Source organism: Candidatus Symbiopectobacterium endolongispinus (assembly GCF_018777385.1).
GTDB classification, from domain to species: domain Bacteria; phylum Pseudomonadota; class Gammaproteobacteria; order Enterobacterales; family Enterobacteriaceae; genus Symbiopectobacterium; species Symbiopectobacterium endolongispinus.
The window spans coordinates 56,938-518,310 of record NZ_JAFJYB010000003.1 but is presented as its reverse complement, the minus strand read 5'-3'; the positions used below and the strand labels follow the sequence as shown (position 1 = coordinate 518,310).

At 52.0% G+C, this 461,373-nt stretch carries 312 protein-coding genes, 6 tRNA genes, 1 other RNA gene, 146 pseudogenes and 1 riboswitch (2 of these 466 cut by a window edge); of the genes and pseudogenes, 198 read left to right on the top strand and 267 right to left on the bottom strand.

Annotation, left to right across the window (positions count from 1 at the left end):
• The 3 genes and pseudogenes from plsX to yceD all read right to left on the bottom strand — a co-directional run.
• A protein-coding gene (gene plsX, locus JZM30_RS14090; protein ID WP_252319463.1) for a phosphate acyltransferase PlsX crosses the window boundary here: on the bottom strand, positions 1–857 show its 5' portion. 190 nt of this gene lie to the left of the window's left edge; only the first 857 of its 1,047 coding nucleotides appear in the window; the start codon lies at positions 855–857; its stop codon lies off the left edge, out of view.
• 29 nt (positions 858–886) lie between these two features.
• The gene (gene rpmF / locus JZM30_RS14085; RefSeq protein WP_252319461.1) at positions 887–1,057 is read right to left on the bottom strand and encodes a 50S ribosomal protein L32; all 171 of its coding nucleotides are present in this window, start codon (positions 1,055–1,057) and stop codon (positions 887–889) included.
• A 25-nt stretch (positions 1,058–1,082) separates the two neighbouring features.
• Positions 1,083–1,610 (bottom strand): annotated as a pseudogene (gene yceD / locus JZM30_RS14080) (23S rRNA accumulation protein YceD).
• Between the two features lie 158 nt (positions 1,611–1,768).
• Here yceD and JZM30_RS14075 point away from each other — a divergent pair.
• Positions 1,769–2,365: a Maf family protein gene (locus JZM30_RS14075; protein ID WP_252319459.1), complete on the top strand. Its 597-nt coding sequence runs from the start codon at positions 1,769–1,771 to the stop codon at positions 2,363–2,365.
• Between the two features lie 161 nt (positions 2,366–2,526).
• On the opposite strand, the gene rluC is transcribed toward JZM30_RS14075, so the two are convergent.
• Entirely contained in the window at positions 2,527–3,480 is a 954-nt protein-coding gene (gene rluC / locus JZM30_RS14070; RefSeq protein WP_252319458.1) for a 23S rRNA pseudouridine(955/2504/2580) synthase RluC, read from the bottom strand.
• A gap of 597 nt (positions 3,481–4,077) precedes the next feature.
• On the opposite strand from rluC, the gene rne reads away from it, so the two are divergent.
• Both rne and JZM30_RS14060 read left to right on the top strand, forming a co-directional pair.
• Positions 4,078–7,425, top strand: a complete 3,348-nt coding sequence (gene rne / locus JZM30_RS14065; RefSeq protein ID WP_252319457.1) for a ribonuclease E — start codon at positions 4,078–4,080, stop codon at positions 7,423–7,425.
• Between the two features lie 38 nt (positions 7,426–7,463).
• A pseudogene (locus JZM30_RS14060) lies at positions 7,464–8,186 on the top strand (TonB-dependent receptor domain-containing protein); the annotation flags it as partial.
• A 10-nt stretch (positions 8,187–8,196) separates the two neighbouring features.
• Here JZM30_RS14060 and JZM30_RS23990 read toward each other — a convergent pair.
• The 5 genes and pseudogenes from JZM30_RS23990 to JZM30_RS14040 form a co-directional block, all read right to left on the bottom strand.
• Positions 8,197–8,406: a nitrogen fixation protein NifQ gene (locus tag JZM30_RS23990; RefSeq protein WP_308167164.1), complete on the bottom strand. Its 210-nt coding sequence runs from the start codon at positions 8,404–8,406 to the stop codon at positions 8,197–8,199.
• A 4-nt stretch (positions 8,407–8,410) separates the two neighbouring features.
• Positions 8,411–8,707: a nitrogen fixation protein NifQ gene (locus JZM30_RS23985; RefSeq protein ID WP_308167163.1), complete on the bottom strand. Its 297-nt coding sequence runs from the start codon at positions 8,705–8,707 to the stop codon at positions 8,411–8,413.
• Positions 8,707–10,115, bottom strand: a pseudogene (gene nifB, locus JZM30_RS14050) (nitrogenase cofactor biosynthesis protein NifB). The gene JZM30_RS23985 and the pseudogene nifB overlap by 1 nt, the downstream one beginning before the upstream one ends.
• Positions 10,116–10,708: 593 nt before the next feature.
• Positions 10,709–12,186: pseudogene (gene nifA, locus JZM30_RS14045) on the bottom strand (nif-specific transcriptional activator NifA); the annotation flags it as partial.
• A pseudogene (locus tag JZM30_RS14040) lies at positions 12,183–13,641 on the bottom strand (PAS domain S-box protein). The pseudogenes nifA and JZM30_RS14040, both read right to left, overlap by 4 nt.
• A 425-nt stretch (positions 13,642–14,066) precedes the next feature.
• On the opposite strand from JZM30_RS14040, the pseudogene JZM30_RS14035 reads away from it, so the two are divergent.
• Positions 14,067–14,598: pseudogene (locus tag JZM30_RS14035) on the top strand (flavodoxin).
• Here the strand turns inward: JZM30_RS14035 and JZM30_RS14030 are convergent.
• Positions 14,509–14,745 (bottom strand): hypothetical protein, encoded by a 237-nt coding sequence (locus tag JZM30_RS14030; RefSeq protein WP_252319695.1) that lies wholly within the window; start codon positions 14,743–14,745, stop codon positions 14,509–14,511. The pseudogene JZM30_RS14035 and the gene JZM30_RS14030 overlap by 90 nt on opposite strands.
• 124 nt (positions 14,746–14,869) lie before the next feature.
• On the opposite strand from JZM30_RS14030, the pseudogene JZM30_RS14025 reads away from it, so the two are divergent.
• Positions 14,870–15,157, top strand: a pseudogene (locus JZM30_RS14025) (GNAT family N-acetyltransferase); the annotation flags it as partial.
• Here JZM30_RS14025 and JZM30_RS14020 read toward each other — a convergent pair.
• The 19 genes and pseudogenes from JZM30_RS14020 to nifH form a co-directional block, all read right to left on the bottom strand.
• On the bottom strand, positions 15,158–15,646 hold the full coding sequence (locus JZM30_RS14020) for a peptidylprolyl isomerase (protein ID WP_252319456.1): 489 nt from the start codon (positions 15,644–15,646) through the stop codon (positions 15,158–15,160).
• A gap of 122 nt (positions 15,647–15,768) precedes the next feature.
• Positions 15,769–16,212, bottom strand: coding sequence for a nitrogen fixation protein NifZ (locus JZM30_RS14015; RefSeq protein ID WP_252319455.1), 444 nt, complete (start codon positions 16,210–16,212; stop codon positions 15,769–15,771).
• The gene (locus JZM30_RS14010; protein ID WP_252319454.1) at positions 16,209–16,466 is read right to left on the bottom strand and encodes a nitrogenase-stabilizing/protective protein NifW; all 258 of its coding nucleotides are present in this window, start codon (positions 16,464–16,466) and stop codon (positions 16,209–16,211) included. The genes JZM30_RS14015 and JZM30_RS14010 overlap by 4 nt, the downstream gene beginning before the upstream one ends.
• A pseudogene (gene nifV, locus JZM30_RS14005) lies at positions 16,435–17,581 on the bottom strand (homocitrate synthase). Before nifV ends, JZM30_RS14010 begins: the two are co-directional and overlap by 32 nt.
• Before the next feature lie 24 nt (positions 17,582–17,605).
• A complete protein-coding gene (gene nifS / locus JZM30_RS14000; RefSeq protein WP_252319453.1) occupies positions 17,606–18,811 on the bottom strand; it encodes a cysteine desulfurase NifS in 1,206 nt (401 codons plus the stop codon).
• A gap of 30 nt (positions 18,812–18,841) precedes the next feature.
• A pseudogene (gene nifU / locus JZM30_RS13995) lies at positions 18,842–19,687 on the bottom strand (Fe-S cluster assembly protein NifU).
• Positions 19,688–19,916: 229 nt separating this feature from the next.
• A pseudogene (locus tag JZM30_RS13990) lies at positions 19,917–20,368 on the bottom strand (NifB/NifX family molybdenum-iron cluster-binding protein).
• Positions 20,355–21,709, bottom strand: a pseudogene (nifN, locus tag JZM30_RS13985) (nitrogenase iron-molybdenum cofactor biosynthesis protein NifN). The pseudogenes JZM30_RS13990 and nifN overlap by 14 nt, the downstream one beginning before the upstream one ends.
• Positions 21,710–21,719: 10 nt before the next feature.
• Positions 21,720–23,103 (bottom strand): annotated as a pseudogene (gene nifE / locus JZM30_RS13980) (nitrogenase iron-molybdenum cofactor biosynthesis protein NifE).
• 269 nt (positions 23,104–23,372) lie between these two features.
• Positions 23,373–24,668, bottom strand: a complete 1,296-nt coding sequence (locus JZM30_RS13975) for a hypothetical protein (protein ID WP_252319452.1) — start codon at positions 24,666–24,668, stop codon at positions 23,373–23,375.
• Positions 24,669–24,721: 53 nt separating this feature from the next.
• Positions 24,722–25,474, bottom strand: a complete 753-nt coding sequence (locus tag JZM30_RS13970; protein WP_252319450.1) for a hypothetical protein — start codon at positions 25,472–25,474, stop codon at positions 24,722–24,724.
• Between the two features lie 17 nt (positions 25,475–25,491).
• Positions 25,492–26,613, bottom strand: a complete 1,122-nt coding sequence (locus tag JZM30_RS13965; RefSeq protein WP_252319448.1) for a hypothetical protein — start codon at positions 26,611–26,613, stop codon at positions 25,492–25,494.
• A 65-nt stretch (positions 26,614–26,678) separates the two neighbouring features.
• Positions 26,679–26,942, bottom strand: coding sequence for a hypothetical protein (locus JZM30_RS13960; protein WP_252319446.1), 264 nt, complete (start codon positions 26,940–26,942; stop codon positions 26,679–26,681).
• A gap of 40 nt (positions 26,943–26,982) precedes the next feature.
• A complete protein-coding gene (locus tag JZM30_RS13955; protein ID WP_252319444.1) occupies positions 26,983–27,216 on the bottom strand; it encodes a hypothetical protein in 234 nt (77 codons plus the stop codon).
• A 403-nt stretch (positions 27,217–27,619) separates the two neighbouring features.
• Positions 27,620–28,231, bottom strand: a complete 612-nt coding sequence (locus tag JZM30_RS13950; RefSeq protein WP_252319442.1) for a NifB/NifX family molybdenum-iron cluster-binding protein — start codon at positions 28,229–28,231, stop codon at positions 27,620–27,622.
• Positions 28,232–28,244: 13 nt separating this feature from the next.
• The gene (gene nifT, locus JZM30_RS13945) at positions 28,245–28,463 is read right to left on the bottom strand and encodes a putative nitrogen fixation protein NifT (RefSeq protein ID WP_252319441.1); all 219 of its coding nucleotides are present in this window, start codon (positions 28,461–28,463) and stop codon (positions 28,245–28,247) included.
• A gap of 82 nt (positions 28,464–28,545) precedes the next feature.
• Positions 28,546–30,124: pseudogene (gene nifK, locus JZM30_RS13940) on the bottom strand (nitrogenase molybdenum-iron protein subunit beta).
• Positions 30,125–30,179: 55 nt separating this feature from the next.
• Positions 30,180–31,630: pseudogene (nifD, locus tag JZM30_RS13935) on the bottom strand (nitrogenase molybdenum-iron protein alpha chain).
• Positions 31,631–31,687: 57 nt separating this feature from the next.
• Positions 31,688–32,566, bottom strand: coding sequence for a nitrogenase iron protein (gene nifH / locus JZM30_RS13930; protein WP_252319439.1), 879 nt, complete (start codon positions 32,564–32,566; stop codon positions 31,688–31,690).
• A 369-nt stretch (positions 32,567–32,935) separates the two neighbouring features.
• Here nifH and JZM30_RS24775 point away from each other — a divergent pair, with 369 nt between their 5' ends.
• From JZM30_RS24775 to JZM30_RS23965, 17 genes and pseudogenes are all read left to right on the top strand, one after another.
• Entirely contained in the window at positions 32,936–33,217 is a 282-nt protein-coding gene (locus JZM30_RS24775; protein ID WP_438801505.1) for a hypothetical protein, read from the top strand.
• Positions 33,202–34,688 (top strand): annotated as a pseudogene (locus JZM30_RS13925) (2-oxoacid:acceptor oxidoreductase family protein); the annotation flags it as partial. The gene JZM30_RS24775 and the pseudogene JZM30_RS13925, both read left to right, overlap by 16 nt.
• Positions 34,689–35,079: 391 nt before the next feature.
• Positions 35,080–35,451 (top strand): PTS lactose/cellobiose transporter subunit IIA, encoded by a 372-nt coding sequence (locus tag JZM30_RS13920; protein WP_252319678.1) that lies wholly within the window; start codon positions 35,080–35,082, stop codon positions 35,449–35,451.
• Between the two features lie 15 nt (positions 35,452–35,466).
• Complete coding sequence (locus JZM30_RS13915; RefSeq protein ID WP_252319437.1) at positions 35,467–35,760, top strand: PTS sugar transporter subunit IIB; 294 nt, start codon at positions 35,467–35,469, stop codon at positions 35,758–35,760.
• A gap of 134 nt (positions 35,761–35,894) precedes the next feature.
• Positions 35,895–36,806, top strand: a complete 912-nt coding sequence (locus JZM30_RS13910) for a sigma 54-interacting transcriptional regulator (RefSeq protein ID WP_252319435.1) — start codon at positions 35,895–35,897, stop codon at positions 36,804–36,806.
• A 33-nt stretch (positions 36,807–36,839) separates the two neighbouring features.
• On the top strand, positions 36,840–38,060 hold the full coding sequence (locus JZM30_RS13905) for an ISL3 family transposase (RefSeq protein ID WP_252317421.1): 1,221 nt from the start codon (positions 36,840–36,842) through the stop codon (positions 38,058–38,060).
• Positions 38,061–38,070: 10 nt separating this feature from the next.
• Positions 38,071–38,415, top strand: coding sequence for a hypothetical protein (locus tag JZM30_RS13900; protein ID WP_252319433.1), 345 nt, complete (start codon positions 38,071–38,073; stop codon positions 38,413–38,415).
• Between the two features lie 133 nt (positions 38,416–38,548).
• Positions 38,549–39,292, top strand: a complete 744-nt coding sequence (locus JZM30_RS13895; protein WP_252319431.1) for a PRD domain-containing protein — start codon at positions 38,549–38,551, stop codon at positions 39,290–39,292.
• A gap of 91 nt (positions 39,293–39,383) precedes the next feature.
• Positions 39,384–39,935, top strand: coding sequence for a PRD domain-containing protein (locus JZM30_RS13890; RefSeq protein WP_252319430.1), 552 nt, complete (start codon positions 39,384–39,386; stop codon positions 39,933–39,935).
• Positions 39,936–40,041: 106 nt separating this feature from the next.
• Positions 40,042–41,304, top strand: a complete 1,263-nt coding sequence (locus JZM30_RS13885) for a PTS sugar transporter subunit IIC (RefSeq protein ID WP_252319429.1) — start codon at positions 40,042–40,044, stop codon at positions 41,302–41,304.
• Between the two features lie 35 nt (positions 41,305–41,339).
• Positions 41,340–41,906, top strand: a pseudogene (locus JZM30_RS13880) (FGGY family carbohydrate kinase).
• A gap of 46 nt (positions 41,907–41,952) precedes the next feature.
• Positions 41,953–42,477: an acetate and sugar kinases/Hsc70/actin family protein gene (locus JZM30_RS13875; protein ID WP_252319428.1), complete on the top strand. Its 525-nt coding sequence runs from the start codon at positions 41,953–41,955 to the stop codon at positions 42,475–42,477.
• Entirely contained in the window at positions 42,410–42,811 is a 402-nt protein-coding gene (locus tag JZM30_RS13870) for an FGGY-family carbohydrate kinase (RefSeq protein WP_252319427.1), read from the top strand. Before JZM30_RS13875 ends, JZM30_RS13870 begins: the two co-directional genes overlap by 68 nt.
• A 31-nt stretch (positions 42,812–42,842) precedes the next feature.
• Positions 42,843–42,914, top strand: a pseudogene (locus tag JZM30_RS23980) (hypothetical protein); the annotation flags it as partial.
• Positions 42,915–42,930: 16 nt separating this feature from the next.
• Positions 42,931–43,281: a family 1 glycosylhydrolase gene (locus JZM30_RS23975; protein WP_308167162.1), complete on the top strand. Its 351-nt coding sequence runs from the start codon at positions 42,931–42,933 to the stop codon at positions 43,279–43,281.
• A 40-nt stretch (positions 43,282–43,321) separates the two neighbouring features.
• Positions 43,322–43,534: a family 1 glycosylhydrolase gene (locus JZM30_RS23970; protein ID WP_367115828.1), complete on the top strand. Its 213-nt coding sequence runs from the start codon at positions 43,322–43,324 to the stop codon at positions 43,532–43,534.
• 66 nt (positions 43,535–43,600) lie between these two features.
• Positions 43,601–44,071, top strand: coding sequence for a family 1 glycosylhydrolase (locus tag JZM30_RS23965; protein WP_308167161.1), 471 nt, complete (start codon positions 43,601–43,603; stop codon positions 44,069–44,071).
• A 25-nt stretch (positions 44,072–44,096) separates the two neighbouring features.
• On the opposite strand, the pseudogene mltB reads toward JZM30_RS23965, so the two are convergent.
• Together mltB and fusA are read right to left on the bottom strand one after the other, a co-directional pair.
• A pseudogene (mltB, locus tag JZM30_RS13860) lies at positions 44,097–45,170 on the bottom strand (lytic murein transglycosylase B); the annotation flags it as partial.
• A 333-nt stretch (positions 45,171–45,503) separates the two neighbouring features.
• Positions 45,504–47,607 (bottom strand): annotated as a pseudogene (gene fusA, locus JZM30_RS13855) (elongation factor G).
• 723 nt (positions 47,608–48,330) lie between these two features.
• Here fusA and JZM30_RS13850 point away from each other — a divergent pair.
• Positions 48,331–49,347: an NEL-type E3 ubiquitin ligase domain-containing protein gene (locus JZM30_RS13850; protein ID WP_252319426.1), complete on the top strand. Its 1,017-nt coding sequence runs from the start codon at positions 48,331–48,333 to the stop codon at positions 49,345–49,347.
• A 12-nt stretch (positions 49,348–49,359) separates the two neighbouring features.
• Positions 49,360–49,671, top strand: a complete 312-nt coding sequence (locus JZM30_RS13845) for an ArsR/SmtB family transcription factor (RefSeq protein WP_252319424.1) — start codon at positions 49,360–49,362, stop codon at positions 49,669–49,671.
• A 133-nt stretch (positions 49,672–49,804) separates the two neighbouring features.
• Here JZM30_RS13845 and ygjG read toward each other — a convergent pair.
• From ygjG to JZM30_RS13825, 4 genes and pseudogenes are all read right to left on the bottom strand, one after another.
• Positions 49,805–51,144, bottom strand: a pseudogene (gene ygjG / locus JZM30_RS13840) (putrescine aminotransferase).
• Between the two features lie 366 nt (positions 51,145–51,510).
• Positions 51,511–52,933: pseudogene (gene patD / locus JZM30_RS13835) on the bottom strand (aminobutyraldehyde dehydrogenase).
• 107 nt (positions 52,934–53,040) lie between these two features.
• The gene (locus JZM30_RS13830; protein WP_252319422.1) at positions 53,041–53,202 is read right to left on the bottom strand and encodes a hypothetical protein; all 162 of its coding nucleotides are present in this window, start codon (positions 53,200–53,202) and stop codon (positions 53,041–53,043) included.
• Between the two features lie 196 nt (positions 53,203–53,398).
• On the bottom strand, positions 53,399–53,590 hold the full coding sequence (locus tag JZM30_RS13825; protein WP_252319420.1) for a hypothetical protein: 192 nt from the start codon (positions 53,588–53,590) through the stop codon (positions 53,399–53,401).
• A 365-nt stretch (positions 53,591–53,955) separates the two neighbouring features.
• On the opposite strand from JZM30_RS13825, the pseudogene JZM30_RS13820 reads away from it, so the two are divergent.
• Positions 53,956–54,930 (top strand): annotated as a pseudogene (locus JZM30_RS13820) (anaerobic C4-dicarboxylate transporter family protein).
• Positions 54,931–54,992: 62 nt separating this feature from the next.
• Here the strand turns inward: JZM30_RS13820 and gltP are convergent.
• Both gltP and cbl read right to left on the bottom strand, forming a co-directional pair.
• Positions 54,993–56,312, bottom strand: a complete 1,320-nt coding sequence (gltP, locus tag JZM30_RS13815; RefSeq protein ID WP_252319418.1) for a glutamate/aspartate:proton symporter GltP — start codon at positions 56,310–56,312, stop codon at positions 54,993–54,995.
• A 629-nt stretch (positions 56,313–56,941) separates the two neighbouring features.
• Positions 56,942–57,882 (bottom strand): annotated as a pseudogene (gene cbl, locus JZM30_RS13810) (HTH-type transcriptional regulator Cbl).
• Positions 57,883–58,173: 291 nt separating this feature from the next.
• Here cbl and JZM30_RS13805 point away from each other — a divergent pair.
• Together JZM30_RS13805 and JZM30_RS13800 are read left to right on the top strand one after the other, a co-directional pair.
• Positions 58,174–59,049 (top strand): AraC family ligand binding domain-containing protein, encoded by an 876-nt coding sequence (locus JZM30_RS13805; protein ID WP_438801504.1) that lies wholly within the window; start codon positions 58,174–58,176, stop codon positions 59,047–59,049.
• 109 nt (positions 59,050–59,158) lie between these two features.
• Positions 59,159–60,079 (top strand): annotated as a pseudogene (locus JZM30_RS13800) (DMT family transporter).
• Positions 60,080–60,126: 47 nt separating this feature from the next.
• Here the strand turns inward: JZM30_RS13800 and JZM30_RS13795 are convergent.
• The 8 genes and pseudogenes from JZM30_RS13795 to JZM30_RS13760 all read right to left on the bottom strand — a co-directional run bounded on the left by JZM30_RS13795 (position 60,127) and on the right by JZM30_RS13760 (position 67,269).
• Positions 60,127–60,631, bottom strand: a pseudogene (locus tag JZM30_RS13795) (TlpA family protein disulfide reductase).
• Complete coding sequence (locus JZM30_RS13790) at positions 60,618–61,316, bottom strand: ABC transporter ATP-binding protein (protein WP_252319416.1); 699 nt, start codon at positions 61,314–61,316, stop codon at positions 60,618–60,620. The pseudogene JZM30_RS13795 and the gene JZM30_RS13790 overlap by 14 nt, the downstream one beginning before the upstream one ends.
• Positions 61,317–61,320: 4 nt before the next feature.
• A pseudogene (locus tag JZM30_RS13785) lies at positions 61,321–62,480 on the bottom strand (ABC transporter permease).
• Positions 62,470–63,774, bottom strand: coding sequence for an ABC transporter permease (locus JZM30_RS13780; protein WP_252319414.1), 1,305 nt, complete (start codon positions 63,772–63,774; stop codon positions 62,470–62,472). The pseudogene JZM30_RS13785 and the gene JZM30_RS13780 overlap by 11 nt, the downstream one beginning before the upstream one ends.
• 2 nt (positions 63,775–63,776) lie before the next feature.
• Positions 63,777–65,195 (bottom strand): Fe-S-containing protein, encoded by a 1,419-nt coding sequence (locus JZM30_RS13775; protein ID WP_252319412.1) that lies wholly within the window; start codon positions 65,193–65,195, stop codon positions 63,777–63,779.
• Positions 65,196–65,276: 81 nt separating this feature from the next.
• Complete coding sequence (locus JZM30_RS13770; RefSeq protein WP_252319410.1) at positions 65,277–65,807, bottom strand: iron transporter; 531 nt, start codon at positions 65,805–65,807, stop codon at positions 65,277–65,279.
• A 50-nt stretch (positions 65,808–65,857) separates the two neighbouring features.
• Positions 65,858–66,616: pseudogene (locus tag JZM30_RS13765) on the bottom strand (FTR1 family iron permease); the annotation flags it as partial.
• A gap of 512 nt (positions 66,617–67,128) precedes the next feature.
• Positions 67,129–67,269, bottom strand: coding sequence for a hypothetical protein (locus JZM30_RS13760; protein WP_252319408.1), 141 nt, complete (start codon positions 67,267–67,269; stop codon positions 67,129–67,131).
• Between the two features lie 142 nt (positions 67,270–67,411).
• Here JZM30_RS13760 and JZM30_RS13755 point away from each other — a divergent pair, with 142 nt between their 5' ends.
• The 11 genes and pseudogenes from JZM30_RS13755 to hycI all read left to right on the top strand — a co-directional run bounded on the left by JZM30_RS13755 (position 67,412) and on the right by hycI (position 78,187).
• Complete coding sequence (locus JZM30_RS13755) at positions 67,412–67,975, top strand: 4Fe-4S dicluster domain-containing protein (RefSeq protein ID WP_252319406.1); 564 nt, start codon at positions 67,412–67,414, stop codon at positions 67,973–67,975.
• A pseudogene (hyfB, locus tag JZM30_RS13750) lies at positions 67,975–69,986 on the top strand (hydrogenase 4 subunit B). The gene JZM30_RS13755 and the pseudogene hyfB overlap by 1 nt, the downstream one beginning before the upstream one ends.
• 10 nt (positions 69,987–69,996) lie before the next feature.
• A pseudogene (locus tag JZM30_RS13745) lies at positions 69,997–70,882 on the top strand (respiratory chain complex I subunit 1 family protein); the annotation flags it as partial.
• A gap of 5 nt (positions 70,883–70,887) precedes the next feature.
• Entirely contained in the window at positions 70,888–72,297 is a 1,410-nt protein-coding gene (locus tag JZM30_RS13740; protein WP_286673599.1) for a hydrogenase 4 subunit D, read from the top strand.
• A 27-nt stretch (positions 72,298–72,324) separates the two neighbouring features.
• Positions 72,325–72,976, top strand: a pseudogene (gene hyfE, locus JZM30_RS13735) (hydrogenase 4 membrane subunit).
• A gap of 4 nt (positions 72,977–72,980) precedes the next feature.
• A pseudogene (locus tag JZM30_RS13730) lies at positions 72,981–74,483 on the top strand (hydrogenase 4 subunit F); the annotation flags it as partial.
• Positions 74,484–74,556: 73 nt separating this feature from the next.
• Positions 74,557–76,060, top strand: a pseudogene (locus JZM30_RS13725) (hydrogenase large subunit); the annotation flags it as partial.
• Positions 76,053–76,484, top strand: a pseudogene (locus tag JZM30_RS24770) (4Fe-4S dicluster domain-containing protein); the annotation flags it as partial. The pseudogenes JZM30_RS13725 and JZM30_RS24770, both read left to right, overlap by 8 nt.
• A gap of 52 nt (positions 76,485–76,536) precedes the next feature.
• Positions 76,537–77,284 (top strand): annotated as a pseudogene (locus JZM30_RS13715) (NADH-quinone oxidoreductase subunit B family protein).
• Positions 77,281–77,668: pseudogene (locus JZM30_RS13710) on the top strand (formate hydrogenlyase maturation HycH family protein). The pseudogenes JZM30_RS13715 and JZM30_RS13710 overlap by 4 nt, the downstream one beginning before the upstream one ends.
• Before the next feature lie 96 nt (positions 77,669–77,764).
• Positions 77,765–78,187, top strand: a pseudogene (gene hycI / locus JZM30_RS13705) (hydrogenase maturation peptidase HycI).
• Positions 78,188–78,402: 215 nt separating this feature from the next.
• On the opposite strand, the gene JZM30_RS13700 reads toward hycI, so the two are convergent.
• From JZM30_RS13700 to JZM30_RS13695, 3 genes are read right to left on the bottom strand one after another with little or no spacing between them, the layout of a single operon-like run.
• Complete coding sequence (locus JZM30_RS13700; protein WP_286673582.1) at positions 78,403–79,050, bottom strand: methyl-accepting chemotaxis protein; 648 nt, start codon at positions 79,048–79,050, stop codon at positions 78,403–78,405.
• Positions 79,034–79,606: a methyl-accepting chemotaxis protein gene (locus tag JZM30_RS23615; protein WP_286673581.1), complete on the bottom strand. Its 573-nt coding sequence runs from the start codon at positions 79,604–79,606 to the stop codon at positions 79,034–79,036. Before JZM30_RS23615 ends, JZM30_RS13700 begins: the two co-directional genes overlap by 17 nt.
• A 17-nt stretch (positions 79,607–79,623) precedes the next feature.
• Positions 79,624–80,079, bottom strand: coding sequence for a Tar ligand binding domain-containing protein (locus JZM30_RS13695; protein WP_252319403.1), 456 nt, complete (start codon positions 80,077–80,079; stop codon positions 79,624–79,626).
• 536 nt (positions 80,080–80,615) lie between these two features.
• Between JZM30_RS13695 and JZM30_RS13690 the strand changes: the two are divergent.
• Positions 80,616–81,159: pseudogene (locus JZM30_RS13690) on the top strand (4Fe-4S dicluster domain-containing protein).
• 38 nt (positions 81,160–81,197) lie between these two features.
• Positions 81,198–82,826, top strand: a pseudogene (locus JZM30_RS13685) (molybdopterin oxidoreductase family protein).
• 341 nt (positions 82,827–83,167) lie between these two features.
• Here the strand turns inward: JZM30_RS13685 and JZM30_RS24765 are convergent.
• The 3 genes from JZM30_RS24765 to hypT form a co-directional block, all read right to left on the bottom strand.
• Positions 83,168–84,403 carry a sigma 54-interacting transcriptional regulator gene (locus JZM30_RS24765; RefSeq protein ID WP_438801503.1) on the bottom strand — a complete coding sequence of 412 codons (1,236 nt, stop codon included), beginning with the start codon at positions 84,401–84,403 and terminating at the stop codon, positions 83,168–83,170.
• Positions 84,345–85,208, bottom strand: coding sequence for a hypothetical protein (locus JZM30_RS24760; protein ID WP_438801502.1), 864 nt, complete (start codon positions 85,206–85,208; stop codon positions 84,345–84,347). Before JZM30_RS24760 ends, JZM30_RS24765 begins: the two co-directional genes overlap by 59 nt.
• A 305-nt stretch (positions 85,209–85,513) precedes the next feature.
• On the bottom strand, positions 85,514–86,401 hold the full coding sequence (hypT, locus tag JZM30_RS13675; RefSeq protein ID WP_252319402.1) for a hypochlorite stress DNA-binding transcriptional regulator HypT: 888 nt from the start codon (positions 86,399–86,401) through the stop codon (positions 85,514–85,516).
• Positions 86,402–86,607: 206 nt separating this feature from the next.
• Here hypT and cuyB point away from each other — a divergent pair.
• Together cuyB and JZM30_RS13665 are read left to right on the top strand one after the other, a co-directional pair.
• Positions 86,608–87,349: pseudogene (gene cuyB / locus JZM30_RS13670) on the top strand (cysteate racemase).
• A 210-nt stretch (positions 87,350–87,559) separates the two neighbouring features.
• Positions 87,560–87,871, top strand: a pseudogene (locus JZM30_RS13665) (LysR substrate-binding domain-containing protein); the annotation flags it as partial.
• Between the two features lie 189 nt (positions 87,872–88,060).
• Here JZM30_RS13665 and JZM30_RS13660 read toward each other — a convergent pair.
• Positions 88,061–88,260, bottom strand: a pseudogene (locus JZM30_RS13660) (VOC family protein); the annotation flags it as partial.
• Entirely contained in the window at positions 88,260–88,616 is a 357-nt protein-coding gene (locus JZM30_RS13655; RefSeq protein WP_252319401.1) for an aspartate/glutamate racemase family protein, read from the bottom strand. The pseudogene JZM30_RS13660 and the gene JZM30_RS13655, both read right to left, overlap by 1 nt.
• Before the next feature lie 200 nt (positions 88,617–88,816).
• Between JZM30_RS13655 and JZM30_RS13650 the strand changes: the two genes are divergently transcribed.
• Complete coding sequence (locus tag JZM30_RS13650; protein WP_252319400.1) at positions 88,817–89,104, top strand: LysR family transcriptional regulator; 288 nt, start codon at positions 88,817–88,819, stop codon at positions 89,102–89,104.
• A 202-nt stretch (positions 89,105–89,306) separates the two neighbouring features.
• Positions 89,307–89,651: an HNH nuclease YajD gene (yajD, locus tag JZM30_RS13645; RefSeq protein WP_252319399.1), complete on the top strand. Its 345-nt coding sequence runs from the start codon at positions 89,307–89,309 to the stop codon at positions 89,649–89,651.
• Positions 89,652–90,069: 418 nt separating this feature from the next.
• Here the strand turns inward: yajD and JZM30_RS13640 are convergent, their stop codons facing one another.
• Positions 90,070–91,026 (bottom strand): inverse autotransporter beta domain-containing protein, encoded by a 957-nt coding sequence (locus JZM30_RS13640; protein ID WP_252319398.1) that lies wholly within the window; start codon positions 91,024–91,026, stop codon positions 90,070–90,072.
• Positions 91,027–91,622: 596 nt separating this feature from the next.
• Between JZM30_RS13640 and JZM30_RS13635 the strand changes: the two genes are divergently transcribed.
• The 3 genes and pseudogenes from JZM30_RS13635 (at position 91,623) to JZM30_RS13625 (ending at position 94,413) form a co-directional block, all read left to right on the top strand.
• Positions 91,623–92,222, top strand: coding sequence for a flavodoxin (locus JZM30_RS13635; protein ID WP_252319397.1), 600 nt, complete (start codon positions 91,623–91,625; stop codon positions 92,220–92,222).
• Between the two features lie 131 nt (positions 92,223–92,353).
• A complete protein-coding gene (locus JZM30_RS13630; protein WP_252319395.1) occupies positions 92,354–93,343 on the top strand; it encodes an aldo/keto reductase in 990 nt (329 codons plus the stop codon).
• Between the two features lie 20 nt (positions 93,344–93,363).
• Positions 93,364–94,413: pseudogene (locus JZM30_RS13625) on the top strand (NAD(P)-dependent alcohol dehydrogenase).
• A 9-nt stretch (positions 94,414–94,422) separates the two neighbouring features.
• Here the strand turns inward: JZM30_RS13625 and JZM30_RS13620 are convergent.
• The 4 genes and pseudogenes from JZM30_RS13620 to JZM30_RS13605 form a co-directional block, all read right to left on the bottom strand.
• Positions 94,423–96,140 (bottom strand): annotated as a pseudogene (locus JZM30_RS13620) (SulP family inorganic anion transporter).
• 208 nt (positions 96,141–96,348) lie between these two features.
• The gene (locus JZM30_RS13615) at positions 96,349–97,056 is read right to left on the bottom strand and encodes a TonB-dependent receptor domain-containing protein (protein ID WP_291830397.1); all 708 of its coding nucleotides are present in this window, start codon (positions 97,054–97,056) and stop codon (positions 96,349–96,351) included.
• Positions 97,057–97,095: 39 nt separating this feature from the next.
• Positions 97,096–98,296: pseudogene (locus JZM30_RS13610) on the bottom strand (IS3 family transposase).
• 92 nt (positions 98,297–98,388) lie between these two features.
• Positions 98,389–99,769: pseudogene (locus JZM30_RS13605) on the bottom strand (TonB-dependent receptor domain-containing protein); the annotation flags it as partial.
• Between the two features lie 481 nt (positions 99,770–100,250).
• Here JZM30_RS13605 and katG point away from each other — a divergent pair.
• From katG to JZM30_RS13590, 3 genes and pseudogenes are all read left to right on the top strand, one after another.
• Positions 100,251–102,364 (top strand): annotated as a pseudogene (katG, locus tag JZM30_RS13600) (catalase/peroxidase HPI).
• A 500-nt stretch (positions 102,365–102,864) separates the two neighbouring features.
• Positions 102,865–103,170 carry a type 1 glutamine amidotransferase family protein gene (locus JZM30_RS13595; protein WP_252319391.1) on the top strand — a complete coding sequence of 102 codons (306 nt, stop codon included), beginning with the start codon at positions 102,865–102,867 and terminating at the stop codon, positions 103,168–103,170.
• Complete coding sequence (locus tag JZM30_RS13590; protein WP_252319389.1) at positions 103,145–103,405, top strand: type 1 glutamine amidotransferase family protein; 261 nt, start codon at positions 103,145–103,147, stop codon at positions 103,403–103,405. The genes JZM30_RS13595 and JZM30_RS13590 overlap by 26 nt, the downstream gene beginning before the upstream one ends.
• A gap of 205 nt (positions 103,406–103,610) precedes the next feature.
• Here the strand turns inward: JZM30_RS13590 and JZM30_RS13585 are convergent, their stop codons facing one another.
• Positions 103,611–104,063, bottom strand: coding sequence for a hypothetical protein (locus JZM30_RS13585; protein WP_252319370.1), 453 nt, complete (start codon positions 104,061–104,063; stop codon positions 103,611–103,613).
• 35 nt (positions 104,064–104,098) lie between these two features.
• Between JZM30_RS13585 and JZM30_RS13580 the strand changes: the two genes are divergently transcribed.
• Positions 104,099–105,319, top strand: coding sequence for an ISL3 family transposase (locus JZM30_RS13580; protein WP_252319369.1), 1,221 nt, complete (start codon positions 104,099–104,101; stop codon positions 105,317–105,319).
• Here JZM30_RS13580 and JZM30_RS13575 read toward each other — a convergent pair.
• The gene (locus JZM30_RS13575) at positions 105,292–105,507 is read right to left on the bottom strand and encodes a hypothetical protein (protein ID WP_252319367.1); all 216 of its coding nucleotides are present in this window, start codon (positions 105,505–105,507) and stop codon (positions 105,292–105,294) included. The two genes, JZM30_RS13580 and JZM30_RS13575, sit on opposite strands and share 28 nt — an antisense overlap.
• Positions 105,508–105,845: 338 nt before the next feature.
• Here JZM30_RS13575 and JZM30_RS13570 point away from each other — a divergent pair, with 338 nt between their 5' ends.
• Complete coding sequence (locus JZM30_RS13570) at positions 105,846–107,171, top strand: GGDEF domain-containing protein (protein WP_252319365.1); 1,326 nt, start codon at positions 105,846–105,848, stop codon at positions 107,169–107,171.
• 139 nt (positions 107,172–107,310) lie between these two features.
• Here the strand turns inward: JZM30_RS13570 and JZM30_RS13565 are convergent.
• Positions 107,311–108,730 (bottom strand): annotated as a pseudogene (locus JZM30_RS13565) (DASS family sodium-coupled anion symporter).
• Between the two features lie 39 nt (positions 108,731–108,769).
• A pseudogene (locus tag JZM30_RS13555) lies at positions 108,770–110,121 on the bottom strand (class-II fumarase/aspartase family protein).
• Between the two features lie 262 nt (positions 110,122–110,383).
• On the opposite strand from JZM30_RS13555, the gene JZM30_RS13550 reads away from it, so the two are divergent.
• Together JZM30_RS13550 and mgtA are read left to right on the top strand one after the other, a co-directional pair.
• A complete protein-coding gene (locus tag JZM30_RS13550) occupies positions 110,384–111,094 on the top strand; it encodes a GntR family transcriptional regulator (protein ID WP_252319672.1) in 711 nt (236 codons plus the stop codon).
• A 755-nt stretch (positions 111,095–111,849) separates the two neighbouring features.
• Positions 111,850–114,552 carry a magnesium-translocating P-type ATPase gene (mgtA, locus tag JZM30_RS13545; RefSeq protein ID WP_252319361.1) on the top strand — a complete coding sequence of 901 codons (2,703 nt, stop codon included), beginning with the start codon at positions 111,850–111,852 and terminating at the stop codon, positions 114,550–114,552.
• A gap of 99 nt (positions 114,553–114,651) precedes the next feature.
• Here the strand turns inward: mgtA and JZM30_RS13540 are convergent, their stop codons facing one another.
• Positions 114,652–115,683, bottom strand: coding sequence for a LacI family DNA-binding transcriptional regulator (locus JZM30_RS13540; RefSeq protein ID WP_252319359.1), 1,032 nt, complete (start codon positions 115,681–115,683; stop codon positions 114,652–114,654).
• A 331-nt stretch (positions 115,684–116,014) separates the two neighbouring features.
• Between JZM30_RS13540 and JZM30_RS13535 the strand changes: the two are divergent.
• From JZM30_RS13535 to JZM30_RS13525, 3 genes and pseudogenes are all read left to right on the top strand, one after another.
• A pseudogene (locus JZM30_RS13535) lies at positions 116,015–117,323 on the top strand (MFS transporter).
• Between the two features lie 77 nt (positions 117,324–117,400).
• Positions 117,401–119,131 (top strand): annotated as a pseudogene (locus JZM30_RS13530) (glycoside hydrolase family 31 protein); the annotation flags it as partial.
• Positions 119,132–119,694: 563 nt separating this feature from the next.
• Positions 119,695–120,432, top strand: coding sequence for a carbonic anhydrase family protein (locus JZM30_RS13525; protein ID WP_252319356.1), 738 nt, complete (start codon positions 119,695–119,697; stop codon positions 120,430–120,432).
• Positions 120,433–120,503: 71 nt separating this feature from the next.
• Here JZM30_RS13525 and JZM30_RS13520 read toward each other — a convergent pair whose 3' ends face one another.
• A complete protein-coding gene (locus tag JZM30_RS13520) occupies positions 120,504–120,647 on the bottom strand; it encodes a helix-turn-helix transcriptional regulator (RefSeq protein ID WP_252319354.1) in 144 nt (47 codons plus the stop codon).
• Positions 120,648–121,406 carry an AraC family transcriptional regulator gene (locus tag JZM30_RS13515; RefSeq protein WP_252319353.1) on the bottom strand — a complete coding sequence of 253 codons (759 nt, stop codon included), beginning with the start codon at positions 121,404–121,406 and terminating at the stop codon, positions 120,648–120,650. It lies immediately after the preceding gene.
• A gap of 163 nt (positions 121,407–121,569) precedes the next feature.
• On the opposite strand from JZM30_RS13515, the gene JZM30_RS13510 reads away from it, so the two are divergent.
• Together JZM30_RS13510 and JZM30_RS13505 are read left to right on the top strand one after the other, a co-directional pair.
• Positions 121,570–121,710, top strand: coding sequence for a hypothetical protein (locus JZM30_RS13510; RefSeq protein ID WP_252319352.1), 141 nt, complete (start codon positions 121,570–121,572; stop codon positions 121,708–121,710).
• Between the two features lie 198 nt (positions 121,711–121,908).
• Positions 121,909–122,571 (top strand): class I SAM-dependent methyltransferase, encoded by a 663-nt coding sequence (locus JZM30_RS13505; protein ID WP_252319350.1) that lies wholly within the window; start codon positions 121,909–121,911, stop codon positions 122,569–122,571.
• A gap of 184 nt (positions 122,572–122,755) precedes the next feature.
• On the opposite strand, the gene JZM30_RS13500 is transcribed toward JZM30_RS13505, so the two are convergent.
• The 8 genes and pseudogenes from JZM30_RS13500 to JZM30_RS13465 form a co-directional block, all read right to left on the bottom strand.
• Entirely contained in the window at positions 122,756–123,850 is a 1,095-nt protein-coding gene (locus JZM30_RS13500) for a M24 family metallopeptidase (protein ID WP_252319348.1), read from the bottom strand.
• Entirely contained in the window at positions 123,843–124,646 is an 804-nt protein-coding gene (locus JZM30_RS13495; protein WP_252319346.1) for an ABC transporter permease, read from the bottom strand. The genes JZM30_RS13500 and JZM30_RS13495 overlap by 8 nt, the downstream gene beginning before the upstream one ends.
• Positions 124,643–125,488: an ABC transporter permease gene (locus tag JZM30_RS13490; protein ID WP_252319344.1), complete on the bottom strand. Its 846-nt coding sequence runs from the start codon at positions 125,486–125,488 to the stop codon at positions 124,643–124,645. Before JZM30_RS13490 ends, JZM30_RS13495 begins: the two co-directional genes overlap by 4 nt.
• A complete protein-coding gene (locus JZM30_RS13485) occupies positions 125,485–125,955 on the bottom strand; it encodes a TOBE domain-containing protein (protein WP_252319671.1) in 471 nt (156 codons plus the stop codon). The genes JZM30_RS13490 and JZM30_RS13485 overlap by 4 nt, the downstream gene beginning before the upstream one ends.
• A 195-nt stretch (positions 125,956–126,150) precedes the next feature.
• Positions 126,151–126,617: pseudogene (locus JZM30_RS13480) on the bottom strand (ABC transporter ATP-binding protein); the annotation flags it as partial.
• Positions 126,617–127,714, bottom strand: a pseudogene (locus JZM30_RS13475) (ABC transporter substrate-binding protein). The pseudogenes JZM30_RS13475 and JZM30_RS13480, both read right to left, overlap by 1 nt.
• A 262-nt stretch (positions 127,715–127,976) precedes the next feature.
• The gene (locus JZM30_RS13470) at positions 127,977–128,228 is read right to left on the bottom strand and encodes a MurR/RpiR family transcriptional regulator (RefSeq protein ID WP_252319342.1); all 252 of its coding nucleotides are present in this window, start codon (positions 128,226–128,228) and stop codon (positions 127,977–127,979) included.
• A 21-nt stretch (positions 128,229–128,249) separates the two neighbouring features.
• Positions 128,250–128,858 carry a MurR/RpiR family transcriptional regulator gene (locus JZM30_RS13465; protein ID WP_252319340.1) on the bottom strand — a complete coding sequence of 203 codons (609 nt, stop codon included), beginning with the start codon at positions 128,856–128,858 and terminating at the stop codon, positions 128,250–128,252.
• Positions 128,859–129,109: 251 nt separating this feature from the next.
• Between JZM30_RS13465 and JZM30_RS13460 the strand changes: the two genes are divergently transcribed.
• The gene (locus tag JZM30_RS13460) at positions 129,110–129,550 is read left to right on the top strand and encodes a hypothetical protein (protein WP_252319339.1); all 441 of its coding nucleotides are present in this window, start codon (positions 129,110–129,112) and stop codon (positions 129,548–129,550) included.
• Positions 129,551–129,723: 173 nt separating this feature from the next.
• Here JZM30_RS13460 and JZM30_RS13455 read toward each other — a convergent pair.
• The 9 genes and pseudogenes from JZM30_RS13455 to JZM30_RS13415 form a co-directional block, all read right to left on the bottom strand.
• A pseudogene (locus tag JZM30_RS13455) lies at positions 129,724–130,265 on the bottom strand (diguanylate cyclase).
• Between the two features lie 68 nt (positions 130,266–130,333).
• Complete coding sequence (locus JZM30_RS13450; RefSeq protein WP_252319337.1) at positions 130,334–130,855, bottom strand: MASE2 domain-containing protein; 522 nt, start codon at positions 130,853–130,855, stop codon at positions 130,334–130,336.
• Positions 130,856–131,070: 215 nt separating this feature from the next.
• Positions 131,071–133,239 (bottom strand): annotated as a pseudogene (locus JZM30_RS13445) (YjbH domain-containing protein).
• Positions 133,239–133,448, bottom strand: coding sequence for a capsule biosynthesis GfcC family protein (locus JZM30_RS13440; RefSeq protein ID WP_252319670.1), 210 nt, complete (start codon positions 133,446–133,448; stop codon positions 133,239–133,241). The pseudogene JZM30_RS13445 and the gene JZM30_RS13440 overlap by 1 nt, the downstream one beginning before the upstream one ends.
• Positions 133,354–134,019 (bottom strand): capsule biosynthesis GfcC D2 domain-containing protein, encoded by a 666-nt coding sequence (locus JZM30_RS13435; RefSeq protein ID WP_252319331.1) that lies wholly within the window; start codon positions 134,017–134,019, stop codon positions 133,354–133,356. Before JZM30_RS13435 ends, JZM30_RS13440 begins: the two co-directional genes overlap by 95 nt.
• Before the next feature lie 9 nt (positions 134,020–134,028).
• A complete protein-coding gene (locus JZM30_RS13430) occupies positions 134,029–134,670 on the bottom strand; it encodes a YjbF family lipoprotein (protein WP_252319329.1) in 642 nt (213 codons plus the stop codon).
• Between the two features lie 110 nt (positions 134,671–134,780).
• Positions 134,781–135,005, bottom strand: coding sequence for an exopolysaccharide production protein YjbE (yjbE, locus tag JZM30_RS13425; RefSeq protein ID WP_252319327.1), 225 nt, complete (start codon positions 135,003–135,005; stop codon positions 134,781–134,783).
• Between the two features lie 412 nt (positions 135,006–135,417).
• Entirely contained in the window at positions 135,418–136,827 is a 1,410-nt protein-coding gene (gene gnd, locus JZM30_RS13420; protein WP_252319325.1) for an NADP-dependent phosphogluconate dehydrogenase, read from the bottom strand.
• Positions 136,828–136,996: 169 nt separating this feature from the next.
• Positions 136,997–137,898 (bottom strand): annotated as a pseudogene (locus JZM30_RS13415) (sugar phosphate nucleotidyltransferase).
• Between the two features lie 194 nt (positions 137,899–138,092).
• Here JZM30_RS13415 and rfbA point away from each other — a divergent pair.
• The 3 genes from rfbA (at position 138,093) to rfbD (ending at position 140,430) form a co-directional block, all read left to right on the top strand.
• Positions 138,093–138,968: a glucose-1-phosphate thymidylyltransferase RfbA gene (rfbA, locus tag JZM30_RS13410; protein WP_252319323.1), complete on the top strand. Its 876-nt coding sequence runs from the start codon at positions 138,093–138,095 to the stop codon at positions 138,966–138,968.
• A gap of 83 nt (positions 138,969–139,051) precedes the next feature.
• Positions 139,052–139,585, top strand: coding sequence for a dTDP-4-dehydrorhamnose 3,5-epimerase (gene rfbC, locus JZM30_RS13405; RefSeq protein ID WP_252319321.1), 534 nt, complete (start codon positions 139,052–139,054; stop codon positions 139,583–139,585).
• A complete protein-coding gene (rfbD, locus tag JZM30_RS13400) occupies positions 139,585–140,430 on the top strand; it encodes a dTDP-4-dehydrorhamnose reductase (protein WP_252319319.1) in 846 nt (281 codons plus the stop codon). Before rfbC ends, rfbD begins: the two co-directional genes overlap by 1 nt.
• A 421-nt stretch (positions 140,431–140,851) precedes the next feature.
• Here rfbD and JZM30_RS13395 read toward each other — a convergent pair whose 3' ends face one another.
• The 19 genes and pseudogenes from JZM30_RS13395 to wecA all read right to left on the bottom strand — a co-directional run bounded on the left by JZM30_RS13395 (position 140,852) and on the right by wecA (position 157,356).
• Complete coding sequence (locus tag JZM30_RS13395) at positions 140,852–142,039, bottom strand: DUF1972 domain-containing protein (RefSeq protein ID WP_252319669.1); 1,188 nt, start codon at positions 142,037–142,039, stop codon at positions 140,852–140,854.
• Entirely contained in the window at positions 142,020–142,325 is a 306-nt protein-coding gene (locus JZM30_RS13390) for a glycosyltransferase (protein WP_252319317.1), read from the bottom strand. Before JZM30_RS13390 ends, JZM30_RS13395 begins: the two co-directional genes overlap by 20 nt.
• Positions 142,316–142,942: a glycosyltransferase family protein gene (locus JZM30_RS13385; protein WP_252319315.1), complete on the bottom strand. Its 627-nt coding sequence runs from the start codon at positions 142,940–142,942 to the stop codon at positions 142,316–142,318. The genes JZM30_RS13390 and JZM30_RS13385 overlap by 10 nt, the downstream gene beginning before the upstream one ends.
• A gap of 158 nt (positions 142,943–143,100) precedes the next feature.
• Entirely contained in the window at positions 143,101–143,640 is a 540-nt protein-coding gene (locus tag JZM30_RS13380) for an acyltransferase (RefSeq protein ID WP_252319314.1), read from the bottom strand.
• Positions 143,641–143,665: 25 nt separating this feature from the next.
• A complete protein-coding gene (locus tag JZM30_RS13375) occupies positions 143,666–143,977 on the bottom strand; it encodes a glycosyltransferase (protein WP_252319313.1) in 312 nt (103 codons plus the stop codon).
• Positions 143,949–144,782, bottom strand: coding sequence for a glycosyltransferase (locus JZM30_RS13370; RefSeq protein ID WP_252319311.1), 834 nt, complete (start codon positions 144,780–144,782; stop codon positions 143,949–143,951). The genes JZM30_RS13375 and JZM30_RS13370 overlap by 29 nt, the downstream gene beginning before the upstream one ends.
• A 262-nt stretch (positions 144,783–145,044) precedes the next feature.
• Positions 145,045–145,599: a glycosyltransferase family A protein gene (locus JZM30_RS13365; RefSeq protein WP_252319310.1), complete on the bottom strand. Its 555-nt coding sequence runs from the start codon at positions 145,597–145,599 to the stop codon at positions 145,045–145,047.
• Between the two features lie 18 nt (positions 145,600–145,617).
• A complete protein-coding gene (locus JZM30_RS13360) occupies positions 145,618–145,920 on the bottom strand; it encodes a hypothetical protein (protein WP_252319309.1) in 303 nt (100 codons plus the stop codon).
• A gap of 961 nt (positions 145,921–146,881) precedes the next feature.
• Positions 146,882–147,754 (bottom strand): polysialyltransferase family glycosyltransferase, encoded by an 873-nt coding sequence (locus JZM30_RS13355; protein WP_252319308.1) that lies wholly within the window; start codon positions 147,752–147,754, stop codon positions 146,882–146,884.
• Between the two features lie 161 nt (positions 147,755–147,915).
• The gene (locus JZM30_RS13350; RefSeq protein WP_252319307.1) at positions 147,916–149,064 is read right to left on the bottom strand and encodes a lipopolysaccharide biosynthesis protein; all 1,149 of its coding nucleotides are present in this window, start codon (positions 149,062–149,064) and stop codon (positions 147,916–147,918) included.
• Positions 149,065–149,127: 63 nt separating this feature from the next.
• Positions 149,128–149,832: an acylneuraminate cytidylyltransferase family protein gene (locus JZM30_RS13345; protein WP_252319305.1), complete on the bottom strand. Its 705-nt coding sequence runs from the start codon at positions 149,830–149,832 to the stop codon at positions 149,128–149,130.
• Positions 149,833–149,837: 5 nt separating this feature from the next.
• A complete protein-coding gene (locus JZM30_RS13340; RefSeq protein ID WP_252319297.1) occupies positions 149,838–150,488 on the bottom strand; it encodes an HAD family hydrolase in 651 nt (216 codons plus the stop codon).
• Positions 150,472–150,789, bottom strand: a complete 318-nt coding sequence (locus tag JZM30_RS13335) for a hypothetical protein (RefSeq protein WP_252319293.1) — start codon at positions 150,787–150,789, stop codon at positions 150,472–150,474. The genes JZM30_RS13340 and JZM30_RS13335 overlap by 17 nt, the downstream gene beginning before the upstream one ends.
• 424 nt (positions 150,790–151,213) lie before the next feature.
• Positions 151,214–151,546 carry a hydroxymethylglutaryl-CoA lyase-like TIM-barrel protein gene (locus tag JZM30_RS13330; RefSeq protein WP_252319291.1) on the bottom strand — a complete coding sequence of 111 codons (333 nt, stop codon included), beginning with the start codon at positions 151,544–151,546 and terminating at the stop codon, positions 151,214–151,216.
• A complete protein-coding gene (locus JZM30_RS13325) occupies positions 151,519–152,055 on the bottom strand; it encodes a beta/alpha barrel domain-containing protein (RefSeq protein ID WP_252319289.1) in 537 nt (178 codons plus the stop codon). The genes JZM30_RS13330 and JZM30_RS13325 overlap by 28 nt, the downstream gene beginning before the upstream one ends.
• Positions 152,056–152,337: 282 nt before the next feature.
• Positions 152,338–154,538, bottom strand: a pseudogene (wzc, locus tag JZM30_RS13320) (tyrosine-protein kinase Wzc).
• 15 nt (positions 154,539–154,553) lie between these two features.
• Positions 154,554–154,988 carry an arsenate reductase/protein-tyrosine-phosphatase family protein gene (locus JZM30_RS13315; protein WP_252319287.1) on the bottom strand — a complete coding sequence of 145 codons (435 nt, stop codon included), beginning with the start codon at positions 154,986–154,988 and terminating at the stop codon, positions 154,554–154,556.
• Positions 154,989–155,014: 26 nt separating this feature from the next.
• On the bottom strand, positions 155,015–156,151 hold the full coding sequence (locus tag JZM30_RS13310) for a polysaccharide export protein (protein ID WP_252319285.1): 1,137 nt from the start codon (positions 156,149–156,151) through the stop codon (positions 155,015–155,017).
• Between the two features lie 114 nt (positions 156,152–156,265).
• Positions 156,266–157,356 (bottom strand): annotated as a pseudogene (gene wecA, locus JZM30_RS13305) (UDP-N-acetylglucosamine--undecaprenyl-phosphate N-acetylglucosaminephosphotransferase).
• A gap of 594 nt (positions 157,357–157,950) precedes the next feature.
• On the opposite strand from wecA, the gene JZM30_RS13300 reads away from it, so the two are divergent.
• Positions 157,951–159,537, top strand: a complete 1,587-nt coding sequence (locus JZM30_RS13300) for a TerC family protein (protein WP_252319283.1) — start codon at positions 157,951–157,953, stop codon at positions 159,535–159,537.
• A gap of 47 nt (positions 159,538–159,584) precedes the next feature.
• Here JZM30_RS13300 and dcuC read toward each other — a convergent pair.
• From dcuC to udk, 4 genes and pseudogenes are all read right to left on the bottom strand, one after another.
• Positions 159,585–160,671 (bottom strand): annotated as a pseudogene (gene dcuC / locus JZM30_RS13295) (C4-dicarboxylate transporter DcuC).
• 393 nt (positions 160,672–161,064) lie between these two features.
• Positions 161,065–162,915: an outer membrane assembly protein AsmA gene (asmA, locus tag JZM30_RS13290; RefSeq protein ID WP_252319281.1), complete on the bottom strand. Its 1,851-nt coding sequence runs from the start codon at positions 162,913–162,915 to the stop codon at positions 161,065–161,067.
• Positions 162,916–162,959: 44 nt separating this feature from the next.
• Positions 162,960–163,541 (bottom strand): dCTP deaminase, encoded by a 582-nt coding sequence (gene dcd, locus JZM30_RS13285; RefSeq protein WP_252319279.1) that lies wholly within the window; start codon positions 163,539–163,541, stop codon positions 162,960–162,962.
• Between the two features lie 37 nt (positions 163,542–163,578).
• Positions 163,579–164,220, bottom strand: coding sequence for a uridine kinase (udk, locus tag JZM30_RS13280; RefSeq protein WP_252319277.1), 642 nt, complete (start codon positions 164,218–164,220; stop codon positions 163,579–163,581).
• A 230-nt stretch (positions 164,221–164,450) separates the two neighbouring features.
• On the opposite strand from udk, the gene JZM30_RS13275 reads away from it, so the two are divergent.
• Entirely contained in the window at positions 164,451–164,651 is a 201-nt protein-coding gene (locus tag JZM30_RS13275; protein ID WP_252319275.1) for a GIY-YIG nuclease family protein, read from the top strand.
• Positions 164,652–164,906: 255 nt separating this feature from the next.
• Here the strand turns inward: JZM30_RS13275 and apbC are convergent.
• Positions 164,907–165,999 (bottom strand): annotated as a pseudogene (gene apbC, locus JZM30_RS13270) (iron-sulfur cluster carrier protein ApbC).
• A gap of 226 nt (positions 166,000–166,225) precedes the next feature.
• On the opposite strand from apbC, the gene metG reads away from it, so the two are divergent.
• From metG to fdnI, 4 genes and pseudogenes are all read left to right on the top strand, one after another.
• Complete coding sequence (metG, locus tag JZM30_RS13265) at positions 166,226–168,253, top strand: methionine--tRNA ligase (RefSeq protein ID WP_252319274.1); 2,028 nt, start codon at positions 166,226–166,228, stop codon at positions 168,251–168,253.
• 344 nt (positions 168,254–168,597) lie between these two features.
• A pseudogene (locus JZM30_RS13260) lies at positions 168,598–171,339 on the top strand (molybdopterin-dependent oxidoreductase).
• Between the two features lie 32 nt (positions 171,340–171,371).
• A complete protein-coding gene (fdxH, locus tag JZM30_RS13255) occupies positions 171,372–172,241 on the top strand; it encodes a formate dehydrogenase subunit beta (protein WP_252319668.1) in 870 nt (289 codons plus the stop codon).
• Entirely contained in the window at positions 172,238–172,888 is a 651-nt protein-coding gene (gene fdnI, locus JZM30_RS13250; RefSeq protein ID WP_252319269.1) for a formate dehydrogenase-N subunit gamma, read from the top strand. The genes fdxH and fdnI overlap by 4 nt, the downstream gene beginning before the upstream one ends.
• Before the next feature lie 122 nt (positions 172,889–173,010).
• Here fdnI and pgl read toward each other — a convergent pair whose 3' ends face one another.
• Positions 173,011–174,009, bottom strand: a complete 999-nt coding sequence (gene pgl / locus JZM30_RS13245) for a 6-phosphogluconolactonase (protein WP_252319268.1) — start codon at positions 174,007–174,009, stop codon at positions 173,011–173,013.
• Positions 174,010–174,105: 96 nt separating this feature from the next.
• Here pgl and JZM30_RS13240 point away from each other — a divergent pair, with 96 nt between their 5' ends.
• Positions 174,106–174,927 carry a pyridoxal phosphatase gene (locus JZM30_RS13240; RefSeq protein WP_252319266.1) on the top strand — a complete coding sequence of 274 codons (822 nt, stop codon included), beginning with the start codon at positions 174,106–174,108 and terminating at the stop codon, positions 174,925–174,927.
• 135 nt (positions 174,928–175,062) lie between these two features.
• On the opposite strand, the gene modC is transcribed toward JZM30_RS13240, so the two are convergent.
• The 4 genes and pseudogenes from modC to JZM30_RS13220 all read right to left on the bottom strand — a co-directional run bounded on the left by modC (position 175,063) and on the right by JZM30_RS13220 (position 177,804).
• Positions 175,063–176,121, bottom strand: coding sequence for a molybdenum ABC transporter ATP-binding protein ModC (gene modC, locus JZM30_RS13235; protein ID WP_252319265.1), 1,059 nt, complete (start codon positions 176,119–176,121; stop codon positions 175,063–175,065).
• Positions 176,121–176,708 carry an ABC transporter permease subunit gene (locus JZM30_RS13230; protein ID WP_252319263.1) on the bottom strand — a complete coding sequence of 196 codons (588 nt, stop codon included), beginning with the start codon at positions 176,706–176,708 and terminating at the stop codon, positions 176,121–176,123. The genes modC and JZM30_RS13230 overlap by 1 nt, the downstream gene beginning before the upstream one ends.
• Positions 176,705–177,481 (bottom strand): annotated as a pseudogene (modA, locus tag JZM30_RS13225) (molybdate ABC transporter substrate-binding protein). The gene JZM30_RS13230 and the pseudogene modA overlap by 4 nt, the downstream one beginning before the upstream one ends.
• 173 nt (positions 177,482–177,654) lie before the next feature.
• Positions 177,655–177,804 (bottom strand): AcrZ family multidrug efflux pump-associated protein, encoded by a 150-nt coding sequence (locus JZM30_RS13220; protein ID WP_252319261.1) that lies wholly within the window; start codon positions 177,802–177,804, stop codon positions 177,655–177,657.
• Positions 177,805–178,041: 237 nt separating this feature from the next.
• On the opposite strand from JZM30_RS13220, the pseudogene modE reads away from it, so the two are divergent.
• Positions 178,042–178,832, top strand: a pseudogene (modE, locus tag JZM30_RS13215) (molybdenum-dependent transcriptional regulator).
• A gap of 101 nt (positions 178,833–178,933) precedes the next feature.
• Positions 178,934–180,413 (top strand): annotated as a pseudogene (gene modF / locus JZM30_RS13210) (molybdate ABC transporter ATP-binding protein ModF).
• A 61-nt stretch (positions 180,414–180,474) separates the two neighbouring features.
• Here modF and JZM30_RS13205 read toward each other — a convergent pair.
• Both JZM30_RS13205 and JZM30_RS13200 read right to left on the bottom strand, forming a co-directional pair.
• The gene (locus tag JZM30_RS13205; protein ID WP_252319259.1) at positions 180,475–180,810 is read right to left on the bottom strand and encodes a helix-turn-helix transcriptional regulator; all 336 of its coding nucleotides are present in this window, start codon (positions 180,808–180,810) and stop codon (positions 180,475–180,477) included.
• 108 nt (positions 180,811–180,918) lie between these two features.
• Positions 180,919–181,188: a hypothetical protein gene (locus JZM30_RS13200; protein ID WP_252319255.1), complete on the bottom strand. Its 270-nt coding sequence runs from the start codon at positions 181,186–181,188 to the stop codon at positions 180,919–180,921.
• Between the two features lie 670 nt (positions 181,189–181,858).
• Between JZM30_RS13200 and galE the strand changes: the two genes are divergently transcribed.
• From galE to gpmA, 8 genes and pseudogenes are all read left to right on the top strand, one after another.
• Complete coding sequence (gene galE / locus JZM30_RS13195; RefSeq protein ID WP_252319254.1) at positions 181,859–182,875, top strand: UDP-glucose 4-epimerase GalE; 1,017 nt, start codon at positions 181,859–181,861, stop codon at positions 182,873–182,875.
• Positions 182,876–182,894: 19 nt separating this feature from the next.
• A pseudogene (gene galM / locus JZM30_RS13190) lies at positions 182,895–183,927 on the top strand (galactose-1-epimerase).
• A gap of 139 nt (positions 183,928–184,066) precedes the next feature.
• Entirely contained in the window at positions 184,067–184,351 is a 285-nt protein-coding gene (locus tag JZM30_RS13185; protein WP_252319253.1) for a hypothetical protein, read from the top strand.
• Between the two features lie 313 nt (positions 184,352–184,664).
• Positions 184,665–185,039, top strand: coding sequence for a copper-binding protein (locus tag JZM30_RS13180; RefSeq protein WP_252319251.1), 375 nt, complete (start codon positions 184,665–184,667; stop codon positions 185,037–185,039).
• Positions 185,040–185,051: 12 nt separating this feature from the next.
• Positions 185,052–186,232: pseudogene (locus JZM30_RS13175) on the top strand (TolC family protein).
• A pseudogene (locus JZM30_RS13170) lies at positions 186,229–187,764 on the top strand (efflux RND transporter periplasmic adaptor subunit). The pseudogenes JZM30_RS13175 and JZM30_RS13170 overlap by 4 nt, the downstream one beginning before the upstream one ends.
• Positions 187,761–190,891, top strand: a pseudogene (locus JZM30_RS13165) (efflux RND transporter permease subunit). Before JZM30_RS13170 ends, JZM30_RS13165 begins: the two co-directional pseudogenes overlap by 4 nt.
• A 208-nt stretch (positions 190,892–191,099) precedes the next feature.
• On the top strand, positions 191,100–191,852 hold the full coding sequence (gene gpmA / locus JZM30_RS13160; RefSeq protein ID WP_252319247.1) for a 2,3-diphosphoglycerate-dependent phosphoglycerate mutase: 753 nt from the start codon (positions 191,100–191,102) through the stop codon (positions 191,850–191,852).
• 315 nt (positions 191,853–192,167) lie between these two features.
• Here the strand turns inward: gpmA and JZM30_RS13155 are convergent, their stop codons facing one another.
• The 4 genes and pseudogenes from JZM30_RS13155 to JZM30_RS13140 all read right to left on the bottom strand — a co-directional run.
• Positions 192,168–193,235 carry an FkbM family methyltransferase gene (locus tag JZM30_RS13155; protein ID WP_252319240.1) on the bottom strand — a complete coding sequence of 356 codons (1,068 nt, stop codon included), beginning with the start codon at positions 193,233–193,235 and terminating at the stop codon, positions 192,168–192,170.
• A 273-nt stretch (positions 193,236–193,508) separates the two neighbouring features.
• A pseudogene (aroG, locus tag JZM30_RS13150) lies at positions 193,509–194,562 on the bottom strand (3-deoxy-7-phosphoheptulonate synthase AroG).
• A 213-nt stretch (positions 194,563–194,775) separates the two neighbouring features.
• Positions 194,776–195,504 (bottom strand): annotated as a pseudogene (gene pnuC / locus JZM30_RS13145) (nicotinamide riboside transporter PnuC).
• A gap of 168 nt (positions 195,505–195,672) precedes the next feature.
• A pseudogene (locus JZM30_RS13140) lies at positions 195,673–195,876 on the bottom strand (DUF554 family protein); the annotation flags it as partial.
• On the opposite strand from JZM30_RS13140, the pseudogene JZM30_RS13135 reads away from it, so the two are divergent.
• Positions 195,857–196,448, top strand: a pseudogene (locus JZM30_RS13135) (NAD(P)H-binding protein); the annotation flags it as partial. The pseudogenes JZM30_RS13140 and JZM30_RS13135 overlap by 20 nt on opposite strands.
• Before the next feature lie 48 nt (positions 196,449–196,496).
• On the opposite strand, the gene JZM30_RS13130 reads toward JZM30_RS13135, so the two are convergent.
• The 23 genes from JZM30_RS13130 to sdhC form a co-directional block, all read right to left on the bottom strand.
• On the bottom strand, positions 196,497–196,928 hold the full coding sequence (locus JZM30_RS13130; protein ID WP_252319238.1) for a winged helix-turn-helix transcriptional regulator: 432 nt from the start codon (positions 196,926–196,928) through the stop codon (positions 196,497–196,499).
• A gap of 98 nt (positions 196,929–197,026) precedes the next feature.
• Positions 197,027–197,644, bottom strand: a complete 618-nt coding sequence (locus tag JZM30_RS13125; RefSeq protein WP_252319236.1) for an aldo/keto reductase — start codon at positions 197,642–197,644, stop codon at positions 197,027–197,029.
• A 141-nt stretch (positions 197,645–197,785) separates the two neighbouring features.
• Positions 197,786–197,861, bottom strand: a tRNA-Lys gene (locus JZM30_RS13120).
• 171 nt (positions 197,862–198,032) lie between these two features.
• Entirely contained in the window at positions 198,033–198,824 is a 792-nt protein-coding gene (gene cpoB, locus JZM30_RS13115; protein WP_252319234.1) for a cell division protein CpoB, read from the bottom strand.
• A gap of 9 nt (positions 198,825–198,833) precedes the next feature.
• Positions 198,834–199,340, bottom strand: a complete 507-nt coding sequence (pal, locus tag JZM30_RS13110; RefSeq protein WP_222160040.1) for a peptidoglycan-associated lipoprotein Pal — start codon at positions 199,338–199,340, stop codon at positions 198,834–198,836.
• A gap of 30 nt (positions 199,341–199,370) precedes the next feature.
• Positions 199,371–200,663: a Tol-Pal system beta propeller repeat protein TolB gene (gene tolB / locus JZM30_RS13105; protein WP_252319232.1), complete on the bottom strand. Its 1,293-nt coding sequence runs from the start codon at positions 200,661–200,663 to the stop codon at positions 199,371–199,373.
• 151 nt (positions 200,664–200,814) lie between these two features.
• Complete coding sequence (gene tolA / locus JZM30_RS13100; protein WP_252319230.1) at positions 200,815–201,768, bottom strand: cell envelope integrity protein TolA; 954 nt, start codon at positions 201,766–201,768, stop codon at positions 200,815–200,817.
• A gap of 77 nt (positions 201,769–201,845) precedes the next feature.
• Positions 201,846–202,268, bottom strand: coding sequence for a colicin uptake protein TolR (gene tolR, locus JZM30_RS13095; protein WP_222160037.1), 423 nt, complete (start codon positions 202,266–202,268; stop codon positions 201,846–201,848).
• A gap of 12 nt (positions 202,269–202,280) precedes the next feature.
• Positions 202,281–202,964, bottom strand: a complete 684-nt coding sequence (gene tolQ, locus JZM30_RS13090) for a Tol-Pal system protein TolQ (RefSeq protein WP_252319228.1) — start codon at positions 202,962–202,964, stop codon at positions 202,281–202,283.
• Entirely contained in the window at positions 202,961–203,368 is a 408-nt protein-coding gene (gene ybgC / locus JZM30_RS13085) for a tol-pal system-associated acyl-CoA thioesterase (RefSeq protein ID WP_252319667.1), read from the bottom strand. Before ybgC ends, tolQ begins: the two co-directional genes overlap by 4 nt.
• 255 nt (positions 203,369–203,623) lie before the next feature.
• Positions 203,624–203,917: a cyd operon protein YbgE gene (gene ybgE / locus JZM30_RS13080; RefSeq protein ID WP_252319227.1), complete on the bottom strand. Its 294-nt coding sequence runs from the start codon at positions 203,915–203,917 to the stop codon at positions 203,624–203,626.
• The gene (gene cydX / locus JZM30_RS13075; protein ID WP_252319666.1) at positions 203,914–204,036 is read right to left on the bottom strand and encodes a cytochrome bd-I oxidase subunit CydX; all 123 of its coding nucleotides are present in this window, start codon (positions 204,034–204,036) and stop codon (positions 203,914–203,916) included. Before cydX ends, ybgE begins: the two co-directional genes overlap by 4 nt.
• A gap of 15 nt (positions 204,037–204,051) precedes the next feature.
• Positions 204,052–205,191, bottom strand: a complete 1,140-nt coding sequence (gene cydB, locus JZM30_RS13070; protein ID WP_252319225.1) for a cytochrome d ubiquinol oxidase subunit II — start codon at positions 205,189–205,191, stop codon at positions 204,052–204,054.
• 13 nt (positions 205,192–205,204) lie between these two features.
• Positions 205,205–206,773 carry a cytochrome ubiquinol oxidase subunit I gene (gene cydA / locus JZM30_RS13065; RefSeq protein ID WP_252319224.1) on the bottom strand — a complete coding sequence of 523 codons (1,569 nt, stop codon included), beginning with the start codon at positions 206,771–206,773 and terminating at the stop codon, positions 205,205–205,207.
• On the bottom strand, positions 206,766–207,038 hold the full coding sequence (locus JZM30_RS13060) for a hypothetical protein (protein WP_252319223.1): 273 nt from the start codon (positions 207,036–207,038) through the stop codon (positions 206,766–206,768). Before JZM30_RS13060 ends, cydA begins: the two co-directional genes overlap by 8 nt.
• 588 nt (positions 207,039–207,626) lie before the next feature.
• On the bottom strand, positions 207,627–208,499 hold the full coding sequence (sucD, locus tag JZM30_RS13055) for a succinate--CoA ligase subunit alpha (protein WP_252319222.1): 873 nt from the start codon (positions 208,497–208,499) through the stop codon (positions 207,627–207,629).
• Positions 208,499–209,665: an ADP-forming succinate--CoA ligase subunit beta gene (gene sucC / locus JZM30_RS13050; RefSeq protein ID WP_252319221.1), complete on the bottom strand. Its 1,167-nt coding sequence runs from the start codon at positions 209,663–209,665 to the stop codon at positions 208,499–208,501. Before sucC ends, sucD begins: the two co-directional genes overlap by 1 nt.
• Positions 209,666–209,817: 152 nt before the next feature.
• Entirely contained in the window at positions 209,818–211,038 is a 1,221-nt protein-coding gene (gene odhB / locus JZM30_RS13045) for a 2-oxoglutarate dehydrogenase complex dihydrolipoyllysine-residue succinyltransferase (RefSeq protein WP_252319220.1), read from the bottom strand.
• Positions 211,039–211,053: 15 nt separating this feature from the next.
• Positions 211,054–213,861 (bottom strand): 2-oxoglutarate dehydrogenase E1 component, encoded by a 2,808-nt coding sequence (gene sucA / locus JZM30_RS13040; protein WP_252319219.1) that lies wholly within the window; start codon positions 213,859–213,861, stop codon positions 211,054–211,056.
• A gap of 311 nt (positions 213,862–214,172) precedes the next feature.
• The gene (locus JZM30_RS13035) at positions 214,173–214,889 is read right to left on the bottom strand and encodes a succinate dehydrogenase iron-sulfur subunit (RefSeq protein ID WP_252319217.1); all 717 of its coding nucleotides are present in this window, start codon (positions 214,887–214,889) and stop codon (positions 214,173–214,175) included.
• Between the two features lie 18 nt (positions 214,890–214,907).
• Positions 214,908–216,674, bottom strand: a complete 1,767-nt coding sequence (sdhA, locus tag JZM30_RS13030; RefSeq protein ID WP_252319215.1) for a succinate dehydrogenase flavoprotein subunit — start codon at positions 216,672–216,674, stop codon at positions 214,908–214,910.
• A complete protein-coding gene (gene sdhD, locus JZM30_RS13025) occupies positions 216,674–217,021 on the bottom strand; it encodes a succinate dehydrogenase membrane anchor subunit (protein ID WP_252319213.1) in 348 nt (115 codons plus the stop codon). The genes sdhA and sdhD overlap by 1 nt, the downstream gene beginning before the upstream one ends.
• A complete protein-coding gene (sdhC, locus tag JZM30_RS13020) occupies positions 217,015–217,392 on the bottom strand; it encodes a succinate dehydrogenase cytochrome b556 subunit (RefSeq protein ID WP_252319211.1) in 378 nt (125 codons plus the stop codon). The genes sdhD and sdhC overlap by 7 nt, the downstream gene beginning before the upstream one ends.
• Before the next feature lie 656 nt (positions 217,393–218,048).
• On the opposite strand from sdhC, the gene JZM30_RS13015 reads away from it, so the two are divergent.
• A complete protein-coding gene (locus tag JZM30_RS13015; protein WP_252319210.1) occupies positions 218,049–219,335 on the top strand; it encodes a citrate synthase in 1,287 nt (428 codons plus the stop codon).
• A gap of 56 nt (positions 219,336–219,391) precedes the next feature.
• On the opposite strand, the pseudogene nei reads toward JZM30_RS13015, so the two are convergent.
• From nei to JZM30_RS12970, 9 genes and pseudogenes are all read right to left on the bottom strand, one after another.
• Positions 219,392–220,164, bottom strand: a pseudogene (nei, locus tag JZM30_RS13010) (endonuclease VIII).
• A 56-nt stretch (positions 220,165–220,220) separates the two neighbouring features.
• Entirely contained in the window at positions 220,221–220,868 is a 648-nt protein-coding gene (gene pcp / locus JZM30_RS13005) for a pyroglutamyl-peptidase I (RefSeq protein ID WP_252319205.1), read from the bottom strand.
• Positions 220,869–220,888: 20 nt separating this feature from the next.
• On the bottom strand, positions 220,889–221,626 hold the full coding sequence (gene pxpA, locus JZM30_RS13000; protein WP_252319204.1) for a 5-oxoprolinase subunit PxpA: 738 nt from the start codon (positions 221,624–221,626) through the stop codon (positions 220,889–220,891).
• A complete protein-coding gene (gene pxpC, locus JZM30_RS12995; RefSeq protein ID WP_252319198.1) occupies positions 221,616–222,548 on the bottom strand; it encodes a 5-oxoprolinase subunit PxpC in 933 nt (310 codons plus the stop codon). The genes pxpA and pxpC overlap by 11 nt, the downstream gene beginning before the upstream one ends.
• A pseudogene (gene pxpB / locus JZM30_RS12990) lies at positions 222,542–223,199 on the bottom strand (5-oxoprolinase subunit PxpB). The gene pxpC and the pseudogene pxpB overlap by 7 nt, the downstream one beginning before the upstream one ends.
• Before the next feature lie 166 nt (positions 223,200–223,365).
• Positions 223,366–224,110, bottom strand: a pseudogene (locus JZM30_RS12985) (type 2 GTP cyclohydrolase I).
• Between the two features lie 8 nt (positions 224,111–224,118).
• Positions 224,119–225,575: pseudogene (gene phrB / locus JZM30_RS12980) on the bottom strand (deoxyribodipyrimidine photo-lyase).
• A gap of 22 nt (positions 225,576–225,597) precedes the next feature.
• Positions 225,598–226,511: pseudogene (locus tag JZM30_RS12975) on the bottom strand (YbgA family protein).
• A 205-nt stretch (positions 226,512–226,716) separates the two neighbouring features.
• Positions 226,717–226,938, bottom strand: coding sequence for a YbfA family protein (locus JZM30_RS12970; protein ID WP_252319196.1), 222 nt, complete (start codon positions 226,936–226,938; stop codon positions 226,717–226,719).
• Between the two features lie 362 nt (positions 226,939–227,300).
• Here JZM30_RS12970 and kdpE point away from each other — a divergent pair, with 362 nt between their 5' ends.
• From kdpE to JZM30_RS12955, 3 genes are all read left to right on the top strand, one after another.
• Positions 227,301–227,984 carry a two-component system response regulator KdpE gene (gene kdpE / locus JZM30_RS12965; protein ID WP_252319665.1) on the top strand — a complete coding sequence of 228 codons (684 nt, stop codon included), beginning with the start codon at positions 227,301–227,303 and terminating at the stop codon, positions 227,982–227,984.
• A gap of 115 nt (positions 227,985–228,099) precedes the next feature.
• On the top strand, positions 228,100–228,528 hold the full coding sequence (locus JZM30_RS12960) for an EamA family transporter (RefSeq protein ID WP_252319194.1): 429 nt from the start codon (positions 228,100–228,102) through the stop codon (positions 228,526–228,528).
• A 1,395-nt stretch (positions 228,529–229,923) separates the two neighbouring features.
• The gene (locus tag JZM30_RS12955) at positions 229,924–230,280 is read left to right on the top strand and encodes a response regulator transcription factor (RefSeq protein ID WP_252319192.1); all 357 of its coding nucleotides are present in this window, start codon (positions 229,924–229,926) and stop codon (positions 230,278–230,280) included.
• Between the two features lie 93 nt (positions 230,281–230,373).
• On the opposite strand, the gene pgm is transcribed toward JZM30_RS12955, so the two are convergent.
• A complete protein-coding gene (gene pgm, locus JZM30_RS12950) occupies positions 230,374–232,017 on the bottom strand; it encodes a phosphoglucomutase (alpha-D-glucose-1,6-bisphosphate-dependent) (RefSeq protein WP_252319190.1) in 1,644 nt (547 codons plus the stop codon).
• 39 nt (positions 232,018–232,056) lie between these two features.
• Positions 232,057–232,590 carry a replication initiation negative regulator SeqA gene (gene seqA, locus JZM30_RS12945; protein WP_252319188.1) on the bottom strand — a complete coding sequence of 178 codons (534 nt, stop codon included), beginning with the start codon at positions 232,588–232,590 and terminating at the stop codon, positions 232,057–232,059.
• A gap of 233 nt (positions 232,591–232,823) precedes the next feature.
• On the opposite strand from seqA, the gene JZM30_RS12940 reads away from it, so the two are divergent.
• Both JZM30_RS12940 and ybfE read left to right on the top strand, forming a co-directional pair.
• Positions 232,824–233,519: an alpha/beta fold hydrolase gene (locus JZM30_RS12940; protein WP_252319181.1), complete on the top strand. Its 696-nt coding sequence runs from the start codon at positions 232,824–232,826 to the stop codon at positions 233,517–233,519.
• A gap of 174 nt (positions 233,520–233,693) precedes the next feature.
• Positions 233,694–233,981: a LexA regulated protein gene (ybfE, locus tag JZM30_RS12935; RefSeq protein ID WP_252319179.1), complete on the top strand. Its 288-nt coding sequence runs from the start codon at positions 233,694–233,696 to the stop codon at positions 233,979–233,981.
• A 75-nt stretch (positions 233,982–234,056) separates the two neighbouring features.
• On the opposite strand, the pseudogene JZM30_RS23610 reads toward ybfE, so the two are convergent.
• Positions 234,057–235,732, bottom strand: a pseudogene (locus JZM30_RS23610) (methyl-accepting chemotaxis protein).
• Positions 235,733–236,187: 455 nt separating this feature from the next.
• Between JZM30_RS23610 and fldA the strand changes: the two are divergent.
• Both fldA and fur read left to right on the top strand, forming a co-directional pair.
• Positions 236,188–236,715, top strand: coding sequence for a flavodoxin FldA (gene fldA, locus JZM30_RS12925; RefSeq protein WP_252319177.1), 528 nt, complete (start codon positions 236,188–236,190; stop codon positions 236,713–236,715).
• 335 nt (positions 236,716–237,050) lie between these two features.
• A complete protein-coding gene (gene fur / locus JZM30_RS12920) occupies positions 237,051–237,497 on the top strand; it encodes a ferric iron uptake transcriptional regulator (protein WP_252319176.1) in 447 nt (148 codons plus the stop codon).
• 33 nt (positions 237,498–237,530) lie between these two features.
• On the opposite strand, the gene glnS is transcribed toward fur, so the two are convergent.
• On the bottom strand, positions 237,531–239,189 hold the full coding sequence (glnS, locus tag JZM30_RS12915) for a glutamine--tRNA ligase (protein WP_252319171.1): 1,659 nt from the start codon (positions 239,187–239,189) through the stop codon (positions 237,531–237,533).
• Between the two features lie 228 nt (positions 239,190–239,417).
• Positions 239,418–240,913 (bottom strand): annotated as a pseudogene (gene nagE / locus JZM30_RS12910) (N-acetylglucosamine-specific PTS transporter subunit IIBC).
• A 301-nt stretch (positions 240,914–241,214) separates the two neighbouring features.
• Here nagE and nagB point away from each other — a divergent pair.
• The 9 genes and pseudogenes from nagB (at position 241,215) to JZM30_RS12865 (ending at position 247,186) form a co-directional block, all read left to right on the top strand.
• Positions 241,215–242,014 (top strand): annotated as a pseudogene (gene nagB, locus JZM30_RS12905) (glucosamine-6-phosphate deaminase).
• A gap of 21 nt (positions 242,015–242,035) precedes the next feature.
• Positions 242,036–243,185: pseudogene (gene nagA, locus JZM30_RS12900) on the top strand (N-acetylglucosamine-6-phosphate deacetylase).
• 78 nt (positions 243,186–243,263) lie between these two features.
• Positions 243,264–244,487: pseudogene (gene nagC, locus JZM30_RS12895) on the top strand (DNA-binding transcriptional regulator NagC).
• A gap of 280 nt (positions 244,488–244,767) precedes the next feature.
• On the top strand, positions 244,768–246,429 hold the full coding sequence (gene asnB, locus JZM30_RS12890) for an asparagine synthase B (protein ID WP_252319168.1): 1,662 nt from the start codon (positions 244,768–244,770) through the stop codon (positions 246,427–246,429).
• A gap of 244 nt (positions 246,430–246,673) precedes the next feature.
• Positions 246,674–246,750 (top strand) — tRNA-Met (locus JZM30_RS12885).
• A gap of 9 nt (positions 246,751–246,759) precedes the next feature.
• Positions 246,760–246,844, top strand: a tRNA-Leu gene (locus JZM30_RS12880).
• Positions 246,845–246,884: 40 nt separating this feature from the next.
• Positions 246,885–246,959: transfer RNA gene (locus JZM30_RS12875), tRNA-Gln, on the top strand.
• A gap of 69 nt (positions 246,960–247,028) precedes the next feature.
• A tRNA-Met gene (locus tag JZM30_RS12870) sits at positions 247,029–247,105 on the top strand.
• A gap of 6 nt (positions 247,106–247,111) precedes the next feature.
• Positions 247,112–247,186 (top strand) — tRNA-Gln (locus tag JZM30_RS12865).
• 116 nt (positions 247,187–247,302) lie between these two features.
• Here the strand turns inward: JZM30_RS12865 and JZM30_RS12860 are convergent.
• From JZM30_RS12860 to ubiF, 3 genes are all read right to left on the bottom strand, one after another.
• On the bottom strand, positions 247,303–247,560 hold the full coding sequence (locus JZM30_RS12860; RefSeq protein WP_252319167.1) for a hypothetical protein: 258 nt from the start codon (positions 247,558–247,560) through the stop codon (positions 247,303–247,305).
• A gap of 288 nt (positions 247,561–247,848) precedes the next feature.
• Positions 247,849–248,178: an SMR family transporter gene (locus JZM30_RS12855; protein ID WP_252319162.1), complete on the bottom strand. Its 330-nt coding sequence runs from the start codon at positions 248,176–248,178 to the stop codon at positions 247,849–247,851.
• Positions 248,179–248,254: 76 nt separating this feature from the next.
• Positions 248,255–249,436 carry a 3-demethoxyubiquinol 3-hydroxylase gene (gene ubiF / locus JZM30_RS12850; RefSeq protein WP_252319152.1) on the bottom strand — a complete coding sequence of 394 codons (1,182 nt, stop codon included), beginning with the start codon at positions 249,434–249,436 and terminating at the stop codon, positions 248,255–248,257.
• Between the two features lie 209 nt (positions 249,437–249,645).
• Here ubiF and JZM30_RS12845 point away from each other — a divergent pair.
• The 9 genes and pseudogenes from JZM30_RS12845 to JZM30_RS12805 all read left to right on the top strand — a co-directional run bounded on the left by JZM30_RS12845 (position 249,646) and on the right by JZM30_RS12805 (position 258,718).
• A pseudogene (locus tag JZM30_RS12845) lies at positions 249,646–250,425 on the top strand (TRAM domain-containing protein).
• Positions 250,426–250,776: 351 nt separating this feature from the next.
• Complete coding sequence (locus JZM30_RS12840; RefSeq protein WP_252319150.1) at positions 250,777–251,859, top strand: PhoH family protein; 1,083 nt, start codon at positions 250,777–250,779, stop codon at positions 251,857–251,859.
• Entirely contained in the window at positions 251,856–252,323 is a 468-nt protein-coding gene (ybeY, locus tag JZM30_RS12835) for an rRNA maturation RNase YbeY (RefSeq protein ID WP_252319146.1), read from the top strand. Before JZM30_RS12840 ends, ybeY begins: the two co-directional genes overlap by 4 nt.
• A 285-nt stretch (positions 252,324–252,608) precedes the next feature.
• Complete coding sequence (gene corC / locus JZM30_RS12830) at positions 252,609–253,487, top strand: CNNM family magnesium/cobalt transport protein CorC (RefSeq protein WP_252319138.1); 879 nt, start codon at positions 252,609–252,611, stop codon at positions 253,485–253,487.
• A gap of 7 nt (positions 253,488–253,494) precedes the next feature.
• On the top strand, positions 253,495–255,024 hold the full coding sequence (gene lnt / locus JZM30_RS12825) for an apolipoprotein N-acyltransferase (RefSeq protein ID WP_252319136.1): 1,530 nt from the start codon (positions 253,495–253,497) through the stop codon (positions 255,022–255,024).
• A gap of 438 nt (positions 255,025–255,462) precedes the next feature.
• Positions 255,463–256,362, top strand: a complete 900-nt coding sequence (locus JZM30_RS12820; RefSeq protein WP_252319134.1) for a glutamate/aspartate ABC transporter substrate-binding protein — start codon at positions 255,463–255,465, stop codon at positions 256,360–256,362.
• 215 nt (positions 256,363–256,577) lie between these two features.
• On the top strand, positions 256,578–257,318 hold the full coding sequence (locus JZM30_RS12815; RefSeq protein WP_252319132.1) for an amino acid ABC transporter permease: 741 nt from the start codon (positions 256,578–256,580) through the stop codon (positions 257,316–257,318).
• Entirely contained in the window at positions 257,318–257,995 is a 678-nt protein-coding gene (gene gltK / locus JZM30_RS12810; protein WP_252319130.1) for a glutamate/aspartate ABC transporter permease GltK, read from the top strand. The genes JZM30_RS12815 and gltK overlap by 1 nt, the downstream gene beginning before the upstream one ends.
• Positions 257,992–258,718: pseudogene (locus tag JZM30_RS12805) on the top strand (amino acid ABC transporter ATP-binding protein). The gene gltK and the pseudogene JZM30_RS12805 overlap by 4 nt, the downstream one beginning before the upstream one ends.
• 82 nt (positions 258,719–258,800) lie before the next feature.
• Here JZM30_RS12805 and JZM30_RS12800 read toward each other — a convergent pair.
• On the bottom strand, positions 258,801–259,286 hold the full coding sequence (locus JZM30_RS12800) for a zinc ribbon-containing protein (RefSeq protein WP_252319127.1): 486 nt from the start codon (positions 259,284–259,286) through the stop codon (positions 258,801–258,803).
• Between the two features lie 468 nt (positions 259,287–259,754).
• Here JZM30_RS12800 and leuS point away from each other — a divergent pair, with 468 nt between their 5' ends.
• From leuS to lipA, 13 genes and pseudogenes are all read left to right on the top strand, one after another.
• Complete coding sequence (leuS, locus tag JZM30_RS12795; RefSeq protein WP_252319126.1) at positions 259,755–262,337, top strand: leucine--tRNA ligase; 2,583 nt, start codon at positions 259,755–259,757, stop codon at positions 262,335–262,337.
• Between the two features lie 14 nt (positions 262,338–262,351).
• Positions 262,352–262,909: an LPS assembly lipoprotein LptE gene (gene lptE, locus JZM30_RS12790; RefSeq protein WP_252319125.1), complete on the top strand. Its 558-nt coding sequence runs from the start codon at positions 262,352–262,354 to the stop codon at positions 262,907–262,909.
• Positions 262,906–263,943, top strand: coding sequence for a DNA polymerase III subunit delta (gene holA, locus JZM30_RS12785; RefSeq protein WP_252319124.1), 1,038 nt, complete (start codon positions 262,906–262,908; stop codon positions 263,941–263,943). The genes lptE and holA overlap by 4 nt, the downstream gene beginning before the upstream one ends.
• Positions 263,936–264,592 carry a nicotinate-nucleotide adenylyltransferase gene (gene nadD / locus JZM30_RS12780; RefSeq protein ID WP_252319123.1) on the top strand — a complete coding sequence of 219 codons (657 nt, stop codon included), beginning with the start codon at positions 263,936–263,938 and terminating at the stop codon, positions 264,590–264,592. Before holA ends, nadD begins: the two co-directional genes overlap by 8 nt.
• Before the next feature lie 210 nt (positions 264,593–264,802).
• Positions 264,803–265,120 (top strand): ribosome silencing factor, encoded by a 318-nt coding sequence (rsfS, locus tag JZM30_RS12775; protein WP_252319115.1) that lies wholly within the window; start codon positions 264,803–264,805, stop codon positions 265,118–265,120.
• Between the two features lies 1 nt (position 265,121).
• Entirely contained in the window at positions 265,122–265,592 is a 471-nt protein-coding gene (gene rlmH / locus JZM30_RS12770) for a 23S rRNA (pseudouridine(1915)-N(3))-methyltransferase RlmH (protein ID WP_252319113.1), read from the top strand.
• A 34-nt stretch (positions 265,593–265,626) separates the two neighbouring features.
• Complete coding sequence (mrdA, locus tag JZM30_RS12765) at positions 265,627–267,531, top strand: peptidoglycan DD-transpeptidase MrdA (protein WP_252319111.1); 1,905 nt, start codon at positions 265,627–265,629, stop codon at positions 267,529–267,531.
• Positions 267,532–267,539: 8 nt separating this feature from the next.
• A complete protein-coding gene (mrdB, locus tag JZM30_RS12760; protein WP_252319106.1) occupies positions 267,540–268,652 on the top strand; it encodes a peptidoglycan glycosyltransferase MrdB in 1,113 nt (370 codons plus the stop codon).
• Positions 268,653–268,666: 14 nt separating this feature from the next.
• On the top strand, positions 268,667–269,773 hold the full coding sequence (rlpA, locus tag JZM30_RS12755) for an endolytic peptidoglycan transglycosylase RlpA (RefSeq protein ID WP_252319102.1): 1,107 nt from the start codon (positions 268,667–268,669) through the stop codon (positions 269,771–269,773).
• Positions 269,774–269,940: 167 nt separating this feature from the next.
• A pseudogene (dacA, locus tag JZM30_RS12750) lies at positions 269,941–271,183 on the top strand (D-alanyl-D-alanine carboxypeptidase DacA).
• 135 nt (positions 271,184–271,318) lie between these two features.
• Entirely contained in the window at positions 271,319–271,582 is a 264-nt protein-coding gene (ybeD, locus tag JZM30_RS12745; RefSeq protein WP_252319101.1) for a DUF493 family protein YbeD, read from the top strand.
• Between the two features lie 114 nt (positions 271,583–271,696).
• Positions 271,697–272,386 (top strand): lipoyl(octanoyl) transferase LipB, encoded by a 690-nt coding sequence (lipB, locus tag JZM30_RS12740; protein ID WP_252319100.1) that lies wholly within the window; start codon positions 271,697–271,699, stop codon positions 272,384–272,386.
• Positions 272,387–272,599: 213 nt separating this feature from the next.
• A complete protein-coding gene (lipA, locus tag JZM30_RS12735; protein WP_252319099.1) occupies positions 272,600–273,565 on the top strand; it encodes a lipoyl synthase in 966 nt (321 codons plus the stop codon).
• Between the two features lie 138 nt (positions 273,566–273,703).
• Here lipA and tatA read toward each other — a convergent pair.
• Positions 273,704–273,874, bottom strand: a pseudogene (gene tatA, locus JZM30_RS12730) (Sec-independent protein translocase subunit TatA); the annotation flags it as partial.
• Between the two features lie 172 nt (positions 273,875–274,046).
• Positions 274,047–274,108: riboswitch (Fluoride riboswitch) on the top strand.
• Positions 274,109–274,183: 75 nt separating this feature from the next.
• Between tatA and crcB the strand changes: the two are divergent.
• Positions 274,184–274,568, top strand: a pseudogene (gene crcB, locus JZM30_RS12725) (fluoride efflux transporter CrcB).
• A gap of 52 nt (positions 274,569–274,620) precedes the next feature.
• Here the strand turns inward: crcB and cspE are convergent.
• Positions 274,621–274,830 (bottom strand): transcription antiterminator/RNA stability regulator CspE, encoded by a 210-nt coding sequence (gene cspE, locus JZM30_RS12720; protein WP_252319098.1) that lies wholly within the window; start codon positions 274,828–274,830, stop codon positions 274,621–274,623.
• A gap of 220 nt (positions 274,831–275,050) precedes the next feature.
• Here cspE and JZM30_RS12715 point away from each other — a divergent pair.
• Positions 275,051–275,723, top strand: a pseudogene (locus JZM30_RS12715) (aspartate/glutamate racemase family protein).
• A gap of 189 nt (positions 275,724–275,912) precedes the next feature.
• Here JZM30_RS12715 and JZM30_RS24990 read toward each other — a convergent pair.
• Positions 275,913–275,975 (bottom strand): protein YpfM, encoded by a 63-nt coding sequence (locus JZM30_RS24990; RefSeq protein WP_498037996.1) that lies wholly within the window; start codon positions 275,973–275,975, stop codon positions 275,913–275,915.
• 196 nt (positions 275,976–276,171) lie between these two features.
• Here JZM30_RS24990 and JZM30_RS12710 point away from each other — a divergent pair, with 196 nt between their 5' ends.
• The 4 genes and pseudogenes from JZM30_RS12710 (at position 276,172) to JZM30_RS12695 (ending at position 278,423) form a co-directional block, all read left to right on the top strand.
• Entirely contained in the window at positions 276,172–276,534 is a 363-nt protein-coding gene (locus JZM30_RS12710) for an ArsC family reductase (RefSeq protein ID WP_252319097.1), read from the top strand.
• 1 nt (position 276,535) lies between these two features.
• Positions 276,536–277,663: a succinyl-diaminopimelate desuccinylase gene (gene dapE, locus JZM30_RS12705; RefSeq protein ID WP_252319095.1), complete on the top strand. Its 1,128-nt coding sequence runs from the start codon at positions 276,536–276,538 to the stop codon at positions 277,661–277,663.
• Positions 277,660–278,232, top strand: a pseudogene (locus JZM30_RS12700) (M15 family metallopeptidase). The gene dapE and the pseudogene JZM30_RS12700 overlap by 4 nt, the downstream one beginning before the upstream one ends.
• A gap of 2 nt (positions 278,233–278,234) precedes the next feature.
• Complete coding sequence (locus tag JZM30_RS12695) at positions 278,235–278,423, top strand: YpfN family protein (protein ID WP_252319088.1); 189 nt, start codon at positions 278,235–278,237, stop codon at positions 278,421–278,423.
• 49 nt (positions 278,424–278,472) lie between these two features.
• On the opposite strand, the gene JZM30_RS12690 is transcribed toward JZM30_RS12695, so the two are convergent.
• Positions 278,473–279,312 carry a LysR family transcriptional regulator gene (locus tag JZM30_RS12690; protein WP_252319087.1) on the bottom strand — a complete coding sequence of 280 codons (840 nt, stop codon included), beginning with the start codon at positions 279,310–279,312 and terminating at the stop codon, positions 278,473–278,475.
• Positions 279,313–279,788: 476 nt separating this feature from the next.
• Between JZM30_RS12690 and JZM30_RS12685 the strand changes: the two genes are divergently transcribed.
• The 9 genes and pseudogenes from JZM30_RS12685 (at position 279,789) to JZM30_RS12645 (ending at position 285,546) form a co-directional block, all read left to right on the top strand.
• The gene (locus JZM30_RS12685) at positions 279,789–280,058 is read left to right on the top strand and encodes a hypothetical protein (RefSeq protein WP_252319081.1); all 270 of its coding nucleotides are present in this window, start codon (positions 279,789–279,791) and stop codon (positions 280,056–280,058) included.
• Positions 280,019–280,723: an SLC13 family permease gene (locus JZM30_RS12680; RefSeq protein ID WP_252319079.1), complete on the top strand. Its 705-nt coding sequence runs from the start codon at positions 280,019–280,021 to the stop codon at positions 280,721–280,723. The genes JZM30_RS12685 and JZM30_RS12680 overlap by 40 nt, the downstream gene beginning before the upstream one ends.
• Positions 280,717–281,097, top strand: a complete 381-nt coding sequence (locus tag JZM30_RS12675; protein ID WP_252319077.1) for a transporter permease — start codon at positions 280,717–280,719, stop codon at positions 281,095–281,097. The genes JZM30_RS12680 and JZM30_RS12675 overlap by 7 nt, the downstream gene beginning before the upstream one ends.
• Positions 281,098–281,146: 49 nt before the next feature.
• A pseudogene (locus tag JZM30_RS12670) lies at positions 281,147–282,190 on the top strand (acyclic terpene utilization AtuA family protein).
• A gap of 91 nt (positions 282,191–282,281) precedes the next feature.
• Positions 282,282–282,485, top strand: coding sequence for an acyclic terpene utilization AtuA family protein (locus JZM30_RS12665; protein ID WP_252319075.1), 204 nt, complete (start codon positions 282,282–282,284; stop codon positions 282,483–282,485).
• Positions 282,485–282,784, top strand: a complete 300-nt coding sequence (locus tag JZM30_RS12660; protein ID WP_252319073.1) for an AtuA-related protein — start codon at positions 282,485–282,487, stop codon at positions 282,782–282,784. The genes JZM30_RS12665 and JZM30_RS12660 overlap by 1 nt, the downstream gene beginning before the upstream one ends.
• A gap of 263 nt (positions 282,785–283,047) precedes the next feature.
• Positions 283,048–283,704, top strand: a complete 657-nt coding sequence (atoD, locus tag JZM30_RS12655; protein WP_252319071.1) for an acetate CoA-transferase subunit alpha — start codon at positions 283,048–283,050, stop codon at positions 283,702–283,704.
• Positions 283,704–284,351 carry a 3-oxoacid CoA-transferase subunit B gene (locus JZM30_RS12650; protein WP_252319069.1) on the top strand — a complete coding sequence of 216 codons (648 nt, stop codon included), beginning with the start codon at positions 283,704–283,706 and terminating at the stop codon, positions 284,349–284,351. Before atoD ends, JZM30_RS12650 begins: the two co-directional genes overlap by 1 nt.
• Positions 284,352–284,361: 10 nt before the next feature.
• Complete coding sequence (locus tag JZM30_RS12645; protein ID WP_252319068.1) at positions 284,362–285,546, top strand: acetyl-CoA C-acetyltransferase; 1,185 nt, start codon at positions 284,362–284,364, stop codon at positions 285,544–285,546.
• Here the strand turns inward: JZM30_RS12645 and JZM30_RS24755 are convergent.
• The 10 genes and pseudogenes from JZM30_RS24755 to dapA form a co-directional block, all read right to left on the bottom strand.
• A pseudogene (locus JZM30_RS24755) lies at positions 285,513–287,162 on the bottom strand (methyl-accepting chemotaxis protein). The gene JZM30_RS12645 and the pseudogene JZM30_RS24755 overlap by 34 nt on opposite strands.
• Positions 287,163–287,546: 384 nt before the next feature.
• A complete protein-coding gene (gene ypfH / locus JZM30_RS12625) occupies positions 287,547–288,164 on the bottom strand; it encodes an esterase (protein ID WP_252319663.1) in 618 nt (205 codons plus the stop codon).
• Between the two features lie 181 nt (positions 288,165–288,345).
• Positions 288,346–288,752 (bottom strand): annotated as a pseudogene (locus JZM30_RS12620) (NUDIX hydrolase).
• A 7-nt stretch (positions 288,753–288,759) separates the two neighbouring features.
• A pseudogene (locus tag JZM30_RS12615) lies at positions 288,760–289,342 on the bottom strand (LOG family protein).
• Between the two features lie 63 nt (positions 289,343–289,405).
• Positions 289,406–289,852 (bottom strand): annotated as a pseudogene (locus tag JZM30_RS12610) (tRNA-binding protein).
• A 186-nt stretch (positions 289,853–290,038) separates the two neighbouring features.
• The gene (locus JZM30_RS12605) at positions 290,039–291,328 is read right to left on the bottom strand and encodes a tRNA(Met) cytidine acetyltransferase TmcA domain-containing protein (protein WP_252319064.1); all 1,290 of its coding nucleotides are present in this window, start codon (positions 291,326–291,328) and stop codon (positions 290,039–290,041) included.
• A 13-nt stretch (positions 291,329–291,341) separates the two neighbouring features.
• Positions 291,342–291,817, bottom strand: a pseudogene (locus JZM30_RS12600) (DUF441 domain-containing protein).
• 191 nt (positions 291,818–292,008) lie between these two features.
• Positions 292,009–292,722, bottom strand: coding sequence for a phosphoribosylaminoimidazolesuccinocarboxamide synthase (purC, locus tag JZM30_RS12595; protein WP_252319063.1), 714 nt, complete (start codon positions 292,720–292,722; stop codon positions 292,009–292,011).
• 128 nt (positions 292,723–292,850) lie between these two features.
• The gene (bamC, locus tag JZM30_RS12590) at positions 292,851–293,888 is read right to left on the bottom strand and encodes an outer membrane protein assembly factor BamC (protein WP_252319062.1); all 1,038 of its coding nucleotides are present in this window, start codon (positions 293,886–293,888) and stop codon (positions 292,851–292,853) included.
• Between the two features lie 16 nt (positions 293,889–293,904).
• Entirely contained in the window at positions 293,905–294,783 is an 879-nt protein-coding gene (dapA, locus tag JZM30_RS12585) for a 4-hydroxy-tetrahydrodipicolinate synthase (protein ID WP_252319060.1), read from the bottom strand.
• Between the two features lie 188 nt (positions 294,784–294,971).
• Between dapA and JZM30_RS12580 the strand changes: the two are divergent.
• The 4 genes and pseudogenes from JZM30_RS12580 to arsC all read left to right on the top strand — a co-directional run bounded on the left by JZM30_RS12580 (position 294,972) and on the right by arsC (position 298,171).
• Positions 294,972–295,589, top strand: a pseudogene (locus tag JZM30_RS12580) (glycine cleavage system transcriptional repressor).
• 2 nt (positions 295,590–295,591) lie between these two features.
• Positions 295,592–296,059: a thioredoxin-dependent thiol peroxidase gene (gene bcp / locus JZM30_RS12575; protein ID WP_252319058.1), complete on the top strand. Its 468-nt coding sequence runs from the start codon at positions 295,592–295,594 to the stop codon at positions 296,057–296,059.
• A gap of 205 nt (positions 296,060–296,264) precedes the next feature.
• Positions 296,265–297,785 (top strand): annotated as a pseudogene (gene bepA / locus JZM30_RS12570) (beta-barrel assembly-enhancing protease); the annotation flags it as partial.
• A 28-nt stretch (positions 297,786–297,813) separates the two neighbouring features.
• Positions 297,814–298,171 (top strand): annotated as a pseudogene (gene arsC, locus JZM30_RS12565) (arsenate reductase (glutaredoxin)).
• Here arsC and hda read toward each other — a convergent pair.
• The 5 genes and pseudogenes from hda to upp all read right to left on the bottom strand — a co-directional run bounded on the left by hda (position 298,166) and on the right by upp (position 302,675).
• Entirely contained in the window at positions 298,166–298,873 is a 708-nt protein-coding gene (gene hda / locus JZM30_RS12560; RefSeq protein WP_252319055.1) for a DnaA inactivator Hda, read from the bottom strand. The pseudogene arsC and the gene hda sit on opposite strands and share 6 nt — an antisense overlap.
• 131 nt (positions 298,874–299,004) lie before the next feature.
• Positions 299,005–299,520 carry a hypothetical protein gene (locus tag JZM30_RS12555; protein WP_252319054.1) on the bottom strand — a complete coding sequence of 172 codons (516 nt, stop codon included), beginning with the start codon at positions 299,518–299,520 and terminating at the stop codon, positions 299,005–299,007.
• A 60-nt stretch (positions 299,521–299,580) separates the two neighbouring features.
• The gene (locus tag JZM30_RS12550) at positions 299,581–300,465 is read right to left on the bottom strand and encodes a tetratricopeptide repeat protein (RefSeq protein ID WP_252319053.1); all 885 of its coding nucleotides are present in this window, start codon (positions 300,463–300,465) and stop codon (positions 299,581–299,583) included.
• A 75-nt stretch (positions 300,466–300,540) separates the two neighbouring features.
• A pseudogene (uraA, locus tag JZM30_RS12545) lies at positions 300,541–301,837 on the bottom strand (uracil permease).
• Between the two features lie 211 nt (positions 301,838–302,048).
• Complete coding sequence (gene upp / locus JZM30_RS12540; protein ID WP_252319051.1) at positions 302,049–302,675, bottom strand: uracil phosphoribosyltransferase; 627 nt, start codon at positions 302,673–302,675, stop codon at positions 302,049–302,051.
• Between the two features lie 318 nt (positions 302,676–302,993).
• Between upp and purM the strand changes: the two genes are divergently transcribed.
• The 6 genes and pseudogenes from purM (at position 302,994) to JZM30_RS12510 (ending at position 309,221) form a co-directional block, all read left to right on the top strand.
• Positions 302,994–304,031, top strand: a complete 1,038-nt coding sequence (purM, locus tag JZM30_RS12535; protein WP_252319049.1) for a phosphoribosylformylglycinamidine cyclo-ligase — start codon at positions 302,994–302,996, stop codon at positions 304,029–304,031.
• A pseudogene (gene purN, locus JZM30_RS12530) lies at positions 304,031–304,532 on the top strand (phosphoribosylglycinamide formyltransferase). The gene purM and the pseudogene purN overlap by 1 nt, the downstream one beginning before the upstream one ends.
• A gap of 208 nt (positions 304,533–304,740) precedes the next feature.
• Positions 304,741–305,865, top strand: coding sequence for an ABC transporter substrate-binding protein (locus JZM30_RS12525; RefSeq protein ID WP_252319047.1), 1,125 nt, complete (start codon positions 304,741–304,743; stop codon positions 305,863–305,865).
• Positions 305,855–307,974 (top strand): annotated as a pseudogene (locus tag JZM30_RS12520) (TonB-dependent siderophore receptor). Before JZM30_RS12525 ends, JZM30_RS12520 begins: the two are co-directional and overlap by 11 nt.
• Positions 307,975–308,117: 143 nt before the next feature.
• Complete coding sequence (gene speG / locus JZM30_RS12515; protein WP_252319045.1) at positions 308,118–308,693, top strand: spermidine N1-acetyltransferase; 576 nt, start codon at positions 308,118–308,120, stop codon at positions 308,691–308,693.
• Positions 308,694–308,978: 285 nt separating this feature from the next.
• A complete protein-coding gene (locus JZM30_RS12510) occupies positions 308,979–309,221 on the top strand; it encodes a hypothetical protein (protein ID WP_252319044.1) in 243 nt (80 codons plus the stop codon).
• A 230-nt stretch (positions 309,222–309,451) separates the two neighbouring features.
• On the opposite strand, the pseudogene ybbP reads toward JZM30_RS12510, so the two are convergent.
• Positions 309,452–311,829 (bottom strand): annotated as a pseudogene (ybbP, locus tag JZM30_RS12505) (putative ABC transporter permease subunit YbbP).
• Complete coding sequence (gene ybbA, locus JZM30_RS12500; protein WP_252319043.1) at positions 311,826–312,545, bottom strand: putative ABC transporter ATP-binding protein YbbA; 720 nt, start codon at positions 312,543–312,545, stop codon at positions 311,826–311,828. Before ybbA ends, ybbP begins: the two are co-directional and overlap by 4 nt.
• Here ybbA and tesA point away from each other — a divergent pair.
• The 3 genes and pseudogenes from tesA (at position 312,483) to JZM30_RS12485 (ending at position 315,014) form a co-directional block, all read left to right on the top strand.
• Complete coding sequence (gene tesA / locus JZM30_RS12495; protein WP_438801509.1) at positions 312,483–313,148, top strand: multifunctional acyl-CoA thioesterase I/protease I/lysophospholipase L1; 666 nt, start codon at positions 312,483–312,485, stop codon at positions 313,146–313,148. The genes ybbA and tesA overlap by 63 nt on opposite strands.
• A gap of 71 nt (positions 313,149–313,219) precedes the next feature.
• A pseudogene (locus JZM30_RS12490) lies at positions 313,220–314,008 on the top strand (SDR family oxidoreductase).
• Positions 314,009–314,178: 170 nt separating this feature from the next.
• Positions 314,179–315,014 (top strand): annotated as a pseudogene (locus tag JZM30_RS12485) (co-chaperone YbbN).
• A 327-nt stretch (positions 315,015–315,341) separates the two neighbouring features.
• Here the strand turns inward: JZM30_RS12485 and JZM30_RS12480 are convergent.
• Positions 315,342–316,402: pseudogene (locus JZM30_RS12480) on the bottom strand (nicotinamide mononucleotide deamidase-related protein YfaY).
• Between the two features lie 266 nt (positions 316,403–316,668).
• On the opposite strand from JZM30_RS12480, the pseudogene tyrP reads away from it, so the two are divergent.
• A pseudogene (gene tyrP / locus JZM30_RS12475) lies at positions 316,669–317,760 on the top strand (tyrosine transporter TyrP); the annotation flags it as partial.
• Between the two features lie 150 nt (positions 317,761–317,910).
• Here tyrP and JZM30_RS12470 read toward each other — a convergent pair.
• The 7 genes and pseudogenes from JZM30_RS12470 to menF form a co-directional block, all read right to left on the bottom strand.
• Positions 317,911–318,453: a YfaZ family outer membrane protein gene (locus JZM30_RS12470; RefSeq protein WP_252319037.1), complete on the bottom strand. Its 543-nt coding sequence runs from the start codon at positions 318,451–318,453 to the stop codon at positions 317,911–317,913.
• Positions 318,454–318,709: 256 nt separating this feature from the next.
• Positions 318,710–320,116: pseudogene (gene menE / locus JZM30_RS12465) on the bottom strand (o-succinylbenzoate--CoA ligase).
• Positions 320,104–321,077: pseudogene (gene menC, locus JZM30_RS12460) on the bottom strand (o-succinylbenzoate synthase). Before menC ends, menE begins: the two co-directional pseudogenes overlap by 13 nt.
• Positions 321,077–321,934: a 1,4-dihydroxy-2-naphthoyl-CoA synthase gene (menB, locus tag JZM30_RS12455; RefSeq protein ID WP_252319036.1), complete on the bottom strand. Its 858-nt coding sequence runs from the start codon at positions 321,932–321,934 to the stop codon at positions 321,077–321,079. The pseudogene menC and the gene menB overlap by 1 nt, the downstream one beginning before the upstream one ends.
• A gap of 51 nt (positions 321,935–321,985) precedes the next feature.
• Positions 321,986–322,659 (bottom strand): annotated as a pseudogene (locus JZM30_RS12450) (alpha/beta fold hydrolase).
• Positions 322,660–322,673: 14 nt separating this feature from the next.
• Positions 322,674–324,406 (bottom strand): annotated as a pseudogene (menD, locus tag JZM30_RS12445) (2-succinyl-5-enolpyruvyl-6-hydroxy-3-cyclohexene-1-carboxylic-acid synthase).
• A 106-nt stretch (positions 324,407–324,512) separates the two neighbouring features.
• Positions 324,513–325,823: pseudogene (gene menF, locus JZM30_RS12440) on the bottom strand (isochorismate synthase MenF).
• A gap of 622 nt (positions 325,824–326,445) precedes the next feature.
• Between menF and rcsD the strand changes: the two are divergent.
• Positions 326,446–329,102 (top strand): annotated as a pseudogene (rcsD, locus tag JZM30_RS12430) (phosphotransferase RcsD).
• Between the two features lie 8 nt (positions 329,103–329,110).
• Complete coding sequence (gene rcsB / locus JZM30_RS12425) at positions 329,111–329,764, top strand: response regulator transcription factor RcsB (protein ID WP_252319033.1); 654 nt, start codon at positions 329,111–329,113, stop codon at positions 329,762–329,764.
• A 78-nt stretch (positions 329,765–329,842) separates the two neighbouring features.
• Here rcsB and rcsC read toward each other — a convergent pair whose 3' ends face one another.
• Both rcsC and gyrA read right to left on the bottom strand, forming a co-directional pair.
• Positions 329,843–332,713: a two-component system sensor histidine kinase RcsC gene (gene rcsC / locus JZM30_RS12420; protein WP_252319032.1), complete on the bottom strand. Its 2,871-nt coding sequence runs from the start codon at positions 332,711–332,713 to the stop codon at positions 329,843–329,845.
• Between the two features lie 119 nt (positions 332,714–332,832).
• Complete coding sequence (gyrA, locus tag JZM30_RS12415; protein ID WP_252319029.1) at positions 332,833–335,469, bottom strand: DNA topoisomerase (ATP-hydrolyzing) subunit A; 2,637 nt, start codon at positions 335,467–335,469, stop codon at positions 332,833–332,835.
• A 232-nt stretch (positions 335,470–335,701) separates the two neighbouring features.
• Between gyrA and ubiG the strand changes: the two genes are divergently transcribed.
• From ubiG to ybaK, 12 genes and pseudogenes are all read left to right on the top strand, one after another.
• On the top strand, positions 335,702–336,424 hold the full coding sequence (gene ubiG, locus JZM30_RS12410; RefSeq protein ID WP_252319027.1) for a bifunctional 2-polyprenyl-6-hydroxyphenol methylase/3-demethylubiquinol 3-O-methyltransferase UbiG: 723 nt from the start codon (positions 335,702–335,704) through the stop codon (positions 336,422–336,424).
• A gap of 587 nt (positions 336,425–337,011) precedes the next feature.
• On the top strand, positions 337,012–339,297 hold the full coding sequence (gene nrdA, locus JZM30_RS12405) for a class 1a ribonucleoside-diphosphate reductase subunit alpha (protein ID WP_252319024.1): 2,286 nt from the start codon (positions 337,012–337,014) through the stop codon (positions 339,295–339,297).
• Between the two features lie 86 nt (positions 339,298–339,383).
• A complete protein-coding gene (nrdB, locus tag JZM30_RS12400; RefSeq protein WP_252319022.1) occupies positions 339,384–340,514 on the top strand; it encodes a class Ia ribonucleoside-diphosphate reductase subunit beta in 1,131 nt (376 codons plus the stop codon).
• Positions 340,515–340,518: 4 nt separating this feature from the next.
• Positions 340,519–340,779, top strand: coding sequence for a class I ribonucleotide reductase maintenance protein YfaE (yfaE, locus tag JZM30_RS12395; RefSeq protein ID WP_252319011.1), 261 nt, complete (start codon positions 340,519–340,521; stop codon positions 340,777–340,779).
• Between the two features lie 350 nt (positions 340,780–341,129).
• A complete protein-coding gene (locus JZM30_RS12390) occupies positions 341,130–341,255 on the top strand; it encodes a DUF2235 domain-containing protein (protein WP_252319009.1) in 126 nt (41 codons plus the stop codon).
• Between the two features lie 362 nt (positions 341,256–341,617).
• Positions 341,618–341,896 carry a PAAR domain-containing protein gene (locus JZM30_RS12385; protein WP_252319008.1) on the top strand — a complete coding sequence of 93 codons (279 nt, stop codon included), beginning with the start codon at positions 341,618–341,620 and terminating at the stop codon, positions 341,894–341,896.
• A gap of 75 nt (positions 341,897–341,971) precedes the next feature.
• A complete protein-coding gene (locus JZM30_RS12380) occupies positions 341,972–342,463 on the top strand; it encodes a tetratricopeptide repeat protein (RefSeq protein ID WP_252319007.1) in 492 nt (163 codons plus the stop codon).
• Between the two features lie 225 nt (positions 342,464–342,688).
• Positions 342,689–344,086 (top strand): methyl-accepting chemotaxis protein, encoded by a 1,398-nt coding sequence (locus JZM30_RS12375; RefSeq protein ID WP_308167174.1) that lies wholly within the window; start codon positions 342,689–342,691, stop codon positions 344,084–344,086.
• A 359-nt stretch (positions 344,087–344,445) separates the two neighbouring features.
• A pseudogene (locus tag JZM30_RS12370) lies at positions 344,446–345,310 on the top strand (SPFH domain-containing protein).
• Positions 345,300–345,758 (top strand): NfeD family protein, encoded by a 459-nt coding sequence (locus tag JZM30_RS12365; protein WP_252319003.1) that lies wholly within the window; start codon positions 345,300–345,302, stop codon positions 345,756–345,758. The pseudogene JZM30_RS12370 and the gene JZM30_RS12365 overlap by 11 nt, the downstream one beginning before the upstream one ends.
• A 117-nt stretch (positions 345,759–345,875) precedes the next feature.
• Positions 345,876–346,676, top strand: a pseudogene (locus tag JZM30_RS12360) (TraB/GumN family protein).
• Positions 346,677–346,704: 28 nt separating this feature from the next.
• A pseudogene (gene ybaK, locus JZM30_RS12355) lies at positions 346,705–347,182 on the top strand (Cys-tRNA(Pro)/Cys-tRNA(Cys) deacylase YbaK).
• A 439-nt stretch (positions 347,183–347,621) separates the two neighbouring features.
• Here ybaK and JZM30_RS12350 read toward each other — a convergent pair.
• Positions 347,622–349,007: pseudogene (locus JZM30_RS12350) on the bottom strand (glycoside hydrolase family 28 protein).
• 226 nt (positions 349,008–349,233) lie between these two features.
• Positions 349,234–350,888: pseudogene (gene ushA, locus JZM30_RS12345) on the bottom strand (bifunctional UDP-sugar hydrolase/5'-nucleotidase UshA).
• 544 nt (positions 350,889–351,432) lie between these two features.
• On the opposite strand from ushA, the gene ybaL reads away from it, so the two are divergent.
• Complete coding sequence (gene ybaL, locus JZM30_RS12340; protein WP_252318997.1) at positions 351,433–353,121, top strand: YbaL family putative K(+) efflux transporter; 1,689 nt, start codon at positions 351,433–351,435, stop codon at positions 353,119–353,121.
• Between the two features lie 34 nt (positions 353,122–353,155).
• On the opposite strand, the gene hemH is transcribed toward ybaL, so the two are convergent.
• The gene (gene hemH / locus JZM30_RS12335) at positions 353,156–354,136 is read right to left on the bottom strand and encodes a ferrochelatase (RefSeq protein WP_252318995.1); all 981 of its coding nucleotides are present in this window, start codon (positions 354,134–354,136) and stop codon (positions 353,156–353,158) included.
• Positions 354,137–354,417: 281 nt separating this feature from the next.
• Between hemH and JZM30_RS12330 the strand changes: the two genes are divergently transcribed.
• Positions 354,418–355,782 carry a hypothetical protein gene (locus tag JZM30_RS12330; protein ID WP_252318994.1) on the top strand — a complete coding sequence of 455 codons (1,365 nt, stop codon included), beginning with the start codon at positions 354,418–354,420 and terminating at the stop codon, positions 355,780–355,782.
• A gap of 102 nt (positions 355,783–355,884) precedes the next feature.
• Here JZM30_RS12330 and adk read toward each other — a convergent pair whose 3' ends face one another.
• The 7 genes and pseudogenes from adk to JZM30_RS12295 form a co-directional block, all read right to left on the bottom strand.
• Positions 355,885–356,529, bottom strand: coding sequence for an adenylate kinase (gene adk, locus JZM30_RS12325; RefSeq protein WP_252318993.1), 645 nt, complete (start codon positions 356,527–356,529; stop codon positions 355,885–355,887).
• Between the two features lie 159 nt (positions 356,530–356,688).
• Entirely contained in the window at positions 356,689–358,566 is a 1,878-nt protein-coding gene (htpG, locus tag JZM30_RS12320; RefSeq protein ID WP_252319661.1) for a molecular chaperone HtpG, read from the bottom strand.
• Between the two features lie 213 nt (positions 358,567–358,779).
• A pseudogene (gene recR / locus JZM30_RS12315) lies at positions 358,780–359,379 on the bottom strand (recombination mediator RecR); the annotation flags it as partial.
• Complete coding sequence (locus tag JZM30_RS12310) at positions 359,379–359,708, bottom strand: YbaB/EbfC family nucleoid-associated protein (RefSeq protein ID WP_252318992.1); 330 nt, start codon at positions 359,706–359,708, stop codon at positions 359,379–359,381. The pseudogene recR and the gene JZM30_RS12310, both read right to left, overlap by 1 nt.
• 39 nt (positions 359,709–359,747) lie before the next feature.
• Positions 359,748–361,733, bottom strand: coding sequence for a DNA polymerase III subunit gamma/tau (gene dnaX, locus JZM30_RS12305; RefSeq protein ID WP_252318991.1), 1,986 nt, complete (start codon positions 361,731–361,733; stop codon positions 359,748–359,750).
• Between the two features lie 112 nt (positions 361,734–361,845).
• Entirely contained in the window at positions 361,846–362,397 is a 552-nt protein-coding gene (gene apt, locus JZM30_RS12300) for an adenine phosphoribosyltransferase (RefSeq protein ID WP_252319659.1), read from the bottom strand.
• A gap of 157 nt (positions 362,398–362,554) precedes the next feature.
• Positions 362,555–362,906: pseudogene (locus JZM30_RS12295) on the bottom strand (DUF454 family protein).
• A gap of 167 nt (positions 362,907–363,073) precedes the next feature.
• Here JZM30_RS12295 and priC point away from each other — a divergent pair.
• Both priC and rsmS read left to right on the top strand, forming a co-directional pair.
• On the top strand, positions 363,074–363,613 hold the full coding sequence (priC, locus tag JZM30_RS12290) for a primosomal replication protein PriC (RefSeq protein WP_252318990.1): 540 nt from the start codon (positions 363,074–363,076) through the stop codon (positions 363,611–363,613).
• A 22-nt stretch (positions 363,614–363,635) separates the two neighbouring features.
• Positions 363,636–363,776: pseudogene (gene rsmS, locus JZM30_RS12285) on the top strand (pleiotropic regulatory protein RsmS); the annotation flags it as partial.
• A 411-nt stretch (positions 363,777–364,187) separates the two neighbouring features.
• Here the strand turns inward: rsmS and JZM30_RS12280 are convergent.
• From JZM30_RS12280 to acrR, 5 genes and pseudogenes are all read right to left on the bottom strand, one after another.
• Positions 364,188–365,162 (bottom strand): mechanosensitive ion channel domain-containing protein, encoded by a 975-nt coding sequence (locus tag JZM30_RS12280; protein ID WP_252318989.1) that lies wholly within the window; start codon positions 365,160–365,162, stop codon positions 364,188–364,190.
• Complete coding sequence (locus tag JZM30_RS12275; RefSeq protein WP_252318988.1) at positions 365,062–366,285, bottom strand: hypothetical protein; 1,224 nt, start codon at positions 366,283–366,285, stop codon at positions 365,062–365,064. Before JZM30_RS12275 ends, JZM30_RS12280 begins: the two co-directional genes overlap by 101 nt.
• Before the next feature lie 132 nt (positions 366,286–366,417).
• The gene (locus JZM30_RS12270; RefSeq protein ID WP_252318986.1) at positions 366,418–366,579 is read right to left on the bottom strand and encodes a hypothetical protein; all 162 of its coding nucleotides are present in this window, start codon (positions 366,577–366,579) and stop codon (positions 366,418–366,420) included.
• A gap of 27 nt (positions 366,580–366,606) precedes the next feature.
• Positions 366,607–367,370 (bottom strand): annotated as a pseudogene (locus JZM30_RS12265) (hypothetical protein).
• Between the two features lie 126 nt (positions 367,371–367,496).
• A pseudogene (gene acrR, locus JZM30_RS12260) lies at positions 367,497–368,134 on the bottom strand (multidrug efflux transporter transcriptional repressor AcrR).
• 97 nt (positions 368,135–368,231) lie between these two features.
• Here acrR and JZM30_RS12255 point away from each other — a divergent pair.
• From JZM30_RS12255 to JZM30_RS12230, 6 genes and pseudogenes are all read left to right on the top strand, one after another.
• Entirely contained in the window at positions 368,232–369,425 is a 1,194-nt protein-coding gene (locus JZM30_RS12255) for an efflux RND transporter periplasmic adaptor subunit (RefSeq protein WP_252318984.1), read from the top strand.
• A gap of 16 nt (positions 369,426–369,441) precedes the next feature.
• Positions 369,442–372,546 (top strand): annotated as a pseudogene (locus JZM30_RS12250) (efflux RND transporter permease subunit).
• 163 nt (positions 372,547–372,709) lie between these two features.
• The gene (locus JZM30_RS12245; protein WP_252319657.1) at positions 372,710–372,958 is read left to right on the top strand and encodes a type B 50S ribosomal protein L31; all 249 of its coding nucleotides are present in this window, start codon (positions 372,710–372,712) and stop codon (positions 372,956–372,958) included.
• A 30-nt stretch (positions 372,959–372,988) separates the two neighbouring features.
• The gene (gene ykgO / locus JZM30_RS12240; RefSeq protein ID WP_252318983.1) at positions 372,989–373,129 is read left to right on the top strand and encodes a type B 50S ribosomal protein L36; all 141 of its coding nucleotides are present in this window, start codon (positions 372,989–372,991) and stop codon (positions 373,127–373,129) included.
• A 456-nt stretch (positions 373,130–373,585) separates the two neighbouring features.
• Positions 373,586–373,954, top strand: coding sequence for an Hha toxicity modulator TomB (gene tomB / locus JZM30_RS12235; RefSeq protein WP_252319656.1), 369 nt, complete (start codon positions 373,586–373,588; stop codon positions 373,952–373,954).
• Positions 373,955–374,016: 62 nt separating this feature from the next.
• Positions 374,017–374,220, top strand: coding sequence for an HHA domain-containing protein (locus tag JZM30_RS12230; protein WP_195315224.1), 204 nt, complete (start codon positions 374,017–374,019; stop codon positions 374,218–374,220).
• A 539-nt stretch (positions 374,221–374,759) separates the two neighbouring features.
• Here the strand turns inward: JZM30_RS12230 and ffs are convergent.
• Positions 374,760–374,856: signal recognition particle sRNA small type (gene ffs / locus JZM30_RS12225), an RNA gene on the bottom strand.
• 198 nt (positions 374,857–375,054) lie between these two features.
• Between ffs and JZM30_RS12220 the strand changes: the two genes are divergently transcribed.
• Positions 375,055–375,372, top strand: a complete 318-nt coding sequence (locus tag JZM30_RS12220; protein WP_252318978.1) for an MGMT family protein — start codon at positions 375,055–375,057, stop codon at positions 375,370–375,372.
• Positions 375,373–375,385: 13 nt separating this feature from the next.
• Here the strand turns inward: JZM30_RS12220 and JZM30_RS12215 are convergent, their stop codons facing one another.
• Positions 375,386–375,892, bottom strand: coding sequence for a YbaY family lipoprotein (locus JZM30_RS12215; protein ID WP_252318977.1), 507 nt, complete (start codon positions 375,890–375,892; stop codon positions 375,386–375,388).
• A gap of 244 nt (positions 375,893–376,136) precedes the next feature.
• Here JZM30_RS12215 and tesB point away from each other — a divergent pair.
• A pseudogene (tesB, locus tag JZM30_RS12210) lies at positions 376,137–377,003 on the top strand (acyl-CoA thioesterase II).
• A 229-nt stretch (positions 377,004–377,232) separates the two neighbouring features.
• Here tesB and amtB read toward each other — a convergent pair.
• From amtB to JZM30_RS12185, 5 genes and pseudogenes are all read right to left on the bottom strand, one after another.
• Positions 377,233–378,525: pseudogene (gene amtB, locus JZM30_RS12205) on the bottom strand (ammonium transporter AmtB).
• 32 nt (positions 378,526–378,557) lie between these two features.
• Positions 378,558–378,896, bottom strand: a complete 339-nt coding sequence (gene glnK, locus JZM30_RS12200) for a P-II family nitrogen regulator (protein WP_252318976.1) — start codon at positions 378,894–378,896, stop codon at positions 378,558–378,560.
• Between the two features lie 300 nt (positions 378,897–379,196).
• Positions 379,197–380,960: a SmdB family multidrug efflux ABC transporter permease/ATP-binding protein gene (locus tag JZM30_RS12195; RefSeq protein ID WP_252318975.1), complete on the bottom strand. Its 1,764-nt coding sequence runs from the start codon at positions 380,958–380,960 to the stop codon at positions 379,197–379,199.
• Complete coding sequence (locus tag JZM30_RS12190) at positions 380,953–382,722, bottom strand: SmdA family multidrug ABC transporter permease/ATP-binding protein (RefSeq protein ID WP_252318974.1); 1,770 nt, start codon at positions 382,720–382,722, stop codon at positions 380,953–380,955. Before JZM30_RS12190 ends, JZM30_RS12195 begins: the two co-directional genes overlap by 8 nt.
• Positions 382,723–382,896: 174 nt before the next feature.
• Positions 382,897–383,356 (bottom strand): annotated as a pseudogene (locus tag JZM30_RS12185) (Lrp/AsnC family transcriptional regulator).
• A gap of 289 nt (positions 383,357–383,645) precedes the next feature.
• On the opposite strand from JZM30_RS12185, the pseudogene JZM30_RS12180 reads away from it, so the two are divergent.
• Both JZM30_RS12180 and queC read left to right on the top strand, forming a co-directional pair.
• Positions 383,646–384,720 (top strand): annotated as a pseudogene (locus tag JZM30_RS12180) (PLP-dependent cysteine synthase family protein).
• 95 nt (positions 384,721–384,815) lie between these two features.
• Positions 384,816–385,512 (top strand): annotated as a pseudogene (queC, locus tag JZM30_RS12175) (7-cyano-7-deazaguanine synthase QueC).
• 49 nt (positions 385,513–385,561) lie between these two features.
• On the opposite strand, the gene JZM30_RS12170 reads toward queC, so the two are convergent.
• From JZM30_RS12170 to bolA, 9 genes are all read right to left on the bottom strand, one after another.
• Entirely contained in the window at positions 385,562–385,990 is a 429-nt protein-coding gene (locus JZM30_RS12170) for an acyl-CoA thioesterase (RefSeq protein ID WP_252319655.1), read from the bottom strand.
• A 139-nt stretch (positions 385,991–386,129) separates the two neighbouring features.
• On the bottom strand, positions 386,130–386,315 hold the full coding sequence (locus JZM30_RS12165) for a ComEA family DNA-binding protein (protein ID WP_252318973.1): 186 nt from the start codon (positions 386,313–386,315) through the stop codon (positions 386,130–386,132).
• Positions 386,316–386,607: 292 nt separating this feature from the next.
• The gene (gene ppiD, locus JZM30_RS12160) at positions 386,608–388,512 is read right to left on the bottom strand and encodes a peptidylprolyl isomerase (protein WP_252318971.1); all 1,905 of its coding nucleotides are present in this window, start codon (positions 388,510–388,512) and stop codon (positions 386,608–386,610) included.
• A 290-nt stretch (positions 388,513–388,802) separates the two neighbouring features.
• On the bottom strand, positions 388,803–389,075 hold the full coding sequence (gene hupB / locus JZM30_RS12155) for a nucleoid-associated protein HU-beta (protein ID WP_195315237.1): 273 nt from the start codon (positions 389,073–389,075) through the stop codon (positions 388,803–388,805).
• 196 nt (positions 389,076–389,271) lie between these two features.
• Positions 389,272–391,680, bottom strand: coding sequence for an endopeptidase La (lon, locus tag JZM30_RS12150; RefSeq protein WP_252318970.1), 2,409 nt, complete (start codon positions 391,678–391,680; stop codon positions 389,272–389,274).
• A 212-nt stretch (positions 391,681–391,892) separates the two neighbouring features.
• Entirely contained in the window at positions 391,893–393,167 is a 1,275-nt protein-coding gene (clpX, locus tag JZM30_RS12145; protein ID WP_252318965.1) for an ATP-dependent protease ATP-binding subunit ClpX, read from the bottom strand.
• A 113-nt stretch (positions 393,168–393,280) separates the two neighbouring features.
• Positions 393,281–393,904: an ATP-dependent Clp endopeptidase proteolytic subunit ClpP gene (clpP, locus tag JZM30_RS12140; RefSeq protein WP_252318964.1), complete on the bottom strand. Its 624-nt coding sequence runs from the start codon at positions 393,902–393,904 to the stop codon at positions 393,281–393,283.
• A gap of 441 nt (positions 393,905–394,345) precedes the next feature.
• A complete protein-coding gene (gene tig, locus JZM30_RS12135; protein ID WP_252318963.1) occupies positions 394,346–395,650 on the bottom strand; it encodes a trigger factor in 1,305 nt (434 codons plus the stop codon).
• A gap of 284 nt (positions 395,651–395,934) precedes the next feature.
• Positions 395,935–396,246 carry a transcriptional regulator BolA gene (gene bolA, locus JZM30_RS12130; RefSeq protein ID WP_252318962.1) on the bottom strand — a complete coding sequence of 104 codons (312 nt, stop codon included), beginning with the start codon at positions 396,244–396,246 and terminating at the stop codon, positions 395,935–395,937.
• A gap of 239 nt (positions 396,247–396,485) precedes the next feature.
• Between bolA and JZM30_RS12125 the strand changes: the two genes are divergently transcribed.
• The 7 genes and pseudogenes from JZM30_RS12125 (at position 396,486) to JZM30_RS12095 (ending at position 403,487) form a co-directional block, all read left to right on the top strand.
• Positions 396,486–397,064, top strand: coding sequence for a lipoprotein (locus JZM30_RS12125; RefSeq protein ID WP_252318961.1), 579 nt, complete (start codon positions 396,486–396,488; stop codon positions 397,062–397,064).
• A 126-nt stretch (positions 397,065–397,190) separates the two neighbouring features.
• Positions 397,191–398,078 (top strand): cytochrome o ubiquinol oxidase subunit II, encoded by an 888-nt coding sequence (gene cyoA / locus JZM30_RS12120; RefSeq protein ID WP_438801501.1) that lies wholly within the window; start codon positions 397,191–397,193, stop codon positions 398,076–398,078.
• A gap of 4 nt (positions 398,079–398,082) precedes the next feature.
• Positions 398,083–400,074 carry a cytochrome o ubiquinol oxidase subunit I gene (gene cyoB, locus JZM30_RS12115; RefSeq protein ID WP_252318960.1) on the top strand — a complete coding sequence of 664 codons (1,992 nt, stop codon included), beginning with the start codon at positions 398,083–398,085 and terminating at the stop codon, positions 400,072–400,074.
• Complete coding sequence (locus JZM30_RS12110; protein ID WP_252318958.1) at positions 400,064–400,687, top strand: cytochrome o ubiquinol oxidase subunit III; 624 nt, start codon at positions 400,064–400,066, stop codon at positions 400,685–400,687. The genes cyoB and JZM30_RS12110 overlap by 11 nt, the downstream gene beginning before the upstream one ends.
• Positions 400,687–401,016 carry a cytochrome o ubiquinol oxidase subunit IV gene (locus JZM30_RS12105; RefSeq protein ID WP_252318955.1) on the top strand — a complete coding sequence of 110 codons (330 nt, stop codon included), beginning with the start codon at positions 400,687–400,689 and terminating at the stop codon, positions 401,014–401,016. Before JZM30_RS12110 ends, JZM30_RS12105 begins: the two co-directional genes overlap by 1 nt.
• Positions 401,017–401,030: 14 nt before the next feature.
• Positions 401,031–401,921, top strand: coding sequence for a heme o synthase (cyoE, locus tag JZM30_RS12100; RefSeq protein ID WP_252319653.1), 891 nt, complete (start codon positions 401,031–401,033; stop codon positions 401,919–401,921).
• Positions 401,922–402,106: 185 nt separating this feature from the next.
• Positions 402,107–403,487: pseudogene (locus JZM30_RS12095) on the top strand (MFS transporter).
• 34 nt (positions 403,488–403,521) lie between these two features.
• Here JZM30_RS12095 and JZM30_RS12090 read toward each other — a convergent pair.
• Positions 403,522–404,013 (bottom strand): YajQ family cyclic di-GMP-binding protein, encoded by a 492-nt coding sequence (locus JZM30_RS12090; protein ID WP_252318953.1) that lies wholly within the window; start codon positions 404,011–404,013, stop codon positions 403,522–403,524.
• Positions 404,014–404,223: 210 nt separating this feature from the next.
• Between JZM30_RS12090 and panE the strand changes: the two are divergent.
• A pseudogene (gene panE / locus JZM30_RS12085) lies at positions 404,224–405,154 on the top strand (2-dehydropantoate 2-reductase).
• Positions 405,117–405,698, top strand: a complete 582-nt coding sequence (yajL, locus tag JZM30_RS12080) for a protein deglycase YajL (RefSeq protein WP_252318951.1) — start codon at positions 405,117–405,119, stop codon at positions 405,696–405,698. The pseudogene panE and the gene yajL overlap by 38 nt, the downstream one beginning before the upstream one ends.
• A 61-nt stretch (positions 405,699–405,759) precedes the next feature.
• On the opposite strand, the gene thiI is transcribed toward yajL, so the two are convergent.
• A complete protein-coding gene (thiI, locus tag JZM30_RS12075; protein ID WP_252318949.1) occupies positions 405,760–407,208 on the bottom strand; it encodes a tRNA uracil 4-sulfurtransferase ThiI in 1,449 nt (482 codons plus the stop codon).
• A gap of 227 nt (positions 407,209–407,435) precedes the next feature.
• Between thiI and xseB the strand changes: the two genes are divergently transcribed.
• The 3 genes from xseB to dxs all read left to right on the top strand — a co-directional run bounded on the left by xseB (position 407,436) and on the right by dxs (position 410,627).
• Complete coding sequence (xseB, locus tag JZM30_RS12070; protein WP_252318947.1) at positions 407,436–407,744, top strand: exodeoxyribonuclease VII small subunit; 309 nt, start codon at positions 407,436–407,438, stop codon at positions 407,742–407,744.
• Complete coding sequence (ispA, locus tag JZM30_RS12065) at positions 407,741–408,652, top strand: (2E,6E)-farnesyl diphosphate synthase (RefSeq protein ID WP_252318944.1); 912 nt, start codon at positions 407,741–407,743, stop codon at positions 408,650–408,652. Before xseB ends, ispA begins: the two co-directional genes overlap by 4 nt.
• 112 nt (positions 408,653–408,764) lie before the next feature.
• Positions 408,765–410,627 carry a 1-deoxy-D-xylulose-5-phosphate synthase gene (gene dxs, locus JZM30_RS12060; RefSeq protein ID WP_252318943.1) on the top strand — a complete coding sequence of 621 codons (1,863 nt, stop codon included), beginning with the start codon at positions 408,765–408,767 and terminating at the stop codon, positions 410,625–410,627.
• Between the two features lie 49 nt (positions 410,628–410,676).
• Here the strand turns inward: dxs and pgpA are convergent, their stop codons facing one another.
• The 6 genes from pgpA to nrdR form a co-directional block, all read right to left on the bottom strand.
• The gene (gene pgpA / locus JZM30_RS12055) at positions 410,677–411,198 is read right to left on the bottom strand and encodes a phosphatidylglycerophosphatase A (protein WP_252318942.1); all 522 of its coding nucleotides are present in this window, start codon (positions 411,196–411,198) and stop codon (positions 410,677–410,679) included.
• Positions 411,179–412,165 carry a thiamine-phosphate kinase gene (gene thiL, locus JZM30_RS12050; RefSeq protein ID WP_252318941.1) on the bottom strand — a complete coding sequence of 329 codons (987 nt, stop codon included), beginning with the start codon at positions 412,163–412,165 and terminating at the stop codon, positions 411,179–411,181. The genes pgpA and thiL overlap by 20 nt, the downstream gene beginning before the upstream one ends.
• A gap of 54 nt (positions 412,166–412,219) precedes the next feature.
• The gene (gene nusB / locus JZM30_RS12045) at positions 412,220–412,642 is read right to left on the bottom strand and encodes a transcription antitermination factor NusB (protein ID WP_252318940.1); all 423 of its coding nucleotides are present in this window, start codon (positions 412,640–412,642) and stop codon (positions 412,220–412,222) included.
• A gap of 24 nt (positions 412,643–412,666) precedes the next feature.
• Positions 412,667–413,131, bottom strand: coding sequence for a 6,7-dimethyl-8-ribityllumazine synthase (ribH, locus tag JZM30_RS12040; protein WP_252318939.1), 465 nt, complete (start codon positions 413,129–413,131; stop codon positions 412,667–412,669).
• A gap of 138 nt (positions 413,132–413,269) precedes the next feature.
• A complete protein-coding gene (gene ribD / locus JZM30_RS12035; RefSeq protein ID WP_252318938.1) occupies positions 413,270–414,385 on the bottom strand; it encodes a bifunctional diaminohydroxyphosphoribosylaminopyrimidine deaminase/5-amino-6-(5-phosphoribosylamino)uracil reductase RibD in 1,116 nt (371 codons plus the stop codon).
• Between the two features lie 4 nt (positions 414,386–414,389).
• Entirely contained in the window at positions 414,390–414,839 is a 450-nt protein-coding gene (nrdR, locus tag JZM30_RS12030) for a transcriptional regulator NrdR (protein WP_252318937.1), read from the bottom strand.
• A 206-nt stretch (positions 414,840–415,045) separates the two neighbouring features.
• Between nrdR and JZM30_RS12025 the strand changes: the two are divergent.
• Positions 415,046–415,585 (top strand): annotated as a pseudogene (locus JZM30_RS12025) (DUF3251 domain-containing protein).
• Positions 415,586–415,641: 56 nt separating this feature from the next.
• On the opposite strand, the pseudogene JZM30_RS12020 reads toward JZM30_RS12025, so the two are convergent.
• From JZM30_RS12020 to yfbV, 3 genes and pseudogenes are all read right to left on the bottom strand, one after another.
• A pseudogene (locus JZM30_RS12020) lies at positions 415,642–416,302 on the bottom strand (sugar phosphatase).
• Positions 416,303–416,330: 28 nt separating this feature from the next.
• Positions 416,331–416,825 (bottom strand): YfbU family protein, encoded by a 495-nt coding sequence (locus JZM30_RS12015; RefSeq protein ID WP_252318936.1) that lies wholly within the window; start codon positions 416,823–416,825, stop codon positions 416,331–416,333.
• A 169-nt stretch (positions 416,826–416,994) separates the two neighbouring features.
• Positions 416,995–417,450, bottom strand: coding sequence for a terminus macrodomain insulation protein YfbV (gene yfbV / locus JZM30_RS12010; protein WP_252318935.1), 456 nt, complete (start codon positions 417,448–417,450; stop codon positions 416,995–416,997).
• Positions 417,451–418,013: 563 nt separating this feature from the next.
• Here yfbV and ackA point away from each other — a divergent pair.
• Positions 418,014–419,216, top strand: a complete 1,203-nt coding sequence (gene ackA, locus JZM30_RS12005; protein WP_252318934.1) for an acetate kinase — start codon at positions 418,014–418,016, stop codon at positions 419,214–419,216.
• Between the two features lie 93 nt (positions 419,217–419,309).
• Positions 419,310–421,448 (top strand): phosphate acetyltransferase, encoded by a 2,139-nt coding sequence (gene pta, locus JZM30_RS12000; protein WP_252318932.1) that lies wholly within the window; start codon positions 419,310–419,312, stop codon positions 421,446–421,448.
• Between the two features lie 94 nt (positions 421,449–421,542).
• Here pta and JZM30_RS11995 read toward each other — a convergent pair whose 3' ends face one another.
• Positions 421,543–422,172 carry a glutathione S-transferase family protein gene (locus JZM30_RS11995; protein ID WP_252318931.1) on the bottom strand — a complete coding sequence of 210 codons (630 nt, stop codon included), beginning with the start codon at positions 422,170–422,172 and terminating at the stop codon, positions 421,543–421,545.
• A 169-nt stretch (positions 422,173–422,341) separates the two neighbouring features.
• Here JZM30_RS11995 and JZM30_RS11990 point away from each other — a divergent pair, with 169 nt between their 5' ends.
• Positions 422,342–423,157, top strand: coding sequence for a hypothetical protein (locus tag JZM30_RS11990; protein WP_252318929.1), 816 nt, complete (start codon positions 422,342–422,344; stop codon positions 423,155–423,157).
• 52 nt (positions 423,158–423,209) lie between these two features.
• Here JZM30_RS11990 and yfcD read toward each other — a convergent pair whose 3' ends face one another.
• From yfcD to eat, 5 genes and pseudogenes are all read right to left on the bottom strand, one after another.
• On the bottom strand, positions 423,210–423,803 hold the full coding sequence (gene yfcD / locus JZM30_RS11985; RefSeq protein ID WP_252318928.1) for an NUDIX hydrolase YfcD: 594 nt from the start codon (positions 423,801–423,803) through the stop codon (positions 423,210–423,212).
• A gap of 85 nt (positions 423,804–423,888) precedes the next feature.
• Positions 423,889–424,440: pseudogene (gene yfcE / locus JZM30_RS11980) on the bottom strand (phosphodiesterase).
• A 306-nt stretch (positions 424,441–424,746) separates the two neighbouring features.
• A complete protein-coding gene (gene eutC, locus JZM30_RS11975; RefSeq protein ID WP_252318926.1) occupies positions 424,747–425,544 on the bottom strand; it encodes an ethanolamine ammonia-lyase subunit EutC in 798 nt (265 codons plus the stop codon).
• Positions 425,541–426,681 (bottom strand): annotated as a pseudogene (gene eutB, locus JZM30_RS11970) (ethanolamine ammonia-lyase subunit EutB). Before eutB ends, eutC begins: the two are co-directional and overlap by 4 nt.
• A gap of 15 nt (positions 426,682–426,696) precedes the next feature.
• Positions 426,697–428,083: pseudogene (gene eat, locus JZM30_RS11965) on the bottom strand (ethanolamine permease).
• A 336-nt stretch (positions 428,084–428,419) separates the two neighbouring features.
• On the opposite strand from eat, the pseudogene JZM30_RS11960 reads away from it, so the two are divergent.
• Positions 428,420–429,321, top strand: a pseudogene (locus JZM30_RS11960) (TIGR01777 family oxidoreductase).
• Positions 429,322–429,376: 55 nt separating this feature from the next.
• On the opposite strand, the gene hisP reads toward JZM30_RS11960, so the two are convergent.
• The 16 genes and pseudogenes from hisP to JZM30_RS11880 form a co-directional block, all read right to left on the bottom strand.
• Positions 429,377–430,150, bottom strand: coding sequence for a histidine ABC transporter ATP-binding protein HisP (hisP, locus tag JZM30_RS11955; protein ID WP_252319652.1), 774 nt, complete (start codon positions 430,148–430,150; stop codon positions 429,377–429,379).
• Positions 430,151–430,180: 30 nt separating this feature from the next.
• A pseudogene (gene hisM, locus JZM30_RS11950) lies at positions 430,181–430,729 on the bottom strand (histidine ABC transporter permease HisM); the annotation flags it as partial.
• Positions 430,722–431,411 (bottom strand): histidine ABC transporter permease HisQ, encoded by a 690-nt coding sequence (hisQ, locus tag JZM30_RS11945; protein WP_252318924.1) that lies wholly within the window; start codon positions 431,409–431,411, stop codon positions 430,722–430,724. The pseudogene hisM and the gene hisQ, both read right to left, overlap by 8 nt.
• Before the next feature lie 66 nt (positions 431,412–431,477).
• Positions 431,478–432,257, bottom strand: a complete 780-nt coding sequence (locus tag JZM30_RS11940) for a lysine/arginine/ornithine ABC transporter substrate-binding protein (protein ID WP_252318922.1) — start codon at positions 432,255–432,257, stop codon at positions 431,478–431,480.
• A 30-nt stretch (positions 432,258–432,287) separates the two neighbouring features.
• Positions 432,288–432,560 carry a hypothetical protein gene (locus JZM30_RS11935; protein WP_252318920.1) on the bottom strand — a complete coding sequence of 91 codons (273 nt, stop codon included), beginning with the start codon at positions 432,558–432,560 and terminating at the stop codon, positions 432,288–432,290.
• 113 nt (positions 432,561–432,673) lie between these two features.
• Positions 432,674–433,243: a UbiX family flavin prenyltransferase gene (locus JZM30_RS11930; protein ID WP_252318918.1), complete on the bottom strand. Its 570-nt coding sequence runs from the start codon at positions 433,241–433,243 to the stop codon at positions 432,674–432,676.
• A 199-nt stretch (positions 433,244–433,442) separates the two neighbouring features.
• Positions 433,443–434,960 carry an amidophosphoribosyltransferase gene (gene purF / locus JZM30_RS11925; protein WP_252318916.1) on the bottom strand — a complete coding sequence of 506 codons (1,518 nt, stop codon included), beginning with the start codon at positions 434,958–434,960 and terminating at the stop codon, positions 433,443–433,445.
• 21 nt (positions 434,961–434,981) lie between these two features.
• Positions 434,982–435,482 carry a colicin V production protein gene (gene cvpA, locus JZM30_RS11920; RefSeq protein ID WP_252318914.1) on the bottom strand — a complete coding sequence of 167 codons (501 nt, stop codon included), beginning with the start codon at positions 435,480–435,482 and terminating at the stop codon, positions 434,982–434,984.
• 357 nt (positions 435,483–435,839) lie between these two features.
• The gene (gene dedD, locus JZM30_RS11915) at positions 435,840–436,481 is read right to left on the bottom strand and encodes a cell division protein DedD (RefSeq protein ID WP_252318913.1); all 642 of its coding nucleotides are present in this window, start codon (positions 436,479–436,481) and stop codon (positions 435,840–435,842) included.
• Positions 436,471–437,739, bottom strand: coding sequence for a bifunctional tetrahydrofolate synthase/dihydrofolate synthase (gene folC, locus JZM30_RS11910; protein ID WP_252318912.1), 1,269 nt, complete (start codon positions 437,737–437,739; stop codon positions 436,471–436,473). Before folC ends, dedD begins: the two co-directional genes overlap by 11 nt.
• Positions 437,740–437,827: 88 nt before the next feature.
• A complete protein-coding gene (gene accD, locus JZM30_RS11905) occupies positions 437,828–438,745 on the bottom strand; it encodes an acetyl-CoA carboxylase, carboxyltransferase subunit beta (protein WP_252318910.1) in 918 nt (305 codons plus the stop codon).
• Positions 438,746–438,958: 213 nt separating this feature from the next.
• Positions 438,959–439,596, bottom strand: a pseudogene (locus JZM30_RS11900) (DedA family protein).
• Positions 439,597–439,641: 45 nt separating this feature from the next.
• Positions 439,642–440,496 carry a tRNA pseudouridine(38-40) synthase TruA gene (gene truA, locus JZM30_RS11895; RefSeq protein WP_252318908.1) on the bottom strand — a complete coding sequence of 285 codons (855 nt, stop codon included), beginning with the start codon at positions 440,494–440,496 and terminating at the stop codon, positions 439,642–439,644.
• Complete coding sequence (locus JZM30_RS11890) at positions 440,496–441,506, bottom strand: aspartate-semialdehyde dehydrogenase (protein ID WP_252319651.1); 1,011 nt, start codon at positions 441,504–441,506, stop codon at positions 440,496–440,498. The genes truA and JZM30_RS11890 overlap by 1 nt, the downstream gene beginning before the upstream one ends.
• Positions 441,507–441,608: 102 nt before the next feature.
• A complete protein-coding gene (pdxB, locus tag JZM30_RS11885) occupies positions 441,609–442,736 on the bottom strand; it encodes a 4-phosphoerythronate dehydrogenase PdxB (RefSeq protein WP_252318906.1) in 1,128 nt (375 codons plus the stop codon).
• 90 nt (positions 442,737–442,826) lie between these two features.
• Positions 442,827–443,593 (bottom strand): annotated as a pseudogene (locus tag JZM30_RS11880) (AraC family transcriptional regulator).
• Positions 443,594–443,689: 96 nt separating this feature from the next.
• Between JZM30_RS11880 and JZM30_RS11875 the strand changes: the two are divergent.
• Positions 443,690–444,634: a DMT family transporter gene (locus JZM30_RS11875; RefSeq protein WP_252318904.1), complete on the top strand. Its 945-nt coding sequence runs from the start codon at positions 443,690–443,692 to the stop codon at positions 444,632–444,634.
• Positions 444,635–444,753: 119 nt separating this feature from the next.
• Complete coding sequence (locus tag JZM30_RS11870) at positions 444,754–445,965, top strand: flagella biosynthesis regulator Flk (RefSeq protein WP_252318902.1); 1,212 nt, start codon at positions 444,754–444,756, stop codon at positions 445,963–445,965.
• Positions 445,966–446,028: 63 nt separating this feature from the next.
• On the opposite strand, the gene fabB is transcribed toward JZM30_RS11870, so the two are convergent.
• Positions 446,029–447,243 carry a beta-ketoacyl-ACP synthase I gene (gene fabB / locus JZM30_RS11865; RefSeq protein WP_252318900.1) on the bottom strand — a complete coding sequence of 405 codons (1,215 nt, stop codon included), beginning with the start codon at positions 447,241–447,243 and terminating at the stop codon, positions 446,029–446,031.
• 161 nt (positions 447,244–447,404) lie between these two features.
• Here fabB and mnmC point away from each other — a divergent pair, with 161 nt between their 5' ends.
• Positions 447,405–449,423, top strand: coding sequence for a bifunctional tRNA (5-methylaminomethyl-2-thiouridine)(34)-methyltransferase MnmC2/FAD-dependent 5-carboxymethylaminomethyl-2-thiouridine(34) oxidoreductase MnmC1 (mnmC, locus tag JZM30_RS11860; protein WP_252318899.1), 2,019 nt, complete (start codon positions 447,405–447,407; stop codon positions 449,421–449,423).
• A gap of 10 nt (positions 449,424–449,433) precedes the next feature.
• Here the strand turns inward: mnmC and JZM30_RS11855 are convergent.
• From JZM30_RS11855 to prmB, 13 genes and pseudogenes are all read right to left on the bottom strand, one after another.
• Positions 449,434–449,619: pseudogene (locus JZM30_RS11855) on the bottom strand (fimbrial biogenesis chaperone); the annotation flags it as partial.
• A 12-nt stretch (positions 449,620–449,631) separates the two neighbouring features.
• A complete protein-coding gene (locus JZM30_RS11850; protein WP_252318897.1) occupies positions 449,632–450,108 on the bottom strand; it encodes a fimbria/pilus periplasmic chaperone in 477 nt (158 codons plus the stop codon).
• Positions 450,109–450,135: 27 nt separating this feature from the next.
• Positions 450,136–451,293 (bottom strand): annotated as a pseudogene (gene stbD / locus JZM30_RS11845) (fimbrial usher protein StbD).
• A gap of 167 nt (positions 451,294–451,460) precedes the next feature.
• Positions 451,461–453,995: pseudogene (locus JZM30_RS11840) on the bottom strand (fimbrial outer membrane usher protein).
• A gap of 31 nt (positions 453,996–454,026) precedes the next feature.
• Complete coding sequence (locus JZM30_RS11835) at positions 454,027–454,275, bottom strand: fimbrial biogenesis chaperone (protein WP_252318896.1); 249 nt, start codon at positions 454,273–454,275, stop codon at positions 454,027–454,029.
• A 2-nt stretch (positions 454,276–454,277) separates the two neighbouring features.
• On the bottom strand, positions 454,278–454,718 hold the full coding sequence (locus tag JZM30_RS11830) for a fimbria/pilus periplasmic chaperone (RefSeq protein ID WP_252318895.1): 441 nt from the start codon (positions 454,716–454,718) through the stop codon (positions 454,278–454,280).
• A gap of 439 nt (positions 454,719–455,157) precedes the next feature.
• Positions 455,158–455,625, bottom strand: a pseudogene (locus JZM30_RS11825) (fimbrial protein).
• 434 nt (positions 455,626–456,059) lie between these two features.
• Positions 456,060–456,341, bottom strand: a complete 282-nt coding sequence (locus JZM30_RS11820; protein WP_252318894.1) for a YfcL family protein — start codon at positions 456,339–456,341, stop codon at positions 456,060–456,062.
• Positions 456,338–456,932, bottom strand: a pseudogene (locus JZM30_RS11815) (elongation factor P hydroxylase). Before JZM30_RS11815 ends, JZM30_RS11820 begins: the two are co-directional and overlap by 4 nt.
• A pseudogene (locus tag JZM30_RS11810) lies at positions 456,929–457,763 on the bottom strand (sulfite exporter TauE/SafE family protein). Before JZM30_RS11810 ends, JZM30_RS11815 begins: the two co-directional pseudogenes overlap by 4 nt.
• Positions 457,764–457,766: 3 nt before the next feature.
• A pseudogene (gene mepA / locus JZM30_RS11805) lies at positions 457,767–458,594 on the bottom strand (penicillin-insensitive murein endopeptidase).
• Positions 458,595–458,601: 7 nt separating this feature from the next.
• Entirely contained in the window at positions 458,602–459,687 is a 1,086-nt protein-coding gene (aroC, locus tag JZM30_RS11800; protein ID WP_252318893.1) for a chorismate synthase, read from the bottom strand.
• 84 nt (positions 459,688–459,771) lie between these two features.
• Positions 459,772–460,702, bottom strand: a pseudogene (prmB, locus tag JZM30_RS11795) (50S ribosomal protein L3 N(5)-glutamine methyltransferase).
• 315 nt (positions 460,703–461,017) lie between these two features.
• Here prmB and smrB point away from each other — a divergent pair.
• On the top strand, positions 461,018–461,373 hold the 5' portion of the coding sequence (gene smrB / locus JZM30_RS11790) for an endonuclease SmrB (protein WP_252318891.1). Its footprint extends 217 nt past the window's final position; the window shows 356 of its 573 coding nt (coding positions 1–356); its start codon is at positions 461,018–461,020; the stop codon falls past the right edge of the window.

The following is a 461,373-nucleotide window of genomic DNA, read 5'->3' as shown; positions in this document are numbered from 1 at the left end:
CCGAACCGTTTCGCCAATCGCTTTTGGATAAAACGGCCGATCAACGTGAGCCTCCACGCTTGCTTCGCTTTACGTCCGACATCCGTCGACGACGATTTGAGCAGTGGCAGGAACATCCTTACCACGCCTTCCATCGTCTTCAATGTGACATTACCCACAAAGCCGTCACAGACCATCACGTCGGTTTTGCCCGTCAGTAACTCATTGCCTTCAAGATAACCAATATAGTTAATCGAGGGCGTATTCTTTAACTGCGCGGCCGCATCGCGAATCGCGGCCAGGCCTTTGGTCTCTTCTTCGCCGATGTTCAGCAGGGCAACGCGCGGATTGTGCAGCGACAGCACCTCTTCAGCCATCACTGAACCCATCACGGCAAACTGTACCAATTGCGCGCTGCCACACTCGACGTTGGCACCCAGATCCAGCACCACCGTTTTGCCCTGCTGCTGATGCGGCAACACCGTCACCAAAGCAGGACGATCAATACCTTCCAACGGCTTGAGCAACAGTTTCGCCAGTCCCATCAAGGCACCGGTATTTCCGGCACTCACGCACGCCTGTGCCCTACCCGTTTTAATCAGTTCCAGCGCAATGCGCATCGACGTACCACGACTGGCACGGATCGCCTGCGACGGACGCGCATCACTCGCAATAACCGATTCAGCCGGCACAATTTCCAACCGGGACAGTAAATCAGAATCGACTTTGGCGAGTAATGGATGAAGCGCGGCGGGATCGCCGACCAATAACAAGTGAAGACCCGGATTAGAAGCCAGTGCCTGCAATGCCGCAGGCACCGTTACGCAGGGACCGACGTCCCCGCCCATTGCATCTAACGCCAGTGTGAGGCGTGTCAAGGTATTGCCTTGCTAATAATTCGCGAGAATTATTTGGCAATAACCTTGCGACCGCGGTAGTAGCCATCCGCAGTGATGTGGTGACGCAGATGAGTTTCGCCAGAAACTTTGTCTACGGAAACAGAAGAGGTGGTCAGCGCATCGTGAGCACGACGCATACCACGTTTGGAACGGCTAGGTTTGTTCTGTTGTATGGCCATGGACCTTACTCCTTAATTACTTAAATTACTTACGCTTTAAACTGGCTAATACGGCAAACAGGTTCGGTTTCTCCACCTCTTCAGGCAGTTTACCGAACACAATGTCCACTTCGGACACTTCACAGTGTTCAGAATCATGTACCGGAGCGATGGGCAATACGAGAATAATCTCATCTTCAACCATCGCCAGCAAATCGACCTCGCCAAACTCATCGACATCGATTGGCTCATACGCTTCCGGCAAAGCCTCTGCCTGCTCGTCATTGACGACAGGTTAAACAAAATGTGGTGTGAATCTGATGTTCGAACGGCTTTTGGCAGCGCTGGCACATCAGCGTAACGGCCACTTGTGCACTGCTGTTAATCACCGCCAGGCGCTGATTATCGATATGAAACGATAAAGAGACCTGAACATCAAAGAGACCTGAACATCACTATCCACACTGACCACAGACTCGGCAACGCGTGCAACCGTGTAGACACCAACATAGTCTAAACGTTTTTGAGCCGTGCGAACCGCATCCAGGGTCAGGGGTAATTTTACCTTTTGCATAGGGTGCGCATATTAACGTCGTAACGACTTAGAGTCAAAGGAAAAGGCGGCGTTGCCTTACTATTTTATCAAGATTCGCGATCGCCCAGATTCGCTTTCTCAGCGGCGCACAGTGTAAAATGCCTTTTTTGATTACGCTACGGTTTATCGTAAAAATTATGTCTCAGATTGTGCTTGCCTCTACCTCTCCTTACCGTAAAAGTCTGCTCGCCAAGCTGGGACTGCCTTTTCAGTGTGCCAATCCCGATATCGATGAAACGCCACGTCCGCAAGAAAGCGCCGTCACGCTGGTTGAGCGATTGGCACGGGAAAAAGCGCAAGTGCTGGCTACTCGCTATCCTGCGCACCTGATTATCGGTGGCGACCAAGTCTGCGTGCTTAACGGTGTTATTACAGGAAAACCGCTAATTGCAGAAAAGGCAGCGCAGCAGTTGCGTCAGGCCAGCGGTAACCGCGTCACCTTTTATACCGGTTTGGCGCTGCTCAACAGCGCCAGTGGCGCGCTGCAATCGCAGGTCGAGCCCTTTGACGTGCATTTTCGTGCGCTGAGTGAGGAAGACATTGCGGCCTATCTGGCGCGAGAGCAGCCGTGGCACTGTGCAGGCAGTTTCAAAAGTGAAGGATTGGGGATTGCCCTGTTTGATAAACTTTCCGGACGCGACCTCAATACCTTGGTTGGCCTGCCACTTATTGCGCTGTGCGAGATGCTGCGCCATGAGGGCGTTAACCCATTAACACTGACCGGATTAGGGTAACCAGCACGCACCGCGTCACAGTCCATCTCGTTATCCTCGGCAAAAGCTGGGGATCCCTGTGAGAATAAACGCGTTTTTCCGCACGAGATTCCCGCCGTCGTGGGAATGACGGTTGGTGGCGGGAGTTACTGTTTTAGCTAGATTACCAAACATCACTGATGCTATTTCTGCTGCCGCAACACCTGTAAGCAGTGGCGTAATGCCCCATCAAGCGGCGCTTCGACACGCATCATCTCACCGGTGGCCGGATGCTCAAAGCTCAACGACTGCGCATGCAAGAACAAACGCGACAGCCCGGTAGCAGCCAGTTGCCGGTCAAATACTCTGTCGCCATAGCGATCGTCAAACGCGATAGGATGGCCTGCGTGCAGCGTATGTACGCGGATCTGATGGGTGCGCCCCGTCACCGGACTGGCGCGCACCAGCGTCGCCTGCTCAAAGCGCTCTTCCACTTTGAAACTGGTTTCTGATGGTTTCCCTTCGCTACTGACCCGCACTACGCGCTCGCCGCTTTGCAAAATATTCTTTAACAGCGGTGCCTGCACCACTTTGCAATGGGATTGCCACTGACCGCGTACCAGCGCCAGGTAATTTTTCTGCATGCCCTTGAGCCGCAGTTGTTCATGCAGCGCACGCAGCGCCGAACGTTTTTTTGCTACCAGCAATACGCCTGACGTATCACGATCGAGCCGGTGCACCAATTCCAGAAAGCGCGCTTCAGGTCGCAGCGCGCGCAACCCTTCGATGACACCGAAGCTCAGCCCGCTGCCGCCATGCACCGCCGTGCCGGAGGGTTTATTGAGCACGATCAAGCTGTCATCTTCATACAGAATGCAATCGGCTAACGCGGCCACCTTATCGAGACTGGCTGACACCACTGGTTCATCGCGTTCCGCTACGCGCACGGGAGGAACACGCACCACATCGCCATCCAGTAGATTATATTCCGGCTTAGTACGTTTTTTGTTCACGCGCACCTCGCCTTTACGCAAGATGCGATAAATCATGCTTTTCGGCACGCCTTTAAGCCGCGCCAGCAAAAAGTTGTCGATACGCTGCCCTGCTTCATCGGCAGAAACTGCGATAAATTGTACTGATGGATTCTCTGTTTTCATGATGCGCGATTCTAAATAGACCGTGCAGATAGCGCCACTCCTTTTTATGTGCTTAACTGTCTGTCAGGTACTTAATGGGCTGTTACCGAGATATTGGGTCAACTTATTGCCATCGAACGCGCGAACTTCAGTCATACTGCTCGCACATTTGATAAAAATCACGACAACAATCTTGTTGCACATCAGTAAAGTCACCTTGCTATAACAGTACCAGCAATGGAATAATGCTGTGGTTTTACCCGCCTATCTTCCTGAAACAGTGGAAAGGGCAAAATAGGTAAATTTGCCTGATAACGCATAAGCGCAGCAATGGCGTAAGACGTAATGCGTAATCAAGCAGTTAGCGGGCTGCGGATGGCAGCTTGGCCGGTAAATGGAATCAGATCTGGTGACCATTCTTCAGAAGCTGTTCCCTCAATAAATGTGCTGTTTTCCATCAGGAAATACAGGCTACCGAAATATGCGCCTCTATACAGGCGACAACCGGGAGGTTGACGTCCCTGCGATAAGCCACGAGGCCATCGGTGAACCCGGTCATTCAGCATCTTTGTCCGTAGCTCTATCAATGATGCAAGTAAAAATAACGAGTAAGTTAAGATGAAAAGAATGTTAATTAACGCGACTCAGCAAGAAGAGTTGCGTGTTGCTTTGGTTGATGGTCAACGGCTCTACGATCTGGATATTGAAAGCCCAGGCCATGAGCAGAAAAAAGCCAATATCTATAAAGGAAAAATCACCCGCATCGAACCCAGTCTTGAAGCTGCTTTTGTTGATTACGGCGCAGAAAGACATGGTTTCCTTCCGTTAAAAGAGATTGCTCGCGAATACTTCCCCAGTAACTATGCCTCCCACGGCCGTCCCAACATCAAAGATGTGTTGCGCGAAGGACAGGAAGTTATTGTTCAGGTTGACAAAGAAGAGCGTGGCAACAAGGGCGCGGCGCTGACTACCTTTATCAGCCTGGCGGGCAGCTATCTGGTGTTGATGCCGAACAACCCGCGCGCGGGTGGCATTTCTCGTCGCATTGAAGGCGACGATCGCACCGAATTGAAAGAAGCACTGAGCTCGCTCGAACTACCTGATGACATGGGGCTTATCGTGCGTACCGCTGGTGTCGGCAAATCTGCCGATGCGCTCCAGTGGGATCTGGCGTTCCGTCTGAAACACTGGGATGCCATCAAAAAAGCGGCAGAAGGTCGCCCTACCCCTTTCCTGATTCATCAGGAAAGCAATGTTATTGTTCGCGCATTCCGCGACTATTTACGCCAGGATATCGTTGAAATTCTTATCGATAACCCGAAAATCCTCGACCTTGCCAAAGAGCATATTTCTGCCCTGGGTCGTCCAGATTTCAGCAGCAAAATCAAATTGTACAGCGGTGAAATTCCGCTGTTCAGCCACTATCAGATCGAATCGCAGATTGAATCCGCTTTCCAGCGTGAAGTGCGCTTGCCTTCTGGCGGCTCGATTGTCATAGATACCACAGAAGCATTGACGGCGATCGATATCAACTCGGCCCGCGCAACACGCGGCGGTGATATCGAAGAAACCGCCTTCAACATCAACCTCGAAGCGGCTGATGAAATCGCCCGCCAATTGCGTCTGCGTGACCTCGGTGGCTTGATTGTTATCGACTTTATCGACATGATCCCGGTTCGCCACCAGCGCGAAGTGGAAAACCGCCTGCGTGATGCTGTTCGTCAGGATCGCGCCCGTATTCAGATTGGTCGCATCTCTTGCTTCGGCCTGCTGGAAATGTCTCGTCAACGGTTGAGCCCGTCGCTCGGTGAATCCAGCCATCACGTCTGTCCGCGCTGTAGCGGGACGGGCGCTATCCGTGATAACGAATCCCTGTCGCTCTCTATCCTGCGTTTGATTGAAGAAGAAGCGCTGAAAGAGAACACCCGGGAAGTTCACGCTATCGTACCGGTGCCTATCGCGTCTTACCTGCTGAACGAAAAACGCGAAGCCGTGAATGCCATTGAGAAACGTCAGGGTGGCGTTCGTGCCGTTATCGTGCCGCACGATGGTATGCAAACGCCGCACTACCACGTTCTGCGTGTGCGTAAAGGTGAAGAAAAGACCACGCTCAGCTATCTGCTGCCGCAGCGTCTTGATGCAGAGGCACAACAAGTTCAGGAAGAGCAATCTCTGGGGCGCAAGATTCCTGAGCAACCGGCCTTGGCCACGTTCACCATGCCTGACCTGCCTGAATCGCCAGTAATCACACCGAAACCAGCGGCAAAAACAGCGCCGGAGCAAGTTTCTGCGCCTGCAACGCCTGGGCTGTTTGGCCGTCTGTTCGGCGCGTTGAAAAACATGTTCGCCAGCGCGGAAAGCCAACCGGAAAGCGCCAACACGCAAGAAACCGCCTCGACGGAGCAACGGCAAGAGCGTCGTTCCGGTCGTCGTCAAGGATCGGGCAACCGTCGCGATCGTAATCAACGTGATGGCGCGCGTGACGGCCGTGATGGTAACAAAAAAAGCCGTGACAGTAACCGCGAATCACGGGATGAGAACCGTCGCAATAAACGTCAGAACGCGCCAGCGGTGACAGAATCTGCCGTTCCTGTTGAAGAAGCGGTAGAAAAAGCACCACGTGACGATCAGCAACGTCGTGAACAACGTGCAGAGCGTCAACGTCGTCGTCAGGATGAAAAACGTCAGGCCCAGCAAGATGTTAAAGCCCTGAACCGTGATGAAGGAAGCGCACAGGATGAGAGTGAACAGGAGAAACCGACGCCGGTAATGCCGCGCCGTCAGCGCCGCCAGTTAACACAGAAAGTGCGTATCATTGACGGTGACGCAGCACACGCTGAAAGCCAGGTTGAAGCATCAACATCCCCTGCACCGGTAGCAGAACACGCGCTGCCACTGTTGACGGATGCCGTGACAAACGCGCCTGCGGAGACCGAAGCCAACGCAGAGCAGACAGAGGCGGGCCGTAGTGATGCCAATATGCCACGCCGCTCGCGCCGTTCACCGCGTCATCTGCGCGTGAGTGGTCAACGTCGTCGTCGCTATCGTGATGAGCGTTATCCGACACAATCGCCGATGCCGTTGGCGCAGGCTTCTGCTTCGCCGGAGATGGCATCCGGTAAAGTGTGGGTCCGCTATCCGGTGGCTGCATTGACACAAAACGACGAACAGTCGACTGAGCTGGCACCAACTGTCGAAGCACCCATTGAGGCACTGCCAGTCATTGCTGCACTTGACGAGCAAGCACAGCCTGTTGCAACACCTGCAACGGACATCGTCATTGCACCACTCGTAGACGACACGGTTAGTCCTGCGCCGATCGCAGTTGAAAATGTCGCACAAGACTCGGTCGAAGCACCTGTTACCGTTGAACAGACCGAAGTCCCTGAGGCGGTCGTAACAACAGAACCCGTTGAGGTTGCTGATGCAGAAGTGACTGAGCCTGTCGCTAGCACGGAAACCGCCTCAGAGCAAAGCGCAGTTGTCGAGGAACAGCCGGTGGTAACACCAGCGGCACCCGCAGCAAGCGCTGAGCAGGCACCTGTTGAAGCCGTTGAGGAATACCCCGCAGTAGCGTCGGTTCCTCAGGCAACAGAAAAAACCGCACCAGCGGTTGCTGAAGTTGAAACGACTGGAGTCGAAACAGCTGAAACGGCCGTGACAGCAGCCGACGCGATTGAGACCGTTGCACCCATTGCAGCTGTCGAACCTGCGCCCGTGGTTGCCGAGCCTTCTGTTGCGACCACGACTCGTACGGTACAACCGTTACGCAGCACGGCTAAACAACAGCACTCTGCCTCCGCACCGATGACCAAAGCGCCTGCTCCAGCCTACGAGGCGGAAGCACCGCGCCACAGCGATTGGGTACGCCCGACCACCGAGTTCGCCGGTAAAGGCAGCGCGGGTGGTCACTCTGCCGTCAACCACGCGACCGCAGCAGCAGCAAAACCCGCCGCGTTTGAGTAAATACGCCATCCAGGCACAAAAAACCCCTCTTCCAGAGGGGGCTGTATGGCCGTTTTGAAGGTTCCATCACCGCCCCTGGACGTTACAACACCAGTCGACTGGATAACTACCGCGCCAATGGCGAAGTGAACATTCCATTGGAACAATCGGTTGAGCAGACGCTGACGCTGGGTACCGAATGGAACCGCGAACAGTTAAATGACCCAGCATCCAGCGGATACAAAGGTGAATCACAGGATACCCTACCCGGCACCAAAGTGATTTCCGGTTTGCATTTTGATTATCATAGCCGCTTTGGCAGCAACTACAGTCCCAGCTTTAACCTGCAACAGGAACTGGGTGAGATGTTCAGCCTGAAAGCCGGTATTGCACGCGTGTTTAAAGCACCTAACCTGTACTAGTCATCGGCCGGTTACCTGCTTTATTCGCGCGGTAACGGTTGCCCGATAAATATCTCTAACGGCGGCTGCTACCTGCTCGGGAATCCGGATCTGAAACCGGAAACCAGCATCAACAAAGAAATCGGATTGGAGTTTAATCACGCGGGCTATCAAAATTTACCGAATGGTCTTTCTTCGCGCACCATCGGCAGTTACGCCGTCTGGGGGGCGGGCGCAAGCTATCAGGTGAATAAAAACCTGCGCGTCAACGGCGGCATCAGCAACCTGTTTGATAAACGCCTGTACCGCGCCGCAGATGGGGCTTCCACCTACAACGAACCGGGTCGAGCCTACTATCTGGGCGTAACGACATCGTTCTAACCTTTTACGCTTAGGGCGCGAAACAGTGCGCCCATTCACAGCAATCATCACAACTGGGGGAGCGGCACACCAGCTCCCCCTCACTGTGCAGACAACGTTGTCGGTAGAAGAATTTTTTCCAGCGCATATTGTTCACATTGAGTGCCACCAACGACGGAAAGCAGTCCGCCATCAATTCCAGCAGTTCAGCCCGTGAGTCCAGCCCCAAATCTTGCCACAAGTGATTAACCCCCCAGCGAAGCGCTGGCAATGATACGGTGCAGCGGTACTGCATCGTCCACCAGATGCTCAAACAGCCAATTGGCAAGCTGGTCACACTCTGCTTTTCGGTGCGACTGCAACTCGGTTAACAGTATCAATCGCTGTTGATGCGCAGGCGTAAGCGACGCAGCCGACCAGCGCATCTGCGCCAGCAAGGCACGCCAGGCCGCCGTGGATAACCCCATATGGTAAGGAAAGCTGGCGGCCCCCGATTCATACTGCGCTAACAACCGGCGTAGCCAGTAATGCGCTTGCGTCATCAGGCCGCTCCTTGCGCCTTCGGTTCTACAGCAGGCAGTGCTTGCCGAGCTTGCCACCAATCGGCGAGCACCTCGGTCACATTTTGCCAGGCACCTTCCACACAGGGCTGAATGCCACGTTGTTCCAGCTGCTGCCAGGGGCCATAGCCGATGCGGGCACAAAATACCGCCTGTACATCTGCCAGCAATTCCAGCAGTCGCGCCATGCGATCGCCATTTTCCTCCAGTGGGCTCTCTGCGCTGCCATGGCAGTATTGCGGCGTAAACCGCTCATTGACCCGAATTACCCCAGCCGCCGACAGGCTGTATATCTGGAAGCGTCACACATGCACAAAATGCTGGTCAATCACATCGCCCTGTGATGACGCCACAGCCACCAAACAGGCGTCCGGCTCCTCGGATTCACCGTGCGTCGCAATGCTGGCATGCAACTGCGCACGCTGATGCATCAACGGCGTGTAGGGCTGCGGCGTGCTAGGCAGCGCCGACAGCGGGAACTGCTGGCTGCGATCCTCGCCCAGCATACCGACTGCGTCGGCACGACACTGTTGGCAATGTGGCATTTGCGGCATCGCCTGACCACAGAGAGCCCGCACGCGTGCCATGCATTCCGCATCCGGCTCTGGCTGCCCTTGCAGACCGAATACCGTGCCGTGTTCAGGACGCGCAATCAGCAGCATAATGTTGTGCAAAAAAAAGCGCCCCACTCACGGGCCTTTTCACTGACGGCCAGCATCGAAGTCTCGTTAATATCCGGGATCAGCACAGAGTTAATCTTGACCAATATCCCACTCTCGGTCAGACGGCGAATGCCCTCCTCCTGACGCGCCAACAGTATTCTGCCCGCCTCTTCGCCGGTGTAGCGTTCGCCGTCTAGCCATATCTAGGCATAGATCTGCGCAGCGATGGCGGGTTCCAGCGTGTTGAGCGTAACGGTGACGTGATCGACGCCAACGTCCAACAGACGCTCCACCGCGTCTGGCAGCAGCAAGCCGTTGGTGGACAGGCACAATTTCACATCTGGCAATTGCTCGCGCAGTTGCGTCAAGGTGTTAAAGGTGCGCGTCATATTGGCCAGCGGATCGCCCGGCCCGGCAATGCCGACCACCGACAGTTGCGGTATCGCCGCTGCCACCTGGCGCGCTTGCGCCACCGCTTGCTCTGGCGTGAGCAGCGTCGATACCACCCCAGACCGCGATTCGTTGCTGCAATAATACTTACGGTTACAGTAGTTGTATTGCAGGTTGCAGGCTGGAGCGACGGCCAGATGCATCCGTGCGTAACGATGATGACCACTCACCGAATAACAAGGATGGTGTGCGGCTTTGCTGGCCTGCAACGGCGTCAACCCGTTAAATTGAGATGTCCGGCAGCCTGCGGCGCCGGATCCGGAAGGACATGCTGTCATAAGAGTGCCTACGGTTACGGAATCCTGCTTAGGCAGGTGCAAACGCCGTACCGCATGGAGATTCGATAAAAAATGTATATAAACATAGAGATAGAGTATTTTTCCGTACCTGGCATTTGTCAGGATTGTTGCAGTGGCGCGACAATGTCCCTAATCCCACAATCCCGACAATGTGCGTATGTTATTGGTGTGGTGTTCGGGGCAGTGATACCTGAACAAGGTCGTTTTCTTCAATGTTTTGGTTGTTGTCGCATAAAAAATAACGCAGAGGTGGGTGAGCGGCGTGAGGTTGCTGACAAACCGCCCTACTCCCACCATCATTCCCTGAAGGCGGGAATCTCTTGCCGAAGAAACATGTTTATCCTTACAGAGATCCCCGGCTTACGCCGAGGATGACGAGGGGGAAAGTGACTTTGTCAGCAGTCTGACGTAGCGAAAGGCCAAGGGTCACGGGGTGATGGCGTTTAAACACCCCGTGTCGGGCGCGAGCGATGCAAGATGCAAATAACCTCATTAGTTAACGCGTACGAAACATCAACGGTACGTACAATAATAGGTATCTTATATGCACAGCAGATCTCCTGCAAAAAGCCCTATAGCCGATGCATATTGATATCAAGCGTCTGGATACGGTAGGCCACCTGGCGCGGTGTCATACCAAGCAGCCGTGCCGCTTTAGCCTGCACCCAGCCGGTTTTCTCCAGCGCAGCAATCAGCCGCTGCCGTTCATCGAGCGATTGATCCAGCCAGCTCTCTTCGTGTACGTGGGCTGCCGCGCTCGCCTTGGGAGCCGCATCGCTATGATTGAATAGAATGGCGTCCCTATCAATCAGTCCACTTTCTGACATCACGGCGGAGCGCTTCAGGCAGTTTTCCAGTTCGCGCACGTTACCCGGCCAGCTATAGCTCATCAGCAAGCGAATTGCGCCATCGCTGATACGCAGCGCACGGCCTTGATGCTGCCCGATTTTGCGTACCAGAAAGTGTGCCAGTTCGGCGATATCCTCCTGACTTTCGCGCAGCAGCGGGAGCGCCAGCGGCATCACATTCAGACGATAGTACAGATCCTCGCGAAAATGGCCGGCACGCACCTCTTCCTCCAGATTGCGGTTGGTCGCGGCGATTATGCGCACATTCACCCGCAGCGTTTCATCGCCACCAACCCGTTCCATTTCACCTTCCTGCAAGATACGCAGCAGTTTGGCCTGAAACGAGGCGCTGCTTTCGCCAATTTTATCAAGAAACAGCGTACCACCATCCGCCAGTTCAAACCGACCTTTACGCTGACGCACCGCACCGGTGAATGCGCCTTTTTCATGGCCGAACAGTTCGCTTTACAACAGGTTATCAGGCAAGGCAGCGCAGTTGGATTTCACAAAGGGTGCAGCAGCACGCGGCGAATGGTGATGAATGGCGTTAGCCACCAGTTCCTTGCCAGTACCGCTTTCTCCCTGCACCAATACCGTCGTGTCCCAACGCGAGACCTGACGGATAATCTCCATGGTTTGGCGCATTGCGGCACTTTTCCAGACCATATTTTCAAACCCGAACGGACGCGGGGCGGCACAGACCGGAGCGCGTTCGGCGGGGCTTGGCGCTTCCGCCACCGGGCGCGCAGGCTGCATTAGCCGCACCGTCTTCGCCACCATATTGGCGACCGTTTCCAAAAAGCGCGTGCAGGCTGGAAGTGTTCTTCATAGTGGGCCATCGGTTGGGCCGCCAATACGCCGATAGGTTGGGTCTCCACCCCAAACAGGGGCACTGCAATAAACGGCAGGTTGTAGTCGTACAGGCCAAGGCGATCGAGAAAGCGTTGGTCATCAGCCACCCGTAGCAACACTAGCGGTTGGTGCTGTGATAACACAGTGCCCACCAAGCCTTCGCCCGACAGGTAACGCACCTGACTACCGCTGGCGATTAACTGTTCATCCGCTTGGTGCAGCGCTTCCACCGTCAGCACCGCACGTTGCGTATCATAAAGGCAGATCATGCCATGTTGCATAAAGGCATCGTCATGCAATATACGCAGCGCGGATTGCAGCACCTCACGCACGCTGGTGGCGCGAGTCATTTTGCACCTCCAGTCAAAACCGCAGAGAGGGGAAAGCGGAGCGTAAGGCAAGTGCCCACTGCCGGACGCGATGTCAGATCGATAGCGCCCTGACGGTGCGCTACCAGCGTTTGTATCAAGCGCAGCTCCATGCCTTTACCCGGAGTGCTGATGGTTGCCGTTGCCGCTGCCGCTGCGGCATAGTGCACCTGCATCAGAGGGACGTTGTCTTCAATATAGAGTGATAGCCAGCCGCCCTCCTCCTGGGCATAGATCTGCACCGCCAGTGAAAAGGGAAGGGTCTCAGCGGGCACTATCTCTGTCGACAATGCCAGCGTGCGATAGAGCCATAAACTGAGGCAGGCCAGCACCTGTGTTCGCTGACCAAATCCGGTCAGTTGCGGCGATACCAACACGCAGTGCAAAGCGTTAAAACGGGTGTGATAAAGCGCACAGAGATCGTCCAGCAACGCTTTGACTGGCCATTCACCGGCCGTCTCAAACGCCAATGATGGCCGGCAGGCCTGTAAGCGCGCCACAGCTTCTTCGCCCTCATGCCAGGCCGATTCCAATGCCACATTGCTGCGATCCTCACCGTTAAGACGCCGTGCTGCCGCCAACATATTAAGCGGACAGTTAAGCTGTACCAGCGCCGCATCCAACGATTCACGGATCGCCGCCAGCAGCGTGCCGCTGGTGATCTGCTGCTTTAATCGGTCGAGTTGGCCTTGCTGTTGCTGCTCCGTACAATCGGTGATCACAATCAGCGTGCGCGGCAATGCGCTGTCGGTAAAATAGCGGCTGGCCTCCTCATTGACCCCCGGCAGCGCCCAGATGCCCAACGCAAGCCAGCGCGTCATGCCACGCACCGATACCGGTTGCGGCCTCCCGTCACGCAGCGCCGCTTTATTATTGTGGTAATCCAGCACCGCCAGCAGTTCCTGCCCACCACAATCGGCACACAGGGTTTTGTAGGCCAGGTTATCCATGATCACGCGGTCGTTTTCATTCACCACCACCGCGGCGGGAATATTGTTCAGCACCGCCGTGGTTAACGTCATGTGGTTATGCAGCCGTTGTTCGAGAGTATAGCGGGCGCTGATGTCCTTGTGCATGGCCAGATAGTGTTCCAGCTCCCCTTGCGAATTCACAATGGGGGTGATGTCGATATCCGCCAAATACATGCTGCCATCGCCGCGTCGGTTAATCAGTTGACCGCGCCAAGCTTCCCCTTGCAGCAGGGTGTGCCACATCTCCTGATAGACCTCACGCGGCGTCTGCTGGCTCGCCAGCACGCGGTGATTCTCCTCTAACAGTTGCGACAGTAAAAACCCCGTCAAGCAACTAAAAGACCGGGTTGGTGTATACAATGCGTGCCTACGGATCCGTTAAGGAAATGGCCACCGACGATTGCTCCACCACGGTAGAAAACAACGCCTGGTGTTGGCGCGATAAATGGCTGGCAATCTCCCCCAGTGGGAAAGACTACGTCATCAGGTTCATGGTCATGGCTTATCCTTACAACAACCGACGCCGTTATGTCAGGTTCGCAACAATTTGTGCCACGATCCGACAACCTTTTCCGGCCTGCTACCGGTGCTAATAGCCATGCAAACAATGCACCTTTTATTCATTAACTCGCCTGAACATTGATCCTGATGCGGGTTTTTTCGCCATTTCACACATCGGCGGCGTTTTACCAGGCTTATTGCCCTGTTTTCTCGGATGGCATCACCATCAGAATGGTCACTAATAGTGCAATATTGCGCCATAAATGTGCAAATTATCGCCAATCAATCTCCATAAAAAGCTGGCACGATCTTCGCACCCTGATAGTCACCAGAATGTGCGGATACCCACCTCCAATATTCCACTTTCACCGGGTCAGTCAGGAGCATGTTATGGCGAACATTGGTATTTTTTGGCACCGATACCGGTAAAACACGCAAGATAGCCAAGTTGATTCATCAAAAACTGGGCGATGCGGCAGACGCACCGGTCAATATCAATCGGACCACGCTGGACAGTTTTCTGTCCTATCCCGTGCTGCTGCTCGGCACGCCAACGCTGGGGCAAGGACAGCTACCGGGTATGGATGCCGGGTGCGAAGGCGAGTCCTGGCAGGAGTTTATTGACGGATTATCCGGCATGGAACTAACAGACAAAACCGTTGCACTGTTCGGTCTGGGCGATCAGGTCGGCTACCCGGACAATTTTGTCAGCGGCATGAAAGCGTTGTATGACGCCGTGACCGATCGCGGAGCCCGTGTGGTCGGTGCCTGACCGAGTGCCGGATACGATTTTAATACCTCTGCCGCACTGATTGACGACAAGTTTGTCGGGTTAGTCTTGGATCAGGATAACCAGTACGATCTGACCGAGGAACGGTTGGACAGCTGGCTTGAGCAGATAAAAACTGCATTGGCCGCCTGATGCGGTTATCGACCACAAGGTGTGTTTCTCCACGACGAAATGCACCTTGCCTTTTTTAGCGTAGCTGCATTTTCCGCTTTCCCCTTCAAGCACTTCGTCATAGTCTTGGTGCTCACCGAGATGATTACCCCGCAAGAGAACAATCATGCCTATCACTGTCAGCCCTATCACGGCTGATACCTGTCTGCCGCTGCGTCAAAAAGAGCTGTGGCCCGATCGCCCTCTCGATTTTCTGCGTATGGAAGGTGATTAGCAGGCTCAACATTACGGGCTCTACCTGGATGATGCACTTGTAAGTTGTCTTTCCGTTTTCCCGCTCGCAAATATGGCCCGGCAAATACGCAAATTCGCCACAGATGCCGCTTTTCAGCGCCAGGGATATGGCAGCAGGCTGTTAACTCAGGTGTTAGAGAAGCTCCAGGCGGAAAGCATCAATGACATCATGTTGAACGCCCGACTCACCGCCACAGAATTTTATGTGCGTTTTGGCTTTCAGGTGGCTGGCGAGGTGTGCCACAAAGAAGGCATCGCCTATGTGAAAATGACGAAAACGCGATAGCTACGCATCGGCCAGGCTACGCAGCCACACTCGTTGCTGCTGCTTTTGTCGCTGGTGCAGCGGGTGTTGATAGACTTTCGGCAATGCTTCTTCCCGAGCTAGCGGTGTTTCAGGTCGAACCGCTTCACATAGCAACAGATGCCAAGCGAGATCGGTCGCCACGGGCTCGCTCAATGCGCCCGGCGGCAGTACAAACAACGCCTGTTCCAGCGGCGCAAACAGCAAACCGCGACTGACCAAGCCCAATACACCGCCTTGCATCGCGGTCGGACACTGGGAGTAACGCTCCGCCAGCGCGGCAAAGGTTTCTCCCTCACGAGAGAGTTTGTCCCGCAGCGTCAGGATTTGCGCTTTCACCGCCTGCTGATCTACCGCAGAAAACCCGGCTTCGCCGAGCTCAGCCGCTAACGCATCGGTTACGGCAGCGGTCAAGACGTCAGAGAGCGTCGACCGATGTTGCAATGCGGCGTCCTCCACGGCCTGTTCCAAGCGTAACTGCTACGCCAGTTGCCGTTCCAACGCACGCTGACGCTCAGGAGACAGTGTATCAGGTGCCCGGTTCCACAACTTTTGCGCCAGTTGCCACCGGCTGAAGCGCTGCCAGGCTAACATCAGGATGTCTCCTCACACAGTTCCAGCGCGCTGGAGGGCACCTGAAACCAGCGTTCACCAAACACCACGGTGTAGTACTCGCCGCGTTCCCCCTGATCGGTCGCCTGAACCTGCCCTTGCTGACCCGCACTGACTACCGGCAGGCCGTTTACCGCCAGTGCGGGCAGGCAAATGACCAAGTCGCCGTATTGAAATTCGCCACGGTACCAGGGGGCATCTGCGGCGATCAGTTCCTGTGCGCGACAGCCGACAATCCTGTCCATCTCAAGAAAATGTACTTGATAGATCAGTTGATCCTGTAGAAAAGTGCCCCATTCGCGCACATAGCCTATGCTGCCACGCCGCACCAGCAGCTCACCGCGTTTTAGACCCGCCACCGTGCCATCATTGCGCAGCGGGCGCACCACGCGCACCGCATCACCAAATTCGAAGCGCGTCATCATGATGGCGCTCCCGGCTGTTTGTTCTGGTAGCTCTCGGCCAGCAGACGGCGAGCCAGTTGCCAATCGGCATCCGGTGCCAGTTCCAGCGAATTACGCAGCGGCACCGCTGCGCGCAGGCGGCGATGAAACTCGCTGAGCACCGTCAGGTTGCACGCTTGAAGCTCCTGCGTTTCATAAGGTACGGAGAAAAACCTGAAAAAAGACTCGGCGCTGTCCAGCGTTTCAACGCCGGGCATTTGGTAGAACCATTCCATCGTCCCGCCTCCCCGGTAACAGAGTGCTGTCGCACAGCGACTGGAACATGTCCAGCAGTTCATAATCCAGCGGATTACGCTTGGTACTTTCGGCAAACTCGCGCACAGCGGTTAATAGCGCCGTGGTCTGCGCCACATCAGGCTGATAGCCGAGCCGGGCAAAAATGCCCTCGACGGCCTGCCGTCCTGAGTGCTTACCCAACACCAGCCGATATTCACGCCCCAGCAGCGACGGTTCAATTTCCTGGTAGCTGCCGCTGTCCTGCAACAGCGCCGCGACGTGAACCCCTGACTCATGGGTAAACACCTGCTCGCCGACCAGCGGTTGCTGCTTATCGATCATACGCTGCGCAGCGTTCGCCACCCGTTGGCACAGTGCGGGCAACAGCGGAAAATGGATGCCACTGTCATATCCCAGACAGCGCTCCAGCGCCACCGTTTCCAACGCTGCATTTCCCGCGCGCTCGCCAAGCCCTAACACCGTGGTGTTAACATGCGTCGCCCCGGCGTTGACCGCCGCTAGCGTGTTTGCCGTTGCCATCCCCAAATCGTTATGGGCGTGCATTTCGATTTGCCCTGCCCAGACTTGTCGCAAGGCGCTGATGCGGGTGAAGGTGGTAAAAGGATCGAGCACGCCCAGCGTATCGGCGAAGCGCAAGCAGCGTGGCTAAGGTTTCATCGCTGGCGCGAGAAGCATCCCCACACCCCAGGCAGACGCGCAACCCCTGCCGACGCGCCAGCTCGATCAATTGGCAAAGTTGCGGCAACAAGGCGTCAAGCGGTTGGCGCAACTTCTGCTGGCGTAATCGATAGGAAGCCGGAATGGAAATATCCACCCAGTTCATGCCCAAATAAGCACTTTGCTGAATTTCTTGCGCATTCATCCGGCACCAGGTCATCATCACGGTTTCCGGCAAACGACGGCGGATCACCGACATGCGCACCCGCTCATCGCCGCCCATCGCAGGCGTACCGACTTCCAACTCTTTAACTCCGGCCTCCACCAGCGCTTGCGCAATCGCCAGCTTTTCGCTGGCGCGAAATGCCACGCCGGGGCTCTGCTCCCCATCACGCAACGTGGTGTCATTAATCCTGACCGTGCCGTTGAGCGTCATATCCGCCATGTTCTCTCCCCTGTATCAGCCGTAGGCCGGTGCAAAATCACCCGCCGTCGCATGCGGTTTTCCCTGCTGCCAATAGGGTGAGAGCGTGCGCAGCCGTTCAACGATCGGCGGCAACGCGTCGATCACCCGATCAATCTCTTTTTCACGGGTATAGCGCGACAACGAGAAGCGGATGCGACCATGAGCCGCAGTGTAAGGAATGTTCATAGCGCGCATCACATGGGAAGGCTCCAGCGAACCCGATGTGCAGGCGCTGCCGCTGGAAGCAGCTATCCCGGCGTGGTTGAGCAGCAGCAGGATGGCTTCGCCTTCGATAAACTCAAAGGCAATATTGAGCGTGTTAGGGATACGCGGTTGCTCCCCACCCATCACCATCACGTTTGGGATGATCTGGATCAACCAGTGTTGTAAGCGGTCACGTAGCGGGACCACCGCCGCTGTCATCATGGGCAAGTGCACTTCTGCCAATTCGCAGGCGCTACCCATCCCGACAATACCGGCAATATTCTTCGTGCTAACACGACGCCCGCGCTCCTGATGCCCGCCACGCAGCAAGGGGCGGAAGCGGGTAGAACGTTTCAGATAGAGACAGCCAACGCCTTTCGGCCCGTGTATCTTATGCGCTGAACACGAGAGCATATCGATCTCGCTGCTGGAGAGCACAATCGGGATTTTCCCGACCGCCTGAACCGCATCACAATGAAACGGCGCACCGTGCTCATGGGCCAGCGTGGCCATCTCACGCACCGGAAACAGCACCCCGGTTTCATTATTCGCCCACATCACCGTGACCAGCGCCACGCGGTCGCTCAACAAGGCACAGTACTGCGCCATATCCAGCTCGCCCTGCACCGACACGCCCAGGCGATGGATGATATACCCCTGACGCTCCAGGTGCTCACACACTTCCAGCGTCGCCGGGTGCTCTACCGCCGTGGTAATGATTTCACGCCGCTTGGCATCAAGCGCGACAGCGGAGTGAATCGCCGTAGACGTTGCCTCAGTGGCGCAGGAGGTAAATATAATTTCGCTGTCGTGGCGCGCGCCGAGCAGGCTGGCAACCTGCTGCCGCGCCCGCTCTAGCGCCCCGCGACAGGGCGTACCGAAATCGTGAATTGACGACGGGTTGCCGTAATAATCCGTCAGGAAGGGCATCATGGCTTCCAGCACCATGGGATCGAGACGGGTAGTGGCGTTATTATCCAGATAGATATTTTTCATGTTCGCTGCCTCACTGAATACGCAGTCAGCTCACGCGGCCTGTGCCACAACCACTTCCATATAGCGCCCGGTGCGCTCCACCAGTTTTTGTTGCAACCAGGTCAGCGTCATATCCGTCATCATGCAGCCGCTACAGCTTCCTGATAGGCTGACCGTGACCTGATGTCCACTGACGTTGAGCAACGTCATATCACCGCCATCCGCCTGAATATGTGGGCACAACTCCGCCACCGCGTCCGCCACCTGACGCCATTGGGGGTCTTTAACATCCACCGCTGTGGCGACTGCCGCCACAGGAGCGGCATCTCGCTCAGCCAGCAGCGCTTCCAAGGTTAGTTCGATTTTTTCATGGCAAGCCGTGCACCCGCCGCCCGCTTTGGTGTAATTGATTACCTCTTGCAGCGTGGTCAACCCGTTGGTCATCACCGCGCGACGAATCTGCCCTTCATCCACGGCAAAGCATTTGCAAATCAGAGCGCCTTCTTCATGATCGTCGTCCAGCGTTTCACCACGGTATTGCGCAATGGCAGCGCGCAAGGCCTCTTGCCCCATCACCTAGCAGTGCATTTTTTCCGGTGGCAAGCCATCAAGATAGTCCGCAATCTGTTGGTTGGTCACCTGCTCGGCTTGCTGCAGGGTGCGGCCAATGATCAGTTCGGTCAGCGCCGACGAAGAGGCAATAGCGCTGCCACAACCAAAGGTTTGGAAGCCAGCCTCCAAAATGGTTTCGGTTACCGGGTCTACCCGTAGCATCAGCCGCAAGGCATCGCCACAGCTCAGCGATCCAACATCACCAATCGCGTTCGCCTGCTCCACCACGCGGGCATTGCGCGGATTAAAAAAATGGTCTTTCACTTTCTCGGAATAGTTCCACATGCTCTTTGCTCCCTAGGGGTGACGGGGGAAGTCCTCGCGGGTCGTCTTCCTCCCACACGCACGTCATGGACGGGTTCACAGGGAACTAGCAAATGTGATACCATTCACAAAAACTGCTTATAATCAATGCGATGAGATTCTATGTACAAATAAACCGCGACCAATGTCGCGGTTTATGTCGGTTTTGTCGCACAAGCGACGATCTTGTCAGCGTTCAACAGGCATCGTCTTAATCCTGCCATTCTGTTTCCGCCAGCAGGTGAACAAAGCGGTTCGGATCGCGCTGGCGTCGCCGAGAGCTTTGTTCGTTGTCTGCCCAGCACAGCTGTATCTGCTGCAACAACTGCGCGATAGAGGTTTCCGGTGGTACACGCACAGCACGCCCACCACTTGTAGCAGTTGGCGAAACACCGCATCACCGATGGCGACGCAGTAGAGCGTCACGCACTCCTCCAGCGCGTTGATACGGCTCGCCAGCTTCTCTTCCTGATGGCCGTGCTGCACATTGAAATCCACCACTTTCAGCAACCGCACCTGATCCTGTTTTACGCCATAGACCACCAGCCGCGGTGTGGCACCAAAATGCTGATCCACATGGTGGTAATCCGAGCTGGCGAAGGCGACCTGCATCGACCAGACGGCCGAACTGATGGTGCTAAGATGACGGCTAACAGGTTGCATGCCTCACCTCCGAACGCTGTGCGCCGCGAAATTGCTGACGCAAGGGTGAGTGATAGGCAGATACCGGATGATGGTGTTCCAGCATCAGGTTCGCCAGTTCGAACAAGGTATCCCGAATACCGGCATAGCCTTGTCGCACCTTGCGAAACTCGCCCAGCCTATCGAATACCGGGAAGCCCGCGCGAATCAGCGGAATACCAAACTGTTCCGCCAGATCGGCAGCATGAGAATTCGCCACCAGCATATCCGCGGGGTGTTTAATCAGCAGATCCTGCATGTCTTCCAAATCGCCAATCACCACCTGTTCGACGGGCAGAGAAAGCAATCCCGGCTGCATGCCATGGCTCAGCGCAAAATCACTCCATGCCGCCAGCAGATCGCCTTCTGCCGCCAATGCAATCTTTCTGCCCTGCAACGCCATATGGCAGTCGATCATCGCATCCTGCACCTGACCGCGCTGGCGCTCAATCCACGCGGGCACCTCACGCCCAGAGAGCTGTTGCAGGTGATGGATAACCGCATCCACCGTCGCCATCGTCATCATATGTGGCACCGTTAACGCCAGACCGCGACTACGCTGCGCCATTAACCCGGCGGCACGCTGGAGTGACAGCCCTACGCTGATGGTGCTCAGGCTATGCCCCATCTGTTCGATAGCGCGCAGCGTTGTCCCACCCTGCGTCACAGACTGATAATCCCCACTGGCAAGATGCCCGTCCAACGACAGTGACAGATCTGGCACCATCACCGCTTGCAGGCCGAATGCTTTAACATAACTGCGCAGCAGTTCCACTTCGCCAGGATTCACCAGATGGCTGAGCAGCAGGTTTACGCGCCGGTTGCGCACGCCTGCGGGCGGCTTTTCCGGCACCCATTGTTCAACCACACTTTCAACCACCGCACTAAACCGGTTTTCCAGCGATCCGTATAAGTCCGGTGTATTCACCGTCAGAATCGCGGTGGATTTAAAGCGCGGGTGTTCTGCACGAAATTCGCGTACCGCGCGTGTCAAGTCACTACCCTGCGCTTCCGACAGCCCGGTGCTGATCAACACGATGGCTTTGGTGGCATTGCGCTGACACATGGTGCTGAGCGTCGTCAAAATGTTGCCATCCGCGCCCATCACCGTGGTTGTTGGGTCCATTGCCGTCGATTGCAGCGGAATCGGATCGTGAAAATGTTGGATAAAAACACTTTGGCAAAAGCGCTGCACCCCTGTGCACCATGTACCAACGGAATGCTCTGCTCGAAGCCCTGACTCGCCAGAATGGCACCCAACGGTTGCCCACTCTTGATAGGGCTGGTGGCAAACGGTTTCTTATTACGGATAACGTCAGCCATTACGAACTCCTTAGCGCCAGGGGGCAGATTGATGCGTTTGCGGCCAGATCGGGCTTTCCAACGTCAAACAAATGTTTTCTGCCAGCGTGATGATGCCGCGATAACCCGCGTAGGCGTGTTCACGCTCCTGATTGATATCGAGAAATGGCATGCGCGCTTTGTAAGCGGTGTACATGTTGCGCCCCCCAGCAATCATCATATAGGCACCATAGCGATAGGCTACGTCCAACAGGGTGCGCGCATTGCCCTCATCAAGCATCACGGCGTTATCCCCCATCAGTTCGCGAATGCGTGCTTTATCTTCCTGCATCTTCCTGCGTAGATTTCCGCGCGCCGGTAGCAACCACCGTCATACCGAGATCTTGTAGCGCCGATACCACTGACCAGGATTTCACGCCGCCGGTATAGAGCAGTGCCTTGCGCCCCCTGAGCCGCGCACGATACGGTGCCAGCGCCTTTTCCGCAGCGGCTTCTTCCCGAGCGATCAGCGCTTCGGTGCGTTGTATCAGGGCGTCATCCTGCAACAATGCGGCAAGCTGGCGCAGCGCATCAGACATGGCACGTACACCGTAGAAGCTGCCTTCGAACCACGGTGTGCCATAACGTTGTTCCAGACTGCGCGCCACATTGATGAGCGCGCGGGAGCAGACCAGCATGTTAGCCTGTGCACGGTGCAAGGTCTGAATTTCAGCAAAGCGTCCATAACCGGACAAATTGCCCAGTACGCGAATACCCAGTTCGTCGAGTAGCGGATGCACATGCCAGAACTCACCCGCGATATTGAACTCGCCAATAAGTCCGATATCGTGGCGATGCGTGACAGGGATTGCGCTGGTTTCCGGCCACGGCGCGGGTTCACGCGTGCCAATCACCTGCTTGAGCATCACCTCACCGGCCAGACGGTTGCCAAAATTTTTGCTGCCGTAGAAACCCGCCGCATCCACAGAGATCACTGGCACGCCCACTGCCACCGTTGCGGCACTGCACACTGCATCGATATCATCCCCTTCCATCGCAGGAACACAGGTATTGTAGACAAAAACAGCGGCAGGATCGTAGCGCTCCACAATATGGCGCACGGCATGAAACAGCCGCCGCTCACCGCGCCCCATGATCACATCCTGCTCATTAAGATCGGTGGTAAATCCCCGTCGGTTCAATCTTGGCCCAGAACTCTGACTGCCACGATTATCCCAGGAACTGCCCGCACACCCGATAGGTCCATGTACCAAATGAGCAACATCAGACAATGGTAGTAGTGTTATCTGCGCCCCATCAAAGGCGCAACCGCCCGCTGTGGCACTGGGCTTTGGTGCGCTACACCCGGTTTTCTGTTTGTGATTATGCTCGCAGGCAGGCTCATCAAGCAGCGCCAAAATTTCATTCCCCTTCATTTTGCCATCGTCGAGTCAGTTGACTTTATGACGCTGTTGCAATTCGCGGTCCATAAATAAACGCTTTATTTCATAGTGATATAATTGTTTGTTTTGCAACAAACGCGACAAAGAGGTAAAAGGAACAGAACCTGACAATGGCAGGGCTCGAGGTTGCCGCCCCGTATCTAAAGGACAAGGCCTCCGCGCTACGGTTTTTGACGCGCTGCCCAGTAACACGGAGATCCACACTTTTACGATCACCGTCGATAAACCGACGTAGTGGCACGCTATGGGGTTACTTCAAAGGGGGCGTTATTAATCGTTCTCATATTTTCTATTGCTAATTTATATAACACGAACATCATATCAAACTTCAGTGGTGTTGCTGCTCTGCTAACTCTGGCAACCGTGTCACTGTTGAACGGTCTGCCACTGCCAAGATCAGAAATCATTGTTGCCAGAAAATCTGCATTTTCCATAAAAGCATTTGCGCGCAACATAGGATCTCTTTTGAGAATCTCTTTGAATTGAATTTCATCAATAGGAATGTTGGGGTGTTGTTGTCGGTATGCTTCAAGAAATTTATAATCAATGGAGATAGACTCACCGTTTCGACCAAAAATACCGTCAATAAAACTATCCATAAACTCACTGGCATCCCCTACACGGCTCGTCGATGGCGCTATATGAAAATCGAGGGAACCAGAAAAATGTGAGACTTCATGCAGTGTAGTAAGGTGCATTTGGGTTCCGATTTGACCCGCGACATGAAAATTATCAACCATGATAATCATCCTTCTAAAAACATCATCCCTATATACAAATGCCATCACACCCTTTTCATTAGCTAGATAGGGATTACTGATTGTATGAGATGAAGCAAAATAAATATTATCAACTTCATGTTTCAAATATTCGTTAATTTTTCCAGTATGAAATATTAACTTTTCAATGGCCTCACACTCAATGCGTTGACGAAGATGAATATCTGTTATTTCCTCTAAGCCCAAAACGTCTGATACATACTTCATTATTCTATTTCTCGTAGGGTAATTAAGTACCCTATTATCATTCCTCATCATTGTTCTTTCGAATTCATGTGCCAAGTGACCAACACGCTCCCTGGCTATATTCACAGAACTTTTATAAGTTTCAATATTCTGTTTCAATTGTATGAACTCATTTGGCACCGATTCTATGCTTTGATTAAAACGACAAAGGTATACATTATCACGAGAATAATGATCCTTTACCGCTTGAATAATCTGATTCGACTTGAACGTATGTTCTGTGAGCAAATGAGGTTGTTCGCCAACACTGACATACGCTGTGCCACCGTTACTTAGATGAAGGAAAGGGACATTTGTCGAGGGTAAAAATCCTGTTTGCATAGTTATGCCTTCTGGAAGGCTAACGACATAACCATCAGGGTTATTATTACGCATAGAGATATCATATTGATCCATTTTTTGAATATTATCTTTATTATCAATTCTAGCGCGCTTATTTTTTTGATAGAGAACAGCGTCAACATTTGGATTCAAAATATTCTCTTTTGACAAACCATAATATTTTCCAAACAACGTATTGTTATCTGGGTTTATGGATACGCATATATCTTCGCCATGAAAATTATCTATTTTTTTACCGGGACATCGATAGTTGAATCCGGAAATCGAGCAAGTATAATTCCTTGCGCTGTCGCAGATGTTTTTTTCTGTAGCACGTTAGGAGATACTAATTTTTGTGCCAATTCAATGCCTTTCTTCTCTTGTTTGAGATAAGCAATCAGTTTACTGGAAATCAACCCTCCACTCTTAGCTAATAACTCAAATCCAGGATCAACAGCTTGGAGTGAGAGGCGGCCAAATTTTATATATTCACTCATTGCCGGTAGACTGACATTATTCAGCAGTACAATTCTTGCTCCAGAAAATGTGCCCCGCATTAATTGTTTTCCGGCCAGTCGAATGCCTCTTGTCAATCCCATCCCAAACTTTACTCCAAGGGAGGCGGCATATCCCGCAGCAGGGATCAATGTCAATGCATCCAAATAACAGGAACCAATGTATTCTTCAGCAGCATCTTTTTTGGTAGCCCCCTCGATGCAGGTATAAAAAGGAATAAAATTTTTTGTAAAGTTCCATATTTTTTGTAATTGAGACTTATCATTGCCTTTCTCATAAAACTCTTCATAAAACTCATTAGTATATTTATCATTGAAATATTCGACAAAAAAATCTTTCCCTCTATTATCAACTTCAATAGTAGAATCTCCTTTAATAAATTGATAATAATAGGTAAATTTGGCGATTAGTTTATTACCTTCAATTTTATATTTTTCAAAAAAATTATGATTTAACAAGCCCGCTTTGATATATTGATGCAAAAAACGATCGGCGCGAATTATTTTATAAGGGGAGTCTGATGAAAGATTTTCTTTTTTAAGGCATAAACCATTTCCTCGTTCCCTACCGTTACAGAAAAGAGATCGGCATCTTTTACATCAATATAGAAATTCGGATCGTAATAAGTATCGTGTCCTGTATTTATCATGGGGAGCAGCGTATGCATGAATAGTCTTATTGAATTAACTTTAGCCCCCGCAGATGAAATAAAATCCAACTCAGATTTTTCTATTAAAGAGAAAGCATTGTTGATAAAAAAGCGGTTGACGGTTTTGAACTTCTCAGATAAATCTCTCGTCAACTTTTCATATTCTTTATCAAGGCTATCCGGAGCGGCGTCGCAGGGTTTCGAAAAACCATTCATATAGCCTTCTCTGATCGATCCCGATTTAATCATAAGTTCTTTTTTTGGAGATACAGTACCCGTTTTCAAAAATTCAGAGGTAAAACAATCATCGATGATACTATCTGCTAATGTTATTTTAGAGACCCACGAAGATAAAGAAGTGCTAAAATCATTGTACTTAACAATAAAATCTTGCTGTGACGCGATCACTTTTTTCTGATACTGAATATATTTATCAACAACCGCAAGTTTAACACTCAATGAGTAATCTTCAGGGTCTGATTGATGAGTGGTATTACCTGCCATCATAATGACTGAGGGTAAAATGAGATACCCGGCCTCATTAATTGTAATACTCTCACTGAAAGCCATATTCCACAAAGACCTTCCGACTGCAGTTATCTCTTCTGAAGAGGTTTCAGCCATTTTCCCCATGTGATTTACCGCTTTGTATCCCGTATACAAATCTGCAAAATCCTGACTCTGTAGTGACATGGCTATAATATTTTTATCCTGACTTTGCAAAAATGGGAATTCCTCACTAAGATGATTTTCCCACATGATATTTAAACCATTCCGTTGTTCTGCATCCAGATGTGCAATATTTACCCTTCCCTCCTTAATAAGCTCATTCATATTAAATATGGCTTTCAGACTGCTGACAGTAAAATATGATGGATATCCAGATGAAACCATTTTATCAAAAATATATTTCTCCAGAGAGCAAGCCAATACTTGATGAAAAAGCCACTCTTTTATAACAGTTTTAGCCATAGCAGGTGAAATATATTCCCCATCTACGCCACCATACAGGTTAGCACTTGCTAATATAACTCTAGCTACTTTTCTTTGTTTTTTTGCGTTTCACCATAAGAAGTTTCTGTATAAAGATATTTCGCCAGGGCCGAGATCACTTGTTCCTTTTCACTATGTTGACCCGAAGAAAACGCGTCTATCAGACCATTTCGCTGCAAAAAACGTATGATACGCTCTTGGCCAGTCCCCTCAGTTGCATGCAAGGTGTTCCTTTTTTTGATGACGTGCGTTGGAGACGCTTTGATGCTCTTTTCACTGAAAAGCAGTGGAGTAGCGGTTTCCTCCATCCCAGAGCCAGCGGCCATAGCGGTTGAATCACAGTTTTTTTCAGTTCACCGATTGCTTCAATTCTATTTTTTTATCATTCAAGCTAAGGGCATGATCAATACTTATTTTATTACTTTGATTTATGTTTTCAATAATCTGTTCATGCAATGAAGTTATTGGCAAAAGGTTTTCACGAATGGGATTACGATTTTCTTGAGGTTCTTTGGATTGTTTCTCGTTTCTGCAGGGCATTTTATCGAATACGGATAATGTGGTGGTTGAGATTCCTTGCATAGCAAATTTTCCTTGTAAGTATAAATTAAAGGAACAACAACTATGGAATAGCCAAGACTCTAGTGCGGTCACTTATTTGGTATAGCATGATTTGATGCTGCATGATTGATATTAGAGAAGATATCTTTTAGCGGCAGCCGTCATTACTTACTTTATATCAAAAATAAAAAAACACAGGGGAATGTGTTCAACGTTGTTTCTTAGTTTACCATAAAAGAACAAGAATCAGATAAGTAAGCATTTATATTGATTAATCCATTAACTAATAAAGATAAAAAGCACCTCTAAAAAATATATATAAAATTCAGGTTGTTCTCATATATATGAGAACAACCTGAGAAGAGGAACATCGTTAAAAAATACGCAATTCAAGCGGGTTACCCTTCTCCAGCCGTTTTGCCAGTCAGGGTGGCAGGCGATCGGTCATCAACGTTTGCAACGCGTCACGCTGTGAAGAAATGCTAGTGCCGGGCGGCACTTTCATTGGATGTATATTATGGCGAATAATCCGCGCCGCCGCCGGGCCACCAATCGCTTCACAGAACAGCAGATGGCAGCCTGCAAGCAGTTGAGCGCGTACTTCATTGCTTTCCTGCTCCCCCGGTTCACTGGGATAACGGCGCAACCCATGTAGCCACGAGCCCGTGCCGTCAAAGGCGTAAATAAAAAACAGGCGGCACTGCCCAAAATGGCCGTTGATCGCGATACCATCCCGTGACGAAAATGTCACCAGCAGTTGCGGTTCGCGCCCCGGCGGCGACATCACCGCAAGGTGCGGGGGCATTTCGCCGCGCAGACACGCCATCACCCGTTGCCAGCGGCCCCGAGTCATCACCGCGCGATCGCCGGGAAAACGCGCCATCAGTTGTGGTTGATCCAGCGACGACAAGTAGGCCAGATCGAGCGAGGCTTCATCCTCGTGCGCAATCCAGCGTAACAGTTGCGGTGAGGAAAGTTCAGGCAGGCAATGCATCAGCGCAAACAGTCGCCAGAACAGACGATCATCATCAGACATGTTCTCTCCTCATTCATGCCAGGCTGGGGCGCGAGGCCAGCAGGCTGACAGGAAACTGCGGTTTTTCCGTTTGCGGGTTCACGTAGTAGCGTTTTTCCCCTTCCAGCGCCACTTCGCCCCCCCAGCAATCCTGACTGTCAAACTCTATCCCAATCACCCTCGCCTCTAAATCCTGCTTGGCGATATAGCAATACAGTTGCGCGTCGCGCTCACGAAAAATCACTATCGGCATAAACGCCTCCTCAGTGGCAACCGTGGCAAGGTGACGGCCCGGATAATGCCGAGCCGATAAGTGGGCCACGTTGACCAGGGGATCAACGAACAAGATCGAAGTTGTAGTCTGTCTTGCCGAGCTTCATGGTATCTCTGTCGATCTTCTCCATTACCGCATTAACTAACTGAAACTAACTGAGTAAGAATCGACATAACCCCTTCATACCCCCAGGTGGTTTGGCGATGCAGATGATGGCGATCGAAAATAGGGAATCCCAGACGAATCAACGGCACTTCAAACTGCTCTCCCTTCGCCAAGGTGTCGCGCTGAATGAATTTGCCGTAGGAGTTACCAATCATGAAATCCGGTTTGTTGGTGAACATCAGCGAGCGGAAATGCCACAGATCGCAGTTGATATACACCTCACTCCCCTGCCCATAAGGAGAAGCACTCAGCATTTTTTTCATCGCTTTCTGCCAACGTTTATTGGCGTTGTGGCACAAGATGACCGTCGGTTCACAACCCAACTCCAACAGGAATTGCGTCAGCCCCATCACAAAATCCGGAACGCCGTAGAGGCCAAAGCGTTTGCCATGTAGCCAGGTGTGGGAATCCAGCATCATATCCACCAGCCTGCCGCGCTCCAGCGTCAACGCATCACCGACTGGCACGCCAGTCAGTTCACTCACTGTCATCAGCAGTTTGTCCGCCGCATCCAGTCCAATCGGCACATAGACCTCGGTAGCCGGCTGATTCCAGTTCTCCTGCACCATTTTCTTAGTTTTTATCAGGTGCCACGGTTGCGACAGCAGCGTATCGATGGCGTTCGGTGCATCACGCATCTCTTGCTGGGTAGTCCCGCCTGCGTACATACGGTAGTGGCCGTCTGCCGGCGTATCCAGCACCTCTGACGGATCGGACAGGACGGTGCACGGCACGCCCATCTGTTCCATCATGCGTTTCAGTACCCGGTAGTTGCCCTGATAGGTTTCAAATCCGGTAACCAGATTCAGGCGCGCCAGACTACCGGGCTGATAGTTATTGCCTTCACCGCTGATAAAAGTGCGGGCAAACCCTTCAAACATGTTGTCCCACCCGGTGATATGGCTGCCGATAAAGCTCGGCGTGTAGGCGTAGGGGATAGGCATTTGCGCGTCGACAAAACCGTCTTTCTTGGCATTGGCGATAAACGCTTGCAGGTCATCGCCAATGACTTCCGCCATACAGGTGGTGGAAACGGCGATCATCTCCGGTTTGTAGAGTGCGCTGGCGTTCTGCAAACCGGCATTCATGTTGTTGTTCCCACCAAACACCGCGGCGTCTTTCGTCATGGAGTCAGAAACACAGGCGATGGGCTCCTTGAAATGACGGTTAAAATAGGTGCGGAAGTAGGCAACGCACCCCTGAGAGCCGTGCACATAGGGCAAGGTGTTGGCAAAACCCAGCGCGCACAATACCGAGCCCAACGGCTGGCACGCTTTCGCCGGATCAATGGTGAGCGCTTCGCGCTTAAAGTTAAGTTCCTGGTACTCCGGCGTGGTAGTCCACTCGAAGACTTCACGCACGCGCTGCTCGTCATGCGCCTCTTCCATCGGGCGTTTGTTGTGAAACAGCGCCTGGTATTCATCCTGCTCAAACAACGGAAAGCAGGCATGGGTTTTTTCAGCAGTTTGACTCATGGTGTACTCCTCCCGCGCCACAAATCGGTGAACAAACGGGATATCAGGATAAGGGTTAGGCCGATTTCAGCCACGGAGCTGTCAGTTCACGCCAACTGGGGTTATTAAGCGTCATGTCCATGTCACGGGCAAAAATGGCGAAACCGCCATAGCCGTGGTACGGACCGGAATAATCCCAGGAGTGCATCTGGCGGAAAGGCACCCCCATCTTTTGAAAAAGATGTACTTTTCCTTAATGCTGGAACCGATCAAATCGGGTTTCAGCGCCTTGACGAATACTTCCAGCTCATAGCTGCCGGCATCATCAAACAGCAGCGTGCCTTCTTTCAGATACGGCAGCGTGCGGTCGTAGTCGTCGTTGTGGTCGAATTCATAACCGATACCAATAATCTCCATACCGAGATCTTCATAAGCACCGATGATGTGACGTGGACGTAATCCCCCGAGATACAGCAGTACCCGGCGGCCTTCCAAACGCGGACGGTACTTGGCGATAATCGCCTCCGTTTGCGCCTGATAACGGGCAATCACGGTTTCGACATTTTGCTTGATGGTGTCATCAAACTGCCCGGCGATTTTGCGCAGCGATTCGGCAATCTTGGTCGGGCCAAAGAAGTTGTATTCCATCCAGGGAATACCGTGCTTTTCTTCCATATGCCGTGAGATGTAGTTCATCGAGCGGTAGCAGTGCACCAGATTCAATTTCACGTTGGGGGTGTTTTCCATTTCCACCAGCGTGCCGTCGCCGGACCACTGCGCTACCACACGCAATCCCATCTCTTCGAGCAGAATACGCGACGCCCAGGCGTCACCGCCGATGTTGTAGTCCCCGATAATCGCCACGTCATAAGGCGTAGACTCAAAGGGTTTACCTTCACGGTTATCCAGCACCCAATCGCGGATCACGTCGTTGGCAATATGGTGACCGAGAGATTGCGACACACCGCGGAACCCTTCGCAGCGCACAGGTACCACCGGTTTACCAATCGCTTTACGGCTGGCATTGGCCATCGCTTCGATATCATCGCCTATCAACCCCACCGGACACTCGGACTGGACGGAGATCCCTTTACTGAGCGGGAACAACATTTCCAGCTCTTCAATCAGTTTGGCGAGTTTTTTGTCACCGCCAAACACTATGTCCTTTTCCTGAAAATCCGAGGTAAAGTTCAGCGTGCCAAAGCTATTTACACCGCTGACACCTGTGTAATAGTTACGACGTCCGGCACGGGAGTACTGGCCGCAGCCAATCGGGCCGTGTGAGATATGCACCATATCCTTGATCGGTCCAAACACTACCCCTTTGGAGCCGGCGTAGGCGCAGCCGCGTACCGTCATCACCCCCAGTTGCGATTTACGGTTTGATACCAGGCATTTCCCCACGCTCTCCTGCGCCGGGTCGGTAACCATCATGTGTTTTTGGCGCTCTTTGCGCGTTTTTTCAGGGAAAACTTCCAGCACTTCCTGTATGATTGCCTGATTGCGTTCACGGGTTGCGTTTGTCATTTCACTGTTCCTTCTGCATCAGGGCCCCCACGGGCGGGGGCTGACGCCGTTGAGCGATCAGGCCGCATTCTCTTCGGCAGCGGTTTTACCGATGATGCTGGCGTCTTCTTCCATGATGCCGAATTCCATCAGCAGATCTTCCAGTTCATCCATGGTGCAAGGCACCGGGATCACTTTCATGGTGTTGTTGACAATCTTCTGTGCCAGCGTGCGGTATTCATTAGCTTGCTTACAGTTCGGGTCGTATTCGATGACTGTCATACGGCGAATTTCAGCGCGCTGTAAGATATTGTCGCGGGGTACGAAGTGGATCATCTGCGTGCCGAGTTTTTCTGCCAGCGCGATGATCGGCTCATCTTCGCGATCGGTATTGCGCGAATTACAAATCAATCCCCCTAAGCGCACCTTACTGGTTTTGGCGTATTTCACGATCCCTTTGGAAATGTTGTTGGCGGCATACATCGCCATCATTTCGCCGGAGCACACGATGTAAATTTCCTGCGCTTTGTTCTCACGAATCGGCATGGCGAAGCCGCCACACACCACGTCACCCAGGACGTCGTAGAACACAAAATCCAAGTCGTCTTCATACGCCCCTTCTTCTTCCAGGAAGTTGATGGCGGTGATCACCCCACGACCTGCGCAGCCAACACCCGGCTCCGGACCACCGGATTCGGCGCAGCGCACGTTGCCGTAGCCAATTTGCAGCACATCTTCCAGCTCGAGGTCTTCAACCGAGCCGACTTCTGCCGCAATTTCCATAATGGTGTTCTGCGCTTTAGCGTGAAGAATCAAACGTGTGGAGTCCGCTTTCGGGTCACAACCGATGATCATGACCTTCTTGCCCATTTCCGCCAGTGCGGCGACCAGATTCTGAGTGGTGGTGGATTTACCAATCCCCCCTTTGCCATAGATGGCACATTGACGCAAAGCCATGATTGCTTCTCCTCTTTCGGGTTGGAGGCGTGTGGTACGCCGAAGGTGTTGCATTCCCCATGTTGCAGGGAACGTACCATTCATGCCAAAACAGGTAATTAATTGAAATTACTAATGTTGTAAGAAGTTTGCTTGCCGGGGAGAAAACAAACACAAAACAAATGGCAACCCAATTGTTGTAAAACGGACAATCGAGCCACAGAGGAGCGGCAACGCGGCTTTCCGGTGACAGGAGCGACAGTTTGTTGGCTGCACGACAGGATGTGACCCTTTCTGTCTTATTTCATGCAATTTTCCCTCATTACACACCGCATCAGATGCCAAGAAAAGTTCGTAAATCATTAAATAAAAATATCTTTTAATCTTATCATGGAAATGGTACAGGCTGTGCTTCAAGCCTCGCTGAAACGGCGAATCGATGGCGCGCCCGCCAAGCCGCCCCGTAATCACCCACGCCATACCAATGAGGAAGCCCGCATGAGCAGAAAAATGAAAACGATGTATGGAAATGCCGCCGCCGCATACATCTCTTACGCCTTTACCGACGTGGCCGCCATCTACCCCATTACCCCCTCCACGCCGATGGCGGAAAACATGGACGAATGGACCGCACAGCATAAAAAAACCTGTTCGGTCAGCCGGTACGATTGATTGAAATGCAGTTCGAAGCCGGCGCACAAACGGAGCCACTGTGTCTGGATGTGAAAAATGCCTATTACCGTCACGCTCAGCCGCCGTTGATTGTCGGCGGTCGCTACGGCTTGGGCGGCAAGGATATTTTGCCAACGCACATCGTGTCCGTCTTTGAGAATCTCACCCGTCCACTGCCGCAGGATAGCTTCACCGTCGGCATCACCGATGATGTCACCCACACCTCACTGCCGCAGGCCAGCGCAACGCTCAATGTAGCGCGCGTCGGCACCACCGCTTGTAAATTCTGGGGGCTGGGATCGGACGGCACGGTTGGCGCCAACAAAAGCGCCATCAAGATTATCGGCGATAAAACGCCGCTTTATGCGCAGGCCTATTTCTCCTATGACTCGAAGAAGTCGGGCGGGATCACCGTCTCTCACTTGCGGTTTGGGCAAAGCCCGATCACCTCGCCCTATCTTATTCATCACGCGAATTTTATTGCCTGTTCGCAACAAAGTTACGTTGAAAAATATGACCTGCTGGCCGGATTGAAACCGGGCGGGACTTTCCTGCTGAACTGCACCTGGACGCCGGATGAGTTGGCGCTAAAGTTGTCCACAGCCATCAAGCGCTATCTGGCCCAGAACCACATTCGCTGCTACACCCTTAATGCAGCAGATTGCTCAGCGTCTCGGCCTTGGCTGGCGCTTTAACATGATTATGCAGGTCGCCTTCTTCAAGCTCACCAACATTATTCCCCTAGAAACCGCCGCCGACTATTTAAAAAGCGCGGTAGTAAAATCCTATGGCAGTAAAGGTCCGAAGATGGTGGAGATAAACCACGCCGCGATCGATCAGGGCATGCAGGCGTTGGTGGAAGTGGCTATCCCCGCAGTGTGGGCCACGCTCCCCGATGACACTCGCCCTCCCACTAGCACCGTTTCCGATTTTATCCGTCAGATTCTGGAGCCGATGAACCGCCAGGAAGGTGATACGTTGCCCGTCAGCGCCTTTATCGGCATGGAAGATGGCACCTTCCCACCCGGTACGGCGGCCTATGAGAAACGCGGCATAGCAATTCAGGTTCCCGTCTGGCAGCCGGAAGGGTGCGCCCAGTGTAACCAGTGCGCCTTTATCTGCCCGCATGCGGCTATCCGCCCTGCATTGCTGAATGAAGAGGGGCGCGCGGCAGCCCCGGTTTCCTTACTGAGCACCCACGCGCAATGAGCCAAGACGATGGAGTATCATCTGTCCGTATCGCCGTTGGATTGCTCCGGCTGCGGTAACTGCGTGGATATCTGCCCATCGCGCGGTAAATCAGCCGCTTGAAAGCCAACAGCATCAGGTTGGATTGTGGGAGCATGTGCTGGCACTCTCGCCCATGGTCAATCCATTTAGCAAAACGACGGTAAAAGGCAGCCAGTTTGAAACACCGCTGCTGGAGTTTTCCGGTGCCTGCGCCGGTTGCGGAGACGCCTCGCTGAAACGCCAGCATCCGGCGGTGGCCGACAGCCTGTTTGAACAAACCGAACAGGATGCCAAGGATCGCTTTGAGCGATATCGCCGCTTGGCGGAAGGCTGATCGCATTTTTCATCGCTTGTTGGGTTATTTTTATCGGGTTGGCGCATTTAGCGTCAACCCGACGTGACATCACCACCAATACCCGCTATCAGCACCTTCTTCCTGTTCTTCGACCTAACGGTTCCCCCCCCCCCCACTTATCAATGCCTCGCTTGCAGGCTAAACAGATCGATACAGTTTGCAAATATCGCAGTTAATACACTGAAAATAATAAATTTATTTTTTTGCATTGTTATTGCTTATACCTTGTCAGTAAAAAACAGAGCAGTGATTGTCATCATTTAAGGAGCCAGTAGTGATGAACGAACAGGTGGATAGCGATTTTGAGGAGTTGGTGATTAACATCATCGTCAATGCAGGTCAGGCGAGAAGTCATGCCATCAAAGCTATTGAGTGCGCGGCACGTCAGGAGTTTGGGCCTGCACAGGAGTTGTTGGAACAGGCTACCGAAGCATTGCGCGTCGCTCATCTGGCACAAACCAATCTGATAGAAGATGAAGCACGCGGTGTACATCACCCGGTCACGCTGTTGATGGTACACTCTCAGGATCATTTGATGAACGCCATTACGGTTAAAGATTTGGCTCGACAGCAGGTGGCTTGCTACCAGCATATGGCTGAATTAAGCAAACAGGTGCAAGCACTCTCACTTACCCAGGCACACTATTGATACGAGGAGTAGGCCATGTTGCATATTACGTTGGTTTGTATGGGCGGTTTTTCCACGGGCATGCTAGTGAAAAGAATGCATGAAGATGCCGTCAAACAAGCGCTAGATGTGGAAATTAACGCGACATCCGAAAGTAATTTTAAAAACTTCGCCGACAAAACCGACGTATTACTGATCGGCCCGCAGGTGAGTTTTATTGAAGGCACGATGGAAAGCCGCTACCCAAATTTAAAAATCGCTGTCATCAATGCCGTGGATTACGGCTCGATGAACGGTGGAAAGGTACTCGAATTCGCCCGTAATTTGTGAACCTGTAGTTATTACTGCCGCATTCTTTCACCGCGTTGTGCGTCACTAGGTATATTGGCAGCAGATAGTTCTCAGGCTAATGGTAGTCCTTGCACCAGCCCTATTTTGCGCAAATGGATCAGGAGCACCAGAGCATGCGGATCGACATCGTCTATGACAAATTGAAGGCGCTTAGCGTCGAATCTGGCATCTCCGCCCCGCAGTTGGCGGAGGCGCTTGGCTATGCCAGAGCCAATATCAGCAACGATCTGAACAGCCTGGCCGCGGAAGGAAAAGCGGTCAAAATCAAAGACAAGCCCGTGCTGTTTCAGGCGATTAATCCAGGTGCTCTGGCCCGCAACAGTGAAGGCGAATTTGCGCAGTTTATCGGCAGCAACGCCAATCTGTTTCCGGCGATAGAGCAAGCCAAGGCGGCGGTGTTCTACCCTCCGAACGGGATGAATATGCTGATTCTGGGCGAAACCGGCGTGGGAAAATCCCTGTTTGCTGAGCTGATGTACCAGTATGCCAAAGCCATCGGTAAGCTGCCGGCGCAGGCACCGTTTGTGATTTTTAACTGCGCCGACTATGCCAACAATCCGCAACTGCTGCTGGCACAGTTGTTCGGGTGTAAAAAAGGGGCCTATACCGGCGCCGATGAAGATAAGATTGGTATGCTGGAGAAGGCGAATCACGGCGTTCTATTTTTGGATGAAGTGCGCCGTCTGCCGCCAGAAGGACAGGAAATCTTTTTCACTTTTATCGACAAGGGGATTTTCCGCCGTTTAGGAGAAACGCAGGTCGAACGCACCGCCAGCGTACGCATCTTCTCCGCCACCACGGAAGAGCCGGATTCCAGCCTGTTGCACACCTTTACCCGACGTTTTCCGATGGTTATCCACCTGCCCGCCCTGAGAAAACGCACCTTCCAGGAACGTTTTGCGCTGATCCAGTTTTTTTTCAATCAGGAAGCGGCGCATTTACAGGAGAGTATCTGCGTCTCCGTGAATGCCCTGCTGAGCTATGACTGCCCGGGTCTTCCCTTGTTGTGGTGGCTGAAGGCATGATAATGGCGTATTAAATCGCCAGAGGTCACCACCATGGACGAAAAGTCTCTCTACGCTCATATCCTCAACCTGTCTATTCCGTGGCAGGTAAAGTCTCTTTCTCTCGATGAAAATGCCGGTTCTGTTACCGTTACAGTTGAGATTGCGAAAAACACTCAGTTAACCTGTCCAACCTGCGGGAAATCTTGTCCTATTCACGATCACCGACATCGTAAATGGCGCCATCTCGATACCTGTCAGTTCGCGACAATAGTCGAAGCTGATGTACCCCGTATTATGTGCCCGGAGCATGGCTACCAGACGCTGTCTGTTCCATGGGCCGGCCCCGGTAGCCGGTATACGCTGTTGTTCGAGTCGTTCGTTATCTCATGGCTGAAAATCAGCACCGTGGATGCCGTCAGGAAACAGCTGAGGCTGAGCTGGAATGCTGTCGATAATATTATGCAACGGGCGGTTAAGCGTGGACTGGCCCGTCGAAAAACACCTCAGGCCGCACGTCATCTCTGTGTTGATGAGGTCGCTTTCAAAAAGGGGCATCAGTACGTCACCGTTATCTCTGATACCCAAGGACAGGCATTGGAACTCAAAGATGATCGCGGAGTTGAAAGTCTTGCTGGCTATCTCCGGAGTCTGGGTGACCGCCAGATTGAATCCATTAAAACCCTGTCGATGGACATGAATCTATCCTATATAAGCGCAGCGCGGCTCCATCTGCCTAACGCGGTGGAGAAGATCGCGTTCGACCACTTCCATGTAGCGAAAATGCTCTGTGCCGTCGTAGATAAAACACGACAGTTGGAGATGAAAACCATCCCGTTACCGGCACGAAAAAGTGCACATCGTTCCCGTTATCTGTGGTTGTACGGTCGCCATAAACGTCATGGTCGAATAGCAGAAAGACTGGAAGCAGCGCAGATGGTTCTGCCTGATACCAGCCGTTGCTGGGCAATGAAGGCGCTGGCCCGGGAACTCTGGAACCGCCGGTATGACGAACACAGCAGGCGTCTGTGGCTGGAATGGATAGGGATGGCAAAAGACGTTGGTGTCCCGCTACTAAGCAGCGCCGCCCGGACGTTACGTAAACGACTGTACGGGATCCTGAATGCCATGAAACACAGGGTATCAAACGGTAATGCAGAGTCACTAAACAGCAAGATAAGGCTGCTGCGGATCAAGTCCAGAGGATACCGGAACAAAGAACGCTTTAAGGTGGCAGTGATGTTCCATTACGGCAGGTTAAACATGGGGTTATGAGTCTCCCACCATGATAGGGGAAGACCCTGACTGCCCGAACAACATTGGTCAGCTCAAAGCAGATATTCGCTTCGCCTGCGCGGGCGCGTATGCGGAATACATGACCGGCAAAAAAACCAGTTTCGCCATCAACAGTCGAACGCTGCCGAACCACGTCAGTCAGGCGCTGTATACCCATCTTGAGCATCGTCAGATCTGGAACACAATTATCGGCATCAGCAAGAAGAGCGTTACTTTCTCTGGCACCAGCAATACGCCGCTGTTTGAAGACGATGCGCTCAATGACATTTACGACATGCTTAATCTGCGCATGTCGGAACTGCGCAGCCAGGGAATTGAAGGCAATACTCTGTAAGAGGAGATTGAGAAAGATATCGCAGACTACTTCCAAACCAGGCTCAGCCGTTATCATGGCAAATATGACACACGCCGTCTGGAGAATTTGGTCACCCCTGCGGTGCTGCGTTTAACCGAAGAGATCATCCGCTATGCCGAAGGGAAATTGCAGCGCACGCTGGACAATTAAGGTCTATTACGGTTTGGCAACCCATATTGAAAACGCACTCGATCGCGTGCGTCGCAACAAAAGTATTGTCCATCCGCAGTTGAACCGTATTCGCACTGGTCACCCGGATGCTTTCAATGCGGCGTTGGATTGCCTGCGCATGATAGAACGGGTGATGGAAATCACGCTGTCCATCGATGAAGCGGGATTTATCGCCATGTTCTTTGTCTACAGCGAGCGGGATCTGGAGCAACGGCAGACCGATGTCAAGGTGATCGTCGTGGCGCACGGGATGGACACCGCCAGCGCGCTGGTTGCCACCGCCAACGAACTGCTCGGGGTCAATTATGCGGTGGGTTTTAACGTTCCACTCTACGAAAAGGCGCAGTTGGTGCTGGAGCGCATCATTCGCCACATTCAGGCCAGCGAAGGCGTATCTGAAGTGCTGCTGGTTGATATGGGGTCACTGACCACCTTTGGTGCCGCCCTGGCACAGCACTGCGACGTGGCAACGCGAACCATACAGTTAATCAGTACCATGCACATTGTCGAAGCGATCCAGAGTGCCATGAACGGCCTGCCCTTACAGGAGGTGTGCCACAACGTGCTGATGGTCAATCAGTTACTCGAAAAGGAAGTGCCACGCGATCGTGAACCAGCACCCGCCCGCGTGCCAGCGACTGCCGAGAAGAAACTGGCCATTGTCATGATCTGCACCACGGGATAAGGCACGGCAAAAGTACTGGAAAACCGCCTGTCACAGGCGCTGTCGAGTCGTATGCAGCGCGTCGCCGTGCTCTCGCAGCGTTTTGATAACGATGCGCAGCTCAATCAGGAACTGGTCGCACTGGACCAACGCTATACGCTATACGCTGGTCAGCCCGTTTCCCATCGCCACAACGCTCACGCAGTTCGATCTGGCCGATGTGCTGTACTACGACGGCGTGACGGCGTTAGATCTGCTGATCGAGCGAGAATCCACCTACCTGCGGGTAGCCGAAACGCTGACACAGATTTTGCAGCATGTGAAACCGGATACGGCGCTGCTTGCCATCAAGTGGTTTAACGCGCGCGTGTCTGCGGCATTGGGAATAACGCTCTCTTCCAATATGCTCATCGGTCTGACCATGCATCTGGCTTGCCTGCTCGATCGTTTGCTGGAAGGACCAACCCATACCGATTTTCCCGATAAGGAGCGTTACGTTCAGCAGCATGACGCGATGATTAGTCTAATTCGTCACGAGTTGATCGCCATTGAACAGGCATTTTCGCTGGCTATAAGTGAAGACGAAGTATGTACCATTTGCCGTTTTTTTATTTCGCAGGACATCAGTCAACCGACAAAAGAGGTTATTAACGCATATCCATAATAAATGTGTAGAAAACATATAAAACATCGACCAGGCGAGTTCACTTGCCGAGCGTTCTATACCATAAATTTTCTATCCGGCACGTATAATTATAAGGGAAAGAAAAATGGCTAACCTACAAAATGCCATGTCCGGGCTGCAATTAGCCGCCTCGCACATGCAAAGCAACAAATATTTGATGTCAATTTCCAACGGTTTTACCGCTGCACTTCCGGTATTTATTATCGGGGCGTTTTCCACGTTATTGGCAAATCTACCAATTGACAGTTATTTGGCTTTTATTAAATCTTACGGATTACAGCAGGCGATTGCATTACCCGCCAGCGTGACGTTAAAAATAATGTCGATTTACGTGTGCTTCTTTATTTCTTATAAATTGGCAGGCTCGCTGGGCCATAATGAAATGGTGGTCAGCTCGATTGCCATCATGTGCTTTCTGATCGCCAGTCCGGTGACGATTGTGGATGGTGCGGAGGTAATGCCCTTTAAATATATCGTGGCTGGTGGGCTATTTGTGGCGATTATGGTTGCCCTGCTGGTGAATAAAATCTATTCCTTTGTCGTCGATCGCCATCTCACCATACGCATGGGCGACAACGTTCCTCCGGTGGTAGCGGAAACCTTTAACGGCCTGATCCCCGCCATCATCAACGTCATTATTTTTGCTACCATTGCGGCCCTATTCAAACTGACCGCCGCTGGCAGCCTGCACGCCTACATTTACTTTATCATCCAGCAGCCCTTGCTCGGCATCACCGGCTCTTACAGCGGCATGATCACGTTTGTCGTGGTAGCGCATGTGCTGTGGCTGTTTGGCATTCACGGTCCAATGGTGACCGGCACTATCTGGAAACCGCTTTATCTGGCGATGGATCTGGAAAACCTGACCGCGTTCCAAAACGGCGATCCGCTGCCGCACATTGTCGGCTATGCGTTCTGGGGCGTCTGGGCCAGTCTGGGCGGCAGTGGTTCCACGTTGGGCCTGAACCTGTTGATGGCTTTTAAAGCCAAAAGTGAGGGGCTGAAGAAGTTAGGCCACATGGCGCTGCCAACCTCGTTCCTGTGCATCAACGAGCCGATTATTTTCGGTATTCCCATCGTACTTAACCCAATGTTAGCGATTCCTTTCGTATTGGCACCGGCGCTGAACGTCACCGTCGCCTATTTCTTGATAGCGACCGACGTACTGCCACGCATGATTGGCGTATTCAACGTGATCGGGATGCCGGTGTTTGCTAACGCCTTTATTCAGGGCAGTTGGCTGTTTGCGCTGTTGCAGGTGTTCCTTATCGTGCTCAACACGCTGATTTACTATCCGTTTTTCAAACGGCTGGATAATACCATGCGTACTCAGGCCACGCAGGCTTGAGGCGACACAGTTTTAAAACAAGGGAGGCCGCACAGATGACGATCGCAGTGATTGATACCGGCACCACACAAATGAAGCTGGTGCTGTTCGATGTACAGGGTACAACGACGTTTCAGCACGCTGTCAGCACCGCGCCACACTATTTTGATGACGGTCGCGTGGAACAGGATCCGCAACGTTGGCGCGATGCACTGGCAGTGCTGCTGCGCGCAGCGGCGCTGTTTCTCTCTGATCAGGGGCTGACGCTACACGCACTGGCGTTGACGTCACAGCGTTCGTCGATTATTGCTGTCGATGCGCAAGGGAACCCATTATCACCCACGCTGATGTGGCAAGACACGCACACTCAGGCACTGTGTGACAGTCTGGCTGGTGCCACCGCCCAGGTGCATCAACGCTGCGGCCTACCGATCTCACCGGTGTTTTCCGCTGCAAAAATGGGATGGCTGAAGCAAAACCAAACGGCGCTGTATTAACGCGCCGCAAAGCTGGTCGGCATTCATGATTTCCTGTTGCATACGCTGACTGGCCGTTTTTGTACCGACTATTCGCTAGCGTCACGTACCAACCTGTTCAACCTACGCACCCGGCATGTGGGATGACAGCTTATTAGCGCTGTTCTAACTCGATGAGGACAAGCTCTGCACCTTGCTCCCTTCCGGCAGCGTGGTGGGGGCGTTGCTCCCCTCCATTGCCGCACAGGTCGGTCGGTCTGCGGGGATTCCCGTGATCACCGCCGGTGGCGATCAGCAATGCTGCGCGTTGGGCATAGGGCAGTTCGCCTCTGACCGCGTGATCGTCAATGTCGGCACCTGTGCCTATGTCATGGGCATGGCCACTACACTGGGTACTGCGCCACTCGACAACCATTTTGCCTACAACCACGCCGCCCTGCCGACCAACATCGTCATTGAGGGCGCGTTGCTCTCCGCCAGCTGCGCTTACGACTGGTTCAATCGTACGTTCTATCAGGCTGACGGTGACTACCACACCATCAATCAGGAGGTCAGCGCCGCCTTGCCCGGGGGATACGGGCTGGTGTTGTCGCCTTTTTTCAAAGGGAAGCTCATCCATCAACCGCCCGGAGAGGTAAAGGCGTTCTTTTATGACATCGCCTTGCACCACACCAGGGGGGGATTTCGCCCGCGCCATTCTGGAAGGAATTGCCCATGAACTCCATCACCAGATCCAAGGCATTACCCCGCTGGTGGGGGAAATAACCGATATCTACACCGCGGGTGGCATCTCTCAATTCGACACCTTCAACCAGATCCAGGCGGATATTTACAACCGTCCGGTGGTGGCGCTCGAAGATAACGCCACGGCAGCGGGTGTCTGGATCTCTACCGTGGTCACGCTGCAACACTACCGCAGCTACTCGCAAGCCCATCAACAGATCGCCCGTCATCAACACACGCGGCGCTTCTTACCGCAGACCGATAACGTGGCGCTGTATCAGGCTCAGACGGTAAAAAGCCGCATCGTGCAGGAACACATTTATTCATGATCGTTTTCTACTCATACACCAAGGTGATTGTATGCTGAACAAGATAAAAACTGACTTTCCGGCTGACTTTCTGTGGGGCGCAGCCACCTCAGCTTTTCAGGTAGAAGGTGGCTATCTGGATGATGGAAAAGAGCTTTCCACGGCGGACGAGCGCGTTGTTGAAATCTCATCTACAGGCCGACACCAAAGTCGCCAGTGGACACTACACCCACTGGCGGGAAGATATCGCCTTGATGGCCGAGTTGGGCCTGCGTTCCTACCGTTTTTCCATCGCCTGGACCAGCATCTTCCCCAATGGCGATGAAACTGAGCCAAATCAGGCAGGGATTGATTTTTATCTGACACTGATCGATGAGTTACGCCACCACCACATTGAGCCCATCGTCACCCTGTACCATTTCGACTTTCCGGAAGGATTGAATAAAAAAATACGGTGGCTGTCTGGCGCGCGAATCGATCGCCGATTTTGAGAAATATGCGCGCACGCTGTTTCGCGCCTTTGGCGATCGGGTGAAATACTGGCTGACCATCAACGAACAGAACCTGATGCTGTCCGTGAATGTACTCGTGGGATTGCAGGGTCTGGATGCCAACGAGGCCGATCGCCGTCGCTATCAGATGAACCACCACATGTTTCTGGCGACCGCCAAGGCGATTGAAGCCTGTCATGAACTGCTGCCACAGGCGAAGATTGGTCCGGCGGTCTCCTATGTGCCTATCTAACCGGCATCACCGCGCCCTGAAGATGTTTTAGCCGCGCGTCAGAACCACGATCTGCGCAACCACGCCATGCTGCACGTACATTGCTATGGCGACTATCCCGGTTACTATCAGCGCGAAAAGAACCCCTACCTGAAGGCGACAGAATATGGCTGGCAGATCGACCCGATCGGCTTTCGTTTGGCCTTCCGTGAACTGCACGAACGCTATCGACTACCGCTGATGGTGACAGAGAATGGGTTGGGTACACGTGATGAACTCACAGCAGACGGTCAGGTGCACGACGACTATCGCATTGCCTATATTCGCGATCATATCGAGCAGATGCGTCTCGCCATTCAGGACGGCGCGCAGGTTCTTTCCTATAACCCCTGGACCTTTATTGATGTGCTCAGTTCGAGCGATGGTTTCAAGAAGCGCTATGGGTTTGTCTATATCAATCGGGGTGAGTTCGATCCCACCCCGTTAACGCGTATCAAGAAGGACAGATTCTACTGGTATCAGGCGTTGATCCGCAATAACGGCAACGCCCCTGAGTGAGGTTATTCCCAGCGAAGGCTGGGTTGCGTCCCACTGGTCGGCAGGCCAGCCCCAGTTGCCACACGGCCATGGCATAGTGGACGCTGTGGTTGTAGCTGGTGATTGTGTAGAAATTCGGCAAGTCGAACCAGTATTGGAATTGGTTACCCATATCCAAACGCAGCAAACTGACCTCAGTATACCCAATCAGCGGTTGGGCAGTACGCAATCCGGCCGCCGTTAGCGTCGCCACCGGATAACGCATTTTGAAACCACTGTCCCAGGTGTTGGGTACCTGCCCTTGTGTCGGGATCGCCACCTCGGCACCGGCGGTCCAGCCGTGTGCCTTGAAGTAGTTGGCCACACTGCCGATAGCATCAACCGGATCCCACAAGTTGATATGTCCGTCACCGTTAAAATCGACGGCATACTGCTTAAATGACGATGGCATAAACTGACCGTAACCCATGGCACCCGCATAGGAGCCTTTGAGCGAAAGCGGATCGTCCCCCTCTTTACGCGCCATCAGCAGGAAGGTTTCCAGCTCACCCGCAAAATAGTCGGCACGGCGCGAATAGGCAAATGCCAGCGTGGCTAAAGCGTCGATAATGCGGGTTTTTCCCATCACTCGTCCCCAGCGGGTTTCCACGCCAATAATGCCGACGATGATCTCGGGCGGCACGCCATAGGTTTGCCAGGCGCGTTGTAAGGCATCGCTGTACTGATTCCAGAACATCACCCCATTTTGTACGTTATCCGGCGTAATGAATTTGCTGCGATAGCGCACCCAGGCACCGTTTGGGGTTGGAGGTCCACCGGCAGAGACCGGCGCTTGCTGATCCATCAAACGGATCACCCAATCGAGCTTTTTGGCCTGTATCAGAACATCGTGCAATTGCTGGCGATCGAACCCGTGCTCTTGCACCATGCGGGCAACAAAACGGTCAGTTTCTTTGTTGAATGCAAAATCGCCTTGTTGCAGTGGTCCGGTATGCTCAGGTTGCAACAAAAAGCCACCGGATACCGGCGGTTGGGTGGCAGGATCAGCCGCCGAGGGTGCAGGGGTATGGCTGCTACAGGCAGCCAGCAGCATGGGTAACACAACAGCCAAATAACGCATCAGAAAGCCATTTAACGCCAAATGATAGGATACATCTATGGTAAACCAAAGCTCGGTATGAAAAAACAGAAATATCGAAATGAAACAGCGCGGTGCTATGTCTGTCGTGGTCTCAGACTGATGATAAAGCCGCTTTATTCATGGTAATCCTCGGCGAAAGCCGGGGACCTCTGCATGAATAAACGCGTCTCTTCTGCGCGAGATTCCCGCCTTCGCGGGAATGACGGAAATGGGCAGGAATGACGAATGGGATCGCCGTTTTAGGCAAATTTGTCAGCAACATAAAACCCCGGCAACATTTGCCGGGGTTTTTCACTAACATGCTATGGAACACTAGGCTTTGGCGCGCGACGTAATAATCGCCTCCATCACGTTGCGCGGTGCTTCAGCGTAATGCTTGAACTCCATGGTAAAAGTAGCTCGTCCTTGCGTCATGGAACGCAGCGTGGTGGCATAGCCGAACATCTCTGACAACGGCACCTCTGCGCGAATTACCCGGTCACCCAGTCGTTCTTCCATGCCTTGCACCATGCCACGTCGTGAAGCTAAATCGCCCATCACGTTTCCGGCGTAGGGTTCTGGTGTTTCGACTTCAACCTGCATCATCGGTTCCAAAATCACCGGATGCGCGCGTTTTACCCCCCTCTTTGAAGCCGAAGATCGCCGCCATGCGAAACGCCATTTCTGACGAGTCCACTTCATGATAGGAACCAAACGTCAGCGTGACTTTCACATCCACCAGCGGATAGCCCGCCAACACGCCGTTGTTCATGGCTTCCCGCACCCCTTTTTCCACGGAGGGGATATACTCACGCGGCACCACACCACCTTTGGTCGCATCCACGAAGCTGAACCCGGCACCCGCGGCCAGCGGTTCAAGTGACAGCACAACATGACCATACTGTCCTTTACCGCCGGATTGGCGCACAAACTTACCTTCTACGTCCGTTACCGTCTGTCGTATCGTTTCGCGATACGTCACCTGCGGTCGACTGACGTTCGCTTCCACGCCAAATTCACGCCGCATACGATCGACGATAATCTCCAGATGCAGTTCCCCCATGCCAGCAATCAGGGTCTGACCTGACTCTTCGTCCGTTTTCAGGCGTAACGACGGGTCTTCCGCCGCCAATCGTTGTAAGGCAAGCGCCATCTTTTCCTGATCGCCTTTGGTTTTGGGTTCAATCGCCAACGCGATCACCGGTTCTGGAAAGACTATTCGTTCCAGAGTGATGACCGCATCGGGATCGGACAAGGTATCACCGGTTGTGACATCCTTAAGCCCGACACAAGCGGCGATATCTCCAGCGCGAATCTCATCCACTTAGTGGCGCGTATTGGCATGCATTTGCACGATACGACCAATACGTTCCCGTTTTCCCTTCACCGGGTTATAGACGCTATCGCCTTTGCTCAGCACACCCGAATAAACGCGCACGAACGTCAATTGACCGACATACGGGTCACTCATCAGTTTGAATGCCAACGCCGAGAACGCTTCTTGGTCATCGGCGTGGCGTTCTGCTGACGCGCCCTGCTCATAGACACCCTGTACCGCCGGGATATCCAGCGGTGAAGGCATCAGTTCCACGATGGCATCCAGCAGACGCTGCACCCCTTTATTTTTGAACGCACTGCCACACAGCATGGGCTAAATCTCACCGGCAATGGTGCGCAGACGCAAGCCCTCTACGATCTCCGCCTCGCTCAGATCGCCCCGCTCAAGATAGCGATCCATCAACGCCTCGGGGGCTTCCGCCGCCGCAGACACCATCTGCTCACGCCATACCTGCGCCGTTTCCATGACCTCGGCCGGGATAGATTGGTAGCTAAAGGTCATCCCCTGAGTGGCATCATCCCAAAAAATGGCACGCATCTTCACCAAATCCACCACGCCGCTGAAATGCTCTTCGCTACCGATGGGCACGACGATCGGCACGGGATTGGCTTTCAGGCGCTCAACCATCATCTGACGCACGCGGAAAAAATCGGCACCGGCGCGATCCATTTTATTCACGAAAGCCAGACGCGGAACCCGGTATTTATTAGCCTGACGCCAGACGGTTTCCGATTGCGGCTGAACGCCACCTACAGCGTCATACACCATCACCGCACCATCGAGCACGCGCATCGAGCGTTCTACCTCGATAGTGAAATCCACGTGCCCCGGGGTGTCGATAATGTTGATGCGGTGCTGAGGAAAACGGTTGTCCATCCCCTGCCAAAAACAAGTCACTGCCGCAGAGGTAATAGTGATACCGCGTTCCTGCTTCTGCGCCATCCAGTCAGTCGTGGCTGCACCGTCATGCACTTCACCCAGCTTATAGCTCATCCCGGTGTAAAACAGGATGCGCTCCGTGGTGGTGGTTTTCCCTGAGTCGATGTGCGCAGAGATGCCAATGTTGCGGTAACGGTCAATAGACGTTGTACGAGCCATGATATGTCCTTAATAACGAAGGGGTTCGGACGTGGCAGTGAACTGTCGCAGGGAGAACCCGGATTGATAACGGCGATGATTATAGTACAATTGTTCGAGTGTATTCGAACAATTTTTTTGAAAATGTCATTCAACAAATTGCCCCACCGCACTCCTTCGCACGTTGATGGACAGTGAGTGATAGCGACTTTCAGCCTACGCCTCGTCAACACTACCTGCAATCAGTGATGGGTTTTGGTTACAAAAAACGCGCCTAACTCGAAACGCTTTTTATAAAAACCATAATATAAACAAAAGTATTAATAATAATTTTTATTTATGCTAAAAAACTAAAGTGGAATATGCAAGACATTATTATCAAAAAAACAGATATTAATTTTTTAACCGATAGGATATCACCATGCCATTCTTTAATATTAATGAATTAGCAGATCATCTCACGTTCACATCAGATTCCAGATGGAGTAATAGAAATCCAATCAGCGCCGGAATTTTTTTAACGAGAGTCAATCGTGCACAAAATGAATATCTTCAACTACAGTATAATTCCATATATACGGGCAACCTATCAGAGTTCGGCAGTGAAATACCAATCAATCCCCCCCTTCTAGAAATGCAGAAAACTCCACCGCTGATATAATTAGAATACTTTTCCAGCCACAGTTAAATTACTTTCCATCAGATGTAAATATAATCACCTCCACAGAGAGTAAAGGTTTGCTCATGGAGATCTCCTATTGGTATACGCCAGAAGATTTAACCAGTAAACCGCTGGTATCACAACCAAACATAACGAAATTGGCACACTGGGAGACGCTTGCTAAAAACAGAAACAGTACATCATTTTCCCAATTTTTGAGCAAACTCAGAGCCTGTGATGTCGTTATTCACTCTTCTGAATTTAAACAGCATATCAGTACGTTTCTGGACAATATTGTATTATCCCCTTCGGTGGCAGAAACCGTGTTTGCTATCGCCTCTGACGGAACCTCCAGTTGCAACGACAAAACCCTGTTCACTTACAACCAGATGCAGCAAGTGATGATTGTTGATGACATTGACAAGGGTAAATATGACACCCAATTAGATGCGTTGATTGCCGTTGCCAGATGCGTTTACCGCACCAGACAATTAAATATGATTGCCAATCAACATATGAAGCGACACCCTAACACCGATGAAATTGAGGTTTACCTCGGTTTCCAAACCAGATTGCATAGCGCGCTAGACCTGCAACACTTCGCACCAAATATGCACAGTTTTATTTGCTCAAAGATTTCATCCTATGATCTAAATACTGCGGAGAAAACCATTAAACGAAATGAAAATATTCATTTTGCTTCCTGGCTCGCACAATGGGAACCATTACATGCGTTAATTGAACGGCTTGCGCCAGAAAAAATACATGCTGCTCAAGAGCGAAGATACTACATGCTGGAATTTGAATACCAAAAGCACATTGATGATTTATTGCGAAAGAACCTATTAAAAAATATCCCTGATGCTGAAATAAATGCGGGAAAAATAGTATTAAACAAAATCCAGCTTGATATTGACTGGGCTCTGATTGCTGATTTTTTTCTCAACATCAGCTCAATAGCTCAATTGAGAATGAATTCTGGACAAAGGATAAATACAGCACGGTGTAAAACACACGCCAGGATGACATCATCAAACGTACCCGTTATAGTGATCGCCGACGAACAGTTACGGCAGCCAGGCGGCACCGTTGATACATGAATACGGAGTTCTATGATCGCTCACCATCCCGACCCCGAGCAGATTCGATTAGAGAACGTTTTGCTGGCTTTGGGTAATCCAGTACGGCTGGAAGTAGTACGTATTTTAGCCCAGCAGGGGGAACAATCCTGCGGAGCACTTTCGCAAGGCGCGGCAAAATCCACGATGTCGCACCATTGGCGAGTCTTGCGCGACAGTGGTGTAATCTGGCAGCGCCCTAACGGACGTGAAAATATCCTCTCTCTGCGACGTGAAGATCTGGATGCACGTTTTCCCGGCCTGTTAGACACGTTGTTGGCCGCACTGGAGCAGCTCGACGCATAAAAAAAGCCGGTCTGGTTGCAGACCGGCTTTCGTGCATGAGTTTTACTCAGCGTATCAAGGTAGCGTTTCACCCTACAGCGTATTCCTTAAGTTGAATGTCATTCGGTTGTGCACCCCGCAGTTTTTTCAATACCTAACCGGCTTGCAATAACACCTGTGCGCACTGGTTGTGGGTAATGGTTAACGGCGGTTCGATGCGAACCGATTTGGCATTATTTAGCGTACCCGCCACCAGAATGCCGCATTTAAACAGCTCACTGGCGAAGACATAGCCAATTTCGTTTTCTCTGAATTCGATCGCTTGCAGCAAGCCTAAACCGCGCGCCTCGACAATCAGTTCTGGACATTCGGTGGCTAACCGCCGTAATCCATCCAGTAAAAACGCCCCTTGTTGCGCGGCCCTGTCCGCCAGATTCTGCGTGATCAGGACGTTGATGGTTGCCAACGCCGCGGTACAGGCCAACGGATTACCACCAAACGTCGTGGTATGCAGGAACGGGTTATCGAACAACACCGAAAAGACCGCTTCTGTCGCCACAGTCGCACCGATGGGCATCACACCGCCCCCAGCGCTTTCGCCAAACAGAGGATATCCGACTGCACGCCATAGTGCTCACAGGCAAACACTTTACCCGTACGCCCCATTCCGGTTTGCACTTCATCCAGAATCAGCAGCGCACCAATTTCATCGCACAACGCACGAACCGCTGGCAGGTAGTGTGCCGGAGGAACAATAACGCCGCCTTCCCCTTGAATCGGTTCCAGAACGATCGCCGCAATGCCATCGCCGCGTTTTTCACACAAAGCTACCTGCTGTTTCATAGCCTCAATGTCACCAAAAGGCACATGATGAAAACCAGGTAACAGCGGCATAAACGGTTGCCGAAACGCCTGTTTGGCCGTTGCAGATAATGCCCCTAACGACTTGCCGTGAAACGCGCCGTTGGTTGCGATAAAGGTGAAGCGTCCGCGCGGCGCCTGATAGGCTTTAGCCAATTTCAGCGTTGCTTCCACCGCTTCGGTGCCGCTGTTGCTGAAAAAGCTGTACTGCAAACTGCCCGGCGTAAGCGCCGCCAACGTTTTCGCCAACATGGCACGCATCGGATCGAGCAATTCCTGACTGTGTAACGGTTGCTTGGCCAACTGACTCTCTACCGCCGCCAGCACCGTCGAGTTGCGATGGCCAACGTTGAAAATGCCATACCCTCCCAGACAATCGAGATACTCCTTTCCTTGCGTATCAACAAGCGTATTCGGACCGCTGGCGCGCCACTCTACGGCGCCAAAGTCCCCTCCTGAGGTGACAGATTTTCTGTAGCTCAGAAAACCCGGATTGACGTAATAGCGGAAGTTACTCAGCACTTCCTGATTTAATGCGATGGTTTCTTCTTGCGTGAGGGTCTCTTTATGAACCCACAGTAGTGCCCGTTGAGAACACTCTAACGGGGTGAGTGTAGTGCGTAGTCTGGACAAACTGTGCTCCTTCCTTCGCAACGGATATCACGTGATATCAATTTAATTAATGCACAGAACACGCCAATTGTCTGTCAAAAGGCGCACTTTGAAACAAAATTTTCACATTGGAAGGTCGACAAGAATAAAGCAGTGGGATTATGCATGCTTATCGGAATTAACTACCGCATCGAAAATACTAATGAGAGTAAATATATTGAAAAACAATATGATTTCCCCATTATCGCGCATATCGCCCCATAATGGAGCATCTGAATAACGTCATAAAAAGCGCTGGCGTCAGTGCATCGATTGCCCATGACACCAGATATCCACACCGATAAGACAGGTTTATCTTAACATTTACGAAACACAACCTCGCGACGATTAATGACGAATCATAATGTGTCGCACGACGGTGTAATCCTCCAATCCATACATTGACATGTCTTTGCCGTAGCCGGAAAGTTTCCGCCCACCATGCGGCATTTCACTGACCAGCATAAAGTGGGTATTGACCCAGGTGCAGCCATATTGCAGACACGCAGCCAGACGATGCGCCCGCCCCACGTCACGCGTCCACACCGAGGAGGCCAACCCATAACCAGAAGCATTGGCCCAGGCGACAACTTGCGCCTCATCGTCAAACGGGGTAATAGAGACCACAGGGCCAAATACCTCTTTTTGTACGATATCATCATCCTGCTGCGCACCCGCCAGAACGGTCGGCTGGAAGTAGTACCCCGGCCCATCAACCCGTTGCCCCCGTAATTACCTGAATATGTGGCAACGCGCTGGCCTGTTCAACGAAACCGGCAACACGCTCTAACTGGGCGGCGGTAATCAACGGACCGAGCTCTGTGTCTTCGCTATTAGGATCGCCCATATTGAGGCTGGCGACGGCCTGACCCAATTTGCTGACCACGTCATCATAGACACCACGCTGCACATACAAGCGGCGGGCGGCCGTGCAATCTTGCCTGGCGTTATAAAAGCCAAAGCTGCGAATACCGTCCACCACCTGATCAATATTGGCGTCATCGAACACGATAACCGGCGCTTTACCGCCCAGTTCCATATGCGTACGTTTAATGCTAGAGGCGGTGTGCGACAAAATATGTGCCCCGATCGCAATCGATCCGGTGAGCGACACCATATTCACCAGAGGATGCCCGGTCAGTGCATCGCCAATTGCCGCACCGGTACCGAATACCACATTGACCACACCCGCAGGGAATATGTCAGCCAATAAAGACGCCAGATGGAACGTGGTAAACGGCGTTTGCTCCGCGGGTTTCAAGACCACACAGTTACCAGCCGCGAGCGCTGGTGCCAGTTTCCAGGCGGCCATCATCAACGGGTAGTTCCAAGGCACAATGGAGGCCACTACGCCGATGGGATCGCGTCGAATCATTGACGTATGCCCTTCCAGATATTCACCGGCGGCAGAGCCACTCAGGCATCTTGCCGCACCGGCGAAAAAGCGGAAAACGTCCGCTACGGCGGGCAATTCATCATTCAACGCAGCGTGATAGGGTTTTCCGCAGTTCAACGACTCAAGACGCGCGAAGGTTTCTGCATGCTGCTCAATAGCATCCGCTAGTTCTAACAGCAGCAACGAGCGGGTTTTTGGCGTGGTCTGCCCCCATTGTGCAAAAGCGCTTTCCGCAGCGCGCACGGCTGCATCAACCTGGTGCAGGTCAGCCTGGGGTATACGTGCAATTTCTTCCCCCGTCGCGGGGTTGAACACAGCCAGCGCAGCGCCCTGGCCCGCTTCGAGCTTACCGTCTATCAGCAGTTTGTCGTGCATCATCGCGTCCTCGTCACCAGAAATCAGTCTGTTGTCTGCATGGTTTTTTCTGCATTGTGATGCTAAGTGTGCAAAAAAACCTGCCACTTTCGCTCACCACAATGCCATCAATCTGGACGTTCCTTATTGGCATTTTGCGCCGCCGCTCGCGCAGCGTCTGCCAGCGCGTCGATCTCCTCTTCGGTTAACTGTTCTGCCGCCTCGTGCACTTTTGCCAGTCCGTCACCTACCGTAACCGCTTTAGGATCGCCCGTTTGTTGTTCTGCCATATTGACCTCTTCTACCTGTTTACTGGCTGCATCTTTGACCCTTAAGTGTAGTCGAACATCTCAGCCTGCTCATGGCGGCAATACGATAGCAAAAGCAAATCTGCCAGCCTTGCAGAAAGTGCCTGTATATTTTCTTCATGCTAACTAAAGTTATTCTTAAATTAGACAGTAAATAATTTTTTAATAACCGATTATGCTATAAAAAAACACCACATCGGTTTTCTTCTTCGGTAAGAGAAAGCGCAATAAAGGTGAAAACCGATTTTAGCGAAAGACGTAACATGACAACTGGCACAATGCTTGCTGCAACAGCATAGCGGTAATGAAAAAACCCCTTACCACCAAAGAGGTAAAGGCATTGAAAATCATTATCATAGATAATAAACATTGCGCAAAGCGCACCATCTTCTTTTTATTATCGATTTAGTAGCAAAAAAACTTAAGCAAAGCAATAAAACAACAAATTAAAAACAACATTGAAAAATATAACAAACATTAAATAAGATAATTAACGCAATAAATTCACTCTATGTTTTAATACCCCTAATATAATTAATTTTAGAGTTAAATAACTAAATAAACCAAATAATTATTATTGGGATCTGCTTCTTTTATTTGAATTAAATTTTGTAAATATAAAAAATTGTAGACATGGGTCAAATAAATAATAATCCAATAATCCCTATAGTACCCACGACGACAGTAAGCCAACTTAATTAATTTATCTCGTCAATATTGAGCAATGGGGTACCTATGGATTTTATCATTCAATTAGTGATCGTTCTGATCTGCCTTTTTTACTGGGCAAGAAAATGCGGTATAGAACTCGGCCTGCTCGGCGGTATCGGGCTGGTTATTATGGTCTTTGTGTTTAAACTCAAACCCGGCACGCCGCCCGTCGACGTTATGCTGGTGATTATCGCGGTGGTTGCTGCTTCCGCCACCCTCCAGGCCTCTGGTGGGTTGGATGTGATGTTGCAAATCGCAAAACGTCTGCTGCGCCGTAACCAGAAATACGTTTCTATCATCGCACCGTTTGTCACCTGTATCCTGACCATTCTTTGCGGTACCGGCCATGTGGATCTTCCTGGCAGCCATTGCTGCGGTAGCGATTATCGGTGCCGATGCCGACTTGCGCCCAAGCTTTGGTGGTAAACCGCTTTCCATGGTGCTGGTCATCCAGATGTTCATGCTGTTTGCGGGTGCAGTGATTATCATTGCCACTAAAACCAATCCGGCCAATATCTCCAAAAACGAGGTCTTCCGCTCTGGGATGATCGCCATCGTTGCGGTGTGTGGGATTTCCTGGATGGCAGAGACCATGTTCGGTGCGCACCTGGATCAAATCAAGGCCACGCTGGGCACGCTGGGCACGCTGGGCACGCTGGGCACGCTGGTGAAAGAGTACCCTGGGCTTATGCGTTGATCTTGCTACTGGTGTCGAAGTTTGTTAACTCGCAGGCGGCAGCACTGGCAGCGATCGTGCCGGTAGCGTTAGCCATCGGTGTGGATCCGGCATATATCGTCGCCTCAGCGCCTGCTTGCTATGGCTACTATATTCTGCCTATCTACCCAAGCGATCTGGCTGCCATCCAGTTCGACCGATCCGGTACCACCAAGATTGGCCGCTTCGTTATCAACCACAGCTTTATTCTGCCGGAGTTGATTGGCGTACCCACATCCTGTGTGTTTGGCTGGGTATTTGCCGCCATGTACGGCTTCCTCTAATTCTTGCAATAAAAAACCGCCCGGTTCTCGGGCGGTTTTTTATTGTCTTTCCAACGCGTTAATCAGACCTTGCTCTGTACCAGCCGTGAATCAGTGCCCTTGATTTCGCGCTCGTAGGCGCGGGCTTTCTCTTCATCAAACTGCCCTTCCCACTTCGCAACGACCAGTACGGCAAGCGCGTTGCCCACTACGTTCAGCGCCGTGCGCGCCATGTCCATGATGCGATCCACACCGGCAATAAAGGCCAACCCCTCCAGCGGAATGCCCACGCTGCCCAAGGTTGCCAACAGCACCACAAACGAGACACCCGGCACACCGGCAATCCCTTTGGAGGTCAGCATCAGGGTTAACACCAGTACAATCTCCTGCCACAGAGAGAGAGCAATGCCATAGAGTTGGGCAATGAAAATAGCGGCGATACTTTGGTACAGCGTAGAACCGTCCAGGTTAAACGAGTAGCCCGTCGGCACCACAAAACTGGTGATCGATTTTGGCGCGCCGTAGGCTTCCATCTTTTCAATGATGCGCGGCAACACGGTTTCTGAACTGGCGGTGGAGTAGGCCAGGATCAGTTCATCTTTCAAAATACGGATCAGCATAGTGACACGCAGACGGCACAAGCGTGCTACCACCCCTAATACCACCAGCGCGAAGAACAGAATGGCGACATACACCAGAATCACCAGTTTGGCGAGCGGCCACAGCGAAGCAAAACCGAAGTTGGCAACCGTCACTGAAATCAACGCAAACACCCCAACCGGCGCGTAACGCATGATCATGTGCGTGACTTTAAACATGGTTTCCGATATGCCGCGAAACACGTTCAACAACGGATCGCGGTGCGCTTTGGGCAGCGACGACAGTCCCAGCCCGAACAGGACGGAGAAGAAGATAATCGGCAACATATCGCCTTTGGCAATCGCCGCAAAAATGTTAGGTGGGATGAGCGACAGCACGGTCACCACCAAACTGTGCGACCCACTCTGCACCTGTTCGGTGGTCTTTTGGTACTGAGAAATGTCCACCGTGGCCAATGATGACATATCAATGCCGTGACCGGGTTGGAACAGGTTTGCCAGCGTAATGCCAAGAATAATGGCAAAGGTGGTGATCACCTCAAAATAGACAATGGTCTTAAGACCAATACGCCCCAACTTCTTGGCATCCCCAACCCCGGCGATGCCCACGATCAGTGTGGCAATCACAATCGGCACCACGATCATTTTGATTAGCCGGATAAAAATATCACCGGCGGGACTCAAAATGTTACTGATAAGCCACTGGCGGTCATCGGGGCTTTCATGCAATACGGCACCAACAAGGATGCCAAGGAACAACGCAATAAGGATTTGCCAGGCTAGGCTGATTTTGATTGATTTCATAGTGAATTCCATTGTAAGACCACCCGGTGCCGCGAACGTACGGCCACAGCGCCTCTCTTCCGATTGAACGGCGCACAAGTGTGGCTGATATAAAATGCGACCAATGTGAATGCTGAGGCAGTACATCTTGATAACCCTTGGTACGGCGCACACGTTTGAATACGGCCCGTAATAGCGCTAAATGGATTGACAAGTGACTGTATCTGAAAGCAAAACATCAGACATACGTTATTGTTATGGCTGGGGATACTACCATCCCATTTCCGTGAGATCAAGCAGGCAAACAGCGTCAAAAGTCACAGTTATGTCAAAAAAATGTGATAAAATACTGAAAAGCGCGTGAAAAAAGCAGTTATTCACCACGCTAAAGAAAAGATAAAGAAGATATGTCAGACTGAGGTAAATGCAGCAGGATGCATAACGGCCACGAATAGCGATTCACTTGATCGATATCAAGCAAACCGCTTGTGTGAGGTTCCGTGGGTTAAGAGCCTATCCCAGTAGGCGTTATTGGCGCAGCCAGTTTGGTCACGTACAGCGCGCAGAAACCGGAGCGCACACGGAGTACGTGAGGATTTCGAGCACTACCGGGCTAAAATGGTAAGTAAAATAGCCTAGTGGAGTAGGCGCTAAATCTGGTAGTCGATAACCGACTCTGCGTTATCCGAAAAGACTTTATCCTTGATCTCATCCAGTGAGAGTTTTCTGTTGCACAGTTGCAATAATTTCCAGGCATAGTTGCGCTGTAGCTGGCTTTTCTTCAGACCAATCCACACCGTGTTCCCTTCAACATTCAAGCGTACCAGCCCTTTATCACGCGCCGGCTCGTAGGAGTGATCGGCAACAATCCCCACCCCTAAACCCAATTCAACGTAAGTTTTAATCACATCCTAATCCTGCGCGCTAAAGGCGATATCCGGCGTCATGCCTGCCGCCAGAAAAGCGCGATCGACGCGAGAACGCCCGGTAATACCTTGTCGATAAGTGATCAGCGGCAGTTTGCTGAGCATATCCAGCGTCACCGTTGGCACGTCTATCAGGGGATGCTGCTGTGGCACCATGATAGCGTGATGCCAGCGGTAATAGGGAAATGCCGCCAGAGTGGCGTCATTCATCAGTTGCTCACTGGCAATGCCGATATCTGCTTCACCGGAGTGCAGCATGGCAACGATATCGTCCGGCGTGCCCTGGTTAAGCACCAGGCGCACTTGCGGATAGATGGCACGAAACTCTTTAATCACATTGGGCAGGCTGTAGCGCGCCTGGGTGTGCGTGGTGGCAATCACCAGTTGACCCACATCGTTTTGGTGAACACATTAGCCAGACGACGAATGTTGTTGGCATCATTCAAAATACGTTCCGCGACCACCAGTAATTCTTTGCCTGGCTCGGTCATGCCAAGCAGTCGTTTGCCGCGGCGAATAAAGATTTCGATGCCCAGTTCTTCTTCCAGTTCTCGGATATGGCGACTCACGCCCTACTGAGACGTAAACAGCGAATTGGCGACCTCCGTCAGATTATAGTTACGCCGTGCTGATTCTCGAATAATCTTCAGTTGTTGAAAATTCACGTTGTTCTCCATCTCTACATCGTTTTACCCTAACGCCATATAGATACGGGGAAAAAATGCTGCGACAAATAAGCAATCGGATGGTGTTATATTATTTTCTACTAAGAAAATAAGCCGTGGCCATCTGAGCAACATTCTTTGATGCATAAAGAAACAAAAACATTTATAATCAATGCATTAAAATAATCACTTTTTATGTTGATTTAATTTCTTTCGCGGTTCGATAAATTTTTTGTTATGATTTAGATAAATCCGGTCTTACTCCTTCAAAAATACGTCATGGACCTGCACATGAATAACGCCCCTCTCTCGCTGTTGGATAAAAAAGAAGGTGTCGATCGCGAGATGTTCCAAGGTCCATTGGATCGCGCGCAATTTCGTCATGTGCCGCAGCAACCCGGCGTTGAATTATATCAGGCGCACATTGCCCGCTGTGCTTTTGAACCCCATACCCATGACGCCTTTGGTATCGGCACTATCGACTTTGGTGCCGAGCAGTTTCGCTATCGGGGGGCTCAGCACGTGGCAGCGCAGGATACGCTGGTGTTAATGAATCCAGATGAACTGCATACCGGGCAGGCTGTCGGCAAGGAAGGATGGCGTTATCACATGATCTATATAGATCCCACAAAGTTGGAGGTGATCTCCGGTGAGCAAGGCTGGTGGTTTAGCGATGTGGTACGGCATGACCCACTGGCAGCCCGCCAACTTTCTGCGCTGCTGGCCGCACTGTGGCGTGCTCACGACCAGCTGGCTTGTGACAGCTTGATGCTGAGCATCATCGATCTTTTTCGTCCCTTTGACCGCGTAGCACAGCCGTTAAAAACGCAAGGTCTGTCGCGCTTTGACGAAGTGAAGCACTACCTTAACGATAACTTTGCTCAAGCCATCACGCTTAACGAGTTGGCCGCAGTCGCATCCCTCAGCCCTTATCATTTTCAGCGGCGCTTTAAAGCGCACTATCACGTCACCCCACACCAAATGCTGATGGCGATTAGTTTACAGCGGGCCAAACAGTTGCTGTGCCGCGGCATGCCCGCCGCACAGGTGGCGGCGGAGGTTGGGCTGACGGATCAGGCCCATCTGACGCGCACCTTTGCCCAGCGTTATGGCATTACGCCAGTTCGCTATCAAAAACAGGTTATGCCGCACGGCCGCCTCCGCTAAAAAAAGCGCAATATCCTACAATATGTTATCCGGCTTACCGGTTAGGCTTCCCGTGATACGACAACACAAGGGCTTGGCCCTTCAAGCATAAATGGGTAACGGGTGTGATATGTTAAGCGGTATCGTTTTCGCCCTGACGGCTGGTTTGATGTGGGGGCTTATTTTTGTGGGCCCGTTGATGGTTCCGGAATACCCTGCCGCGTTGCAGTCTGCGGGCCGTTATGTGGCGTTTGGGCTGATAGCGCTGCCATTGGCATGGGCTGACAGGAAACGTCTGCGTCGGTTGAGCCGTGCGGACTGGATCGAAGCGCTGAAGCTTTCAGCGGTGGGTAATCTGCTCTATTACTTTTTCCTTGCCAGCGCTATTCAGCGTACCGGTGCTCCCGTCTCTACCATGATTATCGGCACGCTGCCGGTGGTGATTGCCGTTACCGCCACCGCTGCTACTGATTTTGCTTGGGCTGTTATGCGTGAATCTGGCAGAACTGAGCGCTCAGGATCAGCAGGTCGATATGGAGCGTTATCTGAGTGGGCTCGGCATGGCGATTATCGCGGTCATCTGCTGGACCTGGTATCCGCTGCGTAATGCACGCTGGCTGCGCCGTAATCTGGATAAAAATCCACCAATTGGGCCACCGCACAAGGGATGGTGACGTTACCCATGGCCTTGCTGGCCTATGTGATTGTCAGCGGACAACTTGCCCTGACCAAACCGGACTTTTCCCTACCGTTTGGCCCGCGCCCACTGGCGTTTATTGGCTTAATGCTGGCGATTGGGTTGCTCTGCTCCTGGCTTGGCACCTTCTGCTGGAATCAGGCCAGTCAACGTCTGCCGACGGTGCTGGTTGGACCGTTGATCGTATTCGAAACGCTGGCCGGGCTGACCTACACCTTTATGCTGCGTCAGGCGTGGCCACCGCTGCTGACACTGTGCGGCATCTTCTGTTTGTTGGTGAGTGTGGTGGGTGCCATGCGTATCAAACCAAAACCTGTCGTGGTGAAGGTGGATACGGCAGTGCAGGAAAAATAAACCTGAAGGCGGCGCAGAGTTCCCCATGCGCCACGAGCTAAAGGGGATTAGGCCCCAGTGGCGAGTTGTTTGAACAGCGCCGTTAACTGTTGCTCATTGCGGGCACCTTCATGCTGGGCTGTCACTTTACCCGACGCGTCAATCACGAACGAGGTTGGTGTACCCACCACCTGATAGCGTTCCTTGGTAATGCCCAGTTGGTCACGAATGACCGGGTAGCTAATGTGCTGCTGCGCCAACAGTGCAGCAATATCCACCCCATCAGGATCGGTATTCACCGCGACCACCACCACGTTATCCGCGTAGGTTTTGCTCAGTTTCTCCAACGTGGCCATCTCTGCCAGACAACCACCACAGCCGGAAGGAAGACCAAAAGTTGAGATAAATCTGTTTGCCCTGCCAGTGCGCCAGTTCCACCTGTTGTCCGGCCAGATCGTAGGCCGCCAGCGCAGGTGCGCGTGCGCCAACCTGTACCTGCTCTTCTTTGCAGCCCGACAGCAGTGCCAGCGCGCCCATAAGACACCCTAGCGTTATCAGTTTACGCCACTGCATGTTGTTGAACCTCCTCGCTCAGGTACTTGCCGTGCTGCAAGCGGATAATACGATCGGCAAAACGCCCCAGTTCCGGGTTGTGCGTCACCATGACAATGGTACGTCCCTGATGATGCAGATCCTGCAACAGCGCCAGCACGCACTGTTCGTTCTCTTCATCCAGATTACCGGTCAGTTCATCGGCAAAAATCACCGGCGGCTCATTCACAAGCGCGCGAGCAATACAGACGCGCTGCTGTTCCCCACCGGAAAGCTGACTCGGCAGGTGATCGGTTCGATGCTCCAGCCCGACCTGCGCCAGCACCTGGCGCGCCGCGGTTTCATCCACCACGCTATGGTAATGCTGTGCCAGCATCACGTTTTCCAGCGCAGTGAGAAACAGGATCAGGTGGAACTGCTGAAACACCAGCCCGATTTTGTCCGCGCGAAAGCGTCGGCGTCCTTCTTCATCCAGCGCCGCAGCATCGACGCCATCCAGCAGCACCTGCCCTTCCGTCACGGTATCGAGGCAGGTCAGGATATTCATCAGCGTAGTTTTCCCCGAGCCGGATGCGCCCATGATGGCGACAAATTCACCGCGCTGAATACGGATATTGATGTTTTCCAGCGCAGTGACATGCCCGAAGCGTTTGTACAGTTGGCGGGTTTCAATCACCGCCTCTTGCGGGTTATGTGCAACACCCATTGAATCACTCCCCTTTTAACACTTTTGCGGGCTCGACGTGGATCGCGCGCCGGGTAGGAAACCCAGCGGCAGCGGCGGCCACCAGCAAGGACAGCAGCAGCGTCAACGGCAGCACCGGCGCACGCAGCGAAATGCTGGCATTGAACACCGTCAGTCCCAGCACCTGTGCCAACAGATAACCGAGCAGGCAACCACACACCACCGCCGCAAGCGCAATCACACCGGTTTCGGCCAGCATCTGGCGTACGATATCTTTACCGCTCGCGCCCAACGCTTTCTGCAACACAAACTCTTTGGCACGCTCACCGACAATCGCCATCAAGGTGGTGTTCACACACAGAGAAGAAAGCACCAGAATAACGGCAGAAACCAGTCCTATCAGCCCCTTATCTTGTCCAGCACCTGTCCTTCCGAGGCGGACACCTTCAGGATAGGCCGGATCTCGAGGTCAGGATATTGTTGTTGCAGGCTGGCGGCAAAGCGATCCACCTGCCCCAGATCGTTGCTGACACTCAACAGGGCGTTACTGATGGTGCCTTCCTTTTGCAACCATTTTTGCGCCAGTTCCAGATTCACAATCAGCATATTATCGGTAGCGTCACCGGCTTCAACAATCCCTTTGATACGCAGGCGCTGACGCTCGCTCCCATCGATCAGCGTAACATTATCGCCGACTTTGACATGCAGTCGTTCCGCCAGCTTGACGCCGATCATCGCGTTACGATCGTCAAACTTGACGCCAATCCAGTCGCTAGTTACCAGCCAGTAGGGAGAGAGTTGGCGCAGCGCATCAAACCACACGCCCATCAACACCACTTTTTCCAACTCGGTGCGCGCCATGCCGTACAAATACGGTCTGGCGGAATTGATTAACCTCGGCGGGGTGTTGTCGAGAATCGGCTGAAAGCCACTTTGTGCCAGGGAGCCGCCGTGTGCCGGACCAATATAAAAGTTGGCACCAAAGGTACGCAGCTCCTGGCTCATTTTGGCGTTGATATCAAAGTACACCGCCGACATGGCGGTAACGATGGCGGCACCGACCGTCAGTGCGGCAAACACCACGCTGACACGCTGCATGCGCAAGCGCAAGCGCAATGCGCGAATCACCAGTCGCCAGAACATACTGCCGATCCTACGCTCTGAACCCGAGTGTTTAACGACCATACAGCACCTCCACCGGGTAGAGTCGGGCAATGCGCCGCGCCGGGAACCAAGTGCCTATAACGGCAATCAGCATGGCGATCACCAGTACACACGGGATCACCACCCAAGCGAAACTGAGCGGTACGCCGAACAGCATCAATCCAATCGCACGCGCCAATCCCCAACCTGCGATACACTCTAATGCGCCGCCGAGCAAGCCGCTCATCGCCGCTTCAAGATAGAACAGCAGCATGATCTGCCACTGCCGTGCGCCGAGTGCTTTCATCAAACCGATTTCCTTGGAGCGTTCCATGATGGTACTGGTCATCAAGGACGCGATGCCCATGGCGGCAGCGACCAGTGCGGCAAAGGTCACCACGCCCAGCAGCAACTGAATCTTGTCGATCACCACACCTTCTGATGCCGCCACCTGCCAGATAGGCCGAACCACCGATCCTGATATTGCTTCTTCCAACTGGTGGGCAATCGACGACACGTAAGCGGTGCAATACCACAGGTCATACTCTTCCGCGTTGAGCGCTTCGAGATTCTCCCGTGCCCGGCGTGACAGCTCATTTTCCGGCACCGTCAGTGCAGACACACGCACGGCCTGAATCTTTCCTTCCAGTCCCAGCATGTTCTGCACCGCTGCCAGCGGCATCACCAGGCGGTTCTCTTCATCGCCACCGCTGGCAAGAATGCCGCTGATACGCACATCCAGCGTGCGTTCAGGCCCTTGCAAACGTAACGTTTGCCCCACCTGCCAGCCGTTTTGCTGTGCCAGTTGTTTTCCCGCCAGCACGTCAATCCCCTGCCCGCTCTGCAAGGCGCTTTCGCTCACCGGTTCAGTAGGCCAATTGCCGGTCACCTGCCAATAAGGGCTGACGCTCTGTTGTCCGGTGTGGTAATCCTCTTCATCCGGGATGGTGATCGGCTGAGAAAAGAAGGTGCCGAGCACGGAAATGTGCTTACCGGCAACGATCACATCCCCGCTGAGCAGCGGTGCAAAGCCGACGATATTGTTACGCCAAAAGATATCCTTGATGTTGGGTAGTTCTGATTCATCAAGAAACTCTTCACTGGCCAGCGGATTGCTGTTTTCACCAAAGAGCGCAGGCAGCGCCGCCTGACCGGCGGGTTCCACCAGAATATTGGCACCGTAGGATTTCAGCTCGCGCGCCATTTTGTCGCCAATATCGATCGATACAGCCAGCAGCGCCGAGATCAACCCGGCAGCCAGAAACACCGTCAATACCGCCAGCGATTTGCGCCGCACATTGCGACTCCATGACTGACGTAGCATGCGCCATAACATGATTATTCCTCCTCGTCCGCTGCGGCGTTATCCGTAGCAGACTCGTTATTACCAGCTGGATGTGCTGTCACAAAGCTGCAGGGATTGTCACGGAACTTGTTGTAGTTGGCTTCCGATGCAAAGAAGTAGGTCTTCCCGGCATAGCGGTATTTGTGCTCGGCTTTCAGGTTGGTCAGCTTGCTGCCGTCAACCGGATCCACCACATCCATGGAAACCACCGTGGTGAAGTAGTTCGCTCCCACCGCCAGCGACGCGTAGCTGATCACCAGTTCGTTGTCGTCGTTGCCCCAGCTTTCAATCGGTACCGGGTTACATCCACCAGCTTTACCGATGGAAGGAATAAAGATCCGCACACCGCAAGCCACACAAATCACCTGATTGCCTCCCATCACGTAGCCCTGATCGCCACACAGAAGACAAGCATCAAACACCACGCCGAGGCGAAGTCGGTCGGGATAGCGGTTAATCACAAAGAAGTGAACGGCTTTGCCGTCATCAGCAATCCAGACAAAACGGTGCAGTTTGCCGTCACGCACCTGCTCGATAGGAATATGCACTTTGCCATCAGGGCCCAGTGTTACGGATTGCGCTTCCGACAAGCGCGGAGGCTGCGATGCCACCTTGTCCCAATAAAGCTGCCCCAGCGCCACCACCAGCAGCGCCAGCAACGCTGCGGTAAAGGTCCGGCGCGTATTCCGGTAATCAGCCGTTGCCTTGCGCTTGGCTATCGCCTCATCGGTTGCCTGCATCTGCTGACGGGTTTTCAGCAACGGCAACATGAAGCCGGCCGATAGCAGCGCCAACAGCAGTGCGCAGAAATAGTTAAGCGCCGCGCCGTTATTGGTGACGCGCGCCACAAAGCTCAGGCGCGGTTTGGTCAAACCCAGCGCTTGCAGCTTCATCAACATTAACATCAGACCGCCGCTCAGCGGCAGCACCAGCAATGCCACCAGCAGCAGTAGCGGCCAGCGCAGACGCGGTAAACGCCGCACCATCATGCTGCACAGCACAGCACTAAAAGCGACCCAACCAAAGGCCAGAATCACCGCGCTGATATTTAACAGTAAATCGGTGTTCACCACATGAGTGGTAGTCAGTGCCGTCAGATTGGGATCGTCGCCCCAATGCACGGCGGCCCCGATGATCAATACCCCCTGCCAGAGGTAGCCGAGTTTGCTACTCTGCGTGAATTGGCTCAGTAAAAACAGCGCCAGCGCGACCAGTTGAATCAGGGTAAAGATGAGTTGAACGGTTTGACTGGAAGGCAGGCGAATTCCCACCAACGTACCGACCAACAACGCCAGTAGCGTGGTCCACACTAGCGGGCGCAGACGAGGAGCAGAACGGTGACTCCAGTGGAGCCCTAACAGCAGTGCGGCAGGTAAAAACGCTTGTAGCACGGTAACAAAAAAATGACTCATAACGCACACTCAGGCGAAGCCCCCTGCGCCCAGTGCGGCAGGGGGAGTTTCCGTAACGGCCTTACGCAATCCAGGATCGAATTATTTGTCCAGACCAACATATTTAAAGTCATAGCTGACATCAAACGGTTTCCACCAGCGGCCAACACCGGTTTCGCCATCGGTATGGCGGTGCATACCGGCTTTTGACGGTGGCTCAATGTGGTAGGTCACTTTGTAGTTACCTACGCTCATCATTTTGATGTTGGCACCGTAGTGCGGGCCATCGCTCGCCACCATCGGCATGAAGGTCCCTTCCTGTTTGGCACCGGTATCGGTGTTCACCAGGGTGTAAGCGATGGTCAGGTACGGCATCCATTCGCCTGCGCCGAAGCCGTTTTTGTTACCTTCGACAGCGTGGATATCGGCTTCCAGGTGAATATCGGATTTAGCCGCTGGCAGACCCATGCCGCGCGGTTCCATGTCAATCGGCTGCAAGTAGACCACAGCGATCTCCAGTTCGTTAATGGTGATCGGCTCGCCAGCCGGATGTTCGGTAAACGCGAACGCGGCAGGTACCGTTAACACTTCGGCAATAATCGCGCTGGCAATCAAACTTTTTTGCATCTTCATCAAACCCATCCTCATATCATCAATATCATGTTGTTTTTGATTTTTGCTTATCATTGCTTCCCGTATTCTAACGTCTCAGCGCGCTGACGCATAATCCACAGCGCGGCCAGAGCAGCGAACACCAATACGACTTGCGGTATCAGCGTTTCGACGTAGGGGTAGATCCCCAATACGCTGATTTCAGGAACCCACGTCAACAGCGTCGGCTCAAACAGCTTGCCTTCAATTAACTCCAGTACCCCTTTACCGGCGAACACAAACGCCATCAGGTACATAAAACAGCCGGTAAACATGAAGAAGGGTTTCAGCGGCAGTTTGACTACGGTAAAGCGCATCACCAGATAAGCGATAAGCAATATCACGCAACCAATCAGGAAGCCCGCCAAAATAGAGAGGTGCCCCGCCACGTTGCTGGCATCCCCCACTAACGCAAAGTAGAACAGTACCGTTTCCGCGCCTTCTCGGTACACCGCCAGGAAGCTGGTCAGCCACAAACCGATTACCGAACCTCTGCTCAGGGAGTGCGGCAGCTTTCCTTCCAGATACGCTTTCCAATGTCGGGCTTCGACTTTCGACAGTAGCCAATAGCTCATGCTGAACAACATCACCACCGCAATCAGCATGGTAAACCCTTCCAGCAATTCACGGCTAGCACCGGAATTACTAAACAGCATCTGGAACAGCACGGCGGTCAATACGCTGCACGCCAGCGCCACGTACACCGACTGGCGGATCAACGGCAGCTTGTCATGGTGATTGTTTTTCACCAGATAGGCGACGATGGCCGCCACGATAGCCTGCGCCCCCTCGCCCAACGAAGCACCGATTCGATCGCTATTTTTTTGTTATAAATTCACTGGTAGTGGCGGTGCAAGATGACGCTGGGCACGGGATCCCTGTTTTTGGGGTGTTATCAATATAAGGCCCTCTACAATGCGTGATAAACGCCTTCAATTGCGATCTTAGATTATCATTAGACACCTGCGCCAGCTCTTTATAGAGCTCATACGACAATATTATCGACGGCCCCGAAGGCGTAACAGGCTTATTATTTATAAAAATTCTCTTGGCATCCACCTTAGGAACGGAAAAGGAGGAACTGGCTATTTTCGCTAACTTTTTTAACGTTTTTGAGGAAAGTGTATTGTTATTTGTCTTTTTCAGTAATGCGGAATAAATTGTATCTTTTTTAACATCTATTCGCGATTGAGTATTTATAAAGATCATCGGGCACCTCAGTAAAAACGCTAATGTACACAATAATTATCGGTTGCCCTTCAAGAAAACAATTTTAGGGTACTTAAACACTGACAAAAGTATTTCATTCCTCTTCATTGGAAAATGATAAGGCAATACCTGTAAGCCAATGCGTCATGCCATAGTCACCCTTTTCGCCACTAATGTCGAAACCGACATCGTCAACACCGTCACCGATAGACTCCGCCACACCGCACCCTAGCAAAAACGGGCCTCTCCGGCTAACTCGCTGACGTGGCACAGAATATGCTTTACGCAGCCCAACATAGGAGAAAGCCCCTGAGGGTATGGCTATGAATCGCTTCGTCATTGCGAAGCCCAAACGCTGTATCTGATGTAACACCTGTATGGCAGCCTGTACGCAAGTACACCGCCAGCATGGGTTGCAAACCCATCCCCGTTTGACAGTGGAGCGAGATGCCCAAGGCACTGCCCCCGTCCTGTGTCGCCACTGTGAGGATGCTCCGTGCGCACAGGTATGCCCGGTTAACGCCATCACGCAGCGCAACAATTCTGTGGTGTTGGATGAAGTAGCCTGTATCGGCTGCAAGCTGTGCGCCATCGCGTGCCCTTTTGGCGCGATAACTCCGTCTGGTAGCAAGCCACTGGCCGTGCCGCAGACCTTCGCTCACCACATTCCCGTTGAAGCCTTAACGGACGTACCCGTCAGCGTTGCCTCCATCAATCCGTTCCTGTCATGGAATGCGGGTGTGGAAAGCGTGGCGGTAAAATGTGACCTGTGTGCCTTTCAAGATAAACCGGGGTGTGTACGCGTTTGTCCAACGCAGGCACTCTTTGTCGTGGATGAGCCACATATTGCCGCCGCTACCGAGGCCAAGCGCCGTCAGGCAATGATGTGGCCGCAGGGCAATCAGCCATTTGCAGCAGCGGAATGGGAGCCAAAATCATGATGACCCCCTTTGCATGGCTGGCTCTTTCGCTGGCGCTCTATCTGGCAGGCGCGCTGTTATCACTTTGTCTGGCCCGCAACGATGACTGGGCAATCAAGCTCAGTGGCACCTCTGCCCTGCTCGCCGGGCTCGCTGGTGTCGCCACCGCATTTCCGGTGCTGACCAGCACCGAGCCATTACTGGCATCATTCGATGGCCCCTTTGTCGCTTTCGCGCGATTAACCCTGCGGCTGGACGCACTGGCTGCCTTTATGGTGCTGGTGATTTCACTGCTGGCAGCCATCACTGCCCTCTACTCACTCGCCTATCTGCAAGAGTACCGCGGACGCGCTGGCGCGATGGGGTTCTATATGAACCTGTTTATCGCCTCAATGGTCGCGCTGGTGGTAACGGATAACGCCTTCTATTTCATCATCCTGTTTGAAGTGATGTCGCTCAGTTCATACTTCCTGGTGATCTCCGATCAGGATGACGAAGCTATCAACGCCGGGTTGCTCTACTTCCTGATTGCCCATGCCGGATCGGTGCTGATCATGGTGGCGTTCTTCCTGCTCTACCGCGCCAGTGGCAGTCTGGATTTTGCCGATTTCCGTCAGGCGAAATTACCGCCACTACAGGCTTCTGTGGTATTCCTGCTGGCGTTCTTCGGGTTTGGCGCAAAGACCGGGATGTTGCCGCCGCACGGCTGGCTGCCGCGCGCCCACCCCGCCGCGCCGTCACATTCCTCTGCGCTAATGTCGGGCGTGATGGTGAAAATCGGTATCTTCGGCATCATTAAGGTGGGTATCGACCCGCTAGGAGCCACAGCAACCTGGTGGGGCGTAGTGGTGCTGGCATTCGGCGCGGTCTCGTCAGTGCTGGGAGTCCTGTACGCGCTGGCGGAGCACGATATCAAGCGCCTGCTGGCTTATCACACAGTAGAAAACATCGGCATCATTCTGATGGGCGGCGGCGTCGGCATGATTGGCATCGCCACGCATCAGCCGCTGCTGGCCGCGTTAGGTCTGCTGGGCGGGCTGTACCACTTGCTGAACCATGCGCTGTTTAAAGGATTACTGTTCCTGGGTGGCTGCGCGGTTATTTACCGACTGCACAGCAAAGACATGGAAAAAATGGGCGGCCTTGCCCGCCGTATGCCGTACACCGCGCTGGCGTTTCTGGTCGGTTGTATGGCGATTTCCGCGCTGCCACCGCTCAACGGCTTTGTCAGCGAATGGTTCACCTATCAGTCGCTGTTTACCCTGAGCCATCAAGGGAGCTTCGGGTTGCGGCTGATTGCCCCGATTGCCATTGTGATGCTCGCCATTACCGGTGCGCTGGCCGCCATGTGCTTCGTCAAAGTGTACGGCATCAGCTTCTCCGGTGCCCCGTGCAGTGAGAAAGCCGAGCGGGCACGGGAAGTACCTTGGCCGATGACCCTCGCCATGGGTCTGCTGGCGCTGCTGTGTGTCGCGCTGGGCGTCGGTGCCAGTCTGGTGGCACCGACGCCCAGGTTGCCGTCAGCCTGACTGGTGAAGCGGCCCTTGTGGTGTCGCACGGACTGACGCTATTCCCCGACAATCCGGCACAAACCTCACTCTCGACCCCGTTGATCTTTATTTTGCTGCTCGTGCTGCCGCTGTTGCCGCTGCTGCTCTATGTGGGTGCAATGGGAGGACGTCAGGCATTCCGCCAGCGGGGCACCCCCTGGGCGTGTGGCTATGAGTACGAAGGTGCCATGGCAGCTTCTGCGGGCAGCTTTACCCAGCCGCTGCGCGTGTTGTTTGCTCCGCTCTACCGCATACGGAAAACCTTGGCACCTGGCCCACGGCTACAACGGACGTTGGAACAGACGACGCGTGCCGCTAAAAATACCTAGCCCATGCTGGATAACCGCGTAGTGATGCCGTTAGCAAGCGCCTTGCAGCGGGTGAGCCGTGCCATGCAGTGGATACAACACGGCGATTTCCGGCTCTATTGCCTGTACGTCGTCGTAGCGCTGGTAGTGCTGCTGTTGGTCACGATGACATAAGGAGAATTCGATGTTTACTGAAACTACGTTATCCGGTGCCTCCCCGCTCATCATCCGTCTGGTGTGCGCGCTGGTGCAGGCGCTGGTGCTCTTCGCGCTTGCCACATTTTTCTCCGGGCTGGCGCGCGTGATCCGCACCAAGATGCACTCGCGTCAAGGACCGGGACTGTTACAGGACTACCGCGACATCATCAAGTTGCTGAAGCGGCAATCCATCGCCCCCAAGCACGCTGGCGGGGTGTTTCGCCTGATGCCGTTTGTGCTGATCGGCTCGATGCTGCTGGTCGCCATGACGCTGCCGGTCGTGACGTTGCGTTCGCCATTTGGTGCCGGCGGCGACATCATCACCCTGCTCTATCTGTTTGCCCTGTTTCGCTTCTTCTTTTCACTGGCAGGACTGGATTCCGACAGCCCGTTTGCCGGTATCGGTGCCAGCCGCGAACTGACGCTCGGTATTTTAGTCGAGCCAATCCTGATTCTGTCGCTGCTGGTGGCGCTGATTGCCGGTTCCACCAATATCGGCAATATCAGCCATGTGCTGGCAGAGAGTGCCTGGCTCTCACCAACGGCTACTGGTCTGGCACTGCTGGTCTGCGCTTTCGCCACCTTTATCGAAATGGGGAAAATTCCTTTCGACGTTGCCGAGGCCGAGCAGGAGCTACAGGAAGGCCCGTTGACCGAATATTCCGGTGCCGGATTAGCGCTGGTGAAATGGGGGGATCAGCCTCAAGCAGGTGGTGGTAGCGGTGCTGTTTCTCTCCATTTTCGTGCCGTTTGGCAAGGCGGACAGTTTCACCCTCGGTGCCATGCTGTGGGGCAGCAGCGCGCTGTTGTTAAGGCTGTTGCTGGTGTTTATCGCCGCTGCGGTGTTTAAAAACAGCCTGGCGCGCTGGCGACTTTGCTGCTGCCCTTTATCGGCGCGCTGTGGATTGCCGTTGCGCCACAGCGCCACGCCAAAGTGCTGTGCAGTCTGTTCGCCCTACTGGCGACCTTGGGTATGGCATCGCTGGCCTGGGGCTGGTATGCGGCAGGCCAGCAAGATACGGTGATTACGCTGTATCGCTACGGTAACGCCGAGCTGTTCGGCTTTGTTTTTGACCGTGTCAGCCTACTTATCGGTTTTGCCGTAGTGTTTCTCGGTCTGCTGGTCAGCGTCTACTCCTGCGGCTATCTGACATCAGGCAACCGAGAGCACCCGCATGACGGCACCAATCGTTACTATGCGTTTCTACTGGTATTCATCGGGGCGATGGCGGGCCTGACGCTCTCCTCCACGCTGCTCGGGCAGTTACTGTTTTTCGAAATCACCGGCGGGTGTTCCTGGGCGTTGATTGGTTATTACCGGCAACCGAAGTCGCTGCGTTCGGCGTTAAAAGCGCTATTGATCACTAACGTTGCCTCTGTCGGCCTCTACCTTGCCACCGCCTGGCTGTTTGCCAAAACCGGCACCTTTGCACTGAGCGCCATCAGCCAGTTAGACAGCGCCGATAAAATTGTGGTGTTCGCTGGCATCATGTTCGCCGCCTGGGGGAAATCCGCCCAGTGGCCGCTGCACGTTTGGCTGCCGGATGCGATGGAAGCACCCACACCGGTCAGTGCCTATCTGCACGCCGCCTCGATGGTGAAAGTGGGTGCGTATATTTTTGCCCGCGCCATTCTGGCAACGGACGATATCCCGCATGTGATCGGCGTGGTCGGGCTGGTGATGGCTACCTTTACACTGGTGTACGGCTTCCTGATGTATTTACCGCAGAAGGACATGAAACGCCTGCTGGCCTACCCCACCATTACCCAACTGTCGTACATCTTTTTCGCACTGTCACTGGCGGCCTTCGGATCACGCATGGCGTTTGAGGCCGGCATTGCCTACATCTTCAACCACGCCTTCGCCAAGAGCCTGTTCTTCCTGGTTGCCGGTGCGCTGAGCTACAGCTGCGGCACCCGCATGCTGCCACGGCTGAAAGGATTGATGCGCAAAACGCCGTTGCTCGGCATCGGCTTTTGCGTGGCAGCGCTGGCAATCACCGGGGTGCCGCCGTTTAACGGTTTCTTTAGCAAATTCCCGCTGTTTGCCGCCGGTTTCTCGCTCTCGGCGAAGCACCTTTGGCTGTTACCGCTGCTGGTGATTGCGTTGGTGGAATCTGTCGCCAGCTTTGCCTGGTTCCTTTACTGGTTCGGATGCACCGTGCCGAGTGAACCGTCGGAAGAGGTGGCGGCGGCACCGCTCCCGGCCACCATACAGGGCGTGCTGGTGGTGTTAATCATCATGTCGCTGTGTTCCAGCGTGTTTGCTGCGCTGTGGCTGCAATAATAGGTACGAGCGAAAGGAGAAAATAAAATGACTGGTTCGCTTATCGTCAACAATCTGGCCGGACTGCTGATCATCACCTCGCTACTGGTGATCGTCGCCAAACGGCCTACAGCCTCATCGCTACTATACGCGCTGCAATCGCTGGTACTGGTGCTGATATTCGTCGCCCTGGCTAACCTGTTGCAGGCGCACGAGCTGTATCTCTGGTCCCTGGCCACGCTGGTCACCAAGGTGATTCTGGTGCCTGCCATCATGTATCGCGCTTTCCGTCGTCTGGATGACCCGAGCGCCGACGGCGGCATTATTAGTCCGGTGGCTATCTTGCTGCTGGCGGTATTAATTGTGGTGCTGAGCTACTTCGTGGTGGCCCCAGTGCAACTGCCGATGGTCAGTGCGCTCAAACCGGCACTCGCGGTATCACTCGGCCACTTTTTATGATCGGCCTGCTGTGTATCGTCACCCAACGTAACATCCTCAAACAGGTATTCGGCTATTGCCTGATGGAGAACGGCGCGCATCTGACATTGGCGTTGCTGGCGCCCCGCGCGCCGGAACTGGTGGAGATAGGTTCGCCACTGACGCCATCTTTGCCGTCATCGTCATGGCGCTGATGGCACGCAAAATCCATCGCACCTTGCATACCTTGGAAGTTCAACAACTTACGGCACTGAAGTGGTGAGCGCATGACCAGTTCGACCTTGCTTTTCACCCTGCTTGCCACGCCGTTCATCACCGCGCTGCTGGCATTTGCCTGCCGCTGGTGCGGCGGAGCGGCACGCGCGGCGGTGAGCGTTATCCACCTGTGCGGCATCAGCCTACTGCTGGTGCTGTCGCTGTACGTGGTGGGAATGATTGCCTCTCGGGGCGAGATTCTGGCAGCACATCGCTGGCTGCATCTGGATAGCCAGAGCGCGTTGTTTCTCGCCATCCTCGGCATTATCGGCTTTCTCACCGGACTTTACTCAGTGGGGTACATGAACCATGAAGTAAACAGCGGCGAAGTTTCCGTCCCGACATTGTACCACTACTACGGTTTCTTCCACCTGTTTCTGTTCACCATGTTATTGGTGATCACCAGTAACAACCTGATTGTGATGTGGGCCGCCATTGAAGCCACTACGCTCAGTTCCGCGTTTCTGGTTGGCCTGTACGGACAGTGCTCGTCGCTGGAGGCCGCCTGGAAGTATGTCATCATTTGCACTGTCGGGGTCGCATTTGGGCTATATGGCACCGTATTGGTCTATGCCAATGCCGCCAACGTGATGGCGACACCGGGTGATGCCATCTTCTGGACCGAAGTGCTACAACATGCTTCCGAGCTGGACAGTACGCTGATGCATCTGGCGTTTATCTTCGTCATCATCGGTTTCGGCACCAAAACAGGGCTGTTCCCTATGCTCGCCTGGTTACCCGATGCTCACAGTGAAGCCCCCAGTCCGACCAGTGCGCTGCTTTCTGCCGTGCTGCTCAACTGCGCTCTACTGGTAATTGTGCGTTATACCATGATCGTCAGCGCCGCCATCGGCCCGGTATTTCCGCAGCGGCTGTTGCTGGTATTCGGGCTGCTGTCTGTCGCGGGGGCCGCGTTCCTGATTCTGGTTCAGCGCGACATGAAGCGACTGCTCGCCTACTCCAGCGTGGAAAATATGGGACTGATTGCCGTGGCGCTTGGCATCGGTGGTCCGCTCGGTGTGCTGGCAGCACTGCTGCACACGCTGAATCACAGTCTGGCGAAAACCCTGCTGTTCTGCGGCTCCGGCAACGTACTGCTTAAATACGGCACGCGTGACATGGATGCGGTGAAAGGCATCCTGCGTGTCACCCCCATTACCGGCGCGCTGCTGGCCGGTGGCGCGCTGGCGCTGGGCGGCATGCCGCCGTTCAACCTGTTTTTAAGTGAGTTTATGACCGTCACCGCTGGCATCAATGCGGGCTATTTGTGGCTGGTTATCGTGTTGCTGTTTCTGCTGACTGTCGTACTGGCTGGGTTGGTACGCATGGTCGCCAGCACCGTGTTGGGCAACAGCCCTGCCGCCGTCAGTAAAGGCGAGTTAGGCATGCTGACTACCGTACCGATGGCCATTCTGCTGGCATTAATGCTGCTGATGGGCACACATATTCCACAACCTGTTACCCGTTTACTGGAAAGCGCCAGCGCGCTGGTGTTGCAATCGCACGCCACCGAGACCTCTGCCACCACGGCACTGTAGCCGATCGAACGCACACCGCTTACCCTTTCTCGTCAGGAGACGTCCCGTGATGAATGAACATCCTACTCCCCCCGTGGCTGCTGCAACCAACGCCAAGCGCGGCGCTGGTTATGTCGCGCAGGTGCAGCAGCGGTTTCCCCACGCCATACTGGAACAGGCGTGGCAAACCGACGATCAGTTGACGCTAATGGTGAAACTGGCAAGCCTATCGGATGTGGTGGAGCATCTCTACTATCAGCACGGCGATTGGCTGTCAGTCCTGTTTGGTAACGATGGGCGGACGTTGAACGGTTATTTTGCCATTTACTACGTACTGTCGATGGAACAAGGGGGAAAATGCTGGGTAATCGTCAAGGCGTTGATCGACCCGGTCAATCCTGAATTTCCATCGGTAACGCCGCGTGTGCCGGCCGCCGTGTGGGGCGAACGCGAGGTGCGCGATATGTATGGTCTGATCCCCGTCGGTTTGCCGGATGAACGCCGTCTGGTATTGTCTGATGATTGGCCGGACGATCTGTACCCACTGCGCAAAGATGCGATGGATTACCGCCAGCGCCCGGCGCCGACACAGGATAATGAAACCTACTCCTTTGTGAACGAAGCCACTGGCGACACCCGCGTGGTGCCGATTGGGCCGCTGCACATCACCTCCGACGAACCCGGTCACTTCCGCCTGTTTGTCGACGGCGAGCAAATTATTGACACCGACTATCGCCTGTTCTACGTCCATCGCGTTATGGAGAAGCTGGCGGAAACGCGTATGGGCTATAACGAAGTCACCTTCCTGTCCGATCGGGTCTGCGGCATCTGCGGTTTTACCCACAGCGTCGCCTACACCACGTCGATAGAAAATGCGATGGGCATTGTGGTGCCGCCACGGGCACATGCCATTCATGCCATTCGCAGTATTCTGCTGGAAGTGGAGCCTGCACAGTCACCTGCTGAACATCGGCCTGTCCAGTCGCTTCGTCGGTTTTGATACCGGGTTTATGCAGTTCTTCCGCATCCGCGAAAAATCCATGACCATCGCCGATATGCTGACCGGAGCGCGCAAAACCTACGGCCTGAACCTGATTGGAGGCATTCGCCGCGATATTCTGAAAGAAGACCGGCTGAAAACCATCGAACTGATTCGTGAGATGCGCGCCGAAATTATGCAGCTCTCCGACATGCTGCTGAATACGCCCAATATGCTGCAACGTACACAGGGGATCGGCATTTTATCATCACAAGTGGCACGTGATTACAGCCCGGTGGGCCCGATGATCCGCGCCAGTGGGTTCCAACGCGATATGCGTATCGATCACCCCTACTCCGCCTACCTTGAACTGCCAATGGAACTGCACCATCTGAGCGCCGGGGACGTCTATTCCCGCGTGCTGGTGCGCATTCGCGAAGTGCTGACCTCGTTGGCTATTGTGGAATACGGTTTGGACAATCTGCCAGAAGGCCCGCTGTTGACTGAAGGATTTGCCTACAAACCTTATCAGTTCGCACTGGGGTACGCAGAAGCACCACGCGGCGAAGACGTGCACTGGAGCATGACCGGCGAATGCACTGACCATGGAAACCGATGTGGTGAACGGCACCCGCACCTGGCAGTTATTCCTCGGGCGCTGCATATTTTGCGGACGCTGTGAGGAAGTGTGCCCGACGCGTGCGATCGTGCTGTCACAAGAGTTTGAGATGGCTGTCGCCAATAAAGCGGATTTGTTCCAGCGGGCCACCTTCCGACTGCTGGCATGCCACGAGTGTCACCGCCCCTTCGCCCCAGAAAAAGGGGTGGCCTATACGGTAGCGCTGCTGCAACAGGCTGGCATGTCGTCAGAAGACGCGCAAATCCGGCGCACATAGTTCGAAACCTGCCCGGAATGCAAACGTAAGCAGAGCATGCCACATAAAGGCAACGTAACGCTGAGTCAGCATTTTATCACGCCGCCTGCGGCGGCTTTCAGTCAAGGGGGCCATCATGAGTGAACCACTCAACGGCGTAGCCATACCATAATCGGTCCATAAGCGCAGCACGCCCATCCAACTTGATGAACAGACCCAGCAGTTAAAGAAAACATTGCTGAAAGATATTCAGCGTTCTGTCTATGTCTATCGTGTTGACTGCGGTGGCTGTAACGGCTGTGAAATCGAAATTTTTTTCCGCCATCACGCCTATTTTTGACGCTGAGCGTTTTGGCATCAAAGTGGTGGCCTCACCGCGCCATGCCGACATTCTGCTGTTTACCGGCGCGGTCACGCGTGCGATGCGCAGCCCGGCGCTACGCGCGTATGAATCCGCACCCGACCCGAAAATCTGTATCTCCTACGGTGCCTGCGGCTGCGGCGGCGGTATCTTCCACGATCTCTACTGCGTGTGGGGCGGCAGCGACACCATCGTGCCTATTGATGTGTATATTCCCGGCTGCCCTCCCACCCCTGCCGCGACCATTTACGGCTTTGCTGTGGCGCTGGGATTGCTGGAACAAAAACTGCACGGCGTCAGCACGGAACAAGGAGAACATGAGCAGGCCGCGCTATTGCTGCCTGATGCGCCGCTGGATTTACGCGTACAGTTGGAGCGGGAAGCCAGACGTATGGCGGGTCATCGTCAGGGGAGAGAAATCAGCGACGCGTTTATCAACCTGCTGCTCCAATCACCGCAGGAGATGCTGGAAGCTCGCGTTAACGCCTATCTGGCACACCAGGACGATCCGCGTCTGAGTGAAATTGTGCAGCGCTTACTGGCACACTATCACGGCTGGCAGAAGGGAGTTCGGCCACTATGAGTGCAAAAGTGATCTTTTATGCGCTAAGCCAAAAATTTCTCGGCAGTAAAGAGAAGGTGCCGGAGCAGGCGCAGCAAGTCATGTATTATTCGCTGGCTATCGGTGATCGACTGCCTGAAACCGGTGCTGACTTGCCCGCTCGACGATTATCAGGCATGGATAACCCAGTTACCTGTTGGTGACGCACAGCGCAAAATGGCGGGGTTAGTGAAATTTGGCGAAATCACCCTCGACAGTTCACATGCCCGGTTATTGCATCAGGCATTTAGCGCACTGGGAGACGGCGATCGCTTCTCCGCCTGGAGCGCTACCCTACTCGACTATCTTGCCGCCATTGAGCGGGAGTCTGCGCTGTACCTAATGGTTAAGCGGATGGAGGAGTAAGCCATGAATTGGGAAGCGCATCTTGCCAGTCTGGACACACTTGATACGGATACGCCGTGTTCCGCGCCCAACATGGTACTGGCGGTAGGCAATGTGATGATGGGTGACGACGGCGCAGGGCCACTGCTCGCCGAACGATTACAACACAACCAGCTACCGGACTAGGCGATCATCGACGGTGGTGCCATCCCGGAAAACGCGGTGCATCGCCTGCGTGCTGCGCCGCCTCAGCGCCTGCTCGTGGTGGACGCCACGTATATGAGGCTCGAACCGGGCGCCATACGTATCGTCGATCCGACACGTATTGCTGAAGATATGCTGATGAATACCCACAGTATGCCGTTCAACTTTATGATTGATGAGTTGCAAACGTTTATTCCTGAAGTAATTTTTATCGGCATTCAGCCAGCGCTGGTGGCGTTTTACTGCCCGGTCAACCGGGCAGTCACGCAGGCTGTCGAAAATATTTATCAGCAGTTACCCCACTGGCAGGGCGACGGTGGATTCGCGCGATTTTAAGCATTTACGGCTATCGGCAATTACGGATATAAAATTGAAAGCAATACGCGCGGGTGTCCCTGACTGCTGACAACATCACTTTACTCTTTGTCATCTTCGGAGAAAGCCGGGAATGACAAGGGTTGTGGAAATTACAGGGGTTGTGGGAGTTACTGTTTTAGATAGATTTGCCAGCAAGCAACGCCCCGCTATATGCGGGGCGTTGCTATTAGGCGTTAGAATTTCTCCCAACCACCATGAGCCGCATTCTGCACGCTGGAGAGCAGCGCAGTGGGCCGAGGCGCAACACCAGGCCGTTTTACCAGCGGTTTGATGACACTCTGTGTCGGTCGAGATGCGGGAGCTGACTCCGTCAGATGAAACACATCGACCGCCGCCAACAAGCCATCCGCTTCATCTTCCAGCTCAGCTGCCGCTTCGGCAGATTGCACCACCAGCGCCGCATTCTGCTGTGTGACACGATCCATTTCATGCACCGTTTGGCTGATTTGCGAAATACCGTGGCTCTGCTCCTCCGTCGCCGCAGCAATTTCACTGATAACATCATTAACGTGGCTCACTGACTCGATAATGCCACTCATGGCTTCTCCGGATTGCTGAACCTGACTGGCACCGGCTGACACACGCGTTACCGATTCTGCAATCAGTGCTTCAATATCTTTCGTCGCCTGCGCACTGCGCTGCGCCAGACTACGCACCTCGCCGGCCACCACGGCAAAACCCTTGCCCTGTTCACCGGCACGTGCCGCTTCAACCGCCGCATTGAGTGCCAATATATTGGTCTGGAACGCGATACCATTAATCACAGTGTTAATATCAGAGATCTTGCGCGAACTGGCGCTGATGTCATTCATGGTTTGCATCACATTTCTGCTGATACCCCCCGCGTTTCGCCATGTCTGACGCCTCCTGTGCCAAACGACGCGCCTGATGCACGTTTTCGGTATTCTGTTTTACCGTGGCGCTCATCTGTTCCATACTGGCAGCGGTCTGCTGTAACGCCGCCGCCTGCTGCTCAGTGCGCAAGGAAAGGCTATCGTTCCCCTTATTGATGTTGGCCGTGCGATCCTGCACCACGCTTGCACCTTGTCGGATGGCGGTGACGGTATCGCGCAAGGTTTTTTGTAGCAGTTTGATATCTGGAATCAGACGGCCTGCGCAGTTGCGGCCAAACTCGGTCAGTTCATAACCAAACCGCCCCGCCGTTAACTGTGCCAGATTAGATTTCAGCACGCTGATCGGCACCACTAGAAAATTTTTCAAATAATATTCGGTGAAAATCAGTGCCAACACCCCCACCAGCAATGCCGCAATCAGTGCATTACGGTTATTCTCATGGTGGACTTGCGCTTCACCAATGGCTGTCGATGCGGCAACCTGATCGGTGTAGCGTTTTATTTCATCACCAAAGGCATGCACAATGGGATAGGTTTGACTCAGACGTTGCCGCAGTGCATCCGGCTCATTTTTTGTAGCGCTTGCTGTAACGGTTCAAGTGCGGCGGTCACCAGTGCCGACCAGGTGCGAACCACGCCATCAATTACCGCGGGCGTGACATCTCCGTGTGCACCATCTTTGAATGCCTCCAGCGAGGATTTTACATTCGCGATCGCTGGCTGCGTTTGTGCCAGCGCCTGTCGGGCATTTTCCATATCGCTGTTTAGCTTGTAGCTCGCCGCCCGTTCGAGCGTCGTCATGGCGCGAAAAGATTGTTCAACACCGTAGAGCAGTTGTGCATGGCTCTTTCTTTGCACTTCACTTTGCGCGATGAGCTGGGTCGCCTGTTGCAGGGAGTACAGGCTATAGCCGGATGCCACGCCCCAGATTGCCAAGAGAAACGTCACAATCATCAACACCATAACTCTTATACTGATGTTCTTCAGAAAGCTCATATCACCACTCCATCATGCCTTCCCATACATCAGTGACAGTCACGCCCAGCGGCACAGCACTGCACCGAAAAAAGGAAGGTGGTTGAATCGCTATCATATAGTCAGACCCACCGGCAAGAGCCAGCAGGAAACATTACCGAGTTTCAGACATGCGCCCTGAAAGCCTGCCTGTACCGAAATATCGGCCAATGAGAACACCGTTAAATAAGAAACCGTTTTTTATAAAATATGCACGTCGAGTCCATTACGGGCACCCTTTTGAAGTATTAGGCAGTGAATAAGGAAATGTGAGGTAAATTACATAAAACGCTTTTCCCTCCCGTCGCCGCCATCGTCAAATCTGCCGAAATTCCACTTCAGTCGCGTCGTCACCGAATTTCGACACCCACCAAAATCTTATTTTTAATATATCAATCAACATATTACATTTTTATTATCAGATTGGCATAAACCCTGCTTTATGTAGGGCGATCCGCCGACACCGGTAAAGTGTCGACACCCACGTTACGTACAGAGCCGAGGAAGGAGAGCCCGTCATGAACCGGTTCGTTATTGCAGATTCCAAAAGATGTATCGGTTGTCGCACCTGCGAAGTCGCTTGCGTGCTGGCCCACGGCGATGGCAATATGGCATCGCTCAGTGCAACGCAGTTTGCACCGCGTCTCACGGTGGTAAAGAGTCTTGATGTTAGCACCACCGTTCAATGTCGCCATTGCGAAGACGCCCCTTGTGCCAATGTGTGCCCCAACGGTGCCATTGTTCGCGCGCAGGACAGTATTCAGGTGCGACAGGAAAAATGTATCGGCTGCAAGACCTGCGTGGTGGCATGTCCCTACGGTGCTATGACCGTGATCAGTAAACCGGTCGTCAGAATCAGTCATCATCAGTTGATGGGGAGTGGGATGAAAGCCGAAGCACTATAAATGCGATCTGTGTCAGGAGCGCGCTGCTGGCCCGGCGTGTGTTCAGGTGTGCCCCACCAAGGCGCTGCACCTGGTCAACCGCGATTATATCGACACCATGATCCAACAAAAACAATGGCGTGCGGCACTCGATGACGCCGCAGGAATCCAGTTCTGAACGGTGCCGTCCAGGTACGTGCAAGGAGATACAACATCATGCAAAAAGTTATTACCGTCTGTCCTTACTGTGGGTCAGGCTGCAAGATCAACCTGCTGGTTGAAAACGGTAAAGTGGTTGGTGCAGAAGGTGCGAACGGCGTAACCAACGAAGGTGAACTGTGCCTGAAAGGCTACTACGGCTGGGATTTTCTCAACGACACCAAACTGCTCACCCCACGTTTGACTCAGTCGATGATCCGGCGTCAAAAAGGCGCGTCGTTTGAGGTAGTGTCCTGGGATGAAGCCATCGGCTTTGCCAGTTCAAAACTACTAGCCATCAAAGAAAAGTACGGCCCGGATGCCATCATGCACACCGGCTCATCACGCGGTCCTGGTAATGAAACCAACTACGTGATGCAAAAATTTGCACGCGCGGTAACGGGCACCAACAATATCGACTGCTGCGCCCGCGTCTGCCAAGGCCCTTCCGTTGCCGGATTACAGGTAACACTCGGCAACGGTGCCATGAGCAACTCCATTTGCGAGATTGAGCACACCGAGTGCATTCTGGTGTTTGGCTATAATGCCGCTGACTCGCACCCCATCGTGGCGCGTCGTATCATTAAAGCCAAAGAGCGCGGTGCAAAGGTTATCGTGTGCGATCCGCGCCACATCGAAACCGCCCGCATTGCCGATCTCTGGCTGCCGCTGAAAAATGGCTCCAACATGGCGCTGGTTAATGCGTTTGCCAACGTGTTCATAAACGAAGGGCTTTACGATACCAACTTTGTGGCACAGCACACCGAAGGGTTTGATGAATATCGTGCGTTGGTTGTCAAGTACACGCCGGGATACGTTACGGAAATCACCGACCTGTCTCCACAGTTGATTCGTGATGCTATGCGAATGTATGCCGCAGCACCGTCTGCCACCATTCTGTGGGGCATGGGCGTCACACAGTGGACAAAAGGCGTTGACGTGGTGAAAGGGCTTTCCGGTCTGGCGTTGCTTACCGGTAATCTGGGGCGTCCCAACGTCGGCGTGGGCCCGGTGCACTACAACAATACCTAGGAAATTTGGGACGAACTGCGCCACTTGTGTCCACTCTACTTCGGTGCGACTTACGAGAAAATGTCCGGTTCGGGTTATGTTCCCTGGCTGTGTCTGACAGAAGATAGCCCCGGCGGCAAAGGATTGTTGTTTGCCACGGAATTGCGTCCACCAATGGAACAAACTGACAGTGATTTCCCGTTAGTGCTCTCCACGGGGCGCGAAGTGGGCCACTACTCATGCCGTTCCATGACCGGTAACTGTACTGCGCTGCAAACCTTGGCGGACGAACCGGGCTAAGTACAGGTCAGCCCGGCAGACGCCGAACACCTTGGCTTGCGCGATCAGCAGTTGGCATGGGTCTCCTCTCGCTGTGGTAAGGTGATCAGCCGCGTGATGGTCAGCGAGCGCATCAATAAAGGTGCGGTATACATGACCTATCAATGGTGGATCGGCGCCTGTAATGAGCTGACGCTGGATGAAGTCGATCCCATATCCAAAACGCCGGAATACAAGTACTGCGCAGTTAAACTGGAAGCGATTGAAAATCAGGCATGGGCGGAAAACTTTGTGCAACAGGAATACAGCGCATTGAAAGCCCAACTGCGGAAGGAAGCTGAAGTGGCGGGAGCCTAAAGAATCCGTCATCCGACGGAGGGCGAGTTTATGCAGAGGATTGCGCTATGTTTCGTGCGCTAACCGTTCTGCGTATCTCTGTCACTCGCGTGGCACGCGCCCGACAAGGGGTGTGCAGTCGCCCACACCCCTTGTCGGGCGCTCTTTGCGGAATGGTGTCGCTGCGCGATACCTTCGGAAACCGTTGTCGCCGGACGGACCGCCAGCGACGAGCTCCCGGCACTGCGCTGGCTTTCGCCGCATCCATGCGGCTCATTCTGGCGTCATCGTTTTCCTCAGCACCATTCGACGCGGATATCAACCCCACATGTAGCGAAAAGGTTTTAGGTCAGTCTCTTGACCTACTCCATCTCCTCGATATCCTTCACCGAGATCCCCATACGCTGCATACGCGATAATAACGTGGTACGTTTCACCCCCATACGCGCCGTCGCACCTTTTGGCCCGGCGACAATACCGTTGGTTTCACGCAGCACGCGGATAATTTTTTGCCGCTCTGATTCCACTTCATCGTCCTGTAACGGCTGACGGGGTGGCATATCCAGAGGGGTCGCCACCGGTTTTTGAACATCGCTCGCTGACGGTGGCATTTGCTGCAATTCGGCCAATTGCAGATTCAAGGTTGTACCACGCGTGAGGATCACCGCGCGCTCGACGACATTTGCCAATTCCCGCACATTACCCGGCCACGGCAGAAGACTTAAACGACGCAGCACCTCAGAGGGAATATTGTCGATAGTGCGGTTCATCCGACGGGCAATCTTGCGTGTGAGGAACTTAACCAGCAGTGGAATATCCTCTGGACGCTCCCGCAACGGAAGAATCACAATGGGGAAGACATTCAACCGGTAATAGAGATCGCTGCGGTATTCGCGATCCGCCACCATCTGTTTTAAATCGCGGTTGGTGGCAGCAATCAGGCGCACGTCAACGGAGATAACCTTACTGCCTCCGAGCCGTTCAATTTCTCGCTCCTGCAACACACGCAACGGTTTGGGTTGCAACTCCAGCGGAATATCGCCCACTTCATCGAGAAACAGCGTGCTGTTGTACGCCAGTTCAAAGCGGCCCTGGCGTTGCGCACTTGCTCCGGTAAAAGCCCCCTTTTCATGACCAAACAGATCACTCTCCAAAAGCCCAGAATGGATAGCGGCACAGTTCATTTTTACCATGCGTTTGCCATGCCTCGGGCTCAGGCGGTGTATGGCCCGGGCAATCAACTCTTTTCCGGTGCCCGACTCGCCCAAAATCAGCACCGTGCTGTCACTGGCAGCCACCATCTCCACTTGCTCCAACACCTGACGAATGGCTTGGCTACAACCAATGATTTCGCCAAACGCATCATCGCCATGCTGGCGCACATGCTCGGTCAACTGTTCAGTCAGATAGAAATTTTCATGGATCAAGCTGTCTTTAAGGCGGGTGATCTGTTCGTAGGCCACAGCGTTATCCAGCGCAATCGCGATACGTGCCGCAATTTGCCGCAATAGCCGAATATCTGCCTCGGTCACCGCCAGTTCATGACGGTGGGCCAACTCCAACACCCCTAATACTCTGGTACCAAAGGTTAGCGGCAAAAGACACGCGTGGGTTAAGCCGCCATCGAGCCGCTGTGCCAACGTACAACGCGTCGATGTGCCGGGGAGCGGCACTCAGCACCACCGCATTGTTTTGCATCACTTGCGCTGCCATGGTTTCCGTCAGCAGCACTTTCCCTTGCTTGTGGTATGAGGTTTTTCCGGCGGGACTTTCTCCTGCAGGATAATGGGTGGCATAGTAGGTTAACGGCCCGTCTTCGTTCTCGTTATCCCCCAGCGCCTGCGCGATAAAATCAATGCCAAAGAAACGGTGGATCTCACGCGAGACCTCTTGCGCGAGCGCTTTTAATTCCAGTTTAGAGATAACGGTATTGGTGACATCGACCAGAATGCGGTAGTGATCGCGTTCATGGCGCAGGGATTCTGTTTCTTTCTGCGCCTGCTCGCGCGTCATGATATTTTCCAGCGCACAGGTAACTACACTTGCCAACGCTTGAAAAAAAGCGATTTCACTGTCATCAAACAGACTGCCATCCGCCTTGAGAAACTCCAGCCCTCCCAGCACGCGATCCGCGTCCGTTCGTAACAGTGGCACCAGACAGTAATCACTTAACCCTAAATAGGCAGGATATTGCGCCAGATAAGGATAATCACGCAAAAAATGCAAACGGTCGCGCCGCTGGAGTGTGGCATAGGTCCAGCTCGAACTGCCCGGCCCCTCTGCCAGCAATGCGCCCTCTTCGCTCCCTGTCACCTTGTCGGTAAGCGGATCGTAGCGATAAAAACGAATCTGATTATGTAGCGGGTTAAACCAGAGCAGATGGACACGCTGAAACCTCACCACCGAAAAGGAGGTCCCTTACAGATCGTCGACTGTGCGTTGTTGCAACACTGATTGGGAAACCTTTAACAGCGTATCCTGCCAGAGAATAGACTGTCGGGATGGAGAATCCGTCAAATGTATAGCCATAGCCACCGCAGTGGTCGCGAAGCTCGAACAGAAAAATGGATTGATCGAAGATGACGTTGACGAAGAAGTCGAATACGACGAAGTCAAAGTCAGCTAAACCATCAACATCAGTGAAATAGCACACAACTGAAAAGCGGCCTATGGGCCGCTTTTTTATGAATACAACCGCGTGTGGCTAACTAGTGATTCAAACCCTTCATGTAGCGCCAAAATTTTTCAGATGCAACATTGAGTTTGGCATTCATTCGATACAGGTAAACTCCCATGCGCATTACCGCATCGGGCATATCCAGCACCGCCAGTTCCCGATTTTTGAGCTCTTCGCGAATGGAGTAATCCGGTAACCAGGCAATACCATAGCCCTGTAACGTCATGCGTTTAAGCAAGTCGCTCATCGAAGAAACAAACGTTATTGAAAAACGCTCGCTGTTGATGGCAGAAAGATAGCGGCTCACCTGTCGCCCCATATAGCTGGTATCAGTGTAGTTCAGCAGCGGCACAGTTTCGGCACGCGGATTAAAAACAGGCTTTCCGGTTTTATCACAGGCGCTAACTGGATAGAGATGAGATTCGAGGATCTTGGTGTGCATGAAAGGTTCAGACATCAGTTCTTCATTAAAGAAAGAAAAAATAAAATCACTCTTCCCCTCTTTCAGGTTGAGAACAGCCTCATCGACATCGATAGATTCCACATAGAATATTTTCTCCTGTGGCTCCGGCACCGTTTTTAACAGTTCGGGAAGAATAAATACTGAAAGTGAATGCGCTGCGGTCAGTGTGATTTTATTTTTATAGTGACTACCGCCGTGTAATTTATTTAACTGATAGGCCAGATCGTCGAGCGTATTACGAATATGAGCGTGAAACAATCGCCCTTGCTCCGTCAATTTTAACGGGGTAGCATTTCTGTCAAATAATTCAATGCCAATGGCCGTTTCCAACGCACGAATCCGACGACTGAATGACGGCTGAGAGATATTGCGTTTTTCCGCAGCCAAAGTAAAACTACGATGTTCTTCCAACGCAATAAAATAATACAGCCATTTGGTTTCAATGTTATTGAGCACAACTCACCTCTTTTCATCTTCACGCCGCGCAGCGCCTGACGTGACAACCACTGTCGCTGTACAGCCTGCGCAGTGACACAGCAGAAAAAGCATAGCCGCCCGGTTGGCTATGCAAATCATACATAGGGGATGGGAATTTAGCAATTCACATTCCGGCTGATTGTGCGAAGATATTTTCAATCCCTTCATGTATTGAGGTTAATAACGTGAATAATTTAATTGGTATTCTTGGCGGAATGGGGCCAGGGGCGACGGTTGACGCCATGCAAAAATTAATTAACAACACGCCAGCCAATAAAGACCAGGATCATATCCCTACAATTTCGGTATCCATTCCTGATATTCCTGACAGAACACAATGTATTTTGAACCATGGCGCATCCCCATTAGATAAAATGGTTCAATATATGAAGATCCTCGAAAATGCCGGTGCAGAATGTATTATTCCTTGTAATACCGCTCATTTCTGGTTCGATGAATTAAAAAAACGTACACATGTCGAAATGATCAGTATCATCGACACCACCTGCCAGTTGATTAAAAAGCAACATTTGCACGCTGTTGGATTACTGGCCACCACCGCCACGTGCAAAGCAAAAATTTATCAGGATAACCCTTAGCGCACTCGGCATTGCCTGTCAGACTCCTGACGACACTGCACAGCAAGCGGTAATGGAAAGCATTTATGCTTACAAGGCAGGCCGTATTGCCGATGCACATCGACTTCTGGCTCCAGTCAGAGACAGATTACTTGATGCAGGCGTGGAAAAACTGATCCTCGGTTGTACTGAGCTGCCGTTAATTCCCCAACACGATATGGCATCCGCACCAGAACACTACATTGACGCAACGGATGCTCTGATCAAAAAAACCGTTGAGTGGTATTTCGCTCACTCTCCACGCCATCCGAGCCATCAGGGTACGCCTCATCACCCGATTGCCGCCTGAACATGCGGTCAAACTGCTTGTATGCACGCACGCGGGCCGCGATAAAGAGTGTTAAATTGCCCTGATTTTCGCCGCAACGCAGAAAAAAAGGGCGATTTGCCTAATCTCTCAGCAAACGATCGCCCTTTGTATGTTCTTCCTTTGACATCCCCGCAGCACGTCGTTATTATGCGCCTCGTTCACACGATTCCTCTGTAGTTCAATCAGTAGAACGGCGGACTGTACGTCTGGGATTTTGATCAGGATGGTGGAGATTTGAATGTGCGGATTAGCGGACAGGTTACGTTTAACACCTCAGAACACATTGTTTATGCCGCGTTGGCGGGATTGGGGATCGCTTTTTTTACCTGAGGAAGAATTTGGAACCCACATTTAATAAGGGCGCTTGAATCGTGGTGCCAGCCTTTTCCCGGATACTATTTGTATTATCCCAGCCGTAAGCAAGTGTCTCCAGCCTTCTCACTGGTGGTTGAAGACCTGCGAGATTCCCGAGAACGACAATCAGTAAGTCCGGTAAAATGACGGTTATACGCTGAAGTTTGACGCTTTATTCCATCAATGCAGCCTTGAGTAACATACCTTAACAGTGGTTATGTTCGCTTCTGGTTAGACTGATGCCTGGACACCTAGCATAGGTAGGAAGCAAGGGGGCAGAATACCAAACCGTTGCGCTCACAGACTGAAGCGGATCCCCACAGCCTGTGTGCTACGCTATGCCTCGCCATGGTAAATCACCTCGATATTGTTCCCATCAGGATCGAGCACAAATGCGGCGAGTAGCCAGGATGATAGCTTCGTTCGCCGGGTGCGCCGTTATCACGCCCGCCATGTGTCAGTGCTGCACGGTAAAAAGCCTTCACGCTTTCACGATCTTTGGCCTGAAAAGCCAGATGGTGACGCCCAGTCAGTTCTACTCGAGCCCATGCGCTTTTACCTCTGCGCACGTAGCGTCGATGATGCTGACAAGCGGGATTGCGCTACACGCTTGCAGTTCGTTAAAAACGATGTGTGGTGTATTGCCAGTAAGAGCAGCGACTTCGGCCCCCGCCGCAGTCAGATGACGAACCGCCTCTGCCAGATAATCGGTAAGTCCTGCATAGTCTTTTAGACTGCACATCGCCAGCACGTCGTAGACGTTAATACTTTCAATAGTAAGGTTCTGAAAGAAGGTATCACCGTTGCGCTTATTGGCATCATAGACAAATTTACGGTAATAAAGCAGGGTCGATTCAGGCCCGGTACCGCCTATCAGTCCAAGTTTCTTCATAGTAGCCTCTCAGGTTGTTAGTGCTTTCACCTCAGAGCAGCCCCATCAATGTGCCCAGCGTGGATGTTGGATTAATTAAGACGTTGTGGTCACGACAGCCCCTTCCGGCAGGTCATCATGTTCACGCTCGTAAAATAAAAAACATGAAATTTCTTTTCAATTGAATAAAATGGAATTCAATTTTCAATTTTGGTGAAAGTGTGGATATTTCAGATTTCCGTACCGTCATTGCGGTGACCGAGACTGGCAGCATAACCGCTGCGGCCAAATTACTTTGCCGCGTGCCCTCGGCAATCAAAACACGAGTGCAAAATTTGGAGCATCACCTCGGCGTCGTGCTATTTATAAAGACGGGCCGTCGGTTTATTCCGACCACAGCAGGCTTGGCACTCTACGAAAACGCACTGAAGATCGTTGAACTGGTAACCACAGCGGAACAGCAGGCAGCCCTGTTACCACCGAGTTGGTATGGCGTAAAGAAGGCCTGACGGCCAATATCCGCGCACTGCTCGACATACTCTCTTTAGAAGCAAAAAGCGTTTCTGAGCCCCATCGCAGAGCAGAGTCATGAATCCGTGAACACGCTATTTCGCTTTCATTTCTTCTATTGTTCCAATATGAGATATATTGGGGACACTAGCGTAAATACTCTCTTTATAACAGGTAACATCATAACAGGTAACATCGGCTATGGCTCTGATCCCCAAAAACTACGCACGGCTGGAAAGCGGCTACCGTGAGAAAGCACTAAAAATCTACCCGTGGGTGTGTGGGCGCTGCTCGCGGGAGTTTGTTTATTCCAACCTGCGCGAATTAACGGTTCATCATATCGATCACGATCATACCAATAACCCAGAAGATGGCAGCAACTGGGAGTTGCTGTGCTTGTATTGCCATGACCATGAACACTCGAAGTACACTGAGGCAGACCAATACGGCACAACTGTTGTGGCGGGGGAAGATGCGCAAAAAGATGTTGCGGCAGCGACCTATAATCCCTTTGCCGATTTAAAATCGATGTTTAACAAGAAATAATGTCAGCAATCTCTGCTTCTGCTATGGGCTGCTGACGCAGCCATGACAAACACAGACCTCAAGGGATTGCCTATCTCCAAAGCATCGAGTCACTGCCCACCAAGAGAACGCTGCGTCCACGTTACTTATAGCCCTGCTTGGTGGACAGGTCAAATGTTACTCCACGTTAAGAGGCGTCGACAAACTCAAAACCATAGTGCTCGTCTGGCGAATCCCTTTTTATTGCGGATGGTTCAACGATCACAAAACCTTCAGCACTCCTAGCCTCATCAATAATGCATGACGCTCCAACTTAGCGGGGATCTTCCTGAGTGTCACACCATTAGGACTGGGTTGATAAACATGAATCGCCTTCTGGCGTTACAACGGGTGGTTTTGGCGCAACTGGGGCTTTTATCACTGGTTTTTCTATCGGTTCCTAGGGCTTCTCTCGAAACGAGAGCTTTATATCGTTGTTACGATCAACAACATGATAATTTTTTGCTTTCCTCAAGTACTGGGATGCCGTATACGTTGGATCAAGTTGCAAAGAGAGAGGTACACCAAATTGGTAATGAACAGAGACCCCAAAACGGTTTTCAGCTTGACTTTGCCCACCCAACACGCGATCAACATCAAACTGTAGCAATGGAATCGGCGCATAGCTGAGACCTAATGATAACGCATGCGGATTTCTGGCATCTTTCCCTTTCTTGGTAAGCGCAACACTATCACCAAAGTATTGCTCAAATCTCACCCGACCACTCAACTGACGATATCCGGGTATCCACGCTTGCAAATTGACATCATAGCCATGAGTGACATCCGCGTAATACCCTGGTTTTTCATCAACACCCCGGTTACGTGTCAGGCCATAATATCCATTGGCCGTAAAACGAGCATTATCAAACCATAGCTCCCCACCAACGCCGAGGCGGTGGTAAACTGATTTTGACGTCTGCGCATCATAAAAAAGGTTATAGCCCAATCCCCAGTCATTACCAAAATGACGCTGCCCCACTCCCACACTGACGTTGTTTTTATGCTTGCGATGATGTCCACCAAATTGGCTAAACAGCATGCGATTTTCATTTTCTTGCAATGGAACTAATACATTCAGCGAGGTGCTTTCAGACTGACGGCCAGGCATGCTCAAACGAGCCTGAGCCTCTCCCCGAATTTTCATATCCGTCCTTTTGGACGACATAGCAGAATGATGACTAGAGGCACTACCTGAGATTGATGGTGAAATTACAGAGCGTCCAGCCTCCTCTTTTGAAAACTTAATCACAGGAGTGTGGGTTCTCTCATCACTTTTATTCACCTGAGAACAACCAATCAAAGCAAAAACCATCCCCAGCGGTCGAAAAAAACGATATTTTCCATTATCATTCATAATTTATTAAACACAAATGTGCCTTAAATAATAAACAAAAAAAATATGAATTTTAAAAACGAAAAAAACAGCACACTCTATAATATGATAAAAAATTAAAAAAAACAGGGTTTTAACCGGATGCCAATCCATCCACTGCGTCTTGCATCACTCATCGGTGGTTATTCCAACACCACAAGCACTGTCATGAATGTTAATTAATATTAAATAAATCAATATAATAGAAATAATATATTCACTATAAAGTTTATCCCCTTCGCTAAACACCAGACTCTTTCTGTTAAACATTCTTAAATTTTGATGATGCTATTTTTAAAAAATAGTGATTTTAAATAGACCGATGCCTTTTTATCAAACCTTAAAGATAACTACATTTGTTTATTTAACATATCCTCTTTGACATATTTAAATAACGAAACGCGACTATTTACTCACTGAGACAGTGACACGCACTTAATGAGCAACATTCATAACACTAATCAATTCAATACGATTATCTCACTACACATGTTCTGTTATCTTGGACTTATTGATGCTGCGCTACTCCTGCATCACAGCGCACATTATTTGTTATCCATTTTTGCGGAGAATCATACATGTCGCCCCAATACGATCGCACTCGAAGAGCGCTGCTTTCCGCATTGGCCAGCTTAACCGTGGTCAAAATGGCGTTTCCCGCCTCCGCGAGTGCCAACACTGATAACTCACTAAAAACTGAACGCACTCTCGTCATCTATTTATCCCGCAGTGGTAACACGCGCGTTATCGCAGGGGTTATTCATCGCAGCCTGCACAGCGATCTGTTTGATATTGAGCCAGCAATACCCTATCCGGATGATTATTTTCAGACGGTAGAACAGGCAAAAATTGAACGTGAACGTGACCGTGACCTCAGGTCACCGCTAAAAAGCAGTGTCAGTAATATTGAGCGTTATCAAACGATTTATTTAGGTTTTCCTGTTTGGGGAACCACCCTGCCTCCAGTAGTTCAAACCTTTCTCACGACTCATAATCTGGCAGACAAAACCCTGATACCGTTCATCACACATGGCGGATATGGTGTTGGTAACAGTGAAGCACTCTTGGCGAGACTGGCCACCCATGCCAGACAAGAACAACCGCTTGTTATCGAATGCGATCAGGAACGAAGAACCACAGAAACCGTGACCCGCTGGCTAAGTACAATCTCGCGCTGAATAGCCAACGCGAGCGGTAATTAATGAACACCGTTAATAAACCCTAGCGAATTAGAGCGACTAATCGAATAAATTGCGCTGCGCTATGCTTGCTAAACACCGGTAAAGCCGTTAATTGCAGGAGCTTAATAATGCAAAAACGTTATTTGGGAAAGTCAGGACTTAAAGTGTCGGCGCTAGGTCTGGGCTGCATGGGATTGAGCCAAGGCTACTGGCCAGCAACGGATACACGTCAGGCTATAGCATTGATTCGCGCAGCCGTTGAGCGCGGGGTAACATTTTTTGATATCGCCGAAGTGTATGGCCCTTATTTAAATGAAGACGTCGTAGGTAAGGCCTTAAAACCTTTACGCGATCGCGTGGTTATCGCGACAAAATTTGGCTTTAACATAGGCAACGACAACAAACAGCAAATGTTGAACAGTCGCCCAGAGCATATCCGTGAGGCCGTAGAAGGTTCATTGCGTCGCCTTAAGACGGATGTTATCGATCTTTTCTATCAACACCGGGTTGATCCCGATGTCCCGATTGAAGATGTCGCAGGAACCGTGAAAGATCTGATCGCCGAAGGCAAAGTGAAACATTTTGGCCTTTTAGAAGCCGGGGCACAAACCGTGCGTCGCGCTCATGCCATACAACCAGTTACCGCGCTGCAAAGTGAATATTCCCTATGGTGGCGCGAACCAGAGCAAGAAATACTTCCGCTGCTTAAAGAACTCGGCGTTGGTTTTGTGCCATTCAGCCCGCTGGGCAGGGGCTTTCTGACCGGTACAATCAAAGCCGAAACCACCTTTGCAGAGAGTGATTTCCGCAAAACGGTTCCTCGTTTCTCCGCTGACGCTCTGAAAGCCAACGAAAAGCTGGTGATATTACTGACAGAACTGGCAGCAGAACGTCACACCACTCCTGCGCAAATCGCACTGGCTTGGTTAATGGCGCAAAAACCATGGATTGTGCCTATTCCGGGTACCACGAAGTTGCATCGGCTAGAGGAAAACCTGGCTGCAACAGAAATCATACTCACGCCAGCAGACTTGCAGAAAATTACCCAGGCGTTGGAAACGGTGAACATTGTAGGTGAACGTTATCCGGCTGCATTGCAAGCACATGTTGGTCGTTAATCTTCACAGAGATAGTTGTCATGTTTAAAACCATTAAAGCCATTGGCACAGATACGGCAACCAATCCGTTAACAACATTCAGTATTAAACGCCGCGGATTACTGGACGATGACGTTGAGATGGACATTCTCTATTGCGGCATCTGCCATTCCGACCTTCATCAGCTCAAAAATGATTTTGATGCAGCACACTACCCGATGGTCCCTGGGCACGAAATCGTAGGCCGAGTTACCGCGGTGGGCCGTGCCGTAACCCGATTTCAACCGGGTGATTACGCCGCGGTGGGCTGCATTATTGACGTATGCAGCGAATGTCAAGCCTGCCGCAGCGACCTAGAACAGTTCTGCGAATCCGGCACTACGCTCTCATTTAACTCACCGGATAAACATCTGGGGGGAATGACCTACGGTGGATTAGCACAAACCTACGTCTGTCGTGAAAAATACACGTTGAAAATGCCCGCAGCGTTGGATCTGGCGTCAGCCTCACCGCTGCTTTGCGCCGGCATTACGGTGTACTCCCCGCTTAAACACTGGCAGGCCGGCGCGGGGAAAGTGGTGGGCATTCTCGGCATCGAAGGGCTCGGGCACGTCGCGATCAAAATTACCAAAGCGATGGGCGCACAGGTGGTGGTATTCACCACATCGGAAGCCAAGGTTGCAGATGCGACTCGCCTTGGCGCACATCAGGCGGTGCTATCGACCGATCCACAACAGATGGAAAAATTTGACAGTAAGGTCGATCTGATTCTCGATACAGTTTCTGCCAAACATGACGTTAATGCATACCTTAAATTACTGAAAATCGATGGCTCCGTGGTGCCGGTTGGGTTGCCGCCGGAACCGATCGAGATTGGAGCATTTAATGTCGTTAAAGGGCGTCGCAGCTTCTCCGGTTCGAATATCGGTGGCATTGCAGAAACCCAGGAAATGCTTGGGTTTTGCGCTAAACACGGCATTACAGCTGATATCTAACTCATCAGTGCCAGTCAGGTTAATGATGCATTCTCTCGTCTGGAAAAAGGCGATGTGAAATATCGATTTGTTTTGGATATGTCTACGCTGCAATAAATTGCATCATCAGGGCGGTCTGTCCGCCCTCAGCGAATCTGTCTCTTTACACGCTTTACTCTGAATCAGCCGTAATGCCAAATACAGGTCCGGCACCAGGATCAAATCGTGTACCTTACTGTCGGAACGGTCCATACGAAACCAGCGGGTTAACTCGGTTCGCCGTCCTGCGAGCACCAAATTAATTCCGCGTTGTTTAAGCTCGCGTTTCAATTCGTCGATAGCTGCCAGCACGCTGACATCGGCGTGGGTAAAGCCGGCTAACGCATCAATCACCACCCAGAGCGGCTGAGAGGTATCACTATCCACCAGATCTGTGATGCGGCTTTTAAAATAGGCAACGTTGAAATAGGTTAATGGGGAATTGAAACGGTACATGATAACGCCGTCCACCGGTCTGATATCATTGTCATTACCGTTATCTAATGAATGAATCATGCCTTCCGCGTTGACACCGAGCAAATGCTCAGTGGGTCGAAATACCGTTTGCAGGAATTGCAGCAACCCTAGCAACACCGCTAATCCAATACCCGGAATAATGCCCACCAGCAGCACACTCAGAAAAGTAAACAGTGCCAGGTAGAATGCCTGGCGATTACGCTTACGCAGTTGGAATATGCTGCGTAAATCTAGCAGGCCCCACAACGCATAGATTAATAGGACGCCGAGTACGGCAATGGGAATATATTGCAGAGGTTCACTCAACAGCACGACCACCAGAGCAATCGCCAAAGCGGCGATCACAGAAACCAACTGGCTTTTGCCACCGTTGGCATCGTTAACCGCAGTACGTGAATTTGCTCCGCTGATGGCAAATCCCTGTGAGAGACCAGAGACGATATTCACCAAACCCAGTGCGCGAAATTCACTGTTTACATCAACCTCATAACCATTTTTCGCCGCGAAACTGCGCGCCGTCAGCATCATACTGACAAAACTAACCACCGCAAGATTCAAGGCAGGAATCACCAGTTCACGCAGCAAGCCAGGTTTGAAATCCGGCCAAGATACGGTAGGCAAACCGCCCCCGGTGTAACCAGAAACCGTCTCAACGCCAAAGCGCAGCAAGTTTGCCGCCAAGGTCAGCCCCGTCGTCAACACGACAGCAAAGAGCGGTGCGGGCCAATTAGGCCGAAGATAACGCACACCAAACAGACATAACAGCGTCAGCAACGAGATACCCACCGTTGGCCAGTGGCTATTTACCAGATTCGACGGTAGTGCATAAATGCGTTCAATCAGTTCACTGGAAGGAGATGAAAAACCAAACACTTTGCTGATCTGGTTGACGATGATGGTCAGTGCAACACCGTTAAGCAAGCCGCTCAATATCGGGCGAGACAATAAATCCGCAATGGCCCCCAGCTTGAATCGACTGGCAATCAGACACCATGTCCCCATCATCAACGTCATCACAATCGCCAGTTGCCAATGAAGCTCCGCGTTTCCCGCCGCCAAGGGGGTGATGACCGCAGCGATGACAGCACAGGTGGCAGCATCCGGCCCCACAATTAATTGCCGCGAAGAGCCAAGGCGTAGGCGACCATCGGCAAAATACAGGAGTAGAGCCCAACGATCGCACTTACACCGGCTAATTCGGCATAGGCGATCGCCACCGGCAACGCAACAGCCGCTACCGAAAGCCCCGCGCGAACGTCGTGCTTTAACCAGGTGCGTTCATAAGCAAGCAGATTTATCAGGCCAGGAGTCAGGGATTTCCACTGCATACTTCTTCCATTTCATCTTCATTATGGGAATAAAAGGCATCACACGGCCTGCTCGCCGACAGGCGACAAAGCACGTTACACAGCGGAAATGACTTGCCTACCAACAACGCACGGATGATGTGAAGTATGGCAGAGATAAAATAAAAATCAGAAGTCGCCATGTACTGCGCCTTCTGATTTTTTGTATGACCCAACAAAACGTGAAGAATCAGAAATTCACATTCACGGAAAGCCAGTAATTACGCCCAGGCATCACATAGCCGGTGGTACTCTGGGAAGAGGTAAAGTAATCCCCTGCGGTTGTACTCCAGTTTCCCACAGCAAACACGTGTGTCCGGGTAAAATCTTTATCCGTCAGGTTATTAATAGCACCGTTAAGCGTCACATCTTTCGACACTTTATACGACGCGCCAAGATTGTAGACAGTAAAGGATTTAAAATATGCGCCCAGATTATCGTAAACCACTCTATTCGCAGCGCTCAGGTTTTCATAGTTGTCGGTGAATCGTGCAGTTTTACTGCGGTGCTCCGCCTTTAACCAGGTAGAGAGTTTCTCATTCACGTTCCAATTCAAACGCGCATTCGCCATATGTCTGGGCGTATTGGTCAGTGATGCCCCCTTATTCTCACCATCCTTTTGTTCGCTGTCGGTGAAGGTGTAGTTCATGTTGAGTGACCAATCATCAGACCACAGAGGAATGATTGTTGCCAGCTCAATACCCTGAGTGGTCGCTCTTCCAATGTTGGTATGGGTGCTGGTTACGCTGTCTATGATTTCACTGTTGATTTTGTTTTTGAAACGGTTGTGGAATAACGTCGCGTTGGCACCAAAACCGCTCTGGTTCTCATAGTAAATTCCCAGTTCAGTATTGACGCTCTCTTCCGGTTTCAATTTCGGGTTACCGATCGTGGTAATCGTGGATTTGCCCCTATATTTCCAGACGCAAGATCACTCTTAAGTTAGCGATTCTCGCTGGCGACGATACTCTCGTGGTGAGCGATACCCCAGCGCGTTGTGTGGATGCTTCTCGTTATAGTGCTCGAACGCGATAGCCAGGTTTTTCAATGCCACTTGCTGATTCGGTTTGGGCATTATACTGATATAGTCGCGCTTCATCGTCTTCACGAAGCTCTCAGCCATTCCATTGCTTTGTGGACTCCTCACTGCCGTTGTCCTCGTTTCAAGATTCAATAGATGACCGAACGCCCTCGTTTCCTTCGCTGTGTAACAGGAGCCGTTATCGCTCAGGAACTCGATGGGGACCTCTGGAAGCCCATTTCCGAACCGCTTACTGACGCTGTTTACCATCACATCCATCACGATTTCACTGGTGTACCCGCCATTTGTCGCTATACAGTCCAGCGCCTCACGGTCACAACAGTCAAGCGCGAACGTGACACGCAGCTTATCGCCATTATCGCAGTTGAACTCGAAGCCATCCGAGCACCACCTGAGGTTACTTTCAGCAACCGCAACCCTGCCGTTGTGACTTCGCTGCTCTTTAGTAACGCCCTTTCTATCCAGCAACAGATGATTGTCGCGCATTACTCTGTAGACCCTTTTGGCATTAACTATCGCAAGCCTATCCTGCTGGCTTTCATCACGCAGTAATGCCCAGACTCGTCTGTAGCCATAGGTCGGCAATTCAGCAGTATGATGCCGTATTCTGCTGATAAGCTCAGCATCGTTGTGGTTAGGCTTCTGTCGGCGATCCTGCCACTCGGCAGAGCTTAGAAGATAAACCGATAACTGAGCACGCGACACATTAAGAGCGCGGCTGACCTGTGTCAGTCCGAATCCCCGGGCAGCAAGGGCGCGTGCGCTATCCATTTTTTTGCCCGGCCGTACTCCACGGCTTCTTTGAGGAGCTCAACCTCCATCGTTTTTTCCCCAGCAGCCGTTGCAGCTCTTTAATCTGCTTCATGGCAGCAGTGAGTGCAGAGGCCGGAACCACTTCTTCTGAGGCACTGACAGCAGTGAAGCTGCCATTCTGATACTGCCGGCGCCAAGTAACTACCTGATTAGGATTGATGCCGTGCAGGCGAGCCACGTGAGATACTGTCATCTTGGGCTCCATAGTCTGCTGAACAATAGCGATTTTTTCCTGAGCGGTACGCCGATGGCGGCGTTCAGGCCCTGACAGAACTGAGATCATTTTTTCGTTGTGACCGGTATTAAACATAGTTTTTAGACTACCTCTTATTTTAAGAGTGTCTATCTGTCTGGAGATCTAAGGGGCCAATCTAAAATCGTCCCCTGCCCGGTTACCCCACTGATGCCATCGTGCAATTGCGCAAGAGACAGCGTTTTGTATCCGGTGCTGACGCCCCCTTTCACCGTGATATCATCATGTGCATCCCACACCAGATAGGCGCGAGGGCTGACATGTCCGCCAAAAGTCTCCTGATGCTCATAACGGGCACCAAACGTCAGTGCCAGCGGATCGACAATTCGCCATTCATCCTCAGTGAACAGAGACCAAGAGTCCTGACGGAACCCTTTGCCGTTATTCGCCAGAACGATGCCGTCCTTCATGCGAGCATCCAAATACTGTCCTCCTACCGTTAACAGATGGCTGTCACCCAGCGGCGCTACCAGTTTGGAATCAAGGATAATATTAGTATTTTCAAGATCGCGCTTTGTTCCCGCCAGGCCCGTAGCGGCGGGAACAGAAGCGTTGGTGATCAGTCGGCCTTTATTCTCAGTTTTATTGTACGGGAGGCTCGAATTCCACGTACCGAAACTCAGGTAATTATCACTGCCAAGGGTCACTTTGCGGCGCTGATAGCGCAGCGTATCCTCATATCCCCCCTGCTGCACTGATCGTACCGAGTTGGTTTTCGGCGTTATCGTATTTCTGATTGGCAATTTCACCATCCAGCCAGAGCGCATTTTTGTCATTGACCTGCCACTGCAATTTATTACCAAGCGTATAATTATCCGATTTAACTGGGTTTGGCCCACGCTTACTCAGTTCAGTACCGGTACTTGATGATTCAACCTGAGAAGCCCCGCGACGAAAAATACTGCCACGTAGAGACAGCCCCAATTTATCTTCAATTAATGCCCCACCGGAATAGAATGAGAATTTAGAACTGTCACCAAAGTCGGTATTTTCCTGAAAGGTGTGCTCCAGCGTTGCAGTACTGCCCCACTCGTTGGGCACTTTTTTGGCAATAATGTTCACTACGCCGCCAATAGCGTCAGAGTCATATAACGTCGACATCGGCCCACGAATAACCTCAATACGTTCAATGGCAGAAAGCGGCAGCATAAAACTGGTATTCATGGCACCAAACCCATTTGGCGTAACATCAGCGGTACCATTTTGTCGGATGCCATCGATCAGAATAAGCGTATAGCTGCTGGACATACCGCGAATACTGATATCAAGGCCTCCCGTTTTGCCCGTCGTGCTATGGACATCCACCCCTTCGATATCACTGAGCGCATCGGCAAGATCGGTGTAACTTTTCTGGCTGAGTTCACGTTGACTGATAACAGAAATACTGGCCGCCGCCTGCCGCAGTTTTTGTTCATACCCCGAAGCAGTGACAACCATAACATCGTCATTTTCTGCGGAGAACCCGTAAGGCGCTGCCGTGATAGCAAGTGCCGAAACTAACATTCTTTTTTATCATCCCAACTCCCTTTAAACGCGTCTAAATGGATGCCAATGAAGTGACTTGCGCGATGATTTAAACAAGAAGGCAAACAACAGTCATTATCATTTGTATTTCTTTACCATTTCATAGGGAATCTTTACAAAGTTAAAAAGGGATGAGAAAAACAGGTAAACCTTTGGCAATGGGTGTCCCATTACATACTTCGATACCACAGCAAAAAGCGGCTATGCTTAAATCAGAATGAATTGCGCAACACGATCATTCCAAATTTAAAAAAGTTTTTTCATCTTAACGGGATATGGAGCATATATGGTCAACGATACCAAGTCTCCCCGTACAATAAAAGCGCCAAGTTATTTTGATGCTTTACTCCCTGTAGTCACCTTGATCGTGTTGGTAGGGGCTTCCGTTGCCTTGTTCGGCCTAGATGCGGTAAATGGCCCGCTGCAAGTAGCAATTATTCTTAGCGCCATGATCACGTCGATGGTCATATTAAAAAATGGCCATGGTTGGGAAGAGATTTCTGAATCAGGACAAAACAGCCCGCTCTCCGACCCTCTTAGTAAAAAATTCAATTACGCCGCCGCCTTCAACAGTCTCGATCTGGGGGCGGTTAAAAAAGATCTCCATGCCTTGATGACCGATTCCCAGCCCTGGTGGCCTGCGGACTTCGGCCACTATGGCCCATTGTTTATTCGTATGGCCTGGCACAGCGCCGGAACCTACCGTACTGGCGATGGCCGCGGTGGCGCAGGGGCTGGACAGCAACGCTTTGCTCCGTTGAACAGTTGGCCTGATAACATAAACCTCGATAAGGCACGGCGGTTGCTATGGCCGATCAAACAAAAATATGGTCAAAACATCTCCTGGGCCGATTTGATGATCCTGACCGGTAACGTGGCATTAGAATCCATGGACTTTAAAACATTTGGATTTGCAGGCGGTCGTCCCGACGTGTGGGAACCAGAAGAAGATGTTTACTGGGGGGCGGAAACCACCTGGCTTGGTGATAATAAACGTTATTCTGGTGAACGGGATCTGGAAAACCCGCTGGCTGCGGTGCAAATGGGCCTGATTTACGTCAACCCGGAAGGTCCCGCCGGCAACCCCGATCCGCTCGCCGCCGCCAAAGACATTCGGGAAACCTTTAGCCGTATGGCAATGGATGACGAAGAGACCGTGGCATTGATCGCTGGCGGCCATACCTTCGGCAAAACACACGGCGCAGGCGATGCCGCATTGGTCGGGCCCGAACCGGAAGCCGCAGGCATCGAAGAACAAGGATTAGGATGGAAGAGCAGTTTCGGTAGTGGAAAAGGCGGGGACACCATTGGCAGTGGACTGGAAGTCACCTGGACACAAACGCCGACGCAGTGGAGCAACTACTTCTTTCAAAATCTGTTTGGCTACGAATGGGAACTGACTAAAAGCCCGGCGGGCGCACACCAGTGGCAACCCAAACATGGTGCGGGCGCAGGAGAAATACCTGATGCTCACGATGCGACAAAGCGCCACGTTCCCACCATGCTGACCACCGATCTCTCCCTGCGCGTTGATCCGGTTTATGAAAAAATCTCGCGCCGTTTCTATGAACATCCCGAGGAATTCGCCGACGCTTTTGCGCGCGCCTGGTTCAAACTGACTCACCGCGATATGGGTCCACGCGCACGTTACCTGGGTCCAGAAGTGCCGAGCGAAGAACTCATTTGGCAAGACCCGATCCCCGCAGTGAATCATGAACTGATCAACGCGCAGGATATCGCCACGCTGAAACAACAGATTGCGGCAATGGGGCTAAGTGTATCGCAGTTGGTTGCAACGGCCTGGGCATCCGCATCCACGTTTCGTGGTTCAGACAAACGCGGTGGCGCTAACGGCGCGCGTCTGCGTCTTGCACCACAGAACAATTGGGATGTGAACCAGCCCGCACAGTTGGCGCAGGTGTTGAGCGCTCTTGAACGCGTGCAACAGGCATTTAATGACGCACAATCAGGCAACAAACGCGTTTCATTGGCCGATATCATCGTGCTGGGTGGCGTCGTGGGCGTTGAACATGCTGCGCAACGCGCAGGCCAATCGGTCAGTGTTCCTTTTACTCCAGGGCGTATGGGTGCCTCTCAGGCGCAAACCGATGTCGCCTCATTCGACGTACTTGAACCCATTGCCGATGGTTTCCGCAACTATCAGAAAGCGCAATACAGCATCAGTCCAGAAGCATTGCTAGTGGACAAGGCGCGGTTGCTTACCCTTACAGCACCGGAAATGACCGTACTGCTCGGCTGGTTGCGCGTACTGAATATCAATACCTGGCAAACAGCGCACGGTGTCTTTACCCAACGCCCAGGCACCTTGACCACTGATTTCTTCATCAACTTGCTGGATATGAATACCACCTGGCACCCGATTAAGGGCGCGATCGCACCACGGGTCAGTCAAAATGGACAGGAACACGCGTAGATCTGATTTTCGGTTCACACTCACAGCTACGAGCACTGGCAGAGGTTTACGCCAGTGCTGATGCGCAGGCATCGTTTGTGCACGATTTCGTGGCTGTCTGGAATAAAGTAATGAATCTGGATCGTTTCGATCCGGTGTAGCGGTTATTCGGAGCTAGGGTCGTGCAGTAAGGCTCTTCTGGCGTCCCAACATGGTCTTAGGACCATGTTGTGGCATAACCACAGAGCGGATTGCCGCCAGTGGCGTAATTCCGCTCATCAGTTTTACAAAGTAACAGGCAATCCCTTTGACAACCCCGCCATCCAAGAAAAAGTGCAAAGTCCAGGTTCCTGTCGTCATCAGCAGAATAGTTAGGACACACACGCTAAACCACTTCTGTCGTTGCATAAATACCTCACGCTAAAAAAATGGCACGCAATAAAACGTGCCGAAATATACAAGTAAACAAGAAATACATACCAGCATATACTACAACAGAGTGATAATGGCAGTACGAAAATATGTAGGATTTCTTACTTTTCGGAATAAGCAACCACCATAACCCTATCTGTAAGCACTATGTTCTTACTGGTTTGACGTTTCTTTTTTCTGCACCAGGCTATACCATCCAAAAGATGACCCTTCCTGCGGAGAGCCCGCAATGACGCTGCAAATTGGAATTTATATTTTTGATAATGTTGAGGTATTATATTTTGCATGGCCCTATGAAGTCTTTACCTGCGCAACGCGTGTGGCGGGTGGATCCGAACCGCGTTTTAGCGTGTTCACGCTCGGAGAAAAGCGTGCCTCAGTGCGCGCACGTGCTGGATTAAAGATCGATCCCGACCACGCCCTCGACGATCATCCTGCGTTGGATTGTCTGATCGTCCCCGGAGGGGTGGTTACCGCAGAGATGGAAAAACCCGAAGTTATTGACTGGCTTGCTCGCCAAAACCGGGCTATTTGACAACCGTTCGGTAACTACCCATTGGGAATACATTCCCGATTTGAAGACGATGTTCCCTACGCTGGACGTGAAAAGTGATGTGCGCTGGGTTGATCAAGGAGCGTTTGTGTCGTCAGCAGGGATTTCTGCTGGTATTGATATGAGCCTGCATCTGGTCGAGCGTTTTGCGGGACGTACGCTGGCAGAAAGAACCGCCCGACAACTGGAGTTTGACTGGACAGAAAACCCTGACTGATGCAAAACAGGCTATCAAACCAACCTCAGATTGATGAAAAAGTCACTTTACCCCTCGTTCTCCTCGGCGAAAGCCGGGGATCTCTGTGAGAATGAACGCGTGTCTTCGGCAAAAGATTCCCGCCTTCACGGGAATGACGATGGTGGGTGGGAATAGCGGTGGGTCTCCGCAACGCCAGGCTGGCTCGCCAGCCTGTTACTGTGCTTTATTTCACTGCATTGCTCATGATTTTACCGAGTTTTACCGCCCACTCCTCACCGCGTTGCATCGCCGACGCATAAGCTTTGTCGTTTACCGTAGTGACCGGTTGGATCTCCAGCACTCGTCCCTTAAACAAGGTTGAGCACACTTGGTGCACCACTTTTTCATTCATTATTGTTTGCAGGCAGCGAAATCGTGGCGCATCCGGCATCGCCAGATCTTTCATTTCCGGTTTGATACGCTGACGCAACATTTCTTTTTCAGCACTGGCGACCACTGCGTCCAAATCGCGATCGCTGGATGCCACGGGGATGTTGCCTTTTGCATCTGCCGGTAAGGTATAAAGCGTGACCAGTACCTTACGCATGGTAGCAGGATCAACGTATTCCACCTGAAAAGTATGGTAATCCGAGACCACTTCAACCGGGTCTTCCCTTGTTGTGGTGGCTGAAGGCATTATAATGGCGTATTAAATCGCCAGAGGTCACCACCATGGACGAAAAGTCTCTCTACGCTCATATCCTCAACCTGTCTATTCCGTGGCAGGTAAAGTCTCTTTCTCTCGATGAAAATGCCGGTTCTGTTACCGTTACAGTTGAGATTGCGAAAAACACTCAGTTAACCTGTCCAACCTGCGGGAAATCTTGTCCTATTCACGATCACCGACATCGTAAATGGCGCCATCTCGATACCTGTCAGTTCGCGACAATAGTCGAAGCTGATGTACCCCGTATTATGTGCCCGGAGCATGGCTACCAGACGCTGTCTGTTCCATGGGCCGGCCCCGGTAGCCGGTATACGCTGTTGTTCGAGTCGTTCGTTATCTCATGGCTGAAAATCAGCACCGTGGATGCCGTCAGGAAACAGCTGAGGCTGAGCTGGAATGCTGTCGATAATATTATGCAACGGGCGGTTAAGCGTGGACTGGCCCGTCGAAAAACACCTCAGGCCGCACGTCATCTCTGTGTTTATGAGGTCGCTTTCAAAAAGGGGCATCAGTACGTCACCGTTATCTCTGATACCCAAGGACAGGCATTGGAACTCAAAGATGATCGCGGAGTTGAAAGTCTTGCTGGCTATCTCCGGAGTCTGGGTGACCGCCAGATTGAATCCATTAAAACCCTGTCGATGGACATGAATCTATCCTATATAAGCGCAGCGCGGCTCCATCTGCCTAACGCGGTGGAGAAGATCGCGTTCGACCACTTCCATGTAGCGAAAATGCTCTGTGCCGTCGTAGATAAAACACGACAGTTGGAGATGAAAACCATCCCGTTACCGGCACGAAAAAGTGCACATCGTTCCCGTTATCTGTGGTTGTACGGTCGCCATAAACGTCATGGTCGAATAGCAGAAAGACTGGAAGCAGCGCAGATGGTTCTGCCTGATACCAGCCGTTGCTGGGCAATGAAGGCGCTGGCCCGGGAACTCTGGAACCGCCGGTATGACGAACACAGCAGGCGTCTGTGGCTGGAATGGATAGGGATGGCAAAAGACGTTGGTGTCCCGCTACTAAGCAGCGCCGCCCGGACGTTACGTAAACGACTGTACGGGATCCTGAATGCCATGAAACACAGGGTATCAAACGGTAATGCAGAGTCACTAAACAGCAAGATAAGGCTGCTGCGGATCAAGTCCAGAGGATACCGGAACAAAGAACGCTTTAAGGTGGCAGTGATGTTCCATTACGGCAGGTTAAACATGGGGTTATGAGTCTCCCACCATGATAGGGGAAGACCCACTTCAACCGTGCGTCGCTGCAAGCAATCTAACGTTTTCGGTAACACATCGGCAATCTGCTGCGTGGTATAACCCTCGATAACGTCGGAACTCGTCGTCTGCGCCAAACCATACAGCGGCAGCAGCATCAACAATCCGCACATACCCTGTTTTATTCTCATGGTGAACTCCTGACAGTGAAAAAGTATGCGTATACCATCACGCAGTATTATAGTTATAACACTAGCGCCAAAAAGGATTTTCTATCCCGCTATTAGCGGCTTTTTTACCGGAATGCCGAGAATTTGCCTCTAATGTGATCAAAAACAATACGTTAAAAACCAGCAGATTTCATGCAGGGTACTGTTTGCTCTTTGGCTTACGTGTATGATTGCAGGCTATTTGAGAGGCAGAGCACTATCCCGTGGAGAAATGGGCAGAGATTATGCGTGCACTGTTTAAAAGTGACAATGTGCTTTTAAACAGCTTTAACGTTTTTATTTTGACACTACTGGGCTGCATGTTAGGTTCACATGCGCGTATGTCAGGCATCGATCTCTCTGTTCTCTGGCCCGTCAACATTCTGGTTGCTGCCCTGTTTTATCGCTGTCGCTACCTGAATACGCCGTGGTATTACTGCGTTGCCTATAGCGCCATGATCGCGCAAGACAGCCTGCTTTATGGCTGGGGCGTCAGCGCCTTCAGCATTAATGGTGCCAACCTGGTGTTTATCTTTGTTTTGGTCAAATTATTGTGTTGGCCAGAACGGTATCGTCAGCAAGAAGCCGATATAACCACCTCATTACACCTGTTTGCTTCCTGTATGATCGCAGCCCTTTGCTGCGCGCTGGTTGGCGCGTTCGCGCAACACATGGCCGAGCAAACACGTCAGCCGTTTCAACAGGATGTACTCAACTGGTTCAGTGACCAGTTTTATACCGCAGTACTGTTTTTACCGTTGCTGCTGACGCTGCGCAGCGATTTCACGTTGCACATGCCTAAAGCAGACTGGCGCAACAGCATTCCCTTACTGTTTCTTGCTGTGTCACTGGGATTGGGTACGCTGGTTGGTCCGATTGCCATTCTGGCATTCCCCCTGCCCGCGCTCACCTGGTGCGCCATTGTGTACCCGTTGTGGGCGATACGCCTGATTACCTTATGCACTGGTATTGTTGAACTGATCGCAACAGCGCTTCATGTTCAGGGGATTTATGACCATCAGGATGCCCTGTTTATGCAGGCGATCACCATCGCCCGTATCAGTATCGCCGCCATCATCTTTAGCCCGTTGCTGATGGCCATGAACGCCAAAACCATCCGCCAACTCAATCAGCGCTTGTTGATGCAGGCCAGCCACGATTTCCTCACTCATCTGCTTTCGCGCTATGGCTTTAACGATGCGTTAAACCGTTATGGGAAAATACCCAGTTATAGCCAAGCGGCCATCAATGTGATGCTGGTTGATATCGATCACTTCAAAACCATCAACGACAGTTACGGACACGATAACGGTGACTATGTTTTAAAACACGTCGCGAGCCTGATTAAGCAATCCATCCCAGAGCCGGGCTTGGTGAGCCGCATCGGTGGAGAAGAGTTTGCGGCAGTGTGTTTTGATTTCTCTGAGCAGGACTTTTTTGCATTAGCAGAACACTTGCGCATGCAAATTCACGACACGCCCTGCATCATTAATGGCTCACCGGTATCCGTTGCCGTGAGTATCGGTATTGCCTATGCGCCTTCTTCAGCGATAGACCTGACGCAACATGTGCACCAACTCTTTGCTGCCGCCGATAAAAATTTGTATATCGCCAAACGGGAAGGCCGCAACCGGACGGTACAGTAAGCGACTATTTCGAGCACTGACTGCCCTGGTGGGGTGGGCACTACGTGCAAAGCAGGTTGCCTGATACCGCCTAAGGCAGCCTGTCTTATCGCACTTTCACCGTCATCAGACGCAGGGGAAGAAAAACGCAGCTATTACATTAATAGAAGCCAAGCAGTTTCCACCACAGTAAGCCCACGCTGAAGGTCAGCACTACGTTAAAAGTGACCGCCGCCGCATTAATTTTATAAAAGCGCGGTTGCGTGAAATAGCCCTGAGCGAAATAAATAGGCCCCGGCCCGCCGCCATATTCGGTATTGCCCCACATCAGGTTACTGAAAATCCCGAAGCAGATGGCAACCATCATCGGTGGTGCCCATGCGGCGATGGTCGGGGCCGCAAAAGGCACATAAAGGGCAGCGACATGTCCGGAAGCCGTTGCAAACAGGTAATGCACATAGATATAGAGCACGCCCAGCAGCACAAAGGTTTCCATGGCACCAAATCCCTGGATCAAGCTACCCAGCAAGCAAGCCATCCATTTGATGAATCCCAGATCGGAAAGCCCAGTAGCCAGACTGATGATAACGCTGAACCAGATAACCGTGTCCCAGGCAGCATGATCTTTTAGCAGAACTTTCCAATCCACGGCACCGACGGCAAACAGATACGCCGCGAGCCCTAATCCTACGGATGTCGCAGACAGTCCGTTGATCAGACTGGTTCCCCACCCCACCAATGCCAGCAGAAAACCAAACGCCACTTTCTTTTCCGTTGTAGTCATGAGGCCTAACTGAGATAGCGCCTCACGTCCTATCACTTTCGCTTCCGGCGTGCGTTTCAGTTCATGGTTCGCCAGCTTGTACACCAATAATGGCATCAAACAAAATCAGACCAGGGCAGGCACCACAGCGGCAATAAACCAGCCGCTCCAGGTTATTTCAACGCCAAGCGAGCTTTTTGCCAGACTGCTTACTAAGGGATTCGCAGCCATGCCGGTCAGGAAAATGGCACCGGTAATCGGGGTAAACTGAAAGCAGACCATAGTCAGGAAATCCCCGATCCTTTTACCGCTTTCACCCGGTGCAGATCCTAATACGGTATTGATAGAACGCGCGATAGGGAAGATGATGCCCCCTGAACTGGCGGTGACCGAGGGCATCGCAGGTGCCATGATCAAATCAGATATGCCCAGTGAGTAGGCAATTCCCAGACTGCTGCCGCCAATAAAGAAAGCATTTTATAGGCGATACGCTTACCCAGTCCCGAAGTGACAAACCCCAGAGACAGGATATAAGCGCAGAAAATCAACCACACCGTGCCGCTGGCAAAACCAGACAGCGCTTTTGCTTCGGTAAGCGTTTGGGTAAAGATGGCCACGCAAAGCGCGATCAGCATTACCGCCCCCGAGGGCAATGGCTGCGTCAGGATGGCTGCGATGGTAGCAGCAAAAATGGCAACATATGCCATGCCTGGGGAGAAAGGTTAGCAGGTACAGGAGCAAGCCAGATAGCGATGCCCAATGCGATGGGCACCACCACGGCGAACACCTTTTTCCCTGTGGATGAATCCGATGACATAATCATCTCCTCATACGTAGAGCGGGTGAACGCCGGACATTACGACCGGCTGGCAGAGCTTTTCAGCACCTGATCAACCATTTCTGGTGCCATGCCCAGATAGTTAGTCGGATCGGCCAAACGCTCAATCAGTTCTGGCGCCAAACGGTCGGCCACGTTCGGCATCGCATTGAGCACATCCGCCAGTCGGCCGCCTTTCTCATTCACGATGCGGCAAGCATCATAGACGATATCATGCGCATCCTGCCGGCCAATATAAGGTGCCAGACCCATCATCACCGCTTCCGCGACGATAAGTCCCTTGGTCATATCGAGATTACGAGCCATCGCCAGTTCATCCACGATCAGACCGCTGAGCATAAAGTTGGCCTGATGCAGCGCACCGGCGGAGAGAATGAAGCTTTCTGGAATGGCAATCCATTCTGCATGCCATGGCCCAGTGGCACGTTAGAGATCCTGTACCATAGCATCTAACATCAAACCTGCTTGCTGTCGCACGCCTTTGGCACATGCCAGCATCAATTCGCTCGAAATAGGATTACGTTTTTGCGGCATGGTGCTGCTGGCACCGCGGCCCTTCACAAAGGGTTCATACAGTTCGCCAAACTCATTGGATGCCATCAACATCACATCATAGGCAATCTTGCCCAGCGACCCGGTCATCAGCGCCAGCAGATTAACCGCTTCGGCAAACCCATCACGCGCCACATGCCAGGTAGAAACAGGCACCCCTAGCCCCAGCTCTTCCATCAACGCTTTCTGAACGTCCAACCCTTTATCACCCAGAGAGGCCAAGGTTCCGGCGGCACCGGCAAATTCACCGACCAGAATGCGAGGACGCGCCTGCTCCAAACGCTCCTGATGACGATCGAACATATCAAGCCAGATAGCCGCTTTATAGCCGAAGGTCACTGGCAAAGCCTGCTGCAAATGGGTACGCCCCGCCATCGGCGTAGTGCGATAACGCTGCGCCAGGCCAGCAAGCGTCCCACGCAATGTTTTGATTCCCTGCTCAATCAGTTCAAAAGCATCACGGATTTGCAAAACCACAGCGGTGTCCATAATGTCCTGAATGGTTGCCCCCAGTGAACAAACCCACCGGACTCACCTGCCTGTTTGGAGATTTGATGCACCAGCGGCAAAATCGGGTAGCCGACAATTTCGGTTTCATGACGCAGTAGATCAAAATCCAGCGTATCGGCATTGCAGCGCAGGGCAATCTCTTGCGCCGCCGACTCCGGAATGACACCACAGCGCGCCTGCGCTTTGGCAAGCGCTATCTCAACGATGACATATTTTCTAATCAGCTCGTGGTCGTCAAAAACGGCGCGCATTGCTGGCGTACCAAATGCATCACGAAACAGTACGGAATCAAGCACATTCGAAGCCATAAAAGCATCCTGAAATGAGAGTAAGAGTGATAAACTGCGCCTGTCATGCCGCAATAGGGTTGCCAGTAAGCCAATACTGTTAAGAGGCATGACAGGCGCATCGGGTACTCACCTATCTGTACTATTGTTTACGTACAAGCGCAGTTAAATGTACGGACATTGTGAATGTGCAGACAAGATAGAATGTACGGACATTAAAGCGAAAGCGTTTTAGCGCAGCTTTGTGATATTGATCAGCTATGCGGGAAAAAAACCGTTGCCTATGAAAGAATCGTTGTATCGGCACATTGCGCATGAACTTGCACAGCAAATCCTCTCCGGACAGTACCCGGTGGGCTACCTGTTACCTACGGAAATGGCGCTGTGCGAGCACTATCAGGTCAGCCGACACACCATGCGAGAGGCGCTGCGCGACCTGACCGAGCAGGGATTGATTACGCGACGCAAGGGGTCAGGCACACAAGTGGCTGACAAAGCGCAGCATAAAGGGCTAAACCACTCGCTGGCTTGTCTGGAAGATCTGTTTTTTCTAGCGAAAAACAATCCGCGCGTAGTGAAAAGGATTGATGAAGTGGTTGCTGACTATGACCTGGCACAGACTATCGGCTGTGAGCCGGGATCTCGCTGGCTACACGTTGCCAGCATTCGGGAAGACAGCGAAAACAAAGACGCCCCCATCTGTTGGACAGACAGCTACGCCAGCGCCACCTTCACCAAAGTGCGCCAATTGGTGCGCAGCGATCTGATCGAAACCCACTACGGCATTCAAAGTGAGGAGGTGCGGCAGACCATCTCTGCGGTCACCGTGTCAGCGAAAATTGCCAAGGTGCTGGGCGTTGAGCCAGGATCGCCCGCACTGAAGATTGTACGCCGCTATCAGGATCGCGATGGCAATACGTTTGAAACCACGATTTCGGTGCACCCTGCCGATCGCTATGCGTGTTCTATCGTACTGACGCGGGTAAAAGGCTGAGAACGTCGCGTTCCTCATGAAACGGATATGAATTACTCACACGTTGCAGATACGTTTAGAATTCAGCCTTATAGTATGCGCAGTATAACTACGGAGAGAGATTTTTGGACAGTCAAAGCAATATACGTTGTGAAAACATCGATCATGAAGGTATCGATCGTGTAAGCACTGATCGTAAAAACAACAGCATTATCTCTCCGGCAAACTGACACACCCTAATGTGCGTAGCTTGCCGGTAACGGCGGGCGACGCAATCAGCATTTCGATCACTATTGCATCCCTGTTAAACGTTTATCCATGACGGCAGATATGAAAAGCCGTATAAACAGGAAGCTTCAGGATGCATCTCTACACTTACGCACTCTTCCCTCCCGGCCATCAGCGCCTTTATATCCAGTAATCACTTGCTTTCAGGCAGCGGTGAAGTCGTTATAGCAGCGCACCACCACCTTAAAACAAAGCGATCATACTGAATACACGCCCGGTTTTTCTGGATATTCTGGCGATCCTGGCGATCCTGCATCACTACGTTCACGTTATCGCTTCTCAGCGGTTAAGGAGCCGAAATGGACGATCACCCCAGTCAGCAATCTACAACGCGTTGCAAAGGATGACACGATAACTCGTTTGCTTCTCCATCCTCTCTGCCACGCATAACAATTAGTTCGTTTGCGCATCATGCCCTTGAAGGACGTCTTCTCTACGTCTTTAAAAAGACGTCCTGAAAGCGATGTGCCTAAAAATGAGTAACGGTTATGACTCAGATGTTAGAAAACTTGCCCGTTCGCCGTCAGCAGTCGGTAAAAAAAAGCTACCTTATTGCAGATGAAGCGACAAAAAGCCTTGATAGCACCCTGACCTCGCTTTCTACCAACCTGGACGGTTTGGCTGAGGCAAAGGAGCGCTTACTTGAAAACGGTCCCAACCAGGTAGCGCAAGAGAAAGCGCCTCCCGCGTTAACACAGCTCATCAGCGCCTTTAATAACCCCTTTATTTTTATTTTACTGGCGTTGGCCGCCATCGGTACGTTTACCGATTATTGGCTGCCGTTGCAGCGCGGAGAAGAGACCGACTTAACGGGCACCATCGTCATTTTGGTCATGGTAACGCTGAGCGGTCTGCTGCGTTTCTGGCAAGAGTTCCACACTAATCAGGCAGCAGAAGCGTTGAAATCGCTGGTGCGCACCACCGCCACCGTACTGCGCCGCGCCCATCCCAATGCTCGCGCGGAATGCCATGAGATCCCTCTGAAAGCATTAGTACCTGGCGATATCATTTTACTTTCGGCAGGTGACATGGTGCCCGCAGATGTAAAACTGGTTGAATCACGCGATCTGTTTATAAGCCAGGCAGTCCTCACCGGTGAATCCCTTCCCGTAGAGAAATATGACACCTCGGCCCATGTGGCAGAGAAATCCTGTCAGACGCCTATCGATCAGGAGGGGGGATCTCTGCTGGAAATGGGCAATATCTGCCTGATGGGCACCAATGTCTCCAGCGGCATCGCCAAAGCCGTTGTCGTGGCTACCGGCAATCACACCTACTTTGGTTCGTTGGCTAAATCCATCATAGGCACTCGTGCGCAAACGGCATTCGATCGCGGTGTCAACAGCGTGAGCCGCTTGTTGATCCGCCTTATGTTGGTGATGGTGCCCGTGGTATTGCTGATTAACGGTTTTACCAAAGGTGACTGGGCCGAAGCAGCGCTTTTTGCGTTGGCAGTCGCGGTTGGTCTGACGCCAGAAATGTTGCCAATGATTGTCACAGCCAACCTGGCGAAAGGGGCAATCAGAATGTCGCGTAGCAAAGTAGTCGTCAAGCATCTGAACGCCATCCAAAACTTTGGTGCCATGGATCTGCTCTGCACCGACAAAACCGGGACATTGACGCAGGATCGCATCATTCTCGAACATCATCTGTGCGTCAACGGTAAAGAGAGCGAGCAGGTGCTGAGACTGGCCTGGTTGAACAGCTTCCATCAAAGCTGGATGAAAAATCTGATGGACAAGGCCATCATCCGCTTCGGCAAGGAAAAGCCGGACATTGCGGCGCTGACCCAACATGACAAAATCGATGAGCTGCCCTTTGATTTTATTCGCCGCCGCCTGTCCATTTTACTCAACAGCGGAAACCAGCAGTACCAGTTGATCTGTAAGGGCGCGGTAGAAGAGATGCTCGCCATTGCGACTCATATCGACGATAACGGTGAAAAGCATCCACTGGATGATGCCCGTCGTAGCGCGCTGCTTGCACTGGCAGAGCGTTATAACCAGCAGGGTTTCCGTGTATTGATGATAGGAACGCGTGAATTTGGTGCCTGCGATTACCACTTCCCACTTACCGAAGCCGATGAGCGGGACATGGTAATCCATGGCCTATTGACCTTCCTCGATCCTCCGAAACCCTCATCCGCTTGCGCGATCACCGCACTGCGAGAAAACGGTGTGCGGGTCAAAGTGCTCACGGGCGACAACCCGGTGGTATCCAGCAAAGTGTGCAAAGATGTTGGGCTTGATGCAGACCAGCCACTGCTTGGTGCGGATATCGATAAAATGGATGATGCCACGCTAGCGCGCGAAGTGGAGCAACGTACACTGTTTGCCAAGCTGACGCCGATGCAAAAATCGCGCGTACTAAAAATGTTGCAACGCAACGGTCATACCGTCGGCTTTTGGGGGGATGGTATCAACGATGCTCCGGCACTGCGTGATGCTGATGTCGGTATTTCGGTGGATACCGCAACGGATATCGCCAAAGAGTCAGCAGAAATCATTCTGCTGGAAAAAGACCTGATGGTACTGGAACAAGGGGTGATCACCGGACGTGAGACATTCGGCAATATCATCAAATACCTGAACATGACCGCCAGTTCTAACTTCGGTAACGTGTTTTCCGTGTTGGTTGCCAGCGCCTTTATTCCCTTTTTACCGATGCAGGCCATTCATCTGCTGCTGCAAAACCTGATGTACGATATCTCCCAGCTCAGCCTGCCGTGGGACAAAATGGATAAGTCGTTCTTACAGCGCCCGCGCAAATGGGATGCAAAGAACATTGGTCGCTTTATGCTATGGATTGGACCGACCTCTTCGTTGTTCGACATTACGACCTTTGCCGTGATGTGGTATGTGTTCGCCGCCAACAGCGTCGAGCATCAGGAATTATTTCAGTCAAGCTGGTTTGTTGAAGGGCTGTTGTCGCAAACGCTGGTAGTGCATATGTTGCGCACGCAGAAAATTCCCTTTATTCAAAGCACCGCAGCGCTACCGGTGATACTGACCACCGCATTGGTCATGGCGATCGGGATCTATATTCCGTTCTCACCACTGGGGGCGTATATCGGTTTAACGCCGCTTCCATGGGAATATTTCCCCTGGTTGGTCGGCACCTTGCTGAGCTACTGCCTGCTCACTCAGGTGATGAAACGCATCTATATCCGACGTTTCGGCCAGTGGTTCTAAGCTGAACAGACGGTCACCCACGCAACATTGCGCGTCTTTTGCCCTGCGGCGTGAGTAATCTTAATCGTAGAGTTTCTCTTCATCACCGCGCGTTGGCGTTCAGCTGGCGCGCAGTCGTTTGACGGAGGCATTAAGCGCCATCGTACCATGCAGCAAAATGTTGCTGGCAGGGCGCAGTGGTGATGCCAGACGCTGCTGCAATAACCTGATCGCCTCCTCGCCCAATTCATCACGCGGCACATGCAGCGAGGTCAGCGGAATATCATGCAACGCCAACAGGTTAAAACCATCGATGCTCATGATGGAAATATCCTGCGGTACACGCATCCCCGCATGCTGCAGCGCATTCATTGCTCCTAAGGCCATAAAATCGCCGCCGGCCAAAATAGCGGTTGGCCGCTGATCGTTCGGGCATTGTGCGAGAAATTCCGTCAATGCGCGTTCACTTTCCGCAGCGCTAAAACCGTTTGCCAGCAGCAGATGGCGTGGCTCGTCAAAAGGAAGATTATGGGCGTCAAGCGCTTCACGGATCCCTTGTAAACGCCACTCCATGGTATAGCGCCGCAAGCAGACCAGATTGAGAATGTTATGGTGCCCCTGCTCAATCAAATAGTGCATCGCCACTTCGCCAATCAAGCGGTGATCCGGTGAGACGCTGGGTAAACGCATCTTTCTGTCATAGCTGTTAATCAGGATACATGGTTTACCCAAATCCGCCGCCATGGCGTGAATATAGGGATCATCTATCCCGATTAGCAGGGCTGCTTCCGTAAGGGGATCGTTCATTTTTTCCAGAAACAGGGCTGCATCACTGTTGTTTTCTTCCAGCCCACAGTAGCGTAAACGCACCTCATGGGGCGCCAAGGCATTGACAAGCCCCTGGATCACTTTGTAGTAAAAGATGTCAGACTGCGAATCAAACGCTCGCGTCGGTGCAAACACCATAATTCCATTGATTAACAGGCGTCCAGAGGCGATATCATCAAGCACACCGTACTCTCGCGCACACGCCATCACACGCTGCTTGGCTTTTTCGCTAGTGTTAAATTTGCCTGACAACACGCGAGATACCGTACTGATAGAAAGCCCGGTTTGTGCCGCAATTTCCTTGATTTTAAGCTTTCCATTCATTTTGTGATCCCCTTCAAATTTGAAGATGAAAAAATTTTCACGCTAGAACTGCCAATATCCTAACCGGTTTCTATGCCCAACGCTAAAATAAGACAACGTTATGAAAATTTTTGCAAAAAGGGGCGTGCCCCGCATCGATTATCTCCTTTAGGCTTAATTGGTAGACCAATTGAGAAAACAGGGCCTCAAGAAGAGCCTTATATAACAACCTGAATTTTAATACAAATAATCAGAACATAGCGATAGGGTGAGTATTTTAGGTTACTGATGGTGTAACAGAAAGAATAACTTATCAGGCCAAATAAATCATCACCCTCTGACGGAGATTATCATGAGTCTCAATATTGACAACGCTGCCCCCGCAGCGCACGGGAAACGAAAAATCAAAAACCTGCGTTGGTGGGTTTTGGGGCTGTTTCTCTTAGGCGTCACCGTTAACTACATTACGCGTAACTCGTTGGGTATCCTGGCACCTGAATTAAAAGCCACCATGGGGATCACCACGGAGCAATATTCCTGGATCGTTGGCGCATTCCAATTGGCCTATACCATTTTCCAACCGCTATGCGGCTGGTTGATTGACGTTATTGGTCTGAAAGTCGGCTTCCTGGTGTGTGCCTCTATCTGGGCCCTGATGTATATGCTCCACGCAGGAGCAGGCAGTTGGTTACATCTGGCGATTCTGCGCTTCTTTATGGGGGCTTCAGAAGCGGCAGCTACGCCAGCTAACGCCAAAACCCTCGGAGAATGGTTCCCGAAAAAGGAACGTCCGATTGCCACAGGTTTGGCTGGCGTGGGCTTATCTATCGGTGCCATGTTAGCACCGCCCCATCATTGTTATTGCACACAGCTACCTCGGCTGGCAGGGTGCATTCATGTTCTCCGGCGTGCTGGCCATGCTGTGGGTGGTTCTGTGGTGGTTGTTCTATTATGACCCGGAAAAACACCCAAACCTGAGCAAAACCGAACTGGAATTCATCAAACAGGACAACGAACCTGCGCCAGTTAAGCTGCCTTTTTTCACCGCACTGAAAACTGTGGGTAAAAACAAACGCTTTTACGGTATTGCCATTCCGGCCTTTATGGCAGAGCCAGCCCGGGCCGTGCTGAGCTTCTGGGTGCCGCTGTATCTGGCAAAAGAGCACGGAATGGATCTGAAACAGATCGCCATGTTCGCCTGGCTGCCCTTCCTGGCTGCTGACCTGGGCAGTATCGCCAGTGGTTACCTGACCCGCGTCTATACCAGTCTGTTTGGTTGCAGCCGCGTCAAATCTGTCGTTGCCAGTTCCGTCACCGACACACTCCTGATGATTTCGTTGGCATTAGTCGCGCTGACTAAAGACCCGTATATCACCATCCTGCTGATCTCCATCGGTGGTTTCGGTCACCAGATCATCTCCTGCATGTTGAGTGCGCTGGTGGTTGAATCGTTCGAGAAAGGCCAAATGGCAACGGTCAACTGGATGCGTGGCTCCTTTGCCTGGATCGCCAGCTTCCTGTTCTCACTGCTGATTGATGTGACAGCAGACAAAATCGGCCACAACCCACTGTTTATCGCAATGGGCTTCTTTGACCTGATTGGTGCCATCTTCCTGGTTGCCTTCATCGCCGAGCGTCGTAATAAAGCGCGCGCTGCATAACGTGTTGTCGAAAGGCCTTGTTACGACAAGGCCTTTCGTACTGTGATGTCTTCGATTGTTTAGTTTGGAACGTTGCTATGAAAATTTTGAAAAACTGGGTGCTAAACCAACAAACACAAGCGTTTGTTGAAATCAACGTAGACAACCAGCATCTGTTTCGCCTCTATGTGCTGGAAAATGACCTGTTTCGTGTGCTGATCAAACGTAAAGGGGAACTTGCCCTGGATCGCACCTGGAGCATCGCCCCGGAGGCAGGGAAAGATGTGGCATGGGAAGGACGTGAACGCGAAAGCACCGCTGGCTTTGCCTGCCCGGTTTTACCCTGACTACCCTTGAAGACGGCCTGAAAATCACTACCAATAAACTGCGCGTTACCGTGCATCAACCAATGTGGTTGTCATGGGAATACTGTGGCCAACAGGGTGAATGGCAACCGCTCGCAGTCGACCGCCACACCAGTGCGTACCTGCTGAATGCCCACGGTGATGGCGTTGAGCACTATCAGCGTCGCCATCCGCAGGAACAGTACTACGGGCTGGGTGAGAAAGCCGGTGATTTGAACCGCGCTGGCCGCCGTTACGAAATGCGTAACCTCGATGCCATGGGCTACAACGCGCAATCTACCGACCCGCTATACAAACACGAGCCCTTCACCATCACTCGTCGCGGTGACGACAGTTTCGGGATGTTTTACGACAACCTGAGCAGCACCCGTCTGGATCTGGGTAACGAACTGGATAACTACCACGTTGCTTACCGTCGCTACAGCGCAGAAGCTGGCGATCTCGACTACTACCTGTTCCTCGGTCCGCGCGTGCTAGATGTCACTAAGAAATTCGTGCGTCTGACCGGTAAAACCCTGTTTGGCCCCAAATGGAGCCTGGGTTACAGCGGTTCAACCATGCACTACACCGACGCTCCTGATGCGCAGCAACAACTGCTGAAATTCATTGAGCTGTGTAAAGAGCACGCCATCCCGTGTGATTCGTTCCAGTTGTCATCCGACTACACCTCCATTGGCAACAAACGTTACGTGTTTAACTGGAACTACGATAAAGTGCCGCAACCGAAAGTGCTGAGCCAATCGTTCCACGATGCCGATCTGAAACTGGCTGCCAACATTAAGCCGTGCCTGTTGCAAGACCACCCGATGTACCAGCAGGTGGCAGAGCAGCAACTGTTCATCCGTGATTCCGAGCAAGATGCACCAGAACGCTCCTGCTTCTGGGACGATGAAGGCTCACACCTTGACTTCACCAACCCGGCAACGGTGAAATGGTGGCAGGATAACGTCACTTCGCAGCTACTGGAAATGGGTATCGATTCCACTTGGAACGACAACAACGAATATGAAGTGTGGGATGGCGAAGCGCGCTGCTTTGGCTTTGGCAAACCGATCGCCATCAGTAATGCCGTTGCTAATGATGCGTGCATCGATGGAAGCACAACAGCGTTTTGCGCCGGAAAGACGCCCTTACCTGATCTCCCGTTCCGGCTGTGCCGAGATGCAGCGTTACGTGCAAACCTGGAGCGGCGACAACCGCACCAACTGGACCACGTTGCGTTATAACATCCGTATGGGTGTTGGTATGAGCCTCTCCGGTTTGTACAACGTTGGTCACGATGTCGGCGGTTTCTCTGGCGATAAGCCTGATGCGGAACTGTTCGTACGTTGGGTACAAAACGGTGTGATGCACCAGCGCTTCACCATTCACTCCTGGAATGACGATCATACGGTCAACGAACCCTGGATGTACCCGGAAGTCACCCCGGCAATCCGCGACGCCATTGCGCTGCGTTTCAACTTGAGCCGCGCCGTGGCTGTGGACATGGAAAGTGCGACGATTGCGGCACAAGGCTATCGCTCCCGAGTGCCTTACGGCACGCTGCTCTGCGTCTCTGACAAGCCGCTGCACGGTGAAATAAAACTGCCCGGTCAGGCCAACCGTTTTTATGAAGGCGCCATCTCCGAGCATCTGCAAATCGGTATTTGCGCCATGGATCTGTTACGCGCAGAAGGCGACTATCTGCATTCACGCAAACTTCGCACCTTTAACGAGCCGCCGTTTCGCTAAATACCAGCTGTCGGGCCCCGCCGGGCCCGACAGCGATAATCAGAATTGCCGGACACAAACAGAAAAACAGAATTAATATATTTATTTTTAACAAAAAAACAGTAAAAAGACTCACTGTATAGCCTCTTTGTGTCCTCCCTACAGCCACAATCCCATCTGTGGCGCAACTACACTTACCGCAATTAATTACTAACGGTCATTATCAGCACCACCACCGATCACGTGACTAGCGTGTCATTGACGTCCTGCACCAGGTTGCAGCGTCGCCATACCCACAATAACAATGGGGTATTATTATGAATAAGTTCGACGCTCCAGAGCCATCTCGTCGTGCTGTGATCAAACGCACTGCGGCCCTCTCCGTGCTGGCACTAACCGGCATCAGTGGTTTTATGGTTCCCAACGTCACCTATGCCGCATCATTGACCAAAGCACAGCGTGACAGCATGACACCTGACGATGTCATCAAAAGCTTTAAAGCGGGCAATACACGCTTTCGTGAAGGGAAAATGCAACAGCATGACTTCGTGGCGCAAAAAATCAGCAGCCAAGAGGGGCAGTTCCCCGCAGCGGTGATTTTAATTTGTATCGACTCGCGCGCGCCTGCTGAAATTTTGCTGGATACGGGCATTGGCGAGACGTTTAACGCGCGCGTGGCAGGCAATGTGCAAAATGAAGACATTCTGGGCAGTATGGAATTCGCGTGTGCGGCAGCGGGTGCCAAAGTGGTTCTGGTGATGGGGCATACCGCATGCGGTGCCGTGGCTGGCGCAATAGACAATGTTGAGTTGGGCAACCTGACCGGGCTGCTGAACAAAATTAAACCCGCCGTCGAGAAAACCGTCTATGAGGGCGACCGTACGGGCAAAAACATGGCGTTTGTCGATGCGGTAGCGAAAACCAATATGTCGCTCACCGTCGAACACATTCGTGAACATAGCCCTATTCTGAAAAAACTGGAACAAGAGGGAAAAATCAAGATCGTCGGCAGCATGTACCACCTGGTTGGCGGCGAAGTTGAGTTTCTGAGTTGAAGCCCGCCAAAGAAAAATGTGCCATAACCCTCCTGCCGTGGCAGTCAGACTGTCACAGTATCCACACCGGGTTAGATGGATTTTGGGTAACGCCCATAATAACGCCAGAACGCTACGCTAAAATTGTTGACGTGACGATATCCCACCCGCCAGGCAACCTGTAAGCCTTGCTCCAACAACCGATGCACCTCTTCCATGCGCAATTGCAACAACATCTACCCCGGCGTGGTGTTGAAATGGCGATGAAACGTCAGCTTGAGCTTGTATCCACTTAAACCGACCACTAATGCCAGCGCGCAGAGAGAAAGGGTTTCGCTCAGGTGTGCCACCATCCAATCACGAGCGCGCTCCACCGCTACCACATCCTGAGGATGTAAGCGTGCCGCTTCCCGCGTCTCCTCAAACAAATAGAGGTGCGCAGCCAGCAGATTCAGGGCATGGATGTGCATGGAGAGCATATCGCCCTGTGCCTGTTGCAGTGAATGCAGGTGCTGTTGCGCGACAGGGGCCAACCGGCTGTAAGCATGCTGCCGCAGTCGATAATCACCAAGCAGCCGCTCTGTTGCCGCACCGCCAATGTAGCGCTCCAGCATCGATTCACTCACCAACAGGCGCAGTTGGTCCACTTTTTGTCGTTCCGGGTAATAACGCTCACCCAGGCTGTGATGAAAACTGGCGATGGTCACATGCTGTTGGCGGAACGTCATGCTGGCACCCCGTTTTTCGATGTAGTTCGACTCGCCGTTCAAACCAAAAGTCATCACCAACACAGGCTGAGAGTGGGCAGTTTCAGCTTCCTCCACCAGCGGTTTCAGCGGCTGATAGGAAGAGGTCACCAGTGTCAACCCGTCAGCAAGCATATCCGATTGCGACCAGTACTGGCCAAACTGATCCGGCAACTGGCGGCGGTTACCCTCGCGCAATACCATACGCGGCATCACACGCTGCGTTGATGAACCTCGCCCTTCTCCCATTTTCTCTCTCCTCCCATCCCCAGAGAAAAACCGCAGTCACGCAGACAAACCAAGACAATAATAATTCTCATTTATAGATAACATAAGGCTATCCCTGGCGGCAACGCCCACGTTAACCAACGCGACGTGATTAACGCCGCAACACAGCCTGCAAGGAGCCACTATGTTCCCTACCACGTTGACCGATTTATGGACACTGACCGCCAGCAACATCAAAACAGAAGCCGTTCGACTGGCCCTGGATAGCACACTGTTCGATCAACTGGCACAGCACTCAACGGTTGAGCAGTTCGCGCTGTACTAACAGTGGGAACCACCGCAAGCCGCAGCGCTGTTGGAACTGCTGTGGAGCATGAAACTGCTGACGCGCGACGCGGCAGGCTATCAAACTAGCGCAGAGATGCAAGCCTATCTGTGCCAAACCGGCGAGCGTTATATTGGCGATAGCTGACGTTTTCGCTATCAATCGCTGCGTGACGTCGGACAGCAGCTCGCCGCGCTTATGCAGCAAACACCCGGTACACCGCCTCCCGCCGCTCGCATGGACGCCGGTTGGGCGCAGGCAGCGCAAAAGCAGATTGCGCAGGAGCAGCGTGCTCTGACGGTCGATCGTGCCTGCGACATCGTGGGCGCATTGCCAGAGTTCCCGCAGGCCAAAACGTTGCTGGATGTGGGCGGAGGACCAGGCATGATCGCCATCGGCCTGACACAACGCCATCCCACGCTGCAAGGGGTAGTGTTTGATTTGCCACAAACCGCCGCAGTGGCGCAAGCGAATATCATTGCCGTCGGTCTACACCAGCGTTTAAGCACCGCCAGCGGAGATTTTGCCGCTCAGCCGTTTGCCGTAGACTATGCCGATATTATCTGGTGTTCTTCCTTCCTGCACTTTGTCGAAGATATCACCACCAGCATAGCGCAACTGTTCAACGCATTGACGCCAGGCGGCGTACTGGTTGCCGTGCACGCAGAAATAGCGTCCAACCAAGAGGATGCCGCATCGGTATTGCCTTTCTACCTGCCGTTGATGCTGCGCGGACGCAGGGTAACGCGAGAAGGGGAATTGGCATCGTTGCTGTGTGATGCCGGTTTCAGCCGTGTAGAAACACGGCGATATCAACCGTTTCCGATGTCGCCGCTGACCGTCTTAATCGCACGAAAATAAGCCCCATCCCGTCGTCCTGGGCACGTGCCGTAGACCTCGCGCGGAATTAACGCGTTTAGCCTGTAGGGGATTCCCGCCTGGGCGGGAATGACAGGCGGCTCCCGGGAATGACGAAAGAAGGACAGTTACAACCTGCTACGCGTTATGCCGTTGCGAACAGCTGGCGCGGGATCTTCGTCAAACGCTAACAGCCGTTTTCCGTCACCAGCACCGTTTCGCTGATGGCAAGGCCCGCCGCATACAAGTACATGTGGAACACCATGCCCGCTTCCAGCAGCCACTCAGACGTGGGCAAAAACACGTGGCTAAAATCGCTGGTGCGCGGCGGCGTCTTCGGATAATAACCGAGCGTATAGCCGGTAATGCTGGCGTAATCCTGACGCAGCCCTGCTTTCAGTACAGCATTACGTGCCAGTGCATCGATGTCTTTCGCTACTGCACCGGGCTTCATGGCCGCGAGCTGCTTATCCTGGATTGCGATCAGCTGCTGAGCAATCTCTTGCTGTGCAGCTAACGCCGTACCGATAATCACCGAACGCATGATCTTGGAGCTGGAGCCGCGTTTAAAGGAAACCACTTCAAGATGCAGGATATCACCCTGTTCCAGCAGCCGTTCCTGCATGTTGGCATGCAGAAAGCTGTTGCCACCGCCGGTCGTGACGATGCCACAGCGGTTGGAATCCATCCCGTGGCGGATCAGAACACGGTGGATAATTTCTGCCGCCTGACGCTCCGTTTTCCCAACACCCATTTCGGCAACCACTTCACGTATCGCCTGATCGTTCGCCGCCGCTGATTGTTTGATGCACTCGATTTCCTGCGGAATTTTGCGGGTGCGCAATTGTTTAAGCACACCGGAAAAATCTTTTACCTGAATCTGAGGCAACATCGTCTGCAAGCGCTGGAAGCGGTTGATGGTCATGCAGTAAGAATCGAAATCGATGCCGAGCGTCGCGCTTTCCCAGCCGCGAGCGCGCACCGTATCGGCCAGTACCGCTAACGGATCCTGCCAGTCATGGAGGGTGACGGTGTCAGTGATCCAGCTATTTTCGCTGAACGCACGCTCGTCCATGGCGCGGAATACCATCACCGGGTCGCCCGTTAACGGCAGAAAGCAGGCACGGTACATGTTTTCAGAAATACCAAATCCAGTGAGATAAAACAGGAATTCAGTCTGGTCAATCAGCAACAGGGATATATCCCTTTCTTGCATATAAGCGCGGATCTTTGCGACGCGCTGCTGATACTCGTGGAGCGGGAAAAGCCAACTTTCATTCATAACGGTTACCTGATGTCGTTTTTTTTCTATTCACCACACTCGTAATCCCCAGTGTCACTATTGTCACGCCGATCGACAGCACGCTGACGGCAGCAATAGAAGGATCGAGCTGAAACTGTACCGTGTTCCAAATCCGTACCGACAGCGTTTGGCTGCCATGATCGGAAAGGAACAATGCAATAAGCAGTTCATCAAACGAACTGAGAAACGAGAAAATCGCTGCCGAGAACATACCCGGTGCGGCAAGCGGCAGTGTGATGCGTCGTAATACGTTGAAGTGGCTGACCCCCAGGCTCATTGCCGCCTGCTCCAAACGATAATCCATGCCTTGCAGCGTCGAAGACAAAATAATGGTGGCAATAGGCAGCGCAATCAGGGCATGCCCAATAACAATACGGGTGAAGCTGTTAAACAGTGCCAACTCGGAAAAGAAGAAGAACAGCGTCAACGCCACAATCACGTAGGGCACAATCATCGGCAACACAATCAGTGCATACACAAGACTTTTACCGACAAAACGACAGCGCACCAGAGCCAGGGCGGCAAACAGCGCCAGTACCATGGCTAACAAGGTGGACATTAGCGCAATGGTAAACGACAGGCCGATAGCCTGTAGCCACTGCGAGTCCTGCAAAATCGCGCGCATCCACTTCAAGGAGAATCCTTGCGGTGGAAACGACAAATAGCTATTGGTACTGAATGCCAGAGGAAAGATCATCGCAATCGGGACCAACAAAAAAGCGAGGGTCAACAGCGTGATCAGTAGCGGCAGCCAGCCGGGGCGGTTTCCGTTCATCCTTTCGCCTCAAAGAGTCGTTCCAATCCCACGACACGAACATAGACCCAAAACAGCAATAAGGTGCGCAGCAGCAGCAACGCAGGCGCGAAGCCCCAGTTGAAATAGACTTCCAACTTATTTTCGATAACCATGGCGATCATGGTGTCGCGCGGGCTGCCCATCAGCGCCGGTGTCACGAAGAAGCCAATAGACAAAATAAACACCAGCAGGCTACCTGCGGCAACGCCAGGCAGCGACAGCGACAAAAAGATGCGCCAAAAGGCTCGAAAGCGCGAAGCGCCAAGGCTATACGCTACCCGCAGCAATTGCGGATCGATGCCGCGCATCACGCTGTAAAGCGCCAGTACCATATAGGGCAGCAAGATGTAGGTCATACCGATTAACACGCCGAGCGGGGTATACATCAGTTTGAGCGGTGTATCGATAAGCCCCAACGCGCGCAGCACCTGATTGACAAACCCATCACTGCCCAACAGCACCATCCAGGCATAAGTGTGCACCAACACACTGGTAAAATGGGGGATAATGATGATGACAATCGCCATACCGGCTAATCGCGCAGGGAGTTTGCACAACACCCAGGCCACCGGATACCCCAACAGCAGCGTCACCAGCGTGACTAGCAGTGAGGTGCGCAGCGTAATCCACAGCACTTGCAGCCAGACTGGCTCCTGCACAATGCGCGCAAAATGCTTGCTAGTAAGCCCCGGATCGAACAGGCTGTAACCAAGCATTTTTGCCAACGGAATCAGCAAAAAAATCGTCAGGGCCAGCAGCGTTGGTGCCAGCAATAGCCAGGGTTTCCAGCGACTCACACGCCTGTCATCACGCCCACTCATCGCTGAACCTCGGCGGGAATAAACCAGAGGCTTTCCGTTGCCCACCCGATACGCACGCTGGCACCCGGCCGCAGAGTCCCCTCCAACGCCGAGTTCTGTAACTGTGCTAATAACGTCGCGCCATCACTCAGCACCAGCGTTAATTTAAGCGTATGTCCCAGATAGAGCATTTCAGCAATGGTGGCGCTAAGCAGCAAATGGGCTGATGTATCCCCCGGCAGGCCAATATGAATATGCTCAGGCCGCAGCACCGCCAAGACCGACTCCCCTACCCCAAGATGAGCAACGCCCTTACCGCACACCGTTTCACCGCTTGAAAGGCGCACGTCATAGCCGTGTTGCTGAATGGCGCTTATCTGGCCGTCGATAAAGTTGGATTGGCCAATAAATTCAGCCACCCAGCGATTCTTTGGTTTGGTATAGAGATCGTGCGGGGTATCAATTTGGGCAATCCGCCCCTGTTGCATCACGGCAATACGATCGGACAAGGTCAAGGCTTCTTCCTGATCGTGGGTGACAAACACCACCGTAGAGCCGGAGGCCACATGCAGCCGTTTTATTTCCAACTGCATATGTTCGCGCAGCTTTTTATCCAGAGCACCCAGCGGCTCGTTCATCAACAGTGCCGTCGGGGAAAAGATCAACGCACGCGCCAGCGCAACGCGCTGCTGCTGCCCACCGGACAGCTCTCGCGGCAAACGATGTCCCTTATCATCAAGCTGGATCAACGCCAACGCATCCGCCACTTTCTGCTTGATGTCACGACGCGCCACTTCGCGCATTTCCAGCGGAAACGCCAGGTTATCCGCCACTGAGAGGTGCGGAAACAGCGTGTAGTGCTGAAACACCACGCCAAGGTCGCGTTTTGCCGGGGGGGCAAATGCGTAATATCCTGATCGTTAATCAGCACGCGTCCTTGGCTGGGTTCGGTAAATCCCGCAACCATCATCAACGTGGTGGTTTTTCCTGAACCGCTGGCACCGAGCAACGTCACAAACTCGCCTGGCGCGATCGCCAAATCCAGATTATCGACGACGGCAGCCTGTTCGTAGCGCCGGGTCAGCCCCTCAAGGCAGAGTGCAGCTCCCGGCTGACGCCGGGAGCTGTGGTGTGTTGAATCCGTTTTCATTACTCCTGACCCAAGATCCATGGTTGCCAGATTTTGCCCACTTCCTCAATGTTATCTGTCCACCACTGCGCATTTTGTACAAAGGAGCGCGAGTAATACTCAGGGTTGGAAGGCAGTTTTACCAAATCCTCTGGACGAACAAACTGGAAGGCTTTTTTATTGGTGGGACCATAGGCGATAAACTGGGTAATTTTCGCCTGAACCTCGGGCTGTAACGCAAAATCAATCAGCAACTGCGCATTTTCCGGGTTCGGCGAGCCTTTCAGCACGCTCCAATACTGCAACTGCTGTTTGATCTGGTTCCACTCAATGGCTAACGGTGCGCCCTGATCGATCAGCGCTTGTGCGCGACCGTTCCACAATGCCCCTAACACCGCTTCTTTGCGCTACATCAATTGTACGGATAGCGCCCCAGTATCCCACCATTTCACGACATGGGGTTTGATTCGGCTCAGAGAAGCAAACGCACGCTTGATGTCAATCGGGTAGATGTCTTTCATGTCTACGCCATCGGCAAGCAAGGCAAATTCCAGCTCAGTAGAACTGGTGCGCAGATCCGTTAAAGTACGCGGACCGGGGAAACGTTCCGCATCCCAAAATTCTGCCCAGGTACGCGGATTGTTGACATCACGGAAGACATCCGTGTTGTAAACCATCACTGTCGAGAAGAACAGGTTACCGACCATATTGGGACGGCGTACTTCGGGGAAGATATCGTCGGGATTGGTAAACTTCATACCCGCGTAGTTGATTGGCATCAACGCCCCGGCCTCATTGAGGTTGGTTTGTGTAACATCTCCGATATCCAGCACATCAAGCGTCACAAGACCTGCTTTGATCATTGCCATGATTTGCGCAGCCGTAGAAGGCTGAATGATCACTTTAATGCCAGTCAATTCCGTAAAAGGTTTATAGACCGCATTTTCCAGCGCTTCCTGATAGCTTCCGCCAATCCCGCGAACAATCACTTCTTTACTGGGTGCGGCAAAAACCGCAGGTGAGAAGGCACCGAGCAGAGCCCCTGCGCCAATAATCGATGTTTGTTTTATTAAGCGACGACGATCGGCATTAACCACTTCATCAACGCTTGACGGCATGAAACCCTGTTGCTTTTCGTTTCCTTTGTTCATATGTTTTCCTTTGAGAAACAAACGGTAAGAAACTACTTTTCTCTGATGTCAGCAACATAAGACACGGTTTAATCAAAACGAGGATTAAACAAAAAATGGTGTTCCAGCAACACATTGATTGGTCAAATAATGAAACGAAGGCGCGAAGGTATTTCTTTATAATGTTGCAGTGGTGGCAATAACCACCGCTGTTTTACTGCTTATTATTTTTACTGCTTTATAATTATATCTATTTATTATTGTTAAATAATTCCCTGGTGTTGGCATTTTCCCAATGACCCAGAAGACGCCAGGCATCATCGGAAAGTTTTAAATTCGCTTTGATTTTCTCCTCATCTTTCGTGATTACCTGCGCCATCAACCAATCGGCGACGATCATCGGACTCACTTTCGACCACCATGCCACTGCTGATGAACTGCGCACGATATACAACATTTCATCAGCTTCATTGGCTAAAGGAGAGCTGGCTCGGTCTGTCATCGCGACGACATAGGCTCCCCGTTACCGGGCAAGTCTCATCAAATCAATGGCATAGGGGATGTAACGCTCCCACCCGATACCAATAAACACATCCTGCTCATTCACTTGCAATATGCGGTCTGCCACATCACCGTGACCGATATTGAACACCTCAGTGTTGCCGAGAAAATGATTCAATTGCATCGCCAGATAGGAGACCATGGAAAACGACGTTCCGTTACCACTCACCCAAATACGCCTTGCGGCAGCGATACGCCCAGCGACTGCTGAAACAATACGGCCTTCATTCAGTTCTGCTGTGGCTTTCAAGAGCTGGCTGGTATTGGCAAACACGCTCTCTTTTAATTCTGTCTCACTGGGCAACGCAGGTTCGCGATGCAAGATGCCGCTGGCGCCAGTGCGCTCAATCAAAGCATCTCCCAATGATTCTTTCATGTGGGCGTAGCCCTCATACCCCACTGCACGTGAAAAGCGCACAATGGCGGCATCACTGATGTTCATCACAGCGGCCAACTGGCGGGCCGTCATGAATGCTACGCGATCTTTGTTGCGTTCGATGTAGCGTGCAATCATCTGCTGTGACGGGGTCAAGCGCGAAAAACGTTCCCTCAATAAAGCGGTGAACTCCATACTGCCCCCTTAAAGAATCAGTTGCTACATTTAAAATCAAAAATGTAGCAACTGCAACACTGCATTTTATTTTTTCTTATTAACGCATAAAAAAATAAGTAGCGGGCTATTAATAACCCATTCATGAAAGAATGGTTGTATTTGCTTCAGACATAAAACATTTTAGGCCAATTTGCAGATAACCGCTTGCCAATACGGCTTCGGAACAGCGACTTTGCGCAGGAGACGGAATATAGAAGAAAGCGTTGGCGATGGTGCGCTACAGTCTTAACTCCCCGCTACCACCGAGATCACAAAAAACCATCATGATAAGCAATATTGCAACATCAACACTGCTGCTTTCTTTTAGGGCACGTTTTACCCACAGCTTGACCTCCGTCGTCAAACTTGCAGACAAAACAAAATCGCCCAAGCACATCGCCTTTGCAGAAACACTGCTTAGGATAAAAAAGGCGGCACCCGACACCCACCTTGAGTCACTGACGCGTTTCAAGGCGTGTCCCTACAGCTATTCACGCTCGCATCAACAACGTATTCGGGAAGATAAGTATCAGCATCTTGGCAATGCGCTTGATCGGGTTAAGGAGATACGGCAATTTTTAGACGGTTTTTCGCCAACAGAACAAGCGCCCCCCCGCCCCGGAAGTCAGATTACGCCGTGCAGTAAACCAGCATCTGACGCGATCCTATGAAAATTCTTCAGGCGTTTACGCAACAAAAGCTGCTATTTATGCCATCAGTCAACATGTCGATCAAAAAAAGCAAACGTTAAACCTAGATAACTTCACACACCTCACGACGGATATTCACGCCATGATTGATGCGGGAAAACCGCTGGGAGAAATAACCAACCGGATTATTGACTTCAAAATCTATCATCGGCTGAACTCACTGCCGTAGTCAGCGCGCCATTGCACGTCATGAAGGTAAGGCGGTTAGGCCACTTCGGTGCGCCCACGGTCTTTGTTTTTCGCCATATATAGAGTGCAATATCTGCCGCTTTGAGCCAATCGTGATACTGGTTCATGGTCGGGCGATATTCCGCTACGCCGACGCTGATGCGAATCCCCAACTGTGGCGTTTGCGTTAAACGCTTGTCGGCCAAACGACTACGAATGCGGTTGATGATCTCAACCGCATCTGTTGCTCGCGCCTCGGGCAAAATCACCGCAAACTCATCGCCACCGAAGCGACCAATCACATCGGTCGCGCGTAAGCCGTTGCGCAGTTCTTCCGTCAAAAACAGAATCGCTTCATCCCCACATGATGACCAAAACTGTCATTGATGGTTTTGAAATGATCGATGTCGATCAACGCCAATGTAGAAGGTTCATCAATGTGGCGACAAATTTCATATTCATTGTGCAACAACTGCTCCCAATGGTGACGGTTATAGACGTTGGTCATACCATCGTGGGTGCTCATCAACATCAGTCTGCGCTTGTGCTCAGCCAGATTAGTCGCCGTCACATACGTCACATAGCCAAGCGCAATCGGATAGACAAGCAGCATGGGCAAACAGGCGTAGAGCTGAGTGGTGTGGTCACTAAATCGATGCGGTGCGCGTTAAGGCCAGCGACCAAGGCTGCGCTGAGCAGTTGTAAACTGACGCCCTGGATAAACAAGCGGATACCGCCCCCCGCCATGCTATTCATGCCGACCATGGCGATGATAATGACACTGGGCAACACGTTGAGCCCCATCATACCAATCCAGAACCCACCATAAACAACATCCGCCAGCAAATTCCCTCGCTCAAAGCGCATGGGATCTGCGGAACGCGTAGACAGGTAACAGGCAAGATAGGGCCATACAAACACATTGAGAAAAAGCAATACCCATACCCAAAGCGGGGTGGTTTTTGTCACCAACACGGAAGTGATAAAGAGGGAGCACAACAACGTACCGATAATACGCGGCAGGAAGACCCGCTTGTAAAAGCGTATCCCGGAAAGACGAGAGTCCACTGTCAATAATGTAGGCGATTTAACAGACATGACGCCTCCCCCATTCCATTGCATCAAAGGGTGAATAGTATGACCTAAATCATGCCATTCACTGTACATTAACGCAGTTAATTTATTATTTATATCGTTACCTGAAACTCGCACAACGTCCACTGTGAGCCGATAATATTCCTTTATCAGGTAAAAACAATGCGGCCTTACTCTAGAGAGTAAGGCCGCCAGTTTATACCTTCTACGTATTACTATTAGCGGATTTCACCTGCCACGCCATAGAGGCCGTTGCGTCGTTGCAACATCTGACCACCGTCACGCGTCAGCGGCACCCAGCCGACAGCACCGCGTTTCACCGTCGGTTCGGTAAACATTAAATCGAACGGAATAGAGATATAGAAGCCCTTGGTAAAGCTGCCTTCGCCGTAGTCTTTGCTGCTGACATCGGTTTTGGTGGCAAACGCCCCGGCGACAATGCCGCTATCAAAGCGACGCGACAGATCGACCGTTACACCATAGTCTCCGGCCAGATAGCGCCCGACGCTGATTTTCGCAAAAGCCCCTTCAACGTAAGGCATTTCCCAGTAAGCCGTAAGGTGTCCGGTAACGACATCATAATCCGCGGTGCGCATGATATCATTCCAGTCACGCTGCTTGACGTAGTTGACATCCAGCCCAAGCGCCCAGCGTTCACCAAAGGGGCGGTACAGCACTTCTGAACCAACGCCCGCGTACATCATTTCCAGATAACCGCCATACACCTGGGTATACCAGTCTGTTGCCGGGTTATCCATGCATGTCAATTGCAGGTTGGTCAGCAGCAGATCTGAAGAGGTTACGTATTCACGAATCCAGGTTCTGACACGCGGTAAAGTGGTATCAGTCGGGGGCGTTTTGTAATTGAAGCGATCGTAGTTGTTGATCAGGTTCAATGACGCTGCACCACCCACAGACCAGTGATCGCTCAGACGATAATCCGCACTGTCTTTCAGCGCCACCTGATACATATAGAACGATTCCGCGCCGCCGACTGATTGCGTCAAAGTCGGCTCTATCCCATAGGTAAAGCGCGATGGCTCGCTGCGTAGCGCCGGTTGCCCGTTGATATCAGAGAGTGGTTCAGCACGGTGGCTGAGTGGCTCTGGCTGCCCTAATGGGATAGACGCAGTTTGCACCTCACAGAACGCTTTGCTATCCACCGCGGTGCTTTCCACCGGTAAACGCTGGCTGCGGCGCACAATATGGTATTCCCCTACGCTTTCAGGCACGTGGTTTGCCAGTACCGTCGCGGCGCGTTGAGTGGCTTCGTTTTTATCGCGGTACTTATCCTGATCGGCAACAATAGTCACCTGATGCGCATCGGCATAAATATCCGCGTCGCTGTATCCCGCTTTATCATCCAGCTCACGCGCTACCTGCTGCCAGTTGATGCCTTTCTCTGAATGGACAGGCGCGTACACCGGCGGAACATCTTCCGGATGTGATTGGCGTAAATCGTTAAAGTTGGTGTGTAGGCTAAAGCCTCACATCAAGGTGTTGCCGCGCTGCCAGGAAAGGGTGGTATCGAAGTAATCACTGACGCGATACACCATACCGATATTGAAGGGGGAGTCTTGTTTGATTTTCTCACCTCTCCTGTATCCAGGCACTATTGTATCTGCAGGTTCATTACTATAATCATTGCCATCATATTCGAGTTTAAAACGTAATGGGCTCCATGGAGTTTGGTATTCAACACCACCAAATAATGCTGCGGGCCCATGAAACATGCTTCCTAGCTCAAATTGCCCCCCACTACCGCTATAACTAGTATTGCGTTGACAAAAGCTTGCTTTGAGCTCACAAGCTGGATTCTTAATATTACCGCTCTCAGCCATATGTCCCCAACCGATTCCAAGACTGAAATCAAATGGTCCTAATCGCTTACTACCAACCAAATACTCTCCATCGAACAACCCTGTTCCCGCTATATCTCGGATGCCCATAGCCATTTCAGGTAACCAATCACTTTCTTGCCATAAACGAACTTTTACATCGAATCCTTTATCTTTATGTGTTTGATTACCACTAAACTCGTAACTCAAACTATACGGCATAGTACGTGTATCCGTATAACGCACCGTGGTTTCCAACCAATCAAACAGTTGCAACGACACAGAATAACGTCGGTATTCCTCGTTATCACGATAGTTCAGGTTAAACTCACCGCTGCGCGCCATGCGCGCCGTCGGCATTTGCAGCAACCCGGTACCACCAAAATCAGACTGTGATACACCTGCGCTGTCAAAGCGGGTATTGGGGTTGGTGACGCTTTTAACCATATCACTTTGCTGGGCGACATCTTGCGCCACCGCCTGACCCGCCAATGCGCTGCCGATGGCCAACGACAGACAGCCTATTTTAAATCTTCTGTTCTTTGTCATCAGTGCGGGATCCGGTTAGCCAGAAAATCAGCGATTTGATCATTCAAAGAAGCAAATTCGTTGGGTAATACACTGGGGTTGAAACCAATAAACAGCGTTTCACCCGCTGCGGGCTCAATGTGTTGCTGGTTCCATAGCGCCAGTGGCACCTTGCGCCATGTGCCTTGCCCATCGATAAGGTAACCGGCATCCTGGTTGGCACCCGCCAGGAAACGATGATCCAGCACATAATCCCGAACCGTCCAGCCCGATTGCAATACCACATCCCCCCACCGTTTTCAGCTCAGCCACATCAGCATCGGTGTTGATAAGCCCTGCCAACGTAAAACGTGATGCCAACGGTGCAATATAGAGCGCATAGTCACCGACAAGGGGGCGGTTAACGCGTGGATTTAGCCGAATTCTGTCGGGATCGAGTGGCGTGGATATTTGCCCGGCCAAGTCAACCTGATCCAACATTTTGCGCATCAGCCAGGCGGAAATAGCCAGATCGCCATCGCCAGAGTTACGCCAGCGGGTTTCAAGCTCGGCCAAGGATTTCCGCAATTGTTCCGCCTGTGCATACACTTTCTTGGTACTGGCGTAATCAGAAATTAACGCGCTGCGCCAGTTAACATCGGCAGGAAACGCCACCTGTTGATAAAACTCAATCAGCCGTGTTCCATCCGCTTGCTTTACCACCGCCAGCGTTTGCTGCGGGGTTTTTACTGTCAACTGCGCTGCCTGTGCCGCCCCCACAGTGAACAGCATCAGGAGTGCCATACGGGAAAATGCCAACATGTCAGTCCCTTATTGTAAGTAGGGTTTTAATACCGTGAATTTGACCTGTGCCATGTCCGGCCCCATATATTGCCAGGTTTGCACTACCTGCCCTGAGCCGGGTTCCAGCCAATAGGTGTTGGTATATTCAGCGTTTAATGCTGATACCGAAACCTGCTCGGTAAATTTAAGCAATTGGCGCGGCTTACCCAGAATCGTCACCGTTTCTTTACCTCGTGCCTGAAACACGGATTCAACCGCATAATCACCGCGCCGCACCTGTGACCAGGCCATTTTCCCCTGCCAATGCATCGGGGCTGACGGTTTTAGCAGACCTACCGCAAGCGGGTCGGGCGTGACATTAATCACGTGGGCAATATCTTCACCAAAGCCCTGCGTTTTCACAATGCGCCCCTGCTGCATCACCAGAATGTTACTGTCTGCACCGATCCACTTAAGCTGATTATTTTCTGCGAAGGCCGACACTACAAAGGCCTGAGAAGCTTTGCCAATCTTAAGATAGGCAGAAGCATAAGGCGTTTTTTCAACCCGTTCAGCGGAAACCTGCACATCATCCGTTCCCCAAATCGCCAGTTTGGCGGTTTTTTGAAACGCATCCATATTTCGAGAACAACCGGTCAATGCCAGCGCGAACAGTGGCAGTAATATCATCGCACTGCGTTTTGCCACGAGCGTTATTTTTATCATTGCGTGAATGTCTCGCGAAACGGCTAAACCAATAAAAGAAAGGCCACCGAAGTGGCCTTAGTGATCAAATGACCTTACTGAACAGTATTAGGAACCACTGAACCAGTAGTCCCGGTAGCGCTGTTATCGTCATTGCTGGCAACAGCAACGGCAACAGCTACCGCAGCAGCCACACCTACCGCGACGGTATTGACGGAGTCCGCAGTGATGCCAGCTGCGCCAGTAACAGTAGCTGGCGCGGCAAACGCGCTAGAGGACATGGCGACTGCTAGGGCCAACGTAAGTAACGTCTTCTTCATTACGATTTCCTTTATTAACAAATGAAGCGCTTCAGGGCGGAATACCGTTCCGAGGAACCGCATCCCAACCTTCTTTAACCGCGATGCGCGGCACAGCCAACTCCGACCACGGCGACATCGCTCCACTGAGGATATAGATTCTCAGCAATAGATTATACGACAGAGAGTCTTAACGCTCCCCATCATGTGACTCTGTTTTTTTACACAAGCTTAAAAATAGCAAGATCTCGCTACAATAAACAGCAAAATTGTAAATTGCGCTCTTGTCAACGTTAACAAAAATGCACTGCAAGAAAAAGGAAATTATCCATAACACAATGATTAATTTGAATTTAACGAAAACGCCATACGCAAAACGCCGAATAGCTGGACTATTCGGCGTTTATTTGGCAACGTAATTTTAGGAAATAACTTATTCCAACCACTCGGTATGGAATACGCCTTCTTTATCGGTACGTTTATAGGTATGCGCACCAAAGTAGTCGCGCTGCGCCTGAATCAGGTTGGCAGGCAATAATACCGCAGAGCGATAACTGTCGTAATAAGAAATAGCCGCAGAGAAGGTCGGCGTCGGGATACCATTTTGTACCGCATAGGCCACCACATCACGCAGCGCCTGCTGGTATTCATCAGCGGCTTTCTTGAAGTAAGGTGCCAACAGCAGGTTGGCAATATCCGGTGTTGCCGCGTAGGCATCCGTAATTTTTTGCAGGAACTGGGCGCAAATAATGCAACCGGCACGGAAAATCTTGGCAATTTCACCGTAGTTCAGATTCCACTGATGCTCTTCTGAAGCCGCACGCAACTGTGAGAAACCTTGCGCATAGGAAACGATCTTACCCAGATAGAGCGCACGACGCACGTTCTCAATAAAGGTAGCCTTATCACCGCTAAACGGTTTTGCCTGCGGACCAGTCAGCACTTTGGAGGCAGCAACACGCTGCTCTTTCAGAGAGGAGATATAGCGCGCAAACACAGATTCGGTGATCAGCGACAGCGGTTCGCCAAGATCGAGCGAGCTTTGGCTGGTCCATTTGCCGGTGCCTTTGTTAGCCGCTTCATCCAAAATCACATCAACCAGATAGTTACCCTCTTCATCTTTCTTAGTGAAGATATCTTTGGTGATATCGATCAGGTAGCTACTCAGTTCCCCAGCATTCCATTCAGAGAAGGTTTTTGCCAGTTCATCGTTAGACAGATTTAAGCCGTGTTTCAGCAGTGAATAGGTTTCGGCAATCAGTTGCATATCGCCGTATTCGATGCCGTTGTGCACCATTTTTACATAGTGACCGGCACCGTCTGGCCCGATATAAGTGACGCAGGCTTCGCCTTCGGCACGGGCAGCAATTTTTTCCAAAATAGGCGCCACCAGCTCATAGGCATCTTTCTGCCCACCCGGCATGATGGAAGGACCTTTCAGTGCGCCCTCTTCACCACCGGAGACACCAGTGCCGATAAAGTTGAACCCTTCCGCAGACAGATCACGGTTGCGGCGGATGGTGTCCTGGAAGAAGGTGTTGCCGCCATCAATGATGATGTCGCCTTTATCCAGATATGGCTTCAGGGATTCGATCGCTTTGTCCGTGCCTTCACCCGCTTTTACCATCAACAGAATACGGCGCGGAGATTCCAGAGACGCCACAAATTCTTCAACGGTGTAATAAGGCACCAGTTTTTTGCCGGGATTTTCGACCACCACTTCTTCGGTTTTTTCACGAGAGCGGTTGAAAATGGACACGGTGTAACCACGACTTTCGATGTTAAGCGCCAGATTGCGTCCCATCACCGCCATACCCACCACGCCAATTTGCTGTTTGGACATTAAAGCAACTCCTGTCTGAAGGATAACCTGCCTGTATCACGACGACGACAGACAACGCAAAAGCAGGCGGATATGGTAACTCAGCTTAAGGCATGTGGATAGTGATAGGTCTAAAGAAGAGAAAAGCCCCGCACGATGGCAGGGCTTAGTAGCAAGGTATCAATGCCAATTATTTATTCAGCAATTCTTTGATGCTGGCTTTAAACGCATCACCAAACTCAGGATTACGCAAACCATATGCTACAAATGCCTGCATGTAACCCAGCTTGCGCCCGCGGTTAAAGCTGCGGCCTGCCATATGCACCGCATCTACCTGATGGTTTTGCTCAATCAGTTCGGCAATAGCATCCGTCAGTTGGATACGCCCCCAAGCACCGGCAGGCGTTTTTCCAGAATAGACCAGGCATCAGCAGACAGTACATAATGGCCGACAGCAGATAAATCAGACCCTTCTTCCGGCGGCACTTCCGGTTTTTCGATCATGGAAGTGATGGCCGCCGCGTAACCTGCATGGTTCAATAGCTTAGCGCATTCCATCACAGAGTATTCCGGCAGCACTTCATAAGAACGATGTTTTACCAATACCTGGCTATGGCCAGTTTCTTCAAAACGCGCGATCAGCTGTGCCAGATTCTCTTTACTCTGATCGGCACTGGCTTCATCCATCACCACATCCGGCAACACCACCACAAACGGATTATCGCCTACTATAGGACGCGCGCCGTTGATGGCATGGCCCAGCCCCAGCGTTTCGCCCTGACGCACGTTCATAATAGTCACGCCCTTAGGACAGATGGATTGCACATCGGCCAGCAGTTGGCGTTTTTGCCGCTCTTCCAGCAAAGACTCCAGCTCAAAGGAGATATCGAAGTGGTTTTCAATGGCGTTTTTCGAGACGTGCGTAACCAGCACAATCTCTTTGATACCAGCATTGATGCACTCATTAACGATTTTCTCAATTACCGGACGATCCACCAACGGCAGCATCTCTTTTGGGATTGCTTTTGTTACCGGCAGCAGGTTCATACCCAACCCGGCGACGGGGATAATCGCTTTCAATGTTGTTGCCATGCATTAACTCTCTTGTTATCCGTTGTCATTTTTCTGCCATCATAACGTGGCTGTGGGAATAAGGTTACACCCAATTGCTCACAACGCTACCTGAAAGGCGTAACTATTCTTATAGTTCAGACAATTCCGCATCGATATTGTATACTCACGGCCCTACTCTCTATATCTCTGATATAAACAGCGAAGGCTAACGAATGAAAGGCATCGTATTAGCGGGTGGGTCTGGCACTCGGCTTTACCCCATCACGCGTAGTATATCAAAACAACTTCTGCCCATTTATGACAAACCCGTGGTGTATTATCCGATATCGGTACTGATGCTGGCAGGCATTCGAGATATTTTGATTATCAGCACCCCCGAAGACCTTCCTTCATTCCAGCGCCTGTTAGGTGATGGCAGCCACTTTGGCATCAATCTCAGCTATGCGGAGCAGCCAAGCCCAGACGGGCTGGCTCAAGCGTTCATCATCGGTGAAGGGTTTATTAACGGTGAGCGCTGTGTGTTGATTTTGGGTGACAATATCTATTTTGGCCAAAGCTTCGGTAAAAAGCTGGAAAGTGCAGTGGCACAAGAACAAGGCGCAACGGTGTTTGGCTACCAGGTGACCGATCCTGAGCGCTTTGGCGTAGTGGAATTTGATGCTGGCTTTAAAGCTCTGTCTATTGAAGAGAAGCCGCTCAAGCCTAAATCTAACTGGGCGGTGACTGGGCTCTATTTTTATGACAACAATATCGTTGACATGGCCAAGCAAGTTAAACCCTCGGCGCGTGGGGAGTTAGAAATTACCACGCTCAACCAGATGTATCTGGAGCAGGGCACACTTAACGTTGAGCTGCTGGGCCGTGGCTTCGCCTGGTTAGATACTGGGACCCATGATAGTCTGATTGAGGCCTCGCAGTTTATTCATACCATTGAAAAACGGCAGGGAATGAAAGTGGCCTGCCTGGAAGAGATCGCTTTCCGTAAGGGCTGGATCTCGCGTGAACAAGTAGCAAAAGAAGCCCAATTACTGAGTAAAACACAATATGGGCAGTATCTCGCGCGACTGGTTGCAGAATCCCAGCATTAACTAGCATCCGTCATCCTCGGCGTATTCCGGGGATCTTGAGCAGAATAAACACACCTTCAACCCATTACTCATTGAAAAACACTATGCAAGTTATCGATACCCCTATTTATGGCGCCAAAGTGATTCAACCCAAGGTTTTTGGTGATGCTCGAGGATTCTTTTTAGAGACGTTTGAGAAAAACCGTTATCAGCAGATGCTAAATATTGATCTGGATTTTGTGCAGGATAACCACTCTCGTTCAATGAAAAGTGTGCTGCGCGGACTGCATTTTCAAAAATCACGACCGCAAGGCAAGCTGGTGCGCGTAGTGCGCGGTGAGGTTTATGATGTAGCGGTGGATATTCGTCGTGATTCCCCAAGCTATGGCAAATGGTTTGGCGCGCTGTTAACCGAAGAAAATAAGACCCAATTTTGGTTGCCGCCAGGGTTGGCGCACGGTTTTGCCGTGATTTCTGACGTTGCGGATTTTGAATATAAATGCACGGAATATTATCAACCTTCTGATGAAGGCTGCCTGCTATGGAACGATCCGGATTTGGGTATTGAATGGCCGCTGGAATCCCCCCTGCTTTCAGAAAAGGATAAGCTCGGTAAACGATTCAAGGAGTTGGATTAATGAAAGTATTATTGACCGGTGCAAACGGTCAGCTAGGACGCTGTTTTCAAGACAGAATGCCCGCTGGCTGGCAAATTCTTGCCACTGGCTCTGCTGAACTGGATATCACCGCTCTGGATAAAATCACGGCTGCTGTAACCGCCTTCAAACCTGATGCGATTGTTAATGCCGCAGCCTATACCGCAGTGGATAAAGCAGAAAGCGAGGTGAAATTAGCAGAATGCATTAACGCCGCTGGTCCGGCTCATCTTGCAACTATGGCTGCCCAGCACGGCATTCGCTTGGTGCACGTTTCTACCGACTACGTTTTTGATGGCAATGCCAACACCCCCTACACAGAAGAGAGCCAGACCAACCCACTCAGCGTGTATGGCAAAACCAAACTGGCGGGTGAGCAGGCAGTGAGCGCTGCCGCACCGGACGCAATTATCGTGCGCACCGCCTGGGTGTTTAGCGAATACGGCAATAATTTCGTGAAAACCATGCTGCGTTTAGGCAAAGAGCGTGATGCATTAAGCATTGTTGACGACCAGCGCGGCTGCCCCACTTATGCCGGTGATTTGGCTCAGGCGATCATTGCGCTGTTACAGAAACAGGCTAAAGGCGGGATTTATCACTACGCGGGTGATAAAGAAGTGAGCTGGTTTGAATTTGCTCAAGCAATTTTTTCTGTCGCGGTGCAGAAATCCGTGTTGAGCAAAGCACCTGCGCTCACACCGATCACTACAGCGCAATATCCTACTCCTGCATACCGGCCTGCCTACTCAACGCTGGCTGGGGACAAAATCAAGGGATTAGGAATTACGTTATCTGATTGGCAAGGCGCGTTAAAGAAAGCCATTTAGCACGTTAACTAACCGAGTTTCTCTTACCCAGTCATCTACACGCTACATTTTCTATCATTCTCGCACCTTCTGTCATTCCCGCGAAAGCGGGAATCTCCCACGGGGAAAATACATTCCATGTGAGATACTTCAACATAATCAACCGCAGGCCAAAGCTTTATGTTCACTCAGTCCAGTAGTCAGCCTGATTGCGTTACATTACAGGTTCATCAATCTCTCTAGTCTCTTGTTCTGTTTTCAACCAACGAGAGGCTTTAAGAGCAGCCGTAAAAAACCACACCAACTCAGTTAATAGCTCAATGACAACCGGGTCGTTTCTGAAGATAACTTCTGCTCAGTAAGCAATTGCACTAAAGTTGGGCAATATTGACAGAGAGGTTCAGAATCAGGTTCAAAACGCGGAGAACTGGCAGGGAGTACCTCAACTACTAGGTTCACAATAAGAAATGCTATCCATTATTGTCGCCCATAACGGATACTTTTCGCATAGCTGTAGATAAGCTGACTCATACTGCCCGCGAACGACATTCCAAGTGTAGCGTCGCATGGCAATAGTTTTCATTTTTTCACCAATAACACGACTATCAACATGAGGGTTAGCAATATTATTCGCTAAATCTTTAGCAGTAGAAAAATAACAACAATTATTTTCAGTAGTGAACCGATTAAAATTGCAGTCGTAAGCGAAAATTACTTTTCCAAAATGCATTGCTTCAACCAGGGACGGGTTAGTCCCTCTGGCAGAATGTCCGTGTACATAACCAATGCTTTGAGTTCGGATTTGATATAAGACATTGATATCATAAATAGGCTCTATCATTTCAATATTGCGACAACCACTAAAGGCTCTCTTTAAATTTCGCCCATATTCACTTCGACTCCAGGTACCAATAAACTTCAGATGATGATCAGGCGACATTGAAAAACCTTCAAGTATCATATCAATGTTATTTTCTGGTTCAATTCTACAAATGGACAAAAAATAAGGTCTATTATCGTTGCAATTTGAGCTATCTAAATTATGTTCTTTTAGTGCATGGTCTCCGCCATAAGCAATAGTTAACGCATCGATGTTATACTCTTTAGCCACATATTGAGTGATCGCTTTATTATCTGCAATGACAATATTAGAAAAACGCACAGCACATCTCTCACTAAATTTTAAAAACAACCTAGTCCAACCGCGCCACTTCTCTCTTTTCCATTCAAGCCCATCAATGTTAGTAATAATTTCCCCGCGATACAAAAGACGAAAAATAGGAAGAAATATACATCCAGAAACACCAAGAATAAGAGTTATGTCAGGGCGAAGAATTAAAACCCTCAACAAAGAAACTATATCATAAAGAATGCTTTGCGCCCCATTGGCATTAAGTGGCACATAGCAGATATTAGCGCCCTTATAGGTTTTTATTTTTTTAGGATATGCTTTAGAAGATGAAAAAACCGTATAAAGAATTTCATGATGGCACTTATCTACCAAGTTATCGACTAAGGATTCAAAACCACCATAGCAAGCTGGCAAACCAACAGTCCCCACAATAGCAACGTGTAACTTATTTATATTCAATCTTGTTTTCATTTTATTTTTAACTAGGGTTGATAACATCAATGATATTTTTCTTATATTTATCTGAAGAAAAAAGAGTAGCGCGTTGTATACAGTTATGGGGTAAGGTCTGCCATCGTTCAAAATCCTGCGACAACATTGTTATGTAAGTTGAAATCTCGTCTAAGTTAGATGGCTCTATCAAACACCCGACCTCTTCAGTAACGAGTTTTACCGGCCCGCCATGAGGAGGAGCTATGACAGGAGTACCAAAGCTTATGCCCTCAAGCAAGGTAAGCCCAAATGTCTCAATGCACTGTTTCGGATCGCTCAAATTCACGACCATAAATGCACCAGCAAAAAAGCGCCAATATCTTCAGGAGTCCTATAAGAAGAGAAATTCGAGATATTTTCGACATGTGCGCAAAAATCACTAAAATCACGCTCAGAAGCATTCAATAACGCGACAAATTTCATCATTGGTAAGCGTTTGGCTAATGACACAAAAGTATAAATTCCCTTATATTGTTTAGGGGAACCTACAAAGAGAATCCTTCGCTCTTTAAATTTAATCTCCAGATTCAATTCAGGAACATTGAAATCGCGTCTTAATCCATTATAGACAACATGATCCATCGGCCTCTTCAAAGCTAACGTGCTTCGCACATAATGAGAGACGTAAATAATCTCATCCGCACATCGATTAGCTATCATCGTCAAAAACAGCATCAATGCGCGTGGTTTGATATATGTTTCATGAATATAACTTATGGTTTTATGGGCAAATAAACTTGCTGCAAGTATAGCCCCGAATGGTAACAGAGTATTAACGACCACGATGGTATCATTTCCTTTCCAACGTGCTTTTATCAGAAGAAAAGGAAGCAATAAAAACGTTCTAATCTGGGAAATAATATAACGCATCAACTGAAAATATTTATTGCGATGGGGTTTATATGGCACAGAATAATACCCCCAAATCACTCAAAAAACCAGAGGAATCGCTACTAATGATAGTAATATCATTATCCCAATTCTCTTTTATTGCTTCAATAGCATCTCTCAACACTCTAGGGCTACCGCTATAATCATTAAACAAATGAACAAAAAACGTTTTCATATTAAATTCTTTTTAAAATTCTAGCAGGAATACCACCGATGGCACATCCATCAGGAAATACTCCCTTCACTACAGAACCTGCGGCAACAACACACCCGTCACCAATCGTTGCGCCATCAAGCACAGTCACTACAGTCACTTTAGCGCCAATCCAACAATTTTTTCCAATAACGATCCCCTGATGACTCACGCCTTGCAGACGAATAAGTTGAGATTTATCATCAAACAAGTGGTTCTCTGGGTGTACGCTAAAATAGGCTCCAATGATAGTGTCATCGCCAATATGAACGCCACCAGCCCCACCAATATGACAAAAATCACCAATAACAATACCTTGTGATAATTTAAAATGGGATTTACCACGTAGCGTAACATGAGATCCAACCGAGACAACACAACGAAATCGAATAATCCCCCGAATTAGAGCAGAAGCATGCGCAAAACCAACTTGGAATAAATAACCAGAGGTAATTGCAGGATCAAACGTTATTGAACACCCCTTTATTTTGGTTGCAGCCCAAGCGATACATTTTTTCACCATCAGAAGACCTTATTAAATGCAGTTGTTAGATACAATATTTTAAAATAGCATCAATAGTTTTAGAAAAGGTAACATCTGCACTAAAACGACGATTGAATTCTAATTTCGTATTGTTAACTAACTCATTATATAAAACATCATCTGTACTGAATTCAAGAATAGACTGCCTGAACGCATCTGCAGAATCTTCACATAAAAGTCCTGTTCTTCGATCTTCAATTAGTTCAGGCACGCCGCCAACCCGAGTGGAAATAACAGGTACGCCCACCGACATAGATTCAGCTATCACCAAAGGTGTAGCATCTGCGTTATTGTCGGTTGGTGTAGTCAGTAACATTACATCGATCTGCGCAAAAAACTTGTGGGCTACAATGCCCTAAAAACTGAACATCTACGCCTTGCGCATATTGCTCCAGATACTCACGGTGCGGGCCTTCACCAGCGATTATCAATTTAATCTGGCCATTTAATCCACGAATGCTATCAATCGCTAATTCTACATTTTTTCCCGGCGTCAAACGAGAAATCCTGCCAATAACAAAAGGACGCTTAGCTTTAGATACTGTCGTTAAAGCAAGCTGATTATCAATAACCAGTGGGGGAACGCCATTGTAAACGACCTCACACCTATTATAACTTGGTATAAACTTCAATAAATTACGCCGCGCAACTTCATTAATAGCAATAAATAATTTTATTTTTCTAAATGCGGCGTAAAACAAATACCTTACAAAAAAACCTGAAATGCCTTTTCTCTTGTTTAAAGCAGATAAATAAGACTCATTGCTATGACCAATACAAACAACTTTGTGGTGAGATAAACATGCAGCGAACAACCCTGATTCTGGTAATCCGTTCAAAAACAATATATCCGTGACATGTTTTTTACAATAATTATTATTAATCAAAAATATATTTTTCAGCTTATTCACTTGTGAAAGTGATGCGTTCACTTTAAAAACATGATCTACTGACGCAGATAATTCATCATACAGTCGCTTATTACATACCCCCACAGATATGTAAAACCCGCTCTTCATCCGCAAATAGCCAACCAAATTTTTGATATACACTTCTCCCCCACCATATATTGAAGATGGAGCTACAATAAGTATATTTTTCATCTTATTGCCAACATCCAAGCTAGGGCGCCCTGTATATAACCCAATAAGAAAACGAACTTAAATATCGATTTTTTTCCACGAGCGCGAATCAGATTGGTAATAGATTGCCAGAAAATCAGCGCTGCACTTTTTAATAACCTATAACGCGAAAAATGCTTCATTCGGTATGCCGCTAATCCAGCGCCATAATAAAATGTGCGCTTAATATCTAAAGCATCATCCTCTTTTGCGGCGTGGTAAACGTATACGGCTGGATTAAAATGCCCTTTACCGTTCTCACCTAAAAATCGAAACTGAAAATCATGTTCTTCGCAAGCGCCCCAAATAAATCCAGAACCAACCCCACTCGTTCATCAAACCGTATTAGCTTGGCATGCTGGAGGAAGAAAAGTGTGAATGAGCACCCCAGTGGATACAAATGATTAAAATCACACGTTTTGTTAGGTGACTGAATCAATGATGCATCACAAGTAGCATCTTTTGTATTCGTGGAAAAAATCTTATATTCACCATTATATTGAGAAAAGAAATTCAATACAGAGCTTAAAACATTTTGACTATAGCAGCAGTCATCATCCGGAAAAGCAATAATATCCCCTTCTACGTAACTCAGCCCCAGGTTTCTCGCACGAGAAAGTCCGTGTTGCATTTGTTTAATATGTTTTAATTTTTCAACTGGAAACTTGGTTCTTTCAATAATTAAATTAATGCGATCATCTGTATTTTGGTCAATAATAAGCTCATAGTTGCTGTAATCCTGCGCCAGTAGCGAGAGAATAAAACCAGTAACCTCTTCTGCTCGGTTCAAGGTACATAATATTAGTGAAAATTTCATCCAAAAACACTCTTCGCATCAGTTATATTTTAAAGATTTCCATTCACGCCTATCATTGGCAACGTTACGCGTTAAAAAATCCACATACTCAAGTGGCGTTGCATAAACAAATTTCCCATCAGCAAACAATGCCATGTCATTTTTATTTTCAGTAAACGAATACACTTTTGCCACGAATATTAATGGAATTAGCGTTGCAACAAAAAACCAGTTTATAGTTCCACTTCTTGAAAAAGTAAAATACAACAAGGGACCAGTAAGGAAAGTAATGATGGCATGATTTATTCTCAAGGATATACCAGACATTACAACTTCCATCACAACGACTCCAAGTAACCAAGATGTAATGATTAATAGTACCCTGGACTCAACTTGATTAAACATACATGCTATGCTAAAAACAATCAGTGCAAAAAATATTCTTTATAAGCAGAAAGAATTATCGGTAAATCCACACCCTCGCCATTCAAATATGCATCAATTTTGAAATAGCGATAATTTTCTAAAAAGGTTCTAGAAATGTATCAAAAAATAAAATTACAAACACCGATGATATAGAAAAGAATAAAAAAGACCTAAAGTTAATACTAGTAAGAAACCTAAAATAGAAAAAAATGATCAGTGCAGAAAAATGAAAAACTATTGCCAACATTAAATACGCAATGATTTTTTTCTTTCTATAGAAAAAATAGCGAACAGTATAAATATTGATGAGTAACTTTGACGCAATAAATTTGATTCTCCGGTAAAGCCCAAAAACAAACATGCAGTCAATATAAATAAAGATTTATTCCTTACATTTTTCAATAAATGTTTATGAAGAAAAAGAAAATACAATGTATTAATAAATAATAGATGAATAAACAGAAAAAGCCTAGGTGAGCAATAAGGAGAGAACCAAGATATTATAAAACTAACGAGTGAAAACCCAAATTCTATGCCACTACCGAATTCAAACAAAGCCATCAAATTACCGCGAGACAATGCAATAAAGTTTTTGTAATAATCAGATAAATCATCTTTCATCGTTTCAAAAAGGCCACGGGTACTGCCGAGATATGATAAAAGAACGACAATCAAGCTTATAACAAGGATATAAAGAAATTTACTTTTTTCACTGCTAACATCTAATATTGTTAATAAAGGAAAGCAAAAAAATCAATGTTATATATGGCGAGAAGGGAAGAATAAGGACCATAATAGTCCCTAGCAGACCAAAAATTAGCAATGCAACGTTTACATTGATTCTATATCGCAGATTATTATATATTTCCATTAGAGCTCATACACAATGATGTTTAAATAAATTTAATATGTGGAAAGCTTTTTTATACACAAAATATAAATTACTTAACTCATTTATATTATCATATTTATAAACTCTCTCTAAAACTGAACTGTATGTGATTTTTTTATTTATCGAAAAACCATAAATGGGGGTAGAAGAACCGAACCCACAAACTTCACCGCCTTCAACCATACTAGAAACAATCTCTTCTGCTGCAATTTCTTTTTCATAGGGTTCAATAGCTATCGATTTATTGCAAATATCTCTCAGGTTTTCAATAACCTGATTGCGCATCTCAATTGATTCACAAGGATGGAATTTTATATACAGTTTCTCGTGTTCAGGTACTCTGTTGACAAAGACCAACATTGCATCTAGTTGTTGCTTAAAAGTTATTGACGGAAAGTCTAATGTGACAGGCCTTAATAGAAAAAGATACTTCACAGAAGGCTCATCAACACCTTCATACACTATATTTATTATTTTATTATTCTTATTATTTAACGGGAAAATAGAGTACCAATAATCAAGTTTAACATGGTATCCTCTTCGTATTCCTAAACACATCAAAGAAATATGCTCCACCCAATATTTTATCTGATTGATAACACCTCTTTTTCTTCCACGCGTATTGGTATAAAAGCAACTACCTTCTTCATAAAAATTTATTGTTATACCTGCTCTCCTTGCAACTTTCACATAAAGAGAATCTTTTTCATGCAACGGATAATGCACAAAAACATCTGAAACTTGATTGTTATAATAAAATGCTTCAATATCTTTTTCATGCTTTCTTAGTGTTGCAATATTGAATAGATAATTGATACCCGAAAAAAATAATTTAAATTTTTGTAGGGTAAATCTCAATCCCTACAGGCACTGTTGATTTAATCTTACCAAAGTACCCCTCCGTTTCATTTTCGACAGAAAAAATAATTTTCCTATTACTCATATACTGCTGACATATAGCATGTGCAGTTTTTACCGAAAGGAAATTTCGTATTAAAAAGGATACCATTAATACTTCTCTATTTTATAACCCTTGACCGCAGTAAGTAAATTAACAACATTACAATAGAAAAACAATAAGAAACACTTGCACTCCACACAATACCCGAAACACCATATCGTTTAGCTAATAAAATAGAAAACGACGAGTGGGCTAATGCGCCAAACAAAGCGATCGATGACAGAATACCGAGTTGACCGATAGCTGTTAGAACGTTACATATAAATAAAAAAACGCCATGACACAATATACCAACAAGCATAGGAAGTAATAAATCATGCGACTCGTAATAACTAGGTGGTAATAAATACTTGAATAGCACTGGTGAGACAATGTAAAAACAAAACGTAAGAACTAACATTGTCATGAAGTATTTTATTAACATATATAATAATTCTTTTTTATCTCCTTGATTTACCGAACTAAAAACCCTTGGCATTATACTATTATTTAACGCCAAAGATATAACACTCATAATCAATAACAATTGCATTGCCACATAGTATAGCCCAAGAGTGGCAGAGCCAAGAACATATTGGATAATAACTCGATCCATCCCTGCACGTAACCACCAACTTATACTAGTCAGTACAGATTTAGCACCAAAAAGTGTGCATGGCTTTATTCCATAAACAATTCTACCGAATGAGAGATCAGGGATACGAAGTAATATAATCACGACAAAAAAACCGATAATAATCGGCGTAACGATAACCGAAGTTATTCGCCCAGAAAACCCAAACCCACTATAAAGAAAAGCAACTGTAGTAATCACAGACACAATAGCTAATGATATATTTACAGCACCTACATGTAATGGCCTTTTTTGCATTTGATATTTGCATATCATTAAAGCACAAAATGATTGAAACAACCCTACCAAAGGAAGCCATGCATAATAGCTCAAATGTTCAAAGCTAATTAAATATATTACTAATAGTATCTGTAAACAGCAAAAGATGACTAATGATAAAGTAGCTGGAACCAAGATCAAAGAAAGATCACGTTCATCTTTGAAATATTGAAATCGATAATAATTTTGACCACCAAACGTTATCAATATAGTACATATTTCCACTCCAGTTAGAAAGAAGTTAACATTACCATATTCCTCAACTGTTAAAAAATGAGTAACAATTGGAATCAAAAAAAAGAATTGCTTTGACAACAATATCGCTAAAAACATATAGAATAGCGTTAAAAGCAACCTCTTTATCTGCTTTATTTTTTATCATTTAAATTCTTTGGAAAAATAATATTCGTAAACTTTTTCCGCAATTATAAAATAATCCAGCCAATCAATATCTATTGAACAAAGTCCTTCTTGAACATTGATGAAAGGTGACAACCCCATACGGTCATGATGATTAATATAAATATCTGTAGAGGCAATAAATGCAGCACTATCAATTTCATAAATAGGAGGAATAGTTTGCGTTCTTGGCCATTTCTCTATATCTCTATCATAGTTAATTGGTTTTTTCTCATCCCATAAAAAACCCTGTATTTTCTTAGCAGTTATAAGTGAGTCATAGCCATAATTCAATTTTTCTTTATATTTTTTAATTAAATCTTGATAATGTTCCCCCGTTACTAACGGTGAAGTTACATGAGTCCATAAAACGTCCCCACTATCAATTACCCTTTTAGAGATCAACTCCGCCACATATTTTATTAACGCATATGTTGTTGTTTCGCTACTACCTAGATGATCAGGTCGTTCATCTATCATGATGCGACTATCCGAGATCTTCTTTGTAAAATCTAAGACACGTTCATCATTAGATGATACAACTATTATATCTAACATCTTACAGTCGAGTAGCTGTTTTAATTTTATTTCTAATAACCCCCCCGGTATACCAGCGAAAGGCTTAATGTTCTTATCTGGAATCCTCTGGCTTCCTTTTCTGCAAGGCAAAAATGCTGTAATCAATTTTACTACTCCCAATACTCAAGTACTGGAAGTTTGTGCTGTAGGCACAATGCCATCAACTCTTGTTTGACATTTGAATAAGGCAGATAGCCAATAAACTGGATACCATTAGTAACAGCAGCATTTATATCTGAGATCGCATCCCCCAAAAGAACACATTCCCGAGGGTCTGAACCTGCTGCGATGATCTTTTTCACAATATCGGATTTAGCCATAGGAGAACCATAGATATCGGAAAAGTAGCGATCTAATTTACGTTGCGTAAAAACCCATCGCAACTCTTCCTGCTCTGAACCACTTGCTACATATTTCTCACCGCAGATATTATTTATCATCTTCAAAAAACCTGGTGTTATATTAGCCATAAGATAAAGTTCTTTGCAGGAATTCGAATAACTGGATAATATATCTTTTCTAATTATTTCTCTTTCATCCTCATCAATATAAATATACTCATCCAGAAAAATATTTACATGATGAAACCGAGATTTACCAAAATTATTTTTAAAATAATCAATACAATCAGAAATTACATTTACATTACCTAAAACATTAATTAAGGACTGACGCATAGCTTCAATTTTTAAAGAATTTGAATCAAAGATCACTCCATCACAATCAAATATATAAGTCTTAAACTTATTCGTGAATAGCATAGACCGAACCTTGAGCTATAGGATAAGTGGTTGGTGTTATGGCTTGCATTTTTTCTAACGAACCCAATTGCTGATAACGTGCTAAAATATCAATCATTTCTTTCTGACGTTGATCACCTTTCTCATAGCCATCAAACCCAGCCAACGCGATACTTTTTGCCTGCCCTAAAATTAGAATAGCAAATACATAAGCCGCAGTAAGGTCATGAGGCGAAATAAGGTAGCTTTCATTTAATTCAAAAATGTTAGGTTTAATATCTAACCCATAATCAAGAAGTGTATTCTCTTGTAGTAATTCCAATTCTTCAATACCTAACCGATTTTTTTGGTAAGATGATTGGCTGCTTTAATGCTTTGTATTTTGACGCATCAGAAAAAATTTAGAATTGTGCGAAATAACATAAAAATCAATATAATCTGTTGGAATACTTTCGACTATATTAACTAAAATCACTACGGTTTTTTTATATTCGATATACTACTTAATGGCGTCGGCATATTTTTTGACAGATGAACCATTAGCTAAAACCAACACACTTCGACCTTTCAAAATGCCTACTATATCTCGCGTCTTAGCAATCGAGAACGTCAGTGCAGTATCCAACACATCACCGTTATACGCTGTCGTTCCATCTAATTCACTTAAATAATCTAATGCACCAACAATTTCGTCCGTACCATAGTGAGTGTTAGACAGAAGATTTTGTATATAAGTAGGGTGAATATCATTCTGAGCTCCAAGAAAATATAACAGACCTGTACCCCAGCCATATTTTTTGCATCGCCTCAAAGTAACAAATCACTAGTTCATATATAGGTTTTGCATAATAAACACTACCTTTCTTATCCAAAACAGCTAATAAATATTCAGTAGGTGTGTTTCCCGCGCCACGGCCCATACCAGTAATAGTAACATCTAACCATTCAACACCTTCCGCGTCAGCTGTTAACGTATTTTCAAGCCCCTTTCCCATATTATTATGCGTATGGATACCTAAAGGCCCAGTCCAGTATCTTCTTAGCGCAGTAATTATTCGCCTAACCTCGCTTGCATCCATTGAACCCAGTGAATCAGCAAAATAAAGGACATCCACGACGCCCATTCTGCTACTTGTCGGGCTTTATCTGCAATCACATCGCTCGCTTTTCCTCCGGCCTGCATAAGATTATAGCCAACAAGATAACCTAACGATTTGAGTCTTTTTAGTATTTTTTCACTTCGTTCAACTTCATTAAAATGTGCTGCAACTCCCACTAGATCAATTTTGCTTTTTCCAGCTTCGACGAACAACGCATCCTCTACATCCAAAGGGGAAGACAAAATGGTTTTAGCATCAACCATTACCCCGTATACAGGGCCTTCTGGTAACTCAAGAGTGGAAAGATGCTCTTCAGTGGTATAAGAGTAGGCGCCAACAAAACCAGGTTTAGAAAAATTTCGCAAACCTAATTCAATATAATCAATATTTGCAGCAGCAGCGTCTAAATAGGCTTTAACAATTAATGGATCAAAATCCCAATTATTGTAATAACCGCCATCCCTTAGAGTACAGTCAAGAATTTTCACAAGGAACTCCTTGTTAATTAATTTTTGGTCAGTCATGAAAATAATTTAATATATGTATTTAAAAAATCTCACACACTTATATTTATGTTCCTAACACCGAACAGAACTGAATATATTTAATTATTTATAAATATAGTCTAACTATATAGCGTAGACTTTACATGAATGATAATAACACGGAATCATCGCATTAATAATTTCAGCAGATTACACATGAGATACAAACTAAATAATGCATCCTATTTCTTTTTTAATTTTATTGCGATAAATAATTTCATGGCACTAATGAGTACCAGCACCATGAAATGAACGATATTTTTGTGATTTATAGTCATAAGTATAGTAATGATAATTACCATATCCATAATAACCAGCAGCACGCTTAACAATTGCGTTAAGAATCACACCTTTGATCCCGGAACCATTTTGTTCAAAGCGACGAATACTGACTTATACTTCTTTTACTGTATTCATTTCAAAACGAGCGACCAGTAATGAAGTTCCTGCATGATGACTAATGATTGCGGCGTCAGTAACTGCAAGAATCGGCGGTGTATCCAACAGTACAAGATCATACTTTTCTGCTGCCCACTTAATAAAACCAGCAAAACGGGCGTTCATTAGTAATTCAGAAGGATTAGGAGGTATCTGCCCACGCGGAATAAAATCCATATTCTCTATGTGCGTATTATTCACTGAGTCCTTAGCTAGAACCAGTCCAGAAAGAATATCTGACAGCCCATTGTTACTTTGGACACCCATCAATTCATGGGCATATCCTTTACGCATATCACAATCAACAACCAGCACGCACTGCCCCGCCTGAGTGATGACCGCTCCCAAATTTGCACTGATAAATGTTTTGCCAATCGAAGGGCTAGCTCCAGAGATCATCAGCACATTGTTTTTTGCTTCCATCATTGCAAAATGCAGGCTAGTGCGCAGACTGCGGATGGCCTCAATGGCTAAGTCGGCGGGGTTACCGATCGCCAACAGCTCAGTGGAGCGGGTATTGCTTTTCCTGCCTTTCGCCAACAGGGCTTTGTCCTTCTTCTGTTGCCATTCAGAAAGAGGCGCGCTAGCATAGACGTTAATCCCTAACTCTTCAAGCTGCTCAGGGCTTTCGATGCCTTTGTGCAGCAAGGTTTTCAAAATCACAAATGCTGTCGAGGCCACCCACCTAGAATCATTGCTAACAGCACAATCAATGCTCTTTTGGGTTTAACGGGTTTAGGCTGCACAACGGCCTTGTCGATAATGCGTACATTTCCTACCGTGCTGGCTTTATTGATGCTGAGTTCCTGCTGTTTATTCAGCAGTTGCATATAGACTTCTTGACCTGCCTGCACATCACGGGTTAAACGCAAAATCTCTTGCTGGGTTTTCGGCATGGCACCGACACGTTTATTCAGCTTATCGCGCTCTTGCTGCAAGGTTTTGCGCTTCTCCATTAACGCATGGTAGGCCGGGTGCTCACGGGTATAGAGTTTGGAAATTTCAGCTTCTTTAAAGGTCAACTCATTAAGCTGAGATTCAACAGATACCATCGTATCCAAAACCGCTTTTGCTTCGAGCGAGAGATCAACAGAATCATTCTGCTGGCGGAAGGTATTTAATTTATTCTCTGCATCATTTAACTGACCACGGATATTAGGCAATTGCTCTTTCAAAAACTCAAGGCTACGCGCCGCTTCTTCCGATTTACGCTCTACATTCTGCTGCAAATAATTTTGGCTGATGCTGTTCAAAATTTTAGTGGTTAACGTCGGGTCAATACCTTCCAAACTTAGACCTAAAACACCGGTATCTTTCCCTTTGTCTGCGACACCAAAATCATCCAACAAACCATTAATAGCAGTTAAAGTGTTCAACTTTCTTACTCGGAAAATCGTACCTTTTTCAGCTTCAATATCACTGACAAGTATTTCAATACTGTTGTGGTTTTCTACTTGACCAACTTTGCCATCAAAGCTGAGTGTATCACCGCTAGATACGCGATAATTTTGGTTATCGAGCACTTCGAGCGTAATCACTTCATCTTGCCAACTTTCCGGTACATCCAAACGTGAAACGGCAATTTTACCCGGCTCAGCACCCGTTAACCGCGCAAAACCCCGCCCAACGAGAGGAAAATACTTCTGACGTACATCAATATCTAATGCCAGATCCGTAATGGTTTTCCCCATAACCATTCGCGATTTAATTAGCTCAATTCCGGCAGCTGATTGTGGCTTAGCATCCGGCAACATGCTGGAGATATCTTTTATCAGAGAATCGCCGCCGCTTTGCTCCACCTGAATCAATGCATCCGTTTTATAAATCGGTGTAGCCAGCATGGCATATGCAATACCAACAATGGTAAAGAGCGCCGTCACACAAATAATTAACCAACGATTATCTAGCAGGGTTACAAGCAATCGCCCCAAATCAACCTCATCTGAACGATCAATTTCAGATGTTTTCACTGAATTTTTCTCTGCCATCGGTTTCTCTGAAAATTATCGATTTAAAGCCTGCGCCCATTTTTGGGCCGACTGCTCTAATTGCAAATAAACAAATTCAAAAGCCTCGCGACTTTTGCGATAAGGGTCAGCAATTTCTTGCTGGTTCAGCCAGTGGCCAAACAACATGGTCTTGCCACGCACTTCCGGGGCCATGCGCCCCACGGCATCGATGTGGCCTTTTTCCATCACCAAAATCAGGTCATATTCGCGACATAGGGATTTGGTGAGTTGCTTGGCTGAGTGCCCTTCCAATGAAAGGCCGTGCGCACTGGCTACATAGCTGGCAGTTTTATCTGCTGCATGCTCAACCAGAGCCCCCAGTCCCGCAGAAGCGATTCTTTTGCTCGGCAATAGCTGTTTTAACAACCGCTCCCCGGTCGGGGAGCGGCAGATGTTGCCTACGCATACCACTAAAATGGAATCAAACATGACGTTTTTCGCGTATAAGTGAACGATTAAGGCCAGGTACGAATACGCAATGCGCTTTCGGTCAGGTCATTAAAGCCAGAGATGGTCGGCACCAGTTGTGACACAACGCGGTTCCAACGCGCAATCGGTGCGGTAGTTACGTACACCACATCATAGGGCTGTAACTGAAACTCAGTGCCCATCGCCAGTGCGGTCGCATCTGCAGTATTAAGCTGATAAATATCGGCCAGTTTCGGGCCTTGAGTACCACGCAGCGGACGAATAACAAACACACCGGTAGCATCAGACATCGCCTGATCCATCCCTTCCGCATTGCCTAACGCTTCAGTGAGCGTCATGCCGCTGCGGTCCATTTTCAGCGTGCTTTGCTTTTTCACTTCCCCCATCACAAACACCTTCAGGCCATCGTTACGCGGCACATAAAGAATATCGCAAGGGTATAGAAGTTGGTTCTGAAACAGTTCGCCGTTTTGCATCAGCGCCTGGAGGGAAATGCGTTTTTCCTGCCCGTTATGGGTTAACACCACGTTACGCCAGTCGGCGTTTTCCGTCAGCCCACCGGCTTTATTGATGGCATCCAGTATAGTTAGCGGTACGTTAGTAACGGCCTGCTGACCAGAAGTCACCACTTCACCAGAAACATACACTTTCTGAGAACGGAATGCGGCAATGCTTACCTCCACCTGAGGAGATTCAATATACTGTGCCAGGCGACCCATGATCTCATCACGCACTTGGGTTACCGTTTTGTCTGCTACTTTCACCTTACCAATGTAATGGTAGAAGATAGTACCATCAGAATGGACCCAGTTGCCAGTATCTGCTACTGCACGGTAAGTACCTGCCGGGGTGGTCAATTCAGGGTGATCCCATACGGTAATCATCAGCACGTCACCGACGCTCATATGATATTCGTAGCTTTGCAGTTCACGATCCAGCGCTGAGTTTGCTTGAGCTACCAGCGGTTTTGCCCGCATTTTCTCAATCAGGTAGGGCGTCATCGGGTAAACATTAACCAGTTTACTGATGTTGAAATCTGCATCCTGTTGTTTAATCACTTCCTTGCCACCAGTCGTCAAATGCGAACCAGGAAAAATGGTACAACCGCTCAGCAACGCGACAGATACCATCACGGGTATCACTTTTCTTTTGTAAGCTATCATCCTGTTTATGCCATCACTTTTAATAAGTTATAAGTTGCCGCCGATCCTCTGCCTCTATCATAAAGAATTCGGGTGCTATTGATTCCATGAGTTACGGCTGTAAAAACGGGTAATTTACTTGTTCAGTGGCGTTTGGTTCACTTTACTGTGCAAACTCTCGGACTGATCACTACCGCGGCGAGCCCACGTCAGCAAACGCCATACCCGGCTAATTGACCAGAAATATCCGACGAATGCCAGTAAAAACAGGCCAAGCATAACAGACTCTCGGATTCCTGCACGCTCGCCAATAATACCTACCAGCGCAAAGATAAACGCCACACCAACAATGGCTAACAGGGTTTGGCGCGGCCCCAGCCCCGCACGCAGTAAAATATGATGAAGATGCTCGCGGTCAGGTTTGAAGGGGCTGTCGCCACGGCGAATCCGGCGCGTCATGATGGTGACCATATCCATCAGCGGCACGGCGATAAACCATAATGCAGTAACCGGGCGTATTACGGCGTCATGCCCTTGCCGTGGCGACAATCAGCAACCAGATAACGGTAAAGCCAATCAAGGTGCTGCCAGCACCGCCCATAAAGACTTTAAATTTTTGTCCCCAGGGGATACCGAGATTGAGAAGAATATAAGGAATGGATGCAGCCAACAGGCACAAACTCCACTGCGCCAGTTCATGCTCACCATCCAGATAAAACATCACCGCCAGCGCACCAAAGGTGACGCAAGAGAGTGCGCCCAGTAAGCCATCGATGCCATCGACCATGTTGAAAGCATTGATAGCTCCCCAGACGGCGAGCAGCGTTACTGCGTAGCCCGCCCAGCCCAGCACCAGTTCGTAACAGAAGAGAATGTTACCCAGGCTCGCAAGATGAAGCCCGGAATACATCATGATGCTGGCAACCAGCGCTTGCAGGAAAATACGAGGCATAACAGGGAGATCGAAGCGGTCATCCAGTACGCCAACGAAAAGTAATGCGCTGACGCAGACCATATAGAGGGAGAAATCAGGTAGCCATTCAGGGTGAAGGGCATAGAGGATCCAGAGCGCGAGATAAATAGAAACGCCCCCCACCAAGGGAATATGCCCGCGGTGTTTTTTTGCGCGAGTTCGGTTTATCCACTAACCCTACTTTTATTGCGCTTTTTCTTGCCAGAAAAAGCGCAATAAAAGCGCTTATAAAGATAACCGTAATTTCTTGCATTTTTGCACCATCATCAACCGTGAAGTTACTTCGCACCAGGCACGCTACCGCCCTTGGCTTATAGCCGCCAACGTGCTGTTAAAATACGGAATACCGTCCGTGGACCACATTATGATTCCTGGGTACTTATTTATTGTTACGGGCTAGTCAAGCAAAAAAACCACAAAACTTTCAGAAAAAGACTCTATAGTGCCGCGCACGCCACTATAGTATGGAGCACATTTCACTCGGTACAGGAAGTTCGTGGATTTACAAAGATTTTCAGATTAGGCCTATCCCGCGCAACAAAACCGCAATAACCTTAGGAAATCACATGTCTTTTTATGTTTGAGTGTTTTTTTAAACAAAACGGTTTTATTTAATAATTCCTTATAAATGCTAGCGCTCTTGCGCATGGCTAGATACCGTTTTTTGAAAGTTAGCGATTTTAAATCAGCAAGCTACAATGCTAAATAGTTGTAAACAAAGTAATTATGTTTGCAATAATTTTATGAAAATGTTGTCTGGCGGGCAATGTCCCCACAAATGCTGGTTCAATGTGGGCTGCGCTGCTACCCTATATCGGTTCTGGTTGATGAAGGTGAAAAAATTTATATGGAGTGGATCGCTGATCCCACTATCTGGGCCGGTTTGGCAACGCTTGTTGTGTTGGAACTGGTATTAGGTATCGATAACCTTGTCTTTATTGCCATTCTGGCGGAAAAACTCCCCGAAAAACTCAGAGATCGCGCCCGCGTTGTGGGCCTGTCACTTGCGCTGTTGATGCGCTTGGTGCTGCTTGCCTCTATGTCCTGGCTGGTTTCCCTCACCGCCCCGCTTTTCACCCTGTTTCAACAGCCGTTTAGCGCGCGCGATATCATTATGGTGATTGGCGGGCTGTTTCTGCTGTTCAAGGCCACGGTAGAACTCAATGAGCGGTTAGAAGGCAAAGATCAGGAGCAGCATGGCCAACGTAAAAGAGCGCGCTTTTGGGCTATTGTGACACAAATTGTAATTCTGGATGCCATTTTTTCGCTTGATTCGGTGATTACTGCTGTCGGCATGACGGATCATCTGCTGGTGATGATGTCTGCCGTCACCATAGCCATTGGATTAATGCTGCTCGCCAGCAAGCCGTTAACCCGGTTTGTAAACGCTCACCCGACTATCGTCATTCTTTGCCTCAGCTTTCTACTAATGATCGGCTTTAGTCTGGTTGCAGATGGTTTTGGCTACCATATTCCCAAAGGCTACCTCTATGCAGCGATCGGTTTCTCTGTATTGATTGAGGTGCTAAACCAGGTTGCTCAGTTTAACCGCCGCCGTTTCCTCACCTCTGATGTGCCGCTGCGCCAGCGTACTGCCGATGTGATCCTGAAAATCCTGCGCGGCGAGCATGAAGATGCGGAATTGAATAACCAAACCTCGGACCTGATTGGCGACAACGCACAAAGCGGTAATGCTGTGTTCAACCGTCAGGAACGGCGCATGATCGAACGCGTGCTCGGCATGGGACAGCGTAGCGCGAGCAGCATCATGACATCCCGCCACGATATCATCGCCGTTGAGCTTCAGTCTCCCCAAGATGCGCTGGCAGCGCTGTTGGAGAAAAGCCCACACACGCGACTGGTAGTGATGGATAGTCCTACCTCGGATGAACCGGTTGGCATCGTGCACGTGGCTTCCCTGTTGCAACAACAGTTGCGCCATGAACAGCTCGATCTGCATAAGCTGGTGCGCCAGCCGCTGGTGTTCCCTGAGCAGATCTCTTTGCTACAGGCACTAGAGCAGTTCAGAACGGCAAAAACCCACTTCGCTTTTGTGGTAGATGAATTTGGTTCAGTAGAAGGCATTGTTACGCTGAGCGATGTCATGGAAACCATCGCAGGAAATCTGCCGGTCGAAGGAGAAGATGTCGATGCGCGCCACGACATCACGCAAAATGAAGACGGGAGCTGGATTGCCAACGGCTATACGCCACTGGAAGATCTCGCCATGTACATCCCTCTTACCCTGGATGAAAAACGCGAGTATTACACACTGGCCGGTTTAATGATGGAATATTTGCAGCGGGTGCCGCAAGAAGGCGATGAGCTCACCATCGACGGCTATCGCTTCAAGATATTAAGCATGGAGAGCCACCGTATTGTTAAAGTGGCAATCACTCAGGAGCATATGCCTGAGCAGGATTATGAGGTATAAAAGTGAAGCATCCCCCACCGATACACAGTGAGGGATGCCCATTTATCTTATGCCGGGATCAAAATTTCCGTAGCAACCACTACCACAATCAGCCCGACCAATACCGGCACTGATGTGCGTTTTACCACTTCGAACGGCAAAACCTTCGCCATCCCTGCCACCGCAACCACTACGCCAGACACCGGAGAAATGGTTCTACCAAGGTTAGAAGCTTGCAGCATCGGGATCGCCAGATAGGCTGGGTTGATGCCCATCTGTGAAGCCAGCTTAGGGATCAGTTCGACAAACGCATAGAACGGTGCGTTACCCGACCCGGTGGTCATTGCCGCCAACATGGTGATCACTACCAGCACTAGCATGATAAGCGGAGCGCCGCTGCCAAAGGATTGCACCAACCCAATCAAACCGCTGATAAAGCCGATGGTGCTCAATCCCTGTGCAAACACACCGGCAGCAACCAACAGCACCACAACGCTGGAGAAGGCCTCGGCCATGCCCTTATAAGCGACATCCAGCCCAGCGTAAATGGTTTTGGCGTTAAAGAAACGCAGGAATTCACACATAGCAGCCAGCAGCATGCGGATCACTAGAATGGTGATAATGTGCAGCTCTGGCCCCCACTTGCCATCAAAAATCAGCACACCAATGATCGGCGTGAACGGCAAAATGGCGTACAGGCGCGGCGCATTGGTTTCAATGTTTTGCGCTTCGACCATTTCGTGGCTGATGTTCTCTTTTCGGTCGATATAGCGCTGCCAGAAAAAGCGGGCAATAGCCATAGACACAATGGCGGCAATGGAGATCGTCAGTGTCACCTTAAAGGCAAAATCCACCAGCTTCATTTGCGAAGCCTGTGCCGCCAGCACCACGTCGCCAGAGGTCGGCGACAGGATCAATGCCGCCGGCGAGGCGCAGATAGCCGTCGCGGCTCATCAGCAGAATTTTGACGTATTCAACAATATCCGTTAAGCCCCACCACGTGGATTTCGCACTGGCGGGCAGTACGCTTTTCCCCATCAGCACTCTGATCAGCAGCAGCCCGCCAGCCATCAGAATGCCGGTCGCGGAATAGCCTTTAATGATGTAACGGCCCACCAGCACCGTCACAACAACACCTATAAGGAGTTCGATCATAATGTTTCTCTGTAGAAAGTGAACGTAAACAAATGCCTGGCTGGCAGACATCAAATAGCGCTCTGGTATAAGAAAACGTGATAAAAGCAGGGAAGTTTACTGATTTGTAGAAAAACTACAAATGGCAAAGATCAAAGAAGTAAAGTTTATTTCCGTAAAAGAGATAAGGTTAATAAACTGTCTATTGGTGTATTGAAAGAAAAAAACCATTGGCGATCGTTGTTGTCTTGGCAGCTATTTCTGCCGTCCTCGGCAAAAGTCAGGGACCTCTGCCAGCGGAAATGACGGGTGAAGAGCGGCAATGACGAATGGAGTTCTTGATTGGCAAAGGGGGACGGAAATAATGAGTCCCCCTATTTATCGCCCTCGATCTTAAGACCACGACACAGGCAATCAAAGCTTGTCGAGAAGCTGTTTTAGCCCTTTGCCGGTCTGGCTCTGCTGGTTTTTGTCTGCCCACTCATTGAGCCGCTTTTTCATCTCATCCTGAAGGCGTTTACGCAGCAATTGATCGACTTGTAGTTGATAGCTCAGGTTATTGATCGGGCCATAAATACGCAGAGGTACGCTGGTAGATTTTAAAATCTCCACTAACTGCTCGTTGCCACGCCAGCCGTCGGTAATGCGCACGTTAAAATTCATGTCACATTGTTGAGCCGGGAGATCAAACTGGCTAGTGCCGGTGAGCGACAGCAGCGCAGATTGACCGGTGATATCACTTACCCGCAGTTTGCCTGCATTGAGATCGGCATTGCCGGTCAACCGCGTAATGTCGGTATAACGATCGTAGCGCTCTAACGCCTGTACATTGCTGTTGTTGCGCACCACCACCAACTGAATCATCTGCTGAATATTCACGCCCTGAAAACGCAGGTTGTCCACACTCAATGTCGCGTTACCCCGCCACTGACGCATCAATGCATCCAGCGAGAAAGTATCGCCACTAAATTGTCCCTTTAACGACAGTTTGCCACTTACCGTTTGCGGCAACGCAAACGCGACTGTCAGCGGCTCAACGCTCACACCCTCAATAGTAGGCTGTAAAGTGATTTTAGGTGTTGCCTTCGCATTCATTTTTCCGGTCAGTGCGATACGCCCGCCGTTAAGCTCGCTCTGCAACGAGGAAAGAGTCAGTACGCCAGTCTGATTAACGGCGTTGAGGTTTACCTTGCTGAATGTCAGGCCACGGTAGATAAGCGTGTCTACCTGCAATGCCAACTGCGCACTGAACGATTGCCATAAGGCATCGCCCTTACTCAACCCGCGCTCCGTCGAGACTACCGGCGTAACGGTCTTGATCGCGGCTGGCGAAGCGTTTTGCGTTTGTGCCGTTGGCGCACTTCCCAGCAGCGCATCAAGGTTTAGCCGCGCCGCGTTTATGTCCAGCGTATATACAGGGTGATCACTCAGGATTGCTGTCGCATTCCCGCTCAGTTGACTGTCACTCGCCGCCAGCGTGAACTGACTTATCGTGACTTTTTCTGGCTTAGTAGCACCAGCAGCTTGTTGATAGCTGGCTTGGAGGCTACCACTGCCGCTAATGCCGCCAACGGGAATACCTGCGCCCTGAAGTTGGTATTGAAATTGTTCGATGCTGGCGTCGATTTGCTGCGGATAGTGCTGCATATCGAGATTCGCCTGAAGTGATACGGCAAGGTCGCGCTGATCGCGATTAATGCGGCTGGTCAATTCCAGCGCCAGTTGGCGCTCACTACTATCTTCCAACGTGAGGTTGATATCGCGCACGTTAAGCTGTTCGTCGTCACCGCGCTGCAAAATCAACAGGCTATCCACGATTTTCAACTGATTAATGGCAAGTCGCCAATTGCGCGTCTCTTCAGGCGTTGACGAACCGGCTGGCGCAATGGGCGCGGTGCTGGAGCGATGCGCTTCGCTTTCAGGCGTTAAGCACACCACCGCGCCTTTGAGCATCACCTGCTTCACTTCCAGACGATGTGACAATAACGGCCAGAGTTTCACATCCAGACGCATGTTTTCTGCACTGACAATTGGTGCCGCCGCGCCCGGTGCGGTTAGCGACATACCGCCAGAAAGAATGCTGAGCTGCGGCCAAACGTGCCAGCGGAGATCCCCTTCCAACTGCAAACGGTATCCGCTGCGGGCATCAACCTGGCTTACCATGTAAGCGCGAAAATCGTTGGGATTCACCAGCATGACCAGCGCCGTCATACCGACAGCTAGCACCACAAGCAAAATCGCCAGCGTCGTCAACACTCTTTTCATGCTATTCTCCCAACAATCAGTGCAACAGCATTATGCACTGGCGATCAATCCTTATCGATTCGGCTCGCCACAGCGCCCTGCTGATCTTTGTATTTTGCATCTTCACGACGGTTGTAGGGGCGCGCGGCCGGGCCAGAGAGCGGTTCAAAACTCAATGCACCGATAATCATGCCAGGACGTAATGCCAACGGTAGCTTACCTGAATTATAGAACTCCAGCACAATTCTACCCTGCCAGCCGGGATCGATGCGATGCGCAGTAACGTGAACCATTAATCCCAGGCGCGCCAAAGATGAGCGACCGTCGAGCCAGCCCACCAAATTATCCGGCAATGTAACCGATTCCAACGTCACCGCCAGCGCCAATTCGCCAGGATGCAGGAAAAACGCTTCGCCTTCCGGCAAGTTGATTTCATCTCTCATCACGCGATCGAGCGCCGCGCTAACTTCGTCTTTTGGGCCGCTTAAATCGATAAATGCGGCAGTGTGTCCGCTGAAAACGCGAAACTGATTGCCCAGCCGCACATCCAGCGTTGCACCGTTGATTCGTTCAACGGGAGGACGTGGGGTGATAACCAGACGTCCATCGTCTAGCCAGCTTTCTATGTCACGATCGCACAGTCTCATGTTGTTCCCTTTTCTCGTTTACGCCGTCTTCGGTGAATTATTCAAAAAACTGACTGATTTTGGCTTTCAGAATATCAATCGCAATACGGTTTTTACCGCCGCGTGGCACGATAATATCTGCATATTGCTTGGACGGTTCAATAAATTGCAAAAACATTGGGCGTACCGTTTTTTGATACTGCTCCATGACCGAGTCCATGGAGCGACCGCGTTCGTTCACATCACGGCGCATACGGCGCAGCAAGCAGATATCCAGCGGGGTATCGACAAAAATAGAAAAATTCAGCTCAGCGCGCAGGCGGACTTCCGTCAGTAACAAGATACTTTCCAGAATGATCACTTTCTTCGGCAACAAGCGTACCGTCTCTTGCTTGCGGGTATGCTCAACGTAACTGTACTGTGGCAACTCAATCGCTTGTCCGGCTTTGAGCATTTTCAGATGCGTTAACAGCAGGTCATGGTCCATGGCATTGGGGTGGTCGTAGTTGGTTTTCACCCGCTCTTCCATGCTCAGATGGCTTTGATCTTTATAATAACTGTCTTCCGGGATGACACCGATATGCTCATCCCCCACCTGATCGCGCAACTCTCGATAGAGCGTACTGGAAATAAGACTTTTGCCAGAAGCGGATGCTCCTGCAATTCCGATGATGACACACTGGTGAGACGTCGCAGCCATGACAATAAATGACCTGATAAATTAGGGAAATGCCGAATGGCATAGTAACAGGTAAACAAACAGTAACGAGCGAATTATAGGGAGTTAAGGCAGACAGCGCCAGCCCTACTCATGGTCATTTCTGGTTTGCAAAAGGATAGGTGAGCACGGTCGCTATATTCGAGGATAACGAAAGGCGTCACGGTGAAGATCAGTTACAACGGAGTTCTTAATATGTCCGGTGAATAAGAATGCCGTCGAGTGTCTATATATTAACCAACAAACCGAATGGCACGCTTTATATCGGTGTCACCAGCAATTTGATACGACGCATCTGGCAGCGTAATAATCTGAAAACACGAGGATTTGCCCATCAATACAATGTAAATCAGCTTTTTATTAATAACATACTGAAAGTATGCTCATGGCAATTCAGCGAGAGAAGTAATTAAAAAAATGGAAGCGGGCGTGGAAAGTTAATTTGATCGAGGCGACAAACCTTTTGTGGAATGACTTATTCTTTACCCTGTTCTGAATGTCTCCTCCGTCATCCTCGGCGAAAGCTTGGAATTTCAAGCAGAAGGCACGCGTTTTGCCTCTCAGAGATTCCCGCCTGCGCGGGAATAATGAAGAAAAAGCTGGAATGACAAAGAGAGAGTGGGGACGCCACACATCCCCACTCCTGTAGCCCGTCACACCGCCCGAAACTAAATCTCGGTCGGAATGACTTCACCCTGCCAGTAAAGCTGTGCAGCCACTTACCCGGCCAGTTCGCGATACAGTGAGGTAAACTCGCTGTCTGGCTTGCTGGCAACGGTTGGTTCACCGCGATCGAGATCCTCACGCAGAGAGATATGCAGCGGCAGTTGCCCTAACAAGGCACAGTTGTATTTCTCCGCCAGTTTCTGCGCGCCGCCGGTGCCAAAAATCGGCTCCAGATGACCACAGTGGCTGCAAATATGCACGCTCATGTTCTCGACGATACCCAACACCGACACGCTGACTTTCTCGAACATGGTGATGCCCTTCATGGCATCCACCAACGCAATGTCTTGCGGCGTCGTCACCACCACTACGCCCGTCACCGGCACATTTTGCGCCAGCGTCAACTGGATATCCCCGGTGCCCGGCGGCATATCTAATACCAGATAATCGAGATCCGGCCAGAGCGTATCTTGCAGCAGTTGCAACAGCGCTTTACTCGCCATCTGGCCGCGCCACACCATCGCATTATCATCAGTCACCAGATAACCGATAGAGTTGGTCGCCAGACCATAAGCCATGATCGGTGCCATGTGCTGACCATCCGGCGAGGTCGGGCGCTCGCTGGTAGTGCCTAAAATGGTTGGAATAGAAGGGCCATAGATGTCGGCATCGAGAATACCCACCGACGCTCCCTCTGCGGCCAGCGCCAACGCCATGTTCACCGCGGTGCTGGATTTCCCTACGCCCCCTTGCCAGAGCTAACGGCAATAATGTTTTTAACACCTTTGACACCCGCCTGATTGTTAACACGGCGCAGCGTGGCATACTGTGTGTCAGGCACCATTCCACATCCTTGGCGCCGGTTAAACGCATCAACTCTGGGCTGACGGTTTCTTTTAATACGTCCAACCCACTCAACCAAGCAAATGGCATCACCAGTTCGATGCGCAGCACCTCATCCAGCAAGGCACAGTGATGCAAGGCATTGAGCGTCGTCAGGTTATTTTTCAGCGTCGGGTGCTTAAACGTGGAGAGGACACCAGTCACCAGTGCCTTCAGCGTATCGGGGGTCTGCTCAGGGATTGTTGCGTTCATCCCGGCCCCTTATCATTCTCATTATTTTGTGGAAAAACAGCCATAGCATAACAGAATGCCCCGCCCCGATCGTTGACCTCAGTGAAAAAATCGCCCCGGGCAACGAGAACGCCGCGTTGCCCGTGTTTTACAGGGTTTTCCGCTTACAGCGGTTTACGCCACAAGGGCCTATCGGTTAACATCGTGATTCACTCTCATCATCATGAAAGAAAGTAAGTTCCCCACTATGACTCAAGTCGCTAAGAAAATATTGGTAACCTGCGCGTTGCCCTATGCTAACGGATCAATCCACCTCGGCCACATGCTGGAGCATATCCAGGCTGATATCTGGGTCCGTTATCAGCGAATGCGCGGTCACCAGGTTCACTTTATCTGTGCGGATGACGCCCACGGTACGCCAATCATGTTGAAAGCACAGCAGATGGGTGTGGCACCGGAGCAGATGATTGCGGACGTGAGTCAGGAACATCAGCGGGATTTCGCTGGCTTTCAGATTAGCTACGACAATTATCACTCCACCCACAGTGAAGAGAACCGGGAGTTGTCAGGTCTTATCTATCGTCGTTTGAAAGAGAACGGTTTTATCAAGAACCGCACCATTTCTCAGCTCTACGATCCGGAAAAAGGCATGTTCTTGCCGGACCGTTTCGTCAAAGGCACCTGCCCGAAATGTAAAGCGGCCGATCAGTATGGTGACAACTGCGAAGTGTGCGGCGCGACTTATAGCCCGACGGAACTGATCGACCCGAAATCGGCGGTTTCCGGTGCGACACCGGTGATGCGCGAGTCGGAGCACTTCTTCTTTGATTTGCCCGCATTCAGCGAAATGCTGCAAGCCTGGACGCGTTCCGGTGCGTTGCAGGAGCAGGTCGCCAACAAGATGCAAGAGTGGTTTGATGCCGGCCTGCAGCAGTGGGATATCACCCGCGATGCGCCCTACTTCGGTTTCGAAGTGCCGGATGCCCCGGGCAAATATTTCTACGTCTGGCTGGATGCGCCGATCGGTTACATGGGGTCGTTTAAAAACCTGTGCGACAAACGCGGTGATATCGATTTTGATGAGTTCTGGCGTAAAGAGAGCAGTGCTGAGCTGTACCATTTCATCGGTAAAGATATCGTCTATTTCCATAGCCTGTTCTGGCCTGCCATGTTAGAAGGCAGCGGTTTTCGTAAGCCGACCAACCTGTTTGTGCACGGCTATGTGACGGTAAACGGTGCCAAGATGTCCAAATCGCGCGGCACCTTTATCAAGGCGGAGACCTATCTGCAACATCTGGATGCCGATTGCCTGCGTTATTACTACGCGGCCAAGCTGTCGTCACGCATTGACGATATCGACCTCAATCTGGAAGATTTCGTGCAGCGCGTGAATGCCGATATCGTTAACAAAGTGGTTAACCTCGCGTCGCGTAACGCCGGTTTCATCAATAAGCGTTTTGGCGGAAAACTGGCGGAAACCCTGGCCGATGGCGAGCTCTATGCCACTTTTGCCAATGCTGCTGACAGCATTGCCGAAGCCTACGCCAACCGAGAATCCGGCAAAGCTATCTGCGAGATCATGGCGCTGGCCGATATCGCCAACCGCTATGTGGACGAACAAGCCCCATGGGTGGTGGCAAAAGAAGAAGGCCGCGATGCGGATTTGCAGGCGATTTGCTCCATAGGCATCAACCTGTTCCGCGTGCTGATGACCTACCTGAAACCGGTATTGCCGTCGCTGGCAGAGCGCGCCGAAGCGTTCCTCAAAACTACGTTGACATGGGATGCGGTAGCACAACCGCTGCTGAGTCACGACGTGAAAGCGTTCAAAGCATTGTTCAACCGTATCGATCTCGACAAGGTCAATGCGATGGTTGATGCTTCCAAAGAAGACATGAGTGCCAAGAAGGTCGTGACCGGTCCGCTGGCTGACGATCCAATTCAGGACACCATCTCTTTTGACGATTTTGCCAAAGTGGATATGCGCATTGCGCTGATCAAACAGGCTGATTTCGTGGAGGGCTCTGGCAAGCTGCTGCGATTGACGCTGGATCTCGGCGGTGAAACGCGCCAGATTTTCTCCGGTATCCGCACGGCTTACCCCGATCCGAAAGCGCTGGAAGGCCGTTTGACCATCATGGTCGCCAACCTGGCCCCGCGTAAAATGCGATTCGGCGTGTCGGAAGGTATGGTGATGGCCGCAGGCCCTGGCGGCAAGAAAATTTTCCTGCTCAGCCCGGATAGCGGCGCCCAGCCGGGAATGCAAGTGAAATAATCCATCAAGCCGCCTTCGGGCGGCTTTTTTATCGCCCTTTATTTGCGGTAAAACATCTCACAGACGTAGCATCCCCCCCTATTTCCTGTTGATCAATTGTATCTTTTTTGTACGGCGATTTTTTTGCCATTTTGGCTATTTTTGCAGCGAAAAAATAGCCATTAGATTACAAAACTGAAACCAAACGCTATATAATTAATTGTATATCGCCATAAAAACATACCTTTAAAGGAGTAAAAAGGTGTTTTAAATACTTAAATTTTGATTTCGCGCAAAACCCCTATCGTGAGTGTTGTTAAATTGCCTGCAACAAAAAATAAACAAACAATCACATAGTGAAACTAATGCAAATCAATCGAAGAGGTTTCTTTAAAGTTTGTGCAGGGGGAATGGCTGGCACCACCCTCGCCGCACTGGGCTTTGCCCCCACGGAAGCAATGGCATCGGTACGTCAGTACAAATTACTGCGCGCCAAGGAAACTCGTAACAACTGCACCTACTGCTCCGTCGGGTGCGGTGTGTTGATGTACAGCCTGGGTGATGGCGAGAAAAACGCTAAACCGGCCGTTTACCATATCGAGGGGGATCCGGATCATCCGGTAAGCCGTGGCTCGCTGTGTCCGAAAGGCGCAGGGCTGGTTGACTACATCCACAGCGAAGGACGTTTGAAGCATCCCGAGTATCGCGCGCCAGGCTCCGACAAATGGCAGCGCATTAGCTGGGATGATGCCATTGATCGTATTGCACGCCTGATGAAGGCAGACCGTTATGCCAACTTTGAACGCGTCAACGCCAAGGGCACTGTAGTTAACCGTTGGTTGACCACCGGCATGCTCTGCTCTTCTGCCGCCAGCAATGAAACCGCTATCCTCGATCAGAAATTTGCCCGCTCACTGGGTATGATCGCTATCGACTGCCAGGCACACCTGTGCCATGGTCCGACCGTTGCCGCACTCGCGCCCACGTTTGGTCGCGGTGCCATGACCAATAACTGGGTAAATATCAAAAACGCCAACCTGATTATCGTGATGGGCGGTAACGCCGCAGAAGCCCACCCGGTTGGTTTTAAATGGGCGGTCGAAGCGAAAACCCATAACGACGCCAAACTGATCGTGGTTGACCCGCGCTTTAACCGCTCCGCAGACGTAGCCGACCTCTATGCCACGATCCGGGCAGGTTCCGATGCTGCGTTCCTGCTGGGGATTATCAACCACCTGATCACCCATGATAAAATTCATCACGAATATGTGAAGTCTTACACCAGCGCCAGCCTGATCGTACGTGAGGACTTCTGGTTCGATGAAGGCCTGTTCAGCGGTTATAATGCGGATGCTCGCCAGTACGACAAGACCAGTTGGAACTACGAACTGGACGCCAACGGCTTTGCCAAACGCGATATGACGCTGACACACCCGCGCTGTGTTTGGAACCTGCTGAAAGCGCATGTTGCTCGCTACACGCCTGAAATGGTTGTTTCACTGTGCGGTACGCCAGCGCATCATTACTAAGAGATCTGCCGCTCTCTGGCAGAAACCAGCGTTCCCGATAAAACAGCGACCTTCATGTACGCGCTGGGTTGGACACACCACACCAACGGCGCACAGATTATCCGTGCCGCAGCCATGATCCAGTTGCTGCTTGGCAATATCGGCATGGCCGGTGGCGGTGTCAACGCCCTGCGCGGCCACTCCAATATTCAGGGCTATATCGTGCAAGGCTTCAACCCGCTGGCGGCGTTCTCCAACAAGAATAAAGCGACGGAAGCGCTCTCCAAATTGAAGTACATGGTAGTTATCGATCCGCTTGCGACCGAGACCTCCACCTTCTGGCAGAACCACGGCGAATTTAACGACGTCGATAGCGCCTCCATCCAGACTGAAGTGTTCCGTTTGCCTTCCAGTTGCTTCGCGGAAGAAAACGGCTCCATCGCCAACTCCGGCCGTTGGTTGCAATGGCACTGGGCAGCGGCAGAGGCGCTGCACGACGGGAAGATCCTCGGCAAACTGCTGATGCGTCTGCGCGAACTGTATCGCGAAGAAGGCGGCGTATGCCCTGAACCGTTGATGAACATCAACTGGAACTATCAGGACCCGGAAGACCCAACGCCGGAAGAAATTGCGCGCGAAAGTAATGGTATGGCGCTGGCGGATATTTATGACGACAAGGGCACGCTGATCCTGAAAAAAGGCCAGCAACTGGCAGACTTCTCGCAGTTGCGCGACGACGGCACTACGTCCAGCTTCTGCTGGATTTACGCCGGTAGCTGGACGGAAAAAGGCAACCAGATGGCGAACCGCGACAACAGCGATGCCGGGCTGGGGGCAACGCCGGGCTGGGCCTGGTACTGGCCGCAAAACCGCCGCATCCTTTACAACCGCGCCTCCGCTGACCTGCAAGGAAAACCGTGGGACAGCAAGCGCAAGCTGCTGGAGTGGAACGGCCAGAAATGGCAAGGCATCGATGTGCCTGATTTCGCCGCTACCGTACCGCCAGGCAAAGACGCGATGCCGTTTATCATGTTGCCGGAAGGCGTGGCGCGTCTCTTCTCGGTGGATAAACTGGTCGATGGCCCGTTCCCGGAACACTACGAACCGGTGGAAACGCCGCTCGACACCAATCCGTTGCACCCGTCCGTGGTATCCAGCCCGGCGGCGCGACTGTTTGCCCGCGATGCAAAAACCATGGGCAAGGCGAGCGATTTCCCTTATGTCGCTACCACCTACTCCATTACCGAGCTGTTCCGTCACTGGACCAAGCATGTGCGCATTAACGCCATTATCCAACCCGAGCAGTTTGTGGAAATTGGCGAAAACCTGGCGCAGAGCAAAGGGATCAAAGCGGGGGATGAGGTGAAGGTTTCCTGTCAGCGCGGCTACATCAAAGCCAAAGCGGTGGTCACCAAACGTATCAAGACCTTGACCGTCGCTGGCAAAGCGATTGAGACCGTCGGGATACCTTGTCACTGGGGCTTTGAAGGCACCACGCGCAAAGGCTTCCTGGCAAATACCCTCACGCCCAGCGTCGGTGACGCTAACTCGCAAACGTCAGAGTTCAAGGCGTTTTTGGTGAATGTGGAAAAGGTGTAAGGTAGCGCGCTATGTCAATGCAATCTTAAGATATTATTCAACGTTCGGCTACCAGTAGCCTGACACCGCCACCGCACGTGAGAAACGATAAAAGTGAAGTGGCCAAACTGATTGACGTCACCACCTGTATTGGCTGTAAAGCCTGTCAGGCGGCCTGCTCCGAGTGGAACGACATTCGTGACGAAGTGGGCCATAACCACGGGGTGTATGATAACCCGATGGATCTGAGCGCCAAATCCTGGACGGTGATGCGCTTTTCCGAAGTGGAAAGCGCCGATCGTCTGGAGTGGCTGATCCGTAAAGATGGCTGCATGCACTGTAGCGATCCGGGCTGTTTGAAGACGTGTCCGTCTGCCGGTGCCATCATTCAGTATGCGAACGGCATAGTCGACTTCCAGTCCGAGCACTGCATCGGCTGCGGTTACTGTATCGCTGGCTGCCCGTTCAACGTTCCGCGGCTCAATAAAGACGATAACAGGGTGTATAAATGCACCCTGTGTGTGGATCGCGTTAGCACGGGTCAGGAACCGGCCTGTGTGAAAACCTGTCCGACCGGCGCCATTCATTTCGGAACCAAGGAAGAGATGAAACTGCTGGCGGAAGAGCGCATCACGCATCTGAAAAAACGCGGTTATAACAACGCGGGTCTGTACGATCCAGAAGGGGTGGGCGGTACTCACGTCATGTACGTGCTGCACCATGCCGATAAACCGTCGCTCTACAACAATCTGCCCGACAATCCGCAGATCTCTACCCCGGTCAACTTGTGGAAAGGCATCCTCAAACCGCTGGCAACGCTAGGCTTTGTCGCTACCTTTGCCGGTTTGATTTTCCACTATGTTGGCGTGGGACCAAACACGGAAGAAACGGAGCATGACCACGACGAGGAGGAGAAGCAATGAGCAAGCAGAAAATGATTGTGCGCACTAAATTCGTTGACCGCATCTGTCACTGGATTGTAGTGATCAGCTTCTTCCTGGTGGCGCTGTCCGGGATTGCGCTGTTTTTCCCAACGCTGCAATGGCTGACACAAACCTTTAGTACGCCGCAGATGGGACGCATAATGCACCCATTCTTCGGTATTCTGATCGTGATTTGTCTGGTGCCAATGTTCTTCCGTTTTGTGAGCCACAATATTCCGAAACGCCGTGACCTTCCCTGGTTCCTGCATATCGTTGAGGTTCTGAAAGGCAATGAACATAACGTCGCAGATGTGGGCAAATACAACCCGGGCCAGAAAATGATGTTCTGGAGCATCATGGGGTTGACGCTGGTGTTGCTGATTACCGGCATCATCATGTGGCGGCCTTACTTTGCCCACCTGTTCCCGATCGATATCGTGCGTTACGCTATTCTGGTTCACGCGGCGGCAGCTATCGTGTTAATCCACGCCATCCTGATTCATATGTACATGGCGTTCTGGGTACGTGGTTCCATCAAGGGCATGATCGAAGGCAAAGTTTCTGCCAAGTGGGCGCGTAAGCACCACCCGCGTTGGGCGCGTCAGGTGCTTAACGAAGAAGAAGAAGAAGAAGAAGAGAAAAAGTAAATCTCAATCTCGTCGTTCCCGCGCAGGCGGGAATCTCTTACAGACGAAACGCGTTACTTCTGCTAGAGGTCCCCTGCCTTCGCCGGGGATGACGAACAATGAAGCCACGATTCCTGCACGACTCAATCAAGCGCCAACACACTCACCCACATCGGCCCCTGCCCTACCGCATAGCGCGCCAGTGGTTGCAGCTTTCCGCTTTCCTGATCGATGCGATACACCTCAATGTGCTGGGACTTCTGTCCAGCAGAAATCACAAACTCCCCCTGGTGATCGATGTTGAAACCGCGCGGTGGCGTCTCCGTTGGTTGATGTCCCACCAGCGTTAAGGTACTGCCATCTTCGGACACCTGGAAAATACTTAACAGGCTGGCAGTACGATCGCTGCAATAAAGGAAACGACCATCTGGCGTCAAATGAATATCTGCAGCCCAGCGGGTATCCGCAAAGCCCTGCGGCATGGCATCCAGCGACTGCACGGTGCGCGCTTTGCCCGCTACCGAGTGCAACTCAATCACATCAACCGTACTGTTCAACTCATTCACACAGTAGGCAAAACGCTGATTTGGGTGAAAATCCATATGCCGTGGGCCTGCACCATCCACCGCGTGGAGGTCCACTTGCGTCGCAACGGACAGCTCACCCTCAGCAGAAACGTCATACAAACGAATGCGATCTTCTTTCAAACACGGTGCCCACAGCACTCGGTTTTGAGGGTCGATATTGCTCGAGTGGCAGCCTGACAGCCCATCCAGTTGTTGAATCGGCTCCCCCACAATGCCTTCGGCATCAATCGGGCTGACGCTCAACGTTTCTCCGCTATAAGATGCGCTAAACAGGAAACGCCCTCGGCGGTCAGTGGACAAATGTGTCGGACTTCCCGGCAACGAGGCAGAACCAACCTGCGTCAGCAAACCTTGTGCATCGATACGGTAACTGATGGCCGAGAACGTCGGGCGTACCCCAACGTAAAGATGCTGTTTGTTGGGTGCTATCACCATCGGCTGCACCTGACCCGGCGCATCGACAACCTGTAACAACGTGAGCTGCCCCGAAGACGCCAACTGCCAGACGTGAATCTGCTGGCTTTCCGGACTGGCGATATAGACCATTTGCTGCATGCTTTTCTCCTTGGTTTGTCGCATTTTGCGCCATGCTACTTAGGGTGTAACATTATGGGCATTAACGCAATTCTAGACTCTCTCAATAGGACCGATATGACGTATCGTATCATTGCTCTTGATTTGGATGGCACATTGCTGGACAAACAAAAGAAAATTTTACCGGAGTCCATCACTGCACTGGCGCTGGCGCGCCAACAGGGTGTCAAAGTGGTGATCGCCACAGGGCGGCACCATTCCGCGATTCATCCGTTCTATCAGGCGCTGGGGCTGGATACGCCGGCGATTTGCTGCAATGGCACCTATCTGTACGATTATCAGAATAAACAGACATCTCAGGCCAATCCATTGACAGCGACACAGGCTAAAAGCGTGCTGACCTTGTTAGGCGAATATGGCATTCACGGTCTGATGTACGCCGATGACGGCATGCTGTATCAAGAACCCACTGGCCATGTGATTCGCACTCAGGCGTGGGGTGAAACCCTGCCGCCACACCAGCGCCCCACCTTCCTTCACGTTGACAACCTGCTGAACGCCGCCGATCTGGTGCAAAATATCTGGAAATTCGCCCTTTCGCATTCGGATACGCAAGCGTTAGACAACTTTGCCAATCGGGTCATGGAAGAGTTTGGCCTGACCTGCGAGTGGTCCTGGCAGGATCAGGTTGACGTCGCCCAAAGCGGAAATAACAAAGGCAAACTGCTGCGTGAGTGGGTCACGTCTCAGGGCTATGACATGAGCGAGGTGTTGGCCTTTGGCGATAACTTCAATGACATCAGTATGCTCGAAGCCGCAGGGCTCGGAGTTGCCATGGGAAATAGTGATGACGCCGTTAAAGCGCACGCCGATCTGGTTATCGGACACAATGAAGAACCGGCTATCGCGCAGTTAATTCGCCAGCGCGTGTTGCAATAAGGTCATCCTCGGCGCAAACCGGAATCTCTGGCAGAATAAACGCGTTTCGTCTGTAAGAGATTCCCGCCTGCGCGAGGATGACGTGAGGAGACGGGGGAATGACCTGGGAAATGTGCATGGCACATACAGAAAGCCCTACGCCGTAATCGACACGCTTTTGATCTGCGCATACAGCCACATATCCGCACGCAGTCTCAGATCATCGCGCGCCCAAGGTGAAATCCGTGCCCAGAGGATTTGTCCCCCCACCGACAGCTTCACTTCAACCTGTTCATCGACGTCAATGCATTCCAGTACCTTAGCGGGCAACACGTTACGAATACTGCTCGCTGTTGGCGGTTGCAACACCAAAGAGACATCGACCGCGTTAACACGAATACGCAACGGGGTTTTCAACGGCATGGAAACCCGATTCACCCACAGCCGTTGCTCGCCCAGCGACAGCGCCGTCATGGCATAACGCTCATGCTGTTCCATCACTTTCACATTGAGAATGCTGCTTTGCTCATAGCTAGGTAACCAGGGGCGCATCGCGCTACTCGCCCATACCTCTTCCAACCGACCTTCCGCTTTAACCTTACCGTTATCCAGCACCACCACTCGATCGGCGAGCCGCACGATCTCTTCCATGCTGTGGTTGACATACAGGATAGGAATGTTGACCTCTTTCGCCAACGTTTCCAGATAGGGCAACAGCTCACGTTTGCGCGGCAAATCAAGCGACGCCAGCGGCTCATCCATCAGTAGCAGTTCCGGTGCGGTCAGCAAGGCACGACCGATCGCCACGCGCTGCTTTTCGCCACCGGAGAGGGTGAGGGGTAAGCAGCTTAACAGAGCCTCAATGCCCAGCAATGCCACAATGGCATCAAACTGTGATTTCATGGATGACGCCATGCCATAGCGTAGATTGCCTTGCACACGGTAGTGCGGAAACAGCCGGGCATCCTGAAACACATAACCCACATGGCGCTTTTCTGGCGGCAGGCAGATACGTTTTTCCGCATCCATTAACACGCGGTCATTGAGCACAATACGGCCAGACTGCGGGCGCGTCAGGCCCACCACCGCATTGATCAGCGACGTTTTTCCTGCACCTGATACGCCAAACACTGCAGAAATGCCTGATGCGGGCAATTGGGTATCAACACGCAAATCAAGATCGCCGAGGCGTTGATGAAAATTAAGCTCCAGCATTACACCCCCAACCGTTTGCGGCCCCAGCGGGTTAACCACTCAGAGAGCAGCAACGAAGCCATTGAGAGCAGAATGGCAATCACACACAAGCGCACCGCATCAGCTCCTGCACCCGGTGTTTGAATCAATGTGTACATTGCCGACGGGATAGTACGCGTTTCCCCCGGAATATTGGACACAAACGTAATGGTTGCACCAAACTCACCCAGCGTTCGGGCGGCCAGTTCCAACCGCGTATCCACCGCTTCCAGCGCCAGGCGGATTGCGCGCACCATCAGGGGAAACGCGATCACTGCAGACGCTAGCGCGGCTCCGCGCCAACTGAAACTGAGGCCGAACCATTCATAAAGCCATTGGCCGATAATCCCTGTTCTGCCCATCCCGATCAGCAACAAATAGCCAATCACCACTGGTGGCAACACCAGCGGCAAATAGATAATGCTGTCTAACAGCGATTTTCCGGGAAATCGGCAGCGTACCAACACCCATGCCGCCAGGATACCTAGCGGCAGGCTGAATATTACAGCGGTGATGGAAACTTTAAGACTAAGTTCAATGGCTTGCCATTCGTAATCCGTGAGCATCATCCGCGCGGCGTAAAACCATAGCGTTTGAACACATCCGCAGCGGCAGGCGTTTTCAGGTATTCTTAAAAACCGGTCACCGTCGCGTTGTTATGATCTTTGATGATAGCCATCGGATATTCGACCGGCTTGTGGCTCTCTTTCTGGAAAATGCTGACCACTTTCACCTTGTTGCTGGCGACCGCATCGGAACCATACACAATCCCCAGAGGGGCTTCTTCACGTTCTACCAGTGCTATGGCGGAACGCACGTCGTTAGCGCGTGCCATCACCGGAGAGAGTTCGTCCCAGGCTTTCAGATTTTGCAGCGCTTCTTTGGCATAGATCCAGGCAGGCACATGGTCCGGATCGCCAACCACCAGATGGCCCCCTTTCAACAGGCTCTTCCAGTCGGTTTTATCCGTGATGGCAAAATGCTTCACATCGTTGGATTTCGGTGCAATCACCACCAGCGCGTTACCCAGCAGGGTGTAGCGTGTCGCGGTATCCGTCAGTTTTTTATCCTGAGCGTAATCCATCCACTGCTGGTCGGCAGAAATAAATAGATCCGCAGGCGCACCTTGCTCAATCTGGCGAGCCGGCGTTGAAGAGGAGGCAAAAGAGGAAACGATATCGACGTTTTTCTCTTTCTTATGTTGTGCGGCAATTTCCTGCAACGCATTGGTCAGCGAAGCGGCGGCAAAAACGGTGATTTTCTGTTCTGCCGCGAAGGCTGGCATCGCCAAGGTTGCGCTCAGGGTTAGTGCGACACCCCATTTCATCCATTGCTGTTTCATCGGTCTCTCCCAAGAGTAATTGCATCAGGACGTTATCGTTGTATTCGGAATAATATAACGATAAATCCAGCAATGTCATGCGCTTTTGCTCGCATAATCCGAAGAGAGTACATACAAAAAAATAATGCCCGGTCGAATCGACCTGGCATCAGAAAAGAGAAAACGTAGTGGGGTTACTTTCTTACAACGCGTTCATCGGCATGGTCAATACGGGAAAAGACATTAAATACTTCGCCTAAACCGTAGATAGCACCGAGGATGATCGCCATCATCACAGGCACCATGGCAACTGCAAACAGCAGGCTTTTGAGCAAATCCAACATGCTTACTTCACTTATCGCTAACGGTCCGTTTCTCAATACACGCGACATTCATCGCGAATCTCAACGTACCGCAACGAAAAATCATTACGGGTGATGGTGAATAGTGTACCGTAACTGTAAGAATTAATGCGACCATTTGTGCGGTTTGCCCGCACCGCTCAAACGCGCGACAATAGCGCTGTACCGAACGTCACGCACGTTCGGTTTTGTCTTTTTTAATCTCCCTGGACCGTGACCATGCAAGCTGAAATCCTTCTGACACTCAAATTACAACAACGTCTTTTTGCCGACCCACGACGCATTGAGCTGATCAAACAGATTCGTCACACCGGTTCCATCAGCCAAGGTGCCAAACTCGCAGGTATCAGCTACAAAAGCGCCTGGGATGCCATCAACGAAATGAATCAACTGGCAGAGCAGACCATTGTAGAGCGCATGACCGGCGGTAAAGGCGGCGGTTGGGCCACGCTGACGCGTTATGGCGAACGATTGATTCAGCTCTATGATTTGCTGGCACAAATACAGCAAAAGGCGTTTGACGTTCTGCAAGATGATAATTTGCCGCTGGACAGCCTGCTGGCCGCCATCGCGCGTTTTTCACTGCAAACCAGAGCCCGCAACCAATTCTTTGGTACGGTGCAAGCCCGCAGTCGGGACGCGGTTCAGCGGCATCTGAGCGTACTGCTGGCCGATGGAAAGACGGCGGTGAATGTATTACTGACCCAACAGAGCGCCGAGCGATTGGGGCTCAATGAAGGTAAAGAAGTGCTGGTGTTGATTAAAGCGCCCTGGATTGCGGTATACGATGCCGTAGCAACCGGCCGCAATCCGATAAAGAGCTGACTGGCACAGTGTCATAGCTGGAAACGGGACAGGATAGCAGCGAAGTGCTGATCGCACTGGCAAGCGGCGAGACACTCTGCGCCACGGTGCCAAACGAGCAGGTTACACAGCAAAAACTGCGCGTGGGAATGGCGGTGACAGTCTGCTTTAATGCCGATCATGCGATTGTCGCGACCTTGTGCTGATCGCTGAACTCCCGTGACAGGAATCGCCATAGGAACGGCTTGACAATGACGGCAATGCCCTTTATTTCTGAGAGTATTACTTGCTGAAAAAGAGATAAAGAATGTCGTCGTTGCAAATTTTGCAAGGTGTTTTTCGCATAAATGACACACGCGTTTTGCGCATTGATGCCTTGATGCTGGAAGGAAAATCGCAGTGGGCCTTTGTGGGCGCCAATGGCAGCGGAAAATCTGCGCTGGCGCGCGCACTATCGAGTGAACTCCAGCTGCTGGAGGGCTCGCAACACAGCGATTTTCCTCGCGTTGCACGCCTCTCCTTCGAGCAGTTGCAACAATTGGTCACGCAAGAGTGGCAGCGTAACAATACCGATATGCTCAGCGCTGATGAAGACGATACAGGACGTACTACCGCTGAAGTGATTCAGGATGAGATTCACGATCCTGCCCGCTGTGCGACGCTGGCCGCCCTGTTTGGCATCACTCCCCTGCTCTCGCGCCGCTTTAAATACCTCTCTACCGGCGAAACACGCAAGGTCATGCTGTGCCAGGCGCTGATGCCAAAGCCCGATCTGTTGATTCTGGATGAGCCCTTCGATGGTCTTGATGTGGCTTCCCGCGCACAGTTGGCAGAGCATTTGGCGGAGTTGGCTCAGCGCGGCTACACGCTGGCGATCATCGTTAACTGCTTCGATGATATTCCTGAATTTATCAATCATGTCGGTATTCTGGCTGACTGCACTCTGACGCGCACGGGTACGCGTGAATCGGTATTGGCCGATGCCTTGATCGCCCAACTGGCATTTAGTGAAACGCTTTCCGGCACAGCGCTACCAGCCCCAGAAGACCCGCTGCATCCGCCAACGCTCCCAGCCGATCAAGCGCGCATCCTCCTGAGAGATGGCGTGGTGCAATATAACGATCGCCCCATTCTGTACCACCTTAATTGGGAGGTGTTACCCGGTCAGCATTGGCAAATCGTCGGCCCTAACGGTGCAGGAAAATCTACGCTGCTAAGCTTGATTACCGGCGATCACCCGCAGGGATACAGTAATGATTTAACCCTGTTTGGACGCCGTCGCGGCAGTGGTGAAACCATTTGGGATATCAAACGGCATATCGGTTACGTCAGCAGCAGCCTGCATTTGGAATACCGCGTCAGCAGTAGTGTGCGCCATGTTATTACGTCAGGCTTTTTCGATACGATTGGCATTTATCAGGCCGTGTCCGATCGCCAACGTTTCTTAACGCAGCAATGGCTTGAACTGCTGGGGCTCACTGCACAAGCGGACTCCCCGTTCCACGCATTGTCATGGGGACAACAGCGTCTGGTACTGATTGCGCGCGCTGGTGAAACATCCGGCACTACTGATCCTTGACGAACCGTTACAAGGGTTAGATCCGCTCAACCGACAGCTGGTGCGGCGCTGGCTTGATGTGTTGATCGGTGAAGGAGAAACGCAACTGCTGTTCGTTTCCCATCACGCCGAAGACGCGCCGGAATGTATCACGAACCGTTTTACCTTTGTGGCACAAGGGGATATTTACGGATATCAGTTTGAAACGCTGACAAAAGAAAACCACTAAAATATAGAGCATCAAGGCCGCACTGAGGCCTTGATGAGGTCAAGTTGCATCGTCAGCATGATTACCACTCATCTAAATTGTAATTATTTTCAAAAACCTCGCACTTACAAGATAAAAACCTATTAGGAAGATAACGATGGAAGTTTTTGTTGTGGCAAAACTCTGCAAAATCATCAAAATGGTAAGCACCCACTTTCGCGTAAAGCCGTTGCAAGTAACTTTCAATAGTTCTTGGAGAAAGAAAAAGCATATCGCCAATGCTTTTGCAGGTTCTGCCTTGTAGCTTTAAGAAAATTATTTCACACTCCCTTTCGGTAAAAAAATCATCTGGTTTATTGAGTAACAAAGAGTCAGTAAAGCGACCATGGATATATCTATTTGGTACAAAACTTTTCAACGTTTTACCATAGGTGAGCACACCGACACACTGATCAAAATTATCATAAAATGGGATTTTAACGACCAGGTAAGGGTGGATGATAGCAGTTGTATGAATTTCTAAAACTCACAAATGTTTTTTTGATTCGCGAACAACCCGATCCTGATATTGCCACTCCTTTACTACATCTTCATTTTCAGTAAGGCTTGAATTGAACTCAAACTCACTTTTATACAAAAAATCTTTAGGGGTACGAACCCCAATTAATTTCGCCAGAGAATTATTAGCATAAATATAAATTGAGTCGGAGTTTTTAATGCAATAAGGCTCATGATGTTGATCCAATACGTTAGTCAACATTTTAGGAAGGTAATTATCGCGCATGATATTTTTCATTCTGGTTCCTAAAAGCGTCAGTATTTCTACGATAATTAATATATGATAGTACATCAATAAAAACTAGTTTTGAATATCGAAAAACAATATTGAAATATTCGTTTAGGATCCATTAAAAAAAACAATTCAGACCAATAGCATATAAAGGTTATAGCGATTTATTATAGTACCAATTACCTTACTGATTAAGTATTTATCCCTGCTCATACATAGAATTGGGTACGCTTTTCAATATAAAAAATACGTTATGATTTATCAAAATTAATCACAAACAATATCTCATCACACGGCAAGAGTGCACATAACTAATTTATTGTATTTATCTTCACCAGGGACCCTTTTGCATTTTCACGCGCGCTTCGGCGCGCTGCTTCATTTTTCATCACGCTTTGTCGTTCATCATCAAGTACCCCTTCCCCAGCAGATATGGTATTTTTCCCCTGCCTGCACGGCGCAGAAGGTAAGGTTTCTTATTGATGGATCAAAGTGATAGCGATACCACGCTGGTATAACGCCAATATTTGATGTATTTTTCAGGTGTGAAACGGATTATTCTCCTCGGCAAGATTGATGAAAAACCTCATAATTTCAGCGAATATCTTCGTTGCAGATCACCTTTTCCCCCCACAGGCTATGCTAGTTTTATTCAACATTGGTCATCGAGGTTCTTATGAATGTTTTAGTGACAGGTAGTAGCGGTTACATCGGCAGCCATACCTGTGTTCAGCTTTTAGAAACCGGGCATCAACCGATTATTCTGGACAACCTGTGCAACAGTAAAGCCAGCGTAGTGGAAACCATTACCCGTCTCACCGGAAAGGCAGTGCCCTTTTATCAAGGTGATATTCGCGATAGCGTTTTATTAGACCGTATTTTCGCCACTGAAAACATCGATGCCGTGATCCATTTTGCTGCGCTAAAAGCGGTCGCAGAATCCGTCAGCAAGCCTGTTGAATACTATGACAATAACATCTATGGCACCCTGACGCTGGTTAAAGCAATGGAAAAAACGGGCGTTAAAAACCTGATTTTTAGTTCCTCTGCAACGGTCTATGGCGATCAGCCACGTATCCCTTATCAGGAAAGCTTTCCCACCGGTATGCCCGCCAGCCCTTACGGGCGCAGCAAGTTGATCGTGGAGCAGATCCTGACAGATTTACAGAAAGCGCATCCGGAGTGGAGCATTACCTTATTACGCTATTTCAATCCGGTTGGGGCACACCCTTCAGGAGAGATGGGCGAAGATCCTCAAGGCATCCCTAACAATTTGATGCCCTTTATCGCGCAAGTCGCCGTTGGTCGCCGAGAATCGCTGTCTGTCTTCGGTAATGACTACCCGACGGAAGATGGCACCTGCGTCAGAGATTACATCCATATCGTCGATCTGGCCGACGGTCACGTGGCAGCAATGAAAGCACTGCATCAACGCCCAGGAGTACATATTTACAATCTGGGGGCTGGTGTCGGCTACAGTGTATTGAACGTCGTGCAAGCATTTAGTCAGGCATGCGGTAAACCGCTGCCCTATCACTTCGCCCCGCGCCGCGAGGGCGATCTTCCCGCCTATTGGGCCGATCCGGAAAAAGCGGCCAATGAACTCCACTGGCGCGTTACGCGGACGTTAGAGCAAATGGCGGAGGATACCTGGCGCTGGCAATCCAAACATCCCAATGGCTATCCCGACTGATACCCTGAGGAGCAGGTGTATGCTGAACGAAAAAAGTGCTGAAATGGCCCCAGATGGCCAGCCTTTTACGCTGACTACGCTACAGAACCGTGCAGGAATGCGCGTTATGTTGATGGATTGGGGCGCAACCTGGCTTTCTTGTCAGGTCCCTCTGCCGGAGGGAGAAGTGCGTGAAGTACTGCTCGGCTGCACGACACCTGCGGATTATCCGCGCCAACAGGCCTATCTTGGCGCGTCTATCGGGCGCTATGCCAACCGCATCGACCACGCTCGTTTACAGCGAAACGGCGCAACCTACACACTGACACCCAATCAGGGCAAACACCAGTTGCACGGTGGACCCGATGGGTTTCACGCGCGTCGCTGGCGCATTGTGCAGCAGGATGCTACGCAAGTAACGTATCTGCTGGTCTCGCCGGATGGCGATCAGGGCTACCCGGGGCAAATGACCGCACAGGCACGCTATCGGTTAACCGAACACAATGCGCTGGAAATTGAGTATTCCGCGCTGACAGAGAAAACCTGTCCGGTATGCCTGACTAACCACGCCTATTTCAATCTGGATGGACATACCAGCGATGTGCGTCACCACCGTTTACAACTGTTCGCCGATCATTATTTGCCGGTGAACAGTGAGGGGATCCCCGTTGACGGCCTTGCTCTGGTAAACCACACGGATCTGGATTTCCGCCAGCCCAAAACGCTATTGCAGGATTTTTTGCACGACGCCGATCAGAAAGCGGTTAGCGGCTATGACCACGCTTATCTGCTGCATCGGACCTGCGGCTCCAGCGAATGCCCGGCGGCAAACCTGTGGTCTGCGGATGAGAAAGTGATGATGAGCGTCTTCACCAGCGCTCCAGCCTTGCAGCTTTACAGTGGGAACTTTCTCGCGGGGACCCCCGCCCGAGAAGGCACTCTGTATGACAACTTCGCCGTAGTGGCGCTGGAAAGTGAATTTTTGCCAGACAGCCGACTGGCCACAGCCAGACTGTTGGCTGAAACCCGGTAAGCAGTACTGCTCGTTGACAAGTTATCAATTCTTTACATAACGCCACCAAAACAGGCTGGGCACGCTTTTGCACGGTAAATTTATGTCAAGAGCGTGCGCAGCGAACAATTCACGCTTTCGCTTACGCAAAATTTATTGTTATATGTAGGGCTATTCGACTACTCCGTAGGAAACTCCGCATGTTTGGGTTGCCTTTCAGACAATTACCGCAACGCAAGCGCCGTCTATTGGCGTTTGGCGTGGTTGTCTGTTGGCTGATGCTTAATACCCAACTGGCGTTGGCAGCTCATCTGTGCGATGTTCAACCGGTGGTCCAGGCCACACAGGTGGTTAGTCACCACGGCATGAACATGACGCAGGCCTCTCACCACGCCTCAGTCATGGTGAAAGCGCCGCTGTGTGTAAACACTGAACGCCGGATACTGCGCAAAAGACCGCCTCGCCGCTGCGCCTGGATGCGATAGCGCATGATTCGAGCACGTTGCTCGTGTTGGCGAATGATACCAACATACCTGACCAACACACGTGGTTAACCCCACCGCGAACCGGGCCACCGGCTGAGATCGTATACTGCCGTTTCAGAGAATAAATCCAGATATACCCTAAATAATTCGAGTTGCAGGAAGTCGGCAAGCGAATGAATCACGATAAGCTTACTCCAGTAAGTGATTCGGGTGAGTGAACGTAGCCAACGCATCTGCAATTTGAAGTATGACGGGTTAAAACAACACATTTATTTTCTATCATTTGTTATGTTTTATTCTGGAGATATTTATTATGCGTACGTTACTGACCGCCATTGCCCTATTTGCTTCCGTTGCTACTACAGCCCCTGCTTTTTCCGAAACATCGCCTGTCGCCGCGCACGATCACAATGCCATGATGTCCATGGATCACAGCAACATGAACCATGGCACTCAACCCACCAGCGCCGCGACGGTGTATCAAGGCACAGGAGTGGTAAAAGCCTGGTCGGACACCAGCGTCACCTTCGCCCACCAACCGATTCCCGCACTTAGTTGGCCCGCCATGACCATGCGTTTTGGCCTCAGTGCCTACAAGGGCAGCCCGCTAAGCGTCGGACAAAAGGTGAACTTCACCTTTATCCAAAGCGCCTCCGGCTACGATCTGATTTCAGCATCCGCTAACTGATTCGAGGTCGATATGTTGACGCTTCGTCTACAGCAGGCGGGTTATGCCCTGCCATGGCTTTTTGGCTGCGCGATATTTACGGCTCAGGCAACAACGCTCGATCAAACCCTGGCGGCCGCGGAACAGTATTCGGCAGAAATTTCTGCCAATCATCACCAAGTGAATGCCTTGAATAACATGGCAGATTCCGCCATGCAGCTACCCGATCCCAAACTGAAAGTTGGGATTGAGAACTTTCCGGTCAGTGGGGCCAATGCGCATCGTTTCACCCGTTCTGACATGACCATGCAACGTGTTGGCATCATGCAGGATTATGTCAGCAGCACTAAACGCGAACGCAAATCAGATGCCATTCGCGCTGAAGCGCGTAAAGCGGAGGCTAATCAGGACGTGATTCGCGCCGGGTTGCAACGAGAAGCCTCACTGGCCTGGTTCGAACTGGCGCTGGGGCAACATGCACAGGAAGCCATTGAACGCCTGCTGAGCGACACACAACGGCAGCTTGGCATGCAAAAAGCCGGAATCGCGAGTGGCAGCAACAGCGCGAGCAGCGTTTTGGCACTGCAACTCACTATCAATGAAATGAAAAATCAATTGGATAACGCCAAACGTGACGTGGAGGTGGCGCGTTCTCGGCTTAAACAATTGACAGGGAAGGACATTATGCGCGTCAGCGGCGATTTCCCTGTCATCACCCGTCTTCCCGCCAGTCAGAGTGCCTTGATTGATGCCATCACGCAGCACCCCGAAATCATTCAGGCCGCGCGCGAAGCGGATGCCGCCAAGGCAAAATCAGCGCAGTCCGCCGTTGCCGCCATCCCCGATGTCGGAGTGGAAGTGTACTACGGCAAGCGGGCCGATGGATTAGAGGATATGGGCGGTGTAATGTTAACGGTCGATCTGCCCTTGTTCAAATCACGGCGGCAGGATAAAGATTACGCGGCCGATCTCTCCCGAACCTATGAAGCCAACGATCAGTTGACCCTACTGACCCGAGCGCATCAGGCCGCGCTGGATGCTCTTATCGCACCGGCAGCAGCGGACTGGCAGAAAACCTTGATGCCAGACGTGCTCTGCTAAACAGCGAAATTGAACAGATCAACGCACAAAAAGTGCTCACTGCCAGTTGGGCCGCTATTCGTTATTTGATCCCTCAGGATACAAAACTACTACTGCAGGACACAAAACAATGAAACCGATCGTTACGTTAAGCGTCGTCGCTATTGCCGTTGCTGCTGCGCTCGCCGTGGGATACCAACTGTGTGCCTCCTCCGGTCACAGCGAAAACCAGGTTGCCAGCACAGCAACGACTACGCCACAAGAAACACAAAGAAAAGTGCTCTATTGGTATGATCCGATGACTCCAGGGCAGCGCTTTGATAAACCGGGTAAGTCGCCCTTTATGGACATGGATCTGGTGCCACGCTACGCGGATGAAACCCAGGATGATGGCGGCATAACCATCAGCGCACGCCAACAGCAAAATCTGGGCGTGAAAACAGCGCAGGCAGCGCAGCGTACGTTAGATCTGCAACTGACAGCCTTTGGTACTGTCGCCACGGATGAACGTGGTATTGAAACCCTGTCAGCGCGAGCAAACGGGCTGGTCGAAAAACTGTATGTGAAAGTGCCACAGCAGTTCGTTCAACGTAACGACCCTCTGGCACAGTTGTGGATGCCGCAGTGGTCAGCCGCACAGCAGGAATACCTCGCCATTCGCCAGTGGGGTGATGCATCTCTGGTTGCCGCCGCACGCGAACGTCTGCAATTGCAGTTTATGTCGGAAGAGATCGTCAAAGCCGTGGAACGTTCGGGAAAACCGCAAACCCGCATCACGCTGCGCGCTCCCGCACAGGGTTATATCAACAAGCTGGATGTACGTGAAGGCGCACAGGTCAACGCCGCACAATCCCTGTTTGAATTGGCAACGCTCGACCCGGTATGGATTGTGGTGGATTACCCAGAAAGTCAGGCCAGCCTGCTGTCACGTGGCAGTGACATCAGCGCCACCACGGACAGTTGGCCGGGGAAAATCTTTCATGGCAAGGTTGATGAGCTGTTGCCCAATCTGGAAGCCTCAACGCGCACGCTGAAAGCCAGGCTGACACTGGAAAACCCGGAGCATTTGCTCAAACCCGGTATGATACTCAACGTGACACTGACGCATCCTGTCACTACGCCTCCTGTGGTTGCCATTCCCGACGAAGCGCTCATCACCACCGGCACGCACAATCTGGTACTGTTGGCAGACGGTAACGGTCACTTCACACCGGTCGAGGTGAAAACAGGCCGTAGCCAAAATGGTTGGGTAGAAATCACACACGGCCTTGAAGCAGGCCAGTCCGTGGTTACGTCCGGCCAATTCCTGATCGATTCTGAAGCAAGCCTGAAAAGCGCACTGCCGCAAATGGTAGGCGATAAACCCAACCAGGATACCTCGGCGACCAGTTCCTCACCCACCTACAAAGCGGAAGGGAAAATCGAGGCGATAGACGGCGACACGATTACGATTTCGCACGGCCCGGTTGCCGCGCTGAACTAGGGCCCTATGACCATGGACTTCGTCGCTTCTGCTGAACTGCGTCCTTCTTTAACCGTTGGTCAGCACGTCAGCTTCACCTTTGTGCTGCCAGAAGAGGTGGCGCGGTTGGTGAGTGTTACTCCTGTTTCTAACAGCAATGCCGACCAAGGCAATGCCCACCAACATGAAGTACATCAACAATGATTGCAGCCATTATTCGTTGGTCGCTACGCAATCGGCTATTGGTGCTACTGAGTGCCATGCTGATGGCTGCATTGGGATGGTGGGCAGTGCAGAAAGCGCCGCTTGATGCGTTACCTGACCTCTCTGACGTTCATGTCATCATCAAAGTCGGCTACCCCAGTAAAGCACCGCAAGTGGTGGAAGATCAGGTGACCTACCCGTTCACCACCACCATGCTCTCCGTACCCGATGCCAAAACGGTACGCGACTTCTCCATGTTCGGCGATTCTTACGTCTACGTGCTGTTTGAAGACGGCACCGATCCCTACTGGGCGCGCGCTCGCGTGCTGGAGTATCTCAGTCAGGTACAGTCAACGCTGCCACCTCAGGCAAAGGCCTCTCTTGGTCCCGATGCCACCGGCGTCGGCTGAGTGTATGAATATGCATTGGTAGACAAAACCGGCCAGCACAGCCTTGGCGACCTGCGCGCCATTCAAGATTGGATCATCAAATATGAGTTAAAGACCGTGCCCAACGTATCGGAAGTCGCGAGCGTCGGCGATATGGTTAAGCAGTACCAGATTGTGCTCAATCCAGACCGATTACGCACCCTAAACCTATCCCACGAGATGGTGATGAGCGCGGTACAAAACGCGAATCAGGAAGGCGGCGGTTCCGTTGTCGAGCTAGGGGAAGCGGAGTACATGGTGCGCACCTCGGGCTATCTCAAAACAATTGATGATTTTAAGCACGTGGTGATCGCCACCCGAGACGGCATCCCCATTATGCTGTCAGATGTCGCCACCCTGCGCATCGGTCCAGAAATGCGGCGCGGCATTGCTGAACTCAATGGTGAAGGTGAAGTCGCAGGCGGCATTATCGTGATGCGTTCAGGAAAAAATGCGCTGGAAACCATCGATGCGGTCAAGCTCAAGCTGAACGACATCAAACGCAGCCTGCCCGCAGGCGTGGAGATTGTTCCGGTCTACGATCGTTCGCACCTGATTGAAAATGCCATTACAACGCTCACGCACAAATTGCTCTAAGAGTTTATTGTCGTTGCCTTGGTGTGTACGCTGTTTCTGTTCCACTTCCGTTCGGCTCTGGTCGCCATTGTGACACTGCCGTTGGGGATTCTCGGCGCGTTCATTGTCATGCACTATCAGGGGGTGAACGCCAACATCATGTCGTTGGGTGGCATCGCTATCGCCATCGGGGCTATGGTGGATGCGGCCATTGTGATGATAGAAAACATGCATAAGGTGCTGGAACAGTGGCGACATGAGCATCCAAACCAGCAACCCGCCTCTGATGACTATTGGAAGATTGCCGAAAAAGCCGCCGTGGAGGTTGGCCCGGCGCTCTTCTGTAGCTTGCTGATCATTACCCTATCGTTTATTCCAGTGTTTTCACTTGAAGCGCAAGAGGGGAAAATGTTTGCCCCGCTCGCCTTCACCAAAACCTACGCGATGGCGGTATCCGCAGGGTTAGGCATTACGCTGGTGCCAGTTCTGATGGGTTACTTTATTCGCGGAAAAATTCCCGATGAACACGCTAACCCGCTCAACCGCTGGCTGATCCGTGCCTATGAGCCGTTGCTGGATCGCGTATTACAGTGGCCAAAAGTGACGCTGGCGATAGCCGCAGCCCCGCTCATCGCCACGCTCTATCCACTTTCCCACTTGGGCAGCGAGTTCATGCCCGCATTGGATGAAGGCGATTTGCTCTATATGCCATCCACCCTGCCTGGAATTTCTGCGCGGGAAGCTGGACGGTTATTGCAACAGACCGACCGACTCATCAAAACTGTGCCGGAAGTCGACACCGTGTTCGGCAAAGGCGGTCGGGCAGAAACCGCCACCGACCCCGCTCCGTTGACCATGATCGAAACCACGATACGCTTTAAGCCCAAAGATCAGTGGCGACTAGGCATGACCATGGACAAGCTGGTCAGTGAACTCGACAGCATTGTGAAAGTACCGGGGATTGCCAATATCTGGGTACCGCCCACCCGTAACCGACTGGATATGCTGGCGACAGGGATCAAAAGCCCGGTGAGCATCAAAGTGAACGGCAGTAATATTGCGCAAATTGAATCCGTGGCCGAACAGATTGAACAGGTGGTGCGCGGCGTTCCCGGTGTCACCTCTGCGTTGGCGGAGCGCCTCGCTGGTGGTCGCTATATCGATATTGATATCGATCGCGCCAAGGCGGCGCGTTATGGTGTGTCGGTCAAAGAACTGCAATCCATCGTGTCTGTGGTGGTCGGCGGAGAAAATATTGGCGAAACCATTGAGGGGCGCGAACGTTATCCCATCAACCTGCGCTACCCGCGCGAGATCCGCGATTCGCTGCAAAAACTCAAGAATCTGCCAGTGATTACCGCGAGCGGTGGACAAATTTCGCTCTCGGAGTTGGCGGATATTCGCATCAGCGATGGGCCGCCTATGCTAAAAAGTGAAAACGCGCGTCTTTCGGATTGGATCTACGTCGATATTCGCGTTCGCGATCTGAAATCTGCCGTGCAGGATATGCAACGTGCGGTAGAACAGCAGATGAAATTGTCGGAAGGCGTGTCGCTGAGTTGGTCTGGGCATTTGAGTATCTGGAACGCGCGACGGCTAAACTCAAAGTGGTATTGCCGTTCACACTGCTGATCATTTTTATCCTGCTCTATGTGACGTTCAGCAAGGTGAAAGATGCGTTGTTAATCATGGGCACTATCCCCTTCTCGCTGATTGGTGGCGTATGGTTACTTTATCTGTTGGGCTATAATTTATCGGTTGCGGCGGCGGTGGGCTTTATCGCGCTTGCCGGGGTGGCGGCCGAGTTCGGCGTTATCATGGTGTTATACCTCAATCACGCGATTGAAAAACGTCAACAATCCGATGAGGCGCTGACGTTACCCTTGCTGCGTGAGGCAATCCATGAAGGTGCCGTGTTACGTGTGCGCCCCAAAGTGATGACGGTTGCCACCATCATGGTCGGGCTATTGCCCATCATGTGGGGCGGCGGCACCGGGGCGGAGGTGATGCAACGTATTGCCGCACCGATGGTAGGCGGCATGGTAACAGCCCCCCTGCTCTCGATGCTGGTGATCCCAGCGTTCTACCTGCTGACACACCGTAAGCGAGGCGATAGCGCCTGAGTGGCAATTCCGTAATGTCGGCCCATACTCATCTTGGGCCGACAGGCTATTGCTGTGAGCTGAAACGAGCAAGCGATAACGTGATAATGAGCAAAGTTAATGCAGATAAATCAGGTTTATCGGTGACTATTGATTGCCGTTAATTGCAGCGCAGCAATATAATGAGAATCAGTTATCACTGAAATCTTAGGAATGAAGGAGTTTAGCTATGGCTGTAACTAAGCCGGTACTGGTGAGACACGGTGAAAGCCAGTGGAACAATGAAAACCGCTTCACAGGCTGGTACGATGTTGACCTGTCCGAAAAGGGCCGCTCAGAAGCCAAAGCCGCTGGTACATTGCTGAAAAATGAAGGTTTCTCCTTCGATTTTGCTTATACCTCTGTGCTGAAACGCGCCATTCACACGCTGTGGAACATCCTGGACGAGCTGGATCAGGCTTGGCTGCCGGTGGAAAAGAGCTGGAAACTGAACGAACGCCACTACGGCGCGTTGCAGGGTCTAAACAAAGCGGAAACCGCTGAAAAATACGGTGATGACCAGGTTAAACAATGGCGTCGTGGTTTTGCTATCACTCCGCCTGCGCTGACCCGTGAAGATGAGCGTTTCCCCGGCCACGATCCGCGTTACGCATCCCTGACTGACGATGATCTGCCGCAGACTGAAAGCCTGGCGCTGACCATCGAACGCGTTGTGCCGTTCTGGAACGAAACTATCCTGCCACGAATCAAGAGCGGTGAGCGCGTTATCATCGCTGCACACGGTAACTCCCTGCGTGCACTGGTGAAATACCTGGACAACATGGGCGAAGACGAAATCCTTGAACTGAATATCCCGACAGGTGTGCCGTTGGTGTATGAGTTCGATGAAAACTTCAAGCCGATCAAACACTACTATCTGGGTGACGCTGACGAAATCGCAGCGAAAGCCGCTGCCGTTGCTAACCAAGGCAAAGCCAAGTGATTTAATCTCTACTGAAATAGCCAAAGTAGGGTGAATCAGACAGGTAAAAGGGGTTGTAATGCATTGCATTCAACCTCTTTTTATTTAACCCTCCCCATACCCATGACATTCTCAATCCAGTGATATTGGCTGGTCACTCGTACATTTTGAACAATGGCTACGAGCCAGGTAAAAGCCAAACAAATTGTGCCGCCTAGCCAATTTCAGCCTGGTAAATTCCAGGTTGAAATTGACGTTATTACTTTTAGGCCGCGGACACAGCCAGATAAACCGCAGATATTTCTAGAAAACCTAACGATTCTCGGCTGTTTTGAATCATGCCTCGCTAATGCAGTACAAAACCGTCTCTTCTTGGTTAATGGTGTAATGGCCTAACCGGAACCTATAGAAGGGGAATTCTGTTTGAATAAATGTTACCAGTTCAAAAAGATCGTTGGGCTTGTGGTAAAGAGAGACAGCTAGCTTCGGCTTGAATTGATGGATGGTTTCTTTCGCACCACGTAGTGCTTCCAGTTCAGCCCTCTCGATATCCAGCTTAATGAAATCAACTCGCTCAATTTCTCCCGTCTTCACCATATCATCGAGGGAACGGAGCGGTACTTGCTGATTCTGGACAGAGAAGCCAGGAGCATAACCATTTAAAATAATAGGAGGGCAGACCACTTCATGGTCTGAAAGACCAGCAGGAACAATCACAACATTCTGATGCGGAAATTGTTTGGTATTATACTGCAATATTTCCTGGTGTGCTGCTACTGGGTCGAACGAGTAGACCCTGCCGTTAGCGCCCACTGCATTGGAAAAAACGGCTGCCGTATCGCCAAGACATGCACCACCATCTACAACGAAATCACCACTCTCCGGCGCGATTCGAACACCGTCTCGCTCATAGAAATACTGGCGTCGAAAGAGATAAGCTTCCAACCCCAGGCAGTCGATGACATATTTATTACCACCGTATTCGAAATCGAAATGTCTCAGCTTGCCAAACATACCTGATATAGCCAGCTTACTGACAGTACTTTTCTCAATACTGAGGTAATTTTCAAATTCTGCTTTTTTATTAGCGAACTCAACGGGAAGTCTGATGCTCAAGTGCCCAGCCATTCGATATGCGATCAAATGCAGATACAACAACCGCGACTGGTCATCTTCCAATAACTGATATGCATTAAATAAATTGACCCAGTTCCGGAAATACCAATCAAAATAGAAAACACGAGCATTCGTATCAAAATCCATAGAGTGGTCATTACCATCTATGTTGAATCGATCTGCGTCGAAATTATAAGTAAACGTATTGACTTTCAAATTTTGAACGGCAAGAGCGAGCACTAGCGGATAAAACTGTTCTAACGTCTGTGGTAAATCAGAAGAAGCCATAATTTCACCAATAATATATGGAATTATGAAAAAATAATGTTCCACTCTAACAGAAGAACTACATTTATCAATGAAGTGATAAGAACAAGAATTGGTACATAACTCTCTCGATAACCGGTTAGAGCGTACTGGCGCTTAAAACATAAGCGAACAGAAGTTTCTATTACCCTCATGAAAGCGAGATTTTACTGCAAGAGGAGCGAATGACTATTGTCAAATATCCTCGGCAGAGGCCGAGGATGAGCGGTGAGAAATGACAAAAAGCGTTAGCTATCAACCCACACGACGTTGCTTAACCGCAGCAGCTAACTGACGCAACAGCACCTCAGTATCTTCCCAGCCGATACATGCATCAGTCACACTGCGACCATAAACCAGTGGTTCACCGTTTTCCAGGCTCTGGTTGCCTTCTACTAGATGGCTTTCCACCATCACACCGGTGATAGCACGTTCACCACCCGCTATCTGCGCACACATCAGCCCCTACGTCCATCTGCTTCTTGAACTGTTTGCTGCTGTTAGCATGACTGAAATCGATCATCACCTGCGGGCGCAGTCCGGCTTTTTCCAGTCCATCCTTCACGGTGCTGACGTGCTCGGCGCTGTAATTCGGTGCTTTCCCACCGCGCAAAATAATGTGGCAATCGTTGTTGCCGCTGGTGTTGACGATGGCGGAGTGACCCCATTTGGTCACCGACAGGAAGCAGTGCGGCGCACTCGCGGCATTAATGGCATCGATCGCCACTTTAATCGTGCCATCGGTGCCGTTTTTGAAGCCAACCGGACAAGAGAGACCGGAAGCCAATTCGCGGTGTACCTGAGATTCCGTAGTGCGTGCGCCGATGGCACCCCAGCTCATCAGATCTGCCAGATACTGCGGCGATATCATGTCCAGGAACTCACCCGCAGCAGGTAACCCGCTATCGTTGATTTCCACCAGCAGTTGACGGGCAATACGCAATCCATCGTTAATCTGGAAGCTGTTATCCATGTGCGGATCGTTAATCAGTCCTTTCCAACCCACAGTGGTGCGCGGTTTCTCGAAATAGACACGCATCACGACTTCCAGCCCGTCGCTTAACTCGTTGCGCAGCGTAAGCAAACGGGCGGCGTATTCTTTTGCAGCCTTGGTATCGTGAATCGAGCACAGGCCAATCACCACCAGCAAACGATCGTCAGCGCCATGCAGAATCTTGTGAATTGCCGAGCGGGTAAATGAGACCGTTTCTGCCGCACGCGCGGTAGCCGGAAATTTCTCCAGCAACGCGACAGGAGGTAACAACTCTTTGATCTCTTTAATTCTTAAGTCATCATTTTGGTAATTCATCATTCATCCATCGATTCTTGCGCAGAACATGCCACATCTTGCCAATAGGAAACGGTTGCAGGGCGATTACCATGGCGTTTAAAAACGGAACTGTTCATATTGCAGCGCACAAATGATAAGTCAAGCGTATGGCGTACCCACAACAACATCGCGTAATTTTACGCGATAAAATGCTGCTAGCTTACCGCTATGCCGCGTTTTCCAACGTGCACTTTACGCTCTGTGCTGTAGATACAATGGCGTTGGACGCTGGCGCGCTTCCTTGATCCACAACCAGGTGCCGTTGAGGGCGATACCGGTCAAGATCAGGTATTCCAACGCCATCACATAGACCCCCTGGTAGGTGAAGATCACCACGCTGATAATGTTAACCACGACCCACAATATCCAGTTCTCCACATACTTACGCGTCATCAGGATCATCGCCATCATGGAGAGCACCATCATGCTGGAATCCCAGAAGGGAAACGCATCCGGCTGCAATGTCGGCATGGTCACCTGTACACCCATACTCTGCATCACGGTCACCGCGACGCCAGTTAGAGCGGCAAACACCGCATCAATGTAGACGGCCATCAAACCAATCACGAGTGCACCCAGCACTGACCAGGCAAGCAATCTGGGGAGTGGCAGCTAGCGTATTTTTAAGGCGATATCCTGCTGTTCCGTGCGCCGTGTCCAGGCATACCAACCATAAACATTGGCAACAAAGAAAAAGATTTGCAGTAGCAGGCTAGCATAAAACTGAATCTGGAAAAAAATAACGGCAAATAGCGAGACGTTGATCAAACCAAACAGGTAATTGATGGTTTTTTCCAGGCTGGCAAGCCAGATACAGAGCAGGCCACACAGCACGCCAATGACTTCAATCCAGGAAAGATCGTACCCTCACGCACCGAACGGGATATGAATCAAAATGTTGCTGGTACTGAAAAAGTCCATCTTGCCACCCCATGTTTATCGTCTAAATGAGGAAATCCTGCTTCTACCAGACTCCCAAACGGGGTATATGGTAGCAGTCGGTTAGCAAGAAGGCACTTAATGTTTTACATACTAAACAAATAAGGGGTAATTCTTTTAATTACTCTCTTTTGTTTAGCACACATAAAACTAACCGAACCAGCGATGCCAATAAATCGACAGTGGGATGATAAACAGCAGTGCAGGCAAGAAATTTACCACGGTGAACATTTTTATCTGCGCGATGCGCAACCATACCGCCATCATGATAATGCCGCCACAGGCTGCAAAATCCCCCATGGTGATGTCATTCATAAACGGCATGATCAATTGCGCGGAAAAAAAGAGCGGTGTAAAACGCATTGTGTATACTAGCTTGTTGCACGCTGACACTTCACCGCTCAATCTGGCGCCGGAGCACGCTGAAACAGAAAAAACGCTGAAAGCCTCTGGCATTGATTACACGATCCTGCGCAATGGCTGGTACACCGAAAACTATACTGACTCTATCGCTCCAGCACTGGCTAACGGTGCTTTCTACGGCAGCGCCGGAGAAGGGAAAATTGCCTCTGCCGCACGTGAAGATTTTGCTGAGTCCGCCGTAGTGGTGCTCACAGAACAGGGTCACAGCGGGAAAACCTATGAATTAGCCGGCGATGAGCCTTATACACTGGCGCAACTGGCTGCTGAAGTCACGAAGCAAAGCGGTAAGCAGATTCCGTACAACGATATTCCTTAAGCTGATTACGCCGCAGCACTGAAAGGCGCGGGACTGCCGGAAGGGTTCGCCGCGGCCTATCGCATCATGGGATGTGGGTGCGTCAAAAGGTGGGTTATATGAAGCGTCACATCAGCTCTCCGCGCTGATTGGCCGTCCAACCATACCGTTGTCCGTTTCAGTAGCGGCAGCATTGAAAGCACTCTGATGTTACCCGTCCTGCCTTCTTGGCAGGACTGCTTGTGTAAACGACCGGCTATTCCAACGGGTTTTTCACTGACAGCGGTGTCTGTTCCTGCAAAATGGCCGGTAAATTGACTTCTATCCAATCAGCCAGGTCGCGTACCTTCTCCGCCGCTTCGCGCCCTAAGGGCGTCAGGGTGTACTCCACGTGAGGAGGAACGGTGTTATAAACGTGTCGATGCACCATGCCATCGGCTTCCAGCCACTGCAGCGTTTGTGACAGCATCCGCTCGCTGATGCCCTCAATGCTGTGTCGTAATGCGCTAAAGCGCTGTGTACCTGACAGTAACACAATCATCACCAACACTCCCCAACGACTGGTGAGGTGCTTAAGCACCTCGCGTGAAGGGCAGTTTGCCGCCAAAACATCGCCGCGTTCGAGTTTTTCCGAGAGGGTGCGGGTTTGTTGGTCAATATCAGCCTGTGGCGTAGGAGATGTGGTCATTACAAGCTTACCTGGATGTTGGTACTAACTAAAAGTAATTAAATGCTACGCCAGTCTATGTCCAAACGTCAATCGAACAAGAACTGTTTTATATGCGTTTATACCTCACCACCGACCAATGCGTTTTTGGCCGACAGAAGAAACTCATCTGACAGTGCATCCCCTGCAGTGGCGCGCGCCAGTGTCAACGCCCCAGATAACAGCGCGCATCGCACCAACGCGTGCTGTCTACGCTGTTCGGCGTCTTGGATATCGGAAATAGACTCCAACCGCTCCAGCAGTGCCTTGACACCATCAAGATAGACGTCGCGTACCGGTTTATCTTCCCCCTCGCGGGCAACATAGCTGGCTAACGCGGTTATTGGACATCCATCCTTCGCCGCGTCGCGGTGTGTTGCGGAAAGATAGGCCTCCACCAACGTGCGGAAATCATCATGGTGTGACTGATGCCTGATTTCCTGCCAGCGGGAAGCTGAGTCATAAAGCGCCTTACGGCTGGCAATCGCCGCCAGCCCCAGCGCTTCTGCCATAGGCAGCAGTTCCCGCTCGGCGGTACGTTGTACCAGGCTGTATTCCACCTGAACGCCAGCAATACGCGACCAGCCGCGGAGCTCTGCCAGGGTGTCAGCACGAGCAATGCGCCACGCAGGAAAGTTGGATAATCCGGCATACTGGATTTTCCCCACGCGGAATAAGGCATAAAGAAAGGTCGTCATCCTCGGCGTGTGCCGGGGATCTTTAACAGGATAAATGTGTCTCGCTTCCCTCGACTCAAACCTGAACGCAGATTCTCACTTGCACGACAGATGCACATAAAAATTTAGCGATTGAGATTTATAGAAAGGATATCTAGAAGATGGTGGGTCGTGCAGGATTCGAACCTGCGACCAATTGATTAAAAGTCAACTGCTCTACCGACTGAGCTAACGACCCATCATGGTGCTACTTCGGCGTTTTCACCTTGCCTTGGCAACGGCGGCATATATTACTAACTTATCAGCTCAGTGCAACCTATTTTCCTGAAAAACGGTTCAACTGCTTAATCATCAAACGACAAAGCACAAAAATCGCTCATGGCGCGCAATTTTTGTGCCTGGAAAGTGGTTAGAGCCCAGTCAGCCATTTTTGCGCCTGCTTGGCGCTTTCGGTATTGGGATATTGTTTGATGACCTGCTGGTAGACAGCCTTCGCTTTATCCGTCTGCCCCTTTTCCTGCATGATCACCCCAACCTTGAGTAAGGCTTCGGAGCTTTTAGGGGATTTCGGGTAATTCTTGACCACGTTCGCAAAATAGTAAGCGGCGTCGTCTTTCTTACCTTTGTTGTAGTTCAACTGGCCCAGCCAATAGTTGGCATTCTGCTGATAAGTTGAATCAGGGTATTTTTTGACAAATGCCTGAAAAGCGGCAATAGCCTGATCGTACTGCTTTTTCTCTAGCACCAATGCCGCCGCAGCGCTGTAGTCGCTGTTGGCATCACCGGTACTGGCCGGTGCAGCAGCCGCGCCCGCACCATTAATGGCGGGGCTGGAGGTAGACGCACCCGTATCCGTTGCTGGCGCAGAAGACACCGACGGCGTTGACGACGAGGAGCCCATGCTATCCATTTGCTGATAGATTTGCTTCTGGCGTTCAACGACCTGATTCAACTGGTTCTGATTTTCCTGAATCTGCCCACGCAAACTGTCAATATCGCGCTGCGTATCAGAGAGCTGCTGCTGAAGTTGAGTTAATAACTGGCTATGAGCGTTAGAAATACGCTCCATTTGGGTGACACGGTCTTCCACCGAGCCAGAGCCGACATTACTGATTGGCGCTTGGGCAGTAGCGGCCCAAGGGACCGCTACGCCAACCAATAACGACAGACCCACGAGATGACGTCTGAAGTTACTGTTCATGCAATGCTCTTAGTATACCAGGACCGCACGACGGTTTTTGGACCATGCAGCTTCGTCATGACCCAGAACCGCAGGTTTCTCTTTACCGTAAGAAACGATAGAGATCTGATCGGAAGAAACACCTTTGCCTTGCAGGTACATCTGAACAGCGTTAGCACGACGTTCACCCAGGGCGATATTGTATTCCGGCGTACCGCGTTCATCCGCATGACCTTCGATAGTCACTTTGTAGGACGGGTTGCTGCGCAGGAAGGAAGCGTGCGCGTCCAGCATCTGAGCGAAGTCAGAACGGATATCGTACTTGTCCAGATCGAAGTATACGATGTTGTTGCGTTGCAGTTCTTGCATTTGCAGGCGAGCCTGCTCAGAAGAAGACATATTGCCGTTTTCATAACCGCTGCCTGCAGTGCCAACGGTAGACTGGTCATTGCCGTCTTTCTTGTGTGAACTACATGCGGCGATAGCCAGCACCGGCAGAGCCAACATCAGGCCTTTCAGTACTTTATTGAATTGCATCTCTTATGTCCTTTGAAAAATTATTTATGTTTATAAATACGGCGACCAGGCAGGGAATTTAACCTGTCCATCAGTTGCCGGAAGACGCGCTTTGAAACGTCCGTCAGTAGACACCAGTTGCAGCACAGAGCCCAGCCCTTGTTTAGAGCTGTAAATCACCATAGTGCCGTTCGGTGCGATACTCGGCGTTTCGTCCAGATAGGTGCCCGTAATGACTTGAACGGCCCCCGTCACTAGATCTTGTGTAGCAATATGCTGAGCACCACCGTTGGAGCTCACCATCACTAGCATTTTGCCATCGTCACTGACTTCTGAGTCCTGATTCTGCGCCCATTCCCAGGTGATACGCTGCGGAGCTCCACCATTGACGTTAATTTTGTAGACTTGCGGACGTCCAGCCTGATCCGAAGTATATGCCAAAGTTTGGCTGTCGGGGAACCAGGTTGGTTCAGTATTGTTGCTGCGACCATCCGTCACTTGACGGATCTGACCGGAGCCGATGTCCATGACATACAGGTTCAGGCTGCCGCTTTTGGAAAGTGCAAAGGTCAGTTTGCTGCCATCCGGGGAAAACGCCGGAGCACCGTTGTGACGTGGGAAGGACGCAACCTGACGGATTGCACCATTAGCCAACGTTTGAATCACCAGCGCAGAACGACCGCTTTCAAAGGTAACGTATGCCACTTTGCTGCCATCCGGCGACCAGGCCGGAGACATCAGCGGTTCTGGAGAACGGTGCACTACAAACTGGTTGTAGCCATCATAATCAGATACACGCAGTTCGTAAGGGAACTGACCGCCGTTGGTCTGCACCACATAGGCGATACGGGTACGGAAGGCACCTTTGATACCGGTTAGCTTCTGGAACACTTCATCACTGGCGGTATGCGCGGCATAACGCAGCCATTGCTTGGTGACCTTGAACTGGTTTTGCGCCAATACGCTGCCTGGGTTACCCGAGGTATCAACCAGTTTATAAGAGATCACGTAGCTACCGTCTGCACCCGGCTGAACCTGACCCACGATGACGGAGTCAATCCCCAGCGCCGTCCAGGCAGCAGGCGTGACTTCCGAGGCAGAACCCGGCTGCTGCGGCATACGGCTGGGATCGATCGGATTGAATTTACCGCTGTTGCGCAGATCCGCACCAACGATACCGCCAATATCTTCCGGCGCTGCGCCGCCGCCAGCCCACTTGAACGGAACCACGGCGATAGGACGTGCCGAGTCAACCCCTTGGGTAATCTCGATACGCACTTCGGCGTGTAGCGCTGTGACCCACAGCATTAAAAAACCTAGTGCAACTTTACATGCCTGCTTCATTTCATCTCCCTTATCCAGAGGTATCGCCTCGGATAAATTAGTAGAATTTTAACAAACCGGTATCACCAAAACACAATACCCGTGGGTGGTGCTATCATCCTTGTCCTAAAGGTACCATGCGGCACCGTTAGCATCGTACTGCACGCCACGATTATTGCGGTTTGAAATCAATCGGTGCGTTTTTGAAAGCTTCATACACATCCGTACTTGGCGGCTTCGGTATTCTTGCCTGCTTGGCTGCGACAATCGCCGCCTGACACAGTGCCGGGTCTCCACTTTCCGCTTCAACGGAAACGAGCAGACCGTCCGGTGCCAGTTTGATGCGCAATGTACAGGTTTTACCCCGATAAAGCTGCCAGTCATAAAATTTACTCTGGATCGCCGCGCGCACCTGGCCGCCATAACTGTCCAGTGCGGCACCTGAAGCACCGCTCTTTTTCGCCGCGCCGGCACCGGCTGGCGCACCGCCACCTGATTTAGGCGCGTTTTTCGACGACGCCAAACCGCCGAGAAGATCGTCAACTGAATCAGACTGTGCAGCAGCTTCTGCGGCGGCTTTTTTATCCGCAACCGCCTTGGCTTTTGCATCTGCTGCGGCTTTAGCTTTCGCATCAGCAGCCGCTTTCGCCTTCGCTTCTTCAGCCTGCTTTTTCGCGGCAGCAGCGGCTGCCTGTTTCTTCACTTCTTCTTCAGCTTTTTTATTCGCGTCAGCGGCTGCTTTGGCTTGTTGTTCAGCTTCGGCTTTCGCCTGCTGCTTAGCGTCCTCTTGCGCTTGAAGACGTTCTTTCTCAAGCTCTTTTAAACGCTGTTGCTCAGCAGCCTGCTTTTGCTGCAACTCTTCAGCTTGCTGCTCAGCCTGCTTTTTACGCAACTGTTCCGCGCGTTTTGCATCACTCTGCTGTTGTTGCTGGCGGTTGTACTGTTCAACGACGGCATTGGGATCAACCATTACCGCATCGATTGCCGAGCCGCCACCGCCGCCACTGGCATCCATAGAGGAGTGGAATGAGCTCCACACCAGCAAAGCAATCAGTATGATGTGCAAAACGGCCGAGACAATAATGGCGCGTTTTAACTTATCAGGTTTTTCGGTGGCCTTTAGCACAAGCGGTTCCCAAATACTGTGTTGCCGTAATAAACGATTGCCAGAAAAAACATCACGCTTTGACTGCAACGCCTTGATTATATAGGCTGAGTCATCAGACCTACTGATTTGACCCCAGCCTGGCGCAGCAAGTTCAGCGCTTTGATGATCTCATCATAAGGCACGTCTTTCGCGCCCCCGATCAGAAACACCGACTTGGGGTTTTCAGCCATACGCGCCTGGGCTTCCGCCACAATCTGCTCGGCGGGAAGTTGTTCCATCCGCTTTTGTTCAATAACTAGACTGTACTGACCGACGCCAGACACTTCGACAATCACCGGTGGATTATCGTTGCTGGAGACGGTTTTGGAATCTGTCGCATCAGGCAAATCCACTTCCACGCTCTGTGTGATGATGGGGGCCGTTGCCATGAAGATCAGCAACAACACCAGCAGCACGTCCAGTAATGGAACGATGTTAATTTCGGATTTTAGATCCCGGCGACCACGTGAACGAGCCATGCTGCCTCCTGATTACTTACTACTTTCAGTGAAGGCCTGACGATGCAGGATAGCGATGAACTCTTCCATGAAGTTGTCGTAGTTCTGCTCCAGTTTATTCACACGCTGATTCAGGCGATTATAGGCCATTACCGCTGGGATTGCCGCAAACAGACCGATGGCGGTCGCGATCAGTGCTTCGGCAATACCCGGAGCAACCATTTGCAACGTGACCTGCTTAACCGCCCCCAACGCGATAAAGGCGTGCATGATCCCCCATACCGTACCAAACAGGCCGATATACGGGCTGATAGAGCCAACAGTACCCAAAAACTGGATGTGGGTTTCCAGCATTTCCAGTTCACGGTTAAGGGAAATGCGCATGGCACGAGAAGCGCCCTCTACCACCGCCTCTGGCGCATGGCTGTTAGCCCGATGCAAGCGGGCAAATTCTTTGAAGCCGGAATAGAAGATCTGCTCTGAACCTGCCAGCGAATCGCGGCGCGTCTGGCTTTCCTGATACAGTCGGGAGAGTTCAATGCCTGACCAGAATTTATCTTCAAAGGCTTCAGCTTCACGCGTAGCAGTGTTCAAAATGCGCGTGCGTTGGATGATGATCGCCCAAGAGGCGATAGAAAAACCAATCAAAACCAGCATGATAAGTTTCACTAAAAGACTGGCTTTCAGGAACAAATCAAGGATATTCATGTCAGTCACTGCTTAAACTCCGCGACAATAGACTTAGGAAGCGCGATGGGCTTCATGTGATGCGGATCGATACAAGCGATCAATACGTCGGCCTGACTCAACAGATCGCCGTGAGAATTGAGAATACGCTGAGCAAACGTGAGAGAAGCACCGCGTATCACTGTGATTTCACTCTCTACGTTCAATAAATCATCCAGACGCGCCGGAGAAAAATACTCGACCGCCATACGACGCACAGCGAAAACCACATGCTCTTCCAGCAAGGCGCACTGATGAAAGCCGTGCTGGCGTAACATTTCTGTCCGCGCACGCTCATAGAAGGCGATATAACGGGCGTGGTACACCACGCCACCGGCGTCTGTGTCTTCATAGTAGACACGTACAGGCCAACGAAACAACGTATTGCTTACTATACATCCCGGTAATACAACTAAACACCGCTCTACTATACGCAAGAGAAATGAGGTTTGGAATGGGTTGCTTAGAGGGAAATTAAATAATTATGGGTTGCTCGCAACCCATAACCAAACGGAATAGGCCATACTCGTCATACTTCGAGCTGTAGGTGCGTTGGTTACGCTCACTCACCCAAATCACTTACCTAAGTAAGTTCATTGAGATTCGCTCCATTGCCGCCTTCCTACAACTCGAATGATTTAAGATAGATACTAGCGAAAGAAGTAAATAAGCCCTGCGAGCAGGATCACAAAGGCAGGAAAAGGCGCAAAAATCACGCGCCACAGCAGGCGTTGCTGGCGAAACCCTACCCCGTATATCACACCGGTACAAACGGCCCATACCAGCAACGGGCCTTGCCACACGTCCAACGCGCTGGTACGTGCAGCAAAGCTTGTCGGGTCCCACATCACACAGCCCGCCATCAGCAACGCCATGAGCAGGGCAAGAACCCGTAACTGGTCCTTGTCCATCAGTTGGTAGAGTTTATCAACCAGACTGCTCATTGCGCGTTGTCTTCTGCCGCTTTTGCTTTAGTTGCTTCACTCTGCTCTAACGCCAGAGCGGTAATAATCCCCAGCGAGCAAGCAAGAAGCGTTCCGAGTATCCAGGTAAAATACCACATCATTAAGCTCCTTACTTAGTACAGAGAGTGGGTGTTCTGTTCAATATGCTCTTTGGTAATGCGACCGAACATTTTGTAGTAACACCATGCCGTATAAGAGAGCATGATGGGTACAAAAATAATGGCGACGATCGTCATCACTTTCAGCGTGTACAAGCTGGAGGTGGCATCCCACATGGTCAGGCTTACGTTCGGTTGCGTGATGGAAGGCATCACAAACGGGAACATGGCAACCACAGCGGTCAGGATAACGCAGGCGATAGTCAGCGAGCTGAACAGGAAAGCCAGTCCGCCATTGTTCGCACGCGCCATCGCGATGGTCAGCAGCGGCAGCACCACACCCAGCAACGGGATAGCCCACAGCACCGGATGCGCGGTAAAGTTCGCTAACCAGGCTCCGGCCTGATGCACCACTTCTTTGTGCAGCGGGTTAGGCTCAGCCGCCTTGTCCAATACGGAGGTGATGGTATAGCCGTCAATACAGTAGATTACCCACACGCCGGCCAGCGCAAAGGTCACCATCATTACCAACGCCGACAGTTGAGCCGCACCTTTCGAGCGCACATACAGATCGCCATTGGTACGCATCATCAAGTAGGTAGCACCTTGCGCCAGGATCATGGTCAGGCTGACAACGCCCGCCAACAGGCCAAACGGGTTCAGCAGTTGGAAGAAGTTACCGGTGTAGAACAAGCGTGCATTGGCATCGATATGGAACGGTACACCCTGCAACAGGTTACCGAACGCCACACCAATCACCACTGGCGGCACAAAGCTACCGATGAAGATGCCCCAGTCCCACATATTGCGCCAGCGCGCGTCTTCCAGTTTGGAGCGGTAGTCAAAACCGATCGGACGGAAGAACAGCGATGCCAGTACCAGGATCATTGCGATATAGAAACCGGAGAATGCTGCGGCATACACCATCGGCCAGGCAGCAAACAGCGCCCCGCCCGCGGTGATCAGCCACACCTGGTTACCGTCCCAGTGTGGAGCGATACTGTTAATCATGATACGGCGTTCTACATCATTACGTCCCATCACGCGCACCAGCACGCCAACCCCCATATCGAAGCCGTCAGTGATAGCGAAACCGATCATCAGCACGCCAATCAACAGCCACCAGATAAAACGTAATACTTCATATTCAAACATAGTGGACTCCTGTTTACCGTGCGTCCTGAGCCAGCGTCAACGGCTGTTCAAAGTGGTAACGCCCTGTTTTCAGGCTACTTGGGCCTAGGCGCGCGAATTTGAACATCAGATACATTTCGGCGACCAGGAACAGCGTATACAAACCGCAGATCAAGCCCATCGATAGCAGAATGTCACCCGCCGTCAGCGAAGAGTTCGCTACCGCCGTGGGCAGCACTTCACCGATAGCCCACGGTTGGCGACCGTACTCGGCAACAAACCAACCAGCTTCAACCGCAATCCACGGTAACGGAATACCGAACAAGGCAGCGCGCAATAGCAGCTTGTTTTTACCGATACGGTTTCTGATAACGTTCCAGAACGACAGGCCGATAATCAGCAGCATCAGCACGCCACAGGCCACCATGATGCGGAACGAGAAGTAGAGCGGCGCGACGCGAGGAATAGAGTCCTTAGTTGCCTGCTGAATTTGTGCTTCAGTCGCATTAGCAACGTCCGCGGTGTAACGTTTGAGCAGCATGCCATAACCCAGATCCTGTTTGGACTGGTTAAAGGCTTCACGCACAGCCGGATCGGTATTACCCGCGCGCAACTGCTCCAGTAACTCATACGCTTTCATGCCGTTGCGAATACGTACTTGGTGACCATCCATCAGTTCACGCAGCCCCAGTACCACGCCGTCCGTCGAACGCGTGGCAATAAGCCCCAGCATAAACGGAATGCGCACGGCGAACTGGTTCTCCATTCTCTCCTGATTGGGAATGGCGAACAGCGTAAAGCTGGCAGGTGCCGGTTGGGTTTCCCACTCGGCTTCAATAGCGGCCAGTTTGGTTTTTTGTACGTCGCCAATTTCATAACCGGATTCATCACCCAGTACGATAACTGACAGCACAGCTGCGGTGCCGAAGCTGGCAGCAATGGCAAATGAGCGTTTGGCAAAGGCCAAGTCACGGCCCTTAAGCAGATAGTAAGCACTGATGCCCAGAATGAACATGGCACCCGTGGTGTAACCAGCAGCGACGGTATGAACGAACTTCACCTGCGCAACCGGGTTCAACACCAGTTGTGAGAAGCTCACCATTTCCATACGCATGGTTTCGAAATTGAATTCAGAAGCGATGGGGTTTTGCATCCAGCCGTTTGCGACCAAAATCCACAGCGCGGAGAAGTTAGACCCCAACGCCACCAACCAAGTCACGGCCATGTGTTGCACTTTGCCCAGGCGATCCCAGCCAAAGAAGAACAAGCCAACAAACGTTGATTCGAGGAAGAACGCCATCAGGCCTTCGATAGCCAGCGGCGCGCCGAAAATGTCCCCGACATAGTGGGAGAAATAGGACCAGTTAGTACCGAACTGGAACTCCATGGTCAGCCCGGTGGCCACGCCCAGCGCAAAGTTGATACCAAACAACTTGCCCCAGAACTTGGTCATATCCTTGTAGATTTGTTTGCCCGTCAGCACATAGACCGTTTCCATAATCGCCAACAAAAACGCCATCCCCAGCGTTAATGGTACGAAAAGGAAATGGTACATCGCGGTTAAGGCAAACTGTAAACGTGACAGTTCGACTATATCAAACATCTTGACTCCTTGCTCCTCGCAGGAAGGTTTTAGCTTGTAAATGCAAACAAGCCGCTAAACACCCAAAAAGAACACAACAGAAAATTGCTTCAGAACCGGCTTTTATAAACAGCGAGAGTTCACCGTTAAACCAATAACACGCCAAAGAAAACACGTTAAAAATAGCTAAAAACAATACAGCAAACAGGGTAGCGGCTATATTACGCCTGTAATCCCCTACAATAAATAGGTTTTTACGTGACACAGATTGTGTTTTTGGTTTCAAATCAACTTTCCCCTTTCGGCGCACCTTTGGTGAAAATTGATGTGGCGCAATTTAAGCGTATTTCCCCATCGATAGCCAGCTTAAGATTTTGATCTGACGCAAATAGCACGCCCAATGTTAATTTCTGGTTTACCAGGTTTTCGCCATACGATTACTTATTAAATAAATGTAGAAATAGACTTAACAATAGCATCAATTAGCAAACCAATTTTTGACTTGCTCGCTCAGATTTAATTCAACGAATTATCAAGCGTAGATGATTTAATCATAACCACATTGTTTAAATTGTTAATTTAATGTTGCTACGGTTAATATATTGAGCGGTGAGTTAATAACGGTTCTTAATTATTTTTTGTTTTCATCTTTTATTACTGTACTGGCAATAAAAAATGGCCATCTAAAGATGGCCCCTAGGCTGCTGGCAAATCACTTTACCCCTCGTCATCCTCGGCGAAAGCCGGGGATCTCTGCCAGAAAAAACGCATCCTACCAGCACGAGATTCCCGCTTTCGCGGGAATGCCGATGGCGAGCGTGTGTCACTGTTTAAGGTTGGTTCATCAGCAACAACACGCGCTTATGGCAAGGCACTAACGCGCCAATACAGCTTTCACGGCATCGCCGATATCCGCCAGGCTGCGCACCGTTTTCACACCAGCCGCTTCCAGCGCCGCGAATTTATCATCCGCCGTGCCTTTACCACCCGCAATGATGGCACCTGCATGGCCCATGCGCTTGCCCTTTGGTGCCGTCACACCGGCGATGTACCCTACCACCGGTTTGGTGACATGCGATTTGATATAGGCTGCCGCTTCCTCTTCCGCCGTGCCACCGATTTCACCGATCATCAAGATGGCCTCGGTTTGTGGATCCTGTTCGAACAACGCCAGAATATCGATAAAGTTGGAACCCGGAATCGGGTCACCGCCGATACCAACACAGCTTGACTGACCAAGCCCAGTGTCGGTGGTCTGTTTCACCGCTTCGTAGGTTAGCGTTCCTGAACGAGAAACGATCCCCACCTTGCCCGGTTTATGAATATGGCCGGGCATAATGCCAATTTTGCACTCACCGGGGGTGATAACGCCCGGACAGTTAGGCCCAATCATCCGCACGCCGCTCTGTTCCAGCTTCACCTTCACGGTCAGCATATCCAGCGTCGGAATACCTTCAGTGATACAGATGACCAGTTCAATTCCCGCATCAATCGCTTCCAGAATTGAGTCTTTGCAAAAAGGTGCCGGGACGTAAATCACCGAAGCCGTCGCGCCGGTCGCTTCCACCGCTTCGCGCACGGTATTGAACACCGGTAAGCCCAAATGTTCTGTGCCGCCCTTACCGGGCGTCACGCCGCCCACGAGCTTGGTACCATAAGCGAGCGCTTGCTCAGAGTGGAAGGTGCCTTGGCTGCCAGTGAATCCCTGGCAAATGACTTTAGTGTGCTTATCAATCAGAATAGACATTATTTACCCTCCGCTGCCTTCACAACCTGCTGAGCTGCATCTGTCAAACTGGTGGCGGCGATGATATTCAGGCCGCTGTCTGCCAGTTTCTTGGCACCCAGTTCCGCATTGTTTCCTTCCAGGCGCACCACCACAGGTACGTTAACGCCCACTTCGGCTACCGCACCGATGATGCCGTCAGCGATCAGATCACAGCGCACGATACCGCCAAAGATATTGACCAGTACCGCTTTCACGTTGTCGTCGGAGAGAATGATTTTAAAGGCTTCGGTCACACGCTCTTTGGTTGTACCACCGCCCACATCCAGGAAGTTGGCCGGCGCACCGCCATGCAGTTTGACGATGTCCATGGTCCCCATGGCAAGACCCGCACCGTTCACCATGCAACCAATGTTGCCATCAAGCGCCACATAGTTCAGTTCCAACTGTGCAGCATGCGCTTCGCGAGAATCTTCCTGGCTCGGATCGCGCATTTCGCGCAGCTCCGACTGGCGGAACAGCGCATTGCCGTCAGCGCCGAGTTTACCGTCCAGACAGACCAGATCGCCCTGCTTAGTGATCACCAGCGGGTTAATCTCCACCAGTGCCAGATCGCGTTCCAGGAATAGGGTCGCCAGACCCATGAAAATCTTGGTGAACTGCGCCACTTGCTTGCCGCTCAGCCCCAGTTTAAAGGCCAACTCACGCCCCTGATAAGGCTGCGGGCCGGTCAATGGGTCGAGCGCGGCTTTATGAATCAGCTCCGGCGTTTCTTCCGCCACTTTTTCAATTTCCACCCCACCTTCGGTTGAGGCCATAAATACCACACGACGCGTAGCGCGATCGACCACGGCACCGAGGTAGAGTTCTTGATCGATGTCGGTTGCGGCTTCCACCAGAATCTGATGCACAGGCTGGCCTTGCGCATCCGTTTGGTAGGTCACCAAACGTTTGCCCAGCCAATTTTCCGCAAACGCGCGAATATCTTCTTTGCTGCTCACCACTTTTACGCCGCCCGCTTTACCGCGGCCACCCGCATGTACCTGGCATTTCACTACCCACGGACCGGCACCAATTTTCGAGGCGGCCTCTTCTGCTTCGCGCGGCGTGGTGCAGGCATAACCGGTCGGCGCCGGCAGGCCATATCGATCAAAGAGCTGTTTTGCCTGATATTCATGTAAATTCATGATGTTCTATCCATCTCGGTTTGAAGATAAGTCGCATGACTTTCTTGATATTATTGGATAACGCCGCCAAAGGCGGCTGCATAGCACAAAGTAAATTAATACCTTCACCGTATGACCGCCGCTCGGCAGGCGGCGGTCTACGCCATCACGCGCTATACATCGAGCAGCAGGCGTGTTGGATCTTCCAGCATCTCTTTTACCGTGACCAAAAAGCCCACGGATTCACGACCATCGATCAACCGGTGATCGTAAGAAAGCGCCAGGTACATCATCGGCAGAATCACCACCTGACCATCCACGGCCATCGGTCTGTCTTTAATGGCATGCATACCCAGAATCGCACTCTGTGGCGGGTTGATGCTAGGGGTGGACATCAGGGAACCGAACACGCCACCGTTGGTAATAGTAAAATTACCGCCGGTCAGTTCTTCTACCGTCAGCTTGCCGTCGCGCCCTTTTACTGCGAGATCTTTGATTTTCTTCTCAACGTCAGCCATGCCCAGCGCATCAACATCGCGTAGCACTGGCGTAACTAGACCGCGCGGCGTGGAGACGGCGATACTGACATCGAAATAGTTGTGGTACACCACATCTTCGCCGTCGATGGAGGCGTTCACCTCAGGATAGCGTTTCAGCGCTTCCACCACAGCTTTGATGTAGAACGACATAAAGCCCAGACGCACGCCGTGGCGTTTTTCAAACGCTTCGCCATATTGCTGACGCAGGTCCATAATCGGTTTCATGTTGACTTCGTTAAAGGTCGTCAACATGGCGGTACTGTTTTTCGCTTCGAGCAAGCGTTCAGCAACCCGCTTACGCAGTCGCGTCATTGGCACGCGTTTTTCGCTGCGATGAGCTAGCGCCGGTGCAGCATCTGCGGCTTTCTCTGCTTTTTTGTCGCTGCCGCTGGCAGCCTGCGCTGCCAGATGTTTTTCGACATCTTCACGCGTGATACGGCCACCCACGCCACTGCCTTTAATCGCAGCCGCATCCAGACCGTGCTCACCGATCAGGCGACGAATCGCCGGGCTGAGCGCGTCGCTGTTCTCTTCGGTCAACCCTGCGGTATGGCGCTGGGCAGGCGTAGACTCTTTGCTCTGCGCTTTCTCGCTGGTTTCCTTGCCGGAACTATCGCCACGGCGCAGACGCCCAAGAATTTGGCGCGATGTCACCGTAGCGCCTTCGCTTTCCAGAACGGCATCCAGCACACCCGCTTCTGGTGCAGGCACTTCCAACACCACTTTATCCGTTTCAATTTCGACCAGCACTTCATCACGCTGGACGCTGTCACCCGGCTTTTTGTGCCAGGTCGCCACGGAAGCATCAGCTACCGATTCGGGAAGGTCAGGGACAAGAATATCTACGCTACTCATTATCTATCCTTTTATTTAATCAACGTTCAGCGCGTCGTTAACCAGATCTTGCTGTTGTTTCTGATGCACAGACATATAACCGACCGCTGGAGAGGCGGAGGCCTGGCGTCCGGCGTAACGCAAAGACGCTCCAAAGGGAATCACTTCGCGGAAATGGTGCTGGCTGCAATACCATGCCCCCTGATTGAGCGGATCTTCCTGACACCAGACAAAATCATGCACGTGCGCAAACGGCGCTAACGCCGCCTGCACCGCCTGCTGCGGGAACGGGTAGAGTTGTTCGATGCGCACAATCGCCACGTTGTTCTGTTCATTCTTACGACGCTGTTCCAATAAATCATAGTAGACCTTGCCGGAACAGAGCACGACGCGCTTCACTCCTTGCGGATCAAGTTCGTCAATTTCACCGATAGCCGGCTGGAACGCGCCGTTAGCCAACTCTTCCAGCGAGGAGATCGCCAGCGGATGGCGCAACAGCGATTTCGGTGACATCACCACCAGCGGACGCCGCATACCGCGCAGCGCCTGACGACGCAACATATGGTAAACCTGCGCCGGCGTCGACGGAATGCACACCTGCATGTTTTGCTCGGCACACAGTTGCAGATAACGCTCGAGACGGGCTGAGGAGTGCTCAGGGCCTTGGCCTTCATAGCCATGCGGCAGTAGCATCACCAGGCCGCACATGCGTCCCCACTTCTGCTCACCGGAGCTGATGAACTGATCGATCACCACTTGAGCACCGTTGGCGAAATCACCGAACTGCGCTTCCCAAATGGTCAACGTGCGCGGCTCTGCCGTGGCATAGCCGTATTCAAACGCCAGAATCGCCTCTTCGGACAACACCGAGTCCCACACGTTAAAGGTGCCCTGCGCATTATGTACGTGTTCCAGTGGTGTGTAGCTCGAGCCATTCTTTTGGTTATGCACCACGGCATGGCGGTGGAAGAAGGTGCCACGGCCACTGTCTTCACCGGAAATACGAATAGGAATGCCATCATCCACCAGTGTGGCGTAGGCCAGTGTTTCCGCGCCGCCCCAATCGAATGGCTTGTTACCAAGCGCCATTTCGGCACGATCGGCGTACACCTTGACGACGCGCGGATGCATTTCAATGGCTTCCGGCACTTCACTGATGCGTTTTGCCAATTCTTGCAGGCGTTTCATCTCCACCTTGTGCGGATAAGGCCCATCCCACTCGTGGTTAAGGTAAGGCGTCCAGGTGAAGGATTGCATGTCCATTTCACGCCACTCTTCCACCACGCATTCTCCTGCATCCAGCGCGTCGCGATACAGGTTAACCTGCTCGGTGGCGTCCTCCAGCGTGATGCTTTTTTCCAGTTCCAGGCGATCGGCATACACCTTACGCGGCGTCGGGTGTTTTTTGATCTTATGGTACATCATCGGCTGCGTCGCACTTGGCTCATCCGCTTCGTTGTGACCATGGCGGCGATAACAAATCAGATCAATAAACACATCGCGTTTGAATTCATTGCGGAAATCCAACGCCAGGCACGTCACATAAGCGACCGCTTCCGGATTGTCAGCGTTAACGTGGAAAATTGGCGCCTGCACCATTTTGCCAATGTCGGTGCAATATTCCGTGGAACGAATATCCAGCGGGTTGGCGGTGGTAAAACCGATGCGGTTGTTGATCACGGTACGCAACGTACCGCCCACTTCATAGCCGCGCACGGTGGACATATTCAGCAGTTCCTGCACCACGCCCTGCCCGCTGATGGCCGCATCGCCGTGAATCGTCACCGGCAACACGCGCGGACCGCTCTCACTGCTGAGACGATCGAGACGTGCACGCACGGAACCGGTTACCACCGGGCTGACAATTTCAAGGTGCGAGGGGTTAAACGCCAGCGCCAAATGCACCATACCACCTTCGGTGGCAAATTCGGACGAAAAGCCCTGATGGTATTTCACATCACCGGTGCCGAGATGCTCTTTACGTTTACCAGCAAACTCATCGAACAAATCCTGTGGCTTTTTCCCCAACACGTTAACCAGAACATTGAGGCGGCCACGGTGCGCCATGCCCAGCACCACTTCACGCGTGCCGTTGTTGCCCGCATGGCGGATCATCTCTTTGAGCATCGGCACCAGCGCATCGCCACCTTCCAGCGAGAAGCGTTTAGCACCAGGATATTTGGCCCCTAAATAGCGCTCCAGCCCTTCCGCCGCCGTCAGCTCTTTCAGGAAGCGACGCTTCTCTTCCAAACTGAAAGAAGGCTGGCCGGTAATGGATTCGATACGCTGCTGAATCCAGCGTTTCTCATCGGTGCTGGTGATATGCATGTATTCAGCACCGATAGAACCGCAGTAGGTGCGCTTCAAGGCGTCATACAATTCACCGAGTTTCATGGTCTCTTTGCCAATGGCGAACGAGCCCACGTTATAGGTGTCCTGAAGGTCATCAGCCGTCAGGTTATGGTAAGCCAGATCCAATTCTGCAACTGGCGCTTGCGGGCGTAAGTCGATCGGGTCCAGCTTGGCTTGCTGATGTCCACGGAAACGAAACGCGTTTATCAGCTGCAATACTTTGACCTGCTTGGCGTCAATGTCAGGATCGGTCACAGAAGAGCTAAAGCGCGAAGCATCTTTCGCCAGACGACGGAAATAGTCGCGCGTTTTGGAATGCAGTTGATCGGGTTTGACCCCCGCCGTAGGCAACTGCTGGAAGATAGACCGCCAGCTAAGATCGATAGAATCCGGATCGGTTAAAAAATCTTCATAGAGCTGTTCTATGTAGGACTGGTTCGCGCCCGCCAGATAGGAGGAATCCAGCCAGGCCTTCATTGCGCCGTTCTGCATTGTGATCCCTTAAGCTAATAAGCTTCAGTTTTCGCCGTGGTTAACATGTCCTGTGCCGTAAAAAAATCAGGCACCGTAAACGGTTCATTCCCTGTCAGATTCGCAGGGCCAGGGTGTCCTTCCCCTTTAAGGAACCTTTAAAAACCGGTTTGGCGCACAAGCCCGTTTTTAAAGGTTTCCTATCATCCCCCCGCAGCGAGCCGGGGGGATAATCATGTTACGTCTTACCACTGCACAATACGGCAGTTTTACCTCTGCGCCGCGCCGTAATTTCTCTGCGCGGCAGCGCTTACGCTGTTTCGCGGTGCGCCTTAGGCACTGCGTTGCAACAACATCGATTTGATGTGACCAATCGCCCGCGTTGGGTTAAGGCCTTTCGGGCAGACATTAACGCAGTTCATGATGCTGTGGCAGCGGAATACGCTGAATGCATCATCCAGCGAATCCAGGCGCGGCTTGGTTTCCGTATCACGGCTGTCTATCAGGAAACGGTAAGCTGCCAGAAGCCCCGCCGGGCCCACAAATTTATCCGGGTTCCACCAGAACGACGGACAAGACGTGGAACAGCAGGCGCACATGATGCACTCATACAATCCATCCAGCTTGGCACGCTGGTCCGGTGACTGCAAATGTTCACGCGCCGGTGGATTCTGCCCATTATTCAACAAGTAAGGCTTTATTTTCTCATATTGGGCATAGAACTGTCCCATGTCCACCACCAAATCACGGATTACCGGCAATCCCGGCAGCGGACGGATAACAATTTTACCTTTGGCCCGTTGCAGCGCCGAAACCGGCGTGATGCAAGCCAGCCCGTTTTTGCTGTTCATGTTAAGGCCGTCAGAACCACACACTCCTTCACGGCAAGAACGGCGGAACGCCAGCGTAGGATCTTGCTCTTTCAGTTGGATCAGCACGTCAAGCAGCATCATGTCGCGCCCTTCTTCCGCCTCCAGGGTGTAATCCTGCATGCGCGGTGCGTCATCGACATCCTGGTTATAGCGATAAATTGAAAATTCAAGTTTCATCGTGCCATCTCCGCGACATTAATAAGTACGTATTTTCGGCGGAAACGCCGGACGTAATTTAGGCTGCATGTTCACCTCGCGGCGCGTCATGCTCTCGTGTTGCGGCAAATACAACGAATGACACAACCAGTTTTCATCATCGCGATCCGGATAATCGAAGCGACTATGCGCACCGCGGCTTTCGGTGCGGTAATTGGCGGAGACGGCCGTGGCATAGGCAGTTTCCATCAGGTTATCCAACTCGAGACATTCAATGCGCTGGGTATTGAACTCCGTAGAGGTGTCATCAAGGCGCGCATTTTTCAGGCGCTCGCGAATCACCTTCAGCTCTTCCAACCCTTTCGCCATTGCACCCCCTTCCCGGAACACCGAGAAGTTGTTCTGCATGCAGGATTGCAATGCCTTGCGGATTTCCACCGGATCTTCTCCGGTACGGTTATTGTTCCAACGATTCAGGCGTTCCAGTGCAGCCTCAACATCGCTGTCGCTGGCATCGCTCAGTTCACCCTGCTCTTGTAATGATTCTTGTAAATGCATGCCCGCAGAGCGGCCAAACACCACCAGGTCGAGCAGCGAGTTACCGCCCAGACGGTTAGCACCGTGCACGGAAACGCAGGCAATTTCACCTACGGCGAACAGCCCCGGCACCACCACATCTTCGCCCTTTTCATTGACCGTCAACGCCTGGCCACTCACCTTGGTGGGAATGCCTCCCATCATATAGTGGCAGGTGGGGATGACCGGAATCGGTTCTTTCACTGGATCGACATGCGCAAAGGTGCGAGACAGTTCCAGGATGCCCGGCAGGCGGGATTCCAGCACCTCTTTACCCAGATGATCGAGTTTCAGCTTGGCATGCGGGCCCCACGGACCGTCACAGCCGCGCCCTTCACGAATTTCAATCATGATGGAACGCGCAACAACATCACGCCCGGCCAAATCTTTGGCGTTAGGCGCATAGCGCTCCATAAAACGCTCACCGTGCTTGTTGAGCAGATAGCCCCCTTCGCCACGGCAGCCTTCAGTGACCAGCACACCCGCGCCCGCAATCCCGGTCGGGTGGAACTGCCACATCTCCATATCCTGCACCGGCACACCGGCGCGTAATGCCATGCCGACGCCGTCGCCGGTATTGATGTGGGCATTGGTAGTAGATTGGTAAATGCGGCCTGCACCACCGGTAGCCAGTACCGTCGCGCGTGCTTTGAAATAAACCACTTCGCCGGTCTCAATACAGATAGCGGTACAACCTAACACAGCGCCATCCTGATTTTTAACCAGATCCAGCGCATACCATTCAGAAAAGATAGTGGTGTGGTTTTTCAGGTTTTGCTGATAGAGGGTATGCAACAGGGCGTGTCCGGTACGGTCTGCCGCCGCTGCGGTACGCGCTGCCTGCTCACCGCCGAAATTCTTCGATTGCCCGCCGAACGGACGCTGATAGATGCGGCCGTCATCCAGACGAGAGAAAGGCAGCCCCATGTGCTCCAATTCCAGAATGGCTTCCGGGCCGGTTTTGCACATGTATTCGATGGCATCCTGATCGCCAATATAGTCCGACCCTTTTACGGTATCGTACATGTGCCATTCCCAGTTATCCTCATGGGTATTGCCCAGTGCCACGGTAATACCGCCTTGAGCAGACACGGTGTGCGAGCGCGTCTGGAACACCTTGGACAGCAGCGCACAGGAAAGTCCCATTTGGGAGATTTGCAACGCAGCGCGCATACCTGCGCCGCCTGCGCCGATAACAACGGCATCAAATTGCCTAATTGGTAAATTCATCACGCCCCCCACACCACAATGGTTCCATAAATAACGTACACCAGCAGCGCCACCACGATGGCGAATTGCAATATCAGACGCAACGCCAGCGGCTTGATGTAGTCGGTCAGCACTTGCCACATCCCTATCCAAGCGTGAACCAGGATGGCGAACAGCGTCAGCAGCGTGAACACTTTGGTGAGGGGCATCGCGAAGAAACCGCGCCAGACGGGATAGGTGATATCCCCCGCCGTCGCGATAAACCCCACGAGATAAATCACGTAGAGCACGATAACAATGGCAGAAGCGCGAATGAGTAGCCAATCGTGAACGCCATTACGTCCTAATGCAGAAGCATTGCTTACCATACGAGGACTCCAGCCAGTAGTGAAAGCACGACAGTAATGATAAAAGAGAGCCTTGCGGAACGATTTCCCGACACGAGATCTTCTTCCAGAAAGCCAAAGTCCATCATCAGATGGCGTAATCCGCCAACAATGTGGTAGGCCAGCGCGGTGAGGATGCCCCACAGAATAAATTTAACAATCACGCTATCCAGAATGGCCACGGCGTACAGGAACCCCTCTTCTGAAGCAAGAGAGTGCCCGAGCAGCCACAGCAGGATGCCGACGGCCACAAAGGTAATGACGCCAGAGACACGGTGAAGAATTGAGGCTATCGCAGTTACGGGAAACTGAATCGTCTGCAGATCTAGATTGATATGTCTTTGTTTTTTCACGTATTTGTCCGCACACCTTTATTATCTTTCGTTCCTCCGGACCTATAACTAGGTCAAACAGCGCGAAGAATGCAGCCACATGCTTCCGGGTGATACGTTGGCCTTAACGTCAACATCCCATGTTAAACGGCACATGACTTATTCACGCTGGGTGCTCCTACTTCAGTGGGTTCCGGAGACCTGACGCGAGTATAAGTACTTCACAATCTTATTACAATTAGCCCACAAATTGTTTAGTGACATTTCAGCTAAACAGTGAGTGAGATCTCACATTTTATATAAAATCAACCAACTCATTTGACATATATTAAACAATTAAATTACAAATAGGGCTGTAATATGAAAGTCGCCCGTTAAAGAATTCAAGATAGGCTTTCCCAAGCGACATAACTTGTGTAACAGTGGAAAGTCGAATTCCACGTAGAAAGTCATGTTAATGACTAGAGTAGACTAGAATTTAGAGAATCGTTACTAACCAGAAGAACACAGTTTTCCTTTGATGAGGTGGTGAGCCCGGCCACTGCCCGATGCTGTACCCTGATAGGTGCCAATAACAAGACTTCGGCGTTTGGCCGAGTTTCTCCGTTCGGTGTACAGGCATAACGGTATTTCTTCGGTGATAAATTTTTAAAATTAAAGCGCTAAGGAGACTGTAAATGGCTGATAAGAAAGCGACACTTACCCTAAATGGTAAAGAGCCCATCGAGCTTAATGTGTTGTCCGGCACGCTTGGGCAAGACGAAATCGATATCCGTAGCCTCGGTTCCAAAGGCTTTTTTACGTTCGATCCGGGATTTACTTCCACGGCGTCTTGCGAATCCAAAATCACCTACATTGACGGTGATAAAGGCGTGCTGCTGCATCGCGGCTTCCCTATCGACCAATTAGCAGAGAAATCTACTTATCTGGAAGTCTGCTACATTCTACTGTTCGGCGAAGCGCCAACCCCCGAGCAATATGACACCTTCAAAACCACAGTAACCCGTCACACCATGATCCACGAACAGATTACGCGTCTGTTCCACGGTTTTCGTCGCGACTCTCACCCGATGGCGGTGTTGTGCGGCGTCACCGGTGCATTGGCGGCGTTCTACCACGATTCACTGGATATCAGCATTGAGCGTCACCGCGAAATCGCCGCGTATCGCCTGCTGTCCAAAATGCCGACCGTGGCCGCCATGTGTTACAAATACTCCCTCGGTCAGCCGTTCGTTTACCCGCGCAACGACTTGTCCTACGCCGGTAACTTCCTGCATATGATGTTTGCTACGCCGTGCGAAGAGTATGTGGTGAATCCGGTACTGGAACGCGCAATGGACCGCATCCTGATCCTGCATGCCGATCATGAACAGAACGCGTCCACCTCGACGGTGCGTACCGCAGGTTCTTCCGGCGCAAACCCGTTTGCCTGTATCGCTGCGGGCATCGCGTCTCTGTGGGGGCCGGCGCACGGCGGTGCCAACGAGGCCTGTCTGCGTATGCTGGAGGAAATCAACTCAGTTGAGCATATTCCTGAGTTCGTCAGACGCGCCAAGGACAAGAACGACTCTTTCCGTCTGATGGGCTTCGGCCATCGGGTATATAAAAACTATGACCCGCGCGCCACCGTGATGCGTGAAACCTGCCATGAAGTGCTTAAAGAGCTGGACATGAAAGATGACCTGCTGGAAGTGGCCATGGAGCTGGAGCACATTGCGCTCAACGATCCCTACTTTATAGAGAAGAAACTCCACCCCAACGTGGATTTCTACTCCGGTATCATCCTGAAAGCGATGGGCATTCCGTCTCCTATGTTCACCGTGATCTTCGCGATGGCACGTACCGTCGGCTGGATTGCTCACTGGAACGAAATGCACGACGACGGCTTGAAGATTGCACGTCCGCGCCAGCTGTATACCGGCTACGACAAACGCGACTTCACCTCTTCGCTCAACGATCGCTAAGCGTCATCAGCGAAGCAAATACTCCGAAAGCCGGATTTTCCCGGCTTTTTTACGTCTCAATGCTGGCAATTTGGGCACCAGAAAAACGGGCGTGACGAGAGCATGGTGCGCACAATGGGATGTCCGCAGCGCTCACACGGTTTTCCTTCACGGTCAAAAACGTTGAAACGGAACAATGCGCCGTGATGGTGATTGTCATCCACCGTTCCCCGCGTGTTATAGGAAAGGCGCGGCAGTGATAATAACGCGTCACTCAGTGCGGTCAGTTACCCCTCATCCAACGTCATCGCAGTGTGCTGCGGCGACAGCGCTGCTTGCCATAAAATCTCCGCGCGCAAATAGTTACCCAGTCCGGCTAAAAAGCCTGATCGAGCAACAAGCTACCCAAACGGCGACGGCAGAATCTGTGACTCAACACTCTGGCCCGTACCTGTTCTGGACTAACAGAGCTATCAAGCACATCAGGGCCAATGCGTTGCAAGAACGGGTGGGTGGCAAGCGCATCAGGCGTGAGCATGACAATATCCGAGGCGCTATACAGCAGAATCGCACGGTGTTGCGTTTCCAGACGAACGCGCAAATCGCGTTTGGTATCGGGCACCACGCCCGCATCAACGACTCGCCACAGGCCATAAAGCTGGTTATGGGTGTAAAGAATCCTCCCATTAGAAAAGTAGGTGAGCGGCGCTTTACCGCGTGTTTCCAACTTTTCGATCGTCTGCCCTGTAAGCTCTGTTTCATAAGGTTTTAATTCAGGGAAAGCAAACCAAACCCCGGTTAACGACTCCCACACCACCGCCGCGACTAACGCGTCGGCGGCACGGCAAATCTCTGGCCCCTAAGGCATCAATTTCTCCTTTCTCGTCGCGGAATTTGTCCAGGACGTTAATGCGTCGTACCGCCAGAAATAATCGCGTCTTGCTGCTGGGTCACGGCGACGGCAATCATTGCAACCAACGCCTCAGTTACCATAGCAATCGGCATTGATGGCTCCCCGGGATGGCGCGCCGCCTGCGGCGGTGCATAAGGGATATGAACAAACCCACCGCTGGCCGCACCGGGACGCAGTGCCAGCGCGTGCGATAAGCCGTACATCACATGGTTGCACACGAAGGTGCCTGCGGTGTGGGACACCGAGGCAGGAATACCCTGCTCGCGTAATGCATTAACCATCGATTTGATCGGCAAGGTGGAGAAATAGGCGTCTGGGCCACCTGCGATCACGGGAGTATCAATAGGTTGTTTGCCGTGATTGTCAGGGATACGCGCATCGTTGATATTGATGGCAACGCGCTCAACGGTGATCTCAGCGCGGCCTCCGGCTTGACCAACAGCAATCGTGCAATCGGGATGATACTCTGCCAGCGCAGCATCGAGCTGCTGCAAAGCAAGGTCGAACACACAGGCTAACTGGCAGGTCATCACCCGCGCACCGGCAATCTCACGCCCTTGTAATACCTTTACCGCTTCCCAGGAAGGGTTAATGGCTTCGCCATCAAAGGGTTCGAACGCCGTCACCAATACGGTTTTCATATTTTATATTTACTGATGCGTTACGCCGCCCTAACCTGAATCTGGTGTTCATTGAAACATTGACGCAACTTGCGCGCAAACAGCAGTGAATGATCGCCGTCGCCATGAAGACAAACCGTATCGGCCTCTACATCAACCCAGGTACCATCACTGGCCCGCACCAGGCGACGTTTAATCATCTCCAGCGTTTGCGCCAGCGCCAACTCATCGCTTTTGATCAATGCGGCAGGTTGGTCGCGTAGCACCAGCGTGCCGTCCGGCAGGTAACCGCGATCGGCAAACACCTCCTGCCGAGTTGCCAATCCCAGACGCTGCCCGGCCTGAATCAGTTCACTTCCCGCGAGCCCTACCAACCGCAACGCCAGATTCACCGATTTGACCGCACGCGCAATCGCATCGGCCAGCATGGGATCGCGCGCAGCCTGGTTATACAGCATGCCGTGCGGTTTGACATGCGTCAGCCTGCCGCCTTCAACCGCCACAATCGCACTTAACGCACTGAGTTGATACACCACCTGTGCGAAGACCGTGTCTGCGGATACCGACATCGCTTTGCGGCCAAAATTTTCCCGATCCAGAAAGCTGGGGTGGGCACCAAGCGCCACGCCATAGCGCATCCCCCAACGCACCGACTGGCGCATGGTTTGAGCATCTCCTGCATGAAACCCGCAGGCGATATTGGCAGACGTGACTAACTGCAATAGCGCTTCATCATTGCTGCCGCCCTCACCCAGATCGGCATTTAAATCAATAATCATTGAGCCTCCACGCCAGTTGTTCCAGATAACGCCGCTGCGCCTCTGACGCACGCAGGGCGTCGTCCAGCGTGCAGGGAATAAAATGTATCGGTTCACCGAGCCGAATCTGCGCCAGATGGAATAAATCCGCTTCAATCACACAGGCAATACGTGGGTAGCCACCGGTGGTCTGCGCATCTGCCAGCAACAAGATCGGTTGACCATTGTGCGGCACCTGAATCACCCCCGGCAGTACACCATGAGAAAAAAGTTCTCGCGGCGTTATGCGTGCCAATGCAGGTCCCTGTAGCCGATATCCCATACGATTACTCTGTGGACTCAGTTGCCACCCCGTTCGCCAGAACGTGTCGCGCGCCTCTTCACTGAATTCATGATATTCCGGTCCGGGAAGCACCCGTACCCGATTACTGAACAGAATCTGCTTGATGCCCACAGGTTTATGCGGCTTGCGGTAGGCGGCCTTTTTCAGCGAAAGCGTATCACCATCCCGAAGCGGGCGACCAAGATAACCACCAAACCCGGCTTTCAAATCGGTACTGAGTGACCCGAGCACATCTGGCAGCCCTAGACCACCAGAAATAGCCAAATAGCTGAGCATGCCACGGCGCGGCATGCTCAGTCTGAGCGTTTGGCCTGCTTTCACATGAAAGCGCCAGCCGGTCCAGATCGGTTTTCCATCGAGCTCGGCGTGACTGTCAGCGCCCGTCAATGCAATCCAGCAGGATGACGTAAACGTCGCCGCAAATTTTCCAAGCGTAATTTCCAGCCCGGCTTCGGACATCGCGTTACTCACCAACAAATTGGCGATGCTTAGCGCTGGCATATCCAAAGCACCAGACTGGCTGATGCCCAGATGCCGCAGATGATGGCGCCCTGCATCCTGCACCGAAGTATGCAGCCCGGCATGAATGATCTTTAGCATAGGCCCTCCGGTTGCGGCACAAAGCGCACATTATCACCGGGGCGCAGCAACGTGGGTGGCTTCGCACTCGGATCGAACAGCGCAACTGCCGTTCGGCCAATCAACTGCCACCCTACGGGGGCTGCCAGCAGGTAAATACCGGTTTGTCGACCACCAATACCGACACTGCCAACGGGCACACTCAGGCGCGGCTCTGCACGCTGTGGAGTATGGAGGTGCTCTGGCAACCCCGCCAGATAAGGAAATCCCGGCTGAAAACCTAGAAAGTACACCACGTAATGTGCTGCTGCATGCGCCTCCACCACCTGACGAGGAGAAAGCTGGCAATGCTCCACCACCTGCAATAAATCCGGACCAGCGTCGCCGCCATACACCACCGGAATCGTGATATCCCTAGCTTCGATCGTTACCGACTCGCTCTCTTCCCACCAACGCTGCAAACGTTCGATAGCATCGCGTGCCGCCTGCTGTGGGTGGATTAACACCACCGTCAGGTTATTCATCACAGGGATCGCAACCTAAACCGCTTCATGCTGTTGAAGACGTTCAGCCAGCCCCCAGATACGCTGTTGGCTTTGCAGTGACAGCGGCGGCTCCAATTCCAGCACCACGGCCCGCTCACCCAAATAAGTAGCACCGCGCTCGTTGCACGCTCTCCTCCCCATCGCGGTAGGGCATTGTTATGCCATGCCGCCTTGATACACACCTCGCCCGACACCCTCTGGCAATAAGGTTTCTTAATATACAAGCAATAAAGATGCCACTTTATCCCATTAAATTTTTATATTATTTTTAAAAAACAGTGGGTTGATTAACACTAGGCGGGATTGTGGATATCAACAAAGGTCACATCAAGCCCGTGCTGCTGCGCCAGCCACTCCCCCCAGCGCCTTAATACCGCCACGTTCTGTCGCGTGATGGACTGCCGCATAGAAATGCAGCCCCATCTCGCGAGCGATATGAATCGTCTGTTCCGATACTTCCCCGGTGATGAACGCCTCCACGCCAAAGCGCGCAGCTTGCTCAATAAAGCCATGGCCGCCACCGGAGCACCAGGCCAACCGTGTTATCTGTGACGGTGCATTATTCCCACAATGCAGCACGGAACGCCCCAATCGCGTCTCCAGGCGCTCACGTAACGCCTCACCACTCACCGGCTGAGTCAGTTCGCCATAAGGCAACAGTTGCTCAATCTCACCCAACACAGTGATATCTAACAGTGCCGCCAGACAGGCGTTATTACCTAGTTCGGGGTGTGTGTCCAACGGCAAATGATAGCCATATAGGTTGATATCGTTCGCCAGCAATGTTTTTAAGCGGCGACGCTTCATGCCGGAAATCACCAGAGACTCGTTTTTCCAAAAATAGCCATGGTGTACCAGTACTGCATCGGCCTGTTGAGCAACGGCCACATCCAGCAATGCCTGCGAGGCGGTTACCCCAGTGATGATCCGTTGCACGTTCTCACGTCCTTCAACCTGCAACCCGTTAGGCGCATAATCCTGAAATGCAACCACATTCAGTTGTTGATTGATCACTGTTTCCAATTCGCTGTTACGCATAACGCTCCTTAATATGCCTGATTCTGGCCTTTTTCCTGCAACGCTTTCGCAGCTTCAAAAGCCTCCAACGTCATTTGTCTGGCCTGCTTATGATCGACCATCGGCGTCGGATAATCCAACCTGCGTCCTTCCCGCTGTGCCCAGCGATGCGGCTGGTGAATATCACGCTCTGGCACCTCCGCCAGTTCGGGCACCCACTGGCGGATAAACGTTCCTTGCGTATCGAAACGCTCCCCCTGCGTGGTAGGGTTAAAAATACGAAAATAAGGCGCTGCGTCCGTGCCAGTGGAGGCCGCCCACTGCCACCCGCCATTGTTCGCGGCCAAATCACCGTCCAGCAGTTGAGAAATAAAATAACGCTCCCCTGCCCGCCAGTCGATGGGCAAATCTTTTACCAGAAAACTGGCGCAGATCATGCGTAGCCGATTATGCATCCATCCGGTGCCATTCAATTGGCGCATCGCGGCATCGACAATCGGAAAACCGGTTTTACCTTGTTGCCAGGCTATCAGCGCTTTTTCGTCTTGTCGCCATTGTACCTGCTGCGTCCACCCCACAAACGGGCGATGCTTACACAAACGTGGCCAGGCCACCAGCAGATGGCGATAAAACTCACGCCATATCAGTTCGCTCAACCAGGTAAATGCCCCGCCGTCAGACTGCTCTAACAGATTGGGATGTTCTGCACGCAGGCGATTGAGGCACTGACGCGGGGGAGATAACGCCCAATGCCAAATAAGGCGAAAGCTGGCTAGTGCCTTGCTGTGCTGGAAAATCACGCTGTTGGTCATAATCAGCCACGGTGGATTGGCAAAACTGGCGTAATCGTGCCAACGCGGCCTGTTCGCCCGCCGGAAACAGCGTCTCGTCAACCGCCTGTTGAGGATAATCGAAGGGGGGTCAACGCATCCAATTTCCCCACATCTACATTGGCGCGCTTTTTCGGCGCAGGGAAGCAGGTAATCTCCATCTCCAGCAAACGCTGGGTAAACGCTTTGCGAAACGGCGTAAAGACTTTGTACATCTCCTGTTTTCCCGTCACCAAGCTGCCTGGCGCCAGCAAAACGCTGTCATCAAACCCATGACACACCACCTGCCCGTGCAATTTGGCTTCCAGCGCGCGATCCTGTTCACGTTCATTAATTTCGTACTGGTAATGATAAAACAGGTGCGAAACATGCTGCTTTTTACAAAATGCATCAACGGTTTCAACCGCCTGATGAAAGTCTTCACATTGTTGATAAAACAGAGGGATCCCTTTAGCGGCCAGCGACTGTTGTAATGCCTGGAGATTCTGTAGCAAAAACGTCGCCTGTCGCGGTGCCATGCCGTGAGCCTGCCACTGGCCTGGCGTAGCAATATAGAGCGCAATAACCTTGGCATCAGCGTTCTGACAGGCCGCGTGCAGCGCAGAGTGATCGGTAATCCGTAAATCATGGCGAAACCAGACCAGATGCGTGGTCATAACTGTTCCTTGCTGGAAAATATTAGTGGCCATAGTGTAAACGCAAAGCTTCGGGATAAGGGTCAAAGTAACGCTGCTGCGTCAGGTAATCATCAGGGTATTCGGTCATGTAATGACGCGACAGCGTCATCGGCGCCAGTAGCGGTTGCACACCTTGCCGATAGCGATCGATGAGATTAGCCAATTCCTGACGTTGTTGGGGAGTAAGATGAGGACGAAAGTACCCCTGAACGTGCATCAATACATTGGTATGGTTGCGACGCGATGCGGGGTGCAATAACAGGCGCATAAAACGCAGCCGGTATTCCGTGGCAAAGGCTTCCAGCGTCGGCCATTGCGCCATGCCTGCCACAAACGGGCCCAGCTCTCGATATTCGGGCTGCGAGTGCGCCACGCGAGAGGCCCTGCTGCCAGATCTGCTGCAATTCATGCAAGGCATAGACCCGGGCAATAAAGTTTTCCCGCAGCACAGGATCGCTCAAGCGGCCATTCTCCTCTAACGGCAACCACGGCATGTGCCGTTTCAGCGCCTGCGCAAACAGCCCCTCTCCACTTTTTCGGGCATTTTTTCCCCTAACTGCCATACACCTTTACCCGTTCCATTCCGCAACTGGGGGATTTGGCACACAGGATAAAGCCGCACAGATCGCTTAACGATGCCATTTTTTGCTCGGAAAACGCGAGTATCTCATCGGTGACATCGATGCCAGAACCGTTGCTAGCACAGAGACGAATACCTTGCTTACCCGCGTTAACCAGTCGCAGCGCGGGGCGCGGCACAGGTAATAAGACCGCCATTTCTGGGCATACTGGCTGAAAATGGCAATAAGGCGCTAATTGATCAACAGCAAAATCAAAGCGCTTATGCCACCCGTCAAACCGCACTGGCGCACCGAGCAAACATGCACTTATTCCAACAGGAATAGGAGCTGACATCATAAACGCTCTCCCGCTTGTCAACATTCCCTCAGCATAGCGGATTTCAAGCGGCTACGGAGCACAACGACGAAGATCGAGCGAAAACAAAAACCAAAGTGTATCAGAGGGAAAAACAAAGGAATTAAATAACAGAGCTACTGACCGAGGGGTTTTTGAGGTCAGTAGCGCACAATGATGTTTTTTTACTTACTCGCAGCGCAGCTTAGAAAAAATCACCGGCTGCCGCTTCTGATTGCACCATCCAGACCGGCTGATCTCTGGTTTTCAACCAAACACGATGCAGATAGCTGTAAAAGCGGGCGCGATCGGTACGAAACAGCATCACAGGCAACGCCAGTAAACCGAAAGCAACAACAGCAACACGACGCAGGAGAACGCGATACAAGGGATAAGCATATAAATCGACATAGCGAGCCTCCTTCATCAGTGAGCAGCCACTGTAACGACATTGCTCACAAAATCAACATAACGATGAATAACTGCTCAAAATAGTACCGCTTTTACTGAAATTTTACTACTCATCGGACCAGAAAAAGATCGTGTTTTCGTCATTTTCCCGAATATTCTGTTATTGAGTTACAAAATAGTTAATTAATTACATTTAATATATAAATAAATGTTGCGTTTATTGGTTCTTTTTCCACTCCTGCTGCCCTGATCTCTTTCCATCATCCGAAAGGCTTTTGTCGCAAACACGCAGAAATATATGATAGCGTCATAAAGTATCATTTAACGTCGTGCAGACGGATCAACACCCGCAGCAATCAGACAGAAGGAGTAGATGCCCTGCTATCCGCCAGCATTTTGATCATAGAAGATGAAAAAGAGATCCAGCGCTTTGTACGCAGCGCACTGGAAAGCGAAGGGCTACGCGTTTTTGATGCGCAGACCTTGCAACGTGGCCTGCTGGAAACTGCTACCCGCAAGCCTGATCTGGTGATTCTCGATCTCGGATTACCTGACGGTGATGGCACCCTTTACCTCCGCGACGTTCGCCAGTGGAGCAGCGTGCCGATTATTGTGTTGTCCGCGCGCGGTGATGAACGGGATAAAATCGACGCTCTGAATGCGGGTGCTGACGATTATCTCGCCAAGCCGTTCGGGATTGGCGAGTTACTGGCCCGTGTGCGCGTTGCTCTGCGCCGCCACGGCGCTAACGCGATAGAAAGCCCGGTAGTGACATTCGGCAACATTACTGTTGATCTCAGCCAGCGTTTAGTCAGCCGAGACAGCGAAACACTGCATCTGACGCCTACGGAATTCAAACTGTTGGCACTGCTGCTGGCGAATGCGGGCAAAGTGCTGACGCAGCGTCAACTGCTGGTACATGTTTGGGGACCCAACGCAGTGGAAAGTAGCCATTATCTTCGCATCTATATGGGACACCTGCGACAAAAGCTGGAAAGCGACCCCACACGGCCTCGTCACTTTATCACCGAAACCGCCGTAGGTTACCGTTTTATGCCTTGAGCTACCGTACTGAATCAACAGCGGATAACACTGGTTATCCCCCCCCCAGAGCAGGCGTAACATCCCACGCTCATTCTGTTGATCTCTACCCTGAATTTTAATGCTGAGGCTCATCATGAGTAGCTGGTTATTTTATGCATTGCTCTCCGCCCTGTGCGCCGCCGCAGTGGCTCTGTTTGGTAAAGTGGGATTGCAAAATCTTGACGCCAATACAGCAACTGCGGTCCGTGCCGTGGTGATGGCGCTGTTTTTGGTGGGCGTTGTGGTAGTGCAAGGAAAAACAACCATGATCGGTGAAGTGCTTGCCAACAAAAAAGCACTAACATTTATTCTGTTAAGCGGGGTTGCAGGGGCGCTTTCCTGGTTATTTTATTTTTTGGCATTGAAAAGTGGTAATGTGGCTCAGGTTGCCCCCATTGATAAACTTAGCGTTGTGTTTGCTGTTATTTTGGCAGCCGTGCTGCTTGGAGAGAAAATATCGCTATTAGGCGGCGTTGGCGTAGCCATGATATCCGTTGGTGCACTACTGGTTGCATTAGGTTGAGGGTTTCCCTCGGCTTATGCCGAGGGCTTGTAAAAAGAAGGAACAACAGACCGTTAGCAACGGGTTTAGATTAAGAAAATCTCATCGTATGACAACCGAGGTTCCTTCTCTTTTCATGCAAGCGACATATTGAATAAAATATAAATTGAGAATGCTGTTTATCTCTGCTGGTGAAATAAAAATAAAGATCATATTTATTTTTCAAGCAATTTATCTTTTCCTTATAAACATGCGTCATCATTAAATAAACAGAATCACTCTTTCTTTTAGTATTGATTTTTTTCAATGAACGCGCTGCACATGATTTATACTGAAGAAAAACATTTTTTCTGTCCATATCGCTGTCCCATGAGATAAGAATTAAAAAAGTACTCTACGGTATAACTGACTAACGCTGCTATATACCAAGTTGATGTTACTTTTGCCTGCAATTGACCTTACGTTAGGGGGGCGGGCTTCAACCAGTATGCTTGGTACACGAACGCGGCACCGTGTACCAAGCATACGCAGCGAAAAACCTTCTCAATACTGAGAGCGTCGGTTTCACCGTTAATGGTTACAAATATGCGTAATGATAATATCTAATAAACGATAAACGAAAGGCAAACCAATAAAAACATCGCCTCCATTAGTCGTGATACTCGATAAAAACTTATCGTCAACTGACTGAGCAAACGATTACCATTGAAAACCTCAATGAATACCTTTCACTTTTATCTCTTCAGAAAAAGAAAAGGCACATCATAGAACAAAAAGGATATAAATCTCACAACCGTTTTCATTTTAAGAAAATGATTACTATTCATATGTTTTGCTACGGATGTCGCACGGTTACAATGAGTGTGATTTCAAAGGATAACAGTTACACAACAACTAAACGAAAAAATGGACATTAGAGAAAACCATGCTTTAAATATTAATACAAGGGGCTAGAGACCAAGAGGGAGATTAATCTGCAAACATAAACTTTCATAAAACCAGATAATAAAATAAACACAAGTAAGTTTTTACATCAATCATTTATTAACTCACCATCGATGAATGTATTTACCCTACATAGAATCCAGGTGCATTTGCCCATGCAGACATTTTTTCGGGAACAACAGGTTAAATAGGTACTAGACGATGGAAAGAACTGTTGTACTCCTTCATTTTGATCGCTATTTTACTGTTGGCCTTAGACACCTCATCCATCAATGGTTCCATACCCAAAAACTTTAGGTAAATATTCAATATACCACTGAGCAACTTGAGCAAGCGGATATTATTTTCACCACAGTGACTCAGCACGCACCGCGCTGGTGGCGTCAATTTAGCCGAAAACGGCGTGCTACCTTACTTTTCTTGCTGGTAAAGCAGAAGAACACGCTCTGCTGTGGTTATGGAGACGGACAGTTGGCGCTAGGCGATCCACCAGAAACGCTGTCCGCGTTGTTAAATACCTTTGTTGCCAGCCCTTTATCGTCTGGGATTCCATCCCACGTACAGCAATATAATATCGTGCAGTGCCTCAGTCCACGCGAGCGGGAGGTATTATGGGGCTACAAACATGGACTAAATAACAGTAAAATCAGTGAGCTATCCGGAATATCCATTAAAGCCATCAGCGCATACCGTAATCACGCGATGCAGAAGTTGATGCTGAAAAACCATGCAGATCTCCACGAGTGGTTACACAGTATCGCCGCCGAGAACCTTTCCTGCTATTTCAAGCAGAAAAGACAAAGGACGCCCTGTGCGTCCTCAGTCTGATGGCAAAGTCACTTTACCCCTTGTCATCCTCGGCGAAAGCCGGGAATGACGGTGGGTGTAGTGCTGTTTGTCAGCGGCCCCCTAAAGGAACGCTTATTTGGCATTTGCCAGCACGGCGCTGACAATATCTACCGCTTCTTTCTCAATGCGCGCGCGATGCTCCGCGCCCAGGAAACTTTCGCAGTAAATCTTGTAGGCTTCTTCCGTGCCCGATGGACGCGCTGCAAACCAGCCGTTATCCGCCATCACTTTCAATCCGCCAATAGAGGCACCGTTACCCGGAGCAGCCGTCAAACGTGCCGTGATCGGATCGCCAGCCAACGTACTGGCAGCAACCTGTTCAGGTGATAAGCGCGACAGCGCCGCTTTTTGCGCGTGAGTCGCAGAGGCTTGAATACGGTTGTAACTCGGCGCACCAAAACGGGCCGCCAGCGCATCATAGTGTTGCTGCGGATTTTTACCGGTTACCGCAGTGATCTCAGCCGCCAGCAGACACATGATGATGCCATCTTTATCCGTTGACCATGGCGTGCCATCGAAGCGCAGGAAGGATGCGCCCGCACTCTCTTCACCGCCGAAACCAAAGCTGCCATCGAATAAACCATCAACAAACCATTTGAACCCGACCGGCACTTCCACCAGTTTACGCCCAAGGCAGGCCACCACACGGTCTATCATGGCGCTGGAAACCAGCGTCTTGCCGACAGCAACAGATTGCCCCCACTGCGGACGATGACGGAATAGGTAGTCGATAGCAACCGCCAGATAGTGATTCGGGTTCATCAGACCCGCGGGCGTCACAATGCCGTGGCGGTCATAATCAGGATCGTTGGCAAAAGCCAGATCAAATTTGTCACGCAGCGCCAGTAATCCCGCCATCGCTGACTCTGAAGAGCAGTCCATGCGGATAACGCCGTCATGATCCAAGGTCATAAAGCGGAACGTCTGATCGACCGCATCGTTGACCAAGTGTAAATTCAACTTGTAGTGCTCTGCGATGCGCTGCCAGTAGGCAATGCCTGAACCGCCCAACGGATCGACACCCAGTGTCAACCCTGCCTTCTGAATGGCGGGGATATCCACGACCTCACGCAATCCCTCGACATAAGGTTGCACCAGATCTTGCTCATGCACATGACCGCTCTGCCAGGCTTTATCCAGCGTCAGGCGTTTTACTGCTTTTAACCCATCAGCTAGCAGGGCGTTGGCACGTTTTTCGATAACGCTGGTGACATTGGTATCAGCGGGCCCGCCATTGGGCGGATTATATTTAATACCGCCCTCTTCCGGTGGGTTGTGAGACGGAGTAATCACAATCCCGTCGGCCTGCGCATTGCCTTTGCAATTATGCACCAGAATGGCATTGGAGATAGCGGGCGTCGGCGTAAAGCCATTGTCCTGCTGCACCACCACTTCAACGCCGTTCGCTGCCAACACTTCCAGCACTGAGATAAAAGCTGGTTCCGACAGCGCGTGGGTGTCTTTACCCACAAAACAGGGGCCGGTGATCCCTTGCTTTTTGCGTTCTTCGGCAATCGCCTGAGCGATAGCCATAATATGCGCCTCATTAAAACTGTGGCGCGCCGCGCTGCCGCGGTGACCCGATGTCCCGAACTTCACTGCATGTGCGGCGTTATCCACATCGGGGCGTAATACATAATACTGTGACGTTAATTGCGCTACATTAATCAAATCACTTTGCCGGGTGGGTTGTCCGGCTCTGGGGTGATTAGCCATCGGCGTTCTCCCTGACGCTATTCGTTAAGATGCTATTTGCTAAATAGTACCGCACACTTTTTCGACAAGCTCCGTAGGGAACTGCATCGATTGCATGATTTGCTCAACCATGCTGCGTTTGCGATCCGTATTGGTATTGGTGATGACCCAGTAAGGCGTACCCTGAATATGCTTGGGTTTGGTATGGACGCCATGCTGAAGCAGTGTGTGTTCGTCGCCGGCAAAATAAACGCGCGTGCGGCCATGAAGCAGCTCGGTTGCCGCAGAAAAAGCGTTCGGTTCGAGGCAATATAAGGTGGAGAGCACCAGCATAAAGCGATTGATGGCTTTACTTTGCGCGGCGTATTCATCGGACAACAACAGTTCACGCACAGCCCTTACACCATCACGCGGTTTTGTGGCTACGCTCGCTGGCGTCTGCGCTTTCGTTGTGGCCGTTTCAGAAGCGGCGACCACCTGCCCTGCCCGGAAACTCAACATGCGACGCAGAATATCCGAGGCGCTTTCACCAATGTGCTGCGTGTGGCTGGCAATATAACGATACAGCTCTTCGTCGACCTCAATAGTTTTCATCTTTATCTAGTACTGTTTTTACTCTAATTAATCGGCAAGAAGTATATAGGCGAATCAATACCACCGAATAGCGGCATTACACAAACAATATCGAAAGTCAGACGATCCCCCATCTGCTCCCTCGCCCCATTACCTGTAACCTGCAAAAAGCATAGTCTTCATTTTCCACAGGGCAACATCATCGGCAGCAGTCATGATACCCTAAGCGCCTGTGTCTCTGAATGAACTTCACCATGAAATTGAATTATCGCTTGCAAAATGCGCAACAACCCACGCATGCACTGCCTATCGTATTGATTCACGGTCTGTTTGGTAATCTGGATAACCTGGGCATTCTGGCGCGAGACCTGCAAAAGCAGCACGATGTCATTCAGGTCGACTTACGCAACCACGGATTATCACCACGCACGTCGGAAATGAACTACCCGGCCATGGCAGGCGATGTGAAAGCATTACTGGATGCATTAAGCATCGATAACGCCATTATCATCGAACACTCCATGGGAGGAAAAACCGCCATGGCGTTAAGCGCACAGATCCCTGATCGTATTGAGAAGATCGTCGCCATTGATATTGCGCCGGTGGATTACCAACTGCGTCGCCACAATGACGTTTTTGCAGCCCTGCGTGCGGTTACCGCGGCAGGCGTAACCACGCGCACCGAAGTCGCGGCTATCATGCGTCATCACCTCAGGGAAGAGGGCGTCGTGCAATTTCTACTGAAATCCTTTCAGCAGGGAGAGTGGCGTTTTAATGTCGCGGTGCGGCATCCCCTTAATCTGGACGACCGCTATCGGGAAACGCTTTTGCAGCAGTTTCCCAATGCCAAAGCGCATGTGATTGCAGGCAGCGGCCACTGGGTTCATGCAGAAAAGCCCGATGCTGTTCTGCGCGCTATTCACCGTTTCCTTGAAGAGCCACCCGCATAATCCGTAGCGATCGGCGGCAGTTACCCATTGTCGCCGCCAGCCTCGCTAGGGTATGATGGCGCCCGCAGTAGAGGGACGGCTGAATCAGCCTTATGCACAGTAACCACATCATCAGAATGTCACGCTTAACCGAGACGTGCATTTTGGTCAGACTTCCTTGCAGCAGCACTACCTATGGCAAAAGAACAAACGGACCGTACCACGTTGGATCTGTTCGCGGATGAACGTCGGCCAGGTCGTCCCAAAACCAACCCGCTTTCACGCGACGAACAGCTTCGTATTAATAAGCGCAATCAATTGCGTCGTGACAAGGTGCGGGGCTTGCGCCGCATCGAATTGAAAATTAATGAGGAAGCCGTGGAAGCACTAAATAGCCTGGCTGAAATGCAGAACATCAGCCGTAGTGAGCTCATTGAACGCATGTTGCTGTCGCAACTGGCGGAAAAAGACCTTTCATCCTGACACATTAATTTCCGGCGTCATCCATGACGCCCTGTTTCCCTCCCTGGTAACGACATTAACGGATAGACCACCCAGTTAAAATTGTTCCCTGTTATCATTTCCCGGTGGCAACGCCTTTTTTGCTGCGGTGCCACTGCCAGCACGCGCCAAGGTGGCAACCGGCGCCGCCACAGGAGCGGCCACGGGCACGACGGATTCAGACAGTTGGAACACCGCCACAGTCCGGTTAAGCACCGCAGCCTGCTCTTCCAACGACAGTGCTGCAGCAGACACCTGCTCCACCAGTGCCGCATTCTGCTGCGTCACACTGTCCATTTCCGCTACTGCTTGTCCAACCTGTGCAATACCTTTGCTTTGTTCACCGGAAGCCGAGGCAATTTCCCCCATGATGTCCGTCACATTGGTCACGGCACGCACAATGTCACTCATGGTAACACCAGCATCTTCAACCAGCTGCGAGCCAGTACCCACACAGTGTGCTGATTCAGCGCTCAATCCCTCTATCTCTTTTGCCGCCTGCGCGCTGCGCTGCGCCAGGCTGCGCACTTCACCAGCAACCACCGCAAAACCACGCCCTTGCTCACCGGCCCGCGCAGCTTCAACAGCGGCGTTAAGCGCCAGAATGTTAGTCTGGAAGGCAATACCATTGATCACCGTGGTGATCTCAGCAATACGTTTTGAGCTTCCCGAAATCTCCGCCATGGTTTTCACCACGTTATCGACGATCTCCCCCCCTTTTCGTGCCGTATTGGACGCTTGTAATGCCAATTGGCTCGCGTGATTGGCGTTTTCCGCATTCTGTTTAACAGTTGCCGTCAACTGCTCCATGCTGGCCGCTGTCTCTTCCAGTGCAGAAGCCTGATGTTTAGTACGCGATGAGAGGTCGTTATTACCGGAAGCAATCTCGGAGGCACCAAGGTAGATGGCATCCGTGCTGGAACGAATTGTACTGACTGTCGTCGCCAGACTGGTTTGCATATCCCGTAATAGAGGCAACAAACGCCCCACGCAGTTACGACCAAAATCATGAATCGGTTTGCCGAGTTGTCCGGAGGCGATAGCACTGAAGTGTTCGCGCAACGTATCGAGTGGTTTAACCAAACAGGCCACGAGATAGCGATCGGTGAAAAACAGCAGCAGCAACCCGACGACCAGTCCCGTCAGCAAAATATTTTGACCAATGGCGGTAATTTGCTGAAAGCGTGCGCCCGCTGCGGCGAATTTATCAGAGCCTGCCTTGTTAAGAGCATTGACTGAGGCTCCAAATTGACGACTGAGCGCTGGCACCGTTTCCTTGGCATAGCGTTGATATTCATCCAAGGCATTGGCCTGCGCTTTTTGAAACATCGGATCAACGCCCTGGGTAATCAGGTTGCCCCAATCGCGCACCACCGCTTCAGTCAGCGTGGCATCCAACCCCGCGTGATCGAGGCTGCTAAAGGTAGCCAGATCGGATTTCAGATTATTCAATGCCGTCAACACTGACGCCTGCTCTTTATCCGCCAGTGTGTTTTCACCACTACGACGCCAATCCACTACTCGTGCCAAATGGGTTACCATGCGAAAATATTGATCGCTGCCCTGATTGACTAAATTCATGTTATGAACTAGTAAGGTACTGGTCTGTGAAGTAGTGGTCATCTCTTTGAAGGAGAAAATGGTGTAGACGGAAAAACCCCCCAAAGTACACAGAAAACCCCTAGAACCCATAACATTGCCGTTCTGATGGCGATGTTTCTCAAAAATTGCATAAGCAAGCTCCAGATATAAAATAACGTGCGGTATGGTTATTATTTTTAAAAAAATCATCAGGTTTGAAACAATCCCCAAAAGGGGAAAACGCGCGATGCTTTACGCCTGCAAGCACACGGCGAACCTGCTACTTTCATAGTCAATATTAAAAGAATATTTAGTAGTTTCCCTCCGTGATCTACAGCACACTGTCACTAAAAATCAGTAATTAGTTCTACTTTTAAAAAAGATAGGGAAACAGACACTAACAATGTCGCCGCTAAAGTAATTAAAAAAACTGGCGAAATGGTGAAAAAGAACGACCGAATAAATACCCTTATTTAATAGCGGTTATTTCCGCTTTGCGCCAGGGGAAAGATACAAGTTTCTCCCACCCCCTGCGTCTGATATTATTACTTGATATGTAGGTGATAAACTGCACCATACCATTAAGAATAAAGAGGTTATTTTATCCATGGCACTCATAGGCATTTTCTTTGGCAGTGACACCGGCAATACCGAAAACATTGCCAAGACAATCCAACAGCAACTTGGCAGTGATGTTGCAGAGGTTCATGACATCGCCAAGAGCAGCAAAGAAGATATTGAAGCGTTTGATATCCTGCTGCTTGGTATTCCGACCTGGTACTATGGTGAGGCCCAGTGTGATTGGTACGATTTCTTTCCGACATTGGAAGAGATTGATTTCAATGGAAAAATCGTTGCATCGTTTGGCTGTGGCGACCAAGAAGATTACGCAGAATACTTTTGTGACGCGATGGGAACGCTGCGAGACATTATTGAACCGCGCGGGGCAACTATTGTCGGCAACTGGTCAACCGAAGGTTACTATTTCGAAGCGTCTAAAGGGCTGGCAGACGATAACCACTTCATCGGTCTGGCCATTGATGAAGATCGTCAACCTGAACTGACCAGTGAACGCGTGAGTGCCTGGGTCAAACAAATCAGCGAAGAGCTCAACCTGAAAGCACTGGTAGGTTAATCGCCCCTGTTTTACACAGAAGCCATGATAGCAATGTCATGGCTTTATTAATAGATAAAACCGATTAAATTAATAGAAACATTTTTTTAACTTCACGGCCTAATCCTGTACAATAGTACCCATCGGTTTTATACGTTTATCAATTTTCTCCATTTTACAATAAGAGATTGCGCGCGAATGCACACTTTCTTTATGGGGACGGTATTGTTAACATCCCATGGTTTTCATTTTTAATGCGCGGTTCTATAATTGAGACGCCATTACAATTTTTGAGCCGACCGATGCCATAGGCTTAATTGCCCCCATCGACGAGAAAGTAACAGGACTAAACCCGCATGACTGACAATAACACCGCATTAAAGAAGGCCGGCTTGAAAGTCACTCTGCCAAGACTGAAGATTCTGGAAGTGTTGCAGGATCCGGAGTGTCATCACGTCAGCGCGGAAGATTTGTATAAAAAACTGATAGATATGGGCGAAGAGATCGGTATTGCGACCGTTTATCGCGTGCTTAACCAGTTTGATGATGCCGGTATTGTCACCCGTCATAATTTTGAAGGTGGTAAGTCAGTGTTCGAACTGACACAGCAACACCACCATGACCATCTTATTTGCCTGGATTGCGGACGCGTTATTGAATTCCGTGATGAATCTATCGAAGCGCGTCAGCGCGAAATCGCAGACAGACACGGTATTAAACTGACTAACCACAGTTTGTACTTGTATGGCCATTGCAGTACGGGCGACTGCCGAGAAGAAGAAACGCTCCACGACCCGAAATAAGTCAGGCTTTTTTATGGCAGTCAAACACCAGTTTTAACCAACCCACGTATCACGCAGGCCTACCGTACGGTTAAACACCAGATGTGTTTCGCTTGAATAGCGGCGATTGGCACAAAAATACCCTTCGCGTTCAAACTGATAGGCTTTTTCCACTTCAGCCTTTAACAAACTCGGTTCGACAAAGCCCTGAACCACTTTTAGCGAATCCGGGTTAATCGTTGCAAGGAAGTCATCCGCAGCACCTAGGTTTGGTACGCTGAACAGGCGATCGTAAAGGCGGAATTCAGCCGGCAGTGCATGTGCGGCAGAGACCCAATGGATAACGCCCTTCACTTTACGCCCGTCAGCCGGATCTTTACCCAAGGTTTCGGCATCATAGGTGCAATACAGCGTGGAGATAACACCCTGCTCATCTTTCTCAACGCGTTCCGCCTTGATGACATACGCATTGCGCAAGCGCACTTCTTTACCCAGCACCAGACGCTTGTACTGTTTGTTAGCTTCTTCACGGAAATCGGCACGATCGATATAAATCTCGCGGCTGAACGGCACCTGCCGCGTCTCCATTTCCGGGTTATTCGGATGATTCGGCATGGAAACCCACTCTTCGTGGCCCTCTGGCAGATTCTCGATAATCACTTTTACCGGATCCAAAACTGCCATGGCGCGCGGCGCATGCTTATTAAGATCGTCACGAATACAGGATTCCAACGCCGCCATTTCGACATTATTGTCCTGTTTGGTCACACCGATACGACGACAAAATTCGCGCACGGAAGCGGCAGTATAGCCACGGCGACGCAGGCCGGAAATAGTTGGCATGCGGGGATCGTCCCACCCTTCAACCACTTTCTCCGTCACTAACTGATTCAGTTTGCGTTTGGACATCACCGTATATTCCAGGTTCAAGCGCGAGAATTCATACTGGCGCGGATGGCAAGGAATGGTGATATTGTCCAACACCCAATCGTACAGGCGACGGTTATCCTGGAACTCCAGCGTGCACAGTGAGTGTGTAATCCCTTCCAACGCATCGGAAATGCAATGCGTGAAATCGTACATGGGATAGATGCACCACTTTTTCCCGGTCTGGTGATGTTCGGCGAATTTGATACGGTACAGAACCGGATCGCGCATCACGATGAACGGTGATGCTATGTCTATCTTGGCACGCAGACACGCAGTGCCCTCAGCAAATCCACCATTACGCATTTTTTCAAACAGGTTCAGGTTTTCCTGAACGCTGCGATCGCGATAAGGGCTGTTTTTACCGGGGGAAGTCAGCGTGCCACGGTATTCGCGGATCTGCTCAGGAGAGAGTTCATCCACATAAGCCAGCCCTTTGCCGATCAGTTCGACCGCATACAGATGCAACTGGTCAAAATAATCAGAAGAATAGCGAATCTCTCCGCTCCAGGAGAACCCCAACCATTGCACATCCTGCTTGATGGACTCGACGTACTCGATATCCTCTTTCACCGGGTTGGTATCATCAAAACGCAGATTACACTGACCGTTATAATCTTTCGCCACCCCGAAATTGAGGCAAATGGACTTGGCATGACCGATATGCAAGTAGCCATTGGGTTCCGGCGGAAAACGGGTTTGTACCAGGCTGTGTTTTCCAGACGCCAGATCTTCATCAATAATCTGACGGATAAAGTTGGTTGGGCGGGCTTCTGCCTCACTCATGCTTGATTCCTCGATGCAAAACGACACATAACCCGTAATAATCCAACAAGCTACGGCAGGACACAACTGTTACTTGCACTAAATCTTATGAAATACACAGAAAGAAGCAAAACTGCTGACGATTACGCATGAGGTAACCGAAAGCAGGCGTACTTTAGTACCAACGGCGAAAAAATACGGCGTGAGGAATGCCCCACGCCGTACTATTTAACGCTGACAATACAATGATTATTGCCCATTTTGGATTTGCTTTAAGGCCGTCGCGATCGCTTCTGCCTGCGTCCCCACGACAATTTGCACATTCTGTTTATTCAAGCGGATAACTCCCGCCGCTCCCAAGCATTTTGCCTGAGCCTCATCCACTTGCGCAGAATCCACCACATTCAGCCGCAGACGTGTGATACACGCATCGATCCCGACCAGATTGGCTTTACCGCCCAGCGCCGCCAAATATCCCTGAGCCAGAGACGTCGTATCATTCACCTTCTTTTCTACAACGCTTTGATTTAACGTAAAACCATCCGCCTCACTGCCGTCGACCGACTGCTCGCGCCCCGGCGTCAGCAAGTTGAAACGGTTGGTAGTAAAACGGAACGTTGCATAGTAAATAACAAAGAACACCAGCCCTTGCGGAATCAGCATATACCACTAGGTTGCCAGAGGGTTACGCGACGAGAGAGCCATATCGACCAACCCGGCGCTAAAACCGAAGCCCGCAATCCAATGCATACTTGCGGCAATGAACACCGAGATCCCGGTCAACACGGCATGCAGCACATACAGCACGGGCGCTACGAACATAAACGAAAACTCAAGCTGCTCGGTGATCCCGGTAAAGAAAGCGGCAAACGCGGCGGCCATCATAATCCCAGCCACTTTGCTTTTGTTTTCCGGGCGCGAGCAGTGATAAATCGCTAATGCCGCCCCCGGTAAAACAAACATCATGATGGGGAAGAACCCCGCCTGATAACGCCCTGTGATACCAACAACCGCTTTACCCGCATCAATGGACTGCTGCCCGCCGAGGAAGTTTGGAATATCGTTAATGCCTGCTACATCAAACCAAAATACCGAGTTCAACGCGTGGTGCAACCCAACAGGAATAAGCAGGAGGTTGAAGAATGCGTACACGCCCGCCCCCATCGAACCCAACTGCTGGATATGTTCGCCCAGCGTGACCAATGCACTAAAAATCACTGGCCAGACATACATCAAAATGAAGGCAACAACGATCATCAGGAACGAGGTCAAGATCGGTACCAGCCGACGCCCGCTAAAAAACGAGAATGCTTCGGGCAATTTGACATGGCTGTAACGGTTGTAGAGTTCAGCTGAATAATACCAACCAGAATACCAATAAACTGGTTTTGGATTTTGCTGAATGCCGCAGGCACTTCCGCCAACGGGATATGCTGGATCATCGAAACGGCTGGGGGAGAGCACAACGTGGTCAGTACCAGAAAACCGACGAACCCGGTTAACGCTGCCGCCCCATCTTTATCCTTGGACGTTCCATAAGCAATGCCTACCGCAAACAGCACCCCCATGTTTTCAATGATTGCGGCACCTGATTTGATCAGTAACTCTGCCAGCGCACTCTCACTCCCCCAACCATTGGGATCGATCCAGTACCCTATCCCCATGAGAATCGCTGCGGCTGGCAACGTCGCCACTGGCACCATCAGCGCTCGTCCTACCCTTTGCAAATAGCTAAGAACACTCACATTATCTTCTCTCTCCCGCCAGGGGATACCAAACTGCCCGTTAAACCCATTCACAGCAGCCATCCCATACCAGGCGGCTTGTGCTTGTGAAGTGTAAAAAATAATTCGCCACGCAAATTAAACTCTGACATTTTGTGATATAATGCGCAAAACACCTGCATATTAAATCATTATACCTATCAATCCCCTCATCTTATTTCAAGATAAAAAACAGGCTAGACTAACTAATAACCTATCTTTATCATCCAGGCAGTAGCAAATCGGTTCACTGGTTTTGGAACGCTTATCCGGAGATTTATGTATGAGACTTATTCCCGTAACCACATCAGAGCAGGTAGGCAAATGGGCAGCACGACATATTGTGCAGCGCATCAATGCCTTTAATCCCAGCGCTGAGCGCCCTTTTGTGTTAGGCCTGCCAACAGGCAGCTCACCGTTAGAAGCTTATAAAGCGCTTATCGTGATGCACAACGCGGGGCTGGTCAATTTTAAGCACGTGGTGACATTTAATATGGATGAATATGTCGGTCTGCCGGCCGCACATCCGCAAAGTTATCACACGTTCATGTATGGGAATTTCTTCAATCACGTTGATATTCCGCAGGAAAATATTAACCTGTTGAACAGTAACTCTCCAGATGTGGTGGCCGAATGCCAACGTTATGAAGATAAAATGGCCTCCTATGGCAAGATTCACCTGTTTATGGGGGAGTAGGTAATGACGGACATATTGCGTTTAATGAACCCGCCTCATCCTTAGCCTCCCGTACGCGGATCAAGACGTTGACCGAAGAGACCCGCACCGCTAATTCCCGTTTCTTCGAGGGTGATGTGTCTCAGGTTCCCAAATATGCGCTTACCGTCGGCGTCGGCACCCTGTTAGATGCTGAAGAAGTGATGATTTTGGTGTCTGGCCGTAACAAGGCACAAGCGTTACAGGCTGCCGTAGGGGGCAATGTAAATCACATGTGTACCATCAGTTGTCTGCAACTGCATGCCAAGGCAATCATTGTTTGCGATGAGCCCTCTACCATGGAGTTGAAAGTAAAAACCGTGAAATACTTCCACGAGTTGGAAGCTGAAAGCATTATCGGTCTTTAATCTGTAAGCCGGGAGTTCAAGATGTATGCGTTAACCCATTGTCGTATCTATACTGGGCACCAAATACTGGATGACCATGCTATCGTTATCAACGATGACACAATCGAAAGCGTGTGTCCCGAATCCGATCTTCCCGCCCCCCTGCCACGCCACGATCTGAATGGTGCCTCGGTTGCCCCCCGGCTTTATCGATTTACAGCTTAACGGCTGCGGTGGCGTCCAGTTCAATGACAGCCTTGATGCCATTTCCATTGCCACGCTAGAAACCATGCAGCAGGCCAATCACCTCTCTGGCTGCACCAGTTTTCTCCCTACGCTTATCACCTCCAGTGATGCCTTTATCAAGCACGCGGTTGAAACCATGCGCGCTTATCTCGCATTACACGCCAATCAGGCACTCGGCCTGCATATTGAAGGACCGTGGCTGAATGTGGTGAAAAAAGGTACGCACGATGCCAGACTGATCCGTGCGCCAGAGCAACAGTTGGTTGACTATCTTTGCGCCAATGCGGACGTGATTGGTCAAATCACGCTGGCACCGGAAAAGGTGCCACCCGCCATGATTCGACAGCTTAGCCAGGCAGGGATTGTGGTTTCGGCCGGGCATTCAAATGCCACCTGGCAGGAAGCAAAACGCTGGTTTGCTGCCGGTATTCACTTTGCCACACACCTGTTTAATGCCATGCCGTATATTAGCGGACGCGAGCCGGGTTTGGTGGGCGCTATTTATGACGCCCCAGAGATCTACTGCGGCATCATTGCCGACGGCATGCACGTTGATTGGGCCAATATCCGCAACAGCAAACGGATCAAAGACGAGAAACTCGTTCTGGTCACTGACGCCACGGCCACGGCAGGTGCTGATATCGATAGGTTCACTTTTGCCGGTAAAACCATATACTACCGTGATGGGTTGTGCGTGGATGATAATGGCGCGCTGAGCGGTTCGGCACTGACAATGATCGATGCCGTCAAAAACAGCGTGAAACATGTCGGTATTGTGCTAGATGAAGCGCTGCGCATGGCAACCCTTTACCCAGCGCGCGCCATGCATCTGGACGATCGGTTAGGCAGTATCGAAAGTGGAAAAATCGCCAACCTGACAGTATTTGATGATGGGTACCACGTCCTTCATACCTTCGTGAATGGCAATAGCGTCTATACGCGATAACACGTGTGGCAAACGCTTAGGCTATCTGAGGTAGGGGGATATAAAACGAGGCCGAAAAAGATAAGCGAGCGTTCAAGAATGACGACAGGCGGACAAACACAAATAGGGAATGTTGATCTGGTTAAGCAGTTAAATAGTGCCGTTGTCTATCGTCTGATTGATCAACAAGGCCCCATTTCCCGCATTCAGATAGCCGAATTCAGTCAGTTAGCCCCTGCCAGCGTCACGAAAATCACGCGTCAGTTGTTGGAACGCGGGCTGATAAAAGAAGTTGATCAACAGGCCTCTACCGGCGGACGGCGTGCCATTTCCATCATTTGTGAAACACAGCCTTTTCACGCTATCGCAGTGCGTCTGGGCCGTCATGGTGCCACGATTGCGCTCTACGATCTTCAGGGTAAATCGCTTAGCGATGCCCACTACCCGTTGACAGAAAGTACACAGGATACGCTGGAAGCCTCGCTGTTTGACGCGATCAGCGACTTTATCGCCATCAATCAACGCCGTATTCGGGAACTGATCGCTATCTCGGTCGTGCTCCCCGGCTTGGTCGATCCCTCGGCGGGAATTGTGCATTACATGCCGCATATTAGCGTCGATAACTGGCCGCTAGTGTAGTTGCTACAACAGCGCTTCAAGGTCACGTGCTTTGTCGGCCATGATATCCAGAGCCTGGCGCTGGCTGAACACTATTTTGGTGCAACTCACGACTACCCAGACTCTATTCTGGTCCGCGTTCACCGTGGCACCGGTGCGGGCATTTTGGTCAACGGGCAAATATTCCTCGGTAGCAACGGCAACGTGGGCGAAATCGGGCATATTCAAATCGACCCACTTGGCGAACGCTGCCACTGCGGCAACTTTGGCTGTCTGGAAACGGTGGTGTCCAACGGTGCGATAGAGCAACGTGTCGCTCACCTTCTGTCGCAAGGGTACAGCAGCAAACTGACACGCGAAGAGTGCACCATCACCGCCATCTGCAAAACCGCTAACCGGGGTGATACGCTGGCACAAGATGTGCTCGAGCATGCGGGTAAATATTTAGGCAAAGCGCTTGCCATCGCCATCAACCTGTTCAATCCGCAAAAGGTAGTGATTGCGGGCGAGATCACCGATGCCGAGAAAATTCTGCTGCCTGCTATTCAACGCTGCGTTAACACCCAGGTACTGAAAGAATTTCGTCAGCACCTGCCGATTGAAGTCTCCACATTTAACCACCTCTCTCCCATTGGGGCTTTCGCGCTGGTAAAACGTGCCATGCTTAACGGTGTGCTGTTGCAGCATTTACTGGAACCCTCTTGATAGTGGACGTTTGCGGGATTATGAAATCTGCAAAAATTCGCCCTCAATAGCGACACTGATTATCATTTTTTCATAAACGAGCCTTTCGCATTGAATAAAACACATGCCAAAGGCTTTTTTTATTAAATGATATTGAATTCAAGTGGCATTTTGATGCTAAATCATTGTCATTGGTACAGCAGAAGGCAACGCGAACCGTTGTGGCATTGTCCCACTCAAGGTTGCTGACGCCCTAACCGTGTTATTTCACTTCAGACAGGTGAGCAAGAGGGGGTTCTTTATGTGTTCTATTTTTGGTGTGTTGGATATCAAAACCGATCCGGTTGAATTGCGTAAAAAAGCGCTGGAGTTGTCTCGAATGATGCGCCACCGCGGCCCGGACTGGTCTGGTATTTATGCCAATGAAAAAGCGATTTTGGCCCACAAACGTCTCTCCATCGTTGACGTCAACACCGGTGCCCAACCGCTCTACAACCAGGCACACACCCATATTCTGGCTGTCAACGGTGAAATCTATAACCATCAAGCATTGCGCCAGCAGTACGGCGACCATTATGCATTCCAGACAGGTTCTGACTGCGAAGTCATTCTGGCACTGTACCAGGAAAAAGGGCCGGAATTCTTAGATGACCTGCGCGGCATGTTCGCTTTTGCCCTGTATGACAGTGAAAAAGACGCTTACCTGATTGGTCGTGACCATTTGGGCATTATCCCCCTGTATATGGGTTACGACGAACACGGCAACCTGTACGTGGCCTCGGAAATGAAAGCGCTGGTGCCGGTATGCCGCACCATCAAGGAATTCCCGGCAGGCAGCTACCTGTGGAGCAAAGACGGCGAAATTCGCGAATACTACCGTCGTGACTGGTTCGACTACGATGTCGTCAAAGACAACGTAACTGACAAAGAAGCGCTGCGTGAAGCGTTGGAAGAATCGGTGAAAATCCACCTGATGTCCGATGTGCCTTACGGCGTACTGCTTTCTGGCGGTCTGGACTCTTCCGTCATTTCCGCGATCACTAAGAAATTTGCCGCACGCCGCGTGGAAGACGACGAGCGCAGCGAAGCCTGGTGGCCGCAACTGCACTCTTTCGCCGTTGGCCTGGAAGGTGCGCCGGATCTGAAAGCCGCGCAAGAAGTGGCCGAGCATTTGGGCACCGTGCACCACGAAATTCACTTCACCGTGCAAGAAGGGCTGGATGCCATTCGCGATGTGATTTATCACATCGAAACCTATGACGTAACCACCATTCGTGCGTCTACCCCGATGTATCTGATGTCACGTAAAATCAAAGCGATGGGCATCAAAATGGTGCTGTCCGGTGAAGGCTCTGATGAAGTGTTCGGTGGTTACCTGTACTTCCACAAAGCGCCTAACGCCAAAGAACTGCACAAAGAAACGGTACGTAAACTGCTCGCACTGCATCAATACGATTGCGCGCGTGCCAACAAGGCCATGTCTGCCTGTGGCGTGGAAGCGCGTGTGCCGTTCCTGGATAAAAAATTCCTGGATGTGGCAATGCGCATCAACCCTCAGGACAAAATGTGCGGCAAAGGGAAAATGGAGAAACACATTCTGCGTGAATGTTTTGAATCCTACCTGCCACACAGCGTCGCTTGGCGTCAGAAAGAGCAGTTCTCTGATGGCGTGGGGTATAGCTGGATCGACACGTTGAAAGAGGTGGCGGCAAAACAGGTTTCTGACCAGCAACTGGAAACCGCCCACTTCCGTTTCCCGTACAACACGCCAACGTCCAAAGAAGGCTACCTGTACCGTGAAATCTTCGAAGAGCTGTTCCCGGTACCAAGTGCCGCAGAATGCGTGCCTGGAGGCCCTTCTGTTGCCTGTTCTTCGGCAAAAGCGATCGAATGGGATGAATCCTTCAAAAAGATGGACGATCCATCAGGTCGTGCGGTTGGCGTTCACCAATCAGCGTACTGAGCGTAGTCGTTATAGAACATTGCCTTATGGTGATTGACTCGAATAAAAACGGGCCCTTTATGGGCCCGTTTTTTTCATTTTGTCGCAGGAAAACCTGTTTTATTGTCGCTTTTCTCATCATACTGTTCACAACCCAAACAAACGAACCGTCACAGGCGTTTTTAGGGAAAAAATGTGTTGACGCAATTCGGCCAACTACGCATAATGCGCCCCGCAACGCCGATGAAGGTGACGCGGAAAAGATGGCTACGTAGCTCAGCTGATTAGAGCACAGCACTCATAATGCTGGGGTCACAGGTTCGATTCCCGTCGTAGCCACCATCTTTTCTTGCGGGAGTGGCGAAATTGGTAGACGCACCAGATTTAGGTTCTGGCGCCGCAAGGTGTGCGAGTTCAAGTCTCGCCTCCCGCACCATTCCTTCACGGTTGTTAAGCAACAAGGCATGTTAGGGTATTGGGGTATCGCCAAGCGGTAAGGCACCGGTTTTTGATACCGGCATTCCCTGGTTCGAATCCAGGTACCCCAGCCATGTAATTGATGCTATGTGATTGAAGTTAAAAGTTTTTGTTGAAAAACAAAAAACCAAGATGTACTATTTGGCTACGTAGCTCAGCTGGTTAGAGCACAGCACTCATAATGCTGGGGTCACAGGTTCGATTCCCGTCGTAGCCACCACATTTTTGGGGTATCGCCAAGCGGTAAGGCAGTGGATTCTGATTCCACCATTCCGAGGTTCGAATCCTCGTACCCCAGCCAAAAAAACGCTGGTAACACAGCGAGAAACAGGGCGACAGTCGAAAGACGTCGCCCTGTTTGCTTTTATCCGTTATTCAATAAACGATTAAAGGCCACCGGGCGGTAACCTGATGGCCTTAGTTACGTTTCCAGCATGATGTCAGGAAAATGCGGATCAGCGCCAAAAACGCTAATAGCGCCTTTAGCACGATGATAGCAGATTCTACAATCGCTTTTATCCGTTTGCTCCGGTTGGGAGCGCGATTCCCCAGATTGTTACCTTTACGCTGCCTGCACGAAGGATTATCGCCTTTGTTAGTAACAACTGTCGCGCTCAGGCCAAGGCACCGAACCAGCACCACCTGTAACCCGGACAGGTCTTTACCTCTCAACATGACGTGCGCCACATAACCCTAGCCCGGAGGCGCAACCGCATACTAACGACTAAAGAGCGGTCCTGAGTAACACAATTAACGCACAATATACAGGCAACAGCAAAGTTGGGTTCTTTTGCTTGCCAAGGTTGGTGGCCTCAGCACAGCGCGACAATCATTACTAACAGATTGAGTCTACTTTCTCCATCGGACAATGAAAACACTCTCTGATAGACGATCATAGTGGGAGCGTTAAACCACAAATCAACAAACGAAGAGCACTTCGGTTCTCCTACCAAAGATACCGTTTCAATGCGCCACCGACTTGGAAAACAGGTTAATCACAATCACGCCCAGGATAATCAGCAACATCCCCAGTATCACAGGCAAATCGAGCTTCTGTCCGTAAAATAGCCAACTCACCGTGGCAATCAGCACAATCCCAACCCCAGACCAGATGGCATAAATGATGCCAGTCGGTAACGTGCGCATTGTAAGAGAAAGGCAATAGAACGACACGCCATAAAAGATCACAGTAATAATGCTGGGCATTAAACGACTAAAGCCATCCGAAAGTTTGAGCGCCGAGGTGGCGATCACTTCCGCCACAATGGCGAGAGAAAGAAACAGATACGTCATAAACAACCGCTACCTTAAAAAATTGCGCCCGAGCGCCTTAGAAATCGACAACCGTCACCACACTAACACCAACAGGTTACACACCGATGGCATATTTCAGCGCCAGCGTTTTAAGATGTCCTGCACGCTCAGCAGCCAGCAATGCCATGTTTCGGGCAAAGGTCAATGGTGGTAAACGATTACTGAACGCGTTATAAAATAGGTCCATGCCATTTTGCATTAACAAATTATCAGCCTTACGCCGACGCTGATAACGCAGCAAAACGGCTTCACTGTACCAGCACTCCCCTGCATCCCGCGCGCCAGTCACAACATCAATCAACGCGTCCGCGTCACGATAGCCGAGATTCACGCCCTGCCCGGCGAGTGGATTAATGGTATGGGCGGCATCCCCCACCAAGGCGACCCCTTCAGCCACATAACGTTGTGCATGACGACGCACCAGTGGGAATGCCCCGGCGGCAACCGACTTCACGGGCCCCAAACGTGTGGGGAAAGTTTCTGCAATTGCGTTATCCAACTGTGGCAACGACAGTGATTGAAGCTGACGAATACGGCGCGGGCTGTCATACCACGCCAACGCGCCCCATGATCCAAACAGCGGTAAAAATGCACGCGGTCCCTGAGGCGTAAACTGCTGCCAAGTACAATCCTGCTGAGGTTGCTGGGTATCCACGGCAATCAACAGACACGATTGCCGGTACTGCCATCCATTGATGCCGATACCCGCCCACTGGCGCACACGCGAGTTCGCGCCATCCGCACCAAGCACCAAAGGCGCACTCAATGTCTCACCGCTATCCAGCGCGATCTGCCAGCACGCAGGCGTGCGAACCATGCTGCGTATCTGCGCGCGGCAACGAATATCACACCGCTGCTGCTCAGCCAGGCATTGCCACAATACCAGTTGCAATACCCGGTTTTCCACCATAAATCCCAATTCGGGCAGGTGCAGGTCGTCGGCGCTAAAGGCAACCCGTGCATCATCCCATTCCCAGGTTTCCAACCGGCGATAAGGCGCACAGCGCATCTGCTCAACGCCCGACCATGCACCCAACGACTTTAGCAGTGAAACAGACGCATATCCCAGCGCTGAAACCCGAATATCCGGCGCACTGTCGTCCATAAAGGCGGCGGGAGCGGCCTGCTCCAACACCGCGACCTGAAAACCGTTGCGCGCGAGCCCGAGCGCGACTGCGGCACCGACCATCCCGCCACCGACCACGATGGCATCATACCGTTGATTTATTCCGTTCATCGTGCCTAAACCGACTCAAACTGTGTGACTGATAGGCACAGTGTACTGGATTTTCGACAACCGCGTTAACTCAGCGAAAAAACGCTCAACAAATTTCGCGCTCTGGTCACAACCGCAGCAAAAGATTACAATGCGTGCCCCGTCCGTATTTCCGGGCATCTATGATTCAGTAATACGCTTTTTCACCCGCACTGAGTAATGACAAGTCGATGACAAAGAAACTGCACATTAAAACCTGTGGCTGTCAGATGAATGAATACGATTCATCCAAGATGGCTGACCTGCTGGAAAGTACACACGGTTATGAGCTGACCGAGGTGGCTGAAGAGGCTGACGTTCTGCTGCTGAATACCTGTTCTATCCGTGAAAAGGCACAGGAAAAAGTTTTCCATCAACTTGGCCGCTGGAGAGCGCTGGAATACAAAGCTATCATTCGTAAACTGCGCAGCGCACGGCCGGATATTCATATCAGTTCCGACTTTATCATCGGCTTCCCCGGTGAAACCCAGGAAGATTTCGAACAAACCATGAAACTGATTGGTGACGTCAATTTTGATATGAGCTTTAGCTTTATCTGCTCTGCGCGTCCGGGGACCCCCGCCGCAGACATGGTTGATGATGTCAGCGAAGAAGAGAAAAAGCAGCGCCTGTATATTCTGCAAGAACGTATCAGCCAGCAAGCGATGCAGTTCAGCCGCCGTATGTTAGGCAGCATCCAACGCATTCTGGTGGAAGGTACATCGCGCAAAAGCGTGATGTAACTGTCAGGTCGCACAGAAAATAACCGTGTGGTTAACTTCGAAGGCACCCCGGATATGATTGGTAAGTTCGTTGATGTTGAAATTGTCGACATTCGTCCTAATTCACTGCGCGGTGTGGTTGTCAAAACCGAAGACCAGATGGGTCTGCGCATCAACGAATCTCCAGCCTCCGTGATTGCACGAACCCGCAAAGAGAACGATATCGGCGTTGGTCTCTACCAGCCTTGATGTATAAGCCGCACGGGCGATGCACTCGCCCGTGCACTTGGCCGCCGTGCACCATCATATAGCCTAAATAATTCGAGTTGCAGGACAAAACGTTTACGTTTTGAACAGCGCTTGCGCTGGCCCGCAGGGTGAATCTCAGGGATGAGATTCATTTACCCCAATGAGCTTACCCAGGTAAGTGATTCGGGTGAGTGAACGCAGCCAACGCTTCTGCAACTTGAAGTATGACGGGTATGAACATATTGCCACTTGCACCTTTCCCTATTACCGATAAATAATTCAATCATCATCTCGTCCCTTATTGTTCTCATCACTCATGATGACGAGCGTTGATATACCAAGAGGAATAATTTGAACGTTACGATAAAAGAGATTGCCACCGAACCTGCTGATAATAAACGCCTGCTTAATCTGCGCGGCCCCTTTGATAGTAATATCAAACAGTTGGAGCGCCGTCTCGGAATCGAAATCAACCGTCGAGACAATAAATTCAAACTGGTCGGAAAAGGCCTGTGTATTGAAGCGGCGGCAAATATTCTGCAACGTCTTTATGTTTATACCGCGCCCGTGCGTGGTGTGGAAGGGGATATTGACCCCGAGCAGGTTCATCTGGCAATCAAAGAATCGGGCGTGCTGGAGCAAAGCGCCGAGAGCGTGCCGGATTTTGGCAAGGCGATCAACATCCGCACCAAACGCGGCATCATTAAGCCGCGCACCCCCAATCAGGCGCAGTATATCGCCAACCTCCTCGATCATGATATTACCTCCGGCGTGGGCCCTGCGGGAACGGGGAAAACCTATCTGGTAGTCGCTGTGGCGGTGGATGCGCTCGAGCGTCAGGATATCCGCCGCATTTTGTTAACGCGCCCGGCCGTTGAAGCGGGAGAAAAACTCGGCTTTCTGCCCGGCGATTTGAGCCAAAAGGTCGATCCTTATCTGCGCCCACTCTACGATGCGTTATTCGAAATGCTGGGGTTTGGGCGCGTGGAAAAACTCATTGAGCGCAACGTGATTGAAGTAGCGCCATTGGCCTATATGCGCGGTCGCACGCTGAATGACGCCTTTATTATCCTCGATGAGAGCCAGAACACCACGATCGAACAGATGAAGATGTTCCTGACCAGTATTGGCTTCAACTCCAAAGCCGTCATCACCGGCGACATCACCCAGATTGACCTGCCACGCAATATCAAATCGGGGCTGCGCCACGCGATTGACGTGTTGGCCGATGTGGAAGAGATCAGTTTTAACTTCTTTCACAGTGAAGATGTGATGCGCCACCCTGTGGTCGCACGCATCGTCAACGCTTATGAAGCCTGGGAAGAAGCCGACCAGAAACGTCGTGCCGCGCAGGCCGAAGAGCGCAAACGAGAAGCACAAGCAGCCAGTGCACCCGCTGTATCAGAGGCGGGTGATAAGCAGGAGTCACAATGAGTCAGGTTATTCTCGATTTACAAATCGCCAGCAACAATACAGCAGGGCTGCCGAGCGAACAGGATTTTCAGCGTTGGCTGGAGGCGGTACTGCCGCAGTTTCAGCCAGAAGCGGAAGTGACCATTCGTATCGTTGATGAAGCGGAAAGCCACGAACTGAATCACACCTATCGCGGCAAAGACAAACCTACCAACGTACTTTCCTTTCCGTTTGAAGCGCCGCCGGAAGTCGAGCTGCCGTTATTGGGCGATCTGATTATTTGCCGCCAGGTGGTGGAGCAGGAAGCCATTGAACAGCAAATAACCGCAGACGCCCACTGGGCACATATGGTGATACACGGTTGTCTGCATCTGCTGGGTTATGATCACATCGAGGATGACGAAGCAGAAGAGATGGAAGCGTTGGAAACCGAGATTATGCAACAAATGGGCTATGCTGACCCTTATCTGTCCGAGAAAGAGTAAGTCCACGTGGCGGCAACTTGAAGTATGACGGGTATATTCTGTTATTATGAAAAATACAGTAGATTACCGTAAACCCTGATATTGCTTTTGATGGCGCATTTTTCGTTATGATGCCATCTTCGTCATCATAGCTTAACGGCGTTATGGTTAAACATAACGCCACGCGCGGTAATCACCGTGCACCTTTATGTCAACCCGCCCGCGCGCCTGATGGTCTTACAGCGCATGCCTATTTTGCGTGGTTGATGATGATTGACTAACCAGAGAGACAGTAAATAGAACGCCATGAGCGACGACCATTCTCAAAACAGCGATAGTCCCAGTCCCAAGAAAGGATTCTTCTCACTGATCCTTAACCAGCTTTTTCATGGTGAACCCAAGGATCGCAGTGACCTCCTCGCCTTTATCCGTGATTCCGAACAAAACGATCTGATCGATCCAGACACCCGCGACATGCTCGAAGGGGTAATGGATATCGGGGAACAGCGCGTGCGGGATATCATGATACCCCGTTCGCGGATGATCACACTGAAGCACAACCAAACGCTGGAAGAGTGTCTGGATGTGATTATCGAATCAGCGCACTCGCGTTTTCCGGTGATCAGTGAAGACAAGGACCACATTGAAGGCATCCTGATGGCCAAGGATCTGCTGCCGTTTATGCGCAGCGATGCCGAGCCGTTCAGCATGGAGCAGGTGCTTCGTCCTGCAGTCGTGGTGCCGGAAAGCAAACGCGTGGACCGCATGCTGCACGAGTTCCGTTCGCTGCGTTATCACATGGCTATCGTCATCGATGAGTTTGGCGGTGTATCTGGGCTGGTCACCATTGAAGATATTCTCGAGCTGATCGTTGGCGAAATTGAAGATGAGTACGACGACGAAGAAGATCGCGATATCCGTCAACTGAACCGATACACCTATACCGTGCGCGCGCTAACACTGATTGAAGATTTCAACGAGGTGTTTGGCACCCAGTTCAGCGATGAAGAAGTGGACACCATCGGCGGACTAGTGATGCAAGCCTTCGGCCATCTGCCTGCGCGTGGTGAAACCATCGACATCAACGGTTACCTGTTCAAAGTTGCCATGACGGACAGCCGACGTATTATTCAGACTCATGTCAGAATCCCTGACGAAGCGCCTCAACCAACACTGGCACCTTAATTCGACAATGTCTGTCATGTCTGTTTTACGACGCCAGCGGGTGCACATCCTGCTTGCGCTGTTCTGCGGTGCCTGGGGCACCTTGGCGTTTTCACCGTTTGATTTCTGGCCTGCCGCGCTGGTTTCGCTGTGTGGATTGCAAGCCCTGACGCTGAACAGAACCTGGCGGCAATCCGCCGCCATTGGTTTTAGCTGGGGCTTTGGCCTGTTTGGCAGCGGAGTGAACTGGGTGTACGTCAGTATCGCCGAGTTCGGCGGCATGCCGGAAGCCATTAACGTGTTTCTGGTGGTACTGCTCGCGCTCTATCTGTCGCTTTACTCCGCGCTCTTCTCGGGACTGTTAACGCGCATTTGGCCACGAACGACGCTGGTGCGTCTGATCGTGGTCGCGCCGGTCCTGTGGCAGTTCACTGAGTGGTTGCGCGGTTGGGTACTCACCGGCTTTCCCTGGCTGCAATTTGGCTATAGCCAGATTGACGGGCCGCTGCAAGGCCTGGCACCGCTGCTTGGCGTTGATGGTATCAACCTCTTGTTGGTCATCATTGCCGGCCTGCTGTTGTTCGGTACCACACGACGCAAAACCATCCCGCTTTACTGCGCCATTGCGCTACTGCTTCTGCCTTGGCCGTTGAAGTTTATCCATTGGTTCACGCCTCAACCAGATCGCGCGGTCAACGTCGCGCTGGTGCAAGGCAATATTGCCCAGGCACAAAAATGGGATCCCAATGCGCTGCAACAGATTCTGAACATCTACCGGGATGCTACGCTGCCTTATCTGGATAAAGCGCCGATCGTTATCTGGCCAGAATCGGCCATCCCTGATGTAGAAACGCGTCAGCAAGCGTATTTGCAGCATATCGATGAGCTACTGCGCGCGCACAACAGCAGCCTGGTCACGGGGGTTGTGGATGCACGCCGCCGCACAAACGAGCAGGTTGACTTCTACAACAGCATTATCGTGCTGGGTGGCAGCGAACCGTACCGTTACCCCAGCACCAACCGCTACAACAAGAATCATCTGGTGCCGTTTGGTGAATTCGTTCCGCTGGAAACGCTGCTCCGTCCGTTAGCGCCATTCTTCGATCTGCCGATGTCTTCGTTCAGCCGTGGCCCTTACCAACAGCCTCAGCTCTTGGTTAATGGTATACGGATGACGGCCACGGTCTGCTATGAAATTATTCTCGGGCAGCAAGTTCGCGATAACTTCCGGCCTGATACCGATATGCTGCTGACCATCTCCAACGATGCCTGGTTTGGTCGTTCTATCGGCCCATGGCAACATTTCCAGATGGCCAGCATGCGTGCTCTTGAGTTAGGGCGTCCGCTGCTACGTGCGACCAACAATGGCGTGACCGCCGTTATCGGCCCACAGGGTGAAATCAGTGCCGAACTGCCGCAGTTTGCGCGCAAGGTGCTGCTCACCAAGGTGACGCCAACCACCGGCATCACCCCTTATGCACGCTTTGGTGCCTGGCCAATGTGGATCATTCTCGCCGTGCTGGCCGGTGTAGCCTGCGTCGCGCGTCTGCGTCGTTAACACAATAACCGGCAGGCGCGGCCTGCCGGTTTCCCGTCAATATCGACCATACCTTCGTGTAATACCCGCCATCTCCTATTTGCATAATTGGCACATCATTTGCTTATTATTCATTAAATAACAGAGTGTAACGGGATGATTCCGTTGTTTGTTCTCTGAAAACCGTCGAAAAAGCACCCTGATGGGGCAATCAGCGCACCAAAATAGTGCTAAACGATTTTAGTGCAGTGATTTAGTGCGGTTGAGTTCTCAAAAGACAAACAAATTTATTTCATTTTGTTCACAATCGGCTATTTTTTAAAGATAAAGGCAAGTACTCGCTCTTTTATGGTGCATAGCCCGCCGCACCCGAGAGAGCGCTCTATCAGCATGATTGAATTCGCAACCACCTTAGCGTCATAGCGACTGCCGTCATCACAACAGCAAAGGAGTTACAACATGCAAATGCGTAAACTGGCACTGTCACTGCTTCTGATTGGTACAGCCGCAAGCAGCCTGGCTCATGCAGAAGAATTAACGGGGGCGCTGAAAAAGATTAAAGACAATGGCGTCATCGTTGTTGGCCACCGTGAGTCTTCCGTGCCATTTTCCTACTATGACAACCAACAGAAAGTGGTTGGTTACTCTCAGGATTACTCGAACAAAATTGTCGATGCGGTCAAAGCGAAAATTGGCGTTGCCAATCTTCAGGTCAAACTGATCCCAATCACGTCCCAGAACCGTATCCCGTTGCTGCAAAATGGCACCTTTGATTTTGAATGTGGTTCCACCACCAACAACCTGGAACGTCAGCAACAGGCCGCCTTCTCTAATACCATCTTTATCGTTGGTACACGTCTGCTGACCAAAAAAGACTCGGGCATTAAAGACTTCCCGGACCTGGCGGGTAAAACCGTGGTCGTTACCTCAGACACCACCTCTGAAAAACTGCTTAACCAGTTGAACGAAGAGAAAAAACTTAATATGTGCATCATCAGTGCCAAAGACCATGGCGATGCATTCCGCACCATGGAAACAGGCCGTGCCGTTGCCTTTATGATGGATGATGCGTTGCTGGCCGGTGAACGAGCCAAAGCCAAACAGCAGAGCGACTGGGTGATCGTCGGCACCCCACAATCCGAAGAAGCCTATGGCTGTATGCTGCGTAAAGACGATCCGCAGTTCAAGAAACTGGTTGATGAGACTATCGCGACGTTGCAAACCTCCGGTGAAGCGGAAAAATCCTTTGATCGCTGGTTCAAACAGCCTATTCCGCTTAAAGATCTCAACATGAACTTCGATTTGTCAGCAGAGATGAAGGCGCTGTTCAAAGCGCCTAACGATAAAGCATTAAACTAACAACAAGTGAAAACAAGGGCAGACAGCTTGCCCTCGATTGTTGACTCGTGGCTGGACAGACAGGCGTCAGACGGTCGTTCCCCGACTGGCGTCCCGGCCCACGCAGTGGATGTCGCAGGTGTTGATTATCCGCACTGCCCTTTCCCACCAATGGGTTATCGCCACTCATCAATCTTCAGGGTAGCTCTGCTACCCTTTTTTTACCGGAGTTTGCTATGTCTATAGATTGGAACTGGGGTATTTTTTTACAAGCCGCCCCGTTCGGTAATACCACTTATCTTGGGTGGATTTGGTCTGGGTTGCAGGTCACTGTGGCGCTGTCAGTCTGCGCCTGGATCATTGCATTCGTTGTCGGCTCGATTTTCGGCATTTTGCGCACCGTACCCAACCGTTTTCTGTCAGGTCTCGGTACCTGCTATGTGGAAATGTTCCGTAACGTTCCGCTTATCGTTCAATTTTTCGCCTGGTACCTGGTGGTTCCCGAATTACTGCCGCAAAGCATCGGCATGTGGTTTAAAGCGGAACTGGATCCCAACATTCAGTTCTTCGTTTCCTCCATGGTCTGTTTGGGCCTGTTTACCGCCGCTCGCGTCTGCGAGCAGGTGCGCGCAGGTATCCAATCTCTGCCGCGCGGCCAGAAAGCCGCAGCGCTCGCGATGGGGCTAACGTTGCCGCAAACCTACCGCTACGTTCTGCTGCCCAACGCCTATCGCATTATCGTACCGCCCCTGACGTCTGAAATGCTCAACCTGGTGAAGAACTCGGCCATCACCTCAACCATCGGGCTGGTGGACATGGCCGCACAGGCAAACAAACTACTGGATTACTCTGCGCACGCCTATGAGTCCTTTACCGCCATCACGCTGGCGTATGTCGCAATTAACGCCATTATTATGCTGATCATGCAAGTGGTTGAGAAAAAGACTCGTTTGCCCGGCAATATGGGGAGTAAATAATGTACGAATTTGACTGGAGCTCCATTGCGCCAAGCATGCCCTATCTGCTGCAAGGGCTAGTCGTCACGCTAAAAATCACGGTGACAGCTGTGGTGTTTGGCATCCTGTGGGGAACCGTATTGGCGGTAATGAGGCTGTCGTCTTTCGCCCCGATCCGCTGGTTTGCCAAAGGCTACGTTAACATCTTCCGCTCCATCCCATTGGTGATGGTGCTGTTGTGGTTATATTTTGTGGTTCCTAGCTCATTACAAAATGTGCTTGGGCTATCACCAAAAACGGATATTCGTCTGATCTCCGCTATGGTAGCCTTTTCGCTGTTTGAAGCCGCCTATTACTCTGAAATTATCCGTGCTGGCATACTCAGCATTTCACGCGGACGGTCTTCCGCAGCGTTGGCGCTCGGCATGACACAGTGGCAATCCATGAAGCTGGTGATCCTGCCGCAGGCGTTTCGCGCCATGATGCCGTTGCTCCTGACGCAAGGGATCGTCCTGTTCCAGGACACCTCCCTGGTGTATGTACTGAGCCTGGCGGACTTCTTCCGCACCGCGTCAACCATTGGCGAACGCGACGGAACCCAGGTGGAAATGGTACTGTTTGCCGGATTGGTTTATTTCGTTATCAGCATTAGCGCATCGATGCTGGTCAGTTACCTGAAAAGAAGGACTGTTCTATGATTACTCTAAAAAACGTTTCCAAATGGTATGGTCACTTCCAGGTGCTCTCCGATTGTTCGACAGAAGTGAAGAAAGGTGAAGTGGTGGTCGTTTGTGGGCCGTCAGGCTCCGGGAAATCCACGTTGATCAAAACGGTTAATGGCCTTGAACCCGAGCAGCAAGGTCAGATTGACGTTAACGGCATCTCGGTTAACGACAAGAAAACCAATCTGGCGCAATTGCGTTCCAAAGTGGGCATGGTGTTCCAACATTTTGAACTGTTTCCCCACCTCTCCATCATTGAGAACCTGACGCTGGCGCAGGTGAAAGTGCTCAAGCGTGATAAAGAGGCCGCGCGTGAAAAGGCCACCAAGTTGCTCAATCGCGTGGGTTTGTCCGCGCACGCTAACAAATTTCCCGGCCAGCTCTCCGGTGGTCAGCAACAGCGTGTCGCCATTGCGCGCGCACTCTGCATGGACCCGGTTGCCATGCTGTTTGACGAACCGACTTCCGCGCTAGATCCGGAAATGATCAACGAAGTGTTGGATGTTATGGTTGAACTGGCGCAAGAAGGCATGACGATGATGGTCGTTACCCACGAAATGGGCTTTGCGCGCAAAAGTGGCACACCGCGTCATCTTCATGGATGAAGGCAAGATTGTGGAAGACACGCCTAAAGACGAGTTCTTCAACAATCCCAAATCCGAGCGCGCTAAAGACTTTTTGGCGAAGATCCTGCACTAAGCCATTATCCAGTATCGCAGCGCCTGACGTTGCGACGCGCGTTCCCGCGCAAGCGGGAACGCCTCTCCCTTAAGCTACCTCGTCAGGGCTGAAAAGGCTGACGCTGAAACTGATCGTGCTCGCACTTCGGACAACGAGGCAGCACTTCCGGCGTATAGAATGCCAAATGGTTATGGCAGTTTTCACACACCAAATTACCCAGCCCGACGACTTCGCCACTGTGGTAAACGCCGTGATGGCTGACATCTTTAAACAGCGCCTGCCATTCCAACTGAGTTTTATCCGTGATATCCACCAGCTCTTGCCACAGGCTCTCCTTGATGACACGCAGAAACACGCTATCGGATAAATCCTCGTCCTGGCTATCCGTGTAACGCTGAACAAATTCGGCCAAATCGCGCTCTACGGACTGAATAATATCTTCGCGTTCGCGGTGGGTGAGATCTTCGCTGTCGTGCAAGCTCTCCCAGGCGTGTTGGGGCATCTGAGTCAGATCGCGTTCACCGGCGCTTAAACGCGTCATGATGGAAGACATCAGCGCACGATAATGCCGGGCTTTCTTGTTCATGGTGCCTCCTGAATACGCGGATTGGTTAACATTGGCGGGGCAATGACGGTACCTGTTTAGCTATCCCTCTCTATTTTAGACGGTTTTAAGCACTATTCTTGCTCATCACCTCTCTTTGCCCCACTTTTTGCCAACTTTGCGGCTTGCATCCATATACCCTAAATAATTCGAGTTGCAGGAAGGCGGCAAGGGAGAAACAAATTTGCACAGCGCTTGCGCTGGCCCGAAGGGTGAACCTCAGAGATGAGGTTCATCAATCCCGATGAGCTTACTCAGGTAAGTGATTCTGGTGGACGAGTGTAGCCAACGCACCTGCAACGTGAAGTATGACGGGTATAAATCAGCGCTTATGGTGTAGAGGCGGTTGTTGCCAGCGTTGCTTATCAGCTATGCTATGCGGGTCATTATGATGAATCGGAACACGCTACGGGTGTAGCGCTTCTTTACTAAATAGGACCCCTGGCAGCCATGCAAGAGCAATACCGCCCAGAAGAGATAGAAACTCGCGTCCAGCTTAACTGGCAAGAAAACAAAACGTTTAAAGTGACCGAAGAGCCCGGCAAGGAAAAGTACTACTGCCTTTCCATGCTCCCCTACCCTTCTGGCCGCCTACACATGGGGCACGTACGTAATTACACCATCAGTGACGTTATTTCCCGCTACCAACGTATGTTGGGAAAAAACGTCCTGCAACCGATCGGGTGGGACGCTTTCGGTCTGCCAGCGGAAGGGGCTGCGGTAAAAAACAACACCGCACCGGCCCCCTGGACCTATGCCAACATCGATTACATGAAAAACCAGTTGAAGCGGCTGGGCTTTGGCTATGACTGGGATCGTGAAGTCGCCACCTGTAAACCCGATTATTATCGCTGGGAACAGTGGTTCTTCACCAAGCTGTACGAAAAAGGTCTGGTCTACAAGAAAACCTCTGCGGTGAACTGGTGCCCGAACGATCAGACTGTGCTGGCCAACGAACAGGTTATCGATGGCTGCTGCTGGCGCTGTGACAGCAAAATGGAGCGTAAAGAGATCCCGCAGTGGTTTATCAAAATCACCGATTACGCCGATCAACTGCTCAACGATCTGGACACGCTGGAAAGCTGGCCGGAGCAGGTCAAAACCATGCAGCGAAACTGGATTGGCCGTTCGGAAGGGGTGGAAATCACCTTTGACGTGGCAGACAGCGCTGACAAGCTGACCGTCTACACCACGCGTCCGGATACCTTTATCGGTGCCACCTATGTCGCCGTTGCTGCCGCGCATCCGCTGGCGCTGCGCGCCGCCGCCACTAACCCGGCGTTGACCGCGTTTATCGATGAATGCCGTAACACCAAAGTTGCCGAAGCAGATATGGCGACCATGGAGAAAAAGGGCATGGCGACAGGCCTATTCGTGGAGCATCCACTGACCGGCGAAAAACTGCCAGTATGGGCAGCCAACTTCGTGCTGATGGATTACGGCACTGGCGCGGTGATGGCCGTTCCGTGCCACGACCAGCGCGACTGGGAATTTGCCACTAAATATCAGTTGACGATCAAACCCGTTATCCTGAACCTGGACGACAGCGAACCCGATATATCTGCACAAGCCATGACCGAGAAAGGCGCACTGTTCAACTCAGGCGAATTCAGCGGTCTGGATCACGAGGCGGGCTTTAACGCCATTGCTGACAAGCTGGTCGCACTCGGCGTCGGCGCACGCAAAGTCAACTATCGCCTGCGCGATTGGGGCGTATCCCGTCAGCGTTACTGGGGGGCGCCAATCCCGATGGTGACGTTGGAAGATGGCACCGTTATCCCGGCCCCGGAAGATCAACTGCCAGTGATTCTGCCGGAAGACGTGGTGATGGATGGCATTACCAGCCCTATCAAAGCCGATCCCAACTGGGCAAAAACCACCGTCAACGGTCAGCCTGCGCTGCTTGAAACCGATACCTTCGATACCTTTATGGAATCCTCCTGGTACTACGCGCGCTACACTTGCCCGCAATACGATCAGGGTATGCTCGATCTGGCGGCGGCCAACTACTGGCTGCCGGTCGATCAATACGTGGGCGGTATCGAACACGCCATCATGCACCTGATGTATTTCCGCTTCTTCCACAAGTTGATGCGTGATGCAGGTCTTGTCACCTCAGATGAACCCGCCAAGCGCCTGTTGTGTCAGGGGATGGTGTTGGCTGATGCCTTCTACTACACCGGCAACAGTGGCGAACGTATCTGGGTATCACCGTCTGACGTCACCGTGGAACGCGATGACAAAGGACGCATCCTGAAAGCCTTCGATGCAGAAGGCCGCGAACTGGTGTACGCCGGAATGAGCAAGATGTCGAAATCGAAGAACAACGGTATCGACCCGCAGGTGATGGTAGAGAAATACGGTGCCGACACCGTGCGTCTGTTTATGATGTTCGCCTCTCCGGCAGAAATGACGCTGGAATGGCAGGAATCAGGGGTTGAAGGGGCTAACCGCTTCCTCAAGCGTGTGTGGAAACAGGTTTACGACCACACGGAAAAAGGCGCTACCGGTGCGCTGGATGTTTCCGCGCTGACCGGAGATCAGAAAGCAATGCGTCGCGACCTGCACAAAACCATCGCTAAAGTCACCGATGATATTGGTCGTCGTCAGACGTTCAACACCGCTATCGCCGCCGTTATGGAACTGATGAACAAGCAGGCAAAAGCGCCGCAAGAAAGCGAGCAGGATCGCGCACTGACTCAGGAAGCGCTGCTGGCCGTGGTGCGTATGCTGTACCCGTTCACACCGCACGCCTGCTTCACGCTGTGGCAGGCGCTGGGTGGCAATGGCGATATCGACACGGCCCCATGGCCTGTTGCCGATGAAGATGCCATGGTGGAAGACTCCAAATTGGTCGTGGTGCAAGTGAACGGCAAGGTGCGCGGCAGAATTACGGTTGCTGCCGATGCCACGCAGGAGCAGGTTCAGGCGCGTGCCGCACAGGAACATCTGATGGCAAAATACCTGGAAGGCGTTACAGTACGTAAAGTCATTTACGTTCCGGGCAAACTGCTTAACCTGGTTGTAGGTTAAGCCAAGGAGGCACTGTGCGACATCTTTTATTCACGTTGTTGCTGGGGTTGGCGGTGCTGGTTACCGCCGGCTGCGGTTTTCATCTGCGTGGCACCACACAACTGCCCAGCGAATTGAAGGTATTAACGCTGACCAGTAACGATCCTTTTGGTCCGTTGACCCGGGCCATTCGCGATCAGCTACGTGCCAGTGATGTAAGAATCGAGGAAGACGCCGCGCGTCAGGATATCGCATCCCTGCGTATTCTCGGCTCCACGGAAGCCAGAGACACTGTCTCTATTTTCCAGGATGGGACCACCGCAGAGTACCAGCTGGTGCTGACCGTTCAGGCGCAGGTGCTGCTGCCGGGTGAAGATATTTATCCACTCTCGGTCACGGTGTTCCGCACCTTCTTTGATAACCCGCTCGCCGCGTTGGCAAAAGACGCCGAGCAGGACATCATACGTAAAGAGATGCGCCGTCAGGCTGCCGAGCAGTTAGTGCGTAAACTGGTGACCATCAACGGCAGTGATGAAGTGAAAAACCTCCAGCAACGTGCCACCGCCATCAGCGATAACAACGGGCGTTCATGATCCGTATCTATCCGGAACAGCTTGCCGCGCAGCTCAATGAGGGGCTGCGCGCTTGCTATCTGCTGTTTGGCAACGATCCACTGCTGTTGCAGGAAAGCCTGGATATGCTGCGCCATCGCGCGCGGGAGCAGGGTTTCACCGAACATTTCAGTTTCACACTCGATCAAAGCACCGATTGGGATGCTATTTTCAGCGTATGTCAGGCACTCAGCCTGTTCGCTTCACGGCAAAGCCTACTGCTGCAACTGCCGGAAAACGGCCCCAACGCCGCCATGGCAGAAAATCTAGTCAAACTGGCTGGACTGCTGCATCAGGACGTATTGCCTATTCTACGCGGCAGCAAACTCACCAAAGCGCAAGAAAACAGCGCCTGGTATAAAGCACTGTCGCAGCACGGCGTGATCATCAGCTGTTTAACACCGGAACAGACGCAATTACCGCGCTGGGTGGCACAACGCGCCAAGCAACGCAAACTGCAACTGGATGATGCCGCCACGCAACTGCTGTGTTACTGCTATGAAGGCAATCTTCTGGCGTTGATGCAGGCGCTGGAACGTTTGTCATTGCTCTATCCTGACGGCAAGCTCACGTTGCCACGCGTTGAGCAGGCGGTAAACGATGCTGCACACTTCACGCCCTTTCACTGGCTGGATGCCATGCTGGCAGGCAAAAGCAAACGCGCCTGGCACGTGTTGCAACAGTTACAAGCAGAAGACAGCGAACCTGTGATTCTGCTGCGCACGCTACAACGTGAGTTGACACTGTTGGTCACCTTGCAGCACAACATGGTGACAACACCGTTACATACCCTGTTTGATCAGCATAAAGTGTGGCAAAACCGACGCGCACTGCTCACTCAGGCACTCCAACGGCTCAATGGACATCAGTTGCAGCAAGCTATGCACCTGCTGACGCGATTGGAATTGACGCTAAAACAGGATTATGGCCAATCCATCTGGCCAGAAATGCAAACGCTGACGCTGTTATTGTGCGGCAAGGTGCTTGCGCCCGGTATGGTCAACGCCGATGAATAGCGTTACTCCCCCTGAACTGATCGCCTACTTCGGCGGCACCTTTGATCCCATTCATTATGGGCATTTACGTCCAGTCACTGCGCTCGCGGATGAAATAGGCGTAACGCGCATCACGCTGATGCCCAATAACGTACCGCCTCACCGTGAACAGCCTGAAGCCACCGCGCAACAGCGCAAGCGCATGGTGGAACTCGCCATCGCCGAGACGCCGTTATTCAGCGTGGATGACCGTGAATTGCAGCGTATCACGCCGTCTTACACCATTGATACCATGGAGATGATTCGCGCAGAAATGGGCGATAACATTCCGTTGGCCTTTATTATCGGCCAGGATTCGCTGCTCACATTACACGCCTGGCACCGCGGACAAGACCTGCTCAAGGTGTGTCATCTACTGGTCTGCGCACGCCCAGGTTACCGCACCACGTTGGACACGCCAGAACAGCAGGCGTGGCTGGAAGCGCACAGCGCTGAAAATGCCGCAGATCTTCACACGCAGCCGCACGGATTGATCTATTTGGCGCACACGCCGCTGGTCACCGTCTCTGCCACGGATATTCGCCAGCGCCGTCAGAAGGGTGAATCCTGCGACGATTTGGTTCCCCCTGCCGTGCTGCATTTTATGGATGCTCACGACTTATACCGTTAACCCGCTTCCCGCATACCACTCTCTCACCGGGCATGCTATACTCCGCCGCTGGTTTTTCAGTCCGGTAAAAAACGGTAAAGCGCGTTGTCTACGCCGCCAAATGGGTCGTTAATACCCTGAAACACCTGCGGTGCGTCACGCATGAACACGCAACCCTTTTTACCCGCCGGAGCACATTTCTCCGGTTGAACAGCCAGGCAGGAGGAACCTTTGCAAGGCCAAGCACTCCAAGATTTTGTTATTGATAAAATAGATGATTTAAAAGGCCAGGATATCGTTGTGCTGAACGTGCGTGGCAAATCCAGCATTACCGACTGCATGATTATCTGCACCGGTACATCCAGCCGCCACGTTTCGTCTATCGCCGACCATGTGGTACAAGTCTCACGCGCTGCCGGAATGATCCCACTGGGTGTTGAGGGTGAGCAAGGTGCTGACTGGGTGGTTGTCGATCTCGGTGATGTTATGGTGCACGTGATGCAGGAAGAGAGCCGTCACCTGTACGAACTGGAAAAACTGTGGAGCTAACATGAGGCTGCAACTGGTCGCCGTTGGCACCAAAATGCCGGACTGGGTGCAGACAGGTTTTTCGGATTATCTGCGACGTTTTCCCAAAGACATGCTCTTCGAGCTCACGGAAATCCCTGCTGGTAAACGGGGAAAGAATGCGGATATCAAACGTATTCTCGAGCGAGAAGGGGAACTGATGCTGGCGGCAGTGGGGAAAGGTAACCGTATTGTGACACTGGATATTCCCGGTACGCCGTGGGAAACGCCGCAGCTTGCCAGCCAATTGGAACGCTGGAAACAGGACGGGCGCGACGTCAGCCTGCTGATTGGCGGCCCGGAAGGGCTGGCCCCCGCTTGCAAAGCGGCGGCGGAGCAAAGCTGGTCGCTATCGCCGTTAACGCTGCCGCACCCGCTGGTGCGCGTATTGGTGGCCGAGAGCCTGTATCGGGCTTGGAGCATCACCACCAATCACCCTTACCATAGAGAGTAAGACTGTACGATAAAACACACGAAATAGTTGCCAGATGAAAACAGAACATAAACCCTTTCGTGATTATTCGGCGGAATCCGCCCTTTTCGTACGTCGTGCTTTAGTGGCGTTCATCGGTATTTTGCTGCTTTCCGGCGTGCTGGTGACCAATTTGTACCATTTGCAAGTGGTGCGCGTTGATGACTACCGCACACGCTCAAACGCAAACCGCATTAAGCTGGTACCCATCGCGCCCAGCCGCGGCATCATTTACGATCGCAACGGTATTCCACTGGCGCTCAACCGCACCATTTACCAGTTGGAACTGGTGCCGGACAAAGTTGATAACCTGCAAGATACGCTGACTACTCTGAAACCCATCGTCAATCTCACTGATGATGATCTGGAAAACTTCGAGAAAAAACGTAAACGCTCACGCCGCTTCACCTCCATTCCGGTCAAAACCGCCTTAAGCGACGTTGATGTCGCCCGTTTTGCCGTCAACCAGTACCGTTTTCCCGGCGTGGAAGTCAAAGGCTATCAACGCCGCTATTACCCGTATGGCTCTGCCCTAACCCATGTCCTCGGCTACGTATCAAAAATCAATGATAAAGACGTAGAGCGACTGAGTAAGGAAGAAAAAATTGCCGATTACGCCGCCGCGCGCGACATCGGAAAACTGGGCATTGAGCGCTATTACGAAGATATTCTGCACGGTAAACCCGGTTATGAAGAGGTGGAAGTCAATAACCGTGGCCGCGTCATCCGTCAACTGCACGAGCAGCCGCCGCAAGCGGGTCAGGATATCTACCTCACCATCGATCTCAACCTGCAAATCTACGTTGAAAAACTGCTGGAAGGCAGTCGGGCAGCGGTGGTGATTATCGATCCACGCGATGGTGGCCTGCGCGCACTGGTTTCCACCCCGAGCTACGATCCCAACCTGTTCGTTGATGGCATCTCGAGCAAAGACTATCGCGCACTGCTTAATGACCCTAACAAACCGCTGATCAACCGCGCCACGCAGGGGCTATATCCTCCGGCTTCAACAGTGAAACCCTACATTGCCGCCTCTGCATTAAGCGCCAATGTGATTACCACCACCACCTCACAGTTCGATCCAGGTTGGTGGCAATTACCGGGCTCAGAAAAACGGTTCCGCGACTGGAAAAAATGGGGCCATAGCCGCTTGAACGTGACCAAATCGCTGGAAGAATCTGCGGATACCTTCTTCTATCAGGTCGCTTATGACATGGGTATCGATCGCCTGGCAGAATGGATGAACAAGTTCGGCTACGGTGAATACACCGGTATCGATCTGGCGGAAGAGCGTTCCGGCAATATGCCCACACGTGAGTGGAAGCAAAAACGCTTCAAACGTCCTTGGTATCAAGGGGACACCATTCCGGTTGGCATAGGTCAAGGCTACTGGATTGCCACGCCGATTCAAATGGCGAAAGCACTGACGACGCTTATCAACGATGGCAACGTGAAAACACCACACCTGCTTTATAGCGCTCGCAATAGCGGCGTCATCGTACCTTATCGTCAGCAAGAAGTGTCACGACTTAGCGATGTGCGTGCCAGCTATTGGGAAATCGCCAAAGACGGGATGTACGGGGTTGCTAACCGTCAGAACGGCACTGCACATAAATTTTTTGCCGATGCGCCCTATAAGATCGCAGCAAAAACCGGTACTGCGCAGGTATTTGGCCTGAAAGAAAATGAGACCTACAATGCGCATAAAATCGCCGAACACCTGCGTGACCACAAACTGTTGACGGCATTTGCCCCCTATAACAACCCCAAAATTGCCATCTCAATCGTTTTGGAGAATGGCGGTGCAGGCCCTGCTATCAGCGCCTTGGTACGCCAGATGCTCGACCACATTATGCTGGGCGATAACAACACCGAATTGCCCGATGCGCCACCCAGCGCACCCGGTTCTGAAAGCGAGTAACCGCCACCATGACTGAAAGCCAACAAAAAAGGTCGATTTGGACCAAGATGCATATCGACCAGCCCTTCCTGCTCTGTATTCTAGCGCTGCTGGGGTATAGCTTATTCGTGATGTGGAGCGCCAGCGGCCAGGATATCGGCATGATGGAGCGTAAAGCGGCACAGATAGCCATTGGTCTTACCGTGATGATCGCCATGGCGCAAATTCCGCCGCGCGCCTACGAAGGCTGGGCACCCTATCTCTATATCGTCTGTGTCATTCTGTTGATCATGGTGGATGTGTTCGGCCAGATAAGTAAAGGCGCACAGCGCTGGCTTGATCTTGGCTTTGTCCGTTTTCAGCCGTCAGAAATTGCCAAAATTGCCGTGCCGTTGATGGTAGCGCGCTTTATCAACCGTGATATGTGCCCACCGTCGCTGAAAAACACCGGGATCGCCCTGGTATTAATCTTTTTGCCGACCTTGCTGGTGGCGGCGCAACCCGACATGGGCACGTCGATTATGGTCGCGGCATCCGGCCTGTTTGTGCTTTTTCTCGCGGGCATGAGCTGGCGACTGATCGCCGTGGCGCTAGTGTTGCTCGCAGCGTTTATTCCCGTGCTCTGGTTCTTTCTGATGCACGATTACCAACGCGCCCGCGTGATGATGCTGCTCGATCCGGAAAGCGATCCGCTGGGGGCTGGTTACCATATTATTCAATCCAAGATTGCTATCGGCTCCGGGGGTTTGTCGGGTAAAGACTGGCTACAAGGCACCCAGTCACAGCTTGAATTTCTGCCCGAACGCCACACCGACTTTATTTTTGCCGTATTGGCAGAGGAGTTGGGGTTGATTGGTGTGCTGGTTCTGATCGCCATGTATCTGTTTGTCATCATGCGTGGTCTGGTAATTGCCGCCAATGCCCAAACCTCGTTTGGTCGGGTGATGGTCGGCGGCCTGATTCTCATTCTGTTTGTCTATGTTTTTGTTAACATCGGTATGGTGAGTGGCATATTGCCCGTGGTCGGGGTGCCGCTCCCGCTTATCAGTTACGGCGGCTCAGCGTTGGTGGTGTTGATGGCAGGGTTTGGCATTGTGATGTCAATCCACACGCACCGTAAGATGCTCTCGAAAAACTTATAAAGTGAGGTAAACACATGCGTAAGGACTGGCTTTGGGTCGGCATCGTCACATTGATGCTTGCAGCCTGTACCACCACGGAAGCCCCGCGCGCGCCGATTACGCCGACCTCGGCTTATAATGGTCCGGTGGAAGAGATTGGCGGAGCCGAGCCGCGCTATGAGCCCTATAATCCGAGCACGTTGCAGAATTACACCATCAAGGGAAAAACCTACAAGGTGATCCAGAACGCGCAGAACTTCTCCGAGGTCAGTCTGGCAACCTGGTACGGCGCTGAAGCCAACGGGAATCGTACATCTATCGGCGAAATCTTCGATCCCAACGCCATTACCGCTGCACACCCCACGCTGCCATTACCCAGCTATGTCCGCGTGACTAACCTGAGCAACGGCCGCCTTCTGGTGGTTCGTGTGAACGATCGCGGCCCGTATACGCCGGGCAGAATTATCGATCTGTCCAAGGCGGCTGGCGATCGCCTCAATATCTCCAACAATACCAAAGTGAAAGTTGAAGCGATCGTGGTCGCGCCGGATGGCACGCTCTCCGGGCCAGGCACTATTGGGACAACCGTCGCTAAAGAGAGTTTTGCCCTGCCCGATCGTCCGAACCTCGGTGCCAGCGGATTGGGTACGCCTGTGATGGAAACCAGTGCGCCAGCAGCCATTGCCAGCAGGCCCGTCAGTAACAACGCCCTCAGTGTGCAAAATAACAGCGACATGCCGGCCAGCAGCACCAGTGCCAGCCCAAGTGGGTTTCTTGGTGCTCCTACAGCCCTGCGTTCTGGCGTATTGGAAGATACACATGCCGCTACGCCTGTGACCAGCGGGCCAGCAACCACAGCAGCGCGCCCGCTTGCCGTGACGCCGGCAGCGACACCGATTGGCAACAGTAACGGGCGCTATCTGGTTCAGGTTGGAGCGCTGAGCGACCCACAGCGTGCGCAAACCTGGCTGAAAAGCCTGATCGAACGCTTCCACGTGACGGGAAAAGTGACACCCAGCAACTGGTTGTATCGCGTTCAGCTTGGCCCTTTTCAAAACCTCCAACAGGCCACTGAACTTCAGCAGCGTTTGGCAACAGAAGCGCAGCAGCACGCCTTTGTCACGGCGGCAGACGCGCAATAATCCTCTCGCGCCCCAGTCCGCCGCATGTTAATGTGCGGTCATGGGGTTGTTACACCATTCTGCTTTAGCAAAATCACGTAACGGAATGTCTGGTGCCGCGCTATGGCGCATCTGCTATAGTACGGCTCGTTTTTTAACTTCACCCCACGGATGTTGTAGTTCCAATCATGAATATTGTTATCACGTCTCGTTTCACCTTAGGTACAGCGCTGGGCACGCTGCTTGCCGTCAGTGTTGCCACAACGGCCCATGCGGAAGACGTCAATCTCAAGACGATGATCCCCGGCGTACCACAAATCGACGCCGAGTCGTACATCCTGATTGATTACAACTCTGGTATCGTACATCCTGATTGATTACAACTCTGGTAAAGTGTTGGCAGAAATGAATGCCGATGCGCGCCGCGATCCCGCAAGTCTGACCAAAATGATGACCAGTTATGTTATCGGTCAGGCGCTGAAATCCGGCAAGATTACCCAGAATGACATCGTAACCGTCGGCAAAGATGCCTGGGCAACCGGAAACCCGACCTTTCAGGGCTCGTCGCTGATGTTCCTGAAACCGGGCGATCGTGTACCGGTTTCACAACTCAGTCGCGGCATCATTCTGCAATCGGGTAATGATGCTTGCGTTGCGATGGCAGATTATGTGGCGGGTAGCCAGGATGCCTTCGTTAGCCTGATGAACAACTATGTGAAAACATTGGGTTTGCAGAACACCAATTTCCAGACCGTGCACGGCTTGGATGCACCGGGGCAACACAGCTCCGCGCGCGATATGGCGCTGATTGGCCAGGCGTTGATTCGCGATGTGCCGGACGAGTACACCATTTATAAAGAAAGAGAGTTCACCTTTAACAACATCAAACAGACCAACCGTAATGGCCTGTTGTGGGACAGCAGCCTGGCTGTCGACGGTATCAAAACCGGCCACACCAATGCGGCAGGCTACAATCTGGTTGCCTCGGCCACTGAAGGTCAAATGCGTTTGATCTCGGTAGTGATGGGCGGGCGCACCTTCAAAGGCCGTGAAACCGAGAGCAAAAAGCTGCTCACCTGGGGTTTCCGTTTCTTTGAAACCGTTGCACCGCTGAAAGCCGGCAAAGAGTTTGCATCCGAGCCCGTCTGGTTCGGTGATAGCGACATGGTTTCCCTGAGCGTGGAAAAAGATGCCTACCTCACCATTCCGCGCGGTCGGATGAAAGATCTGAAAGCCAGCTATGTGCTCAATAACACGGAACTGCACGCACCGATGAGCAAAAACCAGGTGGTTGGTACCATCAACTTCCAACTTGATGGCAAAACCATTGAGCAACGCCCGCTGGTCGTGATGAATGAAGTCAAAGAAGGGGGCATTTTTGGTTGTCTGTTTGACTACATTCGCCTGATGTTCCATCGCTGGTTAGGCTAAGCCCTTGGGTTAACCGTTTTTGGCCCCATATTCAGAGATGATAACTCCCGCTGCGGCGGGAGTTATACTTTATGTTGAACCAAACGCTATTGAACAGCGACGATCAGCATGGGCACAGATCCATCTGGAGAACACATGAAAACCAAACTCAATGAACTGCTCGAATTTCCCTGCTCATTCACCTACCGGGTGATGGGACACGCGCAGCCAGAATTGGTAGACCGCGTTGTCGAAGTGGTGCAACGTCATGCGCCGGGCGACTATAGCCCGCAGGTCAAACCTAGTAGCAAAGGCAATTACCATTCGGTTTCCATTACCATTACCGCCACGCACATTGAGCAAGTCGAAACGCTCTATGAAGAGCTGGGCGCTATCGATATCGTACGCGTTGTACTGTAAGGGCATGACGCCTGCCCGACCGGATAATCGCGGGAAAATGTGTTTCAGCGCTGTTCGCTGGCGCGTCCCGCTACTATAATCGGCTCCATTGTTTTCCTTAACCTGAAGATCACGATGTTGCTACAGGATAAGATCATCGTACGTCAGCTTGGCGTACAACCCTATGAGCCTGTTTCATTGGCGATGCACCAGCTTACCGATTTGCGTGACACGCAAAGCGCGGATGAGCTCTGGTTGGTGCAGCACCTTCCCGTTTTTACCCAAGGTCAAGCTGGCAAGGCAGAGCATCTGCCCACTACCGGCGATATTCCAGTGATTCAAAGCGATCGCGGCGGCCAGGTGACCTATCACGGACCGGGCCAGCAAGTGATGTATGTGCTGGTGGATTTAAAACGCCGAAAAGTGGGCGTGCGGGAACTGGTCACCGCCATTGAAAATACCGTGGTCTATACACTGGCACAGTTCGGTATCACCGCTCATGCCCGCGCTGATGCGCCGGGTGTGTATGTGCAGGAATCTAAAATCTGTTCACTCGGACTACGCATTCGTAAAGGCTGCTCTTTACATGGGCTGGCACTCAACATCAATATGGACCTGACGCCGTTCCTGCGTATTAACCCGTGCGGCTATGCGGGCATGGTAATGACGCAGGTCAGCCAGCACGTACCCGGCGTGGAAGTGGCAGATGTCGCCCAGCTATTGGTCGCGACCTTTATGCAACGGCTTGGCTACACGCAACAAGCGCCACTGGTATGGGATTGGGCCTCTCATGGCGCGCCCGTACCGCGCAGTATATCGGCGTGAAATGGTACAGTTGGGTTTATGCTTATCGGTGCCAAATCACATTCCGTTTACATTATTTATGCATTTGTGCGACGTAAAGGCTGAATGTCAGGCAGCAAAGATGGTATAATTTTTTATAGTTTTTTAAAAAAGTTTAATTAGAAACATAATCCATTGAATCATAGAACTTAAATCATGATTCAACATGTGATTCAGAACTGGAACCTGGCTATCATGAGTAAACCGATTCAGATGGAACGCGGCGTTAAATACCGCGATGCAGACAAAATGGCACTCATCCCGGTACGCACCGTCGTCACTGAGCGGCAGGAGCTACTGCGTAAACCTGAATGGATGAAAATCAAGTTACCTGCCGATTCCAGCCGTATTCAAGGCATCAAGGCGGCCATGCGCAAAAACGGCCTGCATTCTGTCTGTGAAGAAGCTTCCTGCCCGAATCTGGCCGAATGTTTCAACCACGGTACAGCCACCTTCATGATTCTGGGTGCCATTTGTACCCGCCGCTGCCCGTTCTGCGACGTGGCACACGGCCGCCCGGTAACGCCAGATGCCAATGAGCCAGAGAAACTGGCACAGACCATCCATGACATGGGGTTACGCTACGTGGTGATCACCTCCGTAGACCGGGATGACTTGCGTGACGGCGGCGCACAGCACTTCGCAGACTGCATCGCCGCTATCCGCCGTAAAAACCCACATATTCGCATCGAGACGCTGGTGCCCGATTTCCGCGGTCGTATGGATAAGGCGCTGGATATCCTGAACGTGACGCCGCCGGATGTGTTCAACCACAATCTGGAAAACGTACCGCGCCTCTACCGTCAGGTACGCCCTGGTGCCAACTACGAGTGGTCATTGAAGCTACTTGAGAACTTTAAAGTCTCTCACCCTGAAATTCCGACTAAATCCGGCCTGATGGTTGGGCTGGGGGAAACCAATGCAGAGATCGTTGAAGTAATGCGTGACCTGCGCCGCCACGGTGTCACCATGTTGACATTAGGGCAATACTTACAGCCCAGCCGTCATCACCTGCCAGTGAAACGCTATGTGAGTCCGGAAGAGTTCGATGAAATGAAAGCCGAGGCGATGGCGATGGGCTTTACCCACGCAGCCTGCGACCCGTTCGTGCGTTCGTCGTATCACGCCGATCTGCAAGCGAAAGGCATTGAGGTTAAGTAAGCACGTTGGGTGTAACAATATTTAGTTACACATTGACTCTGTTGCTGACGTACTTATCGCAAAAGGGAGGCCAACAGGCCGCCCTTTTTCATTAAGGCGATTAGTCCTTGTTATGACGAATTTCACCGGCAGGCGCTCATCATCTCCTGCAGTGGTCGTTTTCACTGACTGATCGTCATTAATCGCTTTCTTGAACCCTTTGATTGCTGCCCCCAAGTCGCCGCCCAGCGAGCGCAGTTTATTGGTGCCGAACAGCAATACGATCAGCGCGGCAATCGCCAACAGTTTGGCAATGCTAATACCTTCCATCACACACCTACCTGATTACGAATACTGGAATACCAGCGAATAAAAACGATATTTCTTATTTATGCCTTCGACAGCGCGAACACAAAATTCATTTGTAACAAAATTAGACCCTACCGCTGATATGCCTATTGCCAGTGCTTGAATCCAGATACCTATCGCCGCTACACTGTTTTTGTCACATGGAGATGGCATTCCTCCCTAACCGCCCTTTGGGCTGATGATGCCTACGTATGCCTCAGAGCAGGCGCGTAGGGATCTGCCCGCTCTGAATCACTTTCAACGTAAAATAATACACAACACGAGGTCATTATGTGGATGATGTTTCTTGCCGTGTTCATCGGCGGCGGAGCGGGAAGCGTTGCCCGGTGGGCATTGGGAATGCGCTATAACACCACAGCGGTGTCAGTACTGCCTGTGGGTACGCTGATGGCAAACCTGATCGGGGCTTTTGTCATCGGTGGTGCCCTCGCCTATTTTGCCCGTCATGCGGAGTTACCGCCGCATTGGAAACTGCTGATAACGACCGGGCTGTGTGGCGGATTAACCACATTTCCCACCTTATTCGGCGGAGACGTTTCTGTTTATCAACCAGGGCCAGCTCTCAGCGGCTGCCATCAACATTCTGTGTAATCTGGTAGGCTCACTGCTCATGACTGCGCTGGCATTCGCACTGGTCAACTGGCTGGTATCCTGACAACGGAATAAAAAAACCCGCCATAAGGCGGGTTTTCAAGAAATCGGTATTATTAAATAGCGATAACGTTAGCCGCAGATAGGCCTTTAGCACCGTCAGTGATTTCAAACTCTACACGCTGACCTTCAGCCAGAGTTTTGAAGCCATTGCTCATGATTGCAGAGAAGTGTACGAATACATCTTTGCTGCCGTCTTCCGGAGTGATGAAACCAAAACCTTTGGACTCATTGAACCACTTAACGCTACCTTTAATCTTAGACATCAAACTTACCTTTAACATGAATGAAAGACACAAAATGTGTGTCTGATATAGTACAGCAATTAATAACGCATTTGTCCAGTTGAACTTGGATAAAAAGTGATGAAAATCGCTAAATATTCGCTCCGATTTACCAATAGTTTGAAATGAGACACCTTTGTTACCGTTTTCTCCCTACACACTGTGTCGGGCAACCGTAAATTACCCACAGGATAAACGAACAATGAAAACCCTTGGATTGATCGGTGGCATGAGTTGGGAATCCACCGTGCCCTACTACCGCCTCATTAACGAACGCGTTCAACAGCATCTGGCTGCACAGCGTAGATTTTCATGATATCGAGCAACTCCAGGCACAAGGCGCATGGGAGCAGGCGGCACAGCGGCTTTCTGAAATCGCCCTCGGGCTACGTCAGGCAGGCGCAGAAGCGATCGTCATCTGCACCAACACCATGCACAAGGTGGCCGACCAGGTAGGAAGCGCCAGTCAATTACCGGTATTGCATATCGCCGATGCCACTGCCGACAGTCTGAAACAGGTTGGCATGACGCGCGTCGGCTTATTGGGTACTCGCTATACCATGGAGCAGGATTTCTACCGTGGTCGCTTACGAGAGCGCCACGGCATTGATGTCATTATTCCGCAACCCGATCAGCGAGACGAGATCAATCGTGTCATTTACGACGAGTTATGCCGCGGCGTATTGCTCGACCGTTCGCGAGAAGCATTTAACATCATTATCGATAGGCTTGCCCTGCAAGGTGCTGAAGGAGTGATTCTCGGCTGCACCGAAATTCCCCTTTTAATCCATCAATCTGATACAAAAATTCCTCTTTTTGATACCAGCTATCTGCACGCCATTGCTGCAGCAGATTACGCATTAGAAAATAAATAATTGATATGTATTCATAAATTATGTAGTTATTGTTTTAAATCACAATTTCCTGAGTAAAACACTCAAGATTTCCTCATTTTACCCATGAAAAAGGCAGTCAGAGCGTTCTGACTGCCTTTGCATTGGATGGAATGTTGTTCCTGGTTCTGTACTCAAATCTATCAATGGAAAAAACTAGGTAACCGATAATTATTTTTTACGTAGCATTTCTTCAATGAAGTCTTCCCAGTGACGCACTTCTACTTCTATCATCATGTCCCCCTGGTAATTAACTGCGGCCAGTATACGCCCACTTTTTAACCAGCGAAACGTTTTCCTGTCGAATAAAAAGCGAACAAGATCCCATTCTGAGCAGATTGCATAGGTGGATCTCCTCGCCATTTTTCGGCATGCTGCACATCCACCTGCCGCCTTAATGGCCTCCCGATGAGAAAGGACTGTTATCACCATGACGCTGATGATGTACGGTATTAAAAACTGCGATACCATCAAAAAAGCACGACGCTGGCTGGAAGCGCATCAGATTGCCTATCAGTTTAATGATTACCGTGTCGATGGGTTGGATCATACGCAGCTAACCGCCTTTATCCGCCTTGTTGGTGATTGGCAGCCGTTGCTCAATACGCGCGGGACCACCTGGCGACAATTAAGTGACGCAGAGCGCGCCGCCGTCATCGATTCCGAAAGCGCCATTGCGCTGCTGTTTGCCCATCCAGCCTTGATCAAACGCCCGCTGCTGGTGAGCGGAGAGAGCGCCCTATTAGGCTTTAACGCCGAAAGTTACCACGCCTTTACCGCGGAGAAAGAGTGAGATGTCCTGCCCCGTTTTAGAACTTGCACAACAATTGATTAAACGCCCGTCGCTCAGCCCGCGCGATGAAGGGTGTCAGGCACTGCTGATTGAACGTCTGAAAGCGGTGGGCTTTACCATTGAAAAAATGGATTTCGGCGATACCGAGAATGTCTGGGCATGGCGCGGTGAAGGCAAAACGCTGGCGTTTGCCGGGCATACCGATGTGGTTCCGAGCGGTGATGCCAGCCGCTGGCAGCACCCACCGTTTAAACCTACCCTGCGCGATGGCTTTTTGTATGGGCGCGGCGCAGCAGACATGAAAGGGTCAATTGCAGCCATGGTGGTGGCCGCTGAGCGGTTTGTACAAGCTAATCCCCATCATCAGGGCCGCCTGGCGTTTTTGATCACCTCAGATGAAGAAGCCAGTGCGGTGAACGGCACGGTGAAAGTGGTTGAGGCGTTAATGGCACGTAATGAACGCGTGGATTACTGCCTGGTGGGCGAACCCTCCAGCACCACCAAACTGGGCGACGTGGTGAAAAACGGGCGTCGTGGCTCTATTACCGCCAATCTGACGGTACACGGGGTACAAGGCCACGTGGCCTATCCGCATCTGGCCGACAACCCGGTACATCGCGCCATGGAAGCCCTGAATAAATTGGTGGACACCGAATGGGATCAGGGTAATGCTTTTTTTCCTCCCACCAGCATGCAAATTGCCAATATCAATGCGGGCACTGGCAGCAATAACGAGATACCCGGCGAGCTGTTTGTGCAGTTTAATTTCCGCTTCAGCACCGAGTTGACGGACGACGTGATTAAAGCGCGCGTCGCCGCTCTGCTGGATCGCCATCAGCTTAACTACACGCTGAACTGGAATCTCTCCGGCCAACCATTCTTAACACCTCCAGGAGATCTGGTCGATGTCGTAGTGACCGCCGTTGAGCATTACAGCGAAATAACTCCAGAGTTGCTGACCAATGGCGGTACGTCGGATGGGCGATTTATCGCGCAGATGGGCGCACAGGTGGTAGAACTTGGCCCGGTAAACGCCACCATTCATAAAGTGGACGAATGCGTCACCGCTGCGGATCTGCAATTACTAAGCCGTATTTATCAACGCATTATGGAGCAGCTCATCGCATGATGACGCACGCCATGCTCACGGGTTTACAGCAGGCGGCTGCGCGTGATGGTTTTCAGTTACAGCCCGCCAGCACCACATCTGGAATCAAAAATTCAACGGCAAGCGCCCGTTGCTGGATAAAAACAGCCAGCCGCTGGTGGCAGCAACGCTTTCCGTGGCGGAACGCTGTGCCGCGATATTGCGCTGGTCTGCCCTCCCGGGCGCCAGCCGCCATCACTGGGGCACCGAGCTGATATCTACGATCCGTCACGCCTGCCTCAAGGGGCTCGTCTGCAACTGGAGCCATTGGAATAGAGGCGGGCGGCTATTTCGCTGAACTGAACGACTGGCTTACTGCGCATATGGCACAGTTCGATTTTTACCGACCTTTTGCCCACGATCGCGACGGCGTTGCTGTGGAACCCTGGCACATCAGCTACCAGCCCTTGTCCAGACCGGCAGCGAAACAGTTGACACCAGAGGTTATTTGGGAAGCCTGGCAACATGAAGATATCGCGGGAGATACCTGGCTACGCCTGCATCTGCCTGATATTTTTTCCCGCTTTATCATGAATATCGATGAGGATTGAACATGTCCTGGCTGTCTGATTACTGGTGGGTGATTCTGATTATTCTGGTTGGTATGGTGATTAACGGCATGAAAGAACTGAGCCGCCTCGACCATAAACGCTTTCTCAAGAATAAACCGGAGCTGCCTCCGCATAGAGACAACAACGCCGAGTGGGATAAAGAAGATGACTGGCCGGAGAAAAAACCATGATGCGTTTCTCTTCCAGCCAGTTGCCTTCGGACCATTTTTGAACAACTAGTCAGGGTGCTGAGCGAGGGGTGAAACTCTCCGCTTTTTCCAGCAGAAATTCATAGAACTCTTTGGCGCACTGTGACAACTGCCGCTCTTTGTCGGTCACCAGATAGATGCCGCGCGGTAGCGACAGAACGCGAAACGGCACAATCGCGATATCCTTGTGCTGAAACTGAAACAGCGTCAGACCGGTCACAATGCTCACCCCATAGTTGGCTGCGACTAGCCCCATCATGGTGGTCAGTTGGCGCACTTCAAGCACGTAGTTAAAGCTGTGCGGCGCCACTTCGGCAACGTCAACGCTCTGGCGCTGTGCCAGAGGGTGATTGCGGTGACAAATCAGGAAAAACTCATCGGCAAACAACATTCGGGAACTGAACGTGCCCGGAGAAGGCTGACCTGCGGTTAATGCCACATCCGCTCGTCCGTCCAGAATAGCTTTCAGGCAGCGATCCCACTGCGTATCCAACAGCTCAACCTTGATATCAGGATGTGCACGATGGTGCTGTGCCAGCACCTGCGGCAACCATTCAACCGCCATTGAAGGCAACACCGCCAATACAATTTTACCTTTGTATCCGGTGGCGTAAGATTTAATCTCCACGACGGCGTCGTCGTGTGACTGAATGAGTCGGCGAGCAATATCGATAAAGTGAATGCCATTTCCGTTTAACCGCACCTTGCGCGTATCACGGTCGAAAAGGCGATATCCCACCTCATCTTCCAATGCCGCGATCAACGCACTAAAGGCAGGCTGCGACAAGTTTATTTTCTGCGCTGCTCGGGTAAAGTTTCCAGTTTCCGTGAGCGCAATAAATGTCCTCAATTGTTTAATGGATAAGTTCATAACACCTCTATCTGAAATATACCTTACACATCGGTAAAAAATTAACAAACTTTATTTCAATCAAGCGACTTATTTTGTTTTTATGATCACTGCCACAATTATTTAATCTTATTTGACCTTCAGATAAAAGATGCAATTGCTACATTTTGAAGCAAAATCACAACACCTCACCTACGCCTATCGCAAATTATTCTTCGATATCATTTCAAAACAATTAGTTACCCATATATGGGTAATTTTCACCTATTTATTTGATCTGCAAATAGAATAAACCAATTCTGTTTTCAAATGAATCCATTGCCATTATGAGTTAGTCTGATCCAATTCCAAATGATAAAAATAGCGCAGCCAACAATATCTGTTCTGGGCTAGGCGTTGATTTTCATGTTTGTTATAAAAAAACGATATTTTTTAACATAATCGTTAAACCAGCATACATTGTCAACTGCGCACAATAATAAGTAGAGGAGTGCTATATGTTAGCGTTAATCGGGGTGCTCACCATTGCCACCCTATTATTTTTCATTATGACCAAACGAATGTCACCGATGGTGGCATTGATTGTCATTCCGATTGCTGGGGCATTATTGGCCGGAAGCAGTACTGACACAGCAAAATACGTCGTGGACGGGATCACCAAACTGGCACCAATGGCAGCCATGTTTGTGTTTGCCATCTGCTTTTCGGCGTCGTTACCGACGCAGGTATGTTTGATCCTATTATTCGCGGCATCTTACGCATGGTAGGAACCAGCCCGGTAAGGATCATTATCGGTACCGGGGTATTGGCACTGCTGGCACACCTGGACGGCAACGGAGCGGTCACCTTCCTGATCACGGTGCCTGCCATGCTACCGCTGTTTAACAAGCTGGGCATGGACAAACGCATTCTGGTCGGTATTACCGCCCTGAGCGCCGGTGTGAACTTCCTGCCATGGACCGGACCGATGATCCGCGCCTCAGCGGCGTTGAACATTTCTACCCACGACCTGTTTATCCCATTAATCCCTGCGCAAATTTGTGGCCTGGTCTTCATGGTGCTGATGGGCTACTACTGGGGTAAGAAAGAGGAGAAACGCCTTGGCCTGTTGGGCAGTAACCAGCTGGCTGGCGGCTCTGCGTCGTTCAATGCACAAGAACACGTTAAGGAACTGACTGACGAAGAAAAAGCGCTGCGTCGTCCACACATGTTCTGGATTAACATCGCGCTGGTAGTGTGCGTAATTGGCACCATGGTCTTCACCAAAATCTCACCGACGGTGGCCTTTATGGTCGCGCTGATGGTGAACTATCCCAACGTTGAAATGCAGAAAGCGCGTATCAATGCGCACGCCAAAGCAGCACTGATGATGGCCAGTATCCTGTTCGCCGCAGGTGCCTTCACCGGCATCATGGGGGCGCGGGTATGCTGAAAGCCATGTCTGAAGCGGCTGTCGGCTTCGTTCCTCCTGCACTGGCATCTCACATTCCGTTCGTGGTGGGTCTCATCTCTATGCCATTGAGCCTGGTGTTTGACATTGATTCTTATTACTTCGGCATCATGCCCGCTATCGCTCATACCGGCGAAATGTTGGGTGTTCCGGCCATTCAGGTGGCACAGGCTTCCGTACTGGGTCAGATGACCACCGGTTTCCCGGTCAGCCCGTTAACTCCGGCCACGTTCCTGCTGTGCAGCCTGGCAGGCGTCGATTTGGCCGACCACCAGAAATTCTCTATTCCCGTGCTCTGGGCAGCCAGTGTCGTCATGACATTCGCCTGCGTCATCTTTGGTGTGTTCCCGCTCTAAGCGCCAGTACACCGTAATCAGAGCCGTTTTAAATATAGAAGGTAAAGCTATGAAAACTATCCGTATAGGTTCCGGCGCAGGCTATGCCGGCGATCGCATTGAGCCCGCACTTGAGCTCGCACAAAAAGGCGATATCAACTACCTGGTGTTCGAATGCCTGGCAGAGCGCACCATCGCTATCGGCCAAAAACAGAAGCAGCAAAACCCGGAGAAGGGCTACAACGAGCTGCTGGCGGACAGAATGTATGCGGTACTGCCGACCTGTCTGGAAAAAGGTATCAAAATCATCACCAATATGGGTTCTGCCAACCCAACGGCAGCCGGCCAGCGTGTGCTGGAGATCGCCAAAGAACTGGGTGCCAAATAGCTGAAAATTGCTGTGGTGACTGGTGACGACGTGCGCGATGTGTTGATCAAACAAGATGCGCGTCTGGATGAAATCGGCCAGCCGGTTTCTACCTGCGGTAAAGAGATCCTTTCCGCCAATGCCTACATGGGCGCTGATGCCATGGTCAAAGCGCTGCATGATGGTGCTGACATCATTATCGCCGGACGTATTTCTGACCCGTCGCTGTTCCTGGCACCAATGATGTATGAATTCAACTGGGCAGCCTATGATTGGGAACACCTGGGCAAAGGCACCTGCCTTGGTCACCTGCTGGAATGTGCAGGACAGATCACCGGTGGTTACTATGCCGATCCTGGCTTCAAGGACATTCCGCATCTGGAGCGCCTTGGCTTCCCGATCGCGGAAATTGATGAAAACGGCGATGCAGTCATCACCAAAGTTGCCGGTTCTGGCGGCCGGGTATGCGTGGATACCTGCAAAGAGCAGATGCTGTATGAAATCCACCGTCCGGACAGCTATATCACTCCCGATGTTGTGGCCGATTTCACCGGCGTCACCTTCACTCAGGTTGGTGAAGACCGCGTTCGCGTTCAAGGTGCTACGGGCCGCGCCAAAACCGACACATTGAAAGTCTCCGTCGGTTATCAGGACGGCTTTATCGGCGAAGGGGAAATTTCCTACGCAGGACCGGGGGCTGTCGCGCGCGGTCGTCTGGCACTCGACATCGTCAAAGGCCGTTTTTAAGTATGCGGTTTCGCACCCTCAGAAGTGCGTTTCGATTTGATTGGCGTAGACGCGCTGCACGGTGCAGGACGTTCTCAACGCAGCGAACCCTATGAAATGCGCGCGCGTGGCCGCTCGCTGCGCCACCCGCGCACAGGCAGTGAAAGTGGGCAACGAAGTGGAAACGCTGTACACCAATGGCCCTGCGGGCGGCGGTGGTGTCAATAAAGGCGTCAAAGAGATTCTGGCCATGGATTCCACCCTGCTGGCGCGTGCTTTCGTTACCCCAGCGGTTAACTACCTGGAGATCAAATAATGAAACTACGTGAAATCGCTCACTCCCGCACTGGCGAAAAAGGCAATACGTCGAATATCTCCCTGATTGCTTATCGCGCGGAAGATTTTGAAAAAATCAAGGCGGCTGTTACTGCGGAAAAAGTCAAAGCCTGGTTTGCCGATATCGTCACCGGTGACGTCGTCCGCTACGAACTGCCCGCCATTGGCGCACTGAACTTTGTCATGTATGGCGCACTGGGTGGCGGTGTCACCCGTTCACTAGCACTGGATATGCACAGCAAAGGGCTGAGTGCAGCCATTCTGGATATGGATATCTAAGCGATTGCCACGGATTCACCCGTGGTACGGTCAAAAAGATTATACCCTAAATAATTCGAGTTACAGGACAAAACGTTTACGAGTGAACGAAGCCAACGCACCTGTAACTTGAAGTATGACGGGTATATAGGGGCAATGACTATTGCCCCTATATACCCTATTATCCACATAACGACCGTAGAAAATTGCCGCCAATTTTCTACGGGGCGACTTTTGCCTAAAAAACGGTAATGACGCCCTTTGATTGATGGAGTAGCTGAATAATGAAAAACAAAATCATTGATGCCAGTTATTTCCGATCTTTATTAAAAGACGGAATGACAATTATGTTCGGTGGTTTTATGGGTGTCGGAACCCCGGATTTATTGGTAAAAGAAATAATCAAATCCGGCGTCACTGATTTAACCCTGATTGGTAATGACACGGCATTTCCCGACACCGGCGTTGGTCCATTAATTGCCAACGATCAGGTTAAAAAAGTCATCGTTTCGCATATTGGCACCAACCCGGAAACGGGCAAACGCATGATTGCCGAAACTTTGGATGTCGAACTGGTACCACAAGGCACACTGGCAGAACGTATTCGCAGTGGCGGTGCCGGACTGGGTGGTTTTCTCACCCAGACAGGGGTTGGCACCGTGGTGGAAGAAAATAAACAAAAAAATCACCTCGATAATACGACCTATTTATTGGAATTACCGTTAAAAGCTGATCTTGCCATTATTCAGGCAAGCATCGCCGACACCCGTGGAAATCTGATTTATCACCTTACCGCCCGTAATTTTAATCCTCTGATAGCACTTGCCGCAGACAACGTTGTGGCGCAATGCGAGCAGGTTATTCCTGTCGGCCAATTAGCGCCGGAATGCATTGTGACGCCTGCTGCGCTGGTCGATCACCTTTATGTTGGAGAAAAATAATGGACGCGAAATCAATTATTGCTCGCCGCGTCGCGCTCGAGTTAAACGACGGCGACGTTGTGAATTTAGGGATTGGTCTGCCAACTCAGGTAGCCAACTACGTACCCGAAGCCATTGAAGTGACCTTACAATCGGAAAACGGCTTTCTCGGTTTAGGTGCCATTACTGAAATCGATACCAATCCGGTTAACGCAGGTGGACAACCCTGCGGCATGGTACCCGGCGCTGCGATGTTTGACAGCGCCTTCTCGTTCGCTCTGATCCGCGGCGGCCACGTTGACGTGTGCGTACTCGGCGGTTTGCAGGTGGATGAACATGCCAACCTAGCCAACTGGGTGGTGCCCGGCAAAATGGTGCCCGGCATGAGCGGTGCCATGGATCTGGTGGTCGGTGCTAAAAAGGTGATCATTGCGCTGGAACACTGTGCCAAAAACGGTGCCCCTAAACTGCTGCATGAATGTACCTACCCGCTAACCGCTGCCAACAAAGTCAGCATGGTGGTCACCGAACTGGCGGTATTTGAATTTATCGATCAGCAGATGGTACTGCGCGAAATCAGCCCGGATATCACCCTCGACGAACTGCGCCAGAAGACAGAAGCCAACTTCATTGTCTCCGACGACCTGCAACCGTTAAAAGTCCACTAAGGAGACTCTGATGAACACACAAGATTCCGTTGTGATTGTAGGTGCCAAACGTACCGCGATCGGTAAATTCGCGGGCAGTCTGGCCACGACTTCCGCCGTCGAACTGGCAAGCGCCACGATTAAAGATAGCCTGTCATCCCTGCCGCAAGGCCTGAAGATTGATGAAGTGATGCTGGGCAATGTGTTGAGCGCCGGTTTGGGCCAAAACCCGGCGCATCAGGCAGGTCAGGCTGCCGGGCTCGGCATTGAAACGCCTGCCTTTACTGTCAGCAAAGTGTGCGGCTCCGGCCTGAAGGCAGTGGCGCTCGGTGCACAATCCATCGTTGCGGGTGACAATCAGGTCTGTATCGCGGGCGGTATGGAAAACATGAGTGCCGCTCCTTACCTGCTGGAGAAAGCGCGTCAGGGTTACCGCATGGGCGATGGCAAATTAATCGATTCCATGATCAAAGACGGTCTGTTGTGCGCCTTCAATGACTACCATATGGGGATCACCGCCGAGAACATCGCCAAGCAGTACGGCTTTACGCGGGAAGATCAGGATGCTGTCGCTTTCGCGTCGCAGCAAAAAGCAGCCGCCGCACAGGCCAGCGTTCGCTTTGAGGCTGAGATCACCACGATTGCACTGCGCGTGAAAAAAGAGACGCGTATCTTCAATCGGGATGAGTTCGTGCGTGCCGATACCACGCTGGATTCACTGGGAAAACTGCGCCCAGCTTTCCTGCCGGACGGCACCGTCACTGCGGGCAATGCCTCGGGAATCAACGATGCGGCAGCAACGCTGGTGCTGATGCGAGAATCCGAAGCTCGTCAGCAGGGTATCACGCCGCTGGCACGCATTCGCAGTTGGGCTTCAGCCGGTGTTCCGAGCGAAGTGATGGGATTGGGTCCAATTCCTGCGACCCAAAAAGCCTTGCTCAAGGCGGTACTGACCATACAGGATATCGATCTGATCGAAGCCAACGAGGCATTTGCAGCGCAATTCCTCGCCGTACAGCGCGATTTGGGTCTGGACCCGGAAAAAGTTAACGTCAACGGCAGCGCGATTGCTCTGGGCCACCCGATCGGCGCCAGCGGTGCACGAATTCTGGTTACCATGATCCACGCGCTGCGCAGCTACGATAAAACACTGGGGCGGGCAACGCTGTGCATCGGCGGTGGTCAGGGCATCGCACTGATCGTTGAGCGCCTGTAACCGGGCCGCAGCACGCTGCACGGCCCAGTGTTAAGCGGTCTAAAACGCCTCCCAGTTGTGTTCTGACCCACGCCCGTAGGCGTTTTTACCGCTGGCAATAACCCTTGCGTACTGCGTGTAAACGGCTGAGTCGCAGCAGGCGGCACGCTTTTGTTATTGCCAATGTTGAACGCCGACACGGCACCTTGTAAAAAGCCCGCCTGTCCCACTTGATCGATACCACGGCTTTGCTCATCGGATGCCGACGCAATATCACCCATAATATCGGTCACGCGACTCACCGCCGTGACAACTTCCTGCATGGTGTCTCCCGCTTCCCGCACTTGAATCGCCCCGGTGCTGACGCGATTGACCGAATCGTCAATCATGGTTTTGATCTCTTTCGCCGCCTGAGCGCTGCGCCAGCGTGCGCACTTCGCCTGCCACCACGGCAAATCCACAGCCTTGATCGCCTGCTCGCGCCGCCTCCACGGCGGCATTCAGAGCCAGAATATTGGTCTAAAAAGCAATACCATCGATCACGTTGGTGATATCCGCGATTTTTTGCGAACTGTCGGAAATCTGGTTCATCGTGATAACCACATGGCTGACTTTTACACCGCCTTTGTCTGCCGTCTCTGATGCCTCTTTTGCTACCTGCGCCGCCTGCCGCGCACTGTGTGAGTTCTGTTTTACGGTGGCGGTCAACTGTTCCATGCTGGCAGCCGTTTCGCCCAGCGACGCGGCCTGCTGCTCGGTACGCGATGAAAGATCGTTGCTGCCTGCCGAAATCTCGCTGGCACCGGTGTAAATAGACTGTGCGCTGTCACGCCCCGCGCTTACCGTATCAATAATGAGCGCTGCATATGATGCAAACCGGTGGCAAGCTGGCTCATCTCATTTCGTCCTTGAACGTCAATCGACTGCGTCAGATCGCCTTTGGCAATCGCATTGATATGGCGCATCAGCGCATGCAGCTGTTGCAACAGAATACGCTGTAATCCAACCCAGCTGAGCACAATCACCAATACCACCATCAGCGAAATTGCCCCTAATAGCCACAACATCTCCTGGAAAGCACGACGGTTATCGTGCAGTCCATTATCGGCTACCTACGTTTATGCTTCTCGCCATGCCAGATAGTTTTCTTGCATCGCCACGTTGAACGGTGCCGCTCCTTCATGCAGTTTCATTGCCGCCCCGGCCAGCCCACCGGCCAGTGAATTGACAATATCGTTCAGCAGTTTCTGATAAACGACATAGCTTTCCTCCAGCTTTTTGATTAGCGCCGGATCCATCCCCGGCGAAGGAGGAATAGCCTGATAGGCCTTATAGCGGCTTTCGGAACTGGCAATGCGCTCCTTAACCATTTGCAGCAGCGACTGCATCGCGTCTTTATCCGCATTTCCCATCATCATATTTTGAATCATGGTGCCGACGGCAATACGCGTTTGGTTCATCATAATCCAGGCATCGGTAAACGCCGCCACGCTCTGATTCGCACGCTGTGAATCCTGAAACCCTTCTCGGTCATTGACCAGCGCACGCATGGAAAGCGCACCGGTGAGAAATTGTGAAATACCCAGAGTTAAGAGAACAATAATAAGAATGGTCACAACTTTTATACGTTTAAACATATAACACCCTTATTTCCTAAAAGGACGTGACATGTATATACCCTCAATGATTCGTGTCGCACCACTAACGCAGCGGCATTGAAGAACCGACTTTAAATAAGCCAGCGACACGAATACATATGGGTATAGCGGGAAAAACGTCAGACATTATGGTGTGCGTAGTGCACTACCGATGCAATGCAACACATAAGCAGTGCAATAACATCGTCGGCCATTCAACGTTATTTAAATATGGAAAAATTCACTTTTTATATGGACAGGGAAACTACTCGACATGATTTTGGCGCGATATCTCATTCAGTGCGGGGCGAAAATAGCGCGCAAGGGCAAATAAAAACAAAGGCGATTCATGGGTAGAACCGCCTTAAAAGCAACAGGACCCGGTTATGCCAGATACCCCAGCGCCTGTTGCAGCATCAGACCGTCAATCGAGTGGCCGACACCTGCAATCAAATCAAGTGAATGCGCACTGCCCAATGTATGCAGGCGCTGAGCGGCAGCCTGTGCGTGCGCAGGCAAAATCACGCTGTCCTGCTCTCCGTGGATAAAATACACTACCGCGGGCGTCAATGCAGATTCTGGCAACGAGGCAAAGCGGCCGCTAAAGGCGATAACCGTACCGGCAATCGCCGGGTCTGCCTTGAGCGCTTCCAGAGACATGATGGTTCCCTGCGAAAACCCAACCAGCACAGTATGTGCAGCATCGACCCCAACCTTCGCCTGCCAATAGCGCACCGTTGACAGAAACCCCGGCATCGCCGCATCAACGCGCGCCTGACGGTTCTCTTCGGTCACTCCTTGCACGGAGAACCACTGACGCCCCGCGCCCCATTCGGTGCTTTCAGGCCCATTGAGACTGACAACACAGGCATCTGTCAAAGCATCGGCGAAATAACGCCCCAGTGCCGCCATACCGTTGGCGCTGTCGCCAACACCGTGAAACAGCAAGACCAAACGCTGCGCCTGCTCCGGTTGTTGTACTGTAATTGCATCGCTCATGATATGTCCCGTTTCGTCATGGTATTCTTTAATGATACCCCTGCGGTTATAACGTGCTATCGGGATTTATTGAACAAGTCATTCCATTATTTCCAATGACCCGCCCTCACGTACTTCACCCCATAGGCAGGAACGAAAAAGAGAAATACCAGGCTGACGCGGCGGCCAGCCTGTCACAACAGCGTCAAAATGCGGCGGCGAGGGGCAATAATTGTTGCTGAGTCAACGGGGCCAGAGGCAGCGTCGTCGGCGTTTTTGGGTTAACCCAGGCGATTTCGGCAATTTCAGCCGCCGGGGTTACGACGCTATTCACACCCTGCACACGGTACACGTCGGCTTCAACAACATACCCAGGCTCATTGACCGCTTGATCGGAAAAATGACCAAGATACGTCAGATCCGCTATCGCAATCTGAATCGACAGTTCTTCTTTCAGTTCGCGCACCAGCGCCTGCTCTGGCGTTTCTCCGGGTTCCATTTTTCCCCCGGGCTGCATAAACGCGGTGATGCCTGTTTGCGAACCAGCAAACAGGCACCTGTTGCATCGGTGATCACGGCAGCGGCGATGCGAATCACACAGGACGTCTCCATCGCCATCTCACCCTACCTGACGAAACGCAGGAGTCCACTTATGCGGCGGCGTATAGGCAGCGAAAACGCGGAGAATATCCTCAATACTGTCAGAAAATGTGAGCATATCGGCATAGGGTTGCTTCATAAACCCATGTCTGACCATCGTTTCATTCATGGTTTTCAGCGGGTCAAAATAACCGTTAACATTGAGAAACGCGCAGGGTTTGTCATGAATCTCCAATTGCGCCCAGGTCCACTGCTCGAAAATTTCTTCCAGCGTCCCCGGGCCACCCGGCATCGCGATAAAACCATCGGCAATCTGCGCCCATTTTGTCTTTACGCTCATGCATGTTTTCCACCACATGCAGCGTGGTCAGGCCCGGATGAGAAAGCTCTCGATCGGCCAACAGACGCGGCATAACACCGATCACCTCGCCGCCCTGCGCCAGAGCCGCATCCGCAACCGCGCCCATCAACCCGACACGACCACCGCCATAAACAATGGCGATACCGGCCTACGCCAGGGTTTTTCCCATCATCCGCGCTGCATCAATAAAGTCGGTGTCACTTCCAGCACTTGAACCGCAAAAAATTCCCATCACCATAATATGTCGCTCTTTTCCATGTCGATTACTACGTATGCCGGCAAACCGGTCCATTACACCAGGCACTTATTTATTCAGCCGGAAACCATCCGGTTGCGTCCAGCGTTGCCAACGAGCACAGACTGCGGCATCAAGCTCGGCAAGTGCCTGAGCAGTCTCATCACGCCAGCGTTGTAACAGCGCTTTTTTACCGCTTAATGAAAACACCGTCACACCACGCTCTGGATCGTGCGGATAAGCATTGAGCATGCGCAATGCGGGCAGCGGCAATCACGAGCGCCCCAGCAGACGTGTCAACGTGGCAAAGGTGGGCTCCATGCCGCGCTGCGCAAAAGCAAATCCGGCCAGGCTGCGCCATTCGGCATCTTCGAGTATAGAAAGCTCGGTCATCGGCAGTTGCAACGGCAGCGCCAGAGGAATAATTCGGCGCAAGGCAGGCCACTCCTGAGCAAGACGCCATTCGGCACGCGTCGCCAATTGTCGTCCTTCATCACTGATAGGCAAAATCGCCATCGCGCTATAGCAGCCACTGCTCGCCTCGCGATGGCTGCCAATGCGCACCAGCCTAAACCCGCATGCCTGCCAGAATGCCCACAGTTCCGGCTGATAGCTAAAGCTGACCGACAGAAAATCAATACCATCATCGCTTGCGGTGTCCCGTTGTGCAGCAATCAGTGCATGACCAATACCACTGCGCCGCTACTCTGCGACAACCGCGATACGTCTGATACGTCGCGAGCGTAAACAAGGGGCTTGCCACTCATCACCGTGTGCCGCCAGCGATTGTGCCACCAGATTGCCGCGCGGGCGACGGCGGCCCGCCCACACCTCATGCGCTAACGCTGGCGACAGGTCGCCTTCATCAACCCACCAAGCTACGCCGCACAGTGCTTCGCCTCGCTGAGCGCCATAGAGATGCATGCTGGGCACATCCAGCAAGCGCCGCAAATCAAGCGGCGAGGTGCGGTAATGCGCGCTGCACAATAAGGCATAATACCGATGCAAACCCGCCGATTCACTCAACCACGCCGACGCCAAACGTTTCGTGACAACAGCAGGTAATCTCGCAGTCACCGGATTCAGGGCATTGACATCAGTAAACGTGTCACGAAAAAGCAGAGCCTCGTCCAAAAAACGCTCCAGCGAATCGTCTGCGACCCAACGCAGCGGTTGATCCAACGTCAGCATGTCGCAACGTGGCAGCGAGGCACAAAATTTCAGCAGAAAGCCACGTCCCATCCCTTCATACCCCTGCACCGTAGTGAGCATCAACACGCGAGAGAAATGGCTTACCAGCGCCTGCAACACTGACGCATGGATCGCCGCCGCCTCATCAATCAACAGCCAGTCGAGCGGCGGCACTGATGACGATTGGCAATGTGCAAGCAGAGCGTCTGGAGACCAAAACGGCAATTCAGCCCCACCGCAATGTAGCAACTGAGCGGCAGTTTCACGGGAAGATGATGTCACCCAACAGACACCCGTACACTGCGCGGCCAGCATTCCCGCCAGCGTCGATTTACCGCGCCCGCGCGCGGCGGTAATCACATAAACGCCCGGTGCCGCATCCCGTAGACGGGTCAGCAATGCCTGCTGCTGTGGCGTTGGGTCACCGTTGACAGGTTGCCACGGCGCACGAGGAGTCAGCGGCTTTATGGCTCCATCCTCTCCCTGCCGCCACAGCGTGACCTCATCGTCCGCCAGCAGTTGCTGCTGAAAATGCGTAATGAAATTCGGCGTAGCTATCACCTGCGACTGCCCACTCCAGCGCAAACTATCAGCATCGGGCTGTTGTGCCCACGCGTGCCAAGGCGGAACCAGCAGCAGTAGCCAACTGCCCGCACGCAAAGTGCCAGCCACGATCGCCAGCGCTTCTACATCCAGCCCACTGCGAGCATCAAAGACGGCATGCTGATACTCTTGCCGCAGCAGCGCAGGATCGCCGTTCGCGTCAGCACTGAGCAGGTTTTGGGTGATGAGCTCAGACATGCCAATACCGTTCTCAGGATTTGCCAATCAACAACGAGAGCAGACCTGCCGCAATCAGCGGACCTACTGGCACGCCAGCGGACCTACTGGCACGCCGCGGAACAACGCGACGCCGGCCACAGTGCCAATCAGCAATCCCGACACCACGGAAGGTTGATTGCTCATCAGAAAAACGTCGCGACCACCGAGCCAGGAAACCGCAACGCCCACCGCAATCGCTACCAGCGATTTCCAGTTAAGGAACGCCTGAAAGAAGTCGTGGACACTGATTTTCCCACTGGCGATCGGGGCCATCACGCCAATGGCCAAAATCAGTATCCCGATGCTCAATTCATATTTTTCCACCAGCGGGAAATAACCGTTCAGCGGCGTCAAGAGTACCGCCAGCAGCGCCAACATCGCCCAGGTGACCGTCATCATGTTGTGGCTGATAATACCGAGTCCTGCAAGGCCGAGCAGGATCAGAAGCGTGGGATCAAAAGAAGTCATGAGGAAGGGGTTTTCTGCCATGCTGAAGTCAAGATATCGGTTTCATTCAAGACTCAGATGATAGCACTGTTTTGACACCGCTAATTAGCCCAATACCCACATTGGTTCGGGTAAACTGCCATTCTCCGCTTAGTGCAGAGAATGGCAGGCAACGGCGCGCACAATGCTTCAACACGAAAACGATTGCGCGTTTAGTCCAATTTTACGCCAAGACGGTGTGCAACTTCTTCATAGGCTTCAATCAAGCCACCCAGACTTTGACGGAAACGGTCTTTGTCCATCTTGTTCAGGGTTTGCTTGTCCCACAGGCGGCTGCCGTCTGGGGAGAACTCATCACCCAGCACCACTTCACCTTTGAACAATCCGAATTCCAGTTTGAAATCCACCAGAATCAAGCCCGCGTCATCAAACAGCTTGCTCAGCACGTCGTTGGCTTTGTAGCTCAGTTCTTTCATGCGCGCCAGGTGGGTTTCATTCACCCAACCAAAGGTTTTGCAGTAAGACTCATTCACCATCGGATCGTGCAAGGCGTCATTTTTCAGGAACAGGTCAAACAGTGGCGGATTCAGGGTAATGCCCTCTTCCACACCCAGGCGTTTTACCAGAGAACCGGCAGCACGGTTACGCACCACGCACTCTACCGGCATCATCTCCAGCTTTTTCACCAGCACTTCGTTGTCGGACAGCAACTTGACCATTTGCGTCGGGATGCCCGCTTCTTCCAGTTTGCTCATGATGAAATGGTTGAACTTGTTGTTCACCATACCTTTACGATCAAACTGTTCAATGCGCTCGCCATCACCGGCTGACGTATCATTGCGAAACTCCAGCATCAACAGATCGGGATCTTCAGTGGTGTAGACCGTTTTCGCTTTTCCGCGATACAACTCAGCTAGCTTTTGCATCTTTTATTACTCCACACAGTTGTGGGCCACCGACAACGGGCCCGATGATTTAATACTTGATTAACAATAAAAATACCGGCATTCGCCGGACCAAATAAAGAAGGGCCGGATGTGACCGGCCCTTGCTGTTAGTGACTGAGTGCCGCCTGGAAGACGGCGACGAGCGCGTCGTTTTTCGACTGGCTAAGCGTATGCCCTTTCGAGTCGATAAACTGCAACGTACTGCGGTTATCCAGATCGCCAACCTGCAATTTGTAATCACCGTTGGTCAATTCAGGGTCTTTCGCCCCCAGACGTTCCCAGGCGCTGCTGCCCGGTGCTTTGTAGGTCACCGCGATGGAACCTTGTGGACGGCTGCGATCGTTCACCTTCATGCCGACTTTTTCCAGCGCGGCAGGAAGACGATCCCAGACCACTGAATAAGGACCACGCACCACCAACAACGGCAGACCGCTGTCATCGGCACCGCTCAGCACGTCCAGCGTACCGACTGCGCGATTGACCTGCGCATTCTCACGTGCGGCTGTCTGTTTCTCCAACTCGTCTGACAAAGTATTGGCCATAATACTGGTATAACGTTGCACCTGGAGCGCCTCTGCTACCGGCGTATTTTGCACTTCGAGGCCGAGCAGTTTCACGACAACCGCGACCTGATACCCTTGAGGTTGAACGGAGATCTGATAACGTGCGCGGTACGGCACACTTTCATCGTCACGCGGCCAGAAGATCCAATCGGTGGTCAGCGTCTGCGAAGCATCCTGACGGCTGGCAATCACATAGCCCTTGTCCTGAATGATTTGCACCACCTGCGGCCACAGACGGTTCGCCTGCGCGCTGTTTTCGATCAGCAAGGTGGCTGTATCACCGAAAATTTGCGTGCGCGATCCGCTTAACAACGCCAATGGCTGGAGAGGAGGACGAATATCTAACGCTTTACCCAACTCACCGGTTGATGAGGCTGCCGGGATCTCGTAATCCCCATTCTGCACCGGAAGGATCATTCCCGCCGGTGCCACTAACGTCCTCGGTTGTGGCGCTTTCAAATAGGACTCATCGCCGCTGACCTGACGTTTGTGACGCTGATCGCTAGAACATGCTGCTAACAGCATAACCAGCGACAAACCAACCACTTTTGCCACCATGGACTTTTGCACTGAAGAAGTCATCAAATCTCCCTAAGGGTTACTGCAAACCAGCTTGCTTCAATGCGCGTTCCATCACTGCCCGACCGGCGTCAGTCAGTGGCGTCATCGGTAAGCGAAGCGTATCAGTCGCCATCAATCCTAATGCCTTGCATGCCCATTTCACCGGGATCGGATTAGGTTCAACAAATAATTTCTGATGCAGTGGCATCAGGCGTTGATTTAAACGGCGCGCCGCAGCGAAATCACCTTGTGCCGCCAGTGCGCACAGCTGTGCCATTTCCCGCGCTGCAATGTTCGCCGTCACGGAAATCACGCCTCGACCACCGAGTTGCATAAAATCCAGGCTGCTGGCGTCATCACCGCTCAGCAGAATGAATTTATCATCAACCAACTCTTGGATCTGACTCACACGGCTTAAGTTCCCGGTAGCTTCTTTAACCGCAACAATATTTTTTACTTCGGAAAGACGGGCGATGGTTTCCGGTAGCATGTCACAACCGGTACGCGACGGTACGTTATACAAAATCTGCGGTAAATCGGTGTGCTCGGCAATCGCTTTAAAATGCTGGAACAACCCTTCCTGCGTCGGACGGCTGTAGTAAGGGGTTACCGTCAGGCAGCCCACCACGCCGGTACCGTGAAAACGCTTGGTGAGAGAGATGGCTTCCGACGTCGCATTGGCACCCGTTCCGGCTATCACCGGGATACGTCCGTCTGCCAGTTCCAGCGTTATCATCACCACATCGCCATGTTCATCATGGCTCAAGGTGGCAGACTCTCCGGTGGTTCCGACAGACACTATCGCCGCGGTTCCGCTAGCAACATGATAATCAACAAGTTTTTTCAAGCTTGCACGATCGACGGCTCCGTTGTCGTCCATCGGCGTAACCAGTGCAACAATACTTCCCGTAAACATTCGCCATCCCCTCCAAAAACAAGTTCTTCATGGTACTTTTGACTTCACTGCAAAAGCAAGCGTGCAACCGCGTTGTCGGCGTATGACATGCGGTTTTTTTTCTTTCTGCATGCCGCGACTGACGGCGGCGCGGGAAAACGCACGCAGAACAAACTCAAAATTGCCCCAGACAATTTTTTGTGTTTACCATGTTACTCTCAACCCGATGCAGAGGAAGCAAGATTTTGCCGAGCCAACAAGAACATTTTCTGGTTATCACCGCCCTCGGCGTCGATCGTCCCGGGATTGTGAACGCCATCACACGTCACGTCAGTAGCTGTGGCTGTGGCTGTAATATTGAAGATAGTCGTCTTGCGATGCTGGGCAAAGAGTTCACGTTCATCATGCTGCTGTCGGGAAGTTGGAATGCCATCACGCTTATCGAATCCACGCTGCCGCTCAAAGGGGCAGAAATGGAATTGTTGATCGTGATGAAGCGCACAGAGTCTCAGGCTCGCCCGCCGATGCCCTCGACGGTATGGGTCAAGGTTGAACTGGCTGATTCACCGCATATCATTGAACGCTTTACCGCCATGTTTGACGCCCATCACATGAACATTGCGGAACTGGTTTCAAAAACGCAGCCCGCCACCAGCGGACATCCGTCAACGTTATATATTCAAATCACCGCACACAGCCCTGAAACGCTTAATGGCGCAATTATTGAGCCAGCCTTTCATCAGCTATAGCTATGTACAGAACTGCACGCACAAGGCAATATTAGCGTCGTGAACTATCCACAGCATGAAGAGAAAGATGGAGAGTAGTGATGAACACACTGAAAGCCGGTGATACCGCACCGAAATTTAGCTTGCCCGACCAGGATGGCGAACAAGTAAATTTAACCGACTTCCAGGGACAAAAAGTGTTGGTCTATTTTTACCCTAAAGCGATGACGCCGGGATGTGCCGTGCAAGCCTGCGGTTTGCGCGACAACATGGACGATCTGAAGAAACATGGCGTGGAAGTGCTGGGTATTAGCACCGACAAACCGGAAAAACTGTCTCGCTTTGCGGAAAAAGAGCTGCTGAACTTTACGTTGTTGTCCGACGAAGATCATCAGATCTCACAAGCCTTCGACGTGTGGGGCGAAAAGACATTTATGGGAAAAACCTACGACGGCATCCACCGTATCAGCTTTTTGATTGATGAAGACGGTAAAGTGGCGCACGTGTTTGATGATTTCAAAACCAGCGATCACCACGATATCTTACTGAACTATCTGAAAAGCGCCTGATAGCGCGTCAGGTATCCACCGGCACTATTGGTGTCGGTGTTTTTGCGTTACCTTGATTCACACTGCGCGCAACCTCGTGCTTGCTGTTTTTTGCACGGCGCGTTGTTATGCTGCACTTTTCCCGCATTCCACTTTGCATGCTCCCTCCGCGCTGGCTAAGATAGGCGCTAATCGCTTTTACCGTGCAGTCGAGAAGGTCCCACTCATGGTCTTCAATTGGTTAGGTGCTGAACTTCCTCGCATTACCGCTCCGGCAGGCAAGACGTTTCTGCGTGGATTCAGAGTAAAGAAAACCCTGACTGCGCTGCTGTTCGGCGCAATGCTGGGCGGCATCGCGGCGCCCGTCGTTGCGGATATACAGGATCAGCTTCCCGATATGGGAACCACAGCAGGCGGTACGCTCAGTATCAATCAAGAAATTGCCATGGGTGATTTCTACCTACGGCAAATGCGCGGTGGTGCACCACTGATTGACGATCCGCTGCCGGTACAATACATCAACCAACTGGGCCAACGGTTAGTAAAAAGCGCCAACTCAGTACGCACGCCTTTTCACTTCTTCATCATTCGCAACGATGAGCTGAACGCCTTTGCCTTCTTCGGTGGCAATGTGGTCATCCATTCTGCCTTGTTCCGCTACGCAGAAAACGAAAGCGAACTGGCCTCGGTGCTGGCGTATGAAATCTCGCACGTCACCCAACGCCATCTGGCGCGCGCCATGGAATCACAACAGCGCAGCGCCCCGCTTACCTGGGTGGGTGCTTTGGGTTCCATTCTGCTCGCCATGGCCAATCCACAGGTGGGAATGGCAGCCCTGAGCCGCACGTTGACGGGCGCGCAGCAGGGAATTATCAGCTTCACGCAGTCCAACGAACAGGAAGCCGATCGTATTGGTCTGCAAGTGTTGCAGTGGGCTGGGTTTGATCCGCAGGCTATGCCTAACTTTATGCAAAAATTAGCCGATCAATCACGCTATGCCACCAAACCTCCGGAAATGCTGCTGACACACCCGTTGCCGGAGAGTCGTCTGGCCGATGCCCGCAACCGTGCCAACCAGATGCGCCCTGCACCCACCCAATCCACGCTGGATTTTCTGTTTGCCAAGATGCGTGCACTGACGATGTACAGCAACGCTTATAAGGCTACCGCAGATGAAACCATTGATAACTGGCTAAAAGGCAATGTGCGCGTGCAGCTTGCCGCACAGTACGGCAAAGCAGTGCGCGCTTATGAAGAGAAGAAATATGACGATGCCCGTGCCGTGCTTCAACCTCTGCTGGATAAAACCCCGGACAGCCCCTGGTTTCTCGATCTGATGACAGATATCGATCTGGCGCAAAACAAAGCCGCGCAGGCCATCGCACGCTTACAAAAAGCGCCGGGCGCCCAGAACAATCCGGTACTGCAATTGAATTTGGCTAACGCCTATGTCACGGGCGGTCAGGCCGCCGCAGCCAGCCGTATGCTCTATCGTTATACCTACACTAATCCGGGCGATCCCAACGGCTGGTCGCTGCTGGCGCAGGCCTCCGCCGCACAGGGCATGCGTGCCGAAGAGCTCGCCGCGCGCGGAGAGGAACTGGCGTTATCCGGAAAACTGGATCAGGCCATCAGGCTGTTCAGCAATGCCAGTTCGCTGAGTAAACTCGGCAGTCTGGAGCAGGCGCGCTATGATGCCCGCATTGACCAGTTACGCCAGTTGCAGCAACGTTTCCGTCAGTTTGAAAATCTTGATAAACAGCAAGGAACAGCCCATGTCGCACGATATCGTTATTTATCACAACCCGCGCTGCTCCAAGAGCCGTGAAACGCTGGCGCTGTTGCAGCAACACGGTGTTATGCCGCGCGTGGTGCTCTATGCTGGATACACCACCGGATGCCGCACAGATTCGCCAACTGTTATCACAGCTAGGCTTTAGTAGCGCACGTGAATTGATGCGCCAGAAAGAAGATCTGTACCGCGAATTAAATCTGTCGGATACGACGTTAACTGAAACACAGCTGATTGCTGCACTGGTTGAACATCCCAAGCTGATTGAGCGCACGATTGTGGTCAACGGTGAACGAGCACGTATCGGCCGCCCACCGGAGCAAGTGCTCGCGCTGTTATAGCCCCAGGATCTCTTTGACGAAGGGGATAGTCAGTTTACGCTGAGCAGTAATCGAGGCGTGATCGAGCTGATCGAGCGTCATAAACAGCGTGCGCATTTCGCGATCGAGCCGCTTCAACAAAAAGCGGCTCACATCTTCTGGCAGCTCAAAGCCACGCAGGCGGGCGCGCAACTGTAACGCCTCGCCTTTCTCTTCATCAGAGAGCGGCTGCAATTTATAAATCTGCCCCCAATCCAGACGAGATGCCAAATCAGGCAGATGCAGATTAAGCTGACGCGGTGGGCGATCGCCGGTGATCAACAACCGGGTGTGCCCACCTTCCTGAATACGGTTGTAAAGATTGAACATCACCATTTCCCAGGCATCATCGCCCGCAATGGATTCGATATTGTCGATACAGACCAGCGCGAGTTGCTCCATGCCGTCCAGGACTTCAGGCACAAAATAGGCGCGTTTGTCTAACGGCACATAGCCCGCCGTATCGCCCTGACGCGATAACGCGGCGCAGGCGGCATGCAGCAGGTGGCTGCGCCCTCCCCCTTCCCGTGACCAGAAGTAAATATAGCTACCGTGCTCTTGCTGCAACACGTTGTGAAGGGCGGCCAGAAGTGACGCGTTTTCTCCCGGATAGAAACTGGCAAAGGTTTCGTCATCAGACAAAGAAAGTGGCAGTGAAAGCTGTGCCGGCGTGTTCAGATGCACCTCATGTTCAATTCGGCGGGAAAACGGACTGAGTTTACCACAGAAAGCGAGCCCTGTTGATAGCGCATCAACCGGGCTGCTTTTCTCAGTACCCTATCATTGTTCAGGCGAATTATCCTAAGGCAATGCGGTTACACGGCATTTTTGGCATACGGCTTGATAATCCCCGTCGCCAGCAGCTCTTTTTCCTGTCCGTTGATTCGCGCCGTGGCGGAATCGATCTGGAATGTCACGTCACCAGGCTTGCAAAAATCGTTGGTTTTTTGAGGAACCAGCGTGGCGGAACGAAAGGAGCTGTACTCCCTGCCGTGCAGGCTTTCATTCATGGTATTCATGCCAAAGGGGGCAAACGCCAGCGTGTATTGCCCGCTGGCACCCTCGCTGTTTTTTAGCGTGACGACGACGCGTAAATTGGCCACTTCAGCAAGTTTGTTGGTATCAACGATAAAATGATTTTCACATTTCAATGCGCCACCGTTGCCACTGAGAAAGGTCGATTCGTTTTTCAACACCAATGCGGGCAAGGTCTGGCGATTTTCTTCACGCTCACGCTTATCGTTCACGCAGTGCGCTGTATAGCTGGCTTTTGTTTCGTCAGACCGCCCCCGGCTGCGATACTCCCAGGCCTTCTGGCAATCGCTCGTCATACCCTGACCGTTGTAATAGATCCAGGCGAGGTATTTTGCCGCCCGCGATACGCCTTTGTCTTAGGCCTGCGTAAACAGGGTTCGCGCCTTGTCATAATCAACGTCAATCCCTTCACCGGTGTAATACATTTCTGCCAGATTGAGAATGGCATCTTTGTTACCCTGCTGCACAGCACGTTCAAACCAAACAACAGCCTCTGGGGCCGCGGCATCGACACCACAGCGACCTTCGCGATAGACCAGGCCAAGAAAATTCTGCGATTCCGGCTCTCCGCCCTCTGCGGCACGGCGAAACCAACGCATCGCCCCAATGTCTTTCTCTTTGATCGGGGAGTAGCCAAAATTATAGAAATGGCCGACGTAGAAGTTTACTTCGGGATCGCCTTGCTGCGCCCAACGCTTCGCCAGCCGTAACATGTCACTTTTACTCAAACCGAGGCGGCTGAATATCCGACGCGTTTCCGCATTGGCCGTATTTAAATGGCGGGAAACATACTTCAGGATCGGTGCGCGCATCTCTGCATCGGTTTCAACCTTTGCTTTGGCTTTATAGATGGTGTGCCCGAGTGACTTGGTCGTTTCGATATCAATATCGGCGGCGTTAATCTTTTCCAGCAGTTGGCTGGCCCGAGCTCTATCCTGCGGCACGCCGACGCCATATTGATAAAAATACCCGGCGTTATAACAACCATAATCACCACCCAGCGCGCACGCTTGTTGATAATAATCGATGGCCTGTGGGATATTTTTTGGAACGGAAACGCCAAACTCATAGACAAACCCCAATACCGAAAGAGCATGAGGGTCCTGGCGTTTAGCCAAATCGGTGAGAGCGGTCAGCGCAGTATTATATTGCTGTTCAAGGCGGTCGTACAGCCTATCAGCGTCTTGGGCAAAAGCAGAACACGAAAGACCAAGTAACAACACCAATGTTGTTTTCTTCATGATTAACAATCCCTTGTCATATTTTTTCTGTTTCCGGAGATAATACCATCCCCGGAAACCAGAACAATGCTCACTTTATGACGCGCGCGAGGTCTCCTCGGCATCATCTTCGGCATCCAGCACCACTTCTTCGCTTCTGAAGCGGTTGATCAGCGCGAACAACAGGCTCAGCGCAATACCCACCACGGTGGCTAATGCCATGCCTTTCAGTTCAGCAGCACCCAAATGTACTTTCGCCCCGCTCACCACGATGATCAGGATAACTGAGGTCAGAATCAGGTTTTGCGCTTTGTTGTAATCCACTTTGGATTCGATAAGCACACGAATACCGGAAGCGCCAATTACACCGTACAGTAGCAAAGAAACACCGCCCATAACCGGCACCGCCTGCCTGAATAGCAGCCGCCAGCTTGCCCACGCAGGAGAGCAGGATGGCAAGTATCGCCGCACCGCCGATTACCCAGGTGCTGTAGACCTTGGTGATAGCCAGCACGCCAATGTTTTCACCGTAAGTGGTATTCGGGGTTGAACCGAAGAAACCAGAAATCATGGTAGAAAGGTCGTTGGCAAACATCGAGCGGTGCAAGCCAGGATCGCACATCAGATCTTTTTTCACGATATCGGCGGTAACCACAAGATGGCCCACGTGTTCGGCAATCACCACCAGCGCAGCAGGCAGGATAGTCAGAATGGCAAACCATTCAAAATGCGGCTTATAGAAGGTCGACAGTGCAAACCAGTGAGCCTGAACGATAGGCGCGAAATCCACGGCGCCCATGGCAAACGATAAGCCACAGCCCACCAGCACACCGATCAGAATCGGGATGATAGCCAGAAAACCGCGGAACAACACAGAGCCCAGCACGGTAACGCCTAAGGTCACCAGCGAAATAATCACGGTTTTGCTATCAACTGACGCGCCATCCGCAGGCAGCAGACCGGCCATGCCCGCTGCAACCACGGCCAATTCCAGACCGATGACCGCAACAATCGCCCCCATCGCCGCCGGTTGGAAAATCACATCCAGCCAGCCGGTACCAGCGCGTTGCACAATCAGCGATACCAGGCAGAACAGAACACCGCACATGATAAAACCGCCCAGTGCCGCTTCATATCCCAGCGGCAGCAACAACAGCACCGGAGAAATAAAGGCAAAGCTGGAGCCCAGATACGCCGGGATCTTGCCCTTACAGATAAACAGATAGAGCAGCGTGCCAATGCCGTTGAACAGCAGCACGGTCGCAGGGTTGATTTTGAACAGAATCGGTACCAACACCGTCGCGCCGAACATGGCAAACAGGTGCTGGAAGCTCAGCGGGATAGTTTGTAACAATGGGGGTCGTTCACTCACCCCGATGGCGCGACGAGTCATCGTTTATATCCTCTGTAAAAGTCACTTGATGTTGTGTGGTTAGCCGGTTTGTCCAGCATCGTTATCACAGCCCAGCCGCCCCCACGCGTCACCGCGTAGGGAAGCGAGGCTGATTATAAAAATCGTGCGAAATATGGGTGAAAAACCGCCGTGGCGTTGCGCAACAAAACCGACGCAAAAAAAGCCGACTTACTCAGTCGGCTGATACGGCTTATTTAGTACCAAAGAGCTTATCGCCCGCATCACCAAGACCCGGCATAATATAGCCATGCTCGTTGAGCCCTTTGTCGACCGAGGCGGTATACAGCTCAACGTCAGGGTGCGCTTTTTCCAGCGCAGCAATCCCTTTCGGTGCAGCCACCAGTACCAATACCTTGATGCTCTGGCAACCCGCTTTTTTCAGCAGATCGATAGTGGCAATCATCGAACCACCGGTCGCCAGCATCGGATCCACCACCAGCGCCATACGCTCATCAATGTTGGAGACCAGTTTCTGGAAGTAAGGCACCGGCTCCAGCGTCTCTTCGTTACGGTACATACCCACCACGCTGATGCGCGCGCTCGGTACGTTTTCCAGCACGCCTTCCATCATGCCCAGACCGGCACGCAGGATCGGCACCACGGTAATTTTTTTGCCTTTGATCTGATCGACTTCCACCGGACCGCACCATCCTTCGATAGTCACTTTTTCAGTAACCAGATCGGCCGTGGCTTCATAGGTCAATAAGCTGCCGACTTCGGATGCCAGTTCACGAAAGCGTTTTGTACTTATATCGTTTTCACGCATCAGGCCAAGTTTATGTTTGACGAGCGGGTGTTTAACCTCGACGACCTTCATTCTATTCCCCCTATAGAAAGTGGACGGATATCCTTACGACGCAGAATCGGTGCGCCGAGGGCGGACATGGCAGCCCATCATAAAAAAAATCGCGGGATTATACCGCTTTTTTGCTTAAGCGCTACAGGTTATAGCCTGATCCAGATCAACCGGGCAGGAAAATTCTCATTGAACAGGAAAAATGCAAAGCAGGCAACACACCACTCGCAAACGATTGCTCTCGCTGTTAGAATTAGCGCGCTTCGATAGGGGTAGATCCACCAGGCTGGATATGCTCGCTATCTCACCACCAATTGTATTCTCCGTGGGGATTCCGCAGTGACCGACAAAACCTCTCTTAGCTACAAAGACGCAGGCGTGGATATTGATGCTGGTAACGCATTGGTAGACCGTATTAAAGGCGTAGTGAAACAAACCCGCCGTCCTGAAGTGATGGGCGGTCTGGGCGGTTTCGGTGCCATGTGCGCCTTGCCCCAAAAATACCATGAACCGGTTCTGGTTTCCGGTACTGACGGGGTCGGCACCAAGCTGCGTCTTGCCATGGATCTGAAACGCCACGACACCATCGGTATCGATCTGGTGGCCATGTGTGTCAATGACCTGGTAGTTCAAGGGGCCGAGCCGCTGTTCTTCCTGGATTACTACGCCACGGGGAAACTGGATGTCGATACTGCCGCCAGCGTGATCACCGGTATCGCCGAAGGGTGCAAACAGTCAGGCTGTGCGCTTGTCGGCGGCGAAACCGCTGAAATGCCCGGCATGTACCACGGTGAAGATTACGACGTCGCCGGTTTTTGCGTCGGTGTTGTTGAAAAATCAGAGATCATCGACGGAAGTAAAGTGCAGGCAGGTGATACTCTGGTAGCACTGGCAGCCAGTGGCCCACATTCTAACGGCTATTCGCTGGTACGTAAGATTCTCGAGGTGAGCAAAACCGATCCGGAACAGACGACGCTTGAGGGAAAATCACTGGCCGATCACCTGCTGGCCCCGACCAGGATCTACGTCAAATCCATTCTGGCGCTGATTGAAAAAGTGGATGTCCACGCGATTGCTCACCTGACAGGTGGCGGTTTCTGGGAAAATATCCCGCGCGTGTTGCCAGAAGGCATGCAAGCCAACATTGATGAATCCAGCTGGCAGTGGCCCGCCGTTTTCAACTGGCTGCAACAGACGGGCAACGTCAGCCGTCACGAAATGTACCGTACTTTTAACTGCGGTGTGGGTATGATTATCGCACTGCCTGCTGAACAGGCAGAGGAAGCCGTGGCATTCCTCAATAGCCAGGGTGAAACCGCATGGAAAATCGGCGTTATTCAACCCGCTAACGCCGGAGACGCAGTGGTCATTAATTAATGAAAAACATCGTTGTCTTGCTCTCAGGTCAAGGAAGCAACTTGCAGGCGTTGATTGACGCCTGCGCGCGCAAGCGTGTCAAAGCGAATATCGCGGCCGTATTCAGCAACAATCCAGAAGCCTATGGTCTGGTACTGGCGGGTTATATGCGCATCCTCAGCCCGGAGTTCGTTGCGCTGTTTGCACACCCGTCACTGCTGCCCAAATACCCGGGTCTACATACCCATCGCAAAGCACTGGAAAATGCCGATAAAGGAACATGGTACTTCGGTCCACTTCGTGACTGACGAACTGGATGGCGGTCCTCTGATTCTGCAAGCCAAGGTCCCGGTGTTTGGTGATGATACGGAAGAAGCGCTTGCTGCTCGGGTACAAACTCAGGAACACACCATCTATCCATTGGTGGTGAGCTGGTTTGCAGAAGGGCGTCTTAAAATGCGCGAGGGCGAAGCTTGGCTCAACGGCGTGCGTATTCCCAAACAGGGTTATGCTGCCGAATAACGCTAATTCCCACTGACTTTCAGGCGGTAGCACTCTGCCGCCCTGAAAGTTCCCGCTGAGCGGCACTTTATTTACTTACGAAATTATTACCATCCTAATGATATAAAACAACATTATCGTTTTGTCGCATTTTCCCCACCTTAGAGTTATTGATAATCACTCTCATACTCATTAACTTCCCCTGCTCGATTTTATGCAGAGGGCGAATATGCGCGCATTATTCCTGACCAAAGCGTTACTGGTCATGCTGCTGTTGGCGAACACCACCGCCTGGGGAAAGACCGTTACCGACCTGCTGGGACGTCAGGTAACGATTCCCAATAATCCTTCACGTCTTTTTCTCGGTGAAAGCCGTTTGCTCCATACCCTTGCGTTGCTGGAACCCGGTAATCCGGCACAGCGCGTGGTGGGTTGGCCCGGCGATATGGCACGTTACGACGCGCAAAGCTGGGAAAAATACACCACTGCGTTCCCTACCATTGCACAAATCCCGCGTCTTGGCGATGGGGGCCCGCACACGCTGAATGCCGAAGCCATTCTGCCGTTAAAGCCCGATCTGGTCATCCTGCCGCGTCTGGCTAAAACCTCGGTGGAGGATGATGCGCTACAGCAGACGCTTGAACGCGCAGGCATCCCGGTGATTTATGTCGATCTGCGCGTCGAACTGTTGAAAAACACCCTGCCCAGCGTCCGTTTACTCGGCGAAGTACTCAACCGCACTGAAAGTGCTACCGCATTCAGCGCATTTTACCAGCAGCATATGGACACCATTTCGCAACGCCTGGCGCGCTATCACGGCCAAAAGCCCACCGTGATGCTGCACCTGCATCTGGGCCGCCGCGATACCTGCTGTATCACAGCAGTAGGTGGCAATCTTGGTGAGTTACTGCGCTTTGCCGGTGGCGATAACATCGCAGCCGACAGCATTCAGCGCGTCTATGGTGAACTCAATCCGGAAAAAGTGCTGGCAGCCAACCCCGATGTCTACATCGCCACCGGCATGGCGGGGCCAGAAGGAAAGCGATTCTCGGCACTGATGCTGGGCCCGGACGTTTCCGAGCAGCAAGCGCAAAACAGCTTTACCACCCTGCTACAACAAGAACCCATTCTGTCACACCTCAACGCCGTGCAGCAGGGGCGCGCCTGGAGTATGTGGCACAACTTCTACCTAAGCCCGTATCACGTGGTGATGGTGGAGATGTTTGCCAAAGCGCTCTACCCCGATCTATTTGCCGATTTGCAACCGCAAGACACCTTAAAACAACTCTACCAACAATTCTTACCTATTGAATTTTCAGGGACATTCTGGAGTCACATCGCACATGAACGCTAATTTTATACGTCGCAGTTGGCCACTTATCGCGCTGTTGCCACTGGGTTCGCACGCTGCCTCATCGAGCGCGCAGGAAGATACCGTGGTGGTCACGCAATCTGACCGGGCCACCGCCGATACAGACAGCAGCTATCAACCGCACAAAAGCGTAACCGGCACACGCACCGAAGCACGTCTGCTGGACGTGCCGCAGGCAGTTAACGTCGTGCCGCCGCAAGTGTTACGCGATCAGGCGGCACGCACGCTGGACGAAGCGCTGTACAGCATCAGCGGTATTACCCAAGCCAACACACTCGGGGGGACGCAGGATGCGGTGATCAAACGTGGGTTTGGCGACAACCGCGATGGGTCGCTGTTTCGCGATGGCATTCGTTCGATTCAGACTCGCAATTTCACGCCTACCAGCGAACGCGTTGAAGTCCTCAAAGGTCCGGCCTCCATGCTGTACGGCATGGGTGAACCCAGCGGCGTGATCAATATCATCAGTAAAAAACCGGAACTGGTTCAGAAAACCCATATCGAAGGCTGGCAGAGCAGCTTTAACGGGGGCGGTGGGCAGGTGGATGTCACCGGACCACTGGGAGACAACGGTTTGGCTTACCGTATGCTGGTCGATCACGACGAAACCGATTACTGGCGCAATTTTGGCCGCAAACGCCAAACCACCGTTGCGCCGTCAGTGATGTGGTATGGCGATGACACCATGGTGCGCCTTGTCTATGAACATCAGGAATACCTGACGCCGTTCGATCGCGGCACCATCATAAATCCCAATACCGGCAAGCCAGTCAATACGCCGCGCGACCGCCGCTTTGACGAGCATTATAACACCACGCGCGGCGATCAGGACACCGTGACGCTCCAGATGGACGAACGCTCAACGATCGCTGGAAGAGCAACCTCGCCTATTCCTATGCACGTAACCGCTATAGCGACAATCAGGCACGCGCCACCAAATTCAACACAGCGACCGGAATACTAACCCGTCAACCAGATGCAACGGCAGACGCACGCAGTCAGGCGCAAATCGTACAACTGACCCTGAATGGCGACGTAGACTGGGGACGCATCAACCATCAACTGCTGTTTGGCGTTGACTATGAAGCCGATCGTACCTTCCGTGGCGACATGATCCGCGGCACAGCAACTTCAGGCTTCAACATTTACAACCAGGTCTACGGCACGCTGCCCGCATCCACCACGGTCAGCGCCAAAGACAGCGATCAGCGTGAAAATATCGACAGCACCGGCTTTTTCGTGCAAGACACCCTGCGCCTGAACGAACGCTGGCAGCTGCTGGGCGGGTTACGCTACGACAGCTTTGATGTCATGGCAGGCAAAGGCCGCCCGTTTGTCGCCAACACCGACGGTTCCTACCACCGCCTGGTACCGCGCACCGGCGTTATCTACAGCCTGACACCGAACAGTTCGCTCTACGCCAGCTACAGCGAATCGTTCAAACCCAATTCGTCCATTACCACTCAAATCGGCGCACTTCCTCCTGAACTGGGCCGTTCTTATGAAGTGGGCACCAAAATCGATCTGCCGGACCGTATCACCGCCAACCTGGCGCTGTTCGATATCGTGAAACGTAACGTGATGGTGGGTGAAACCATCGGCAATGAAACAGTGACACGCACCTCAGGCAAAGTACGTTCACAGGGTATTGAGCTGGATATAGCCGGTAAGCTCACCGACTCACTGAGCCTGATCGGTAACTACGCCTTTACTGATGCGCACGTGATTGCCGATCCGAAAAACAACGGTAACGAAATGACTAACGCCGCTCGCCACACTGCCTCGCTGTTCCTGACGCAAGATTTCGGGTCGCTTGGCTGGCATACCGGAGACGACCTGCGCGCAGGTGCCGGTGCACGCTACGTGGGTCGCCGTGCGGGAGATGCTGCCAACAGCTTCTATCTCGATGATTACACCGTTGCTGACGCTTTTGTTGCCTATACCGTGCCGTTTAACGGCTACAAGGTGAAATGGCAGATGAACGTGAAGAACCTGTTTGATAAAACCTACTACCCGTCCAGCGGCAACAACCTGCGAGTGGCGGTGGGTGAACCACGTCAGGTGCAGCTGCGCGCCAGCGTAGATTTTTAATCCCGCCATGCCGCGCCCTTTGATCTTAACGATAAGGGCGCGGTCCTTTTCCTCTGAACTCCCCCCAGCAAACAGTGGTTCTGCGAACAAAGCACGCTATACTCATCCTGTTGCCATGTGGCAAACATGTAATGGGAGGAACCATGTCTGGCGCGAGCAATATCGTGCGTTTACGGCCTCTGGAACGAGAGGATCTCAATTTTGTCCATCAGTTGGATAACAACGCCAGTGTGATGCGTTATTGGTTTGAAGAGCCCTATGAAGCCTTTGTGGAACTGTGCGATCTCTACGACAAACACATTCACGATCAAAGCGAGCGGCGCTTTATCATCGAGTTTGAAAAAAATCGGGTAGGTCTGGTCGAGTTGGTGGAAATTAACCATATCCACCGCCGCGCAGAATTCCAAATTATTATCGACCCCGCCTATCAGGGGCGTGGCTACGCCAGCGCCGCCGCCAAGCTGGCAATGGATTACGGATTTTCCGTGCTGAACCTGTACAAGCTGTACCTGATTGTGGATAAAGAGAACACCAAGGCTATCCACATTTATGCCAAGCTGGGCTTTGGAGTCGAAGCCGAATTGCGCCACGAGTTTTTCATCAACGGCGAATACCGCAATACCATTCGTATGTGCGTTTTCCAGCACCAGTATATGGAACGGTATAAAGCGAACGCGATGGCAGATAAACCTTCACCGGAAGCGGATATCACACGCTAACAGCGTTACTTATCTGAACCTTCGATTTAAAGCCGATGCTCTTGATTCAGGATCATTGGCTATTCCCTCTGTCCTAACAAGCCAACTTTTATATCGTTTTGACAGAAAGAACGCCAGAGCCTTCGTTCCCCTCTTACAGCACATCCCATTTGGACTACTTTAGTCTTGAATCGGGGAAATAACATATTACTGCTCAAAAAACACCATTCATTAAACAAGAACGCTTTATGATTCACGACTATCTGCAATAAAAATTACTATTAAAACTCAACTAAGGAGATAAGCATGCCATTAATTCAAAATGTCAATAATCGCTATTCTTTACTGACTCACTCGATTACCGAAACTAACCACGCAGACAAAAAGACTGATAACCATCTCATAAAGCAACTCTTTAGTATTAAAACATCCGCTGATAAAACTATCTCTATATCCAATAAAGAGGGGGAATATGGAAATAAACATACTCTAACCCAAGAAAAAATTTGGCATACCGCTACTCTTTTCAATAGCGAAACAAAAAAATAACCATCTCCTCTGAAAAATTTAAAGGTATCATGCTAACATCATCAAAAGACCCAAATAACAAATTGGGGGTCAATGTAAATATTATCACCGATCTACCTTCCAGTTGACGCCATTACCCGATTAAATAACGCCATCCCAATAAACAGTTTTTATTTTGTGGATGGCGCCATGACTCAACGCTGATTTATATCTACAACAGAGCCGATGGCGCCAGCATTTCAAATGCTCGACTAACTTGAAAACTGCCGAAACAACGCTTTACCACTTAATAGCCGCAGACTCAGCCAGCCACCGCACAGCGACAGCAGCAAGGCAGTGCTGAGTGGCAGTGCACCCCACATCACCACATTAGGTTCCCAGTGGAAATCAAACACTTTGCGTTGCAACAGCCACAGCGCCACTTCCGCGCCAATGGCAGCCGCTACCCCCGACATCAAGCCCAGTGCAGCAAACTCGCACCACAGGGTGCCACGCAGCAAGCGACGCCGGCCCACAGTGTGCGATACACCATCAACTCCTGACGCCGCTGACGCATGCCAACCTGAATTTGCGCCAGCAGCAGCAATATGCCGCAGAACGAGACCAGCACTACCATCACTTCCAGCGCGCGACTCACCTGCTGCAATACCTGACCAATCTGGTGCAGCATCGTGCCCACATCCAGCACGCTGACCGTGGGGAATTGACGGTTAAGCTGCACGATAAGCTTGTCATCACCGTTGTGGCGGAAACTGGTCAGCAGCGATTGCGACTGCGTGTCCAGCGCGCCGAGCGGGAAGATAAAGAAAAAATTCGGGCGCAGACTCTCCCAGTCCACGCGCCGGAAGCTGGTCACCGTGGCGCTAAAAGGCTGTGTATCGCCAGTGAAGGTCAGGGTATCGCCGAGCTTGATCCCCATCTCCTGCGCCTCATTCGCTTCCATCGAGACTTCACCTGCTTTCGGTGCTTGCCCAGCCGTCAACACATTATGATACGGCAAACCCTCCATCCACGTCAGGTTCAGTTCGCGGTTAACGGTATTGGCACCAGGATCGTTTTCGTGAATACTCTCGGTCGCGACCTGACCGTTGATAGCCGTCAAGCGCGCACGAATAATCGGATAAAACGCTTCCGGTTTCACCGCGTGCTGCTCAAGGAAAGTTTTCAGTGGTGCTGCCTGAGGTGGCGCGATATTCAGCAAGAAAAAGTTGGGGCTTTCCGGCGTCAACTGGCGCTGCCAGCGCTCCAACAAATCACCGCGCATCACCAGCAGCAATGCCAGCAACATAAACGACAGAGAAAACGCCGCCAGTTGGCTCATGGTGGACCACGGCTGGCGCAATAGGCGATTAACCGCCAGACGCAGAGGCAAATGCTTGACCGTCAGGCGGCGCAACAGCAACAGCCCGCCCCAGCCGATAATGCCCAGCAACAGCGCCAGCACAGCCGTGCCGCCCAGCAACGCCCACAGCAACATGCCGCCGCCAGAAAGCAGCGCCAACCCAGCCACCACAATCAGCACCACAGCGGGAAGATAGTAACGCAAGGGCCAGACGTTCGCCGTGATATCCTGACGCAGCACCCGCAGCGGCTGGGTTGCTAACAGCAGGCGGTAAGGACGTAACCCCACCAGCAGCGAAATCACCACCAGCGATCCCAATGCCCATACCCACGGCCACAGTCCCGCCGCAGGCAACGCTGTGGGCAGCACCTGCGCTAACAAACGTGTGAGTATCGCTTCAAAACCCAACCCCACCAGACTGCCGCACACGCCGGACAACGCCAGCACCGACACCCATTGCCCGACAATCAAACGCCGCAGTGCGCGTTTGTCCGCGCCCAGCGTTTTGAGTACCGCCACCAAATCATAGCGGCTGTGACAATAGTGCCCCATGGCAACGGCCACCGCCGCAACGGATAACAACAGCGTCAACAGCGCCGACAGCAGTAAAAACTGCTGCGAACGTTGCAGGGATTTACCCAATGCCCCATCGCTGTCTTCCATGCCGTACCAGCGCTGATCCGGTTTTAGCAACGGTTTGATAAAATCGCTAAACAGCACGATACGCTGTGTATCACCGGCAAACATATAGCGCCAGGTAATGCGCCCGCCCGGCTGTATCGCACCGGTTTTTTCCACATCGGTGCTGCTCATCAACACGCGCGGTGCGGTATCAAACGGGTTAAACCCTTCGTCCGGCTCTTGAATCAGTTCCCCGGCTATCCGCAGCATGGTATCGCCGACATCGAGATTATCCCCGACCTTCAATCCCAGTAATGCCAGCAGTCGCGGAGCCACCAATACCGAGCCAGGAACCGGGTGTAGTCCTTCCGGGCGCGTCAGGAGCTGACCATAGAGCGGGTAGCGATCGTACGCGGCCTTGACGCGTGCCAACTGGGCCTGTTCGCCCGCATAGGTCATGGTCATGAACGAGACCTGACGACTGACCGTCAACACTTGTTGCTGTGCCGTTTGCAGCCAATCCTCGTCGACCGGACGCGCGGCGCGCAGCATGCGATCGCTGATATTGCCCAACGCCAGCACGCACGCCACCGCCAGCGTTAACGCCAGCCACACGATCAGCAGCGATGGAGATCGCCACTCCCGCCAAAACCAGCGCCAGATCATGCCACCTCCTGCAATTTGCCGTCCAGCCGCCGCAAACGCCGTTCGCAGCGTGCCGCCAACTGCTCATCGTGGGTAACCAGGATCAGTGTGGTGGCGTAATCACGATTAAGCGAAAACAACAGATCCACGATGCGCTCACCGGTTTTGCGATCCAGATTGCCGGTCGGTTCATCCGCAAACAGCACTCTGGGCCGTCCACTAAAGGCGCGCGCGATCGCGACACGCTGCTGCTCACCGCCGGATAGCTGCGCGGGCAAATGGTGCAAGCGCTCACCCAATCCCAACTGACGCAACAACTGTTCTGCCTGCGCACGGCTTTGAGCATCACTTTCACCGCGTAGCAGTGCAGGAAACTGCACATTCTCCAGCGCATTCAGCGTCGGCACTAACATAAACGCCTGAAACACAAATCCGACATCGCGGGTACGCAGCGCAGCACGCCCATCTTCATCCATGGCACCCAACGATTCGCCAAGCAGTTTGACATCACCTTCACTACCGTCATCCAGCCCAGCGAGGATTCCCAGCAGCGTCGATTTTCCCGAACCGGACTCACCGATCAGCGCAATCGACTGCGCGGGTTTGACAACCAGCTCAACTCCGGTGAGGATGGAAAGCCGATGTTCACCCTGACCGATGTGCTTACTTAAATGATGAACTTCCAGAATATTTTCCGCCGACGCGGTGGCTGCCGAAGAGACGCCATTCAAAGACATACCTACATCCTTTTGCTGCTGGGATTACTCAGCGCCCGCGCCTTTGCGGCGGAAACGCTCCTGGTATTGGGAGACAGCCTGAGCGCTGGCTATCGCATGCCCGCGGCTTCCGCCTGGCCCGCTCTGCTCAATGATCAATGGCAAAAAGCGGGCCCTGACGGCATAACAATTGTCAACGCCAGCATCAGCGGCGATACCGCGTCACAAGGGCTGGCGCGCTTACCAGCACTGCTTCAACAACATCAGCCACGCTGGGTGCTGATCGAAATGGGCGGCAATGATGGCCTGCGCGGCTTTTCGCCTCCGACCATCGAACAGGATCTGACCACTATCATCAATCAGGTGAAAGCGGCTAATGCTCAGCCCTTGCTGATGCAAATCCGCCTGCCAGCCAACTACGGTCAGCGCTATACCAACACGTTCAGCGCCATTTACCCGCGACTGTCGCAGCAATTTTCCATCCCGCTGGTGCCGTTCTTTATGGAACAGGTTTATCTTAAGCCGGAATGGATGCAAGACGATGGTATCCATCCCACACGCGAAGCGCAGCCGTTCATTGCCGACTGTATGGCAAAACAGCTTAAACCGTTAGTGAATCTGTGACCGCTTATTTGCGTCTCATTGCTAGTTAACCATGACTCTTGAAAAATAGGACTTTTTACTTAGGTAAAGTTATGCAAAAAACGGTTTTGATTACCGGTTGCTCCAGCGGTATTGGCTTGATTGCGGCATTGGACTTACGCCAGCGCGGCTATCTGGTGCTGGCCGCCTGCCGCCGCGCCTAGGATGTGCAGCGCATGAACACGCTGGGACTTGAAGGGATCGCACTGGATTTAGACGATCCCGACAGCGTAGATGCAGCGGCCGAGCAGGTTATCGCGCTGATCGGCAATCGATTGTACGGGCTGTTTAATAACGCAGGTTACGGGGTTTATGACCCACTGAACACCATCTCGCGTCAGCAACTCGAACAACAGTTTTCCAGCAACCTGTTTGGCACGCACCAACTGACGCAGCGCTTACTGCCCGCCATGCTGCCACACGGCGAAGGGCGCATTATCCAGACCAGTTCCGTGATGGGATTTGTCGCCACGCCAGGACGCGGCGCCTACGCAGCCAGCAAATATGCGCTGGAAGCCTGGTCGGACACGCTGCGCATGGAACTACACGGCAGTGGGTTGCTGGTCAGCCTGATAGAACCCGGGTCAATCGCCACGCGCTTTACTGATAATGTATCGCAAATGCAGGCGGAAGCGCCCGTCACTAACCCCGGAATCGCCCGGCGTTTTACCCTGCCGCCCGAAGCTATACTTCCTAAATTGCGCCATGCGCTGGAAAGCCCGCGCCCGAAACTGCGCTACCCGGTAACGCTGGTGGCACATGCGCTCACCGTACTGCGCCGCCTGTTACCCGCCCGCTGGATGGATGGATGGATGGGATATTGCGCACCCGTTCTTGATTAACGACATATACTATTGACCCATAACCATCACGATTCCGCCTACGAAACGGCGGAACGATGGACGTTACAACTGCTTGAAATGGCGTTATTCGCTCCCATTTATCCCTGAAACGGATGAGAGAGACTGCCATGCTAGACCCTAATGCCAACACCGCCCATTACGCGAGCGTGATGGATGTTAACGAGACCAACCTGCACCAGTTGTTGGAACAATCCATGCAACTGCCGGTGCTGTTTTATTTCTGGTCAGAACGCAGTCAACACTGCCAGGCGCTCACGCCAGTGCTGCACAAACTGGCACAGGAATATGCCGGTCAGTTTATTCTGGCGCAGGTAGATTGTGATGCCGAGCAGCGCGTTGCGGCGCAGTTTGGTTTGCGCGCCATTCCGACGGTTTATCTGTTTAAAGACGGCCAGCAGCTGGACGGTTTCCAGGGGCCACAGCCAGAAGAGGCGATCCGCGAACTGCTGCAACGGGTGTTGCCGCGTGAAGAAGAGCTGAAAGTGGCAGAAGCGCAGCAGCGTATTCAGGAAGGCGATCTCCCAGCAGCGCTGACGCTGTTGAAAGACGCCTGCAGTTAAGCCAGCAGCGCAGCGATATCGGCCTGATGCTGGCCGAAGTGCAGATTCAATTGAACCGCAGCGACGATGCGCAAGCGGTACTGGACACCATCCCGTTGCAGGATCAGGACACGCGTTATCACAGTCTGGTGGCACAGATTGAATTACTCAAGCAAGCCGCTGACACGCCGGAGATTCAGCAGTTACAGCAACAGCTTGCTGCCGACCCCAACAACGCGGAACTGGCAGTGAAACTGGCGTTGCAGTTGCATCAGGTAGGACGTAATGAAGAAGCGCTGGAAAGCCTGATGGTGATGCTGAAAAAGGATCTGGCTGCCGCCGACGGCAACGCACGAAAAACCATGATGGATATTCTGGCGGCTCTGGGGACAGGTTATGCGCTCGCCTCGCGCTATCGTAGACAGCTATACGCGCTACTGTATTAATCCGCGTTGTTGTATGAGGTTTTAAGGTCTTGACCTCCCCCGCGTCCAATGATGCTGAGCAATAAGGGGAACGCCAGGATGAGCCGTAGGGATGCGGCGAAAGCGCCTGCCGTGCCGGGAGCACGTCAGGCGCGGTCCGTCCGGCGACCCCGTTTGCGAAGGTACCGCACAGCGGCATCATTGCGCAAAAAGCGCGGGATCGAGGGGTGTGGGCGACGGCACACCCCTCGTCGGGCGCGTGCTACGCCGTTAGCAGAGAAACACGGCAATATTCGCGCACGAAAACAAGCCAATCAGTGACATAAATCGCTTTTGCACCTAGGGTGCCTACTCTAATGTTTCCACCACCGAGATCCAGCCATGCCCGCCATACGGTGACCAGCCGTTCAGCAAGCGGCGCAGCATGTTCATCGCCAGAATGGCAACCACTTCCTGATGGGTTTGCAGGCTATAGCGCGTCACATTAAACGAAATCGCCCGAGCAAAAGTGCCCTGCGGAGTGTGCAATGCAAGGGATAAACGATCGTCCTGACGATCGCTCACCACCAGCGCCAGTGAAGATTGATGCTCGTCAGCCAGGCGGTTTGCCACCTTCGCCAGCACGGTCAGCGTGGCAAATGGCGTCTGCGACCACAGCGCCCCACCGCTAAGCGGCACTTGTGCGGCATTCAACTGCCAATGAAGCAGACCAGCGGTAAACGATTCCCCGACCGCCAACGTCAAGCCTTTCTCGGCCAAGCGCTGCGCCAGTTGGGCAGGTAAACCTTGCGTTCCTTCAAACAATGCATTTTCACCCGCCACTGAGCGCACCGTCTCCCATGCGGATTCCATCGCTGCTCGCTGCGACGCCGGACCGGTCAGTTTCAGTTCAATGATCGGCATGGAGGAACGGTAGCCCAACACTACCCCTTCCGGCAGCGGCAGGGTGTCGAGCTGGTTTGCCAAATCGCTCTCTGAGCGGCCGAAGGTGGTCAAGCGCAGACACAGCGGTGCTGATGCCACAGAAAAACGCTCGCGCAGACGCGGCACAATCTGCTCATCCACCATCCGTTTAAATTCGGACGGTACGCCGGGCGTAAAGAACATCAGGCAACGATTCAGCGTTAACATAAACCCGCACGCTGTCCCTATCGGGTTATCCACCACCTCGGCACTGGCCGGAATTTGCGCCTGTTTACGATTGCTTGGTGCCATTACCCGGCCGCGCTCAGTGAAAAACGCCTCCATGCGTGCAATCCACTCGGGGTGCTCTATCAGCCCTTCGCCCGCCGCCGTTGCGGCCGCCAATGCGCTCAGATCGTCACTGGTGGGCCCCAGGCCGCATTAGTATCCAGAATCTGTCCGTGGAGCACTTCGTCTCCGGTACACAACATCTCCACCCTCAGCATGTGCTACTCCTGTGTTTTTCTTTCACTGTAAAAACTCCCTCGCAGAAAGACAATCACCGCGCTCACCGCCACCTACTTTTTGTGAAAGCGCCTAAATCGTAACGTCAACTTTACAGCCGTCTTAACGGCGTTTTGACATACCTTACGGAATACTCTAGTCTGCGCTGCCATAAGAAAAAGAGATAGCATCACACTCAGGAGAAAGGGTGAAAAATCGTACATTTGGCAGCATATTTATCGTCGCGGGCACCACCATTGGCGCAGGTATGCTCGTCATGCCGTTGGCAACCTCAGGCGTGGGTTTCGGCGTCACCTTCGCTATCTTGTTGAGCCTGTGGCTGCTGATGTGCTACAGCGCGTTATTATTGGTCGAAGTCTATCAATATCAGCCATCCCATACCGGTTTGGGCACGCTGGCAAAAATTTATCTGGGTCAGTGGGGCCAGTGACTCACGGGCTTCAGTATGCTGTTTTTGATGTATGCCCTCACAGCCGCCTATATCAGTGGCGCTGGCGAACTGCTGGCAAGCAGCCTGCACCAGTGGAGTGGCTACGCGCTCCCATCATCTGCGGGTATTCTGCTGTTTACCCTGCTTGCGGGCAGCGTGGTGTGCATCGGTACCACGTCGGTCGATTTCTTTAACCGTCTGCTGTTTAGTGGAAAATTGCTGATGCTGCTGGTCATGCTGGGGATGATGATTCCGCACGTCGAAAAACAGAACCTGCTGACACTCCCGCTGCAACAAGGACTCACGCTCTCCGCACTGCCTGTGGTACTGACGTCATTTGGCTTCCACGACAGCATTCCCAGCATTGTGCATTACATGGGGGAGATAGCCGCAAGCTGCGCCGTATCTTTATCATCGGCAGCGCCATACCGCTGTTTGTGTATCTGTTCTGGCAACTGGCAACTGGCAACGCTTGGCGCGCTGAGTGGCAACACCTTCACGGCGATCCTGGCGCAGCAAGCCGGTTTAAATGGGCTGATGCAAGCGATCCGAACGTTGGTTGCCTCCCCTCACGTAGAAGTTGCGGTCCACCTTTTCGCCGATCTGGCGCTGGCAACCCCCTTCCTTGGCGTGGCACTTGGTCTGTTTGACTATCTTGCCGATTTGTTCAAACGCAAGAATACGGCGCGTGGACGACTACAAACGGGTGCACTGACGTTTATGCCGCCGCTGATTTTTGCGTTGTTCTATCCGCAAGGATTTGTCATGGCGCTGGGTTATGCCGCCATTGCGCTCGCGGTGCTGGCGTTGTTAATTCCAGCGCTGCTCAGTTGGCGCGTGCGGCAACAGCACCAGGTGGGTGCATCGACGCCGGGTGGTACACCGGCATTACTGCTGGTGTTTTTATGCGGTATCGACATTATTGCCATACAGTGCGCCATGGCGAGTGGCTGGCTGCCGACGGTAGGCTGATCGCCTATTCTATTAGGGCTAACTAACGCCCAACAAAAATGGGTGTCGCTCTGCGAACACCCATTTTTTATGACGCTACGCGTTGATTTAGAAATTAAAGCCTGCGCCCAGGTAGAACGTATCGGCCACTTTGTTATCAGAGCGTCCGCTTTCGCCACCGATATTGATATAACGGTAGCCAAGATCCAGATTAAGCGGGCGTAACACCTGCCAGCGCACGCCGCATTTTGCTTCTACATAGTGATCGATATGGCTGGAGAACGTGTCCGGCGCATAATACCCTTCACCATACAGAGAGAAATAGCGGTTGATCGGGAACTGCAACCCACCACCCAGCGCCACACCATAACCGTCGGTCGCGTGTTGCTGGTTCAAATAGAGCGCTTTGCCGCCCACAGTCAGTGATGCCGCACCCAGCGGCAGCGTATAGCCCAAGCCGAAACCGTACACGTCATTATTGTCTTTACCATGACCGTAACTGACGTTAGCGCCGAGACCAGGAACGCCCAGACCAAAGCCCGCGCTCGCGCCCGCATAGTCATCGCTAGCTTCCCCGGAGAGGCTGGTAGCCTGAGCCGTTGCTGTTGCCAGCAGCAAGCTGCCTGCCAGGGCAATCGCAATCTTTTTCATTGTGTTTATCCTTAAATCGATCATTAAACGCTATACCCTAAATAATTCGCGTTGCAGGAAGGCGGCAAGGGAGTGAATCCAGATGAGCTTACTCAGGTCAGTGATTCGGGTGAGCGAGCACAGCCAACACATCTGCAGCGTGAAGTATGACGGGTATACAATCAAGACATCGCATCTGAGGGATTTTACCTGAATCAGCCCCAGTAACCAGCAACAAATTGCATTAATATCATCAACGAACGCGTAAAAAAACCGCTTAATTCATGTCATTGAGGTAGATTTTTTCCGCCCAGGCTTGCACCTGTACCCGCGCAATTTTGAGGCCGCCGCCGTGTAATTCGGCAGGCAACGCGTAGTAGGCGACCGGCCGTTGAAAGCCCGCTAACTGCGGCGTGAGCCAGTCGCGGATAGCAGCAAGCGTCACCTCGGGGGAGACGTCTATTACAGCCACCGGACGCTGACCGAATTCGGCATCCGCCACCGGCACTACGCAAGCCTGTTGCACCTTCGGATGCGCCAACAGCAGCGCTTCAATATTTTCCGGTTGGATACCTTCACCGCCGCTGAAAAACTGATTGTCCAACCGCCCCAGCACATGCCACTCATTGTGTTGGAACACCCCGCTGTCGCGCGTATGGAACCAACCGTCACTGTCTGTGAGCGGCAGCAACGCACCGTCCCGCCAATACCCTGCGGCCATGCTGTCACCGCGCAGCAAAATTTCCCCGTCCTGCACCGCTATTTCACGTGCCAGTAAAGGAAGACCGACGCCAGCTTGGCCATCAGCCCGTTTGGCACAGACCGTTGAAGCCATTTCCGCCATGCCATAACCGCACCAGCAGCGAATACCTCGAGCCTCAGCCTGCTGAGTCAATTCCAGAGGAATCGCCGCACCGCCGAGCAACACGGCGCTCAACGCGTCAGGCAAGTTGCCTTGCGCCAACAACCGCCACAACTGCGTCGGCACCAGTGAGGCATACGAACAATCCTGCAACGCGTGCTCCAACGGTTGCGCACTGCGCAGCACTAGCCGAGCTCCCGCCGTCAGCCAGCGCCAGGCAATGCCTTGCCCTGATACGTGAAATAAGGGCAGCGACAGCAACCAACTGTCCTGCGCCGTAAAGGTCATCAGTTCAATGACCCCTTGCGCACTGGCGATATGGGCGGAGAAAGCATGCGCCACCGCCTTCGGCAGCCCGCTGGAACCGGAGGTCAGTGTCAGGGTGGCAAGGCGTGAAGCCTGCCATTCAGGGGATTGTCGCTCTGACGGCGTCTCCGCAGTGAAACTCTCTGGATAATAAAGGGGATGGCATGGCACCGGAACGTCAACGTCTGGCGGCGAGACAGAAAGAAAATACGCCACGCCAAGCGAGGGTAACAGTGTGGACAGCAGCGACGCTGGTAATTGCGGATTCAGCGTCAACACCCGCGCACCGCATTGCAGCAACGCCAGATAGCTGAATAGCATCGCGGCGCTGTTTTTCCCACGCAGTGCCACGATATCGTCAGGGTTGACCCCTTACTGGGAAAAGTCAGCGGCAAGGGCGGTGCAATGCGATGCCAGCCGTTGCCAGCTCCATGCCTGCGCCTCCACCGTCAGCGCTAACGCCTGCGGGTTTCGCGCTGCCCAATATCGCCAGGGCCAGTCCGTTATGCCTGCCATACCTTATCCAGTGATTCCAACGATTGCAGCGGCAGAACACTGTCCGGCCAGGCGCGAACCACCTGTCTCTGCATCAGATCCAGCGTATCCAAACCGGGAACAACATTCGGCGTCAACTACTGGGCAATACGTGCCAACTGTGTCAGCCCTAAACTCGACTCAATGCTGGAACTGACTACCGCCGTCAAACCGGCCTGATGCGCCTCGCGCACCAACTGCTCGCAGCGTGCCAGGCTGCCCACCAGCGTCGGCTTGATGATAATCGCGCTTACGCCAGGCTCGGCTTGCACGCGAAAATCGGCCTCACGCAAGCTTTCATCCCAGGCGATAGCAATACCGGTGTCACGGGCAAAGGCACGGGATTCTTCACGGGTTTTGCACGGCTCTTCAAGAAACGCAATGCGTGAACGCAGTTCCGGCGCCACATAGCGTGCAAAACCATCAGCTTTGACACGCGTCCAACTGCGATTGGCATCCAGACGCAGCGTCAAATCTGGCAGCGCTTCCAGCAACACATTGACTATCATGCCGTCACGCACCGCTTCGTATAGCCCAACCTTGATTTTCGCCACTTTGTCGCCCGGCATGCCTTGCAGCAGCGCAAACAGCTCATCCGGATCGCCGCTGCACAACGGCGCTTTACGGTAATCAGCAGCCAGCGGCAAGCGCGCGTCGCACTCGGCAAGCGCACAGCTTAGCCCGAACGCCACCGACGGTGGCAATGCGGCGTCATCCGGCACGTCTCCCGTTTGCCACTGTGTCAGCGTCGCACTCAGGGCGGCCTGCGCTTGCGGCAGCGTTTCCTGACTGAACTCCGGCAACGGGGCGACTTCACCCCAGCCTTCGTGCGCGCCATCGCGCAGGTGCAGGATCAGCCCCTCGCGGGTTTTTAGGCGCTGATTGCGAACACTACGCCCGCGTCCATCGGAACGCTATAGCGATAAACCGACGCGCTACGCATTATGGATTACGCTTAAATTTGCCGAAGTCGGGCTGACGTTTCTCGTTGAAGGCGTTACGACCTTCCTGCCCTTTATCCGTCATGTAGAACAACATGGTCGCGTTGCCAGCCAACTCCTGAAGCCCTGCCTGGCCGTCGCAATCGGCATTGAGTGCCGCTTTCAGGCAGCGCAGCGCCATCGGGCTGTTTTGCAGCATTTCGCGATACCAGCGCACCGTTTCTTTCTCCAGGGAAGCCAACGGCACAACAGTGTTGACCAGTCCCATATCCAGCGCCTGAGCCGCATCGTATTGGCGGCACAGGAACCAGATTTCACGCGCCTTTTTCTGGCCTACGATACGCGCCATGTAAGAAGCGCCACACCCACCGTCAAAGTAGCCAACGCGCGGACCGGTTTGCCCGAAAATCGCATTTTCTGCGGCAATGGTCAGATCGCACATCATGTGCAACACATGACCACCACCGATGGAGTAACCGGCAACCATCGCCACAACCGGTTTCGGACAAGTACGGATCTGACGCTGGAAATCCAGCACATTGAGGTGATGAACGCCGCTGTCGTCCTGACAGCCGCCGTAATCGCCGCGCACTTTCTGATCGCCACCGGAACAGAACGCTTTGTCACCGGCACCGGTAAGAATAATCACGCCGATACCGTCATCGTAGCTGGCATTTTCCAGCGCCTGGAGCATCTCTTTTACCGTCAGCGGACGGAACGCGTTACGCACCTGTGGGCGGTTAATGGTGATTTTGGCAATGCCGTCCGTCGATTTATGGTAGAGAATATCGACAAAATCACCGCTGCAATCGTGCCATTCAACCGGGGCATACAGCAGTTCTTCACTCGGATAAAGCATGGTGTTCCTTCCTTCATAGGGTGCCAGGGCGCTACCGTGGCAGAGAGATAATCAGCCCTGCGCCTGTGCGGCGTCGGGCAAAGTGATAAACCTACGTATCTGTTGTGCATAGTCTGCCGGGTTGGCACGGTGCGCATTGTGGCCCGCCCGCGCAACCGACAACAGCGGCAAGCGATATGTCTGGGCAATAGCCTGAAATTTTTGATCCTGCGCGCCACACAAATAACCAAAGGGTAAACCGCGACGGCGCACCGCATCCACTAACCACGGTTGCCGACCTAGCGAGGTGGCTTCCAGCATATCTGCCACGCCCAACGCGCATCGTGCTCCATGCGCGCCTGACGCTCTGTATCTTCCTGCAACCCAGGGTTGCCGCCTTCCACCAGCAGGCCACGTAATCCTTCCGCCGCTTCACCTGCACAAGAGGCCGCGAAATCCATTGCGATACGCCCACCTAACGAATAGCCAATCAGCCAGTAACGGGTGATGCCCTGCGCGCACAATGTCAGCGCCAGCTGCTGACGCATCTCACTGAAATCACGGACACGCACGCACGTCGAAGCGCCATGGCCCGGTAAATCCACTTGCAGAATGGGCCACTCTGGCAACAGCGGGCACAGCGCCTGCCAGTCATCACCGCGACCAAGCAACCCATGCAACAGCACCAGCCAGGGTGTCTCTGGCGTAACATCGGGAGGCGCAATACGCAGGCAGTGCAAGCTCATCGCGGGACCAGCACTCATAGTGGGAGCGGTTCTAAACGAGCAATGTCGCTTTCCAGCTGTGTTTCAATCTCACCGCTGGCAACCTGCGTCGCGAGTTGATTGAGCATGTCAGCCCCCCCGCCTTGGCTTCGACGACGGCCTCCAGCAAGGTTACGCCACCTTGTGCCCAGCAAGCCGCCGTGGCTTCGCTCACCTGTTGCCAGCTTTCCGCTCGAACGTAGTTCAGTCCGAACATGGCAGCAACGTGGCTAAACTCCACGTCTTGCGGCATGCAATAAAAGGCTTCTCGCGCCTGAGTGGGCGTCGGCAGCAAAGAGAAAATATGTCCGCCGTTGTCGTTCACCACCATCAGCACCAGCGGAGCCGGTGCCTGACGCAGCAACGCCAGCGAATTCATGCCGTATAGCGCGGAGAGATCGCCCACAATCCCCAGCGTCGGTAACCCGTTTGCCCGCTGGACTCCCGCCATCGTGGCGATCAGGCCATCAATGCCGCTGGCACCGCGATTGCCATACACGTTATAAGCATCCGGCAACTGCGCCAGTGCATCGATCAGGCGAATCACCAGGCTATTGTCCGCAAATAGTTGACCATTTGGCGGTAGCAGCGCCGCCACACGGTGTGCCAATGGCGCTTCGCCAAAGGGTCCCGCCAACCGCGCGGCCACATAATTACGGACCGCCTCTACGCACGCCGACAATCCATGCGCCCACGGTGCCTGCGCGTGCGCCGGATGGGCATTAAGCCAGTCACTGACGGGGGCCGCCAGACGACGCCCGCGATGGTGGGCAGGATCGAGCCGCCCCGGCATCGGGTCAATCAGCCAGAACTCTTGCGGGCAGCAGTGCTCCCGCCAATGCAACACGCGTTTTCCAGTCAGACTCCCACCAAATTGCAATACCACCTCGGCCGCCTGCAATTGCTGCGCAGCGGTCGGATGCGCCAGCCATAAATCCGCATAAGGCAACGGTTGGCCAGTTTGCGAGAGGGCATCGCCAATCAACGGCCAACCTAACGTTTCCGCCAAGGCCGTCAGTTGTGCCCCTTCTTGCGCAGTCACCCGGCCCACCAGAACCACTCCGCGCTTTTTACGCCACAGCGGCCAATCGGGCTCCACTGCGACCGCCGTTTGATGTGCTACCCGCAGCCAGGGCGCGCGCGTTTGCCACCATCCGCCCAATGTAGCCAGCCAGTCCTGATACAAATCGTCGTCATCTGGGCCATACAGCGGTTCAGCAAAAGGGCAGTTGATATGCAACGCGCCGTGGGTTAATTCCCCCACCGCTCCATCGATTGCCGACACCAGCCAGCGTGCGGGCAAATCCGGCGTCGGGCGTGGCAGATTGAGTACCTGAGTAGGGTGAGAGGCATACATACCCTGCTGGCGAATGGCCTGATTGGCCCCACAGTCAATCAATTCGGGCGGACGATCGGCAGTCAGCACCACCAACCGCTCCCCGGTCAACCCTGCTTCAATGATCGCCGGATAAAGATTGGCTGTTGCCGTACCCGACGTCACAATGATTGCCACTGGTTCACGCGATGCCTTGGCTAAGCCAAACGCAAGATGGCCCAACCCACGTTCGTCGAAATGGGTATGGCAGACTACCGAGGCATGCGCAGCCGCGGCCAGCGTTAACGGTGTTGAGCGCGAGCCCGGCGCGATGCAAATATGGCGAACGCCATGACGAGTCAACGCCTCAAGCAATAATGTGGCCCAGCGACGATTAAATACACTTGTTGACATGGTGGACTCGACTGCTCTGATTTCAGGATATGCCGCTTATTATATTTTTTTCATGAGGCTGACTTTGATATAAACCCGCACTCTGCACAACAAAGATAAAACAAAACTATGACACTTCGCCGTCGAATAGTGTCTTTAACCCTGCCGCTTTGTTATCCAGCTCTACCCATTCTTGCTCTGGATCAGATCCCGGCAAAATGCCAGCACCGGCATAGAGGTTTATTTTATCGCCATTGATCTCTGCTGAACGTAAGGCAACGCAAAATTCCGCCTGCGCCAGTGAAAGATAACCGGCAGAACCGGCATACCAGCCGTGCATAAACGGCTCAACCTGACGAATAAACGCACGCGCTGCCTGGCGGGGCAACCCAGCCACCGCCGCAGTCGGCTGCAAATCATTCAGGCAGGCGGTATCAGAAGCCTGATGCAGCGTGGCTCGGATCGCGCGGCGCAAATATTGCACTTTACGCAACCTTATCACTTCCGGGGGCATAACATCCAACGCGGCGGCGGAGTGCTGTAACCGTTGGCAGATATCGTCCACCACGAATTGGTTTTCGCACTGGTTTTTTCTGTCGTTCATCAACCACTGCGCGAGCGTCTCGGCGGTGCGGTGGTTGTCATCGCTGGCGACCGTTCCGGTCAGCGCTTCCGTGTTCAGGGTCATCCCCTGGCGTAAGTAAAGGCGCTCAGAGCTGGAGCCCATAAAAGCCTGTTCAGCATTGTGGGCCAGCATAAAGTGAAAGCAGCGATGATTGGCGGCGAGGCTGGCGGCCATCATACTTGCCGCGCGCAGCGGCTGCGACAACGTCAGCGTGGTACAGCGCGCCAAAACCACTTTTGCCATCTCATCGGCGGCAATACTCGCCAGTGCCTGTTCGAGCATGCTAACCCACCCTTCCCGCGAAGGTTGATGCTCTTGCGCCACAGTGCGACTGGTCAGCGGCGCAATGGGATGCGTGGACAACAGGAATTTGATAAACGCGGCGGCTTCATCGGCATCCGCCTGCAATGAGGTCTCACTGAACAGATTCACCTTGAGGCTCAGTTGGTTGCCCTGACGAATGACTTCAACGCGCGGTAAAAAGAGATAGTCAGCCGATTCTCCCCCTTCCACAGTGGTGTGCTCAAAGCCGTTGAGCCCTCAGAAACGCACATCCGGCGCATTGCGATGACGCTGAAAAAAACCCTCGGCATCACTGATATGGCGAAAACCGCGTACGATACCGCACACGGCAGCTTCTTCCGGCTCCTGCCGGTGCTGCCAGTAAAACTGGGGATAAACAGGCTGGGTGGCCAACCAAGGCAACAATGACGGCTCACTCTCTTCTGTCGCAGCGACATCCATGGGCAAAGGGACGACGAGTTGTCGACTTCCCGGCAATGCTGGCTGCGGTTCACGCAATACCTGCTGCATACGACGCAACAAGTGAGAAAGTTGTTTCACCCTTACCCCAAAGCTCAAACGTAAAGCACGGGATTATACGGCAAAAAACGGATGATGTGAGGCAGGCTTCCGTGCTATATATGGCCAAATCATTGTAAACAAGCACAACAGCAAACGGGTGCCGCGCATTATGGATACTATCGCGCAATAATTAATCGCATCAATCTACAAAAGCGGCGAACACAACGCGGTAAAATGAGGTCGCTATCATCATTTATTTCCCAATTTCCGATCCTTTAGCCGGTTTTTACCGGCTTTTTTTGCCCCCATACCTATTACCACCTAAGACTCCCCTTTCACCATTGGCGAATATCACAGCAAAAAGGGTTAACTGTTCCGATTAATATCGGAAGTTACACTACCGGATTGAGGAAATTTCGATTCAGTGAGGAAGTTATGATAAAAAGGGAGCCGGACAAAGAGAAGGTGGTGCGTGGAACATGGGCAAAGTAACGCGAGAAGCGCAATGCCAAATCAAGAACGCGGAGACAAAAGAGACCGCACAAGGAGCAGGTTGCCCTTATTTGTTGCTGACTAAGGTCAATGCATTTCATTTTCTTATCTTACGCTCTGCCAAGTAGGAACTGTTATCATGCCTGCGAGTCTGCTTCGCTACCTTACCTTGTTCGCCCTGTTGCTACTGCTGACAACCGGCACGCTGAGCTACAATATCGTGAACAACTGGTTGGCAGAGAAGAAATCTACGCTCAACACCCTCGCGCTTGGGATGCAAAAGCGTATAGATACCTACCGTTTTTTAACTTACCAAATCTATAGCAATCTGAACAACGACGCCGCCGCTGGCGGGGAAGATAGCGTCAATGCCATCAGTCTGCTGCCGGATGTGTTCTATGTGGAAAAAAACGGCCAGAAAACCGATGTGCTCATCTTTGGTCAGCACGATAAATCAACGCTGAGCGCGGTGCGCAAGATTTCACGTTATCTCGATATCCTGTGGGGTGCCGAGAGCGATATCTACTCCTGTACTACCTCAATGGTGTAGATAACAGCCTGAGCATGATTTCCACGCAGATACTGAAAGACATTTCCGCACAGTTTCGCGGCAGCTATATCACCGCGATTGCCGAAGCCAGACTCACGGAGATGCTGCAACAGTCAAACGCGCTTGATGAACGCGAGAGTTTCTCTCCCATCCGCAAGCTGCGCTTTTATAATGACTACTATTTTACACTGCGCACCACCTTAAACCAGCCGGGCCATCTGGCGACCATCATTGCCTTTGATTTGCCCATCAACGATCTGATCCCACATACGCTGTCGAGCGACAATTTCATCCTGCGCGCGGACACCGTGGGAACCAGCAGTGAAGCATTTACCAATAACGAGGATACGACCCGCGTTCAGCTAAACGGTTCGCTGTTAGAGGTGGCCGCACCGCTGGTTAATGCGCCGGTGAATATCGTTTATCAGTTACCTTTGCGGCAATTCGCTGCCGATATGGCGCGTAATAATATCTGGTTGCTGCTGCTAAATCTGGCGCTGCTGGCGCTAACCCTGACTGGGTTCTACCTGTGGCGTCAGCCCAACCGCAATGCGCGCGACGATCCGTCACCGCGCTTGCGGAAACAGCAGGCGCTTTATCAGGAGATCGTTAAACGCGTTCCGATTGGCATTCTGGTTTATGATTTTTCTGCCAACCGCGTGGTGGTACAAAACGCCATTGCCGAGCATCTGTTGCCCCACCTGAGTTTGGAGAAAATCGCCGCGATGGCGCGCGAGCATCAGGGCGTGGTGCAGGCAACCATCAACAACGAGATGTACGAGATTTTGCAGTTCAGCCACCCGCAGATGCCAGAGCACAACCTGTTTCTGATTCGCGAGCAGGATAAAGAAATCCTGGTGCATAAAAAGATGCAATTGGCGCAGCGCGAATATGACAAAAACGTGCTGGCGCGCCAACGGCTGTTAACCAATCTTCGTCAGGAGCTGCATACGCCAATGCAGGCTTTACAGCAACATTTGCTGTCCCTGGCACAAACAGCGTATGACGATATTCGCACCAGATTGTTACGTAAAGCCTCAGATGAAACGGCACAAACGATCGCGCTACTGGATAATATTGCACTCCATGGCCGGCTCGGCAGCGACACATGGCAACCGGACGTGGTGCCCTTTTCTCCCCTTGCGATGATGGATAGCTTGCTGCTTGCGAGCCTGCCGCGTCTTTCCCAAAAAGGGCTGCACCTGTTTCATCACTACCGCTTAGAACCACAACGTTTATATGTGGGCGACATGGCCATGCTGCGAAAAGCGCTGCTGCTGCTCGATTACGCCATCACCAATACGGATTACGGCAAGATAACGCTCACGCTGGAAGCTGATGCCGAGCAGGCGGACAAACTCGCTATCCGGCTCAGCGATACTGGCACCCGCATGTCAGCGGCAGAACTGGATAATCTGCGCCACCCCTGGCTAACGGTGCCATCGGCGGATCGCTCCCAACAAAATTCGGGATTTGCACTGTTCCTGTGCCATCAACTCGCGCGTAAGCTTGGTGGCGAGCTGAGTATCTCCTGTAAACAAGATCTCGGCACGCACTATCAGTTGACGGTCACGTTGCCCGCCAGCACCAACAGCGCAGATGAAGACGAAAAACTGCTGGAAGACATGACGGTGCTGTTAGACATCACCGCCAATGAGGTACGTCTGATCGTGCAGCACCTGCCCTGTAGTTGGGGGGCCGAATGTGTCAACGCCGATGAGCGCCAGATGCCCCAGGAGTTCGATCTGCGTATTGTCGATGATGAAGCAAAAATGGCGGATAACACGCTGCTGGTGAACGGTGAGGATACCCAAGTGACCTTACTGGCGCCGCGTCGATTACGCACCAATTTTAATATCAGTCAGCTGCTGCAAGATGCCGTATTGACCTTGATTGAGCAACAATTTGAGGTCGCTACGCAGGATGCTGCGCCGACGGATATTCACGAATACGCCCGGCAACTAAAAGCCAGCGACTATTTTTCGCTGTTCGTTGAAACGGTACCCGACGACATTGTCAAACTGTATACTGATGCAGAAACAGGAGACTTTTCAACGCTGGCACAAACGGCGCATCGACTTAAGGGGGTGTTTGCTATGCTAAACTTGCACCCTGGCAAACAATTGTGTGAACAACTTGAGTGGCATATTACCGAACAGGCGAGTAAAGAAATCAAACATGATATTGATGAGATCGACGAACTTGTCCGTGTATTATTGCAGCCTAATGGCCAACAAGACGAGTAAATAAAACGATGAGTAATTTAAACGTAATTATCGCTGACGACCATCCGATTGTCCTTTTTGGCATTAAAAAATCGCTTGAACAAATTGAGTGGGTTAACGTGGTGGGCGAGTTTGAAGACTCAACATCGCTGATCAATCACCTGCCGAAATTGGATGCCAACGTTTTAATTACCGATTTATCCATGCCAGGCGATAAATACGGTGATGGCATCACGCTGATCAAATACATCAAACGCCATTTCCCCCATCTGGCGATCATTGTGCTGACAATGAACAACAACCCCGCCATTTTAAGCGCGGTGTTGGATCTTGATATCGAAGGTATTGTATTGAAGCAAGGGGCACCGACCGATTTGCCCAAAGCGCTGGCTGCCTTGCAAAATGGCAAGAAATTCACCCCGGATAGCGTTGCCAAGGTGCTGGAAAAAATCAGCGCCAGCGGTTACGGCGACAAGCGCCTGTCACCGAAAGAGAGCGAAGTGCTGCGCCTGTTTGCAGAAGGCTTTCTGGTGACGGAAATTGCTAAAAAGCTGAACCGCAGCATCAAAACCATCAGTAGCCAGAAAAAATCTGCCATGACCAAGCTGGGTGTTGATAACGATATTGCCTTGCTGAAATACCTATCTTACATCAACGGAGCCGAACCGGGAGAAAGTGCGTAAGCGCTGAGTTCTCACTTTCACGCGCTCACCCCGTCGTTCCTGCTGACCCAGGAACGACGAACGTTACCACTAACACTCCTACGTTGCGCTACTCCGCTGTTCACGCACTTGAAGACTGTACTGCGCCAAACACTGTTGCAGTACATCCAACGTAACCGGTTTCGATAAACAGTTGTCCATCCCCGCCGACAAACAACGTTGTCGTTCTTCCGCGAGTGCGTTGGCGGTGACGCCAATCACGGGCGCTTCCCAGCGTTGCGCGCGCAGGGTGCGCGTCAGCGTATAGCCATCCATATTCGGCATGTTGACATCGGTCAGCACAATATCAGTCGTTTGCTTTGCCTGCGTGCTTAACGCATCCACGCCGTCATTAGCGGTAATGACCTGATAACCCAACGATCCAAGCTGATCGGCGAGCAAACGACTGTTGATCGGATGATCGTCCACCACCAGAATCAATATATCGCTATTGTCCACCAGGTTATAGTGCGTTTGGGCACGTGTACTCGGCACGGCCAGCGCCCCCTCTTCTCCGTCTTTGTTACGGCACAGGCATTCCAGCAACGCCGGCAAATCCGGCAATCCGGCGGTACTGATGACCCAGCGCCCTGCCTCACTCTCCTGCGCACTGCCGATGTGCACGTGACTAAACAGCACGCTCCAGCGCGAAAGCGGCGGCGTAGCCTGCGGGTAATCGCTGATGACGATGTCGTCCTCATGAACAGTCTGGTCAGAATAACGGGCCGCTGAGAGACCATATTGTTGCAGTAAACTGAGCGCGTTGTGCTCAAGACTGGCATTACGTATCCTCAGCCAGCAGGTTTTCTGCCTGAGCGCATCGCTGAGCGTCGGGACGTCGTAATGTGCCTGATAGAGCGGAATACGAATGCCAAACTGACTGCCCAGCCCGGGTTCCGATATCAGTGACATGTCGCCATCCATCAGGTTCACCAGCTTTTCACAGATGGCTAACCCCAACCCGGTCCCTTGAAAATGGCGCTGAACGCCGCTACCCGCCTGGAAAAAGGGATCAAACAGCTTGAGCGCCTCGCGAGGATTAATCCCCGCGCCAGTATCCCGTACCCAAAATTCGAGATAGCCGTCGGTGCAACACACCTGAAAAATAATGCAGACGGTATCGGTAAATTTAATCGCATTGCTCACCAGATTAGAGAGCACCTGCTGCAAACGTACTGGATCACCCGACAACGTTGCCGGCACCGGCGGATAGATAAAGCAGTAGAGCGTCAGATTTTTTCGCACCACCAGCGGCAGATAGTTGCTGGTAATGTGGCTGACCACTTCCTGTGGGGTAAAAATAGCGGGTTCAATTTTAAGCTGTTCCGACTCTATCTTGGAAAAGTCGAGAATATCGCTGATGATTTTGAGCAGCAGTGCCGAGGAGTTCTGCATCGCTGCCGCTAATCGATTCGCATCTTTCGACAGGCTTTTGGTGCGGAGCAAATCCAGATTACCGATAATCCCGTACAGCGGCGTGCGCAGTTCATGGCTGACTGTGGCCAAAAACATCGATTTAGACTGGCTCGCCTGTTCATCCGCATTGGCCATTTCTTGCAGAGACTCTTCCATCTTGACCCGCGCGCTCACATCGGAGAGCACGCAAATCGCCACATTTTCATTACGATAGCGAGAATGAACGAAACTGATTTGCAGGTGATGGTTCCTGCTGGTAACCACATCGACATATTTTGATTGCTGTTCACAGATAATGCGCGTGATCTTGAGTCGGTCTTCATGGGTTAACAAATTCAGGTAGTTATGCGCCAGTTCGTTGCTAAGCAGGTTAGTGCCGTCGCTGATGCGCAAAATACAGATGCCTACCGGCGCAGAGGCCACGATTTTACGGTTAAACTGCTCGTTCTCTTCCAACTGAAAAGCGTTAATTTGCGCAGGCAGAAACATCTTGCGTTCGAATGTCCGGGCGAGAATAAACAGCACCAGCGCAGAGAGCAGGTTTAACAACACGATGTTGATAATCAGCGCGTTTAACTGCGAGAGCAGCACGCTGAACGGCATAAAATAGACGATATTAAAGGTGGTTGGCGGTAAGGCTTTCTTCAGGATAATTTCGTCGTAACCGTCCATATAACCAAAATAGGTGCGATCGTTCGGGTAGCTGGACGTCATAGAGCCATTGCGCTCTTTATCGGTAAATTGCAGCAACGGCTGATTGAACTGATCGAGCAGCTTGGCACCGACCGTAAATTTGCCTGCAGCAACAAAATCATCCAGACGGATGGTTTGCTCGATGCCCATTAGGGTTTCCAGACGATCCCCTTTATAAATCGGTGCAATGGCATACAGATAGCCGATATCGGGATCGGAGGCCGCGGTTATCCAATACACCGTTTCATCGCGCCATTCGCCTTGCATCGCATGCTTTTTATCGGCAAAACGTTCTTGCAGGTTCTGCAACAAATTATCGCGATCCAGTGCCTGATTGCGGATACCGAAATCCATCATGCACTGCCAGGCACCATCGACAAAAAACCCCCGGTTCAGATCGTATACCGTGGAGAAGTTATCCTGCCAATCGGTAAAAAAAGCGCTGACGGCATCCAACTGCCCTTTTTGGGTCTGATAGATAGCCTGACAGTCTGCACCTGCGGTTAATGGATAGAGCGAAAGCAGCGGTGTACGCAGGGTATTGGCGGAAGACGGCGTAGCGTGCGCGGGCGCCGTGTTGACATGGCTGACAGCCACATAGCGTAATTCCCGCACGATGTCCGTGGTGCGACGAATATACTCCTGCGACTGATCGTAGCTCTGGTTATATTCCAGGCGCAACTCAGCTTCTTTATCGTTGAGCACCTTGCTGAAATAGAAGATGGAAATCAGCGCCCCCAGCATCCATAACATCATCGCCAGCACCCTGAACAGGTAGCGGGAAATTTTCAGCGTCGTGTGAAATGAAGCGAGGTATTTCAAATTTATTCCATCAAGTAGGTAAATGGTTGCAGGGGAAAGGCGTGTCGATACAGTACCGAGAGTGCATAAAAAAGCCAGCATCTGAGGTGCTGGCTTTTTTTCATTGGTGTAGCACGCGATTATTCGTCGTCAGCCACATCGTCGTCGGTTTCAGCATCATCAATGCCGTCTTCTTCTTCGGCTACTTCACCCGGCGCGGTTGCCACGCTGTCGAGCTCTTCATCTTCGACCGGCTCAGCAACACGTTGCAGCCCTACCACGTTTTCGTCTTCCGCAGTGCGGATAAGCGTCACGCCCTGGGTGTTACGGCCTACTATGCTGACCTCAGAGACACGGGTGCGCACCAACGTACCGGCATCCGTGATCATCATGATCTGATCCAGCTCATCGACCCGCACCGCACCGACAACCTTACCGTTACGCTCGCTCACTTTGATAGAGATAACGCCTTTGGTCGCACGAGACTTGGTCGGGTATTCACTCACCGCAGTACGCTTACCGAAGCCGTTTTGCGTGACAGTAAGGATATCACCTTCACCGCGCGGCACGATCAGAGACACCACGCGATCGTCACCCTGAAGGTTGATACCGCGTACACCGGTAGCGGTACGTCCCATAGCACGCACAGCCGCTTCGGAGAAGCGCCCCACCTTACCTTCCGCAGAGAACAGCATCACCTCGTTCTCACCGTCCGTCAAATCAACGCCGATCAGTTCGTCGCCCTCATTGAGGTTAACGGCAATAATCCCTTTCGAACGTGGATTGCTAAACTCGGTCAGCGCCGTTTTCTTCACCGTACCGCTGGCGGTCGCCATAAACACGTTTTGGCCTTCTTCGTATTCACGCACCGGCAGAATGGCAGTAATGCGCTCTTCCGGCTCCAACGGCAACAGGTTGACGATAGGACGCCCACGCGCACCGCGGCTTGCTTCCGGCAATTGGTACACCTTCAGCCAGTAGAGACGGCCACGGCTGGAGAAGCAGAGGATCGTGTCATGGGTGTTAGCCACCAGCAGACGGTCGATAAAATCTTCTTCCTTGATGCGTGCCGCTGACTTGCCTTTGCCCCCACGACGCTGCGCTTCATAGTCGCTCAGCGGTTGGTATTTGACATAACCCTGATGGGAAAGCGTAACCACCACATCTTCCTGATTGATCAGGTCTTCGATATTGATGTCAGCGCTGTTGGCCGTGATTTCCGTGCGACGCGCATCGCTGTACTGTGTCTTGATCGCTTCCAGCTCTTCACGAATGACTTCCATCAAACGCTCGGGGCTGGTCAGAATGCGCAGCAGTTCGGCGCTCTGCAACAGCAACTCTTTGTATTCATCCAGCAGCTTTTCGTGTTCCAGACCGGTCAGTTTTTGCAACCGCAGATCCAGAATCGCCTGAGCCTGCTGCTCAGTCAGGTGGTATTTACCGTCACGAATCCCAAATTCCGGCTCCAGCCAGTCAGGGCGCGCAGCATCATTACCAGCACGCTCCAGCATCGCCGCAACGTTGCCCAGATCCCAGGCTTGAGCAATCAATGCCGCCTTGGCTTCTGCTGGTGTTGGTGCATTGCGAATCGCTTCAATGATCGGATCGATATTTGCCAGCGCAACCGCCAGGCCTTCTAAAATATGGGCGCGCGCGCGCGCTTTGCGCAGTTCAAAAATGGTTCTGCGCGTCACCACTTCACGACGGTGACGAACAAAGGCAACCAGAATGTCCTTGAGCGGCATGATCTTCGGCTGGCCCTGATGCAGTGCCACCATGTTGATGCCGAACGAGACCTGAAGCTGAGTCAGCGAGTAGAGGTTATTCAGTACAACTTCACCCACAGCATCGCGTTTGATCTCAATCACGATACGCATGCCGTCTTTATCGGACTCATCGCGCAATGCGCTGATGCCTTCGACGCGTTTCTCTTTCACCAACTCGGCGATTTTTTCAATCAGGCGCGCTTTGTTCACCTGATAGGGAATCTCGTGCACGATAATGGTCTCACGACCATTTTTGTCGTCCACTTCCACTTCGGCGCGTGCGCGGATGTAAATTTTGCCGCGCCCGGTACGGTACGCCTCTTCAATGCCGCGTCTGCCGTTGATGATCGCCGCAGTCGGGAAATCCGGCCCTTTGATATGCGCCATCAACCCTTCCAGGCTGATGTTTTCGTCGTCGATATACGCCAGGCAGCCGTCGATCACTTCCGTCAGGTTGTGGGGCGGGATGTTGGTCGCCATCCCCACGGCAATACCGGAAGAACCGTTCACCAGCAGGTTAGGAATACGCGTCGGCATTACATCAGGGATCTGTTCTGTGCCATCGTAGTTGGGCACAAAATCGACCGTCTCTTTTTCCAGATCCGACAGAAGCTCGTGGGCGATTTTAGACATGCGAATTTCGGTATAACGCATGGCTGCCGCCGAGTCGCCATCTATCGACCCGAAGTTGCCCTGACCATCCACCAGCATGTAGCGCAGGGAGAAAGGTTGCGCCATGCGCACGATGGTTTCATACACGGCGGAATCACCGTGCGGGTGGTATTTACCGATAACATCGCCGACCACACGGGCCGATTTTTTATAGGGTTTGTTCCAGTCATTTCCCAGCACGCTCATCGCGTACAGCACGCGTCGGTGCACGGGTTTCAAGCCGTCACGAACATCAGGCAAGGCACGCCCGACAATAACGGACATGGCATAGTCCAGATAGGAGTTTTTCAACTCATCTTCGATATTGACCGGTGTTATTTCTCTGGCAAGGTCGCTCATGGAGCCGCTATCCCTCTATTAATGCATCAACTAATGCATCAACCCGAGTTCAAAAGGTGGAAAATGATAGCACAAAACCCACCTTACAGGGAAAATACGCGCACGAGTAATGACGCTTTTCTTTCATTCACCGCCTTTTGCATCGCCGAAGCAAAAAGGAGAATCGCTACTACATCCTGCCTACACCCGATATACTCACCGCAGATGAGAATAACAAAAGGTTGTATACCGCATGAACGAAGAAATACAGACGCAGAATGTCGATCATGATGAAATCGCCAAGTTTGAAGCCGTCGCCTCACGCTGGTGGGATCTGGAAGGTGAATTCAAACCGCTGCACCGCATCAACCCGCTGCGACTTGACTACATCGCACGCCGCGCCGATGGGCTGTTTGGCAAGCAGGTACTGGATGTCGGCTGTGGTGGCGGCATTCTGGCGGAGAGCATGGCGCGTGAAGGTGCAGAGGTTACCGGATTAGACATGGGTGCCGAACCGTTGCAGGTTGCCCGACTGCATGCGCTGGAGAGCGGCGTCAGCGTGCAGTATGTACAGGAAACCGTGGAGTCTCACGCAGCGGCGCACGCCGGGCGCTATGACGTGGTGACTTGTATGGAGATGCTGGAACATGTGCCAGACCAGCAATCGGTGGTGCGCGCCTGTGCCGCCTTGGTCAAACCAGGCGGACACGTGTTCTTCTCGACTATCAACCGTAATGCCAAAGCCTGGCTATTGATGATTTTCGGTGCCGAATACGTGCTAAAAATGGTGCCGAAGGGCACTCATGACGCGAAGAAATTTATTCGCCCGGCGGAGTTGCTGAATTGGGTGGACGGCACCTCGCTGGCGGAACAGCACATCACCGGTCTGCACTATAACCCGCTGCGCGATCGTTTTACGCTCGGTCCTAATGTGGACGTGAACTATATGCTGCATACGCAGCGCGATGCTGAATAAGTTCGCGTTGGCTGGCTGACGTTGCTGACAGCCAGCGACTCTCAATTCCCGCCCACCGCGGCCATTCCCATGAAGGCGGGAATCTCATGCAGAGGAAACGCGTTTATTCTCGCAGAGTTCCCCAGCTTTCGTCGAAGATGACAAGAGGGAAGCAGAGGATGACAAGTGGTAAAGCGAGGTTGTCGGCAGTTTCAATCAGCGTTTCAAACGCAGATTGGTGATATCGTCGCCAATCTGCCATTCCTTCTACCGTCATAACCTTAGACGCTGATCAAATTAAGAATTTTCCGTACGCAGAAAAAAGCGGCAATCAATCATTTTTTTATCCCCATCCATTGACAAAAGTTAAGGCCGCAACGCTACAGGCGTTTAGCCAGTGTGTAACAATTCCTCCCCATGTTATCCACAATTTCAGTGTGTTTTGTTCACTTGCAATAGCCGAAAATTCTCACTATTTTGTTATCATTCAAAACCAAAACCCCTATATATAGTGTTTACCCCACACACCGCAGCACTAGACTGTCGTGTGCGTTTTCGATCGGGGAAAACGCTATAGTATTGGGAAAAACGGATAGGTACTACACCACATGAACCAGAGCCTGCTAGTAACCAAACGCGATGGCAGCAAAGAACGCATCAATCTGGACAAGATTCACCGGGTGATTACCTGGGCAGCGGAAGGCCTGCACAATGTGTCAGTGTCTCAAGTCGAACTGCGCTCCCACATTCAGTTTTATGACGGCATCAAGACCGCCGATATCCATGAAACCATTATTAAAGCTGCCGCCGATCTGATTTCACGCGACAGCCCGGACTACCAATATCTGGCCGCACGTTTGGCCATTTTCCACTTGCGTAAAAAAGCCTACGGCCAGTTTGAACCACCAGCGTTGTTCGATCACGTCACCAAAATGGTAGAACTGGGTAAATACGATACCCACTTATTGCAGGACTATACACCAGAAGAGTTCGCTCAGATGGACGCTTTCATCGATCACTGGCGCGACATGACCTTCTCTTACGCTGCGGTCAAGCAGTTGGAAGGGAAATATCTGGTGCAAAACCGCGTAACCGGTGACATCTACGAAAGCGCCCAGTTTCTGTATGTACTGGTGGCTGCCTGCCTGTTCTCCGGTTACCCGCGCGAAACGCGTCTGGATTACGTCAAACGCTTCTATGATGCGATTTCTACCTTCAAGATTTCGTTGCCAACGCCGATCATGTCCGGCGTGCGTACCCAGACTCGTCAGTTCAGCTCCTGCGTGTTGATTGAGTGCGGCGACAGCCTGGATTCCATTAACGCCACCTCCAGTGCTATCGTGAAATACGTTTCACAGCGTGCCGGTATCGGCATTAACGCCGGTCGTATCCGTGCGCTGGGTAGCCCGATTCGCGGTGGTGAAGCGTTCCATACTGGCTGTATTCCTTTCTATAAACATTTCCAGACCGCAGTGAAATCCTGCTCACAGGGCGGTGTGCGCGGCGGAGCGGCAACGTTGTTTTACCCGCTGTGGCATATGGAAGTGGAAAGCCTGCTGGTGCTAAAGAACAACCGTGGCGTGGAAGGCAACCGCGTGCGTCACCTCGATTACGGCGTGCAGTTGAACAAGCTGATGTATCAGCGTCTGGTCAAAGGACAAGAAATCACCCTGTTCAGCCCTTCTGACGTACCAGGCCTGTATGACGCGTTTTTCGCCGATCAGGATGAGTTCGAACGCTTATATCAGCAGTATGAAAAAGACGACAGCATCCGCAAGAAATCCATGAAAACGGTCGATCTGTTCTCGCTGATGATGCAAGAACGCGCCTCTACAGGCCGTATCTACATTCAGCATGTCGATCATTGCAACACCCACAGCCCGTTTGAACCGACCATCGCACCGGTGCGTCAGTCCAACCTGTGCCTGGAAATTGCGCTGCCAACCCACCCTCTGGAAGACGTCAACGATGAAAAAGGTGAGATCGCGCTCTGCACCCTCTCCGCGTTCAACCTTGGCGCATTGAATAGCCTGGATGATTTGGAAGATTTGGCGCGTCTGGCTGTACGCGCGCTGGACGCCCTGTTGGACTATCAAGATTACCCTATTCTGGCCGCCAAACGCGGTGCTATGGGCCGCCGCACGCTCGGCATCGGCGTTATCAACTTTGCCTACTATCTGGCGAAAAACGGCGTGCGCTACTCCGATGGCAGTGCCAACAATCTGACGCACAAGACCTTTGAAGCCATTCAGTACTACCTGCTGCAAGCCTCAAACGAGCTGGCGCGCGAACAAGGTGCCTGCCCGTGGTTTGACCAAACTACCTATGCTCGTGGCGTGCTGCCTATTGACACCTACAAGCGCGATCTGGACGGCATTTGCAGCGAACCGTTGCATTACGATTGGGAAGCACTGCGCGACAGTATCAAAACACACGGTCTGCGTAACTCCACGCTCTCTGCGTTGATGCCGTCGGAAACCTCGTCACAAATTTCCAACGCCACCAACGGTATTGAACCACCACGCGGTCACATCAGTATCAAGGCGTCAAAAGACGGCATTTTGCGCCAGGTGGTGCCGGATTACGAAACCCTGAAGGATGCCTACGAATTACTGTGGGAAATGCCGAACAATGACGGCTACCTGCAACTGGTTGGGCTGATGCAGAAGTTTGTCGATCAGGCTATTTCTGCCAACACCAACTACGATCCGGCGCGCTTCCCGTCAGGAAAAGTGCCAATGAAACAGTTGCTGACTGACTTGCTTACCGCCTATAAGTTCGGGTTGAAAACGCTGTATTATCAAAACACCCGTGACGGTGCAGAAGACGCACAGGAAGATATCCTGGCCGATGCGCAGGATGACGGTTGCGAAGGCGGTGCCTGTAAGATTTAAACCGCTTCCAGCATAGGGTATTGTTTACGTTAGTTTTTTCAGGGGGCAGTTAAATGCCTCCTGTCCCTTTTTGGAGATACAGCCCTATGGCTTATACCACCTTCTCACAGAATAAAAACGATCAGCTTCTGGAACCGATGTTCTTTGGCCAGTCTGTTAACGTAGCGCGTTACGATCAGCAAAAATATGAAATATTCGAGAAGCTGATCGAGAAACAGCTCTCCTTTTTCTGGCGTCCAGAAGAGGTGGATGTGTCTCGCGATCGCATTGACTATCAGGCGCTACCGGAACATGAAAAGCACATCTTCATCAGCAATCTGAAATACCAAACGCTGCTGGACTCCATTCAAGGACGCAGCCCGAACGTCGCATTGTTACCACTGATATCCATCCCAGAGTTGGAAACCTGGATAGAAACCTGGGCATTTTCAGAAACCATCCATTCCCGTTCCTATACCCATATCATCCGCAATATTGTCAACGATCCGGCACTGGTGTTCGATGATATCGTCACCAATGAAGAGATTCTGAAACGTGCAAAAGACATCTCTTCTTTCTATGACGATCTGATCGAACTGACCAGCTATTATCACCTGCTAGGTGAAGGCACGCATCAGGTGAACGGTAAAACGGTCACCGTTAATCCGCATGCCTTGAAGAAACAGCTTTATCTGTGCCTGATGAGCGTCAACGCGCTGGAAGCCATCCGTTTTTATGTCAGTTTCGCCTGCTCATTCGCCTTTGCCGAACGCGAACTGATGGAAGGCAACGCCAAAATCATCAAACTGATCGCCCGCGATGAAGCGCTGCACCTGACCGGTACCCAGCATATGCTGAATCTGATGCGTTCCGGCCAGGACGATCCGGAAATGGCACAAATCGCCGAAGAGTGCCAACAGGAATGCTACGACCTGTTTGTGCTGGCGGCACAGCAGGAGAAAGAGTGGGCGGAATACCTGTTCCGCGACGGCTCGATGATTGGCCTGAACAAAGACATTCTCTGCCAGTACGTTGAATACATCACCAATATCCGCATGCAGGCGGTGGGGTTACCATTGCCGTTCCAAACGCGTACTAATCCGATCCCGTGGATTAATGCCTGGCTGGTCTCTGACAACGTGCAGGTTGCTCCGCAAGAAGTGGAAGTGAGTTCTTATCTGGTCGGCCAAATTGATTCTGAAATCAACGCCGACGACCTGAGTGATTTCCAGCTCTAAGTTGATGAGCAACTCAACCATAACACTGTGCGTCTCTGACGCGCAGCTTGCCAACAACGACAGCGCCACCTCGTTACTCGACGTGCTTGAACAACACTGCGTACACATGGAATATCAGTGCCGCTCGGGTTATTGCGGTGCCTGCCGCTTACGGCTGGTGAAAGGCCGCGTCGCCTATCGCCAAACACCCCTTGCCTGTGTACAGCAAGACGAAATCTTGCCGTGCTGCTGCATGCCAGTGAATGATATTGAGTTAGAGCTGTGAGCGTTCGGTATACCCGGTGCAATGCTAAAATATGGGTTCCATGACGATTATGAGCCCGCGGCGTTACCTCTTCAGAATAACTGCGCATTCTGCGCAATTTCTTGCTCACTTCCTAGCATAAATCACTTCCTGCGCAAGGTTTGCAAATGATTCACGAGGTCTGCGCAACTTGTTGCTCAGAATTGACATTCGCGCCTCAGTAATAAACTTATTATAAATAAAAACAATGGATTAAAAAACGGCATGTTTTTTGCCTGTCTCTCGAAGGAGCCTGTCGAAACCAATAACGGCGCTAACCCGGCCCAATGCCGGTTTTTTTGTACCATTTTCCGTTGACGCGAATTATCCCGATGGCGATCGGCACCAGCATTCCGCCCCATTTTACCGAACTGGCTCTGCCGGGTGCCCATTCGGATATTGGTGGCGGGTATTACAGTCGCGGAGCCTGGCAAATCCGAATAGCAATTCGGCGTTGATCGAATGTATCGGATTGGAACGCTTTATAAGCTAAGAGAGGTTTCCAACCTGATACACAAAGCCGCGCATTCAAGTAGGCGCGGGCCTATGTCGAGGAGAAGGTTTCTCGGGGGTGGGTTGATCGTATCGATACGTACCACCACACCGCAGGTGGGCGCCATCAGCCTGAGCCCCTATGCCTACATGCGCCAGCGCGGAAAGGATGACGCTTGGCCATAAAAAGCGGTCTATGTCGACGTGGTGATGAGCCGGGTGGTAGAAGGGGAATACTCTCGCATTCCGCTGCATATGATGGTGGAGGCGGGACGTGCTGTAGGAGTGCCATTTAAAGCGTGACAGCCAGAAAGTAAGATGCTGCAAGTTGAATCGCTTTCAGCCCGGTAGCCATCCGCCAACGTCAGTCGTGTCAGGGTCATCAACCGTCAAGGTTGATGGTCTGCCATTGGCCTGGCAAGGCGATCCTCTGGCTCCCCACGGACATAGCCGAACTATCAGCGGCGGTTCATCCAGCGTCTTTATTGACGGCAAGCCCGCAGCGCGCACAGAGGACACCGTTAGCTGCGGTGGCGCGTTAATTGGCGGGGGATCGGTTGATAGGCTTTGGAGCGTACACACTCTTAGGGACGCGGTAGTTTTCTGATAATATTCATTCGGGTAGGCATGCCCTTGGTTTCAGCGACAAAGAGCAATAAAGGTGCTGTAAATGGAGTTAAGGATGAATCGGTTCGTAGTGCTAGTGCTCGCCTGTTTCCTGTTGTCGGCTTGCGATAACAATACGCCTGACGCCGCTGCGCAATATGTGCTGGGAAGCTATTACGATGATGGCGGCACACGAGATATTGATTATGGAAAAGCCAGATACTGGTATGAGAAATCTTCTGCTCGTGGAAATCTCGATGCCATGAGGGCGCTTGGGTTTATGTACGAAAAGGGCAAAGGAATGGAGGTCAATTACACAAAAGCCATTGAAATCTACACAAAAGCGGCTGAAAAAGGTGATTATCACTCCCATATCAACTCATGGTGGATGTACTCTCAAGGGCTTGGCGTAGAAAAAACAGCGACATTGCAGCGCAATGGTCTCAAAAGGCCAGGAAGTTGGAAGCCGCAGGAAAAGCAGACTAGGGTGTGTTGGTGCTGTGCGATAAAATCAATACCCTATTCTGAGCGTTATGGTTGCACGATTATCTATCCCGTTCAGCGGTGAATTGGCGTCCCCACCGTCACGGATGAGGCACAAAAACAGAAAATAGTTTAGTTGGTATATTATTTCCATTTTGTATTTATCAAAATGAATATAATAAATTGAAAAGGTTTATCTCACTCTTATTATTTAAACCCTTTTTTAGGATAAAAATGGTCTAAATCCCCGCATAATTTTACTTATATACTGAGCTAGCCTCCATCGTGCTGTTACGGCAGTTATTCTTGCCTGCACTGCCCGCAGCGGAAAGAAGAACCACATTGTTATAATTCTTATAATAGGGACGATAATGAAATTTTCAGATCTGAAAATCGCCTGGCGATTGGCACTATCATCAGCCTGCTTATCCTGATTATTTTTGGTATATTGGCCTTTGGCGGGCTTAAAAGCTTCCATGAGCACATCGACGCCGTAGTAAAGAAAAATTACCCTACCGTGATGCTCTCCAACAATGTTATGAGCAGTTTAAATAACGTCTTTATTAACCAATCCGCATTCTTTGCCCTGACCGCAGAAAATGATGAAAATAACATCAACACGACGGTTGAACAAATCAAAAAAGACCGCAGTGTTATCGTTAAACATATTACGACGCTCAGTAATTATGTACAGGACGATGCTGAACTTACTGCTGCGTTAAATACCATTAAACAGGACTATAGCAAGTTTGCCGAGGCCAGCGATACGCTGCTTAATCTGGCGAAAAACCGTCAGGACCTACGCCATCAAGCGCTTGAAGTCACTTGGCCTCTGGGTACAGCGCTCAAAAAAGATATCTCACAGTTCATCAGCAAAGCCGAATACCGGATGTGGCAGGCGGACCAAACGGTTAATCAAAGTTACAGCAGCATTCGCATCATACTGCTGTGCATTATTCTTGCAGGCGTCGTTATCAGCCTGACGCTGTCATTCGTGACAGCGCGCAGTGTGGTGCTGCCGTTGCAGCAAGCAGTGTCATTGGCGGAGTCCGTTACACAGGACAACCTGACGCGATCGATCGACCATCAGCGTAAAGATGAGATTGGCATCTTATTGAATGCGCTGAACAAGATGACCACCAATCTCCAGCAGCTTGTCGGGCAACTGCGCGATGGTGCGCACAGCATTGCCTCGGCTACCGCACAAATTGCGGCCGGTAACCTGGATCTGTCCGGCCGCACCGAAGAACAGGACAGTTCTCTGGAACAGACGGCTGCATCAATGAACCAGCTAGCGGCTACTGTTAAAAACACCGCAGAAAATACCCAACAGGCCAATACGCAGGTGAACGATGCCGCCCTAGAGATGAAAAACAGCGGCAGCAAAATGTCCGATGCCGCGAGCAAAATGCATGAAATCCGTGACTCTGCCAACCACATGGTAGAAATCATCGCCCTGATCGACGGCATTGCTTTCCAAACCAATATATTGGCGCTCAATGCCGCCGTTGAAACAGCGCGTGCGGGTGAACAGGGTCACGGCTTTGCCGTGGTGGCCAGCAAAGTGCGTGGTCTCGCTCAGCGTAGTGCCGCCGCCGCAAAAGAGATCAAAGCGTTGATCGACGATGCCGTGCACACCACACAACAAGGAATGGAACTGGTGGAAGGTGCCGAAGCATCAATGAAAAACCTGAGCGCCAACGCCTGACGGATGCCGTCGCCGTGTTTGTCATTACACCGACCAGTTCAATGACAGTTACGTCCCCTACAACAACCGCTAAAACACCGTTACTGGCTGCTGCAAGTACAGGTTCCACCACAACATCGTCAAATGATAACTGGACCACCTTTTAATCCAACCTCTTGCCGTGGTGTATTAGCGCCCCTGCTTGCCTCACCTCTCGTTTTTGCTATTTTCAGATAATACGCCAATGACAACGCGCGATTACGCCTGCGAAAAGATGGGCTTTATGCACCGACGGCGCTAGAATAGCCTTTTCAGGATGAAGAAAAATATAGTTTTATTTCAATAAATTATTTTTAAAACTACCTTTGGAGGTGAAAACCATGCTGAGTGTCATTCCCGTATTGATATTTGTTGCACTGGTTATTGTATGGTCAGGGATCAAGATCGTGCCGCAAGGCTATCAGTGGACCGTAGAACGTTTTGGCCGCCACACCAAGACACTGATGCCGGGGTTAAACCTGGTGGTACCGTTCATGGATCGCATTGGTCGCAAAATCAATATGATGGAGCAGGTACTTGAGATTCCCTCCCAGGAAGTGATTTCCAAAGACAACGCCAACGTGACGATTGATGCCATCTGCTTTATTCAGGTAGTGGAAGCGGCACGTGCTGCTTATGAGGTCAGTTCACTCGAATTGGCGATCAAAAACCTGACCATGACCAACATCCGTACCGTGCTGGGTTCTATGGAACTGGATGAAATGCTGTCGCAGCGTGACAGCATCAACACTCGCCTGCTGCATATTGTCGATGAAGCCACTGGCCCGTGGGGCATAAAATCACCCGTATTGAGATCCTCGATGTGCGCCCACCCGCCGAACTGATCGCCTCGATGAACGCCCAGATGAAAGCCGAACGAACCAAACGAGCCGACATTCTTTAAGCGGAAGGTGAAAAGCAGTCGCAAATTTTAAAAGCTGATAGGGGAAGCGTCAATCCGCGTTTCTGGAAGCAGAAGCACGCGCCACCCAGATGGTCTCTGATGCTATTGCCTCCGGTAATATTCAGGCCATCAACTACTTTGTGGCACAAAAATATACCGATGCATTGAAAGAGATTGGTTCTGCCGACAACAGCAAAGTTATCATGATGCCCCTGGATGCCAGCAATCTGATGGGCGCTATTGGCGGTATCGCCGAGTTGATTAAAGATAGCGGAAACGCCCGGAGCCAGAATGGACGTTGAACTGCTGGCTGAGAATGCCCACTGGGTGTGGCTCTCGCTCGGTGGTCTACTACTGGCGGCTGAGATGCTTGGGGCCAGCGGTTATTTACTGTGGAGCGGCGTGTCTGCCGTTATCATTGGTTTGTTAACCTGGGTATTACCGCTACCTTGGGCGTGGCAGGGAACGTTATTTGCCGTGCTGACCATCATCGTCGCGCTGCTGTGGTGGTACTGGCTGCGTAGCCGTTCACGCCGGATAGCAGATGCCACACTGCTGAACCAACGCAGTCGGCAACTGATAGGAGTGCGTGCCACTACCACCGAAGCGGTTGAGGATGGCATCGGCCGTGCCAGAATCGGTGACAGCACCTGGCGGATCAAAACCGATGAAGCTCTGCCCGTCGGCACTACCGTAGAAGTGATTGCCGTTGACGGCATTACGCTACACGTCCGCGCCCTCAAGGTTTAACCGTCCTTCCCGACTATCCCCAACAGTAACACGGTTGGGGATTTTTCATCCTTATGGAAGTATCCTCGCGCGGCACAAGCGGTTAGCATGAGCGTTTGTGGTTGATGGAGATAAATCATGACGTTACTGCGCCAACTGGCCACGTGGTTGGGATTAATTTCCCCGGTCGCCTATGCCTACCCCGCACTGGATGTTTCGCTGACAAACGGCGGACGCCTGCATTTGGTGGGCAGTATCCATATGGGCAGCGAAGCCATGTCTCCGTTGCCGGAGGTGTTGCTGCAACAATTGCAGCAGTCTACTGCACTGGTGGTAGAAGCCGATATCTCCGATATGGGTTCGCCGTTGCAGGAAGAGTATGAGCCAATTCCGCTGGCGGAGCGCCTGGATCCAGAACGCTATCAGCTGTTCCAGCATACTGGCGCTTAGCCTGAACCGCTTTGAGCATCTGCCCGCCTGGCACGCGGCGCTGACGCTCCGGGCGATGCAAGCGCAATCGCTCGGTCTACGTCCTCACTATGGCATCGATTATCAATTGATTCAGGCCGCCAAAGCGGCAAACATTCCGGTGATTGAACTTGAAGGTCAGCAAGAACAGCTCGCCATGCTGCGACAATTGCCGCAGGTGGTGTAGCATTACTGGAAGATACGCTGGATCACTGGCACGTTAATGCGCGTCTGCTTCAGGTGATGACCGGCTGGTGGCTGGAAGGACCGCCAGCAAAATCCGCTGCCGCTATGCCGGCGACGTTCAGCCACGCCTTGTCCGAGGTATTGATGCGTCAGCGCAATACCCGCTGGCGCGATCAGTTACAAGCACTGCCGAGCGGACATTATGTCGTGGCTGTCGGTGCGTTGCATCTGTACGGCGACAATAGCCTGCCTTCCCTGCTACAACCTGTTAATGCAAAGCAATAACGACGGGATTGATTAAGGAACGAGCACCATGACACCAGCAGTAAAACTTCTGGAAAAAAATAAGGTCGCTTTCCAACTTCACAGCTACGACCATGATCCAAACGAAACCAATTTTGGCGAAGAAGCCGCGCGTAAGCTGGGGTTGAATAAAGAGCAGGTGTACAAAACCCTGCTGGTATCGCTGAACGGCGATGCCAAACACTTAGCCGTTGCCATAACTCCAGTCTCCGGGCAGTTGGATTTAAAGAAGGTGGCGCGAGCCTTTGGTGCCAAAAAAGCGGATATGGCCGACCCTATGCTGGCTCAGCGGGTTACGGGCTATCTGGTAGGCGGTATCAGCCCGTTAGGACAGAAAAAAGCTGCCAACCGCCATCGATGAACCGGCGCAGCTCTTCCCGGTGATTTACGTTTCCGGTGGCAAGCGCGGACTGGATATCGGGCTTGCGCCCACCGATTTGGCAAAACTGCTGAAAGCGTCATTTAGTGATATTGCCAAACGGGATTAATTTTTTGATGTTGTATGGCGTTAAAAATAACGCTGAGGTACACGAGACCACCGGGTGAGCGGCAGGACCACGCGTAAGTCAGCGCCGCGTCTGACAAAAATGCCGGGAGCATTTTTGAACGCTGCTAGCAGCGGCCCCACCAGGGCGAGTCCCATGGATTAGACGAGTTTTCCACGAAAAGCCTGGGGTCTCGGAGCGATGGAGATTGAACGCCCCGAGTCGGGCGCATGCCATGCCCGGTGCGGATAAACGCAGTGGTTAACGCGCACGAAACGATCACGGCCCGGACGAAAAAGCTTGGCCAGAATTTATGGGAGATGTTTCATCGTAATCAAGTGTGGCCAACGCCGCCACAGCGTGAAGTATGAAGCGTAAAAGAAGCTGATGGCAGAGGACTCCACGGCCAGTGTGTCCCCTGCCACCGCTTCAGAACGGGTAATTAATCGATCTTAGCCCCTTTTTCAACCAACAACGTCGGCCCTTGCTTCACGTTGAGGGTTAAACCTTTGGTTTGCACTTCAGCGTTACGCACGCGGATCCCTTGATCGGCATCGATACGCACGTTGTCAAAATGGAAACCGCTCAAGGGTGCTTCGGGTACACCAATGATGTACGCAGCAGCTTTGCTTTTGCCGGTTGATTCCAGGTTTTCGATCGTCACATTGCTAAAATGCGGCGTCTTATATTTATCAAACGGCTGTTTGGCATCGGTATCTGGCGGGTAAATTTGTTCACCCATGGTGAAACCGCCTTCTGCCAGCAGTTTGTCCACTTCGGCTTGCACAATGGGAGCCGCCTTGTAGTAGCCAGCAAACACCAGCGGAATATCGACATCGACCATTTTGGTGTTGCGATAAGTGATGTTTTTCACCTCACCGCCTTTACCGCGCAGAGTCTTGATACGAATACCGTACATCGAACCTTCGAACTGGTTATTTTCCACCAGCACATTGTTCACGCCGCCGGAGGTTTCGCTGCCGATATAAATACCGCGTCCCTGACGCAATACGTTGTTCGCAATGTATATATTGTCGACGACGCCTTCAGGGAAACGCTAATCGGGCTTCTCGGTCTTGATGGCAATATGGTCGTCGTTACAGTCGATAAAGTTATTGGTGATACGAATGTTCTGGCTGTCGATAGGATCGATGGCATCGGTGTTCGGTGCGTGCCAAGGCGACAGAATTTTTGTGTTGTTGACGTTAACGTCATGCGCGTAGCGCATCACCACATGGAAACTCGGTGAGTGCGTCAGGGTAACGCCATCCACCAGCACATTGCTGGAACGGGTGATGTAGATCAAACGCGGACGATCGGTGCCCCCCTTTTTACCCGTGGCACAAATATTGGCACGCCAGCGCTCCCACCACACGGCACCTTGACCATCAATGGTACCTTCACCGGTTATAGTGACGTTCTTGGCATCAGCAACGCTGATAAACGGCAACCAGCCATTTTCCGCCTCGGCGTATTTGGTCTGCTCCGTAGCACGATAGGCTGCTTCTTCTGTCGAAGCCACAATGGTGGCGTTCTTCGCCAAGTTCAGACGCACATTGCTTTTCAGGAACAGTGGGTTGACCAGATAGTTACCTTCCGGCACCAGCACCGTACCGCCGCCTGCGGCCGCACAATTATCGATAGCGCGTTGGAATGAATCCGCATTCAGTGCAATTTGCAAGCGATGACCTTCCGCGCCATATTGCGTGACATCGCACACTTTGCCATTATCGGTAAAAGTGACAACGGCAGGTAGGGCTGCGGCACCCGCCTGAGAACTGAACGCAATACATGCGCCAAGCAATGACAAAACAAACCCCTTCTTCATTCCAACACCCTATATTGAAAAGAAGCTTTAATAAAATACCAAAGGTTTTTCAATAAAAAACAACAACAGATCACGTTTGTGATGCTGAGCGCGCTAAAAATGTTATCGCTAACATTTAACTGTTACGTCCATCACAAAAGAGCACTTCGCAATTGATGAGCGATGGACATAAAAAAGAGGGCTTACCTATCTGTAAGCCCTCTTTAATATTAGCACGACCATTTCATCAACGGTATTGAATTTCGCCTTTTGGCGCATAGGCCGCTGCATCAAGCGGTGAATGTTGCTCGATATACTGCTTCAGTACCTCGGCATCGACAAAACCGGTGTTGACGTAAGTCGGCAATCCATCCAGACGCGGATAACCATCACCGCCCATCGCATTGAAGTTCAGCGTTGCCATACGGTAGGTTTTATCCGCCTGCAACGGTTCACCCTTGATTTTCACATCCTGAACACCTTGTCCATCGGCCACCAGGCTGACGTTCAGGAACTGGGCGTAGGCACCGGAATCCACTTTCTTGTTCGCCACCGCAGCCAGGTATTTCTCAACCTCGCTGCCTTTCATATCGACATAAACCAAGGTATTGGCGAACGGTTGCACTTTCAGCACCGTTTTATAGGTGATATCACCGGGCTGAATGGAGTCACGTATCCCGCCACCGCTCATCACGGCAAAATCTGCATTAGCGCGTTCGCGCTGGGCGGATAACAGCAGATGTCCCAGATTAGTTTGATAGAAGCGCACCTGTTTGCGATCGCCATCCAGCGTGCCATTTTTACGCTTCCGACCTTCACATCCAGCTGTGCCTGACCTTTTTCCTGAAACGGCGTCAGCATTTTCACCACGCCATCATCCTGTTTGATCTCCTGGGTATAATAGACGCGTTCGGTGCCGCCACCGGTCTTCTCCACCTTTTTCTTCAGGTTGACCGGAATAAGTTGGTAATGGGCCAGCGTCAGCGTGCCATTTTTGAACGTGAAATCAGCGCGCCCAACATATTTACCCCATTCGTGGGCCTGCACGATCCAGGTACCATTTTGCCGATCCGGCGCACAGGGTGTACCCGGTACATAATCTACCTGCTTCTTGTTTTCACTCGCCATACAGACCGGGTCTTGTGAGTGACCACCCACAATCATGTCCAGATAGCCTGCCGGCAGGCTACGCGCCATTTCGACATCCCCTGGCGCATTGGAGCCGTGCTGACCATCGTCATAGTGTCCCATATGGGTTGCAGCGATAATCACGTCGGGCTTTTCAGTGCTACGCAGTTGATCGACCACCGATTTCACTTCCGTCGACGGCTTGCGAAACTCGATATCGGTGAAAAATTCCGGATTACCTAATTTTGCTGTGTCACTAGTGGTCAAACCGATAACCGCAATTTTAATACCTTGCTTATCAAACAGCGCATAGGGTTTGAACAGACGCTGTTGCGTACTCTCTTGATAGATATTGGCGGACAGCAACGGGAATGTTGCCCACTTCTCCTGCTGGCGCAGTACCGAGAGCGGGTTATCAAACTCATGGTTGCCAAGCGCCATGGCATCATAGCCCACCATATTCATGCCGCGAAAATCGGGCTCTGCATCCTGCAAGTCAGATTCAGGCACCCCGGTGTTGATATCCCCGCCGGACAGCAGCAGCACGCTGCCGCCTTTAGCGGCCACCTCCTGACGAATCTGATCCACCAGCGTTTTTTGCGCTGCCAACCCATATTCACCGTATTCGTTATGCCAGAAATGGCCGTGGTGATCGTTGGTGTGGAGGATGGTGATGTCATAGGTTTTATCTTTTTCCCACGCCAACGCCCCTGCCGAGGTAAAAACCAGCGACATCGCAATAGCATGTCCTAACGCTTTCGTTGCAAAACGCATGGAAATTCTCCGTTAAATAAACAACCCTTGTTAAAATAATGCGGTAACAGCCCTCTGCCAGTCCTGGTCTTAGTCAGGTACGCGCAGATTGAGATCTCCCTCAAGAATAGCGCACTTTTATTCAACGCTCGGTTTCATTTGCACCCTGTGACCTGTATCACAAGAAAAACCGGCATTGCGCGCATGAATCACAAGAGAAAGCTGATGAAAATGGTCAGTTCATTTAATTCTGTTGTATTTATGTCATTTACCCCCGCTATTCTAAGGTTTTTAACACAGAGAAACCGGTTCCCCTCAGCACACGGGATGAAAATGCGGCATAACAGACATGATAAAGTATCTTCATGAGAGCAATAACGTTGGTTTATCAATGCTTATCTGACGAAAGCATCATGAAATCTATGTTAGACTTAGATTCAATGAGTAAACGAAGATTTTTACTAGAATACCCTCATTTTCCCAAGCAGGATTTCTTCAAATGAAATAGAATTTGTTCAAGAAGTCTGCTCATGGACGTTTTTCAACAATGGTAAAAGGAGTCGGGATGCATGCAACCACACCACTAATATCCACCATTGCCGTAGGTCTGGTCCTCGCGTTCTTGCTGGGGATTCTGGCCAATCGACTACGCATATCCCCTTTAGTCGGCTATCTGGTCGCAGGGGTTCTGGTGGGGCCGTTTACCCCAGGTTTTGTCGCGGATACCGCGTTAGCACCTGAATTGGCTGAACTTGGGGTTATTCTGCTTATGTTTGGTGTCGGCCTGCATTTCTCGCTTAAAGATCTCATGGCGGTGAAATCCATCGCTATTCCCGGTGCCATTGCACAAATCGCCTTTGCCACGCTGCTAGGGATGGGCCTTTCCACCCTGCTCGGCTGGAGTCTGGCAAGCGGATTGGTGTTTGGGCTGTGCTTATCCACTGCCAGTACCGTAGTGCTGCTGCGCGCATTAGAAGAACGGCAACTGATTGACAGCCAGCGCGGACAAATCGCCATTGGCTGGTTGATCGTAGAAGATTTGGCGATGGTGTTGACGCTGGTATTGCTGCCCGCGTTCCGTGACATGATAGGCGCTGAGCATGCTGATACCGGTAAACTGATTCGCGACCTGGCTTGGACCATCGGCAAAGTGGTTGCTTTTATCACGCTGATGATTGTGGTGGGCCGTCGCCTAGTGCCTTGTGTGTTGGCAAAAAGCGCCGCTACCGGCTCACGGGAACTGTTCACCCTCGCCGTATTGGCGATGGCTCTCGGCATCGCTTTCGGTGCCGTGAAGCTGTTTGATGTTTCATTCGCACTGGGTGCCTTCTTTGCGGGTGTGATGCTGAACGAATCAGAACTCAGTCAACGCGCCGCCCACGATACACTGCCACTGCGTGACGCCTTCGCCGTACTGTTTTTTGTTTCGGTGGGCATGCTGTTCGATCCGATGATTCTGGTGAACGAACCGATGGCCGTCATCATTACGTTGGCCATTATCGTGTTCGGTAAATCAGCGGCCGCTTTTGTACTGGTACGTATGTTCGGCCACTCCAAACGTACCGCACTGACTATCTCGACCAGCCTGGCGCAAATTGGCGAGTTCGCCTTTATCTTGGCGGGCCTGGGCGTTGTGCTCGGTCTCTTGTCTGAGCAAGGGCGCAATCTGGTGCTGGCAGGGGCGATTCTGTCGATTATGATCAACCCGTTGCTTTTTAATCTGCTGGAACGCTATCTGGAGAAAACAGAGACCATTGATGAGCAGATCGTGGAAGAAGCCATCGAAGAAGAGAAGCAAATTCCGGTTGATATGTGTAATCACGCCCTATTGGTCGGTTATGGCCGTGTTGGCAGCCTGATCGGTGCCAAACTGCATCAGGAAGGCATTCCTATTGTGGTCATCGAGAATTCGCGTGCGCGGGTGGATGCTCTGCGCGAGCAAGGCATCAAGGCCGTACTGGGGAACGCCACTAAAGTGGAAATCATGGAGTTGGCTCGGTTGGATTGCGCCCGCTGGCTGCTGCTGACCATTCTTAACAGCTATGAGGCAGGAGAAATCGTTGCGGCAGCGCGTGAAAAACGCCCGGATCTGGAGATCATTGCGCTCGCACATTATGACGATGAAGTCAGCTATATCACCGAACACGGTGCCAATCAGGTGGTGATGGGTGAACGCGAAATCGCCAACAGCATGATTACCCTGCTACAGCTTGAGCAGGTAAAAGCTGAAGAACTAAAAGAGTGCCCGATTTGATACCAATGCGCAGCGGTAACCCCGCTGCGCTCTTTTAGCAGTACTGTTTTAAATACTCGTCACGCACCAGCGCTTCAAACAAATCAATGTGTCGCGCATCATCATTTAACGCCGGAATATAAGCAAACTGTTCACCGCCAGCATGCAGGAAAATCTCCCGGTTCTGCTCCTGAATTTCTTCCAACGTTTCCAGACAATCGGCTGCAAACCCAGGGCAAATAACCTGAATGCGTTTGATCCCCTGAGCAGGTAATCCCTTTAATGTTTCATCCGTATAAGGGGTGAGCCAAGGTTCACGGCCAAAACGTGATTGGAATGTTATTTGCGCCTGTTCCGGTGCCAGCCCCAATGCAGCGATCAGCGCCTGTGCCGTCGCCTGACAGCGCAGAGGATAGTCATCCCCCTCCGTAGCATAACGCACCGGAATGCCATGGAACGATATCACTAAGCGGTCTGGCACGCCGTGCAGCGCAAATGACGCTTCCACACGCTGCTTTAGCGCATCGATATAGACCGGGTGCGTCGCATAGTCGCGGATAAAACGGATACCGGGCACCTGGCGGCGCGTGCGCAGTTCATAGGCCAGCCCATCCCATACCGCACCGGTGGTAGAGCAGGAGTATTGCGGATAGAGCGGCAGCACCACCAGTTGAGTGACACCTTGCGGCAACAGGCTATCCAGCGCCGACAGCAAGCTCGGCGAACCATAGCTCATGCCAAGCGCCACCGGAATATCGTCGCCTAAACGGGCGGAGAGCGCGCATTCCTGACGTCGACTGAATGCCAACAGCGGAGAACCGTCAACCGTCCAGATAGACTGATAGAGTTTGGCGACACGGGGAGAACGAAAAGGCAGGATCACGCCATTCAACAGCGGCCACCAGAGCCAGCGCGGCGTATCCACCACGCGTTTATCACTAAGAAACTGTGCCATATAGCGTTTCACCGCCTGCGGCGTCGGGGCTTCGGGCGTCCCCAGATTCACCATCAGTACGCCCAATTTTTGTTGACTCATCGTCTGCCCTCATAAAAGGCTGCCTGTCGTACACATGTCGTACATCTAGCAGCTGTTATCGTTACCAGCGCTGAGTGTAGCGAAAATGTTGCCCGGACGGGATAGGGAAAACGATGTTATTACCGATACTTGCCATCGAAAGGATAGATAGCGCCATGGGTGAGCACAGGCGTATCGGCCGGGTTTTCTTTCAGGTAGAAGTGCCATGTAGAGTTTGTTAAGCTGCAAATAAGGTATTGAAAAACAGGGTTTCATGTTCAGCCAAGGATGCATAAAGAACAATGACAATAATTGAGTCAGTGAAAACTGTAATTGAATTTCTTCTGGCAATACTGTCTGTTTTATCGTTATTCAAAGATCCATCAATATTTTATTATTTGAATGATAACAAAGCAGCGGTAGCTGTCTCATTGTTACTTTATGTGGCGATCACCACCGCCTATTACCGCGTCAAAAAGCGAAAACCAGGAAAGTGGTCTATTACGTCAATGTGCATGATGTTTATCATTGGCTGTTTTGCACTCTTTTATGATCCTTACCCTGCCCCGTCATTGCTCACGATCTCCGGTTTTTATACAGAGAAAGATGGGCAATACTTCAACAATGCGACAGATGAAAACGCTGAAAAATTAATAACGGCGATTGATGATATCCATAGAAAAATTTCAGCCCACGAGAACCCTCTGTTTAAATTCATTCGGCCCGAAGCAAAAAGCTATCACTTGCCCTCGATTTATTTGTCAGGCAAAACCAAAAAAGAGATCGTTGGCCTATCAGAAAACAAAATAAAATCGCCGGTTATCATCACGGCATTCTCCACCCAGGATGCCCTTTCCGAGGTACACTACGCGATAAAAACAGAGTACATGAACGCAAACGCACACGCGGCGGAAATTGAAATTGCATGGTATAACGATTTATTCAAAAAGATCGTGAACAACAATGAATTAGATTATCTGATGAGTGCACTCATCATTGCCTATGTTGATGCCTACAAAAACGATCTGGATGACAGGCTGATAGCAAACAAGCTCATCAGTGCCATTTCAATCTACCAGTTTTATCCTTTCCATGATGAAAATGATTTTAACAACAGCTACATCATCAAAAACTACAACTATTGGGAAATAGGTAATAAACAAGAAAGAAACCTTACCTTTATTGACTTTCTCCTTGAGGTGATTGCCACACTGCCGCAAAAAGATCAAATGGATATCACCAACAAATACATGAACGAAGTTTTGATAAAGTACCCATCTCCCGTACTGTGGTATTATTATTTTGATTTGATCAAATCGCACAGTAAAATCCCGGAAAGCAAAAAAAGCCAGTTTCAAATCATCCGAGGCTATGAAGAACGAGTCGATAACTTTTACAACGACAGCAAAGGTATCGATAAAAACTACATTGACTTAAAAAGCAGTGTGCTATATTCCCTTTTCTATGCGTATCACATCAGAAACGGGAACAAAAGCGATGCGGATAGAAATTATGATAAGGTCAATACGCTATTAAATGAGAATCCGACCGCGAAAGTGCTGTTTTATAAAATAGCAACGAAAACCAACGGTGAATCCCAGTCATCTCCCCGAAAACCCCCACTAAGTGCGTATCCGTTACAATGCGAAAAAGATAAACCGGAGTAGATGATACGCTTCAGTGTTGAATAATCGCGCCGGATACCGCGCGCTCAAGCATAAAAAAGCTGGTCACGCTGTACCGGCATTTTCATACGACACTGAGATAGGTTAACCCAGGATGGATTCCAACTCAGCGCGCACTTGTACTACCTGACGGGTTCCGTCTACTTTGTGGTAGCGGGTATTGCCTGCCTTGGCTTCTTTCTGGTAGTAGTCCACCAGCGGCGCAGTTTGCTGATGATATTCCACCAGACGTTTACGCACGATATCTTCATGATCGTCTTTACGGATGGTCAGTTCTTCACCCGTGACATCGTCTTTACCTTCAACCTTTGGCGGGTTGTACTTCACGTGGTAAACACGACCTGATGCAGCATGCACGCGACGGCCAATAATGCGATCGACAATCAGTTCGTCAGGCACAGCGAACTCAATAACGTTATCAACCTGAATGCCAGCGTCTTTCATGGCATCCGCTTGCAGAATGGTGCGAGGAAAACCATCCAGCAGGAAACCGTTACGGCAATCATCCTGGGCTATACGCTCTTTTACCAAGGCAATAACCAATTCATCCGTGACCAGTTTGCCTGCGTCCATGATTTCTTTGGCCTGTTTGCCCAGTTCGGTCCCGGCTTTCACCGCCGCACGCAACATATCACCCGTGGAAATTTGCGGAATGCCATACTTTTCCATAATGAATTGTGCTTGAGTGCCTTTGCCTGCGCCCGGAGCGCCCAGCAGAATAATACGCATTGCGTAAATCCCCTTGCTATGTAGATTTTTTAAAATAAATTTGAAAACGCTCAACCATACCATACCAGAAGCTTATCCTCAAGGAACGGGCTCGCTTCAGCGTGTCACAAAGCGAAAAAAACCCGGTTAAAAACCGGGTTTTCGGAAAAGTGTGAGCGGTTATGCACTCAGCAGTTGGTTCATACGACGGATAAACTGGTTAGGATCTTCCAGCGTGCTGCGTTCAGCCAGCAGCGCCTGTTCCAGCAGCAGTTCAACCCACTCGCCAAACTGCACGTCATCGCCGGTGTTTGCAGCGCGTTTCACTAACGCATGCTCAGGGTTGAGTTCAAAGATATATTTCACTTCCGGCGCATTCTGCCCAGCGGCGGCAAACAGCTTCGCCATCTGCGTGCTCATGTCATTGGCATCGGTGGTGACGATGGCAGGCGTATCAGTCAGGCGATGCGTCAGGCGCACCTCTTTGACGCGTTCACCCAGCAGCGTTTTCACGCGCTCCACAAACGGTTCCAGAGATTTTTCCGCTTCTTTACGCGCTTCGTCATCACTGGCATTATCCAGCGCTTCATCCGCTTTGCTGACGGACTGGAAGGACTTACCGTCAAACTCGGTCAGGTAGCTCATCATCCACTCATCGACGCGGTCAGAAAGCAGCAGCACTTCGATGCCTTTCTTGCGGAACAACTCCAGATGCGGGCTGCTCTTCGCAGCGGCATAACTGTCGGCAGTGATGTAGTAAATCTTCTCCTGCCCTTCGACCATACGGCTGACATACTCTTCCAGCGATACCGTCGGAGCGGAGCTGTCGCCGTGGGTGGAAGCGAAGCGCAGCAGTTTGGCAATGGCTTCACGATTGCCACCGTCCTCAGCAGGACCTTCTTTCAGCACCAGACCAAACTGTAACCAGAAGGTTTGGTATTTTTCGGCGTCGTCTTTTGCCAGTTTTTCCAGCATCTGCAACACGCGTTTGGTCAGCGCATTACGCAGATTCTGGGTAACTCGGCTGTCTTGCAGGATTTCACGAGAAACGTTGAGCGGCAGATCGTTGGAGTCGATCAAGCCACGCACAAAGCACAGGTAGTTCGGCATGAACTGCTCGGCGTCATCCATGATGAACACGCGCTGAACATAGAGTTTCAGGCCATGTTTATGATCGCGGTTCCACATGTCCCACGGTGCCTGAGAAGGGATGTAGAGCAGGCTAGTGTACTCCTGCTTCCCTTCTACGCGGTTATGGCTCCAGCTCAGCGGATCGCTGAAATCGTGAGCAATGTGCTTGTAGAATTCTTTGTATTCATCTTCGGTCACATCCGCTTTATTGCGCGTCCACAGCGCCTGTGCCTTGTTGACCTTTTCCCAAGTGACCGTCGGCTCGCCGCCCTCTTCTTCGCTCGGCGTATGGGTTTCAATTTCCACCGGCAGCGCGATGTGATCGGAGTATTTACCGATAATGGAACGCACGCGCCACTCATCGAGGAACTCATCTTCCCCTTCGCGCAGGTGCAGGGTGATATCGGTACCGCGATCGGCCTTGACCACATCCGCCACGGTGTACTCACCTTCACCCGCCGATTCCCAGAACACACCCTCTTCTGCCGCCGCGCCCGCTGCACGGGTACGCACCGTCACTTTATCCGCAACGATAAACGCAGAGTAGAAGCCCAAACCGAATTGACCGATGAGCTGGCTGTCTTTGGCTTGATCGGAGCCGATCGATTCCAAAAACGCCTTGGTACCCGATTTGGCAATGGTGCCCAGATTATCGATAACCTCATCGCGGCCCATCCCGATGCCGTTGTCCGCGATGGTTAGGGTACGTTGCTCTTTATTGGTGGAAACGCGCACGCGCAGTTCTCCATCCCCTTCATAGAGCGCTGGCGAAGATAAGGCGCGAAAACGTAACTTGTCTGCCGCATCAGAGGCGTTGGAGATCAATTCACGCAGGAAAATTTCTTTATTGGAATAAAGTGAATGGATCATCAAGTGCAGCAATTGCTTCACTTCAGATTGAAAACCGCGCGTTTCTTGGCCCTTCATGCTCATTGTCACTTACCTCAATCCTAATAGTTAGTCAGGCTGATAATGTTCAATCCCTGTAGCGGGTGTGGGAATGATGCCGGTATTTCCGGCCAGTAGGCAAAAGGTGGGGATAAGGAGAAGGATTTTCAAGAGCAAAAAACAATTTATCCCCAGCGCGGCGTCAGGTGAAGACAACACCACGCCAGGGAAAATGCAGCATAGCTGCCACAAACGGATGGGATGACGCCCCGCCAGCGAATGGGGGAGAGTGGTGCCATCGACCATTTCCAACTCACCGCCGACCGGCACGCCGTGCGCAATACGGCTCGCCACCACGCCGTGCTGGGCACACAGTTCAGCAATGTAGTTGGCAGTCGCATCGCCTTCCACCGTCAGATTGGCGGCAAGAATCACTTCTATCAAGTTTTCCTGCCCTAAGCGTTGTTCCAGCAGGTCGAGTCCGATATCGTCCGGCCCGATGCCGTCCAACGGCGACAGATGCCCCATCAACACAAAGTAACGGCCGGCAAACTGTCCGGTCTGCTCAATGACGTGGATATCTGCGGGGCTTTCCACCACGCAGATCTGTCCCGTTTGCTGACGACGCGGATTGGCGCAGATCGCGCAGCGTTCCTGCTCGGTAAAGGTGCGGCAATCCACACAGTGACCGATTTCAGACATGGCGCGCGTCAGGGCCTGCGCCAAACGCATACCACCACTGCGATCGCGTTGCAGCAATTGAAACGCCATGCGCTGTGCTGATTTCGGCCCCACGCCCGGCAAGCAGCGCAGCGCCTCCATCAATGACTCAAGGAGCGGACTGGTTTGCATCAGAACGGCATCTTGAAGTCCGGCGGCAACTGCATACCGCTGGAAACTGACGCCATTTTCTCTTTCTGAGTTTCGTCGATACGGCGCGCGGCATCGTTGAATGCGGCAGCGATCAGGTCTTCCAGCATCTCTTTATCATCTTCCAGCAGACTGGGATCGATTTCGACACGACGGCAGTTGTGTGCACCGTTGATGGTGACTTTGACCAGGCCTGCGCCTGATTCACCGGTCACTTCCAGGTTGGCAATCTCTTCCTGCATTTTCTGCATCTTGTCTTGCATCTGCTGGGCCTGCTTCATCAGATTGCCCAAACCACCTTTACCAAACATATGCTTCTCTCTATTGCATGGCTGCAAGAATTGCAGCGGTTAAACAGGGCGGATACTCTCTTCGTCCAGTTCCGCATCAAAGAAACGCCGCAGCGTTTGAATCGTTTTGTCGGTCATCAGAGACTCGCGCGCCTGCGCCAGTTTCTCTTCATAAATCGTCTGACGCCACTCCAGCGGTGTTAACGTACTGGGATCGTCATCCTCTACCACCACCAAGGTGATAGGCTTTCCATAATGTGCTGCCAATGCATCCATCAGCGTTTTTTGTGCCGACGGTGAATTCAAGTGACGCTGCGATGAACGTAAATGCAGCGTCACGGTTTCGTTATCCGTGTCGACTTTAAACGCGTTAAGCGCCAGTTGCTGAACCAGTTTCGGTAGCGGTAAACGTTGAACCTCTGCAGCCCAAGCATCGCGCGCTTGCGCTTCTTCCGTCAATTTAGCCGCTAATTCCGGCGTTTTCTCGTACTCCAGTACCGTGCGCAACGCTTTAGGCGTGGCGGTGGTTTCTGCCACGGTAGTCTGCTGTTGCTGCGCGCGCCAGCGGTACGCCTCAGGCTTTTTCTGCGCCTCGCCGTTCTTGTCAGCCGCCTGACGCTGATGACTGCGTTCCGTCACCGAGGCCAGGCGTTCCAGCGCCGATACCGCCGTGCCCGGCCGAGCGCCTTCCTGCGCTGCCGGCTCAGACTTTTTTGGTGGCGGCGTACCCTGTCGCTGCAATAACTGGCTGCGCGCCTGCAACAGTTGCGAAGTAGTGTCAGGCAGCGGTGCGGCCTGTGCAACATGCTCCTCTGGCACCGCTATCGGCGATGACGGCGCGGTGACAGGAGATGGCGGTGCACTAGGCGTCGTTGCCTGGCGCGCTGGCGCAATATGCGCCTGAGGTGAGGCTGGCGCACTTACCACCACTGGCACGGTTGCCACAGGTGCAATCACAGCCTGCGGGTGAAACGCCAACGCTCTGAGCAGCGTCATTTCAACGCCCATACGCCGGTCTGGCGCATAGGATAATTCTTTTCGTCCCACCAGCAACGTCTGATAGTAGAGCTGCACATCGGCAGGCGGTACGGTGCGGGCCAGATCGCGCAAGCGCGACGTAATCGGGGAATCTTCCGGCCCGAGCGCCGTGGGCAGCAACTGCACCATCGCAATACGATGCAATAGCGTCAGCATATCAACTAACAGCGCTTCCCACTCAACGCCACGCGACGCCGCCTGTTGAAGCAACGCCATAGTCTGTTCGCCGTTGGCATTGACGATAGCTTCAATCAGCGCCAGCGGTTGTTCATCATCCAACGTGCCCAGCATGCGCTCGACCGCATCGGTCAACACCGCGCCCTGCCCCATGGCAATCGCCTGATCGGTCAGGCTCAGCGCATCACGCAGGCTGCCCTCTGCCGCACGCGCCAGCAGTTGCAAGGCGCGCGGTTCTGTCGCAATCGCTTCGGCTTGCAGCACTTGCTCAAGGTGGTGACGGATTTGCTCCACATCCAGCGCTTTGAGATGAAATTGCAGGCAGCGAGAAAGGATAGTGACCAGCAACTTCTGCGGATCGGTGGTCGCCAGCAGGAATTTAACGTGTTCGGGGGGCTCTTCCAGCGTTTTTAACAGCGCATTGAAGCTGTGGCGGGAGAGCATGTGCACTTCATCGATCAGGTAGACTTTGAACCGACCGCGCGCAGGGGCATACTGCACGTTATCCAGCAGTTCGCGGGTGTCTTCTACCTTGGTGCGCGAGGCGGCATCAATCTCGATCAGGTCAACAAAACGCCCTTGCTCAATTTCCCGGCAATTCGCGCACTGTCCACAAGGCGTGGCGGTAATGCCGCTCTCACAGTTCAGTCCTTTCGCCAATAGGCGAGCGATACTGGTTTTCCCCACGCCACGCGTGCCGGAAAACAGATAGGCGTGGTGAACCCGCCCCATAGAGAGACCATTGGCCAATGCGGTCAGAACATGTTCTTGACCAACGACATCAGCGAAAGATTGAGGACGCCACTTACGGGCCAGTACCTGATAGCTCATCAATACCGCAACGGTTGTGTGATTGAGGAGGCCATGCTAACACAGCCTCGCCGGACACGGCGAGGCTGTTTATCAGGATAGTCAACAGATTTACGACGTAAAAAAGGCAGGATCAATGGCCCGGGAAATTCACCAGACTGTAGCAGTTGATACCGAGATTATTCAAACGCTGCTCGCCGCCCAGATCGAACAGATTAATGATAAATGCCGCATCGGTGACGTCTCCGCCCAAACGGCGAATCAGCTTAACTGTGGCCTCAATGGTACCGCCGGTAGCCAGCAGATCGTCGATGACTAACACCTTGTCGCCAGCGCTGATGGCATCGGTGTGAATTTCCAGGCTGTCAGTGCCGTACTCCAACTCATAGCTTTCTGAAATCGTCGGGCGCGGCAGTTTGCCTGGTTTACGCACTGGCACAAAACCCACACCCAACGCCAGTGCCACCGGTGCACCGAACAAAAAACCGCGCGCTTCCGTGCCCACCACTTTTGTTACGCCAGTGTCACGAAAACGGTTTACCAGCATCTCGATACTGGTCGCATACGCAACGGGCGCTTCCAGCAGACCCGTGACATCACGGAACAAGATCCCCGGTTTGGGATAATCGGGAATGCTTTTAATGCTGTTTTTGATTAATTCTGACTGCTGTGCGGTTACGCTCATCATCTTTTGCCTGATAGTACGCTTTAAAAATCTTACCCATGACCGCTGCTGCTCCTTTCCGCTCATCGATACTGAGAGATAACCGAAGGCAAACGACACACGAAAACGCTCAAATCTAGTCAAACTGACGATCAAATGCAACAGCCTGCGATGGGTTTTATTGTCGCGGATCAACAACTGGCAGGCGCAACATAAAGGTTAGCAAAGACCGCCATTATCGTTAACAGCAGCACTCTGACCCATACCATGTCCACCAGCCACAGCGAAATGGCGAAGGTCAGCACGATCATCACCACCGCTTTGCCTTTTGCTCCCGGCGGCAATGCCCGATGATCCTGCCAGTGCCGCAAATAGGGGCCAAACCAGGAACGGTAGAGCAGCCAGGCATGAAAACGCGGTGAGGAACGGGCAAAGCACCATGTAGCCAGCAGCAAGAACGGGGTAGTCGGCAACAGCGGCAACACAACGCCTAACGTCGCCAAAACAACCGCTAACCAACCCAATACGATACATCACTGCTCATCCTCTTCACGTTACGCGCTAGCACTCTAACATCCCGCCCTTCCCTGACGTTAGTTAAGATGCGCTCATCTTTCTTCCCTACGCGCAAAAGGCTTGTGCCTGCTGACAATCCCGTGCAAGCTTGGCTTTATCATTTCATTATGTGGGTCAATCCGTGAACTGCCACCATTTTCTTCAGGCGTTGGGACATCAACTTGTCCTGTTGGCTCAGGCGGTCGCTCCGCTGGCATACAGGCCGTTGGCCTATTCCCGTTTTGATCGCCAACTGTTTCAATCACATGGCACGCGTTTGCGCGATTATCTGAATGAAGTTGAGAAAAATTTTCAGTCATTGCGCCATCTGGTAGCAGAAAGCCGTACCGAACGAGTCGCGTTCATGACGGAAAAATTGGTCGCGCAGATCGGCGCACTACAACGGGAACTCTCCACACAGGCACTACGCCGTCAGGAGGAGAAGACGCCAGTCGCCATTGCCAGCGATCTGTATCAAAAGCTGGCAGAGCACCAGGACTATGAACGACGCCTGAATTTGATGATTCAGGATCGGGAAAGCCAACTAGACAGAGCGGCAACGTTGAGCGCGCAGCAACAGTTGCAACGTGAGATAGCCGCGCTCGAAGGCCGGTTAGCACGGTGTCGTCAGGCGCTGGCGCGTTTAGAGCGTCAGGTGGAAAGGCGTGAACAAGGGCTGTAACCGCAACCAAAGGACCTAACGCATGTCGCTGGAAAATGCCCCGCCAGAGGTCAAACTGGCAGTCGATCTGATTATGCTGCTGGAAGAGAGCGATATCACGCCCGATGTGGTGCTGGCTGCGTTAGAGATTGTGCGACGTGACTACGAATCCAAGGCAGATGCGGTAACAGGGCCTGTGCCTGACAACGGATGGCCCCGTTTACACCAGTTCACTAGGTTGCGGATAAACAGCGCTACACCCGCCGTCATCCCCTTCCATCACCGTCATTCCCGCGAAGGCGGGAATCTCATACCGAAGAAACGCATTTATTCTCACAGAGATCCCCGGCTTTCGCCGAGGATGACGAGGGGTAAAGTAATTTTGTTATCAGACGGATAACACCGCTTACGCCGCTTCACCTACCGCGTTACCACCCAACGCGCGGTTTATCTCCTGAACTTCGCTGCCCTGTTTGTTATGCAGGTAGACTTCAAGCTGATTAAACGCGATATCAATATTATTTTCCCGACACAGCCTGTCGATACTACGGTTTAACTCATCTACCGTATAGCTGCGATCGCGCAGCTCCCGTACTTAAAGCCGCAGTTCGTGATCCAGCGAGCTGGCACCAAACGCCAGGAAAAACACCTGTGGCTCAGGATCGGTCATCACGCGGCTGTTCTCATGTGCCGCCTGCAACAGCACCGCTTTCACCTTGTCCAGATCGGAGCCGTAGGCCACGCCAATTTTAATCAGCACACGTGTAATGGTGTCCGACAGCGACCAGTTGATCAGCCGCTCGGTCACAAAGGCCTTATTGGGAATAATCACTTCTTTGCAATCGAAATCCGTAATAGTGGTGGCGCGAATGCGAATTTTGCTTACCGAACCGGAGAAGGTGCCAATGGTGATGGTATCGCCAATGCGTACCGGACGTTCGAACAGAATGATCAGGCCGGAAATAAAGTTAGCGAAAATTTCCTGCAAACCAAACCCTAACCCCACCAACAACGCGGTAACCAGCCACTGCAACTTGTCCCATGACACCCCGATAGAACTGAGCGAGGTGGTGGTGGTGCCCACCGCCATGATCAGGTAGCTCAACATGGTGGTAATGGCGTAAGAGGTGCCCTGACGCAACTGCAAACGCGACAATACCAGCACTTCCAGCAAGCCCGGCAAGTTGCGCATTAACACATAGGCCACCACCGCGACGATGATCGACAGCATCAGATTGCACAGCGTCACCGCCTGCAATACGGCATTGCCCGCCACGGTCGCGTTGTAATGCCACAGCGTAATGCTGTCCAGGTAGGACATCACAGTGACCAAATCGGACCAAATCCAGTAGAGCACGCCGGAGAAAATCAGCAACAACACCATGGTGGTCAAACGCAACGATTGCTGACCAATCTGATCCAGCGCCAACGGCGGTTCCGGTGCCGGTTCGCTGCCATCAGCCCCTTCTTTATTCAGGTTCTGACGACGCGCCACTGCACGACGGTATGCCAATCGACGCGCCGCAACGCTCAAACCACGGATAGTGGTCAGATAAACCAGGTTCCACACCAGTAAGTAACAAATACAGACTTTCCCCCCAACGCCCCAGCAGTCGCAGCGTGGTATAGAAGTAGCCGCACACCATCAATCCCAGTAAGACCAACGGAAGGATCGCCATCACGGTAATCACGATCAACCTGATAGTGTATGTCTCTTTTTCCCGCCAACTGTCACGACAGAGCGGGAACACCAGAATGCCCAACAGGATCAGGTTGCAGAAAATCACAATCTGCCCGATCACGTCATCCACCAGATAGAGCGGTGCTTTCTCGCCGATAACCGACCAGAAGATCAACGGCAGCAGCTCTCCACCCAACCGCAGCGCCTGGCGGCGGTAGTGGACTGCCAGTGAAACGCTAAAATTGAAGTGCCGCTCACCGATACCGCCCGGTTTCATCGCCCGATAGAGCAAACCGAACACCAGCCACAGCAGCGCAAACTGCTGACTCATGCCCCACACGGCATCCCCGACAGCGTTTTCGGCATAGTGAAAGCACAGGCCAAACGCGAGGATCAGCATAATCCCCGGCAGCACCATCACGGTTTCCAATAACAAGGCTTGCGGCATGTGGCGCTGCGAATCCCGTTTTAGCTGCCCGACATCATTCGACAAGCGCTCGATATAACCGGCGATAAGACGCCGCCGCCAATAGATCAGCCCGCTCACCAGCAGCATCGGTACAATAAAAATTAGCGTCCGTAACGCTCCCTGACGCCAGTCATCCCACTGGAAAGCCAGATTGGAATGACGCACTTGTTGTTTCAATCCCCCGGGCAACTCTTTCAGCCAGGCCCAATCCATCGGTTTATTACTACTGACCCAGAAAATCTGCTGCGTCAGCGTATGCTGCAATGACGCCGTGACGCTGACCAACTGCTGACGGTTGATTTGCAGGTTAATAGCCAGCATCAGTTGGTTGCCCAGTTGCTTATTAAGCTGGTCGAGCAGTTCACGCCGCGTATGAAGGATCTGGTCCAGCGCATCGTGCACTTCGTCATCCAGTGCAACGCCTTTGTTGGCCGCCATCAATTTGCTGATGTATTCGTCACCACGAAACAGCACATCACGCTGCTGATTGATCTCAAACTGCTCCAGACGCAGATCGGCAATTTGCGTGCTAATGTCGTTCATGGGGGAGGCAGAAGGCAGGTTAAGCTGCTGCTAATACAAGATGCGCGACAGCAACAAACTGCCCTTGAGCACGGTGACCTGCTCTTTAAGGTTACGTTCGGATTGCAGGGTGCGATCGAGCCAGTTCTTCACCTAAATGCTTTCCTGCACCAGAGTATTTCTCGACTGCGTCGCCGCAACCAGGCGCTGGCTGAGTTGGTGGTTGGTTTCCATCTCCGCTTTCACCAGCGGGTTGTCCTGGATGCGCTGCGTGTCTTCCGAGGTTTGCGCCTCTTTGGCGGTTTTCTCCGACAACGTTAGCCGTTTACCGTTGAGTACCCCTTACAACGCCTGCACCATTTTCTCTAACTGATTAATCTGGGCAGAGGCATAGTCGCGCTGCTTCTGTAGCAAATCTTGCAGCGTGGTGTTCACTTCCAGGCTTTTACGCTGTTGCTCCATTTGCACCCCCACCAAGGCCTGCTCGGTTTGCAGCAGCGCTTGCTGGCTGGCGCGCAGCGCATTCTGACTGGCTTCCACGCCGTTAAGCTGGTTGCGAATCTGCTGGCTGCGCTGCGACAGCGCGGTTAATGCGCTTTGTACACGTTCCGGCTGGATTTGCAGAGAGATCAACTGACTGTTGTAAGTCGAGAGGTTTTCCTGCGCCGACTGTAAGTTATCCAGCGATTCATTGAGACGGGTTTCCAATTGGCGCAACGAGAGCGACTCAAGCGACGCAGTGGCAACATCATTATTGCTTAACGTAGCCAGTCGTCTGCCGCCTGACGCAGTTTGGCGGGCGCTTGCGTCGCCTGTTGCTTTAGCTGTGCGGTCTCCTGGCGCACCCGATCAATGACATCCAGATACTCAAGCGTGTGCGTGAGATCCTGCTGCGTCAGCTTATCGGCTTCCGTCAGGCTTTTCTGCTTGCCGAGCGCGCCCAGCCGTCCCTGAATCTCACTGCGCGTGGGAATGTCATTACTGGTCGCAGCCTGTGCAACAGTAGAAAATCCAATGGAAAATAGCACTAAAAGGGCAACGCAGCGGGAAACAATCGATAAAATACGCGGGAAATCAAGGCCGCGAGAGAGGGACTTGCAGTACATGATACGTCGTCATGCATAAAAAGAATGGCGAAGAATATCACGGTTCTGCACGCTAACGCACGGAGCAAACCTGACGAAAAAGTAACGATTCATTATAACGGACAGTGTGTTATAACAGATTGAATCTTACTCGGCGTTTTCTTGTACAGGCGTGGCGAGCGGCAGTCTGAGTGCTGGGCTGAAACGCAGCATATCAATAAAGCTGTCTACCAGGGTTGGCGCCTCCTGATGGATATCAAAGCCTTCAGGCAGAAACAGCCAGTTCTCCAGGATACCGGAGAAATAGGCGCGCAACGTCACGGCGGCAAACCCAGTTGAATACTGTGATTGAGGCTATCCTCAATCTGTTCATAGCAGTAGAAATAGAGCGCCTTGCGTGCGTTATACGACGGTAGCATTTCACCGACAAACTCACACTTATGGAAATTGATCTCCATTATCGAGCGCCACTGGGTGTCGGTCGTCGTCAAACGCAGCATATAGATCAGTAGCTCACGCATTACATGCAGTGGATTATCAGGGAATTTTGCCTGATACTCAGATTCGAAATCGTTGATTTTCGTCTCGGACAACGTCCAGATTGCATCAAACAACTCAGCCTTGTTTTTGAAGTGCCAATAAATCGCGCCGCGCGTGACGCCTGCGGCGGCAGCGATACCCGCCAGCGACGTGGCGGAGACGCCGAACTCGGAGAAGAGGCGTAAGTCCGTATCAATAATGTGTTGTCGTGTTTCCTGGGCCTGCTGTTTGGTTTTTCGTGCCATGGCGCTGTTTTTTAAAGAAAGCGTGATTATCGCAGCAATGGATTTTAGGGCTTGTGATCCATTGGTCAAATTCAAATCGGACACTTGAGGTTTATTTATGAACAAAAACAGAAGACTTATGCCTCTGGCGGCAGTCCTGATGCTTTCTGGCGGCTTAGCGCTCACCGGGTGTGATAATAAAAATGAAGGTCAGCAGCAAGGCGGCCAGCAAGCGCCTGAAGTCGGCATTGTGACCCTCAAAACACAACCGCTGAACGTGATTACCGAACTTCCATGGCGCACTAACGCATTCCGTATTGCCGAGGTTCGGCCTCAGGTGAGCGGTATTATTCAGAAGCGTCACTTCGTCGAAGGGAGCGACGTGAAAGCGGGCACGTCTCTGTACCAGATTGACCCGGCAACCTATCAGGCGGCTTACAACAGCGCGAAAGGCTCGCTGGCGCAAACACAGGCTCAGGCAGAAATCGCTCGCTTGACGGTGAACCGTTACAAACCACTGGTTGGCACCAATTATGTCAGCAAGCAGGATTACGATCAGGCATTGGCAACACAGCGTCAGGCAGAAGCCAGCGTACAAGCTGCACAAGCCTCTGTGGATTCTGCGCTGATCAACCTGAACTACACCAAAGTGCTCTCCCCGATTTCAGGCCTCGTCGGTAAATCGACGGTCACCGAAGGGGCATTGGTGGCTTCCGGTCAGGCGACGGCGTTGACCAGCGTTCAGCAACTCGACCCGATCTATGTGGATGTGACGCAATCCAGTAATGACTATTTGCGACTGAAGCGTGAGCTGGAACAAGGCACGTTGAAACAAGCCGGTGGCAAAGCTACCGTGCGTTTGTTGCTGGATAACGGCACTGAGTATGCACAAAACGGTACGCTGGAATTTTCTGATGTCACGGTAGATGAAACCACGGGGTCTATCACCCTGCGCGCTATCTTCCCGAACCCACAACATGATTTGCTGCCCGGCATGTTTGTACGTGCACGCCTTGATTCAGGTGTGAACAATGACGCGCTGCTGGTGCCGCAACAAGGCGTGACGCGCAATCCGCGCGGTGAAGCCACCGCCATGGTTGTTGGTGAAGGTGACAAGGTTGAAACACGCACGCTCACGACAGCCCAGGCTATCGGCAGCAACTGGCTGGTGACCTCCGGCCTTAAAGCAGGCGATCGTCTTATCGTGACTGGGTTGCAGAAAATCAAACCGGGCGTGCCCGTCAGAGCAAAAGAGACGGCACCTGGGAATGGTGAAGAAAAACCTGCGCAGTCTGAACCCGCGAAGTCTTAACAGGAGCCTGTAATTCATGGCTAAGTTTTTTATTGATCGTCCCATCTTTGCATGGGTACTCGCCATTATGGTGATGCTGGCGGGGGCGTTGGCAATTATCGAGTTGCCTATCGCCCAATATCCGGCCATTGAAATAACGGCGAACTACCCGGGCGCGGATGCTTCTACACTGCAAGACTCCGTGACGCAGGTTATCGAACAGAACATGAACGGTATCGATAACCTGCTCTACATGGCTTCCAGCATTGATTCATCGGGTACAGTTCAGATTACGCTGACGTTTGACTCGAAAGCGGATCCGGACATTATTCAGGTACAGAACAAACTGCAACTGGCAATACCATTGTTGCCGCAGGAAGTGCAGCAACAGGGCGTAAGCGTACAGAAATCGAGCAGCAGCTTCCTGATGGTAGCCGGCTTTATTTCTGAAGACGGTTCACTGACGCAGCAGGATATCGCTGACTATGTGGCGACCAATATCAAAGATCCACTCAGCCGTACCAACGGTGTCGGTGACGTGCAGTTGTTTTATGCCCAATACGCGATGCGTATCTGGTTGGATCCGAACAAGCTCAACAGCTTCCAGATGACCACGGGTGATGTGGTAGCTGCCATCAAAGTGTAGAACAACCAGATTGCCTCTGGACAATTGGGTGGTACACCGCCGCTACCGGGGCAGAAGCTTAATGCTTCTATCATTGCCCAGACACGACTGAAATCTGCCGATGAGTTCTCCAACATTCTGCTGCGCGTCAACGCTGACGGTTCGCAGGTGCGCCTGCGTGATGTCGCTCGCGTAGAGTTGGGTGGTGAAGATTACAGCGTTATTGCGCGTTACAACGGCCAGGCAGCCGCAGGGGTCGGTATCAAACTGGCAACCGGTGCCAATGCGCTGGATACGGCCTCCGCCGTTAAAGCCGAGTTGGGTAAGTTACAGCAGTTCTTCCCGGCTGGATTGAAAGTGGTTTATCCCTACGACACCACGCCATTCGTTAAAATCTCAATTAACGAAGTGGTAAAAACGCTGGCGGAAGCCATCGTGTTGGTGTTCTTGGTGATGTACCTGTTCCTGCAAAACTTCCACGCCACACTGATCCCGACGATCGCGGTGCCGGTGGTGTTGTTAGGCACCTTTGCCATCCTTTCTGCCTTCGGTTACTCGATTAACACCTTAACCATGTTCGCCATGGTACTGGCCATCGGCCTGTTGGTGGATGACGTCGAGTGCGTAATGATGGAAGAAGGGCTACCGCCCAAGGAAGCCACCAAGAAATCGATGTCGCAGATTCAGGGCGCGCTGGTCGGTATTGCACTGGTACTGTCTGCGGTATTTATTCCGATGGCGTTCACGGGCGGTTCTACCGGTGCCATTTACCGTCAGTTCTCCATCACCATTGTGTCCGCGATGGTGCTGTCTGTACTGGTAGCGTTGATTCTGACACCGGCGCTTTGTGCCACCCTGCTCAAACCCATCGCGAAGGGCGACCATCACGAGAAAACGGGTTTCTTCGGTTGGTTCAACAAGCTGTTTGAAAAAAGCACCACCCATTACACCGATAGCGTTGCCAATATTTTGCGCAGTACCGGCCGTTATCTGGTGGTCTACCTGCTGATTGTGGTTGGCCTCGCAGTGCTTTTCATGCGTCTGCCAAGCTCCTTCCTGCCGGAAGAAGACCAGGGCGTACTTTTGACCATGGTGCAACTGCCCGCTGGTGCAACCCAAGAGAGCACCGAGCGCGTGCTTGAGCGTGTGACCAAGCACTACCTGGAGAATGAGAAAGATAACGTTAATTCGGTGTTTACCGTTAACGGTTTCGGTTTCTCCGGTCGTGGGCAGAACGCCGGTCTGGTCTTCGCCAGTCTGAAAGACTGGGGCGAACGTCCCGGAGCAGCAAACAAGGTTGGTGCCATTGCCGGTCTGGCTAATGCTGCCTTCTCGCAAATCAAGGAAGCGATCGTTATCGCCTTTAACGTCCACGCCATCGTTGAGCTGGGTACCGCAACCGGTTTTGACTCCCAGTTGCTGGATCAGGCTAACCTGGGGCACGATAAGCTGACCGCGGCACGTAACCAACTACTGGGGATGGCCGCACAGCGTCCTGATACCGTGGTCGGCGTACGTCCAAACGGCATGGAAGATACCCCGCAGTTCCGTATCGATATCGACCAGGAAAAGGCTCAGGCGCTGTGTGTATCCCTGTCGGATATTAACGCCACTCTGGCAATCGCGCTGGGCGGCAGCTACGTCAATGACTTTATTGACCGTGGGCGTGTGAAAAAAGTGTATGTGCGGGCTGATGTGCCGTTCCGTATGCACCAAGCTATATTGAGCGCTGGTATGTTCGTGGCAGCAACAACCAGATGCTGCCGTTCTCTTACTTCTCACAAAGCCACTGGACGCATGGTTCACCACGTCTGGAACGCTATAACGGGCAACCGTCCATGCAGATTCAGGGGGAAGCAACCCCAGGTAAGAGTACCGGTGAAGCGATGGCCCTGATGGAAGAGTTCGCCAAACAGTTGCCGGAAGGTATTGGTTACGACTGGACCGGGATGTCTTATAAGGAACGTCTGTCAGGTAACCAGGCACCGGCCCTGTATGCCATTTCGCTGATTGTGGTGTTCCTGTGTCTGGCCGCACTGTACGAGAGTTGGTCTATCCCCTTCTCCGTCATGCTGGTGGTGCCGCTCGGGATCATTGGTGCTCTGCTGGCCGCCACCATGCGTGGATTGGAGAACGACGTCTACTTCAAGGTAGAACTATTGACCACCATTGGGCTATCGGCGAAGAACGCTATTCTTATCGTTGAATTCGCCAAAGACCTCATGGAGAAAGAAGGCAAAAGCTTGGTGGGGGCGACGCTTGATGCAGTACGTATGCGCCTGCGCCCCATCCTGATGACCTCGTTAGCCTTTATCCTCGGCGTAGTGCCGTTAGTAATCAGTTCCGGGGCCGGTTCCGGCGCACAGAACGCTGTAGGTACTGTCATAATGGGCAGGATGATTACCGCAACGGTGCTGGCGATCTTCTTTGTTCCTGTCTTCTTTAGTGGTGGTACGCCGCCGCTTTAGCAAGAAAAATGAAGATATTGAACACAGCCATATCGTTGAAAAACCGTAACTGAGTTATTCCCCAAAGGCCGCGCAAGCGGCCTTTTTTTGCTTACCTGTTTTAACCATCGCTCTGCTCTCACTCCGTCCCCCCCTTCAGACACAAGAGGGTTGATCTTGTGTCTGAAGAAGCTCACAATTGGTTACATTATAGCATAACAAAGAGGGTTTTAATGAAAGCAAATATCCACCCGCACTACCGTACTGTAGCCTTTCACGATACCAGTGCTGATGAGTATTTTATGGTTGGCTCAACCATCCAGACAGACTGCACCATCGAGCGGGACGGCGTAACCTGTCCCTATGTCACGATTGATGTATCGTCAGCATCACATCCTTATTACACCTGGAAACAAAAAGAGTATGCCAAAGAAGGCAGCACGGCACGCTTTAACAAGCGTTTTGGCCATTTTTTAAAATAGCGAAATATGTAATTTTCAGCGGGAGAAAGTATGCAGGTTCTCAGTTCATTACGTTCGGCAAAAACACGCCATAAAGATTGTAAGGTTGTTCGTCGGCACGGGCTGGTTTATGTTATTTGTAAGACAAATCCACGTTTTAAGGCCGTGCAGGGCAGAAAGAAAAAACGCTGATAATGACAGCAGCACACCGTTCAAGTCCTAGACCTGTCCATGGCTTTTTATTAAATATCAATATGTTAATAAAGCCCATTCCCAAGCGATCACACAATTAATTTCCTTTCTGCGCGTGATGATATTGCCACCAAGTAACCTTTATAATATAATTCTCGCTCTAATTTGTAAGATAATTTAATAAAGTAATATTATGAAACACAGTATCAATTATTATATATATCGGCTATACCGATCGTCTATCTGGTTAAATAGGGTCAAAAACCTTACTTATTTTTTGCGATAATCTGTGATTCTTTTGCTATAGTTAGCGTATGGGTGATGCGGTATGTCGTGTAATCCGCACTCTCCATCAGGATAAATGCGAGCTTATTTCATCACTTAACCCAAGGAGTCACCAACTGTTGTCAGGGTTTTCTATTACGTTCCATCAAACAGCATGACGGAGTGAACGATATGGATGAGTACTCACCGAAACATTATGATATTGCCCAACTCCGATTCTTGTGTGAAAATCTCTGTGACGAAAGCATCGCCACATTGGGGGATAGCAGTCATGGCTGGGTCAATGATCCAACATCTGCGATCAATCTCCAATTAAATGAATTGATTGAGCATATAGCTACATTTATTCTGACATTTAAAATAAAATACCCCGATGAAGACGAGCTTTCAAAAAGGGTCGAGCAGTATTTAGATGACACCTATGCTTTGTTCAGTAACTATGGAATTAATGGTGCCGAACTGCAACGCTGGCAACGATCTAAAGCCACGTTATTAGGGATGTTCTCACAGGAGAACGTATGTTCATCTGCTAAATCTTAAGCAATAGATGCTTTTATATTAATTAACCACCAGGTGCTGGTATTGTTTTGATAAAGGTCGCCATGAAAAAAATTGATTATTTGATGCGTTTACGCAAGTGTACAACGATTGACACGCTTGAACGCGTTATCGAGAAGAACAAGTATGAGTTGTCCAGCGATGAGCTGGAAATGTTTTATTCCGCCGCCGATCATCGTTTAGCTGAGCTAACGATGAACAAGCTTTACGATAAGGTCCCTACCGCCGTTTGGAAATACGTACGTTAAATCATTGTGCTTATACCTTGAATAATTCGATTTTCGGCCAGGCAGCAAGCGATAAAATCCTGATGAACATACTCAAGTGAGCGATTCGGGCAAGTGTGTGCAGTCAGCACAGAAGCAAATTGAAGTATCACAGGTATATACCTAAATGATTTAGGGTGAATATCTTACGCCAGCCTCATCGCTGGCGTTTTACTCTCTCCAAGCCATTTGCTTACGTAAATATCACTATTGTAAATCACATGCATTGATCTCTATATAGGTTTCTTTTATTGCCTTTTTTTGGTGCAATTCTATTTTACTACCATGAAATCCTTCTACTTATCCCAAAGTAACAATATCTTGTCGCACTTACCGCCATCATGTTTTTGAGATAAAGACCAACAAAGTACGCTTATCTACGTGCGCTTTAATACCAATAGAGCACCCCATCAGCAATGGAATATCATCAATAAACGAATTCAATACGCAGAACAGAATGAAGGGATTAAGAATAAAAAAGCGCGGAAAATAAAAAAGGCAGTGAATATAAAGGGTGGAGGCCCTGCCAGCTACATCCCGGCACACACGTCTCCTGCTGCGGCTGCTTCCTTCCGGACCTGACCGAGTCCACAGGGTAATGTTGCGGGAGAACCGACAGGGCCTCCATTGATTCGTTGACTCTGCGTGGTACAGAGCGTGGGCATTATCGGGTATGCGCACCTCAATTGCAAGTTGACCGCAGCCGACCGTTGTTTTCTTATTCGATTTCAGTTTCTCGACCGGCGAAACACACGTTTGCAAGCCCTTGCACCTGTGCCACTATGTTGATTCGTCGTAATATTCACAGGAGTAGCGATGGAGCAGGATAACTTTCGCCAGCGCGTTTTTCATATCGTAGCAGCCATCCCCTGGGGCAAGGTTACCACCTACGGGGAGGTGGCCCGCCTAGCGGGTTCCGCACGCGCTGCCCGCCAGGTCGGCGGCGTATTAAAAAAGCTGCCCGAAGGCAGCTCGCTTCCCTGGCATCGGGTAATAAATCGTCATGGTGAAATTTCGCAGACTGGCCCAGATTACATTCGCCAACGCGAAGCGCTCAGGGCCGAAGGGATAACCTTTACGCGTCATGGCAAGATCAATCTCACTCGCTATGGCTATCAGGGCGAAACGCCCTGATAGCCATAAGGTGTTATCCCTCAGTGTTTAACGGTGTATGGGCGCTGTGGGTCAATAAGCCGCCCTGCGAGTGCGTTGACAGTGCCACTGACTCCACCGGAATCAACAGCAGATCCGCACGCGTCACACCGTTGGTGATCACAGCTGGAATGTCCTGCGTTGCCATCACCACGCGGTTATCAATGGTCACCGCTGCGCTAAGCAGAATACGCGCATTCAGCTGTACGTCGGCAGGGTTATAAGGCAAGGAGAAGATAAACGGAGCCTGTTTCCCGTCCGTCCACGCCACTTTTTGTGCCAGCACGCGCGACGGTGCGTCCGACACGCTGGCATCAGAAACGGTAACCGTTAAGGCTGCATTGGGCGGCAGCGCGATGCGCTGATGCAGATTAATGGTACCGCTGACCGCAGGCATGGCAAGCTGGATTGTGCAGCGGTCGGAGAATCGGTGACCGTTGTCGCTGCTGCTGCCGCGCCAGTCAACACGACAGATAACGTGATACCACCTAAGATATGCCATAATTTCATTGGCGAGTCTCCTTTCGTTATTGTCTGCAATGACGTCAGGCATTAGCTGCAATGCACAACAGAAACGTTTTGCGCTGCATGCATACACTGACGCGATAATGAAAGTATGACCCACATTAGCCATTTGGCAGCGTTCAACATTCTGAATTTATCATTTTTCGAAAATGCCGATGCTGAAGCTTGATGACTTACCGTTATACGTTAACAACACTTATTTCCGCCAAGGGAGAGCAAACATGAGCCATGCACTACAGCATCTTCTCGAATTGCTGAAGTTGGAAAAGATTGAGGGGGGACTCTTCCGGGGACAAAGCGAAGATTTAGGGCTACGCCAGGTGTTCGGCGGGCAGGGGGTCGGTCAGGCACTGTATGCGGCCAAACAGACCGTCGAAGCGGGTCTAGGGTTGCACTCGTTCCACAGCTACTTTTTATTGCCGGGAGACAGCCGAAAACCAATTGTCTACGATGTGCAGAACCTGCGCGATGGCAACAGTTTTATCGCGCGACGTGTCAGCGCCATCCAAAACGGTAAGCCTATCTTTTTTATGACCGCCTCTTTTCAACGCCAGGAGAGCGGCTTTGAACATCAAAACACCATGCCTGAAGTCCCTGGGCCCGAATCCTTGCCTTCAGAACAAGAGATTGCACAGAGCATGGTACATTTACTGCCTGAACAGTTTCGTGACAAATTTCTGCAACAGCGCGCCATCGAAATGCGTCCGGTAAAATTTCATAACCCACTCAAAGGCCACTTGGATGAACCCGCGCGCCACGTATGGTGCAAAGCCAATGGCACCATGCCCGATGACGAGCGCATTCATAAATACCTACTGGGTTACACATCGGACTGCAATTTCCTGCTCACCGCATTGAAACCGCACGGCGTCGGATTCCTTTAGCCGGGTATGCAAGTCGCAACCATTGACCACTCGATGTGGTTCCACCGCCCTTTCCGCCTTGATTACTGGCTGCTCTACACCGTGGAAAGCACATCAGCTTCAGGTGCCCGTGGCTTCGTTCGTGGACAGTTCTACACCCGGGACGGGATTCTGGTGGCCTCAACGGTACAAGAAGGGGCCATGCGGCGGCATGATGCGTCTTAAAAAAGAGTGACTTGCTCACTATCCTCAGTCCTAAGCAAAAAAACGCGGGCCAAAGTCCGCGCCAGACGTGATAACAAAGTCACTTTGCCCCTCGTCATCCTCGGCGAAAGCCGGGGATCTTTATAAGAATAAACGCATTTAGCGGGTACAAGATTCCCGCTTTCGCGGGAATGACGGTGTGAGTAGGACAACGCGGGCCTTGGCCCGCGTTTTATATATCGTTTAGAAATTACTGGTTGTAAGCGTTTTCGCCGTGGCTGTTAACATCCAGGCCTTCACGCTCTTGTTCTTCCGGCATACGCAGGCCAACGGCCAGGTCTGCGACTTTGAATGCGATGAAGGCAGCAACACCGGACCAGATGAACGCGACGATTACGCTGAACAGCTGTACCCAAACCTGATGCGCCATGGTAACGCCTTCCGCGTAGCCCGTGCCGCCCAGAGATGCAGGGGTGAATACCCCCCGTCAGGATACAACCAACGATACCGCACACGCCGTGCACACCGAACACGTCACACGGGTCATCCACGCGCAGTCATCTTTTCAGTACCGTTACGCCCCACAGGCCAACGAAACCACCGACCAGACCAATGATCAGCGCACCACTCACACCCACGGTTCCCGCTGCTGGCGTGATAGCAACCAGGCCTGCGATACAACCAGAACAAGCACCCAGCAGAGAAGGTTTACTACGCGCCATCCACTCACCGATAACCCACGCCAGAATTGCACCAGCGGTTGCGACTACGGTGTTCAGGAATGCCAGACCGGCAATTTCGTTCACAGCAGCGGCAAAGCCTGCGTTGAAGCCGAACCAACCGATATATAGGATAGCCGTGCCGGTAAACACCATCGGCAGGTTATGCGGTTTGAAGGCTTCTTTACCGAAACCGGCACGTTTGCCCAGCAGATAAGCACCGGTCAACCCCGCAACAGCGGCATTGATGTGCGCCACGGTACCACCTGCAAAGTCCAGCGCGCCATCAGCCGCCAGGAAACCGCCGCCCCAGACCATGTGCGTCAACGGCAGGTAAGAGAACGTCAGCCAGATAGCGGCAAAAATCAGCACCGCAGAGAAACGGATACGTTCAGCAATCGCACCCTCCACCAGCGCGACAGTAATGCACGCGAAGGAAGCCTGGAAAGCGACGTGAATCAGTTGATAAATCGTACCTGATTGTGATGTCAGCTCAATGCCTTTAAGCATGAACATATCCAGGCCGCCAAAGAAGGCATTACCGGTTGCAAAAGCCATGCTGTAGCCGTAGATAACCAACAGCACACACACCATTGCGAACGTTACGGTAACCTGCGCCAGCATGGAGAGCACGTTTTTAGAACGAATCAGGCCGCCGTAGAGCAGCACAATGCCGGGCAGCGTCTGAACAGTACCAGCGCGGTACAAATCATCATAAAAGCGTTGTCCGCTTTATCGATTGCTGGTGTATCAGCGGCCATTGCCAGCGACGGAAGTAACACTGCGGCGGCAAGGCCTAATAATGAAGAGACACGTATTTTCATTTTCATCCATCCCAATTTTTCGTCAGCGAGCATTACAGTGCGGCGTCGTCAGTTTCGCCCGTACGAATACGGATAACGCGTTGCAGTTCAGCAACAAAAATCTTACCGTCGCCAATTTTACCAGTGTAAGCCGCTTTACTAATCACATCAACGACTTCATCAACCTGATCGTCAGCGATAGCAATATCAATTTTCACTTTCGGCAAAAAATTGACACTATATTCAGCACCGCGATACAGCTCGGCATGGCCTTTCTGGCGTCCAAATCCCTTCACCTCAGTGACAGTGAGACCCTGGATGCTGACAGAATATAAGGCTTCACGCACATCTTCCAGCTTGAATGGTTTTATCACCACAGTAACCAGTTTCATTATCTTCCCCTTACCAATTAAGTTCAGACTTACGCCCGCCACCATTTCGAATAACCTTCACGACTGGGATAAAGCAAAGGCTGTGCCATAAATGAAAGGAACCGATAATTGCACAGGGAAATAATGTGGAACCTGCCAGGAGAAGTAAAGGAAAGGATAAAGATGTGATGTTGCGCACACGCAATGCATCAATTTGGTGCATTGCGCGTAATTGCGGTGCATAGGCCGGAAAAATGAAAATCATCTGCCTGTTGATGGTGCGCGGATAAAAATCCAGCGCAACAGGCAGTGTGCCTGTGTTCAGATGGCAGAAATGGGTTCATCCTCGCTGGCAGCCAGTTGCAGTTGATACATCTGGTAGTAACACCCGCGACGTTGCAATAATTGCTCGTGCGTCCCCTGCTCCACCGTTTCACCATGATGTAGCACCAATATGTTATCAGCCTCGACCACAGTGGAAAGACGGTGCGCAATCACCACCAACGTAGTGTGGCGACGGATAAGACGCAATGCGCGCTGAACCGCTTGCTCGGTACCGGAATCAATGTTGGCCGTCGCCTCGTCGAGAATCAGTATTTTGGGCGGTTTCACCAGCACACGGGCCAGGGAAAGAAGCTGCTTCTGTCCCACAGAAAGCGTATTGCCTTGCTCGCCAATGGTGCTATGTATGCCTTCGGGCAGTGCCGTTGCCAGCGCAGTGAGTTGTACAATCTCCAGCACGCACCACACTTCATCTTCAGGAATATCACGCCCCAGCGTAACGTTGGCATAAAGTGAATCCGCCAGTACCATGGGGTCTTGTTGCACCATTGCGACATTTTGTCGTAATGCCTGATGGGATAGCGACGTCAGCGGACGGTCATCCAACCGAATCATCCCTTCATCCGGCTGATAATACCCCATCAGCAAACTCGCTAACGTACTCTTGCCGCTGCCGGTGTGCCCCACGAGCGCCACAAAGCCGCGCGCCGGCACCTGAACGCTGATATGGTTCAGGACGCGCTGATTATCCCGATAGGCAAAAGAAACGTTGTCCATCTCGATGCTGCCCGCCGCTAACGGACGTGAATCATCGCCGTAGGACTGCTGCACCGCATCCATCAGTTCAAAGATACGCTCACCGGCCACCACCGCCTGCTGCAACATGGACTGCTGGGTGGTCAGCGCAATCAGCGGCTCGTTAAGAAGCCCCAGATAGCTGATAAAGACATAGAGCACGCCAACGCCTACCGTTCCCACCGAACTAAAACCAAACTGAATCAACAGCCCACACAGCACCATAGCGGAAAACAGGCTCAATAGCGGACGCAGCAGCACGCCATCCAGACGCAGCGTCTGCATCCGCGCCTGAAAATGCGCACGGCTTGAAGCACCCAGTTTCTCACCAAACCGCGACTGTTGGCGAAATTGCTGGATCACGGACATCCCCGAGATCGCTTCATTAAAACCATCGTTAATATCTGCCAGATAACGGCGCAGACGCCGCACAATCGGCGTACTGAAATGCTGATAGATCGCCATCACAATAGCCACTGCGGGGAAGATCATAACGGCAATCAGCGCCATGTGCCAATCGAGTGTTAACATGGCTACCAGCATGGCACCGATCAGCGCCGTGCTGCGCAGCACGGTGGAAACCACGGTGACATACAGATCGCGCACCACCTCGGTATCGTTGGTAACACGGGAAATCAGTTGTCCCACCGGCTGCGTATCAAAGGTACTCAGCGGTTGACGCAACGCAGCATCCATCACATCAATACGCAATTGTTGCACCACCCCTACCGCAACGCGGTTGAACAACAGCGATTGCACGTAATGCAATAGTGCGGCGGACAATTGCAGCAGGATATAAACCGCCGCCAAGCCCCCTGCCAGAGCCAGAGGAACATTGCCTTTTGCCACCAGGTTATCGATGAAATAGCTTACCAGTGCGGGCCCAGCCACCTCGGCAGCGGCCGCCATCCAGAACATCACCACGCCCAACATCAGGGATTTCCGCCAGGGGGAACCATACGCCAATAGCCGCTTTAACGTCGGCCATAACCGCTTTGCGTTAGTCAATTGTCATATCTCCCTTGACCGGCTCTTCATCCAGCGCCGCCTCTAACTGCTGATAGCGAAACATGTCGCGATACCATCCGACTTGCGACGCTAATGCGCCGTGGCTACCGCGCTGCGCCACGCCACCCTGCTGTAAAACCAGAATTTCGTCGGCTTCAGTGAGGGCCGAAAGCCGGTGCGCGCTGATAATCAGGGTGCGTTTCTCTCCCCAACGTTTCAGGTTTTGCAAAATATGGTGCTCAGTGCGCCCATCAACCGCCGAGAGCGCATAATCAAGAACCAATATCTCCGCGTCCAACAGCAGCGCGCGCGCAATGGCAATACGCTGTTTTTGTCCACCGGAGAGCATCACGCCGCGTTCCCCCACTTGGGTTTCATAACTTTGTGGTAAGCGCGTAATGTCGTCATGGACGCTGGCCAGACGCGCAGCATGTTGAATCTGCGCCAGCGTGGCGCTGGGGTTCCCGAGTGCAATATTGTTCGCCACGGTGTCGGAGAATAAAAAGGGCGTTTGCCAGACCACCGCAAAACGTTGGCGAAGGCTATCCAGATTCAGCGTCGCAAGCGGAAGCCCATGAAAGCGAATCTCGCCGTCATCGAGATCGTAATGGCGCAGGATCAAGGCCAACAGCGTGCTTTTACCGGAACCGGTGGGGCCACACAGTCCCAGCATGTTGCCCGGTGCAAGCGAGAACGCCACCCGGTCAAGTACCGGACGCGATTGTTGCGGATAAGCAAAGGCGCGAATATCAACATCAAGGCTACCGCGGCCCTGAGGCAGAAATGCATCGCCGTCTGCCACCACCGGTACTTCATTCAACAGTTGGCGAATACGCCCATAAGCCGCACTCCCGCGCTCCACGATGTTGAACATCCATGCCAGCGCCAGCATCGGCCAAATCATCAGGCCCAGATACATCACGAAACTGGTCAGTTGCCCTAACGTCAACGTCCCCTGAATAATCATCCAACTGCCGCCGCCAACGGCAAGCAAATGCGAGAAACCGACAGCGATATAAATCGTCGGTTCGAAACGCGCATCTACCCGGGCCACGTGCATGTTTTTTTGCCCCGCATCCTCAGCCACTGCCGCAAACCGGTTCGACTGATAATCCTCCAACCCAAAGGCCTTAATCATGCGAATGCTGGTCAGGCTTTCTTGCGCCTGATCGTTAAGCGAAGAGAATGCCGCCTGTGCACCCTTAAAACGCTGATGCAACTGCGTACCATAGTGTTTGATCACCAACGCCATGATGGGCATCGGCAACAGCGCCAACAGCGTAAGCTGCCAACTGATTTGGGTACTCATCACCACCAACAACGCATATCCCATTACCATGGAATCCACTAGCGTCAACACGCCTTCACCAGCAGCAAACACCACACGATCGACATCGTTGGTTGCTCGGGCAATCAGATCGCCGGTGCGATGGCGCAGATAAAAGGCAGGATGCTGGCGGCTCAACTGGCGGTAGAAATCGTCGCGCAACTCCACAGCCAACTGGTATGAAGCACCAAACAAAAAGATACGCCACACATAGCGCAACAGATACACCATAACCGCGATCAGCAGCATCACGCCGATCCATTTCATCACCGTCGCCGCGGGCATCACGTCGCGCGTAACACCATCCACAATCACCCCAACCAGCTTGGGTGGTAGCAGTTGCAGGATGGCGATAATAATAAGAAGAACCACGGCCCCGAGGTATCGCCGCCATTCTCGACGAAAATACCAGGCCAATTGAGCAAAAAGTCGCACGCTGTTGTTATTCCATTTTTCAGAAAGGGCTGCGAAACATCACAGGGCCATTATACAGAAAGCTTATGCGCGTCATCATTTATACCCGAAATAATTCGGGTTGCAGGACAAAACCTTAACGTTTTGAACAGCGCTTGCGCTGGCCCGAAAGCAGAATCTCAGAGAGGAGATCCATCATGGCACGATCGGGAGTGCGGTGGTGTGCTTTATCCGCTCCATGGCAAAGCTGGAGGTCACATCAATCAGGCCAGGAATGCCGCTTACCAGACGTTTGTAAAAATTATCATAGCTTTTCATGTCGGCGACCTACCTGCATCAGGTAATCGTACTCTCCCGCCATGCGATAAAATGACAATACTTCGGGCATATCCGACACCACCTGGGAAAAATTTTAATACCAGGCACTGTTGTGTTGCTGCGTTTTTAATAACACAAAAGCCGTCAACCCAAGCCCCAGACGTTCGTTATCCAGCGGCGCAACGCGAGCACGGATGTAGCCCTCTTCTTCCAGACGTTTTAGACGTTTCCAGCAGGGAGTCGATGTCAAATGCACTGCATCGGCCAGCGTTTGCAACAACAAGGTGCAGTCGTGTTGCAACAGGTTAAGCAGCGCACGATCGATTTTATCCAGCATAGCGGCATTCCATAATCATTTTTCCCCTATTTCACGCGCAACAGAATGAAAAGGCAACCAAAGTGCGGAAAAACCCGCTGATTTTCCTTTTATCATCCTTCGCCAGAGCCATAAAACAGACTAATTTCCATAAAAACCCAATATGGGAGAAAATAAACCCCCAATAAAGAAATTAAAAAGAAAAAAACACCCTTTCAACCATTAATTGAAGTTAAAAAAACAATCCTTTTTTCCGCAAAACCAGATAGGCTATCCCTATAAATGCAAAACAGGTAAAGAGAGCAATATCATGACAACGGCATGGGTGAAACAGGCCATTAGCGCTATAGAAGCGGATTTTCAGCGTTCAGCCGATACCCATCTGATTCGCCTGACGTTACCGCACTATCCAGGGATTTACTTCTATCTCAAAGATGAAAGCACGCACCCAAGCGGCAGCCTGAAACATCGTCTGGCACGATCGCTGTTTCTTTATGGCTTGTGCAACGGCTGGATTTAAGGAAGGCACCCTCATTATTGAAGCGTCTTCCGGCAGCACCGCCATCTCGTAAGCCTATTTTGCTCGTCTGTTAGGCCTGCCTTTTATTGCCGTTATGCCCAGTTGTACAGCCAAGCGCAAAGTGGAACAGATTGCCTTCTACGGTAGACACTGCCACTTCGTTGAGCAATCCAGCTAGATCTATGCGGCATCGGAACAACTGGCTCGTGAACTGAACGGACACTATATGGATCAGTTTACCTACGCCGAACGCGCTACCGATTGGCGCGGCAATAACAATATTGCTGACAGTATTTTCCGCCAGATGGCGCGTGAACCCTATCCGGTTCCCGATTACATAGTGATGAGTGCGGGTACTGGCGGCACTTCTACCACTTTAGGTCGCTATATTCGCTATCAGGGTATCGACTCACAGTTGATGGTGGTCGATCCGCAGAACTCGGTGTTTTTTGATTACTATCATCAACGCGACCGCACCCTGACGGGACACTGTGGCAGTAAAATTGAGGGAATTGGTCGCCCACGCGCAGAACCCTCTTTTATTCCTGATGTGATCGACAGCATGATGCAGGTACCGGATGCAGCCAGCATTGCCACACTGTATTGGCTGGAGAGTATTCTGGGACGCAAGGTCGGCGCATCCACTGGCACTAACGTCTGGGGCATGTTGCAACTGGCTAATCAGATGCGTACGCAGGGTAAACAAGGGGCGATTGTCACCTTGCTGTGTGACAGCGGGGAGCGCTATCTGGATACCTATTACAATGCCGAATGGGTAGCGCAAAACATCGGCGATATCAGCCCGTATCTGGCGCAACTCAACGCGGGGCAATCACAGGATCAACTAGAGCTGATTTTGGCCTGATACCGAGTTAACGCTGAAAACGAAGCGTTTTTGCTATAGCATGTATCTCTTATGTTACACTGGACATATCGCCCTTGAGCATCAAAGGTAGAGCAATGACAAAACGCGCGGTTGTCGTTTTCAGCGGCGGGCAGGATTCCACCACCTGTCTGATTCAGGAACTCAGCCTGTATGATGAAGTGCACTGTGTCACATTCGACTACGGTCAACGCCATCGGGCGGAAATCGATATTGCGTGCGCTTGCAAACCAATTGGGTGCCAAAGCACACAAAGTGCTGGATGTCGGTTTACTCAATGAATTGGCTGTCAGTAGCCTGACGCGCGACAATATTGCCGTACCCGATTACGACGCCTCTGCGTCCGGTATTCCGAGCACGTTCGTGCCCGGACGCAATATTCTGTTTCTTACGCTGGCAGCCATTTATGCCTATCAAGTCGGCGCTGAAGCGGTGATCACTGGCGTCTGTGAGACCGACTTTTCGGGCTACCTTGACTGCCGCGATGAGTTTGTCAAAGCCCTGAATCACGCTATCGTGCTCGGCATCGCCCGTGATATTCAGTTTATTACACCGCTCATGTGGCTCAACAAGGCGGAAACCTGGGCGTTAGCTGACCATTACCACCATCTTGATACGGTACGCAGCCAAACGCTGACCTGCTACAACGGGATTCAGGGCGACGGTTGCGGCCACTGTGCCGCATGTCATTTGCGTGCAAATGGCTTAACGCAGTATCAGCAGGATCGGGTCGGAGTGATGGCATCAATGAAACGTAAAACCGGTTTGCAATAAGGTCAACCGAATAGCGGGGTGAGTAGGCTCGCCTCTCCCCCCGCATTCACTAGGCTAGCGGTGAATCATCGTATGATGGTGGCTGCATAAACGCCTGCAAATGCAACAACAGCTCACCCTCTAGCGGCAATGCCTTTTGCGTCGTCAGATCGATACATACAAAGGTTAAGGTAGCATCGGCCACCGCAGCCTCATCCGTAGTACGCACCATCTTTTGGCTAATCACCCCACTTTTGGCATTCAGGTGCAACAACGCACTTTCGATACGTAACACGTCCCCTAATACCGCCGGGGTACGATAATTGATGTTGATATTGACCACGATAAACGCAATGCCGTGCTGTTGCATCCACTGGAAAGCGGGCAAATTCTCCAGCCATTGCCAACGCGCCTCCTCCATAAACTCCAGATAGCGGGCGTTATTGACATGCTGATAGACATCGATATGAAAGCCACGAACGGTAATGAAGGTATGCACCACGTAATGACTCCTAAACAGATTAACGCCACAAACTGGTTGGACCTGATTCTAAGGTTAGCAGAAAATAACGGCAGTGAATAACCTCATTGTCGCGCAGGTATCGCCCCAGAGAGCAGGATTAGAACGCATCGGACGCTTACAGCGCGAGGCGTGCTCGATTATTATCAATCAGCGTCGGCCCGATGCCAGGCACCTCCTGCAACTGTGCAATGTCGGTAAAAGGACCATTCTCATCGCGATATTGAACTATCGCCTCCGCTCTGCGCGCGCCTATCCCTTGTAGCTGGGTCAATTGCTGTACGGTTGCCGTATTGATATTCACCGTTTCCTGTGCCGAATCCGTTGCCTGTGACGGCGGCTATGAGGCACCACCGTTTGTTGCCACCTCTCACGTTTGCGCCAGCGTCCCTGCGGTGAAAGTGGATAAGCCCAGGGCCAGACACAAACACAGCGCAGACATTCCTTTCCTTTTCATACGGTATCTCCCTATTGATTAATTGGCAGGTATAGGGTGCCGAAATAAGGGAGATCGTACAAACCACAGTGTTGAAATGTGGAAAAGGCCGCGAAAGCGGCCTTTTGTTATTACAGCGGATTACAAATTAATGCATAGCTTATTGAGGTTGCTGCTCCTGAGCGGCGGCACCTAATTTGATGGTCGCTTCGGTGCGCAAGCTGGAAACCAAAGTATCAAACAGCGTTGTTACCGCACTCTGCTCAACCTGGCTGGTAAACTGTGCTTTCTGCTCATCAGTGATAGCGTGTGGTTTCACGCTATCCAGCGCAACAAGCACCACATTGCCCTCCTGATCGCGCGCAACACCGTAGCTTACCTTGTCCTGTTGCGGCACAGGCAGGGCAAACACGCTTTCTGCCAATACATTGCCCTGAGAAACCGAGGAGAGCGTATCTGGCGCGCCAAAGCTGAGGTTGGCCGCTTTCAGCGAGTCATCTTTACCTTGTTTCAGGTCAACCAGGATTTTTTCAGCCTGTAGGTTAGCTTGCTGCTGCGCTTTCTGCACTTTCAGCACCTGTACAATCTCATCACGCACCTGATCCAGAGGGCGCGGCGTTTCTGCACGGTGATCGGTGATACGCAGCACGATCGCACGATCGCCATCGACGCCGACGCCGACGCCGACGCCGATCACATCGGATTTGCTGCCCGGTGCACCGTTATCGCCTAACAGGGTACCACCTAAAATAACCTGCGTCACCTGCGGGAAGTTCAGTTCAGCAGGCACTTGATCGTGACTAAACCAGGCCGTCTCAATGGATTTTTGACCCGCTACTTCTTCGGCTGATGCTAACGACTCATTGTCGTTGCTTGCCGCTTCGCTGACTTTACGTTGCAGGGCAAAGAATTCATCCAGCGCTTTTTCGCGTTTTGCTCTGACAGCGATGTCATCACGCACCGCGCTCAACGGTTTAACCTGCGCGGCCTGAATGTCATCCAGACGTACAATCAGATAACCCACAGAGGATTTTACCGGCTCGGAGAGTTGGCCTTTTTCGGTCAAATTTGCCTGCTGCAATTCATCGACCGTGGCATTGGCATCCATCCAGCCCAGATCGCCACCGTTACGGCGCGATACCACATCCTGCGATTTTTCTTTTGCCAGCGCGGCAAAATCGGCACCGTTTTTCAGTTCATCCAACACGGCACGGGCGTCCGCCTCGGTTTTGAGCTGAATCACGCTAAAGCGCTTGCGCTCAGGTTGGGTAAACTCTTGCTTATTCTTCTCGTAAAACGCCGCGATATCAGCATCAGTGATTTTCACACTGTCCATAACGCGTGCGGCATCCAGCAGCAGATAGCTGACTTTGAAGGCTTCCGGGTCGATAAAACGGCCTTTGTTGCTGTCGTAATAGCCCTTGACCTCTTCATCCGTCACGTTCAGCGTTTTGGCAATCGCCGCCACGTCAATCGTTGCCGTTCTCACCACACGATCCTGAGCGGCCTGCGCCACCAGACTGTCGATCTCTTTTGGCAGCGAGAATTGCGTCGCGCCCAGCCCCTGAATCAGTTGCTGTGTGGCCAGTTGCTTACGCAGCAACTCCGCATAGCGATCCGGTGTCAGACCCAAACGACGTACCTGATCCAGGTACTTTTCGTTATCGAACTGGTTGTTGGTATGGAACGCGGGAACAGCGAATATAGCCTGTTTGATCTGTGCATCGCTGATGTTAAGCTCAAGCTTACGGGCGTATTGGTCAATCAGCTCCTCATCGATCAGCTGCGAGAGCACCTGCTGACGCATCTGCTGCATATAGCCGTCATTGCCTGCCAGCACGGAAAAGTTTTCTCCCAACTGTTCCTGCATGCGGCTACGCTCGTTTTGCACCGCTTGTTCAAACTGCGCGCGACCGATTTCCTGCCCGTTGACTTTGGCGGCGTAATCTTTAGAGCCGCCGATAAGGTAATCACCCACGCCCGTCAATACGAAGGAGGCGACGATCAAGCCCAGAATAATTTTCAGCACGACATTATTAGCGGCCGCGCGTAAATTGTCCATCATAATGTGACAACACTCCGCTGTAGTATGGATAACACGCCCTGCGTTGGCTAAAACCACGCTTCCCTGCACGTCTGGCAAACCGTAAGCCAGAACATGAACTGCCAGAGAGGGGAGCGGGAAAGACGTTACGCCGCAACGCGACGCCCCGCAGGGTGATGGGCAGTGTTCGCCCGTCATAAAAAAGGCACATCATAAAATGATGCGCCCCTTATCTTACCTTACCGACACCGTGGCGTCAGGTAATGTTTGGTAACGTACTCGGATTACAGCACAAACCTGTGACGAGATAATCAGTTAACGGCGTCTTTCAGCGATTTACCGGCACGGAAGCCCGGTACTTTTGCTGCTGGAATGCTGATTTCCTTGCCCGTTTGCGGATTGCGCCCAGTGCGAGCTGCACGCTCACGCACGGAGAACGTTCCAAATCCTACCAGTGCAACGTCATCCCCTGCTTTCAGAGAATCGGTAACAGAACCAATAATTGCATCTAACACACGCCCTGCTGCCGCTTTGGAAATATCAGCATCTGCGGCAATTTTGTCGATCAATTGTGACTTGTTCACTCTCTCATCCCCTCTGAAATCCTGTTGTCACGCTGAATATCCCAAAACGCGACACGTAGCTTTTTTCAATCCTGTCAAACCTTAGCACAACGTACTGACTAAGATTAACAGTGCCATAACTTAGCGGTACAAAAAAACGCCGGCAAGCGCCATTTCTGCTGCCAGCGTGATTTTTCTCAAGGGTTTTTGCGATAGGTCACTCTTTCGCGGCCTTAGCGGGCACCGCTTTCGCCTTGGCAGGCGCTCGCTTGGCCTTGGCAGGCTCCGGCTGCATACCGTCTGGCGGGTTTTGTAACGCTAACGCAAGCACTTCCTCGATACGTTTGACCGGGTGAATCTCCAGGTCCGCAATCACATTCGCCGGAATCTCTTCCAAATCGCGTTTGTTTTCGTCAGGAATCAATACCGTCTTAATGCCACCGCGATGGGCTGCCAACAGTTTCTCTTTCAAGCCCCCGATCGGCAATACTAAGCCCCGCAGCGTGATTTCCCCGGTCATCGCTACATCGGCACGCACCGGGTTACCCGTCAGGCAGGAAACCAGCGCAGTACACATGGCGATCCCGGCGCTTGGGCCATCTTTGGGCGTTGCCCCTTCCGGCACATGCACGTGGATATCACGTTTTTCATGGAAATCGGCATTGATACCCAGTCGTTCAGCACGAGCACGCACCACGGTGAGCGCCGCCTGAATAGACTCCTGCATCACTTCCCCGAGTGAACCGGTGTAGGTCAATTTCCCCTTGCCCGGCACGCACGCGGTTTCAATGGTCAGCAAATCACCGCCAACTTCCGTCCAGGCCAACCCAGTGACCTGCCCAACGCGGTTTTCTTCATCCGCGCGGCCGTAGTCAAAGCGCTGAACGCCAAGGAAATCTTTAAGGTTATCGCCCGTAATCTCAATATGCTTAACGGTTTTATCCATCAGCAGCGTTTTTACCGCTTTACGGCACAATTTGGAGATTTCACGCTCCAGACTGCGCACGCCAGCTTCACGCGTGTAGTAACGGATGATCCCGGAGATAGCACTGTCATCAACGGTCAACTCACCTTTCTTCAGTGCGTTGCGTTCAATCTGCTTCGGCAGCAAATGGCGCTTGGCAATATTGAGCTTCTCATCCTCGGTGTAGCCAGACAGGCGAATCACTTCCATACGGTCCAGCAACGGCGCAGGAATGTTCATCGAGTTAGAGGTCGCAACAAACATCACATCGGACAGATCGTAATCCACTTCCAGATAGTGGTCGTTGAAGGTGACGTTCTGCTCGGGATCCAATACCTCAAGCAGTGCCGACGCCGGATCGCCACGCATGTCAGAGGACATCTTGTCGATCTCATCCAACAGGAACAGCGGGTTTTTTACCCCAACCTTGGCCATCTTCTGGATCAGTTTGCCCGGCAGTGAGCCGATGTAAGTACGACGGTGACCGCGAATTTCCGCTTCATCACGTACGCCGCCGAGCGCCATACGCACGTACTCACGCCCCGTTGCCTTGGCAATGGACTGCCCCAGTGAGGTTTTCCCCACCCCCGGCGGCCCGACCAGGCACAGAATCGGCCCTTTGATTTTGCTGACACGACTTTGTACCGCGAGATATTCAAGAATACGCTCTTTGACGCGATCCAGACCGTAGTGGTCGGTATCCAGGGTTTCCTGCGCTTTGACCAGGTCTTTTTTCACCTTGCTGCGCGCATTCCACGGCACCTGAACCATCCAGTCGATATAGCTGCGCACCACTGTCGCCTCAGCGGACATCGGTGACATCATCTTCAGTTTTTGCAGTTCTGCTTCGGCTTTTTCCCGCGCTTCTTTCGGCATCTTGGCCGCTTCAATCTTGCGTTTCAGCGCTTCATGTTCATCCGGAGCGTCATCCATCTCACCGAGCTCTTTCTGAATCGCTTTCATCTGCTCGTTGAGGTAATACTCGCGCTGGCTTTTCTCCATCTGCTTTTTCACGCGACTGCGAATACGTTTTTCCACCTGCAACAGGTCGATTTCCGATTCCATCATCGCCATCAGATATTCGAGGCGTTCCGTAATATCAGACATTTCCAGCACGGACTGTTTGTCAGCCAGTTTCAGCGGCATGTGAGCGGCAATGGTATCCGCCAGACGTGCTGCATCTTCAATGCTGTTCAGCGAGGTCAACACTTCCGGCGGGATTTTCTTGTTCAGTTTGATGTATCCCTCGAACTGATTGACCGCCGTGCGCATCAGGACTTCCTGCTCACGCTCTTCAATCGCTGGTGACGAGAGATATTCCGCCTGGGCAGCAAAATGTTCACCACCGTCAGACAGCGTGGTGATACGCGCACGCTGCAACCCTTCGGCCAGCACTTTGACCGTGCCGTCCGGCAGTTTCAGCATTTGCAGAATGGAAGCGACCGTTCCTACCGAGAAAAGATCGTTAATACTGGGTTCATCCGTTGAAGCCTCTTTTTGTGCCACCAACATGATCTTTTTATCGTGATCCATCGCGGCTTCAAGGCAACGAATCGATTTCTCCCGGCCAACAAACAACGGAATGACCATGTGCGGATAAACCACCACATCGCGCAACGGCAATACGGGGATTTCAATGCGTTCGGAACGCTCAGGGTTCATAGAGCTCTCTCTTAGTTTCGTTTCCGCCAGGTTAAAGGAATCTCGTGAAACGCGGATGTAACGGGTTTCGCCAACAAATATTGGAGTATATGGGGATAAATATCCGACATTCAACGACCAGAACATGCGAAAAAAATGGGAGATAAAATCTCCCATTTCAGACTGGTGACAACGACCCTTTAGGTACGTTTGTCAGGCGTGCAATTGACGATTTATTCGCCAGACGCTTGCTGCGCTTCAGGTTTGCCGTAGATCAGCATGGGCTCAGATTGACCGGCAATCACCGACTCATCAATCACCACCTTATCGACGCTCTCCATGGAGGGCAGGTCGTACATGGTGTCCAACAGCGCCGCCTCCACGATGGAGCGCAAACCGCGTGCACCGGTTTTGCGCTCCATGGCTTTCTTGGCAATCGCCGTCAACGCTTCTTCACGGAATTCCAGCTCAACCCCTTCAAGATTAAACAGCGCCTGATACTGTTTGGTCAGCGCGTTTTTCGGTTCACGCAGGATCTGGATCAGCGCATCTTCGCTCAGTTCTCTCAGCGTCGCAACCACCGGTAAACGGCCAACAAACTCAGGGATCAGACCGAACTTGATCAAATCCCCCGGTTCTACCTGGCCCAGCAATTCGCCTTCGGTAGCCTTTTGTGCCGTACCCTTCACCGTTGCGGCAAAACCAATACCGCGACCAGTATCAACACGCTGCTCGATCACTTTATCCAGACCAGCAAATGCCCCACCGCAGATGAACAGGATCTTGGAGGTATCAACCTGCAAAAACTCCTGTTGCGGGTGCTTGCGCCCACCTTGCGGCGGTACCGCAGCGATGGTGCCTTCAATCAGTTTCAGCAGAGCCTGCAGCACCCCTTCGCCCGACACGTCTCGGGTGATGGAGGGGTTATCGGACTTACGTGAAATCTTGTCAATTTCGTCTATGTACACAATGCCGCGCTGGGCTTTCTGTACGTCGTAATCGCATTTTTGCAGCAGCTTCTGGATGATGTTTTCCACATCTTCACCCACGTAACCCGCTTCGGTCAGCGTGGTGGCATCCGCCATGGTAAAAGGCACATCCAGGAAACGGGCCAGCGTTTCAGCCAACAGGGTTTTACCGCTTCCTGTCGGGCCAATCAGCAGAATGTTACTCTTGCCCAGTTCGATGCCGTTGCTGCTGTCGCCATTACGCAAGCGCTTGTAGTGATTGTAAACCGCAACCGCCAGAACCTTTTTCGCCTGCTCCTGACCAATCACATAATCATCCAGGTGACGGCGAATTTCATGGGGCGTGGGTAACGCACTGCGTCCACGATGCGGAGCCACTTCCTTGATCTCTTCGCGAATGATGTCATTGCACAGATCGACACATTCATCACAGATATACACTGACGGCCCGGCAATCAGCTTACGGACATCATGCTGGCTTTTGCCGCAGAAAGAACAGTACAGCAACTTCCCTGAACCGTCTTTGCGCTTGTCTGTCATCAGTAAACCTCTTCTTTTATCTCTTGCCCACAGGCCCAACAGCGATATCACTTCAATCTGAATCACGCGCAAGCGCGCATTCGTGAACCACAGGTACGCTATGGCCGGCGGCGTTATTCGCGGTGTTTCATCACGGCGTCAACCAATCCATACTCTACTGCTTCATGGGCAGAGAGGAAACGGTCACGCTCAGTGTCACTCTCTATCACTTCGAGAGGTTTGCCCGTATGTTCAGCCATCAGCTCATTCATACGTTGCTTCACTTTCAGTATTTCACGCGCATGGATTTCGATATCCGTTGCCTGCCCCTGGAATCCTCCCAGCGGCTGGTGAATCATCACGCGCGAATTCGGCAGGCAGAAACGCTTGCCCTTGGCACCGGCAGTGAGCAGGAAAGCCCCCATAGAGCAGGCTTGTCCCATACAGATGGTGCTGACATCCGGTTTAATGAATTTCATGGTGTCGTAAATCGACATCCCTGCGGTAATCACGCCACCCGGAGAGTTGATGTACAGATAAATATCTTTTTCCGGGTTTTCAGCTTCCAGGAAAAGCATCTGAGCAACGATCAGGTTGGCCATATGATCTTCCACCTGACCCGTCAGGAAGATGATGCGTTCTTTAAGCAGTCGGGAAAAAATATCGTAAGAACGTTCCCCGCGCGAAGTCTGTTCTACCACCATCGGCACCAAAGCCATTTGGGGTGCTAATTTTTCTTGTTCGCCACTGTATAACATTCACCTCTCCTCGATAAAATGCTTTTGGTGCCATGTATCAGATTCTACTTGAGATAACGACGGTTGACTATCACGGTCACCCCGACGTCCACCTTAAGAACGACACCGACTCGCCAAAATCCATGACCACGCGCCTCTGTTTCTTCTAGTTGGGGCATTGCGCGCTATTTCAAGCTTACACTATCCTTTATTTTAGATTAAAGGGTTATCGTGCCCACCGCGTTTTGCATAGAAAATAATATGTCGCACGCCCAAGAAACAATACGGATTTTATCACTCGCGAAACGTTTCAATGCCACACCCACACAGTTTTATCATAGTGCAATCTGGCACATCCGTGGCGATAGCTCTTTTCAAACGTAAATCAGTGATAACTAAAAGCCCACGCCATAGGCGCGGGCTTTTTTTGGCAAAGATAACCGACCGAAGCCAGACAGCGAATTACGCCGTAGCAGGCTGGTTCATCAGATCGTTGAAGCTGACGGCTTTCTCGACCACTTTCGCCTTAGTCAACACCACTTCAACCGCTTGCTCTTCCAGAGCAACGTTGCGCATGTTGTTCATCAGCTCTTTGTTTTTGCTGTAGTAAGCAACCACTTCCTGCTGATCTTCGTAGGCAGAAGCCATCTCTTCGATCAGCGCATTAACGCGATCATCGTCCGCTTTCAGTTCGTTGGTGCTGATCACTTCGCCCAGCAGCAGACCCACGACAACGCGACGTTTAGCTTGCTCTTCAAACAGTTCACGCGGCAGTTCAGCCGCTTGCTTGGCGTTGCCACCAAAGCGTTGTGCCGCTTGTTGACGCAGAACGTCAATTTCGCCGTCGATCAGCGCAGCAGGAACGTCGATATCATTGGCTTTCACCAGACCGTCGATCACCTGAGACTTGATACGGTTACGCACTGCGCCTTTCAGCTCACGCTTCATGTTTTTACGCACCTCAGCGCGCAGACCTTCAACAGAACCATCCGCCACGCCGAAACGTGCGATGAATTCTGCGGTCAGTTCCGGCAGTTCACGCTCTTCCACTTTCTTCAGGACGATAGTGAACTGCGCTGCTTTCCCTTTCAGGTTTTCAGCGTGGTAGTCTTCTGGGAAGGTCACGTCGATAGTGAACTCTTCACCGGCTTTGTGACCCACCAGACCTTCTTCAAAGCCTGGGATCATGCGGCACTGACCCATAGCCAGAACGAAATCAGACGCTTTACCGCCATCGAACACTTCGCCGTCGATAGTGCCGGTAAAGTCCACGGTTAAGCGATCTTCTGCACCAGCGGCAGCATCGGTATCTTTCCAGGTGGCTCGTTGCTTGCGCAGCGTTTCCAGCATGGCATCAACGTCAGCATCAACCACATCAACCAGCGGTTTTTCAACTTCGATGGTGTCCAGGCCTTTCAGCTCTACTTCCGGATAGACTTCAAACTCTACCGCGTAGGTGAAATCGGCATTCAGCTTATATTCGCCCGGCACATAGTTCGGTGCACCAACGGGATTGATTTTTTCTTTAATTATGGCGTCAACGAAATGACGCTGCATCAGATCGCCCAACACGTCTTGACGCACGGAAGCGCCATAACGCTGAGCTATAACGTTCATCGGCACTTTGCCTTTACGAAAACCGTCAACGCGCGCTTTTTTAGCAACGTTAACCAGCTCTTTTTTTACCGCTTCTTCAATGCTATCAGCAGTGACGGTAATTGTTGCGCGGCGACCAAGGCCTTGGGTGGTTTCAACTGAAACTTGCATCTTGTTACCTCAAAAAATCACAGTGCTCGGTCAGCTCCAAAACCATATACGCATGGGTGTCGGTTTGAACATAACCCCACAGAACCAGGACAGCAACAGCTGGTATCTGAACCCTGTTCCTTGTCGTCAGAAGCGTCCCGATGACATTTCCGGAAAATAAGACGCGGCATTATAGCGGCATAGAAGGAGTGGGTCGAGAAAAGCGCGCAGACTATTATGATAATAAGCGCGCTTTGATGTCGGTCACCTCTTATGCGTCTCTTTTTATGCGGCGTTGGCATCAATCAGGCGTCAATGCCAGCACCGCCACAGGCAGGTGATTTCGGGGCCTGGCCCTGCGCATCGGACCACTCTTGCGACGTGTAAGTATGCAGCGCCAGCGCGTGCAGGCCATTTTCCAATTCCGTCTCTAGCGTGGCATAAACCGCGCGATGACGGCCAATGGTGCGCTGTCCGGTAAAGGTTTCACTCACCAATACCACCTTGAAATGGCTTTGCGAACCCGCAGGCACGCGATGTTGATGGCTTTCATTGATCACATCCAGATGCGTGGGGGCAAAAGCTGCGCGCAATTTTGCCTCAATGGTGGCATGCATGACGTCGTCCTTTGTTACTTGTTGATCTTGCCAGACAGTATATTCCACTGGCAGCAAAATGAGGTGAACACACCATCTGTCAATCCGGCGATCGCGATATCTCACCGCATCGCGCCGAAAAAATGGCCATTTCCAGAGTATTTCCCCTGAATTCGTCCTTTCACCCGCTGCCGGCAATGGTATGATAACGGGAATTTTTTACCAGCGAACCACCCTAATCATTACTGAGAAAATGCACAATGTTAAAAAAACAGTTTTTTCCCGTATTGGCCGTGCTGATGTTCGCCGGATGCGCCAATCAAAGCAATACGCTTGATGTCTCTCCTAAAATTAACGTGCCAGCGCAAGACCCAACCCTGATGGGCGTCGCTGTCAGCATCAACGGGGCCGATCAGCGTGCCGATCAGGCATTAGCCAAAATCAACCGCGACGGGCAACTGATCGTTTTGACTCCTTCACGCGACCTGCGTTTCCTGTTGCAAGAGGCGCTGGAAAAACAGATGTCTGCACGCGGTTACATGATCGGAACCGGTGGCCCGGTTGCGCTGCAAATCGTGGTAAACCAACTGTATGCTGACGTTTCAGAAGGCAACCTGCGTCATAATATCACCGCACGCGCGGATATTTCGATCATCTCTCAGGCGGCCAACGGCAACAAGCAGGTCAAAAATTACCGCTCAACCTATAACGTTCAGGGCGCGTTGACCGCGACCAATGAAAAAATCACCAACGCTGTCAATACGGTATTGGGCGATGTCATCAATGACATGGCACAAGACACCACTGTCAGCAGCTTTATTAAGGCTAACGCCCGATAATTCCCACGCTGTTTTTCTCTTATCCTGTTCTGTGGGATAGAGGAAAGGATCTACCATGCTACATCGCTTTTTTACCCTTTTTCGTCAGCCGTATTCGCTGCCGCAGCACTACTGAGCGGTTGTGATATGGCATTGATGAACCCCAAAGGACAGGTCGGGTTGGAGCAACGGTCGTTGATTCTGACGGCACTCGGGTTGATGTTGATCGTGGTTATTCCGGTAATCGTGATGACCATCGCTTTTGCCTGGAAGTTTCGCGCTTCCAACACCAAAGCGAAATACACCCCGAACTGGTCACACTCCAACAAGATTGAAGCGGTGGTATGGACAGCTCCCATCATCATCATTCTTATTCTGGGTACCATTACCTGGAAAACCACCCATTCACTGGATCCGTATAAGCCGTTGGTCTCCGAGGCCAAGCCGATTACCGTCGAAGTGATTTCACTTGACTGTAAATGGCTGTTTGTTTACCCGGAATTAGGTATAGCCACGGTCAACGAGTTAGCGTTCCCAACCAATGTGCCGGTGAATTTCAAAATCACCTCCGATACCGTAATGAACTCTTTCTTCATTCCGCGTCTGGGTGGGCAGATTTACGCGATGGCGGGCATGCAAACCAAACTGCATCTTATCGCCAACGAGCCGGGTAAATATGACGGTATTTCTGGTGGTTACAGCGGGAAAGGCTTCTCCGGCATGAAATTTACTGCCATTGCCACGCCAAGCCAGCAGGAATTCGACCAGTGGGTTGCCACCGTGCGTGCCTCCAACAAAACGCTGAACAGCACGGATGAATTCAATGCCCTGGCCAAACCCAGCGAATTCCACCCGGTAGAGTACTTCTCCAGCGTGCAACCTGAGCTGTTTGAAAACCTGATTCGCAAATTCACGCAAAGCGGCGGTGCGCCTGCGCATAACCACGCTGAAGGAGAAACGCAGCAAGGTGGCATGCAACACGGTGACAATATGAACATGAGCGAGCACGCCTCGCACCAAGGCGCCGAGGGATAAGACGATGTTCGGAAAACTAACTCTTGATGCGGTTCCGTATCATGAACCCATTATTATGGTTACGGTGGCCGGCATCATCGTCGGCGGCCTCGCCCTTTTGGCGGCCATCACTTATTTCGGTAAATGGAAGTGGCTGTGGGCTGAATGGTTTACCTCGGTAGACCACAAACGCATTGGCATCATGTATATTATCGTTGCGTTTATCATGATGATTCGTGGCTTTGCCGATGCCATCATGATGCGTGGTCAGCAGGTCTTGGCGTCTGCCGGTGAGGCAGGCTTCCTTAATGCCCACCACTACGATCAGATATTTACCGCGCACGGCGTGATCATGATTTTCTTCGTGGCAACGCCGTTTGTGGTCGGTTTGATGAACCTGGCGGTGCCGCTGCAAATCGGCGCACGCGACGTGGCCTTCCCTTTCCTTAACTCGCTCAGCTTCTGGCTATTCGTGGTAGGGGTTGTCCTGATCAACCTGTCGCTGGGTATCGGTGAGTTTGCGCAAACCGGTTGGGTGGCCTATCCGCCGCTTTCCGGCAAGGAGTACAGTCCTGGCGTAGGGGTGGATTACTGGATATGGAGTCTACAGATCTCCGGTCTGGGTACTACGCTGACTGGCGTCAACTTCTTCGCGACCATTATCCGTATGCGTGCACCGGGCATGACGCTGATGAAAATGCCGGTCTTTACCTGGACGGCACTGTGCACCAACGTGCTGATCATCGCCGCCTTCCCGATTTTGACCGTCACCATCGCCTTACTGACTCTGGATCGCTATCTGGGCACCCATTTCTTTACCAACGATATGGGCGGCAACATAATGATGTACATCAACCTTATCTGGGCCTGGGGCCATCCTGAGGTGTACATTCTGGTTCTGCCCATTTTCGGCGTTTACTCCGAAGTGGTTGCCACCTTATGTAAGAAGCGCCTGTTCGGTTACACCTCGCTGGTGTGGGCGACCATCGCCATTACCGTACTGTCGTTTATCGTCTGGCTGCACCACTTCTTCACCATGGGGTCTGGAGCGAACGTTAACGCCTTCTTTGGTATCGCTACGATGATCATTTCCATCCCGACCGGGGTGAAAATCTTCAACTGGCTGTTCACCATGTATCAGGGCCGAATCCAGCCGAACTCTGCCATGTTGTGGACTACTGGTTTTATCATCACCTTTACCATCGATGGGATGACCGGGGTGCTGCTGGCGGTGCCGGGTGCCAACTTTGTACTGCACAACAGCCTGTTCCTGATTGCGCACTTCCATAACGTCATTATCGGTGGCGTGGTGTTTGGTATTTTTGCCGGTATTACCTACTGGTTCCCGAAAGCGTTTGGCTTCACGCTGAACGAAACCTGGGGCAAACGCGCGTTCTGGTTCTGGATTATCGGCTTCTTCACCGCCTTTATGCCGCTGTATGTGCTGGGCTTTATTGGCATGACCCGTCGCCTCAGCCAACAGATTGATCCGCAATTCCACTCACTGCTGGTCGTTGCCTATGTCGGTGCCGCACTGATTGGTCTTGGCGTACTGTGCCAATTGATGCAGTTCTATGTCAGTATCCGCGATCGCGACCAAAACCGTGATTTGACCGGTGACCCGTGGGGTGGCCGCACGCTGGAGTGGGCAACCTCTTCCCCGCCGCCGTTCTATAACTTCGCCATCGTGCCGAACGTTCAGGAACGCGATGCCTTCTGGGAACAGAAAGAGCGCGGTGAAGCCTACAAAAAACCGGTCAGCTATGAAGAAATTCATATGCCGAAAAACACCGGCGCTGGCGTGATTATCTCAGCGTTCAGTCTGGTGTTCGGCTTCGCCATGATCTGGCATATCTGGTGGATGACTATTGCCGGTTTCGTCGGCATGATCGTGACCTGGATTGTGCACAGTTTTAACCGAGATGTGGATTACTACGTTCCGGTCAAACAAATCGAAGAGATTGAGAACCAGCACTTCGACAATATCAGCAAAGCAGGTGTGAAACATGACAACTGAAACTCTGACGCATCATCACGCTGCTCATGACGCCCATGCAGAGCATGGGCACCACGACGCCAGCGGCACCAAGGTGCTGGGGTTCTGGGTTTACCTCATGAGCGATTTGATCATTTTCGGCTCATTGTTCGCCACCTATGCCGTGCTGGTAACTGGCACGGCGAGCGGTCCGTCCGGAAAAGATCTGTTTGATCTCAAGTTTGTGCTGGTCGAAACCTTCGCGTTGCTGTTGAGCAGTATCACCTTCGACATGGCGATGATCGCCATGTACAAAGGCAACGTGGCGCGCATCAACACCTGGCTGGCTATCACCTTCCTGTTCGGTCTGGTGTTTATCGGGATGGAAATCTATGAATTCCATCACCTGATCGCAGAAGGATACGGCCCGGATCGCAGCGCGTTCCTGTCGGCCTTTTTCGCGCTAGTCGGCACCCACGGCGTTCACGTAACTTCAGGCCTTATCTGGCTTGTGGTGATGATGATTCAGGTCTCACGCTGGGGCATCACCCCTACCGTGAAAACCCGTTTGATGTGTCTGAGCCTGTTCTGGCACTTCCTTGACGTGGTATTGATTTGTGCCTTTACCGTAGTTTATCTGATGGGGGCGATGTAATGAGTCATTCAACGACCGATCACGGCGCCAGCCACGGTAGCGTACAGTTTTATGTCATCGGCTTTGTAATGTCAGTCATTCTGACCGTGATCCAGTTTGGTCTGGTGATGGCAGGTGCCGCCTCCCCAAGCGTGATTATGGCCGGTGTGGTTGGCTGCGCCGTGGTACAGATACTGGTTCACCTGGTCTACTTTCTGCACCTGAACAGTTCTTCTGAGCAGCGCTGGAACGTGGTAGCGTTGGTGTTCGCCATTCTGATTATCGCTATCGTGGTAGTAGGATCCATCTGGATTATGCTGAGCGCGCACCACAATATGATGATTCCGTAATCGAGCCAGACATGATGATTAAGCAATACCTACAAGTCACAAAACCAGGGATCATTTTTGGCAACCTGATTTCTGTTATCGGGGGATTTCTGCTGGCGTCCAAAGGCAGCATTGATTACCCCCTCTTTATCGCTACCCTGTTTGGGGTGTCGTTAGTGGTTGCGTCCGGTTGCGTCTTCAACAACGTAATCGACCGTGACATTGACAAAAAGATGGAGAGAACCAAAAACAGAGTGATGGTGAAGGGGCTGATTTCGGTCAAGGTGTCACTGAGTTATGCGGCTGCGTTAGGTATTGCCTGTTTTGCGTTGCTCTATGTGGCGGCAAACCCGCTAGCCATGTGGCTTTCAGTAATGGGCTTTGCGGTATACGTTGGCGTCTACAGTCTGTATATGAAACGCCACTCGGTATACGGCACGCTGATCGGCAGCCTGTCCGGTGCCGCACCGCCGGTGATCGGGTATTGTGCCGTAAGCAACCAGTTCGATGCGGGTGCGTTGATCCTGCTGTTGATCTTCAGCCTGTGGCAAATGCCGCACTTCTACGCTATCGCCATTTTCCGTTTCAAGGATTATCAGGCCGCCAACATTCCGGTACTGCCGATGGTGAAAGGCATTTCCGTGGCTAAAAACCATATTACGCTGTATATCGTGGCGTTTATGGTGGCTACGCTGATGCTGTCGCTGGGTGGCTATGCCGGGTATAAATATCTGGTGGTAGCAGCCTCTGTAAGTATATGGTGGTTAGGCATGGCACTGTCGGGCTACAAAAAACCCAATGATGACAAAGTATGGGCGCGCAAACTGTTTGTGTTCTCGATCGTTGCCATCACATCATTGAGCGTGATGATGTCTGTAGACTCAATGACGCCAATGCAGGATGTGCTGCTCACCGCACTGCGCTAACGTTTCACCGTTCGCACGTTGAAAAAACATACGATCCCCATCGTCTGTTTTTTTTCGCCCTTTCCCACATTTGCTGCATTTACTATGTCATTTTATGACCGTGCGTCAAATCAAGTAACAATGCTGCCATTTAAGACCAGATGAGTAAGGCACTACAATAGCGCCAACGCGAATTTGAGGTCTTCATGAACGATACATCCCTCACAGACAATATCATGACGCCGCGCGAACGGCGCGCAACCTGGGGCTTAGGTGCGGTTTTTTCCCTGCGGATGCTCGGCATGTTTATGGTGTTGCCAGTACTAACAACCTACGGCATGGCATTACAAGGGGCCAGCGAATCGCTGATTGGTCTCGCAATTGGTATCTATGGTCTGATGCAAGCGCTGTTTCAGGTGCCTTTTGGTTTACTTTCCGATCGCGTCGGGCGTAAACCGCTCATCGTCATCGGCCTGCTCATGTTTGTGCTCGGCAGCGTGATTGCCGCCCTAAGCACCACGATCTGGGGCATTATTCTCGGACGTGCGTTACAAGGAGCAGGTGCGATCTCCGCCGCCGTTATGGCGCTGTTGTCCGATCTCACTCGCGAACAAAATCGCACCAAAGCAATGGCTTTTATCGGCATCAGTTTCGGCGTGACCTTTGCCATCGCCATGGTGATTGGGCCGATCGTTGCGCACGCCTGGGGATTACAGTCCCTGTTCTGGTGCATGGCCCCGCTCGCATCGCTCGGAATTGTAATAAACCTGACGCTGATCCCTAATGCCGCTAGCCATGCCCTCAATCGGGAATCCGCCATTGTGCGCGGTAGCATTCGCCAGGTGCTCGGTAACAGCCGTCTGGTAAAACTCAATATCGGCATTATGTGCCTGCATATCCTGCTGATGTCGAGTTTTGTCGCCCTGCCGCGCGTGCTGGAACAGGCAGGTCTGCCAGCAGAATCACACTGGGAGGTCTATCTGTACACCATGCTGATTTCCTTTGTCTGCGTGCTGCCCTTGATCATTTATGCCGAAGTGAAACGGCAGATTAAGCGGGTGTTTGTGGGCTGTATCGTAGTGCTGTTAGCCGCAGAGGTGGTTTTATGGATGGCAGGCAGCCAATTGTGGCCTATTGTGGCAGGCATTCAGCTGTTTTTTTCTGGCGTTTAATATTATGGAAGCGCTGCTGCCCTCACTTATCAGCAAAGAGGCACCGGCGGGTTACAAAGGCACCGCAATGGGGGTCTACTCCACCACCCAATTTATCGGCGTTGCTATCGGCGGCGGCATGGGCGGCGCACTGTTTCAATTCCACGGTGCAGCCTGGGTGTTTGCAGCAGGAGCGCTGCTCTGCGCGTTATGGCTGATTATCGGCGTCAGCATTAAGGAGCCGCCTTATCTCAGCAGCTTGCGCATTGCACTGCCCGATGACGCATTGGACGACTCCGCGCTAGCACAAAAGATACGCATACACCCTGGCGTAGCGGAAGCCATCGTGGTACCGGAAGAGCGCAGCGCCTATGTCAAAATCGATCGTCAGAAGACCAACCGTCAACAGCTCGAAGCGCTGATCGGGCAAGCGTGAGTCACATAGGGCCAGCATAGCTGGCCCTTTACGATTAATCGCGGAAATTGGTGAACTGGAAGGGTTGCCCCAGATTGGCTCCGCGAATCAACACCATGACGCTTTGCAAATCGTCACGCGCTTTACCGGTTACGCGCAGTTGCTCACCCTGAATCTGGGTTTGCACTTTCAGCTTACTGTCTTTGATCAGCTTGACGATTTTTTTCGCCTGTTCAGGCTCAATGCCCTGCTTCAGTTTGGCGTTAACGCTGTACGTCTTGCCGCTGTGTTCCATCTCTTCTGGAACCTCCAACGCGCCTGCTTTGATACCGCGTTTCACCAGTTTTTCGCGCAGGATATCAACCAGTTGCTGTACCTGAAAATCTGACTCGCTAGCCACTTTGATCTGTTCGTTTTTCTCATTCAGCTCAAAGCTCGCCGGTACGTTACGAAAATCCCAGAGATTAGTCAGTTCGCGTGACGCATTCTCAACCGCGTTGCGGATTTCCTGCATATCGATTTCGGATACAATATCGAAAGATGGCATAATCAATTCTCCCTGATTTATGCGTAGGAATAGGGTTATGTGGCATGCATGATACCTGTTCTCCGCAGAGAAACAACATCCGCCCGCCTTGGCGCTTGCAGTCCCTTTCTCACGCGCCATAATACGTAATTGTCAGGCAGAATGAATCAATCAAAAGATAACCGCCGCCGTCACACTGCGTGCCACGCGCATCGATAAAGGAAACCTCAGATGAAAATTACCGTGCTGGGTTGCGGCGCACTGGGTCAGCTTTGGCTTGCCGCATTACATCAGCAAGGCCACGACGTTCAGGGATGGATGCGTTTCCCCGCTCCGTACTGTGCCGTCAACGTACAAATGCTGGACGGAAAACTGTGCGATCTGATGCTGCCGACAAACGATCCCGAGCACCTGATTGCAAAGCGAACTGCTGTTGGTAACCCTTAAAGCCTGGCAGGTTTCCGATACCGTCAGCGCCTTATTACCGACTATCGCCCAGAACTGTACCATTTTGTTGTTGCACAATGGCATGGGCACCCGGAAAGAGTTGCCGGTATTGACCCAACCGCTGTTACAAGGCGTCACGCCGCACGACGCGATGCAACGCTGGTGGTGCACGTTGCCGGAGGAACCACGCACATTTGTGCCATTATCAGCGGCAACAGCCGTGGCGCGGTTCCTCACAGCGATACCCACTCTGCGCTGGCTGCTTTGCTGCATCAGGCGCTGCCGGATGTCGCCTGGTACAATAAATATTGCCGTGACGTGCTGGCGTAAGCTGGCAGCAAACTGTGTGATCAATCCGTTAACCGTGCTCTATAACTGTAAAAATGGGGCATTAAGCGCTTATCCCGAGCAAATAGACCTGCTGTGTCAGGAGATCGTGCACGTCATGGAGCGTGAAGGCCACCCCGATTCGCTGGAGCAGGTGAAACTGTACGTGGAACAATTGATTCAGAATACCGCCGAAAACACTTCTTCCATGCTGCAAGATATCCGTGCCCAGCGTCATACCGAAATTGACTATATTACCGGCTATCTGCTGCAGCGGGCCCGTGCCCACGGCTTAACATTGCCGGAAAACAGCCGTTTATTTGAAATGATTAAGCTAAAGGAAAGCGAATATGACCGCATCGGTACTCCTCTGTCTGGCTCCTGGTAGCGAAGAAACCGAAGCCGTCACCACATTTGACCTGCTGGTACGCGCTGGTATTGCTGTCACTGTCGCCAGCGATGGCGCCACAACGATAACCTGTTCGCGTGGCGCAAGATTGGTGGCGGATGCACCGCTGGTTTCCGTTGCAGATAACCCGTTTGATGCCATCGTGTTACCGGGCGGTGTCAAGGGAGCAGAATGCTTCCGCGACAGCCAGTTGCTGGTGGAATGCATTCGCCAAAAGCATCAGGAAGGGAAAATTGTGGCCGCTATCTGTGCCGTTCCTGCTCTGGTGCTGGAACACCACCAGCTGTTTCCGGTCGGCAACATGACCGGATACCCCACGCTAAAAGAGAAAATCGCACCAGAAAAATGGATGGATGAGCGCGTGGTATTCGATCCACGCGTTAATCTGCTGACCAGCCAGGGCCCCGGCACCAGCATGGATTTCGCCTTGAAGCTGATTGATTTACTGTCCGGGCGTGCCAAAGCGGCGGAAGTGGTAGCGCAGTTGGTGCTGCCACCGGGCATTTATGATTATCGGGATTGATGCCATCAAACCTCTGTGATTCAGTCATCCTCCGCTCGCACGGAGAATGATGAGGGTAAGGTTAAGGCCGATAGACCTTCACGTTAGTGAACCCCTGCTCACGCAGATACAGCGCCTGCAAACGACTCATCACACCGCGTTCACAGTACAGCAGATAGGTCTTACCCTGATCAAGATCGCCAAACTGCGTGCTGAGCTTGTAGAACGGCAGCGATTTGATTTCAACACCGGTGAGCGCAAGCGGACGATCGTCTTGCTCATCCACCGAGCGAATATCCAGCAGAATATCGTCAGCAGAAAGCGATGCCACGGTTTCAACTTCCGTGATCTCTTGCGAGGTCTGGGTGGCGATATCGCGGATATCTATATTGCGCGCTTCAAAAATCACCCTGTCCAGAATCTCAAAATCGAACTTGCCTTCTTCCTCTTCGATTTTGGATTTGACCGCTTTTACTGTTGGGCTCTTGGAAATGACCCCGCAATACTCAGGCATGGTCTTGGCAAAATCTTCCGTGCCTAAATGGCGTGCCAGCTTGATGATGTGCTCTTTATCGTGTGAAATCAGCGGGCGCAGAATCAGCGTATCCGACGCATTATCGATGAGACGCAGGTTGGTCAACATTTGACTGGAAACCTGACCTAACGCTTCGCCGGTTACCAACGCCTGAACGCCATAACGCTCTGCAATGCGCGATGCGGCACGCACCATCATACGTTTAAGCACGACGCCCATCTGGCCGTCATCCACTTTTTCCAGGATCTCGCCCACCACGGGTTCAAAATCAATAGCGACAAGGCGCACACGATGCGAGCTGCCAAAGCGTTTCCACAAATAGTGTGCGACCTGTTTAACACCAATTTCATGCGCTGCGCCGCCCAGATTGAAAAAGCAGTAATGCACGCGACAGCCACGGCGGATAAGCATATAGCTAGACACGCCAGAATCGAACCCGCCGGAAATCAGTGACAGTACATCTTCTTGCGTACCGATAGGGAAACCACCGATGCCTTCATAACGCCCTTTAATCAGCAGCAAACGATCCTGTTCAATCTCCAGATGAACCGTGACCTGCGGTGTGGTAAGGTTAACGTGCGCACTGTCGATGTGCTGATTAAGTCCACCGCCCACATAACGCTCTACATCCTGCGATGAGAAGTCGTGCTTGCCGCGCCGTTTCACGCGTACACAGAAGCTTTTTCCTTCTAGCTGTGGACGATACAGCGCCAACGTTTGTTCAAAAATGTCGTGCACGTCGGTGTAAGCGTGGTCTTCAACGTCCAGAATATGATGAATGCCGGGAATACGGGTTAACGCATCGCGAATCTCTTCGCGTTGGCTTTCCTCTTTGGCGCGGACTTCGATATGATCCCAATGACGGACGACGGCCAGTTGGTCGTCATACTGCTTAAGCACGTTACGAATGTTACCGGTAAGTATCTTAATAAAGCGCAACCGCACAGATTGACTCTTGATGGTGATTTCCGGGAACAATTTAATGATAAACTTCATGATGGCTGTCGTTACTTGGTCAAATGGGCGTAAGTGTTAACCAGAGTGCTACATTCACGTTATCGGTAAACTCGTTCCATAGGGTGATTTTACCAATAGCATCCAGGGCGCAGAGTATATCATCTTCTCGCACGCTGCGCGCAGGAAGGATGTGCTTATCTGTGCGATGGACCAGTAGCGAACAGTAAAGAACAGCATAACTTAGCGATCAGGATGTAAAATAGGTCATGCCTGCAAAAAAAACGTCGCCTCACTCGGAGGCAAACAGCGAAACGCTGAACACCGCTGACTCAGCGCTGAGTTTTGAAGATGCGCTACAACAGCTGGAACAGATTGTCACCCGCCTTGAGTCGGGCGATTTGCCGTTGGAAGCCGCGCTGAGTGCTTTTGAAAGTGGCATTCAGTTAGCGCGTCAGGGACAGTTGCAGTTGCAACAAGCAGAGCAACGCGTACAAATCCTGCTAAGCGATGAACCGGATGCCGCGCTGTCCCCTTTCGCTCAGGGCACGACAACCCCGAACAGTAAACCACTATGACGGAATTCGCTGAGCAATTGCGCGCCCATGCCGATCGCGTTAATCAGGCATTGAACCGTTTTATCACCGACTTGCCGTTTCAGGGTAGTCCGCTGGTTGACGCCATGGCCTACGGTGCGCTGCTGGGAGGCAAACGCCTTCGGCCTTTTTTGGTTTATACCACCGGGCAACTTTTCGGCATTCCGCTGAGCAGCCTGGATACACCAGCTGCCGCAGTGGAATCTATCCACGCTTATTCGCTGATTCATGACGATTTGCCTGCCATGGACGATGATGACCTGCGCCGTGGTCAACCGACCTGTCACATTAAATTTGGCGAAGCCACAGCGGTTCTGGCCGGGGATGCGCTTCAAACGTTAGCCTTCTCCATTCTGGCTGACGGCTCCATGCCGGAAGTCAGCGACCGCGATCGCCTCTCAATGGTTGCAGAACTGGCGTACGCCAGCGGCGTGGCAGGCATGTGCGGTGGGCAAGCGCTGGATTTGGCGGCAGAGGGTAAGCAAGTTGATCTCACCGCACTGGAGCAAATTCATCGCCACAAAACCGGCGCATTGATTCGCACAGCAGTCAGGCTCGGCGCGCTCAGCGCTGGTACTGCGGGTCGGGCGGCACTGCCACACCTCGATCGCTATGCCAATGCTATCGGTCTGGCCTTTCAGGTGCAGGATGACATCCTTGATGTGGTTGGTGACAGCGCCACCACCGGTAAGCGACAAGGGGCCGATCAGCAACTGGGCAAAAGTACCTATCCCGGCTTGCTCGGGCTTGACAGTGCACGGGCAAAGGCGTGGGATCTCTATCAGGAATCACTGGCAGCATTGGATGAACTGCAAGCGGCCAGCGCAACGCCGCTCGATACTACGGTACTACGGGCATTGGCGAATTATATCGTCGAGAGAGATAAATAATTTCAACATCACCCAGTGAATTTCAAGCGTGTCGCACGGTGGCAACGCCCGGATGGATACTGCATTCGCCGCTTGAGAGAGAACGGGGATTACACCTCAGAATGAGTCGCAAATGAGTTTTGATATTGCAAAGTACCCGACACTGGCTTTAGTGGAAACACCTGACGAACTGCGCATGCTGCCGCGTGACAGCCTGCCTAAACTGTGCGATGAACTTCGTCAATATCTGCTGGACAGCGTTAGCCGCTCCAGCGGCCACTTTGCTTCAGGGCTCGGCACCGTTGAACTCACCGTGGCGCTGCACTATGTCTACAACACACCATTTGACCATCTGGTGTGGGATGTCGGCCATCAAGCCTATCCTCACAAAATCATCACCGGTCGCCGCGATCGTATTTCCACCATCCGCCAGAAAGGCGGCCTGCACCCGTTCCCCTGGCGCGGCGAGAGTGAATACGATGTGTTAAGCGTCGGTCACTCCTCCACATCGATCAGCGCCGGGCTGGGCATGGCGGTTGCCGCCGAACGAGAAGGCAAAGGACGCCGTACCGTGTGCGTTATCGGCGACGGCGCACTGACCGCGGGAATGGCATTTGAAGCCATGAACCACGCGGGCGATATTCGTTCCGATCTGCTGGTGGTGTTGAACGACAACGAGATGTCCATTTCCGAAAACGTCGGTGCGCTCAACAATCACTTGGCACAACTGTTATCCGGTAAACTCTACTCCACCCTGCGCGAAGGCGGTAAGAAAGTGCTGTCTGGCATCCCGCCGATCAAAGAGCTGGTCAAACGCACGGAAGAACATCTGAAAGGCATGGTGGTACCCGGAACGCTGTTTGAAGAACTCGGCTTTAACTATATCGGCCCGGTCGACGGTCATGATGTGGTCGGGCTGGCGCAAACCATGAAAAATATGCGTAGCCTGAAGGGTCCGCAGTTGCTGCATATCATGACCAAAAAAGGTCGTGGCTATGCCCCAGCAGAGCAAGATCCTATCAGTTGGCATGCCGTGCCCAAGTTTAATCCGGCCAGCGGTACCTTGCCCAAAAGCAAGGCGAGCCTCCCCAGCTACTCGGCCATTTTCGGTGATTGGCTGTGTGAAATCGCCGCCAAAGACAGCAAGCTGATAGCAGTGACGCCAGCGATGCGCGAAGGTTCTGGCATGGTGCGCTTCTCTCGTGACTACCAACAACAATATTTCGATGTTGCCATTGCCGAGCAGCACGCCGTCACCTTTGCCGCCGGTTTAGCGCTGGGCGGGTACAAACCGGTGGTGGCGATCTACTCCACCTTTTTACAACGCGCCTACGATCAGGTGATTCACGACGTCGCCATTCAGAATCTGCCGGTACTGTTCGCTATCGATCGCGGCGGTATTGTGGGCGCGGACGGCCAAACGCATCAGGGGGCGTTTGACTTGTCCTTCCTACGTTGCATTCCCGATCTGATTATCATGGCACCGAGCGATGAGAACGAATGTCGCCAGATGTTGTTTACCGGCTACCGTTATCAAGACGGCCCTTGCGCCGTGCGTTACCCACGCGGTACCGGTACTGGAGCCACGCTTGAGCCGTTGCAGGAATTGCCGATCGGTAAAGGGGTGGTACGACGCACGGGCGAAAAAGTCGCCATCCTCAATTTCGGCACCCTGCTGCCGGAAGCACAGCAGGTTGCCGAAAAGCGCAATGCGACATTGGTCGACATGCGCTTCGTCAAACCGCTGAATGAAACGCTAATCACTGAGCTGGCAAAAAGCCACGATCTGCTGGTGACGCTGGAAGAGAATGCATTGATGGGCGGTGCGGGCAGCGGCGTGAATGAAGTGGTGATGGCGCAGCGTCTGGGCATTCCGGTGTTAAATCTGGGGCTACCGGACAGCTTTATTCCCCAAGGGACACAGGGAGAAGTACGTCACGATCTGGGGTTGGATGCGGCGGGCATCGAACGTCGCATTGATGAATGGCTGCAATGATAGTTGTTTCGACCGGGCAGTCGCCCCGGTCAGCCACCGCACAGGCTGTTTAAGAAAATAGCGGCCAGTGGTGCCCAATCCAGTAGATAATGCCAGCAGAGATAACCCCTGCCACAATATCGTCAATCATGATACCAATGCCGCCGTGCACGTTGCGATCGAACCAGCGTATCGGCCAGGGTTTGAAAATATCCAGAATACGAAACACTACAAACCCTGCCAGCACCCACTGCCACTGTTCATTCGGGATCGCCATCAGCGTGATCCACATCCCGACAAATTCATCCCAGACGATGCTGCCGTGATCGTGTACGCCCATGTCTTTAGCCGTTTGATGACACAGGTAAACGCCGATGCAAATGCTGAACATGATAGTCAGTGAATACAGTTGCCAGGGCAGGAAGGAGAGCAGATACCACATCGGGATCGCCGCCAGCGATCCCGATGTGCCCGGCATCCAGGGTGAGAGGCCACTGCCAAACCCGGTTGCCAGCAGATGCCAGGGATTGCTCAGGCGCAAACGCTGCTTAGCGGCGCGCTTTGTTTCTCGGTCATTGGCTGAAGTGGCCATAGCCTTTCCAGTTCAGTTCCACTGCGTTATCACCACGGAAAAAGCGCAGCCCTTCGGACGACGGCGCTATCTGACCAATGCAGGTATAGCCTACGCCGAGTTGGCCCAGCGCCATGTCGATCGCCCCGCGATTAATTTCCGGCACGGTAAAGCACAGTTCATAATCTTCCCCGCCAGACAGCGCCCAACGCAGCGCCTGATCGGGATCAACGTGTTGCATCATTGCCGATGAATAAGGGACAGCATCAAGCTGCACGCACGCGCCGCAATCGCTGGCGGCCAAAATATGGCGTAAATCCGAGATCAGCCCATCCGACAGATCGATAGCCGTACTGGCAAGCGTGCGCAACGCCTGGCCTTGCAGAATGCGCGGCTGCGGACGCAAATGGCGTTGCACCAATGACTGGCGCGCCGCGCTGTCACTCACCTGCAAACGTTGTTGCAAAATCGCCAGCCCGGCGGCGCTGTCACCCAGCGTTCCGGTCACGTAGATCCAATCGCCAATGCGGGCACCGGCACGGGTAAGCGCACGACCGGCAGGAACCAGCCCGTGAATGGTCAACGTAAGGCTCAGCTGACCGCGCGTGGTATCGCCGCCAATCAGCTGCATGCCATAGTAATCCAGCAGCGTGAACAGGCTATCGCTGTAGGCTGCCAACCACGCGCTGTTGATTTCGGGCAAGGTAATGGCGAGAGAGAGCCAGGCGGGATCGGCCCCCATGGCGGCCAGATCGCTTAAGTTAACGGCTAGCGATTTGTAACCCAAATCAGCAGGATCGATAGTCGGTAGGAAATGCACACCAGACACCAGCGTGTCGGTACTGACGGCTAAAAGCTGCTTTTCTGCCACTGTGAGCAACGCACAATCGTCGCCAATCCCCAATTCCACATCACGACGCGGATTTCCCGCCTTGTAGGCGTTCGCACGATTGAAATAGCGGGTAATCAGAAACTCACCGTAAACCATAACCGTTTCCGTCAAAAACAATCGCGAACAGGGCCGGTATTCCGGCCCTGAGCGTTACTTCTTGGTTTGGCGCACCGTTGGAGCGACTTTATCCAATACGCCGTTGACAAACTTGTGGCTATCTTCCGCACCGAACACTTTCGCCAGTTCAATGGCTTCGTTGATGGCAACCTTGTAAGGGACGTCGTCGCGCTTGCTCAGTTCGAACAGTGCAATACGCAGCACGGCGCGCTCCACCTGCCCCAACTCTTCGAGCTGACGTGACAGGTAGGGTGCCATCAATGCATCCAGTTTTTCTGCCTGCATGGCGACGCCCGCCAGCAACTCACGAAAGTAGCTGATGTCGACATCTTTTTTGACATCCTGCTCACTCAGGAATTGCAGTTCAATATCGGCAATGTCATTCTTTGACAATTGCCAGGAATACAGCGCTTGAACCGCACATTCACGAGCGCGGCGACGAGCAGCAGGTTTCACGGAACACCCCTTTCTTAATCAAACTTATTTAATAGCTTTCAATACGTTAATCATTTCCAGCGCGGTCAGCGCAGCTTCTGCACCCTTATTGCCAGCTTTGGTACCAGCGCGTTCAATCGCCTGCTCGATGCTTTCTGTCGTCAAAACGCCAAACGTCACAGGAATATCGCTGTTCATGGCAACATGAGCCAACCCGGAGCTACATTCACCCGCAACATATTCAAAATGCGCAGTACCGCCACGGATAACCGTTCCCAGTGCCACGACGGCGTCATAGCCATTTTTTGCCAGCGCGCGCGCAGTCATCGGCAGCTCATAGGCACCCGGTACCCACACGACGGTAATGTTTTCATCTTTGACCTGGCCAATACGTTTCAGCGCATCGATAGCGCCTTCAAGCAGGCTATCGTTGATAAAATTGTTGAAACGGGCAATCGCAATCGCGACGCGGGCATCAGGGGTGGCAACAACACCTTCAATGACGTTCATAGCGTTCCTTATAATCATAATCGCATGCTAATACCCCGCAGGGGGGCGAATTCTATCACATTCTTGCGACGGCGTATCCGGTTTTGTCTGCCACACCCCATTGAGGCCAGAGCAAACCAAAACCGCAGGATATCGACGTCAGGATTGCGGTATCAAACGCAGACGGAGATCGGGGCCAATCTGGCACACCCCCGTCAGCGTAAATGAAGGCGCTTGCGCCAACTGCGTCAACCCCGGCAACACACACAGGGCCAGGGCATCATGCCCTAACAGTTTCGGGGCCATATACACGATCAGCTCATCGACCACGCCCGCATTCAACAGCGCGCCTGCCAGCGTAGCACCGGCTTCAACCCAAACCGAATTAATCTGTCGCTTGCCGAGCGTCATCATTAGCGCAACCAAATCGATACCGCCACCGTGAGCGGGCAGAGTAAGGTGTGTCACGCTTTCAGGCCATGCGCTGTCATTGTTCGGTTGGGTACTCGCCAGCCAGGTTTGGCCCGGTTGATGGACCAGTTGATGCTGAGGCGTTACGCGTCCATGGCTATCGACGATCACGCGCACGGGTTGAGGAAGCACTACATCGGGAAGCTGTTGTTGCGTAGCGGCATCCAACGTCTCCCAACGTACCGCCAACAGCGGATCGTCCGCCAACACGGTAGCGCTGCTGCTAAGGATAGCGGCGCTTTGTGCACGAAAGCGTTGCACATCCTGACGCGCCTCGGGAGAGGTGATCCACTTGCTTTCTCCGGACGCCATCGCCGTGCGGCCATCCAGCGAAGCAGCCACTTTAAGACGGACATACGGAACGCCGGTGCGCATCCGTTTCAGAAAACCAAGATTGACCTGCTCGGCATCTTGCATCATCAGGCCATGGCTGACGGCGATACCCGCCTGCTGTAAACGGTGCAAACCGCGTCCGGCCACCTGAGGATTGGGATCTTGCATCGCCGCCACGACGCGCGCCACGCCCGCCGCAATCAGCGCATCCGCACAGGGCGGCGTGCGCCCATGGTGACTGCACGGCTCCAGCGTCACATAAGCGGTTGCTCCCCGGGCCTGTTCACCCGCCATGCGCAGCGCATGTACTTCCGCATGCGGCTCACCGGCGCGCAAGTGATAACCTTCACCGGCCATTTCACCGTCGCGCACAATCACACAACCAACGTTAGGGTTTGGAGACGTAGTGAAACGCCCGCGCCGCGCTAATTCAAGCGCGCGCGCCATCCAGAATTCATCTTGCCGTTCCATATGACTAATTCTGTAACCGAGCAATCTCTTCGCCAAACTCCCGAATATCCTCGAAACTACGGTATACGGAGGCAAAACGAATATAAGCGACTTTGTCCAGATGCTTCAGGGCATCCATCACCAGATTGCCGATCATCTTAGCGGTGACTTCACGCTCACCCGTAGCACGCAGTTGAGATTTGATATGATTGAGGGCGTTTTCAACGTCATCCGCACTGACCGGCCGCTTTTCCAGCGCTTTCAGCATCCCTTTACGCAATTTTTCTTCGTTGAAGGGCTCGCGAACGTCATTACTCTTGATCACCCGGGGCATCACTAGCTCCGCGACTTCAAAGGTGGTAAAGCGCTCATTGCACACCAGACACTGACGGCGACGCCGTACCTGCGTGCCTTCGCCGACCAGACGAGAATCAATAACTTTGGTATCAACAGCGGAGCAGAATGGGCAGTGCATAACATATCCCGATGATTAGCTTCTCTTACGCCTAGTTTACCCTGATTTTATTGACTAACCCAAATATCCAGCGCTTACAGACCAATATTTGCATAGGTGCCAGCATAAACGCAGCATGATTTAACTCTCATTCGCCACTACGCTTATATACTTGCCACGTAAAGACGACACGAGAAAAGGCATAATGCAATGAGTGAAATACCTGAATGAATAACTATTGTCGTGCATATAGTCTCTTGATGCTGGCGCTGACGGGCTGTTCAGCGCCTCCGCAAACGCCTACGCTGCAACAGGAAGTGGGGCAGCTTAACCGGCAATTACAAACACTGACGGCACAGGCGTTAGCCCTGGAGCAGCAAAATACCTTACTTAAACAGTCACTCTACCAACGGTGTGTACCTGCTACCCAGCGCGAAAAATAGCGCAATTTTAGAAAGCAATATTGGCAAACTGAGCATTTCCCTGAGCCATATTGAACCCGAGGCGAATGGCACCCCAGGCGCTGTTGCACGTTCGGCTACTGGAAGGTACAGCACTGCCTGCGTTTCACGCGCAACTCGACTGTAGTCAGCTCGATCCAGTCAGCAGCAAGCCGTTGCCAAGCGAAACTCACACCCAGCAGCTGATGCTCGACGCCCCCCTTATTGCCCAAAACCGAAGCCATATTTGGCGTGCAGCTAAGCGGTGTCACACCGGAGCAGCTCGGGTTTATACGCCTGTATCAAGTTGAAACCAGCCGCCCCTGATACATAAAAAAATCCCTGCCGAGGCGGGGTTTTGATCATATTTAGTTACGCTTTTATCAATCGGTTAGCTTACTCACCTGCACACCGTTCGGCGTAGGCGTCAGGGTCAGTTGCGTTAGCGATGTCAGAACCATATCAACGTCCTCTAACGCCAAGGTATCCACCGGGGCATTAACGGCAATCACCTGACAACTTGCCGCTAATCCGAATTCCAATCCGGCAGGCGCATCTTCTACCACCACGCACTCATGCGGTTCCAGACCCAGGCTTGCAGCACCCAGCAGGTAAGCATCCGGCTGAGGCTTACCGCGAGCCACCTGTTCGGCGGTGATAAACACCTGCGGCTGCGGCAATTGCCCGGCACGATGGCGCGCATGGGCGATAGGTACGGTGCCTGATTGTCACGATAGCCCAGTGAATGCCGAGTGCGTTAAGACGTTCAAGGAGTTGGCTTGCGCCCGGCATCGCCTGCACGCCCTGCGTGTCAGACGCTTCGGTGCGCTCCAGTTCATCAAACTCACGCTGGATCTCTGCTTCGCTTTTACCCTGCAAAAAGTGGCGCAGCGAGGTGATCGCCAGTTTGCCATGGATAAAATCAAGCACCTCCTGGGGGGCGATATCATGGGCAACCGCCCAATTAACCCAGGCACGCTCCACGGCTGGTAGTGAATCCACCAACGTACCATCTAAATCAAACAGGAAACCTTTACACTCCACAACCACCTCTTTGTTTTATTTCACCGGTTCAGGCATTGATGATTTGCGCAATCTCTACGGCGCTTAAATGATACTGACGCGGACAGGACACCCACACTGCCAGCATGCGGTTGTATTTTTCCCACATTTTAGTCTGTGCGTTGAAGCCGTGAGTACCGGAATCGAAATGCGGGTAACGCCCTTCCACATGCACCATGAAACGAACAAAGCCGAGATAGCGCGCTTCGGTAGCGGCATCAAAGCCCAAAAAGGCCAAGCGACGCTGATCCAGATCCTTGCGGTCTTTCAGGTTATCCCAGGAAACCTGCAAGGCGTGGTGCATTTCCATGATATTAATGATGGTGCGGCACACGTCTTCACTGAGTTTGCCAAATTCCCGATCCAACTCACGCATTTGCAGCCCATAGCCGCGCTCGACGATGGTTTGCAGCCGACGATAGCGTTCTGCATTGTCCGGATCCATCATCGTCATCATTTTGTATTGATTCGAAAGGATCAATCTCTGGGCATTCGTCATTTCCATCGTGCTCTCCTGAACCTCTATAGTACCGGCCTGACGCCGCTGACTCGTTTAACCTGATACCAGAATCGCATACTAAAAAGTGGGGAGATAGCGCTAGCCTCCGGTTTTTTGATTTAAAACAGAGGGGAAGGACAAAATAATGCTATTCACACGCAAAGGGTGAAAACGGTCACAGATCGTCTAAAAAGGTTTTGTCCAGCTGTTTAAAGGCACGTTTCAGTACGTCGGCCAGCATCTGGTAAGTGGGTTTACCTTCAATCGGTGCCAGCGCCATCCCAGCCTCTTGCAGTTTAAGGCGAAGATCGTGAAACCATTCGGAAAGCGTTGGTGGTAACGGCGATACCGAGCGGCGGCCTAGCCACCACAGCCCCTGTAACGGCAGACTACAAGCAAACAGTGCGGTCGCAACTGCTGGCCCCAGTTGGCCCCCCAGCGCAATCTGCCAGGTTAAGGTGAACACGGCCAGCGGCGGCATAAAGCGAATACCGAACTGCGTAGCACGCACCACACGGTTTTCAGGGAAAACAGGCGCCAGACGTTTATCCAGCGGCCAGGTTTTCATATAATGCTGCCCGTAATGGAGTACACGCCATCCCCCGCGTTTATCAGTTGGTTTAGATTTCATGGCGACTCCTTTGTTACCGTTTCAGTTATTACCATTTTCAATTGCACCATCAAAATAACAGATAAAAAATAAAATCCTAAAACAAGCCAGCAACTCTATTTGATAAACTTAAAATATATTTTGTGTTTGCCTGACGCTATCGGTATCCTACCTCGGCGTAGGTCGCCATCTATACTGTCGCCATCTATACTAAAGTAGTCATGTCACTAAACCAACGTGGTCATGCTGCATGCCAGAATAACGATCCTTTCACCATCGTGCTTGATGATGAATGCCGTTTTCAACTGTATTAACTAAAGCATAGGCAAAAAACAGGGGACCATTGGTGCGGGCGCGACATTTATCGCCTTATTTTTCGCCACATGCTTTTCAGGGCCGATATGTCATCTTCGCACGCCGTGCATCCAGTATGCTATGCGGATAGGCCATATCGGCGCTTTTTCATGGTCATGTCAGGGAAATCACACCGTGCCATGACGTTAGTCATAAATGTCAGCGGCTGTTTAGGCTACGCTACGCGCTGTTTGACATTTGTTCACCATGTATAACAAGTAGGTACTTCCATGTCGAGTAAGTTAGTACTGGTTCTTAACTGCGGTAGTTCATCCCTGAAGTTCGCGATCATCGATGCTGTTAACGGGGAAGAGTACCTGTCAGGTCTGGCCGAGTGTTTCCACCTTCCTGAAGCCCGTCTCAAGTGGAAAATGGATGGTGCCAAGCAGGAAACTGCGCTGGGCGCAGGCGCTGCACATAGCGAAGCGTTGAACTTCATCGTTAACACCATTCTGGCACAGAAACCGGAACTCTCCGCGCAACTGGTTGCTATCGGTCACCGTATCGTACACGGCGGCGAGAAATTCACCCAGTCTGCCGTGATCAACGACGGCGTACCGCAAGGCATAAAAGATTCCGTGCCTTTCGCACCGTTGCACAACCCGGCTCACCTGATTGGCATCGACGAAGCGCTGAAATCCTTCCCGGCGCTGGCAGACAAAAACGTTGCCGTATTCGACACCGCATTCCACCAGACCATGCCGGAAGAATCCTACCTGTATGCCCTGCCGTACAAACTGTACTCCGAGCATCACGTTCGCCGCTATGGCGCACACGGCACCAGCCACTTCTTTGTGACTCAACAGGCCGCAGAAGCTCTGAACAAGCCGGTTGACGAAGTTAACCTGATCACTTGCCACCTGGGCAACGGCGGTTCCGTAACCGCAGTGCGTAACGGTAAGTGTGTCGATACCTCCATGGGTCTGACCCCGCAGGAAGGTTTGGTCATGGGTACCCGTAGCGGTGACATCGACCCGGCAATCATCTTCCACCTGCACGATTCCCTGGGCATGAGCGTTGAGGCTATCAACAAGCTGCTGACCAAAGAATCTGGCCTGCTGGGCCTGACTGAAGTCACCAGCGACTGTCGCTATGTTGAAGACAACTACACCACCAAGGCGGATGCCAAACGTGCCATGGACGTGTATTGCCACCGTCTGGCTAAATACATCGGTGCCTACAGTGCGCTGATGGAAGGCCGTCTGGACGCCGTTATCTTCACCGGTGGTATCGGTGAAAACGCTGCCATGGTACGTGAACTGACGCTGAACAAACTGGGCCTGCTGGGCTTTGAAGTCGACCACGAACGCAACCTGGCTGCTCGCTTCGGCAACGGCGGCAACATCAGCAAAGAGGGCTGCCGCCCTGCGCTGGTAATCCCGACCAACGAAGAGTTGGTTATCGCGCAAGACGCCCTGCGTCTCACCGCGTAAGACAAGTAATCCCACACCGTCAGCCAAGGCTGACGGTGTCGTTTCTGACCAAGCTGTTTTTGACTCAGCGAGCAACCGTAAAGAGGTTTAGCCGTGTCCCGTACAATCATGTTGATCCCCACTGGCACCAGCGTTGGTCTGACAAGCGTCAGCCTGGGTGTCATTCGTTCCATGGAACAAAAAGGCGTGCGCATGAGCGTGTTCAAACCGATCGCGCAGCCGCGTTCTGGCGACAATACGCTGGACCAGACCACCACCATAATCCGCGCCAACTCAGCCATCACTGCGGCTGAACCGTTGAAAATGAGCCACGTTGAAGAGCTACTCAGTTCCAACCAGCAAGACGTGCTGATGGAAGAAATCATCGCCAACTACCACGAAAATACCAAAGATGCAGAAGTGGTGTTGGTAGAAGGTCTGGTGCCGACGCGCAAACATCAGTTTGCCAACGCGCTGAACTATGAAATCGCTAAAACCCTGAACGCCGAAATCGTGTTCGTTATCGCACTGGGCAACGACTCTCCGGACCAGTTGAAAGAGCGCATCGAACTGGCTCGCAGCAGCTTTGGCGGCAGCAAGAACAAAAACATCACCGGCGTTATCATCAACAAGCTGAACGCTCCGGTGGATGAGCAAGGTCGTACCCGTCCTGATTTGTCTGAAATCTTCGACGATTCCAGCAAAGCAGACGTGCCGAACGTCGATCCGAAACAACTGTTTGCCAACAGCCCGCTGCCGGTATTGGGCTGCGTGCCGTGGAGCTTCGATCTGATCGCTACTCGCGCGATCGACATGGCAAAACACCTGAATGCCCGCATCATCAACGAAGGCGAAATTCAGACCCGTCGTGTGAAAACCGTGACCTTCTGCGCGAGCAGCATTCCGCACATGTTGGAACATTTCCGTCCTGGCTCCCTGCTGGTAACCTCTGCGGATCGTCCTGACGTATTGGTCTCCGCTTGTCTGGCTGCCATGAACGGCTTTGAAATCGGTGCCGTGCTGCTGACCGGCGGTTATGAAATCGATGCCAGCATCGCCAAACTGTGCGAACGCGCCTTCCAGACTGGCCTGCCAGTATTTATGTTGAACACCAACACCTGGCAGACCTCACTCAGCCTGCAAAGCTTCAGCCTGGAAGTTCCGGCTGACGACAGCGAACGCGTTGAGAAAGTCCAAGACTACGTGGCTCGCCACATCGATAGCCAGTGGATCGAATCCCTGAGCGCCGCATCCGAGCGTTCTCGCCGTCTGTCTCCACCGGCATTCCGCTATCAGTTGACCGAACTGGCACGCCAGGCAGGCAAACGCGTTGTGCTGCCGGAAGGCGACGAACCGCGTACCGTGAAGGCCGCCTCTATCTGTGCCGAACGTGGTATTGCGCATTGCGTACTGCTGGGTAACCCGGAAGAGATCCAACGCGTTGCTGCTGCACAGGGTGTTGAACTGGGCAAAGGCATCGAAATCGTCGATCCGGATGCCGTTCGCGAACGCTATGTTCCACGTCTGGTTGAGCTGCGTAAGAGCAAAGGCATGACCGAAGTGGTTGCGCGTGAGCAACTGGAAGACAACGTGGTGCTGGGCACCCTGATGTTGGAACAAGGCGAAGTTGACGGTCTGGTTTCCGGTGCCGTTCACACTACCGCTAACACCATCCGTCCGCCGTTGCAGTTGATCAAAACCTCTCCGGGCAGTTCACTGGTTTCTTCCGTGTTCTTTATGCTGCTGCCGGAACAAGTGTTTGTCTACGGTGACTGCGCCATCAACCCGGATCCGACCGCAGAGCAACTGGCCGAAATTGCGATTCAGTCCGCCGATTCCGCCGCAGCATTTGGTATCGATCCGCGCGTTGCCATGATCTCCTACTCCACCGGTAACTCTGGTGCGGGCAGCTACGTGGAAAAAGTGCGTGAAGCAACCCGTCTAGCACAGGAAAAACGCCCGGATCTGGTGATCGACGGTCCGCTGCAATACGACGCCGCAGTAATGGCCGACGTAGCGAAATCCAAAGCGCCGAATTCTCCGGTTGCGGGTCAAGCTACCGTGTTCATCTTCCCGGATCTGAACACCGGTAACACCACGTACAAAGCGGTACAACGTTCTGCTGACCTGATCTCCATCGGGCCGATGCTGCAAGGCATGTGCAAACCGGTGAACGATCTGTCCCGTGGCGCGCTGGTAGACGATATCGTTTATACCGTTGCACTGACTGCTATTCAGGCTACCCAGCAATAATCTCGGGTAACCCACTGAAGTGGCGTACTACCACTTCAGTCCCCATCCCCTCACAACGCAGGTTGCGGGGGGATTTTTTTTACGTCAATTCCGCTCACGCACGCAATTCGTCGTAGGACACCATCACATGTTCTTGAAAGGCTGGGCGTTGCATTATTTTTGCATAGTAAGCGCGTAGATGCGGTAAAGGCTTACGATTGATCCCAATATCGTAGTAACGATACAGCACATGGCCAAACTGAATATCAGCCAGTGAAAATGCATCCCCGGCTAAAAATGGGTGTCTGGCAAGCTGCTGCTCGGCGATGTCGAGCTTTTGCTCAAAAGCGTTAACAGCAGTATCGATCGCACGAAGGTCACGCTCAGCCTCTGGTGTACGCACCACACGCCAAAACACAGGGGCAGTAAATCCAAGCGCAATATTCAATTTTGCCCATTCAGCCCAGCGTTCCACTTCCGTTCTTGCTAATAAATCCTCGGGCCAGAAACCGACCGTTGCGTAGCGGTTCGCTAAATATCGCAGGATAGCGCCCGTTTCCCACAGCGGTGGATTATCCCCATCCTGAAGCACGGGAACGGTGCGGTTAGGGTTGAGCGCCGCTGTATCGGTTCCTCCGTATCGGTGTCCTACATCATGTTTGACAAACTGCAAGCCAAGCTCACCGACGCACCACATCAACGCTTGCACATTGGATGAGGTTTTCCTTCCCCAGATAACCAGCATAATATTTCCTTTTATTTGACCGATATATCTAGTGTAACCCGATGATTATCGGCCTGTCTGTTTTCATGGCAAGGTCTATTGACAGCGTACACGCAGACAAATAATCTCGAAACAAACAGAAAAACAACATATTAGCACTTCGCTATTCACTTCGTAAGGAACGCACAGCATGAATCTGGTTCACTATCTCGGCAAGCAGACGCTGGGGGTTTTAGCCTGCTACCAGCAGGGAAAGGTGGTGATGCACATTTGCGGCGTCTACCCGCGCACTAACAATGCACTGCGGGTTTTCTTCCCTAAAGGCCACGCGCTGGCCGTCGGTGATTTCGCCACGCTGCATCTTGATAATCGCACCGGGGTGGATCAATTTGATGCCAATATTTCCGTTTATCGCGCCTCTTACAAAGGGCGCGTGGCGGAGGTGGATGAAGATTGGGTGCTGCTGGAGCCGCGTGAGTGTCAGGTGATGTATGGGCTTAGCTGCGTACTAGATATCCGCGCACCAGACTATCGCTATCCTCAGGATACACGGGAAGAACGCGCGGTGGCGTTTACGCCACTGAATGCGTTGCCAGAGACGGAACACCATGATTTCACAAACAAGGTAGGCGTGCTGGTCACCATGGCACCCCATACCACGGTTCTGGCGTTTCTCTCTTCGGTGGACAATGATGTGTTTCTTATCACCTTCCCTGAGACGTTCAAATCCCGGCAACTCAAACACAACCCACACTGTTTCTTTGCGATGGATGAGCGCTCACACTACACCTTTGAACGCGCTATTGAGTGGAACTACACCTTGATTGAGGGCGATGCCTATCTGATCCCGCCACACAATCCGCTGTTCGAACAGGTACGCGGGGCGTTCATTCACAAAAATCCGTGGGAGATGGCATTCTTCCTACGTGAGGATCTGGAGATGTACCACATCAAGAGCCGTCAACTGGTGTGTCCCGGCTCGCGACAGGCTGTCGTTACCGCATAATGGTCTGTGGCTGCGGGCCACCACTGGTAGCCCGCAGCACAGCCTAATCCAATTACTCTTCAGCGTCGTCCGATGCGGCAACCCCATCATCGGTTTTCACTGGGTCACGCGTAATGGGTTTGCCGTAGCTTTGCTCGTTGTAACGGCTCATCCACAGCGACAGGGCTTTGAGCGAATCCGGCGTAAACTCATCGCAGCGTGCCGTGACCTCCTGCGGTGTCATCCAGCACACCTCAGCCACTTCCTCTTCCTGCAAGGCAAACGGGCCGTGGGTAACGCAACTAAATAACGCCCCCCAGACACGACAATTGTCACCGTCAAAATAGAACAGGCCATGATCGGCGAAAGGCACACCGGCAATGCCCAGTTCCTCTTCCGCTTCACGACGGGCCGACTCGAGCATGTGCTCGCCGGTTTGCACTACTCCCCCGGCTGTCGCATCCAACCAACCAGGGTAGAAATCTTTTGTTTCGGTACGGCGTTGAACCAGTATTTTTCCCATGCCGTCATGAACAACGATATAGGTGGCGCGGTGACGTAAACGTTGAGCGCGCATTTGTTGGCGGCTGGCCTGGGCGATAACGTCATTGTTCTCGTCAACAATATCCACCCACTCGGTCCCTGCCGCTTGACTTTGCTCCACCATCCTCTGAATCCTTCAGTATTGGCGCGTTGCGACGCGCGTCTGTTTTAAACGTACTAAGCGTTAGTCGTGCAAGATCGTTGATAACTTAGTGACTAATAGTCACCTGTGCAATAGGCTCGCCACCCATTAACGGTAAAACTTGGAGCTCCCCTTGCGACAACATACCATAGCTGGGCACATTGCCCCCATTTGGCAAGCTGACAGAGCCCGGATTAAAGCATTAGATCTCCCACTGACGCTCAGCCACGGGAAGGTGGGTGTGCCCATACACCAGCACATCGCCTGCCTGCAACGACTGAAGATGCTGAGGATGGTAGAGATGACCGTGCGTCAGGAAAAGACGCTGCTGCGGCAACAGCACCTGCTGCCACGGTGCCGTGATCGGAAAGTCGAGCAGCATCTGATCCACTTCGCTATCACAGTTACCGCGTACCGCCACAATTTGACGGGCAAACGCATTCAATCGGCTCGCCACATCGGCAGGCTGATAAGCCTCCGGCAGTGGATTGCGCGGGCCGTGATTGAGGAAATCCCCCAAAAGAATCAGCCACTCGGCGCCGCTGCGGGTAAAAATATCGAGTACCAGCTCCGTCGCCGTTAGCGAGCCGTGAATATCTGAGGCAAACATCAACTTCATCGTGATCCCCGAAAAAATACGTCGCAATACGGCAAAGTGTAACAAAATTACCGTATTCAACTCTTGTCCTTTTTTTCATTTGGCAGGTGGGTGTCGCACGATTACACACATCCGAGATCGGAGGGATATATGATAAAGACCACCGCTAAACCAACGGTAAGCACCGTATAAAAAAACGTACTGAACACTCCCTGTTCAGTACGATCCTGAGTTGCAGAATCCGTGTCAGGGACACGCGGATAAAAGCAAATTGAACAATCTCGCCCCTTTTGCACGATGCAGCGCGCAGTGGAAGGCGAGTCACCATCATGGTGTTGTCAAATGCCCTACGGTAGGTGGGTGAATCTTGCCGTGCATCGCCGGGTTATCGCTCTCATATTTCAGCGCAACCCCCGACAGCCGGCGTTGAAACGCTTGCTCCAGCAGCCAGGCCCATTTAAACGCGACCTGCGGATAATCCAGCCCTTCCGGACGAATATTGGAAATGCAATTACGCTCCGATTCCAAACGGCGCGTATGAGGCCCCCAGGTTAAATAAATACTCAGACTGTCCGGTGATGACAAACCTGGGCGCTCGCCGATCAGGATCGCCACCGCTTTGGCCTGCAGACACTCGCCAATGTCATCGCCCAGCGCCACACGCGACTGATGCGCCAGAACCACCGGTGCCGGCGACAAACCGAGTTGATCCAGATAAGGACGCGCCTGAGTAATGAGCGGCACCGCCTGACGATGCACCGCCTTGGACGAGAGACCATCAGCCACTACGATCAGCAAATCGGCTGGCGGTTGACGCAGCGCCATCAACGCCTCACGGCTGGTCTCCGACAAACGCCGTCCCAAATCAGGTCGACAAAGATACTGCTCGCGCGACGTTGCAGCGCTGTGCACGATAAAGGTTTTCAGCCCTTGCGCCGCCAACGCCTCTACAAGGGGTTCACTGTCAAACGCCTGATGCACCGCATCCCGCGCCTGCGCATGTGCCAGGCCGAATTTCAGCAATTCTTCGGTGGGCAGGCTTGCGCCGGTGCGCCCCAAGGCAATGCGCGCTGCCGTGTATTCTCGCAGCATTTCCCACGGGTTGGCGTGAACGAGGTCCTTCATACGCTCCCCTCCAGATAAGGCTGATGTTGCAGCAACGGATGCTGACGGCGGGCATCACACAGTCGCCCCTGGGTATCGAGAATCTTCATACGTGCCAGCCATTCACCAAACTCCGGCGCGTGCTTCAATCCCAGTAGTTCACGCACATACAGCGCATCATGAAACGAGGTGCTCTGATAGTTAAGCATGATGTCATCCGCGCCCGGAATGCCCATCAGGTATGTTAATCCGGCGGAGGCCAACAGCGTCAGCAACGTATCCATATCGTCCTGATCCGCTTCAGCGTGGTTGGTGTAGCACACGTCACAGCCCAACGTGCCACGCTGTAAACTCAATGCCGCCTGATGTGCTTCTTCCAGTGTCGCCAGATTGAAGCCAAAGCTGGCATTGGTGGCTTCGGTACCGGCGATCGACTGAAACACCAAACCCACCGGTGCCCCACGCTCAATCAGTTTCAACGTGTTGGTGACATGCGTCAGCACGCAGGACTGCGTAGGGATCTCAAAGCGGTGAATGACATCATCAAGCATGTAATTCAGCTGTTCCAGCAGCGGCAGGCTGTCACTGGCTGGGTTAATACCAATCACCGCATCGCCACTGCCATACAGCAAGCCATCAAGCATGCTGGCGGCAATGCCTTTCAAATCATCGGTAGGGTGGTTCGGCTGCAAGCGCACGCTGAGATGCCCCGGCAAACCAATCGTGTTACGAAAGCGCGTGACGACACGACATTTTTTTGCCGTCAGGATCAAATCCTGATTGCGCATCAGCTTACTCACCGCTGCCGCCATTTCCGGCTTGATACCCGGTGCAACGCGCGTCAACAGTTCACTACTGGTGGTGTCGCTCAATAGCCAGTTGCGAAAATCCCCCACGGTCAAATGTGAAATGGGTTCAAACGTCTGCTTATCGTGGCTATCAACAATCAGTCGCGTAACCTCATCCTGCTCATAGGGAATCAAGAGGTCCTGCAAAAAGGTCTGCGGCCAGCGCCATACGCGCCGCCATACGCTCTTCAGCGCTCAGGGCCGCCACGCCCGCCAAATAGTCACCGGAACGTGCCGGTGACGCTTTGGCCAATAGCGTACGCAGAGAATCAAAGGTGTAACGCTGGTGCCCCAGTGTCGTGTGATACATACCCCTCCTCGCCTGCTATTTGGATGCCGTCAATTGGGGATCGAATACTGCGGACTCGCGCGCACTGCGGGTTGCCCGAAACCAGCCGTATCCCAGCAACATCATGGCAGTAAAAATCAGCGCCAGTAACGTGTTGTAATACACCATAGCAACCAAACAAATCACCGCCATCACCAGCGCAAATGCCTGGGCAAACGGATACCAGGGCGCACGGAACGGACGACTGAGCGCCGGTTCACTGCGACGCAGTTTAAACAAGGCAGCCATCGACGTAATGTACATGACTATCGCACCGAATACCGACATGGTGACGATATTTGCCGTCAGCGGCAGCCCGCCGATGGTGGCGAACGAATCGGAGAAAATGGCGGCAATCCCAACGACACCGCCCGCCAGAATGGCGCGGTGCGGCGTACGAAAACGCGGATGGACTCGCGCCAGCGAAGCGGGGAGATACCCCGCGCGCCCCAGGGCAAAGATCTGACGCGAATAGCCCATGATTATGCCATGGAATGAGGCCACCAGGCCAAACAACCCGAGCCACACTAACATGTGCAGCCAACCGCTGTTGCTGCCGACAATCATTTTCATTGCCTGAGGCAGCGGGTCATTGATATTAGAAAGCTGCGTCCAATCCCCCACCCCGCCGGCAAACAGCATCACCCCCATTGCCAGCAAGCTTAAGGTCAGTATGCCACCGACAAAGGCGCGAGGAATGGTGCGTTTAGGATCTTTCGCTTCTTCAGCGGCCATTGCCGCCCACTCAATGGCGAGAAAGAACCAGATAGCAAAGGGAATGGCGGCAAAAATACCGGATAAGGCAACCGGACTGAAACTGTCCATCCCCGCCCAACCGCCACGAGCAAAGTTTGCCAATTCGAATCCAGGTGCTACCACCCCCATAAACACTAGCAGTTCGAAAATCGCCAGTAAGGTGACTAACAGTTCAAAGGTAGCCGCAATGCCAACCCCCAGAATATTTAGCCCCATAAAGATCAGATAGGCGCTGACCGCCACCCATTTGTGGTCCAATAGACGGGAACTGCACATTGAGATAGGCACCAATCGCCATGGAAATGGCCGGCGGTGCAAACACAAATTCAATCAGCGTGGCAAAACCGGCAATAAAGCCCCCGGTTGGGCCAAAAGCGCGGTAGGCATAGGCAAAAGGCCCATCGGCGTGGGGAATGGAGGTAGTCAGCTCCGTGAAACTGAAGATAAAGGCGCAATACATGGCCTCAATCGACAATGAGGTGATCAAAAAGCCCAGCGTGCCTGCCTGCGCCCAGCCGTAGCTCCAACCAAAATACTCACCGGAAATCACCAACCCGACAGCAATGCCCCATAAATGGAAGCTGCCGAGCATCCTTTTTAATCCTGGTTGTGCACTGTTGGTTTGCATGTTGTTTATCCCGTAGAAATAACCTATGGGAGTCACAGTGCAAAGCGTATACCAAAGACGAAAAGACCTTACACAACTTGACATTGCGCAGGTAAGTCAACAATAGCCGTCATTCAACCTGCGCTGTTTTGCAGCAGTTCGCCCTATAATGCAGCAGGTTTTGCCAATCTCAAGGGCAGCGAGGCGTACTGAAATGCAGCGATTTTTTACCTGATCGTCACGGTATCTCGCGCAGAATCACCTATTATCATTAGCATTCATGATAAAAATACGGACACGTCCTGGGTTACATCCTTAAAGCGCCATCAGAACCGATAGGGAATAAGTGAGGCAACGATGCAACTACTGATTACGGGCGGCACCGGCCTGATTGGCCGTCACCTGATTGCTCGATTACTGTCTTTATCTCACCATGTCACGGTACTCACTCGCGATACAGCGCACGCACGTCAGGTTCTCGGCGAGCGCGTAGAGTATTGGTCAACGCTGCAAAATCACACCTCACGGGATGATATCGACGCCGTCATCAATCTGGCCGGAGAACCGATTGCGGATAAACGCTGAACGCCGCAACAAAAGCTGAAACTGAGCGAGAGTCGCTGGCACCTTACCGAGCAGTTGGCTACGTTGATTAAAGCCAGCGCCTCGCCGCCAGCGGTATTCATTTCCGGTTCTGCAGTCGGTTATTACGGCAATCAAGGGGCGGCATTAATCACCGAAGATGAATCACCGACACCCGAATTTACCCATCAACTCTGTGCGCGCTGGGAGGAATTGGCGCTGAGTGCGGAGAGCGATCGCACACGCGTCTGCCTGCTGCGCACGGGCATCGTACTGGCTGCTAGCGGCGGTGCATTAGCAAAAATGCTGCCTCCCTCCCGCGTCGGGCTGGGTGGCCCCTTAGGTTCGGGCAAACAGTACATGCCGTGGATTCATATCGACGATATGGTCAATGCCATTCTTTACTTGTTGGATAACCCGATTCTACGCGGCCCCTTTAACATGACTGCCCCTATCCTGTACGCAATGAGCAGTTCTGCGCCATGCTGGCCCACGTGCTGGATCGCCCATATTTTATGCGCGTGCCCGCATTTGCACTCAAACTGCTGATGGGAGAAGCCGCCACACTGGTATTGGGTGGACAGCGCGCCATTCCACATCGGCTGGAGGCCGCTGGATTCGGCTTTCGCTATTACGAACTGGAAGACACGCTCAAAGAAGTCACCGGGAAAAAATAGCCACAGGGTGTATCGTCGAACATCGCAAAATACGCCCTGTTGATAACGGTACCAGTTACTTCAACGCACCAGAGAGAAACTGCTGCAAACAGGGACTCGTCGAGTTGCCAAATACGCGATCTAGCGGACCTTCTTCTTCGATCACGCCCTGATGCAAAAAGATCACATGGCTTGATAAGTGACGAGCAAATTCCATTTCATGGGTGACGACCACCATGGTTTTGCCCTCTTCCGCCAGTTGCTGCATGATACGCAACACTTCCCCCACCAGCTCAGGGTCCAGCGCGGACGTGGGTTCGTCAAACAGCAGCACTTCCGGTTCCATCGCCAGCGCACGGGCAATGGAGACTCGCTGCTGCTGCCCACCGGAGAGATTGGACGGGTATTTATTCTGTGCCTCGCCAGTAATCCCCACTTTATCCAGATAACGCACCGCACGCTCGCGGGCTTCCGCTTTGCTCAATCCCAGTACCTGCACTGGCGCTTCCATGACATTTTCCAGTGCGGTCATAAAGCTCCAAAGGTTGAAATACTGAAAGACCATGGTCAACCGCGTGCGTAGCAGTTGCAGTTGTTTCTTATCAAATACTTTCAGTTGTCCATCAGTGTCACGCACCATGCGAATCTCTTCATCGTTGACGAATATCGCCCCCTCGCACGGTTTTTCCAGAAAGTTGATGCAGCGCAGCAGCGTACTTTTCCCTGACCCTGACGACCCGATAATCGAAATTACATCGCCCGCTTTCGCCTGAAGAGAAACGCCCTTTAGTACTTCATGTTCCCCGTAACGCTTATGCAGTTCCGTCACCATCAGTTTATGATCTGACATGCTGTTTTTTCCTGATGTTAATGAGATGAACGGGTATGAATATGCCGCAGCCAGCGCCGTGGAGTGAAGCATCAAAATAACCTCGTTGCTGTACGCGGGCAGTGCAATACGTAACGCCCCGGGCAAAATAATGCAGCGATACTGTTTAAACCGGGAAAAACCGTAAGCTCTGGCCGCTTCAATTTCGCCATGAGGCACCGAACGGATCGCACCAGCAAAAATCTCTGTAGTATAGGCGCAGGTGTTCAATGCCAATGCCAGCACCGCACAGTTCAGCCCACTGCGGAAAAACGCATTCAGCATGTCAGTGCCGCGCACGATCTCCAGACTGTAAACGCCGGAGTAAAATACCAGCAACTGCACGTAAAGCGGTGTGCCGCGAAACACATAGGTAAATGCCCACACCGGAAAACTGAAACGCCGCCGTGGAGAAACGCGGGCAATGGCCAGCGGAATCGCCAGCAGTCCGCCCATCACCACCGACGAAATCAGCAGCCACAGCGTCATTGCCAGGCCGGTGAGACGATACCCATCACTCCATAGTAAAGGTTGCCAATACTGTTGCAGGATCTCACTCATAATTCACCTTATTCACGCCCTGCGAGTAATGGAGTTCCAGCAACCAGAGTACCCCGTTGGAGACGGTGGTAAAAATCAGATACATCACCCCGGCGACAATGGCGAAATAAAACGGTTCATGCGCCCCCTTGCCCGCTAACTGGGTCACTTTAACAATGTCATTCAGCCCCAACAGCGACACCAGCGCCGTTGCCTTGAGGATCACCTGCCAGTTATTGCCGATACCGGGCAAGGCAAAGCGCATTATGGAAAGAAACATGATGCGACGAAATACCTTCAGTGGCGTAAAACCATAGGCCACGGCCGCTTCAATCTGCCCAGGCGGCACAGCCAGATAGGAACCGCGAAAGGTTTCAGTGAAATACGCACCGTAGATAAACCCGAGCGTGATGATCCACGCCGAGAGCGGATCGATATCGATTTGCGCGACACCGAGCGTTTCCGTCACGCTGTTGAGCGCAATTTGCAGGCCATAAAAAATCAATAACATTAACACTAGATCCGGCACGCCACGGATCAGGGTGGTGTACGCGGAGAAAAAACCAGACAGCAGGCGATTGGCAGAGAGCTTGGCCCCTGCGCCAATAAGCCCAATGACCAACGCCAACAGCAGCGAGCACACCGCTAATTGCAGCGTCATGCGCACCCCGTCAAGAATCAGATCGGTATAGCCGTAGAGCATCGCGTGTTTCCGTCTAAAAAGGCACACTCTGCCTGCATAACGCAGGCAGATCCCAGCAACACGCCATTAGCCGCCGTATACGTCAAAATAGAAGTATTTCTTCGCGAAAGTGTCGTAGGTGCCGTCTTTGCGCATCTCTTCAAACGCTTTATCCAGCGCAGCTTTCAGTGCTTTATCTTCTTTGCGCAGCCCAATGCCGGTACCCACGCCAAAGAATTTGTCATCCTTCACTGCCGGACCCGCGAAGACGTAGTCTTTACCCACCGGTAATTTCAGGAAGCCTTCGTTTCCCGCTACTTCATCCTGGAACGCGGCATCAATACGGCCTGCGGTCAAGTCGGCGTAGATCAAATCCTGGTTTTGGTAAGCCACCACATCAATGCCTTTCGGCTGCCAGTTAGCATTGGCATAGGCTTTCTGAGTAGAGGCCTGCAACACGCCGACACGTTTACCGCGCAGCGATTCCAGCGTCGGTTGAATGTTCGCCCCTTTCTTCTCAATCAGACGCGCGTTGGCAGCGTAGAGTTTTTCCGTGAAAGCAATCTCCTGCTGGCACTTCTCAGTGATGGAGAGTGAGGAGATGATGGCATTAATCTTTTTCGCTTTCAGTGAAGGGATCAGTGCGTCGAAATCACTTTCTACAAAAGTACATTCAGCCTTGATGCGCTTGCACAGCTCTTTAGCCAAATCAATATCAAACCCTACCAGTTCACCGCTGGCATTCTTGGACTCAAAGGGTGCATACGTCAGGTCGGTGCCAATTTTGAGATTCTTGGGAACATCGGCCAGCGCGCTTCCCGCAGCAATAACTAAGGTCAACGGCAGAATTCTGAATAATTTTTTCATTTCGCAACCCTTATCTCGATGGAATGATGATCAAAAAGAATGAATATCACTAAGCGTAAAGGGGCGGTCAAACGCCTGCGCGCTCTTGCGCGAAAGGGATGCCAGCGCCGCCAGTCTCATCAGCAGAAACCCTGCAAAATCCACGCCATAATCGCAACATAATGCGGATAAATCCGAAATCTGCCGCAGGCGCGTAGTGATAGGGGCACCCTGATGAGGGTGATGATGAGTGTGTTGATCAGGAAAGAGACGGCGCGCTTCCCTTGAAACATTTTGGTGCAAATCAATCAACGTTTGCACCATAACAACTCATCATCACTTAAGCGTAGTGCAAACCTTGCGCAGACAGGCAAGAAAGCGAGGGAAAAGATGAGAGGAATTGCACCTTATTGGTGTGTTTTTACGATTGGGCGGCGTTAACTGCCATGCCAGCGTGTGAACAGCGCTTCAGGCAACGCAATATCAAACTGATCGAGTACACGGTTGACCGTTTGATCCACCACGTCTTGCAAGGTTTGCGGACGGTGATAAAACGCGGGAACGGGCGGCATGATCACTGCTCCCATTTCTGCGGCTGCCGTCATCAGGCGCAGGTGCCCGAGGTGCAACGGGGTTTCACGCACGCACAACACTAACGGGCGACGCTCTTTTAATATTACGTCTGCGGCACGAATCAATAAGTTATCACTGTAGCTGTGCACAATCCCTGAAAGGGTTTTGATGGAACAGGGGAGAATTACCATTCCCGCGGTACGAAATGAACCGGACGACAGCGAGGCCGCAATGTCACGACTGTCATGCACCACGTCCGCCAATGCCTGCACATCGCGTACGCTGAAATCACTCTCCAGCGTCAGCGTTTGTCGGGCGGCCGGGCTCATGATCAAATGGGTTTCCACGTCGTCCAACGGTTGTAACACCTGTAACAGGCGCACGCCATAAACCGCGCCGCTGGCACCGGAAAGTCCAATGATGAGTCGTTTCATGCCAAACCTCGAGATGCTGCTGTGCAAAAAGGATTACGGGCAGACTTTGCCTTATCCCCGCTCAATAAGCAACAAAGGGAGGCGCTTACGCACCTCCCTTTGTTGCTCACAAGTCAGTCATTCCCGCGCAGGCGGGAATCTCTTACAGAAGGAACCTGTTTCTTCGCACAGAGATCCCCAGCTTTCACCTTGGATGACATCAACCTTCGTTGTGCAGTTCCAAATCCTCGACTTCATTCTGGCTGCGCAACGCTTTGGCATCGTCATTACGCAGCCCTTCCAGATAGTCGAGATAACCCTGATCGACATCTTTGGTCACGTAGATACCGTTAAATACCGAGCATTCAAACTGCACTATATCCGGGTTTTCTTCCCGCGCGGCAGCGATCAGATCGTCGAGATCCTGGAAAATCAGGGCGTCGGCACCAATAATCTGGCGAATCTCTTCCACTTCGCGACCATGGGCAATCAGCTCATTGGCGCTCGGCATATCAATGCCATACACGTTCGGGAAACGAATTTCCGGCGCGGCTGATGCCAGATAAACGCGGCGCGCACCCGCTTCACGCGCCATCTCGACAATTTGCTCCGAAGTGGTGCCGCGCACGATGGAGTCATCCACCAATAGCACGTTTTTGTCACGGAACTCGGCGCGGTTGGCGTTCAGTTTGCGGCGCACCGAGTTTTTACGCTGTTCCTGACCCGGCATGATAAAGATACGGCCAACATAGCGGTTTTTCACAAAGCCCTGGCGGTACGGCTTATCGATAATGCGCGCAATCTCCAAGGCGATATCGCAGGAGGTTTCCGGGATAGGAATTACCACATCGATATCCAGATCTTCCCACACGCGGGCAATCTTCTCGCCCAGCTTTTGGCCCATGCGCACGCGGGCGCTGTAGACCGAAATTTTGTCGATAAAAGAGTCCGGGCGAGCAAAATAGACATACTCGAACAGGCATGGATTGCTTTTCGGGTTCTCGGCGCACTGGCACGTAAACAATTGCCCTTTCTCAGTGATGTAAACCGCCTCTCCCGGCGCTACGTCACGCAAGAACTCAAAGCCAAGGGTATCAAGCGCCACGCTTTCCGAGGCCACCATATACTCGATGCGGCCATCGGCCAGTTCGCGCTTGCCGATCACCAACGGACGGATACCGTTTGGATCGCGGAAAGCAAACAAACCGTGCCTGATGATCATCCCAACGCACGCATAGGCACCGCGAATCATTTTATGAGTGGCGGCAACGGCAGCAAACACGTTGTCGGCATCCAGCGGGTAGTGTTGAAAACGATCCAACTCGCAGGCAACGATATTGAGCAGAATCTCGGAATCAGAGGTGGTGTTAACGTGGCGACGCCCTTGCGCAAACAGCTGTTTGCGCAGTTCATGAGCGTTGGTCAGGTTACCGTTGTGCGCCAGCGTGATGCCAAACGGGGAATTGACATAAAACGGCTGGGCCTCCGATGCGCTGGAGCTGCCCGCGGTAGGATAACGCACATGCCCCACGCCCATATTGCCTTGCAGGCGCTGCATGTGACGCGCCTCGAATACGTCCTTCACCAGGCCGTTCGCCTTACGCAGGCGGAAGCAGTTCATGGGGTCGATGGTGACGATGCCTGCGGCATCTTGTCCACGGTGCTGTAACACCGTTAACGCGTCATAAATCGACTGGTTTACCGGTGTAAAACCGGCGATACCGACAATACCGCACATTTTGTCTTTTCCTCATCAGCGCTACCGCAGCTCTATGTGCTGCGGCAAGAAACTTGACGTGCTTTGCAGGTAGTCGAAAAACCACCTGATGATATAGCTAAACTGCGGGATAAGCTGAGACTGTTTCCAGTCGTCGCTTTGTGAAAAACCGGTAAAGGTATCCAAAAAGAACAGCAATGCAGAAACAATCAACACACCGCGCAATGCACCAAAGCAAATGCCCAGTACTCTGTCGGTACCTGAAAGCCAGGTTCGTTCAACCAGTGAACCAATCACATAGTTGACGATCGCTACCACAATCAATGTCGCAATAAACAGAATGGCGATGGCAACCCCGTTGCGCACCAGCTCGTCTTCAAAACGCGTGAAATAGACCGATAAGTATGGGTAATAATGGCTGGCAACAAAGAATGCACTGCCCCAGGTGATCAGCGAAAGCGCCTCACGAACAAAGCCACGGATCAAACTGACCAGCGCTGAGAAACCAATAATGCCAATGATGACGTAATCAACCCAAACCATGAATTCTCTCACTCACGAACGATGCCAACACAATCTCTCTCACACCAGCAGTAATTACCGCCAGCTCAAGAGAGCGTAGCGCCGCTCATCATCCTGTTCGCGGCGCATTCTAACAGAAAAAGAAAACGTTTGCGTAGCCTATTTCCCAACGATTTCACCGATAGGTGAATTTGCTGGCGGCGTACTGACAAAGTCACTTTTCTTCCTCGTCATCCTCCGCGTAATCGGAGGATGACGAGGAAGAAAAGTGACTTCTGCAAAAGATTCCCGCCTGCACGGAAATGACGCGGTAGGCGTGGATGACCATTTTAGTAGGCTTTACCAACAACCTCAGCGGAATTAGCCCTCTGGCAACCCTTAACGTGCGCTGTAGTTCCTGACATGCCCAGTCAGCCCACTCAGTTGTTGCAGTTCGCCGAGGGCAGACTGTAATTTCTGTTTTGACGCATCCGGCCCGACGTAAATGCGGGTTATCTCCCCCGCGACGGGTGTCGACGGCACCGTGTAGGCGCGGTATCCCGACAGGCGCATCTTGGCAACAATTTCATTCACCTTATCCGCATTTTTCAGTGCGCCCAGTTGCACCACGTAGGCTTGTCCTGCGGGAGCGGCTTCCAGCTTCACGTCCACTTTAGTGGTTACCGGGCGTGCCGCCACAGCGGGCGGGGCAATTTCTATCGGTGCGGAAGACGACGGTGGCGTACTGCTCGGCGGTACCTGCATAGTGTCATCATCCTCAGGTGCGGTCACACCGCCCTGAGCCGGTTGTCCTTGCATCGCCTGCTGCGCCCCTTCCGGCGGCTGACTGGGCAACGACTGATTCAGTGAAAGCAGCGATTCGGCCTCCGTACTGTCACCCGGCTTTGGCACCAGCGGGATCGCGGCAAACTCATCTTCGTAATGTTTCTTTTTGCCGTCCAGCAGCGCCGGCAGCACAATAACGCCCAACGCCACCAGAATAATGGTGCCGACCAGACGATTTTGAAACTTACTTGCCATTCGACCCCCTATCCTCCTGCGCTTCCATCACATGCGCTACCGTATGAAAAGATCCGCACACCACGACGGTATCCTGCGTATCTGCACCTTGCATCGCCTGATGCCAGGCGGTCGCGACATCCTTAAACGACCGGCAGCGCTCCAGGTGGGCCGCTATCAATTCAACGCTGGCACCACGTGGCCCCTCCAACGGGGCGCAATACCATTCATCCACCACGGGCTTGAGGTGCGCCAACGTACCGGGAATATCTTTATCGGCCAGCATACCAATCACCGCACGTACTTTGCCCGTTTTTGGCAACTGCGCCAATCGCCCGGCCAGATAGGCTGCTGCATGGGGATTATGTGCGACATCCAGAATTAGTTTCGGCTGTTCACTCACCGTTTGGAACCGGCCCGGTAACGCAGCGCGACGCAACCCCTGTTCGACAGCCGCCAGAGAGACATCAATCGGCCCCTGGCGCAGCGCGGCCAGCGCCGTAGCAGCATTGGGCAATGGCACGTTCGGCAGCGGCAGCGTCATGCGCTCTCCGTCAGCCGATTGCCAATACCAGCCGTCGCCTTCCAGCGCAAAGTGCCAATCACGACCACGCCTGAACAACAATGCCCCTTTCTCTTCGGCCACAGCAGCAATAGAGGCGGGCATATCCGGCTCACCCACCACGGCAGGAGTATTACCGCGGAAGATACCGGCCTTTTCGCGACCAATACTTTCGCGGTCATGCCCTAACCAGTCAGTATGATCGAGCGCAATACTGGTCACCACCGCCACGTCAGCATCCACAATATTGGTGGCATCCAGACGCCCACCTAACCCGACCTCCAGAATCACCACATCCAGATTTGCCTGCCTGAACAGATGCAGTGCCGCAAGGGTGCCAAACTCGAAATAGGTCGATGAGACATCGCCACGCCCTGCCTCGATCTCGGCAAACGCCTTAGTGTGCGCGCTTTCCGGCAATTCCTGGCCTTGGATGCGCACACGTTCGGCATAACGCAGCAGATGGGGAGAACTGTAAACACCGACACGTAAACCCGCCGCCATCAAAATGGCTTCCAGCGAACAACAGGTAGTACCTTTTCCGTTGGTACCCGCGACGGTAAACACCGTTGGGGCCGGACGCAGCAGATGAAGACGGTCGGCAACCTGTTTAATACGCGTCAATCCCATGTCAATGGCAGTGGCGTGCAGGTGCTCCAGATAATGAAGCCACGCGGCCAAAGGCGACGTGGCTTGGGGAATGAGAAGATTTTCCATGAGTCCCGTTCACTGGCTTACGGTTCATTGATACAGGGTGCACAGAACGGCCTAAGCACAATCCTGCTGCACCCTGTTCACGTGTCACTTATTGCGCATCATCCTGCGGTTCAGTGGTCACTTCCGGCGGACGAACCTCAGCGGTGTTCACTGGCTCGGAGTGGTTGGTCAGCCGAGACAGTATGCTGGCTAACTTAAAGCGCATTTCCGGGCGGCGCACGATCATGTCAATCGCCCCTTTTTCCAGCAGAAATTCACTGCGTTGGAAACCTGGCGGCAATTTTTCACGTACCGTCTGTTCGATAACGCGCGGACCGGCAAAACCGATTAGCGCTTTCGGTTCAGCAATATTCAAATCGCCTAGCATCGCCAGACTGGCTGAAACACCGCCCATGGTCGGGTCGGTCAACACCGAAATATAGGGCAGACCGCGCTCGCGCATTTTTGCCAACGCTGCGCTGATTTTCGCCATTTGCATCAGCGACATCAGCGCTTCCTGCATACGCGCACCGCCACTGGCGGAGAAACACACCAGCGGACAGCCACCTTCCAACGCCTGCTCAACCGCACGCACAAAACGCGCGCCGACCACAGAGGCCATGGAACCGCCCATAAAGGCAAACTCAAAGGAAGCAGCAACCACCGGCATGCCATACAACGTGCCTTTCATCACCACCAACGCGTCTTTTTCGTCAGACTGCTTTTGTGCAGCAACCAGACGATCTTTGTATTTCTTCGAGTCTTTGAACTTCAGCGCATCCTTGGGCTCCAGCTCACTACCCAGCTCAACCACGCTGTCCTTATCCAGAAACGCATTCAAGCGCGCACGGGCGGAAAGTCGCATGTGGTGGTCGCACTTGGGACACACCTCAAGGTTACGCTCCAATTCAGCGCGATAAAGCACCTGACCACAACTGTCACATTTGGTCCATACCCCTTCAGGAATATTGGCCTTGCGGGTCGGTGTAATGTTGCTCTTGTTAAGAATTCGTTCAATCCAGCTCATTGATAACCTTTCTGCTTGAACCTGGCCGTGGCCAGTCCGCTCTGCCCCGTCACTACGCCCGTTTATCGCAGCCTGAACAGGTGTTTACACCCGTATTGCAAGGCGCCGATAACGCAGGTCGTCATCAGTGACAGACCATAAATACCGCTCATTAAACCATAACACTCCGGGACTGTGGATAGAAAACTGGTCAAGCCGGAGCGATTACCGCGTTTATTCTTGTGAACCCGACGCGCTCTTCACCCGGGCCGCCGCTCGTCTATGCCGCCAGATTTCAATGATCCCTGGCACACAATCGGCAGGTCGCCGAACAGGTAACCTGCGTAAGTAAACAGTAATACCCACAGTAATGCCCCTACCACATTATAGAGAGCAAAATGGCGGTAGCGCATATGTCCCATACCGGCGACAAACGGCGCGAATGTTCTCACAATCGGTACGAAGCGCGCCAGAATAATCGTTTTACCGCCGTGACGGGCATAAAATTGATGCGTTTTATCCAGATAACTGCGGCGAAAAATTTTCGAATCGGGGTTACTGAACAGCTTTTCCCCGAACAAACGCCCGATGGTGTAATTGACCGCATCTCCCAGTATGGCCGCCACAACCATCAGCGCCACCATGGTGTGCACATCCAGATCGTTAGTGGGCAACGCCGCCAGCGCGCCGGCGACAAACAACAGAGAATCCCCCGGCAGAAATGGCGTCACCACCATACCTGTTTCGCAAAACAGGATTAAAAACAGAATGGCATAAATCCAGACACCGTATTGCGCAACCAGTTCCGCAAGGTGAACGTCAATATGCAGAATAAAATCGATGATAAAGCGTATAAACGCGACAAGTTCCATTATGTGCATGTTTCACGGCGCAATGCCGTGAGAATCCTCTAGTGTTTAGCGTGGTGCGATACAACCGCCCGCCACGGGTAAATCTTCCAGAAACAGCGGGCCCATTGGCGCAACGGGCAGTTCGAAACGTGCCGGATAATCTACTTCTACCAGATAAAGACCGTCGGCGCGCGCAGTGGCGGCAGCCAGCTTGCGATCTTTAGCCGCCAGCAGTTTGGCTATCCATGATTCAGGCTGATTACCGCATCCCACTTCCATCAGGCTACCAACGATATTGCGCACCATATGATGAACAAACGCATTGGCTTTAATATCTACCACGATGTAAGCGCCATGACGCGTAACCTTTAAATGATTTACATTGCGCCACGGCGTGCGCGATTGGCATTGCACGGCGCGAAACGAGGTAAAATCATTCTCACCCAGCAGGCTTTGCCCGGCGCGTTCCATGCGCGCCGCATCCAACGGGAAGTGGAACTGCGTTACGCCACGCGCCAGTACCGCCGGGCGCAGGCGATGATTATAGATAAGGTACCTATAGCGACGTGCCGTGGCGCTGAAACGTGCATGAAAATCATCATCGACGGTTTTCACCCAGCGCACGGCGATATCTGCTGGCAAATGGGCATTGACGCCCATGGTCCAGGCGGCATCTTTGCGCTGAGCCTGGGTGGTGAAGTGCACCACTTGTCCGGTAGCGTGCACGCCGACATCGGTTCTGCCGGCGCAAAACACGGTAATCGGCTCATCGGCCACTTTACTCAGCGCCTGTTCCAGATGCCATTGCACGCTCTCTACTTCAGCCTGACGCTGCCAGCCATAATAGCGGCTGCCGTCATACTCAATGCCCAGCGCCACCTTGATACCAGCAGACTGCTGCGGCAAATTACTGTCTGACATTACCCCAGATACTCCTGCACCAGCCGTTCTGCCGTTTCCACCGCCATCAACGCGCCGCCGAAGCGTACGTTATCCGCAACCGACCAGAATTGCAGCAGTTCGGGAATGCCGTAATCATTGCGCAGGCAACCAATCTTGAGCTGAACGTTGTCAGAAGCATCTTCCACTTGCGTCGGGTAGTCGTCTTCATCGCTGAGCTGAACATATTCAGCGCGTGCGAGTTCATCCCGGGCTTCCTCCGCAGACAATGGTCGTAATGCCTCAAGATGTACGACCTGTGCGTGGCCGTAAAACACCGGAGCCTGTACGCAGTTGACGGAGATAGGCAGCCCTTCGTCCTGTAACACCTTACGCACTTGATCCACCAGTCGACGCTCTTGTGCCACACTGCCTTGCGCTTCCGCCAGAAACGGCAGCACATTAAACGCCAGCTGTTTGGCAAACAAGCCCGGTTCCGGTGGAATGCCGTTCAGCAAACGGGCACTCTGCCCGGCCAAATCGTCTACCGCCACTTTGCCCAGCGCAGACACAGAGAGCAGATTGGTGACGTGAAGACGTGACAGCCCGGCTTGCTCGATCAGCGGTTTAATAGCCAGCAGCAGCTGACTCACCAGACTGTCTGCCACCGCGACGATATTGCGATTACGGTAATCCGCCAACACATGGGTGTTGACCCCCGGCACCACCAACGGGACATCCGGCTCCAGCGCAAACAAATCGCTGCTATCAATCACCAGGCAACCTGCGTTACCAGTTTCTTCCGCATAGCGTGCGCTCGCTTCGCTGCCCGCGACAAAGAAGGCCAACTGTGCCTGAGACCAATCAAACTCGGCCGCATCCTCGACTTGCCAGGATTTGCCGTTGATCCTCACGGATTCCCCCACGCTGCGTTCGCTGGCGAGCGGATAGAGCGTGCCTACGGGAAACGCGCGCTCTTGCAATAACTCCAGCAGCGCCGTTCCCACCGCACCCGTTGCGCCCAATAGCACAATATTCCAGCCGTCAGACATGTGGTGTTCCCCCATTCGTCAATACCTCTTGCTCGGGCGATATATCATCACCCGAATACCCTACGCTAAAAACGTCGTATTTCATGACACCCTCTCACCGTATTACGGCAAGACAGCAGTGAAACCCAATGCATTCAGACAGGCCACACTGTCCTCATCAGAACAAGTGACACGCAGCGAAGACCATTCGCGGCGCTCCTGATAGTGTTTACGCAGACGATCAAATCCGCCACCTTGACCCGCAGACTGGCGCAACAGCGTATCGTCGCGGCGTACATCATACACCAGATGCACCAGACGCTTCAGCAACGCTTGATCGAGAGGGGCCGTTACGTGAACATCCGTGATATCCGGGGCAGGCAACAGCGATGACAGCAGCACTTGCTGAGGCTGCCCGATAAACTGGCACAACGCCTCAAACACTTGCGTGGTACCGCGCGCCTTGCCTTCCAGCGTATAGCCAGCAATATGCGCCGTACCCACGTCCGCACGCGCCAGCAAATCCAGCGAAAGCCCCGGTTCCGGTTCCCACACGTCCAGCACCACGCGCAGATCCTTGCCTTGCTGTAACGCCCGCAGCAGGGCTGCGTTATCAACCACCGGCCCGCGACACGCGTTGATCAAAATACGGCCTGCAGGCAAGGCGGCGAGCACCGCGTCATCAATCAGGTGCAGGGTGTTATCTGGGCCACCCTTGGTCAAGGGCGTATGCAGCGTGACAATATCCGCGTCACGCAACAGCGCATCCAGTGGTAAAAAGGAGCCAACATCCTCCTTGCGGGCGCGAGGGGGATCGCACAGTAACGTCTTCACCCCCCAGGCGTTGAGGCAAGCCTGCAAACGCCGTCCGACGTTGCCCACACCGACAATCCCGACGGTTTTGTCGCGCAACTGAAAGCCATCTCGCTCCGCCAGCATCAGCAGCGCAGAAAAAACGTATTCCACCACCGCGATGGCATTGCAACCCGGCGCGGCTGAAAATCCGACCCCTTGCTCACGCAGCCAGGCCTCATCCACGTGATCGGTACCCGCCGTGGCGCTGCCGACGAAGGTCACGCCCGAATCCGCTAACAGCGCGGCGTTAACCGGCGTGACGGAGCGCACCATCAGGGCGTGTGCCTGTGTCAACGCCTCAACGGGCAACGGCCTTCCCGGCACGGCCACCACCTCACCCACGCGGATGAACAGCTCGCGCGCATATGGCATATTCTCATCAACCACAATTTTCATGTACGACCCAGGTCAGGCAACGCTTGCAAGAAAAACATGGGCACTATTTTGCCACCGAATGGTGGAGAATCCCAACGCTATCCCCATCGATTAAGGTCTGGTTCGATACCCTTCCAGCGTGGACCCACTTTGCTGGCGAAACATGGCGATAAACGCCGATGAAGAGCTGCGGCCGACTTCCAGCGCTACAGACTGCACGCTCATGCCCTGACGCAACAAGGCCAACGCTTGCAGGTAGCGTAGCCGTTGTCGCCACTCGCTGAACGACATACCGAGTAATGCCGCGACAGCGTGCGTTCCGTGCTGTAGACCTCGGTTGCCCATTGCGCCAGCGTACGGTTATCCGCCGGGCACTGCTCCAGCGCATGCAACACTGGAGCCAACAGGCGATCGTCGGTTCCTGGCAAGTAATTGCGTTGGCGCGGTGCCGCCGTCATTTGATCGCACAACACACGACACAAGCGCAGGTCGGGTTTATCGTGAGGGATCAGTACGTCGCGCGCGAACAAATCATCCTGAATCGCCTTAAACAGCGGGCCAACCTCAAGCAGGCACGGCGTTTCGGGAAGTTCTGCATACCAGCGCGCATCAAAATTGATGGTGCAAATGGTGGCCTGACGTTGGTTGTAGCAAGCGTGCTCAACCCCCTGAGGCAACCAGATAGCAAAATGGGTCAGTGCCCCAAAACGCTCCTGTGCGAGACGCAGTACCACAACGCCATAAACCACATACAACAATTGCCCCCACTCATGACGATGAGGCAGGTATTCCGTATCCGCGCTAACCGCTTCGGTACGCAAAAACACCCCATTCGGTGGTATGCCTTCAGGACGGTAGTAAGATCGTTGTCGCGTCATGTTGTCTGTCTTGCCATTCAGGATGTCTTATTTTCACTATATAGAACGAACCCGCCTGTCGTAAACTGACTTACCACGTTAATGAGAATTGTTATCATGCAACTGTTATTCCCCCTTATCGCCGTCTTGTTTTGGTCATTTAACGTGATCGTTAATAAACTTTCCGTTGGTGTCATCGATCCAGCAGCGATGTCATTCTACCGCTGGCTATTGGCTCTGCTGGTACTGACGCCCTTTATGTTGCCTCAGTTGCGACGACACGCGGGCACCATCAGGCTACACTGGGGAAAATTGCTGTTTCTAGGGTTTCTCGGCATGGTTCTCTACCAAAGCATGGCCTACTATGCCGCACACAGCATCAGTGCGCTGATGATGGGCATTCTGGTTTCGTTGATCCCCTTGCTCATGGTATTGATCAGCATTCCGTTGCTCGGCGTGGCGCCCACCTTGAGCTTACTGTGCGGCAGTCTGCTCTCCTTTTTCGGCATCAGTTGGCTTATCAGCGGTGGACATCCGACTCTGATTCTGGCGCAGGGCATCGGGCGCGGCGAGGTAATGATGTTTATTGCTGCGTTAGCCTACACCTTGTACGGCGTATTAACCAAACGCTGGTCCATTGCTCTGCCCACCTGGGTGTCGCTCTACGTGCAGATTGCCTTTGGTGTCGTGCTGTTGCTGCCGAACTTATTGTTGGCACAAAGCATTGCCCTGAACGCGCAAAACCTACCGCTGGTACTGTTCGCCGGTATTTTCGCCTCGATCCTTGCTCCGTGGATGTGGATCGTCGGGGTGATGCGCATCGGGGCCAATAACGCCAGTATTTTCATTAATCTGACACCGGTGTTTACCGCACTGATCGCCGTGACGTTGCCGCATGAAACACTGCACAGCTACCACATCGTAGGCGGGATTCTGGTATTACTCGGGGTTGTCATGGCGCAGCATATGCGTACTCCGCGCGCTCAGCACAATGCAGTTTGCACACCGGATAGCGATACGTCTCGCAGCCAAATCCATGAAGTGGAAGCAAACCGCAAATAAGGAGGCATTTTCCCCTATGATCTGACTATTCTCGCACCAGACACCTTGCTATGATTTCCGTTGCCTATTCAGGGCTCCCGGGGAATGCAGGGTGCCTTTCACGCAGTGAGGAGTCCATTATGCAGCCAGTCAGCAGTCCGGGAACCCCGACGCCGGGAGATCGCCCCCCCACCCCCGCATCGCCGGCGTCGGCCATTGCCTCTTCCTCATCCAATACGGCGGCGGCGAACTCCCCGCTCAGCTTTACCCAGCGCGCCACGCTGGATACGCTGGTGGTCAAGCTACAGGCGCTGACATCGCTGAGTAACAATGCCATCTGGACCACACTACGTCAGGACATTGGTTTGGCGCCAAACCAGACATTGCTCGGACAGCATTTTACCGCCGCCGAGCAGTCATTGCAGAACCAACTGGTGCAGGCTCAAACACAGCAAAGCAGCGCCCGCCATCCGTTATTGCAACGCCTGACCGATCTGCTGCCTCAAGAAAACAACAGCCAGCGCGTCACTCAATTTTTACGTCAGGAATTTGGTCATACCGAACTCAAAGCGCTGACGCAGCCTCAGTTACAACGGGTGCTGACCATGTTGCAAACACCGCCCGATGCGGCACCTCTAAATGCCGCGTCAGGCAGAGCACCCGCGCTTGCCACAACGCTGGTGCAAAATGCGCTCACCAATGCCGCGACCACGGCCCTGCTGCAACGTCCGTTATCCAGCGTCGAGCAGAACAGCCTGAATCAGATGGTGGTGCGATTGTCCGCGCTACTGGGCGAACCGACGGAAAAAATCTGGACGTCATTGACGGCAATGCAACACCAGCCGCCGGGCACGCCGATCCCCGCTCGTCATTTGCCGCTCCTGATGCAATATTTGCAAACGCAAACTGACCTGCATCATCTGCTGACCACTGGCAATTGGCGCAGCGATGCACCCGCGACTTTGGCAACAACGTCGACCGCAGGCAATGCGGCGCAACCCCCAATGACCGCGACTCAGTCCACATTGTACACGCTGTTTCAACCCGCGTTGGAAGCCAATGAGCGACAGTTGTTGCTGGACTACAGTCAAAACCGTTTCAATGCCGGGGTACAAACACCGCTTACCCAACCGCAACTCAACGAACTGGTGACCTTTTTGTTCGCTCACCGCCTGCAGCGCGCTTCCGACGGGGAACTGACGATACAGAGCCTGTTCCCGCATCCGCAGCCGATTGCCAACCCGCTGGTTGCTACCTTACCACCTGCCCTCCAAGCCGTGTTCAACAAACCGCTGTTTTGGCCCATTGTCAGCGTTTGCGTGGTGATATTTTTGCTGTGGGTACTGTTTTAACCGACAAAAAAACCGGGGCACAAGGCCCCGGTTCAGCAAAACAGACGATTTAGGGTATATCAATTACGCTAACTTACGCATCACCAACGTAGCATTAGTGCCGCCGAAGCCAAAACCGTTGGACATTACCGTGGTCAGCTTACGCTCAGTCGGTTGTGTCACGATGTTCATGTCCTGCGCCAACTCATCCAACGTATCAACGTTAATGCTCGGCGCTATAAAACCGTGCTCCAGCATCAGTAGAGAGTAGATCGCTTCCTGTACGCCCGCTGCGCCGAGGGAGTGCCCGGTCATTGCCTTGGTTGCCGAGATGGGCGGCACCGCGTCGCCAAACACCTGACGAATCGCCCACAACTCTTTCACGTCACCCACCGGCGTAGAAGTACCATGGGTGTTGATATAATCGATAGGGGTATCCACATCCTGCATCGCAAGTTTCATGCAGCGCACGGCGCCTTCACCGGACGGCGCAACCATGTCGGCACCGTCAGAGGTTGCACCGTATCCCACCACTTCGGCGTAAATATGTGCACCACGCGCCAGCGCATGTTCCAGTTCTTCCACGACCACCATACCGCCACCACCGGCGATAACAAAACCGTCACGATCGGCATCATATGTACGGGACGCTTTTTCCGGCGTTTCGTTATATTTGGTAGACAACGCGCCCATGGCATCAAATTCACAGGCCAGTTCCCAGCATAGCTCTTCACCGCCACCAGCAAATACGATGTCCTGTTTACCCAGTTGGATCTGCTCTACCGCGTTACCAATACAGTGCGCAGAGGTGGCGCAGGCAGAACTGATGGAGTAGTTCACGCCCTGAATTTTAAAGGGCGTCGCAAGACAGGCTGACACCGCAGAACCCATCGCTTTGGTCACCACATACGGGCCAACCGCTTTCAGGCCCCGTGGGCTGCGCATGGCATCCGCACCAAACACTTGAGAACGCGCGGAACCGCCGGAACCGGCAATCAAACCGACGCGCGGGTTGTTTTGGTAAACCTCAGGTGCCAGATTGGCATCGTCAATGGCTTGTTCCATCGACAAAAAAGCATAGACAGAGGCATCGCTCATGAAACGCACGACCTTACGTTCAATGAGGCCGGCAGTATCCAGCTTCACATTGCCCCAGACGTGACTACGCATACCGGAATCTTTCAGCTCTTGTGAGAACGTAATACCCGAGCGACCTTCCCGCAACGATGCCAGGACTTCCTGCTGGTTATTACCAATGCTTGAGACGATCCCCAGGCCAGTAATCACTGCACGTTTCATTCAATACCTCTTTCCGCATAAATGTATTTTGGGATTTCGTCACGCACTTTAGCGTACAGATGTAAGCTGAACAAGTCCGATCACCCAACCTTTTACAAAATTTGCGCGCTCGACACTGGCTGAGTAAAATCACGCTATCGCTTAAAAATGAGTCAATTATAGTGAAAGACCACGCTATTCAGCACGGTACTCTCTCCTGGAACGAACAGGGTACACCTGTTTCGCAACAGTTTGATGACGTTTACTTCTCAAATCAGGATGGGTTGGAAGAGACCCGCTACGTTTTCTTGCAAGGCAATCACTTTCCGGCGCGCTTTGTTGAGCATTCACGCCCGCTGTGCATCATTGCAGAAACCGGATTTGGCACTGGTCTGAACTTTTTGACGCTATGGGAAGCATTCGCCCATTTTCGCGCGCAGCATCCGCAGGCCACGCTGCGGCGCCTGCACTTTATCAGCTTTGAAAAATTCCCGTTGCGCGTGGCCGATCTGGAACAGGCGCACGCCCACTGGCCGACACTCGGACCTTACGCCGAAGCGCTGCGGCAGGCATGGCCGTCGGCGCTGCCGGGCTGTCATCGCCTGATTCTGGCTGACGATGCCATCACTCTCGACCTGTGGTTTGGCGATATCAACGACTTGCTGCCAACGCTGGACGATTCCCTGACGCATCAGGTTGACGCCTGGTTTCTCGATGGCTTTGCCCCGTCCAAAAACCCGGACATGTGGACAGATAACCTGTTTCACGCCATGGCACGTCTGTGCCGGGCGCAGGGTACCTTTGCGACATTCACTGCCGCAGGGTTTGTGCGTCAGGGGCTACAGCAAGCCTGCTTTTATGTGGAAAAGATCAAGGGCTACGGACAAAAACGCGAAATGCTGCGCGGCGTATTACCGAACGCCATCCTGGCCCCGGCGGCAACCCCCTGGTATTCACGCCCGGCCGCGAGCGCGATAGAGGATATCGCTATTATTGGCGGTGGTATTGCCAGCGTACTGACAGCACTGGCGCTGCTGCGACGCGGCGCACACGTGATACTCTATTGTGAAGATGAGGCACCAGCGTTAGGCGCATCCGGTAACCGTCAGGGAGCCCTTTACCCGTTACTAAACGACAAACACGATGCGCTTTCCCGCTTTTTCGCCACCGCTTTTGGTTTTGCCCGTCGCCAGTACGACTCACTGCTGCAAGCCGGTATCGCCTATGAACATGACTGGTGCGGTGTGAATCAGATTGCCTACGATGAAAAAAGCGCGCGCAAAATCACGCAAATCTTGCACGGCAACTGGCCGATAGAGATAGTTACGCCGCTCAGCGCTGATGAGATGGATGCAACGGCCGGATTGGCGATAGGTTTTTCAGGTGTGAGCTATGCCGAGGGTGGCTGGCTGTGCCCGACAGAGCTTACCACCCATGCGCTGAAACACGCACAATCGCTCGGGTTGGTCGTGCATTTTGCTACTCGCGTCTCTGCGCTGGAAAAAAATGCATCCGGCTGGCAACTGAGGTTGGCAAACGGGCAGCAAAAAACCCATCCTGTGGTGATCCTGGCGAATGGACACCAGCTCAGCGACTGGTCGCAAACTCAGCATCTCCCCAGCTATGCGGTGCGCGGTCAGGTAAGTCATATCCCGACTACGCCGGTGCTACAAAGCTTGCAACGCGTCCTTTGTTACGATGGCTATCTGACTCCCGTCAGCCCCCGTCACCAGCAGCACTGTATCGGTGCCAGCTACCAGCGAGGCGTGGTTGCCACCACGTTTAGCTCAGACGAGCAGCAGGAAAACCACCAGCGCCTCGCGGCCTGCTTGCCCGATGCAACGTGGGTGAATGACATTGACGTCAGCGGCAACGCAGCACGTCAGGGCGTGCGCTGTGCTACGCGCGATCACCTGCCGCTGCTCGGTGCCGCGCCGGATCACGCACTGACGCTACATCAATACGCGTCACTTGACGTACAGCAGCACACGCCAGAACGTGTGGCCGCGGCACCGGTTCATGAGGATCTGTTCATTATCGGTGCGCTAGGATCGCGCGGATTGTGCTCTGCCCCGTTGGCTGCCGAAATTCTGGCAGGGCAACTGTACGGAGAACCATTGCCGCTCAATGCACCAACGCTCGCCGCGTTGAACCCGAATCGTTTTTGGGTGAGAAAGCTGCTGAAAGGCCGCGCGGTGTAATCAGCCACGCTCAAGGAAAGAGTGTCGCGGAATAACGCCAGTGGGTACCGGTATCGTTGATGAGCTGATAGCTGAGTGTCTGTCCGACGATCGAACGATTTACCGGCAGGTTTACGCTGGACGCCGGAGCCACCATCATGCTGCCCAGACGCTGTTCAGCATAGCTGATGTCGGTCAGCGTCATATGCCAGGGGGTGGGATTGGCGACCTACAACTGTTGCCCGTCCCCCGCTTGCAGCAAACGAAAACGCAGTTGTTCGCCATCAGACTCGTTAGGGTCGCCCAGCCCGGCTGGCCGAATAAACACCTTCAGGCGCAAGCGCAGCGGCAACACCACGCTTTGCTTGTGGCGCGTCATCTCCGCAGTGTTCGGTGGAATTTGATAGACGTTAAGCCACAGCAGCGATTCTTTGTCATTGGCAAACCCCTGACGCGAGGTGAGCAACAAACACAAAGAACGCTCCTCATCCGGCTTCATACTGAATACCGGCGGTACGGCGATCAACGGCGTTGTAGCACGCTCGGGTGGGAGCAGCGGATCGCCCGCATCACTCCAGACCTGTACCAGCGTGGGCAGTTTTTCTGAATTGGACAGCATGAGCGATGTGGACATCTCGCCTTTGTGCAGAATCACGCGAGAGCCTTCAACATTAACCACAGCGAATGCAGGAAGAAAAGCACGCACAGCATCCCGCTGATGGCTTTCTGCGCGCTACTGGAAACTGACAATGATCTGCAATTGAGCATTGACTGTCCCCGGTGTAATCGGTTGTTGATTAATCGCTTCCAGCGATGCGGTAAAATCTCCGGCATAAATTTCTGTGCTACCCGCAGAGACCCTGGTGGTTAATTCTTTAAAGGCATGCCACCCGCGCGGGTTGCCGGTGCCGTATGAGGTTAAATCCGGCAGTAGATTGATGGCTTGCCCTCGGTTGTTGAAAATACGGATACCGACGCCAGAAGCTTCGCCCGCTCCGCTACCGTACTGATTATCCAGCAACCAGGTTAAGCCGCCGCCGCTGGTGACCAGCTCCAACGACTGCGCCGCCGCCACCGCGGCGGGCTTGTTCACCAAAAAACCCATCGAGAAATTCGCCGCCGTGAGGGTTGACACATTGGTGCTAGATAGTGCCCCGGATTAACACTGTATGGTGACGGAGAACCCCGCACGGCTGGTGCCGCCCTGACGCAACTGATTAGCGGTGATCAACGGCAGCATCACGACATTCGGAAAATCATCCACGCGACAAGACGCGCCGCGTACAAAGGTCACCCCCGTCGCGTACAGGCTCCAGGTACCAGGCCAGTCATAGGGCCATCCTTCATAATTGGTTGCCGAATCAGCACCCTCAGTCACATTCGCGCTGAGTCCCGGGCCTTTAAACGCGGTATAGCCGTGAGGCTGGCTGTAGAGGTAGGTGTAGCGATTATAGGCGTTGCCATACCACGTGGTGCTGTCGATACGGAACACTTCCATCAAAATATCGCTGAAGGCGCTGGCCGGAATATAGATATAGGTACCATCGGAGAACCAGTCGGACGGCGTCAGTTGCCGACCCTGCCAGTAGCGGGAAAAGTAGGCCCAGCTCTTTAAATGGGTGAGTCTAACCGCAACATTGCGCACATAGCTATAGTAGGCACCGTCAATCTCACTGGCCGCATACATTCCGGCATAGCCGATATCGCCATTGGTGGCATACATCTCGAACAGGCTGCTGGCATCCGCGACTGCACAGCGAAACAAGATTTAATTAGCAGTAAACGCCGTCTGCGCGCCCTGACTCAGAAAGCTGATTGAGCTGCTCGCCAACAAAGTACCTGAGGACTGAAAGGTGCCGCTGCTAAGGCTTATCACGCCGGGCATACCAATGTTTCTGCCGTTACAGGTATCGCACGCGCCATTCCAAGCGGTCGCGGTATAGCCCGCATTGCGCGCTACCTGCGATAAGGAGGTGGCACTGGTGACCCGAATACAGGCGCTGTAGGCCGTCTGGCTCCCGAGTAACAGCACGGCCAGCCAGAATATGATACGCTATGTCATGGCGACCTCCGAAGCTGACAAGGCAGATCAAGATGGGTGAAAGCGTCGCTTCCGCGCGGCGGTAAACGGTAGCTGACCGCACATTGCTCCCCAGCCTGCGGGCCCCATACCATCTGTAAGGTACCGCGTTCTTCGGCAAGGCGGGCGTAGATTTGACCACCTTGCCCGACCATGCCAACGCTGTCGCCTGCCGCCGTTACCACATCCGCGCCCATTGGGGGAAAACTCCCGTCCTCAAGTTGCGTGGCGATCAGCACCGCCCTCCCTTGCAAGGTGGGAAAACTGACCTGCGCCAAGGTTCCCGCGTAAGGGACCACGCGCTGGCTGCCACCTTGCAATTCAGTTTCATCGTTCATGGTGCTGGCATCCAGCGTAATGGTGTTATAACGGTATGGGGCCAGCGACGGCAAGATGGCGTAACCAAAGCTATCGACCGTAGCCCCCTGACCATTGCGCACCATCGCCCCTTCGGCACCCGGCGCACGGATCAACGCGAAGGTATCGCTGGCATAAGGCCCGAGCGTTACTCCGCCCTGATGCAACACCAGTGTACTGGCGGCCCCGACGCCAAATTGGCGATAGTTGTCGCCTTGTGCCACCGAAGCGCGCAGCGCACCCAGAGAAGTCGTTTGCTGTGCGCTACCGCCAAATGTCATGGCGTTACCGCCCTGTTGATAATTCTCTACCCCGGTGTAGGCAGACCAGGTGAACTGCCTGTCGTCGCCTGAAGACCACGCCACACTCAGCGTGCCTGAACGTGACGCGCCAGTGCGGTTCATGTCCAACGAGACCGTAGAGCGGGTGCTCCCGACATCAAAGGGCACAGAGAAACCGAGCGCGACAAGGGTTTCGGTATAGCGCTGCTGACCGATGTTGTCGTAGTCTCCATCACTGACGCTGACGAAATTACGTCCCCGTTCCCACACAGTGCGCTGGCGTGCCACGCTCAGGTTATAGCTGATGTTTCGCCAGGAATTATTGTAGCCGAGTTGCAGTTTAGTAACGCGTGATGATTCACCGTAGTAGCTGCTGGTACTGGCCGACATGTTCAGCATACCCCACGAGCCCATCGCCTGGCTCACCGTAGCGGAAAAACGGTTTTTTTGATTCAGGCTGTCTGACCAGTAGCTTCCATTATTGCGATACTGGCGGCGCTGACCGAGCACATCTTGCAGATCGCGAAAACCGGTGGTGGAATAGTGCCAGGCAGCCAGTACCACGCTGGTGCCGCTGGCAAAGGTGCGACCGTAGCTGAGTTCACTACGCCAACCCGACTCAGTATGACCATTCACATCCGCATGCGACCAAGTCGCGTTCGTCCCGAAGGCTCCGATAGGAGTGGCGATCACCGTACCAAACAATCCCGCGACATAGTCATCCGCAACGCGTACACCGCCGTTGAGCGTTAACACATTATTGAGGCCATGCTGGACAACGCCTTCGGCAAATTGGTTATCGATGCTATTAAAATGGCGCACGCGCCCCATCGCCACTTCGTATTGCCAGTTACCGGGACGCACTGAATCAGGGACGGAGGCATAGGGTACGGTAAAGGTTGATACCCGCCCGTTGGCCTCGATCACCTCTACCTGCAAGTCCCCGCGATCCTGCGTGTTATACAAATCGCGGATCACGAAAGCACCGGGCGGAACGCTGGTTTCATAGATAATCTGCCCCAGTTGCCGCACCACCACACGCGCCGAAGCCCCAGCTACGTCGCGCACTTCTGGTGCAAATCCTCTACGCCCCTGCGGCCACATGCGCTGATCGCTGGCAAGCTTGACGCCATTGAATGACAAACTGCCGAACAGGCTATTACTGGTGTAGCTGTCACCCAACGTCAGCATGCTTTCAATGGCGGGGATGGGTCTGTCCACCCAGGTGCGCACCGCGTTGTATTTATATTGGCTGCCACTGACGCTGCTGTCGTAATAGCGCAGATTCCCTTGATGGCGAACCTGCCACAAACCAATATTGGAACCAGCATTCAACGCACTCCACAAATAGCCGTAGCGATAATTGTTGTCACGATTTTCCGTGCGGTAGTAGTTGGTGTTATGGCGTAATGACAGCGCAGGGATACCACTGTCCCACTCCGAAACCGGAATATAGCCGCGTGGAGTGCGCAACAAGGCCTGCTGTGCTACCACAAGATTGAGGCGCAAGGCGGTGAGATCCACCTCTTCAGCCACGCTTTGGCCGGTATCGCTCAGTAACACACATTCTGCTGGTTGCCGCGGTGCGTTGCGATTTACACGTATGGCCGTTTTTTACAGCAAGGCCGGAGAGAGGCAGGCCTTCACGCCCTCTCCGGCGGTGGCGATAAACAGCACCGTCTCACTGGCGGCAATCATCTGATCGTTAACGAATACGTCCAGAACATGCTCACCGGCTTCAATCAGTGCATCGTGCTGATTGAAACGCGCCAGATCCTGATCATAGGCCGCCCCCTGTAACAACGCCGGGTCGAAGTAATAGTCTTCAGCGTGTACCGACGATGCCAGCCCGGCCACTGCCGCCGCCAGCCACAGAGGAGCAGGTGTTAATGGACACGCAAGCCGCTCATAACGGGAAGTCGGCACTGAGTCTGGCTCCCTGATCGCTGATGATCGTTACCGTGACGGTATGACGTCCTGACGGCACGGCGCAAGTAAACCAAAACGTGCGTTGGCTTAATGGTGCGACCATATCTGCTGTCGCCGGGATGGTTGCGCCCGACGCATTAAGCGCTATCTTGCTCACATTGAGATAAAACGGCAGTGTGTTGGACACGAGCACGCCGCTACGTTGCCCTTCACGGGTGGCCGTCACTTTTACCGTTGAAAGAACATTGGCAGGAGGGTTTCCCAGCCGGGATGGGCGAAAAAATAATTTGACGCGGTTGCGCAGCACCACCAGCATTTTATTCTGGCTAGCGGCAGCATCGCCCCCACATTGGACGGTGGGATTTCCTGGAAATTGAAGTAGAAAATGGATTCACGATCTTCCGGCAAGGCGCGCGAGCGGGTATAGGAAATACGGGCAACCTGTCCGGCATTCGGGGCAATACAGAAAGACGCAGGAGAAACCACAAAGGGGATATTACGTTTGCTCTCTGGCCCATCATTCATATCCCCTTCATCAAACCAGGTTTGAACGATATAAGGCACATTACCGCGGTTCGCGAGTTGAACATCTACCGAGCGCGCATCTCTGCGATAAATAATTCGCGTTCCGGTCATGATGATACTGGCCCAAGCGGAAAAACTCGCCATCGCCAATAATACCAGCAGAGCAGCCCCCAACCTAGAAATACGACGTTGCGTGCAGTTATATACAGCCCCTAAATCGAGATTAAGCGGGACAGAATTTAGCGATCGTCGTAATTATAATTCAGCGATAGAAATTTGCCGGATTATCCACATGCATTTCTGGTAGTTACGCAGAAGGGAGCGAGGCGCTGAGGCCCCCATAAATTTAGGCCAAGTCTTTTTGTTGGTACAGTGAATGTTTCGCGCGCGTTAACCCAAGCGGCTATTTGCACCGTTCAGCGCACGTGCCCGACACGGGGCGTGCTATCGCCCTCTCCCCGTGGCCTCTGGCTTTTCGCGGAAAATAACGCCGCTACGCGGTGCCTTCGGAGTCCGAGTCCACTGACGGGCCGCCAGCGACGCGGGAATGGCAAACGGGCCTGTAAAAACAGGCCCGACAGGATTACTGGTAGGAAATGGCTATTGCAGCGTTGAGGTCACCGACCCTGGTGCAGCGCTACCGGTAGCCAGGTACTGTGCGGTATAGCTGGCGCTGGTTTCATTCGGGCCAAGTTCCAAATCACCGTCACCAGTAAACCCGTTGGTGAAGTTGATCTCAGTCCCTTTGATGTCCAGAATCTGCAGTTCAACGTTTTTTGCCGTGCCGGTATTACCCAGGTTGCCTGCGCTGGTTACCTGATTGCCGACAAATACGGTGGAAACCGTCATGCCATCGGCATCACCCGTACAGCCACTCACACCAATATCAAAGGTGGTTTGCCCAGCGGTTTGACGCAGCATTCAGTTGGCTGGCGTTGACTGTCGGCAGTAAGACGACAGGTGATGCGTTGTTCCCATTGACCGAAACCTCACAAGTTTCGTCCGCGACTCCCACCTGAAAAGAAATGGTATTGCCAGAAGCCAGCGCCATTCCCGGAACGGCAACCAGTGAAGCAACAAAACCAAAAGCTACAGCATATTTATCTATTCTCTGTCATCAAAGTTAATATATTACCCTCAATGCGAGGGTAAATATATAACGAGATAACGCATCATCAACTCTGATTCCTTGCAGAATATAACCTGTCAGATTAACAGGTCAGTCAGCTGTTTTTATTCCTTGCTGCTGCAGCATCTCTCGTTGATAGCTATTATTCCGGATATTATGCAGAGAAGTTTATCGTGCCTGTATAATTTAATCAGAGTAGTGTAAAGATGAGTTCGGAACTGATATTTTTATTTACCAATTAACACAAAGAATTAGGCAAGTAATTGTTTTAATAAACTATTCCCGCTTTCACAGGAATAACAATAACGCGTTAAATAATACTTTTTCTCATTTACCGAGTCAGTGCGAGTAAGTTATCAATTGATCTGCGAGGCGCGCTGAAATAAATCATCCCACATACCATTGACTAATATCTGATCCGGCGGCGAAAGCTCACCATTTTTAATCGCTTGCTTTACGCTGTCGCAAACGCGCTGATAGAGCGCCTGAACCGAGGTTTCCCACTGCTCTTCAGCCTCTGCCACTGCCAGCGTCAAATGACCGCGCAGGTAGCCACCGGCAAAAAGTTCATCATCGCTGGCATGCTCTACCATATCATCAATCAGCGCAAGAATACGCGCTTCACATTCTGCGATCATCTAACATCCTCACTATTAACGTTTATCCGCATCAGTTGAGATCGGCGGGATACGGGATACGGGAACTGCTCCGCCGTCAACGGCGGCGTATTGTAATGCACGAATAAAGCGCAATGGACGCGCCGGAATACCTTGCTCCAGATAGGTCATCACTTGTGCATGTACGGTGCTCTGAAACGCGATGCGATCCGGCTCAATACTCCCTTCCAGATTGTCGCAACTGACATTAAAGGGAAAGCCCGAAGCCATGCAAAACAGCCAGTCAAACGCCTGTGGCTTGATTTCTACCTGCTCGAACTGCCCCTGCGTTGCCGCATCGCGGCCATCCTGGCAGTACCAATAGCCAAAATCCACCAGCTTGCGTCGCGCCTCACCGGCAATGCACCAGTGCGAAATTTCATGAAATGCGCTGGCATGAAACCCGTGCGCGAACACAATACGATGATAGGAAAACTGTTCATCAGCAGGCAGATAGATAGGCTCATCATCCCCTTTCACCAGCCGAGTGTTATAGTCCTTCTCAAAGCACTGTGCGAACAAAGTAATGAGATCGCGGTAATCGTGCGTAGTGCTTACACTAGAGGTGGTCATGACCAGAGGTGTCCTATCCATTGGGTAATATCGCTGCCGTGGTTATCATAAATCAACTTCACGCTCATACAGGCAGACACAATAACCAGCATCGGACGGATCAGCTTTTGCCCCTTATTGAGCACCATGCGAGCACCGAGGCGGGCACCCAACACCTGCCCGACCAGCATCACCAGCCCAACGCCCTAGACCGCCTGACCGCCTGACCGCCTGACCGCCTGACCGCCTGACCGCCCAGAATAAAGAACAGCAACCCACCAAAATTGGAAGTGAAATTGAGCACCTTGGCATGTGCCGTGGCTTTAGGCAGGCTAAAACCGCTGAGCGTGACAAACGCCAGCGCGTAGAAAGAACCAGCGCCGGGGCCAAAGAAACCGTCATAGAACCCGATACACCCGCCCGCCAAAAAGGCAAACGGAAGGCCCGACAAACGTTTCTGGCGATCTTCATCGCCAATGTTCGGCATTAACAGGAAATAGAGCCCGATACCGATCACCAGAACAGGCATGATCTGGCGCAAAAAATCCGCGTGAATCTGCTGAATCAACCAGGCACCAAACGTTGAGCCTAAAAAGGTCAACGCGATGGGCAGCTTCTGTTCACTTAACCTCACGGCGCGCTGACGGACAAAATAGAGACTGGCAGAAAAAGATCCACCGACCGCTTGCAGTTTATTGGTTGCCAGCGCCTGCGCTGGACTTAGTCCTGCCGAGAGCAGAATTGGAATACTGAGTAACCCACCTCCCCCGCGATAGAATCGATAAAACCGGCAAGTGCTGCAAAAGCAAACAACACCCCGAGCATTTCGGGACTGACTAAAAACCATTCCATGACTTAGTTCACCAACAGATGTTTATCGAGTAATGCCTGGAACGAGGCCGGTAGCGGAGGTGGCGTTTTCACTGGCGCTTCAAGGGGTCGGCTGGTGTGGCGTAAACCAACTGCTCAATTCAGCGCCGCACCAATCACCTGCGGGTGGCGCGTCCTGATCCTGACATTCCAGGCTGTCTGCCGAGCAGCGTAACCGCACGTGCATATGCGCCTTGTGCGCAAACCAGGTACGCACTTTGCGCAGCCAGTCACGATCCTGTCCCGCTTCCTGACACAGCTGTTTCTTGATGGCCGGGTTGACAAAGATGCGGGTGACCTCATGATCCTGCACGGCCAATTTGATCAACGCCGTCACTTGTGGCTGCCACAAGCGTGGGTTGACCTGACGACCATTGGCTGCGACCAAATCGATAGGCTGCGGTTTCAGGAGTTGCTGTGCCGTCCAACGTTGCAGCGGCATCTGTAACCAAATATCCGCATCCAGACCGGACTGGTGACTGGCATGGCCGCTGCTGAATCGACCGCCAGCCGGCATTCCCATATCGCCCACCAGCACAATACCGCCAGTCTGCTTTTTCACATTGGCGCTTAGTCGCGTGATAAACGCCAGCAAATCCGGATGACCGAAATAGCGGCGTTGATCGACACGCATCACCTGATAATTCACGGATTCCAACGGCAACGGCTGCGCACCGACAATACAACCGTTAGAGAACGCACCAATGGTCTGCGCCGTACCCGGCACCGGATGCGCGATCTCTTGCCACGGGGTTTTTGCCCATACGCCCGCGCTTAACAGCACGGCAATGGCCCCACCCACCCTTTTTTCATGTTTAGTTTACCAACGAGGAACCTGGCTCACGACGTCCGCACACTGGGCGCGCTGACGCAACAGATGATCCATCAATACAATCGCCATCATTGCCTCCGCAATCGGCACAGCACGAATCCCCACGCAGGGATCGTGACGTCCACGGGTGATCATTTCCGTTGCTTCACCCTGGCGGTTGATGGTTTTCCCCGGCACCGTGATGCTCGAGGTGGGTTTCAGCGCCAGATGCGCAACAATCGCCTGTCCGCTACTGATGCCACCCAGCACGCCGCCCGCATGGTTACTCTGGAACCATTGCGGGGTAATTTCATCACGGTTTTCGCTTCCGCGTTTGGTGACAACCGCAAATCCATCGCCGATTTCTACGCCTTTTACCGCGTTGATACTCATCAATGCGTGGGCCAGGTCGGCATCCAAACGGTCAAACACTGGCTCACCCAAACCAGCGGGCACCGATTCGGCGACAATGCTGACTTTAGCGCCGATGGAGTCACCTTCTTTTTTCAGGGTATGCATCAATTCATCCAGCGCATCGATCTTGTCGGCATCGGGGCAGAAAAACGGGTTTTGCTCGACGATATCCCACGCTTTCAATTCACAGGTGACATCGCCCATTTGCGCCAGATAACCACGTACCTGAATACCGTGTGTCATTTGCAGGTATTTTTTTGCAATGGCACCAGCGGCCACACGCATTGCGGTTTCACGGGCCGAAGAGCGGCCGCCGCCGCGATAGTCACGCACGCCGTATTTTTGTTCGTAGGTATAATCGGCATGACCAGGGCGGAACACGTCTTTGATCGCACTGTAATCCTGAGAGCGCTGATCGGTATTTTCGATGATCAGGCCAATGCTGGTGCCCGTGGTGACCCCTTCAAACACCCCAGATAAAATACGCACCTGATCTGGCTCGCGGCGCGGCGTGGTATAACGCGAGGTGCCAGGGCGACGGCGATCCAAATCGCGTTGCAGATCCGCTTCAGTCAGCGGAATGCCCGGCGGTACGCCATCAACGATACATCCCAACGCAATACCGTGGGATTCGCCGAACGTGGTGACGCGGAAGAACTGGCCAATACTGTTGCCTGCCATCACGACTCCTTTCTGTGTAACATCGCTATTCTGTACTGCATTATGATTTATATTGCCGGGGTGAGCCCGGCATAACCGGTGTTTTTATTGCCGATACGCCGCAAAATGGCTGTGGCAATCCACTAGTTGATCTTTTGTCAGCATAAATACGCCATCACCACCGTGCTCGAACTCCAGCCAGGTAAAAGGAATATTCGGATACTGATCCATCAAATGCACCATGCTGTTGCCCACTTAGCAGATCAGCACGCCTCGCTCATTAAGGTAATCTGGCGCGCAGGCCAAAATGCGGCGTACCAAATCCAGCCCGTCATTGCCCGCCGCAAGGCCCAGTTCCTGCTCGCGGCGAAACTCCTGTGGCAAATCCGCCATGTCTTCCGCATCCACATACGGGGGATTGGTGACAATCAGGTCATACGCGAGCGGCGGCAGCGCGCGGAACAAGTCGGAACGAATCGGCGTGACCTGTTGTTCTAGTCCGTGTTGCTGGATATTCTGCTCGGCGACGGCCAACGCATCGCTGGAGAGATCGACAGCATCCACTTCTGCATCGGGGAAGGCGTGCGCACACGCAATCGCGATGCAGCCGCTGCCAGTGCAAAGATCGAGAATATGCTGCGGCTCATCGACGATCAATCCAGCGAACTGCTGTGAAATCAACTCACCGATTGGCGAACGCGGCACCAACACGCGCTCATCAACAAAAAACTCGAACCCGCAAAACCACGCCTTGTTGGTCAGGTAAGCCACTGGCAGACGTTCATTAACGCGACGAATAACGCGCTCAACCACACGCTGGCGCTCCGATACCGTCAGACGCGAGCATACATATCCACTGGGAAATCAAGAGGCAAATACAGGGTGGGCAGCACCAGTTGCAGCGCTTCATCCCACGTGTTATCGGTGCCATGTCCATAATAGAACTCGGCTGCGTTAAAACGGCTTACCGCCCAGCGCAACTGTCTTGCAAGGTATGCAGGTCTTTGACCGCCTCGTCGACGAAAATTTTATCCAAGTTAGTCCTCCACAGACCCCACCTGTCCGGAAATGCCGCTTAGTTTACCATGAAGCCAACGACAAATCAGCAGATATCACCCCGCCCGCGCAGAAATCCTCTGCGTTGCCTATCAATCGATTCTCCCCTTCTGTTGTTTGCCAATTTCGGGTTTGCTATTAAAAAGGTAGCGCAGGCACTATTACAGGTTACACTGGAGCCCATGTCATTTATGGCAAATGCCGTATGAATTGATGCCCTAACGCCAGGCCGCCCCATCGGGAAGCAGATACGCCGGCGTAATAAGGACCGTAAGAGACACACCGGGGTGACCGAATGAGTAAAAAACACGCGTTGAATGATGGCGACGCACAGCTATTCCGCACCTCCGTGGCCGGCACCAAAACGCTGCGCCAGGATACCTATGTATACCGTCCCCAGCGCCATCAGGTAGAAGGTAAGCTGCCGCCGCGCAAGGCGTTGCAGGAACAAGTGTATGCCAGCTTTTATTTTTCCGACGAATTTCAGCCTCAACTGGACAGCGACGGCCCCACGCGTTACGTGCGCCCCGGCAGCAGCCATTACGAGCTAAAAAAACTGCGGCGCGGCGACTATTCCCCAGATCTGTTTCTCGATCTGCACGGATTAACCCAGTTGCAAGCCAAGCAAGAGCTAGGTGCCCTGCTCGCGGC

Coding starts and splice junctions, on each gene's coding strand:
- rpmF (WP_252319461.1), bottom strand. CDS start 1,057: ATGGCCATACAACAGAACAAACCTAGCCGTTCCAAACGTGGTATGCGT.
- JZM30_RS14075 (WP_252319459.1), top strand. CDS start 1,769: ATGTCTCAGATTGTGCTTGCCTCTACCTCTCCTTACCGTAAAAGTCTG.
- rluC (WP_252319458.1), bottom strand. CDS start 3,480: ATGAAAACAGAGAATCCATCAGTACAATTTATCGCAGTTTCTGCCGAT.
- rne (WP_252319457.1), top strand. CDS start 4,078: ATGAAAAGAATGTTAATTAACGCGACTCAGCAAGAAGAGTTGCGTGTT.
- JZM30_RS23985 (WP_308167163.1), bottom strand. CDS start 8,707: ATGACGCAAGCGCATTACTGGCTACGCCGGTTGTTAGCGCAGTATGAA.
- JZM30_RS14030 (WP_252319695.1), bottom strand. CDS start 14,745: ATGATTGTTCTCTTGCGGGGTAATCATCTCGGTGAGCACCAAGACTAT.
- JZM30_RS14015 (WP_252319455.1), bottom strand. CDS start 16,212: ATGATGACGCGCTTCGAATTTGGTGATGCGGTGCGCGTGGTGCGCCCG.
- JZM30_RS14010 (WP_252319454.1), bottom strand. CDS start 16,466: ATGGAATGGTTCTACCAAATGCCCGGCGTTGAAACGCTGGACAGCGCC.
- nifS (WP_252319453.1), bottom strand. CDS start 18,811: ATGAAAAATATCTATCTGGATAATAACGCCACTACCCGTCTCGATCCC.
- JZM30_RS13965 (WP_252319448.1), bottom strand. CDS start 26,613: ATGGCTAAAACTGTTATAAAAGAGTGGCTTTTTCATCAAGTATTGGCT.
- JZM30_RS13960 (WP_252319446.1), bottom strand. CDS start 26,942: ATGGAGGAAACCGCTACTCCACTGCTTTTCAGTGAAAAGAGCATCAAA.
- JZM30_RS13955 (WP_252319444.1), bottom strand. CDS start 27,216: ATGCAAGGAATCTCAACCACCACATTATCCGTATTCGATAAAATGCCC.
- JZM30_RS13950 (WP_252319442.1), bottom strand. CDS start 28,231: ATGTCTGATGATGATCGTCTGTTCTGGCGACTGTTTGCGCTGATGCAT.
- nifT (WP_252319441.1), bottom strand. CDS start 28,463: ATGCCGATAGTGATTTTTCGTGAGCGCGACGCGCAACTGTATTGCTAT.
- nifH (WP_252319439.1), bottom strand. CDS start 32,566: ATGGCTTTGCGTCAATGTGCCATCTATGGCAAAGGGGGGATTGGTAAA.
- JZM30_RS24775 (WP_438801505.1), top strand. CDS start 32,936: ATGGAAATGGTACAGGCTGTGCTTCAAGCCTCGCTGAAACGGCGAATC.
- JZM30_RS13920 (WP_252319678.1), top strand. CDS start 35,080: ATGAACGAACAGGTGGATAGCGATTTTGAGGAGTTGGTGATTAACATC.
- JZM30_RS13915 (WP_252319437.1), top strand. CDS start 35,467: ATGTTGCATATTACGTTGGTTTGTATGGGCGGTTTTTCCACGGGCATG.
- JZM30_RS13910 (WP_252319435.1), top strand. CDS start 35,895: ATGCGGATCGACATCGTCTATGACAAATTGAAGGCGCTTAGCGTCGAA.
- JZM30_RS13905 (WP_252317421.1), top strand. CDS start 36,840: ATGGACGAAAAGTCTCTCTACGCTCATATCCTCAACCTGTCTATTCCG.
- JZM30_RS13900 (WP_252319433.1), top strand. CDS start 38,071: ATGATAGGGGAAGACCCTGACTGCCCGAACAACATTGGTCAGCTCAAA.
- JZM30_RS13895 (WP_252319431.1), top strand. CDS start 38,549: ATGCCGAAGGGAAATTGCAGCGCACGCTGGACAATTAAGGTCTATTAC.
- JZM30_RS13890 (WP_252319430.1), top strand. CDS start 39,384: ATGCGCAGCTCAATCAGGAACTGGTCGCACTGGACCAACGCTATACGC.
- JZM30_RS13885 (WP_252319429.1), top strand. CDS start 40,042: ATGGCTAACCTACAAAATGCCATGTCCGGGCTGCAATTAGCCGCCTCG.
- JZM30_RS13870 (WP_252319427.1), top strand. CDS start 42,410: ATGACATCGCCTTGCACCACACCAGGGGGGGATTTCGCCCGCGCCATT.
- JZM30_RS23975 (WP_308167162.1), top strand. CDS start 42,931: ATGATGGAAAAGAGCTTTCCACGGCGGACGAGCGCGTTGTTGAAATCT.
- JZM30_RS23965 (WP_308167161.1), top strand. CDS start 43,601: ATGCTGCACGTACATTGCTATGGCGACTATCCCGGTTACTATCAGCGC.
- JZM30_RS13850 (WP_252319426.1), top strand. CDS start 48,331: ATGGAGATCTCCTATTGGTATACGCCAGAAGATTTAACCAGTAAACCG.
- JZM30_RS13845 (WP_252319424.1), top strand. CDS start 49,360: ATGATCGCTCACCATCCCGACCCCGAGCAGATTCGATTAGAGAACGTT.
- JZM30_RS13830 (WP_252319422.1), bottom strand. CDS start 53,202: ATGGCAGAACAACAAACGGGCGATCCTAAAGCGGTTACGGTAGGTGAC.
- JZM30_RS13825 (WP_252319420.1), bottom strand. CDS start 53,590: ATGTTTATTATCTATGATAATGATTTTCAATGCCTTTACCTCTTTGGT.
- gltP (WP_252319418.1), bottom strand. CDS start 56,312: ATGAAATCAATCAAAATCAGCCTAGCCTGGCAAATCCTTATTGCGTTG.
- JZM30_RS13805 (WP_438801504.1), top strand. CDS start 58,174: ATGAATAACGCCCCTCTCTCGCTGTTGGATAAAAAAGAAGGTGTCGAT.
- JZM30_RS13790 (WP_252319416.1), bottom strand. CDS start 61,316: ATGGGTGTTGCACATAACCCGCAAGAGGCGGTGATTGAAACCCGCCAA.
- JZM30_RS13780 (WP_252319414.1), bottom strand. CDS start 63,774: ATGTTATGGCGCATGCTACGTCAGTCATGGAGTCGCAATGTGCGGCGC.
- JZM30_RS13775 (WP_252319412.1), bottom strand. CDS start 65,195: ATGAGTCATTTTTTTGTTACCGTGCTACAAGCGTTTTTACCTGCCGCA.
- JZM30_RS13770 (WP_252319410.1), bottom strand. CDS start 65,807: ATGAAGATGCAAAAAAGTTTGATTGCCAGCGCGATTATTGCCGAAGTG.
- JZM30_RS13755 (WP_252319406.1), top strand. CDS start 67,412: ATGGCAGCCTGTACGCAAGTACACCGCCAGCATGGGTTGCAAACCCAT.
- JZM30_RS13700 (WP_286673582.1), bottom strand. CDS start 79,050: ATGCAAACCATGAATGACATCAGCGCCAGTTCGCGCAAGATCTCTGAT.
- JZM30_RS13695 (WP_252319403.1), bottom strand. CDS start 80,079: ATGAGCTTTCTGAAGAACATCAGTATAAGAGTTATGGTGTTGATGATT.
- JZM30_RS13655 (WP_252319401.1), bottom strand. CDS start 88,616: ATGAAGAAACTTGGACTGATAGGCGGTACCGGGCCTGAATCGACCCTG.
- yajD (WP_252319399.1), top strand. CDS start 89,307: ATGGCTCTGATCCCCAAAAACTACGCACGGCTGGAAAGCGGCTACCGT.
- JZM30_RS13640 (WP_252319398.1), bottom strand. CDS start 91,026: ATGAATGATAATGGAAAATATCGTTTTTTTCGACCGCTGGGGATGGTT.
- JZM30_RS13635 (WP_252319397.1), top strand. CDS start 91,623: ATGTCGCCCCAATACGATCGCACTCGAAGAGCGCTGCTTTCCGCATTG.
- JZM30_RS13630 (WP_252319395.1), top strand. CDS start 92,354: ATGCAAAAACGTTATTTGGGAAAGTCAGGACTTAAAGTGTCGGCGCTA.
- JZM30_RS13595 (WP_252319391.1), top strand. CDS start 102,865: ATGACGCTGCAAATTGGAATTTATATTTTTGATAATGTTGAGGTATTA.
- JZM30_RS13585 (WP_252319370.1), bottom strand. CDS start 104,063: ATGCCTTCAGCCACCACAACAAGGGAAGACCCGGTTGAAGTGGTCTCG.
- JZM30_RS13580 (WP_252319369.1), top strand. CDS start 104,099: ATGGACGAAAAGTCTCTCTACGCTCATATCCTCAACCTGTCTATTCCG.
- JZM30_RS13575 (WP_252319367.1), bottom strand. CDS start 105,507: ATGAGAATAAAACAGGGTATGTGCGGATTGTTGATGCTGCTGCCGCTG.
- JZM30_RS13570 (WP_252319365.1), top strand. CDS start 105,846: ATGTTAGGTTCACATGCGCGTATGTCAGGCATCGATCTCTCTGTTCTC.
- JZM30_RS13550 (WP_252319672.1), top strand. CDS start 110,384: ATGAAAGAATCGTTGTATCGGCACATTGCGCATGAACTTGCACAGCAA.
- mgtA (WP_252319361.1), top strand. CDS start 111,850: ATGACTCAGATGTTAGAAAACTTGCCCGTTCGCCGTCAGCAGTCGGTA.
- JZM30_RS13540 (WP_252319359.1), bottom strand. CDS start 115,683: ATGAATGGAAAGCTTAAAATCAAGGAAATTGCGGCACAAACCGGGCTT.
- JZM30_RS13525 (WP_252319356.1), top strand. CDS start 119,695: ATGAATAAGTTCGACGCTCCAGAGCCATCTCGTCGTGCTGTGATCAAA.
- JZM30_RS13520 (WP_252319354.1), bottom strand. CDS start 120,647: ATGTTGTTGCAATTGCGCATGGAAGAGGTGCATCGGTTGTTGGAGCAA.
- JZM30_RS13515 (WP_252319353.1), bottom strand. CDS start 121,406: ATGGGAGAAGGGCGAGGTTCATCAACGCAGCGTGTGATGCCGCGTATG.
- JZM30_RS13510 (WP_252319352.1), top strand. CDS start 121,570: ATGTTCCCTACCACGTTGACCGATTTATGGACACTGACCGCCAGCAAC.
- JZM30_RS13505 (WP_252319350.1), top strand. CDS start 121,909: ATGCAGCAAACACCCGGTACACCGCCTCCCGCCGCTCGCATGGACGCC.
- JZM30_RS13500 (WP_252319348.1), bottom strand. CDS start 123,850: ATGAATGAAAGTTGGCTTTTCCCGCTCCACGAGTATCAGCAGCGCGTC.
- JZM30_RS13495 (WP_252319346.1), bottom strand. CDS start 124,646: ATGAACGGAAACCGCCCCGGCTGGCTGCCGCTACTGATCACGCTGTTG.
- JZM30_RS13490 (WP_252319344.1), bottom strand. CDS start 125,488: ATGAGTGGGCGTGATGACAGGCGTGTGAGTCGCTGGAAACCCTGGCTA.
- JZM30_RS13485 (WP_252319671.1), bottom strand. CDS start 125,955: ATGCAACAGGGGCGGATTGCCCAAATTGATACCCCGCACGATCTCTAT.
- JZM30_RS13470 (WP_252319342.1), bottom strand. CDS start 128,228: ATGACAGACCGAGCCAGCTCTCCTTTAGCCAATGAAGCTGATGAAATG.
- JZM30_RS13465 (WP_252319340.1), bottom strand. CDS start 128,858: ATGGAGTTCACCGCTTTATTGAGGGAACGTTTTTCGCGCTTGACCCCG.
- JZM30_RS13460 (WP_252319339.1), top strand. CDS start 129,110: ATGGTGCGCTACAGTCTTAACTCCCCGCTACCACCGAGATCACAAAAA.
- JZM30_RS13450 (WP_252319337.1), bottom strand. CDS start 130,855: ATGTCTGTTAAATCGCCTACATTATTGACAGTGGACTCTCGTCTTTCC.
- JZM30_RS13435 (WP_252319331.1), bottom strand. CDS start 134,019: ATGTTGGCATTTTCCCGTATGGCACTCCTGATGCTGTTCACTGTGGGG.
- JZM30_RS13430 (WP_252319329.1), bottom strand. CDS start 134,670: ATGATATTACTGCCACTGTTCGCGCTGGCATTGACCGGTTGTTCTCGA.
- yjbE (WP_252319327.1), bottom strand. CDS start 135,005: ATGAAGAAGACGTTACTTACGTTGGCCCTAGCAGTCGCCATGTCCTCT.
- gnd (WP_252319325.1), bottom strand. CDS start 136,827: ATGTCCAAACAGCAAATTGGCGTGGTGGGTATGGCGGTGATGGGACGC.
- rfbA (WP_252319323.1), top strand. CDS start 138,093: ATGAAAGGCATCGTATTAGCGGGTGGGTCTGGCACTCGGCTTTACCCC.
- rfbC (WP_252319321.1), top strand. CDS start 139,052: ATGCAAGTTATCGATACCCCTATTTATGGCGCCAAAGTGATTCAACCC.
- rfbD (WP_252319319.1), top strand. CDS start 139,585: ATGAAAGTATTATTGACCGGTGCAAACGGTCAGCTAGGACGCTGTTTT.
- JZM30_RS13395 (WP_252319669.1), bottom strand. CDS start 142,039: ATGTTATCAACCCTAGTTAAAAATAAAATGAAAACAAGATTGAATATA.
- JZM30_RS13390 (WP_252319317.1), bottom strand. CDS start 142,325: ATGGTCGTGAATTTGAGCGATCCGAAACAGTGCATTGAGACATTTGGG.
- JZM30_RS13380 (WP_252319314.1), bottom strand. CDS start 143,640: ATGGTGAAAAAATGTATCGCTTGGGCTGCAACCAAAATAAAGGGGTGT.
- JZM30_RS13375 (WP_252319313.1), bottom strand. CDS start 143,977: ATGTTACTGACTACACCAACCGACAATAACGCAGATGCTACACCTTTG.
- JZM30_RS13365 (WP_252319310.1), bottom strand. CDS start 145,599: ATGAAATTTTCACTAATATTATGTACCTTGAACCGAGCAGAAGAGGTT.
- JZM30_RS13340 (WP_252319297.1), bottom strand. CDS start 150,488: ATGCTATTCACGAATAAGTTTAAGACTTATATATTTGATTGTGATGGA.
- JZM30_RS13330 (WP_252319291.1), bottom strand. CDS start 151,546: ATGGATGCAAGCGAGGTTAGGCGAATAATTACTGCGCTAAGAAGATAC.
- JZM30_RS13315 (WP_252319287.1), bottom strand. CDS start 154,988: ATGTTTGATTCCATTTTAGTGGTATGCGTAGGCAACATCTGCCGCTCC.
- JZM30_RS13310 (WP_252319285.1), bottom strand. CDS start 156,151: ATGATAGCTTACAAAAGAAAAGTGATACCCGTGATGGTATCTGTCGCG.
- JZM30_RS13300 (WP_252319283.1), top strand. CDS start 157,951: ATGGAGTGGATCGCTGATCCCACTATCTGGGCCGGTTTGGCAACGCTT.
- asmA (WP_252319281.1), bottom strand. CDS start 162,915: ATGAAAAGAGTGTTGACGACGCTGGCGATTTTGCTTGTGGTGCTAGCT.
- dcd (WP_252319279.1), bottom strand. CDS start 163,541: ATGAGACTGTGCGATCGTGACATAGAAAGCTGGCTAGACGATGGACGT.
- udk (WP_252319277.1), bottom strand. CDS start 164,220: ATGGCTGCGACGTCTCACCAGTGTGTCATCATCGGAATTGCAGGAGCA.
- JZM30_RS13275 (WP_252319275.1), top strand. CDS start 164,451: ATGCCGTCGAGTGTCTATATATTAACCAACAAACCGAATGGCACGCTT.
- metG (WP_252319274.1), top strand. CDS start 166,226: ATGACTCAAGTCGCTAAGAAAATATTGGTAACCTGCGCGTTGCCCTAT.
- fdnI (WP_252319269.1), top strand. CDS start 172,238: ATGAGCAAGCAGAAAATGATTGTGCGCACTAAATTCGTTGACCGCATC.
- pgl (WP_252319268.1), bottom strand. CDS start 174,009: ATGCAGCAAATGGTCTATATCGCCAGTCCGGAAAGCCAGCAGATTCAC.
- JZM30_RS13240 (WP_252319266.1), top strand. CDS start 174,106: ATGACGTATCGTATCATTGCTCTTGATTTGGATGGCACATTGCTGGAC.
- modC (WP_252319265.1), bottom strand. CDS start 176,121: ATGCTGGAGCTTAATTTTCATCAACGCCTCGGCGATCTTGATTTGCGT.
- JZM30_RS13230 (WP_252319263.1), bottom strand. CDS start 176,708: ATGATGCTCACGGATTACGAATGGCAAGCCATTGAACTTAGTCTTAAA.
- JZM30_RS13220 (WP_252319261.1), bottom strand. CDS start 177,804: ATGTTGGATTTGCTCAAAAGCCTGCTGTTTGCAGTTGCCATGGTGCCT.
- JZM30_RS13200 (WP_252319255.1), bottom strand. CDS start 181,188: ATGAAAAATATCATGCGCGATAATTACCTTCCTAAAATGTTGACTAAC.
- galE (WP_252319254.1), top strand. CDS start 181,859: ATGAATGTTTTAGTGACAGGTAGTAGCGGTTACATCGGCAGCCATACC.
- JZM30_RS13185 (WP_252319253.1), top strand. CDS start 184,067: ATGTTTGGGTTGCCTTTCAGACAATTACCGCAACGCAAGCGCCGTCTA.
- JZM30_RS13180 (WP_252319251.1), top strand. CDS start 184,665: ATGCGTACGTTACTGACCGCCATTGCCCTATTTGCTTCCGTTGCTACT.
- gpmA (WP_252319247.1), top strand. CDS start 191,100: ATGGCTGTAACTAAGCCGGTACTGGTGAGACACGGTGAAAGCCAGTGG.
- JZM30_RS13155 (WP_252319240.1), bottom strand. CDS start 193,235: ATGGCTTCTTCTGATTTACCACAGACGTTAGAACAGTTTTATCCGCTA.
- JZM30_RS13130 (WP_252319238.1), bottom strand. CDS start 196,928: ATGACCACATCTCCTACGCCACAGGCTGATATTGACCAACAAACCCGC.
- JZM30_RS13125 (WP_252319236.1), bottom strand. CDS start 197,644: ATGACGACCTTTCTTTATGCCTTATTCCGCGTGGGGAAAATCCAGTAT.
- cpoB (WP_252319234.1), bottom strand. CDS start 198,824: ATGAACAGTAACTTCAGACGTCATCTCGTGGGTCTGTCGTTATTGGTT.
- pal (WP_222160040.1), bottom strand. CDS start 199,340: ATGCAATTCAATAAAGTACTGAAAGGCCTGATGTTGGCTCTGCCGGTG.
- tolB (WP_252319232.1), bottom strand. CDS start 200,663: ATGAAGCAGGCATGTAAAGTTGCACTAGGTTTTTTAATGCTGTGGGTC.
- tolR (WP_222160037.1), bottom strand. CDS start 202,268: ATGGCTCGTTCACGTGGTCGCCGGGATCTAAAATCCGAAATTAACATC.
- ybgE (WP_252319227.1), bottom strand. CDS start 203,917: ATGAGCAGTCTGGTTGATAAACTCTACCAACTGATGGACAAGGACCAG.
- cydX (WP_252319666.1), bottom strand. CDS start 204,036: ATGTGGTATTTTACCTGGATACTCGGAACGCTTCTTGCTTGCTCGCTG.
- cydB (WP_252319225.1), bottom strand. CDS start 205,191: ATGTTTGAATATGAAGTATTACGTTTTATCTGGTGGCTGTTGATTGGC.
- cydA (WP_252319224.1), bottom strand. CDS start 206,773: ATGTTTGATATAGTCGAACTGTCACGTTTACAGTTTGCCTTAACCGCG.
- sucD (WP_252319222.1), bottom strand. CDS start 208,499: ATGTCTATTCTGATTGATAAGCACACTAAAGTCATTTGCCAGGGATTC.
- sucC (WP_252319221.1), bottom strand. CDS start 209,665: ATGAATTTACATGAATATCAGGCAAAACAGCTCTTTGATCGATATGGC.
- odhB (WP_252319220.1), bottom strand. CDS start 211,038: ATGAGTAGCGTAGATATTCTTGTCCCTGACCTTCCCGAATCGGTAGCT.
- sucA (WP_252319219.1), bottom strand. CDS start 213,861: ATGCAGAACGGCGCAATGAAGGCCTGGCTGGATTCCTCCTATCTGGCG.
- JZM30_RS13035 (WP_252319217.1), bottom strand. CDS start 214,889: ATGAAACTTGAATTTTCAATTTATCGCTATAACCAGGATGTCGATGAC.
- sdhA (WP_252319215.1), bottom strand. CDS start 216,674: ATGAATTTACCAATTAGGCAATTTGATGCCGTTGTTATCGGCGCAGGC.
- sdhD (WP_252319213.1), bottom strand. CDS start 217,021: ATGGTAAGCAATGCTTCTGCATTAGGACGTAATGGCGTTCACGATTGG.
- JZM30_RS13015 (WP_252319210.1), top strand. CDS start 218,049: ATGGCTGATAAGAAAGCGACACTTACCCTAAATGGTAAAGAGCCCATC.
- pcp (WP_252319205.1), bottom strand. CDS start 220,868: ATGAAAACCGTATTGGTGACGGCGTTCGAACCCTTTGATGGCGAAGCC.
- pxpA (WP_252319204.1), bottom strand. CDS start 221,626: ATGATTATTGATTTAAATGCCGATCTGGGTGAGGGCGGCAGCAATGAT.
- pxpC (WP_252319198.1), bottom strand. CDS start 222,548: ATGCTAAAGATCATTCATGCCGGGCTGCATACTTCGGTGCAGGATGCA.
- JZM30_RS12970 (WP_252319196.1), bottom strand. CDS start 226,938: ATGAAGGAGGCTCGCTATGTCGATTTATATGCTTATCCCTTGTATCGC.
- JZM30_RS12960 (WP_252319194.1), top strand. CDS start 228,100: ATGAGTAGCTGGTTATTTTATGCATTGCTCTCCGCCCTGTGCGCCGCC.
- pgm (WP_252319190.1), bottom strand. CDS start 232,017: ATGGCTAATCACCCCAGAGCCGGACAACCCACCCGGCAAAGTGATTTG.
- seqA (WP_252319188.1), bottom strand. CDS start 232,590: ATGAAAACTATTGAGGTCGACGAAGAGCTGTATCGTTATATTGCCAGC.
- JZM30_RS12940 (WP_252319181.1), top strand. CDS start 232,824: ATGAAATTGAATTATCGCTTGCAAAATGCGCAACAACCCACGCATGCA.
- ybfE (WP_252319179.1), top strand. CDS start 233,694: ATGGCAAAAGAACAAACGGACCGTACCACGTTGGATCTGTTCGCGGAT.
- fldA (WP_252319177.1), top strand. CDS start 236,188: ATGGCACTCATAGGCATTTTCTTTGGCAGTGACACCGGCAATACCGAA.
- fur (WP_252319176.1), top strand. CDS start 237,051: ATGACTGACAATAACACCGCATTAAAGAAGGCCGGCTTGAAAGTCACT.
- glnS (WP_252319171.1), bottom strand. CDS start 239,189: ATGAGTGAGGCAGAAGCCCGCCCAACCAACTTTATCCGTCAGATTATT.
- asnB (WP_252319168.1), top strand. CDS start 244,768: ATGTGTTCTATTTTTGGTGTGTTGGATATCAAAACCGATCCGGTTGAA.
- JZM30_RS12860 (WP_252319167.1), bottom strand. CDS start 247,560: ATGTTGAGAGGTAAAGACCTGTCCGGGTTACAGGTGGTGCTGGTTCGG.
- JZM30_RS12855 (WP_252319162.1), bottom strand. CDS start 248,178: ATGACGTATCTGTTTCTTTCTCTCGCCATTGTGGCGGAAGTGATCGCC.
- ubiF (WP_252319152.1), bottom strand. CDS start 249,436: ATGAACGGAATAAATCAACGGTATGATGCCATCGTGGTCGGTGGCGGG.
- ybeY (WP_252319146.1), top strand. CDS start 251,856: ATGAGTCAGGTTATTCTCGATTTACAAATCGCCAGCAACAATACAGCA.
- corC (WP_252319138.1), top strand. CDS start 252,609: ATGAGCGACGACCATTCTCAAAACAGCGATAGTCCCAGTCCCAAGAAA.
- lnt (WP_252319136.1), top strand. CDS start 253,495: ATGTCTGTCATGTCTGTTTTACGACGCCAGCGGGTGCACATCCTGCTT.
- JZM30_RS12820 (WP_252319134.1), top strand. CDS start 255,463: ATGCAAATGCGTAAACTGGCACTGTCACTGCTTCTGATTGGTACAGCC.
- JZM30_RS12815 (WP_252319132.1), top strand. CDS start 256,578: ATGTCTATAGATTGGAACTGGGGTATTTTTTTACAAGCCGCCCCGTTC.
- gltK (WP_252319130.1), top strand. CDS start 257,318: ATGTACGAATTTGACTGGAGCTCCATTGCGCCAAGCATGCCCTATCTG.
- JZM30_RS12800 (WP_252319127.1), bottom strand. CDS start 259,286: ATGAACAAGAAAGCCCGGCATTATCGTGCGCTGATGTCTTCCATCATG.
- leuS (WP_252319126.1), top strand. CDS start 259,755: ATGCAAGAGCAATACCGCCCAGAAGAGATAGAAACTCGCGTCCAGCTT.
- holA (WP_252319124.1), top strand. CDS start 262,906: ATGATCCGTATCTATCCGGAACAGCTTGCCGCGCAGCTCAATGAGGGG.
- nadD (WP_252319123.1), top strand. CDS start 263,936: ATGAATAGCGTTACTCCCCCTGAACTGATCGCCTACTTCGGCGGCACC.
- rlmH (WP_252319113.1), top strand. CDS start 265,122: ATGAGGCTGCAACTGGTCGCCGTTGGCACCAAAATGCCGGACTGGGTG.
- mrdA (WP_252319111.1), top strand. CDS start 265,627: ATGAAAACAGAACATAAACCCTTTCGTGATTATTCGGCGGAATCCGCC.
- mrdB (WP_252319106.1), top strand. CDS start 267,540: ATGACTGAAAGCCAACAAAAAAGGTCGATTTGGACCAAGATGCATATC.
- rlpA (WP_252319102.1), top strand. CDS start 268,667: ATGCGTAAGGACTGGCTTTGGGTCGGCATCGTCACATTGATGCTTGCA.
- ybeD (WP_252319101.1), top strand. CDS start 271,319: ATGAAAACCAAACTCAATGAACTGCTCGAATTTCCCTGCTCATTCACC.
- lipB (WP_252319100.1), top strand. CDS start 271,697: ATGTTGCTACAGGATAAGATCATCGTACGTCAGCTTGGCGTACAACCC.
- lipA (WP_252319099.1), top strand. CDS start 272,600: ATGAGTAAACCGATTCAGATGGAACGCGGCGTTAAATACCGCGATGCA.
- cspE (WP_252319098.1), bottom strand. CDS start 274,830: ATGTCTAAGATTAAAGGTAGCGTTAAGTGGTTCAATGAGTCCAAAGGT.
- JZM30_RS12710 (WP_252319097.1), top strand. CDS start 276,172: ATGACGCTGATGATGTACGGTATTAAAAACTGCGATACCATCAAAAAA.
- dapE (WP_252319095.1), top strand. CDS start 276,536: ATGTCCTGCCCCGTTTTAGAACTTGCACAACAATTGATTAAACGCCCG.
- JZM30_RS12695 (WP_252319088.1), top strand. CDS start 278,235: ATGTCCTGGCTGTCTGATTACTGGTGGGTGATTCTGATTATTCTGGTT.
- JZM30_RS12690 (WP_252319087.1), bottom strand. CDS start 279,312: ATGAACTTATCCATTAAACAATTGAGGACATTTATTGCGCTCACGGAA.
- JZM30_RS12685 (WP_252319081.1), top strand. CDS start 279,789: ATGTTAGCGTTAATCGGGGTGCTCACCATTGCCACCCTATTATTTTTC.
- JZM30_RS12680 (WP_252319079.1), top strand. CDS start 280,019: ATGTTTGATCCTATTATTCGCGGCATCTTACGCATGGTAGGAACCAGC.
- JZM30_RS12675 (WP_252319077.1), top strand. CDS start 280,717: ATGCTGAAAGCCATGTCTGAAGCGGCTGTCGGCTTCGTTCCTCCTGCA.
- JZM30_RS12665 (WP_252319075.1), top strand. CDS start 282,282: ATGAAATGCGCGCGCGTGGCCGCTCGCTGCGCCACCCGCGCACAGGCA.
- JZM30_RS12660 (WP_252319073.1), top strand. CDS start 282,485: ATGAAACTACGTGAAATCGCTCACTCCCGCACTGGCGAAAAAGGCAAT.
- atoD (WP_252319071.1), top strand. CDS start 283,048: ATGAAAAACAAAATCATTGATGCCAGTTATTTCCGATCTTTATTAAAA.
- JZM30_RS12650 (WP_252319069.1), top strand. CDS start 283,704: ATGGACGCGAAATCAATTATTGCTCGCCGCGTCGCGCTCGAGTTAAAC.
- JZM30_RS12645 (WP_252319068.1), top strand. CDS start 284,362: ATGAACACACAAGATTCCGTTGTGATTGTAGGTGCCAAACGTACCGCG.
- JZM30_RS12605 (WP_252319064.1), bottom strand. CDS start 291,328: ATGTCTGAGCTCATCACCCAAAACCTGCTCAGTGCTGACGCGAACGGC.
- purC (WP_252319063.1), bottom strand. CDS start 292,722: ATGCAAAAGCTAGCTGAGTTGTATCGCGGAAAAGCGAAAACGGTCTAC.
- bamC (WP_252319062.1), bottom strand. CDS start 293,888: ATGACTTCTTCAGTGCAAAAGTCCATGGTGGCAAAAGTGGTTGGTTTG.
- dapA (WP_252319060.1), bottom strand. CDS start 294,783: ATGTTTACGGGAAGTATTGTTGCACTGGTTACGCCGATGGACGACAAC.
- bcp (WP_252319058.1), top strand. CDS start 295,592: ATGAACACACTGAAAGCCGGTGATACCGCACCGAAATTTAGCTTGCCC.
- JZM30_RS12555 (WP_252319054.1), bottom strand. CDS start 299,520: ATGACGAGCGATTGCCAGAAGGCCTGGGAGTATCGCAGCCGGGGGCGG.
- JZM30_RS12550 (WP_252319053.1), bottom strand. CDS start 300,465: ATGAAGAAAACAACATTGGTGTTGTTACTTGGTCTTTCGTGTTCTGCT.
- upp (WP_252319051.1), bottom strand. CDS start 302,675: ATGAAGGTCGTCGAGGTTAAACACCCGCTCGTCAAACATAAACTTGGC.
- JZM30_RS12525 (WP_252319047.1), top strand. CDS start 304,741: ATGCGCGCATTATTCCTGACCAAAGCGTTACTGGTCATGCTGCTGTTG.
- speG (WP_252319045.1), top strand. CDS start 308,118: ATGTCTGGCGCGAGCAATATCGTGCGTTTACGGCCTCTGGAACGAGAG.
- JZM30_RS12510 (WP_252319044.1), top strand. CDS start 308,979: ATGCCATTAATTCAAAATGTCAATAATCGCTATTCTTTACTGACTCAC.
- tesA (WP_438801509.1), top strand. CDS start 312,483: ATGAACTTCCAGAATATTTTCCGCCGACGCGGTGGCTGCCGAAGAGAC.
- ybbA (WP_252319043.1), bottom strand. CDS start 312,545: ATGTCTTTGAATGGCGTCTCTTCGGCAGCCACCGCGTCGGCGGAAAAT.
- JZM30_RS12470 (WP_252319037.1), bottom strand. CDS start 318,453: ATGAAAAAGATTGCGATTGCCCTGGCAGGCAGCTTGCTGCTGGCAACA.
- menB (WP_252319036.1), bottom strand. CDS start 321,934: ATGCTTTATCCGAGTGAAGAACTGCTGTATGCCCCGGTTGAATGGCAC.
- rcsB (WP_252319033.1), top strand. CDS start 329,111: ATGAGTAATTTAAACGTAATTATCGCTGACGACCATCCGATTGTCCTT.
- gyrA (WP_252319029.1), bottom strand. CDS start 335,469: ATGAGCGACCTTGCCAGAGAAATAACACCGGTCAATATCGAAGATGAG.
- ubiG (WP_252319027.1), top strand. CDS start 335,702: ATGAACGAAGAAATACAGACGCAGAATGTCGATCATGATGAAATCGCC.
- nrdA (WP_252319024.1), top strand. CDS start 337,012: ATGAACCAGAGCCTGCTAGTAACCAAACGCGATGGCAGCAAAGAACGC.
- nrdB (WP_252319022.1), top strand. CDS start 339,384: ATGGCTTATACCACCTTCTCACAGAATAAAAACGATCAGCTTCTGGAA.
- yfaE (WP_252319011.1), top strand. CDS start 340,519: ATGAGCAACTCAACCATAACACTGTGCGTCTCTGACGCGCAGCTTGCC.
- JZM30_RS12390 (WP_252319009.1), top strand. CDS start 341,130: ATGGCGATCGGCACCAGCATTCCGCCCCATTTTACCGAACTGGCTCTG.
- JZM30_RS12380 (WP_252319007.1), top strand. CDS start 341,972: ATGAATCGGTTCGTAGTGCTAGTGCTCGCCTGTTTCCTGTTGTCGGCT.
- JZM30_RS12365 (WP_252319003.1), top strand. CDS start 345,300: ATGGACGTTGAACTGCTGGCTGAGAATGCCCACTGGGTGTGGCTCTCG.
- ybaL (WP_252318997.1), top strand. CDS start 351,433: ATGCATGCAACCACACCACTAATATCCACCATTGCCGTAGGTCTGGTC.
- hemH (WP_252318995.1), bottom strand. CDS start 354,136: ATGAGTCAACAAAAATTGGGCGTACTGATGGTGAATCTGGGGACGCCC.
- JZM30_RS12330 (WP_252318994.1), top strand. CDS start 354,418: ATGACAATAATTGAGTCAGTGAAAACTGTAATTGAATTTCTTCTGGCA.
- adk (WP_252318993.1), bottom strand. CDS start 356,529: ATGCGTATTATTCTGCTGGGCGCTCCGGGCGCAGGCAAAGGCACTCAA.
- htpG (WP_252319661.1), bottom strand. CDS start 358,566: ATGAAGGGCCAAGAAACGCGCGGTTTTCAATCTGAAGTGAAGCAATTG.
- JZM30_RS12310 (WP_252318992.1), bottom strand. CDS start 359,708: ATGTTTGGTAAAGGTGGTTTGGGCAATCTGATGAAGCAGGCCCAGCAG.
- dnaX (WP_252318991.1), bottom strand. CDS start 361,733: ATGAGCTATCAGGTACTGGCCCGTAAGTGGCGTCCTCAATCTTTCGCT.
- apt (WP_252319659.1), bottom strand. CDS start 362,397: ATGAGCGTAACCGCACAGCAGTCAGAATTAATCAAAAACAGCATTAAA.
- JZM30_RS12275 (WP_252318988.1), bottom strand. CDS start 366,285: ATGAACGACATTAGCACGCAAATTGCCGATCTGCGTCTGGAGCAGTTT.
- JZM30_RS12255 (WP_252318984.1), top strand. CDS start 368,232: ATGAACAAAAACAGAAGACTTATGCCTCTGGCGGCAGTCCTGATGCTT.
- JZM30_RS12245 (WP_252319657.1), top strand. CDS start 372,710: ATGAAAGCAAATATCCACCCGCACTACCGTACTGTAGCCTTTCACGAT.
- ykgO (WP_252318983.1), top strand. CDS start 372,989: ATGCAGGTTCTCAGTTCATTACGTTCGGCAAAAACACGCCATAAAGAT.
- tomB (WP_252319656.1), top strand. CDS start 373,586: ATGGATGAGTACTCACCGAAACATTATGATATTGCCCAACTCCGATTC.
- JZM30_RS12230 (WP_195315224.1), top strand. CDS start 374,017: ATGAAAAAAATTGATTATTTGATGCGTTTACGCAAGTGTACAACGATT.
- JZM30_RS12220 (WP_252318978.1), top strand. CDS start 375,055: ATGGAGCAGGATAACTTTCGCCAGCGCGTTTTTCATATCGTAGCAGCC.
- JZM30_RS12215 (WP_252318977.1), bottom strand. CDS start 375,892: ATGGCATATCTTAGGTGGTATCACGTTATCTGTCGTGTTGACTGGCGC.
- glnK (WP_252318976.1), bottom strand. CDS start 378,896: ATGAAACTGGTTACTGTGGTGATAAAACCATTCAAGCTGGAAGATGTG.
- ppiD (WP_252318971.1), bottom strand. CDS start 388,512: ATGATGGACAATTTACGCGCGGCCGCTAATAATGTCGTGCTGAAAATT.
- lon (WP_252318970.1), bottom strand. CDS start 391,680: ATGAACCCTGAGCGTTCCGAACGCATTGAAATCCCCGTATTGCCGTTG.
- clpX (WP_252318965.1), bottom strand. CDS start 393,167: ATGACAGACAAGCGCAAAGACGGTTCAGGGAAGTTGCTGTACTGTTCT.
- clpP (WP_252318964.1), bottom strand. CDS start 393,904: ATGTTATACAGTGGCGAACAAGAAAAATTAGCACCCCAAATGGCTTTG.
- tig (WP_252318963.1), bottom strand. CDS start 395,650: ATGCAAGTTTCAGTTGAAACCACCCAAGGCCTTGGTCGCCGCGCAACA.
- bolA (WP_252318962.1), bottom strand. CDS start 396,246: ATGCATGCCACCATTGAGGCAAAATTGCGCGCAGCTTTTGCCCCCACG.
- JZM30_RS12125 (WP_252318961.1), top strand. CDS start 396,486: ATGTTAAAAAAACAGTTTTTTCCCGTATTGGCCGTGCTGATGTTCGCC.
- cyoA (WP_438801501.1), top strand. CDS start 397,191: ATGGCATTGATGAACCCCAAAGGACAGGTCGGGTTGGAGCAACGGTCG.
- cyoB (WP_252318960.1), top strand. CDS start 398,083: ATGTTCGGAAAACTAACTCTTGATGCGGTTCCGTATCATGAACCCATT.
- JZM30_RS12110 (WP_252318958.1), top strand. CDS start 400,064: ATGACAACTGAAACTCTGACGCATCATCACGCTGCTCATGACGCCCAT.
- JZM30_RS12105 (WP_252318955.1), top strand. CDS start 400,687: ATGAGTCATTCAACGACCGATCACGGCGCCAGCCACGGTAGCGTACAG.
- cyoE (WP_252319653.1), top strand. CDS start 401,031: ATGATTAAGCAATACCTACAAGTCACAAAACCAGGGATCATTTTTGGC.
- JZM30_RS12090 (WP_252318953.1), bottom strand. CDS start 404,013: ATGCCATCTTTCGATATTGTATCCGAAATCGATATGCAGGAAATCCGC.
- yajL (WP_252318951.1), top strand. CDS start 405,117: ATGACCGCATCGGTACTCCTCTGTCTGGCTCCTGGTAGCGAAGAAACC.
- thiI (WP_252318949.1), bottom strand. CDS start 407,208: ATGAAGTTTATCATTAAATTGTTCCCGGAAATCACCATCAAGAGTCAA.
- xseB (WP_252318947.1), top strand. CDS start 407,436: ATGCCTGCAAAAAAAACGTCGCCTCACTCGGAGGCAAACAGCGAAACG.
- ispA (WP_252318944.1), top strand. CDS start 407,741: ATGACGGAATTCGCTGAGCAATTGCGCGCCCATGCCGATCGCGTTAAT.
- dxs (WP_252318943.1), top strand. CDS start 408,765: ATGAGTTTTGATATTGCAAAGTACCCGACACTGGCTTTAGTGGAAACA.
- pgpA (WP_252318942.1), bottom strand. CDS start 411,198: ATGGCCACTTCAGCCAATGACCGAGAAACAAAGCGCGCCGCTAAGCAG.
- thiL (WP_252318941.1), bottom strand. CDS start 412,165: ATGGTTTACGGTGAGTTTCTGATTACCCGCTATTTCAATCGTGCGAAC.
- ribH (WP_252318939.1), bottom strand. CDS start 413,131: ATGAACGTCATTGAAGGTGTTGTTGCCACCCCTGATGCCCGCGTCGCG.
- ribD (WP_252318938.1), bottom strand. CDS start 414,385: ATGGAACGGCAAGATGAATTCTGGATGGCGCGCGCGCTTGAATTAGCG.
- nrdR (WP_252318937.1), bottom strand. CDS start 414,839: ATGCACTGCCCATTCTGCTCCGCTGTTGATACCAAAGTTATTGATTCT.
- JZM30_RS12015 (WP_252318936.1), bottom strand. CDS start 416,825: ATGGAAATGACGAATGCCCAGAGATTGATCCTTTCGAATCAATACAAA.
- yfbV (WP_252318935.1), bottom strand. CDS start 417,450: ATGAAATCTAAACCAACTGATAAACGCGGGGGATGGCGTGTACTCCAT.
- ackA (WP_252318934.1), top strand. CDS start 418,014: ATGTCGAGTAAGTTAGTACTGGTTCTTAACTGCGGTAGTTCATCCCTG.
- JZM30_RS11995 (WP_252318931.1), bottom strand. CDS start 422,172: ATGCTGGTTATCTGGGGAAGGAAAACCTCATCCAATGTGCAAGCGTTG.
- JZM30_RS11990 (WP_252318929.1), top strand. CDS start 422,342: ATGAATCTGGTTCACTATCTCGGCAAGCAGACGCTGGGGGTTTTAGCC.
- yfcD (WP_252318928.1), bottom strand. CDS start 423,803: ATGGTGGAGCAAAGTCAAGCGGCAGGGACCGAGTGGGTGGATATTGTT.
- eutC (WP_252318926.1), bottom strand. CDS start 425,544: ATGAAGGACCTCGTTCACGCCAACCCGTGGGAAATGCTGCGAGAATAC.
- hisP (WP_252319652.1), bottom strand. CDS start 430,150: ATGTCAGATCATAAACTGATGGTGACGGAACTGCATAAGCGTTACGGG.
- hisQ (WP_252318924.1), bottom strand. CDS start 431,411: ATGCTCTACGGCTATACCGATCTGATTCTTGACGGGGTGCGCATGACG.
- JZM30_RS11940 (WP_252318922.1), bottom strand. CDS start 432,257: ATGAAAAAATTATTCAGAATTCTGCCGTTGACCTTAGTTATTGCTGCG.
- JZM30_RS11935 (WP_252318920.1), bottom strand. CDS start 432,560: ATGGTGCAAACGTTGATTGATTTGCACCAAAATGTTTCAAGGGAAGCG.
- JZM30_RS11930 (WP_252318918.1), bottom strand. CDS start 433,243: ATGAAACGACTCATCATTGGACTTTCCGGTGCCAGCGGCGCGGTTTAT.
- purF (WP_252318916.1), bottom strand. CDS start 434,960: ATGTGCGGTATTGTCGGTATCGCCGGTTTTACACCGGTAAACCAGTCG.
- cvpA (WP_252318914.1), bottom strand. CDS start 435,482: ATGGTTTGGGTTGATTACGTCATCATTGGCATTATTGGTTTCTCAGCG.
- dedD (WP_252318913.1), bottom strand. CDS start 436,481: ATGGCAAGTAAGTTTCAAAATCGTCTGGTCGGCACCATTATTCTGGTG.
- folC (WP_252318912.1), bottom strand. CDS start 437,739: ATGGAAAATCTTCTCATTCCCCAAGCCACGTCGCCTTTGGCCGCGTGG.
- accD (WP_252318910.1), bottom strand. CDS start 438,745: ATGAGCTGGATTGAACGAATTCTTAACAAGAGCAACATTACACCGACC.
- truA (WP_252318908.1), bottom strand. CDS start 440,496: ATGTCAGACAGTAATTTGCCGCAGCAGTCTGCTGGTATCAAGGTGGCG.
- JZM30_RS11890 (WP_252319651.1), bottom strand. CDS start 441,506: ATGTCTGACGGCTGGAATATTGTGCTATTGGGCGCAACGGGTGCGGTG.
- pdxB (WP_252318906.1), bottom strand. CDS start 442,736: ATGAAAATTGTGGTTGATGAGAATATGCCATATGCGCGCGAGCTGTTC.
- JZM30_RS11875 (WP_252318904.1), top strand. CDS start 443,690: ATGCAACTGTTATTCCCCCTTATCGCCGTCTTGTTTTGGTCATTTAAC.
- JZM30_RS11870 (WP_252318902.1), top strand. CDS start 444,754: ATGCAGCCAGTCAGCAGTCCGGGAACCCCGACGCCGGGAGATCGCCCC.
- fabB (WP_252318900.1), bottom strand. CDS start 447,243: ATGAAACGTGCAGTGATTACTGGCCTGGGGATCGTCTCAAGCATTGGT.
- JZM30_RS11830 (WP_252318895.1), bottom strand. CDS start 454,718: ATGGCGAGTTTTTCCGCTTGGGCCAGTATCATCATGACCGGAACGCGA.
- JZM30_RS11820 (WP_252318894.1), bottom strand. CDS start 456,341: ATGATCGCAGAATGTGAAGCGCGTATTCTTGCGCTGATTGATGATATG.
- aroC (WP_252318893.1), bottom strand. CDS start 459,687: ATGGCAGGCAACAGTATTGGCCAGTTCTTCCGCGTCACCACGTTCGGC.